Origin of the sequence: Asaia sp. VD9, from assembly GCF_037150015.1 — a bacterium.
Lineage (GTDB): Bacteria > Pseudomonadota > Alphaproteobacteria > Acetobacterales > Acetobacteraceae > Asaia.
In genome coordinates this window covers 57,672-519,044 of sequence record NZ_JBBCQM010000001.1, presented here as the reverse complement: position 1 = coordinate 519,044, position 461,373 = coordinate 57,672, and the positions used below count along the sequence as shown (strand labels likewise).

Sequence of the window (461,373 nt, the reverse complement as noted above, 5' to 3'; positions counted from 1 at the left end):
GCATCTGCGTGGCCGAGATAGGCGATATCCAGTGCCTGCTCGGGGTCATGCCCGTCGCGACCGCCCATCGTGAGGCGGCCTCCCTGGAGAGGACAGAGCCCGGCCAGAACGCGCAGCAGCGTCGATTTGCCCGAACCGTTTGGTCCCGTCAGCAGCAAAGCCTCACCGGCAGACAGCGCGAGGCTTGTTCCGTCCAGAACAAGGCGCATCCCGCGAATCACGGTTACGTCATGCAAGACGAGCCAGGGTGCATGAGACGAGGGAAAACCTGACATTGTGCGGAAATAACATCTTCCTGAGAGAGTTTCATTCGACTCTGTGCGAATAAGGGTCGAGACTGTATAGAAGGGCCGGCCCGCAAGGGCCAGTTGACAAGGCAGCCAGTTGACAAGGCAGGAGGACAAGCCATGAGAACCGTTGGACGGGATTCCCTGGGCGTGATGCGGGATCTGGAGGTTGATGGCCGGAAGTACCGCATATTTTCCCTGCCTGAGGCGGCGAGCAAGCTGGGCAATCTGTCCCGCCTGCCGGTCAGCCTCAAGGTCCTGCTCGAAAACGTGCTCCGCTTCGAAGACGGGCTGAGCTACCGCACGGAAGATGCGCAGGCCATTGTCGACTGGACTGCGAAGGGCCACTCGGATCAGGAAGTGCCCTTCAAACCGGCGCGTATCCTCATGCAGGATTTCACGGGCGTTCCCGCCGTGGTCGATCTCGCCGCCATGCGCGATGGCATCATTGCCCTCGATGGTGACCCGGAGAAGGTGAACCCGCTGGTGCCGGTCGATCTCGTGATCGATCACTCGGTCATGGTCGATGTGGCGGGCAGCGCCGATGCGCTGGAGCGCAATGTCGAGATCGAGTTCGAGCGCAATGGCGAGCGTTACGCCTTTCTGCGCTGGGGCCAGGGCGCGTTCGAGAACTTCCGCGTCGTACCGCCGGGTGCAGGTATCTGCCACCAGGTGAACCTCGAATATCTGGCGCAGGCCGTCTGGACCGGTACGGTCGATGGCAAGGACTATGCCTATCCGGATACGCTCTATGGCACGGACAGCCACACCACCATGGTGAATGGTATGGGTGTGCTCGGGTGGGGTGTGGGCGGCATCGAGGCCGAGGCCGCGATGCTCGGCCAGCCGATCGCCATGCTGATCCCGGATGTGATCGGCGTGCGTCTGGATGGCATGCTTCCTGAGGGGGCTACCGCGACCGATCTGGTGCTGACCATCACCGAAATGCTGCGCGCCGAAGGCGTGGTCGGCAAATTCGTGGAATTCTTCGGCCCCGCCCTCGATCATCTGCCGGTGGCCGATCGTTCGACCATCGCCAATATGGCCCCGGAATATGGTGCGACCTGCGGGTTCTTCCCGGTCGATGCGCTGACGCTGGACTATCTGCACCAGACGGGCCGCGACGAGCATCGCATTCGCCTCACAGAAGCCTATCTGCGTGCCCAGGGCATGTTCCGCGATGCCGACACCCCCGAGCCCGTATTCTCGAAGGTGCTGTCGCTCGATCTGTCGACCATCATCCCCTCGCTGGCGGGCCCCAAGCGTCCTCAGGACCGCGTCGCGCTGACCGATGCGACCTCGGCTTTCGAAGAAGCCCTGACCACCACACTGGGCGTCAAGCCCGATGACGTGCGTAAGCGCGCCATCGTGGCCGGTTCGGATTACGATATCGGTCATGGCGATGTGGTGATTGCGGCCATCACCTCCTGCACCAACACCTCCAACCCGGCCGTTCTCGTGGCAGCTGGTCTGGTGGCGCGCAAGGCCCGTGCCCTCGGCCTCAAGCCCAAGCCCTGGGTCAAGACGTCGCTGGCGCCCGGCTCGCAGGTGGTGACGGATTATCTCGACAAGGCCGGACTCAGCGCCGATCTTGACGCGCTTGGCTTCGAGACGGTCGGCTATGGCTGCACGACCTGCATTGGTAATTCGGGCCCCATCGCCCAGCCGATCGTGGATGCGATCGAGGGGAATGGCCTTGTCGCTACGTCGGTATTGTCGGGTAATCGTAACTTCGAAGGGCGTATCTCGCCCAACGTGCGTGCCAATTATCTCGCCAGCCCGCCGCTCGTGGTGGCCTATGCGCTACTTGGTACGCTGCGCAAGGATATCACGAAAGAGCCGCTTGGTATCTCGACAGAGGGCAAGGAGATCTTTCTGCGCGATATCTGGCCCAGCAATGAAGAGATTGCGGCGCTCATCAAGTCCTCCGTCACGCGTGAGAGCTTTGTAGAGCGTTATGGCAGCATCTCGAAGGGGACGAAGCAGTGGCAGGCTCTGGCCGTCGCCAGCGATGCCCGTACTTTCGCCTGGTCGGATAGCTCGACCTACATCCAGAAGCCGCCCTATTTCGAAGGGCTGACCAAGGAGCCGGGCGAGACACATGACATCGAGAATGCCCGTATTCTTGCGCTGTTGGGCGATAACATCACGACCGACCATATCTCTCCGGCAGGCGCCATCAAGCCGTCTTCACCGGCAGGCAAATTCCTGAGCGAGCATCAGGTATCGGTGGCCGATTACAACTCCTACGGATCGCGCCGTGGCAATGACCGCGTGATGGTGCGTGGCACCTTTGCCAATATCCGTATCCGCAACGAGATGCTGCCCGGTGTCGAAGGCGGCATGTCGAGATATCTGCCCGACGGGACCGTCGCATCGATCTATGACGTCGCACATCGCTACCAGCAGGATGGCACGCCGCTGGTCGTGATCGGCGGCCGCGAATACGGCATGGGCTCGTCGCGCGACTGGGCGGCCAAGGGTACGAACCTGCTGGGCATCAAGGCCGTGATCGCTGAGAGCTTCGAGCGTATCCATCGTTCCAATCTCGTGGGCATGGGCGTTCTGCCTCTGACCTTTCGCGAGGGCACGACCCGCAAGACGCTGGGACTGGATGGGACCGAAACGATCACCCTGGGTGGGCTCGATTCCATTACGCCACGGATGACCGTGCCGATGACCATCACCCGCGCCAGCGGCGAGACCGAGCAGGTCGAGCTTCTCTGCCGCATCGATACGCTTGATGAAGTCGCCTATTACAGGCATGGAGGAATTCTTCCTTATGTCCTGCGCGGGATGACCGAAACTGACTGATCACGCCGAGACCGTTCTCGACGCCAGAAACATCACCAAGAGCTTTGAGCGACATGTCGTGCTTCACGACATGTCGCTTCGCGTTAAGCGCGGTGATCTGATTTCCATCATTGGCCCCTCGGGCTGCGGCAAATCGACCTTTCTCCGCTGTCTGAACTTCCTGGAAATTCCCGATTCCGGATCGATTCGCATCCGGGATGTCGAAATCGAAAAGAGCGATGGCCAGGGCTGGAACCGGGCCCAGGAGCGTCGCGCTCACAAGCTGCGCGCCCATGTGGGTATGGTTTTCCAGTCTTTCAATCTGTTTCCGCATCGCACCGTGCTCGATAACGTCATGATGGCGCCGCGCGCCGTTAAGAAAATTTCTCCCGCCGAGAGTGAGCCTCTGGCACGCAGCCTTCTGGCCAAAGTCGGTCTGGAAGGTCTGGCGGGGCGCTATCCTGGAACCCTTTCGGGGGGGCAGCAGCAGCGTGCCGCCATTGCCCGGGCATTGGCCATGAAACCAGCCGTGATGCTGTATGACGAGCCGACCTCGGCGCTCGACCCGGAACTGGCCGAGGAGGTTCTTCAGGTCATGCGACGCCTGGATGAAGAGGGGATGACGCAGATCGTGGTGACCCATGACATGCGCTTTGCCCGCGCCGCCTCGGATCGTGTTCTCTATGTAGAGGGGGGCAGGATCATCGAGAGCGGCGATCCCGAAGAGCTGTTTGCTGCTCCCGAAGATCAGAGAACGCGTCGTTTTCTGAGGTCTCTCCTGTGAGCGCAGGTCTGACCGCCCGCATGAGGCTGCTCATCCTGCTTTGCGTCGCGCTCTTTCTCCCCGGTCCCCGCGCCTTTGCGGCTCCGCCATCAGCCGTGCATGAATTGAGCTGGGCGTCGGATGGCGAAGCCAATGTGCCTTATGTGTTTCATGATCCTGCCGATACGACCCGACTTGAGGGGTTCGAGTTCGACCTGGTCCAGGAAATCGCCCGACGTCTGGGGCGAGAGGCACGTTTCGTCCAGAATGACTGGGACGGGCTGATACCGGGTTTGCAGCGCGGCATGTACGATATGGTGGTTGATGGCATCGAGATGACGCCCGACCATTTGCAGGCGGCCTTGTTTTCGCGTCCCTATTACGTCACCGGTGATCGTATCGTGGTGCGTCGCGATCGTCAGGAGTTGAACAGCTTCAGCGCGCTGCGTGGTCATGTGGTCGGGACGATCAAGGAAACGCTCGCCGAGCGCCTGTTGCAACGGGAACCGAGTATCAGCGTGCGCTCGTACGAGGAGGAGACCTACGCCTTCTCCGATCTGCGCAACGGGCGGCTGGATGCCTTGCTGCTGGATGGTCCTATCGCGCTCTATTATGCAGGTGTGACCGATGATCTTGTGATCGTAGGCGATCCGATAGGCCAGACACGGTACGGGATTGCCTTTCGCCAGGGCAATCTGGCCCTTCATGATGCGGTTGACCGTACTCTGGGCGAGATGATGCAGGATGGTACCCTGCAGGATATCCTCGGACGCTGGAATCTCTGGACGCCCGAGATGGCCCAGATGACGGGCGATCATACGCAGCGCCATGTCGCGCCAACGCAATGGCTGCGCTACCGCGACGCCATGCGCAGTCAGACGGGCTGGATGGGGCAGATGCGGCGCTATGTGGGGTTTCTGCCGATCATTGCCGAGGCCGCGGGACTGACGCTCGTGGTTTCCGCCCTGGCCATGGTGCTGGCCGTCAGCCTGGGCCTTCTTCTGGCCCTAGGTCGCCATTACGGCCCGGGTCTCGTTCGGGGCGCCTGCGGGCTGTACATTGAAATCGTCCGTGGAACGCCACTGCTCATCCAGGTATTGTTCATTTTTTATGGCTTGCCGGGACTTGGTATCAAGCTCTCACCGTTCTTTGCCGGTGTTCTCGCGCTCGGCCTGAACTACGCTGCCTATGAAGCCGAGAATTATCGGGCGGGCTTGTCTTCGGTGCCCAGAGGGCAGATGGAGGCCGCGATTGCCCTCAACATGACCCATGGGCAGGCAGTGCGGCTCGTGATCATTCCGCAGGCTTTTCGTACCGTGCTGCCTGTCATGACCAACGATTTCATTGCCCTGCTGAAGGATTCCTCGCTCGTCAGCGTCATCACCCTGACCGAGCTGACCAAGACCTATATCCGCCTGTCCTCAACCTACTACGATTACATCGGTACGGGGCTGCTGATCGGGGCGGCTTACCTGCTGCTCGGTCTGCCTTTCGTTCGCTTCGCGCGCCATGTGGAGCGCAAGCTGGGCCAGAGCGTCAGGCGCTCCGGTCACCACTGACGGGCAATGTAACAAAGCAAGGGGCGGTCTGGGGCACGAACGGCGATATCTTCGCGGGAGACGAGGCATTCGGAGCGGGTCATGACTTTCCATCACGCGCGCTTGCGGGCTTCTTCATGGCGATGAGCGCGTAGAGATAACTCACAGCGACCGCTGCTGCGATTGCCGGCTGCCGGGCCCAGTCTGGCGTCAGAAGATAAGCGGCGTAGCATAGGGCAGCGCGCAGAATGAAATGGATGAGCCCAGCCCGATCATCCGCACCCCACCCATGAGGCACCCAGACAATCCCGGCATAGAGGCCTACGCCCAGCATGAGCAGGCTTGGATCATGCGCTGCTATCCCGGCCAGGATTGCGAAGGGGATGAGCAGTCCCGTAACGGTGATGCAATTCATGAAAAGCTGGGTAATGGGGTTGTGGCGCGCGCTCCTCTGAAGGCTGGGAGCGCCGAACATCCTGTCAAGAATGATCGACAGGGGGAGTGGGATGGCTGCGACGATCAGGCAGGCATAATAGGGCAGTCGAGGGCCGAGTCCGTAGCTCGCTAGCGCGAGGCCCGCCCAGGCGAGAAACCCTGCGACCGGCATGGACTGGCTGCAACTTGCCAGATAACGCCTGCGCAAGATGTCGAGCGGTAGGCCGGGCTCATCGCAAGATAAAGACTTCATGAGTGTCAGATCCTGTCCGTATTGCAGGACAGGATGGCAGAAGATGTTGAGATAGAGGCAATAAAAGCGGCAACGCGAGTGGTTTTTTTTGGAGGAATTCTTTTGGCGCGTCTGATCGTGTGCATTGGTGGGAGCCCATTCAGCATGGGCAACGGATGCCGCCTCCCCAGTCGCGCCCAATCCGAGGCTTTTACAACAAAAAGGCCTTATTGCGGTGGTGCCGCTGGATCACGAGACAACTCGACTGGCACGGGGGTTGTCGTGGTATCCTGCGTCATGTAGCGCCTGAGCAACGGTATCCACTGGTTAAGCCACCGATCTGTCTTGCGTACGAAGGTGTCTGCGCTCGGTACCTGAGCAAGGGTCGCCTTATCCCAATAGGGTTGGGGAGCAAGAAGCTGCACCGTCCCGGTCTTCGTCGGGGAAAGCAGATAGGTGACAGCGGAGGTGCCCTTGTTGCTATCCATTGCCCCGCTGCTCTGAATCCAGTTGGCGACGATGAAGAGCGAAGGCATGGGAAAGCCGAGGGCCGAGAGACGCTTGAACGCGAGCTGGATCAGTTCGTCAGACGAGATGACGCCGTTGGGTCCCATGACCGCGTTGGCGACGAAGGCGCATTCACTACGACCGTCAGCGCGATCAGCGAATATCTGCGCGCTGTAATTGCGGTCGTCATGGCAGTGGCTGGTGGCCTGCTGCACGATGTCGATAGGCAATTGCTCGGTGGCTGTGCGAGCCACGATGACGCCTGTGACGACCCCGCGATCGGTTCTGACCAGGATATTGATCAGCATCTGCCCACCGGGCCCGTACTGACCTGTCAGCACGGGATGCCAGATTCCGGCAGGCAGCGGCAGGGTGTGACCGCCAAACGGGATCGAACCGACCATGGCGGTTGTGATATCCGGGGCGATTAGGCGATTTGTCCCGTTGTCAGGCGCATCCTGTTGTCCAGGGTTTCCCTGCGGGGCAGAAGCGCTTCCGTCCGCAGAGGCCTGAGCCTGAGGCAACGCTGTGCCTGCGGGAGGCTGCATACCCGGTATCCGGCTTAACCAAGGTGCTTTAGCAAGCATCCAGGGCATTGGAAAAAGCAAGCCAAGAACTGTGAAGACGATCATCACGTAGATTGTGAGTCGCCAGACAGGCGCCCGGCGCCACAAGCGGGGAAAAGCTGACACTGTTTTTATGGTCCCGATTGCGATCAGGGGCTCAGGCGAGCTGTAAGGGATTTGCTGTCATCGGCGATCTCGGCCTTGACCCCGTCATTTCCCATGACGAGGCGGACAAGCTTCGCATCGTTCTGGCGCGCGAGAATCAGGCTCTCGCTCACCATATCCTCGATGGAGCGAACAAGATCACGGGCGGAAGCCCCGGCACCGAGCTTTTGCTGCCGCTGCATGAGCTGGAACAGGAGATAGGCGTCGATGCCACCCGCCTCGACATTGAGGCCATAGCCCTTGATCATGGCTTCAATCTCAAGGGCGGCTACACGCGCCAGATCAAGATCGCGCAACTGGCGGAAGACGAAGATGCGGTCGAGACGGTTCAGCACCTCAGGCGCAAAGCCGGCCTTGCGCAGGGCCTCTGTCGATTCCGCGCGCATACGATCAGCGTCGTCATGAAGTCGATCTGCGATTTCTGTCAGGGCCTCGGTGGCAATATTCGAGGTCAGCATGAAGATGGCGCGGGTTGTGGAGATCTGAGCGCCGGTGGAAGCCTCGGTAACATGGCCATCATTCCATGCTGTAAGGAACTTCTTGAAGACGTCGGGATGCGCCTTTTCGATCTCGTCCAGCAGAACGATGGCATCGGGCTTTTCCTGCAGCCCTCCAGTGAGTTTGCCAAAACTGTCGGAGCCCACATAGCCTTTAGGTGAACCGAAGAGCATGGTGGCAGCGTGCGGGCTCGACATCTGGGTCATGTCGAAATGCAGGAGGGGCCGCTCCATCTGGCGCGCAATCTGCTTTGCGAGGTAGGTCTTACCTGTCCCTGGTGGCCCCGCCAGCAGGAAGATCCCGACGGGCTTGTTGCGGACTGTCAGCGCCAGACGTCGACGCAACTGCTGCGAAATGTCCTCGCAGACCTGATCCTGCCCCACCACCTTCGCGCGCAGGCCGGCGGCAAGTTCTTCGGCGTTAATCGCGACCTCCTTCTGCTCTTGGGCCAGAAGCTCCTCGAGAGCGACGCGGTTTGTGAGGCGGGCGAGAATATCCATGACAAAGCCTTTGCGACGACGAAGTCCCTTGCGGGCCAATTTTGCGGAACGAACTTCGTAAAGGAGGCCGGAAACAGTGAGGAAAACTGCGAACCCCGCAACAGGAAGGTAGGCGTCTCTCGCCCAGGAGAGAAAGCGAATCAGCATCCCACCGGAGAGATGGAGCGAGACGGCAGCCTGAATGCTCGCGAGGATCAGGAAGATAACCATCATCACGGGCATGAGACGGTTTAGGGCGGGCAGCAGGGCTTTCATTGTACGATAACGTCCAGGACAATCTGCTGGTTGAGGCTCGTAAAGAGCGGCAGGATCTGCGGTCCGAGGGTGGTCAGGATACCCGTTCCCAGACCTCCTGTCGGCGGTGGGGTCAGGGGATCGATCGTGACTTCTCCAGCCAGGTAGATTGGCAGAACGACCGATTGCAGATCAGGTTTGAGCACCAAGTTCTGCCTCAATCCACCTGAGGTGATGGCAACCGACTGTCCGATGGCGCCGGAAACCTGCGCAATCGGCATGCGGACGAGGCGCATACGTCTATTTTTAACCGCAGCCAGGATCTGGGCGCGCTGTTGCTCGTCAAAACCGGTCGAGGCGAGCGCTGATGCAGCCTTGTCCGTCGGGACGAGCGCGAATTGCGTGTCGAAATGCATGGCATCCGGACGGATCTGAGGCTCCGCATTAGGTTGCTCTGCCTGCATTGCAGAGGTGAGAGAAGACGATGGCGGCGCTGAAGTAGAAGATGATTTGTTCCATATGACGCCGCCCAGACACGCAGCCATGACGGCGGTCGCCATCACAAGCTTGGGGGTCAGGCTCATACGCTCATTGTCGGATTGTCGGACAGAGTTACCCGACCCGTCGAGAAGCGGTTTGAGTTGTGGCTCGGGGGTGTCGTTCATTGGGTCAAGTGTGACAGGATTAGAAGCGTCTGGGCAAGAGGCGTGTTACATGATGAGTGTAATCAAGAGTTACGCTTTCGCGGTGACGCCATGGGGCGTGGTTCGCGGGTTCGAAGAGTGGCGTATGCTGCGAGTCTTGCATCTGACCGGACATTGGCCTACACAGCCGGTATTCCTTTCATCTTTCGTCTTATCGGGGGGTGGCCTTGACCGGCCGCCTTTTTTGTCTTGGCCATAGAAATTCCCAGCCTGAACGGTCTTGAAGCGCGCATCGCGCAGCAGATCGAGCCGACCCTGACCGATCTCGGTTACGAGCTCGTGCGCCTGAGCGTGCTGGGCCGCGAGACGCCTACCATCCAGATCATGGCGGATCGCGCCGATGGGTCGCTTATCGGCATCGAGGATTGCGAGCAGATCAGCCACGCCGTCGGTGCTGTGCTGGATGTGGACGATCCGATTCCGGGCGCCTGGACGCTTGAGGTTTCCTCCGCCGGGATCGATCGCCCCCTGACGCGCCTCAAGGACTGGGACCGGTTTGCCGGCCATCTGGTTAAGGCCGAACTGGATCTGCCTCTCAACGGACGCAAGCGTTTCTCCGGTATCATTACCGGCACGCGCGAGAATTCTGCCGTAATCCGCCTGGACGACGGCGAGGAAGCCGTTCTTCCGGTTGACACCATTCGCAAGGCGCGCCTCGTCCTGACTGATGCCCTGATCGAGGCCAGTGCCGCCATGATGGGCATTGCGTCCGAGGAAGAAGGGGCAGAAGAAGAGGAAGCGCCGCGTCGCAAGACGCCGAGGCTCAACCCGGCCAAGCCTGGCAAGGGCACGAAGCCGGGGCGCAAGACACACTGATCTGGCGCACCGAGTTCCGGTAGGCCCATAACTGGACATACCGAGTTTACCGCTTATTCCGTTTCTGCTGGTCTGCGCGGCATCGCGCTCCGTATTTGAGGATTTCGTCTGATGGACACCTCCGTTACCCGTCCTGAGCTGCTTCTGGTGGCAGACGCTGTTTCGCGTGAAAAGAACATCGATCGTGAAGAAGTGCTGGAGGCGATGGAGCAGGCCATCCAGAAGGCAGGGCGCGCCAAATATGGCCATGAGAAGGATATCCGCGCGACGATCGATCGCCGCTCCGGCGAGGTGCGTCTCTCGCGCTGGACCGAAGTGGTCGAGACGGTCGAGAATGAGGATACCCAGATCCCGCTCACCATTGCTGTAAAGTTCCAACCCGAAATCAAGCTTGGCGAGCATCTGGTCGACCCGCTGCCGCCCATCGATTTCGGGCGTATCGCCGCCCAGACCGCCAAGCAGGTCATCGTGCAGCGCGTGCGCGAATATGAGCGCAAGAAGCAGTACAACGAGTTCAAGGACCGCGTGGGCGAGATCGTCAACGGCACGGTCAAGCGCACGGAATACGGTAACCTCATGGTCGAGATCGGCCATACCGAGGCGCTGCTGCGTCGTGACGAGCTGATCCCGCGCGAGTCTTTCCGCAATTCCGATCGCGTGCGCGCCTATATCTATGACGTGCGCGACGAGACACGCGGCCCGCAGATCTTCCTGAGCCGCACCCACCCCGCCTTCCTGGCCAAACTGTTCGCGCAGGAAGTGCCTGAGATCTACGACGGTATCATCGAGATCAAGGCTGTTGCCCGTGATCCCGGATCGCGTGCCAAGATGGCCGTCGTGTCCAAGGACGCCTCGATTGACCCGGTCGGCGCCTGCGTTGGTATGCGCGGCTCCCGTGTTCAGGCGGTTGTGGCCGAGCTGCAAGGCGAGAAGATCGACATCATCCCCTGGAGCCCGCAGGCCGCCACCTTCGTGGTGAACGCCCTGGCCCCCGCAGAAGTGACCAAGGTGGTCATGGATGAAGAGGCCGGTCGCGTGGAAGTGGTTGTTCCGAACGAACAGCTCTCCCTGGCAATCGGTCGTCGTGGCCAGAACGTACGTCTGGCCAGCCAGCTCACGCGCTGGGATATCGATATCCTGACTGAAGCCGAGGAATCGGAACGTCGTCAGGAAGAATTCCGCAAGCGCACCCAGCTCTTCGTCGATGCGCTTGATGTCGATGACGTGATCGCAGGCCTGCTCGTCACCGAGGGCTTTCACACCATCGAGGAGCTGGCCTACGCCGATCCCGATGAACTGCATGCGATCGAAGGGTTCGATGAGAGCGTGGCAGAAGAGCTGATGCGCCGTGCCGAGGAATTCCTCGTGCAGAAGGAGCAGGAGCTGGATGACAAGCGTCGCGGATTGGGGGTCGAGGATTCGATTGCCGAGCTGGGCGTCTTCACCAATGCCATGCTGGTCACGCTGGGTGAGAAGGGCGTGAAAACCCTCGACGATCTGGCTGATCTGGCTGGCGATGAACTTGTCGAAATGCTGGGCAGTGACAATATAGACGAAGATGCTGCCAATGAGATCATCATGGCAGCACGTGCCCACTGGTTCGACGGTGAGCAGGCCGAGGAAGCCCCCGAGGAAGGGGAGGCTTCCGACGTCTGAGCTCCACGAAACACGCACACCGAGTCCCGACTCTGAAACCGATGTCGATCTGATCGAACTCGATGACGAGAAGGGGCCGCAGCGGCGCTGCATCGTGACCCGCAAGAGCGGAAATCCCGATGGAATGCTGCGTTTTGTCATCGCGCCGGATGGTACGGTCGTCCCCGATCTGGCGGTAAAGCTGCCAGGGCGGGGAATCTGGTTGAGCGCCAACCGGGATGTGCTAGAAACCGCGCGGACGCGTCATCTGTTCTCCAGAGCAGCGCGTCAGCCGGTAAAGGTGCCTGAGGATATTGCGCAGGTACTGGTTTCAGGAATAGAAGCGCGGCTGGTGCAGGGGCTGGGGCTCGCGCGCCGGGCCGGTCAGGCTCTCTGTGGGTTTGTTAAGTGTCGCGAATGGATTGCCGCCGGCAAGGCAGGGCTGGTGATCCAGGGATCGGGCGGAAGCCCGGATGAGTTGCGGCGTCTGATATCGGGAAACAACAAGCTTCCGGTACTGACGTTACCGGCCCAGATGCTCGCGACGGCATTCGGGCGGGAACATGCGGTCTATGTTGTGATAGCGCCCGGGGCGCTGGCGCAGCGTCTGATGGCTGAGCATGAACGATTTTTGGGGCTGACCGATGGGTTGGTTCCTGAGCCGCACCAGGGGCGGCTCGGACGGGAACAGGCAGGTATATGAGCGAAGGCAACGAACGGAACCAGGGCACTCAGGCTCAGGGCGGTCAGACAGATGGCCAGAATGTCCAGGATCAGGGCGCCCAGGCTCAGGGTGACCAGGGTAAGGGACGTCTGTCCCTGCGTCCGGGCGGGCGCATGGAACTCGGGCGGACGGTAGACGCAGGCTCTGTGCGTCAGAGCTTCAGCCACGGCCGCTCGAAGGTGGTCCAGGTGGAAGTGCGCAAGAAGCGCGAGACAACTGAGCGCAAGGACGGCCGTGGTGCCGCGGGCGGTCGTGGCGGTCGTGCGGGTGCAGGTCGTGCCCTGACCCCGGCTGAACTCGCGATCCGCCAGCGTGTGCTCGAAGAGCAGCGCAAGGAAGCAGCCCGCGAGGCCGCGCGTCTCGAAGAGGAAAAGATTCGCATTCTCTCCGCTGCCGAAGAGGCAAAGCGTGAAGAGGAGGCCCGTGCCGAAGCCGCGGCTCGCGAGGTCGAAGCGATCCGTGAAGCGGAAGAGCACGAAAAACAGATGGCCGCTGCTGCCGAGGATCAGGCAAAGCAGGAAGCGCTGGAAGAGCAGCGCAAGGCGCGTGCCGCTGAGCGCGAGCGTGAAGAGGCTGCCCGACGTGCGCCGCTCGAAGCGGCCGATACCGCCCGTCGTACCGGTGGCGTCCAGCTTGCCGCTCCGATGGAGCGTCTGCGGCCGCTGGCTGAACGCGCTGTCATGGCACCGCGTCCCGTCACGCCCAAGCCTGCGCCTGCATCGGGTTCGGCTGCGCCCGCGCCGCGTAACGAGACGCTGCATCTGCGTCGTGGCGGTGCCGGAACGGGTACCGAGACGGAAGATGACCGCCGCGCTGGTCCGCGCCGTGCTCCTGCCGCACCGCCGCGTCGTGGTGCCCCTGCGGCTCCAAAGAAGAGCGGGGATTCCCGTCGTTCCGGCCGTATCGACGTGCGCGCCGCAATCGAGGGAGACGACGACAAGACACGTTCGCTCGCTTCGGTTCGCCGTCAGCGTGATCGTGAGCGCCGCCAGGCCGAACTCGAGCGCCTGCGCGCGGATCAGGTCCGCGTGGTGCGTGACGTGATCCTGCCGGAATCCATCACGGTGGCTGAACTTGCCAACCGTATGGCGCTGCGTCAGGCCGAAGTGGTCAAGGCGCTCATGAAGATGGGTGTGATGGCTACGGCCACGCAGCTCATCGATGCCGACACGGCCGAACTGGTCATCAGCGAATTCGGCCATCGTGTCCGCCGCGTTGCCGAAAGCGACGTTGAGCTGGGCATCGAGGGTGTGGAAGATCGCGAGGAAGATCTCGTGACACGCGCTCCGGTCGTGACCGTCATGGGCCATGTTGACCACGGCAAGACCTCGTTGCTCGACGCGCTGCGCACCACGGATGTGGCCGCGGGCGAAGCCGGTGGCATTACCCAGCATATCGGCGCCTATCAGGTCACCGTGCCCAGCGGTGCGAAGATCACCTTTGTCGACACGCCGGGTCACGAAGCCTTCACGTCGATGCGCGCCCGCGGTGCTTCGGTCACCGATGTGGTCGTGCTCGTGGTGGCTGCCGATGACGGTGTGATGCCGCAGACGATCGAGGCCATCAAGCATGCCAAGGCTGCCGATGCCCCGATCATCGTGGCGATCAACAAGATGGACAAGCCGGGTGCCAACCCCGACCGTGTGCGTCAGGCTCTGCTGAGCCATGAGATCGTGGTCGAAGCCCTTGGCGGCGACGTGCAGGATGTCGAGGTTTCGGCGCTCAAGCGTACCGGGCTGGACAAGTTGGAAGAGGCTATTCTGCTTCAGGCGGAAGTCCTTGATCTCAAGGCTAATCCAAACCGTGTTGCCGAAGGCTCGGTCATCGAAAGCCGTCTGGATCGCGGTCGCGGTCCGGTGGCGACGGTGCTGGTCCAGAAGGGCACGCTCAACCGTTCCGACATCGTCGTTGCGGGGGCCGAATGGGGCCGCGTGCGAGCCATGCTGGACGACAAGGGACGCCAGCTCAAGGATGCCGGTCCGTCCATGCCGGTCGAGCTTCTGGGTATCACGGGCGTTCCCGGCGCTGGCGAGCCTTTTGTGGTCGTCGAGAACGAGAACCGCGCTCGCGAGATCTGCGAGTTCCGTCAGCGCAAGCAGAAGGACAAGATGGCAGCAGGCCGCGCCGCCGCGCGTGGCACGCTCGACCAGATGTTGGCCCGCATCCAGGCGGGTGAGCAGAAGGAAGTCGCGCTGCTCATCAAGGCCGATGTGCAGGGCTCTGCCGAGGCGATCGAGGCATCGGTGCTCAAGCTCGAGCATGAAGAGGTTCGCATTCGCGTGCTGAACGCTTCTGTCGGCCAGATCACCGAGAGCGACATTCAGCTGGCCAAGGCATCGAACGCCATCATCGTGGCCTTCAACGTCCGCGCCACCACGCAGGCCCGTGAAATGGCCCAGCGTGAGGATGTGGATATCCGCTACTACTCGATCATCTATCAGGTGACCGACGACGTGGAGCAGCTGGTCAAGGGCAAGGTTGCACCCAAGCATCGCGAGAAGTTCCTCGGTTACGCCGAGATCCGTCAGGTCTTCAATATCACGAAGGTCGGCAAGGTCGCGGGTTGCTATGTCACCGAGGGCGTGGTCAAGCGTGGCTGTGGCGTGCGTCTGCTGCGTGACAACGTGGTGATCCATGAAGGTGATCTGAGCCAGCTCAAGCGCTTCAAGGACGACGTCAAGGAAGTTGCACGCAACTATGAGTGCGGTCTCTCCTTCGCCGGCTACAACGACCTGCGCGAAGGCGACATGGTCGAGTGCTTCGAAATGGAAGTCATCCCTGCATGAGGGGTTCGCGTTCCAAGGTGCCGGGCTTTTCAGGGCCCGGCGACGCGGGTGGCCCGTCACAGCGTCAGTTGAGAATGTCTGAAGAGGTCCGCCGCGTCCTCTCGGATCTTTTCACCCGCACCGAGTTCCGTGACCCGGAGCTCGCCGGTGTGCATGTGACGGTCACGGAAGTGCGTATCTCCCCCGATTTCCGCCACGCGACAGCTTTCGTCAGCCGTCTGGGGCGCAGCGATATCGAGGAGGTTATGCCCGCGCTCAAGCGTGTTGCACCGTTCCTGCGTACAGGTCTCTCCAAGACCCTGCGTTCGCGCATCGTGCCGGAAATTCATTTCCAGCCCGACACCGCGCTCGAACATGCGATGGACATGGATGCGCTGATGCGCACACCCGAAGTCCGTCGCGATCTCGATTCCGAAGACTGAGTGGAGCGACCCGTCATGGGACGCAGAAAAGGGCAGGAAATCGACGGCTGGCTGGTCGTCGACAAGGACCTGCATATCGGTTCGACCGATGTGGTGAACAAGGCGCGTCGCATGTTCGATGCCAGGAAGGCCGGACATGGCGGTACGCTCGACCCTCTGGCGACGGGTATTCTCCCGGTCGCCTTCGGTCAGGCCACGAAGACAATCCCCTATATCATGGATGCGACGAAGCGTTATCGCTTCACGCTGTTCCTTGGTGAATCCCGAACGACGGATGATCGTGAAGGGGAGGTGGTGCTGACAAGCGACCACCGCCCAAGCGACGAGGAATTGCGGGCAGCCTTGCCCGCACTCACCGGCGACATCATGCAGGTGCCCCCCGTTTATTCCGCGCTCAAGGTGGATGGCGAACGGTCTTATGATCTGGCTCGGGCCGGACGGCCGCCCGATTTGCCGCCCCGGCCTGCGCGCGTGGACTCTATCACGCTTGTCGAGCGCCCCGATCGCGATCACGCCGTTTTCGAGGTTCAGTCTGGCAAGGGGGTCTATATGCGCAGTCTGGCCCGCGACATCGCACTGGCCTGTGGCACTGTCGGTCATATCGCCGTTCTGCGTCGGACCAAATGCGGTCCGTTTGATGAGACCCATGCGATAACACTGGACAAGCTGGTTCAAAATGACGACAAGGCCGATGCACTTTCAGCGCTTCTGCGCCCGGTCTCGACCGCGCTGGCCGACATCCCGGCTCTGGCCGTGACCGACGCAGAAGCACAGGCCTTGCGCTATGGACAGAGCCTCGCTTTGTCCGATCGTGCGGATCTGATGCTGACAGCGCAGGATGGTGACGTCCTGCAAGCCCAGGAGGGGGGGTGTCTTGTCGGTTTGTGCCGCGTCCTTGAGGGGCGGTTGAAGCCGATACGGATATTCGAGTCGTTTAAATACGGAGACAGAGATGTCGATTACAGCTGAACGCCGCACGGCGCTGATCGAAGAATACAAGACCAATCCGACCGACACCGGGTCGCCGGAAGTCCAGGTTGCCCTGCTGAGCGAGCGCATCGTCAATCTGACGGGCCATCTGCAAACGCATAAGAAGGACTTCCACTCCCGTCGTGGTCTTCTGATGCTCGTTGGCCAGCGTCGTGGCCTGCTTGACTACCTCAAGCGCAAGGATCAGGGCCGCTACCAGACCCTTATCGAGCGTCTCGGCCTGCGCCGCTAATTACGCTCGGGCGGAGGGTCAAGCCTCCGCCGCCTCCCGTTGCCATTCTGGCGACGGGACTACAGGCTGCGTCACTGGACGCTGAAGCTGGAGACAGAACCGGCCTTCGGCGTTTCAGGCCACATGGTGACAAGCCGGTCCGATCCCGGCCATCCTTGCCATGCCGTCCGAAACGCTGCCAGCCAGTCAGGGCCCGTTCCCTCCGGATCATCGCGCCTCGTGCCAAAGCCCCCTATTCAGGACAGAATGATGTTCAATTACTTCCGCAAGGAAATCGACTGGGCCGGACGCCCGCTCATTCTCGAAACCGGCAAGATCGCCCGCCAGGCCGATGGTGCGGTCGTTGCGACTTACGGCGATACTGTCGTGCTCTGCACGGCCGTGGGCGCCAAGTCGGTCAAGCCAGGACAAGACTTCTTCCCCATGACTGTCAACTATCAGGAAAAGGCCTACGCAGCTGGCCGTATTCCCGGTGGTTTCTTCAAGCGTGAGGGCCGTCCTTCCGAAAGCGAGACGCTGATCTCGCGTCTGATCGACCGTCCCATCCGCCCGCTCTTCCCGGAAAATTTCCGCAATGAAGTGCAGGTCACGGCGACCGTTCTCAGCCATGACATGGAAAATGACCCGGCTCTGGTCGCTCTGATCGGTTGTTCGGCTGCGCTCACCCTGTCTGGCATTCCGTTCTACGGCCCTGTGGGCGTGGCGCGCGTTGCCCGCATCAATGACCAGCTCGTCATCAACCCGACCATTGCAGAGATGAAGGAGAGCGCGCTCGATCTCGTCGTTGCAGGGACGAGCGAGGGCGTACTGATGGTTGAATCCGAAGCCTCCGAGCTTTCGGAAGAGATCATGCTCGAAGCGGTGACCGCCGGTCATGCCGCTTTCCAGCCCGTTATCGATGCGATCATCGATCTGGCCGAGCACGCAGCCAAGCAGCCCTGGGACCTCGAGGGCCCCACCAAGGAGCAGATCGCCCTGCGCAAGCGCGTAGAGAAGATCGGCACCAAGCTGATGGCCGACGCCTACAAGGAAAAGGCCAAGCAGGCTCGTTACGAGAAGATCGCAACCGCCAAGGCACGCATCATCGAAGGTCTGGTCGAGGAAGGCCTGGACGTCGATATGGCGAAGCCGATGCTCAAGGAACTCGAGGCCCAGGTCGTTCGTGGCGCCATCCTGAAGACCGGCATCCGTATCGATGGCCGCGACACCAAGACGGTACGCCCGATTGTGTCCGAGGTCGGCATCCTGCCGCGCGCCCATGGTTCTGCGCTGTTCACCCGTGGCGAAACACAGGCTCTGGTCGTGGCCACGCTTGGCACCACGCAGGATGAGCAGATCATCGACGCGCTTGAGGGCGAATACCGCTCTAACTTCATGCTGCACTACAACTTCCCGCCCTACTCGGTCGGTGAGTGCGGTCGCATGGGCAGCCCGGGTCGCCGCGAGATCGGTCATGGCAAGCTGGCATGGCGTGCACTCCATCCGCTGCTGCCGGGGAAGGATCGCTTCCCTTACACCGTGCGTATCGTGTCTGAGATCACCGAAAGCAACGGGTCGTCCTCGATGGCAACCGTTTGTGGTTCGTCACTCGCGCTGATGGATGCCGGTGTGCCGTTGCCGCGCCCGGTTGCCGGTATCGCCATGGGTCTGATCAAGGAAGATCGTGGCTACGCCGTGCTGTCCGATATTCTCGGTGACGAAGATCACCTTGGGGACATGGACTTCAAGGTAGCGGGTACGGAATCCGGTATCACCGCGCTCCAGATGGACATCAAGATCACCTCGATCACGCCGGAAATCATGAAGGTGGCGCTCGAGCAGGCCCGTGACGGCCGTATTCACATCCTTGGTGAGATGGCGAAGGCCCTCGATGAGGGTCGTGAAGGTGTGTCGCGCAATGCGCCGAAGATCACCACGATGAGCATTGCCAAGGAAAAGATCCGCGACGTGATCGGGTCGGGCGGCAAGGTCATCCGCGAGATCGTCGAGTTCTCCGGTGCCAAGGTCGACATCAATGATGAAGGCGTCATCACCATTGCTGCCTCGAATGACGAGCAGGCCCAGAAGGCCATTGCGCGCATCGAAGGCATTGTGGCGGAGCCGGAAATTGGCCGCATCTATGACGGCAAGGTAGTCAAGACGGCCGATTTCGGCGCGTTCGTGAACTTCCTTGGCCCGCGTGACGGTCTGGTCCACATTTCCGAGCTGACCGACGGGCGCGTGGCCAAGACCACCGACGTCGTCAAGCAGGGTGATGCCGTAAAGGTGAAGGTCGTCGGCTTCGACGATCGCGGTAAGGTCAAGCTGTCGATGCGTGTTGTCGACCAGCAGAGCGGCGCCGATATCTCGGAAAGCGTCGGTACGAAGCCGGCCCGTCCGTCCAGGCAGCGTGACGCTGACTGACCTACCGTTTCAGGAGGAAGGTCCTCGTGGTCCTTCCTCCTTCGGAGTACAACATAGATTATGATGTCGATTGATACCGTCCGTATGGCTGGCCGGGATGTCCTTCCCCTCGTTGAGGGCGGGAAGGGCGTTTCGGTATCGACTGGTATTTCCGCCGGCCATTGGGCCGCTGCCGGTGGCGTCGGGACGGTCTCTGCCGTCAATGCCGACAGTTATGACGAAGACGGCAACCGCATTCCGCAAACCTATTCAGGCCGCACGCGGCGCGAACGGCACGAAGAGCTGATTCGCTACGCCATTGATGGCGGTATCACCCAAGTGCGTATAGCCCGCGAGATTGCGGGGAAGAATGGTATGATCAATGCCAATCTTCTTTGGGAAATGGGCGGTGCAGAGCAGGTCATCGAGGGCATCCTCGAAGGTGCTCCCGGCATGATCGATGGTCTCACCTGCGGTGCGGGCATGCCCTATCGCCTCTCGGAGATCGCGGCGCGCCACAACGTCCATTACTACCCGATTGTCTCCTCCGCACGTGCCTTCAATGCACTCTGGAAACGGGCCTATCACAAGACAGCCGAGCTCCTTGGTGCCGTGGTTTATGAGGACCCTTGGCGCGCGGGTGGCCATAACGGCCTCTCGAACACGGAAAATCCGCTGAAGCCGGAAGATCCCTATCCGCGCGTCGCCGCTCTGCGCAAGGCGATGAACCAGTTCGGTCTCGAGAACGTGCCCATCATTATGGCGGGTGGCGTCTGGTGGCTCGAGGAATGGGCGCACTGGTTCAATAATCCCGAGATCGGGCCGATCGTGTTCCAGTTCGGCACACGTCCGCTCCTGACACAGGAGAGCCCTATTCCCGATGCGTGGAAGCGCCGCCTGCGCCGCCTGCATGAGGGGGATGTGTATCTCAATCGCTTTTCACCCACCGGATTCTATTCATCGGCGGTGAATAACAGCTTCATGCTGAACCTGCGTGGTCGCTCGGAGCGTCAGGTGGCCTATAGCAGCGAGCCCGTGGGTGAGCATGATACGGCCCATGGGATTGGCGCGCGCAAGCGAGAAGTCTGGATGACAGCGACCGATCGCGAGCATGTTCTGGCCTGGGAGGCTGCGGGCTACACCGAAGCCATGCGCACCCCGGACTCCACGCTCGTATTCGTCACACCTGAGGAAAGTCGCATCATCGTGGCCGATCAGGTGGCCTGTATGGGCTGTCTGTCGGAATGCCGCTTCTCCAACTGGAGCCAGCGCGGGCCGAATTATACAAACGGCGCCAAATCCGATCCGCGCTCCTTCTGCATCCAGAAGAGCCTGCAGGATATCGCCCATGCGGATGACAGCCTTGGTATCGAGGCTGCTGATACGCTGGTCGATAATAACCTGATGTTCGGCGGGACCAATGCATGGCGTTTCGGTTCCGATCCGTTCTATGCTGAGGGCTTCACACCGACTGTCCGACAGCTTGTCGAGCAGATCATGACGGGGCGCTGAAAGCCCCGTTCCAGCAAGGGAGCGCTGCGGCATCATGAAGGGGATTTCCCGGGTTTCTTCCTCTCGCCCCTTCGCCGCGCTTCTCACGACCTCCACCAATCATCTCGCCCGCTACGCCATCACGCTGAGCCCGGAACAGCTCAGCCTGTATGAGGGCGGCCGCGCCGCGCTGGTCACGGCGCTGGCCCTCACCCCGTCGCTCTTCTTCGATCAGCCTTTGCTTGCCTGGATCGCTTTTGCCTGTTTCTGGGCCTGCCTGATCGATCCGGGTGGGCCGGATCGCGAGCGGTTTCAGGTTTTGGGTGGATTCACCCTGGCCGGTACGGGGTTGGTCTTCGCGGTCTCGGCCCTGAGCGTGTTCGGAGCCTATGCCACGGTGCCAATGGTCGCGCTTATCGGTCTGGGCTGTGGTCTCGCGCGGGTCTTTTCGCCGGCCGTCATGCAGCTCTGGGCGCTGGCGGGGTGTGCCGCCGTTGCAGCCACGGGCTTTCCGGCATCGCCTGTACAGGCACTCTTCATCGCCGGATTGTTCTTTGCCGGTGGTGCACTGGCCACGCTTTTCTGTCTTGTTCTCTGGCGCCAGCAGCCCTACGGCCCGGCGCGCCGCAGCCTTTCCGCAACCTATTACATTCTCGATCTGATGGCGCGTGAACTCGCAGCCGGGCGGCTGCGGGAGACTGTACATCGTCAGGCCGCTCGCAACGCGATCGAGCGCGCGCGCCTGCTTCTGGTGATGCTCGATGCACGTCACGGCAATCTGCGGCTGAGACGCCGCATGGAGGCAGCCCTTGCGACGGCCGAGCGTGTTTTTACTGCGCTGCTCGCTCTCGAGCATGTGGCGGAGGCAGGCCCTTTGGCGTCAGAGTTGCGCGCGCTGCTCCGGCGCCTCGGCACCGCCTGTCATGAATGCATGCGACAGGCCGCACGGCCCGAGCCAGATTTCAGGATATTGGGTCAACTCGCCCGCACGCTTGACCGTGAGTCCCGCATGGGGGGCGTGGTCAATGCAGGGCCCATCCTCGCCTGTGCCGAGGCCTTCACGCGCATGATCGGTGCATTTGCGCGCCGCCATCAGCAGGAGGAGACGACGCGCGAAGGGCCCCGTCTCACGCTTACCCCCACGATCTGGCATCACGCCTGGCGTCTCTGTCTCGCGCTCAGCCTGACTCAGCTCGTCTGCCTCTATGGCGGAGAGGGGTTTTCCTATTGGGCGCTGATTGCAGCCCTTCTGGTCCTGCAGCCTGCGGGAAATGTCACGCTTGTCCGGAGCATGGAGCGTGTGATCGGCAGCGTGGGAGGCTCTCTCTTGGCGGCGCTCTGTGCGTTCATCCTGCCTGGGAAGGCCGCACTCCTTGGTGTGGCGGTGTTCATGTCACTTGCCGCCATCGCCACGCGCGCCGTCAATTATACCATGCTGGTGTTTTTTCTGACCGGGCTTGTCGTGGTCATTGCCGAGGCCTTGATGCCGGGCGGGGGCATCATCTGGGCGCGGGTGCTCGATAATCTGATAGGCAGCGGCATTGCGCTCCTCTGCGTGCTCATTCTCTGGCCCGACCGCGGCAATACCGATCGGGATCATCTCCTGCGGCGCGCCATGGAGGCACATTGTCGTTATGCCGCGCTCGTTCTGTCAGGGGATGTTCGCCCACAGGATACGGACAAGGCCCAGAGGGAGGCGGGGATGACGAGTATTGCGGCGGAGTTTTCCCAAGGTGGTTTGCCCCTTTTTGGCGGACTGGTCACGCAGTTGCGCGAGCGCGAGGGTCTCAAGACACAGGAGACGTTGAGAGCCCTGAGACGGCTGAGCGGCGAGATTACGCTTTATCGCTTCGACATGCAGAACGGGTTGCGAAAACCCGACCCGCAGGAGGCCGCCCGCTTCGGGCAGTGGCGCGCGGCGCTGCGCAATGGGGGGGAGTTGTCTGGCATAACAAATGCCCTTGGTGACGAGGCGCTCGTGATCCGCCTTGGCAATCGTCGTGGCTGTTCAGATGAGGCAGAGTTCGGACAGGCTGCGGCGCAGAGCAGGGGGGAGAGCCTCGAGGCCTGACACGGCGGCAGAGCTGCCCAGATCGCCTGGCGCGTCCTCGGACTTGAGATAACGCCAGCCTTGAAAGGGGCGCATGGCTCTTGGCTGAACGGGAATGATCTCGTCATTGACCAGAATATGGGTGCCGAGCTGGCCGTCCGGCCGGGTGAAGGGCCTGAACCCCATGATGGGCTGGCGGCACAGGACCAGCCCCCCCATGACCCGATAGAGCGAGCCCTGACCTGCAATCTCGTCTGCCTGTTTCGGCATGGTCCGGGTACGGATGACGCCATATCCGTCAACGCGCTCGCCGCGCTGCATCCAGGCGGCGAGTTCATCGAGCGTGGTGCAGCCCACCACGAGTTTGATCATGTTCAGCAAGAGTCAGTGTTTTCCCTCGAAGCCCTGCGCCCACCCGGCATAAAGCTTCTTGAAACGTTCGACATCGATGGCCTGGACGATACGCACCTTGCGTACGCCCATCGCCTTGGGGGCGAGGCTGTCCGGCCAGACATAAGCGTGACCATAGCCGATACCCTTGCCTGTCTCGACGTCCATATAGGCATCTTGCGCCTTGGTGATCAGGCTCGGCTCGGCGGCAACCGCGCTCGTGACTTCGTCCCACATCGCCAGAGGCACGTAGTATTTCACAAGGTACTCCGTGACCGGGCTCTTATGGGCCTTGGCGATGGCTCCAACCTCGTCTTTCGTCAGCATGACGTCATTCGAGACATTCGCGATTGACGTGATCCGCGACCATGGCGCCGTCAGGGTAATATGAGCGGCCTCGGGATCGAAGATCAGGTTGAAATCCGATCCATTATCCGCGTTACCCGTCACGGACATCATCGACAGATCGAGATAGCCTCCCATGAAGATGAGTTGCTTTGCCGTGCTGGCAAAGCTGGGATCGAGCCTGATGGCCAGCGCCAGATTGGTCATCGGGCCGGCTTCGATGATCGTCACCTGATGGGGATGGGCATGGACCTGCTGGATCATGAACAGCGCAGCAGGTACGCCCTGTGGCTGCAGGCTCGGCTTGCCGTCCGGGGTGTCTGCAACGGCGGGCTGGGTATCGGGCGTCTTCTCCATCGATCCAAGCCCGCCCCATGCCCCTTTCCAGGGCAGGGTACCGAATTGCTGTTCCCGCAGACGGGTGAGCGCGACCGTATTGATCAAAGGTTGCGTTGCGCCGTCATAGACGGGCACGTCGCGATGGCCGGAAATTTCCAGAAAGCGGCGGATACGGGCGCTTTCGGCATTTTCCCAATCATCTCCGGCTACGACTGTCAGCCCAAGGACCTTCAGCTTCGGATTGTTCAGCAATGGCAGCACAGACTGGATATTCGAGCCGCCCGGGCCCAGATAATCGTTGTCGGCGATAACGAGTTCGGGTCCGGCATTCGCCTGAGCCGCATGCGACCCGATGGTGAGGGCGGCGAGCGCCAGGCTGGCAAGGAAACGACGCATGGAAGGCTCTTACTCCGGAAAGGCGGGTTGGTTCCCACCAAACACATACTGGTAGGATTGCGCAGGGCTGAAAAGATCGCCCGGGCTCACGACATCACGAAAGGCCTGAATTTTTCGCCAAGAAGGCGCTGGGTCGCTGAAGCAAAGAGTTCCACACAGGGTCTGGCCTGACCGCAAAAATTACGGGGGGGGGGAGAAGAGCGTCTGGAAGGGGCTGCCTGGAGTAAGGTTGATCAGGTGCAGCTCGACCCTGATTTCCGGGTTATCTATCTGGCGTTTGCCGGACTGCCGGACTGCCGTCTCGGCTGTCTGGGGCCATCCAGGTCAGGACGCTCAAAGAACCAGAGCGCCCAGAAGGGCCTCGAGCCGGACGCGCCCTTCATCCGTAGCGATCAATCGAGTGTCATCCAGAGTGAGGTAGCCCTCCTCGCATGCGGCTTCGAGAATGAACGAGTTCACGCTCTCCCTCAGCACTCGCCCCGTGCGGGTGGTGAACCAACCGAGATCGATCCCTTCGCGGAGGCGTAACCCCATCAGTAAGGCCTCGCGCGCACGCTCCTCGTTCGAGAGCGGGGTTTCCTCTGTTGAGCCACTGCCGCGTTGTTCCACGCGTTCCGCCCAGATCTCGGGCGCACGGTGGCGGCGCGTGGCGAGCAGCGTGTCACCCAACGTGAGTCTTCCATGGGCTCCCGGGCCGATGCCGATATAATCCTGATAGCGCCAATAGGTCAGGTTGTGACGGCTCTCGGCACCCTGGCGCGCATAATTCGAGATCTCGTAGTCGCGCATCCCGAATTCCCCGGCTATTTCCGCGGTCTTCTCGTAAAGACGCGCCGCGTCGTCCTCTTTCGGGAGGACAAAGCGACCCTGACGATGCAGGGATTCGAATTTCGTCCCTTGTTCGATGGTGAGCTGGTAGAGCGAGAGATGATCCGAGGCGAGGGCGAGCGCCGCACGCAACTCGGCCTCCCAGGCACTCAGGCTCTGTCCGGGGCGCGCATAGATAAGATCAAAAGAGAGGCGCGGGAAAAGCGTGCGCGCTGTTTCCAGAGCCTGAATCGCCTGGGATGCCGAATGCTCGCGGCCCAGGAAACGTAGGGAGTCTTCCTCCAGACTCTGGATGCCGAGCGAAATCCGGTTGACCCCGGCCTCGGCAAAGGCGGCAAGCTTTGCTCTTTCGACGCTGGTCGGGTTGGCTTCGAGCGTGATTTCAAGATCGGGAGCAACGTCGAAATGACGTCTCGCGTCCTCGATCAGCTGCGCGACAGTCTCAGGGCGCATGAGCGAGGGAGTTCCCCCGCCGAAAAAGATCGAGCGCAGAGTGCGCCGCCCGGCGCGCGCGGCGTCATGGGCGAGTTCCTGACGCAGGGCAGCCGTGAAGCGCTCATGGGGAATGACGTCGCGGACATGGGAATTGAAGTCGCAATACGGGCATTTGGCCAGACAGAATGGCCAATGTACGTAGAGAGAAAGCGGAGGCGCTGCGCTCAGATCGCGATCCTCACGCCCAGCTCGACCACGCGATCCGGCGGAATACGGAAGAATTCCGTGCTTGGCACGGCGTTACGCACCATCACCAGGAAGAGCCACATACGCCAGATGGAGAGTTTTGGCAGGGTCGAGCGCACGACCAGTTCACGTGATACGAAATAGGAAGCCTGGATCGCGTCAAATTCGACCCCTGCGGCATTCAGCTCCGAGAGTGCCTTCGGGAGATTGGGCATCTCCATGAAGCCATAGCGTACGATCACCCGATGGATGTTCGGCGCCAATTCCTGCACCATGGCGCGGTGGCCACGCTCGGCTTCGGGCTGATCGAGGTTCTGCACAGTCACAAACAGGACGTGATCGTGCAGAACCTTGTTATGCTTGAGGTTGTGCAGCAGGCAGGTCGGTACTGTGTCGGGATTGGCTGTCAGGAATACCGCCATGCCGGGGACGCGCACGGTGCGCGATTGCGGCAGCCTGGCGAGGAATGAGGCCATGGGCAGCGAGTCCGCAAGCTGACGCGCGCGTATCAGGCTGCGTCCCCGGGCCCAGGTGGTCATGAGAATGGTGGCCGACACGCCGATGGCGAGCGGCACCCAACCCCCATCGGGAATTTTCAGCACATTCGCGGCAAAGAACGTGCCGTCACTGAGCAGGAAGAACCCGAAAACCAGCCCCGCAAGCGGTGCGCTCCAGTTGAAGACGCGACGGAACACCACCATGGCCAGAACGGCGGTGCACATGAAGGTGCCGGTCACGGCAATGCCATAGGCTGCGGCAAGAGCCGAGGAAGAGCGGAAGGAGAGCACCAGCAGGATCGACCCGAGCGCCAGTACCCAGTTGAAGACGGGCAGGTAGATCTGGGCCTCTTCTTCGGCATTGGTATGCGTGATCCGCATACGCGGCAGATAACCGAGCTGTATGAGCTGGCGGCAGAGCGAAAATCCACCCGATATTCCGGCCTGGCTTGCAATCACGGTGGCCATGGTGGCGAGAAGCAGGAGCGGGATCTGCGCCCACCCGGGAGCGAGATGATAGAACGGGTTTTGCAGCGCTGCCGGATCGCGCAGCAGCAGCGCTCCCTGGCCGAGGTAATTCAACGTCAGGGAGGGGAGGACGAAGAACAGCCACGCATAGCGGATGGGCGCGCGTCCGAAATGCCCCATATCGGCGTAAAGCGCCTCGGCCCCTGTTACGGACAGTACAACGGACCCCAGCGCGATGAAGGCGAGCCAGCCGTGATACAGCACGAATTGCGCCGCGTAATACGGTGACAGCGCCATGAGGATGCCTGGCGTCTGCATGATCGAATGGACGCCCATGACGGCAAGCGTCAGGAACCAGATCATCATGATCGGACCGAAAGCGCGGCCGATCTTGCCCGTACCGAGTGCCTGGGCGCTGAACAGCGCGATCAGAATGATGATGGCGACAGGGATGATGATATGGGAGGCGGATGGGACCGAGACTTCGATACCCTCGATGGCCGAAAGCACTGAAACGGCGGGGGTAATGATGCCATCGCCGAAGAAGAGGCAGGCGCCCCCGATACCGACAATGCCGAAGAACCAGCGATACTGGGGCGATTTGCACACGCGCTGCGCCAGAGACATCAGCGCGATGATCCCACCCTCGCCATCATGATCGGCGCGCATGACGAGCATGACATATTTGATGGTGACGACCAGCATCAGAGCCCAGAAGATGAGGCTTTCGATGCCCATGATCTCCCAGCTTTCGGCCGGATGACGAATGGAGCCCACAATCTGCACCGACGCCTGAAAGGCATAGAGCGGGCTCGTGCCGATATCGCCATAGACGACCCCAAGCACGCCCAGCAGACCGGCCAGACCGACCGGTGCCTTCTTGTGCAGGTCTTCAGCCGCGCCGAACTCACGGATCGAGCCCTGTCCGGCGGTCGCCGTCTTCGCAGCCGGGGCTGCTGCGGCGTTGGTCGAACCTGGCTGACCGTCAGGCCTGTCTGTCATTTCTGTTCCAACTCATGGCAAGCGGCAGGGGTGGAGCGCCGGGGGTAGTTGCGACGGCAAGCACAATAGGTGGCACACACAGATGTGAGCGATCACTGACATAAACTTTGCCATACGATCATTACTCGCGTGACCGCAAGCATCGCATCGTTGAAATCAGAGCGCCGGGCGGTGGCCGAAGATGGCGGTGCCCACCCGCACCAGCGTGGCGCCATGCGCTATGGCTGTCTCGAAGTCAGCCGACATCCCCATCGAACAATCGATTAATTTATGTTCATGTGCGAGCGCGGCCAGAAAGGCGAAATGCGCGGTCGGGTCCTCGTCCTCGGGCGGAATGCACATGACCCCCTTCACGACCTCGCCGAAACGTGCCTTGCACAATGCGATGAACGCTCCGGCTTCCTCTCGCGCCACGCCGGATTTTTGAGCTTCGTCGCCCGTGTTGACCTGGATGAACAGATCCGGAAGGCGCCCTAGCCTGTCTGATGCCCGTGAAAGAGCATCGACCAGGGCAGGGCGATCGACTGACTCGATGACGTCTGCCAGTCGGCAGGCCTCCTGCGCCTTGTTGGTCTGTAATCCGCCGATGATATGCAGACGCAGATCAGGCCAGCGTTCACGCAGAGCGGGGAATTTCTCTTTCGCTTCCTGAACGCGGTTCTCCCCGAAAAGCCGTTGGCCCGCTTCCAGTGCCTGCTCGACGGCGGCTGCCGGGTGGAACTTGCTGACCGCTACCAGTTTTACGCTCTCCGGGGGGCGTCCGGCCGCGACACTGGCCTGCGTGATCCGGGCGCGAATCTGGTCCAGGCGGGAAGAAAGCGTGTCATCTGACATGGCCGGTTCCATAACTTGTTGTGGTTCGAGTGCGAGAAGGGGTAGCGCGGCGCTTCGCGAAATGCCATTGGCAAGGCAATGTCCAAAGCACCTTCTCAGATTCCCGCCGATCCGACACGCGATCTGGCCTTTGATATTCTCTGCGGTGTCGTCGAGCATCGACGCATGCTGGAGACGACGCTCGACCGCAGCATGTTGACCGATCCGCGCGATCGCGCCAGCGCGCATCGGCTCGCCGCGACCGTGCTGCGACACATGGGGAGCATGACCGAACTGCTCCAGCCCCTGCTGCGGCGTGAGCCTCCGACGCCGGTGCGTTGCGCCCTGCTTATGGGCGTGGCGCAGCTGCGTCATCTCGAAACCCCTCCGCATGCAGCGGTCGGCACGATTGTCTCGTTGTTGCGCCGCCGGGGACTGGCGCCCTTTGCCGGGCTGGCCAATGCCGTGCTGCGTCGCGTCGCGCGTGATGGCGACGAACTGGCCGAAGGTCTGGATGCGGATCGCCTGGACGTGCCGGCGTGGCTCTGGACGGCCTGGGGACACAGGGCGCGCGATATCGCCGCCGGCCTGCATCGTGAGGCACCGATCGACCTGACGCTGCGCCCGGGTGCCACCGCGCCCGAAGGCGGCGAGACACTGCCCAATGGCAGCGTGCGTTTTGCGCCCGGTACGCGCGTGACCGAGCTGGAGGGGTTCGATCAGGGGGCGTTCTGGGTGCAGGATGCGGCCGCCACTATGCCGGCGCGACTGCTGGGTATCCAGCCCGGCCAGAGCGTGATTGATCTCTGCGCGGCGCCGGGCGGCAAGACGGCGCAGCTGGCGGTGGCCGGGGCCAAGGTGATTGCGGTCGAGCGGGAAGAAACGCGCGCAAGGCGTCTGAAGCAGAATTTGGAACGTCTCGATCTCGAGGCGAGTGTCGTGGTGGCGGATGCTCTGGTCTGGCAGCCAGAGGACAAGGCCGATGCCGTTCTACTGGATGCGCCCTGCTCAGCCACAGGCACGCTACGCCGTCATCCGGATGTGCTCTGGGTCAAGCGCCCGCGCGACGTTCTGGCGCTTGCGAAGGATCAGGACAAGCTGATCGATGCGGCTGGCGCCATGCTCAAGCCGGGCGGCGTGATGCTCTATGCCGTCTGCTCGCTTCAGGATGAGGAAGGTCCCCAGCGTGTGGCTGCGGCGCTCAAGCGCGGCTGGGCGCTCGAGCCATTCACGGCGGAAGAGCTCGCCTCCATGCCGGAAGCCCTCACGAAACAGGGAACATTCCGCACGCATCCCGGCATGTGGGCCGAGCGCGGTGGCATGGATGGATTTTTTGCGGCAAGGCTGCGCAAGACCAGCTGAAACAGATCGGCTCACCAGAGAGAAGGTAGGATTATGCCCCAGTTGAAGACGCCCCTGATTGCACCGAGCATTCTCAGCGCCGATTTCGCGCGGATGGGAGAGGAAGTCGAGGCCGTGGTGCGCGATGGGGCCGACTGGCTGCATCTCGATGTGATGGATGGGCATTTCGTCCCGAACATGACTTTTGGCCCGGGCATGGTGGCGGCCCTGCGCAACCGGACAGACAAGCCTTTCGATGTTCATCTGATGATCGAGCCGGCCGATGCCTTCATCGAGGCTTTTGCGAAGGCGGGAGCCGACCATATCCATGTGCATGTGGAGAACAACCCGCATGTGCATCGGACGCTGCAGCACATCCGTGCCCTGGGCAAGAAGCCCGGCATCGCCATTTGTCCCGGTACGCCCCCTGAGGCACTCGACTATCTGCTCGATCTGGTGGACATTATTCTGGTCATGACGGTCAACCCGGGGTTCGGCGGTCAGAAATTTCTCGAAAGCCAGGTGCCCAAGATCCGCAAGCTTCGACAGATGGCCGACGCCACGGGTCGTGATATCCGTATCGGGGTCGATGGCGGTATCGATCTCGCCACAGCTCCCCTCGCGACGGGTGCCGGTGCGGATATGATGGTCGCAGGGACTTCCATCTACGGCCAAGACGACTATGCTGCAGCGATCACATCTCTGAGACAGGCGGGGAGCCTGTCCTGATCATCTGACCAAGGGGATCCTACCGGCATGTTCGGACGCTGGGCGCGTGAAGCTCGTCTTTCATTTGCCCGGCTTCCATCGAGCGTGCCGGGTATTGCCCGCGCGCCCGATCGCCCCGTTCATGCCATACGCGATATCTGGCCGGGCAATCCGGATCATGGCGCGCGTCTTGTCAGCGGAATTGCACGGTTCGAGGGGCGGAATATTCCGCTCCGTGCGCATGACTGGGAATATGCCGATCTCGCAGGGCCGGTGCGCGACTGGCTACAGGGCTTCACCTGGTTGCGCGATCTGCGTGCTCTGGGCAGCGATGAAGCCCGACTCTATGCACGATCCATCGTCGCGAGCTGGCTGGACCAGCCTCCAATCGACCCGCTCGTCCTCAACGCTCCGGCAGCGGGAGCGCGTCTGGCGTCATGGCTGGGGCATTTCGATTTTTATGGGGCTTCGGCCAGTGAGGCTTTTCGCCAGAGCGTGATGGACCGTATTCTGGTCGAGGGCAGGCTGATTTCGATCATGCTGCCCTTGCCGGAACAGGGCTGGAAGAACTTCACCGCACTCAAGGGCTTGCTGGCTGTGGCTGTGGCCATTCCCTCCCAGACCGGATTTCTGCATCGCTTCCATCGTTTCCTGGAGCAGGAACTCGATCGTCAGATCCTGCCTGATGGCTCGCTGCGCGAACGTAGTCCGCAGGCCCAGATGGAAGCGGCGCGCGAACTGGCCGAGATCAACGTTTTCATGCGCATGGCGCAGCTTGATCCGTCCGAGCGTGTGCAGGGTGCCCTTGCACGGGTCTGCCCCGTTCTGCGCGCGCTGCGCCATGGCGATGGCGGCCTGGCGTTGTTCAACGGAAGCAAGGAGCAGGATGACCGTCAGATCGACCGGATCATCCAGTACGGCGCGCGACAGAGATTATTGGCCGCCTCCATGCCCGATGGCGGCTTCTGGCGTATTGCAGCAGGCAAGGCTCTGCTCTTTGTCGATGGCGCAGCACCGCCTGCGACCGGTTATGATCAGAGTGCCCATGCGGGTGCGCTTGCACTTGAGTTTTCCCATGGTCGGCAAAGGCTCTTCGTTAATTGCGGTGGCGCAGCCAGCGGCTCCTGGAAGCGCGCGCTGCGCGAGACGGCGGCTCATTCCTCGGCTGTGATCGAACAGACCTCCTGTTGCGATTTCGACCCTGCGGGAAGCATTGCCAGACGCCCGGCTCATGTCACTCTTACCCATCAGACCCAGGATGGGGCGCATTGGCTCGATGGGCAGCATGATGGTTGGTATCCGGGCTTTGGTGCGAGCTGGCGTCGTCGCCTTTATCTCGGCCCATCGGGAGAAGATCTGCGCGGTGAGGAATGTGTGGATGGCGAGCGCCGCGTTGCGTTTGCGTTGCGCTTCCATCTGCATCCCACTGTGCAGGCCGAGCTGGCGCCGGATGGGGACGAGGTGCTGATGCATGCGGGTGGTATGATCTGGCGCTTCAGGCAGGAGGGAGGTTTGCTCTCTCTTGAGAAAAGTGTCTATGCGGGGGGTGATAAGCCCGTGCCCTCCCTCCAGATCGTTGTCCGCCCCGCCTCTTTGCGCGCGCCTCTTCCCGTCCAGGCGGATCCTGACGCCGATGACCCAGTGGTTGCGCACGAGGCGGCCGATTTCGAGAACGGCTCGGAGCCGCTGGGAGGCGCAGAAGGGGCTGAACAGGGTTCCTCCGCCGCAGATTCTGACATCTCCTCCCCGGAAAACCAGACAGATGATGCCGGGGAGCCGGCCTCGGGGCCGGGATCCGCTGGCAACGATGCCGGTTCGACGAGGCTATCTGCCCCGGCCAAACCCATCGAGCCGCTGCCTGCGCGTCAGGTGATACAATGGGTGATGGAGCGTGTACCGGAATGAGCAAGAGGCGATCGCGCAGAATAGGAACCTCGCCGGGCGACACTCTGCTGCCGAATGAGGGGCCTCGGCGCATTCTGGAAATCACCAATGTCGATTTCTCGATGCGGCAATTCCTGCATCCACTCATGCGTGCCCTGCGCGATGCCGGCCATGTGGTCGAGGGCGGTTGTGCCGAGGGGCCGCATCTTGCGGTCCTTCGTGCGGATGATTTCGTCGTCCATCCCCTGCCAATGGCGCGGTCCTTCTCACCTGTCGCGCAGATACGCGCCCTGATTGCCCTGATCAGGCTGATTCGGCGTACCCGGCCTGATCTTGTTCATGGGCATATGCCTATCAGCGGATTTCTGGCGCGGCTGGCCGCGTGGTGGTGTGATGTGCCGTGCATCGCCTATACCTGCCACGGCTTCCTGTTCAACCAGCCGGGCAAGCGTCGACGTCGACTCCTGTCATTTCTGGTCGAATGGCTCGCAGGTCAGATCACTGATCGCTACATGACTGTCTCGCAGGAAGAGGCTCGGGATGCACGCCGACTGCGCATTCATCCCTGGCCGGAAGCTGTGGGGAATGGACGCGATCCTGCGCTCTACCGCCCCGATGCTGACGCCCGTCAGGCGATGCGTCGTGAACTCGGACTCTCTGACGAGGCCGTGGTGGTCATCGCCGTCTCCCGTCTGGTGCGGCATAAGGGATATCCGGAATTACTGCGGGCCATGGAGTATGTGCCCGACGCTGTGCTGGTGATCGTGGGCGAAGGTCTCGCTTCGGATCATGGCGACAGGATGGAGGCCGAGTTCGCCCATGCGGCTCTGGTACTGGGCGATCGGTTGAAAATGCTCGGTTACCGCGAGGACACGGCGCGATTGCTCGCCGGGGCCGATATCTTCGTGCTGCCGAGCCATTTCGAGGGGTTGCCGATGTCAGTCATCGAGGCGATGCTGACAGGGTTACCCGTAATTGCCAGCGCGATACGTGGCCCCAGAGAACAGGTCGTGGAGGGAGAAACAGGATTTCTCGTCCCGCCTGGGTTCGCAGCTCCTCTGGGCGAGGCGCTGGTTCAGCTTGTCCGCAATCCTTCGCTTCGGTCTGCGATGGGCATGGCCGGACGCGAGAGGGCCAAAAGTCTCTATGCCGAAAATCGTGTCCTGGCGCGTGTGGTGGCGCTGTTGGATTGATCAGAGCCAGCCATTCTGGCGGGCGATACGGCTGGCTTCGACGCGGTTGCGCGCGCCGATCTTCTGTATGATATCCGAAAAGCAGTTGCGCAACGTGCCGGGAGACAGATCGAAAACCGAGGCGATCTGTTCGCTTGACTGACCGGACTCGACCAGCCGCAAGATGGCCCGGTCGCGTGGGTTCAGCGGATCATGGCTCGCATCCCATACCTGCTGGGCAAGACTCGGCGCTATGGCCCGACCGCCACGGCCGATATTGCGCAGCGCATCGCTCAGCTCCGCGATAGGGGCATCCTTGAGAAGATAGCCCCGCACGCCGGCATTCAGCGCACGCTTGAGATAACCAGCCCGCGCGAAGGTGGTCACGATGACCACAACCGTATGGGCACGCATGGTATGAAGCGCTTCTGCCAGTTCGATCCCGCTCATTTCTGGCATTTCGATGTCTGTCAGAACGATGTCGGGTCTGTGTGCCCTGACCAGAGTCAAAGCCTCCTGACCGTCGCGTGCCTTGCCCACGATCTCGAAATCAGGCTCGAGCGCAAGCAGCGCCGCAAACGCGTCGAGAAGCATGACCTGGTCTTCAGCGACAACGAGGCGCAGCTTTTGCCTCATGATGCGTCTCCGAGCGTAATGACGAGCGTCGTTCCATCCGGGCGATGAAGGATGGACAAGGTGCCATCGATCTCGGCCAGACGCGCGCGTACGCCGCTTATACCATTTCCTTCCCGAAATGACAGGATGTTTTCAGAGGCTGAGTCGCGAGCGTGGTAATCGGAAACCTCGAGCTGTGCCGGGCCTGAGGGCGTATTTTGGAACCTGATCTGGCAAGAGGCCGCCTTGGCATGACGCAGGATGTTCGTGAGGCTCTCTCTCAGGGCCATTGCCAGAACCCCCTCGCTGCGCGCCGGCATGAGCGCACGCTCCCCCGAGATCTCCGTGCGTATGCCCGCCTTGGTCAGGGCATCGACCCCGGCACTCAGTTCCTGTGCCAGTCCGGTGACCCGCATGGCTGTGACAGCCAGGCGCGTTTCGGCCAAGGCTTGCCGGGCCTTGAGGCCAATCTCTGCAATCTCCTTGTCTGCCATCTCGGGAGCATGGGGGAGGTGACGTTGGGCAAGCTCCGATTTCAGCGCAATCAGGGTCAGGGAGTGACCCAGCGTGTCGTGCAGATCCCGGGCGAAGCGCTCCCGCTCGGCAATCAGGGTCAGCGCCCTTATCTCGTTCTGCGCTGCGGAGAGTGCCTCGTTCTGACGATGAAGATCCATCGACAGACGCATCGTAACGAAGGTTCCGACCGCGACGATGAGCGTTATCAGGCCGCCGATCACCTCTTCCCGAACCGCCCAGGCGATCAGGATATAGGCGGCGAGTATGGCACCGAGTAGGGTAAAACTGCGTGGGCGTCGAGTGATCGCGCCGCAGGTTGCCGCGGCCGAGATGAAGAACACCCCCCAATATCCCTGGAAGGGGATGAGGGCAGCGCCAATTGCGGCATAGGCGAATGCGCGTATCTCGATGGCCGGACTCAATTTGCCGGGGAGTAATGGCAAGGTGAGGAAGACGATCACCCCGGTGATGAAGGCGATGCCCCCCCAGGGGGGAATCCCGCGCGCGAGCCATGGTAGCGGATAGAGCAGCAGATAGATGGCGAAGGTACTGCGCCGGAAGACGAGGCTTGCCCTCTTCATGGTGCGGCCCTCCCGGGAGCGGTCAGGGTTTCGACCCCCGTGCTCTCCTCGAGGCTCGTGCGATCCGGAAGGTCTGTCGGATAGGTGCTGCGTAACAGGCGCATGACCGCACCGAGCCAGCAGGAAAGCGCCGTACCCAGCCCCGCGACCGCCAGATGATAGGGAGGGGGCAGGGGTAGCGAGCCAAGCGTGATGATCATGATGGCCATGCCCGTTGCCAGGTGAACCGGCTCGTTCATGGCCCGACCGAGAGGCAGATAGGAGCCGCCAATGATCATTCCGGCCGCAATGATCATCAGATCGGGGCGGTGCAGCATGCCAGTGATCGTCCCGGCAAGAAACAGGAGAATGGTCCGTGCGCGCCTTGCCCGCTTGGCCAGCGCGTGATCGATTACGATCTCGGGCCGGGCGAGAGCGAGATCACGGGTGAGAAAACCCCAGGCCAGCGGCGCGCTGATGATCCCGATTGCCGCCAGTGAGTAGCTGGGTGAAACGGAGAGGGCCGAGAGACCGCGTGAAGCCCAGATCGCAGCGAAGGCGAGGCCTGTCAGATCGGTCGCAGCGTAGCGCAGCAGGTGCTTGCGGGGTGAGGCAGGTGTCATAGCGAGGCTCCCATGATCAGGACATCATGGAGCGATCATGGGGCAGCGCCAGCCCGGAAAGAAGTGTGCGTCGTCACGCCCTGATTCTGACGCGACGTGACATTTTGTTCAGCTGCGCAGGAGGTAGCTCGCCAATCGCTTCTGTCTGCACCGCATTCGGCGTTTGTCCGGAACGGGCGCGTCAGACCGGTTGAAGTTCATCCCGCCAGGGTTCCATAAGGAAACGGCGGCAGGGAGCCCTCACGGAGCTCCCTGCCATAGGCATTCGCGGTGCATCGCAGCTTCAGACGGGTCGAATCAGGAGGTGGCGCTTCTTTCCCGAAGAGAGCTTGAGCGCGCCCTCAACGAGATCCGAGATGCCGATTACCTGGTTCTCGTCCTGAATCGCGCGATCATTGAGGCGCGCCCCGCCGCCACGGATCAGACGACGTGCCTCGCTATTCGTGGCGACCAGACCTGATTCGCCGAATAGACGAAAGGCCGGAATACCTGCTTCCAGATCGGCACGGGGAAGATCGCGCGACGGCAGATCCGCAGCGAGGCTGCCTGCCTCGAAAGCCTGTCGTGCTGTCTCCGCCGCTGCAAGGGCGGCGTCGCGACCATGGCAGATTGCGGTGGCTTCGGTGGCGAGGATTTTCTTGGCCTCGTTGATTTCGGCCCCTTCAAGGGCACCCAGCCGCTCGCATTCCTCGACAGGCAGATCGGTGAAGAACTTGAGGAAGCGTCCTACATCGGCATCCTCCGTGTTGCGCCAGAACTGCCAGTACTCAAATACGGGTAGTTTTTCGGCGCTCACCCAGGTGGCTCCCTTTGCCGACTTCCCCATCTTGACGCCGGAAGCGGTGGTAACGAGCGGGGTAGTCAAGCCAAAAACCTGCTTGCCATCTGTCCGCCGTGCCAGATCGATCCCTGCCACGATGTTCCCCCACTGATCAGAGCCTCCCATCTGCAGGACGGCACCATGGCGCCGATTCAACTCGCGGAAATCATAGGACTGGAGAATGGAGTAGTTGAACTCCAGAAAGGTCAGTCCCTGTTCGCGGTCCAGACGCTGCTTCACGCTGTCGAAAGAGAGCATGCGGCTGATGGAGAAATGGACGCCCACATCCTGGAGCAGTTCAATATAGGAGAGGCGGTCCAGCCAGTCGGCATTATTGACCAGCATGGCATCGCTGGCGCCTGTGCCAAAGCTCAGGAACTGGCGCAGGCTGATCTCGATCCCGGACAGGTTATGCGCGAGCTTTTCGGGGCTCATCAGGGCGCGTGCCTCGTCACGAAAGGACGGATCGCCGATCTTGGCCGTGCCGCCCCCCATGAGCGCGATTGGGCGATGGCCATGTTTCTGCATCAGGCGCAGCATCATGATCGAGAGCGCATTGCCCACATGCAGCGAGTCTGCAGTGGGGTCAAAGCCGATATAGCCTGTTACAATGCCCGCCAGCATCGCCTCATCGAGGGCGACCAGGTCGGTACACTGGAAAATATAGCCCCGAGCGTCAGCCTCTTTCAGGAAGGGACTTTTCAGCACGTATTCAGCCATATCGGTTTCATCCACTCAAATCGGGTTGGCTCGGCGTGAGATCACGCTCTGGGCAAAACCCCGTCTCATCGAATTGACCCACGCATGCTTCCTTGAAGCGAGTTGGGCGCATAGGGAGTTGACTGCCGTTCGGTTCCTTGCGGCAGGGGGCGTGCTCTAGCATGAAATTGGGGGAAAGCCGACCTGTCGCCGAAGGCGCGCCCCAATAATTCCACCCAGGATAACAAAAAAGGCGGGGACAGCCCCCGCCTTTTCTGCATTTCGTCTGGCCCGGTTCCGCTCCGGGGAGTCGGGATCGTCTCTTAGTCGGCGGCAATCGCAAGAACGCGACGATTACGCATGACCGTCACATGATCTTCCAGAGCAAACGCCACCTTATCGGCTTCGCTGGCAAAAATATGGTTCGCACCTTCGAAGACGCGGTAATCGACTTCCACGTTCTTCTGGGTGTTCAGTTTGTCCACTAGCTTGCGAATGCCGGGCTCGGGAGCCATGTCGTCCTTGTCGCCTGCGATCATGAGTCCACCACAAGGGCAGGGGGCGAGAAAGCCGAAATCATAGTCATTGGCGGGGGGCGCAACGCTGATCCAGCCACTGATTTCAGGGCGACGCATGAGCAGCTGCATCCCCACGAAAGCACCAAAGGAATACCCCGCAATCCAGAGCTCGTTCGAGTTCGGATTGACCATCTGCATCCAGTCGAGCGCCGCGGCTGCGTCGGAGATCTCGCCGATACCGCCATCATAGCGGCCCTGCGACCGTCCGACGCCACGCGAGTTGTAGCGCATGACAGAGAAACCCATTTTCTCGAACGACCGGTACATCGTGTAGGTGATGCGGTTGTTCATGGTGCCGCCATGAAGCGGATGCGGATGCAGGACCAGAGCGAGCGGCGCATTGGGCTCGTCAGAATGGTGGTAGCGACCCTCCAACCGGCCATCGGGGCCGGCGAACATGACTTCTGGCATCAAAATGCTTCCGAATTGACCTCCTGCTGGCGGAAACAAGCCGCAGGAGAGACGTGTTTTTATTGGGAAATCGGACCTGCTCCAATGTCAGGAACCTGCACAGGGGCAGGCGGTCCCGGGGGGATCAGGTCAGGAAGAACGGCGAGGAAGCGTCAGCCGTGTCGCACCGTGCGCGCTGGTATGGGGGGAGCGGCTGGCCGAGCGTGAAAACCACGAAGGGATTCGACAGGCGTTGAAACGCACATGGACTGGCTCCTCGACGATGAGGGGATATCGAGTGGATATTCCCTGACGCGGCGTGGGCTCGGTCGGACTGCCCAAAAGGCCTCCCATGACGGGGGCACCACGCCATCATTGGCGGAGTGTATAACGAGGCTGAAGGGTAAAATTCCACAGAAATCGTCAGGGGGCATCATTTCGCGATTCTGCGCTTTTGACTTGCACTCCCTCGAATCAGGCCGATTTATAGGCGCATGACGGTTTATCTCGACGCCAATGCTACCGAAATTATGCGTGATGAGGCCATGGCCGCCATGGTGGACGCGCTCAGTCTGGCTGGTAATCCGTCATCCGTTCATGGGCCGGGTCGCATCGCGCGACGTGCGCTCGAGGCGGCGCGCGACCAGGTCGGTCGGTTCTGGGAAGCCGGGCCGGAGCAGGTGATCTTCACCTCGGGGGGCACGGAGGCAAATAGTCTGGCCATCCATGCTTTTGGCGCGGGGCGTCGTCTGCTTGTCGGTGCAACGGAACATGACGCAGTCCGTATGGCCGCGAATGAGGTTGTGACTCTGCCTGTTCTGGCTGATGGCCGTTTATGCCTTGAAACTCTCGAGGCTCAGCTCAGGCAGGACGGTCATGCGCTGGTTTGTGTCATGGCGGCCAATAACGAGACCGGTATCCGTCACCCTGTTGAGGCTGTGCAGGCGCTATGCGCCCGTCACGGGGCCCTGCTTCATGTCGATGCGGTGCAGATTGCCGGGCGTGTGCCTTTCAGTGTCGAGGGGCTAACCAGCCTCGCTGTCTCCGGGCACAAGGCAGGGGGCAGCAAGGGAGCGGGGGCGCTCATTCTGGGAGCCGAGGGTCATGTCGCCCCCATGATGCGCGGAGGAGGGCAGGAGCGCGGAAGACGGGGGGGCACCCAGGCACTCCCTGCTATCGTGAGCATGGCTGCCGCGTTCGAGGCCGCAGGGGCACAGGACTGGAGCCCGGTCGCGGCGCTGCGCGATCGCATCGACAATGCCGCCCTGGCGTGCGGCGCGCGTGTCACTGGAGACAGGCTGGCGGCCCGTCTGCCCAACACAACCTCCCTGATACTGCCCGGCGTTTCTGCCCAGACACAGCTGATGATGCTGGATCTGGCCGGATATGCTGTTTCGACCGGGTCGGCCTGTTCGTCAGGGAAGGTCACGGCCTCTCACGTCCTCGAAGCGATGGGGCTGGGTGCGGTGGCGGCCAATGCCATCCGGGTTTCGCTGCCCTGGAATATCGATGAGGCGGCGATCGAGGGTTTCATCGTGGCTTATCAGGCCATGGCTGCCCGGCTGGGAAAGAATGCGGCATGATCTATCTCGATAACCAGGCAACGACACGTTGCGACCCGGATGTGCTGGCCAGGATGCTCCCCTGGTTCAGCGAGGATTTCGGCAATCCGCATAGTGAAGGCCATGCGGCAGGTCATCGCGCAGCCGAGGCTGTGGAAACCGCGCGGGAAGAAGTGGCCGCGCTGATCGGGGCAATGCCGCGTGAGGTCGTTTTCACCTCCGGCGCGACCGAGGCCAATAATCTGGCGATCAAGGGGGCGGCGCGCTTTCTGGCGCGGCAGGACAGCCCGAGGAAGCGCCTGATCACCGTAGCGACCGAGCATAAATGCGTCCTCGAATCGGTACGGGAACTGGCAAATGAAGGGTTCGACCCCGTCATCTTGCCCGTCTCGTCCAGCGGTCTTCTCGATCAGGCGCATCTGGCGAAGGCCCTCGAGACGCCGACGGCACTCGTCAGCGTCATGACCGCCAATAACGAGACCGGGGTCATTCAGGATATTTCTGCCCTATCGGCCATGGCTCGCCAGGCCGGGGCGCTGTTCCACACCGACGCTGCCCAGGCGGCGGGCAAGATGGCGCTGACTTGTGAGGGCGTCGATCTCATGTCGCTCTCGGCGCATAAGTTCTACGGCCCGAAGGGAGTTGGTGCGCTCTATGTCAGGCATCGCCCCCGCGCGCGGCTCCTGCCGCTCTTCTCTGGTGGTGGTCAGGAGCGCGGGCTGCGCTCGGGCACATTGCCCACCCCGCTCATCGTGGGATTTGGACGCGCCGCCCAGCTGGCCCGAGCCAGCCTTGAGGAGGAACAGGTGCGGCTGCGATCCCTGCGCGGAACGTTGCTCGAAGGGCTCGAGACGCTGTTTCCCGGTATCGGCGTCAATGCGGAGTCAGCGCCAAGGCTCGCTGGCGCGCTTAATCTGATCTTCCCGCCAGGCTATCTGGCGCGGGACGTCATGGCTGCTCTACCGAAGGTGGCGCTTTCAACGGGCTCGGCTTGTACCTCTGCAGAGGTGTCCCCTTCTTATGTTCTGACGGCCATGGGGCTCGAAGCAAAAGACGCTGCACGATGCTTGCGTCTGTCTCTCGGACGCTTTACCTCCACGCCCGAGATCGTGCAGGCACTCAGGCAATTCGAGGGCGCTGCGCGCAAGGCCTATAAGGCTGCGTAACGAACAAGCAGGGTAACAAGAACATGCCACATATGATTTTCGTCGAGCAGGACGGGTCGCGCAAGGAAGTCGATGCCCCGGTCGGCCTGTCGGTCCTCGAGATTGCCCATAAGCATGATATCGAACTCGAGGGAGCCTGCGAGGGCTCGCTAGCCTGTGCGACCTGCCATGTAGTGGTCGATCCGGAATGGGCGGACAAGCTCTCGGCGCCGACGGATGACGAGGAAGACATGCTCGATCTCGCATTCGGTCTCGAAAAAACTTCCCGTCTCGGGTGTCAGATCGTTATGACAGACGCGCTGGATGGTCTGGTTGTGCGTCTGCCCAAGACGTCCTGACCTCCGCCTGACGCTTTTTCCAGAATAAGAGAGATCTCATGCGTATCCTTGTTGCCATGTCGGGAGGCGTGGACAGTTCTGTTGTGGCCGCATTGCTGAAACAGGAAGGGCATGAGGTCATTGGTGCGACGCTGCAGCTTTATGACCACGGTCAGGCCGTGTCGAAGCCAGGCGCATGCTGTGCCGGGCGCGACATCCTCGATGCGCGTGCTGTCGCCGATCGGCTGGATATCCCCCATTACGTGATCAATGCGGAAGACCGTTTCCGCAGTAGCGTCATGGCGAGCTTTGCCGATAGTTACGCGCGTGGCGAAACGCCTGTGCCCTGCGTCGCCTGTAATCAGGGGGTGAAGTTCACTGACCTGTTGGCCATGGCACGCGATCTGGGCTGCGAGGCAATGGCGACTGGCCATTACGTCCGTCGCCTCGAAGGGGAGGGGCGTGCCGAACTGCATCGACCGTCCGATGTCTCACGTGACCAGTCCTGGTTCCTCTTCGCGACCACCCAGGATCAGCTTGATTATCTGCGCTTCCCTCTGGGGGACATGCCGAACAAGGATGCCGTGCGCCGGAAGGCCGAGGAGTTTGGCCTGGCTATCGCGGCCAAGCCCGACAGCCAGGATATCTGCTTCGTGCCGTCAGGTACGTATGCTTCGGTCGTCGAGAAGCTGCGCCCTGAGATCCATGGATCGGGCGAGATCGTGGATGAAACAGGCCGCGTGCTTGGCCAGCATGAGGGCATTGCCCGTTACACTGTCGGGCAGAGCAAGCGCCTGGGCGACATTCATACCAAGGATGGGCGCCGCCAGATCGTCAAGCGTATCGACGCCACGACGCGCCGCATCATCGTCGGCCCAAAGGATAATGCCGGGAAGCTCGAATTTTCCCTGCGGGACATGAACTGGCTGATCGACCCGTCATCTGAAGGCGTGCGCTGCCACGTTCAGATCCGAGCCCGCGAGATCACCCGGGAGGCCTGGGTCTATCCTCTTGCCGGGGGGGCGCGCGTAGTATTGGATGAGGCGGCCATGCCCGCGCCGGGTCAGGCCTGCGTGCTGTATCAGGGCAGCCGCGTTCTGGGCGGGGGCTTCATCCTTTCCTGAGGGGAGCCGGGTCTTATGAACCGTCTTGTCATTGGTACGCGCCGCTATTCTTCCTGGTCCCTGCGTGGCTGGCTTGCCGTGCGCGCAGCGGGGCTCGATGTGCCGGATCATGTGATCGCGCTGCGCGGTGGCGGTCAGACCACCGAAATCCACGACGTTTCCCCAAACGGGCTCGTTCCTTTTCTCGAACATGACGGGGCGCAGATCTGGGAAAGCCTCGCGATTTGCGAGTATTGCGCCGAGTTCGCTCCGAGCCTCTGGCCCGAGGAGCGCAAGGCGCGCGCCCATGCACGCAGCATCGCTTCAGAGATGCACTCCGGGTTTCGTGCCCTGCGTCAGGCCCTGCCCATGAATCTTGGCCGCGAGGGGCGCGCGCTGCCTGAGATGAATGCCGAGGTGCTCAGGGATATTGCCCGTATCGATGCGCTTTGGGTCGATACATTGGCGCGTTTCGGCGGGGAAGGGCCCTATCTGTTCGGGACCGTTCTGGGTAATGCGGACATCATGTTCGCTCCGGTCGTTTCCCGTTTCGCGTCCTATGCGGTGGCGCTCTCCCCGCGGGCAGCGTGTTATCGGGATGCTGTGCTCGCTCATCCGCTCATGAAGGAATGGACGGCCCTTGCAGCCGCAGAGCCCGCGTCCTGGCGTCTCGATCCTTATGAGTCACTAGGCTAATTTTGTACGATCAGCCGAACGACGCCGCCTGATACCGCCCGATCGGGCGGTATCGACGCAGTATGGCAATGCAGCGGCCAGATCAGGCGCAACGCCGACAAGAAAAACGCGCACGCCGATCAATAACGCGTCGCACGCCTCCTATGTCAGGCTTTGGGAAAAAAATTCAAAGTTCATAATACAGGATTATTGTTCTCTACCGCATAGGTGCAAAGACAATGCGGTTATGTCATTTTCATTACACAGATAGGATTTATAGAGTTTCGAGCTTTATTCAGTCCTTTCGCTGCGGTTTATGGCAAATCGGGCTTGGCTTATCAGCCCTGCCCTTGTATAAGCCGCGCCAAACCAGCCATACCGTTTTGCTCAGGATACGGGTTTGGGCCTGTGTCCTTCTCAGGGCGTCTTGCGGAGCGGCAAGGTTCAAGCGATTTGCGTTAAGGACAGACGTGCATGATCACGCTCCCCCCGGATTATCGGCCCTCTGACGAAGAAGAGTTCATGAATCCGCTCCAGGTGGAGTTCTTCAGACAGAAATTGCTCCGCTGGCGCAATGATCTGCTCAAGGAAGCCAATCTGACGCTCGCCAGTCTCTCGGAAGGGGGGATACACGAGGCCGATGTGACCGACCGCGCCAGCGTCGAGACCGATCGTGCGCTGGAACTGAGGACGCGTGATCGCGCCCGCAAGCTCATCGGCAAGATCAATCTCGCGCTGCAGCGCGTCGAAAACGGGTCATACGGTTACTGCGAGGAAACGGGCGAGCCGATCGGCCTGCGGCGTCTTGAGGCGCGTCCGATCGCAACCATGTCGATCGAGGCGCAGGAGCGTCATGAGCGCATGGAAAAAATTCATCGCGACGACTGATTCTTTTACAAAAAAAAGCGCTTTCGGGGCTTGCAGCTTTCAGGCTGAGAAGCTACGAAGCGCTCCAGTTGCTGCTGTAGCTCAGTGGTAGAGCACTCCCTTGGTAAGGGAGAGGTCGCGAGTTCAATCCTCGCTAGCAGCACCACGATTTTCCTGACAATTCGATTGAGACGCTTGAGCGATTTTTCGGCCTCCGGGACGAGAAAGTGTTTCAGTGATTGTGTCCTCAGCGGAGCAGCCGTGCTACGGATCTGCTCGTTCGACACCCTCTCATGGGCTCAAGCCATCAGAGCGAGCCAGGCGATCATGCCAGAGCGCGGTTCGTTTCATGCGCTAGTGCGTCTGCCCGGACGGGCCACAGCGCGGCGCCGTGATCGTGGTGTGCACATCCGACTCTCCGAACAGCACCGTATTGAGAGGCGAAACCCCAAACCCATACCGGCCCGGCCCGGCCCAATCGCGCCCGGCGCGGAGGTGAACAAGCAACGATGGGCGGAGCACGTTATGCCCGTTCTCGATGGCGTCCTTGATCCATTGGGTGATGGCCTTGGCCGCGCGGCTTAGTGCTTCATCGGATGTGTCTCCTCCCGTGAAGTAGCCAGGCAGATCAGGCACAATCGCGCCGAATGCCCGAGTTTTCGAGCCCATCTCGATGACGACTGGAGAGGTTATGCACGTCTCCAGTCACTGGCTATATGCGCCGGGCTCGTTCTTTCCCTGCGCGCGAGAGGTTCACGCCGCGTCCTCCCTTTCCACGACCAGTCTGGGTCAAGAGAGGGGGGCAGGACCGTCCGTCTTCTGTCAGGTGTCGACCTCAGGCGGAGGCTTTTTCGCCAGACCGAAGCCGGGTATTCGCCAACCGATCATGGCGAGCCGTGCGGTCTGATAGATCGGTGGCGCGAGGAAAAGGCCGCCTGCAAGATAGCCTGTCATGGAGATCGCCGGAACTGTCGGGTTCAGCGCTGCGGCGATCACGGCAGCGATCATGCTGGCTACAAGGATCATGATTGCCGAGACGAGACCGACGATGCGGGCCTGGATGAGACTCTCGCCTTGCCTGTCATCCGCCCGGGCAATGAACGCGGAGAGGCTGTTCATAACGAGGCTCAACCATATCAGGGGCGGAAACAAGGCGAAAATCGGAACGCTGATGAAACCGATCGGGCATCGCAGGAATAGAAAGGCGTCGAGTGCGAGAAAGAGCCACGCGATACTGGTCGAGAGGCGCAGATCACAGCGCAGCGGAGCTTTGCTCTCGGTGTCGAGGCTCTGGTCCAGCGCAAGCGCTTTTGCGACGGGCTTCACAAGCAAGTCGAGAGTGGCGCCTAGGGAACGCGAAGATTGTTGCGCCCAAGGGGATGGCTGCCGGGTCATGACGCGTTCCCAGATGGAAGAGCGCGTCGGATGAGTGTCCGGAAATAGTTGAGCAAAAACATCTGTTCATCCTCCTGGAGGCAAGTACAGCGGGTCTTTGGCAAATATTCAGGCGTGAGTTCCTGCGATCATAAACAAGATGATCATCGCCCTGGCGATAGCACGATGCAGCGGGCAAGACATGATCGTTTATCGGCACCTCATCCTGATGCGGCTGTCGGGCAGTTGCAATTTTTTTCTCTGCTGGTCGGAATCTGGAGCGCTTGCGCGAAGGCGCCGCGGGCCTGGAGGGTCCGATATCTCCCCGCGCCTCTGTATCAAGGGCCATTGGATGGTCCAATTCCGGACTGTCTATTCGAGGGGCGCGTGTACTCCCGGACTTCGGTCCTGCATCTTTCAGAAAAGCGACACATACCCCTGTTTTTCAGAAGGGACTTCCGTGAAACCCTCCCTCGAACATACCGTTTAACGCCGATGTGATGCCCTCCGGCAGTCACCGGAGATGAGAGAGTGAAGCAACGCGACGACTGGCACCTGACCGATGCGCTAGATTACGAACATGGGCGTGGTGACCCGTTTGCAGCGGCCGTGCGTGCCACGCGTATGCCCATGGTGATTACCGATCCGCATCAGGATGATAATCCCATTGTCTTCTGCAATGTCGCTTTCCAGGAACTGACTGGCTACGACCGCGAAGAAATCATGGGTAAGAATTGCCGTTTCCTGCAGGGGCCGAAAACTGATCCTGCCTCCGTCGCGCAGGTTCGTGCGGCCATCGAGCAAGGCCACGATATTGATGTCGATCTGTTGAATTATCGAAAGGATGGATCGATATTCTGGAACGCGCTCTATCTGTCTCCGGTCCGAGACGCTGCGGGCGCGATACGTTTCTTTTTTGCCTCTCAGCTTAATGTGACGGAGCGCGTCGAGGCGCAGCAGATCATCAATCAGCAAAAGGCCCTCGTGGAGCGCGAGGTCGAACGTCGCACGGCCGATTTGCGTGACGCGCTTGAGGCCAAGACGATCTTGCTCCATGAGGTCGATCACCGGGTCAAGAACAACCTGACCATGATCGGCTCGCTCTTGCGCTTGCAGGCCCGCAGCATCGATGACCCGGCCATCGTGGCGAAGCTCGACAGTATGCTCGAACGCGTGGACGCACTGGCAGTCGTTCATCGCCAACTCTATCAGTCCGATGACATTGCGACCTTCGATATTGGAATGTTTGCCGAAAGTCTGGCTCGGGATGTCATTGGGTCGAGCGGTCGCAATGATATTGAGCTGGCGCTTCGGACGCGCTCGCTAATGGTCGATTCGGCGTATGCTTCGGCGCTTGGATTGATTCTGAACGAGATCCTGACCAACGCGATCAAACACGGTTTCGCCGATGGAAGATCCGGAATTCTCGCGCTTTTCGCGGGGGAGGAAAAAGGGCAGGGCACAATCAGGATTTGCGACGATGGACCGGGGATGCCCGCTGTCAGGCGTACGAAAAGTATTGGCGCGGCACTGATCACAAGGCTCGTTCGTCAGGTTCAGGCTCAGGTGAGATGGAGCGATAATGCGCCAGGGACCTGTGTGACGATCACCTTTCCCAAAAGCGAGATGCCTTGATGGCCGCGCCTCTGGATGTGCTGATCGTGGAGGATGAGATGATCATCGCCATGGATATGGAGGCCCTCATCGTGGATTGCGGCCATGAGGTGGTGGGGGCAGCGGTCTCGCTTCAGGAGGTCGAGGCCCTGCCAGCGGATCTCAATCCACAACTCGCGTTGGTTGATCTCCATCTGGCGCAGGGATCGAACGGTTTCGAGGTGTGCGAACATATCAAGGAGCGCTGGCCCGAAGCGCTTATCGTGTTCATGACCGCCAATGTTTCAAAGATACCGGAAGATTACTCAGGGGCGCATGGCGTAATCGCGAAGCCGTTCTCCCATGCTGGCGTCGTCAGCGCGCTGCGCTACCTTTCTGAGGGTGTATTTGATCCACCCCCTTCGGTCCCCAGACCATCCAGCCTTCGAACCTCGGAGCATTTGCGCCGCCGTTGGTGCCTGGGCTGAGACCTACCCAGGCACAAAGGCGAGACGATGCAGCACCGTCTCGCCCGAGTGCATCCGATCAGAGAATGCCGCCGGAAATGGGTAGCGTGACACCCGTGATGTAGCTCGAATCCTCGCTGAGCAGAAAAGCGACTGTGCCTGGTATCTCCTCGATATCGCCCAGACGACGCATGGGCACGCCGGCAACCATTTCCTTCTTCACCGTCTCGGGATTGGTGGAGAAATACTGGGTGTTGGTTGCCGCCTGCAATTCGGTCTGGCGATCCCACATGAAGCCCGGCCCCATCAGGGCAGGAGCGATACCGTTGACGCGGATATTATGCGGGGCGAGATCCTTGGACGCCACCTGCGTCAATCCGACCACTCCAAATTTCGACGATCCATAGGCGCCCATATTCGGAGGGCCCTGCAGCCCGGCCATGCTGGCAGTATTGACAATGCTGCCACTACGACGAGCCACCATGCGGCGCGATACGGCACGTAGAACATGGAAGGCGCCCACGAGATCGATATCCACCACACGCTGGAAGTCCTCCACAGGGTATTCGTGGATCGGGGCAAAAGCCCCCTGATAGCCGGCATTGTTGAAGAGCAGGTCGATTGGGCCGATAGTCTTCTCAGCGTAGTCGATAGCCTCTTCGACGCTGGTGTAATTGGTTACGTCGCAAACGACGGTCTTTACCTTGACCCCGTGCTCGGCAAGCGAGCTGGCGGCAGTATCGAGCTTGCCTTGATCCAGATCCAGCAGCACGACATGACTGCCTTCCTTTGCAAGGCGACGCGCGACGGCGAGCCCGATATTGCCTGCGGCCCCCGTCACGAGCGCCGTTTTTCCGGCGAAGCGTTTCTTGTCACTCATCGGTCTTGTTCCTTGCGGGATGCGGCAGGAAAATCCAGCCATTCCCTTAAAACGGGCCTCCCCTTCCAACCAGGAGAGGGGGGCTTTTCTACCCTATCGATACCACATTGCGGGTAACTTCGCATTGCTATGCATCAAAGGGTTTTAAGCATACCGCCATCGACGAAATAGGAAGATCCTACGCTGTAGGAGGCTTTGTCCGAGCACAGGAATACGAAGAAATTCGCCAGCTCTTCAGGTGTGCCGAAGCGTTTGATCGGGGCGTGTTCATCGGCTACGGATTGGAGATAGGCTTCCCAGTCACCGCCGCTTTCGCTGGTAAGCTGCTTGGCGGTCTTGATCCAGTCCGGCGTCAGGATCAGGCCCGGATTGACGCAGTTGACGCGGATATTATCCTTGATCACCTCGGTCGACAGGGTCTTGGAGAACATCATCAGGGCGGATTTCGTGACGTTGTAGATCGGCTCATACCACAAGGGCTGGGCAGCGCAGATCGACGCATTATGGATGATGGCACCGCCACCGCGCTTCTTCATGCCGGGCACCAGACCGCGGGCAAGACGAATGGCGGCCATGACGTGCAGGTCCCAATAGAGCTGCCATTTTTCGTCTGTGGCTTCCATGATGGTCTCGTTGGACCCGGTGCCTGCATTGTTGATCAGAATATCGGCGCCACCGAACGCGGCCTCGGTCTGGTCGATGATCGCCTGAACCCCCTCGAGCGTTGCGACATCGGCGGCGACGGGCAGGCAGCGCACGCCATGCGTCTCGGCAAGATTTGTGGAAGCCTCGTCCAGTCGCGCCTTGTCACGGGCGACCATCACGATATGCGCCCCTTCGCGGGCAAGCCCCTCAGCGACGGCGAGCCCGATACCGACGCTCCCGCCAGTGATGACCGCGACCTTGTCCTTGAGACCCAAATCCATAGCATTTACTCCTGTCAGTTGGACGCCCCTGCTCAAGGTGAGCCGGGTCGGGAAGCGAGACTGAACGAGGGAATGATCCGGCGAGGAAGAGGGGAGGTGGCTCAAATTCCGGTGTGGTCGGACACGCTATGGTGAGATGCCCGCTTCCCCATCTGAGGGGGCAGGGATCTCGTTCTCTTTGATGTTCTCTTCAGTCGGGGCGGATCGATCGCCCTTGCTTCTGAATGAAGGAGGCACTGTGCGGTCAGTCCTCGACGTATCGATGGGCATGGGTCATCTGTGAAGCTGGGTCCATCGTTCTTCGGGAGGAATTCACAATGAAAGCATCACGCGCAATCTCCGGGTATGTCTGTCTAGGCTGTGTGGTTGCTCTGACCCTCGTGGGCTGTGACGCAGGGGGTGGCTCCCCGCCCTCGGTCGCTATGGCCAATCCCGCCTCGGTTTATTGCAAGCAACAGGAAGGGAAGCTCGAGATCAGGCATGAGAAGGAGGGAGATGTCGGGTACTGCCACCTTGCTTATGGGCGCGTCGTTGAGGAGTGGGTGCTGTATCGCGCAGCCCATAAGCAGACCACGACAGCGGCCTCAAAATAGTCATCATGAAGGGTGAGAGGCGGGGAAGGCACAGTCTGACTAGCGTGGTTGTGAACTGATGAAGTGAACAGCCTGGTCCGCTATCCGTTCTTTTGCGGGTGAGAGAGTTGCTTGGTGCACTCAGCCTGCCTCTCGATCACTGCGCCGCGCGCGATAATAACGCGTCCGGACCCGAACGTCGCAAGACCATATTTCAGCCCAGGAAAAGGGGATAGTCATGCCCGCCCATATCCTGCCGGATCACCTTGTCTCAACGCCGCAAACCCCGGTTCGAGGGGTGATTCTTGCCTTGGGAGGGGTGCTGGCGGACTCCGACCCGGCTCTCGCAGAGCGCTCATCGGGCCGGACGCCCGCGCTTGAAGCGGGCGTCCTGTCACTGTTCGACTTGCTGGATAAGCGCCACGTGCCACGGGCCATACTGACGTGCGATGAGGGCGCGGGGAGCCGTGCGGCCTTTGCGGCGAAAGCGCTCGCAGACCGGTTCGATGTCCTGATCAGGTATGACAGATCCAATAGTGTCGCATCGATCGGCGAAGCATTGAACGAGGCGGCTCGGCGCATTGGCGTCGCGCCCGAGCTTTGTCTTTTTGTCGCCTCATCTGAAGCGGAGGTCCGAGCGGCCCTGTTGATTGGCCTGCGCGTGATACGGGTTGGCGCAGAGGACAGTCAGGTGGCTCACGTCAAATCCGGGTTGGGCGAAGTCGAGGAGGGCGCTTTCGCAATGAAGGATACGCGCGACATGCTGGCTGTCGTCTCGGATCATGCAATCGCCTGTGACTATCTCACCCGCTATGCCCGGTAACGAGACACTCTGTTTTCTTGTTGAGTGCGCGCGCCTGCTCAGAACCGTTCCACGGCGCAGGGAGATGACGGCCAGGCTACCGATAATTCACGTGTTCATTGCGAAACCGCAAGGCTACCGGCACGCTCTCTGTTCAAGTTGATGGAAGGTCCAGTTCGGACAAACTGTGCCCAGCTCTTCTCCTTTGCTTTAGGCATTTCGATTATAGATCCGGACAGACAAGTAAGAACTAGAACTCTGCTGCGGGTCCATAAGTCTTTTCCAGTATCGTCATGTGTTTGTCATATGAGCGCGCAATCAAGTGGCATATAGCTGATAAACATGGGGGGTGTTATCCATGAGGATATTCATGTGATTGATCCCTAATAGAGCGCGTGATGCTCTCTCCTCCCCTTTTTTGACATTATTTGTCTTTTTTTCCTTGCAATTGGCTCGCCCATGCCTATTTTAGGGTCATACACACGATTTCGTGATTGCCCAAACCCTGAGTGCAGGACGTGCTGATCGGCGCGCGCACGCAACGAGAGAGGACAATGTCATGACCGTAGCACCCTCACACGCTACTGATATCCCCGCTGCCCTGCGTGAAGATGGCGCCCTTAAGCTCGTCATTTTCGACTGTGATGGCGTCCTTGTGGATGGAGAGCATCTTTCCACCGCCAAGATGGCGGAGGAGGCCCGTAATTACGGCTGGAACCTCTCGAACGAGGAAGCACACAAGATTTTCACCGGTGGTGAGCTCGTCAAGATTGGCGAGCGCATCGGACGCGAGACCGGTAAGGAAATGCCAGCGAACTGGGACATGATGATGCAGGACCGCATTGTCAAAATGATGGAAACCGAAGCCGAGACGATCGACGGTGCCCATGACATGCTACAGCGTGTGCATGATCTCGGCTTGCCGATCCGTATCGGCTCGAACTCCTCCGGCGCGGAAATGGAAGCCAAATTCTCGAGCACCGGCCTCGACGAATTGCTCGAGGAAGAGCGTATCCATTCCGGCCGTGATCTCGACATGCCAAAGCCGCGCCCTGATCTCTATCTGCACGCTGCCGAGCTTGAAGGCGTAGGGCCCGAACATTGCATCGTGCTGGAGGACTCTGACACGGGCGCTGAAGCCGCGCGTCGCGCGGGAATGGCCTGTGTGCTGCTGCGCGATCTCAGCAAGCCTGCCCCGTCCTGGCCTGGATTGCTGCGCATCGGCCATCTGTCGGAATTCCCCGGTATCCTCAAGCAGATCCTGGATGTTCAGAGCGCGCGCAATCCGGTTGCGGCCTGATCTGCGTAGAAAGGAACACCCCAAAAGCCGCCCCTCGCCGGGCGGTTTTTTTTATGCATCGGTCCTTCGGTTGGGAGGCAACATCGTGCCCTGCTGTCGCGTTCGGCCTGTTCACTCAAAGGCTCTCGCATGGGCGAGGCCTGCTCAAGGCAAGGACAGGCATCATGTCGGCAAAGGACTTCAAGAAAGGTGACGATGTCACCTGGAAGACGAGCAATGGCGAGACCGAGGGGCAGGTGGTCAAGACGGTGACCAAGCCCATGAAGATCAAAAGCAATGAGATCAAGGCCTCGAAGGACAACCCCAAGATCCTGGTCGAAAGCGACAAGACGGGGGCAAAGGCCGCCCATAAGCCTGACACGTTGCACAAGAAATGAGCGCCGCTTCCAAAGGGTTTCCGCTTCACCCGATTGGGACGGATTCCCGTCGCCGAACCGGTTCTTTGATCGGTGCATCGGGCCTGGCTGTGCTGGGCCTGGTGATCTTGGCCGGAACCCCTCATGCGCGGGCGCAAACCGTGGGAGGGGCGCCGAGCGGGTTAGCCCCGACCCAATGCGACAACCAGAAGTTTCTGTCAGATCAGGCAGGATTCATGCAGACGGGACCCACACGCGTGGATCTGCCCGAGCATATCTGCGGGCAGGTGGTCTCCGTTGCGCGGCGTTCGCGCAGGACACGCAGTGGGGTGCATGGTTACTTCATCCTGCAAACTGCGCCCGGTCACAGCATCCGTATCGTCTCGGATCTGGACAGGATGAATGCACCGAACTGGCCTTGGGTGAAGCCGGGCGATCAGGTGGACGTCGTCGGGCGCTATTATTTCGATTCAGAGCGAAGCCAAGGCATAGACTGGACGCACCATGGTACGGGGCGTCACTGGGCACTCCCCGGTTTCGTGCAGGTCAACGGCACACGCTACGAATGAGAAAAGGCGGTGGGGTAACCCACCGCCTTTTTCGTGCCGTACTGACTAAGCGCCTCAATTGTCGCTGGTTGCCTCCGATTTCTCATCGGAGTCTTCCTCTCCACTCTTGGGGGCGGAGGGGGTGACTTCGAGGAAATCGAAATGCAGGGCGTTATCCTTGAGACCGATGCGTACTGCACCGCCATTGGCCAGAGCGCCAAACAGAAGCTCTTCCGCCAGGGGCTTCTTGATCGTGTCCTGAATGACACGTCCAAGTGGGCGTGCGCCGTAATGGCGGTCATAACCACGCTCTGCCAGCCATTCCTTGGCCGCCGAGGTGATCTCGATGGTCACATGACGATCTGCGAGCTGCGCCTCAAGCTGAAGCACGAATTTTTCGACGACACGGCCAACGGTCTCTGGCGTCAGATTGGCGAACGGGATGATCGCGTCCAGACGGTTGCGGAACTCGGGGGTGAAAAGACGCTTGATCGCATCCTCATCCTCGCCCACGCGGTCCGTCCGTCCAAAGCCCACTGCCTCCTTGCTCAGATCGGCGGCGCCCGCATTGGTCGTCATGATCAGGATCACATTGCGGAAGTCGATCGTCTTGCCGTTGTGGTCCGTCAGACGGCCGTGATCCATGACCTGGAGCAGGATGTTGTAGAGCTCCGGATGCGCCTTCTCGATTTCATCGAGCAGCAGCACGGCGTGAGGGTGCTGGTCGATGGCATCGGTGAGCAAGCCGCCCTGATCGAACCCGACATAACCCGGCGGGGCACCGATCAGGCGTGAAATGGAGTGACGCTCCATATATTCGGACATATCGAAGCGGATCAGCTCGACGCCGAGAGAGGCCGCAAGCTGCTTGGCCACCTCGGTCTTGCCCACGCCCGTCGGGCCGGAGAAAAGGTAATTGCCGATCGGTTTTTCCGGATCGCGCAGACCAGCCCGGGCCAGCTTGATGGCCGAGCTGAGGGCTTCGATGGCCCGATCCTGACCGAACACCATGTTCTTGAGGTCGCGCGACAGCAGGCGCAGGGTCTCGCGGTCATCGGTCGAAACCGATTTGGGCGGAATGCGCGCAATCTTCGCGACGATTTCCTCGATATCCTTGAGTGTCACCGTCTTGCGACGCTTGCTTTCGGGTAGAAGCATGCGGGATGCCCCGGCCTCGTCGATGATATCGATCGCCTTGTCCGGCAGCTTGCGGTCATGCATGTATTTTGCCGACAGCTCGACGGCCGCCTTCAGCGCGTCATCGGTGTAACGCACCTTGTGATGACGCTCGTAATTACCCTTCAACCCGCGCAGGATCTTGATCGTGTCGCTGATTGAGGGCTCCGGTACATCGATCTTCTGGAAGCGCCGGACCAGAGCGCGATCTTTCTCGAAATGCTGGCGGTATTCCTTGTAGGTGGTCGAGCCGATGCAACGCAGCGTGCCTGCAGCCAGCGCCGGCTTGAGCAAATTCGATGCGTCCATAGCGCCGCCGGAGGTTGCGCCTGCACCGATCACGGTATGGATCTCGTCAATGAACAGAATGGCGCCTGGCGTCTGGTCGAGTTCGGTCACGACGGCCTTGAGACGTTCCTCGAAGTCACCGCGGTAGCGGGTTCCCGCAAGGAGCGCGCCCATGTCGAGAGAGAAGATCGTCGCATCGAGCAACACTTCAGGCACATCGCCCTCGACGATGCGCTTGGCCAGGCCTTCGGCGATAGCGGTCTTGCCCACCCCCGGATCGCCGACATAGAGCGGGTTATTCTTGGTACGGCGGCAGAGGATCTGGATCGTACGCTCGACCTCGCCGTCACGGCCGATCAGCGGATCGATCTTGCCTTCTTCGGCGCGCTTGTTCAGATCGACGCAATAAGCCGCGAGGGCTTCCTGCGGCTTGGCGGCTTTGCCCTGCTTTTCCTCGCGCTCACCCTCTTCCTTGTCGCGCGACCCGGTTGGGGTGCGGCGGCTGGAGCGGTCAGGCGCCTTTGCAATGCCATGCGAGATGAAATTGACCGCATCGAGGCGCGTCATGTCCTGCAATTGCAGGAAATAGACAGCATGGCTCTCGCGCTCGGCAAACAGGGCGACGAGCACGTTGGCACCCGTCACTTCATCGCGGCCGGTAGATTGTACGTGAATCGCCGCGCGCTGGATCACGCGCTGGAAGGCCGCAGTCGGTTTGGGTTCAGTGGGGCGGTCCGAGGCCAGCCCAGCCAGATCCTTGTCCAGAAACTCCGTCAGGTCGGCACGCAGTTTCTCGAGATCGATGCCACACGCCTTGAAAACTGTTACCGAATCGGTGTCTTCGGTCAGGGCAAGAAGCAGATGTTCGAGCGTGGCGTATTCGTGGCGTCGCTCACCAGCCAGGGTGAGGGCGCGATGGAGCGTCTGTTCGAGCATACGAGACAACATGAGGGCGCTCCTTTGGGTCAGGCGTGACGGGCCAACGAGACAGGATGTAAGCAGATCTTGATTTTGTAAAAGGGTCTCATGCGCTGTTTCTGCGCCAGCTTCTGGTCGGGTCTGAGGTTCAGGCCTTCTCGATCATGCATTGCAGCGGATGCTGGTTCTGCCTGGCGAGGTCCATCACCTGCGTTACCTTGCTCTCTGCCACCTCGAAGGTGAAGACGCCGCAAACGCCGACACCCTTTTTGTGGACATTGAGCATGATATTCGTCGCTTCCTCCCGCGACTTCGAGAAAAAGCGCTCGAGCACATGAACGACGAACTCCATCGGGGTATAATCGTCATTCAGCATCAACACCTTGTACATCGCCGGACGGCGCGTCTCGGGTCGGGTCTGGGTCACCACGCTTATGTGCGAGTCGTCTCCGGTGCCATTCTTGCCAGGGGGTTCATCGGGGCCAGAATCCTGCGCGCCGCGTACGAAAAGGGGGACTTCCCGGACGAGAAATGGCGCGCCGGGTGCAACACCAAGCGTTGTGGAGGTTTCAGGAGATGTTGCGCGGGTATCCATGGTCACGACCATATGGGATCGAAATAGGGATCGCAAAGATCTAACAGGCCACAAAGCGGCAAATTACCGGATAAGCCATTCTTTACCTTATTTTTCCCGCAATTGGGTCAGATGATCATGGACGACAGGAAATGTGTCTGTCTATGATGGGAAAACCGCCAGAAATCCGGGGGCACGAGTGACCTACTGCACGCAGTCCGAAAAGAAGAAGAGCCTGTCGAAGGCGAAGCGAACGGGCAAGGCGCGCAAATGGACCGTGTTCACCCGGACCGCTCTCGGCATCGGCCTGAGTGTCGGCATGGTCGCGACGCCCAAGTTGGCTCGTGCCCAGTATGCAGGGCATGTCAGCTCCTATGTTGTCGATGTGAATAGCGGTGCGGTGCTGTCGCAGGTCGACCCCGATCTTCAGCGCTACCCGGCCTCGCTGACCAAGCTGATGACACTCTACATGGCGTTTCGCGCTTTGCGCGCCGGGGATATCACGCCGGACACCGCCGTGCCGGTCTCGATCCACGCCTCTACACAGGCACCCTCCAAGCTTGGCCTCGTTCCGGGTACGCGTTTCACCGTGCAGCAAGCCATTCTAGGCCTGGTCACCAAATCGGCCAATGACGCTGCCTGCGCCCTCGGGGAACTCATCGGTGGGGGCGACGAGGTGCGTTTCGCCAACATGATGACGCAGCAGGCCCGTGCTCTCGGTATGTCCAACACGACATTTCGCAATGCCTCGGGTCTTCCGGACCCCGATCAGGTGACGACCGCGCGTGACCTCTCGATGCTGGCGCAGCATCTGGTTCAGGATTTTCCTGAATACTACCATTACTTCTCGACGCCGATGTTCGCGTTTCACGGCCGCATGATTCCGAACCACAACCCCATGCTCAAGACCTATGCCGGGGCTGATGGCATGAAGACCGGGTATACCGATCTTGCTGGCCATAATCTCATCACCTCCGCCATGCGCAGTAATGTGCGGCTGGTCGGTGTGGTGCTGGGCGCACGGTCGAACCCGCAGCGTAATGCCATGATGGCCTCGATCCTCGATCAGGGCTTTGCGGCTGAGGGCGTAGCGCCCATGGCCCCGCTCCACCCTCCCGTGGTGCTGGCTCGGAATGCACGTCGTCACGGTCATGTGGCTGGAGGATCGAGCGCAGTGTTCGAGGTGGCCGAGGCACCTACGGGGCCGCGCCGCTATCAGCCCGTCGGCCATGGCGCGAAGCGTCACAGTGTCGCCTCAGCCAAGCTGCGCATGGCCACATCGCGTCATGTCGTTTCGACCAAGAAGACATCACGTCACCAGAAGGGCTAATGAGCCAGGGCTGAATAGCCTGGCTTTTGGGGGTGGCACGGAAAAACCGCGCCATTAGCCTTGCTCCTTGCGCTGTCAAAGCGCATTTTCACTCATCTCCGATAATTAGAGACAATGAGTGGAGGCAGGAACAGGGCATGGATAGTATGGCGCATGATCACGGTATCACCATCTACACCGAAGAGGATTTCGTCGGTCTGAGAAAAGCGGGTCAGCTTGCCGCCGCGACTCTCGACATGATCACGCCTCATGTGGTGCCGGGCGCCAAGACAGATGACCTTAACCGCCTTATTCACGCGTTTACCCTGGATCACGGAGCGATTCCTGCGCCGCTGAATTATCGCGGCTTCCCCAAATCCTGCTGTATCTCGATCAATCATGTCGTTTGTCATGGTATTCCGGGTGAGCGCTGCCTGAAGGATGGGGATATCGTCAATATCGATGTGACCTCGATCCTGGAGGGCTGGTACGGCGATACGTCGCGTATGTATCTGGTGGGCAATGTCCCCAAGAAGGCTGTCAATCTCGTTGAGGCAACGTACAAGGCGCTGATGCTCGGCATCGCAGAGGTGGCGCCGGGCAAGACGCTTGGCGATGTCGGTCATGCAATCCAGAGCTTTGCGGAAGGCAAGCGGCTTTCGGTCGTGCGTGATTTCTGTGGTCATGGCATCGGGCGCGAATTCCATGCCGAGCCGCAGGTCGTGCATTACGGTACTCCAGGCAAGGGATTGAAGCTGCGCGAGGGAATGGTCTTTACCATCGAGCCCATGCTCAATCTGGGCAAGGAAGGCACAAAGACGCTCGAAGATGGATGGACAGCCGTTACGCGCGACCGCTCTCTCTCTGCACAGTTCGAACATATGCTTGCCGTAACAAGCGATGGATGCGAGATTTTCACGCTATCGCCCGCTGGCTTTACGAAGCCGCCTTACGTCTGAAGCTGATTGCTTCTGCCTGATCTGCAAGGAACGATCCACGTGAAGCATGTCTGCATCCGGACGGCAGCCCTGTCGCTCCTCCTCGCTGGAGTTTCCCTGCCGAGTCTCGCCTCGGCAGCTCCTGCATCTGCGGCATCCCCCGCTCCCATGCCCTTCGACCCTCTTGCTTTCGGGACGGTCAATCCTGAGCTCAAGCCGGTCAAACCCGTCATGGGCACGCGCGGCATGGTGGTTTCGGCCCAGCATCTTGCCTCCGAGGCGGGCCGCAAGATCATGGCATCAGGCGGTAACGCGGCCGATGCCGCCGTTGCGGTAGGCTACGCGCTTGCAGTGGTCTATCCGGCCGCCGGTAATATCGGCGGCGGCGGTTTCATGACCCTGCGCCTGCCGGATGGCAAGACAACCTTCATCGATTTTCGCGAGCGCGCGCCTCAGGCCGCGACACCCACCATGTATCAGGACGCGCAGGGCAAGGTGGATGCGAAAGCCTCCATCGAGGGCTGGCGCGCCGTAGGTGTTCCGGGCACGGTCGCGGGCCTGGACGAAATTCATCGTCGCTGGGGCAAGCTGAGCCGCGCCAGGGTGATGGCGCCCGCCATCGAACTGGCCGAGAAGGGGTTCGTGATTGGCCAGGGCGATGCGGATCTGCTGCACACCAGCACCGACGCCTTCCGCAAGGACCCGCACGCTGCAAAAATCTTTCTGCGCCCTGATGGCACGCCGCTTCAGCCGGGGGACCGACTGATTCAGACCGAACTGGCCCGCACATTGCGCAGCATCGCGAGCAAGGGGCCGGATGTCTTCTATAAGGGGGATATCGCCCAGCGCGTGGTGGCGGCCAGCCAGAGCAATGGCGGCATCCTGACCCTTGCGGATTTCGCTGCCTATCATCCGCGTGAATTTGCGCCGATTCATTGCCAGTATCGCGGCTATGATATCGACACCGCCCCTCCGCCGAGTGGGGGAGGCGTCGCGCTGTGCGAGATGCTCGATATCCTCTCGGGCTATGACATGAAGCAACTCGGACTGAGAAGCGTCGCGGGGGTGCAGCGTCAGGTTGAGGCCATGCGTCACACCTATTCCGATCGTCGCGATCTGGGCGATCCGGATTTCGTCAAGAATCCCGTGGCTCATTTGATCGACCCGGGTTACGCAGCTGAAATCCGCAAGGGTATTCCCCTGGATCACGCCCTGAACTCCGATGCGCTCGTCGCCGGTGCTGCTTTGCCAGGTGCCACGCAGGCACAGCCAGCCGCAGATCGTGAAAAGCACGAGACGACCCAGTTCTCCGTGGCGGATCGTTCAGGATTTGCCATTTCGGCCACCTACACGCTCAATGGCTGGTTCGGGGCTGGGGTGATTGGCGGCGATACGGGCTTCTTTCTCAATGACGAGATGGATGATTTTGCCGCCAAGCCGGGCAGCGCGAACATGTTCGGCATTGTCGGATCGGAGGCGAACGCTATCGCGCCGGGCAAGACGCCGCTTTCTTCCATGGCCCCCACCATCATTTCCCATGGGGGCAAGCCCTTCATGGTGATCGGCAGTCCGGGCGGCTCACGCATCCCCACCATCGTGTTGTCCGTGGTGCTTGGCGTAATCGATGGCGGGCTCGATATCCAGCAGGCCGTCGATCTGCCGCGACTCCATGAGCAGTGGAAGCCCTCCGCCATCGAACTCGAGCCGCGCGCGCTCAGTACGGACGTCATGCAGCAGCTTCAGCTCGAGGGATACACACTCTCGCCGCATCGCCCCTGGGGCGTGGCGGAAGGGATCCTCTTCGGGCGTCCCTCTGTGGCGGCCCCCACAACCGGCAAGCTCTATGGCGGCTGGGATCGTCGTCATGAGGGTGGCGGAGCGAGCGGATTGTAAAAAACCTGATTCTGCCTCTTGCGTAGCAGAGGCAGAATGGTGTTAACCCTGCACCGGGAGGTCGGCCTTGGACGGACGGCTTGCGAACCCGGTCAGGTCCGGAAGGAAGCAGCCGCAGTGAGTTTTGTACGGGTCATGTGTTCGGCCTCCCACCCTCTGAAGCAGCCGGTCGCGCCACGCGCCTCATGACGCCCTCAGACCCCCCTCCTCATGACGATGAAATTCCGCTCCCCCCCGCCGAGGCAGGAGGGTTTTTCGATGAGCCCCCTGTAGCCCCGTCGACGCCGACGCCTGCTGCTCCTGCCAAGGCGACATCCGAGCGGAGCGGGCCATATCGCGTCCTCGCGCGCAAATACCGTCCCCAGCATTTTGATGACCTGATCGGACAGGATGCGACGGTACGTATCCTGCGTCGCGCTTTTCAGCTCGGGCGTGTGGCGCATGCCTTCATGCTCACCGGCGTGCGTGGCGTAGGCAAGACCACCACGGCCCGTATCATTGCGCGTGCACTGAACTGCATCGGGACAGACGGGCAGGGCGGCCCCACGGCCGATCCTTGCGGCGTCTGCGCCAATTGCACGGCGATTCTGGCAGACCGTCATCCTGACGTGCTGGAAATGGACGCCGCCTCGCGTACCGGCGTGGACGATATTCGTGAAATCATCGAGGCGACGCGATTCCGCCCGATGCAGGGGCGTATGAAGGTCTTCATCATCGATGAGGTCCATATGCTCTCGCGCAATGCGTTCAATGCATTGCTCAAGACGCTGGAAGAGCCCCCTGAACAGGTCACGTTCATTTTCGCGACCACCGAATTGCGCAAGGTACCGGTTACCGTGCTGTCGCGCTGCCAGCGTTTCGATCTGCGTCGCGTGCCGCAGGAAATGCTGATGCAGCATTTCGCCGGGATTGCGGAGAAGGAAGCGGTCGCGTTTTCTGAAGAAGCGCTTTCTCTCATTGCACGGGCTGCGGATGGTTCGGTGCGCGACGGTCTCTCGCTGCTCGATCAGGCGATTGCGCAAGGCGAGGGCGAAGGCGCTGCGCAGATCGAAGCGCCGATGGTCAGCGCCATGCTGGGACTGGCCGATCGTCAGCTCGTTTTCGACCTGTTCGAAGTACTCATGCAGGGCAAGGCCGACGAGGCGCTGTCCATCTCGGGGCAGGCCTACGCGCAGGGAGCCGATCTCGGTATCCTGCTGGCAGATCTGCTCGACCTGATTCATGTGATTTCGCGCCTCAAGGCGATTCCGGCGTTGCGTCACAGCCGTGAACTCCCTGAGGCCGAGCGCGATCGTGGGGCGTCTCTTGCAGACCGCCTGCCCAATGCCGAGCTCGGTCGTGCCTGGCAGATCCTGCTGAAGGGCATTCAGGAAGTCGAACAGGCCCCGGATCGTCGTGCTGCTGCCGAGATGGTGCTCATCCGCCTTTGCTATGCGAGCACCCTGCCCACGCCCGATCGTGTGGCGCGGATGGTCCTTCAGATGCCCGTCGAGGAGCGCGCATCCGATCCGTCCAGCGTCGGCGGTGAGGCTATACAGGGCGGTACTTCCTTGGGCTCGAACGGCGCGTCTTCGGTTTCCGGCCCTTACGCTGCTGCGCAGCACGGGGGAGATACCGGGGGGGATGATCGCCCCCGCGCAGCGCTGCGGCTCGTGGCCAATGGCGGCGTTGCTTACGATCCCGTGACCTCCGCACCGGCGCAGGCTCTGGCACCTACCCCTATACTGGTTCCTGTCCCGCCGGTCCCCGAGGGAGAGACATCCGAAGCTCCGCCACCCCCTTTGAGGTCATGGCGGGAGATGGTTGCTTTCGTGGCGCGCCAGTCCGAAGCCATGCTGCATGGGACATTGCGTCACTCCGCCCATCTCGTGCGCTTCGAGCCGCCTTACGTGGCTTTGCGCATGGCGCGCGGCACGCCGCCCCGTATCGAGACGCGTCTTCAGGCCTTGCTGGAGAAAACCTATCCCGGCCAATGGCATGTCGAAGCCTCGCAGGAAGAAGGCGAACCGACACTCGATGAACAGGGCGCCGAGATTGTGGCGCTTCGGCGTGAAGAGCTTCACGCCCACCCTCTGCTGCGCGCCATTCTTGATGTGTTTCCCGATGCTCGTGTCGGCGAGCCCAAGGATCTTTCGCTCGATGAGTATGGACTTCCCCCTGAGGAGCTGGAGGAACCGGCGAGCTGGACAGCAGAACCCGCCGCGCCGGATCTGGACTTTGCCCCGCTGGATGCCGATCTGATGGATGACGATGACTGGCACGATTTCGGTGGCGGCTCCTCTTTCTGATTAGAAGGAAATGAACAGATGAAAAATCTTGCCGGTCTCATGAAGCAGGCCTCCCAGATGCAGTCGCGCATGGAAGAGGTGCAGAACACGCTCAACGCCCTCACTGTTGAAGGGTCGTCGGGGGCGGGTCTGGTCAGCGTGACGCTGAGTGGCAAGGGCGATATGCGGGCGCTGCGCATCGATCCCAAGCTCGCCGATCCGAATGAGGTCGAGATGCTTCAGGATCTGATCGTAGCTGCTTTCGCCGATGCGCGGAGCAAGGTCGAGGCCGCCAATGCCGAGGAAATGCGCAAGGTGACTGGCGGGATCGATCTGCCTGCTGGGCTGAAATTCCCGTTCTGATCACCCCGGACAGGAGGCAGCAGCCATGATGGGTGGTGGGGATGTTGAAAGGCTGATCCAGCTATTGTCCCGCCTGCCCGGGCTGGGGCCGCGCTCGGCGCGTCGCGCGGCACTCACCCTCCTGCGCGCCCCCCAGACACGGCTTCTGCCTCTGGCCCAAGCCATGGAGCAGGCGGCCCAATCAGTACGAACATGCTCCGTCTGCGGCACGCTCGACAGTAGCGATCCCTGCTCTATCTGCGCCGATCCATCGCGGGATCACGGGTTGATCTGCGTGGTCGAAACCGTGGGGGATCTCTGGGCGCTCGAGCGCTCTCGTCTGCATCCGGGGACCTATCAGGTTTTAGGCGGTGTGCTCTCGGCGCTTTCCGGGATCGGTCCCGAGGACCTTAATACGGCTTCCCTCCTGTCTCGCGTGTCTTCGGGTGAGGTGCGCGAGGTCATTCTGGCGCTGGGAGCCACGGTCGAGGGGGCGAGCACCGCGCACTGGCTCCAGGAGAAACTGGCGGCCCATGAGGTGACCGTCACGCGTGTGGGTCATGGTGTGCCGATCGGAGGCGCATTGGACGTGCTTGATGACGGGACCTTGGCCGCAGCGCTTTCAGCACGGCGTCCGGCCCTATGAAATCTGCTTCACCATTCGCGCCTGTGCCGTCTGATATCCCACGCGTCGCGTTGATCACAGGGGGCGCGCGTCGCATCGGGCGTGCGCTGGTCGAGGCGCTTGCCCATGAGGGCTTTGCCATTGCGCTGCATTGCCGCAGCCATGCCGATGAGGCGCGTGCGCTTCTGGCCACTCTCGATGTGACTGGTTGTGTGCTTGAGGCCGATCTGATGCGGGAGCACGAGACAGCCCGTCTGGTGAGCGATGCGACAAAAGCGCTTGGACCGATCGGCGTGCTGATCAACAACGCCTCCGCTTTCGAACGCGACGAATGGCAGGATGTGACGCGTGATTCCTGGGACCGTCATCTCGAAACCAATCTGCGTGCCCCGTTCATCCTGATGCAGGAATTCGCCCGCGCCTTGCCGGAAGACGCTCGGGGCTTGATTCTCAACCTGCTCGACCAGCGTGTCTGGAATCTCACCCCTCATTTCGTCAGCTATACCCTCTCCAAGGCGGGGCTCTGGACTCTGACCCAGACCATGGCGCTCGCGCTCGCGCCACGCATACGGGTCAATGCCATCGGCCCCGGTCCGGTTCTGCCCGCCATTGGACAAAGTCAGGAGCATTTCGAGGCGATGCGTCTCAGTGCACCGCTCCAGACCGGCGCCGACCCGCAGGAAATCGTCACAGCCGCGACAGCTTTATTGCGAATGCCTTCAGTAACCGGGCAGATGATTGCGCTCGATGGCGGCCAGCACTTACAATGGCGCGCTTGATCAAGAAAAAGAGGCGTACAGGGCGAGATGGCATCGATGACCTGCCGGATGGCAGATGGTGAGCGCATGACCTGCACCATTTCCCGCGTTGTAACCCATCATCGGACACTGATCTCTCTCGACCCGCAGACTCGCGAAATGGCGCATCTGGCTCCCGGGGCTGTACCGAGCCAGACGATTGCCATGCGCTGGTCCGGCCATCCGGACTTTGCGCTGCTCATCGGTTATGACGGTGACTGGCCGACAGAGGCATCGGAGGTCCAGCGAGGGGGCTGGAGTCCCGCCTTTCGAGCCTGCACCGTGATCGATTTCGGCGAGGGTCGCCACGCACTCAAGCCATATCGTGGCCCGCGACTGCTCAGCGCGGAAGAGGGCACCGGCCGGATATACGATAACCGCGAACTCATTTCCGATTGGGAGCTTTTCCTCTTCGATCCTGTGAGCCATTCCGAAAGCCCGTTTCCCGGTGACCTGGCCGAGCACGGTGCCCAGCTTCTGGGCGCTCTGGATAAGCCGCAGGAACTGGCGGGCGCTCTGGCGGCCTGTCCTCCCTCCTTGCAGCCGCCTCTCCTTGAGATGCTTTGCGACATGCTCTCGACCGAGAGCGGTCAGGCGTTCGCGTCTCTTTTCGTCACCGATCTCGATATGCCGGGAAATGCGTGCGCCCGGTATTGTTCCTCGATCCTGGCGACCTTGCCGGAGCCTGAATGGATACGCGACGGCTTCAGAAACCTGCATCAGTGGCAAAACGGGTATGCCGCCCCGATCCGATCTGCCGATGCCCGTTATGATTTTCTGGGCTTTGGCGCCAACACGATAGCCTACGGCCATTACAGTTTCGGCGCGCGTCTGCTCGCGATGGCGCGTCAGGCTGTCAGGCCGGGCAAGACCCTGGCGCTTCTCGCAACGGCCCGGGATGAAGGCCTTTATCTGATCGAGTGGATTGCGCACCACCGTCGCATAGGCGTCGAGCAGTTCTTCATCTATACCAACAACCTGACGGATGGATCGGACGTGCTTCTGAGCCGTCTTGCCGAAGCGGGCGAGATCATCTGGATCGATAACACGGGCGCCTCGCCTGAGCGGATCAATATGCAGGACAAGGCGTATCATCACGCCTTGATGCTGATCCCCGATTTGCTGGACTATCGCTGGTGCCTCGTGGTGGACCTGGATGAAATGGTCCTTCCCGCTGCGGGTTTCGACTACAAGCTGCCACCCCTCCTTGCTGCCCGTGAACGCGAGGGGGCGGAGGTCGTGACACTGTCCTGGCGCGTGTTTGGCGCTAATCGTCGTCTGGTATGGGCGCCTGGCCTGTCATCAGAGCGCTTTGTGGAAACCGAGCCGAATCCGTTGGTGAAAGCCGTCTTCAGAACCAGCCATTTCTCCGGGGCCTCGCCCCATCATCCACTCACGCGAGACCGCCGCACGGTTTCCTACATGACGATCGATGGTGAGAAGCATAGCTCGGGAGATCCCGGTGATCACGATCGCAGCTTCTCAGTCAAACCTACGATCAATGGCCGGATTTGCCATTATCATGTGCGCTCGCTGGAAGAATATGTCTGGAAATTCGCCCGGGGCGAGAATGACGGCAAGGGTGTCCTGATCGACAAAAGCTTCCGGTACAATACGCCTGCGATCTTCGAGATATTCCTCAACCGTCTCGAGAGCTCGGGCGGTCAGCCTGCCTTGCCGCTGGTTGAGGATATACAGCGCGGCGTGAGACAACTCATGCGCCTCCCCGGTGTGCAGGATGCCTGCGAGCAGATCGTGCAGCGATTCAAGGCGCAGATACGGGACTTCGTCGAGCAAAGTGATCAGATCATGCAATGCGACGATCGTATCGACAGCGATGTGCGGGCGCGATGGGCGGCTCTGGTAGAGATGTGGCGTGAAGGGGCGACAACGGTCTGAAAACCTCCCGGTCGTCGGTGTCTTTCAGTCGCTGGTATCCTTGAACCGGGCGAACCCGGCGATCAGGTAGTTTTCCTCGACAAGTGAAAAGGGCATCTGGTCGCTCTGGCGGGTGAGCATGGCCGTGTTGCGGAGCAATATGCCTGGGGGGAGTCCTTCAGAGACGCTCGACAGCGGCACGCGAGTGAAGTGCAACGGGGCCACCACCCGGCCGAATGGAATATCGGTCGTCTGGAGCTGATGATTCATTTCCGGTGTGAGGCGTTCCGGCACATACCAGTTCCAGGCATCCGACAGCACGAGCGTTCCACATTGCAGGCTCACATGCCGGGCGAGTAGCGTTTCGTGCGCACCCAGATGGAACGTAGCGCCGAGAAGGGCCGGGGGCGTGCGGTCATTCTGGTCCGGCTGGGCAATCGCCGTGACGGGAACGCCCGGAGCGATGCGCGCGCAATAGACCTGCAGCACACGGGTCGCGCTGTGCTGACTGGCCAGCGCGTGTTTCAGGTGAGCGGCTGTCTCGGCGAGGGCAGGAGAGGAGGCCATGCTCCAAAGAAAAAAGCCGGTCAGACCGGCTTTTCTCAGGGACATCAGTTTTCGTTATCGTCGTTGTCGGTGGTGACTTCGATCTCGGAACCGAGATCATCATCGTCATCATCGAGATCTGACGCATCTTCCATCACGTCATCATCGCCATCATCATCCGCATCGAGATCGACATCGATATCATCTTCGTCGCTCTTGGGATCATTCTTGGTCTGATCTGCGGGGATCTCGCCACCGCGCTTGGGAAGGGGCAGATCGCTGGGCTGTTCTGCGCCACATTTCGGGCAAATCGCGGGAGCGCGATTCAGGTCGTAGAAACGCGCGCCGCAAGAGACGCAAATGCGCTTCAGACCGAGTTCTGGTTTTGCCATGATGACTACCTGTCGATCCTGAACCGGTTGAAAAGGGAAACGGCTTGCGCCGCGAAGCACGGGGCCATGCCAGCTTGCGTTCGTGATGTCAAATGCAAGCTGGGTTTTTGATGTTAAAACCCGCCGGGAATCAGGTCGGGGCGATTGACAGGGACGGGCGCGCATCGGAATGAACGCTATCATGGAACATCATCCTTCTGCCCCTGTCATTCCTCTCTCCGTTGCGCGCAATCCCGGCCCGCTGCGGGGAACGATTCGTGTGCCCGGTGACAAGTCGATCAGTCATCGCGCCCTGATGCTGGCTTCTCTTGCGGAAGGACGTACCGTCGTCACGGGTCTGCTCGAGGGCGAGGACGTGCTGCGCACCGCCGATGCGATGCGCGCGCTTGGCGCCACCATCACGCGTGAAACGGACCGCTGGGTGATCGACGGCAAAGGGGTTGGCGCGCTGGACGAGCCCGCCGATGTACTCGATATGGGAAATTCGGGAACAGCAGCGCGTCTGCTGTCCGGTATTTTGGCTAGCCATCCCATCACGAGCTTCATGACGGGCGATGCATCGCTGCGCGGACGCCCTATGCGTCGTGTGACCCAGCCTCTCTCGGGCAATGGCGCCTGTTTTGCCACGCGTCATGGCGAAAAGCTGCCCATGGCCATCATCGGAACGGGCGATGCGGCGCCGCTCTCCTATTGTCTGCCTGTCGCTTCGGCTCAGGTGAAATCCGCCATCCTGCTGGCCGGTCTGAACGCGCATGGCAAGACGCGTGTGGAAGAGCCGGTAGCGACGCGCGATCACACGGAAAACATGCTGCGTCATTTCGGTGTCGGCGTGGATGTGGGCCTTACGCCTGCGGGCGGCCGCATCATCACCCTGGAAGGCCCGACCCGACTCGTTGCGCGTGACGTGGTCGTGCCTGCCGATCCCTCTTCGGCAGCTTTTCCGATCGTGGCGGCCTCTCTCGTGCCCGGTTCTGAAATCCGTCTGCCGAATGTGGGGCTGAATCCGCTGCGGACAGGTCTGTTCACGACGCTGCGCGAAATGGGCGCGGTTCTCGATATCGAGAATGAGCGTGTCGAGGGGGGCGAACCCGTAGGCGATCTCGTCGTGCGTAGTGCCGCGCTGCGTGGCGTCGATGTGCCCGCCAACAGGGCACCGTCGATGATCGATGAATATCCTGTTCTGGCCGTCGCCTGCGCCTTCGCGACCGGAACCTCGCGTCTGCGTGGCCTTGAAGAACTGCGTGTGAAGGAAAGCGACCGTCTTTCCGCCACTGTGGCGCTGCTCAAGGCCAATGGGGCCACGGTGCGCGTCGAGGGGGATGACATGATCATCGAAGGGCGCGGCAGCGCCGAAGGGCTCGGTGGCGGTCTGGTCGAGACGCGCATGGATCATCGCCTTGCCATGAGTGCCATTGTATTCGGTCTGGCCGCAGAAAAACCGGTCATGGTGGATGATACCGGCTTCATCAATACGAGCTTCCCGGGCTTCGTATCCCTGATGGCGGCTCTTGGGGCAGCGCTCTGATGCGTCTGATCATAGCAGTCGATGGCCCTGCCGCTGCGGGCAAGGGCACATTGGCCAAGGCGCTCGCAGCCTCGCTTGGCTTGCCGCATCTCGATACCGGGCTGCTCTATCGCGCGGTGGCGCGGCAGATGCTGATTGCCGGACTCGATCCCTCTGCCGATGATGGCGAGAAGACTGCACAGAGCCTGCAGCCCGCTGACCTGCTACGAGACGATCTGCGCGTTCCCGAGATCGATCGCGGCGCCAGCTCGGTGGCCACTCAGCCGCCCGTACGCGCCGCTTTGTTGAAGCGGCAGCGTGAGTTCGCCACTGCGAGCGGTGCGGTGATCGATGGGCGCGATATCGGTACGGTCGTGTTTCCCGACGCCGATCTGAAGTTCTTTGTCACGGCCAGTGCCGCGGTGCGCGCTTTGCGGCGTTATCAGCAACTCCATGGCGTCAGTGCGCATGACGAAGCGGCCCTTTCTGCCCTGACGGCTGAAATCGAGGCGCGTGACCGAAAGGATGCAGAGCGGCCGGTTTCCCCGCTGCGTCAGGCGGAGGATGCCGTTCTGGTCGAGACGGATCATCTCGATGCCGAAGCCGTGCTGGCCCAGGCGCTTTCGGTCGTCAGGGCGCGTTTCGGCGCCTGATAATTGCTTCACGGCGCTCGCCGGGGCGGATAGTGCCGTCCCGGTAGCGAGGTTGGCCGAAGCAGTATGCCAAAGCTGTCTCTGTAGTACAGCCTTCACGGCCTGAGGCGTCCACCCGATTTACCCTCCCGAGGGAGGCGCTCGGGTCGGCGTTCTCCCCGAAAACAGGCCTGAAACCGAGGTTTGTGTTGACAAGCACCCCGCTGCGGGTGTCTGACGTCAGCCAGCGTAATGTCCCCTGCGCGCGCCCGCTTCCGGATACTGGTCGGGTCGGTTCTCATCGAAGGCTCATGGGTGGACCAGGATCATGAGCACGTCGTCCGGGCAAGATGCCGGGCGCAGACATTGGCCCGATCATCATGATCGGCCCAGGATTACGAAAACACATGGCTTCAGCCACCAACACCGTCGAAGACTTCGCAGCTCTTCTTGACGAGACCCTCGGCCAGGACACGGGCTTTGACGGCTCCGTCGTTACCGGTCGCGTCATCCGTCTGACGGATGAATATGCGATCGTCGATGTCGGCCTCAAGAGCGAAGGTCGCGTTTCGCTCAAGGAATTCGGACCGCCGGGCGTTGCGCCTGACGTGCGTCCGGGCGACGTGATCGAACTCTATGTCGAGCGCTACGAAGACCGTGACGGCTCCATCGTGCTGTCGCGCGAGAAGGCTCGTCGTGAAGAGGCCTGGACCTCGCTCGAGCGTGCATTCGCCAACAACCAGCGCGTCAACGGCACGATCTATGGTCGCGTCAAGGGCGGCTTCACGGTTGATCTGGGCGGCGCCATGGCGTTCCTTCCGGGCAGCCAGGTCGATATCCGCCCCGTGCGCGATGTCGCTCCGCTCATGGGTCAGCCCCAGCCTTTCCAGATCCTCAAGATGGATCGCGCCCGTGGCAACATCGTTGTCTCGCGTCGTGCCGTTCTTGAAGAGACCCGTGCAGAGCAGCGCTCCGAGCTGATCCAGGGCCTGAAGGAAGGCATGATCCTCGACGGCGTGGTCAAGAACATCACCGATTATGGTGCGTTCGTTGATCTCGGCGGCGTTGACGGCCTTCTGCATGTCACCGACATTGCCTGGAAGCGCATCAACCACCCGTCCGAAGCGCTGCAGATCGGCATGCCGGTTCGCGTTCAGGTCATCCGCTTCAACTCCGACACGCAGCGCATCTCGCTGGGCATGAAGCAGCTTGAGGCTGATCCGTGGGAGAACGTGGCGATCAAGTATCCGCCGGGTGCTCGCTACTCGGGGCGCGTCACGAACATCACCGATTACGGTGCATTCGTTGAGCTCGAGCCGGGCGTCGAAGGTCTGGTGCACGTTTCCGAGATGTCCTGGACGAAGAAGAACGTCCATCCGGGCAAGCTTGTCGCGACCTCGCAGGAAGTCGACGTCATGGTTCTCGACGTGGACAGCGCCAAGCGTCGTATCTCGCTCGGCCTGAAGCAGGTTCAGCGCAACCCGTGGGAGCAGTTCGCCGAAGAGCACAAGGTCGGTTCGACCATCGAAGGCGAAATCCGCAACATCACCGAATTCGGTCTGTTCGTGGGTCTCTCTGCCGATATCGACGGCATGGTGCACATGTCCGATCTTTCCTGGGACGAAGCTGGCGAAGCTGCCATGGCGAAGTTCGAGAAGGGTCAGGTCGTTCAGGCCAAGGTCCTCGACGTGGATCCCGAGAAGGAGCGCATCTCGCTCGGTATCAAGCAGCTCCAGGAAGACCCTGCAGCCGACACGCTGTCGCGCGTCCACAAGGGCGATATCGTGACCTGCGTTGTGACCTCTGTTCAGACCAACGGCATCGAAGTGAAGGTGGACGACGTCCTGACCGGCTTCATCCGTCGCGCCGAACTGGCTCGTGACAAGGCCGAGCAGCGCCCCGAGCGCTTCGCGGTTGGCGAGAAGGTCGATGCGAAGGTCGTGTCTGTCGACCGTGCCTCGCGCAAGCTGGCCCTGACCATCCGTGGCCGTGAGGTCGAGGAAGACAAGGCAGCGATCAACGAGTATGGCTCGTCCGATAGCGGCGCATCGCTTGGCGATATCCTCGGTGCAGCGATCCGTCGCCGCAATACCGAAGTGTAATCGACAGTTAATCTGTTGAAACACTATGAAAGGGCTGCCTCGGCAGCCCTTTTATTTTTTGTGTTCGGTTTGACACGCTACATCATCTGAAAACAGCCTCACGAAGACTTTTAGGTTTCCCGCATTTGGGTTAAAGCCAAGGTAATCGACGGGTCCGGTCACGCCGGTCAGTCACTGAAATCGGCAGGCGGGGTCTACATGGCTGTTATTTACAATACGAACTACACCCATAACCCCAATTCCTATCTGACCCTGGCGGTCGAGAGAGCCGCACGTACCCTGTTCGGCGCCGAACAGATTGTTCTGGCCGATAACATGACCCTGGCGGCAGCAGCGGCTTCAGGTGAGCATGACACGCTGATCTGCATCGATGGACAGCGTATCAATACCCAGCTCATGCGGCGTATCCGCCCGGCCTTCAAGACGATGATCCTCTGGACATTCGAAGATCCCTTCATGCGGGATTTCAATGTCGAGAACTCCCATCTCTTCGATTACGTCTTTACCAACGACCCGTCCTGTGCCGATCATTACAAGGGCAAGGGGCATTATCTGCCCCTGGGGGCAAGCCTTTCCATCCACGAGCGCGAGATCAAGCCTGCCGAGGCGCTGGATTACGACATCTTCTTTGCTGGAACGATGTGGCCCAATCGCGTCGAGACCCTGCGCCGTATCATCGCCGCCTTTCCTCAGGCGCGTCTCAAGCTGATCTGTCCGGGCAATGAATATCTGCCGCCTCTTCCCGCAGATCTGGCGGAGCTGGCGATCCAGCGCCCGGTCAGCCACGAGGCATTCATCGATTTTGCCAATGCGAGCGCGGTCACCCTTACCATGTTCCGCGACTATGCGAGCCATGGTGATGTCAGCCAGGCAACCGCTCCTGGACCGCGTTTCTATGAGCTGGCCCTCGCCGGTGCTGCCCAGGTGGTCGAAGCACCCGAGAGCATGGACACCAAATATTTCGCCGAGGTTGGCGGGACTTTTCTGGCACGTGATATCGATGGCGTGGTCAGTGCCGTCGCGGCTTTGCTGAATGATCGCAATCTGCGTCACGAGGCCGCCTCTGCCGCCCAGAAATCCGTGCTCGAGGGCCATCTTTACGAGCATCGCCTGCGCCGGATTGCCGAGGTAACCCAGGCCAATTTCGGTCGTACCCTGCCTGGAGCGGCCATTGCGCCGCGCCGCCGTCGTCTGCGTGTGCTGATGTGCACCCACTCCACTATTCATGAAGCCGCATGGGGTGGTGTCGAGGTCTATCAGCAGACGCTGTGTTCCATGCTCGGGCGCGAGATCGAATTTTTCTACTGGCTGCGTCGTGGAACCCATTGCCGTCTGACAACCGCCAATGGTCAGGAGGTCGAACGTTACGATGTGCCTGAAGTCGGCTGGATGGACGCCATGTGCGATGGTCCGGAAGAGATGGCGTTCTCAAACGCTATCAGCCAGTACAATTTCGATATCGTCCACTTCCAGCATCTCGGCCATCATGCTCTGTCGCTACCGATCATCGCCAAGGCCTGCGGGGCCGGGGTGGTGTTCTCGGCACATGATTTCTGGCTGATCTCCTCGCGCTACAACCTCCTCAACCAGGATCTTCGTTATATCGAGGATGAAGTGAAATCGGTCGTTGCGAGCGACATCATTCTGAAGGTCGCCGAGAATATCGAATATGGCGGCGAACAGACGCGACGCGCCTTCATCGCGAAGATGCTTCATTCGGTCGATCTGTTCCTGTTCGGGACCAAGCATTCGCGCAACCTGACCCATGAGATCTATCCGATCCTGGATCAGAAGAGCAGCCTCATCCTCGGCATTCCTTCGCCCGAGAACACGATTCCCATCGTGCCCAAGGCCTATGAGCCGCTGGGCGAGCGACCGCTCAAGGTCGCGATCGTGGGCAATTTCCTGCGTACCAAGGGCGCGGATACGATTCTGAACCTGATCGAGATCGCCCATCCCGACCATTTCGAATTCCATATTTTCGGCTATATCCACCCTGAATATGACGCGGTGATCAATGGAAAGCCGCGCCCGAACGTGAAGGTTTACGGGCGTTACACCGCAGGGGACATCGCCGCGCTGCAGGTGGCAGACGTTGCGCTCAACCTGTCGATCTGGCCCGAGACCTATTGCATCTCCCTCTCCGAGGCCTGGCAGAACGGGCTAATCCCCATCGTCACCGATGTCGGCGCGCTGGGTGATCGCGTCGAGGATGGGGTGAACGGCTTCAAGGTGCCTATCGGGCGCGCCAATATGGTGCTTGAGCGCCTGGAACTGCTGCGTTCCTCCGAGGTCATTCGGCGCAAGATCATGGGCGCTATCAGCCCCGCGCTCTGGACCCAGGCTGAAACCTACGCGAACGACATGCGCGAGGTGTATCAGCAGGCGGCTCCCGTACGTGAACTTGGCACGGCCGAGATGCAGATCGATGCCGGTCAGGTACACCTGCTCCCGCATGCGTCCTGGCGTCATCAAGCGCCGCCGCGCCATATTTTCGATCCGCCGACGATTCGCGATCTGACGGTTGAACTGCCAGAGCCCGTGACGGACTGGTTCTCGATCCAGGGAGCCGAATACTACATCGACGATGTCTGTAATTTCGTCCTTGCCGAGAACGAGCCCGAAGATTTCTCCGGTGCCTACGAGTTCCATATCCGAGGCTGGCATGTCCTGCCGGGCGTGAGCTCGGCCGGCTCGATGTATGCGGTGCTGATCGGCGACGAAACGACGCCAATGATCTTCCTGCCCTGCATTCGTGAGGCGCGCGGCGACGTTGTGTCGATCTACCCCAATGCACCTCGCCGCTCGGGCTTTGCCGGTCAGGCGGCCCTGCGTGGTAAATGGTGTGAGGGCGTGTTCCGCGTTGCCCTGGTCAACATCGTCAACGGTGCCGGTGCCTTCATGGTCACCTCCGCCGAGATCACGGTCAAGGATGGGAAGATCAGCGAACTGCGGATCGAGCGCCCATCGAATGATCAGATCATGCTTGATTTCGCGCGTGTTTCCCACGCCGATGGGAATTGGCGTGGTATCAAGCTCAGTGCCTTGCAACGCCGCAGCGGTTTCCACCCCGCCGCTACGGATTTCCAGCATTATATCGACTCGCTGAGCGGATTGATCGGTGATCCGGCTCCGCTGCTGACCGATGATGCCAATCTGTTCATTCGTGGCTGGGGCTTCCTGCGTCACCTTCAACGGGCTGGGACGATGTCGGTGGCTCTGGTGGGCGGTCATCGGGGCGGGGTATTCTTCTTCGCGCTCAATCGCTTCCTGCGTCACGACGTGAAGACGATCTTCGATGATGCACCGCTCTGCGTCGGCTTCGAGGGCTGGCTCTCTCTGGCATCGGGCTATGCCGATGACATGGATGGCCCCTACAGGCTCTGCCTCGTCAACGCGGTGGGTGAGCAGATCGGCATCAAGACGCTGGATATCGTCGTTACGGTCACGGGCGGGATCATTGCCTCGGTAGCCCATGCAGAGGTGACGGACGCGATCGTGCACGAGGTCAATCAGATGATCGAAGCGAGTCTCGTGCCCGAACTGGCCCTCTGAACAGGACGCGGAACCGTCTGATGCAGTATGAGCGCAAACCAAAATGGCGGGTCATCGATGAGGAGTGGTACCTGCGCGAGAACCCGAAGGCGGTTGACGAGATCGATACCAACGGGTTGCGCGGGGCCGAGGAGCATTATGAGACGATCGGCAAGTCCTATGGATTGTCGCCGAACCGCTACTTCGACGAGACGTGGTACAGACAGGCCTATCCCGAGATCTACGCGCAGATCTGCCGCGGAGAGATCGCGTCCGGTTTCGATCACTACTGCAGGAAGGGTTTTGCAACTCATGCGCCTCACTGGCTGTTCTCGGAGGATTATTACCGGTTCCATCACGCGACGCCGGTCATCGCTGCGGTCGCCAATGGGCTTTATGTGAATGGCTACGACCATTTCCTGGAAACGGGCGATGCTGACGGACTGAGCGGTCACTGGTTTCTGGACCCGGGCAGTTTTGCCGCGATCGGTGAGGCGGAGCCGAGTGCATTGCTGGGGGGGCATGGTGCGTTTGACACGCTGATCGTGCATCATCCGGAACTTGCAGATCAGTTCCGCCTGTCGTGGTACTTCGACCCGATCTGGTATGGGCAAACCTATCCCGAGGCGGTTCATGAGGTGGCAGCCGGGCGATATAAGTCACTCTTGCACCATTATCTTGCGAACCAGACCCCCCGTCAGTTCAGTCCGCAATCCTATTTTGACGAGCAGTACTACTGTCGGATCAATGTGGATGTGCTTCCGAGCATCGAAAACGGTACGTTCCGCAACGGCTACGACCATTTCCTGCGCAATGGCGTTTCCGAGGGGCGCAATCCCATCGACGGGATCGAGCTCAAGGTTGTCACGAACCGCCCCCATATCCGCGCGCTGATCGCTGCGGGCGTCCATAACGACACTTTTGCCTGCTGGGTCGCGCAGCGGGTGAGATACGGCACCAGCATCGATCTGCCTCCCCCAGATGAGGCGCAGACCCGGCTTCATTTCGAGGCGGAGGCGCGTATCCTGCTCCGGGCAATGGGGCAGGCCAATCGTCCGGATTTCACCCATGGTGGCGAGCCCGAGCTTTCCGTCATCGTAGTGCTGCATAACAAATTCACGCTGACGATGCAGGCCCTGGCCTCGCTACGGGCCAATTACCCGGGCGCGTTACAGCTCATTCTGGTAGACTCCGCCTCGACGGACGAGACCATCCGGATTGAGCAACACGTGCTCGGTGCCGAGATCCTGCGCTATCGTTACAATATCGGCTATCTTGATGGCTGCAACGCGGCCCTCGAACGCGTGCGTGCGCCCCATCTGCTCTACCTCAATAATGATTTGCGCCTTTTTCCGAACGCGATCCGCAATGCCTTGTCGCGGCTTCAGGCTGCTGAGGATATTGCTGCGGTCGGGGCGAAGCTGGTGCGCAGCAACATGAAGCTGCAGGAGGCGGGGTCGATCGTCTGGCGTGGCGGCGCGACCTATGGCTATCGCCGTGATGACGATCCCAATATTGCCGAAGCGAATTTCGTCAGGGACGTGGATTACTGCTCCGCCGCGTTTCTGCTCGTACGGAGTGGTATCGCGCGGGCTCTGGGCGGGTATGACCCGATCTATCGACCGGCCTATTTCGAGGATACGGATTTCTGCCTACGGATCACGCGCTCGGGGCAGCGTATCGTCTATGATCCGACGGTCATGGTCGAGCATCTCGAATTCGGCAGTTCCGGGACAGCTGGCTCTCACGCACAGATGCAGATCAATCATCGCATCTTCGGGCGGCAGCATCAGGATTATCTGCGGCACAAACTTCCGGCCCATCTGAGCAATGCCGTCCTTGCACGCTCGCCGCGCAGCACGCGTCGTAAGATCCTGTTCATAGAAGATCGCATCCCGTTGCGGTCGCTCGGTTCAGGTTATGTGCGTTCCAACGATCTTGTCTGGGCGATGAGCGCGCTCGGCTATCAGGTTACCGTTTTTCCTGTCCTCCCGCGTGCTGTCACCTATAACGATCTTGCTTCGGATTTCCCCGACGATGTCGAGGTCATGGCACAGAGCGATCTGGCTGATCTTGCCGGCTTCATCGAGGAGCGCGCTGGATATTATGATCTGGTCTGGATCGGGCGCACGCATAACCTGATACGCCTGCTGCCGGTGCTCTCCGAGTTGGGCCGTCATCTCCCCACTGGCAGCATCATTCTGGACACCGAGGTCGTTGCAGCGCCGAGGACGATCGAGAAGGCGCGGTTTCACCCACCGAAGGAGGCGCTTCCGTCTCTGGATGAGATGGTGTTGCGCGAGCTCGAGGCGGCTCATTACTGTCAGCAGATCATTGCGGTGTCTGCACATGATGCCGGGCTCATACGTGGCGCCGGCTATGGCAATGTCAGCATACTCGGCCATTCCATGCCCTTGCGCCCCGATGCGGCCTCTTTTCATGAGCGCAAAGATTTCCTGTTCGTGGGTGCGCTGCATGAGCGCGATGCGCCGAATTTCGATAGCCTCATCTGGCTCATCGAGGATGTATTGCCCGAGCTGGACGAGCATCTCCCCGAGGATGTGAAACTGACCGTCGCGGGATATGTTCACCCAGCTGTGGATACGACGTTGTTACGGGCGTCGAGGCGCGTGAACTGGCTGGGACCGGTCGAGGACCTTTCGGCCCTTTATGCCACGCATCGCATCTTTGTAGCGCCGACGCGCTATGCGAGCGGTCTGCCCTACAAGGTTCATGAGGCCGCGTCATTCGGCCTGCCGGTGGTCGCAACGCGGCTTCTCGCCACGCAGATGGCCTGGCGCGACGGTGCAGAGATCGTCAGTGTCTCGAGTGAGGATCCGATCGCTTTCGCATTTGCGATGGCCGAACTCTACGAGAACGAAGAAAAATGGAAGATGATTCGCAGCGGCGTCTTGCACGCGGTGGAGCGCGACTGCGATCCTGCGCGGTTCAGGACAGCGCTGGGAGCGATTGTTGAAGCCAGCATTGAGCATGCCGGCGGCCATGTCTGAGACAGGATCAATAGTGCGAATGCCGCTATCGGTCGGAATGAAGAACGGATTGAGAAATCATGTCAGCAGTTAAGAAAACCAGAGAAACGCAGGCTGCTGGCAGGACGCAGCGTGTGCTCGTGTGCAGTGGCGGTCGCTACGAGTCCCAAGCCAACGCTCAGATTCGTGAGTCGATCATGGATGGCTGGGCGGAATGCTTCGGCGATGAGAACGTGATTGCCGTGCATATCAGCGGTGCCGCAGCCTCGATCGAGCGCCTGCAACCGACGATCGTCTTCGCTATCGGCTCCTATCTCCCGGAGAGCACCTATTTCGGGGAGGTATGCCGTGAGGCAAAGAAGATCGGTGCCATTACTGTTTTCTGGGCTACAGAAGATCCCTACGAGCAGGATGCGAATTACCGCATCACCGATGATTTCGATGTGGTGTTCTCCTGCGATCGCTGGGGCCATAATTTCTACCAGCGCGAGCGCGTCTATCATCTGCCTCTCGCGGCGAGCCGAAAGCTGCATTACGCGCCGATCGAGGCTGGGGTAGAGAAATCGATCGACGTCTTGTTCTGTGGCGTGGCGTTCACGAGCCGCAAGGATATCGTGCGCAACCTGATGCCGACACTGCGCAACCTGAACGTCAAGATCATCGGTCCGGGCTGGGGTGAGTTTGGTATCGGCTTTTCCGATGCGCGTATCGAGAAAGCTCAGCTGATCGAACTCTACCGCCGCTCCAAGCTCGTTCTGAATCTTGGCCGCTCGCTTCATTTCGAGAACAAGCGCTTCATGATCGCACCCTCCACGCCGGGGCCGCGCACGTTTGAGGCGGCGGCAGCGGGGGCGTTCCAAGTCTTCCATGAAGACACGTACGAACTGCGCCGCTATTTCACGGCCGAAGAGATCCCGACTTTCTCGAACAAGATCGATTTTGACCGTCTCGTGGCGCGCTATATCGACGATACGCCGCTCTGCATCGAAATGGCCCGTCGCGCTCAGGAGCGGACCATGAGTGAGCATACTTACGGTCACCGTATCCGTGCGGCCATCGAGGTCCTGAAGCGTGAGGGGTTCCTCGAGGGCTGAGGCTCTCGGTTTCATGGGCAGGGCGATGAGAGTCCCTGTCCGTGAGCGCGTCTCATGCGCTCGCAAGCGCAAGACGCGCGGAAGAACGCGCGGTGAGTGATCCTGTGATTACCATGGATACCGCATGCTTTGCCGCAGATGCGGCTCAGGAATGCATCCTAAATTACGCTCGTCGATCCGCTGTCGCTGATTATCTTCGCGGTACCGCATTTTCGCGACGGCTGGGACAAGACCGTGCCCATGTGTCTTTCTGCACAGGATATGCTGCCAGGGCGAGTAGGGAAGATGAGCCCCTTACGACAAGGCATAGCGGACTACGTTTTATGCCCTGCCGGATGGGTACAGCCGGATCAATTCCGTCAAGCGGAGGACGAGTCACCTCCGCGCAGATGCCCGCTCGTAGTGAGCGGGCAGAGCCTTAACCACGCACAAGATGATAGTGGCTGCGCAGATCGGCCTCGATCTGATCGGCATGGGTGCCGTCTCGGGCTTCGATCATGATCTCCAGCTCCGCCGTCTGAACCGAAGGCGCAGCGAAGAGACGCTGATGAGATACCTCGATGATATTACCCCCCGCATTACCGATGCGGGTCGAGATGTCAGCCAGAACGCCGGGGCGATCAGGTATCTGCAAGGTGAGCGACAGCAGGCGACCGTCGCGGCGCAGCGCGCGTAGCAGCGTATTGGCGAAGATACGCGTGCCGATATTCCCGCCCGTAATTGGCAGGGCCACACGCTTGCCCTCAAAGATTTCGGGATAGGCCATGACGGCGGCGAGTGCTGCGGCGCCAGCGCCTTCAGAGACCTGCTTCGCCTGCTCGGCCAGATGGGCAATAGCGGATTCCACCTGCAACTCGGTCACGACCAGGACCCGATCCAGGAGTGGGCTGACCGTCTCGAAACAGGTATTGCCAATCTGCATGACGGCGATGCCCTCGGCGATGGTAGAGCCGCCGCGCGCCTGAACCGCTGCTTCGGGGAACGCGGAGAGCGAGGCATGGCTCTCAACCTGGACACCGATGATCTTCGTGTTGGGGCTGAGAGCGGCCGCCGCGATGGCGGAGCCACTGATCAACCCGCCGCCGCCAATGGGCAGAACAAGATAATCGAGCGCCGGACTATCTTCTATCAGCTCGATGGCGAATGTCCCCTGACCGGCCATGACGGCTACGTCATTGAAGGGATGCACCAGAACGAGGCCGTGCTTCTGACGGATCTCTTCGGCGACGAGTGAGGCCTCGGCGAAATCCTCGCCATCGGTCACGACATGAGCGCCCCAGCCGCGTGTGCGTTCCACCTTGGCGGAAGGGGTATGACGGGGCATGACGATGGTGGCATCAATGCCGAGCAGGCTGGCATGACGCGCCACGCCCTGAGAGTGATTGCCCGCCGAGACGGCAATCACGCCGCGCTTTTTCTCATCCGTGCTCAGGAGCGCCAGCTTGTTGGCAGCGCCACGCTCCTTGAACGAGGCCACAGCCTGCAAATTCTCGAGCTTCAGCCAGATATCCGCGCCCGTCATCTTGGAGAGCGCGGCGCAGCGAATGCTGGGCGTACGCATGATATGCGGGGCGATCCGCTCATGAGCGGCAAGGATATCGGCGAAGGAGAGGGTGAGGCTTTCAGACACGGTCTTCTTTTCTTGCTTTGGGGCCGGCCGCCCGAAACAGCCAGACGCCAGCCCGTGCTGATGCTGATCCGCTTATTTGAAAACGACGGTCAGGATCTCATAGCTTTTGTCGCCACCGGGCGTGGGTACGGTCACGCTGTCGCCCACGGATTTGCCAATGAGCGCCTTGGCAAGCGGCGAGGAAACGGAGAGACGGCCAAGCTTGATATCAGCCTCGTGGACGCCCACGATCTGATAGCTGCTTTCCTTGTCGGTTTCCTCATCGACCAGTTCGATATGGGCGCCGAACTTCACCGTATCGCCCGAGAGCTGCGAGGGATCGATGACCTCGGCGGTCGAGATCAGTTCCTCAAGTTCGAGAACGCGTCCTTCGATGAATGACTGGCGGTCGCGTGCAGCGTGGTATTCGGCATTTTCCGAAAGATCGCCATGGGCGCGTGCCTCGGCAATGGCGCGGATGACGGCAGGACGGTCTTCGCTTTTCAGCCGACGCAGTTCATCTTCTAGACGGGTCAAACCTTCACCGGTCATCGGAATCTTCTGCACAGCGCATTCCCCAAAACGAGTTCAGCCCTCGCGCAGCGCCCTGAGACAAGATGTCCCGGGGCCCTGCACGGGGCATGGATGGGCATGAGACAATCCCCGCCCGCAATTTGATCAGATAAATTAGGGCTTCCGGGGCGTGAATTCAAGGCAAGCCTCGGAAGGAGACCCTGTTTTGTACAGAGTTGATCAATGGGGGAAGGGAAACAGGTCTCCGTCCTGAGACCCGTCAGAGGGCGGTTGCCCTTTGGAGATCCTCTACCGGAGGTGGCGATGCAGGAATGCACGGCACCCGTAGAATAAGGATGAGAGGGGCGACCCCCTTTCCGGAGCACGAGGCAGAGCCTCGCCAAACCCCCACCCGGTCAAAAAATCGGGCAGGGGAAAGGGACAAAGCTCCGCCGCCTCAGAAGGCGCGTTTGAAGTAGGATTGAAGCGGCGCCACATCCAGCTCGCCATCCTTGATGGCCGAGATGGCATAGATCGCCGCCCGCGCGCCCGCGAGGGTGGTGAAATGGGGCACACCCCCGAGCAGCGAGGAGCGACGGATATCGAAACTGTCGCGCACGGCCTGGGCGCCCTGAGCGGTGTTGATGACAAGCTGCACGTCACCCGAGCGGATGGCATCGACACAGTTCGGGCGGCCTTCCAGCACCTTGTTCACGCGCTTGACGGGAATACCGGCCTCTTCAAGGCGGGCTGCCGTGCCGCGAGTGGCGAGGATGCTGAAGCCCATCTCGATCAGCTTGCGCCCAAGCGCCTGAAGCTGTGTCTTGTGTCCATCGCGTACCGAGAGCAGCACCGCACCCGCCTGGGGCAGGACCACACCGGCACCAAGCTGCGACTTGGCAAAGGCGCGCTCGAAGCTGCTGTCGAGACCGATGACTTCACCCGTCGAGCGCATTTCCGGCCCGAGAATGGTGTCCGTATCGGCAAAGCGATGGAACGGGAAGACGGCTTCCTTGACGGCCACGTGCGGCGCAATGGCATCGCCATCGAGCTTGAAGCTCGAAAGCTTGGCGCCTGCCATCACGCAGGCGCCAATCTTGGCCACCGGCACGCCGGTCGCCTTGGCGACGAAAGGCACCGTGCGCGAGGCGCGCGGGTTCACCTCGAGCACGAAAACCTCGTGGTCCTTGATGGCGTATTGCACGTTCATCAGACCGACGATGCCCAGCTCACGCGCCATGGCTTCGGTCTGGGCCTTCAGCTCGGTCACAATGGCGGGGGAGAGGGTATAGGGCGGCAGCGAGCAGGCAGAGTCACCGGAATGGATACCGGCTTCCTCGATATGCTCCATCACGCCCGCGACATATACGTCCTGTCCGTCGCAGATGCAGTCCACATCGGCTTCGATGGCGTCGTTTAGATAGCGGTCGAGTAGGATCGGGCCGGAAGAGACCTCGGCCCCGGCCAGAACGAGCGTATTGCGCAGATAGCGCTGGAGCCCTGCCGGATCATAGACGATCTCCATCGCACGGCCGCCCAGCACATAGGACGGACGAACCACGACCGGGTAGCCAACCTTTTCGGCCACGGCTTCGGCTTCACCCGGCGTACGGGCAATGCCGTTTTCGGGCTGACGCAGGCCAAGCTTGCGCAGCAGGGCCTGGAAGCGTTCGCGGTCTTCTGCACGGTCGATGGCGTCAGCCGGGGTGCCGAGCAGCGGAATACCAGCGGCTTCAAGCGCACGCGACAGTTTCAGCGGGGTCTGGCCACCATATTGCACGATGCAGCCCAGAATCTCGCCACCAGCCTGTTCGGTGCGGATGAGAGAGATCACATCTTCATCGGTCAGCGGTTCGAAATAGAGACGGTCCGACGTGTCGTAATCGGTCGAGACAGTCTCGGGGTTGCAGTTGACCATGATGGTCTCGAACCCGGCCTCGCGCAGCGCATAGGCAGCATGCACACAGCAATAATCGAACTCGATACCCTGTCCGATACGGTTCGGGCCACCGCCAAGAATGATGATCTTCTTGCGGTCGGTTGGACGGCTTTCACATTCCGGCACACCGAACCCGCCCTCATAGGTCGAGTAGAGATAGGGTGTGTCGGAGGCGAACTCGCCTGCGCAGGTATCGATGCGCTTATAGGCCGGAGTCACGGCAAGCTTGAGACGGAATGCGGCGACGTCCTCGGCACTCTGGCCCGTCAGACGGGCAAGCTGGCGGTCGGAGAAGCCCTGCGCCTTGATGCGGCGCAGATTGCGGGCATCTTTGGGCAGGCCATTGGCGGCAATCTCGTTCTCGGTGACGATGATATCGTGCAGCTGACGCAGGAACCAGGGCTCGAAGCGGCAGGAAGCATTGATGTCTTCAAGGGACAGCCCGGCGCGCATGGCCTGTGCGGCCATGAGGATACGCTCGGGGCGCGGCTCGGAGAGCGCGGCGCGATAGGCATCGAGCGAGCCGTCGCCCGGGGCTTCGACGGGGTCGAGGCCTGTCAGCCCCGTTTCCATCGAGCGCAGACCCTTCTGCAGGGCTTCGGCGAAGGAGCGACCGACCGACATGGCCTCACCCACCGACTTCATCGAGGTCGAGAGCAGGGCAGGGGCACCGGGGAATTTCTCGAAGGTGAAGCGCGGAATCTTCACCACGACATAGTCGATGGTCGGCTCGAAGCTGGCGGGCGTCGTGCCTGTAATATCGTTGGCGAGCTCGTCCAGCGTGTAGCCCACGGCCAGCTTGGCCGCGATCTTGGCGATGGGGAAACCTGTCGCCTTGGAGGCCAGCGCCGAGGAGCGTGACACGCGCGGATTCATTTCGATGACGACAATACGCCCATCATCGGGATTGATGCCGAACTGCACGTTTGACCCACCCGTCTCGACACCGATCTTGCGCAGACAGGCAATCGAGATGTCGCGGAGCTTCTGATACTCCTTGTCGGTCAGGGTGAGGGCCGGGGCGACGGTGATGGAGTCACCCGTATGCACGCCCATCGGGTCGATATTTTCGATGGAGCAGACGATGATGCAGTTATCCGCCTTGTCGCGGACGACTTCCATCTCGAATTCCTTCCAGCCCAGCACGGATTCCTCGATCAGAACCTCGGTGGTGGGGGAGGCATCGAGACCGCCAGCCACGATCTGGTCGAATTCCTCACGGTTATAGGCAATGCCGCCACCAGCGCCGCCCATGGTGAAGGAGGGGCGGATGATGGCGGGCAGGCCAACTGATTCCAGCGCCGCACGGGCTTCTTCCAGGGTATGGGCGATGGTGCTGCGCGGGGATTCCACGCCGATCTCGTCCATGGCCTCGCGGAATTTCTGACGGTCCTCGGCGCGGTCGATGACTTCGGCATTGGCGCCGATCAGTTCGACATTATGCTTCTTGAGGAAGCCGGACTTGTCGAGCGCCATGGCGGCGTTCAGAGCCGTCTGGCCACCCATCGTCGGCAGAACCGCGTCGGGCTTTTCCTTGAGGATGATGCGTTCGACGAATTCCGGGGTAATCGGCTCGACATAGGTCGCATCGGCCAGACCCGGATCGGTCATGATGGTGGCCGGGTTGGAGTTGATGAGGATGACGCGATAGCCTTCCTCCTTCAGCGCCTTGCAGGCCTGGGTGCCGGAATAGTCAAACTCGCAGGCCTGGCCGATCACGATGGGGCCAGCGCCGATGATGAGGATCGACGAGATATCTGTACGTTTCGGCATGGATCAGGCTGCCTTCTTGTCCATGAGCGCGACGAAGCGCTCGAAGAGATAGAATGAATCGGACGGTCCCGGGCTGGCCTCGGGATGATACTGAACCGAGAAGGCATCGAGCTTGGTGCTACGAATGCCCTCATTCGAGCCGTCGAACAGGCTGGTATGGGTGATGATCACGTCTTCGGGCAGGGATTTGTCATCTACCGCAAAGCCGTGATTCTGGCTGGTGATTTCCACGCGGCCCGAAGCGAGGTCCTTGACTGGCTGGTTCGCGCCGCGATGGCCGCGTTCCAGCTTGTAGGTCTTCGCCCCAAGAGCCTGAGCCAGAAGCTGATGGCCGAGGCAGATGCCGAAGACGGGGATGTCCGCATCCAGCACGCCCTTGATGGCGGGAACCGCGTAGATTCCGGTCGCGGCCGGGTCACCGGGACCATTGGAGAGGAACACGCCCTCGGGGTTGTGGCGCAGGATCTCTTCCGCCGTTGCGGTTGCAGGCACCACGGTCACGTCGCAGCCTGCCGTCACGAGGCAGCGCAGGATGTTGCGCTTGGCGCCATAATCGACAGCCACGACGCGTCGGCGTGTGCTGCGCTCCGTGGCAGGCTTCTGCCAGACGCCCAGCTCCCAGGAATAGCTCTGGGTGCAGGTCACGTCCTTGGCCAGATCCATGCCTTCGAGGCCGGGCCATGAAACGGCTTGGGCGCGCAAGGCACCAAGGTCGAACTGGCCGTCCTTGGGGAAGGCGAGGACGGCGGTCTGGGGGCCGCCATCGCGCAGGCGGCGGGTGATCAGGCGCGTATCGATGCCCGAGATACCGGGCAGGTTCTGGCCGATCATCCACGTGGCGAGGGTCTGAGTCGAGCGCCAGTTGGCGGGCAGGGTCACGTCTTCCTTCACCACAACGCCGCGTGCGGCCACGCGCTGGGCCTCGTCATCCTCGGCATTCGTGCCGACATTGCCGATATGTGGAAAGGTGAAGGTCACGATCTGCCCGGCAAAGGACGGATCGGTGAGCGTCTCCTGATAGCCGCTCATGCCGGTATTGAAGCAGAGCTCGCCAATGGCGGCGCCATCGGTATGGGCGCCAAAGCCGACGCCCCACAAAACGGTGCCATCGGCCAGAACGAGGGCGGCATTCGCGCCTTCAGGGCAGGTATCGGTCACGGTCGGTCTATCCTCCTGAGGCGTCTGCGGATCGAGGTCCGAGAGGGAAATGCCGGGCAGGCGCAGCAGTGCCGCCCAGTGCTTGCCGGGGATGGCGCGCGATTGGCGCCATTTGCGTATGGCCTCGGTGCCGACGCCGGTCAGGCCTGCCAGCGCCTCGGCGCCGCCTGCCTTCTCGATGATCTCTTCGATGTCCATGGCTGTCCTCCCGTCCTTTTCTCTCGGACGCTCGTGGTCTTGGTGCTAGATAGGCGCTTGAGAAGGGAATGGGAAGTTTTTTCCCACTCCTTCAGGTGGCCCGAAATGTGGGAAAAATATTCCCGCGCGCTGAGGGCGAGAATGCGGACTGGCCGTTGCGCCAGAGCCGGGAAAGGAAAGACAATGTCCCTGAGAGAGACGATCTCGAACGACCTGAAGACCGCCATGAAGGCCAAGGAAATGGACCGCGTGGCGCAGATCCGTGGCATCACTGCGCGCATCAAGGACCTTGATGTAGCGGCGCGCGCCAATGGCAAGGAAGTTGGGGATGAGGACATCCTCCCGATGCTGCGCAGCATGATCAAGTCGCGCACCGAATCGGCCACCATGTATCGCGAGGGCGGTCGCCCCGAACTGGCCGAGAAGGAAGAGGCCGAGATCGAGACGATCAAGACCTACCTCCCGCCTGAGATGGACGAGGCGACGCTGAATGCCGAGATCGACGCCGCCATCGCCGAGGCCGGTGCCACCAGCATGAAGGAAATGGGCAAGGTCATGGGCGTGCTCAAGGCAAAGTTCGGCAGCGCGCTCGATATGGGCCGCGTGAATCCCGTCGTCAAAGCCCGCCTCTCCTGAGCGCAGGCTGAAGCATGGCGTTCGATCCCGGTTTTCTGGACGAGCTGCGCGCCCGTACCCCCATCGCGGCGGTGATCGGGCGTCGCACCAAGCTCAGCCGTTCGGGCCGTAACTGGAAGGCCTGTTGCCCCTTCCATGGGGAAAAGACGCCGTCCTTCTATGTCTATGACGATCATTTTCATTGCTTCGGCTGTGGGGTGCATGGCGATGTGATCTCCTTCGTCATGCAGAGCGAGGGGCGCAGCTTTCCCGAGGCGGTCGAGCAACTGGCCAATGAGGCCGGGCTCGACATGCCGCGTCAGGACCCGAGGCAGGAGGCCCGCTCCCGCGAGGCACGCTCTTTGGGCGACGTGCTGGAGGCGGTGCAGAACGTTTATCGTCAGGCGCTTTACGCTCCAGCCGGACGTCAGGCTCTGGCCTATCTGCGTCGTCGCGGCCTGACCGATGCCACGATCGAGCGGTTTGGCCTGGGCTGGGCGGGGGAAGGGCGCGGCGCCCTGCTCGAAGCCCTGCGCGGGCAGGACATCACGGCGGATCAGCTCATGCAGGCCGGGTTGATGCGTGTGGATGAGCATGGCGCACCGAGGGGCGAGCTGTTCTTCTCACGCGTGATGTTTCCCATACGCGACCGCCGCGGCAAGCTGATCTCTTTCGGAGGGCGGACGCTGGGTGATGCCCAGCCCAAATATGTGAACGGCCCCGAGACGGCGCTCTTTTCCAAGCGCCGCGCCCTCTATAATCTGGATCAGGCGCGTAACGCCTTACGTGACCCTGGTCAGACCCTGATCGTGGCCGAAGGCTATATGGATGTCATCTCCCTTGCTCAGGCCGGGTTTGAGGCCGCTGTGGCACCGCTCGGCACCGCGATGGGAGTAGAGCAGCTGGAATTGCTCTGGCGCGAAGCGTCCCATCCCGTTCTCTGTCTCGATGGCGATGCGGCGGGCGCGCGCGCCGCGCTGCGTGTCGCCGAACTGGCATTGCCCCTGCTATCGCCCGAGCGCAGTCTCAAATTCTGTCGCCTCGATCCCAAGGACGACCCGGATAGCCTCATCCGGCGTGATGGGCCTCAGGCCATGCGTCAGGTGATTGAAGGCGCGCGTTCGCTTGCGGATGAGTTGTTCCAGCTCATGCTGTCTGGGGTGCAGCATGACGTGCCCGAACAGCGCGCGGCGCTGAAGAAGCGGCTTGAGGCTTCTGCGGCACTGATTGCAGACAAGGATCTGGCGTCCGAGTATCGACGCGCGCTGATGGATCGTTTTTTTGCCTCCGCCCAGCGCGGCGGCGGGCGGGCTGGCACCGGACGGGGTATGCCGGCGCGGCGCACGTCCGGTCAGGGTGGGGCGGCAGGCGGCGCGCGGCAGAACAGGGCGCGGACAATCGAGGTCGGCAGCGGGGCACTGGAGCGGCTGCGTCTCTTGACCACATTGGTGCTCCGTCATCCCGCCATCCTGCCGCAGATCGAGGATCCCTATGGGCGCCTTGATCTGCCTCATCCTTTGGATGAGTTGCGCGACGCCGTTCTGGACTGGTTCGGAGCGCAGGCAGACACGCATCCCGAGGCCCTCACGTCAGCGGCCTGTCTCGTAGCGCTGGATAATGAGGGGCTCGGTGATGAGGCCCGGGGACTTCTTGAGCGCGGCGTACTCCCCCCGGCTCAGGCGGAAAAGAACGGTCTGTTCAGCCTGGAGCCCATACAGCAGTGGTGGCATTTCTTCGGGCTCGTCAATTTCCCTGCCTTTGTGCGCGAAGTGGAGCAGGACATGCAGGCCGCGCTGGCCAATCCGTCCCTTGAAGGATTGCCTGACGCGCTGCTTGTACGTCTGCGTACCCTCGATCGCCTGCGCCGCGGGGAAGAAGGCGATGAGGATGAGGGATGAACTCTTCCTGAAAGCCTCAAATGTTCAGGGAGCGCGCGCCGATAGATAGGGATAACGGGGAATAACGCGGAGCCCAGCCAAAGGCGCGACTCGAAAAGAGCGACCCCTACCCTTGACTTCGGGGCGCGTATCGCCCACCTGCACGATGCCGAAATTGCTGGCGCTCGCGCTGGTGGATCGCAATTGGAAGAGAGGTCAGCCCTGGGGCTGACGGGCGGGTCGGCGTTCTGTGCTTGCAGAGCGCTGGCCAAGCGCGTTTCTTTCATGGCTGGTTTTATGCGTGGCGTTCGATAGGGCGTGCGGGAGCAGGGAGTAGGGTATGGCGACGAAAGCGGCCACGGGAACGGAGCGGAACGCGCAGGACCAGGACGGCGATACCAATGTCCTCGACACGCAATCCGGTGCGGTCAAGCGGCTCATCGCCAAGGGACGTGAGCGCGGCCATATCACGTTCGACGAGCTGAATGCTGTCCTGCCGCAGGACCAGATGTCTTCTGAGCAGATCGAAGACATCATGGCGATCTTCTCCGAAATGGGAATCCAGGTCGTTGAGAACGAGGAAAACGAGGATTCTGACGAACCCGAGGAGAAATCCGAGGAAAAGGAAGAAGCCGAGGACGCCGAAGAATCCCCAACTGGCAATGTGAGCGAGAGCGCAGGCCGTACCGATGACCCGGTACGCATGTACCTGCGCGAAATGGGCTCGGTCGAGCTGCTGTCGCGCGAGGGCGAAATCGCCATTGCCAAGCGCATCGAAGCCGGTCGCGATGAAATGATCGGCGGGCTGTGCGAGAGCCCGCTGACCTTCCGCGCCATCATCTCCTGGCATGACAAGCTGAAGGAAGGCGAGATGTTGCTGCGCGACATCGTCGATCTGGAGGCCATGCAGGGCGGTCCTTCCGAGGAGGAAACCGCCGAGAACGAGAATGGGGAAGAGAACGAGGATAACCTCGACGAGGAGCCCGCAAACGAGGAAGGCGGCGACCCGGAGAGCTCCGGTCTGTCCCTTTCTGCGCTCGAGGAAAAGCTCAAGCCCGAAATCCTGGCCCATTTCGAGGCGATCGAGCCTCTTTACGATACGCTGCGCGCGCTGCAGGTGCGCCGTATCGAGACCCTAACCAGTGGATCCGAAACCAGCGGCTCTTCCGAGCAGGAGTACGAGAAACTCCGCATGGAACTCGTGAAGATGGTCGAGCAGGTCCATCTCCATAACAACCGCATCGAGGAGCTTGTGACCCAGCTCAAGGTGCAGTTCCAGCGCCTGAACAACCTCGAAGGTCGCATGCTGCGCATGGCGGAAAGCTGCCGCGTATCACGTGACGACTTCCTGCAGAAATATCGCGGCTACGAGCTCGACCCCAACTGGTTGGCCTCCGTCTCGGCACTTTCCGGCAAATCCTGGAAGAATTTCACGACGCGCTATGCCGAGCAGATCATCGATCTGCGTAATCAGGTGGCGGATCTGGCGCATAGCACCGGCTTGCCGGTGGGCGAGTTCCGTCGTGTCTATGCCGTGGTCTCGCGCGGCGAGCGTGATACCACCCGCGCCAAGAAGGAAATGATCGAGGCCAATCTCCGCCTCGTGATCTCGATCGCCAAGAAATACACCAATCGCGGTCTGCAGTTCCTGGATCTGATCCAGGAGGGCAATATCGGCCTGATGAAGGCGGTGGACAAGTTCGAGTATCGTCGCGGCTACAAGTTCTCGACCTATGCGACATGGTGGATCCGTCAGGCCATCACGCGTTCGATTGCCGATCAGGCGCGCACCATCCGTATTCCGGTGCACATGATCGAGACGATCAACAAGCTCGTGCGCACGTCACGTCAGATGCTGCATGAAATAGGTCGCGAGCCCGCGCCTGAGGAACTGGCCGAGAAGCTGGGTATGCCGCTTGAGAAAGTGCGCAAGGTGCTCAAGATCGCCAAGGAGCCGATCTCTCTCGAAACCCCGATCGGTGACGAGGAAGACAGCCATCTGGGTGACTTCATCGAGGACAAGACCGCTGTCATCCCGCTGGATGCCGCGATCCAGACCAATCTGCGCGAGGCGACCACGCGCGTTCTGGCCTCGCTCACCCCGCGTGAGGAACGTGTGTTGCGTATGCGCTTTGGTATTGGCATGAATACCGATCATACGCTGGAAGAAGTCGGGCAGCAGTTCAACGTGACCCGCGAGCGTATCCGCCAGATCGAGGCGAAGGCGCTTCGCAAGCTCAAACATCCGAGCCGCAGCCGCAAGCTGCGGTCCTTCCTCGACGACAACTGATCGGCGGGGTGGCTCATGGAGCCCAGGTTTGAGACAGTACCGGAGCGTCCCACGACCGAAGTCACGGTCGAGGTGACGTTTCTCGAGCGTCTCAGGCCACCGCCATCAGCGCATATAGGCTGGCCCGAGAACTACCGCCTCGAGCGTTGGCATCCCAGTAATGAGGACTATCTGGCGCTGTATCGTCTGGTCGGTGCGCCGCATTGCTGGTGGATGCGGTACATGATGCCTTACGATACCCTGCATCGTATCATCTCCTCGCGACACACCCAGATCTGGCGTCTGCTCGGACCTGAGGGGGTTGCGGGGTTCTTCGAGCTCGATTTGCACAAGCCTGAGACGCCTTATCTGTCCTATCTTGGCCTGGTGCCGGGCGCGCAGGGCAAAGGGCTCGGGCGCAAACTACTTACAGCGGCCATCAGCCATGGCTGGCAGAGGCAGACACGCGTGATGCGGGTCAATACCTGTACCGCCGATCATCCCAACGCGCTGCCGACGTACAAGGCTGCCGGGTTTGTGCCGATCATGGTTGAGGAAGAGCATTGGGCCGTGCCTGATGATCTGGGTCTGACGCTTCCAGCGCATCTTCTCACCCCCAGGATCTAAAATCCTCCGGCTCCCGGTTGGGTCCTGACCAGAACTCAAGTGCGTGCTCATGCAGGCAAATGCAGGAAAACTCTTGCCCCTGCATGAGCGTATGTGCTTTATGCCGCCTTTCCCTGCCGGACGAAGGCATCGTCCCGGCTATACCCGAGCCTTGTGGAAGAGGCGCTGATCCGACCGGTCCCGGTCGAATGGTTGGGTTGAAGCAATCCGAAGGGAGCTCATATGCCGTTGTACGAAAGCGTGCTCATCGCACGTAACGATATCTCGCAGGCGCAGGTCGAAACCCTCGTCGAGCAGATCGAAACCCTCCTCACCCAGGATGGCGGTTCCATCGAGAAGCGCGAGTTCTGGGGCCTGCGTTCGCTCGCCTACCGCATCAAGAAGAACCGCAAGGGCCATTACGTCCTTCTCGGCCTGAATGCCCGCCCGGACCAGATCCGTGAGCTGGAGCGTCAGCTGAGCCTGAACGAAGACGTTCTGCGCGTTCTCACGCTGCGCGTTGAGGAAATCACCCAGGACCCGTCTCCGATCCTGTCCCGCAAGGGCGATGATCGTGGCGATCGCGGCAATTTCCGTGGTGGCAACTCCAAGCCTGCTGGTCGTTTCGACAGCGGCCGTGGCGGCCGTCGTGGCGACGATCGTGAAGAATACCGCGCCCGCGAGGGTGCCGAGATGGATGCGGAGTAATCGCGATGTCTGACGAGAACACCAACGAGATCAACCCGGCCGCCCGTCGCATTGCCGTCGGCGCCCGTCGTCCGTTCTATCGCCGCCGCAAGTCCTGCCCGTTCTCCGGCCCGAACGCGCCGAAGATCGACTACAAGGACGTGCGTCTGCTGAGCCGCTTCCTTTCCGAGCGCGGCAAGATCGTTCCGAGCCGCATCACGGCGGTCTCGGCCAAGAAGCAGCGTGAGCTGGCGCAGGCGATCAAGCGCGCCCGTTTCCTTGCCCTGCTCCCCTACGTGATGAACTGAGGAGACAGGCATGTCACAGACTGAAGTCATCCTGCTGCAGCGCGTTGAGCATCTGGGCCAGATGGGCGATATCGTCCGCGTCAAGCCCGGCTATGCCCGTAACTTCCTGCTGCCCCAGGGCAAGGCGCTTCGCGCCAACGCCCAGAACCGCCAGCGTTTCGAGACCGAGCGCGCACAGCTCGAGGCTCAGAACCTCAAGCGTCGTGAAGAGGCCGAGCGTCTTGCCGAGCGTATGCATGGCCTGAGCGTCGTCATCATCCGTCAGGCTGGTGACAGCGGCAGCCTTTATGGCTCCGTCACGACGCGCGACATCGCGATCGCCGTGACCGCTGCTGGCCTGACCGTCAGCCGCAACCAGGTCGTTCTTGCCGAGCCGATCAAGCTGCTCGGTCTGGTCGAGGCCCGCGTGGCCCTGCACCCGGAAGTGTCGATCCCGGTTACCGTGAACGTTGCCCGTTCGGAAGAAGAAGCCGAACGTCAGGCACGTGGCGAAGCGATCGTCGCTGAAGAGGACGAATATGTCCTCGAAACCGAAGTCGAAGGCGAAGACGCCGCGACCGAAGGTGAAGTCGAAGGCGCAGCCGTCTGAAAAGACGTATCGCTCTGCGATTGACTGCAAAACCCGGCTGCCTCAGGCAGTCGGGTTTTGTTTTATTCGGCCCTGTTGACGATCTCCGGTTTTCCTCGTTCAATTACTTGAACTGACGAAAAAAGAGCGGGATCGACCATGATATTTCTGCTGGACCGGGTTCTGAAGCGATTCATAAGCGCCGGCGCATTTGAGGTCATCCTGCCCAGCGGAGAAAAACGCCTCTATAAAGGCACGCGTCCCGGCCCGAGCGCCGCCATTCATGTCAAGACGGACAAGGCGCTCAGGGCCTTGCTGCTGAATTCAGGTCTCGCTTTTGGTGAGGGCTGGATGGACGGCACGATCGTCTCGGTCGACTGTACGCTCGAGGATGTGTTGAGCGTCCTCATGCTCAATATCCACGACAGTCATCATATGCTCAGTCGCTTCGAGGAAAAGGCCCGTTTTCTCACGCGGTTCTTCAGGCAGTTGAACGGGCAGCGGCGTTCGCGTCGCAATGTCGCGCATCACTATGATCTGAACGGAAAGCTGTACGATCTCTTTCTCGATGAGGACCGTCAGTATTCCTGCGCCTATTTCACGTCAGATGACATGACGCTGGAAGAAGCGCAGCTTGCGAAAAAGCGCCATATTGCCACCAAGCTTCTGCTCGACCGGCCCGGCCTCGATGTGCTGGATATCGGCTGTGGCTGGGGGGGCATGGCGCTGACTCTTGCGCGCGACTACGGAGCCAAGGTGACAGGCATCACGCTCTCCCAGGAGCAGCTGCAGGTGGCGCGTGAACGTGCCCGTGCCGCGGGATTGGAGGGCCTGGTCACGTTCAAGCTGATGGATTACCGAAAGCTCGACAGGCGCTATGATCGTATCGTCTCGGTCGGCATGTTCGAGCATGTCGGGATCGGCCATTACGACACCTATTTCCGCACCGTACGCAAGGCGCTCAAGCCTGACGGCGTGGCTTTGATCCATTCGATAGGGCGCATGGATGAGCCGGGCTCGACCAATCCCTGGATCGATAAGTACATCTTCCCTGGCGGCTATTCTCCGGCCTTGAGCGAGGTTCTGCCCTCGGTCGAGCGTGCAGGTCTCTGGGTGACGGATTGCGAGATCCTGCGTCTGCATTACGCCAAGACGATCAAGCACTGGCGCGCACGCTTCGCCGCAAATCGCGATCAGATCAAGGCGCTTTACGATGAGCGCTTTTGCCGGATGTTCGAATTTTATCTTGTCGGCGCTGAACTCTCCTTTCGTCTGCAGGGGCACATGAATTTCCAGCTTCAGCTCACGCCCGATATCGACGCCGTACCGCTGACCCGGGACTATCTTTGCCAACCCTGAGGTGAAGAGCAGTGAACCGCGCGAGCCCGGGCGGCAAGCGCGTCAGCGACGATCCCAAACAGGCCTAGTCATGATTTGTTAAGAAGAATGAGCTTTCGAAACCGTGACTCACGGTTTCGTTATGTCACATTTCATGTCACGTATTGGCGAATGAGAAACATTCGCAACCCATATCGTGGGGCGATCCTGCCTTGCCCCGGTATCATCCTCATCGCAGCGCTTGGAGCCTTAGCGCCGCCTGATGCTTCGGCGCGCGACGCACCTGTTGAGGAGGATAGCCGGGTTGCCCCAGACAGCGTGGGCCATACCTTGCTTCGCAAGGGTGGCAGGACAGGACGGGTCGCCGCTAGCCTCGCAGGCCAGCGGCGCATGCAGGAGAGCGCCGGGCGAGTGCGTCGGCGCCATGAAGTGCTGACCGTCATCGGTGAGCGCGGAAGCTATGCCGCATCCGACAGCACCATGGGCGATAAGCGTTCCACACCCTTTTTACAGCAGACACAGACAACCAATGTTGTTACCCGTCAGACCCTGGCTGATTTCTCGCCCCAGACGATGGAAGACATGGCCAAATATGTGCCCGGCATGGCGATTGGCAATAATTTTGGCGGGACGCAGGACGCCCTTGTCAAACGTGGCTTCGGAGCGATCGATGACGGATCGATCCTGCGCGATGGCATACGCATGCCCATAGGGCGCAATTATCAAGGCGACACCGCCGAGCGGGTGGAGATACTCAAGGGGCCAGCGTCGCTTTTCTATGGGATGCAAGAGCCGGGCGGCGTGATCAATGTGGTGACAAAAGCGCCCGATTTCAGGCGCTGGGGCGGCGGGTTCGGCACACAGTGGAGTTCACTCGGTGGCGGAAATGGCCATGTCGACGTCACCGGACCGCTTGGGAGGAGGTTCGCTTTCCGCCTGATCGGAAGTTACAGGAACGAGAATTACTGGCGTAATTTCGGCTCCAACAGGCAGATACTCGTGGCCCCGACACTGAGCTGGCGTCAGGAGCGCTGGGATGGCGCGCTAGCCTATGAATTTGTCGATTACAACAATGTCCTCGATCGCGGTGCTGTCTTTATGGGGAATAATCCAATATCAGGCCCGCAAAAGCGTGTGGACGAACCCTGGACCGCTTCTTTCGGCACGCGTCACCTTGTCGCGAGCCATTTAGGCTATCGCCTTGGCGCCCATGACCGCCTGCGTCTGTCTGGTGGGTATAACCGCGACGATTATCACGACAGGCAGGCCGATCCATCGAGCTACTCCCCCCGTACAGGCGTGCTGTTGCGCCGGTATCGTGCCAACGGAGGGACCATCCGTGCGAATGGCAGTGTGGCGCTCGATTATCTGGCCGATCACACGTTATGGCGCATGCGTCACGAACTCACGGCTGGGATCGATTACGAGAACCGCAACCAGAACCAGGGCGCTTTCTACCAGTCGGCCAATCAGGGGGGATTCTTCCCGGCCAATCCGGTCTATGGTGGGCTGGCCCCCGTCGGCCGCGTGAATGCGGCGAACAGCAATCTGCAGCAGAATATCAATTCTGCCTCAGGGTATCTCAAGGACAATATTCACCTGACCAGCAGTCTGATTGCCAGTGGCGGTGTGCGCTATCAGTGGTTCGGGCTGCACTATGGCAGTGGTATTCCATTTGTTCGAACGACCGATGCCTCCTATACGAAACCACTCCCCTTCGCCGCATTGGTGTGGCAGCCGTTCCGGACCCTCTCGTTTTACAGTGATTACTCACAATCCTTCGGGGCTAATCAGCTTTCGGCGGGTAGTGTGCTCGAAGGTGGATACAAACCGACAACCGGACGCGAGTTCGAACTGGGTGGGCGGTATGAGGATCATGGTCTGACCGCCGATGTCGCGCTGTATCATATCCGCAAGAAGAATGTTCTGCAGACGGCAGGGCTCGATGCAGACGGCAACATAGTGCAGCGTCTGACCGGGTTGGCAGGATCGAAAGGGCTTGAGACGAGCTTGAGCGGTGCACTGACTCGCCATTGGAGCGCCATCCTCTCCTATGCCTGGACGGATGCGCGCACGTTGCGCGACACGCCAGCCACCGAGGGGCATCAGTTGATCGGCGTGCCCAGGAACAGTGGCAGCGTCTTCCTGACCTGGAGTGGAAATCTCCCCCGGCGCAGCGTCGGGATGCGCGTTGGCGGGGGCGTTCATCTTGTAGGAACGCGGGCAGCAGCGCTGGACAACAGTTTCCAGGTCCCGGGTTACGGCACAATCGATGCCTTCGCATCCTGGACAGTTCCACGGCTCTTCGCCCGACAGCTGAGCCTTCAGCTCAACGCGGTCAATCTGCTCAATCAGGGATATATCATCGCCCCGACCGGTTCTGCCTATCGTAATAGCTGGGGTCAGGGGCGCAGCTTTGCTGTGGCGACATCAGTGGCATTCTGAACGGGTCACCGCCGCTATGCGGAATAGTGGGATATTTTCGAGGGGGGAGGAGGCAGTCCTCCCCGGCCGGAAACGGATCAGGGCCGGGCGCAGTCCTGGGGAAGGACATGCCCGGTAGTCCGAAACAGGGTGGGCTGCGCCGCTCTGGGAGATGCGCGAGACCCTGTTTTCCGTTACGGCTGCAAACTCAGCTCAGCTTGAGAGCGACTGCCGAGGTCTTGCCGTTGCGTCCAACTTCGGTCTCGTAGGAGAGCGCCTGGCCGTCATTGAGGGAAGTGAGGTTGGCCTTCTCGACCGCCGAGATGTGCACGAACACATCGTCGCCACCGGCATCCGGCTTGATGAAGCCATAGCCCTTGGTGGAGTTGAACCATTTTACGGTGCCTGTTGCCATAACAAGGCTCCTTGATACCATGACGGCCACGCAGAAGAATTATGCGTGCAAACATGCTCCTGCGGGACTGGTCTTGGCGCCACATGCACCCGAACGCCCGGGCAAGAACACCCGTCTTCACCCTGTATGGGCGCTCGCTCGACGCTCTGCAAGCGCCTCGCAGCATCAGTTTTCGCGAGCGACCAGTTTTGCGAGCGTTGCGAACTCCGCGATCGAAAGGGTTTCGGCGCGTCGCGTGGCGAGGATACCAGCTTTTTCGAGCAGGGCTTCCCCCCCGATTGGCCGGAGCGAAGCGCGCAGCATCTTGCGTCTCTGGCCGAAAGCCAGATGGGTGACATGCTCCATGGCCTTGAACAATATCGCAGAGGGCTGCTCGGCATGTGGCACGATGTCGACGACTGCGGAGTCCACCTTGGGCGGGGGCGAGAACGCACCGGGGGGGATTTTCATCACCATGGCGCAGCTTGCGCACCATTGGGCGAGTACGCCCAGACGCCCATAGGCTCCGGTATCCGGCGCCGCACAGATACGTTCGGCTACCTCGAGTTGGAACATGAGCGTCATACGCTCCCAGGAGGCAGCCTGACGCAACCAGCCCACCAGGAGCGGCGTCCCGACGTTGTAAGGGAGATTCGCCACGATCTTGCGGGGTGCCGGGCAGAGCGTGGTGCAATCCAGTGCCATGGCATCGGCCTTGACCAGATTGAGCCGCCCCTCGGCATGGGCCGCAAGCTCATCGAGCAAAGGCCAGGCGCGCTGGTCGATCTCGACCGCATGGACTGCGACGGCCGTGGTATCCAGCAGGGCGCGGGTCAGGCCACCAGGGCCAGGCCCGATCTCGACGACGTGACGTCCCGCCATATCGCCGCCAAGTGCGGCGATTCGGGCCACGATGCCCGGATCGAGAAGAAAATGCTGTCCGAAGGATTTCTTGGCGTCGAGTCCATGTATGCGGATGGAGTCCCGCAGTGAGGGAAGGGTCATCCCTGGCCTGAGGCCTTCTTCCCGTGTGGCTTGGCCGGTGCGGTGTCGTCCTCAACCGCGGGGGTATCGTCCTTTTTGGCCGTGGCCGCCTTGTCGTCCTTTCGCATCTCGATGACCGAGCGGCGTTCCAGATCGCGTTCGAGCTGACGCGAGGCCTGCTCGACGCGCTCGTTCATGAGGCTGTCTGCAATCTCGCTGGGGCTCTGCTGGGCGATATTCTTCTGCCCTTTGGAGCATACGGCGAGCAGCGCGATGCCATCGCTGGAGACGAGCGGACGGCTGGACTGGCCCACAGGCAGATCCGAGAGAACCTGACGCATCTGCGGGTTCAGGCGCTCCAGAACCAGCTGGCCGCCCGGATCAGAGGGATGCTTTTCGCCGATGCTGCGGTTGAGTGCCTCCATGGCGTCACATCCATGAACCGACTGGGCTGCCGACGTCGCCTTCTGGAGAGTCAGCTTCTGCTGATCCGTCGGCTGCTGCGGATTGAGAGGCGAGGAGAAGGGGAAGAAAGCCTGGCGCACGGTGACCATGGTCACGTTCTGATGGCCGATCGTGCGCTTGCCATTGACCGTCACGATGACGTAGCCCCCCGCGACCTTGACCGGATTCGAGATGGCGCCGATGGGCATCTGGCGCACGATCTCGACCACTGGGGGGTCAAGACTGTCTTCCTGTACCCAGCCCATGGTGCCGCCATCAAGCGCGGTCTGGGCCTGCGAGAACTGTGCTGCCACGATCGGGAAGGGGGCACCGTTACGCAGCTGCGTAATGATCGTCTTGGTGAATTCGAGTTCCGTTTCCGAATGGCGTGGATCGGCAACGGGGATGAAGATTTCGCTCACATTGTACTGTGCTCGGCCTTCCTCGGCGCGCAGAGCCTCTTCGCGCTGCGTGATCTCGCGCGCGGTGATGCGGCCGCGGCCCGAGATTTCCTCACGCAGCACCTGCATCCACCCGATCTGCACCCGGATCTGGTCGATCAGCGTGGTGAGCGAAACGCCGTCCTGGGCCAGGCGGTCGCGCAGGGCATTCTTCGGCATGCCGTTGCGCGCTTCGATATTGTTGATGGCCTGGGCAATCTGCTGCGGCTCGACGTTGATGTGACGCTTGAGAATTTCCTGCGTCTTGATGCGTTCATCGACGAGCTGGCGAATGATCTGCGGGCGCAAACGTTGCATCAGGTCGGGGCTGATGTTCAGGCCGGTCGAGAGCGCAAACAGCTTGCCGCGGTTATCGACATCGCGTTCGGTCAGGACCTGCCCGTTGATCGTGCCCAGAATGGCATCCTCAGGCGGGATCGCGGCAGGGGACACGCTGCCATGGCCGGGGTGGGCACGCTGCGCATGATGAGCCGGCGCAGCCTGGGCCGAGAGGGCCGGCAGGGCCAGACAGGTGGCAAAACCCAGAAGCATCGCACGCATCGAGCGGGGCGTCCCGGTATGCGGGACAGCCCGAAGGAAGGGAGCGGAGAAGATCATTGCGCGTCCGTCAGCCATTGATTCCGAAGGTACCGATTGTCTTGAAGGTAAGGTTGAACAGCACGGTCGTGTTGCGCTGCTGACCACCGATCGAGGTATATTGCTTGATCGCAAGGATGTCCAAGCCGAAGCAGTCATTCGAATAGCCGATATCGCCACCGAGACTGACGAACTCGTGGCGCGACAGCGAGCGACGGCCGTAAACCGAGGCGTGGTACTGCTTGTAGGCGGTCGAGAAGCCTGCCGTGACTTCATTGGTCGGGGTGTAATAGACCTGCGCCGGACCACTGACGCGGTAGTTCTCCGCGTAGAAGTAATAGGGCGTGACCGGCTCGTAGATATAGCCTGCATTGACGTGGAAAACCGGCACGCCGACGCTCACAAGCCCTTCGCCATAATCGAATTTCTTGCGCCAGGGATCGTAACGTCCACGGGCGGTCAGATCGAGATATTGATTGGGGCTCACCCGTACACGCGCCACAGGCGAGGAAAGATGGTGCGACAGGCCGGAATAGGGAATGCGGTTCTGGGTGATATGCTGCTGGATGCTTTCACCCACGAGGAAATCAACCGCATGGCCGCGCCACGTCCAGTTGCCGTGCACGCCGACATTACCGCGCAATCCGCCATCGAGGCGGTCCGTACCGGTGTAGCGATTCAGGGAGAAAAGCGTGCTGTCGGTGAATTCGTATTGCAGCGAATCTTCATTCGGGATCATGCGCGTCGCGCTGTTGCCCATATTGGGGGCCGCAATGGCCTGAACGATCGGCTCGATGATCTGCGAGCCATGCCCATGGGCGAAGCTGCGCATGAACGGCCAGTTCATTTTCAGCGCTACAGTCGGGAGGACCCAGCCTGTCGTATGGGTGCCGGTCTCGGTGTAATAGAGCGGTTGTTCCGTGAGATGGCTGGCCTGATAGACCGTCGCATCGACGCGTGCGGTCAGGAGCCAGATCTGCCCCAGAACGTTATGAAAGGGGCGGTTCCAGTTCATCTGGATCTGCCCGCGCTGATCGCGCGTGCCCTGGGGGCGATAGACGTTGAAGTCGTTCGTATTCAGCGAGAATGTGCCGCCCAACGGGTCCGTCTCGGCCTGGAAGGCATAGGTGAAGCGCGGCAGGACGAAAGGCAGGTTCGAGTTGCGGATGACGCCCTGATTCAGCCCCTGATAGAACTGACCGTCGAGACGCGCATAGGAGCCAACGCCGAAGCCGTCGATATAGGCTGTTGAGCTCAGCGTTTCATTGCCGTAACCGGTGATGCGATAGTCGCGCATGTAGTTGGCTGATGAGGCGAGATTCAGGTTTGCCCCTGCGCGCCAGTGCCGGTCGATATCGAATATTGCCGATCCGCGCACATAGCCCTGTATGCCGTTATCATTGGTACCACTGACAGTATTGCCGAACGTGTTGACGTAGCTGCCTTCCTTATGGGTGCTGTAGGCGATGCCGCCCGTCAGGTTCACCTTGCCGAAATTGAGCTGGTTTCGATACTGCCCACTGATCTGGGGCCCGGTGCGGGTCGAGACGAGACCCTGCACGGTCAGATCCTGCTGGTCGTCGATTGCCCAGAAATAGGGAATGGTGAAATAGGTGCCGAGATAGCGGTCATGCGGGTTGATGCCCGGCATGAGGAAGCCGCTCTGACGTTTCACACTCGGATCGGTCATCGAGAAGATCGGCAGATACATGATGGGCAGGCCGAACATGTCGAGATAGGCATGGCTGAACTCGATGCGCTGATGTTCGGCGTCCTGCGTCGCGTTATAGGCGCGCAGCTGCCAGAACGGCGCGCGCGTCGGGTCCTTCGCGCAGATTTCGCAGGCCGTGTAGACGGCCTTGGCCATGTCGTTGATCTTGCCGTTGGTGCGCCTCATGCCATTCGCAGCAAGCTTGGCATTGTCTTCCATGCGCAGGAAAATGGCCCGCGCGATGCCGTCATGCATGCCGTTGCTGAGCTCGACATACTCAGCAAAACTCGTACTGCCATCGGGCTCGACCATGGCCACATGGCCCGTCGCGGTCATGACCCCAGTATTGCGGTCATAGACGATCTTGTCGGCGCGCAGGGCATGATCTCCCTGCCAGACCTGCACATTGCCGGTCCAGGTCGCGACGCCGCTGCGCGTGTAGCTTTCCTGGTCAGCGAGATAGGTAACCGGATCAGATTGCGATGACGGCTTGCCAACGGCCACGCGCGGACCAGTCTGGCGCTGCATCGTGGCATCGGCCTCCGGGATCGTGCTGAAACTTGCGGTGCCGGCAAGCATGGACGCGGCCAGCCAGGACCTGCGCCTTCTCTGCGCAACGCGCCGTTTCGACATCAACCATCCTCCAGATGCAGAAGCAACGCTACTGCCAAGCATAGACCTGCGCCAGTCGGTGCCCAGGCCGCCATGACAGGCGGGAGGGCACCGGATTCACCAAACTGCGCTGCCACTTTCGAAATGGTGAACAACGCGAAACCCGCAGCGATTCCCGAGCCCAGCATACGTGCCACACCGCCGCGTCGCGTGGGACGCATCGAAAAGCCGGCCGAGACGAGCGCCATAGTACCGCACAGGATCGGAAGAGCTAACAGAGTCTGGAAGTGCAGTCGATGGCGTATGGATGAAAAACCGGACCGCTCGAGCAGATGGATGAAACCGGGCAAGGTCCAGACCGACAGCGTATCGGGAGACGAGAAACTCTGTTCGACGCGGGTCAGGGAGAGGTTGGTCGGCAGAAGGTAATCGCCGATCCGCACCGGCAGGTGGTTCGGCCGCACAGTCGCCGCATCCTCGAGTTTCCACGCTCCCTGCACGAGCTGCCCACGCGGGGATTCGATGCGGATCACAAGCTGGTCGCGCGCGTCGAGACGAAAGACACTGATATCATTGATGCGCAGCGCACCGTCTCGCAGGAACACGTGGCGGGCATGCAGAATGGCCACGCCCTTTGCGCCCTGTTCGTCATCGAGCTGGCGCAGCCACAGCGCGCCGCCATTGAGCGAGAGTGGGCCGCCTCCTGTCTTGAGATAGGCCTCGTCCAGCAATTCCGCCTTGCGAAACATCGAGGAGGAAAGAGGGGAGAGCGCCATGGTGCCGAACGCGCCGAGCATAATGGCGCAGGCCAGCGGGGCGGCCAGGAATTGCCAGGCTGAAATCCCGGCAGCGCGCGCCACGATCAGTTCGGACGAGCGAGTCAGGCGCCAGAAGCATACGATCCCGCCGAGCAGAATGCCGAAAGGCATGATCATGATCATGAAATAGGGCACATGCAGCCCCGCGATCTCGGTCACGAGGCTGGTGGGCACATCCGGCTTGGTCGCCACGCGGCGCAGCAGATCGATGAAGTCGAACAGTGAGACGAGCCCTGTCAGGGCCGCAATCATCGCCAGGGCGAAAAGCGTGAAGATGCGCGAGATATAGATCGACAGCGTGACCGACACGCCAGCCGATGACCCCTTGAGCAGGGAGAGGGGATTAAGCGCCATTCGATTTCCGCCTTCCGGCATTCAGGGCTTCGCGGCCGAAAATCCAAAACCCACATCCGATGGCGGGCAGGATGGCGACCAGCCAGAGAAGCGGGACGAGGGCAAGGTTACGCCCTGCGAGATTCTGGAGCATGAGCGACAGCGCCATGAGCCCGACAACGCTGAGAATGGCCGTCATGGGGCGCTTGATATTGCCATGGCGCGAAAAAGCGCCGCTCAGTACGGCCACGAGCGCGATCATGCTGAAGGACAATGTGGTCAGCGGTGCGGTCAGGCGGCGCCACCCTTCCACGGCAAATTTGCCCCAGTCGCGCTGCGAGACGTAGTTCGGGTCAGGGTGGAACAGTTCGGGCAGCGACATCTCAGCAGCATCGCGGTTTTCGCTTTCTGCCTGCTTGCTGCTCGAAAGGTCGATCGTGTTGCGTTGAAAAGTCAGCACGTTCAGCCGACCGGTATGATGGTCGATTTCCTGACGAGAACCGTTGAACAGGACCACGCGCGGCTGGTTGTCGATGACGACCATGTTGCCGCGCTCGGCAATGATCGTGGCGCGGGCTTCAGGCTGCCTGTCGTCTTCCACGAAGACGCCATGCATGACGCCGTCACGATCGCGTTTGCGCACATAGACGGTCATGTCCTTGGAGAGCTGCGCAAACACGCCGTCCTGCAGGAGAAACGCGGCCATGCGGTTGCGTATCTCGAATTCATAGCGCCGGAACGCATGATAGGAGACGGGAACGAGCCAGAGATTGAGGATATACCCCAGAACAGTGGTAATCAGGGCGCAGGCCATGGCCGGTCGTGCCAGCTGGAACGGCGAGAGTCCGGCTGCCTGCATCACCGTAAGCTCGCGATCGCCCGACATGCGCTGATAGCCGAACAGGACAACAAGAAAGGTTGTGATGGGCAGGATCACCGCCAGAAAGGACGGGATCATGAGCGAGGTCAGCTGAAGGAACACGCGCAGCGACAGGCCGCGATCAACGACCAGCGAGACGAAGCGCAGCGATTGCATCAGCCAGATCAGCGCGATGGCGCCGCTCGTGATCCCGACCAGCCCGAGAAAAAGCTGACGCAGGATATAGCGTTCGCGCAAGAGCAGGAAGGAACGGCGTTTGGGGCGTGAAGCCGACTCAGACATGGGTATTGCCCTTAGCGTTTCGCCAGACTTGCCGAAAGCTGCATCATGTTACGAAATCTGCGATCTAGCGCGGGTCGCGAAGCCAGCGATCGCCGCTATGCCGGCTATGGGCGACGAAAAAACCGGCCAGGAGCCCCACCACGGCGAAGGCGCCGGTCCAGAAAGAGGGGCGTATGAGCAGCAGGGACAGGACGGGCGCTGCGACAACGCCGATCAACGTGCTGACAAGCGTCTCCTTGCGCGTGGGGCCGAAATGACGTTCGGCATGACAATGCGGGCATTGCTCATCCGTGCGCTGCATCTTGCCGCGACATGCGGGACACAGCACGACCGAATCCTGCGCAGGGGGGCGTGGAACGGGCAGATAATTTCCTGTCAGGACGGATCGCTGACGGGGCAGGGGGGAGAGACGCACCATGGAGAGCACATGCCGCGAAGCACAGGGACGATGCAATATGAAAATGGACTTGAGGCTAAGCGCCCTGTTTTGAACACAAAGGATGACTGCTTGCGGCGTGACATGGTTTTCATGCTCTTGCGGCTCATTCCCGAGGCGTTTTACCTTGGCGATACGACCGATGAACCCGCGATGGTCCACGCGAGAAGACACGCGTCTACCGATGCGAACGCCTGCCCCGTTCATCGGCAGAGGCATCGACACAACAGGCAGCCGCCTGCGCGAGGAGGCTTCACATGAAACCTTGCTCGTCGCGCAAGGGCATCGGGGCCGGTATTCTCGGTGCCGTGCTCGCTCTTGTCGCCGTGGGGGGCTTGGGGGCGTGGACTGGCCTGTTGCCTCCCGCCCGTGTCCTGTCCTCTACGTCCGTGCGGCTCCCCTCCGATGCCTATATCTGGCAACGCGTATGGAGCGACGCGCTGGTTCAGGCGATCAGGACAGCAGACCCAGCTCTGGAGAGGTGGCATGTGCTGGCCTCCGAGCGCGATCAGCGCGGGATCTGGCATGATGCACAGCTGACGGCCCCGCCTGACGGGACACTCGCGCAGGTTTTTGCGGCGCATCCCGTCCTTGCCGTCTTCCGGCTCAGCGGCCGTCGCGCCGATCTCGATCCTGCCGCATTCGCTGCGCACATCACCGCAGTAGTGGCCGAATGGCGCTCTCTCGGGATCGTCGTGCAAGGGATCGAACTCGATCATGACTGCGCGACGGCGCGGCTCGACGCCTATGCACGCTTCATCGCCGCACTGCGTCCAAGCCTGCCGCCGAAAACCGAGCTGTCGATCACGGCTCTCCCCGCCTGGCTCGGTTCGTCCGCGCTTCCCGAATTGCTCGGGGAGGCCGACAGCGCCGTGTTGCAACTCCATGCGGTACGCAACCCTGTCGAGGGGCTGTTCAGCCCGGTTCAGGCGCGAAACGCGGCATCTCTTTTCGGTCCGATCGCGGCCCGTACCCTGCGCTCGGGCCGGTGGTGGATTGCCCTGCCCAGCTATGGATCACGCATCCTTTGGGGGCAGGATGGCCAGGTCGCCGCGATAGAGAGCGAGGGGAGCCAGGGCATCGGCCCCGGTAACGGGCAAGAGCTGATCGTTGCCCCGCGGCAGATTGCCGCCTTCATGCAGAGCATCGAGGCTCGCCCCCCGATCGGACTCGAAGGCTGGATCTGGTTCCGCCTGCCAGTCGCCGGCGACCGGCGCTCATGGAGCCTGGGATCGTGGTTGAGCCTCGTCCGGCACGAGCCGATCCGCGAGGCCATGACGCTTGAGGCTGCGCCGGCGGGCAAGGGGCTGTATCATATCATTGTCAGGAATACGGGAACGGTTGACGCCCTGCCGCCGCCCGTCCTTCATGTTACAAGTCCGTGCCGAGGGGCAGGGGCCCAGGGACCGTATCGTCTTGATTACGACCGTGCAGGGCTCTCTCTGACCCGTGCGCAGACCAGTCTGCTCACTGTCGGTCAATCGCTCATCGCCGCCTGGCTCAGCTGTCCGCAGGAGGAAGCGTCCATCCATGTCACGCCCTAATCAACTCTTCAGGCGACCGGTTTCCTTGTCGGGGATTGGGCGCAGGCGGGTGTCTCTGGTGGTCCTCGCTCTGGCCTCCACCACCATCGCGGCCGTCTTCGCCTGCGGACCCTTTTTCCCAGAGCAGCTTCTCGATGATCGCAAGAATACCCTTGCGAACCTGCCCGAATTCTCTTTCTCCCGTGAAGTCACGCGCCTCATGCCGAGCACGCCTTCACCCGGCAAGAGAGCCGCCGACGCTGCCGATTCGTCAGCGGCGTCCGTGCTTTATGCGCGCGGGGCACGCGCCTATCGCGACCCCCAAAGCGAGGATCGGGGACTGTCGAGCTTTGATGCGATCGGCCCCTTGCCCGAGGCAGGAACGGACAGCGTGCGAGTTAAGGCAGCTTTCATGAGTGGAAAGGCCCATGAAGCGCTTGCTTTTGTCGCTGGCCACGACACCGACGAGGAGCTTGAGGACGCAGCTCGTGGCTTTGCCGCGACGCGGCAATTAGTCGCACAAGGCTGGAGCGATCCCGATGGCCTCGGCCCCGCTTCCTGGGGGGAAGAGGCGCGACTGGCGCTTCATGCACAAGGCAGGGTGTGCGGATGGACCGAGATGGTGCGGCACGATCCCTGCACGGAGGCCCTGACGAGCGTACAAATCGCCAAAGCGCTCACACTGTACACTCACCAGGCTGTGGCTGGAGCCTCCTCCGGAGTGGACTCGCTGAGCTTCCTCCTCGAATGGGTTTCTCGACATCCTGCGCGGCTTGAAGCGCTCGCGCAGGACAGCCTCGGGCGAGACTTGCTGAGCCTTTACGTGCTGGCTTACGATGATGGCAGCGCACCCGGTCATGCGGCCATGAAGGCGCTCGCACGTTCCGCCTCGGACATAAAAACCGGACCGGGGGGCAGGAATGCTCTTCTCGCACTTGCCGCCTACAGAATGGGCCAGTTCGATCTCGCCGCGCAGTTTGCTGGCGATGATCCTGCGCCTTATGCTGCCTGGGTGCGGGCCAAGCTTGCCATGAGAGTCAATGATCTGCCAGGTGCCGCGCGTGCCTACGCTCAGGCTATCAAGGGTTTCCCGACAAATACCGCGTCTGGAGACCCGGCAATGACATCGCGCATACGCAGCGAGAGCGGTATCCTCCAGCTGTCGCGGGGAGAATTCGTTCAGGCATTCATCGCCCTCTATGACGCGGCGCGAAGCGGAGGTGCCTCTGCTGACGGGGCCTCTGCTGACGGGGCAAGTGATGCCGCCTATCTCGCCGAACGGGTTCTGACGGTCGAGGAACTTCGTGCCGAAATCGACCGGGCCATTCCCGCCAGCCCCAAGCCGCCGCCGCCCCGCGAAGGCGATCTCCTTCCCGCGATCACGCTAGGCGATACGATGCGCCAGATCCTGGCCCGCCGTATGGTCCGAGAGGGGCGTCTCGACGAATCTCTGGCCTATTTTCCCGAGGACGATGATCCGCGCTTTCGCTCAGAGAGCGAGGGGGGGCATGCGGTCGATCGGCCCTACCGCCAATGGGTGCGCGCCTATGCGAAGGCGCTTGCCGAGGCGCATTCGGGATGGACGCGTGTCAGTCGGGCGCGAGGATGGTTCGAGGCAGCGCGCATTGCACGCATCCATGGCATGGAGATCATGGGCACTGAGCAGGGGCCGGATTACGCTGTCTATGAGGGCGCCTATGAGGGGGGTGCGGGACGGAGCTTGTATTCGAGCAATCCCCAGGATCCGCTGGAAGGCAGCCTGACGCGCCAACAGCGCGTGGATCGGGCGCTGAAGGGGCCATTCATCACGCCGGAAGAGCGCAAGCGCTATCAGGCCAGCGAGGTGGTGCCTTTTGCCCGATATCATTATCGATGGGTCGCGGTGGACTACGCCGAGAAAGCGGCAGATCTGCTGCCCCCGCGCTCCCAGGCCTTCGCCGCCGTGCTTTGTCAGGCCGCCTCGTGGCAAACGGACCGGACGCCGATTTTGTACGCGCGCTACCTCAAAGAGGGGGCACTCGTGCCTTTCGGACGCGATTTCGGCAATCGTTGTGAGATTGCTCCCGACTTCGAGGCCGCGCGTCATTACATGCTGCGTACGAAATGGCGTCATCTCCGCGATCGGATCGCCCGGTATCTCTGAGCGTCCGATGCAACGAAGCCTCAGCGCTCCTGGTCGTGCTCGCCCGTTGCGATACGCGCCTCGACGGCAAGCCGCCACGGGGCATCGGCGGGGGCCGCATCGAGCGCCTTGCGGTACAAAGCGAGGCTATCCGCAGAGATATGGCCGTCCCGCTGTGTCTGTAACTCCGCAATCTGAACTGCGAGCTCGGGGATGAAGCGTATGGCCAGCGCCTGTCGATAGGCCCGAAGGGCCTCATCGATCCTGTCCATATGTTCGTCCACCTGTCCCAGTAGCACGGATTGACGCACATAATCAGGGTCGTCTGGCGACATGGAAGCGACCTGGCGGGCCAGCTTGTCGAACAGGGCCTGCATTTCGGCTGTGACCGCAGGGTGCGTCGACTGATGGGGTTGCGGTGGCAAGGACGGATGTCCGTTGACCAGATAGAGCGCAAAGCCGAAGGCGGGCAGAAACAGGAGGAGAAGGAAAAGGCGTTTCTTCTCGCTCCGTGTCGTCATCTTTCGCTCGACGATCGTGTCGGCGGATAGAATGCGCCTCTGGATTTCCAGCTCGGCATGGGCGCGTTCGGCTTCCGCAATCAGTCCGGCCGCGCGATCACGTTCCAGATCGCGCAATTGCTCCCGATAGAGGGTGAGGGCCGAATGGCGCGCGCTCACAGGGAGGGGCGCCTGTCCGCGGCGCCAGAACAGGGCCAGGAGGGGCGACAGACTGATCAGCGTGACAAGAAGGAAGCCTGAAACACTCACTGGCTGTCCTCCCCCTCACGCAGCAATTGCGCCAGACGCCTTTGCTCGGCAGCGTTGAGTGTCTCCCCCATCCCGGCGGGAAGGGCCCGACGCCGCATCATGAGTGCGGCAGCCACAAGACCAGCCATCAGGGCCAGAGCCGGCATCGCCCAGAGGAGCAGCGTCGCAGCCGAGAGACCAGGGCGCAGACGGATGAATTCGCCATAGCGTTGGGTCATCCAGGCCATGATTTGTGGGTCGCTCTCCCCCGCTGCCACGCGCTGTCGCACGACATGGCGCAGGTCGCGCGCGAGCTCCGCGCTGCTGTCTTCGATGGACTCATTCTGGCAGACAAGGCAGCGAAGCTGCGCGCCAATCGCTTCGGCGCGTTTCTCCTGCACCGGGTCAGACAGCTTTTCGCCGGGGTCGTCCAGGGCAAAAGAGGGCGGCGCCAAAGCAGGAAGGGCGTAGGCAGTAAGGGCGATCATCAGGGTGACAAGCGAGCGGGCGCGCATCATCATCGGCCCCCTGCCAAAGGGCGGATCTCGCGCTCGAATACCCCTTCATCAAGGGCAGCGGCGCCATGCCAGGCAATATGACCGCCGGGCAGGATAAGAAAGCTCTCGGGCACACCGCTCACGCCCCAGTCAATGGCCGTCATGCCGCTCTGATCGCGCGCCAGACGGCTGTAGGGGGAGCCATCACGCGTCACGAAGCGCTCAGCGTCTTCAGGCCGATCTTTATAGGCGATGCCCCAGATCGGGATCTGGCGCCCGATGACTCGCAGGGCTGCCATTTCGGTCACGCAGGGAATGCACCACGACGCAAAGAAATTGATCAGCACCGGTACGGGACTGGCTTTGAGCGCAGCGGCGTCAAAGCCGGGCTCTCTGTCCGATAGACCCGCAAGCGCGAAATCGGGCACGAGGCGCGCCTGGGAATCGAGCCTGATGGCGCGCGGATCGAACTGGCCCGTCTGCATGGAAGCGAGCATTTTCCAGCATCCTGCGCCCACCAGTCCGGCTCCCGCCACCGGCAGGGCCATCAGGAGGCGACGCCGTGTCGGAACGCTCATGACCCGCTTCCTCCACGCAAAGTGGGGGCGGGGCGCCGCTTCATGGGCGCACCGAAACGATGGCGTCGGTCGGAGAGGGAAAGACCGCCCCCCAGAGCCATGATGACGCCGCCGAGCCAGATCCAGGGTGCGAGCGGGTTGTCATGGAGACGCAGCACGTAGCGGGCATCTTGCCCGCTCCCATGGGCCTCGCCCAGAGCGGCGTAGAGGTCGCGCATCAGATTGGTCCTTATGGCGACATCGGTTGTGACCTGATGCTGGCTCACAAAGTCGCGGCGCGAGGGATGAAGCGTGGCGAGCACCTGCCCATGGCGCGAGACCATCAGGTCTGCGACCAGAGCCTTGTAGTTCGGTCCACGCTCCTGCCGAACCGCCAGGAGGGACCAGTCCAGATTTCCCTGATGCAGCGTCTGACCGATGCCGATCTCCACCACGTCATGCCTGGCCTGTGACATGCCGGTCAGGCCGAGAACCGTCACACCGACCCCGATATGGGCGATGGCGCTTCCCCACATGGCGCGGGGCAGGTGTCGGCCGCGCCGGCTCATGCCGATCAGAGACGCACGCCATCCCGCGTGACGATCGACGCGGGCACCGAGCCGCGTGGCCAGATCGGTCAGACTGGCGAGAATGACCCACAGAGCGGCGGCGGCGCAGAGCGCGGGCAGGATGCCATCGAGCAGCATCAGACCGCCTAGCAGGGCCAGCCCTGCCACGAGGGCGGCCAGCCAAAGTCGGTGCAGCAGGGGCGAAAGACTGCCACGCTTCCAAGGGAGCATGGTGCCGACTGCCATGACGATCATAAGTGGCAGGGCAAGCGGAATGGTTGTTGCGTCGAAAAACGGCTTTCCGACCGAGAGCGTACGGCCGGTCAGGATCTGCATGAAAGGCGGATACATGGTGCCCGTCACCACCACCGCGCAGAGCGCGCAGAGCAGGATATTGTTAAGTACCAGGCCGCCCTCGCGCGAGAGGGGCGCGAACATTCCCCCTGCGCTCAGGGAAGGGGCACGCCAGGCGAAAAGCAGGAGCGAACCGCCAATGACAATGCCCAGCAGCGCGAGAATGAACACGCCACGCGCCGGGTCGTTCGCGAAGGCATGGACCGAATTCAGAATGCCTGACCGCACCAGAAAAGTCCCTGAGAGCGAGAAGGAAAAAGAAGCGATGGCGAGCAGAACCGTCCAGATGCGCAGGGCGTCGCGTTTTTCCACCACGATCGCGGAATGAACGAGCGCCGTGCCGGTCAGCCAGGGGATCAGGGACGCATTTTCGACCGGATCCCAGAACCAGTAGCCACCCCAGCCGAGTACGTAATACGACCACCACGATCCCATGGCGATGCCGAGCGTGAGAAAGCACCAGGCGGCTACGGCCCAGGGACGTACCCAGCGCCCCCAGGCAGCATCGACACGCCCCTCGATCAGGGCGGCAACCGCAAAGGCAAACGGGACGGCGAAGCCGACATAGCCGGTGTAAAGAACGGGGGGATGAAAGGCGAGGCCGGGATCCTGCAGGAGCGGGTTCATGCCCTGCCCGTCGGGCGGCGCGGGCCAGACCCTGTCGAAAGGGTCGGAGGTCAGAAGGCAGAAGAGCTGGAATCCGGTTGAAACGCCGCCAAGAACGGCCAGAACGCGCGCCTTGAGCACAAGGGGCAGGCCTCGTCCAAGCAAGGCGACAGCCCCGCCACACAGAGCGAGAATCAGTGCCCAGAGAAGCACCGATCCCTCGTGGTTTCCCCAGACGCCGGTGATCTTGTACAGCAGCGGCTTGCTCAAGGCTGAGTTGGCCGCGACATTCTGCACCGAAAAATCATCCTCGATGGCGCAGACAATCAGGCACAAAAAGGCATAGAGCAGTGCCAGAAACTGGGCGCAGGCCAGGCTGGGGGCCAGATCCAGCAGAAAACGCCGTGCGCGCGCTGCCCCCCAAAGGGGCAGGACAAACTGCGCGAGTGCGAGAACACAGGCGAGAGCGAGCGCATAATGCCCTGACTCGGCACTGAAGAGTTCGATCATGGTGTGGTCGAAGCTCTGGTTGAAGCTCTGGCCGGAGCTCTGGCGGAGGCCGCTCCCGGGATGGGCTGGGGATTTACCGCCTCACTGCGTGTCATGCTGTTCAGGCTCTCGCTAGACGGAGGCTTGCCGAAACGCGGGTCCCATTTGCCGCTGCGCTGCAATGCCTCGGCGACCTCCTTTGGCATATAGGTCTCGTCATGTTTGGCGAGTACTTCGGATGCGGCAAAATCCTTGCCGGGGGCATAGGTGCCAAGGGCCACCACGCTCTGCCCTTCCCGAAAGAGATCCGGCAATATGCCTTCGAAACGTACCTCCAGGGCCGCCTGACCGTCTGTCACCTGAAACAGATTGACCGGGCGCTGGCCATCGAGTGTGCGGCGCAATGACCCGGCCACGACCATGCCGCCCAGCCGGACCATACGATCGCCCGGTGGGGGAGATTTCAGAATCTGCGAAGGCGCCATGAAAAACACGATGCTTGAAGAAAATGCATTCAGCACGAGCGCCGTCGCGACGGCGAAGCAGGCGAGGCAACTCATGACGAGCCAGAGGCGTCTCGTCTTGCGGGTCATGCGGCGTCTGGGCCGGGCAGGGAGTGCGTTCATCAGGGGCGCAATTCCGAGGCCGACCGGGCTTCCAGCAGCGTCAGAACGCGCCGTGCGCGACGCAGGCGCCAGATGAGAGCGAGGCTGAGCGCGGACAGCGCCGTCAGCGTGATGCCGTAGGAGGCCGCGATATAGGGCAGATGGGTCATGCGCCGCTTTCCCTGCGCTGCGTGCGTGTCATCATGTGCTGGGCGCGGGTCTCGAGTACGGAGGCGGTCACGCGTCCCACGACGAGGGCCGCGAAACCCAATGTGAATCCCGTCATGCACAGGGCCAGAGGCAGCAGCATCGAGAGCGCCATGGAAGGGGCGTGAGTCAGGGTAATGCTGTCCGGCTGATGCAGCGTATTCCACCAGCTCACACTGAACTTGATGATCGGCAGGTCGATCACACCGGCCAGGGCAAGCACGGATGCTGCGCGATAGCCGCGTTGCGGGTCGTCAAAGGCCTGAATGAGCGCGATATGGCCCAGATACAGGAAAAACAGCACCAGAACCGAGGTCAGTCTGGCGTCCCATACCCACCATGTACCCCACATGGGCTTGCCCCAGAGCGAGCCGGTGATCAGGCAGAGCGCTGTGACTACGGCACCGATCGGGCCAATCTCGACCGCAGCCAGATCGGCCAGAGGATGCTTCCAGACCAGAGAAAGCACGCCGCAGACAGCCAGAGCCGCGTAACCGGAAGAGGCAAGGATGGCCATGGGGACGTGCAGATACATGATCCGCACGGCGTCGCCCTGCTGCCAGTCAGCGGGTGCAACGAACAGCGCCCAAGCCAGTCCGATGGCCAGAAACACGACGGCGCCGACAGAGAGAAGGGGCAAGAGCCAGCGTGAGAGGCGCAGAAACCGACCGGGATTGGCAAAGCGATGCAGGAGCGACCCATGCATGTCTCGTCCCGCCATGATCTGTCGCGTGGCTTTCGTCACTCTTGGCCTCTCTCCCCTGGCATCCGGGCATGGTATAGCCCGTGAATGGCTCCATCCGATGAAGGTTTTTTGATCGAAAGCCGTCCTGATACGGCATACCGCTCGGAGAGGGGAGGCGTGAAGGGGCAGTTTGTTCCGATAAGCGCAACAGGCTTGACCGATAACAGAGGGTCGTCGATGCAGTACTGGTTGATTAAATCCGAACCTGAGACCTTTTCGTGGCAGCAGCAGGTTACGAACAAGGTCGAACCCTGGACCGGTGTGCGTAACTATCAGGCGCGCAATAACCTGTCTGCCATGCGCTGCGGCGATCTTGCGTTCTTCTATCACTCGGTCTCTGAAAAGCAGATCGTCGGTGTGGTTGAGATCGTGCGGGAGGCTTATCCCGACCCGACAGCCGAAGGCGGTAAATGGGTCTGCGTGGACGTGGCGGCGCGGGGTGCTTTCGCCGCGCCGGTTTCGCTTGCAACGATCAAGGCGGATCCCGCTCTGTCTGAAATGGCGCTCCTGCGTCAGTCGCGTCTGTCCGTCGCGCCTGTCACCGCGGCGGAATGGGCACATCTCTGCCATATCGGCCACTGGGATAAGCCCTGAGCATCATTTCAATTATCCATCCGGGCCTGAGGCTGGGCCTGGGCCTGGGCCTGAGTCTGTGCCTGAGCCTATGGCCTGCCTGTCATAACCACCTGAGCGAGGGTGGAGGCAATGCGGGCCGGGTCATCCGGCCGCAGCGTGGCAAAGCCTATGACCAGCCCCTCTGTCGCTGCGTCCAGGCAAAGCGCCGAGAGGCGTCCGACGCGATAGCCCGTCTGGGCGAGCGCGGTCATGCACGCCTCTTCACGCCCTGCCACCAGCAGGCGTAGCCCCAGTTGAACGCCTCCGCGCGGGGGGAGAACCTGCAGGAAAGGAAGTGAAGAAAGCGCCTCATGGAGCGCGAGGCCGCGTTGCTGATACAGCCGCGAGATACGGCGCAGATGCAGGCGGTAATGCCCGGAATTCATAAGCTCCGCCAAGGCCAGCTGCCCATGGAGATTGGCCGCATATCCCAGATTGCGGTGCGCTGCCCGCAGGGGGGCGATGAGCGCCGGTGGCACGACCATCCAGCCGAGCCTGAGTCCCGGCAAGAGCGTCTTGGAGGCAGAGCCCAGATAGACGCATTCCTCCCCCGATCCATGCGCTGCGAGAGACGCGATCTCGCGCCCATGCCACAGGAATTCGCTGTCATAGTCGTCCTCAAGAATGAGGGAGCCTTGCGCGCGGGCCCGCTCCAGCAGGGCGAGCCGCCGCGTCAGATCCATACGTCCCCCAAGCGGATACTGGTTGGACGGCGTGATGTAGATGAGCTTTGCCTCAGGGGGGAGTTGCGCCGGATCGAGCCCCCCGGCATCGACCGGCACGGGGTGGATCATGGCACCGGCCGCCTGGAAGGCCGCCCGTGCCCCGAGATAACCGGGATTTTCCAGCGCCACGCTCATGCCCGGATCAAGCATCGTCTGAGCGATCAGGTTGAGGGAGGCCTGCGTGCCCGGCGTTATCAGGATCTGCTCGGACGAGACCTGAAGCCCCCTGTCGCTGGCCAGTCGCGCACATAGCGCAGCGCGCAGCGCGCGCGCGCCATGATAACCGCCATAACAGGCCTCCTCCCCGTGAGACTGACGGGCATGACGGCGCAAAATCTGGCCCCAGAGATCGGCGGGGAAGCGCCCCTCATCGGGGAGGCCGGGTGACAGCCGTCCTTGCGGGATTGTGTAGCTGCTTGTCCGAGGATCACGCGCGAGAACATGTCCGCGCGTCGAGAGTGCAGGCACAGTGTCGGCGGCCTGTTTCACCTTTCGGGGGGTGGGAAGGCATACGACCGGGCGGCTGCCCGCGCGCATGGTAATGAGCCCTTCCGCACGCAGAAGATCATAGGCCGTCGAGATCGTGCTGCGTGAGAGCCCAAGCCCATCAGCGGCCTGACGTGTGGAGGGCATCATGTCGCCCTCGGCCAGCCGGCCCGCGCGTATTGCGGCGCTGATCGCGGCGAAAACCTGGGCAGGGAGAGAGAGGTCGGCGCCTGGCTCCGGTTGTACGATGGCGGGCAGATAAACTGGCATGAACAAACATCCTGAAACCGGCTCTCGATTCATTCCAGTTCGGAGCGTAGCAGGGGGAACGTCAAGCGAAAACCGTCTGGCTGAGAGGACACGCGACATGGTTCCCGATTTTGCCAAAGCCCGTCAGGGCAAGCGCGCGCATTATGACGAGGAGACGGTTCACGCCATCCTCGATACCGGCCTTGTGGGGCATGTCGGCTTTGTGGCGCAGGAGCGCCCCATGGTCATGCCCATGGCGTATGCACGTGCGGGGAGCATCCTCTACCTTCACGGGGCATCCAAGACACGACTCATGGGTCTGGATGGGCAGAAGATGTGTGTGACCGTTACCCAGTTGACGGGAATCGTGGTCGCCCGTTCGTCTTTCCACCATTCGGTGAATTATCGATGCGCTGTGGTCCATGGCACAGCCCGCAAGGTGACGGATGCAGAGCATGTGCAGGCACTGAACGCGATCACCGATCATTTGCTGCCGGGGCGGAGCACGGAGCTGCGGGCCATGACCGCCAATGAGCTCAAGGCCACGGGGGTGATCGCGCTCGATATTGAGGCGGCCAGCGCGAAGATTCGCACCGGCCCACCGGTCGAGGATGATGCCGATCTGCCGTCTGCGCTTTGGGGCGGCGTCGTGCCGGTGGTTACAGCGCTTGGGACCGGTATTCAGGACGCGCACACGCCAGAGGGTGCCTTGCCCCCGCTCTCGATACGCAAGGCACAGGCACGATTCATTGCCTGATTGCGGAGCCTGATCTCCCAAAGCCCGCCCCGGAGTGGCGACGATGGCTGCCTCCGCTCAGGAGGGTTCTCGCCGGGAACATACCAGGCGCTCAACTTTCTGGCTCGGACGGGCGCGGTTATGTGCCTTTCCGGAGGTTGGGCGGCATGTTCACGGGCGTGATGATCTGTACGGGGCTTGGGCGTGTCAGGAGGCTGGGTGGTCGCAGGCGATTGGCCTCGATCAGGATCTGGCAGGCCTGCAGCATATCTGCTCCCAGATCGTGATGGAGTACGGCGGTGATGGTCCCCTCCGTCAGGAGTGCCTGATTGTCGCGATCCAGGTCATGCGCGATAAAAACCGCTGGCTGTCGGCCGCATCGTTCGAGCGCTTTTGCGATGGCGCGGTTTCCGCCGCCGATGGAATAGATACCTTCGATCTCTGGATGGGTTTTCAGGCAGTGCTCCACCAGATCATAGGTCTGCCAGTCGAGGCCTCGTCCTTCACCCAGGGACAGAACAGAAAGATGGGGCGCACGCTCAGCCAAGGCCCGACGAAATCCCACCTCCCGCTCTTCCTCGCCCAGGAAACGATAGCTTGAAATCACCACGAGAACCGCCTTGCCCGTATGGATCGGGGCATGCATCCATCCCGAGATGAGCCAGGCTGCGGTGGCACCGGCAGCCTGATTATCCATGCCGACATAAGCATGGCGCGGCGTGTCCGGGAGGTCGGTCACAAGCGTCAGGACCGGGATCCTTGCATCGGCGCAGGCCCGTATCTCGGCCCGGATGGCGGGATGGTCGGGCGCTTTGAGGAGGACCCCGTTCGAGCCGCGCCTGCGCAGTCGCGCCAGAATTGAGGCTATTTCCTCTCCTGTAGCCGTTTCGCCCAGATGGGCGCGCACGCGCATGGCGACGGGCATGAGCGCGGCGAGCTGGGATTCGAGCGCGGCATGCACCGCACTGGAAAAACGGTTCGGGGCTTCCATGACGAGATCGATGACCAGGCGGCTGCCGTGAAGCGAAGCTTCGAGCGTCTGGCGGGAGAGCTCTTCGATTGCCTGATGCACTCGGCGTCGCGTGGCTGTTCGCACCCCGGCCCTGTCATGCAGAACCCTATCGACCGTTGCCAGCCCGACGCCGGCTTGCCGGGCGATGTCCTTGAGAGGATGCGCGTAGGACATGAGCCGCTCCTTGAGGTGTTTCTGAGGTATTTTAGCTCTGTTGGATACATGACGAAACGGTAATCTGCGGCTGTCGATCGCGTTAGAGAGTTCGGGCGAGGCGCTGCGAGCCGAAAGCGACGAACAAACCGGAGATGCGAAGGTGAAAGCTGATAATCTCTCAGTATTGCGAGTGAGCCGGAACTGGTATTCACCCGAATGCGCGACACTCGAAGAGTTGAAAATCCTGACCGAGCAGCGTGTGACGTTGCGTGATTACCCGCTGGCGGCCGATATCAGCGGCGGCCAGGTGCCTATCTACGATTGCACGGCCCTGAGGCGTCTCGCCGCGCTGGAGGATGGGCGCCGCATGATCATGGCCGAATGGCTCGAGGTGCTGAAGGATGGGCCGGGGATCGTGGTGCTCAAACAGGCCTTCGATGACAGCGAGGCACTGGATCATGTCTCGGTCCAGTTCGACAAGCTGATTGCCAACCAGAAGCGCAACGGCCAGGAATCCGGCGATCATTTCGCCAAGGCGGGCGCGAATGACCGCATCTGGAATGCGCTCGAAAAACTCTGCCTTTTCGACCCTGAAGGTTTCGCGCGCTATTATGCCAATGACATGATTGCGCTTGTCAGCGAGGCCTGGCTGGGCCCTGCTTATCAGATCACCTCGCAGGTGAACGTGGTCAATCCCGGCGGCGAGGCCCAGATCGTGCATCGTGATTATCATCTGGGGTTTCAATCGGCCGAGCAGGTGAGCCGTTATCCGGCTCATGTACACGGCCTATCCCCTTTTCTGACCCTGCAGGGTGCTGTCGCGCATTGCGATATGCCGGTTGAGAGCGGGCCCACGCTCTACAGGCCTTTCACCCAGAAATACGGCCCCGGTTATCTCGCTACCCAAAGTCCGGAAATTAGGGAGTGGTTTGCGTCCAACCATTTGCAATTGCCGCTGCAGAAAGGGGATGCGGTATTCTTCAGTCCCGCCTTGTTTCACGCAGCGGGGTCGAACCAGTCACGGTCGATCCGGCGCATGGCCAATCTGTTGCAGATTTCCTCGGCTTTTGGGCGCGCCATGGAGGCGATGGATCGGGCACGCATGGCGCGTACCCTTTTCCCGGTGCTCAGCAAAATGAAGGCCATGCACGCCCTGTCCGCCTGCGCCATCGACCGGGTCATCGCGGCGAGCGCTGAGGGCTATGCCTTCCCGACCAACCTGGATCGTGACCCACCGATCGGCGGGCTCGCTCCCCAGAGCCAGCAGGCCCTGTTTCGCGTCGCTCTGGAGGAGGGATGGGACCCGGCGCGCTTCGATGCCGCCCTGAGCGAAAGGGTGCGATGCACTCAGACCTGAATCTGTCGGGATACTACAGGCTGCGGAAGCGGGCTACTCCTCCACGCGTCCACCGCCTGCCTCACGGCCACGGCGCCAATATCCGGCGGCGCGTATCTGGCTGCGGGGCACGGCCTCCTCATGGATCAGATAGTCGCGAAGCGCACGCACGGTGTCGATCTCCGCAGCAATCCAGACATGAAGATCGCGCACCGGGGGAAGGACAACAAGACGCAGCAGATCCTGCAAGGTCGTGATGGTATCGGGCTGGCAGCGATGGATTTCGGTCCAGGCATGGCTCACCAGCGGATAGCTGCGCTCTGTTTCACGTGTATCGAGCAGGACGACAGCACGCTTGCCCGGGGGGAGTTCTTCCAGCGCACGGGCGATGGCGGGCAGGGCAGTATCGTCACCGATCAGCAGATGATGGGTGCAGCTATCCGGTGCGATGTGCGAGGCCTTCGGGCCCCCCATGCCGAGTTGCTGCCCCGGTTTGGCCGCCGCGGCCCAGCGCGTGGCGGGCCCTTCCTCATGCAGCACGAAATCGATGATCAGCGTGCCGTCTTCGGGGTCGAAGCGCCGGGGCGTGTAGTCGCGTGCGATGATCCTGGTGTCGCGCAGAGCTTCGCGTCCGGCCTCGGGGCGGAAATCCGGCAGGATGGGATAGGTCTCACCGGGTTGGGGAAAGAAGAGTTTGACGTGATCATCGGGGCCAGCCGTGGTGAAGTCCTTCAGATCTTCCCCGGTGAAGACGATGCGCTGCATCGAGCTGCTGAGAGGAATGACCTGCGCTACGGTGATGAGGCGCAGGCGCAGGGCATGGCGGATTTTGGTCGGGATATGGCGGGGCTGAGTCATGATTCGGCCTTGCCCATGATTTCCGAGGCAGCGCGCATGAGGATGGCGGCCACGCGGCGGGCTTCGGCAGGGCTGCTGCCGCGCTTCTGGTAGAGCGCCGATTTCAGCATGTGGCGGGCCTTGTGCAGCCCGTCGGCAGCCTCGGGATCGATGTCGTGCAGCCCTGCAAATGCTTCGCGCACCTCGCTCATGCGTGCCCCGATGCGCGCGAGAATCTCGAGGATACGCTCGGCTTCAGCGCGATTAGTGTCCAGCTGCGCCTTGCCGGAGGCGGTGAGCGCATAGAGCTTGCGCGTACCCTCCTGGGTGACATCCGCCTGGCCGATCTCCTCAAGATAGGTCAGGGCCGGATAGACCATGCCGGGGCTCGGTTTGTAGAAGCCATTCGAGCGCTCTTCGAGGCGGCGGATGATTTCGTACCCGTGGGCCGGGCTTTCCTCCAGCAGCGCCATGATGACCAGTTGCAGCTCTTCAGCGCTGAGCTTGCGCCCTCCCGGAATATCCCCACCACGATGGCGACCGAACCGACCACCAAAACGGGAAGAATGCCCTGCACCAAAGCCGTCATGGCGGCTGAAGGCATGGCGAAGCGAATGACGAAAGAACATGATGTATCTCCTGCTATATCTTATGACTGTACTATCGTAAGATATAACGCAAGATTTTTATGCCGTGATCTGATGTATCTTCTGAAGAGAGGTCGAATGATATCGCGCTTGAACTCCGGTCAAGCTGCGGGACCCTAGGGCCAAAAAGGCGACCCTCCCTCGGGGTGAGGGAGGGGGAGAAGACCTCAGGCGGCCCAGACGGTCTTGATATTCATGAACTCGTGCAGCCCGAGCTCGGTCAGCTCCCGGCCATAGCCGCTCGCCTTGACGCCGCCGATGGGCAGGGCTGGGTCCGAGGCGGTAATGCGATTGATGAACACCCCGCCCGACTCGATACGACGTGCCAGGCTTTGGGCCCGAGTCGCATCCTGCGTCCAGAGGCTCGCACCAAGCCCATAGGCGCTGTCATTGGCCAGAGCGACCGCGTGATCGGCGTCTCTCGCGGTGATGAGACAGGCAACCGGACCGAAGAGCTCTTCGCGGAAGGCGGTCATCTGGGGCGTTACGCCTGTCAGTACCGTCGGGGCATACCAGGCGCCGGGTCGGCTGATCGGTTCACCGCCCAAGGCGAGCTTCGCCCCCTCTGCCAGGCTGCGCCGGACCTGTTCATGCAGTCCGTCGCGTAGATCGCTGCGGGCCATGGGCCCAATGAAGGCATGTTCCTCCATAGGATCTTCGAGAGCCAGCGCACGTGCCCTGGCCATGAATCTCTCGGTGAAGGCCTCGGCAATCGGGGCTTCGAGAATGATACGCTTCGCCGCGATGCAAACCTGACCGCAGTTCGCAAAGCGTGCCGTGATGGCCGAGTCGACTGCCTTGTCGAGATCGGCATCGGCCAGCACGATGAACGGATCGGAGCCGCCGAGTTCGAGCAAGGATTTCTTGCCGTTATGCCCGGCAATCCCGGCGATGATGCGCCCGGCTCGCACGCTTCCGGTGACCGTCACACCAGTGATGCGCGGATCGGCAATGATCTGTGCTGTCTGTTCACGGGACAGATTGGCGCTCATGAAGACGTCATCGAGGTCGCAGTCACGCGCGATCTCGTTCAGGATCAGCCCGCAGCCCAGCGTACATTCCGCTGGTTTCACAAGAAAGGCGTTGCCTCCCACCAAAATCGGCACCGCGGCGCGCATGATCTGCCAGTAGGGGAAATTCCACGGCATAACGGCCAGAACGATGCCGGTCGGATCGTAACTCAGATGAGCCTCCCCGGTCGGCACGGCCATCGGCTTGTCACGCAGCAGAGCGGGGGCGTGTTTGCCGTACCAGTCGATGACTGCGGCGCATTTCTCGATTTCTGCCCTGGCCGAGGTGAGTGTCTTGCCCATTTCCTGCGTGGCAAGACGTGCCAGTTCCTCCTTGCGCTCACGCAACTGCGTGGCGAACCGGTGCAGCAGGTCGAGCCGCGCGCCGAGGGTCTTGCCGCGCCAAGCAGCGAAGCCTTTATCGAGGCGTGCCAGTGCGTCCTCGGCTGCGGCTTCGCTCAGGAAAGGATAATGGGCCAGTGTCTCGCCATTGGCCGGGTTGACAGTCGTAATGCCACCATCAGGATGAGGGCTGGTCATGATCACTACCTCTGGTTGTTATTCCATGAAGCGGTATTGGCCGCATCGGATTGGGCAACGACATCGGTCTGGCCGTTCCCGGGGGACCCGGCATAATTCCTGTAGGCCGAGTTTTCATAGGGTGGCCGAACGGGCGCGTTGAATTTCACGGGCCATCCAAGGAACGAAAAATGCGACGGGGCCTCACTGGGGGCCGCGGTGCTCTGACTGGCTTCCGGCGCGGGCAGACCGAGTGCCGGATGGGTACGCACCGTGTATGAGTAGCCACGCAGGGAAGAGTCGAAATCCTCGGTCACGGTGTAGCCATGGGGCGGGGGCGGCGCACCTCCATCGGGGAGGGCGACCTTCTCCACAGGGGTCAGGGGATGATCCATGGCGCGCATCTGGGCGGCCGGGTCAGCGAAAGCCGGGGCTCCCCAACTGGCAAGGGTGGTGCCAATCAGGGCGAGCACGCCGCGCGAGGGAGGGGATGTAGCGATGGACGTGAAACGGGTCTTGGGCATGGTCATGCTCCTGCTGCGGTCACCGTCATCCTAACCGGGCTGCGTCTGTTTCGTTCTGTCATGTCGTTGTAGGATGTAAAAAAACCGGTACGGGCACAATATTTGGTGACTGCCGGTGTCGTCAGGCGTTGCGCCAGACAGAACAGACCCTTCCCAGGCCTCGAAGCGAGGCCGAACGTTCAGGGAGAACAGAATATCATGGCCCCAGCGAATGGCTCGACGATCCCCGGTATGGGCGAGATCGCTCCTCTCGCGCTCGATGGCGAGTCCCTTGCGCAGCTTCAGTCCGCCCTGGCCAAGGTTGAGCACGGGCGTGGCGTTCTTGTGAGGCTGGCCGACCTCATGGGAGGGGCTGTAGGGCAGGCGACACGCCTTGGTATGCAGGGACTCGGGATGGCTCCGACCATTCAGGCCAAATTGCAGGGCCTGGCCGAGGCTTCGATCGCCCGTGCCTTCGATATCGCTATTCTGGGCATGGCACAGGAAAACACGACCAAGGCGCCAAAATGGCGCGACCCTGCTGCTCAGGCCGCTGTCGCCGTTTCGGGCGCGCTTGGCGGATTCGGCGGAGTTGTCGGACTCATGCCCGATATCGGTTTCACCACGCTCACGATCATGCGCGAGATCGCGCGCATAGCCCGCGAGGAGGGAGAAGATCTCTCCAGCGATGATACGCGGCGCGCTTGCCTGGAAGTCTTCGCCCTGAAAGGGTTCATGGCGGGGGGCAATGCGGAAGAGAGCGAGCTTGGCTTCTTCTCGGCGCGTGCGCTCATGCGTGGCAAGCCGATCGTGCTGCTGATCGCCGAGGTGGCCTCGCATTACGGAATCGGGCTCTCCCGCAAATTCGCGCTTCAGATGGTACCGGTCGCGGGGGCCCTGTGCGGGGCCTCGCTCAACGCTGCGTTCCTCTCGCATTATAGGGCTCTGGCGCGCGCGCAGTTCACCATACGGCGTCTGGAGCGCCAACACGGGCCTATTGTGCGCGATACCGCCGTCCATATGCGCCAGACCGGCACAGCCGACGCTCAGGCCTGATACCCTGGCCTGAGACACCCTGGCCTGAGACCTTGGCCTCAATCTCCTCCGGCGCGGGAAGAGACCGAGGCGCAGTCACATTGGACGGAGGGTTGTTAAGCCGCAAATCGTCGGCCATCCAGCTCGGGTCAGTCAGGATTTGAGCCCACGTCTCGCGATCCGTGTGGCATGATCGGAGTTCAACGCTGCCTTGGCAGAGCGAGCCCTGTTATTCGCTTTTCGGGCTGCGCAAAGCTTCCAGCAGCCCGACGGGAATGATCTGGATCGAGAAAATGGCTGTCATGACGAAGGCGAGAACCTGATAATGCGGCGCCACGATGCTCAGCAAAGCGCATAGCGCGATACCGATGACATAGACGAAGGTGAGGGGCATGATGACGGTCCTTGTCCGAGAGGGGCTTCCCGCCCCCAATGCGGTCTGGTCGCGTAACATGACCGGGGGCGCTGCGACCACTCAAAAGCTGTGCGCGGGCCGTGGTTCCAGAGGGGTATGGGATGCGTGATCCTCTGACGTCCGATTTGCTTCTCGAGGCTTATCGTCAGGGTGTCTTTCCGATGGCGGAAGACCGCCATGCGACCGAGATCACGTGGCATCGCCCTCTCGAGCGGGGTGTCCTGCCTCTGGACTCTCGTTTCCACCTGTCGCGTCGTCTTGCCCGCACCCTCCTGCAGGGGCGCCAGGAGGTGACGAGCGATCGTTGTTTCGACGAGGTGGTGCAGCTTTGTGCCGAGGTTCCGGGGCGCATTGAAACCTGGATCAGCGGGCGCATTCAGGCGCGTTATGTCCTGCTCCACGAGCAGGGACACGCGCATTCCGTGGAAGTCTGGCAGGACGGGGCGCTTGTAGGCGGCCTCTACGGGGTCAGGATTGGCGGGGCGTTCTTCGGGGAGAGCATGTTTTCCCGGCAACGTGATGCCTCGAAAATTGCGTTGGTCCATCTGGTTGCCGCGCTGCGACTGGCAGGAATCACCCTGCTGGACACGCAGTTTCCAACCGCGCATCTGGAAACATTCGGCTGTCTTACCGTTGCACATGACGCCTATAGAGGGATGCTGGACCAGGCTATCCGGATTGAGGCATCGTGGGAAAAAGATGTCTCGCTGGACAGGCTGCGACCGGAGATCATCCGTCTTCGCGACGGTCTGAACGTCCGCTGAGGCGTATTGGAGGGGATATTATGACGATGGTTCAAGTAAAGGGCGTTGCAGCGCTGTCGCTGGTCGCTGGTATGGTTCTTGGAGCCGGCGCGGCCTCTGCCCAGCAGCACCCGAGATTGTCGCCCGCGCGCGACGTAACGGTCGTTTATTCCGTACAGCCCGAAAAGATGCCCAAGCCCGTACAGGCGATCGTGCAATTCAAGGCAGAGGGCGACAAGCTGCGTATCGACGCACCCGACCATGCCGGATCGACCATCCTTGACCGTCCTGCCCAGCGCGTGACGCTCATCATGAACAAGCAGCGTGTCTATACGAGCTTCTCCCCCAAGCACGGATTGCGGAACCCGTTCATGCTGGACATGACCATGCAATATGCGCCTGACGGCACGGGCTCTGTTGCGGGTATGACCTGCGACAAATGGACCATCACATCACCCCACGGCAAAGCAACGGCCTGCGTCACCCAGGATGGCGTCATCCTGAGCGAGGAGGGCGTCGATGCGGACGGGCTGCATGGCAAGCTCGAGGCACAAAGCGTCACCTACGGCCCGCTGGCCGATACGCTGTTCCAGCCTCCTGCTGATTACCAGCAGATCACGGCCCAGATGCCTATCCCGCATGGCGCCGGCCCGCAGAGCTCCGCCAAGCCGTGAGACCCTCTGTCATCGCCCTTATGGGCGCCTCCCTGCTGGCCGTTCTTCCTTTCGCCACCGCCTTTGCGGATGAAGGGGGCAATACGCCCTACGTCACGCCGCGCGTGGATGTCGATGTTACCTATCAGGCGGTCGGACCTGACGGCCAGTCCTACAGCCAGCGCATGCGCTGGAACGCCGCCCATTGGCAGCAGCGTCTGGACATGGAAACGACCGGACTGATCATGCTGACCGATTACAGGGCCCATCGCCTGTCGGTGGTTGATGTCCGAACGAAGAGCTTCACCGTTTCCGGTGCTCCCGATGCGCAATTCTCGCCGCCCGGTACACGGGCAACAGGCCATTGGGCGAAAGGGGCGGGCGACCAGGTGGCGGGCCAGGCCTGTACCCATTGGGTTTCGATCGATACGGACGGGCAGAACGGGGATTTCTGCTACACCGATAACGGCGTGATGATGTCCGCCAGCCATGAGGGCAAACCCGTGATCAGAGCGATCTCCTATGTCGAGACGCCCCAGGGGCCGGAAATCTTCAAGGAGCCCGAAGGCTTCCATGAAATCGAGGCGCTGAAACTCTCCCAGTGATCGACCGTATGGGCAGGAAGGGCCGGATTGAACATTTATGTTACAATCCGGCCTGTTTTCTGTCCTGTTCCGTCCCAAATTCGACACCATATCGAGGTTATAAGAGGTGTATCGGGGGCGGTATCACATTTTCCGCTCCTGATTTGGAGGTTCCATCATGCGTCGTATTCTGAAACTTGCCCTTGCGGCCCTGCCTCTGGCGGGCCTTCTGGGAAATGCTCCGCTGGCGCAGGCACATCCTTACGGTCACGGATGGGGTGGCCCTGGCTGGCATGGTGGTGGTGGCTGGCGTGGTGATCGCGGCTGGCACCGTGGTGGTGGAGGCGCCTTCGTGGGCGGTCTTGTCGGTGGTCTGGTCGGCGGTGCCGTGATTGGTGCTATGGCCCGGCCTTATGTCGCACCACCCCCGCCGCCCGTTGTCTATGCACCGCCCCCGCCGGTGGTGTACCAGCCGCCGCCGCGCGTGGTTTACCCGCCGCCGGTTGCTGTTTATCCGTCCTATCCCGCATATCCTGCTTACTGATCACGAGGCTCGGTTTTCATCATGGTAGCTATTGGCGATAGGGCGCCCGCGTTCTCCCTCCCCATTGCGGGGGGGCAGATCATCGAGAGCGAAGCCCTCAAGGGGCAGCCTTATCTCGTTTATTTCTATCCCAAGGCTGATACTCCGGGCTGCACGACCCAGGCCTGCGATCTGCGTGATCAGAAGCAGACCCTCGGCGGGCTGGGTCTCAAGGTGATCGGAATCAGCCCCGATCCGGTAGAGAAGCTTGAGCGCTTCGCCAAGAAATACGGTCTGGATTTCGTTCTGGCGAGTGATGAGAATCACGAACTGGCGGATCTCTACGGGACCTGGGTCGAAAAGACGAATTACGGCAAGACGTATTTCGGGATGGAGCGCAGTTCGTTCCTCGTCGACGCGGATGGCGTGATCCGGGCCTTGTGGCGCAAGGTCAAGCCCGCAGAACATGTGGCGCTGGTGACTGAAGCCGCTTCAGAACTCTAGCCCGTAGAGTTCTGGTGACGCACGACCTCTTTCATCGTGCGCCCTGGCGGACGCTCCGTCTTGGGGCGCTCATTGCCGGTGTTCCGGTTGCCGTGGCCCTTTTGGGTGGGGCAGGCTTCCTCTGGCGCCTTGCCTCCGGTCCGATGGAGGTTACGGCGCTCGCCGCGCGTTTTTCCCCCATCACCATTCAACCCGGTCCCGATCCGCAGCGTCCCGCAGGTCGGCTGGCTTGGTCCCGTCTTTTTCTGAGTTGGCACCCAGGTCTGCGTCACGCATCGCCGGAACTCGTTATCGAGGCGCGTGATCTGAAGGTGCTGAGGCAGGACGGAAGCGCCACGCTCGCCTTGGGGCGGGCACATCTTGTGGTGCGTCTTGCGCCTCTCCTTCATGGTGTGATCGAGCCTCTGCGCGCCGATATCCGCCATGGTCAGGTGGTTCTGCGGCGACAAGATGATGGAAGCGTGGATCTGGACTGGCCCGGTGCGCGTCACACCCACCGCCAGTCGGGTGTCTTTTCCCTAGGCGCCCTGAGCCATGTTCACATCCAGAACGTCACGACCAGCCTGCGGGATTCGCGACGCTTGCGGCAGAGCGAAGAGACGCTCAGTCTTCCGGCCACACCCTCAGGTGCGGAGGGCGCCTCCTCATTCCTCGCCCAGGCCGTTCTGACCCGCGCGCCGGGTGCAGCGATGCTGGGGTGGGTGGGTGCGGTAAACGGCAGAATTGGGCCTGGCGACTCGCCTGCAATCGATTTTCACGCGGCCGGACGGGAGCCTGGTCCCGGCCTTGTGGCCTGGGATCTGGGGATCGGCCCCTTCACCCCCGCAGGCCTTGCCGGATACGTTCCCCATGCCGGCGCGTGGCACCTTCCTGTCCAGATCGAAACCCACGCTGTTCTCGCGGAAGACGGCATCGGAATCAGCGCGCTGGGACCTTTGCGTCAGGCCACTCTCTCCCTCACACTCGGACGCGGCAGCATCGAACAGAAACTCGATGCGCCGCTTCAAATCTCGAGCGGCTCATTGACCGCCCATGTGATTTCTGAGGGCGAGGCGGTTTCCGTCGATCAGGCTTCGGCGTCCGTATCGCTGATCGATGATGTGGGTGGGTTGACGCGCTTCATCGCAGGGGGCAATTTTTCTGTCGATTCCCTCAAGCGCGCCGGTCATATCGACGCACATGTGACTGCCTCTTCCACACCGCTGGATACTGCGCATCTGGCGTCCATCTGGCCCGACATTCTGATGAAGGGCGCGCGGCGCTGGGTCACACGCAATCTGACGAGCGGAAGGGGAACGGGTCTGCACCTGGATGCCGATCTTCAGAGCAGGACAGGCTGGGGCGGGATAAGGCCCACCAGAACCGAGGCTGCACTGGATGTCACCGGTGCAACCGTGCATTGGCTGCGTCCGATTCCTCCTGCGCAGGACGTTTCCGCCCGTTTCAGCTTTGCTGCTCCGGATGTGCTCAGGATCGATTTTCTGGGAGGGGTTCAACCCAGTGCTGACAGGCGCGGTGCCCCCCGGGTCAAGCTCGATGGCGGGTCCATGCTGATCAGCGATCTGTTTGCCAAGGATCAGTTCGGCACGATCGATCTGGCCTTGTCAGGCGATCTCGCTGCGCATCTGGGCTTGCTGGCCCATCCCCGGTTGCATCTGCTGTCGCGTCATCCCCTGCCTTTCACCCATCCCGCCGGGGCGGTACTCGTGACGGGGCGGCTGACCTTGCCCCTGACCTCGCATGTGGAAAACGACCAGATGCATGTCACCGCTGAAGCGCGCTTTCATGACGTGTCCCTCGATAATGTCGTGCTCGGCCGCGCCCTGACGGGTGCGCGTGGACGCCTTGAGGCGACGGAACACGGCATGAGCCTGAACGGTCAGGGTGAGCTCGATGGTGTGCCCACCACCGCGACCCTCTCAGAGCGGTTCCAGAGCCGTGAAGGCGGTCTGCGGGAGAAGATTCGCGCCGTTTCGATCTTTGACGAAGCGGCTTTGAAGCGCTCGCATATCGGCAATGAATCGCTGTTTCGCGGGACCGCGGAAATGGTGACCGAATACAGTGCGGGTTTTGATGGGCGTGCAGATGTCGTCCTGTCGCTCGATCTGGAGAAAGCGGGGCTCGATATCCCCGTATGGCGCAAGAGCGCCGGCGTCGCTGCGACGGCCTCGGCCCATATCGGCCTGCGCAATGGGGCGATCGTCTCCCTTGATCGCATCGCCGCCGAGGGGCCGGATCTGCACGTGGAAGGCCGTGGCCTCATCGCCTCGGGCAAGGTAGGAAGCCTCGTCCTCGATCATTTCTCTGTCGGTCGGTCGAATGGGGATGCGGTGATCGCGCTACCGTTGACCGACGACGCCCCCGTCAATGTTCATATTCGTGCGCAGGATCTGGATGTGGCTCCCCTGATTCACGGGGACGAGGCAAAGGCCGGCATGACAACACCCGTCACCGCCGTTGCGGGCAAGTCACCCTTGCCCAGGAATGGCGGTGACAGTCTGACAGCAGGCGCGAAGCCTGGGCGTCCCCCCGACCGTCCTGAAATGCGCTGGAACGTCGATATCGCGACCGAACGCCTCTTTTATGGCCCCAAAGGGTTCTTTGGTGACGTCATCGCGCATCTGGAGCACCGGAATGATCGCCTCGACAAGGCGCTGTTCGAGGCGAAACGCCCCGCGGCCGTGTCGCTTGCGCTGACCCCCAGCCCGGATGGGCGTCAATTGCGCCTCAAGGTCGATGATCTCGGGACGCTTCTGAGGGAGACGGGCATGACGTCCCGCCTCGAGGGCGGGACGGCACGGATCGTCGGGAACGTACCCGATGGCGGAACAGGGCATGTGCCGCCCTTTGACGGGGTCATATCCGTAACACCATTCAGTTTTCGGCAGCCCCCCGCCGCCCTGACGGCTGCAACGCATCTTTCGGTGTTCAACTGGTCACAGGCGAGTAGTGAACGTTTTGAGGTGCAGCACCTTCACCTGCCTGTGCGTGTCGCGCATGACGTGATGACAATTCATGAGGGGCATCTCGGCAATCCGGCACTCGGGGCAACGCTGGAAGGGAAGATAGGGCTTGATCAGGGGGCGCTCGATCTGCGTGGCACGGTCGTTCCCGTGTTTGGCCTCAACGCCGCACCCGGGCGTCTGCCCAATGTGGGCAAGCTGTTCTCCCCCGAGAAAGGGGGAGGTCTACTGGCCGCCACTTTTACCGTGACAGGAACCGCAAGCGATCCTGATCTGTCAGTGAACCCCTTTGCCATGCTATTGCCCGGGGTGATGCGCCAGCTCGCAAAGTAGGTGCGCCGCCTGCACTTGCCGGTGTAACGGCCCTGCAAGGGTCATGGCGAAAGGCCCCGTCTTCGACGTGGCGTGAAACAGCGGAGACAAGCCATGCGCGAAGACGGAAATGCGGATCTGTTCGGTGCCTCTCCTGGGCCGAAGCCTTCGCCCGCCTCCGTCTCCCCGCGTAGCTCGGCGCATTCCGCGCCGGCTTCGAGTGAGTCGTTCAGACAAACCCAGCCCCTGGCAGACAGGCTTCGCCCCAGATCCCTGTCCGAGGTGGTGGGACAGGATCATCTGCTCGGGACGGGCGGGATGTTGAGCCAGATGTTGCAACGCAACACGCTGCCAAGCCTCATCCTCTGGGGCGGGCCGGGGTGCGGCAAGACCACGATCGCTCGCCTGCTTGCGCGCGAGGCGAAGCTGCGTTTCGAGCAGATCTCTGCCGTGTTTTCCGGCGTTGCGGATCTGAAGAAAGCCTTCGAGAGCGCGACGCGGTTCCAGCAGGAGACCGGGCGCGGCACGCTGCTCTTCGTCGATGAGATCCATCGCTTCAATCGCGCACAACAGGATGGGTTCCTGCCCTATGTCGAGCGCGGAACCGTCATTCTGATCGGGGCCACGACGGAAAATCCTTCCTTCGCGCTGAACGGCGCTCTGTTGTCACGCTGCCAGGTTCTGGTGCTCAACCGTCTTGATGATGAGGGGCTCGACAGGCTTTTGCAGAGGGCCGAAGCAGATTCCGGTCATCCCCTTCCCCTCACGATCGAGGCGCGGGCCGCGCTCCGGGCCATGGCCGATGGAGACGGGCGCTATCTGCTCAATCTGGTGGAGCAGATTCAGGCTCTTCCTCATGAGACGCAGCTCGACACGGCTGGGTTGGCCTCGGTCGTCGCACGCCGGGCGGCGCTTTACGACAAGGACCGCGAAGAGCATTACAATCTGATCTCGGCTCTGCACAAATCCTTGCGTGGATCCGATCCCGATGCCGGGCTTTACTGGTTTGCCCGTATGCTCGAAGGGGGCGAGGACCCGCGTTACATCGCGCGTCGTCTGACCCGTTTCGCGGCTGAGGATGTGGGCATGGCCGATCCCTCTGCCCTTCCACTCGCGATCGCCGCCTGGGAAACCTATGAGCGACTTGGGAGCCCCGAGGGTGAACTGGCTTTGGCGCAGCTTGTCGTTCATCTGGCGACGGCGCCGAAATCGAACGCTGTTTATCGGGCTTATAACCAGGCGCGTAAACTTGCTCGGGAAACAGGTAGCCTCGGACCGCCCCATCACATACGCAATGCGCCCACCCGCCTCATGAAGGATATCGGCTACGGCAAGGGCTACGAATATGACCACGACACGGCAGACGGGTTCTCGGGTCAGAATTACTTCCCGGATGAAATGGACCGCGTCGCCCTTTATCAGCCCACAGACCGGGGCAGGGAAAGCGAGATCAGAAAAAATCTGGACAGGCAGGCCGCAATACGGGCAAGCCGTCGCCCATGAGTGTAACGACCCGTATTGTCAGTGAAGATGAGGCCGATATGCGCCTCGACCGCTGGTTTCGCCGCCATTATCCCGACCTCACCCAAGGGGCGCTGCAAAAGCTGTGCCGTACGGGGCAGGTGCGCCTCGATGGCAAGCGCGTGACCGGGGCGAGCCGTCTGGCTCCCGGGCAGAGCCTGCGTATTCCGCCTCTGCCCGCGCCCATGACCGCCCAACCCGATCGCCCTGCGCCGCTGGACCCGCAGCTGGCCCGCGAGATCGAGCGTATGGTGGTCTATCGCGACGATCATGTGATCGTACTCGACAAGCCCTCGGGCCTGCCCACGCAGGGTGGCCCGGGCATTACCAAGCATATCGACATGATGCTGGACGGTTTGCGTGGCGATTTATCCGACCGGCCGCGCCTCGTGCACCGTATCGACCGCGATACGTCCGGGCTTCTGCTTCTGGCGCGTACCCCCGGCGTTGCGGCCAAGCTGGCGGCCGCGTTCCGCGGGCGCGATGTCGAAAAGACCTATTGGGCCATTGTTGTCGGGCGTCCCATGCCGGGAACCGGCGTCATCGATCAGCCTCTGGCCAAACTCGGTGCCGGTAATGGCGCGCTCATGATCGCCGCCACACGTGACGATGAAGACGCCGTGGTGGCAAAGACCGATTATGAAGTGGTTGATGCTGCGGGCAAGCGCCTGTCCTGGCTGGCGCTGAAGCCGCTGACCGGGCGCACGCATCAGCTGCGCGTTCATTGCGAGACGCTTGGCACACCAATTCTGGGCGACCCTAAATATGGCGGCAAGGCCGCGCATATGGAGGGGTTCATCGATCGTCTGCATCTTCACGCGCGTGCGCTCGACTTCCCTCATCCGGCGGGTGGCCGGCTGCGCGTGGCGGCGCCACTGCCGCCTCATATGCGCGACACGTTCAAGGATCTCGGTTTCACGGCGGGTGATACGCCCAAACCTGAGCGTATCGGGGGCAAGGGAGGCAGGAAATGAAGCGACTGACTGCGGCGCTGATCGTCATTCTGGTGCTGGCGACAGGTCTGGCTGTTTCGGCCCATATCCTAGTCGACCGCTCCAACCTGAAGCAGGACGTTATCACCGCGGTCAAACGTCAGACTGGCCGTGATCTGACGATGGCGCGCTTTTCGGTCGGGATTCTTCCCTGGCCGAGCATCAGCGCGCATCAGGTCACACTTTCCGATCTGCCCACGGCACAGGGTGGAGGCGCGTCGCAGCCTATGATCGAGGCCCGCGATATTCGGGCTTCTGTCGCGCTCATGCCGCTTCTGTGGCGGGAGATCCGTCTCGAAAACCTTACTATGCTCCGTGGTGCGGTCAGGCTTCATCGGAACGAGGCCGGGCTGGCCAATTGGGATTTCGAGCCTGAGCCTGCTCCCGCCTCTGCCGGTTCCGCCGGGACGTCTCATCCGTCCGCCCATTGGGGGGTAAAGCTTGGTTCGGCGCGCCTCGATCAGATGGCGTTTTCGCTGGATGACCGATATGCCCATCATGGAGGGGCGATTCTGGTCGATCATGCCGAGTTCGATGGTCTGGCGTCATCAGCGCCGTATCTCGATCTCCATGGGCGTCGTGGTGATACGCCTTTCCGGATCAATGGCCATGTCGGGCCGCTTACCCTTCTTCAGGGTGCCAACCCGCCTTGGGCGCTGAGCCTGGGGGCGACGCTGGGCAAGGATGGCAAGCAGCAGGATTGGCTCAATTTCGACGGACAGATCACTGATACGCGCCATTTGCGGGGTTTTTCCGGTATTTTGCGCGGCGAGATGGCGTCTCTCAAGGATGCTGAATCCCTGTTTCCGAACGCGAATCTGCCCGATTTGCAGGGAATAGGCGGCGAGATCGGCCTCTATGACGCTGATCCGCAAAAGCCGGACGCCGGGAAAGCGGATTCCGGACCCGCATTTTCCCTGTCCCGTCTGGGGGTCAACCATCTTCATATCCATCTCGGCGCTGCGCCCCCATGGCAGGGTGTTTCAGTGTCCGCACTCCACGCTGACGCCGATACCTTGTCTTCGGCTCTGACTGTCAGCGCGACCTTGCAGGGCGCAGCCTCGGGGCTGGCCCTTCAAGGAAGTTTCGGAACGCTGGCCCAGGCAGGTACTGCGTGGCAGACGGGACTACAGACCCCGCTCACGGTCTCTGCAGATCTGCGAGACTCGACGGCGCTCGCCGCTTCGAGCGGTTTGAAGGCCCATGTGACTGGGCAAGTTGGCGCGCCAGAGACCCAGCTTGCACTTCAGGGAGAGGCACGCAGTCTGACGATTCATCAGGCCACGCTACACGACCTGTCCCTAAAGGGTGGGCTGACCCGCGACCGGGAGGGAACGCTCAAAATCGACGCTCTCGCTTTCCAGAGCCATGAGATGACTGGTGAGCTCACCCTGGCCGCTTCCGCACCGCTGTTGACGGCCCTTCAGGGATCGCTGCATTTTGCGCATCTGGATCTCGACTCGCTGGGCGCACTCTGGAAGCCAGCAGAAGTCACGTCGAACAAGACCGCGACCGGTGCTGGAACCGACAGTGCATCCCCCGGCCGACCCTCGGCTACACAATCCTCTACTGCCGCACCTGCACAATCGACGGTCCTGCCCCTGCCGATACTGGGCGCGGGGCAGGGGACCTCTGGTGCTGCGGCACAGGTCTCGGGGCCTTCAGAGAGTGGCAAGCTTCCAGGACTGTCTGGACTCGATTGGCGCGCTCTCCTTCACGGCGGCAGCGGCAATCTGGCGATCAGCGCGGAGACACTGCGTTTCAATCAGGCCGATTATACCGGGATTTCTGCAACCCTCCTGCTCGGGGAGGGGCATCTTACGATTCAGTCAATCCACGGGAGCGGGAATGGCATGACCCTCTCCGGTGAGGCGCGCTATGATATGGCTGTTACGCCCGCGCGGCTCAGCTTGACACTCTCTCCGCTGCTTTTCCCGGCAACGCTGGCGCAGAACCTGCTCGGCCTGCCCGATCTGTTTCGCGGACCGCTGATGCTCGTCGGTCAGTTGCAGGCCGAGGGGGAAACAAAGGCGGCACTCATGACCAGCCTGGACGGGCATCTCGGGCTCTCCATGGTCGGAGGTTCCATTGCGGCCAGTCATCTCGGGCCATATCTCGGCGATGCGGCGCGCTCCCTCATGACGCATGGAGATCTTGGTGTGCGCTGCCTCGGTCTTCACGCCGCTTTTGCCTCTGGTCGGGCGCAGCTCGACACGATCGGGATGGAGGCAGGCGCGTTGAGCCTCTCTGGTCAGGGGAGCTATGGCCTCGCTGACGGCACGCTCGATCTTCATCTCCTGCCACGCATCGGGTTCGGTGGCACCGGAGCCTCGACGCCTGTGGTCGTGACGGGCACGCTCGATTCCCCCAAGGCCCATCAGGAGGCCAATGCCGGTGGGCGTTTTGAGATCACCATAGGGGGCAGCCAGCCTGATCACTGCCCGGATCTGCTCACCAAGGCGCGTGAGAATGTCGCAGGAGAACCCGCAGCCGAGCCCAAGAAGCACTCCCAGGCTTCCGAATTGCTGCATGGATTGGGGATCCTCCATTGAGCCAGTCCATCAGACGTTTTTGGAAAGAGGTCAGCGTCGTGCCCGTCGATGTTCCTCAGGGGTATGAGGTCTGCCTCGATGGGCGCAGTTTTCGCCTTCCAGGCGGGAACAGGTTGATACTCGGGACGCTGGCGCTCGCCGAGGCTGTTGCCGAGGAGTGGCGCAGCATCCCCCCCGGATCGGCCTTCCAGACAACCTCCTTGCCATTGACGCAGATGGCGGGCACCCAGATCGAGCGCGTAGCACCTGACCGCGCGCAGATCATCGGACAGCTCATGGCGTATGGAGAGAGCGATCTGCTTTGTTACAGAGCTACCGGCAGTCTGGGACGCGAGCAGGATGCGCTGTTTGATCCGGTGCTGCAGCGTTTCGCCGCACGTCACGGGATCATGCCGGAGGTCACCCGTAGTCTGCTACCGCTCACAGTGGCGCCGGAATTGCAGGAAGTCTGCCGCAGGGCTCTGGAGCGTTTTGACGACTCAGCCCTTACCTGCGCGGCCATAGGGGCGCCCGCCACCGGGAGCCTGATTTTGGCGATTGGCTTGGCAGAAGGATGGATGCAAGCCAAGGAGGCCAACGATATGGCGAGCGTGGAAGAGCGCCACCAGATGGCTCAATGGGGTGAGGATGATGCGCTTTTGCAGGAGATCGAGCGTACGGGTATCGACATCGACCATGCCTTACATTTTCTTGCGCTATCGCAAGAAAAGGCGCCAAATGGGGCATGATTTCGCCATGATTGCCGCCTAGATCCAGTCTGGCAAGGTCATCACATTCGGTGACCATTGGTTACTGGAAAATGGATCGAATTCGATCTAGTACTGAGTCGGTAATCAGATCAACTGGCGTAAGGATCAGGCATGTCCTCTCGTATTCAGAACGTTCTGGATGAGAATATCGTTGCTGAAATTCTCACTCGTCGCACTCCCTTCAAGGTCCGTTCTGCGCATTTCGTTGCGAAATGTGTACAGAATGTCTGGCTGGTCCTCGCAGCCACGCCGGTGATTGTCGTGATCTGCGCGATTAAAGGCTGAACAAGCCAGTCATTGCCTCCGAACATGTGAGCGTATCGCTCCAAGTGCGAGGGGGGGCAAACTACTTTTCTGGAAACACGCGCTATAAATCGCGTTGCCCAATAAAAAACCCGGCTTTTGGCCGGGCTTTTTTTAGTGGGTCGTGAGCCGGGCTCAGGGCACCAGAACGGTTGCCACGGCTGTTGCCGCGATGCCTTCCTCGCGCCCCGTAAAGCCAAGGCGCTCAGAGGTGGTTGCCTTGACCGAAATACGGTCCACGTCGACCTGGAGCAGCGAGGCAAGGCGTTCACGCATGGCCTGCGCGTGTGGTCCGATCTTGGGGCGCTCACAGATGAGGGTCACGTCGGCGTTGATCAGCATGCCTCCGCGCTGACGGATGCGCTCACCCGCATGGATGAGGAAGCGCGCCGAATCCATGTCCTTCCACTCATTGTCTGTCGGGGGGAAGTGGCGACCGATATCCCCCTCGGCCAAAGCGCCATAGATCGCATCGCAAAGCGTGTGAATGCCTACATCCGCATCGGAGTGACCTGCGAGGCCACGGTCATGGGGAATGGTGATGCCGCACAGGATTAGCGGACGTCCGGCTTCGAAAGCATGCACATCATAGCCCAGGCCGGTGCGCGGGAGTGGGGTCGAGCCGAGCAGACGTTCCAGGCGCACGAGATCCTCCGGTAGGGTGAGTTTGATGTTGTCTTCTGCGCCTTGGACGAGTGCCACGGGGTGGCCAGCGGCTTCCAGCAGCGCCGCATCGTCCGTAACCGGGCCCTTATGGGTGCGATGCAGATCGAGAAGGAGCGGGAAATGGAACCCTTGCGGCGTTTGTGCGCGCCACAGGGAGTCCCGACAGACTGTGGTATCGACCAGACCGTCGCGTCCACGCTTGAGTGTGTCCGCTACCGCCACAGCCGGGATGGCGCCTGGCGTGGTATCAAGAGCCTCGAGTACATTGCGTATGACGTCAGCAGGCACGTAGGGGCGTGCACCATCATGGACCAGCACGAGATCAGGCGGCTCGGGCAGAGCAGCCAGAGCTTCGAGCCCGGCACGCACGCTGTCCTGACGCTCACGGCCGCCCGCTACGGGAGGAAGTGTCTCTATGCCGTCCAGCGCCTGCAACAGCATAGGGTCGTCGCCGACAGGTTGAATGAGGGTGACATGGTCACGCAGGGCTTCGGCCGCATGACGAATGACGGTTTTGCCACCGAGAAGCATGTACTGCTTCGGCAGGGCAGCGAGACCAGAGGCGGGCGCAGCGCTGGCATCAGCGAAGCGGCGACCGGAACCGGCGGCGAGGAGGATGGCAGCAATACGCATGATGCTCAGGGAATGCGGATTTGTCGGATGAACGTCAAGACAAGAAAAAAGGCCCTGCAGTTTCCCGCAGGGCCTTGTCTCCGTTTCCCGTCAGGGAAGGGGCGCCTCAGCGACCGATATCGCGAAGTCGCGTTCCGAGATTGAGCTTGCGCTCGAGGGATTCGAGCGTGACCCCGCGCGTCTCGGGTACGAAAGCCAGGGTCACCAGGATGAAGACCGCATTCAGCGCAGCGTAGAGCCAGAAGGTGTGTGACGCACCGAGGGTGCCAAGAAGCGTCAGGAAGGTCGCGCCCACCGCCATATTGGCAATCCAGTTGGTGAAGGTTGAGCAGGCAATGCCGAAATCACGTCCCTGGAGCGGCTGAACTTCGGCGCACAGGACCCAGATGAGCGGACCTGCCGAGAAGGCGAAGCCGGTTATGAAGAGCAGTAGCACCGCCACGGCAAGGTAATGCATCATGGTGCTGGAATCCTGCCCGAAGGACAGAAGAACCGCCAAAGCGCCCATGCCAACCGCCATAATGGCAAAGCCCGCGACAAGCATTGGGCGACGGCCCCAGCGATCGACAAAACCAATGGCGATGAATGTGGCCAGCATGTTGACGAGACCCACGATTGCGGTGCCCCACATCTGACCGTCCTGGCCAAACCCGGCGACTTCGAAAATACGCGGCGCGTAATACATCACGATATTGATGCCGGTGAGCTGCTGAACGATCTGCAGGCCGATACCCAGCATCACCGAGCGGCGGAAATTCGGATTCTCGAGGAATAGCGAAAAGCCGCGCTGCTTCTCTTTCAAGCTCGCCTGAATGTCACGAATCTCGCTCTCTGCTTCCTCGCGCGTGGCGCGCAGTGTCGACAGGGTTTCAAGGGCGTCATCATGACGTCCGCGCAGCATGAGCCAGCGCGGGCTGTCAGGAAGGAAGAGCGAACCGACAAGGAAGATTGCGCCTGGAACAGCGACGATCCCGAGCATCCAGCGCCAGGCCCCTGCATAAGCAAACAGGGCATCGGAAATGAAGGCCAGCAAGATCCCGATCGTGATCATCAACTGATACACTGAGATGAGGCTGCCACGATGCTGTTCGTCAGCGACTTCCGAAATATAGAGCGGTGCAACAAAGCTCGCGATGCCGATGGCGAGGCCGAGGATGGCGCGCGCCACGATCAGAAGGCTGACCGAATGGGCGAGAACGCAGCAAATGGCGCCGAGCATGAACAGGGCGGCGCTGAGCACCAGGGCTTTCTTGCGGCCGAGTCCGTAGGAAAGACGGCCAGCAACGAGCGCGCCGAGAGCGGCTCCGAACATCATGGAGGAGACGATCCATTCCTGGGCCGTATCGCTCGCCTGGAATTCCTTGGCAATGAACCCGAGCGCACCAGAAATCACGCCGATATCAAGGCCGAACATCAGGCCGGCAACGGCAGCGAGGATGGCTGCCAACATCATTTTTCCTACCAGCGGAAGCTTTGTCTGCGCTGGCGCGGAAGTGGAAACGTTACTCATAATGAGAAGACCCTAGTCGAGAATGTCTGGGCGAGGTTGCTTGTGAAGAACCGTCTGCGTCACACAAGAAATCCCAGAACGCGTGTTATCTTCGCGCATCTATCACGTTATTTCAAACCAAATTCGCGTTAGCTCATTATGTGGGTCATGCTGCGTCCGTCTTTCTGTTAGATCGGTCTGATTCGCCCAGGGAGGCTGTCGAAACCGGGATCGATTTGCCTCAGTAAACAGTTAATTTATCATAAAAAAACAACCTTTTGAATCAATATTGATCAGATGATGGGAGAACCGATACGGTCGTGGCTGTATGATTCTAAGTTAAATGTTAATTTTACGATAACAGAGAATAGAATATTTATTTATGTACTATAGAACATTTGTATAGATTATGACTCTACCACAATAACATTCGATAACGGCGCAAGACAGCGTCGTTTGATTGTTTCATTCATTAGGCAAGCACTCACGCTCGCAATATTGAATGGAACACCCCAATGACCATTTCCGCTTTTGCCGCTCGCGCTCTTTCCGCTTTTGTTCTCATCGGCGCGGTGAATGCCGCTGGCACGATCACACAGGCCTCAGCTGGCCCCGCGCATCAGGTTCGCGCCGCTCAGCCAACGATCTCGCTCACCGGCCCCCGCCCCGACAAGGGGCAGACCGTTGACCCCTGTGGCACTTATGGCAATTGCGTTGCCCACTTTGGCTGAACTTGCGTGTTTTTAACGACCAAACGGGGAAATCATCCTAGGATGTGCAAAGGCGGTTAGCGTCTTTGGCTCGGGGATCGTGCAATTATATTGGTGTTAACAAAAGTTGAAAAAAAAGGTGCCACCGCGGAGAGGGTAGTGGCCACCTTTTTCGATCTAAGACGCCTGTATGGCGCCGTGTTGGCACTCCCGCTCACGATTGGGCGTCTTATCGTCGTAATTCTGGGGGTTATAACGACCTCAGGGATTGGGCACGCAGACGATCTGTCTTTACAAATGCGGCGATTTTCGCAGGAAGATGGGATCGATAGCTCCTACATATTCCGCATGTCTCAGGATCGGCTCGGGTATCTTTACGTATCAACTCGTAGATCAACGTATTTTTATTCTGGCAAACGATTTTATCCAATAAGAGCACTCAATTTTGCCGGTGCCGCGAGTTTAGTCGCGATCGTGCGGCCTATGCCGGACGGGCGAGTGCTGGTGATACAGGGGCAGAATATCTACCTTTCGATCTCTGCCACAAGCGCCCGTATCTCGCCCAATGTGTTGGTATTTCAGCATTTGTTCGTAAAGGGGCTGCAACAGATCAGGAATATATTTGTCGATAATGAGGATATATTTGTTCTGGATAGTTCGGGGTTACATTCATGTGTTTTGAATCCGCGATACAATCTCGGCTGTAATCCCACGCCGCTTTTCGCCCACAGAAGAGAGAATGTCTATCAAAACGGTTACCGGACCTATGTCGCTTTGCACGGCGAGGCGAGTCTTAGGGATCTCTCGGGTCGGATTATCTTTCGCGCACCATTTGGAATGCAGCATCCTCAGCCGTCCCCCGGTCCATCCGATCAAGTGCCGTACTTCACTGATGGGAAGACGCTCATTTCACTTAATGATGTCGGACGGTTCAGCGCGACTCCTTTGAATTGGCCGATTGAGTTTCCCCTGGGTGGGGCCCGTGCCACCTTCGCAGAGGGCTGGGGTGATACAAAGATCTTTTTCGACGGCGACAGTCTACGTTCGTTCAATGGGGCTTTTTGGAGCTATCTCAACCACGACTTGAGCCGAGAGCAGGATATCCTATTCGCCTTTATCGACCGGAACCGGCAGGTTTGGACCGCGCAGGATCTTGTAGAACTCGACAAGCTTGTCGGCTGGGGGGATCTAGAAAATCTTGAGCCTCAGCACATACGCTATGTCTGGTCGGTCTTACCGTTCAGCGGATATCAATTGCTGTTCTCCGGCCAGGGCATGTATCCAGTCGATAAGCACGTTATCGGAAGTGCTCTGAGAGGCGGTAACTACTATTTCGCCTTAAAAGACTCAGGACATTCCTTCTGGGCCCCTGTCGATGATCAGCTCCTGCTGCATTGCGAGGTGGAGCGGACGTCCTCACACTGCGATCGGCAGATCGCGCTGGACCGTGTTGTTGCGTTGGCTCTCTCCCGTCGCTCTCATCTCTTATGGATTGCATCCGATGCCGGGATCTACTCGCTGGGAGAGGCAGTGGAGGCCCAGCCAAAGCCCATTCATGGACGTGACGGAAAGACTGTCTCGCAAATGGCGCGCACGCTTGCCTTGCGTGCTGACGATACGCCATGGGCCGTGATCGGTACCTCTCTCTATCGGCGCGACGCCGACGGGGCGTGGGTGTCGGTGCTGACCGAGTGGCCGAATGCAAAAGACTTCATTCCGATGGCCATGACCTTCAGCTCCAGGGATGATCTCTGGATTGGCGGCATTCGGGCCAAGAACGGGCTGATGCATCTGGTACTGGACGGAAACCGGATCAGCCGAATTGAGCAGATCGGCGCAGATCGCGTGGGTTCCGAGCTCATTTTCAGCCTGCTCTGGGATAAGCGGCACCGCCTGTGGGTCGGGACTGAAAACGGGCTCGCGGTTTATAACGGGCTCGAATGGATCAGGATGACCCGTGATGACGGGCTTCTTTCTTCCAATATCAATCAGCAGGGCCTCTCTGAGGATGAGGACGGCTCAATCTGGGTCGCAACGAGCCGAGGCGTTTCGCATCTATTGCACCCTGAACGCCTGTTCGAGCGACAGACGCTCGATCCTGTCTTCATACGCGTGGCGCTTGGCGACCATCTTCTTCCAGAGAAGGCGGTTCCGTTTAGCCGCGATCCGCTCATGGTCACTCTGGGTACGCTCAATACCGCCCTCGCGAATACAACCTATTTTCGTTACAGGCTGGAAGGTGTCGATCAGAACTGGATCACGACCACCACGGGCGAGATTCGCTATAACTTCGTGCCTCCGGGACATTCGCGCCTCGTTGTCCAGGCATTGAACGATAACCGCAATCTGATCTCCCCCCCGATTACACTCGAAATCCGTATGCAGCGGCCCTGGTGGACCACGTGGCCGCTGATCATGCTCTACACCATGAGTGTGGTAGCGCTGCCTTATGCTTTTACCCATCTGCGTTTTCGTTATCTCCTCAAGCGTCAGCATCGGCTTGAGGCTCTGGTCAATGAACGTACGATCGAGATGCGGGCGGCCCAGCATGCGCTCGAGCAGCAGGCGCGTCAGGATGGCCTCACGCGCCTCATGAACCGTCGTACGGCTGAGGCGAGCGTGTCGCGTCTTCTGGAGCGACTGTCTCGTCTCGATGTCAGGTCGAGCACACGTTTTGCGACCCTGGCACTGTTGGACGTTGATCATTTCAAATCGATCAACGACACTTTCGGTCACGTGATTGGTGACGAGATTCTCGCGGGTATCGGGGCGCGCCTACTGCGCGCGAAATATCAGGAGGAGATCATCGGTCGTTATGGCGGAGAGGAGTTCCTGATTGTCATACAGGGAGACTTCGTGGCTGCCAGAGCGCGTATCGCCACATTGCTGGGCACTCTGAGTGACGTCCCATTCGAAACCAAGATAGGCACCTTGAGCGTCGGGTGCAGCGCTGGCATCGCCAGAATGAGCCCTGAGGAAGCTTGGTCCGATGCACTCGAGCGCGCGGATCAGGCCCTTTACAAAGCCAAGATTGCAGGGCGCGGACGTATCGTCGTCAGTGAACGAGACCTAGACGATGAGGGCTATCCAGACTGAACGGTGGAATGACGACCTCGAAGCGCTCCGATGTCGCGGGTACGATCATGTGGTAAACACCGCGCATGAAGCCGCATGGTGTGGGAAGTGCCGCCCCTGAGGTGTATTCGAAGATCTCGCTGGCAACGAGAATGGGCTGCTCGCCGACCACGCCATCACCATGGATATGATCCGTCTTGCCGCGCCCATCCGTGATTTCCCACGACCGGCTCAGGAGCTGGACCGTCTCGTCTCCGCCATTCTCGATCCGGACATGATAAGCCCAGGCATAGCTGTGTTCTTCTGGCTGGGACTGGTCCTCCAGCCAGAAGCTGCGCACGGAAACGGTGATATCGCGTGTCGTGGCCTCGTAGCGCGGCGCGGTTTCGATGGCCTCGGCGAAGCTTGCATCCGGGTCAGCAACAAGGCGGGGTGGGGCGGGTTTCTGGGACGACATGCCCGCCTTGTAGGCTCAGGGTCGCGCTAAAGGCAATCAGCCATTCAGCGCAGCAAGGCTTCGTTTAAGATCAGCAATCAGATCTGCACTATCTTCAAGCCCGACCGAAAGGCGGATAGCGCCATCGGTGATCCCGAGGCGCGCGCGTTCCTCTGCGGCGACCTTGGAATGGGTGGTCGTTGCAGGATGGGTCGCCAGTGAGCGGGCATCGCCAAGATTGTTCGAAATGGCGATGAGCCTGAACGCATTCATGAAGCGGAAGGCCGCCTCTTTCCCGCCCTCGACCTCGAACGCCACCAGGGAACCCCCATTACTCATCTGCTTTTCAACAAGTGAGCGCTGCGGGTGCGAGGCGAGCCCTGGATAGGACACGCGCTTGATCCCCGGCTGATTTTCCAGGAAATGCGCGACGGCGCTTGCATTGGACGCCATGGCATTGACGCGGAGCGGCAAGGTCTCGAGCCCTTTGAGAAGTACCCAGGCATTGAACGGGGAAAGTGCATTGCCGGTATTGCGCGTGAAAGGTTGGAGTACCTCTTCGATCCACTGCTTGCGGCCGAGAACCGCCCCGCCCAGCACGCGTCCCTGGCCGTCAATATGCTTGGTGCAGGAGTAGAGCACGACGTCTGCGCCGAGTTCGAGCGGCTTCTGCCCCACTGGGGATGCGAAGACGTTATCGACCATCAAAAGCGCGCCGGCCTTGTGTGCCAGAGTGGCGATGCGCTCGATATCGAGCACGTCCAACATGGGGTTCGAGGGGCTCTCGATCAGGACCGCGCCGGCGGGAGTGGCGAGTGCCTCTTCCCAGCCTGCCCAGTCATCCCCATCGACCAGAACGGTTTCGATGCCATATCGCGGCAGGAGCGTCGTCACGATCCAGTAGCAGGAACCGAAAAGCGCCCGCGAGGCAACGACGCGATCGCCCTGCTTCAGATGTGACAGCAGCGCAGAGGAAACGGCACCCATCCCGCTTGCAGTGACGATGCAGGCTTCTGCCCCTTCGAGCAGGGCGAGGCGCGCCTGCAAGGCGTCGGTGGTCGGGTTGCCGAAGCGCGAATATTGATAATGGGTTACTTCACCGGTGAAGGTGGCAGCAGCCTGTTCGGCGCTTTCATAGACGAAGCCGGAAGTAAGAAAGATGGACTCGCTGGTTTCACCATGTTCCGTTCGGCTGACATCCTGGTGGAGCAGGCGGGTCGAGGGGCCGTAGCTGTGGTCTGTCATGGGGAAGACACTCCAAAATGCACCGGGAGATGAAGGTGCGATTCTGGCCGTGGAAAACCTGGGATGTGATGGATCCCGGGCCTCTTTAGCGCTGTTGTTTAGCCTCGCCGCAATCCGGCCTTTCAAATCGCGAGGGTCAATCGCTCGTCGGAGCGCTTGACGGCTGCGACTATGCGCAAAGCGATGATGCTTCGTCAACAGGGGGAGAGACATTGCAAGGCGTACGCGGCTGCGCTAGAAGGGGCGCCGTGCGGGTGTAGTTCAATGGTAGAACGGCAGCTTCCCAAGCTGCATACGAGGGTTCGATTCCCTTCACCCGCTCCAGCCTCAAAAATTGCATCGGCTTTTTCAGCCGCGCAGAAGTTTTTTCTTCGGCGCGTCGTCAGTCTTCTTGGGCGCCGCCTTCTGTGGCGCGGGGGCAGGAGCCCCATCCTGATAAGTCGTGCCGTTCCATGTCCAGCGGTCGTTCTTGTCGATCAGCAAGTCGTGCATCCCATTGTGACGGCTCGGGAGAACCGAGATGGCACCGCTAACCGAATCGAGAACCAGCTTCCAGCCACCCTTGTGTCTCAGATAGACCGAGGTCGAGCATCCTGCGGAGCCGCAAAGCCGCGCGGATTGCAGTTGCACGAACAGAGCCATATCGGATTTGTCCGTCGAGAGCGGGGCAGATGCGACGAGTACCACGGGCTGGTCATCGTGTTTGGCAGCATCGGCGAGATCAGCAGCATTCAGTTCGCGCGCTTCGTGATCCAGGTTTGTTCCAGGCAGGCTCGAAAGAATCACGGGGTGCGGGCCAGCGCTGTTCTGGGATGTGGCGCGATGGGCTCCCGCCCAGGCGGACGGGCCCATGAGGCTGCAGAAAACCGTGCTTACAAGCGCAGCATGCACCAGAGCCTGGGGTAAACGCATCGACTTGTCTTTCATTCTTGTTCAGCGCCGACTCGCCGGACTTTGTGGATGCCCTGCTTCTTACGCGTGACGCAGCGTTACGACCAGTACGTCACGATACGCAGGACGTGCCGGGTCGATAGGCTCAACAGGCGTCACTCCGTGAAAGACACGATGATCGTCCACGAGGGCTGTATCGAGTGGAGAAGCCAGTGTGAAGGACCCTATCTCGCGCCTGTGGTCGTCATGGATGGTGGTGACACCGGACGCCACATTCTCTCGGCTCACCATGAGGACGAACACCCAGTCCACACCGTCGCGATGCATCCCTTCAGGGGTGGGGCGCCCCTGATTGCCGGCTTGCGCCTCGATACGGAACTGGTGCACCTCCGCGTGCCAGCTATCGGGCTGGGTTGAGGCGGGCGTCATGCGCAACGCCAGTAAATGGGCGGCATTGAGAATGGACAGCATCACCGGATGGCTGGCGATGGCATCCTCGATCGGTCCGAACCAGCGTTCTATCCCGCCATTGAGCAGGTTGTAATCACGGCTCTGATAGTGGGGCTGATGGCGCTTGCGATCGATGCGGCCACCAGCAAGCGCGTAGGTCGCATAACGCCGCTTACGGTAGCGACCGCCGTCGGCCATGTAGCGATCAAGACCGAGCCGGTGCCAGCTTTCAGCGAAGCGCTCCCAGTCCTCGAAGCCAAAGGCCTGGAGAAACGAGCGCATTTCGGGTCCACGCTCGAAGGCATAGCCTTGTGCCTGCAGGGCGCCTACCAGCGCGTCGAGGCGCTCTGCTTCGGGGGCGGGGAGAGATTGTGATCGCTGAAGAGGCATGACGCGAGACTACCGTTGATCGGGTGTTATTTGTCCAGACGGGGCCGGGTCGGGTTCAAATGGGCCTTAAGGAACGCTGCTGTTCCCCGCGCCAGCCCCATGACGCCGATCTGATGCTGACGGAAGATCAGATCATGCAGCCATCTTGGTGCCAACCCGCGCAGGAGACCGCCTCCAAAGCTCGTCGAGGAACCGACCATGCCCCATCCATTATAGTCACCCAGCGATACAACGGCACCACGGTCGCGGTAAACAAAAGTCGAGGGCTCGCGACCCTGCGCGATGATCGGAATCGCCCGACCGAGATAGATCCCCTGCTGGCGTGCAACCTGAGCGGTGGCGGGAAGCGGGGAATCATTGATTCGTGCGCAGTCGCCTAACGCAAAGATCGACGTATCGCGGGTCGATTGCATGTGATGGTTGACCACGATCTGCCCGCCGCGAGCGATGTCGAGCCCTTCGAAGAGCTCCGTGGCGGCGCTGGCCCGCACGCCAGCGGCCCAGACTCGCAGCGATGCCGGAACAATGCGGCCATCCTTGAGGTGAAAGCCCGCCTCGTCCACGGAAGTCACCATCGCCTCGGTCAGGACGCTGACACCAAGGGCCTCAAGCTGCTTGCGCGCATCGTTCGAAACGCGCTCGGGGAATGCTGGCAGGATGCGCTTGCCGGTCTCGATCAGAGAGAGACGCAGCAGGTTGCGACGGGCCTCCTTGCCGTAACCGGGTGCCAGATCGATCGCACTGCACAGTTCGGCCGCGAGTTGGGTACCCGTTGCGCCGCCGCCCACGATACCGACCTCCAGTGTGGTGTTGCGCGCAGCAGCATCTCGGAAGGCGGCACGGAATTTCTCGTGGAAGCTACTCGCATCCGGGAGGGAATCGATGAAGGTGCAATTGGCCATCACCCCCTCAATCCCGAAATCATTCGAACGCGAACCGAGCGAGACGATCAGCATATCGTATGGAATGAATTCGTCATTCGCGAGACGGATCTCGTGCTTCTCGCGATCGACACTGCTGAGCGAGCTCTGGATGAAGCGGAAGCCAAAGCGGCGGCTTGCTTCAATGAACGTCGTGCAGTCGCGTGCCTCCTCGCCGGTGCCGGCTGCAAATTCGTGCAGCATCGGTTTCCAGTAATGCACGGCGCCCTTGTCGATCAGCGTGGTTTCGATGTCGCGGTGACGCCCGCGACCCAGCGTCATCGCCGTTTCCATCCCGGCAACACCGCCGCCGATGATGACCACGCGAAATCCATTTGCCATGCCTGTTCCTCCTCGGCGTCGCCCGGGCATGGAGTACGACGCTGATATGATTGCGTTTACCGTGAGCTGTCCTGGCTCATGACCCACAATGTGGGTGCAATCAACGCGTCCGTCCAGACACGGGATGCCCTCTCCTGAACAAAAAGGGACGGCAGGAGTACTAAATCAAATGAAAATGCGGTGCAATCGCAACTTCTGGCGATGTCAGACCTTGAAATCAGTGGACGCAGGGGCGGGTAGAGAGGAAATGAAAGCAGGTGACCGACCCCAGGGGCCGGTCACCGCAGGCTCAGCTCCGATAGGAGCCGTTGATGTCGATGTAACCGTGGGTCAGGTCACAGCTCCAGATCTGCGCATGACCATTGGCGAGGCCGAGATCAATCTGGATCTCGATATCCTGCCCTTTCATGTGGGCGACTACGGGTGCCTCATCATAGCCGTCAACTACGGTCCCCTGGCGCGCAATCCATACGCCGCCTATGGCAACAGAGAGCGTATCACGGTTAGCGGGTTCGCCGCTTTTGCCCACGGCCATGACGATTCGGCCCCAATTGGCGTCCTCACCTGCGATCGCGGTTTTCACCAGCGGAGAATTGCCGATGGCCAGGGCTATCTTTTTGGCCGACTCATCCGAGACAGCGCCATTGACGCGCACCGTGAACATCTTCGTCGCGCCCTCGCCATCGCGCACGACCATCAGGGCGAGTTCGAGCAACAGGGAATCGAGTGCCTCGCGGAATGCGACCAGCGCCGGGTCGGTCAGGGTCGTGATCTCGGGATTGCCTGCCTGCGCGGTGGCAAAGACCAGCACCATATCCGAGGTGGATGTGTCGGAATCGACCGTTATGGCGTTGAAGCTGCGCTCGGTTCCCTCGGAGAGGAGGGCCTGCAGCACGTCATGGGAGATCGCCGCATCGGTGACTACGAAGCCGAGCATCGTAGCCATGTCGGGCGCGATCATGCCGCTGCCCTTGGCAATCCCCTGGATCGTGACCGACTTGCCGCCGATCTCGACCTTGCGTGTCGCTGCCTTGGGGAACGTATCGGTGGTCATGATCGCCCGGGCAGCGGCTTCCCAACCTTCCGACGACAATCCTTCATACAGGCTCGGCATGGCGTCGCTGATACGCTCGGCATCGAGCGGTTCGCCGATCACGCCTGTCGATGCGAGAAAGACTTCTGTTGCGGGACAATGGACGACGCGCGCTGCGGCGGCGGCTGAGATCTGCGTGGCAATGATGCCCGCGCGCCCCGTGAACACGTTGGCATTGCCGGAGTTGACGACGAGCGCGCGTGCCTTGCCCTGAGCCAAAGCGGCGCGGCTCCAGTCAATAGGCGCGCCGGGGCATTTGCTGCGCGTGAACACGCCAGCCGCCGTCGTGCCGGGCACGAATTCCATCATCATGAGATCGGGGCGATCCTTGTAGCGGATCTGGGCGGCGACAGCGCCAAGCCGCACACCTGCTACCGGCTCGAGGCGCGGCAAAGGCTGGGCGAGGGGGGAGCGGGGGAGGGCTTTGGCCATGATCTGTCTCCGAACGGTAAACGTCGGAAGGAGGATGCACGGCTTGCGCCTCAGGTCCAGCCCTTCACCCGGAAATCAGGTGAAAAGACTGGCCGCGTGAGTGAAAAGTGAGAGTGAATACCTCACTTTTCGACAGACTTTACTTCTTGGCGGGAGCAGCTGCCGGGACATCGCTGATCGGCTTGCCCTGGGCGTCGTAGCGTACGATCTTGACCTTGGCCTGAGCGGCCTCGACGATCTTGCGCACATTGTCACGGATCAGCTGCTGGCGGATCTCGTCATGCACCTGATCGAGCGGCGGAACGGGGGCTTCACGCGAGGCGAGGACCTGGATCACATGCCAGCCATACTGGGTCTTCACCGGGGTCTGGCTGATCGTGTTCGGCTTCATGGCGAAAGCGGCCTTCGAGAATTCCGGCAGCATGTCGTCCTTCTTGAACCAACCCAGATCGCCACCGCTGGCGCCCGATCCCTTGTCGGTCGAGAGCTTCTTGGCCAGATCTTCGAACTTCGCACCCTTGTCGAGCTGCTTGATCACGTCCTTCGCAGTCGCTTCATCGGCAACCAGAATGTGACGGGCATGGATTTCCTGCTCGCCTTTCTTGGAAGCGTAGTTCGCCTGATAAGCCTGCTTGATGGCGTCCTCGGTCACCATCGGTGCGACCTTCTCCTGCAGATAGGCATTCTGCAGCGCGTTATCCGCGGCATCCTGCATCTGCGCCTTGACGTCAGGCTTCTTGTCGAGACCTTCCTTCAGTGCGTCGATCTGGATCGCCTTCTGGCTGACGATCTGGTTCAGCAGGATGTTGACCAGCGTGTTGGGCGGCAGCTGGCGTGCCTGCGGCGGCAGACCGGCGGCGGCCTTCTTGACGTCATCCAGATAGATCTTCTGGCCGTTGACCGAGGCGATCAGCGGGTTGGCGTCGGCAGGCGCAGCCGCAGCAGCGGCCGGAGCCGCACTTGCCGGGGCAGCGGGGGCGGGAGCCGCGAAGGCCGGAGCCACCAGAGTCGTGCCGGAAATGAGGGCGGCGCAGAAAAGAGCCGGGCGGGTAAGCCGCATGGAGAAATAACCTCGAAAAACTCGTGGAACTAGTGTCAGCATGGCGCAGGCGTGACGCCTCGGCAAGGCCGGTTGGCGCCGTATTCCCGGTTTTGATGCCACTCTTCATGAAGAAATCGTGCTCCAGCCCGTCTCTGGGCCGTCCGATCGTTGCGCTGCTCGGTTGACCAAGGCAAGGGCGCGCCTTATCTCCTTTCCCGCGTGGACGATCCCGAACCTGCCCCGGCGGGCGCGCTGCGCCCCCGCCCAGTCTGACGGTCCGTGCCTGGTGCACAGGCCTCTTCCGGTCCCGGCGGGAGGGATCATCCGCCTCTCAAGTTCGCGGTTCGTCTCAGACGGACCAGATCGTCAGAAGGACAGTCATGTTCGCTCGTATCGCCCGCGCCGTATTCGGCACCGCCAATGATCGCTCGCTGAAGGGCTATCAGAAGCGCCTGCCGGAAATCAACGCGCTCGAGCCAGCCGTAAAGGCGCTCGACGACGAGGCGCTGCGTGCCAAGACCGCAGAATTCCAGGGCCGTATCGCAGCAGGGGAAAGCCTCGACAAGATCATGCCCGAGGCCTTTGCCGTGTGTCGCGAAGCCTCGCGCCGCGTTCTGGGCATGCGCCACTTCGACGTTCAGCTCGTGGGCGGCATGGTGCTTCATTCCGGTCGTATTGCTGAAATGCGTACGGGTGAGGGCAAGACCCTGGTCGCCACACTGGCGGTCTATCTAAGCGCGCTGGCCGGCAAGGGCGTGCATGTGGTGACGGTCAACGATTATCTCGCCCGGCGCGATGCCGAGGAAATGAGCAAGCTCTACAGCTTCCTCGGCCTCACCACCGGCGTGATCGTGCCCAACCTGTCCGATGACGAGCGGCGTGCTGCCTATGGCTCTGACATCACCTATGGCACCAATAACGAATTCGGCTTCGATTACCTGCGTGACAACATGAAGTACACGCTGGAGGAAATGGTCCAGCGTCCGTTCTATCATGCCATCGTGGACGAGGTGGACTCGATCCTGATCGACGAGGCGCGCACGCCCCTGATCATCTCCGGTCCTGCAGATGACAGTTCCGAGCTCTATCGCGGCGTCGATGATGTCGTGGTCCAGCTCGTCAAGCACTCCGAGGCTTTCGAAAAGGACGAGAAGCTGCGTTCGGTCATCCTGACCGAGCAGGGTTCCGATCTTGTGGAGGAGATGCTGCGTGAGGCAGGTGTCCTGAATGAAGGCGGACTCTATGACGTGCATAATATCGCCGTCATGCATCATGTGCAGCAATCCCTGCGCGCCCATACGCTTTTCGCTCGCGATGTCGAATATATCGTGCGTGGCGGCAAGGTGATCATCATCGACGAGTTCACCGGGCGCATGATGGATGGGCGTCGCTACTCCGACGGCCTGCATCAGGCCCTTGAAGCGAAAGAACACGTCGAGATCCAGCCGGAAAACCAGACTCTCGCCTCGATCACCTTCCAGAACTATTTCCGTCTCTATCCCAAGCTCTCGGGTATGACTGGCACCGCCATGACCGAGGCGGACGAGTTTGCCGAGATCTACAAGCTCGAAGTGGTCGAGATTCCAACGAATCTCCCTGTCGCGCGCAAGGATACGGATGACGAGGTGTACATCACGGCGCGCGAGAAATTCGAAGCCGTCGCCAATCTGATTCAGGAAGTCTCCAAGTCGGGCCAGCCGGTTCTGGTCGGGACGACCTCGATCGAGAAGAGCGAGCATCTGTCCAATCTGCTCAGCTCGAAGAGCATTCCGCATTCCGTGCTGAATGCGCGGTTTCATGAAATGGAATCCCAGATCGTGGCGCAGGCCGGTGCCCCTGGCGCTATCACCATTGCCACCAACATGGCGGGTCGTGGAACGGACATCAAGCTGGGCGGCAATCTGGACATGCTGATCCGCCAGAGCCTGGAGAAGATCGAGGACGAGGCCGCGCATGAGGCCGAGATCCTGCGCCTGCGCGAGGAGATCGCGGTCAACCATGGCACGGTCAAGGAGCTCGGTGGCCTGTATGTGATCGGTACGGAGCGCCATGAGAGCCGCCGTATCGATAATCAGCTTCGTGGCCGTTCGGGTCGACAGGGCGACCCGGGTGCCTCGCGCTTCTTCCTGTCGCTTGAAGACGATCTGATGCGCATCTATGGCGGCGAGCGCATGGGCGCGTTCTGGACCAAGCTCGGAATGAAGGAAGGCGAGGCCATCGTTCATCCCTGGCTGAACAAGGCGCTCGAGCGTGCGCAGAAGAAGGTCGAGGCGCGCAATTTCGACATGCGCAAGAACGTCCTCAAATATGACGACGTCATGAATGACCAGCGCAAGGAGGTTTACGCCCAGCGCCGGGAATACATGGCGATGGAAGATGTGTCGGGCATCATCCAGGAACTGCGCGAGCAGGGCATCGAGGAAGCCGTTCATGCGCGTATCCCCGAGAAGGCCTTTGCCGAGCAGTGGGAGAGCGAGGCGCTTCAGGCTGATCTGCTTTCTCTCCTGAATCTCGACCTGCCGATCAGCGACTGGGCGAGGGAAGACGGCATGGACGCCGCCCTCGTGATCCAGCGCGTGGAGGAGGCCGCGGCCCAGGCCCAGGCTGCGCGTTCCGCCAATATCGGTCCGACCATCATGCGCCATATCGAGAAGCAGGTTCTTCTCACCTCGTTCGACGCCGTCTGGAAGGAGCACCTTCATGCGCTAGACCAGCTGCGTCAGGGAATCGGTCTGCGCGCCTATGGCCAGCGTGATCCGCTGAACGAATACAAGCACGAGGCTTTCCAGCTTTTCACGGCGATGCTCGACGACATGCGTCTGCGCGTGACGACCACCATGTCCCGTATCGAGGTGGTGCAGCAGGCCGATCCTTTCCCGGGGACCGAGGGGCAGCAGGTTTTTGCGCCAAATGACGAGGGTTCCGCGGCAGGACTCGAGCCCCGTCAGGTGGGCATGCAGCCTTCGGCACTCTTCCAGTCACCGGGCGCTGGCATGAATGCGCCGGAAATCGAGGGCGGTTACGCGCAGGAGACACCGCGCAACGCCCCTTGCCCCTGTGGATCGGGCAAGAAATTCAAACATTGTCACGGCCGTCTGGCCTGAGACACCCAAGGTTGAGGAGGCTCTGATGGCCGGTCATTCGCAATTCAAGAACATCATGCACCGCAAAGGTGCGCAGGACGCCAAGCGCGCCAAGCAGTTTGCGAAGATCCTGCGTGAAATCACGGTTGCGGCGCGTTCCGGCCTGCCTGACCCGTCCTCCAATCCTCGCCTGCGTGCCGCCATGATCGCAGCGCGTGAGGCGAACATGCCCAAGGATAATGTCGAGCGCGCCATCAAGAAGGCCAGCGGCGCTGGTGGTGGCGAGGATTATGTCGAGGTCCGCTACGAGGGCTACGGTCCTGCTGGCGTCGCTGTCATCGTCGAAGGACTGACCGACAACCGCAATCGTACGGCCAGCGAGGTCCGCGCGGCCTTCTCGAAGCATGGCGGGTCAATGGGTGAAAGCAACTCGGTCTCGTTCATGTTCCAGCGTCTGGGCGTAGTCACCTACCCGGTGGCTGCAGCATCGGAAGAAGATATGCTCGATGCGGCGATCGAGGCCGGCGCCGACAATGCCGAACTCACCCAGGACGGGCATGAGATCACCTGCGCAATGGAGAACCTCTTCGCGGTGCGTGACGCCCTCGAGGCGCGTTTCGGTGAGCCGAGCTCGGCGAAGCTCGACTGGCGCCCCGAGAACACTGTGACGCTGGATGAGGAAAAAGCACGCTCGGTGCTGAAGCTGATCGACGTTCTGGAAGACAACGACGACATCCAGGCCGTTTATGCCAATTTTGATATCCCCGACGACGTCGCCCAGGCACTGGCTGCTTGATCCGACTTCTCGGGATTGACCCCGGTCTGCGCTTCATGGGCTGGGGTCTGATCGATGTGGAGGGCAACAGGCTTCAGCATGTTGCCTCCGGCGTGATCGCGACCGATGGGGCGGAATCCGTCCCCCTGCGCTTGTGCGAGTTGCACGGGGCGCTGCAAAAGCTGATACGCGATTACCAGCCCGCCGAGGCCGCCGTGGAAGAGACCTATGTCAATCGCAACGGCGCTTCGACTCTGAAGCTGGGCTATGCGCGCGGCGTGGCCCTGCTGACGCCCGCCTATGAAGGCCTGCCCGTGGCTGAATACGGGGCCATGATGGTCAAGAAATCGGTGGTTGGTACCGGGTCCGCCACGAAGGAGCAGGTCACCATGATGGTCAAGCGCCTTCTGCCCGGAGCGATCATTCACAAGGCCGATGCGTCAGATGCCCTGGCGGTGGCGATCTGCCATGCCCATCATCGGGAAACGGCACGGCAGGTGTCTTCCGGCAGGCGTATGGCCTGACAGGAACGCCGGTGTCATCCCCCTGAGTGACGGGAGGCGGTATGTCTGGCAGAGTGACCTTCGGGGCAGGTGAGACGAGTATGGGGAACAAATCATGATCGGATTATTGACGGGCATCGTGGTGAGCACGGAAGCGGATCGCTGCATTCTGGATGTGAATGGTGTCGGTTATCTCGTTTCTGCCTCGACACGCACCCTCACCAATCTTCCGGCCGCCCCGGAGAAGACCCGGTTGCTGATCGAGACCGTGGTGCGTGAAGATGCGATCCAGCTCTACGGTTTTCTGACCGCCGACGAGCAGGAGTGGTTTCGCCTCCTGACCACGGTTCAGGGCGTAGGCGCCAAGGTGGCGCTCGCCATACTCTCCGTCGCAACACCGGGTGATCTCGTTCTGTCGATCAGCGCAGGAGACAAGGCGGCGTTGACGCGCGCTGCGGGTGTGGGCGCACGCCTGGCCGAGCGCATTGTGACCGAGCTCAAGAGTAAGGTGGGCAAGATGCCGGCCAGCGGCGCCACGCCGATCGGGCGCAGTGCCAGCAACGCGGCGGGCTCTGTTGAGGCGGATGCCCTCCAGGCGCTGGCCGGGCTCGGCTTTCGTCGTGTTGAGGCCTTTCCTGTGCTCAGCCGAATTCTGGCCGAGCATGAAGGCGCGACGCTCGACAAGATCATCCGCCTTGCCCTGCGGGATCTGGCGCGATGATCCCGGCGGAACGTGGGTGTCACGTCGGGTGGCGGGCCAGAGAGCGGGCCATAGGGCGAGGCAGAGGTCAGGATAGAGGGTTGGATAGCAGCGAAGGCGGAATGCGATCATGAGCGAGACTGACAGAGGCCCGCTGACGCCGGAGCGTCGCATCGAGGATAACGACCACGGGTTACGTCCCCAGACACTGGATGATTTCACGGGACAGCGCGCAAGTTGCGAGAACCTCTCCGTGTTCATCCAGGCGGCGCGTAGCCGCGGCGAGGCGCTGGATCATGTCCTGCTCCACGGTCCGCCGGGGCTGGGAAAGACGACGCTTGCCCAGATCGTGGCGCGTGAGCTCGGTGTCGGGTTTCGCGCGACATCGGGGCCTGTTATCCAGCGTGCGGGTGACCTCGCAGCCATCCTCACCAATCTGCAGCCCAATGATGTCCTGTTCATCGATGAGATCCACCGTCTGCAGCCTGCCATTGAGGAAGTGCTCTATCCCGCGATGGAGGATTTCCAGCTCGATCTGATCATCGGTGAGGGCCCCGCAGCGCGCTCGGTGCGTATCGACCTCGCCCCGTTCACACTGGTCGCCGCCACGACGCGCGCCGGGTTGCTTGCCACGCCCCTCCGAGACCGCTTCGGGATACCGTTACGCCTAGTTTTCTATACCGCCGAGGAGTTGCGGCTGATCGTCTCGCGGGGCGCGGCCAAGCTTGGCATGAACCTGACCGAGGATGGCGCTGAGGAAATTGCGCGCCGGTCTCGCGGAACACCGCGTATCGCCGGTCGGCTCCTGCGTCGGGTGCGCGATTTCGCTGCCGTTGGCGCGCCGCGCGACCGGGCCATCACCCGTGTGATGGCTGATGCGGCCTTGAACCGTCTGGAGGTCGATTCGGTCGGGCTTGATGCAATGGACAGGCGCTATCTGATGCGTATCGCCGAGCATCACCATGGTGGACCCGTGGGGGTCGAGACGCTTGCCGCAGCGCTGGCCGAAGCGCGGGATACGCTCGAAGATGTGATCGAGCCCTATCTGATCCAGGAAGGTCTGGTGCTCCGCACGTCGCGCGGGCGGATGCTGGGAGAGCGCGGCTGGACGCATCTGGGTCTGAGTGCTCCTGATTCGGCCCGTTCCAACCAGTTCGACCTGTTGAGAGAGAATGATGAAAGCCCATAAGATCGGCTACCGTATCTATTACGAGGATACGGATGCAGGCGGTATTGTCTATCATGCGCGCTATCTCGCGCTTGCCGAGCGCGCACGTACCGAGGCCCTGCGCATGGCCGGAACCCCCGTCTCCGTGCTCCAGGAAGAGACCGGGCTCGTCTTCGTCGTAACGAAACTTGCCATCGAGTATCATCGTCCCCTGCGTCTCGATGACTGGGCCGAGATCACGACCACGATCGATTCGGTGGGTTCCGCACGTTGCCAGTTGCGCCAGATCGTGACGTGTGGCGACATGCATGCCGCCACGCTGACAGTCGAGCTGGCATGCATCATGCAGAATTCCGGGCGACCTGCCCGAATTCCGCCGCGATGGCGTGCATCCTTGGAGGCATTGTCGAGCCCGACCTGAGGACAGGCGGCATGTGATGATGCGTGACGATTCGGGATAGGCGCGTATGACGCATGCACTGTATAGGCGTGTCGCAGAACGAAGCCTCAGGAGGTTTTTTTGGATCGAGCGGTAAATGCGGCTGACCTAGGGGCCGCCGCTTCAGGGTTGTCACCGTTGGACTTGTTCCTGCATGCATCCATCGTGGTGCAGCTGGTCATGGTGGGGCTGATCTTGTGTAGCGCCTTCGTCTGGGCCGTGATCATCGAGAAGATCATCCTGATCCGTCGCGTCAATCGCGAGGCGACAGAATTCGAGGATCGTTTCTGGTCCGGTGGCAGTCTGGAGGATCTTTACGATTCCGATGGTGCCAAACCGCTCCACCCCATGGCAGCCGTTTTTGGCGCAGCCATGGGCGAATGGCGCCGCTCGGCGCGCATCACCGGCATCGATCTCGCCCGTGGGGGCGTGCGCGACCGTGTGGATCGTGCCATCAACATCACTGTTGCGCGTGAAATGGACCGCCTGAGCCGCCGCGTCGTGGCGCTGGCGACCATCGGCCCGGTTGCACCCTTCGTTGGCCTGTTCGGGACGGTCTGGGGTATCATGCATGCCTTTGGCTCGATCGCGGCCATGCACAACACCAATCTCGCTGTCGTGGCGCCGGGTATCTCCGAGGCGCTGTTCGCGACGGCGATCGGTCTTGTTACCGCTATTCCCGCTTATGTGGCCTATAACGTGACCAGCTCTGCGCTCGATCATTTCGCCGAGCGCATGGATGCTTTCGGCACTGAATTTGCCGCGATCCTGTCGCGCCAGTCGGAAGAGCGGAGCTAAGCGCCATGGGCATGTCTGCAGGGGGCGGCCCCGCACGCGGCCGCAGGCGACGCCCGGCGTCGGAGATCAACGTGACTCCGCTGGTGGACGTCATGCTTGTGCTGCTGATCATCTTCATGGTGACGGCGCCCATGATGACGAGCGGCGTCAATGTCGATCTTCCCAAAACCGATGCTAGCCCGCTCAATGCCGATACGAAGCCGATCACGGTGTCGATCAAGGCCGATGGCGGTATCTATCTGGGTGAGGACCCGGTCTCGGCCGATCAGCTTGTCGCCCAATTGCAGCAGGCCGCCCAGAATGACAAGGAGCATCGCATTTTCGTCCGCGCTGATGCTCATATCAATTACGGACAGGTGATGGACATCATGGGGAAGATTACCTCGGGTGGCTTCACGCACGTGGCGCTGCTGGCCCAGCAGCCCGCCGCGGGCCAGTAACCAGAGGAGAAGCAGCCTTGCTGCGTCCCCGTCGGTCCGATGTCCGGCGCTTCCGCTACGCGTTGGGAGCGTCGGTTGCAGCGCATGCGCTGTTCATCGGCTTTCTGCTTGTGCGCCTGCCCATGAGCAAGCCGCCCGAGCCCCCCGAGCCCCCGCCCGTCGAAATGGCATTTGAGGATTCCGGTCCGCCGGCAACCCCGCACAAGGCGGATACGCCTGCGCCAAAGCCTGCGCCTGCGCCCGCCCCGACCCCCACCGATGCGCCGCCAGCCCCGACGCCGCCCACGCCTCAACCCGTGGAAGAACCGCCGCCGCCTGCGCCGCCGCCGCCGCCTATTCCGCCGCCGGCGGAAAGCAAGACGCCGCCTTTGCCTGACGTGAAGACACCGGAGAAAATGGTCGACGACTCGGCAGAGCCCATCAAGGCCTCGCCCCCCAAGCCGTCACCGCCGTCCGCGTCCAAGCAGGTAGCGCCGCCGTCGCCCCAGACGCAGCCTGTCGACAAACTGCCGGAGACGCCGACCTTCTCGCACATCACGCAGCCCAATGCGGCGAAGAAGACCCAGGCCGACTCGCATTCGCTGCTGGCGACGCTCGATGCCATGCGCGCCGATCAGAAGCAGACCCATCCGCCGAAAGCCCGCGCGAATCCGCAGCAGGGTGGCGCGCCAAATGGGGGAGGGGCGCCCAATGGCGACATCACCAACGCTCTCAGCTCGGCCGAGCAGAAGGCGATCGGGGGCTCCGTGCGGCGCTGCTATTCCGAGGATACCGAAGCGCGTAATTATGCCTCATTTAGCGCGCATCTGATCGTCACGATCGATGCGACCGGAGAGGCAAGGATGGCGCGTTTTGCACCCGATACCCAGGCGAAGGCAGCTGCCGACCCGTCTTATCGGGCGCTGGCCGAGCGCGCACGCGATGCCGTGTTGAGCCCGACCTGCTCGAAACTCCCGATACCGTCAAACCTTTTGGGCAAGACGCACGAACTCAAATTCGTGTTCCGACCCTGAGGTTTTCCCGATCATGTTCCTTCCAGAGCGCAAGAGACTCGAATTCATGTCACGCGATACGTCCCGTACCGATATGCCCCTGCTGACCGATGAGCAGGCCCAGAGCCTCTCCACCCTGTTCTCGCGCCGCTCTGTGCTCGGGGCATCGATTGCCGCTGGCGGATTACTGGCAACCCCGATCGGGGCTTTCGCTCAGGCGGCAAGCGCGCCGGGTGAAGCGGAGATCACGGTCGATCAGGCCCGCACCGCACCGATCCCCATTTCGATCCCTTCTTTTGGTCCCGGGCTTGGTGAGCAGATTACGAGTGTGATCTCTTCCGATCTGGACAGCACGGGTCTTTTCACCGTTCTTCCGGGTTCGGGCGGAACACCGGACTTCGCCGCGCTCAAGGCGCAAGGCGCGCGTGCGGCTGTGACGGGCAGCGCCGCGGGATCGAGCAGCACGCGGGTGGAAATGCGCCTGTGGAACGTACTGACGGGCGAGCAGATCCAGGGTACCGCCTACACGGCCTCCGCCGGGAACTGGCGCCGCATCGCCCACACCATCGCTGACGTGATTTACGAGCGCATGCTGGGCGAGAAGGGCTATTTCGACACCCGCATCGCCTATATTGCTCGCACCGGCCCGCGCCATCACCAGATCACCCGTCTTGCCGTGATGGATCAGGACGGCGCGAATAGCCATGTGCTGACTTCCGGCCAGTGGCTGACCCTGACGCCGCGCTTCAACCCGGTGCGTGATCAGATCGCATTCATGTCGTATGCCAATAATCGACCGCGCGTTTACACATTCGATCTTGGCTCAGGCAGCCAGCGCATGCTGGGCGAATTCGAGGGCATCTCTTTCGCACCGCGCTTTGCTCCCAATGGCAGCCAGGTGGTACTTTCTGCCACGCGCGGCGGCGGGTCGGACATCTATGTCGTCGATCTCGGTTCCGGCTCGAAGCGCCAGATCACCAACTCGGGTGCGATCGATACCAGTCCGTGCTTCAGCCCTGACGGCAGTCAGATCGTGTTCAACTCCGATCGTGGCGGTTCGCCGCAGCTCTACATCATGAGCGCCTCTGGCGGTGGTGCGCGTCGTATCTCCTATGGCCATGGTACGTACGGGTCACCGGTCTGGTCTCCGCGTGGCGACCTGATCGCCTTCACGCGGATCGCCAATGGCCGTTTCTCCCTGGGTGTGATGGGGCCGGATGGAACGGGTGAGCGCATTCTCACTGAGGGCTTCACCGTCGAGAGTCCCACCTTCTGCCCCAATGGTCGTGTCATTGCCTTCTGCCGCCAGTCGGCGGCCGGGGCGGGCGGCGCCGGATTCTCGAGCGGAATCGGGACGATCGATATCACCGGATTCCATGAGCGTCCCATCCGCACCGATACGGGCGCTTCGGATCCGGCCTGGTCGCCGCTTCAGGGCTGAATACCGTGTCTCTGGCGCCGCTTTCTGTGGCGTTGGAGACACTAATTCTGAATTTCTAATGAAATCCACGCGACTTGGCGCGCGATGGTAGTCATCTCGCTTGACCGCGCTTCGCGGGAGTGAGTATGGCCGATCTTGGTCGTCGGGATCGGTAAGGCCCAATGGTTATGGTAACCAGCAAGCAAAACGGGAACTCCGACCTTCGTAATTAGTTGTCGTCACGCTTCCTGGTCCCGGATGGGGACTATATTCAGGGTTGGCAAAAATGAATTTCAAGCTTCTCGGTGCGCTTGGCCTCGCAGTCGTTCTGGCTGCATGCTCGGATGAATCAAACAAGGGTGCATCGACCGGTGCAGGCGCAACGGCTCAGGAAACCGGCGCTGCGCCCGGTAGCGAAGCCGATCTGGTCGCCAATGTCGGCGATCGCGTCTTCTTCGACCTGAACCGTAACACGCTTTCGAGCGATGCCCAGGCGACCCTGGACAAGCAGGCAGCATGGCTCGCCCGCTACCCGCAGGTCAGCGTCGAAATCGCTGGCAACTGCGATGACCGCGGCACGGAAGAGTACAACATCGCTCTCGGCCAGCGTCGTGCAAACGCCGCTCGCGACTATCTTGTCGCCAAGGGTGTTGCTCCTTCGCGCATCACGACGATCTCCTATGGTAAGGATCGTCCGACGGCCGATGGTGACGACGAGCAGGCATGGGCCCAGAACCGTAACGCGATCACCTCGGTCAAGTAATCGGTTCTCGACGCTGAGGGAGGCGTGATCCGGCTCCGGTCGCGTATACGTCTTCTCCTGCCGACCGCAACCCTGCGGTAATCAGGCAGCGATACAGGCTTTTGAAACCGGCTGGCGCTTATGCGTCAGCCGGTTTTGCTTTATGGTGGCTTTCAAACTGCGTGGCATGGTGCCCGCACCCATGATCTGACTGAAGGATGCGCCATGCGCGGTGCCCGAGTTTCCCGCTTCTTCATTCTCTCTTCTGCTGCGCTCGTGAGTGTGCTTGCTGCTGGCAGTGCCGAGGCTCAGGTGACGAGCCGCGAGGGTATTGCGCTTCAGAATCAGATCCAGCAGCTCAGCCAGCAATTGCAGCAGGTCCAGGCGAGTGCAGGGGCGGTGTCCTCATCCGGGGGGGCTGCGGCTCCGGCAGTGAGCGCGGGAAACAGCGATCTCGTCTCCCAGCTTCTGCAGCGTGTTTCCACACTGGAAAACGAGAACCGCGAGATGCGGGGTGAACTGGACCAGTTGACCAACCAGGTGCAGACCCAGAACGCCACCCTGACCAAGCAGATCGGGGATATGCAGTTCGCTGCTCAGAATGGCGGTGGCGGTGGGGCGGGCGCTTCAGCCGCTATGCCTTCTTCGAGCGATTCCGGTGCGCCGAGCGCCCCGGCAGTGGCACCCGTCGAAAAGCCGACCACTGCGCTTGAATTGCTCAAGAGCGGCCAGGCCGCCCTGAAAAGCCATGACTACGCGACCGCGCAGAGCAATGCCGCCCAGGCGCTCAAGCTCGCCAAGACGCCCAATGGCAAGCTCGAGTCCCAGTTCCTGCTCGCGCAATCCCTCGCAGGGCAGAAGCAATATCGCGACTCTGCGGTCGCCTATTATGATGCCTATAACCGCGCGCCCAAATCGCCGCGCGCGCCGGAGGCTCTACTGGGCGTCTCTGCCTCCATGCTCGCCATGGGTGACAAGAACTCCGCCTGCCAGGCGTTGGAAAAGCTCGATAGTGAGTTCCCGTCTGCTTCCGCCAGGGTCAAGGCCGCAGTGACGAGCTTCAAGGGCCGTGCGAGCTGCCACTGAGCGTACCCCCGATCGGCGAAGAGGAATTCGCCGGTCTGATGGCGCGTTTCGGGCCTTTTCCGCCCGACGACCCCCGGTTTCCCATGGCCATCGCTGTCTCGGGCGGGGCTGACAGTCTCGGTCTTGCCTGGTTGATGCGCCGATGGCGTCGCGCCGTCATTGCCCTAGTCGTCGATCACGGATTGCGAGCGGCTTCCGGCGATGAGGCCCGACTGACGCTCTCGCGTCTGCACGCCCTCGATATTCCGGCTGAGATGCTGGTTCTCACTTCTCTGGACCACCAACGCAGCATCCAGGAAAACGCGCGCCATGCCCGATACCGCATGCTTGCACAGGCCTGTCGGGAGCGGGGCATTCTCGATCTGGTGATCGGGCATCACATGGGCGATCAGGCAGAAACGCTCGTCATGCGTCGCGCCCATGGCAGCACCTCTCATGGACTCGCAGGCATGGCGGTTTCACGTGAGACGCTGGCTCTGCGCTATTTGCGCCCTCTGCTCGGCATCCCGCCTGAGCGACTAAGAGCGACTCTGCGTTCCCAGTCCATCCACTGGATCGAAGACCCGAGTAATGCCAACACAAAGTTCGAGCGCGTACGAATCAGGCTTGCTCTGACCCCACATCAGATAGCTGACGCAGTGCTTGAAGCCCGGATCCATGGCGCGGCTCGCGACGCTCGATCGCATGACTGGGCGCGCCACCTGGGCGAGCTGACTGTCGACCCCCTGGGTTTTGCGCATCTCCCCGCCCTTCCGTCCTGTGCGCGGTTGCTCGCACGGATCTGGCAGATGATTTCGGGGGCAGAGTACCCGCCTCCTCACCGAGTCATGGAGCGGCTGATTGCGGCTCCCGTCCCGTTTACGTTTGGGGGGGCACTATTCTGCGCCGCTGGAAAGATGGGCTCAGGCTGGCTGCTCATACGCGAGCCGCAGGCGATTGGTGGCGCTGTGCCAGCTGAAAGAGCCGCGCGTTGGGATGGCCGGTTTACCCTCGCGGGGGCACTCCCCCATACGAGAGCCTATGTAATGGCATTGGGTGATCAGGCGCGTTTTTTCCGGGCGTCAGGGCTGCCCTCCCGCATCCTGCGGGGCATTCCGGCAATCTGGCGGGAGGGTCAGGTGATCGCTGTTCCAGGACTCGGCGTGGCGAAGGACGCTGACTGGAGAGCAATCGAACTGCGCTTCGAGCCCGAGAGCAGTCTTCTGGAGCATTCTTTGTGGATCTGAACGGCTGACACAGTGAAAACTTGATCGCGAGGGGGTGGGAACGTCTGGCCGAATGCTTATGTTAGGTCGGGATAAAGGGTTGCTATCACTTCGTGATGGCCAGCCTGGGCTGATGGGTCATCCTCAGTCAGTATGCGACTTCGAGTTTGGAAATAGTAGAGATCGTGATGAACAATTTTGGCCGCAACCTGGCGCTTTGGGTGATCATCATCGTTCTGGCGCTGCTCCTGTTCCTGGCGTTTCAGCCCAGTGGCAATCAGCATGCCTCACAGCAACTCGCCTATTCGGATTTCGTGACCGATATTGATGAGGGCAAGGTGCGGTCGGTCGTGGTGCAGAATCAGAATATCACCGGCACTCTCAAGGACGGCACGTCTTTCGAGACCTATGCGCCTGTCGATCCCGGACTTGTGCCGAGAATGACAAGCAAGGGGATCGAGGTCGTTGCCAAGCCGCTCGATGCGGATGGCAGCCCGATTCTGCGTGCGGTGACAAGCTGGCTTCCCATGATCTTCCTGCTCGGGATCGGCATCCTTTTCTTCCGCCAGATGCAATCCGGTAGCGGCCGGGCGATGGGCTTTGGCAAGTCCCGGGCGCGCCTCCTGACCGAGAAGCAGGGGCGCGTAACCTTCGATGATGTTGCCGGCATCGACGAGGCCAAGTCAGAGCTTGAGGAAATTGTCGAGTTCCTCAAGGACCCACAGAAATTCACGCGCCTGGGTGGCAAGATCCCCAAGGGTGCCCTGCTCGTCGGCCCCCCGGGTACAGGCAAGACTCTTCTTGCGCGCGCCATCGCAGGCGAAGCCAATGTCCCGTTCTTCACCATCTCCGGTTCCGACTTCGTCGAGATGTTCGTGGGCGTAGGGGCATCGCGTGTGCGCGACATGTTCGAGCAGGGTAAGAAATCGGCCCCGTGCATCATCTTCATCGATGAGATCGATGCAGTTGGTCGTCATCGTGGTGCGGGCCTCGGTGGAGGTAATGACGAGCGTGAGCAGACCCTCAACCAGATGCTCGTGGAGATGGACGGGTTCGAGAGCAACGAGGGCGTGATCCTGATTGCCGCGACCAACCGCCCGGACGTGCTCGATCCCGCCCTCCTGCGTCCCGGTCGCTTCGACCGTCAGGTTGTCGTGCCGAACCCGGACGTGGCAGGACGCGAGAAGATACTGCGCGTTCACATGCGCAAGGTGCCGCTCGCTTCTGACGTCGACCCCAAGGTCATCGCCCGTGGCACACCAGGTTTCTCGGGTGCCGATCTGTCCAATCTCGTCAATGAGGCGGCCTTGCTTGCTGCGCGTCTGGGCAAGCGCACGGTGGCCATGCTGGAATTTGAGAACGCCAAGGACAAGGTTCTCATGGGGGCTGAACGCCGCTCCTTGGTGATGAGCGATGCCGAAAAGCGTAACACCGCCTATCATGAGGGCGGCCATGCCATCTGCGCGATCCTGACCCCGGGTTGCGACCCTGTTCACAAAGCGACCATCATCCCGCGTGGCCGCGCTCTCGGCATGGTGATGAGCCTCCCGGAAAGCGATCGCTATTCCAAGAGCAAGGCCCAGTGCAAGGCCGATCTGGTTCTCGCGATGGGCGGCCGCGTTGCCGAGGAGCTCATCTTCGGCGCAGAGAATGTCTGCACCGGTGCGTCTGGCGATATCAAGATGGCAACGAATCTCGCCCGTCGCATGGTGACCGAATGGGGGATGAGCGATCGCCTCGGTATGATTGCCTATGGCGATAATGGCCAGGAGGTGTTCCTGGGTCACTCGGTGACGCAGAACAAGAATGTCTCCGAGCAGACTGCCCGCGAGATCGACCGTGAGGTCAAGGAACTCGTCGACGAGGCCTACAAGCGCGCGCATAGCCTGCTGCTCGAACATATCGACGATCTGCACCGTCTTGCGAATGCTCTTCTCGAGTTCGAGACGCTTTCAGGTGATGAAGTTGGCAAGGTGATCCGCGGTGAACCGGTGGAGCGCGTCGTGGTCGATGATTCGACCCCGGAGAATCGTCGCTCTTCGGTACCTACGGTGAAGCCGGAGGCCAGTGCCGGGACTGAGGCACTGAACCCGTCGCCGCAGGCCGGGTGATACTAGGCAGGTAAGGGGAGAAGGGGGCGCAAGCCCCCTTTTTTCGTTGAGCGGGCTGTGCTTGAAGAAAACTATCTCGCGCATAGCGACGCGTATAAGAGGGCGATCATGAGTATAGCAGCCAAGTCAGACCGCAAATTGTTCGGTACTGACGGTATCCGCGGCAAGGCCAATAGTTTTCCCATGACGGTCGACATCGCGTTACGGCTAGGGCAGGCAGCAGGGCTCCATTTTCGTCGCGGATCTCACCGTCATACGGTGGTACTCGGCAAGGATACGCGCCTCTCCGGCTATATGATCGAGAGCGCTCTGGTATCGGGTTTTCTCTCCGCAGGAATGGACGTCATTCTGGTTGGGCCTCTGCCCACTCCAGCCATCGCCATGCTGACCCGCTCTTTGCGTGCGGATCTCGGCGTCATGATTTCGGCCTCTCACAACCCGTTCGGGGATAATGGCATCAAGCTGTTTGGACCTGATGGGTTCAAGCTGTCTGACGAAGTCGAAGCCGAGATCGAGCGCATGATGGACCAGGATCTGACGGCGCAGATGGCGCCGCCCGAAGAGGTTGGACGTGCCTCGCGCCTGAATGATGCTGCGGGACGATATATAGAGGCGGCGAAGGCGTCTTTTCCGAGGGGGTCGCGTCTTGATGGTCTGCGCATCGTCCTCGACTGTGCCAATGGCGCAGCCTATCGCGTTGCGCCGACGGCATTGTGGGAACTGGGCGCCGATGTCATCAAGATCGGCTGCGAGCCCAACGGCGTCAACATCAATGCGAATTGTGGCTCAACCCATCCGGCGACGCTGCGTGAAGCCGTGGTGGCACACAAGGCGCATCTTGGCATTGCGCTGGATGGCGATGCGGATCGCGTCATCATCGTCGATGAGCAGGGTGAGATTGTCGATGGCGACCAGATTCTTGGCCTGATCACGCTTTTTCTGCACAAGAATAACCGACTTGGCAGCAGTGAAGCCGTGGCGACGATTATGTCGAATCTGGGCCTCGAGAAGAAATTACGCGAGCACGGCATTACCCTGCACCGAACGGCTGTCGGCGACCGCTATGTTGTCGAGCGCATGCGCGAGCAGGGTATCAAACTTGGTGGCGAGCAATCGGGGCACATGATCCTGTCCGATTTTGCCACGACAGGTGACGGGCTGATCGCTGCGCTTCAGGTTCTCGCTGTTCTGGTTGAGGAAGGCCGGCCCGCCAGTGAAATCCTGCGCGTTTTCTCGCCCTTCCCTCAATTGCTGCGAAATGTGCGCTACGCGGGCGGGAACCCGCTTGAGACAACTTCCCTCGCCGAGGCGCGTCAGCGGGCAGAGGAGAAGCTGGGCAATAAGGGCCGACTGGTACTGCGCAAGAGTGGAACAGAGCCCCTCATCCGGGTGATGGCCGAGGCCGAAGACCAGTCCCTCGTCGAGGAGGTCGTTTCGTCCATTTGTGAGGCCGTCCAGAAGGCAGTAGCAGGCTGATGAAAGGGCGGGTGCTGATCGTTGCCGGGAGTGATTCTGGCGGAGGCGCTGGTATCCAGGCGGATATCAAGACGGTCAGCGCCTTCGGTGGCTTTGCGATGACAGCCATCACGGCGGTCACCGCTCAGAATACGCAAGGCGTCTCCGCGATCGCCTGCCTGAAGCCGGACATCGTGGCTGAGCAGATGCGTATGGTGCTCGATGATCTTGGCGCCGATGTCATCAAGCTGGGGATGCTGGGCAATGCAGGGATCATGGAGGCCGTGCATGATACGCTTCTACGCTATCCGGAGATTCCCTGTGTCATTGATCCGGTCATGATCGCCACCAGCGGTGCCCGGCTCATGACACAGGAAGGCGAGCGTATATTCCGCAAGCTCTATGGCCGATGCACCCTGCTTACCCCCAACCTCCCTGAACTGGAGGTTCTCAGTGGTGAGCGGATCGAAGGCTTGTCTGATATGCTACGCGCCGCCCGAGCGCTCGCCAAGAGCTGTGCCATCCCTCATCTCCTAGCGAAAGGGGGGCACCTGCCGGGCAACGTCCTCGTGGATGTTCTTGTTTCGGAAGGGCAGGAGATACGATTCGACGACCAGCGGATCGAGTCCCTTCATACGCATGGCACCGGGTGCACACTTTCGACCGCCATCGCAACCTGTCTGGCGCAGGGTGAGCCAATGGACACAGCCGTGGCCCGAAGCAGACGCTATGTGAGGCGGGCTATTCGGGAGGCCCCCCCGTACGGCGCGGGCAATGCCCGGCCGATGAACCATTTGGTTCCTTCAGACTGAGGGCTGAAGCAGGGTGTGCAGGTGGTCTGTTGTGCCCGCAGGCGCGCCGCGTGCGGGTTCGGTAACGCGCGTCTCGTCGCGCAGCACGTAACCACGGCCCCATACGGTGCCGATGAGGCTGCCCGCGCCGAATTGCTGCAGTTTCCGGCGGAGCTTGCAAATGAAGACATCGATGATCTTCATCTCCGGTTCGTCGATGCCGCCATAGAGATGATTCAGGAATGCATCCTTGGTGAGGACATTCCCACGCCTCAACACAAGCAGTTCGAGAATGGCGTATTCCTTGCCCGTGAGTTGCAGAGGATGGCCATCCACTGAGGCAGCCTTGGCATTCAGATCGATGGAGAGCGGGCCGACCGTCATAATAGCGGTGCTGTAGCCGCGCGAACGACGCACAACCGCCTGAAGTCGAGCGACGAGCTCCTCGGTGTCGAAAGGCTTGGTGATGTAGTCATCTGCACCAGCATGAAAGGCCTTTATCTTGGCCTGTGCTCTGGTAAGGCCGCTTACGACAATAATCGGCGTCTGTATTTGTATTTTCCTGGCCCGACGGATGACCTCGTAGCCCTCAAGATCTTCGAGCTGCAGTTCCGTCATGGCGAGATCATAGTCGTAATGACGCAGCATATCGATCGCTTCGTGCCCGGTTTGGGCATGATCGACAGTAATGCCGCTCTGTTTGAGCGTTTTGATCAGTGCGTTGGCGTTCGCCTTGTCACTTTCCACAAGAAGGAGCCGCATTTCATCAATCTCCAGGGTTGATGTTGGTGTGGTACTACCTAAGGTTGCTGCTCGCAAGCAAAATACTTTTCTTGTGCCAAAACTTTTCAGCTGTTCCGTAACGAGTTTTTAACGCTTGAGGGTTACGATTTTTCTGTAAAGTCCCGGCTTGTCCTATGGTGATGAATGCTAGTAATCGCCAGGTAATCACGACGAAATGCCGGAATATTTGGATTTTAGAAACGCTTAATTTCACGTATATTAACGAGACGAACAAAGGCCGCTCCCACGGAGCCTGTTCACGGCCGGGTCTATACTCGTTCAGGTTGTATTTTCTTTCGCGAAGGCTTCAATACACAGGAAGGCGTCGTGTGAAGGATCATTCTTCGATTTCAGGAATGCGCCCCTCAAACCAGGTACTGCCGAAATCCGGAAACGGGCGACAGCGGGCTGATAACCAAGAGTATGTGCCTTGCGACTCAGAAAGAATTCCCGGCAACAGCGACGTCGCGAAATGCTCGATCGTGCCCAGGCGCTGACAGCCGTGTTGCGGCGCGAGACCGGCGTTCGTGCAGCCCGACGGAGCGCGGAGGCAAGCATCGTCAGCGCCGAGCGCGCCATTCTCGACTCGAATGATGGCGACAGCGCAGTCGAGGGATTCATGAACTGGCTGCCCGAGGCACGCCATGCCATCGACACGGCGCGGGCCGCTGAGCGCGAGGTGGCGATCGATGTCGCGGTCGCCTATCAGGCCTTCATCGTCGCGAAGAACGCCTCAACCCGGGCGGAGGAAGGTGATGAGCAGCCTTCGGAGACACGTGTGACGAGTTTGCCCGGGGAGGGGTGATTGCAAAGAATGAAGGCCGCCATGAGGGGGCGCGTCCCTCTCTTGGCAGGTCAGTCATCCAACCTGGGGTGGAGTGTCGTTTAGTGGGACCGGTGGGAAGGGGCGCGTGCCGATTACAACGCAGGCAACCGGGTGACCCTTAGCCCGTACAAAACTGAGAAACGTCTCGCCTCGCGCATCGAACAGATCGGTTTCGACAGTCAGCGTTGCACTCACGAGGCCTGCGGGGCGTGCAGCGAGTGTCGTGGCGGCGTGGTCGAGCAGGCGGTGGATTGCGCGCTCGACGGCAGCGAGCAGCGCATTTTCATCGCTATCGGGCGTAGCGTGCCGGTGTACGATCCTGCTCCAATCGTCCCGTGTAAGGAAAGCCGGAATTCCTCCCGGCGGGGTCGTCTGCTCAGCCCGGAGAATCTGGCCCGATTGGGCCAGATCCACAATATCGATCTCAGGGAGCGTGGAGGGGGCCAGAACGAATTCTTTCATGGGTTTCCTCGCTTCCTTAGCTATTCCTGACCATATCCAGTACCGTTGGCGGCAGGTGATGTGCCGCTCTGACCGGGAGGGGCGCCCATGGCTTGCATCAGGGCTGTCACCTGGTCAGGATGCGCATGAAAGAGCGCGACATTTGCCGGGTTTGGCGCCGGGAGGCCCGCCGGGAGCGACTGCCCGTTTGTCGCAGCTACTGTCATCCCGAAAGCGGTCATACCCATCGTGAAGCTTTCCGGCGTGAAGCCATGTGCACTCAGTATGGATGCTACGCCTGGAAGGCCGCCGATCTGGCGGATTGTTTCCTGTAGAGAGAGGCGGGTGGAATCGGGCGGGCGAATATTGGCTGCCTGCAGAGCCTGGAGCGCCTGAGCAGCACGTGGCATGAAGTCTGTCGGCAGGGGATAGCGTAATCCCGCCTCGATGTCCTGGCGCATGGCCGGGGAGATGCTGCCCTGCTGCGCAGGGGCATTCTGATGGGGCAGTTCATTCTGCGGAACAACGCTCTGCGCCCGTGCGGGGCCGCTGTAGGCGAGCGCCAATGTCAGTGCCGGTGCGATGAACGCCAATGCCGCCCGAGGTTTGAAGCGTAATGTCATACCCATTCTCCCCTGCGCATCAGAGGCGTAGCCGTCCCGTCTTCATGGAGGCCATCGAGATCGATTTTGTCCGAGCCGATCATCCAGTCGATATGGATCATGCTCATATTAGCCCCGCGTGATGCCAGGTCGTCCGGGCTCGCGCCTTCGGTATCGAACAGGCATTTCGTGTAAGCCTGCCCAAGCGCGATATGGCTGGATGCGTTTTCATCGAACAACGTGTTGCGGAAGAGGATGCCCGTATCAGAAATCGGCGACGCGTGCGGCACGAGAGCGACCTCGCCCAGACGAGCGGCGCCATCATCGGTCTCCAGAATACGGCGCAGCGCGTCTTCGCCCTTGCCCGCATGGGACTCGATGATCCGACCACCCTCGAAGGTCACGCGGATGTCGTCAATGAGCGTGCCCTGATGGAAGAGCGGTTTCGTGCTCGATACATGACCGCTGACGCGATGACTGTGAGGGGTGGTAAATACCTCCTCGGTAGGGATGTTCGGGTTGCAGTCAATCCCATTGGTCGTGCGCTCGGAGCCGCCTGCCCAGGCATGGCCATCCGCCAACCCGACGCGCAGATCAGTGCCGGGGCCGGTGAAATGCAGGGTGTGGAAGCGACGGTCGTTCAGCATCGCCGCCTTGGCATGCAGGGCTGCGTTATGCTGCTGCCACGCGATCACCGGGTCGGGGGCTTCGAGTCGCGAGGAGGCAAAGATTGCGTCCCACAGCCGTGCCTGAGCCTGTTCAGCCGGCAATTCGGGGAATACCTGCTGCGACCAGGCCGTGGTGGCGAAAGCGACAATGGTCCAGTTTGTATCGAAGCGCGTGATGATTTCCATGGCTTCGCGGCTGGCGCGTGATGCAGCACGGCTCGCTCGAGAGACGCGTGCGGGATCCTGCCCGTTCAGCAGGGTCGGGTTGCTGCCCGTAATTGCCAGTCGCGCCGCTCCCTCGCGATATGCCCGGGCAATACCATCGGCCATCCACTGGGCGGAGTGGTCGAGCGCATCATCAGAGGCAAAGCGATAACGGGCCAATGTGGCCTCGTCATCGCTGTACTGCGTCGTGACGAGGCTGGCGCCAGCCCGATAGGCGTGTTCGGTAATGCGCCTGACGAGTGCAACGGCCTCCAGTGGCGCGGAGACGACCAGTTCCTGCCCGGGCTGAAGATTGAGCCCGATCCTGACGGCAACTTCGCCGAGCCTGTCCAGGCGATCTGCGAAGGGGATGGTGGCTTCAGACATCACGGTATCTCCTCAAGAACTGAGCGCGTTCCGGCCCGGTGGCCGCCTTTAGGGGGCGGCCCTGATTCCGGTCTGGAACCGATGCAAGTTACTCGCCGAATGTTTCGGCGTGGTGAGCGCGGCGCGGTGCGCGGCGCGGGCGTTCCTGTCGCTGGGGCTTTTCCGGCGTTGCGGGCTTGTCCGTGCGCGAAGCCGCACGGATCTCGACCTCGAGTTCGCGGATACGACGCTGCACGCTCTCCTTGAGGGAAGGGGAGGTGTGCGGCTTCATTGTGGCCAAGGTTTCCTTCAGATCGCGCAGCTGCTTCTGCTTCTCCGCCAGGTTGCGACGGATCGGCTGGTTGTCGGAGAGCTGTCCCGTATAGGAGCGCATGGTCGACTCTTTCTTTTCCTGTCCGGCTGTGGCCGGGATTCTTCATTGCACGGGCTCTGCCGGACGCGCGGAAGCATCCGGACAGGCCCTCGTCTGGTTTTTGTCAGAGGGGCGGGCGGGCGCCGTATATCAGCGCGTCGTCAGACCCATGGAGGCAAGGGCCCCGATCAGACGGCTCATCTCCGCATCCGTGCCGATCGTGATGCGCAGCCAGTCGCGTATGCGGGGCGCACCGAGTTGTCGTACGATGATGTGGCGTTCACGCAAGCCTACCAGCAGATCGCCAGCCTGATGTGCGGGGTGATGCACGAGAACAAAATTGGCACAGGATGGAAGAATGTCAAAGCCCAACCCGGCAAGGTTCTGCACAAATCGTTCTCTGGTGGCCATGACCTGCCGGGTGGTCTGAGTCAGCCATTCCTCATCTGCAATGGCGGCGGCGGCTCCGGTCTGGGCCAGTCGGCTGAGCGGGTAGGAATTGAAGCTGTCCTTGACGCGCACCAGCCCCGCGATGAGGTCGGGATGACCGATGGCGTAACCGACACGTAGCCCTGCAAGGGCGCGGGATTTGGAGAGGGTCTGCACGACCAGAAGATTGTCGTGTTCCTCCGTCAGGCGAATGGCGGATTGGGCGCCGAAATCGACATAGGCCTCATCAATGATGATGGTTCTGTCTGGTTGCAACGAGGCGAGACGCGAGATCGCTTCAAGGGGAATCGCATGGCCTGTATTGGCATTGGGGTTCGCGATCGCAATCCCGCCGCACGGTATCGCATAATCTTCGACATCGATCTCGAACCGAGCGTTGAGCGGAATCTCCCGATAGGGCTGGTCGAACAGGCCGCAATAGACCGGGTAAAATCCGTAGCTCACATCCGCGAAGAGCATAGGACCCTCGGGCGATATCAGCGCTCTGAAGGCATGGCCCAGAACTTCGTCTGAACCGTTTCCAACGAAAACCCGATCGATGCTCGTATCATAGGTCTGCGCAATGACCCCGCGCAGTGCCTTCGCGGTCGGGTCAGGATAGAGGCGGAGCGAGTTGTCACAGCTTTCGCGCATGGCGGTCAGGGCGGCGGGGCTGGGACCGTATGGCAGCTCATTGGTATTGAGTTTGAGGATATCCGAAAATTGTGGCTGCTCACCCGGGATATAGGGGTGCAGACCGGCAACGAGGGGGTTCCAGAAGCGGCTCATGACAGGGTCGTTCCATCCTGGGTGAAAAGATGGCTCTGCCCGTGAGTCTCGGCAATATCGCGCACCGACAGGCCCTCGGCATCACGATGGCCAGGATCGGCCCCCTTCGCCAGCAGGAACCGTACCATGTCCTGACGGCCGAACATGACGGCGAACATCAGCGGGGTACGACCCAGATGGCTCGGGATATCGAGAGACGCTCCAGCACTGACTAGAAGTTCCGCCACTGCGAGGTGTCCTTTGAAGGCCACGCCGGACAGGGCCGTCGCGCCCTTTGCATCCTGCATGTTCGGATCGGCGCCACGCTCCAGGAGGAGGGCCGTTGCGGGGAGGACACCATTATAGGCGGCAACGATCAGCGCTGTGTAGCCGCGGCTATCCTGCGCATCGACCGCCATGCCGGCATCGAGAAAGCGGGTGAGAAGCTCCGTATCGCCCAGCCGAGCGGCATCGATGAACAGAGCGGTGATCTGTTCCGGCGAAAAACTGCCCGCGGGCATCATCTCTGTCATGGGGTGGCCTGTCTTGTCATAGCCTCTCCCTGATAGCCGAGCACCGTCCGATCAGGAAGCAGCGCGCGGGAAAATGTCGCCTGCGCAAATTGTCATCAGTCGGGCGGAACGGTCCCGAAAGTCTCCAGATCAAAAGACCGGCATCTGGCGGCCTCGGGTGGTGCGCCGAGGCGTGGGGAAGGGGGTGCTGGCGTTACTCAGGGCGGGTAAACGCGGGCAATAACGATTATGACAGGCTCCCAGGCGAGGCTTTGCCGATGCGAGCGACACGATGGCGGGGCGTGACCGCAAAAAATCATGCAAATTTTCGTGTAGTCGAGCAGTCGTGAAGGGTTTGACTCTAGCACAATGTGGGCAATGGGCGTCTTATGCGCAACGCAATGTATTGCCGGGCCGGTAGGTTTCAGTTTGGTGTCAATGCTGTCGGGATTTTGAGGCAATATGTGCGGTGCAGCGGAACATCGTCCCGTGGAGGGCGTATGGTTATCGTGTTTCGGTGAGGGTCCTCCCCATGGCGTGCCATGCGAGGTGAGGACGGTCACGAACTCTGCATGGCGATCTGTGCGAAAAGGTTCCCCGACGGGGTTGTCTCAGGCAAGAAACCGGTCTTGAACATTGGCGTCTGTCCGGCTGATGGTTTTCCATCGCAGAGAGTTAATTCGGAGGTCCATTTTTGATGCGTTCTTTAAGCAACCCGTCCGCGTTCGACGCGGAAACCGGTGGAGCGGCCGGCGCCAGTGTCTCTGACATCGCGCAGCTGAGCATCAACACCATCCGCACCCTGTCGATGGATGGTGTGGAAAAGGCCGATTCAGGCCATCCGGGAACGGCCATGGCGCTGGCTCCTGTCATGTACACCCTCTGGCAGAACGACCTGAAATACGATCCAGCCAATCCGCTCTGGCCTGGCCGTGACCGTTTCGTCCTGTCCGTCGGCCATGCGTCGATGCTGCTGTATTCGACAATCTACCTGACCGGCATTCGCGATGTCGTGAAGGACAAGGTCCTCGACAGCCCGTCCCTGACGCTTGAAGACCTCAAGCAGTTCCGTCAGCTGAATTCCAAGACGCCCGGTCACCCGGAATTCCGTCACACATCTGGCGTCGAGACCACCACCGGCCCGCTGGGTCAGGGCTGTGGCAACTCCGTCGGTATGGCGATGGCCGAGAAGTATCTCGCTGCCCATTACAACCGTCCCGGTTTCGACCTGTTCGACTACCACACCTATGTGTTCTGTGGTGACGGCGACATGATGGAAGGCGTTTCGTCCGAAGCGGCTTCGATGGCGGGTCATCTCGGTCTTGGCAACCTGATCTGGCTGTATGACTCGAACCAGATTTCGATCGAGGGCTCGACCGACCTGGCCTTCACGGAAAACGTGGCGGAGCGCTTCCGCGCCTATAAGTGGCATGTCGTGACCGTCAATGACGTCAATGACACGGCTGCTGTTGGCAAGGCGCTTGAGGAAGCCCGTTCGGTCAAGGATCGTCCGAGCCTGATCGTCATGCACACGGTCATCGGCTTCGGTGCGCCCAAGAAGGCTGGCACGGCCTCGGCGCATGGCGAGCCGCTGGGTGAGGAAGAGATCGCCGGTGCCAAGAAGGCCTATCACTGGCCCTGGACCGACGCATTCCACGTGCCGGAGGGCGTTCTGGAGCATTTCCAGGAAGGACTGGGCAAACGCGGCGCCAAGGCCAGCGCTGACTGGTATGCCCTGTTCGATCGCTACACCAATGAATATCCGAAGGAAGCCGCCGAGCTGCGCGCAATCTTCGAGCGTCGCCTGCCAGAAGGCTGGGACAAGGATATTCCGGTTTGGGAAGCCGACGCCAAGGGCGTTGCCTCGCGCGCCAGCTCGGGCAAGCTGATCAACGCCGTCGCCAAGAACATCCCCTGGATGATCGGTGGTTCGGCTGACCTTTCGCCATCGACCAAGACGAACCTGACCTTTGACGGCGCTGGTTCGTTCCAGCCGCCTCAGTGGGGTGGCACCTATGGCGGCCGCAACGTCCATTTCGGCATCCGCGAACACGCCATGGGGTCGATCTGCAACGGTATGGCGCTGGCTGGCCTGCGCTCCTACGGTTCGGGCTTCCTGATCTTCTCGGATTACATGAAGGCCCCGATCCGTCTGTCGGCTCTCATGGAGCTGCCGGTCATCTACATCTTCACCCATGATTCCATCGGTGTTGGTGAAGACGGTCCGACGCATCAGCCGATCGAACAGCTGGCCCAGCTGCGCGCCACCCCCGGCATCATGACCATTCGTCCCGGCGATGCCAACGAAGTGTCTGAAGCCTGGCGCACCCTGATCCCGCAGACGCACAAGCCTGCGGTGCTCATTCTGAGCCGCCAGAACCTGCCGACGCTGGATCGCAGCAAGTATGCTTCCGCCGCTGGTGTAGCGAAGGGTGCTTACGTCCTGGCTAGCTGTGAAGGCAAGCCTGACGTGATTCTGATGGCTTCGGGTTCGGAAGTCTCGCTGGTGGTCGACGCTTACGAAAAGCTGACCGCCGAGGGGATCAAGGCCCGCGTGGTTTCCTTCCCGTCCTTCGACCTGTTCGAAGAGCAGGACCAGGCCTACAAGGACAGTGTGCTGCCGCCGGACGTCAAGGGACGTGTGGCTGTCGAGCAGGCTGCTGCTTTCGGCTGGGATCGTTACACCGGCATCGGCGGTTCGATCATTGCGATGAACAGCTTTGGCGCCTCCGCACCGCTCAAGAGCCTTCTCACCAAGTTCGGCTTCACGCCGGAGAAGGTTTACGATGCGGCTCGCGAGCAGGCTGCCCGCAAGTAAGACGACTACCGGGGCCTGACCGCTTCCTCGGCGGTCGGGCCTTTCGGGGCCCTAGCGTGCTTTGGCCCCCTCACTATGAGGTCAGGGTCGGAAGGCCGACCTGAGCTGAGGCGAGCGTCCCTGTGGAGCTCGTCAGGTGGACAGACAGGAGTACGTCATGGACGTCGAACAGAAGCAGGGTGCCGCCACGAGCGGGAACCCGCTGCGTGACCTTTCCAAATTTGGCCAGTCACCCTGGCTGGACTTCATCCAGAGATCCTATACTGCCGATGGCAGCCTGAAGAAGCTTGTGGACGAGGACGGCCTGCGTGGCGTGACCTCCAACCCGGCCATCTTCGAAAAGGCGATGGGCTACGGCACGGATTACGACGCCCAGATCAAGGATCTGCTGGCGAAGGAAATCCTCTCCCCCGGTGAGCTCTACGAGAAACTGGCCATCACCGACATCAAGGCGACCGCCAAGGTCATGCACCCGGTTTTCGTGCAGACCAAGGGCCTCGATGGTTATGTCAGCCTCGAAGTGTCACCTTATCTTGCTTTCGACACCAAGGCCACGGCTGACGAGGCCCGTCGTCTGTGGGCTGCCGTGAGCGAAGAAAACCTGATGATCAAGATCCCGGGCACGCCTGAAGGTGTTCCGGCATTCCAGGAAGTCACCTCGGAAGGTATCAGCGTCAACGTCACGCTGCTCTTCTCGCTCGAAGCCTACAAGAATGTTCTCGAAGCCTACATCAAGGGCCTTGAGATCCGTCATGCAGCGGGCAAGGACATCAGCAAAATCGCCAGCGTGGCGTCGTTCTTCGTGTCGCGCATCGACGGCAAGATCGATGGTGCCATCGACCGTCGCGTGAAGGAAGGCGACAAGGACGCCGAAGCGCTGAAGGCTCTGCGTGGCAAGGTTGCGATCGCGAACGCCAAGGTTGCCTATCAGCACTATCTCGAAGTGACCGCTTCCGAGCGCTGGAAGAAGCTGGCTGCTGCTGGCGCCCAGCCGCAGCGTCTGCTCTGGGCCTCGACGGGCACCAAGGACAAGACCTTCTCTGACGTTCTCTACGTCGACGAGCTGATCGGTGAGGACACGGTCAATACCATCCCGCCCGCAACCTTCGATGCCTTCCGTGATCATGGCAAGCTGCGCGCCAGCCTGACTGAAAACGTGGAAGATGCTTTCAAGGTGCTCGAGCAGCAGGCCAAGCTCGGCCTCGACCTCGATGGCGTCACCAAGACCCTTGTAACAGAAGGCTGCGCTTCGTTCTGCGACGCTTTCGACCAGTTGCTTGGGGCGGTAGCAAACAAGCAGGCCACGTTTCTCGGGTCCAAACTGATCGAGCAGAAGGCCGACCTTCCGGCCGATCTGAAAGCCGCCTCTGACGCGGTTCTCGAAGACTGGCGCAAGACCGGCAAGGGCCGCAAGCTCTGGGCCAAGGACGCCTCTGTCTGGACTGGTGGCGATGAGGCCAGCTGGCTGAAATGGCTCGATATCGTCGATGAGCGTCTGGCTCATGTCGCCGAGCTCGAAGCCTTTGCCAGCGAAGTCAAGGCCAAGGGCTTCAGCGATGTGCTGCTACTCGGTATGGGCGGTTCGAGCCTCGGTCCTGAGGTGATTGCCGAGACGTTCGGTCAGATCGCAGGCTTCCCCAAGTTGCACGTGCTCGACAGCACCGACCCACAGCAGGTCAAGACGTTCGAGAATGCGGTTGACCTCAAGAAGACGCTCTTCATCGTCTCGTCCAAGTCGGGCGGCACGCTCGAGCCGAATATCCTGAAGGCCTATTTCTTCGCTGCTGCGGAAAAGGCGCTCGGCTCGGCTCCAGGTGCTCATTTCGTAGCCGTGACCGATCCTGGCTCGCATATGGAGCAGGTGGCCAAGGGCGATGGCTTCTGGAAGATCTTCTACGGCGAGAAGCAGATTGGCGGCCGTTTCTCGGTCCTGTCCAATTTCGGTCTCGTCCCCGCAGCCGCCGCCGGTCTGAACGTTCGCGCGTTCCTCGAATCGGCTCTGCGTTCCGTAAAGGGCGCCTCGGCAAGCACCCCGCCAGCGCAGAATACGGCGCTTCAGCTCGGTGCCATCCTCGGTGCGGCCGCAACGAAGTTTGGTCGTGACAAGGTGACGATCATCGCATCGCCTGCGATCTACGATCTCGGCGCTTGGCTCGAGCAGCTTCTGGCTGAGTCGACGGGCAAGAAGGGCACGGGTCTGATCCCGATCGATGACGAAACCCTCGGTGCGCCGGGCGTCTATGGCAAGGATCGCGTCTTCGCCTATCTGCGCCTGACGGATGCGCCCTGCCCGAATCAGGAAAAGGCCATTGCCGCCCTGGTCGCCGCTGGTGAGCCGGTCGTAACGATCGACCTGGCTGACAAGCTCGATATCGCCCAGGCATTCTTCCATTGGGAATATGCCACGGCTGTTGCAGGCTCGGTGCTGGCAATCGATCCGTTCGACCAGCCGGATGTCGAGTTCAGCAAGATCGAGACCAAGAAGCTGACGACCGCCTTTAACGAGACGGGCAAGCTCCCTGCCGAAACGCCGTTCGCGACCTCGGGTGCGTTCGCGTTCTTCGCTGACGACACCAATGCCAAGGCATTGGGCGGTGGCGATGCGCTGGCAATCCTGAAGGCGCATTTCGGTCGCGTGAAGGCCGGTGATTATGTGGGCGTTCTCGCCTATGTGGAACGCGATCTGAAGACACGTGAGTGGATCCAGAACGTGCGCCTCAACCTGCGCGACCAGCTCAAGGTCGCAACGGCAGCCGAATTCGGACCGCGCTTCCTGCATTCGACCGGCCAGGCCTATAAGGGCGGCCCTGATAGCGGTGTGTTCCTGCAGATCACGGCGGATGATCATGCCGATCTCGCCGTGCCGGGTGAGCGTTTCACCTTCAGTGTCGTGAAGGCAGCCCAGGCGCGCGGCGATTTCGACGTGTTGTCAGAGCGCGGACGTCGCGCCCTGCGCGTGCATATCAAGGGACCGCTCGAAGCTGGCCTCGCCGAACTGGCGACGGTCATCAAGAAGGCCGTCTGAGACTGACGCAATCCGCCCCGCTCAAACGGGGCGGATTGTTTTTTGACGTGATAGTTAGAGGGCACAGGAAGACTGTGCAGGAGTTTTAGAGATGCAAATCGGTATTGTTGGCCTTGGCCGTATGGGTGGCAACATTGCAGTGCGCCTGACCCGTCATGGTCATGACGTTGTGCTGTTTGACCGCACCCCTGAAGTTGTGACCAAGACGTTCGACCGTGCCGAAAAGGGCCGTGCGATCGCTGCAAACTCTGTCGCCGATCTGGTCAGCAAGCTTTCGGCGGAGCGCAAGATCGTCTGGGTCATGCTGCCGGCCGGCGAGATCACCGAAGCCTGCGTGCAGGAACTGCGCGGCCTGCTCGGCAAGGACGACATCGTGATCGATGGTGGCAACAGCTACTACAAGGATGATGTCCGTCGCGCCCATGAGCTGATGGAAAAGGGCATCCACTATATCGATGTCGGCACGTCTGGCGGCGTTTGGGGCCTCGATCGCGGCTATTGCATGATGTATGGCGGCACCAAGGATTCGGCCGATCATATCGACCCGATCCTGAAGGCGCTGGCTCCGGGCAAGGGCGATGTCGTCCGTACGATCGGCCGCGACCGTGAAGGCCTCGATCCCCGCGCTGAGGAAGGCTATCTGCATTGTGGTCCGGCCGGTTCGGGTCACTTCGTCAAGATGGTCCATAACGGCATCGAATACGGCATGATGCAGGCCTTCGCTGAAGGCTTCGACGTCATGAAGTCGAAGAACTCGCCGGTTCTGCAGGAAGACCAGCGCTTCGACCTGAACATGGCCGATATCGCCGAAGTGTGGCGCCGCGGCAGCGTGGTTTCGTCCTGGCTGCTCGACCTGACCGCCGATGCGCTTGCCAAGAACGAATCCCTCTCGGAGTTCTCGGGTGAAGTGGCTGACTCGGGCGAGGGTCGGTGGACGATCGAAGCCGCCATCGAGGAATCGGTGCCGGTGCCGGTCATGACGGCCTCGCTCTTCACGCGTTTCCGCTCGCGTTCGGGCAACAACTACGCGGAGAAGATTCTCTCCGCGATGCGCTTCGGCTTCGGCGGTCACGTCGAGAAGAAGTGAGAATTCGGGCCGGGACCGCACTGGTCCCGGCCCTTTTTTTTTCTCTACACTGTTTGCCTGAATGCCAGCGGGAGCTTGTTCGCTCCCGCTCGCACTCCGGCTTTCCGATTATCGACTCAAAAGGTTTGTCATATGGTCGACGTTTCCGCTCCTGCACATGCGGCTTTGTCCAGTAACGAGACATCGCGCGGGGTTCGCCAGGCGCCCCCAGGCTCCATGGTCATTTTTGGCGGTGGCGGTGATCTGACGAAACGACTTCTGGTCCCTGCTATCTATAATCTGGACTCTGCCGGTCTGCTCAGCGAGGATTTCTCGATCATCGTGGTCGATTGGGCCGAGATGACCACCGAGGGGCTTCTGGAACAGCTCAAGGGCGCCCTGGACGACTTCGTGAGCAAGCGTGGTACCAATGCCACCAAGCTGCGTCAGGATGTATGGGATCGCCTCTCGCAGAGCATCACCTATCTGCGCGGCTCCTTTGAGGAGCTCTCGACTTTCGAGGCACTCAAGGAACGCCTGGGCGATCGTTCTGCCGTATTCTACCTTGCCGTAGCGGCGCGCTTCTTCGGGCCCATCGTCGATCTTCTCGGAGAATCAGGTCTTGCCGACCAGACCGATACGGTTTCGCGTCGTGTCATCATCGAGAAGCCCTTCGGTGCGGATCTGGAATCGGCAAAGGCGTTAAACGCTCGCCTGCTGCGCTCACTCGATGAAAATCAGATCTATCGTATCGATCATTATCTCGGAAAAGAAACCGTCCAGAATATTCTGGCCCTGCGTTTCTCAAATGGCTTTTTCGAACCGTTGTGGAACCGCCAGAATATCGATCACGTGCAGATTACAGCAGCCGAAACCGTGGGCGTGGAGCGCCGTGGCCGCTTCTATGAGAGCACCGGTGCCATTCGCGACATGGTGCCGAACCATCTCATGCAGCTTCTCTCCATGGTTGCGATGGAGGCCCCGACCTCCTTCGATGCCGAGGCCGTGCGTGACGAGAAGGCCAAGGTGCTGAGTGCCATCCAGCCTATCGACCTCTCCCAGGTGGTGCGCGGGCAATATGTCAGCGGGTCTTTCGGGGTGGGGGACGAAGCTGAGGCGCTTCGCGGCTATCGCGAGGAGCCTGATGTCGCCATGGGCAGCCAGACCGAAACCTATGTCGCCATGAAGCTGCGTATCGATAACTGGCGCTGGGCCGGCGTGCCGTTCTACCTGCGGACGGGCAAGCGCCTGCGTCGTCGCAAGACCGAGATCGCCATCCATTTCAAACAGGCACCGTTCGCTCTCTTCCGTGACACGCCTGTCGACAAGCTCACGCCCAATATCATGGTGCTGCATATTCAGCCGACTGAAGGCGTGACCATGCAGTTCTCGGCAAAGGTACCGGGGCCGTCCGTGCGTCTGGGTGGTGTGCGCATGAAATTCGATTATTCCGACTGGTTCAGCGAAGGCCCAAGCACCGGCTACGAGACGCTGATTTATGACTGCATGATCGGTGACCAGACGCTCTATCAGCGCGCGGATACCATCGAGGAAGGCTGGCGTATCGTGGAGCCCGCCTTCACCCAGAACATCGCCGATAAATCGCCGCTCTGCTTCTATCCGGGTGGTCTTGACGGTCCGCGTGAAGCTGATGAACTGCTGGCCCGCAGCGGTCGCCGCTGGCTGGACCTGAACAACTAGACCAATCTCACACCCAAGAAGGAGATGTCATGACTGTCGATCTGGATGCCATTCACGCAGCGTTGCCGCCTATGGCGTCCACGATACGCCTTGTCGTTTCCGATATCGACGGCACGCTTATCGGCCCTGATAAAAAGCTTGCCGCCTCGACCCATCAGGCCGCGAAGCAGCTGGCTGAGGCCGGGATTGCGCTCTGTCTCGTCAGCTCGCGTTCCGCCGAGGGCATCCTGCGCTATCATCACGAGCTCGATCTCAAGACGCCTTTTGGCGCCCTGAATGGTGGGCTCATTGTTAGCCCGGATGACGAGATCCTGTCTCACCTGGTCCTTTCCGAATCGACCGTGCAATCGGCTTGTGACACGCTATCCGTGCACAAGATCGACACATGGCTGTTTCGTGACCATGACTGGCTGATTCGTGATCCCGGAGCTTATTACGTTGAGCATGAGCGTAAATCTGTCGGAATCGAGCCGGTCGTTGTGCCGGATTTCGGGCCGTATCTCGGCGGTGTCGGCAAGATCATGGCAGCAAGCAGCAATCCGGCGCTGCTTCAGCGTATGGAAGTAGAAATCGGTGCCATGCTGACCGGTCAGGCCAGCGTACACCGCTCTTCGGATTACTATCTCGATATCACCCACAAGGATGCCAATAAGGGCTTTGCGGCCAAGGCTCTGGCCAAGCGTCTGGGCATTCCCATGGAGGAGGTTGCCTGCATTGGTGACATGTCCAATGATGTGCCGATGCTCGGCATTGCAGGGCTTGGAATCGCCATGGGGAATGCCTCTGCCGAAGTCAGCGCGCATGCGCATGTCACGACGGGGCGAAACGACGCCGATGGCTGGGCCGAAGCAATGGAGCAATTCGTTCTCCCGCGCGCGCCCTGAGGCCCAACCCGCGGGCTTGGGGACGCCAGGCACTTATTGCCAGACAAGACAGGGCTCGGCCCGTTGAGGGTGACCCTGCCAGACAGGCCAGCGGAGCCGATGCTGGCCTGACAGGAAGGATTGAAGACTATGAGTGGACATGATGTGACCTCTGCCCGCGTGGTAATTCTGGAGGATGGCGAGGCTGTCGCCCGGAAAATGGCGCAGTGGCTGCTCGATCAGGCGCTGGCCAAGAAGGAAGGTCCGTTTGTCATGGCGCTTTCGGGTGGGTCGACACCCAAGCGCCTGTTCAAGATCATGGCTGAACCCGAATACGCTTCGCGTTTTCCGTGGCGCCATACCCATGTGTTTTTCGGCGATGACCGTCATGTGCCGTTCACCCATGAGGACAGCAATTTCCGCATGACGGACGAGCTCCTTCTCGAGCATGTCGATCTGCCGACAGAGAACGTGCATCCCATCCCAGCCGATGGCACAGCCGCGCAGGATGCCGTCTGGTATCAGAATGCGTTGCAGGACCTCTATGGCAGCCATCACCTGATCCCGGGAAAGCCGCTTTTCGATGTGGTGATGCTTGGCATGGGGCCTGACGGTCATACGGCCTCGTTGTTTCCGCGTCAGCCCATTCTGCAGGAGCGTGACAAATGGGTCGCCGCTTGCACACCTGACAACGCGCCGCATGACCGCGTGTCGCTGACCTACTCCGCCATTCATTCGAGCCGCGCCGTTGTGTTCCTGATCGAGGGGGCTGGCAAGGCCGAGATGCTGGCGCGTGTCCGGGCGGGTGAGGAAGCGCTTCCGGCCGCGCATATCACGTCGGAAGGCGAGGTTGTTTTCCTGGTGGACAAGGCGGCCGCGGGAGGGCTGTCCAATGACTGACGCCCCGACTGATACCGCCGCTGCGCGGGTTGCCGAGCTCAAGCGTGAGGCGGCGACTCACGCGATTGCCTATATCGAGGACGGTATGGCCGTTGGCCTGGGGACGGGCAGCACGGCAAAGTTCATGATCGACGCGTTGGGTGAGCGCGTCCGTCGCGAGGGGCTCAAGATCCGGGCTATCCCAACCTCGGAAGCAAGCGCAGCTCAGGCGCAGAGCCTGAACATCCCTATCACGAATTTCTCGGATGATCCCTATCTGGACGTCGCGATTGACGGTGCGGATGAGGTCCAGACCGGCTCCCTTTTTCTGATAAAGGGACGGGGCGGCGCGTTGTTGCGTGAGAAGATTGTTGCGGTTTCTGCACGCAAATTCATCGTCATCGTTGATGAGAGCAAGATCGTTAAGGATCTGGGGACCCATATGCCGGTCCCGGTCGAGATCATCCCCTGGGGTTGGGAGCGTGTCGAAAACCTGCTGCGCAAGACAGGTGCAAAGTCTTGTGTGCCGCGTCGCAAGGAAGATGGCTCGCTCTATATGACCGATAATCACAACATCATCATCGATTGCGATTATGAGCGCATCGAGGAGCCGCGTGCTCTGGCTGATCGTATCATCTCCATCACGGGCGTGGTCGATCACGGACTCTTCCTCGACATCACCTCCGAGGTGCTGGTTGCCGGTGCTTCGGGGCTGCAGAGGCTGACAGCATGAGTGGGGCGTCTTGCGGGGCAAAGCCCGGCCTGTTCGTCGTCATGGGGGTTTCGGGCTGCGGCAAGACAACCGTCGCCCAGGGGCTTGCCGCCTATCTGAGTGCGCCGTTTCAGGAGGGGGACAGCCTTCATCCCCCCGCGAATGTCGACAAGATGCATAGCGGCATTCCGCTCGATGATGCTGATCGTGCGCCATGGCTGCGAATCTGTCATGAATGGCTGCGTGCGCATGAGGCGACTGGCGGGGTCCTGACCTGCTCTGCGCTCAAGCGCAAATATCGTGACACGCTGCGCAACGGGCTGGACGTGACCTTTGTCTATCTCGAGACAAGCGAGCGCACGATCGCGGAGCGCCTCAAGCAGCGCATCGGTCATTTCATGCCGCCGAGTTTGCTGCCAAGCCAGCTTGCGACGCTTGAGCCGCCGGGAGCGGATGAGAATGTCATCACTGTGGATAGCGCGGGGACGCCTGAAATCGTCATGGCCAAGCTGACAGAGGCGCTCAAAGCCCGCGAAGTCTGAGCCGTATAGCCATGAGGGATCGATCCGGTTGCGAAAACTGGATCGATCCAACACCCGACCGGATCATTTTGTCCCCGATTACCAACAGCTTATGCACATCCTGATCCGCAGAGTTGTTCCTTGAATCTGGGGATAACTTGCATTGGGGGTGTCCTTGTCATGTGCGGTTGCCATGGCACGAAATCGCTGCGGTAGACACGCCATCCACGCCTCATTTCAGCCCTTAGTCATGCGTTATCGTATCTGTCCTGGGACGGATCTGAATAAAGGATGGAGGCGATGATGCTCCCGACACCCTCGCGGCCAGTTGCGCGCTTGATCGCGCTCGGCGCGATATCGGCCTGTGTGCTCATCCTGACCGGGTGCAAGCATCGCCATACGGACAGCACGGCTTCACTGGATGTGCCCATGCCAGCCCCCTCGGTGGGGTCGGTCGGTGTTGCCCGCTTCGCAGGAATTCCGGCCGCGTTCAAGGCCGGGCGAAGCGATATCGCTTATGATCACACCCTGACGATGACCGTCCCTTCGACGAAGGTGTCGACGCATTTCACCCATCTGCGCGATCTATGTCTCGGTATGGAGGGGTGCGCGCTCGTCTCAGCGAATATGGAGACCGAGGAAAGCGGCCCCGGCGAATTTACGCATGAGGCCCGTATCTCCGCCCGTCTTCCACATGAGCGCATCGAGGCTTTCCTGAAAGTGGCCGGAGCCATCCTCCCGGGAGAGCGGCTGGACGACGTCGTGACGAGCAATGCGAACACGAACGAACTCGACCTTCATGGCAGCGTGACGGATGTTGAGCGCCGACTGGCACAGCTCACCACCTATCGCGACCGGCTGGAGGCGCTCGAGGGACATAGTGCTGGGCGCACGGATGATCTGATCAAGATCGCCAAAGAGCTTACTGAAACTCAGAGCGCTCTGGAGGCCGCACAGAAGGAACGGGCGGATCTCTCCCGTCAGATCGATACCGAGAAGGTTACGGTCACCTATCAGAGCGCGCGCGAGGTCGTGAGCCCACTTCGTCAGAGCCTGCGACAGACGCGGCAACTCTTCATGGAGAACCTGGCCGATCTCTGGGTGTTCCTTGTGCAGGTCATCGTCTGGGGGCCGCTCATTCTCGTTTCTCTCCTGGTGTTACATGGGCTGTGGCGCCGAGGATGGTTCAGCCGAAACTGAGGCAGGCCACGGGTGATTCCGATTGCCCAGGATGAGGTCTTTGAGGGTGCGAGGGCTCAGCGATTCGTGAGGAAACGAACCCTTGCCTCCGTCAAACGTCAGGACCCATACCGAAGGATAAATATTCTGTAATTCTCAAAGGCTGGCTCATTGCTTTTATCCCACGCTCGACCCAAGGATCATGGCCGCCCCATCGAGACGGATATTCCAGCACGTCTGGATCGTCTCCCCTGGTCGCGTTTTCATATGCTGATCGTAGTCGCGCTGGGGATCACGTGGATCCTGGATGGACTTGAGGTCACAATCATCGGATCGCTCGCCCCGTCGCTTGAGCGCCGGGACACGCTCGGCCTTACGGAGACAGGAATTGGTTTTGCTTCTTCTGCCTATGTCGCCGGGGCCGTACTGGGGGCGCTGATCTTTGGCTGGATGACGGACCAGCTCGGGCGCAAGCAGATCTTCTTTCTTACATTGGCCCTCTATGTGGTGGGGGTGGGGGCATCGGCGCTTTCCTGGGGGCTGGGCAGCTTCGCCTGTGCACGTTTCATCACAGGGATGGGTATCGGCGGCGAGTATTCTGCCATCAATTCGGCGATCGATGAGCTCGTGCCGGCGCGTCTGCGTGGGCGTGTCGATGTCATGGTCAACGGCACGTTCTGGGCAGGAGCCGCCTTTGGAGCGCTCGGCTCGGTCTGGCTTCTCGACTCCGCCATCATCCCCGTGTGGCTGGCCTGGCGCATCGCCTTCGCACTCGGGGCTTTATTGGGTATTGCTGTGCTGCTGCTGCGCACTTTCGTTCCGGAAAGTCCGCGCTGGCTCATCACCCATCGCCGCGTGGAAGAGGCGGATGCCATCGTGTCGCTGGTGGAATCCCATTGTGCCGAGCCAACAGGAGGGTGGAAAACCAAGCTTCCCAAGGTTCTGATCTATCCGGCGGGCGTGTTCAGTCCGATGGAGATGATCAAGATCATGATCCAGCGCTACCGTGCGCGTTCGCTGTACGTGCTCGTCCTGATGATCTCACAGGCATTCCTCTATAATGCGGTATTTTTTACATACGGGATGGTGCTTACGAAATATCATGCGGTCGAGGCACGTAATGTCGGCTGGTACATCCTGCCTCTTGCTCTGGGAAATCTGCTGGGGCCGCTCATTCTTGCGCGCTGGTTCGATACATGGGGCCGTCGCCGCATGATCGGGCTGAGCTATGCTGTCTCAGGGCTGATGATGCTGGGTGTTGCCTATGCCATGGGTGCCGATCTGCTGACAGCGTCGACCCAGACCCTCTCCTGGTGCGGTATCTTCTTCTTCGCCTCCGCTGCTGCTTCCTCTGCCTATCTCACGGCCAGTGAGCTTTTCCCGCTTGAAATGCGCGCCTTCGCGATCGCGGTGTTTTATGCGGTTGGGACCCTGTTCGGTGGCGTGGCGGCACCTGTGATCTTCGGGCATCTCATCGGGACCGGGAAGCTCTCACTCCTCGTGGTGGGTTATGTCGCAGCGGCCATTCTCATGATCGGCGCCAGCGTCGTTGCCTGGATCTGGGGGGTGAATGCGGAGAACCGATCGCTGGAGGAGGTCGCCCCTCCGCTTTCCGAGTTCTATGCCAAGCAGGAGCAGGGCCTTGTGTGATTGCCCTGGTCCTTCGCGTATGGATGAGCGCGGGCGGCGCTAGCGCACCCTGCAGGGGGCCGCCCTGATGGGCCTGTTTCAGGCGCTTTCAGCTCTGATAAAGTTCAAGAGGTAATCCATCAGGGTCGGTGAAGAAGGTGTAGAGCTTGCCCGTATAGGGATCCGTTCTCACTGGTTCGCAGCGGATCGCGTGATTCTCGAGATGCGCAACGGCTGCCTGCATATCGTCGACACTAAAGGCGAGATGACGCAGGCCCGCCGCTTCGGGCTGGGTAGGGCGCGTTGGGGGCGTTGGAAAGGAGAACAGCTCGATCTGCGTCGTCCCGATAGCGATATCGCATTTCCAGGACTGTCTCTGTGCCCGCCAGATTTCACGGATGATATCAAGCCCCAGGATCTCGGTGTAGAAATGCCGCGATTTCTGATAATCCGAAGCGATGATCGCGATGTGATGGACGCATTGGAACATCGTCGGGGGACCTATTTCTGCCGGGCTTTGCGGCCATTGGACAATTCGGTCACGACGCCATGCATCGTGCGCAGTTCTTGTTCGGTGACTTCGCCGCGCTGGAAAAGATGGCGCAGGTTACGCACCATGCCGGGACGCTTCTGCTCATTGCGCAGAAACCCGCATTCATCGAGATCTCGGGTGAGATGCCCGAGGAAATTTTCCAACTCGCCCTTTGTGGCCACATGGGTCTCGTTCGTCATGAGTGTACGGGGCGGCGTGGTCTCGCACGCCATCCACCATTCATACGCCATGATCAGCACAGCCTGGGCCAGGTTGAGTGACATGAAATCCGGATTGAGCGGATAGCGTATCAGCACATCCGCACGGGCCATGTCCTCGTTATCCAGACCGGCACGCTCCGGCCCGAAAAGCAGCCCGACCTTGAGCCCACGATCCGCAATGGCGCGCAATTCGGAGGCGGCGCCCCGTGCGGTCATGACCGTCTTCACGATATGGCGCGGGCGCGGGCAGGTGGCCATGACGTGGTGGAGGTCGGCCACTGCTTCATCAACCGTATCAAACACTTGGGCCGCATCGAGAATACGGTCAGCCCCGGATGACGCATACCAGGCACGTTCCTGTGGCCAGCCATCGCGTGGTGCGACAAGACGCAGATGAAACAGACCGCCATTCGCCATGGCGCGTGCTGTCGTGCCCACATTCTCGGCAAGCTGGGGGCGAACCAGAATGACGACCGGGCTGAATTCGCCGATCGGGCCGATATCGGCTCCGCCATCGCGTCCGGTCATGCGCGCCTCCATGTCGTGCCTTGCGCCGTGTCTTCCAGGATGATGCCCTGCTCGGCAAGCTGGGCGCGCAGATTGTCAGCCAATGCGAAATCACGTGCCTTCTTGGCGGCACCACGCTGTGCAATCAGGGCGTCGATGGCGGCTTCATCAGAGCCCGCGCGGAACCAGCTATCCGGGGAAAGCTCCAGGATGCCGATCAGCTTGCCGCAGGCCTTGAGCGAGGCCGCAGCGCTTTCGTCACCCTGCAAGGCTGCATCGGCCAGCGGGTGAAGGCAGGAGAGCGCGAGGGGTGTATTCATATCGTCGCACAGGGCCTGCATGAAAGGATCCGGTACGATACCCTGCTGGCTGGTCGGTGTCTTTTCGAGCGCGCGGTAAAATCGGTCGAGAATGCGTTTGGCCTCGTCCAGTTTTTCCCAGGTGAAATCGAGCACCGAGCGGTAATGCGTCCCCAACATGAGAAAGCGCAATGCCTCGGCGGGCGCCCGTGTCAGCACCTCACGGATAGAGAAGAAATTCCCGAGAGACTTGGACATCTTCTCGCCATTGGAGAGCAGCATGGCGTTATGCAGCCAGTATCGTGCGAAACTGCTGCCTGGATGGCAGCAGAGGGACTGGGCGCGCTCATTCTCATGATGCGGGAACATCAGATCGTCCCCCCCGCCATGGATGTCGAAGCTTGCGCCCAGATACCGATAGGACATGGCGGAGCATTCGATATGCCATCCCGGTCTGCCGCGTCCATAAGGGCTCTCCCATCCCGGCTGCTCCGTTGTTGACGGCTTCCAGAGCACGAAATCACCAGGATGGCGCTTATAGGGAGCGACCTCGACACGGGCCCCAGCGAGAAGATCATCCGGGCTTCGACCGGACAGGCTGCCATAGCTGGCACAACGATCTACGGCAAAAAGAACATGTCCCTCGGCTTCGTAGGCGTGGCCGTTCGCAATGAGCTGGGCAATCATGACGAGCATGTCGTCGATATGATGGGTCGCGCGCGGTTCGATATCGGGGGGCAGAATGCCCAGCGCCGCTACATCTTCATGAAAGGCGATGGTCGTACGGGCAGTCAGGCTCGCGATATCCTCGCCATTCGTCTGAGCACGTGCGGTGATCTTGTCGTCCACATCGGTGATATTGCGCACGAAGGTGACCTGCGTGAACAGCCTGCGCAGCAGACGCACGAGAATATCGGCGCTGAGCATGGCGCGCAGATTGCCGATATGCACGGCGTCATACACTGTGGGTCCACAGTAATAGACACGCACATTTTCCGGATCCAGCGGCGTGAAAACCTGTTTCCGCCGTGTCTGGCTGTCATGCAGGGACAAGGAATAGGGAGGGGTGGCCATGATCCAGAGTAGATGCGTCAGCCCCGCGTTGAGCGCAACTCTAATTTACGGCTTCTGATGCTGGTTTTCTGTCCGCACTGGTATAAGCAGGGCATCATGACAGAAATTCGCTCTTCCATGACGGCGCCGGGCTGGGGCCAGCACTTGCGCGCGCTGATCAGAATTGCCGCGCCGCTGAGTTTCTCGCAGTTGAGCGAGATGGCCATGAACGTGACCGATACCATCCTGCTGGGCGGGCTGGGGGCCACGGCACTCGCCGTCGGGGGTATGACCACCAATCTGTTCTTTTGCACTTTCATTACCTTCCAGGCGGCTCTGGGTGGGGCGAGTATCCTGATTTCCCGCGCACGGGGGCGTGCCTTCGCGGCTCAGGGGCAGCTGGAAGATCTCTCGGGTATTGTCACGTCGGGTGTGCTCCTCGCGCTCCTGCTTTGCTTGCCGGTCCTGGCTATCCTGCTGCCTGCGGGCTCTCTGCTGCGCTTTTTCAATGAGCCGGCGATCATCGTCACGCAGGGCAGCCAGTTCATGCATCTGCTGCTTTGGGCACTGCTGCCTGATCTGGTGATCATCGGTCTGCTGCGGATAATTCTGCCCGCATTCGGCAGCGAGCGTCTGCTGCTCTGGACCATGCCAGGCATGGCCGTGCTGAACGGTCTGCTCAATTATGGGCTGATACACGGGCGGTTCGGCCTGCCACAAATGGGGCTCTGGGGCTCCGCCTGTGCGACCATCGCCACAGGCTGGTCGGTGGCTATCCTGCTGGTGGTCCTTGCACGTAGCCAGTCCCATCTGAAGCTGCATCTGCGCCTCACGCGTCCCGATCGGGCAGCATTGGGTGAAATGCTGCGCCTGGGGCTGCCGATGATGGGGGCGACCGGGGCGGAGCTTCTCGCCTTTCAGATGACGGGACTTCATGCTGGGGCGCTTGGCGCTGTGTCGTCTGCTGCGCATCAGATCGCGCTCAGCGTGACCAGCACGGCCTTCATGATCAGTCTTGCCCTCTCTCAGGCGGTCAATATCCGCGTCGCCTACTGGCTTGGCGCGGGGGCACCGGCGGCAGCGTTGAGATCGACACTTGGGGCGATCATGCTGGTGGTGCTCTGGACCAGTTTCACAGCCACGATGCTCCTCGTTTTTCCGCAGGTCGTCGCCGGGTTCTATCTGGATTCCGGGAGCGCAGACGCCGCTGCCGTGATGCCTGTAGCGATTTCGCTGCTGAAGATTGCAGGCATTTTCCAAATCCTTGACGGCGTGCAATGCGTCTGTTCCGGCGCGCTGCGTGGCTGCCATGACACGTTCATGCCCATGCTGATGATGGTGCTCACCTATGTTCCTGTCTCCATCCTGGGAGGAGACTGGTTGGCGTTCAAGGCTGGTTACGGGGCGGTCGGGCTCTGGATCGGGCTCGCAGGAGGTTTGGGAATTCTGTCGGTTCTGCTTTCGGTACGGCTGTTTTTTACTCTGCGGCGCGCCCAGGAGGGTACATTGAGCGCTGCCGGGCAGGGATGTGCCGATCCGGCTTGAGCGGATCGGCATGGATATTTCCGCCGTAATGATGTGGCTTCAGGCCTCGGGGATACGAATGGTCTGACCGGGATAGACCCCGTCATGATGGGCGAGTTCGGCCTCGTTCGCCTTGTGAAGGTCGTCGACGGTCACATCCGCGTCTGTCTTCTCGGCAATGGCCTGAAGTGTCTCGCCCGGTGACACCTGATGGAAGACGGGAGCGGGCGTTCCCTCAGGAACGGTGATATCGGCATGGACCGTATCGATACCGGCAATATTTCCGGCAGCAAGGATGATGGCGTCACGTTCTGCTGCCGTTTCCGCACGCCCCTTCACCGCGATGGTCGTATCGCGCACTGTGATATGGGATACGGAAAGCTGGGACATGCCGTATTGCTTGAAGGCGCGCTTGATGAGGTTCTCATGCGGTGCCTTGGGGGCAGGGGCGCCGGCCGGGTTGATGGCCGTGACTTCTGCCTGATCGTTCAGCTTGCGTCCCGCAGCACGGTTGAACTTGAAAATGGCCATTTCGGGTTCCTTTCCTTGGAATGACGCCAATGCGCCCCGCTGTGGCGCGATAGTATCCTGACGCATCGTGACGCAGGATGTTCCCCCGAGCGCGCTTTTGCCGAGGCTGGGGTCTACTGATCCGCGTTTTTGATTGACAGTCGAGGGGGGGTCCTATAGGAGCCGCCGCTATTGCCGGGAACGTGGACATGCCGGCCGTTGTCATCTCGGGTTCTGCATCCCGTGACAGCGGTTCGAGGGATGCGCCCGTCTTTCCTAATTCGGGGAAAGGCCTACCGGCGCAACATGCGGTTGTCGCGCAGCGTCAGGACAACCCGAAGTCGAAGCGAGTTCTTGCACATGAGCAAGCGCCAAGAGAGCAAGTACAAAATCAATCGCCGTCTGGGCGTAAACCTGTGGGGCCGTGCCAAGTCGCCGGTCAACAAGCGGGAATACGGCCCCGGTCAGCATGGCCAGCGCCGCAAGCAGAAGCCCTCCGACTTCTCGATCCAGCTGATGGCCAAGCAAAAGCTCAAGGGCTATTACGGCAACATCAGCGAGAAGCAGTTCCGCAAGTACTATGACGAAGCCGTCCGTCGTAAGGGCGATACGTCAGAGAACCTGATCGACCTGCTGGAGCGTCGCCTGGATGCGGTGATCTACCGCCTCAAGTTCGCGATCACCCCGTTCGCTGCGCGTCAGTTCGTCAGCCATGGCCACGTGACGGTCAATGGCCGCAAGGTGAACATTCCTTCGTACCTCGTCCGTGACGGTGACGTCATCGAAGTGCGTGAGAAGTCCAAGCAGCTTGCTGTCGTTCTCGATGCCGCGCAGTCCGCCGAGCGTGACGTACCGGAATACATCGAGGTCGATCATCGCCAGATGAAGGGCAAGTTCGTTCGCAGCCCGCGTCTGTCCGATGTGCCGTACCCCGTGCAGATGGAACCGAACCTCGTGGTCGAGTTCTACTCGCGCTAAAAGACCCGTCTCTACCGGGTGTTTTCTGGCCAATGCCGGATCAGGGTCACCCTGGTCCGGCATTCGTCATTTCTGGTCCCTGAATTCAAGCGAAGGTCCCCTCGATGTCCGAAGCCGCGTCCGCCCCCGTTTCCGCCACCGGTCTTGGCAGCGAGATCCGCCGCCGCCGGACCTTCGCCATCATTTCCCATCCAGACGCCGGCAAGACCACCCTGACAGAGCGTATCCTGCGTGCCGGTGGGGCGATCCAGCTCGCGGGTAACGTGCGAGCAAAGGGTGAACGTCGCCGCACTAAATCAGACTGGATGGGCATCGAGCGCGATCGCGGGATCTCCGTCGTGACCTCGGTCATGACCTTCGAATATGGCGGGTGTGTCTTCAACCTGCTCGATACACCGGGTCATGAAGACTTCTCCGAGGATACCTATCGCACGCTCACCGCGGTCGATTGTGCTGTCATGGTGATCGACGCGGCAAAGGGGATCGAGGATCGCACACGCAAGCTCTTCGAGATCTGTCGCCTGCGTGACATTCCCATCGTCACCTTCATCAACAAGATGGATCGTGAGGCGCAGGATTGCTTCGGTCTGCTGGATGAGATCGCCTCGACACTGGCGCTCGATACCTCGCCAGCCACCTGGCCGATCGGCCGCGCCGGGCATTTTGCCGGGACATACGATATGCGTACCCGTGAGATCCGGGGCGAGGCTGCGACGCTGGCGCAGTCAGATGCGCGCATGATTGCCCTGTCGGAAGAGCTCGAACTGGCGGAGGCTGCCCTGCCGCTCTTCGACCGCGAATCCTTCGACGCCGGGCATCTTACGCCGGTCTTCTTCGGGAGTGCCATGAAGGAGATCGGGGTGACGGACCTGCTCGATGCACTCGTGGCTTACGGCCCTGCGCCGCGTGCGCAGCCCAGCGAGACACGCGAGGTCAAGGCCGATGAGGAACAGGTGACGGCGCTGATCTTCAAGATCCAGGCCAATATGGACCCGAACCATCGTGACCGTATGGCCTTTGCCCGTATCTGCTCCGGGCGCCTGACACGCGGTATGCGTCTGAAGCATGTGCGTACCGGCAAGCAATTTGCGCTCCACACACCCCAATTCTTCTTTGCGCGTGACCGCCAGTTGGCGGAGGAAGCTTTTGCCGGGGATGTGGTGGGGCTGCCTAATCACGGCACGCTCCGCATCGGCGATACGCTCTCGGAAACCGAGGAGCTGCGTTTCACCGGAGTTCCGCATTTTGCGCCGGAAATCCTGCGTCGCGTGCGATTGGATGATGCCATGAAGGCCAAGAAGCTGCGCCAGGCGCTGGTCGAGCTGGCAGAGGAGGGGGTCGTGCAGCTTTTCCGGCCCCAGGACGGACTGCCCCCTATCGTGGGCGTGGTGGGAACCCTGCAGCTGGATGTGCTTCAATCCCGTCTGCAGGGCGAGTATGGCGTGGCAATCGGCTTTGAATCGACGCCCTACACCATAGCGCGCTGGGTCACCGGTGAGCGTACCAAGATCGAGGCGTTCTCGATGGCGAACCGTTCCGCTATGGCAGACGATCTCGACAGCGACCCTGTCTTCCTGGCGAGTTCGACGTTCATGATGCGTCGCATGGTGGAGATGAATCCGGATCTCGCTTTCCATGATATCAAGCAGATTGGCCTGAGTAGCTGACCGCCATAGGCGTGCTACTCGCTGAGCGGTGGGTAGGCTCAGGACTCATGGCCAGAACATGATGGTAGCGGCGAGGCAGATGGCTGAGAAGGAGACGGTCGGGCATCTGTCGTAGCTCACTGGCGTCGTGCGGGATCTCCGGCCTGGAATGCGGGGTCTGATCCCCTTTTCCTCCAGCCCGTCCCTGCACCCGTCGGCATCATAACCACGATCAGCCATGCGCCACCTTGCAGCGGGCAGATCGTCCAACAGGGCAGCGGCCCCGGTGTAATCGCTGATCTGGCCTGCCGTCAGGAAGAACCTGATCGGGCGGCCTTCCCTGTCTGTCACCGCGTGCAGTTTCGTGTTCATGCCGCCTTTGGTCCGCCCGATCAGGCGGCCAGGATCGCCTTTCTTGTTCGCAGGCTCGAGGCCGTGCGGTGCGCCTTAAGGTAGGTCGCGCCCATCATGATCGTCTGGTGATCCAGTCTGCCGGCCGCCAGACCATCCATCAACCGGGCAAAGATCCCCATGGCGCCCCACCGATTGCAGAGCGTTTTGTGCGAGCCACACTCTCGCGAAGCATCCCCCCAGCGCAGCCCGTTGCGGTTCACGAAAATGATCCCGCTTAATACACGCCGGTCATCAACACGTGGTCTGCCATGGCTCCTTGGGAAAAACGGCTCCAGACGCGCCATCTGCTCGTCCGTCAGCCAATACGGGTCGCTCATCTTCAGTCTCCTCAAGGAGCCTGAATCAAATTTGCCCACCCAAATCAATGGGTCCTGAGCCTAGTGCGCCTAGCCGGACTTAAGATCGTAAAAAAGCCCCGGCATAGGGCGGGGCTTTTTTCGTGGTGACCGCCTCGTGATGGCCCGGCTACAGGGTGAGCAAGGCGATCGCCCCCAGGGCGAAAAGCCCTCCCACAAGGGCTCCCAGCATGAGGAAGATATTCTCTCCCTCGTGATGCAGAGGCGTCATGCCAACGCGGTCTGAACGGTCGATACGATATGTCTGAGCCATGACCAAACCTCCCATGAGGCCTGTCGCAGAAATTGCAAAGCCTCCTTAAACATTACCTATATGTAATGCGAGGCTTCGTTCGACAAGGGGAGGGGCAAAAAAGAAAAAGGCCCCCGGCACGAATGCCGGAGGCCTCTATTCTGGAACCGATCGAGAAGCCTCCAAAGACGCTTCTCTTTCAGGCCGAAATCAGCGCAGGATGATTTCGACGCGACGGTTCTGCGGCTCACGGGTGTTCGGACCCGTCGGGACCAGCGGGTGCTGCTCGCCGTAGCCGTGGATGTCGATCGCAGCGGCAGGAACGCCGTCACGGATCAGCTCAGCCTTGACCGACTGTGCGCGACGGACCGAGAGGCCCATGTTGTACTTCTGGCCGCGTGCACCGGGGTGAGCAGCAGAGTTGTCGGTGTAGCCGTTGACTTCGATGCGCGTCGTCTGGACGTGCGTGGAAGCCTGAGCTGCCTGGGCAACGATCTCACGAGCGCGACCCGTCAGGTTCGACTTGTCCCAATCGAAGAACACCAGGTAGGTGCGAGCGGGCTGAACGGTCGGCGGAACGACAACCGGAGCAGCCGGCACCGGCGGGGGAGCCGTGTCGAAAGCGTAGCGCAGGCCGACGATGAACTGATGATTGAAACGGTCATCAAAGTTCACGTTGCCCTTGTGCAGGCCCGAACCATTGCGGTTCCACGAGGTGGAGCGATATGCGCCATCCGTGAAGGTCTGGCCGATCATGCGGTATTCACCGGTGATGGCAAGGCCCGGAACGCCCGGAATGTCATAAGCCGCACCGACGATGCCCTGATAGGCGAAGCCGCCCTGCGTGCCGCCAACGCGGTTCACAGCACCATTGGTGTAAGCCGTGGTGATCGGGTTGTAGTGCTGCCACAGGTAACCTGCACCGACACCGACGAACGGCGTGATCGGCAGGTTGATGCCGAACTGGGCGAGGTCGATGTCATACAGAACGTTGACAAAGCCACCATAAGACTGGTCGGAACCGCTGGTCGAACCAGGAGCGCCCGTCGTGTTGCGGTGGTTGATCTGGGAGTAGTTGTAGACGCCTTCGACTTCAGCGCGGAGGCCGTTACCGAAGCCCCAGCCGAACGAACCGAAGCCCGTGAAGCCGTCCTTGTGACGGAACTTGGAGCTGGTGCCGCCGTTGCCGGTCGTGCCGTCAGCCTGCGTCGTCGGGGAGAAGTGAGCGTGCTGGGTCTGAACCAGATTATAGCCACCGCCGATATTGACATACGGGCCGGTGATGGTGCTCGCCATGGCGATCGTCGGGGCGGCTGCCATCGACGTCATGGCCAGAAGTGCCGTGCGGAGACGCATTAGTTTCGTCCTCATAAATTCATCCAATCAAGCCTGCTGCGATCCCTCCAGGGAGGCGATGCAACAACAAGCTCAGCGCGATGCATAAGTGCGTATAGAGCCGTCAGTTCCGGTTCAGGAAGTGAGTTCCATGGGTATTTGACGATTAGACGAAATAGCCGTGTCCAAACTGCAACACTCCATTCCGTCCGATTAACAATTTCTTATGCAGCGACCCGTTCTAGCGGGTGTGTTCATGAATCCTGTCATCAACGGATCGTGAGGCGAGTGACTGATCTGCAAGGAAAATTACCGGATCGTCACAGTGCACTCAGGCGCTGCAACCGGCTTCGACCAAAACGTCACGCACCGTGTCCATTTCAACATCGCGGGTCGTGAAGGCGCGTCCGATCCCGTGCATCAGAACGAAGGAAAGGCGGCCATCCTGGACCTTTTTGTCGCGGGCCATGGAGCGGATGAGTTCCGACGCGCTCAGGGTCTCGTCGAACCAGTCGAGTCCGGCTGGCATGCTCAGCCCGCGCAGATGACGATCAAGGCGCTGCAGGTCGTGCTCGGGGCAATAACCAAGCCTCACCGACAGCGATGCGGCGAGATGAAGGCCGATTGACACGGCTTCTCCGTGAAGCAGACGGCCGTCATAACGGAAATGCGCCTCCAGAGCGTGGCCGAAGGAGTGGCCGAGATTGAGAAGCGCGCGCCCATTTTGTGCGGCGGTTTCCTTCTCGTCTTCCATGACCACGCGTGCCTTGAACTGACAGGCGCGATGAACCGCCTCAGCGAGGGCGGCTGGATCGCCGTCGAGAATATCGGCGCCATGCGCTTCACACCAGGCGAAGAGGGCAGGGTCGGCGATCAACCCGGCTTTGACGATTTCGGCATAACCCGCGACACGCTCGCGGCGTGTCAGCGTGGCCAGGGCGGAGCTGTCGGCCAGAACGATCTGGGGCTGATAGAACGCGCCCACCAGATTCTTCCCGGCACGGGCGTTCAGTCCTGTCTTTCCGCCCACCGAACTATCCACCTGGGAGAGCAGGGTGGTGGGAATCTGGACGAAAGGCACACCGCGCAACACGCTTGCTGCCACGAAACCGGAGAGATCCCCCACTACCCCGCCGCCCAGGCCGATGATCGCGGTGCGTCGCTCCATTCCGTGATCGAGGATGTCGTTGATCAGCGCGGCATAACGCGTGAGAGATTTGGATTCCTCGCCCACGGGTACCACGAAAGGCTCGGCGTCGAATCCTGTTTCTTCAAGGCTGGAGAGCAGGCGCGGCAGATGCAGCGCTGCCACCGTTTCATCCGTGACGATCACGACACGCTTTTGCGGCAGAATCGGCGCGAGATAGGAGCCCGCCCGACTGATCAGATCAGAGCCGATCAGGACCTCGTAATGATGCGATTCGAGAGTGACCGGCACCTTCAGAGGATGCGCATAGCTGTCGAGGGCTTCGACAATGCGTTGGGCGCCGTGATCGACGCTGTCATCTCCACAATCCACGATAATATCTGCCTCTGCATAAATAGGATGGCGCTGGGCCTGAAGCGCAGCGAGGGTCGTCTCGACGTTGCCCTTTTCCAGAAGGGGGCGGCCGGTCCGACCGGATACACGCCGGACGAGGATCGGCAACGGACAGCGCAGCCAGATCGAGCGGGCATGGGTTTTGACGAGTTTGCGCGTCTGGGCGTCGATAAAGGCACCACCACCGGTCGCAAGAACTTTGGGCCCTCCCTGGAGGAGGCGCTGAATCACCCGACGCTCGCCATCGCGAAATGCCGGCTCCCCATGGCGAGCGAAGATTTCAGCGATCGTGCACCCGGCGGCGCGCTCGATCTCGTGGTCGGCGTCGATAAAGTCGAGTCCGAGTCGTGCGGCGAGACGGCGACCGATGGTCGTTTTTCCTGCCCCCATCAGCCCCACGAGCACGATGATCCCGGGAGGGGAACCGATCGGGGAGGGGACCGATCCGGGAGCGGGATCAGGCAGGTCGGGCATCGTTTCGGATCGATCAGCAAAAAAGGTGGGGCGTGACATTCCTGCAAGGCTAACATACAGGAGAGCACCTCGCCACCGAGCAGGCTCCAGCAGGGGCGGGCTCGGGACAGGCATTTCCGTCTTCGCGCCCTTTATGAGGAGCTTTCATGTCCACGCTGAGCTTTCCCAGGATCGCCCTGGCACTTCTCGTCCTGATCGTGCTGGGCCTTGGAGGGGTATTTCTCAAGCTGGGCATGAATCCGCCTCTGCCTGTGCAGACCATCGTGCACAAGGATCTGCCGGGAACGCAGTTTGCTGCCTCCACCCAGGCGCAAGCGCTCCCCGCCATGCCAGTTCCGGCCGCACAGGGGCCGATCAATACGGGGCAGCCCGCCCAGGCTCTGCCCACCATGCCTGAGCCCAAGGCCTCTCCGACGCTTCAGCACTAAGGTGATGAAGGAAGGTACCCTGCCGCCTGCAGCAGAGGCCTTTCTCGAAATGCTGGCGGCGGAGCGTAATGCTGCGCCGCGCACGCGTCAGGCCTATGCGGCCGATCTCACCGACTTCATCGCTTTTCTGACACGGTCCTGCGCGAGGGCGCCCGTTGCCCTGCTGGACGCCACTCAGGCAGAAATTTCGGCCTATAGCGTTTCCGGTGCCCAGTCCGGCCTTGCCTCGAGCAGCGCGGCACGACGCTTGTCCTGCCTGCGTCAATTCTACCGCTTCGCCCAGCGGGAAAACTGGTGCCCCAGAGATCCGACAGAGGGAGTCGGGATGCCGCGTCTCGACAAGCCTCTTCCCAAATTGCTCTCTGAGGCGCAGATCGAAGCGCTGCTCGATCAGGGATGCCGTGGCCATGACGACCCACGGCGTGATCTGGTCAGTCGGGCCGCGCTTGAATTGCTCTATACAACAGGGCTGCGCATTTCCGAGTTGCTGTCGCTGCCGGGACGGGTGTTCCAGAATGACGCATCCATGGTGCTGATCAGAGGCAAGGGAGGGCGGGAGCGCCTTATCCCGATCTCGCACGCAGCGCGTGAAGCTGCACGCGCGCTCCTGCATCATGACCGTGATATCGACAGCCCCTATCTGTTTCCCGGCCGCAACCCGCATAAACCGCTCACCCGACAGGGATTCGACAAGATCCTGTTCCATGCAGCGCTACGAGCTGGCCTCGATCCCGACCAGATCTCGCCCCATGTGCTCAGGCATTCCTTTGCAACGCATCTTCTCGAGCGCGGGGCGGATCTGCGCGCCTTGCAGATGCTGCTCGGCCACGCCGATATCGCCACCACCCAGATCTATACCCATGTGATGCAGGAGCGATTGCGCCAGGTGCTTGCCCAGCATCATCCGCTTTCGGACGATGCAGGATCATGACGCAATGGATTGTTGTCGCACTGGAACCCGTGCTATCGGCGGGTCATGCGTCAGTATCTCGATTTCGAAAAGCCGGTTGCCGAGCTTGAAAACAAGATTGCCGAACTTCGCCAGATGGCCAAGGACGGCGAAGGCATCAACATTGCCGACGAAATCGGCAAGCTCTCCGACAAGGCGGAAAAGCAGCTCCGAGCCGCTTACACCAAGCTGACGCCCTGGCAGAAGGTCATGGTGGCGCGCCACGCCCAGCGTCCGCGCGCCCTCGATTATTTCCGGGGCCTGCTTGAGGACTATACGCCGCTCGCAGGTGATCGCCTCGGCCATGATGACCAGGCGATTGTCGGGGGTCTTGCCCGCTTCCGCGGTCAGGCGGTGATGGTGATTGGCACTGAGCGCGGTTTCGACATGGAGTCGCGCCTGCGCCATAATTTCGGCATGCCGAAGCCGGAAGGCTATCGCAAGGCCCAGCGTCTTGTTGAAATGGCAGGGCGTTTTGGTCTGCCTATCCTGACGTTCATTGATACCTCGGGCGCCTGGCCTGGTATCGATGCTGAGGAGCGTGGACAGGCTCAGGCCATCGCGCGTTCGACCGATTGCTGCCTGCGTGCACCCGTACCGCTGGTGGCCATCATTATCGGCGAAGGCGGCTCCGGCGGCGCTGTTGCGCTTGGCGCGGGCGATCGCGTGCTCATGCTTGAGCATTCGATTTACTCCGTCATTGCGCCGGAGGGCGCTGCCTCCATCCTGTGGCGCGATCCCAAGCAGGCGCCGACTGCGGCTGAGGCTCTCAAGCTGACGGCGCAGGATCTGTTGAAGCTGCGTCTGATCGACCGGATCATTCCTGAGCCGATCGGTGGAGCACAGCGTTTCCCGGATGAGGCGATTGCCGCAGTAGGCGATGCCATCGGGGATGTACTGGCCGAGCTGATTCCGTTCGAGGGCGAGGCCCTGGTGGCGAAGCGCCGTGAGAAGTTCCTCGCCATGGGTCGCGACGCTTTGTGAGTCATAGAGCGGGGTAAGCCGGCTTCTCGCCATGCTTGCCTCTCCCCTTGATGAGCTGGCAAAAATCGCCCGGTCAGCAGACCGGGCTTTTTTTTGCCGCCTTCGGGGAAATCAGACGGCGCTTTTATCTCTCGCTGTCAGGGAGCGGGCTCGCCCGAAAGCGGTGTCTCGCCGAGCGATTCGATCAGACTTCTTATCCGTTCACCCGCCTTGGTCACACTGGCTTCATCATAGCCTTTGGCGACCAGTGAGACGCCTTTTCGCCCGTCCTCTCGCTCGAACGGGTAGGAACCCAGATCGAGCAGGGGAAAGTCGTTCTGGATCTCCTCCAGCCCTTCTGCCAGTGTCCCCTCACGCAAATCGGCATGCCACGCGACAGAGCGGAGCGGTGCCCCGCCCTCAAGCCCGGGCAGGAGCGCCGTGAACATGGACTGCATGATGGAGGGCACGCCTGCCATCACATGCACATTGGCGATCGTGAAACCCGGCGCGATGGACACGCTGTTTGCGATTGGAATAGCCCCGCGCGGCAACCAGGCCATGCGCTGACGGGCCTTGTTGAATTTCTCCTTGCCCAGGTACGCCTCCAGCTTGCGATAGCTCTCCTCATGGATTTCGAGTGGCACCCCTACGGCCTCGGCTACGCAGCCTGCCGTGATGTCGTCATGGGTGGGGCCAATCCCGCCCGTGGTGAAAACATGATCGAACTGGGCGCGGCAGGTCGCGACCGTTTCGACAATCCGTTGAGCCTTGTCAGGAATGACTCGCACTTCTTCAAGGGCAATTCCCGCCTGAGCGAGGCCGGTCGCAATGAAGCGTATATTGGCATCCTGGGTCCGGCCGGAGAGGATTTCATTCCCGATGATCAGGAGGCAGGCTGTTGGCGTCATGAAAGGCTCGCTCTAACTCTGAAGACCTTGAAATACCGTCAACCATACCGGGTCCGCATGCGTTACGCCCGCATGGTTTTGATGACTTTTTCGCAGGAGTAGAGAAATGGCTGAACAGATTAGCGACACCTGCGCTTCATGCGCGTATGATGTCCGCGCCGAGCTCGGTGAGGGGCCAGTCTGGATCTCCAGCGAAAACGCTGTCTATTTCGTCGATATCAACGGGCAGAAAGTCCATAGGTTCACCCCTTCTTTGGGCGAAGCCTGTCACTGGGCGGCGCCGGGAAAGGTGGCGTTTCTCATGCCGGTCGAGGATGGCAGCTTTCTGGCCGGGCTGCCGGATGGGCTCTACCGGTTCGATCCGACCGATGGGAGCTTTGCGAAACTGGTCGATGTCGAGAGTGACCTACCTGGTAACCGGCTTAATGATGCCTGCGTCGATCTGCATGGCCGTGGCTGGTTCGGGACAATGGATGATTCCGAGGAGGCACCGAGCGGGTCGCTCTATAGCATCACTCATACGGCCCAGGGATTCGAGCTCAGGCGCCATGATACGGGGTACACCGTGGCAAATGGTCCCGCCGTCTCTCCGGACGGAAAACTGCTCTATGCGTGCGATACGCCCAGCGGCAATATCTATCAGTTCGACATCACCTCTGAGGGGAACCTGGAGAACAAGCGTGTTTTCGTGCACCTCCCGGAGGAGAAGGGCTATCCCGATGGCGTGGTCACCGATTGCGAAGGGAATGTCTGGGCTTCTACCTGGAATGGCGGGCATGTCCGCTGCTTCACTCCGGAGGGAACCGAGCGTGTCTCGATACGTGTCCCGGCGACAAACATCACCAAGGTCTGTTTCGGCGGGGACGATCGCAAGACGGCCTACGTAACGAGCGCACGCCAAGGTGTCTCGGAGGAAATATTGCTGCGTGAGCCGCAATCAGGCAGCCTCTTCACTTTCCGTGCCGACAAGGCCGGACTCCCCCAGCATCCCCTGGTCCTCGCGCCTGCCGAGCCGAATTGAGAACAATGGGCCGGGGCCGGATAGTTTCCACTATCCGGCCATGAGCTCCCGGATCAGCGGTATAAGCGGCCGGTCCGGCGCGGGCATCGGATAGTCGCTGAGACGGTCGGCGCTCACCCACGCCAGTTCCTGCCCTTCGCGGGGAACTGGCGTGTTGCGCCAGCGTCGGCACAGATAGAGCGGCATCACCAGATGACGCGCTCCGATATTCTCGGACACGAAAGTAAAAGGGGCGAGGCACCCTGCCGAGATGTCGATCCCAAGCTCTTCATCGAGCTCCCGGATCAGCGCCTGCTCGGGTGATTCGTGTGGCTCGACTTTACCGCCCGGGAATTCCCAAAGGCCAGCTAGGGGTTTGCCTGGAGGACGTCTGGCGAGGAGAATCTGACCCATGTTGTCGACCAGGATGCCTGCCACGACGAGAAGGATGCGCGCGGCGGGCTGACTCGCGTCTGACAAGCCGGGTTGGGTGACACGATTCATGGCATAGGTCAGAACAGGTTGCGGCTCAGGGCCACGGGAAAGGAACGGCACACGCGACGTGCCGGACTGGCCGAATCCCAGCCGGGTGAGCAAGGCGATCGATGGCTGATTATCCTCCGCCACATCGGCAATGATCGAGGCGATGGGCAGGGTCGCAAATGCCCAGTCGATAACGGGACGTACGCAGATTGTAGCAACGCCCTTACGCCAGTAGGCCCGCCCCACCCAGTAGCCGATCTTCGCTGCCTGTCCGGGATGACCGAGGGACAATCCGATGCAGCCAATCAGGTTCTCCCCGTCACAGATGGCGAAATGCCAGGCCTGGCCTGCGCTCTGACGTTCGATCGTGCTCGTGATCCACTGATCAGCCAGTTCCCGCGGATAGGGGAAAGGCAGGTGACTGAGCATACGCACAACGCTCCAGTCATTGACAAGGCGGTGCACGGCGGCACCGTCCGATGTCTGGAGCGGTCTCAGCGTATAGGGCGATACGTCGAGCGACAGATTCATTCAGCAGGCGCGGTGGGCTGGATGCCAGCGCGACGCAGCAGATCACGCAGCGCGTTGATGACCGGGAAGACCTCCTGATTCCGGTCACCGCCAAGCTCGCGCCAGGCGCTCTGCTCGAGTTCGACGATCTCGCGATCCTCGGCAAAGATACGATTGGTGAAGCCGACAAGAAGAGGCCAGGCCAGTTCGAGCGCGCCCTTGAGCTTGGGACGCCGAATCGAGAGCAGGCCGAAAACCCGGCAGGTCAGATGATCTTCATCCTGCGGGACATAGACGATCCACAGATCCATGACCGGGGGTTCATCCCCTGTGCGGATGCGCAACGTCTGATACGGATACTCCGTGCGGATCGTCATCACATCGCGATGGGCATATTTCGCGCTTGCATCACGGCGCTCGCCGAAGATCAGGGTTTCACCCCAGGGCTGTTTGCCCCCCACGCGGGCAAAGCTGTAGCGCGCCTCCACCATGCGGGGCTCGTTCTCGCCTCCCAGATAGCGCGGCTTCATCTTGCCCATCTGCTTCGAGTGCATGAACTGATGATTCATATCCATCAGGTTCTCATGCATGAAGCTGTAATGGCAGTTCACATGCTCGCCGAAACGGCGTGTCTTGTAGGCGGGGTCTGCTACCGATCCTAGGCGGGGAAAGGGGACGGTCTCGGCTTTTGCGGGATCACCGGGGAATACGAAGATCAGTCCGTCGACCTCACGGCATGGATAGGTGCGTACCCCGTTGGGGAGCTTGCCCTTGCCAAGATAAGGCACGTCGATGCAACGCCCCGAGCGCCCATAGGCCCAGCCATGATAGCAGCACTGGACGGCCTCGCCCTCGACACGACCCTTGCTCAGCGGCACCTGTCTGTGAGCGCAGCGATCCTCCAGAGCAAATACGCTCCCCTCCTGCGGGCGGACCAGCGCAATGGGCTGCCCGGCAAAACGGGTGCCGATGGTCTTGCCCTTCTTGAGCTCATGGGACCAGGCGACAGGGTACCAGTAATCGGGATCGCATTTAACGCGGCGCAGATCCACAGCGTCCTTGCCCAGTCTCATGGCGTCGGAGCAGCGTCGTTCGGCCATTATGGTCGCTTCGTTGTCGGTAAGTAGGCTTTCCGTCATGGGTATCCTGTCGTGACCTCCTGCGAGCCGGACTCCGTCTGGAACATGGGCCCTTGGAACGTGCATGGTGATGCGCCAGCAAACGATAGCAGGCTTGATGCGCATGGGAACAGCGGCATTCGTCAGGACTGCCCATCCTGCCTAGCACAGTGAAATAAAGCTGCGCTGGAAACTGTTCCACGAAAGGATCTTGCGCTTGAGGTCATTTTTGCTTGCGTCTTATGCAACAAACTGTGTATTTTTTGCCTCAGTCGAACCGCTTCCGAAAGAAAATTCCCTTTCGATGTTGTAACGATTTCAGAACGCTGACTAGACTGTCTCTTGTTAATTCCCACGGAGAGACAGCTCGAACGATGTTCACAAAACGAAGAATTCTGACCGCAGCGACCCTTCTCTCCCTGCCTTTCGGGTTCAGTCTGGCCCAGGCGGCCACGCAACAGGCCGATCAGACACAGCCAAAGACGAAAAAGGCGGGCGCGGTCCATCACCGGACATCGATTGGTTCAGATCAGCCTCTGCATTCCGTCCCCAAGATCCGTACGCGCAAGGCTCGCGATGCGAGCGGTGATAGCGGGGAATCGGTCATCGTGACCGGTACGCATGCGTTCAACCGGAAGGCACGGGACAGTGCCGTGCCTGTCACCGTTGTTTCCGCAGCGACACTGCGTCGTTCTGGCCAGCTCAATCTCGCAGACGCCATCACCCGCGTTGATCCGTCGATCACGGTGACGGCCAATGGTGCCGATGCTGGTGCATTGACCTCCGCGATCCGTATGCGCGGCCTGAACCCGAACGAGGTGCTGGTTTTGGTCGATGGCAAGCGTCGCAACACGACCGCCAATATCTACGCCGATAACGGCCCGCAGCAGGGTTCGACGCCCGTCGATCTGAACATGATCCCGGCCGGCGCGATCGATCATATCGAGATCCTGCGTGACGGCGCTGCTGCGCTCTACGGATCAGATGCCATTGCAGGCGTGGTGAACATCATCACGAAAAAAACCAGCCATGGAATCAACACGGTCGCCCAGACCGGCGCCAATGCTTATAACGGTGATGGCTGGCAGTATCTGATCGGGGCCGATGGCGGTCTGAAATGGGGCAATGACGGCTTTGTCCATCTGAGCGGTCAGGTCTATCACACCGATCACTGGGTCTCGAACCTCAAGAGCACCAACGATCATCGCTGGACCCCTACCTCGAGCTGGCCCGCAAATTCGAACAAGATCCTCTCCAACCCCGAGGAGACCCGCGAAAATCTCTCCATCGAATGGGGTAAGGGAATCACCGAAGGTATCGAGACCTACGGTCTGATCACCTATGCCCATCGTCATTCCGAGGCGTATGAAAACTATCGTGTGCCCACCGTGGCGCCGAGCGCGTTTCCCTATGGCTTCTCGCCGCTCGAAACCATCGAGGAAAATGACTTCCAGGCCAATCTGGGCATCAAGGGCGATAATCTGTTCGGTTTCAGCTGGGATCTGAGCACGCTTTACGGGCAGGACGACGACGATATCGGGAACAAGAATACGTTCAACCCGAATTACTACAAGGCCTATGGGTTCTCCCCGACCACGGTGCGCGCCCAGAGCTATTCTCTTGCTCAGTGGACCAGCAATTTCGACGCGCGACGCAATTTCCGCATTGCCGACGTTGTGCCGATGACGCTGGCGTTCGGCGCCGAGCATCGTCTCGAGATGTACACAATCAAGGCGGGCGAACCAGCGTCATATGAACTTGGCGGCACACAGGGCTTTGCCGGTCTGACGCCGCAGAACGCGGGCAAGTGGCAGCGCAATATCTGGGCTGGGTATCTGGATGGCGACTTCCATCCGCTGCCGCATTGGGACCTCGATTTTGCCGGGCGATTCGAACATTACACCGACATGGGTAATACCGAGAACGGCAAGGTTACCACGCGCTATGACATCACGAGCAAGCTGGCCGTGCGCGGCACGATCAGCAATGGTTTCCGTGCGCCGACCATGCCTGAGCAATATTACTCGGCGCTCAACGTGTCGCCAACCGGTGCGTCGGGCCTTCTTCAGACCGTTGGCGCTGCAGGCCAGTCAATCGGTGCGCAGCGCCTGAAGCCCGAGAGATCGACCAGTGCGGAAGGTGGCATTATCGCTGAGCCGCTGAAGGACTGGCATGTTTCTGTGGATGTCTATCAGATCAACATCCGTGATCGTATCATCGGCTCGGCTAACGTTAATGGTCAGACAGCGCTGGACGCGATCTCACTGACAGGCGTGAGCATTCCGAGCGGGATCGCGGATCTGAGCAATGTGACGGCCAACTACTTCGCTAACGTGGCCAGCACGCGTACGCAGGGTCTTGATCTGCAGTCCGATTATCTTCTGCATCTTCACCGCTACGGCACGCTCAACCTGAGCGCGATGCTCAACCTCAACCGGACCCGCATCAGTCACATCAACACCAATGCCTTCGGCGACCCTGCGGCCAATGCCCAGACGGTGGGCTACCTCACCACGGGCTCACCGCGCAGCAAGCTGATCCTGAATGCGTACTGGACCTACCATCAGTGGGATGTGAACCTGCGTCAGACCCGCTATGGCGAGACGAAGTCTCTGCTGACCTATGAGGATCTGGCTCCGAGCGCGATCAAGTACTCCAACACCGAATGGGCCGAATTCAAGAACACCCCGGCCTGGCTGACGGATATCGAAGTCGGATATCGCTTCACCGAGCATTGGCACTTCGCCATCGGCGCGAACAACATCTTCAACCAGCGTCCGCGCCACGTGAACCCGATCACCAACTATCTGGGTCCGAAGATCTACGACACCGACTCGTCGGGTGTTCCGATCTACGGTGCGTATTACTACGGTCGTCTGAACGCCACGTTCTGATCTGCGGCAGCCCCACGGGATCGACAGATCCGTCCTGTAGGTGTCACCGTCGACTCTCTCACTTTCCAACCGGGCTGGCGCTGTGCCAGTCCGGTTTTTATTTGCGGTTGATGCTGTCAGGCGAGCGTTGCGCTCAGATGATCGATGAACTGGGCAGCGACGCGTCCGGAGCGTCCGCCGCGCTCCATGGCCCATTCCAGCGCGTGACGGTGTAGGCTCTCTCTGGGGATATCGAGCCTGCGGTCGGCGGCGTAACCATCGACGATGGCAAGGTAGGTTTCCTGATTGCAGCCATGGACGCCGATCCAGAGCCCGAAACGGTCGGAGAGGGAAACTTTCTCCTCCACCGCTTCCTGGGGATTGATGGCACTGCCGCTCTCATTCTCCATCATGTCGCGCGGCATGAGATGGCGGCGGTTCGAGGTGGCGTAGAACAGGACGTTTTCGGGGCGCCCCATGATGCCGCCATCGAGGACAGATTTGAGCGATTTGTAATCGGCATCCTGGGTCTCGAATGAGAGATCGTCGCAGAACACGATGCAGCGCCGGGGCTGCGCGCGCAGCATGTCCAAAAGGCGCGGAAGCGTGGACAGATCGTCGCGCTGGATCTCGATCAGAACCAGCGCGTGGGGGTGGGCGCGATTGGCCTCGGCAAAGCAGGCCTTGACCAGCGAAGACTTGCCCATGCCCCGCGCGCCCCAGAGCATGACATTGTTACCGCTGCGGCCAGCAGCGAAATGACGCGTATTTTCGAGCACGAGACGCGCTTGGCGATCGATACCACGCAACAAGGACAGGTTGACCCCTTGTACCTTTTCAACGCCGCGCAAGCTTGCCGAGGCACCCTGCCAGAGAAATGCGTCATGGCTTTCCAGGCTGGCCGGGATGGCCGGGGCGGGAGCAAGGCGCTCGAGGGCGCAGACAATACGATCGAGTTTTTCGAGAAAAGTGGCGTCCATGGATTTGTCCCTTGCTCTGTGGCTGTGCTTGACGTGCGGGCGCGACCAATTATGGTCCGGGGCCATTCCGGCAGGCTTTCGGGCGCGTCCGGTCCCTGATCCTTCGACATATGGAAGAAACGCATGCTCGCCAACAGCGGGATTATCTCATTCCTCCCGATGATCCTCGTGTTCGTCGTTTTCTATTTCGTGCTCATTCGTCCGCAGCAGGCGCGCCAGAAGGAGCTCAAGGCGCAGCTCAATGCCCTGCGTCGCGGTGATCGTATTGTGACCAGTGGCGGTATCATTGGCGTTGTTCAGCTTGCGCGCGACGGCAGCAAGGAGATCGAAGTCGAGATCGCTCCCGGTGTGAAGATCCAGCTTATGCGCGAGAACGTGTCGCAGGTTCTCACCAGCACGGCGAAGCCAGCCAATGATGGCGGCAAGGCTGCCAAATAAGGCGCGACCCTCGGGTGCGTAAAAAAGGCCGGCTCCCGTTTGGGGCCGGCCTTTTTCATGCGCTGTGGCCACGCCGGGCCAGGCGCCCGGCGCGATAGCTGGCGATCAGGCGGAAAGCAGCTCTGCTTCGGCAAACTCGTAATTGGCGAGCTTGTCGAGGTAGTTCGTGATGTAGTCCGGACGACGATTGCGGAAGTCCAGGTAATAGGCGTGCTCCCACACGTCCAGACCCAGCAGGGCGCGGCCCTGGCCTTCGGCCAGCGGGTTCGAGCCATTGGCCGTCTTGGTTACGGCGAGCTTGCCGTCGGATCCCAGAACGAGCCAGGCCCAGCCGGAGCCGAACTGCGAAATCGCGGCCTGTTTGAAGGCCGCCTTGAATGCGTCGAGGCCACCCAGATCTGACTCGATCTTGGCTGCCAGCTTCGAAGGGACCTGGCCACCGGTCGGAGAGAGGTTCTTCCAGAACAGGATATGGTTCCAGTGCTGGCCCGCATTGTTGAAGACCGGAGCCGAGGCAGCGTCACCCTTCACGGCAAGAATGATGTCTTCAAGGCTCTTGCCCTGGAGTTCCGGCTTGGCTTCGACAAAGCCATTCAGCGCCGTCACATAAGCCTGATGATGCTTGCCGTGATGCAGCTCAAGGGTTTCCTGGCACATGCCGGAGGCGGCAAGGGCGCTGGACTGATAGGGGAGGGACGGCAGTTCGAAAGCCATGATCACGTCTCCTGGACAAACATGGTGGGGACAAAGCGGGGCTGCTTGGTCACCCAAGGCAGCTATGGTGCCGGGCAGGTTTCGTCAACCCGCCGTAACGGAAAGGATGATCACGCCTCGTTGGCAGGCTCTCGCTGTTGCACGATGCTCTTCTCGATCGCGCCGAACAGGGCGGAATAATCATCATTGGGATGGCGCTTGCTCGACAGGGCCAATGCCTGATCGGCAATCGCAATCGACGGGCAGAAACTATGGGTGCTGCGCGCCGCCGAAACGAGCAGGCCCATATCCTTGGACATGAGGCGCGTCGGGAATTGTGGCGCAAAATCGCCATGTTCCGCGCAGCCGAGCTTGCGTTTGTGGTGGGGCGAAATCACGGCGACCTGACCGAGTGCTTGGTAGAGCATGCTCCGGTCCAGCCCACTTGAGAGGCCATAGCCTACCGCCTCGGCGATCACGTTGAGCGTTGCCCCCATGATCCCGTTGATCACCAGTTTGAGCCGTGTCCCGGCCCCGACGTCTCCAGCATGAATGGTCAGTTTGCCGATGGCGCTCAGCACGGGACGCGCCGCCTCGAGGTCGTCATGCGAGGCGCCGACAAGCATTACCAACTCGCCTTTTTCGGCCTCGGGCGTGCTGCCTGACATGGGGGCATCGACGAAACGGCCGCCATGATGACGGACGAGGCTGGCCAGACGTTCGGTCGCTTCCGGCGAGATGGTGCTGGTATTGAGTATCAGCGTATCGGGGCGCAGCCCGCTCAGAAATCCCTTCTCCCCCTCGGCGGACGCGAAGACCGCTGAATCATTGGGCACACAAAGGATGAGGATGTCAGACGTTCTGGCCAGTTCGGTTGCGGACTGGATGACCGGGGTCTGGGCGTCCTGTTGGCGACCGGAGGGTGTGTAGGCCTGAACTTGGTAGCCTGCCTTGCGCAAATTAGCACCCATCAGCGCGCCCATGGCGCCATAGCCGACAAAACCGATTGTCTTGTTTTCCTGGGGTGTCATCGATCTTCGCTCCCATTGTCTTCGCAAGATGCGATCTAAATGCGAGCAGCGGGCATCGGTTGCGCTGCGCCCGAGGTCGAGTGTCGCACCTGACAGCCGTGGTTCTGCAGCGTGCGCTCGATTTGTGTCAATCCATGACAAGGGCGCGGCCCAGCGATAGCGCGCACAAAAGCGTCAGTGTCGGGGGATGACGGGGCGATTGGAAGCGACCGACAGCCCGATGGTTTGCCCGGAGTAGGGCGCTGGATGCGGAGTGCGGGGCGGTTACGACAGCCGCTTTGTGGCCAGGGAAGGAGCGGGCGCGATGGTCGGGAGCGAAATTGATGTGTTTGCGCCCGACCTGCCCCTGGCGGGGGACGATGTCAGATATCGTCATCCCCGTCGAGATCGACATCGGCGGGATGGCGGATCGGGGTAGAGCGGCTTCTAGAAGGCGCATCTGACTGACGTCGTGTGAACTCCGCAGCGATCTCTCCCAATTCCACGAAATGATCGACCTGGCGCCTGAGATCATCACCAATCAGAGCTGGTGAAGCGCGAAGAGATGAAACCGCCGTCACACGCACGCCACGTCGCTGGATGGCCTCGACGGCGCGACGAAGGTCGGAGTCGCCGCTGAAGATGACAGCATGATCGATATGCTCGGCGAGCTCCATGAGGTCGACGGCGAGTTCGACATCCATATTACCCTTCAGCCGCCTGCGCCCCGAGTGGTCGGTGAACTCGCGAGCCGCTTTGCTTACGAGTCTGTATCCGTTGTAAGCCAGCCAGTCAGTCAGGGGCTTCAGAGGAGAGTATTCTTCCGTCTCAGGTATTGCGGCATAATAATAAGCGCGCAATAGATTCGTGTTGGTTCGAAAGTATTTCAGAAGCCTTCGGTAGTCTACCTCAAATCCAACCGATTTCGAGGTGTAATACAGGCTAGACCCATCTATGAAGACAGCAGTTCTGTCGCTTTTCTCAAACATATCGTATCCGATTGGTAGTTTTGCAACACACTGCAGTTGAGGGCGCGGTACAGGCGTGCTCCGCGCTCCTCCCATAATATACGCTATATTAACGTTTTGCAGAATGCGGAAATATATAAGCCTCGAAATTAATCAATATAGTGTTGCGATAATCTGTACCCTGTCGGTCAAGAAAGGGAGTTCTGTGATGGCGCCGCCACAGGCAGGGTCTGGTTCCTCATCCATGTTCCTTGTTTGCTCGGTGGGAGCCGCTATGCTAACAAGAAGAATTCACATAGATCTGCGCAATTGGGTGGGATGAGGTAATGGCACGTGTAACCGTTGAAGACTGCATCGAGAAGGTCCCCAACCGCTTCGAGCTGGTTCTTCTTGCAGCGCAGCGCGCCCGTGGTCTTTCGCGTGGCGAGGAGATGACGATCGACCGCGACAACGACAAGAATCCCGTTGTCGCCTTGCGTGAGATCGCAGACGAGAAGGTCAATCTCGGCGCGCTGAAGGACGGTATCGTGCGCTCCCTGGCCCGCGCCCCGGAACCCGAGCCCGTAGATGAGGAAGTGATGGATCTGATTCCGACCGATCAGAACATTTTCGGTCTTCAGGATGTGTCTTCTGAGGAAGAGCATGCTCATATGGCCGAAACCATGTCGCCGGCCGAGCTCGAGGCATCGTTCGAGGCGGAATTTGGGGGGCGTGGCCGCCGTTGATCCATGATGGGGGCCGGAGAATGAATCCGGGCCTCTCATGTTGAAATTCTGACCTATCTGGCATTATCGGGAGAGAAGTTTGTATGTCTGACGTGCTTCTTCCCGGTGCCGAAATGGCGGCGTCAATGCCGTCGATCAGCGGGTTGCTGAGGCGGATCGCGAGTTATGATCCGTCAGCCGATCTTACCCGCATCGAAGAGGCTTACGCCGTCGCCGAAAAGGCGCATCGCGAGCAAAAGCGCGACAACGGCGAGCCCTATATCATCCACCCCATAGCGGTCGCGAATATTCTGGCTGGCTTTCGTATGGATGTGCCCTCCATCATGGTGGGGCTGCTACACGACACTGTCGAGGATACGGGAATTACCCCGGCGTTTCTGAAGGACCGCTTCGGTGAGACGGTAGCCAGTCTGGTCGATGGGGTGACGAAGCTGACGCGTCTGGAACTCCAGTCCGACCGGACCAAGCAGGCGGAGAATTTCCGCAAGCTGGTCCTGGCGATGTCGCGCGACATCCGCGTGCTGATCGTCAAGCTGGCAGATCGCCTGCATAACATGCGCACCCTGCATTATGTGCAGCGCCAGGACCGTCGCCTGCGCATTGCGCGCGAAACCATGGATATCTATGCGCCGCTTGCCGAGCGTATCGGCATGGATCGCGTCAAGACGGAGCTGCAGAATCTCTCCTTCGAGCAGCTTGAGCCTGAGGCCGACGCCACGATCCGGGCGCGCCTGAACTTCCTGCGTGGGCATGGCGCGGATATCATCGAGCAGATCCGGCGCGAATTGAAGGAGCTCTGCGCCGAGGTCGGTCTGCCGCAGGTTGACGTGACCGGGCGCGAGAAGTCGCCCTTTTCGATCTGGGCCAAGATGCAAAAGCGCAATGTCGCTTTCGAGCAGCTCTCTGACATCATGGCATTCCGAGTGATCGTGCCGAGCCGGGATGCCTGTTACGCGGCGCTCGGGGCCATCCACGGCGCCTATCCCATGATCGCCGGGCGCTTCAAGGACTATATTTCGACGCCCAAGGCCAACGGGTATCAGAGTCTGCATACGGGTGTGACGCTGCGTCAGCCGCGAAACCAGAAGATCGAAATTCAGATACGCACAGCCGACATGCACGACTTCGCCGAGAACGGCGTGGCGGCTCACTGGGCGTATAAGGAGCGTGACGAAGCGCAGGCGTCGAATACGGAAGTTGCCGCGCTTGGGCTGAACAAGCTGCGCTGGGTTCAGGATCTGCTCGAGATTCTCGAAGACTCCGAGGCGCCTGACGAATTCCTCGAAAACACGAAGCTCGAGCTTTATCAGGACCAGGTCTTCTGCTTCACCCCGAAGGGGCAGCTCATCTCTTTGCCGCGCAGGGCGACACCCGTTGATTTTGCCTATGCTGTGCATAGTCAGGTGGGCGATTCCTGCGTTGGGGCCAAGATCAACGGCCGACTGATGCCTCTGCGCCATGAGCTGCAGAACGGTGATCAGGTCGAGATCATGACGGCACGTGGAGGTACGCCCTCTGCGTCATGGGAGCGTTTCGTCGTCACGGGCAAGGCGCGGGCGCGTATCCGGCGGCACGTGGCGTTGCAGCAGCGTCAGGTCAATCTCGATACCGGACGCACGGCGCTCGCCAAGGCTTTCCGTCAGGAGGGTGTCGATGGCAGCGAAAAAATACTCGAGACCTTGCTGCGCGACCTGCGTCAGGCGAGCATCGACGATCTTTACGTGGCTGTGGGCAATGGTCAGCTTGGCCCGAAGGATGTGGTCAATGCGGCCTATCCCGAGCTCCGTCAGAGCCATCGTGCGCCCCGTATGGTGCCGGGGCTTTCCGGGCGCCTTGGGGGGGGGCTGGGCGCTGCACCGCGCTATGGCGCCAAAAGCGGCTCGATCATCAACGGGATCGGTTCAGGCATCGCGACCCACTTTGCCGGGTGCTGTCACCCGCTGCCCGGTGACCCGATCGTGGGTATCATCGCACAGGGCAAGGGCGTGACCATCCACCAGCGTAGTTGCCAGAATCTGAGCGGTTTCTCCTCCACGCCGGAGCGTTTCCTCGAAATTGACTGGGATTACGAGGCATTGGCGCAGGGCGAGCGGGGCGCGCCTCATATCGGGCGTGTCAGTGTCATCGCTGCGAATGAGTCTGCGGTGCTCACCACCCTCACCAATACGGCATCGAAACATAATGGCAGTGTCGTAAACCTGCGTATTCTCAATCGTCAGCTTGATTTCATGGAAATCCTGGTCGATCTCGAGGTGCGTGACGTACGTCACCTCTCAGCCATGATCGCGGCCCTGCGTTCGGCGCAGGGGGTCATGCAGGTCGAGCGCGCACGGAACTGAGTGGCGTCGTGATCAGAGGAATAGGTACGGATCTATGCGACATGCGTCGCATTGCGCGTGCGGTTGAACGCTCGGGTGACCGGTTTCTCGAGCGCAGTTTCAGTCCTCATGAGATTGCTTATGCCAATACCCGCACCGGCGAGGGGCGGATCGGTGTCCTGGCCAAGCGCTGGGCGGCAAAAGAGGCCTGCGTCAAGGCGCTCGGCTGTGGGTTCAGGGACGGGATCCATCTTATCGATATCGAGGTTCGTAACGACGCGCTCGGCAAGCCCATGCTCATCCTTGCGGGGCTCGCTGCCGAGCGCCTCGCCGCCATGGCGTTGCCGGGTCAGGCGGCGGATATACAGTTGAGTCTGAGCGACGAGCCGCCTTATGCAATGGCCTATGTGATCATACAGTCGCTTTGACACGGCGCAGGATGCCGATTGCCTGCATCTCATGCCCTGTGCGCCCGTCCCGCCTTGCCAGATTCTCCGTCATGGCGTCGTGATTGAGTGTCGCCAAATCCAGTATTCCTGCGCTAAGAACCGACTATGACCGAAAACACCTCCGAGGCGACGTCCTCGACGCGCAAAGAAGATACCCCTCTGGAGATCATACGTTTCGTACTGATCTGGATTGTGTTTCTGCTCGCAATACGCACTGTCTTCATCGAGCCGTTCAACATTCCGAGCGCGTCAATGATTCCGACCCTGCAGGTGGGCGATTATATCGCCGTGACCAAGTATGATTATGGCTGGTCGCGTTTCTCGATGCCGTTTTCACCGCCTCTCTTCGAGGGGCGTATCTGGAACACGGCACCCCATCGTGGTGATGTGGCTGTATTCCGATACACGCAAAACACCTCGATCAATTACATCAAGCGCATCATCGGGCTTCCGGGTGATCATATCCAGATGCGCGCAGGCGAGCTCTACCTGAACGGCACCCTGGTACCGCGCCAGTCACTGGGTGCCTATTCGGTCATGGATGAAAATCGTATGCCCCAGACCGGCATACGCTATCTGGAAACCCTGCCCGGTAGTGCGGGTGCCGCGCCGGTTACCCATCAGATCCTGAAGCAGACCGATGAAGGGGAGCAGAACGACACGCGCGAATATGTCGTTCCAGACGGATATTTCTTCGCCATGGGCGATAATCGCGACAATAGTGGTGATAGCCGCTTCCAGCGCGACAACGGGCAGGATCTCGGCTACGTGCCCATGGTCAATCTCGTTGGCAAGGCACGCTTCGTTTTCTTCTCCTACGAGGCCATTCATCCGTTCTGGCAGTTCTGGCAATGGCCTTTCGAGATCCGCTGGAGCCATCTCTTTGCGACCATGCATTGAGAGGGCGCCATGAGCGTTCACGAATCGACCTTGGAGTCGATCCAGCAGGCGCTGGGTCACCGTTTCACCGATACGGCGCTGTTGCGTCAGGCCCTGACCCATCGTTCTGCGGTCTCCTCCCGTCAGGGACGGCGCGCACCGCGTGGGGCGGTGCGTCCGGCTGAGACGGCGTCGAATGAACGGCTCGAATTCATTGGCGACCGCGTGCTCGGATTGATCATGGCCGAATGGCTGCTCGAGCAGTTCCCGAATGAGCCCGAGGGGGCGCTTGGACCTCGTCACGCCTCGTTGGTATCGCGCAATGCGCTCGCGCCGATTGCGGAAAGCATCGGTGTCGAGCATGCGCTGCGTATCGCAGAGCATGAGGAGCAGGCAAATATCAGGGGTCTTGCCAATATCCAGGCCGATGCGATGGAAGCGCTGCTGGGGGCGCTTTATCTGGATGGCGGGCTCGATCCCGCACGGCGTTTCGTAAGAGAAAAATGGCAGGATCTGCTGGTCTCGCAGATCACCCCTCCCAAGGATCCGAAAACGGCGCTTCAGGAATTTGTTCTCGCGCGTGGCTCGGCCCTGCCGGATTATGAAACCCTGTCCATGGATGGGCCGTCACATGCACCGCGCTTTACTGTTGCGGTTTTTGCTATGGGTGAGACAGGCGAGGGCGTTGCAGGGAGCAAGCGCCAGGCCGAGAGCGAGGCGGCGACCGTTCTCCTCCGGCGATTGAACCGCAGCCGAAAAGGCGCGAAGGATAAAAAATGACGACACGTTGTGGTTTCGTCGCTCTTGTAGGAGCGCCGAATGCCGGAAAATCCACACTGATCAATCGCATGACGGGAGCCAAGCTCTCGATCGTGAGTCCGAAAGCACAGACGACGCGTTTTCGCGTGCTCGGCATTCTCATGCGCCAGACGTCACAGATCCTGCTTGTCGACACGCCGGGCATTTTCAAGCCGCGCCGCAAGCTTGATCGCGCGATGGTGGCTGCAGCCTGGACCGGTTCGCAGGATGCCGATATCTCGCTGCTCCTGATCGACGCCAAGGCAGGTATTCGTGAAGAGGCGCAGTCGGTCATCGATACGCTGGCGAAGCAGAAACGTCGCGTCTGGCTGGTGCTTAACAAGACGGATCTGGTCAGCGCCCAGCAGCTCCTTCCGCTCACCAGGGCCATTACTGAGCAGCTCGCCGTGGAGCACGTATTCATGCTCAGCGCCCGGTCCGGTGACGGGGTGGAGGATCTGCTTGATCATCTCGCGGCAGAATTGCCGGAAGGACCTTATCTCTACCCCGAGGATGATCTGACAGATTTGCCTGATCGCCTGCTGGCCGCCGAACTGGTCCGCGAGCAGATCTTCATGCAGACCCATGAGGAAATTCCCTACCAGGCGACCGTCGAGACCGAGAGCTTCAAGGAACGCCCCGATGGCTCCGTACGCATCGACGCCACCATTTATGTCTCGCGGCCGGGGCACAAGGCGATCCTGATCGGGGAGGGGGGGCGCAAGATTCGCAGTATCGGTGAACGTGCGCGTCTCGATCTGGGACGTCTGCTCGAGCGTCCCTGCCATCTTTTTCTGAACGTGCGCGAGCGTGCGGGCTGGGATGAGGAAAAAGCAAGACTGCGCGCCATCGGGCTGGACGACGCCTGAGAAGTTCTTGTGGGGACAGGCCGCGCCCTATAAGAGGGGCGCGGGTTCTGACTCTGGCTCGACCGGGCCGCTGTGAATAGAGGATGCGATGACCGAAACTCCTGCACGCTACAAGCGCGTTCTACTCAAGGTTTCGGGCGAGGCCCTCATGGGCAAGGGCTCTTTCGGCATCGAGCCGCAGATGGTCGAAGCGATCGCCAGCGACGTGGCTGCGGTATCACAGAGTGGTGTGCAGGTTTGCCTGGTGATTGGCGGTGGCAATATCTTCCGCGGCGTTGCAGCCGCTGCCAAGGGCATGGACCGTGCCCAGGGTGATTATGCGGGGATGCTCGCAACCGTCATCAATGCTTTGATGATGCAGAATGCGCTGGAGCGCTCCGGGATCGACACGCGCGTGATGTCCGCCATCCAGATGTCGTCGATCGCTGAGCCCTATATCCGGCGGCGTGCCGTGCGTCATATGGAAAAGGGGCGGGTGGTGATCTTTGCAGCCGGTACGGGTAATCCGTTCTTCACCACGGACACGGCCGCCGCTTTGCGCGCCAATGAGATGGAATGCGGTGTGCTGCTCAAGGGCACGCAGGTCGATGGCGTCTATTCAGCCGATCCGCGTCGCGTGCCCGACGCCGAGCGTTATGACGAGTTGTCCTATATGGATGTGCTCTCACGCGATCTGAACGTGATGGATGCGACCGCGATTTCCCTCGCGCGTGAAAACCGTCTGCCGATCATCGTTTTCAATATTCATGCACCCGGCGCCTTTGCCAGCGTCATGCGCGGTGAAGGTCGCTTTACCCGGATCATCGAAGCCGCCTGATGGCGGTAGTTCCAATCATCCTCCCTGAGACCTCGTGAAGGAGAGACCTATGCCAGTTGAGCTGAATGACCTGCTCGAAGACCTGACGCGTCGTATGGACGGGGCTATCGAGAGCCTGCGTCGTGACCTGTCCGGCCTGCGCTCGGGCCGCGCCAGCCCGAACCTGCTCGAGCCGGTGCGTGTCGAGGCGTATGGGAGTGAGGTGCCGCTCGCGCAGGTCGGTTCCGTGGCGGTTCCCGAGGCGCGGATGCTGACCGTATCCGTCTGGGATCGCGGCCTCGTGGGTGCCGTCGAGCGCGCTATTCGCGACGCGGGCCTGGGTCTCAATCCAGCGGCTGATGGCCAGACCGTGCGCGTGCCAATTCCCCAGTTGACGGAAGAGCGTCGCAACGAGCTCGCACGTGCGGCCGGTCGCTACGCTGAAAACGGCAAGATCGCGGTGCGTAATGTACGCCGTGACGGCATGGACCAGATCAAGACGCACGAAAAAAAGAGCGAGATCAGCCAGGATGATATGAAAGTCTGGTCCGAAGGTGTGCAGAAGCTCACCGATCAGTATGTCAAAAAGGTTGACGACATGCTCGCGGACAAGGAACGCGAGATCAAGCAGGTCTGACCCAGCTCCGTGTCGTCCTCACGCCTCTCTTCCCGTCCGGTTGTCGAAATGGCACCTGCTGCCGTGCCACGTCATGTTGCTGTGATCATGGACGGCAACGGGCGCTGGGCGAAGGCGCGCGGCAAGCCCGTTGTCATGGGGCATCGCGCCGGCGCTGAGGCGGTGCGTCGCTGCGTCAAGGCGGCACTGAGCACGGGCATACGCTTTCTGACCCTCTACGCTTTTTCCTCAGAGAACTGGAAGCGCAACACGGGAGAGGTGGCTGACCTCACTTCCCTGCTGCGCTTTTATCTGCGCCACAAGGTTGCGGAACTGCACGAGCAGAATGTGCGTCTCGAATTCATCGGCGATCTGACGCGGTTCGATGACGGGTTGCGTGCGGAGATCGACCGGGCCCGTACCCTCACGGCGCGGAACGGGCGCATGACGCTCATCCTCGCTCTGTCCTATGGTGCCCGACAGGATATGGTCATGGCGGCCAGAAGGCTGGCTGAGGCGGCGATGCGTGGAGAAATCGACCCAGCCAGAATGACGGAGGAAGAGTTCGGAGATCTGTTGCAGACTTCGGCTTTTCCTGACCCTGATCTGATCGTGCGGACGAGTGGCGAGCAGCGCCTGTCCAATTTTCTGCTCTGGGAATCGGCCTATACGGAACTCGCTTTCGTTGATGTGCTGTGGCCCGATTTTGATGAGTCCCATTTTGCGGCATTGATCGCCGATTATGCCGGGCGGGAGCGCCGCTTCGGCAAGCGTCCTGACCCGGATGGCGCCCTGTGACCAGCAAGTCACCCAATCCGCGCTGGTCGGACCTCAGGCTGCGTCTCGTTTCCGCTGCGGTCATCGTGCCGATCGCGTTGGCCTGTATACTGGCCGGAGGGTTGGTCTATCGGGTCATGGTTCTGCTGGTCAGCATCGGTCTTGTCTATGAGGGCATCCCCATGGCGGGGCTAAGCTGGAGCCGCAATGCACCGGGCCGCTGGCGGCTGGGGCTGTTGCTCGTCTGGCCTGTGATTTCCCTTCTGGCCGCGATGAAGGGTGAATGGCGCACTGCCCTCGCTCTCCCCCTGTTGGCGGGCATATTCGGGCGTGCACAATGGCTCTGCGTAGGGGTAGCAAGCATGGGCGGTCTGTCGCTGCTATGGCTGCGCGAGCAGCCGCCTGCGGACTGGTTGCCTGTAATTTTCGTCATCCTCGTAGTGATCGCGAGTGATAGCGGGGCCTATATTGCCGGACGGATCTTCGGGGGAGCAAAACTCGCGCCAAGTATCTCGCCGGGCAAAACGCGCTCGGGCGCGGTCGGCGGGCTGATTGCTGCAGGCCTTGCTGGCTTGTTCGTGGCGTGGGGCTCCGGGCATGGCGCGCTTGTCTTGGGCGCTTTCTGGGGCGTGGTACTAGGATGCGTTGCGCAGACGGGTGATCTGGCGGAAAGCGCTGCCAAACGTCGCGTAGGGATCAAGGATTCCGGTTGGCTCATACCGGGGCATGGTGGTTTGCTCGATCGGTTTGACGGGCTCCTGGCTGCGGCGCCGCTCGCCGCTCTGATTTCTCTCGCTGTTCCCGGCCGTGTGTTCTGGTCCGCATCGCTTGTGGATTGCGCGCATGCGCTTACCCGACCCTTCTTTCTTTCCTAACACGACTCTTTTTTGTTGATCTGGAGTATCCTGGGATCATGACCTCCTCTCCCCGCAGCATTACCGTTCTCGGCAGCACTGGCAGTATCGGCTGCTCGACGATCGATCTTCTGCTGGCCGAGCCGACGCGATTCCAGGTTCGTGCGCTTGTCGGTGGCCGCAACGTCGCGCTTCTGGCCGAACAGGCACGCTCGCTGCGCGCTGAACTCGCTGTCATCAACGATGAGACGCTGCTGGGCGAACTCAAGGAGCGCCTGCAGGGGAGCAATGTTCGGGTGGCCGGCGGGCGTCAGGCGGTGATCGAGGCGGCCGGTCTGGAGGCCGACTGGACCATGGCCGCCATCACAGGTGCCGCCGGATTGGAGCCGACTCTGGCTGCCACGCGCAATGGCCGGTCGATTGCCTTGGCCAATAAGGAAGCGCTGGTCAGTGCGGGCGATGTCATGTTGCGCGAGGTCGCCGCCGCTGGCGCGACCCTACTGCCCGTGGATTCCGAACATAACGCGATCTTCCAGAGCCTGACAGGAAGCCCCATCGAGAGCGTCGAGAAGATCATTCTCACGGCCTCGGGCGGCCCTTTCCGCTGCGCCTCTATAGAAACCATGCGCGCGGCGACGCCAGAGCACGCGCTCAAGCACCCTACCTGGAGCATGGGTGCCAAGATCACCATTGATTCGGCCTCTATGGCCAATAAGGGTCTTGAAGTGATCGAGGCGGCTCGAATTTTCGGACTGACGAATGATCAGATCGACGTGCTGATCCATCCGCAATCTGCTGTACATGGTCTCGTGCAGTTCCGGGATGGCAGCCTCATCGCGCAGATGGGCGCGCCCGACATGCGCGTGCCGATTGCGAGCACGCTGGCCTGGCCCGATCGCATGCAGACCAATTCCCCGCGCCTCGATCTGGCCGCGTTGGCGCGCCTGGATTTCGAGGCGCCGGACGAGGTGCGATTCCCCGCGCTCCGCCTTGCGCGTGAGGCACTTTGTGCCGGTGCGGCCTCGCCCACGATCTTCTCGGCTGCCAATGAAATCGCCGTCGAGGCTTTCCTGAACCGTCGTATCGGCTTTCTCGGGATTGGCGACACGATCGCCTATGCCATGGACAAGCTCGGAGCGCCTGCGCTCGATACGCTGGATGATGTCCTCCACTGGGATGGTGAGGCGCGTCGCGTCGCCGAGATTTTCGTCGCGCGTGAGCGCAGCAATTCCAAGAACAGCGCGGAGACACTTCATGCATGAATTTGCAGTGACGATTCTTGCCTTCGCCCTCATCTTGGGCGTGCTCGTATTCGTGCATGAGATGGGCCATTACCTGGCGGCTCGCTGGCGCGGGGTGAAGGTTGATACATTCTCCATAGGGTTCGGTCCGGCGCTTTACCGCTGGCATGACCGAACCGGAACGGAGTGGCGCGTTGCCGCCATCCCGCTGGGGGGCTACGTCAAGCCGCACGGGTTCGAAGACCCCGAGGACGCGACCCCGGAGCAAAAGGCTTCCTGGGTTTCTGGCCAGACCTTTCATGACAAGCCGGTTGGCTCTCGAATGCTGGTCATCGTCATGGGGCCGGTATTCAACTTCATCTTTGCGATCCTGCTCTTCACCGTGCTCTACGTGTCAGTCGGTAAGCCGGAGATGAAGAATGAGATCGCGCAAGTCGTGCCGCACAGCGCCGCCGAGCGTGCCGGTTTGCAGAAGGGCGATATCATCACCCGGCTCGGGACGCTTGAGGTATTCAATTTCGCCGATATCCAAGCCCATGCGGTAAAGATGCCCGGCGAGCAGACCACGCTGGGCATTCAGCGCGGATCCCAGACGATGAACCTGCCCATCACGCTTGATCGCGTGCCAGGCAGGAAAGGTGCGGCGGATACGGGCAGCATCGGCGTCATGGCGGAACTCGTCCCAGGCAAGCCCATGAGCGTCGGTCACGCCGTGACTGCCGGTCTTCATGAGACGTGGGCCGTGTCCGTCCAGACGCTCCAGGGTGTGTGGCAGATCGTCACGGGTCACCGCAGCGCCAAGGAACTGGGCGGTACGATCCGTATCGCACAGCTTTCTGGGCAGGTGGCGCATTACGGGTTTGCGAGCATCCTTTCCTTCATGGCGCTGCTCTCGATCAATCTGGGATTGATCAATCTTTTTCCGATTCCCCTGCTCGACGGGGGGCGGCTGGTTTTTTATGTGGCCGAGGCCGTGCGCGGAAAGCCGGTGTCACGTCGCGTGCAGGAAGTCAGCTATCAGGCGGGCTTCGCAATTATTGCGGCTCTGTTCCTGTTCTCCACCTTCAACGATCTCTCGAATCTCGGTCTGTTCCGCTAGGAAAACGCTCCACCCTCCACTGTTTGACACAGAGTGTTACGACACTTCATACGGTGGGGCGCTTGCCTCGAGGGGCATAAGTCGGATACGTCCGATCTGTATGAGCGAAGTCTGGGGCTCTGGCTTCGTTGCGCAAATTTAAATTGTCTGAAATAAACCTTCACGTCGGGTTGATGAAGTTAAGGAACGTCCGTCTTGTCAGGTAAACGTCTCGTTCTCCTTGCTTCGGTCTGCATACTCCCTGTTTGGGCAGGGAAGGCCGAGGCTCAGAAGACCCGCCGTCCGTCTCATCATCACGCCGCCGAGCAGCGTCCCGGCAATGGCCAGGTGATCGAGGCGATTGATGTGAAGGGCAATACCCGCATCGAAACCAGTACCGTGCTGTCCTACATGGTGGTGCAGCCGGGTGACCGTTTTAATCAGGACGATCTCGATCGGTCCCTCAAGACGCTCTACGCGACCGGTTTGTTCAAGGACGTCACGATGCGCCGCTCGGGCGGCACACTCGTGGTTGATCTGGTGGAAAACCCGATCGTCAACCGTATCGCCTTTGAAGGCAATCATGCGGTCAAGGACGAGGATCTGCGCAAGGAAATCAGCATGCGTCCGCGTGCTGTCTTCTCGTCGCAGGCTGCCGCCGCGGACCGCCAGAAACTGCTCGACCTTTACGCATCCAAGGCACGCTTTGGCGCAACGGTAACGCCGCAGATCATCAAATTGTCTCATAACCGCGTCGATGTGATCTTCAAGATCAACGAAGCGCGCCAGACCCTGATCAACAAGGTCGTGTTTGTGGGCAACAAGGCGTTCAGTGAAGCCCGTCTGGCCTCGGTCATCTCGTCAAAAGAAACGGAATGGTACCGCTTCTTCTCGTCTTCCGACGAGTACAACCCCGAGCGCGTGAAATACGATGCAGAATTGCTGCGCCGTTTCTACCTGCATAATGGTTATGTGGACTTCCACATGATCAACGCGACGGGTGAACTTTCCGCCGACCGCAAGAATTTCATTATCACCTTCACCGTTGATGAAGGCCCGCGCTATCGCATTGGCAAGATGGATGTGCGCTCGAGCCTGCGCCACGTCGAGGCGAAGGATCTCAAGCAGTATATCGATCTGTTTCCACATCAGTGGTATGACGGTACAGCGATCCAGAACAATGTGACCGGCATGCAGGAGCGCCTGCAGGCGACAGGCCATCCCTTCGCGATGGTCCGTTCGGAAATCGCGCGTAACCCCGAAAAACACATTGTCGACCTGCTGTTCGATGTGAATGAGGGGCCGCATGTTTATGTCGAGCGCATCGACATCAACGGGAACACAGTCACGAAGGACAAGGTCATCCGTCGGGCGCTGCCAATGGCAGAGGGCGACCCGTACACCCCGTTTGATCGCAAATACTCGAAGGCGGCGCTTCAGGATCTCGGCTATTTCAGCACGGTTTCCGTGGACCAGACACAGGGTTCAGCCCCGGACAAGGTGAACGTTTCCGCCAATGTGGTCGAGAAGCCGACGGGCGAATTTTCTCTGGGCGGTGGCTACTCGACCGACGTGGGTATCCTGGGTAACGGCTCGGTCAAGCAGCACAACCTTCTGGGTACGGGCATGGATGCCGGTATTTCCGGAACGGTGGCGTATTATCAGAAGCAGGTCGATCTCTCATTGACCGATCCTTACTTCCTGAACCGTAACATCGTGGCCGGTATCGATATCTTCGGTATCGAGAATAATTACCAGACATATCAGTCCTATAAGGAAGGGCGTTATGGTGCGACGCTGCGTATGGGGTATTCGTACAATAACTACCTCTCGCAGTCCTGGAGCTACTCGCTGATCGATCGCCGCGTTGGAAATATCTTCAGCCAGAGCGACATAGCGAGCTATGGCTATGCCTATGTACCGTCCTATTACGTTCAGGACTCCGCTGGCTGGTCGCTGCTTTCGCAGCTGAGCACCACCCTGACCTATGATCGCCGCGACAACCGTATGCGTCCGCGAAAGGGTTATGTACTGAACCTGAGCGGTGATTTCGCCGGTATTGGCGGTGATGTGAAGTACCTGCGCGCCAAGTTCGATGGCCAGTACTATGTCCCGCTCGACTCGGTCACGGGTAATCATGACTGGGGTCTGCAGTTCAAGGGCGGCGTCGGCTATATGGGCGACTGGTCCAAGAGCAGCAATGTAAGCATCATCGATAACTTCTATCTCGGTGGTGAAAACCTGCGCGGCTTCCTCCAGGGCGGTGCGGGTCCGCGTTCGGGTCATATCAACGAGACGACCCCGCAGCCGGGTCAGGAAGATCTGATCGGTGGCCGATTCATCTATACGGCTTCAGCGCAGTTGAACTTCCCGCTGCCGATGGGTGAGGATGTCGGTATATCGGGGCGCTACTTCGTCGATGCCGGTAGCCTTGCGGGGCTGCGCGTCAAGCATCTTTATACGAACGCGGCCACAGACGGGTCTCGGTTCACCCCTGTCACCGGTGATACGCTGACGCCGCGTGTCACGACGGGTCTCGGTATTTCCTGGAAGAGCCCGTTCGGTCTGGTCAATATCGATGCCGCCGTGCCGATCCGCAAATCGCGTAACGACCGTCTCTACCCGATCCGTTTCGGCTTCGGCCAGCAATTCTAATCTCAGCCTTACCGCCTTGCCCCGTTACCCTGCATATCTGATCTCCCCATACAGGGAGGTTCCGTGCAGGGGAGGGTCGTCAACCCGGTCTTGAACAGAGGTTTCCATGTCTTTCTTCTCGGCAGCCCGTTTCATGGCTGCTTCGGTCTTGCTCGCTTCCGTCAGCCTCCCGAGCCTGGCTGAGGCGCAGTCCGCCCCGAATTCCTCCGGCAACGGAGGCTGGTTCGTCCCCAAGACTGCCCAGCCCGCAGCAGCGCCCGCACCCCATCCGGTTCGTCGCGTTCCGGTCGCGCAGCAGCCCATGGCGCAGGAAGCCGACGAGCCGATGCAGCAGCCGGAAACACCGCCCGTTCTGCCGCAGCCGCCTATTCCTGACTCGCCTGACTTGCCCAAGGGCGCACCGCCACCGGCAGCCCTGCTTGGCGTGATCAGCATTCCGACGGTCATGCGCCTGTCCAGCGCCGCCGCCGAAGCGCAGCGCGTGCTCGGCGAGCGTCGTGACAAGCTCGCTGCGGCTGCGCAGAAGGAACAGGCCGGCTGGCGCGCTGAGCAGCAGAAGCTGCAGGAGAGCGCCCGTACGCTGACATCCGAGCAGATCCAACTGCGTGAGCGGCATCTGCAGGAGCGCCGCGCCAAGGCTCAGCGCGATTTCGCCAATCGGGCGCGCATCATTCAGGAAGCGGCGAATGTGTCGCTCAACCAGATCGAGCGTGAACTGGTGCGTATCGTGCGCCAGGTTGCCGCCTCGCACAGCATGAACCTCGTTCTGCATAGCGAGCAGGTGGCCCTACACGTTGATGGTCAGGATATCACGGAAGAGACGGCAAAGGTCCTGAACAAGGTTCTGCCGCATGTCTTCATTCCAGCCGAAGACGTCGACCCCGAAGTTCTGGCCAAGTCCGGCAAGATGCCCACAACGGCGGACGAGGACACGACCTCCCAGGTCGGGCCTGGACCTGCAGCTCAGCCTGCCCCGGCACAGCCCGCCGAAGCGCCTGCCTCGATCCTTCGGAAGCACTGATCTGTCATGAGCCTGTCTCTCCCTGATGCTCTCCCCGGCGATCCCCGGTTCTTTCATCGTGAGGGCCCACTTACGGTAGGCGCATTGGCCGAATGTGCCGAGGCGGAGATCGTCGGGCAGGAAGGGGCAGGGGAGATCGTGCTGCGTGGCGTGGCGCCCTTGCAGGCGGCTACACCGCAGGAAATCAGCTTTCTCGATAATCGCCGTTACCTGCCCCTCCTCGCCGAAACACGGGCAGGCGCGGTTATTCTCGGTCCAGCCTTCAAGGACAAGCTTCCCGAGGGCGTGGTCGGTCTCGTCAGCAAGAGCCCCTATCTCGCCTGGGCGCGTATCGCTGCCCGGTTCCACCCGGTATCGCCTGCAAGGCCCGGCATTCATCCTATGGCGCTTGTGGACGAGACGGCGGTTATTGGTGAGGGTGTGGAGATCGGGGCCTTCGTGACGATCGGCGCCCATGCCAAGATCGGCGCTCATACCGTGCTTGCGCCTCATGCGGCGATCGGTGAGGGCGTGATATTGGGAACCCATAATCGTATTGGCACCCATGTCTCGGTCTCGCACGCCATTCTGGGTGATCGCGTGACGCTCTATCCCGGTGCGCGGATTGGTCAGGATGGGTTCGGCTTTGCGGTCGGACCTGCCGGTTTCGAGACCGTGCCACAACTCGGCCGCGTCGTGCTCGGACATGATGTCGAGATCGGTGCGAATTCCACGATCGACCGCGGCTCGATGCGCGATACGCTGATCGGTGCGGGGACGCGCATCGATAACCTCGTCCAGATCGGGCATAATGCCCAGTTGGGTCGATGCTGTATCGTCGTTTCCCAGGCGGGGATTTCCGGCTCCACGGAGCTGGGGGATTTTGTGACCATCGCGGCGCAGGCCGGGCTGATTGGCCATATCAAGATCGGAGAAAAGGCGCGTATCGGCGCGCAATGTGGCGTCATGTCCGATGTTGAGGCTGGCGCGGATGTGATTGGCAGCCCGGCCATGCCTTTCAGAGAGTTCTTCCGCAATGTCGCTTTCCTGCGGCGTCTGGCCAAAAAGGACGGCAAGGCCGAAGGGTGAGCGTCTCCGCGCAGGCTGTGGTCACGACTACAGAGTTTTGCTAGAAGCGGGCGGACACGTTAAACCTGCCGTCATGTATGGTGACGGATGAGGGAGCCGATGTGATCGGCCTCGCTCAGGAACAAGAAGTGAGCAGAAAATTGGACGCCTCTGCGGAAGAGAAGAACAAGGAAGTGACAGCGCCGACTGATGCGGTTGATATCGAGGCGATCGATATCATGAAGATCATGTCGGCCATCCCGCATCGCTACCCTTTCCTGATGATCGACAAGATGATCGACATCAAGCTTGGTGAATCGGCGACCGGCATCAAGAATGTCACCATCAACGAGCCTTTCTTCACCGGGCATTTTCCGGCGCAGCCGGTCATGCCGGGCGTGCTCATCGTCGAGGCCATGGCCCAGACGGCCGCCACGCTCGTCGTGCTGACACTGGGTGAGGCCTTCGAGGGCAAGCTCGTCTATTTCATGACGATCGAGGGCGCCAAGTTCCGTCGCCCTGTCGGCCCTGGTGATCAGCTGCACATCACGGTCGTCAAGGAGCGCGCACGTGCAAATGTCTGGCGCTTCAAGGGTGTGGCACGCGTTGATGGCGTGTCGGTTGCCGAGGCAACCTTCAGCGCCATGATCATGGGTTAAAAACAGCTTCGTGGATCGTTCCGTGTCAAAATGGCCCAGCACTGTCAGCATACACCCGAGTGCCCTTGTCGCCCCTGAGGCGACTTTGGGCGAGAATGTCATTATCGGACCCTGGTGCTCGGTCGGTCCCGATGTTTCCCTCGGTGAAGGCACCAGGCTTCATGCCAATGTAATCATCGACGGGATTACCGAAATCGGTGCCCATGTCGAGATCTTCCCTTTCGTCACGGTCGGCCTTGCGCCGCAGGACCTCAAATATCGGGGCGAGCCCACGCGTTGCGTGGTTGGCGCCCATACGGTCATCCGCGAGAACGTCACCATTCATCGCGGAACGGCACAGGGCACTGCTCTGACGCGCGTCGGGGCGCATTGTCTGATCATGGCCAATGCCCACGTTGCCCATGACTGCGTCATTGGCGATGGCGTGATCATCGTGAACAACGTCGTCATGGGTGGGCATGTTGAGATCGGTGACGGTGCCCGCATCATGGGCGCCGCGGCATTGCATCAATTCGTTCGCATTGGTCGAGGCGCGCTTGTCGGCGGTGTTTGCGGCGTCGAAGCCGATGTGATTCCCTATGGAAGCGTTCTCGGCAACCGCGCGCGTCTGGTGGGCCTGCACTGGATCTGGCTGCGTCGTCAGGGCGTGAGCGCCGAGGAGATCCAGCAGATGCGCCGGGCTTTCCGTGTGCTTTATCCGCGGACTGGCCGCAATGAGGCGGTTCTCGAATCCCGCCTCGCCTTGGTCAAGCGCGACTTCGCGGGGAATGCCCGCGTTCAGGAAATCATCGGCTTCATGGAAGCGGAGAGTCGGCGCGGTCTGGTACGCGCCGCAAGCCCGTCGCAGCTCTCGGCTGACACAGAGGGCGTTTAAGCGTGTCCCCTGTCGGTATTCTGGCAGGGGGCGGCCCGCTTCCTTTCCAGGTTGCGGCAGCAGTGCGCGATCAGGGGGGCGAGGTCTTCATTGTCGGGTTTCAGGACTTTGTCGACCAGGCCCAGATCGTTCACTGGCCGCATAGGATCATCCGTCTCGCGGCTGCCGGTGAGATTCTCTCCTCACTGCGAGACGCCGGATGCCGCGATATCGTCCTGATCGGACCGGTGCGTCGTCCTGCCCTGCGTGATCTACGCCCCGATGCCGAGGGCGCACGGCTTCTGGCGCGCGTTGGACGCGCTCTCTTCTCAGGGGATGACGGTCTCCTCGGAGCTCTGGTGCGCATATTCGGCGAAGAGGGCTTCCGGGTGAGGGGAGCCCATGAGTTTCTGACGCGCTCTCTCGGACGCCCCGGACCACAGGGCCGCATCCATCCCGACGCCCAGGCCCGCGCAGATATGAAACGGGGTATCGCGGTGGTGCGTGGATTGGGTGCACTCGATATCGGTCAGGGATGCGTGGTGCAGGATAATCTTGTTCTGGCAGTCGAGGCGATTGAGGGGACGGATGCGATGCTGGCCCGCGTGGCCGGTTTGCGTCAGCCCGGACCGGGCGGTGTTCTGGTCAAGATGCTCAAGCCGGGCCAGGAAAAGCGCGCGGACATGCCCACTATCGGCCCCCAGACCGTCAGAAACGCTGCCGAGGCAGGTTTACGCGGAATCGCCTTTGAAACCGGGGGGACACTTCTAACCGATCCGGCAGCCTGCGAGGCAACCGCCGACCAGTCCGGATTGTTTCTCTATGGTCTGAGCAGCGCCGATTGGCAGGACGTTGACTGACCTCTGACCCTATCGTTTTTCGGAGAAAACTCATGGCAAGCTATCTGCACACGATGGTCCGCGTTCGCGACCTCGACAAGAGTGTCGCCTTTTACAAGGTGCTCGGCATGCGCGAGATCCGTCGCCGTGAAGTGCCCGACGGGCGCTACACGCTCGTCTATATGGGCTTCAATGATAATGCCCATGGCGAGGCCGAAATCGAACTGACCTATAACTGGGATCAGGAAGGGCCTTATGAAATCGGCAGTGGTTTTGGTCATTTCGCGGTTGGCGTTCCCGATGCCGCTCGTACGGTCGAGACGATCCGCAGCGCCGGGGGCAAGGTAACGCGAGAGGCGGGGCCGGTAAAATTCGGCACCACGATCATTGCTTTCGTGGAAGACCCCGATGGCTACAAGATCGAGATCATTCAGAAAGACACATTCTGACCGAGACTTGAAACCCCGCTCCTGCTACTGGCAGGAGCGGGCTCTCTCAGGAAAGCAGCGTGCTCAGCCACCCTGCTTCGACCGTTTAAGGCGTTCGGTTGCCTTGTCCAGCGCCGATATGATTGCCGTTGCATGACGCCGGACTGTCTCATCCTTGCTCGTGCTCAGCATGTCAGCGGCCAGAAGGGCAGTCGCCAAGTCGTTGCGCAGGTCGTGACGCAGGGTCTTCAGTCTCATTTCTGCATCGGAAAGCGACACGTCATCACGTGACGTCATGGCTGGACTCCTTGATTTGATTGACAGCGCAGTTCCGGGCCCGTAAAAGCCCGCGCACAGAGGAAGATGGCGTCAGCCTTGTGTCGTCTTCTTGTCGGGGTGAGGCATGCAGGCTTCACCATCATTCATTTTCTGAGGAATGACGCCATGAAGCGTACATATCAACCGTCCAAGCTCGTCCGCAAGCGTCGTCACGGCTTCCGTGCCCGCATGGAAACCGTTGGTGGCCGTCGCGTCATCAACAACCGTCGCGCCAAGGGCCGCAAGAAGCTTTCGGCCTGATTCCGATTTGATGGGCCTGCCTCAGAAGCTCCGGAAGAGACCCGAGTTCCTTCGGGTCGCCAGCCGGGGTCGCAAGGTAGCGACTTCAGGTCTCGTGCTTCAGGTGCTGAAGACCGAAGAAGACGCTCCGGCCCGTGTCGGCTACACCGTGACCAAAAAAGTCGGGAACGCTGTCGTGCGTAACCGCACCCGCCGCCGCCTCCGGGCGGCGTTGGCACATGTGGCGCATGAGACTGAGTTGAACGCTGTCGATCTGGTTCTGATCGGGCGCGATTCGACCCGGGGTCGCCCTTTCGACAAGCTGATCGCCGATTTGCAGCACGCCCTCAAGAAAGGGCATGCTCTGTGATCGGCCTGGGCAGAAAGCTCGTTCTTTCCTGCCTTCTCACGCTGTTGCACCTATATCGGCGATATATCAGTCCCCAGCTTGGTATGAATTGTCGCTTCCACCCTTCCTGCAGCGCCTACGCGCAGGAAGCCTTGCAGCGACATGGGGTATTGAGGGGGCTGTGGCTTACGCTGCGCCGTGTGCTGCGTTGCCATCCCTATTGCAGTGGGGGCTACGACCCTGTGCCCTGAGGTCAGAAAACGCGTTATTCTGCCTCGCCCTATTGTTTTGTGGCCGAAATTCGGTCACTTCAACGGCTGCACTCGTGGCTCGCCACTCAAGGCGGCGCCTTATTGTTTCATCCTCATGGAAAGACCGGCATTCGGCTGATGGATATCAAGCGCATCCTCGTGGCAACCAGTCTCTCGGCCGCGATCTTGATCGGTTTCGATTATTTCGTGCCCCAGCACGCTAAGAAAGACGCCGAGACCCAGACCACCGAGCAGACAAAGGGCAAGACGCCCGAGGCTGGCAAGGTCTCGCCCTTGCCTGTGGCCGCACCCGGTGGCGCGCCAGCCAATGGAGCAGCGGTTCCAAGCGGACCGGCCGGGCGTATCGCCATTGAGGGGCCGGATGCCACGGGATCTTTCAGCCTGCGCGGCGCGCGTTTCGATAATCTGGTGCTGACGCATTATTTCGAGACACTCGACAAGAATTCGCCGCTGGTACGTTTGCTTGAGACCCAGGAAGGCCCTCAGCCGAGCTTCGTCGAGTTGGGCTGGCAGGCTCCGGCCGGCTCGACCATCAAGCTGCCTGACGCGGATACCGACTGGTCGAGCGACGACAAGACGCTCTCCCCCGACCATCCCGTGTCCATGCAATGGGACAATGGCCAGGGGCTGCTTTTCCGAATCCAGATCAAGCTCGACCGGCGCTACCTGTTTGCAATCACCCAGAGTGTCGAAAACAAGGCGGGTGCTCCGGTCGCCCTGACACCCTTTCAGCGTGTCGAGCGTGATTACAAGCCGGTCGAAACCGGTGGCATGATCGTGCAGGAAGGTCCGCTATCGGTCATGAATGACCGACTGGATGAGGAATCCTACAAGACCATGCGCAAGGGCGCGGCCAAACCGGATAATACGGCGTGGTCGGCAGATGGCGTGGGCGGCTGGGCCGGTATTACCGATAAATACTGGCTGACAGCCGTCATTCCCGATCAGAAAGCGGGCGTAACGGTACGCTATCGCTTTGTGCCGAATGCCAAGGAGGGGTCATACATCGTCGACACGCTTGCAAGCCAGCCGATCCAGATCGCGCCGGGCTCGAGCGTTGCCACGACAAGCATGGTCTTCGCCGGTGCGAAGGAGGTCAATCTCCTCGATCAGTATACCGACGATCTGCATATTCCCTATTTCTACAAGGCGGTGGATTTTGGCTGGTTTGCGTTCCTGACGCGCCCGATGTTCCATGTGCTGCACTGGCTCTACAGTCATGTCGGCAATTTCGGCATCGCGCTGCTGATCATGACGCTGATCATCAAGCTCATCCTGTACCCGCTGGCCACAAAATCCTTTGCGTCCATGGCGCGTATGCGCACGCTTGCGCCACGCATCCAGTCCATTCGCGAGCATAACAAGGGCGACCAGCTGGCCCAGAACCAGCAGATCATGGCGCTCTACAAGGAAGAAGGCGTGAACCCGGCCGGTGGCTGTTTGCCTCTGCTGGTTCAGGCGCCTGTCGCGTTCTGTCTGTACAAGGTGCTGAACATCACCATCGAGATGCGTCACGCACCCTTTTATGGCTGGATCCGCGATCTCTCCGCGCCCGATCCGACCACACTCTTCAACCTGTTCGGTCTTCTGCCCTTCAGCACGGGTTTCATGCCTGAAATGCTGCATGTAGGCGTCTGGCCCATCCTCTTCGGTATCACCATCTGGCTGATGCAGCGTCAGAGTATGGTCAGCATGGACCCCGCTCAGCAGAAGATCATGCAGTTCATGCCGATCATCTACACCGTCTTCCTGGGGCGTCTCTCGGCGGGTATCGTGATCTATTACACCTGGAACAATATCCTCAGCTATGGTCAGCAGAAGCTGATCCAGATGCAGATCGATCGTGGCCAGAAGAAAGGCGGAAAGGCCGTCAGCAAGTCGTGAGCCAGAGAGAAGATCCGACTGTTTTCACGGAAGAGCAGGTTGAAGAGGGACGCCTGCTCTTCGCGTCAGAATGCGAGTTTTTCTTTGGCGCGCAGAAGCTTGAGCAATTGCCGCCGCTCGCCGGGCCCGAAGTTGCTTTCGCGGGACGCTCCAATGTCGGCAAGTCCAGCCTGATCAATGCACTTACGGGGCGCAACAGGCTTGCCCGTGCGTCATCCGAACCCGGACGCACGAAGCAGCTCAACTTCTTCAATCTCGGTGGACGCCTCGCACTGGTCGACATGCCGGGCTACGGTTTCGCCAAGGCGGCGAAATCGGTCAAGGAAGAATGGCAGACAATGATGTTTGCCTATCTGCGCGGCCGCCCGACGCTCACGCGCGTCTTTCTGCTGCTGGATTCCCGTATCGAGCTGAAGCAGGCAGATCGCGACGTGATGGAGATGCTTGATCGCGCCGCTGTGCTGTTTCAGGTGGTGCTGACGAAAGCGGATTCGGTCGGGCCAAACAAGCTCAAGGCGAAGATCGCCGAGGTTGAGAGCGTGTTGTCAAAACATGCGGCCGCCTATCCGCATATTGCCACGACCAGCAGCGAAACCGGGCTGGGCATCGAGACATTGCGCGCCGAAATTGCCCGGCTCATTGCCGGATCGATCGGGGAAGGGGAGCAAGGGTGAAGAAGGACACATCGGAGCTGACGCTCCCTGACACGCATGATGAAGGCCAGCAGCAGGCCGCCCTGCTTGCAAGCGCCCTGCCTTTTCTGCGCCGCTATGCCGGGGATACGATCGTTGTGAAATATGGCGGTAATGCCATGAGCAAGGATCACCTTTCGAGCGCCTTTGGCCGTGATATTGCGCTTCTCAAGCTCGTGGGGATCAATCCCATCGTCGTGCACGGTGGCGGGCCGCAGATCAGCGCGATGCTCAAGCGTCTTGCGATCGACTCCCGCTTCGTCGACGGGCTGCGTGTGACCGATCAGGCCGCAATCGACGTGATCGAGATGGTACTCTCCGGCAGCGTCAATAAACAGGTGGCTGATCTGATCAATCGTGCAGGCGCGCTCGCTGTCGGTATCTCCGGCAAGGATGGCGGGCTCCTGCAGGCGCGCAAGCTGATGCATCGCAGCCGGGACTCCCGCTCGGGTGAGGAAGCCCTTCAAGATCTCGGTTTCGTCGGGGAGCCCGTCAAGATCGACCCGCGTGTCCTGTTCTCGCTGCTCGGCTCCGGCCTTATTCCGGTCATCGCCCCCGTCGGGGTCGGCGAGAAGGGCGAGACCTATAACATCAATGCCGATACGGCGGCGGGTGCCATTGCAGGAAGCGTAAATGCCTCGCGCCTGCTCATGCTGACCGATGTCGCAGGGGTGCTCGATGAAAATGGCGTCCTGATTCCTGAACTGACGGCCGAGGAAGCGCAGCGCCGTATTGCTGACGGGTCGATTTCAGGGGGCATGATCCCGAAGGTTGAAACCTGCCTCGCCGCCGTCAAGGCAGGCGCACGGGCCGCAGTCATCATGGATGGCCGTATTCCCCATGCCTGCCTGCTTGAGCTTTTCACAAGCAAGGGCTCCGGCACGCTGATCCGAGCCTCGTAACCGAGGCCTCCATTCGCAGGCCAAGGCCTGCGAATGGAGGAATACCAAATCCGGGCGCCTCTGGCGCAACGCTCAGGCGTTTTCGTGAGCGAAATACCAGTCCATGTTTTCTTCATGAGCGATCGAGAGCGCCAGTCTGGCGCGCTCGAAGAATGTCTCCAGCGTGTCATGGGATTGAGGCTCGCGTGTGACGAGCCCGATCTTGACCGAGACCAGGGGATTGGATCCCGCCGAGCACAAATAGCGACGTTTGCAGATCAGTTCTGCCCGCTCTACCGAGGCAAACCGATCCCCCCCGTCCAGCCATAGAATATAGGACTCACGATCCAGTTGACCGATCAGATCGGTTGGCCTGATGGCGCGTTGCAGAAAATTGATGGCATCGCGTACATGCGCGATCTGCTCGACGGCCTCTTCCGCGGCCCCGGCCCCGTGCTGGGCCTGAAGCAGACCGGAAAAACTCACCAGCATCAGCGTCGCGGGCAGGTTCTCATGGTCAAGGCGTGCAAAGCGTCGTTCGACCCGGTCCTTGAAGAGCGACCAGACGGGGAGATGGGTCAGGGGATCGAAGGGCAGCGCGCGTAGGAGCACGCGATAGCGATGATCGACCTCGATCATGGCCGCGGCCGTCCGTACCAGCGTGCCTATCACGCGCTTACAGGCTTCTGCGGAATGTTTGGGGAACTGGGGGGGGAAATAGACGAATATGCCGATTTCACCCTGATGGCGGACCTCGTTGATGGCCCGCAGGCTGATATGCGTATCGATACGGTTGCCGCCCATCTCGATCTGGGCTTTCTCCTGCTGGATGGGCCAGGTATGGAGAATCTTGAGCTGCGGTTCGGGGGGCGGCGGCACCTGAAGCGGACCGGAGCTGATGAGAATGCCGCGCTCGGGCTGCGTCGATGCGCAGAACTCCTCAAACGCGCATCTGAGCCCGTCCGAAACCGAAATCGCCGATCGCAGGGTCTCTAGCAGGGAGTTCGAGAGATCCTCTTCCCATCGACGCAGCGTGGCTCGATTTCGCGTAGGCCAGTTTGTTCTGCTTCGTCCCGACAACCCCCTCATGAGCGCATGCACGGTTTTCGTCAGCAATGCGGTCATCGTGCGTTTCCTGAGAACATGGAAGAAGAGGAGTCTCGACAGGATAGGAGTGCGCTTCGCGTCGGACGGGTCCGGTGAGAGTCAGGCAGAGGATAGGGTATGAAATTTAATTACTCCTTAACGTCATCGGGAAGGAAGATTCGTTGACTTCCGGAAGCGTCCTGAGCATGGTCCGCTCACCTGAGTAACCCTGTTGAAGGATGGCTGATAATGCCTGTTTCCGATCTGCGCACCGTGATCGACTCCCTGTGGGAGCGTCGTGATACGCTCAATGCTCACACGGAAGGTGAGGCGCGCGAGGCGATCGAACAGGCTCTGACATCCCTCGATGAAGGCAAGCTCCGTGTGGCCGAACCCGGTGAAAATGGCTGGGTGGTGCATGAGTGGCTGAAAAAGGCCGTCCTGCTCTCCTTCCGTATCACCGATAGCCGTGTGGCCGAGCGCGGCTGCGGTGGGGTTCCGGGTTTCGATAAGGTGCCGCTGAAGTTCGATGGCTGGGACCAGTTCCGTTTTGCCGAGGCCGGTTTCCGTGCGGTGCCGGGCGCGATTGTCCGTCGTTCGGCCTATATTGCACCGGGCGTGGTGCTGATGCCCAGCTTCGTCAATGTCGGCGCCCGCGTCGATAGTGGCACGATGGTCGATACCTGGGCCACGGTTGGCTCCTGCGCCCAGATCGGCAAGAACGTGCATATCAGCGGCGGTGCCGGTATCGGCGGTGTGCTCGAGCCGCTTCAGGCAGCTCCCGTGATCATCGAGGATGATTGCTTCATCGGCGCGCGCTCTGAAGTGGCCGAGGGCGTGGTGGTCGAACGCGGCTCTGTACTGTCGATGGGCGTGTTCATCGGGGCTTCCACGAAGATCGTGGATCGTGCAACCGGCGAGATCTTCATGGGCCGCGTTCCGGCCTATTCTGTGGTCGTACCCGGCACACTGCCCGGTCGCACTCCTGACGCGCCGCATCTGGCCTGCGCCGTGATCGTCAAGCGCGTCGATGAGCGTACGCGTTCCAAGACCTCGATCAACGAATTGCTGCGCGACTGATCGTGTCGATCGACGTCGTTTCCCTGGCGGAGCAGCTCATCGCCTGTCGCTCCGTCACCCCGGCCGATGATGGGGCCATGGCCCTGCTGACGCGCACCCTGGCGGGGCTCGGTTTTTCTGTCGAGCGGGTCGATTCCGGCCCGGAGGGCGCCCAGACGCCCAACCTCTTTGCCCGAATGGGCGAGAGCGGTCCGCATCTGTGTTTCGCCGGTCATACGGATGTCGTTCCCCCCGGTCCGGGCTGGGTGCATGATCCGTTTGGTGCCCAGCGCGCAGGGGGCATGCTGTATGGACGGGGCGTTGCCGATATGAAGGGTGGCATTGCCGCTTTCATCGCGGCAGTATCGGCCCTTCAGGCCGACCGCCCACTCAAGGGGGCGGTCAGCCTTCTGATTACGGGAGACGAGGAAGGCCCGGCGCTGCACGGTACCAAGATTGTCCTGCCATGGATGCAGAAGAGGGGGCATATCCCCGATTTCTGCCTGCTGGGCGAGCCCACCAACCCCGATGCCTTGGGCGAGGTGATCAAGATCGGCCGACGCGGCAGCCTGAACGCGCTCATCACGGTCGATGGCGTGCAAGGCCACGTGGCTTATCCTCACCTGGCCGATAATCCGATCCATCGCCTGCTGCCGGCCCTGAGCGTTTTGACCACGCGCGTGCTGGATGAGGGTAACGCCCATTTCGCACCGTCATCGCTTCAGGTGGTGAGCGTGGATGTAGGGAATACGGCGACCAATGTGATTCCGAGCCGCGCGACCGCGCTGCTCAATATCCGCTTCAATACCGAGCATCGCGGTGAGGATCTCGTGGCGTGGATCAAAGCGGTTGTTGCCGAGCATGCCCCTGAGGGCCACGTCGAGGCGAGTATCAGCGGTGAAGCCTTTCTGACGGAGCCGGGCCCTGCGGTGCACGCGCTCGCATCGGTGGTGGCGCGTCACACCGGACGCGAGCCGCGTCTCGACACGGGTGGCGGCACGTCCGATGCCCGCTTTATCGCCGCGTATTGTCCCGTGGCGGAATTCGGTCTGGTTGGGGCGACCATGCATAAGGCGGATGAATGTGTGGCCATTGCTGATCTGCAGGCACTGACCCTGATCTATCGCGACTATCTAGAGGCATTCGGATTGTGAACTCCGGCTCTTCCAAACAGAATGAAACTCCCGCTGCGGCGGCCGCGCGTATCATGCGCGGGGTGATGCAGCTTGGCCGTGGCGACAAACAGGGTATCGACGCATTCCGCAATACGCCCGAGGCGTTGCTCGCTGCCATCGCGCCCAGTGCGGCCCTGTTTATCGTCCTTGCGCTTTCCGAGTTCGTGCAGGGCTATAATGCGGTCGAGATCACCAAGATTCTGATCCTGGTGACCGCATTGCTGACCCGCCTGGTCGTATCTCAGCTCATGGCGCGCTTCTGGTCTCGTGAGGCGGTCTGGCCGCGTTATGCCACGGCGCTTCTCTGGAGCAGCTGGCTCCCGATGGTGCTCTCCCTCATCGTGCTCTGCGTGATGCAGATCATCATGCCGGGGATGGCGACGTCGCGCTCTGCCCTCGCCGGTGTCATGATCGGCGTGGAACTCTATGAACTCTGGCTGGCCTGGTTTGTCGCTCGTGCAGGGTTGGAGATCACGGGGGGCAAGGCCGCGCTTCTGGTCGTTCTGATCAACGGTGCCGTTGCCGCGCTTTACCTGATCGCGGCTCTTTTGCCGCCGCATTACAACGCGCTGAAGGAAATCATGGGCCCTTTGCCCAAGCCGTGATGGGGCGCGTCTTCGCCTGAATGCCGCAGCAAGGTTGTCGGGTCAGACGAAGGGGTCGCTTTCATACCCGACGGCGACGAGGCAGAGACCTTCCGACGGGGCGGTCGGTCCCGCCTGACGCCGGTCGCAGGCGTCGAGCACCTCTCGCAGTCGTTCGACAGGCCATTGCCCGCTGCCGATCATCTGCAGTGATCCTGCGAGGTTACGCACCTGATGATGCAGGAATGAGCGAGCCTGCACATCGATATGCAGAGAGAGCCCTTCTCTCGTCACATCCAGAACATCGAGGGTCCGGATGGGGCTGCTCGCCTGACAGGAGGCGGCCCGGAAGGACGAGAAATCATGCCGGCCCAGCAGGCTTTGTGCTGCCTCATGCATCAATACCTCATCGAGCGGTCGCCTTACATGCCAGACATGATCGGCATCCAGTACCGGGCGTGTCGGCCGGTTCAGGATAGTATAGCGATAGCGGCGCCAGATCGCCGAAAACCGGGCATGCCAGCCCTCCGGCGCCGCAGCAGCAGCGAGCACGGCGACACGATGTGGCTTGAGATGGAAGCTGATCCCGTCCCGGATCTGTCGGGCGTCGAGCCTGTCCTGTTCGGGCAGGTCGAGCTGAACCACCATGGCCGAGGCATGAACCCCCGCATCGGTGCGCCCCGCAGTGGCGCTCATGACAGGCGCATCGCCAACCAGTTTGGAGGCAGCTTCTTCCAACAATTGCTGAACGGAGAGGCCGTTCTCCTGCCTCTGCCAGCCGACCAGACCGGTCCCGTCATATTCGATCTTCAGCGCCCAGCGGCGATAGCCCGGGGCGGGGCCGTCATGAACCAAGGATCGATCCTCTGGTCACGGGCGTGCCACGCAGATAATCCGTGGCCTTCATCATTGCCTTGCCCGGACGCTGCAGAGTCAGGATCTGCAATGCCCCTTCGCCGCAGGCAATTGTCAGGGCGTCATCGAGCACCGTTCCGGGCGGGAACGGGGACGTGGCAGAGACGAGGCGTGCCTGGCCGATCTTGAGCACCACGCCATCCTGCGTGGTGAAGGCCCCGGGCCAGGGCGTGAGCCCCCGTATCTGACGGTCGATGACCACTGCTGGTTTGGACCAGTCGATGCGCCCGCTCTCGCGCGTCAGGCGCTCGGCATAGGTTACGCCGTCACCCGGCTGGGGCGTGGGGATGAACGGTCGGCGCAGGGTCTCGATCAGCAACTCTGCACCGAGATAGGAGAGACGATCATGGAGAGTGGCAGCGGTTTCATCGGGACCGAGATCGACGGCGGCTTCGGCCAACACGTCGCCCGTATCGAGCCCGGCATCCATCTGCATGATCGCGACACCGCTACGCGCGTCGCCTGCGAGCAGGGCGGACTGAATGGGCGAGGCCCCCCGCCAGCGGGGCAGCAGGCTGGCATGGATGTTCAGGCAGCCTTTTTTGGGGGCGTCGAGCATGCGTTGAGGTAGGATAAGCCCATAGGCGACCACGATGGCGATGTCGGCCTCGAGCGCCTCGAAAAAGGCCAACTCTTCCTCATTATTTCTCACGCGCATGGGCGTGCGCACGACGATGTTTGCGCGCTCTGCGGCATTCTGGACCGGAGAGGCACGCAGAGCCTTGCCCCGCCCAGCCGGGCGGGGCGGCTGGGTATAGACTGCCACGATCTCGTGCCCATCGGCCCGAAGCGCCTCGAAGACCGGCACGGAGAAGTCCGGCGTCCCCATGAAGACCACGCGCATGATATCAGCGCCCTTTCTGTTCCTTGGCGAGGCGGCGCATGATCATGTTGCGCTTGAGCTTGGACAGGTGATCGACGAAGAGAATGCCGTCCAGATGATCGATCTCGTGCTGCAGGCAGGTCGCGAGGAGATCGTCCGCTTCCATCTCTTCGATGGCCCCTTCTAGCGTACGATAACGCATCCGCACGCTGACCGGGCGAATCACCTCGGCATATTGATTGGGCAGAGAGAGGCAGCCCTCCTCGCGCGCGGCAAGCTGCTCGGATTCCTCGATGATCTCAGGGTTGATCAGTACCATCGGATTGCGCTCACCCTCATCGGACACGTCGACCAGCGCAAAACGCAGTCCGAGTCCGATTTGCGGGGCGGCAAGCCCGATGCCCGGCGCCTTGTACATGGCAGAAAACATGCCGGGCAGATGGGACTTCACCAGCGCCATGTCATCCGCCGTGACCTCGCGCGCGACCGCACGCAGGACAGGCTGGGGGGCGACCAGGATCGGTGTCGGGGCGATGGACTCGATGTCCGTGAGGAAGGAGAGGGCTGTCATGATGCTGCGGATGTAACGAGTCGGTCCTGAGAAAACCAGTTCTAAAGGCGCTAACCCAGCGAAACTTCATGGGATTGCAGGGGCTCACGCGCTTGCAGCGCGCGCCAAACATGCCCATATCGGGAAAGTGATCCTGCGCCGCATTCGGGCAAGATCTCCCTTATGTCTCGCTCCTAGAGGAGGCTGCATGTCAGGCCGTCTGTTTACGTCACCCATGTTTCTCGGTTTCGACCACCTCGAGCAGATGCTCGAGCGCGCGTCCAAAACTGCTTCCGACGGCTATCCGCCCTATAACATCGAGCAGCTGAACCAGACGACGCTACGCATCACCCTTGCCGTTGCAGGGTTTGTGATGGACGATCTGCATATCACCCAAGAAGACAACCAGCTCGTGATACGCGGCCGTCAGACCGATGACAGCCAGGGTCGGGTTTTCCTTCATCGAGGTATTGCGGCACGTCAATTTCAGAAGGCCTTCGTTCTGGCCGAGAATATCGAGGTCGGGGAAGCCTGGCTGGATAACGGGCTGCTCCATATCGATCTCTTCCGACCTCAGCCGGAGGTGCGCGTCAAACGCATCGAGATCAGTGCCGGACGGCGCGAGCACCCTGTGGCACGAGCGACCCATATTGAGATGCCCAAGCCACGGCGCAGCCGCGCCATTCGCGATCTTGACGATGAATAAACCTGGATCAGGGCCTATAAGTGTTTCGGGCTGTATGGCCCTTTCGGGCGGGTTACCTGTCCGATCTGAAAGAAAGTAAGCAGTATGACCAAAACCCTGCGCGATGAAGAGATGGGTGCCAAGCAGGCTCCCTTGTCCGACCTGCGGCGCATGACTCATCAGGATCTCAAGGAATTCGGGATGAGCCGCGTGGCCTATGTCAAGCCGGTTGTCTATGAGGGAGAAGCCGCGTTTGCCATTCACGCGGCTGACGGAACGCCCATGGCGCTTGCAGAAGACCGGTCGAGCGCTTTTGAGGCGATCGTCGACCATGAGATGATTCCGGCCTGGGTCCACTGAGATGAGCCATCATTCCGTCGATATCCAGCGCTTTGCAGAAGAGAATCGTCTGAGCGGCGCAGTCCGTCACGGCAACACGCTTTATCTGGCCGGGCAGGTGGCCGATGACGCTTCGCTTGATACGGAGGGTCAGACGGCCGATATCCTGCGCCAGATCGACGCGCTTTTGGCTGAGGCCGGAACGGACAAGACACGCCTGCTTTCGGTTCAGATTTTCCTGACTGATATCACTGACATCGACGGCATGAATCGGGCCTGGGATGCCTGGTTGGACCATAATCACAAGCCAGCCCGCGCCACAGTCGAGGCACGTCTCGTCAACTCGGCCTGGCTGGTCGAAATCACGGCCATCGCCGCTCTCTGAAGCGGAGTCCTCGCGGGAAGAGCTTCGTCACCCACGGAGTGTGAGAGTAGCCTTGAGTTTCTGATCCCGTCTGCGCTGGGCCGATCCAGCGATGCCAAGGGCTTCGCGATATTTCGCGACCGTGCGCCTCTGGATGGCAATTCCTTCTGACTGAAGGCTCGCCGTTACGGCGTCGTCCGACAATATCGCGTCCGGGCTTTCGGCATTCAGGATCTGGCGAATGCGCACCTTGATGGCATCGGCGCTCGTCTGTTCCGTCTCCTCCCCCAAGGCGGTCGAGAAGAAGCGTCGTAACGGAAGAACGCCCTGAGGTGTCTCGACCAGGCGCGTCGCGGTAACCCGGCTTACTGTGCTTTCATGGAGGCCCGTGGCACTGGCGATCTGTGCAAGGGTGAGGGGGCGCAAGGCGCTTATACCGTCGCCGAGGAAAAGGCATTGATGCTGGGCCACAGCCTGACAGATCAGGAGGAGGGATCGGGCTCTCTGCTCCACAGCGCGTAGCAGGGTTCTGGCCTCGCCTTGTTTTTCCTGAGCGTAGGAACGGTCTGAGTCTCTGCCTTCCAGCAGCCGCCTGTAAAGCGCTTCGTCGATGTCCAGGCGGGGCCATGTCGCTGGGTTGAGCGTTACAACGGGGGTATTCCGCACCAGTGTGATCAGAACATCAGGCGCGGCCTGCCCGGACGGGTCACGCGATGCGTCGTCTCCGCCATTGCGGATTTCTGCCAGTCCGGCGCCGGGACGTGGGTCCAGGCCACGCAGTTCGCGAAGCAGATCTGCATAATCGCTTTCGTCCAACCCGCAGGTTTTGCGCAGCCGATCATGCTCGCCCCGCGCCAGCCAGTCGAGATGATCGAGCAGGCGTGCCACAGCCGGGTCATAGCGGTTCTGCGTGCGAAACTGTGCGGCCAGGCATTCGGCAAGGGTGAGGGCAAAACAGCCCGCCGGGTCGAATTGCAGCATCTGCCCCCGTACCGCCTCAAGCTCTGCCAAAGTGCAGCCCAGCGTTGCAACGAGGCTCTGCGGCGTGCATTCCAGTCGCCCGTTTTCGTCGAGCGCTTCCAGAAGAGCCAGGGCGATGGCGCGTTCGGCCGAACTGGGAAAGGCCCGCCTGATCTGTTCGAGAATCAGGGTAAGAGCAGAGGGACCCGAGGCTCTGGGTTCGAGGCCGGCCTGGTCCTCGCTGTCAAACGTGCCATGGCGCAGGAGAGGCTCATCATCCCAGTGGGACAGTTCTGCGGGAAACATCTCCGGGTCCCAGTCGGGAGGGAGATCTCCTGCGCGCGCCTCTTCCGCGTGGGCGAGGGGCGCTTCCTGCATCGGAGCATCGGGTGCGGGAGGAGAGACAATGAGCAGCGGGTTGGATTCGGCCGCCAGAGTGAGCTCTGACAGAAGCTCCTGATTGGAGAGCTGCAGGAGGCCGATCGCCTGCTGCAACTCGGCCGTCATGACGAGCCCGGTCGTTTGGCGCGGCTGGAGAGTAAGCCGCGACATCAACGATCAGAGGGAGAAGTTTTCTCCCAGATAGACGCGACGCACGTCCTCATTCGCAACGATCTCCTCCGGGATGCCTTCCATCAGCACCTGACCGGAATGCATGATATAGGCCCGGTCGATGACCTCAAGGGTTTCGCGAACGTTATGATCGGTAATCAGCACGCCAATCCCGCGATCCTTGAGATGCGAGACGAGGTCACGAATTTCACCCACAGCAATCGGATCAATACCGGCCAGAGGTTCGTCGAGCAGGATGTAGTTGGGCTGGCTTGCAAGCGCGCGGGCAATTTCGAGACGGCGGCGTTCACCACCCGAGAGTGCGAGCGAGGGCGAGTGACGCAGATGCGAGATACCAAACTCTGCCAGAAGCCCGTCCAGCATGGTCTGGCGCCGGTCGTAATCGGGTTCCACCACCTCGAGCGCGGCGAGGATGTTCTGCTCGACATTCAGCCCGCGAAAGATACTGGCCTCCTGCGGCAGGTAGCCAATGCCAAGACGCGCGCGACGATACATGGGCAACTGGGTGATATCGGCACCGTCGAGGGTGATGGTGCCCGTATCTGGCTGAACCAGCCCGACGATCATATAGAAGCTGGTGGTTTTGCCGGCTCCGTTGGGACCAAGAAGCCCCACAGCCTCGCCGCGTTGCACCTGAATCGATACATCGCGCACGACCTGACGCTTTTTGTAGCTCTTCCCGATACCATGGGCGATCAGTCCCGTGCGGGTCATCGGATCGTCCCGTACCGTACGCAGCACGACGGTTTCGCTGTTGCTCGTCACGGTATCGCTCATCCCAAATTTCTCACAACCGAATCAGTCAGTGCCCTGTTCATCAGGCGCGCGCTTCCCAAGGTCAAGTCACGTGTGGGGGCCGAGATGCCCGCCCGGGAGCGGCTGCCTCCCGTCACCGCATATCCCCCGGCTTGCTGCTGGAGGCCTCGTTGGGGATCACAAGTCCCTCGACACGCTGGCCGGGCGCCGGGTTCATGATCGCAACACCGGTCTTCATGTTCACGATGGCCGAGGCGCCATTATTCTGATTCTGTCCGCTCGTGACATGCACATGGCCGATCAACCGGGCCATCTCCGTGTCGAAGACATAGACGCCGCGATCGCCTGTCGCCGTCTCATTGGGGGTGCGGAGCATTACGTGACCCCATGCATAGGCGCGATCGAGCTTCGAGGAGCGCGCCGTACCATCCCCGCCGGGAGCTGGAGATTTCGGCGCGTTTGCAGGGGCCGAATCGGCCTTGCTGAAGGCCACAAGCACGTCCGCCTTGATGCGCTTGCCATCATTGGTGGTCACAGTGGCATCGCCACGCCCGACCGACATGCGGATATTGGCGTGATATTCCATCACGTCACGCGCGGTCATGACATCCTGAGGCGTGGTCAGCTTCAGAGCCTTGCCCGTCATGACAAGCACGGCCTGGTCGATGTCATACAGGGCCTTGTCGCCCCAGGCCTGATCGGTCGTCGTGTAGATATGTACATGGCCGATCGCCTCCATGCGATAAAGCTCCATGGAACCGCCCATGGCACCGTCATCGCCCGGCTTTTTCTCCCCATCCTGGGGTTGGTCATCGGCCGGTTTGGGGGCGTTCGGGTCCGGTGCCTTCTTGCGCAGGAACCCGATGAGCTGGTCGGCATCGATGGTCACGTCGCCACGAATGGCCCGCGCCTGATCCACGAAGGTCACCGTCTGGGCATCATGATCATAGGTCTGCGGTCCGGCTGAGCTGATATGCACCTGCTCACCATGAGACATGTCCAGCGCCTGGGCAAAGGCATGCTGGGCCGAGAGCCCAAGGATAGAAGCGCCGGGGACCGGCAGTCCCATGAGCAGCGAGCTCAGGGTCAGGGCAGGAAGGAGGCGGCGCATCATGGGGCCTTATGTGCGGGTGAAGTAAGAGACGGCATGGCATCCTGGCGGTCGTCATTGCGGATGACACGCTGGGGCCCGACAAATTGCAGCAGATTGGCGTGCTGGTCGATAAAATAGCCTTGCGCGTCGAGGATGCCAAATGGTCCCTCGGCGTGGACCCAGTCATTCGAGGCAATCACACTGCGATGCAGGTCCATATCGGCCGTTAGCCCGTTGAGGAGCGTGCCGTCGTCACGGTACAGAACGACATGACCTGTCAGATTGAGTGTCTGCTCGTGCTGCATGTACACGCCTTTATCCGCCCGGATCTCGGCCCAGCCGCCGCCTGCCATATGCGTATCGGCAACCGGGTCAACCAGATCGATCCGTTCCGGCCCGTTCTGATGGGCAACGCGTGCGGTGATCATATAGGGCCGGTCATGGGCATCAAGGCCGCGATAGATCGCGCCCTCCAGATTGCCGCTTTCGACGCGCATCTGGGCCATTTCCTGCATCACCGCGCGGTTGGCGCTCAGCCAGCGGGCGATTTCAGGCCAGACCGCAATGGAGCCCAGCAACACCGCAGCAAGCAACGGAAGCGCCCATTTTGCGGTGTCGAGCAGGCGACGACGCGATGCGAGATCCGAGGTCGTCGGGATCGCGCGCTGCCGTGACTGGCCCTGTTCACGCATGGCTTCGCGCAGCGCCGCGAGTTTGGCAGCGTCACGCGAGAAATCGTCGCGTTGCGGCTTCTTGCGTTCTTCGGGGGGCGGCGTGTCTGTCATGCGATCCCCGTACGCAGGAGGTCATGGAGGCGGACGATCCCGACAGGACGGCGGTCCTCATCGAGAATGAACAGGCTGTTGATCGCCTTGCGTCGGGCGGTCATGAGATGAATGACCTCCTGAGCGAGCATGTCGCCACGCGTCGTAATGGGATCGCGGTTCATGATCTCGCCTGCCGTCGTGGTGTCGAGGTTGCGCGTCAGGGCCGGGCGTAGATCTCCATCGCTGACCAGCCCGATCAGAGCCCCTGTCTCATCGATGATGCCGATACACCCAAACGCCTTACGCGTCATTTCCATGATGACGTTCGAGAGTGTCATGCTGGCTGTGCCCAGGGGCAGGGCATCACCCGCATGCATCAGCTTGTGCACCGGGCGCAGCAGCGAGCCCAGTTTGCCACCAGGATGAAAGGCGCCGAAATCATTGGCCGTAAAGCCGCGTCTTTCCAGAAGGGCGATGGCGAGCGCATCGCCCAGTGCGAGCTGCATGATCGTGCTGGTGGTGGGGGCGAGCCCCATCGGACAGGCCTCACGCGCAGGAGGCAGGCAGAGCACGACGCTGCTCGCGCGGGCGAGTGTCGAACTCGGCGATGAGGTAACGCCTATGACCGGCAGGGCGTGGCGCGCCGCATGTTCAAGCAATGCCGCAAGTTCGCTCGTCTCGCCCGACTGTGAGAACAGCAGCAGGATATCGTGGCTGTCGATCATGCCCAGATCGCCATGGGCAGCTTCGGCCGGATGGACGAAAAAAGCCGGTGTGCCGGTCGAGGCGAAAGTTGCCTGGATCTTGCGGCCGATATGGCCCGATTTACCTATCCCGGAAACGACGACCCGGCCTGTCATGGCCGAAATGGCCGCTACAGCCCGCTCGAATCCTCGCGCCAGAGTCTCTGGACCAGCGCCCTCGACGGCAGAAGGGGCGCAATCTCGGGATGGGGAAATGCCCAGAGCCGCCTGAAGAGCGGAGAGTCCGGCGATCTCGGCCTGCAGCGTGGCCTGGGCGCTCTCAAGCGCCTGACGCTCTGCCTGCGCGCTATCGGTCACGGTCCGGGAGCCGGAAGGGGGAAGCTCGGTCATGCGTTCTCTTCCCGCTTTGCTGCGCTGAGGTCAATCATCCTGCAGCCCCGCGAGAGGCCATTTTGTGGCACGGCGCACCACGTTGCGGGCGAGAAAAGCCGGCCAGGTGCGGTGCCGGCGCGGGATTCAGGCGCGGTGCGAGAAGATATCGGGCTCTTCATAGCCGAGAATGTCCAGGCGGCCCCGCGCGGGCAGGAAGTCGTAACAGGCCTGCGCGAGTTCGCGACGACCTTCACGGATCAGCAATGCCTCGAGCTTGGCCCAGAGCGCATGCAAATGCAGGACGTCCGAGGCAGCGTAGCTCAACTGTTCAGGGGTCAGGATCTGGGAGCCCCAGTCAGACGTCTGCTGCTGCTTTGCCAGATCGACCCCCAGAAGCTCCCGGCACAGATGGGCCAGACCATGACGGTCGGTGAAGGTGCGGACCAGACGCGCGGCGATCTTGGTGCAGATGACGGGAGCGACCGTGATGCCGAGCGCATGCTGAAGCAGGGCGACATCGAAACGGGCGAAATGCATGAGCTTGGTCACGCTGTCATCAGCCAGAAGGGCCTTGAGGTTCGGGCAGTCCTCATAGCGTCCGCCAAGCGATTTGGGGCGGATCTGGACAAGATGGGCTTCACCGTCGCCTGCAGAGAGCTGCACGAGGCACAGGCGGTCACGATGGGGATTGAGACCCATGGCTTCTGTATCGACTGCGACCACCGGACCCAGATCGAAATCATCGGGGAGATCACCATCATGGAGATGGATCGAAGCGCTCGGTGCGGCCATGTCTGGAAACCCTGGGGCTAGAAAAAACGGAAGCCGACGATTTCTCGTCGGCTTTTCCGTTTTTCGTATGGTGCCCAGAAGAAGACTCGAACTTCCACGTCCTTGCGGACACAGGTACCTGAAACCTGCGCGTCTACCAATTCCGCCATCTGGGCTCAGAGGCTGTCCGGGTCGCCGTTTTTTTTCGGCATCCCGTTCGGTGAGGTGGCGTTTACCGGTGGATGCGGGGAGCGTCAACACCCCCTCTGAAAAAAAGAGGAATTTTTTCCATGGACCGTTCGATCATCACCGTTTTCGGGGGCAACGGATTTATCGGTCGGGCGCTCGTGCGCCAGCTTGCCGATGTCGGATATGACGTGCGCGTGGCCTCCCGCGCACCGGAGAAAGCCGCGGCGCTGGCGGCGAAACCGGGGCAGGGCAGTATCATGCCGGTTTACGCCTCCGTGACGGACAAGGAGTCCGTGCGCGCCGCGCTGCGGGGCGCCGATGCGGCCATCAATCTGGTGTCGATCCTGACCGAAAAAGGGCACACGACATTCGAGCGCATGAATGTCGAAGCCGCTGAAAATGTCGCGCGGCGGGCAAGCGAGGCAAAACTGTCCCGTTTCGTCCATGTCTCGGCGATTGGTGCTGCGCCCGATGCGCCATCGCGCTATGGGCGCAGCAAGGCGGAGGGGGAGCGTCGTGTCATGGCGGCTTTTCCCGGTGCAGCGCTTTTGCGGCCAAGTGTGGTGTTCGGCCCCGGTGACAGTTTCCTGACGCTGTTTGCCCTCATGGCGAAATGCCTCCCGGCACTGCCGGTCTATTATCCGCAAACGAAGCTGCAACCCGTCTTTGTGGAGGACGTAGCGCGCGCTGCCTTCCTATGCCTTACGGGAGAACACACAGGTGTCTTTGAACTGGGTGGGCCGCAGCAGGTCACTATGGAAGAGATCATGCGTTTTGTGGCGCAGACCGTTGGACGCACGCCCCGCCTGCTGTCGGTACCGAACGGGCTGGCCGAAATCCAGGCGATGCTTTTGGAGCGTCTTCCCGGGAAATTGCTGACGCGTGACCAGCTCGCCATGCTCTCTCAAGACAATATTGTGACATCAGCGACAGGGTCGTTTGAAACGCTGGGAGTCGTGCCGCGAAGCCTGTATGATCGCGCACCGGAATATCTGAGAAAAATCAGCGTGTTGCGAACTATTCTCAAATGAAAGGACCGTATCGGTCCTTTATCCTGACACAAAACGCATATTTTATCAGATAAATGCGGATTAAGCGGGTTATAGGTAAGTAATTCTGACTTATGCCCGTGTGCCGCCTGCCTTACCTGTCCGTCATGTTTTGAAAGCGGCGCTCATGGCGTCTGCTTGCCCATGGGGAGAACGTGTCGTGGCCGAACGGATGCTGCAATTTGTGTCATTGCCGCAGGAGATGCCTGAAAAGCGTGCCGCCTCGGAGCGCCGCGAAGATTTCGGCGAGATCTACCGCGCTTTTGCCGTGGATCATGCCGAGCGTCAGGCCAGCCGTTGTTCGCAATGCGGCGTGCCCTTCTGTTCGGTTCATTGCCCGCTGGGCAACAACATTCCCGACTGGCTGAAGCTGACGGCGGAAAACCGTCTCGAGGAGGCCTATCGCCTTTCTTCAGCCACCAACACCTTCCCCGAGATCTGCGGGCGCATCTGTCCGCAGGACCGCCTGTGTGAGGGTAATTGCGTCATCCAGAAGGATTTCGAGAGCGTTACCATCGGTGCGGTCGAGAAATTTATCACCGAGACGGCGTTCGATCAAGGCTGGGTCAAGCCACGCATGCCGTCCCGCGAGCGCGCGCAGAGCGTGGGCGTGGTCGGCGCAGGGCCTGCCGGTCTGGCCGCTGCGGAATGGCTGCGCGCACTGGGCTATCAGGTGCATGTCTATGATCGCCACGACCGTATTGGCGGTCTGATGGTTTATGGCATCCCGAGCTTCAAGCTCGAGAAGCACGTGCTGGCGCGTCGGCATGAACTGCTCGAAGCTCAGGGTATCGTCTTTCATCTCTCGACCCCCATCGGGGAAGGCGAGGGTGGTCTTTCTTTCGAGGCGCTGCGTGAAAAGCATGACGCGGTCTTCCTCGGGACTGGCGTTTATCGCTCGCGCGAGGTTTCCGTGCCGGGCAGTGGGCTGGGCGGTGTGGTCCAGGCGCTCGATTTCCTCACGGCGTCCAATCGCCGTGGCTATCATGAAACGCCGGGCGATGACGCCGTGCTCCATGCCAGGGGCAAGCATGTGGTTGTGATCGGTGGCGGCGACACGGCCATGGACTGCGTACGCACCTCCATCCGTCAGGGCGCCGAGAAAGTGACGTGCCTGTACCGCCGTGACCGCGCCAACATGCCGGGATCGGTTCAGGAAGTGGAAAACGCCGAGGAAGAAGGCGTCAACTTCGCCTGGCTTGCTGGCCCGGAAGCTTTTCTGGGCGATGGCAGCGTCAGTGGCGTGCGCGCCCACAAGATGCGTCTGAGCCTGCCCGATGCCTCCGGCCGTCAGTCGGTCGAAGCCGTGCCCGAGAGCAGCTTTGTGATCGAAGCCGATCTCGTGATCAAGGCGCTGGGTTTCGACCCCGAGGATCTGCCGGGCGACTGGAATGCGCCTGAGCTGGCGGTAACCAAATGGGGCACGCTCAAGGTCACGCCGGGGCGCTTCGAGACCAGCGTGCCGGGCGTCTTTGCGGGCGGCGATATCGTGCGCGGGGCCTCGCTCGTTGTCTGGGCCATTCGCGACGGTCGCGAGGCTGCAGCCGAAATGCACCAATTCCTCTCTGGCGCAGAGAGCATGACATCAGACCATGCCGCACAGGCAGTGGCGGCGGAGTAAGGGCCATGACCGAGAAGAGCTTCATCCAGTCCTATCAGGACAATGTCCGCGCCCTCGAAGGCCTTTACGACCCGACCATGGAGCGTGATGCCTGCGGCGTCGGGCTGGTGGCCGCGCTTGACGGCAAGCGCCGTCGTGACGTGGTTCTGGCTGGTATTGCGGCGCTCAAGGCGCTCTGGCATCGCGGTGCGGTCGATGCCGATGGCAAGACGGGCGATGGCGCGGGCATCCATGTCGAGATCCCGCAGGATTTCTTCGCCGAGGCCATCCACAGCGCGGGTGACGACCATATCGAGGGTCGTATTGCCGTTGGCATGATCTTCCTGCCCAAGACCGATCTGGCTGCACAGGAAGCAGGGCGCGCGATCATCGAGAGCGAGATCCTTGATTTCGGCTATGGCATCTATGGCTGGCGTCAGGTGCCGATCGACACCGCCTGTATTGGTGAAAAGGCCAATGCGACACGCCCCGAGATCGAGCAGATCATGGTGCGCAACCGCCTGAACCGCTCAGAGGCCGAGTTCGAGCGCGATCTGTACGTGATCCGCCGCCGTATCGAGAAATCCGCCGCCGCCGCGCAGGTCGATCTCTATGTATGTTCGCTGTCGTGTCGTTCGCTCATCTACAAGGGCATGTTCCTCGCCGAGAACCTGACGGATTTCTATCCCGATCTGCTGGATGAGCGTTTCGTCTCGCGCTTTGCGATCTATCATCAGCGCTACTCGACCAACACCTTCCCGACCTGGAAGCTGGCTCAGCCTTTCCGCCGTCTGGCGCATAATGGCGAGATCAACACGCTTTCGGGCAATGTGAACTGGATGCGCAGCCACGAGACGCGTCTCGCGAATGCCGAGCTCGACCCCTATATGGGCGATCTCAAGCCTGTCGTGCAGGCGGCGGGCTCCGATACCGCGATGTTCGACAACGTGTTCGAACTGCTCACCCATGCCGGGCGCGATGCACCCATGGCCAAGACGTTGATGGTGCCCGCAAGCGCTGGTGGCAATGCGGCCATGACCGACAAGCATCGGGCGCTATTCTCCTATTGCAATGCCGTGATGGAGCCCTGGGACGGCCCGGCCGCCATTTGTGCGACCGATGGACGCTGGGTTGTGGCCGGGCTCGACCGCGCCGGTCTGCGCCCGCTGCGTTACACCATCACGCAGGACGATCTGCTTATCGTGGGGTCCGAAGCCGGTATGGTACGCGTGCAGGACGCCAATACCCGCATGAAGGGGCGCCTCGGGCCGGGTGAGACGCTGGGTCTCGACCTGCAGGAGGCCAAGCTCTACGCGCCGCAGGAACTGCTCGATCTCCTGGCCGAGCGTCAGGATTTTGCCTCCTGGACCAAGAATATTCGCAATATCAGCTCGGTCGTGCGCTCGGATGTCGCGGAGCCCGTGCTGTTCACCCCCGACCAGCTGCGTCGTCGCCAACTGGCCATGAGCCTGACCCATGAGGAGATGGAGACCATTCTCCACCCCATGGTCGAGACCTCGGCAGAGGCCATCGGCTCGATGGGCGACGACACGCCGCTTCAGGTTCTGTCGAGCACCTATCGCGGGCTTGCCCATTACTTCCGCCAGGGATTCAGCCAGGTCACAAACCCGCCTATCGACTCCCTGCGCGAAATGAACGTGATGAGCCTCGTCACGCGTCTGGGTAATCTGGGCAATATTCTCGACCAGTCGCCTGAGCAATGCGACCTGCTTCAGCTTCCGAGCCCGGTTCTGACCACGGGTGAGTTCGAGGCGCTGCGCAATTTCTGCGGCAAGGATGGCGCGACGGTGGATTGCACCTTCCGCGCTGCCGATGGCGAGGCCGGGCTGCGCGATGCCATCGCGCGTATCCGCCACGAGGCCGAGGATTACGTGCGGGGCGGTTGTACCCATCTCTTCCTCTCTGATGAGGGACAGAGCGAAGAGCGCGTCGCGATCCCGATGATCCTCGCGACTGCCGCTGTGCATATCCATCTCGTGCGTCAGTCCCTGCGTACCTTCACCTCACTCAATGTCCGTTCCTCCGATGTGATGGATGTGCACGGCATGGCGGTGACGGTGGGTGTGGGGGCCACCACGGTCAATCCCTATCTGGCGCAGGAATGCATCGCGGATCGCTTGCAGCGTGGCCTGTTCGGCGAGCTGTCACTGCGTGAGGCGGTGGAACGTTATCGCAAGGCCCTCGACAAGGGTCTGCTCAAGATCATGTCGAAATCAGGCATCTCCATCGTTTCCGCCTATCGTGGGGGCTATAATTTCGAGGCCATCGGCCTGTCGCGCGCGCTCGTGGCCGAGTTCTTCCCCGGCATGCCGTCGCGCATCTCCGGCATTGGTCTGCCCGGTCTGGCCCGCAATGCGCTCAAGGCGCATGAAACGGCCTATGCGGGCGGTGTAGATGCACTGCCGATTGGCGGCCTCTACAAGCTGCGTCGCAAGGGTGAAGTCCACGCCTTCAGCGGCCAGCTCATCCATATGCTTCAGACTGCCGTCTCGACTGACAGCTTCTCGCTGTTCAAGCGTTACGCCGATGCCGTGCGTCGTCAGCCGCCGACCGCTCTGCGCGATCTGCTCGATTTCCGTCGCGTGCGCGAGCCGATTCCTGTGGAAGACGTCGAGAGCATCACCGCCATTCGCCGTCGTCTCGTGGCGCCAGGCATCTCACTTGGCGCCCTGAGCCCCGAGGCGCACGAGACACTAGCCATCGCCATGAACCGTATCGGCGCAAAGTCGGATTCGGGTGAGGGCGGTGAGGACGCCTCGCGCTTCACGCCGCGCGAGAATGGCGACAATGCCAGCTCGAAAATCAAGCAGGTGGCCTCGGGGCGCTTTGGTGTCACGGCGGAATATCTGAATAATTGCAGCGAGATCGAGATCAAGGTCGCTCAGGGTGCCAAGCCGGGTGAGGGCGGGCAGCTACCCGGTTTCAAGGTGACGGAACTCATCGGCAAGCTGCGCCATGCCACACCCGGCGTGACGCTCATTTCGCCGCCGCCGCATCATGACATCTATTCCATCGAGGATCTGGCTCAGCTCATCTACGACCTGAAGCAGATCAATCCGGAGGCGACTGTCACGGTCAAGCTCGTGGCCCGTACCGGCATCGGCACCATTGCCGCTGGCGTGGCCAAGGCGAAGGCGGATGCGATCATGATCTCGGGCCATTGCGGTGGCACGGGGGCGAGCCCGCAATCTTCCATCAAATATGCGGGTCTCCCCTGGGAGATGGGGCTCACCGAGGCCAATCAGGTGCTGACACTCAACCGTCTGCGCCATCGCGTGACCCTGCGTACCGATGGCGGTCTCAAGACCGGGCGCGACGTGGTGATGGCGGCCATGCTGGGCGCCGAGGAGTTCGGCATCGGCACAGCGGCCCTTGTAGCCATGGGCTGCATCATGGTGCGCCAGTGCCATTCCAATACCTGCCCGGTGGGCGTGTGCGTTCAGGATGAGGCGCTGCGCGCCAAGTTCGAGGGCACACCCGAGAAGGTGATCAACCTCTTCTCCTTCATCGCCGAGGACGTGCGCAACATTCTGGCCGAGCTTGGCTTCAAGAGCGTCGAGGAAATCATCGGCCGTACGGATCTGCTGCGTCAGGTCTCGCGCGGTGCGGATTATCTGGACGATCTGGATCTGAACTCGCTGCTGGTTCAGGCCGATCCGGGACCGGACGCGCGTTATTGCACCCGCGAGGGCCGGAACGAGGTGCCGGAAACGCTTGATGCCCAGGTTATCGCCGATGCGACGCCGCTTTTTGATCATCGCGAGAAGCTGCATCTGCACTACACGGTGCAGAACACGCATCGCGCTATCGGCACGCGCGTTTCATCGCTGATCACACGCAAATTCGGCATGAAGACCCTGCCCGAGGGACATCTGACCCTGCGTCTGCGTGGCTCGGCGGGTCAGTCGCTCGGGGCTTTCGCCGTTCAGGGCCTCAAGCTCGACGTGGTTGGCGATGCCAATGACTATGTGGGCAAGGGTCTGTCGGGTGGTACGATTGTCGTTCGTCCGTCCCCCACTGCGCCATGGCGGTCTGAGGACAATGCGATCATCGGCAATACCGTGCTGTATGGCGCGACCGCCGGGTCGCTTTTCGCAGCCGGGCAGGCAGGTGAGCGCTTTGCCGTGCGTAACTCGGGTGCAACCGCCGTGGTCGAGGGCTGTGGCTCGAATGGCTGCGAGTACATGACCGGCGGCACGGTCGTGATCCTTGGGCATATCGGCGATAATTTCGGAGCCGGGTTCACGGGGGGCATGGCCTTCGTGCTTGACCGTGAGGGGGCTTTCGAGGGTCGTGTAAATCCCGATACCGTCCTGTGGGGACGTGTCGAAGCGGGAAGCGAATGGGAGGAAACCCTGCGCGGGCTCGTTCAGCGTCATGCGGATGAGACGGGCAGCGCCCATGCTGCCGAGCTGCTTCATCGTTGGGACCGTGTCTTGTCGCAGTTCTGGCAGGTTGTGCCACGGGATTACGCCCGTATCATTGGGTACGAGCTGCCAGGCACGAACCAGGCACTATCGGCCTGACCGACGCTGCTCTGTGGTCAAGGCCAGCAGGGGAGCCGCTTCAGGGCGGCTCCCCTGTTGTCGTTTTGCGCCCGATCTGTTCGTCGGGACGCCCTGGACCCGTCGACCGGGACTTGTCATCTTCGCGTTGCCGACTTGCCCGTGACCATGGAGGCAAATAACCCGGATCATCGTCGCGCACGTTACATAATCAAATTGGAATATATGACGCCGCATTAACTATTTTATTGCATAAAATTCATCCGCTAGCATCGACGCCATGCCTTCGGCCATTTGGCCGGAATTCCCGTATCCCAGGGGTGTCCATGCTTTCTTCCGTCCGAAAACCCGGAGCGGCGACGTCTTCCGTCGCGGCTCTTGCCCTGCTTGCCAGCGTGTTCTTCATGTGGGGCTTTGCAACCGTCCTCAATGATATTCTGGTGCCCCATCTCAAGGCGGCCTTCTCGCTGAATTACACCGCCTCGCTGTTGGTGCAGTTCTGTTTCTACCTTGGTTATCTGGTCATTTCCCTCCCGGCCTCGCGTCTCGTTTCGGCGCTGGGCTACAAGGGAGCCGTCATCCTCGGTCTTGTCGGCATGGCGGTGTCCTGTCTGCTTTTCATCCCTGCCAGTGCCTTCTTCTCCTACGGGTTTTTCCTCGTCGCGCTGTTTCTTCTCGCAGCGGCCATCACCCTGTTGCAGGTCGCGGCCAACCCCTATGTCGTGGTCATTGGTGACGAGGCTTCCGCCTCCAGCCGCCTCACCATGGTTCAGGCGTTCAATTCGCTCGGAACCACACTGGCCCCCCTTTTCGGTGGCGTGCTGATCTTCGCGCGCTCCCATGAGGACAATGCCGCGGGCGATGCCGCCGCCTCCTTGACCCAACGGGTGCAGGACGCCCAGATGGTCCAGCTTCCCTACGGGCTGATCGCGATTGTCCTGCTTATCATGGCCGTTATCGTCTGGCGTTTTCCCCTGCCGGCTATCGACCCGGGACGCCGCGCGGCTTCGGAACACGCCGATGCAGACAGAACCGTACCGGGAAGCGTATGGCGGCACCGCAACCTGTTCTGGGGCGTACCCGCCATCTTCCTCTACATGATCTGTGAGATCGGGATTGGCAGCACATTGGTCAATTTCATCTCCCAGAAGCAGATCGGTAATATGAGCCATGCCGACGCCGCGCATTACGTGGCTTTCTTCTGGGGCGGGGCGATGGCAGGGCGTTTTCTTGGCGCCGCGCTGATGCGTCGGGTCAGCCCGCATCTGCTGCTTGGGCTGGTGAGCCTCGCCGGGGCGCTGCTTATTCTCGTGGTGATCGCCTCATCCGGCCCGGTGGCCATGTGGGCGCTCATCCTGACCGGACTGTGCCATTCCATCATGTTCCCCACGATCTTCTCCCTTGGCATCGCCGAACTTGGTCCCCAGACGGAGCAGGGGGCAGGCTGGCTGATCATGGCGATTGCAGGTGGGGCGGCAGCGATTTTCCAGGGAGTCCTGGCTGATCGCATCGGGCTTTCCCTGTCCTATCTTCTGCCTTTTGCGTGCTATCTCTATCTTGTCTTTTATGCGCGCTGGGGCTCCGTGCCCGGCACCCGGTCCCCCGTTCAGCAGGAGCCGCGTCCATGATCCGTATTGCAGTTATCGGTGTCGGGCATATTGCCCGTCATGAGCATCTTCCCGCCCTGAAACAGAGCCCGTCTTTTGACCTTGTCGCTGCGGTCTCACCCGTGCCGGTCGACCTGCCGGTTCCCGTGTTCGAAAGCATTGCGGCACTTATGGTGAGCGGAATTGCGGTTGATGCCGTGGCGATCTGCACCCCGCCAGACAGGCGCTATGCGCTCGCTCGAGAAGCGATCGAGGCGGGTTGGCATGTGCTGCTTGAAAAGCCGCCGACATTGACCCGCTCCCAGGCCCAGGCGCTGCGCGATCTGGCCCGTTCCGAAGGGGTGACGATTTTCGCGGCGTGGCACTCGATCTATGCCTCGGCCATCCCCCGTATACGGTCCCTGCTGAGCGATATCGACCCCGTTTCGATTGCGATCACATGGAAGGAAAATGCCGATAAATGGCATCCTGGTGCGGACTGGCTGTGGCGTCCCGGCGCTCTGGGTGTTTTCGATGCCGGGATCAATGCCCTGTCGATCCTGACCGCAACCAATGCGGAGCCGGTGGTTTTTCAGGAGGCGCGCCTGGATTTCTATGCTGACCAGCAAGCCCCGGCACGCGCGGAACTGAGCCTGACCGGGGGCAGAACGGCCTGTCCGATCACTGCAAGTTTCGACTGGCGGCACGACCCTTACAGCGAGATCTGGGAGATCCGCTGGAGCCTGCCTGAGGGCGATACGCTTTGCCTGGCCAAGGGGGGCGCGCATCTGAGCCGGGGAGAGCACGTAATTCCTCTGGAGGAGAGCCGCGAATATGCAGGGGTTTATCGCCATTTCGCGCAGTTGATCGACACGGGAGAGATGTCGCTGGATCTTCGACCGCTCGATCTGGTGAGCGAGGCACTGGCTTATGGAGCGCGCTGCCGACATTGACACAATATGGCATAGACATCCGTAATTACCCAAAACACCAGGCAGAACGCTGATGTGGGACGCTTCAGAACGATACCTTCAAATATCGATCTATGAAGATTAAGTGATCGATACTTGTTTTCCGCTTCCCCTCGGCTCATCACGGAGTCTCTTTTTCAACCGGCGGGGCAGAAAACATGGCGCGGCGAGTTCACAGTATCTGGTGGGGCGAGAGCCTTCTGGCCTTTTCCGCGGCCTCGGTTGTTCTTCTTACCGGGGCAGCCCAGGCCGGAACGATGCAGTTCCAGCGTAGCCTGCTGAATACTGGCGGCAAGACCCCGGAATTCTGCCTGCGTTTTGCAACGCCGCTCGATAGTCAGGCTGGACCGCATTACGCCGATCATGTCCAGATCGCTCCGGCCATTCGCCCCGATATCGCCATACGCAATCGAGATCTCTGCCTCGGTGGGCTGGCCTGGGCGACACGCTACAAGGTCACACTCACGACCGGTGTCCATGATGCGCGTGGCAATACGCTCGACGCGCCTATTTCTGTCGGCATGTCTACCGGGGACCGGACACCCAGCCTGAGCCTCGCCGGTGAAGGCTTCATTCTGCCACGCCGGAGTGTAGCCGGTCTGGATGTTCAGACGGTCAATATGGGACAGGTGCGGGTCAGCGTCTGGCGCGTATCGCCCAATGCCAGCCAGAGCATGAGCGGCGACGGCAGCTATCCGCGTATCGATACGGGCGCGACCGCGCTGGACGGCTACGAGTTCAATGCGTTGCGCGAGAAGCGTTTGAGTCAGGTCTGGTCCGGTACGCTCGATACGCCGGGCGGGCGCAACGCTACCGCGGTAACGGCCTTCCCCATCGCGCGCGTGATCCAGGGCCAGAAGCCCGGGCTTTACCTCGTCACCGCCGAGAATGCGCGTACGCCCCGGGCCGAGAGCGCTATTGCCGCTCCTTTGCCCAGAGTGCGCACCGGCAACGAGGGGTATGACCCGCGTGAGGAACAATCGATTGCGGCGCATTGGGTGAATGTGAGCGATATGGCGCTCACGACCTATCGTGGCGCTGACGGGCTGCATGTCTATGCCCGTGCCCTGTCCACGGCCCAGCCCATGAAGGGCGTCGCCATTCGCCTTGTCGCTCAGGGGGGGGATGACCTGGGGCAGGCGGTGAGCGATGGCGAGGGGCTGGTCACATTCGCGCCCGGACTGCTCAAAGGCAAGGGCGCCGATCAGGCGGTATCGCTCATCGCGACCGGGCCGGATGGCGATTATTCCATGACCTCGCTGAATCAGGCATGGTTCGATTTTTCCGATCGCGGTGCCGAGGGTCACCCTGCGCCGGGGCCGCAACAGGCCGTCATTGTCACCGATCGTGGCATCTACCGTCCCGGTGAGACGGTCAATGCTACGCTCCTTCTGCGTGACTCGACGGGCAAGGCGCTGCCTGATCTGCCTCTGACGCTTGTCCTGCGCCGACCCGACGGGGTTCGCGCCAGAACGGACCTGCTCAAACCGCAGGCCGATGGCGGCTTCGTGACGGCTCTGCCGCTGTCCCCTGGCGCGGCGGCAGGAAGCTGGACGATCGAAGCCCTGGTCGATCCGACCTCTGCCCCGATCGGACGGGCCACACTTCTTGTGCAGGATTTCGTGCCCCAGACGATTGCCGTGGATGTCACGTCCGAGCATCCGGCGATTACCGAGGGTGAGCCGCTGGATATCACCCTGACAGGGCGTTATCTCTACGGCGCGCCCGCTGCGCATCTGAGGGGGGAGGCGTTCACGCGCATCATGCGCGATGAGGCTCCCGTACCCGGTGCACAAGGATATGTTTTCGGGTTGCAGACCCAGGAATTCAGCCCCGACCAGCAGAATGTCGAAGTACCCCAGACCGATGAGGCGGGTCACGCCCGTCTGACGATCGCCCCGGAATTGCCGCAGGGGCTCAGCCTGCCGCTCAAGGCAGAGCTACGCGTGAGCCTGTTTGATCCGGCTGGCCGCGCTGTCAGCAAAACCCTTACCCTGCCGATCAGGCGCAACAGGCCTCTCATCGGGGTGCGCGTGACGCCCCCGCCGTCGAGTGGCGAGAGCGCACCCCAATCCGTGCCGGTCGATGCGCTCCTCGTCGGGCCGGATAATCGCCCTCTGGCCGCCCATACGCTCAAATGGACTCTCGTGCGCGAAAACGAGACCTATGACTGGATCATGAATGGCGGGGGCTGGCACTTCGTGCGCCATGTGATCGACGAACCGGTGAAATCGGGCGACTTTGTCACCGATGCCCAGGGGCGCGCGCATTTCGCGACCGATCTCGATAGCGGGCGCTATCGCATGGTGATTTCCGACCCCCAGAGCAACGCGGCCAGTTCACAGCGTTTCACCACGGGCTGGTGGTCCGACGCGGCTGAAAAGCCCAATGCCCCTGACCGCCTCAGCCTGTCGATCAGGGACAAGGTTCTGCCCATCGGCGGCAAGACCGTCGTTCATGTACAGGCACCCTTCGCCGGGAAAGCCCAGATTCTCATCGCGACCGATCGCATCGAGAGCGTGCAGACGGTCACCCTGCCCAAGAATGGACTGGACATCCCCGTCACCGCCAGTGCGAAATGGCCGGGTGGGGCCTATGTTCTGGTCACGGCCTTCAGGCCGCTCGATACCCCGTCGCGCCCTCACGAACCCTCTCGTGCGGTGGGGCTTGGCTATATCGGGATCGATCAGTCGGCGCATCGCCTGCAACTTGACGTGACTGCGCCGTCCGTTGTCCGTCCCCGGGTCACGACAAATCTCCCGATAACGGTCAGGGGGGCCAAACACGTGCATCTGGTGGTCTCGGCCGTCGATCAGGGCATTCTGGCCCTGACGCGCTGGAAGCTGCCCGATGTGTTCGATCTGGTCTATGGCCGCCATGCCTTCGCGCTCGAGGTCAAGGACAGCTATGCGCATCTGATGACCCCGATCGGTCAGGGCGGAGAGATCCGCGAAGGGGGCGATGAGGGCGATGACGGTGGGGCAGGCCTTGCCGTCACCTCCACCCGCGTCGTTTCGCTCTTCTCGGGAGAGGTCAGTGTTGGCGATGACGGCAAGGCCGTCGTGCCTCTGGCTGTACCCGATTTCGAGGGCACGCTCCATGTGATGGTCACCGGATGGTCCGACGATGCGCTTGGCACATCGGAATCCGATATGCTCGTGCGTGACCCCGTCTTCGCCGATCTGACCCTGCCGCGCTTTCTCGCGCCGCATGACGTGACGGAGAGCCTCGTCTCGCTTGTGAATACGGAAGGTGCGGCTGGCCGTTACAGCGTCACGCTCTCAGCGAGCGGTCCCGTGCGTCTGACAGGTCAGACCCATGTCGAGGCTGAACTGGCGAAAGGTGCGCGTCAGTCGTTCCGCATCCCGCTTCAGGCGCAGGAGGCGGGTATCGCTCATCTGATGGCAAAGCTGCAGGATCCGAAGGGACGCGTGATGCTCGAGCGCAGCTGGGACATCCAGATACGCCCCGGCCACCTGCCCGTCACCCGCTCCAGCCTAAAGAGTCAGGCGCCGGGCGAGAGCTATCAGGCCTCGGCCAGCCTGCTCGACGCGTTTGAACCCGGAAGTTCCGCCGTCACGCTGGGCTATTCCGGAGTGAAGGGCATTGACACGATAGGCCTGTTCCAGACGCTTGAATCGGGCATGGGGGCCGATAGTCTGAGCCTTGCCGCTTCGGCGCGCGGTCTGCTGGCGCTCAAGGGGCATGAGCAGATTGCCCGTCTCGTCGTTCCTGAAGGGGCCGACAAGCGTATCCGGACCGCCATCGATATGCTGATCGACCGGGAAGACGCTGGCGGACGGTTCGGGTCATGGCGACTGAATGACGGCGCGCTCTTTCCATGGGAGCAGCTCTACGTCGTCGACTTCCTTATCCATGCGCGCGAGGCGGGCTACAAGGTTCCGGCTCATGCGCTCGACCATGCGCTGGACTGGCTTGAAACCTCCCAGGTTCAGTCACCGGGCGATGAAGATCGCTCTGCACGCGGGACCGAAGCAGCCGTCACGCCCGAGACACGCGCTTATGCGCTCTATCTCCTGGCCCGCGCAGGCAGGCTCGATATTCCAGCCCTCAGGGCTTTGGGCGATCGGGCGACCACACGGCTGTCGGACGGGGCAACCCGTATCTTCTGGGGAGATAATGCGGCCAGCGCGACCTTTGCCAATTCCCTGGCCCTGGGTCATCTGGCTGGCGGTCTGGCGCTCGGCAATGAGCGCCCGATGAGCAATATGCTGTTCGGCATGGCGGTCAATGCCCTTGGTCCGGTTCGCTCGGGGCGTCCGACCCTGTTCGATCTCGGCTACTGGACGTATCTGCGCGATCTTGGCGGCCTGGTCTCCCTGGCGGCTGAAAGCGGCAATAACGGGATGGCCCAGAAACTGGCTGACCGCTTCGCGATGCTCGACGTGCCTCTGGACTGGATGTCACAACAGACCATCACGGCTCTGCTGGAGGCCGCCCGCGCCATGGACCGCCCGGATCCGACGCGCGCTATTGCGGTCAATGGCAAGGAGCTTCAGCGTCCGATCGCGATGCCCGCTTCCTTCATGCCCGCACCGGGAGAGCTGGACGGTTATCGCCTCACCAATAGCGGCACGACACCGCTCTGGCTGACGGTCACGCTCTCCGGTACCCCGAAAGAGGTGCCTGCTGCGGTGGTATCCGGCTTCACCATGCATGTCTCGACCCTGAACCTCGATGGCACGGTCTATGATCCTGCCAAAGGGCGACAGAATGATCGCTTCCTCGTGGTGATCCAGGGAGAGGCGCAAGATCGCAACGCGCATCATTGCATCCTCACCGATCTGCTTCCTGCCGGTTGGGAAATCGAATCGGCGGTGAAGGGACAGAGCCGTGACGATGAGGAGTCTGAAACGCGCCGATCCGATGCCGGGCCGGTATTCCTGGGCGAAACGACGAGAACGACCCATGTCGCGCTGCGCGATGATCGCTATGTGGCGGCGTTCGACCTCGCCGGGGGAAATTACCGCCCGAGCGGGCGCGATCAGCTTGGCTCCAGCGCGTTCCGGCTCGCTTATATCGTGCGTGCGGTGACGCCGGGGCAGTTTTTGCGGCCCGAAACACTGGTTCGGGATCGCTTCAATCCTGGCGTCATGGGAAGCTCGGCGGCGGGTCGGATCGTCATTGCGCCTCGCTGAGGCCGCGTGACGATGACCGCGCCGGAAAAGGGGATGCGCGCTGGGGAAAAAGCGGGAGCGAGAATGAGCCGGGTTCGTTCCGTACGCACGCTGTGGCGGCAATACAGGCCGCAAAAGCGGCGAACGGGGTTTCTGCTGGGCGCTCTGGCGTTCCCTCTGGTGGCCGGATGCGGGCTGTGGGGGGCGGATCGCCTTTTTCCGCCCGACATGCACCGCGCCCAGCAGCAGGCCCTGCTTTTGCAGGATCGGCGGGGCGAGATTATCGATGGCCGCGTAAGCGTCGACGGTGCCTGGCGATTCGCCACCGAACGCGCGAACACGGACCCGCGCTATCTTGCCCTGCTCCTGCGCATTGAGGACCGCCGTTTCTGGCAGCATCCGGGGATTGACGCTCCTGCACTGGCGCGCGCCTTTTTCCAGCTCGTGACGCGTGGCCATGTCGTCTCCGGGGGATCGACCCTTGCCATGCAGACCGCGCGTCTGCTGGAACCGCATCGTCACAGCTTGCGGGGCAAGATGCAGGACATGGCGCGCGCATTGCAGCTCGAGTGGCGCTATGGACGCAAAGGGGTTCTCGATCTCTATCTGACGCTCGCGCCCGAAAGCCGGAATATCGAGGGAATAAGGGCCGCTTCCCTGCTCTGGTTCGGTCATGAGCCCCTGCATCTGAGTGAAGAGGAGTCGGCGCTGCTGATCGCCATGGCGCGCCATCCCCACGCCTTGCGGCCCGACCGCCATCCTGAGGCTGCACGCGCGGCTGTGGCACGGCTCTTGGACGCTGTTTCCGATACCGGCTGGTCGCGACGGGGGGCCATGTCCTATGCTCTGCATGTTGAACGCATCGTTCATGAGGCGCCGGGAGCCCTGACATGGCAATGGCGTGAGGGCCAGCGCGGCGTTTACAGGTCATCGCTGGATCGTCGCCTGCAGACCGGGCTAGCCGAGATCCTGCGTGAAACGCCCCCGCCTGCGGGCGGCACCTGGGCTGCGCTGGTAGTGCGGCGCGATGGCAGCATCGCCGCGTGGCAGGGTCACGCAGGGAATGGATGTGCAGGCTGCGCGGGCGATATGATCACCTCCTGGCGCTCACCGGGCTCGGCGCTCAAACCGGCCATTTACGGGATGGCATTCCAGCTCGGTCTGCTCGCGCCCGATACGCTCATGCAGGATCGCGCCACGCGTTTTGGCTTTTATGCGCCCCGCAATTACGACCGCATCTTTCATGGGACCACGACGGTGCGTACGGCGCTCCAGCGCTCCTATAATCTGCCTGCCGTACGTGCACTGGACATGATCGGGGCAGGATATTTCGCCGGGACGTTGGACGCGGCGGGGATCGTGCTGAAACTCCCCGCGAACACCTCGCCCAGCCTGGCCCTGGCCCTCGGGGGTGTCGGTATCAGGCCGCTCGATCTCGCGCGGCTCTACACCGCCTTTGCCAATGGGGGGGTATCGCGCCCCCTCACGCTCGACTGGCCGGTGGAGCCGCGTCCCGGCACCCCCTTGATCGGAGCACGCGCGAACCGTCAGATCCTCTCGATCCTGAGTGGCACACCCTTGCCCCGAGGGCGCGCAGATACAGGAGGCCTGCGTGTGGCTTTCAAGACAGGCACCTCCTATGGCCAGCGCGATGCGTGGGCAGCAGGGCTCCGAGGGGACTGGGTGGCCGTGGTCTGGGGGGGGCGGCCCGATGGCACGGCGGTACCGGGTATTACCGGCCTCACCACCAGTGCACCGGTCCTGATGCGCGTGTTCGATATCCTTCCCGAGGAGGGCGAAGCCACGGTAGATGACGCCTTCGTGCCCACGCGGCTGTCTCCCGCCTTGCAGAAGCTCGAGGGGCGCATGGGCCCCCAGATCGTGCAGCCCGCCAATGGGGGCATTGTCGAAAGTTTCGCCGATGACGGAAGCGCAACACCGCTCGGTCTGGTGGCGACGGGGGGCGTCGAGCCCTATCGATGGCTGATCAATGGCGTGCCGCTCGACACGCCGGTCGGCATCACCCCGTCATGGAAACCCGATGGACCAGGTTTTGTGCATATCGCGCTGGTCGATGCCACAGGAGCGGGAAGCGCGGTCGATATACGCGTTCGATAGGGCATTCCGCCCGCCTCCTTATGGCAGGCGGGCGTTTGACATTCAGCCCTTGCTGACCGGTGGGTGGGTGGCGGGCTTCTGGTTGTCCGGCGGGGTCCAGCCCCCGCCTACCGCCTGATATAACGTGGCCAGCTCGGCCAGACGCGAGGCCCGGATCTGCACCGTCTGCAATTCTGCCGAGAGCGACGCCGTCTCGGCATCGGCGACATCGAAATAATTGACATAGCCGGTACTGAGTTCCTTGCGGGCATCCTCGAGCGTATGGCGGCGTGAGGCGAAGCTGTTGCGCAGGCTGACCTCCTGCGCCGCCAGATGGGTCGTCCCCGAGAGAGCATCCTGCACTTCGCGAAAGGCTTGTATAGCGGTCTTGCGATAGGTCCATGCGGCCTGGTTGCGCTGCGAAACCGCAATTTTTTCCTTCGCACGCAGGGCACCGCCTTCGAAGATTGGCGCAAGCACACTGCCACCGAGTGCCCAGACCGTACCGGAAATGGGTGAGGCCCCCCCTGCGGTGCCGATTCCGGGATTGAGCGTGATGTCAGGCAGGAAGGCCGCGCGTGCCGATCGGAGAGAGTGATCGGCTGCGATGACCTGATCGGCTGCCGAAACCAGATCTGGCCGGTTCGAGAGTATCCGCGCCGGTATGGGCGCCACGACAGGGGGCAGACGCAGCGCCTCGAGCGGCAGTCCTGCGGTCATGGTCCTGATCTGATCGCCCGGAATATCCCCCAGCAACACGCTCAGGGCGTCTTCCTGCTGGGCGATCTGTAGGCGGGTCGAGGCGATCTGGGCCTCCGCATCGCTGACCTGGGCATTGGCGAGATCGAGCGAGCTGGTTTTTTCATAACCCGCCTTGAGCTGATGGCTTACACGCGCCTGTTCGGCGGTGCGCACGCTGAGCGTGCGTTCAAGGATGGAGAGCGCGCTGCGCGAGGCCTGCAAGGCCACATAAGCGCGCACCGTATCGCCTATCAACGCCAGCCTGACCGTTTCACGATCGGCTTCGCTCGCCAGCGTCTGGGCACGTGCTGCGCGCGTCTGTTCGCGTAGCTTGCCGAACAGATCCGCATCGAAGGTGAGGCCACCGCCCATGATATAGGTGTTGAAGTTCTGGCCGATGAGATGCCCGTTGCCGATACCAAGCCCCTGACCGTCAACATGCGGCAGTTGGGCGCTTAGGGCGAGACGCATCTGGGCACGTGCCTGAAGCACACGCTCCGATGCCAGAGCCAGGTCCGGGTTGGCGGCCAGAGCCTGTGTCACCAGCGTCACCAGAACCGGGTCGCCGAACTGAGCCCACCATTGCGGGTCGAGCCCCTCGACATTTTGCGACGTGCTGTCGGCGCGCCACGAGGCCGGTGCGGTGACACCGGAGCCTTGAGGCAGGATGAAATCCCCTTTCTGACACCCATCGAGCAGCAAGGGCAGGGCAGCCAGCCCCGCCATCAGACCGGTGCGGCGAAGGCGGCTCACGAGGCACCATCCTTTGCCACGGATCGCGCTTGCGGATTGGTTGCGGGAGGCGCAGCCGCAGTGCTTGTTCCAGGCGTTGCGACATAGGATTCCACCGACATGCCCGGAGCAAGTCTCTCGGCATTGGGCTGGTTGGGGTCGATCGCGATATAGATGCCGATACGCTGCGGGATCTTCACGAAGTTGCCCGTCGCGTTATCGGGCTTCACCACGGCGAACTCCGAGCCGGTCGCCGGGGCGATGCGAAACACATGGCCCGTGAATTTCTGGCCGTTCAGCCCGTCCACCGTGAACGACGCAGCCTGTCCCACGCGGATATTGCCCGTCTGGGCTTCCTTGTACTCCGCCACCACCCATCGCTCGTTCGGCACCAGCGAGAAGAGAGCCGTTCCCGCGCCTACATAGGCTCCGATATGCGTGCCCCCCGTGCGGCCGATCACCCCGTCACTTGCGGCACGTATGTGGGTGCGGTTCAGATCGATACGCGCAGAGTCGAGTGCGGCCTGGGCCTGACGGACATCGGCACTCAGGACATCTTCCTGCACATCGGCTGATTTCACATCCGCTTCTGCCGCGCGCACATCGGCCTGGGCCTGGCGCAGCGAAGCCTCGTCAGAATGGAAGCTGTCCAGCCCCGCGTCATATTCCTTCTGCGAGACACTCTGATCGCCCACGAGTGCGGCCTGGCGACGATGATCGGCGCTGCTATGCGTCAGATGGGCGCGCGCTGTCATGAGGGCTGCCTGGCGCTGGTCAAGCTTTGCGCGAGCCGATGCCTGGTTCTGCCTGTTATTGATCAGGGCTGCCTGACGGCTGCCGAGATCGGCCTCTGCCTGGGCCACGCGCGCCAGATAGGTGCTCTGATCGATCTGGACCAGAAGCTGGCCCTTATGCACGGGTGCATAATCGGTGACATAGACCCCCTCGATATAGCCCGGAACTTCGGGGGCTACGATGGTCACGTGACCCTGCAGATAGGCATCATCCGTGCTGACGCCCTCTACACCGAAAGGGGCGAGATCGAACGCGGCAAGCACGCACGCGATCACGATCACGGCCAGCAGGGCAACCAGAGCCAGAATGGGCAGGGTGCGCTTTGGCGGATGCCATGCCGCTGGTTGCACGGGCTTCTGGTCAGAGGGGGAGGCGGATGTTTCTGTCATGAGAGGCGTCTGTTCGAAAGGGTCAGGAAGTGATTGCAGAGCATGATGAGGACGATGAGCGCCGCCGCGGCGAGAGCGAACACGCTGACGAAACCGAACACGTTCAGATAGCCCATGACCGCAGCCTGGTCTGACAGCGTGTTCGAGATCGAGGAGACGCCGATCGAGGAACTGACAAGCGATGACGAGGCGGTTTCCGAAAGCCGCGATGCAAATCCCACCATCGCATAGCGCTCGTAATAATACTGGATGCTGCCAAGCAGGGCCGCGCCGGTCACGCTGCCAACGCTTTGTGTGATGGCGAAGACATAGATCGTCGAGATGAAGTGGCTCGTATCCGATTTCAGGACAAGGATGACGCCGTAGAGCAGGGCGGGACCGACGAAGAGCGTGGTGCCAAAGCCAAGCAGCATCTGCGAGACATACATGTTGGATGGACGGGTGAGGCCGTTACTGCCGGCATCCATCCACGAGGCGAGGGCAATGGCCAGAAGGGCGACGATGCATTGGAAGGGAATGGCTTTGGGAGACAAGGTCAGACCCATCGCCGTTGTGCCCGCGACCATGCCCAGGATCACGAAAAGATAGAGCGTATGATACTGGTCGTTGAGCAGACCGGCATGGGAAAGCAGCCCGGTCGCCCCCGAACTCTGCTCGGAGAGCAGCAGGCGCTCGACGATGGCCACGACGGCAAAGCGCAGGATCGTGCCGGTACTGAGCCAGTTGATCTGTAGCAGCGGTCGCGTACGGCAACTCTCGAATGCGAAAGCCGCTGCGGCGAACAGGATCGTGCCGATGAGCAGCCAGCCGATCCAGGGCGTATCGGTCCACCACATTGTCTTGCCGAGCGTCAGAAACGAGGCGAGGCAGACCGAGACGCCGCATAACAATATGGCCGATAACCCATCGAGCCCCTCGAAGACCCTGCCGGTATTGGTCCGGGGTAGAGGAAGCAGCAGGACGAGGCAGAGCTGAAAGGCGCCCATGGCTGTGGCGAGACAGGCAAAGCCATGATTGGACGAGCGGGTCAGCATCTCGACCGGCAGAAGGGCGGCGATCGGGTTGGCCATTTGCAAACTGGCTATGGCAATCGCAATGGCCATGACACGATGTGATTTCGGCAGGGCCTGGATCAGATAATAGACGCCGCCGGCCACATTGGTTGAGACCATCAGACCATTGCTGACGCGGTTGATGGCGAGTGTTGCAAAGCAGGGCCAGGCGATCAGGATGAGCCCTGTCACCACATTGATCCCGAGCAGCGTGGTGAGGAACACCATGACGCCAAATTGCTGGCGGCCCTTGATCACCACCAGATTGGCGAAGGCTGCCGCGCCCACGAAGGCCGCGATCAGCCATTCAGCCTCAGCCGAAGTCAGCCCGGCCTCGCCTGCGGCGCTGCCGAGATTGCCGGAAAGAAGTGAATTCTGCGCTGAGGCGACAATCGGCATGAAAACACCCATCATCGCGTAGAGCATGCGCCGCCAAACCGGGTGATGCGCGATATAGGGCGCGCCGAGCAGGGGGGGACGTTCAAGCCCCGCGCTTGGATCGGGACTAGACAGTGAAGACTACCGTGGTCATGCGGCCCTCTTGCAGTATCGCCATGTATCTGACGCTGAAGTCAGGGTTCGCCGGAAGCGAAATGACTGTTCAGGCAATCCTTTTTATCAGGATATGATCTATGGCTTCTGCATAGTATGGCAGACGAAGCGGCTCTTTGGTGTGACAAAAGAGTGAGCACCGTCCGGGTCGCGTTATTTCAACGCTACAGACGGTCAATCGACTTGAAATCAGGTGCAATGGGCTCGGCGAGAAACAGGTTCTCGTGTTGTCTCTCTGGCCAAGGGCAAGCGAGTTCTTACGGCGATATCCGTGTCCCCGCTGCGGGAAGCAGGTCTGGTCTCGAGCGCGTGCAAGCTCCTGACCCGACCAGCGCTTTCATGGGCGGGCATCGTAGCGAAGCGGCGTCGCGCCAGCCTGCAGATGGGGCAGGGGGCCGTTTTGCGCCACGAATGCAATCTGTTCGAGGCGTTCGCAGTAATCGAGATACCGTATCATCGCGCGTTCGGCGCGCTCGGTCGCGCCATGCACCTTCTTGTAGTGCCGCCACAGAATGAGCGCGTTGACAGACCAGGCATCATAAACATGCTCGGCCAGACGCTGGCGTATGGCTCTGGGCAGGGCATCGAAGGCGGCCCACGCATCGCCTTCATGGCGGCGCCACAGCGTTTTGCGGCAGGTGCCGTCATTATCGGCAGACGGGAAACCGGTCAGAGCGTCTCTCATGAGAGTGATGTTATAACATAACTTTTTCCGCGTCTATCGCTCTTGCGCGCAACAGGGTAGCCTGAAGGAAACACGAAGCCACAGGTGGAAGATGAGCGCAGCAGAACAGGATACGCTTTTCGATCGGGTCGGGAGCGGCTTTACCCCCTTTCATGATCCTGAGGCTGCACTGAACCGTATCGAGGCCCTGTATGACGAGGGGGTGACCCGTCTTCGGGATGCCTTTGCCGCCCGCCAACCCGCTGAGTCGTTTTATCCCTATCTCGCTTTTCCGTTGGTGCGCGGCACCATTCCCGCCGATGTCAAACCGCGTTTTGGCGTGCTGCTTGAGCCGGGATTCTATGGCACCACGCTCACCCGTCCGGCATTGTTCCGCAGCTACTGGCGCGCGCAGATCGAGAACCTGATCGAGTGCTACAAGCAGCCAGTCTATGTTGGTGTATCGCGTCGGCCCATGCCGCTCCCCTATGTGATGGAAGAGGCGGTGACTGGTCTGACCGAGGCCGATCTGAGGCTCCTGCAGGATAATTATGCCCTGCCGGACCTGCATATGACCGATGACACCATTGCCAATTGCGAGATCATTCCGGACCCGAATGCCCCACGGGCGCTGGCGCTTTTCACAGCCGAGCGCACGGATTATTCGCTCGCACGGCTGCATCATTACACTGGTACGGCTCCGCGCCATTTTCAGCGCTTCATTCTGCTGACCAATTATCAGCGCTATGTGGACGGGTTTCGCGACTATGCGCGCGCCCAGGTCGATGCCGGGGGCGAATACAGCGCCTTCGTCGAGCCCGGGGATGCGATCTACACCAAGTACGGGCAATCAGGTCATCCAGCGGCCTCGCTGCCTCAGATGCCAGCCTATCATCTGTGTCGCCCCGATGGGGACGGGATCACTCTGATCAATATCGGGGTCGGGCCTTCCAATGCGAAGACGATTACCGATCATCTTGCTGTGCTCCGCCCGCATTGCTGGCTCATGGTCGGGCATTGCGCCGGGCTGCGCCGTACCCAGCTTCTGGGCGATTACGTGCTGGCTCATGGCTATGTGCGTGACGATCATGTACTCGATGACGACCTGCCGACCTGGGTGCCCGTGCCACCCATTGCCGAGGTCCAGGTGGCGCTGCAGGAAGCCATGGAGCGCGTGACCGGGCTGGATGAGCGCGACATCAAGACGCGGCTGCGTACGGGGACGGTACTGACCACCGATAATCGCAACTGGGAGTTGCGGCTGCGCGCCTTGTTCACCCAGATCAACATGAGCCGGTCGATTGCCGTCGACATGGAATCCGCGACGATTGCGGCCAATGGTTTTCGTTTCCGTGTGCCCTATGGCACGCTGCTCTGTGTTTCAGACAAGCCGCTCCATGGCGAACTCAAGCTGCGCGGCATGGCCAATGCGTTCTATCGTGAGCGCGTAAGCCAGCATCTGATGGTCGGTATCGAAACCATGAGGCTTCTGCGTGAGCGCGGGGTGGACAGCCTGCATTCGCGCAAGCTGCGCGGTTTCGACGAGCCCGCTTTCCGCTGAGTTTCGCGCCTCAGGCGCGATTCAAGATGTGCTTTTCCCCATCAAGCCGGGGTGAGGCCCACTGGCCAATCGGTCGGGGAGGCCCCAGATCGAACGGCACGAGATTTTCAAGGACCCGAATTCATGGCCCAAGCCGATAGCGCCTCCTTGCCCCGTTGGGATCTGTCTGACCTCTATGCGGGGCTGTCCGATCCTGCCATTGCGCGCGATCTGGCCTCGTGCGAGGCCGAGGCGCGCGATTTCGCCGAGCGCTGGAAGAACCACCTTGATCAGGCCGGCGCGTCAGGGCTGGCGGCAGCCATTGCCGATTATGAGCGTATCGATCAGCGCATGGGACGCCTCGGGGCCTTTGCCCAGCTGAGCTTTGCCGCCCATACGAGCGATCCCGAAACTGGGCGTTTCTCGCAGGGGATGACCGAGCGGCTGACGGCCATCTCGTCGCATCTGCTCTTCTTCACGCTCGAGTTGAATCGTCTGGATGAGGCCCATCTTGCGGCGCTGCTCGAACAGCCCGATCTGGCCCGCTGGGCCCCGTTCCTACGCGATCTGCGCGTGTGGCGGCCCTATCAGTTGTCTGATGCTGTCGAGCAGGTTCTGGTCGAGAAATCGGTGACGGGTCGCGCCTCCTGGAACAGGTTATTCGACGAGACCATGGCCTCGCTTACCGTCACGCTGGAGGGAGAAGAGCGCCCGCTGGGCGACGCGCTCAACCAGATGTCCAGCCCTGACAGGGAAAAGCGCCGCATTGCGGCGGCAGAGGTCAGCCGTGTTCTTGGCGCCAATCAGCGCCTTCTGGTTCTGATCACCAATACGCTCGCCAAGGACAAGGCGATCGAAGACGGGCTGAGGGGCTTCCCGCGCCCGACATCGAGCCGTAACCGCGCGAACATGGTGGAAGACGAGGTGGTCGAGGCCCTCGTCTCGGCAGTCGACGCAGATTACGCCCGTCTGGCGCATCGCTATTACAGCCTCAAGGCGGGCTGGCTCGGCCTGGAGAAGCTGCAGCACTGGGATCGCAACGCGCCTCTCCCCGGCGACGAGGACAGGTTGATTCCCTGGGATGAGGCCAAGACCATCGTGCGCGATGCCTATGAGCGTTTCGATCCGCGTCTGGGTGGGCTGGTCGGACAGTTCATGGAAAATGCCTGGATCGATGTCCCGCCGGTGCCGGGAAAATCATCCGGGGCCTTCGCGCATCCGGTCACTCCGGATACGCATCCCTATGTGCTGCTCAATTATCATGGGCGTACGCGCGACGTGATGACCCTCGCCCATGAGCTCGGGCATGGTGCGCATCAGCTTCTCGCGGCAAAGCAGGGTTATCTGCTCTCCTCCACGCCGCTCACACTGGCCGAGACGGCCTCGGTCTTCGGCGAGATGCTGACCTTCCGGGCCCTGCTCGATGCCGAGACCGATCCGAAGCGTCGTCGGCGCATGCTGGCGGGCAAGGTGGAGGACATGCTGAACACGGTGGTGCGTCAGATTGCCTTTTACCAGTTTGAGGTCCGGGTGCATGATGAGCGCAAGCAGGGTGAGCTTTCTCCGGAGCGCCTTGGGGAGATCTGGCGCGAGGTTCAGACCCGCAGTCTCGGCCCCGCCTTCGAGTTCACGTCCGATTACGATTGCTACTGGTCATACGTGCCGCATTTCGTGCACTCGCCGTTCTATGTCTATGCCTATGCCTTCGGCGATTGCCTCGTGAATGCGCTCTACGGCGTGTATCAGGGCGCGGTCGAGGGGCAGGGGGGAACAGGCGCCTTCCAGGATCGTTATGTCGCGATGCTGGAAGCTGGTGGAACCAAACGTCACGCCGAGCTGCTGGCGCCTTTCGGGCTCGATGCAACCGATCCCGGTTTCTGGCGCAAGGGGCTGGACGTGATCAGCGGTTTCATCGATGAGCTCGAGGCTCAGGAAAAACAGGACGAGAGCGCTTAACCGATGAGCACCCCCAAGGATCTGGATCAGACAGGCTTGTTCGGCGAGATCAAGCGTATGGCGCGCGCTTCCGGCACGGTGGGCGGTATCGCGACACGGGTGATCGGCAACAAGCTGGGGTTCAAATCCAATCAGGCCATTCACGCAAATGACCTGCGCGCGGCATTGGGCGGGCTCAAGGGCCCGCTGATGAAGGGCGCGCAGATCCTCTCGACCATTCCGGGCGCCCTGCCTGAGGAATACGCCAATCAGCTGGCCGAGCTTCAGGCCAATGCTCCGCCCATGGCCTGGAGCTTTGTTCGCCGCCGCATGGTGACGGAGCTGGGCGTGAATTGGGAGCGACAGTTCCGCTCCTTCTCTCATCAGGCCATGGCGGCAGCAAGCCTCGGCCAGGTGCACCGCGCTGTCACGTCAGACGGTCAGGATGTGGCCTGCAAGCTGCAATATCCGGATATGAATGCGGCGGTGGAGTCCGATCTGCGCCAGTTTCGCGTCGTCGTCGGGCTGGTTCAGCAATTCCTGCCCGCCATCAAGCAGGATGAGGTGGTGCGCGAGCTTGAGGAGCGCCTGCGCGAGGAGTTGGACTATGAGCGCGAGGCGTCGCATATGCGCCTCTATCGTGCGATGCTCGAGCATATCCCTGAGGTGACGGTGCCTTTGCCCGTCGAGGCGCTCTCGACGCGTCGCCTGCTGACCATGGAATGGGTATCGGGGCGCGGTATTCAGAAAATCCTCGACACGAATCCCACTCAGGAAGAGCGCAATGCGATCGCCACCGCGCTTTTCAAGGCATGGTACACGCCCGTCTATCGTTACGGCATCATCCATGGTGATCCGCATATGGGGAACTTTACCATCCGCTCCGATTGGGGGCTGAACCTGCTCGACTTCGGGGCGATCCGTATTTTCCCCGCGCATTTCATCAAGGGGATCATTGACCTGTTCAATGCGCTGCGTGACAATAACGAGGAGATGGCCTTTGCGGCCTATGAAGCCTGGGGCTTCAAGGGAATTTCCCGGGATACGGCGGCCGTGCTCAACGAATGGGCGCGTTTCATTTACGGACCGCTGATGGATGATCGTGAACGCTTCATTCAGGAAAGCGACGATCCGAATTTCGGGCGCGACATCGCCGAGCGTGTATACGAGGGGCTCAAGCGTACCGGTGGGGTGCGCCCCTCGCGCGAATTCGTACTGGTCGATCGCTCCGCTATCGGGCTGGGGAGTGTCTTCCTGCGTCTCAAGGCGAAGCTTAACTGGCACAAGCTGTTTCAGGAGCTTATTGCCGATTTCGATGAGGTCGCTCTCGCCGAGCGTCAGAAACAGGCGCTGGAGGCGGCCCGTGTGCCGCCCCCACTCAACGGGCTCTGAAATCTCTCAAAGAAGAGCCCATTTGGCACTGAAAAAGGGAGTCCGCGATAATGCGGGCTCCTTTTTTTATTGTTCCTCTTGATCAGGCGCTTACGGATGGTACGTCCGATACTGCACGATGCCTATGGAAAGTAAGAAATGGAAATGAAATAAGAGGTAGTAACTATCCTGCTCTAAAGGTAGTTTTTGGATCGATCTCAAATTATGATTTTGAAAGAGGGCAGTCTGGCTTCTTGTCGGTATTTTAACGATACGTGAATCTGTCATAAGACGACATGCAATTTCTCTGTAAGATCATGAGCATTTCCTCGTATATCGGCCTGAGGTGCAGTATGGGGGCCGTCATCTCGGCCGGGTAGGAGTAGGTGGCGATGAGTTCGATAGTGAACCCCTATGCGTTGATTGATGCACGATATGGCACCATGCTGGCCAATCGCTTCGATACCTATATCGGACAGGCGCTCATAGAGTACGGTGAGTACGGCGAGCATGAGCTCGATCTGCTGAGACGCTTTATCACCCAGCCGGGCACGATCGTCGAAGTCGGTGCCAATAATGGCAGCCAGACCGTTGCTTTGGCTCAGGCCGCTCGAACCGCCGGTGCCAGTCTCGTCGCGTTCGAGCCCCAGCCTTTTCTGTTTCAGAATCTCTGCGCCAATCTGGCTCTTAACGGGATTGATAACGCGATCGCCTGGCCGTTCGCAGCCTCGGACAAGGCGGGTTCGGTCGCATTCGGCCAGCCGGATTACAGACAGCCGGGCAATTTCGGGTCTGTTTCCATGCAGGAGCAGGCTTTTGTGGGGGATGTCATCGTGCCGAGCATTCGTCTCGATGATGTCCTGGCGGGGCGTCAGGTGCGCCTCATGAAAATCGATGTCGAGGGGTTCGAACTGCAGGTGCTCAAGGGCGCCGCCGGGCTGATCGAGAGATGCAGACCAGTCATCTATATCGAGAATGATCGTCCTGCTCAGTCGCAATCGCTGATCGATTACCTCTGGCGGCGGGGCTACCGTCTGTGGTGGCACGTTACGACCCTGTTCAATGCTGGCAATTACCGTCGTAAAGCCGATAATCGCTATGCTGGTCTGCACTCCTTCAACATGATCTGCCTCCCTTCCGAATCGGAAATGACCATGGATGAATTACCAGAAGTCACGGATTCGAGTGCCCATCCGGGCATACCGGTTTCAGCGCACGCGATGGCGGCTCATGAAGAGACGCAGGGTCCGTCTGATACCCGGACCGATGGCGCTCCCGGGAACGAGGATCCCGTCTTGGACGGCGCAAGGGAGCCCGCAAAGCGGCGCCTCGAACTCGTCTCAGACAATGTCTGATCCCGTAAGGCGGGGGGCGGCAAGAAGGCCGTATCTTTTCGAAAAAGGGCTCTATCAGCCTGGATCGCGTGTTGAGGGTTCGCTTCCGGAGCTGGTCAGACACCCGTTATGAGTTCGGATAGCCGATAAGACCGGCATGTGGTCCCATTAGCCGCTATACGCTCCATAGGCGCATCGTAGATAGGGGGGCACACAGAATAACGTGGCCCCAGGAGAAGCCGTGGCCTTGCTCATGGACAGTTCATCCCTGCCCGATGCGCCTTCATGATGGGCTCAGCTATCTGCCATTGTCGAGTGCCGGGATCTCACCGACATCAGGAGCGGCTTTGACGGACGCAACGTGATTTCCAGCTTGCCCGGTGGAATGGCGGGAAGTTCCGGGGTCAGATCGAGCCTGCGCAGTGTGAGGGCGAGGACCGTGAGAGCCTCCGTCTCGGCAAAGCGTGCGCCTATGCAGATACGTGGTCCTGCGCCGAAAGGCATGAATGCATAGCGGTCGTCCTGAGGCCGCTCGCCCTCGCGTGGGATGAAGCGCGATGGGTCGAAAATCTCGGGTGCTTCCCAGAGCTGCCTGTGGCGGTGTAGTGCGCAGATGGGTACGACGAGCCGCGTCCCTTTCTCGAGCAAGACGCCTTCCAGTTTGAAAGGAGCGCGCACTTCACGGATGATGATGGGGGCGGGCGGAGTCAGGCGCATGGACTCCCGCAGGACGCGTCGTGTCAGGTCCAGCCGCGCCAGCTTTTCGGTGTCAAGTTCCAGATTGGCATCCGGAAGAACCGTATCCAGCTCCCTTTGCACGGCTCTCATGATTTCGGGGTGACGAGCGAGACGATCAAGCGTCCAGGCGAGCGCGAGAGCGGTGGTTTCGTGCCCTGCGGTCAGAAAGGTCAGCAGATTGTCGATGATTTCCTCATCGCTCATCATGCGCCCTGTCTCCGGATCTCGGGCAATCAGGAGGCGGTTGAGCAGGTCATCCGGCGCTCCAGACGGGTCTATGCCTCGGCGGGTGCGTATCTGGGCCAGCGCCTGATCACGCAGGGCACGGGCTGCGGCGAGGCCTTTGGCCTTACCTGGATGCGGTAGCCACTCCGGGGTTCCGAGCAGATCGCCGAGCAGGCTCCAGCGGGTCTGTTTGAGAAATACGCCGAGCCCCTCTGCCATGGCGTCGGCATCAACGGCCTCGGGGGAGGAGAGCATCGTCTCGATGATGATCCGACCTGTCAGGCGCATCATCACCTGGTCGATGGCGACGATACCCCCCTGATTTTCGAGCGCGCTCACGCAACGATTGGTCGCGCCGATCATGGCAGGCAGAAACGCATCGGTCCCACTTGCGCGAAAAACCGGGGCGAGGGCCTGTCTTTGCCATTTCCAGTCTGTCCCCTCCGCGGTGAGCAGACCCTTTCCAAGTCCCGGGCCGATAGCGCGTCGCAATCCCTCGCCCTTGTCTAGTGACGAGGCATGGGTAACCAGAGCCTCCCTCACCAGATCGGGTGCGCAGACATAAACGATATGCTGGCGCCCGAGATGGCGCTCCACCAGACGCTCGTGGAACACGGATGGTGGAAGGGCCTCTATGGGATTACGAACCGTGGCGGTAACCGCCCGTATCTGAGCTGGCAAGGTGGTGAAAGCCTGGCGCAGGGATGACGACATGGCCTAACTCCGCTATCTAAGGTTTACACCTTAGAGCATATAAGGTGATCACCTTAGAAAGCGAGTGCCATGAAGCCGCCACTCCCCTCTACGAAATCACGAATTCTTGAGGAGGCCCGCCTTTTTGCGAATGAGGTCGGGTTCGACCGTCTCACGACGCGCGAGCTTGCAGAACGATGCGCGATCAATGAGGGCAATCTCTATTATCACTTCAGGACCAAGACGCAGCTGATCGAAGCCCTGTTCGCCGCATTCGACACAGAGGTACGTCGGCTTTTTGACTCGCTGCCGGTTGCGCCGGACCGGCCAAGCCGAGCCGAGCTCCTGAAGAGTATCGCGCGCGGCGTTGACCTGCTCCGCGCGTGGTGCGCGTTGAGTTGGCACTATCGGGCGTTGATGCGGGATGGAAATGCCCTGTTCCGACTGGCACCCGAGTTGCAGAAGCCTGCTGTATCACTCAATGCCGTGCTCGTCGAACGCGTGACAGAGGTGATCAAGGAGATGAGACGCATGAAGGCCCTGTCCATCGATGAAGCCGCTATCCCGGGGCTCGTTGCCAATATCTTCATTATTTCCACGCACTGGCTCGGATATGTGATCCATCAGATCGGGGTCAGCGACCCCGATGAGACGTATCTGGAATGGGGTTTCAGCCAGATCTTCGCGCTTATCGCTCCCTATCGCACCTGGATGACCCGGCTCGCGATGCGTCTGCATACCCGGAGCTTCGCGTTTCGCCCATAGATGCCAGTGGTGGGCTCCAATACTGCGGGTCAGAAAGAGCAGCAGAGCAGACCGTGACGTTGGGCTGCGACGAAACTGATCGGGGCTTCAACGCAGTCAGACGGAATCGGTGTCTATCGACAGTCATACCCCATATGCCGACCAACGTGCAGGTAGTGATCGAGGAGTGAGGAATACTTGCCCAGGGCGACCTCCAGCGACGCTTTTGGATACCGCATCGCGTAGTCGCGATCACTGAATTTGAAGGATCTCGAGCCAGACCAATAGCCGTGTGTCGTGAAGTGATTTAACAATCCGACACCCCCGAATTTGGCGTGATCATCGGCAAGATGGGTGTTCAGGCGTAGATAATCGTCCGGATCGAATAGTCCGAGCGATGCATCGAAAGATTCATGCCTGTTTTTCAAAGCCGGCGAGAGAAGACGAGGCTCTGTCCGCTCCCAACAATTCCGTACCGGGTCGAGGTAAGTGCGATAATGCTCAATATCCAACGCGTAATATATGGGAAATGAGTAGAATTCGTACCGTTCGTCATCGATTGGCAGGAGCATCGATGACGGGTGTTGGGTTGGCGAGAATATTCCTGCGACCGGCAGGTAGATATTCTTGGCTTTTGACATCCAGGCGGCGAGCCACGAAAAAGTACTCAGAGAAGGCACGATATGGGTCGATTTTCTCAGGTAGTCAAAATCCTCCGCGACGCCGCGTGAGGGAATAAATTTCGCAGTGGGAAAACGCTCTCGCAACTCTGCCATGTAGGGCGATTCGTCTAATTGTCCATAAAAGACTGGCCGTTTTCTGGTCTTTCGAATCAGAAACGCGTAAAATTCTGGCGGGAGCATGGCGTAATGCGGGTGTATGAGTTTTAGTATATCCCCGCCTCTTATACTGATGACGAGTTCCTCATCGCTGCCGCCCTCGCTCGAGTTCTCTATAAGCGGGAAATATTTCTCGTAATCGAACGAAGAGCGCGAGGGAAAATTATCAATATTTTGATAGAACCCTTCCAGCATGAATACTTTCGCATGCACCTTTTCGAGAGCAGAGGCGTAGGCGCGGGTGGGGAGCCTGCCCGAAAGTTTGGAATTCGTGTCCTCCTTGTCATGGACAGCGTGCTGCCCACTTTCGTAGAGGTCAGGGATATCTATGTCGAAGATCGGGATCTTGACGTTGCATATGGTACCACCGCCTAACGCCTCCTGCATTTTTATGGCGGCAAGATAGATCATCATGATGTTTCCAGGGTTGCCCTGTTTTGTCAGACGAATGATGGGATTCTTCACGAATTTTTTGTCCATCTATATTATGACTATCGTTCATGAAAGTTTGTTATTGGCATGAACTCTACTATTCTCTCTTTGAGGAGATATCATTTTATTAATATAGATACAATGTGCAGTGCAGCGTCGGTGTTGCATGCGAACGCAGGCCTGCTTCTCAGAAAGTGAGCGCGTATGAACGCTTGCGGCGGGGAAGGCTTCAACGAAGTCGCCTGCAAACCAGTCGGGATATCGTGTTATCGCTTCGTGAAGATAGTATGCGCTTGTCGATCGTGACGTAGTGTGCTGGCTTCTTGGCAGATCTGACCAGACAGTATGTTGCTGGATCGCCGCTTCTTCGATGGTCATGCGGTAATTCGACGAGAAAACCCGCCACTTATGAAGCCCTATCCGCAGGCCGTGGTCAGAGGAAACCAGATCCACGGTTCTCCGACAGTGCAGGGCGTGACCTTCATAGCTCTCACTGATCTTCGATGAGCGTCTCTCACACAAGGTGATCCATTCTCACGAGACCCGCGGCTATCACTACAACCGGGATATCGATGACGGTGCGTTCCGCCCGCTTGATCTGCTGACCCATCCATATCTGCTTCCGGGCAGCTATGTGAAAAGCTTCTTCTGCAAGTGGGAAAATATCCGGACGATCCTCATAGCGCGCTGATCATGACGCAAAACCCTGCGGGGGAGGCCGGCTCAGCGGGAGGCGTGCGGTGCGTATGAGAAAATAACAACGCATCGCCCGTGGATCCTGTCATCATGTGCGAGGTTGAAGCCTCTGTCCGAAAAGCATTTCTGCCTCGGCCGTGAAGAGGAACCGCCATGGAAAAGCTGGACGAGGCACCGCTGATTGTAACGCTCGAACTCGCGAAGCCTGCCCAGGATTGGGCTCAGCAGATGCGATGCCAGTATTTTCCGCCAAAGCGTAATCGAGTGCCTGCCCACATCACTCTTTTCCACGCTCTGCCAAGAGCGACTCATCCCTTGCTTAAAGCTGCGCTCTCCGCACCCGGCGTCGCACCAAATGTCGTGATCGAGGCGCCCTATCTCCTTGGGCGCGGGGTAGCCTATCGTATTCGTAGCCCCGAGATGGCCGCGTTACGGGCGAGGCTGGTTGAGCAAATCGGGTCAGAGCAACTCACCCGTCAGGATGCGGCACCGTGGCGGCCTCATTTGACCATTCAAAACAAGGTCAGCTCGGACGAGGCACATGCGCTCTATGCCACGCTGAAGGTTTCTGCGAGACAGGGAAGCACCCAAGGTGCGGCTTTGCGGGTCTGGCGGTACGATAACGGTCCTTGGACGCTTCTTGACCGCTTCGCATTTCAACTGTCCGAGCGGCGTATGGAAGACGGTGACTGGATGTTGCCAACGTAGTGCCGCCGAAGCTCGTCGCTACGTTGGTGTGTGATAAAGAAACCTCTCGCGATGAGCGAAAGAGACTCTTCTATACAACGTGCGGAACAACGAACACTCGGCGGGTCGGACCCCTGACTTCTTCGGGATAGGCGCATCATAGAGTGACTGGAGCCGAGGCGTGCGACCAGAGGCCCGGTCGCGCCTGTATTCAGACGTGCAGCCCGGGAGCTTCCTGGCCTGTGGCCGCGACATATTCATGATATCCGCCCTCATAGCGATGCAGGCCTTCGGGCGTCACTTCCAGCACGCGGTTTGACAGGGCTCCGAGAAAATGGCGGTCATGCGAGACAAAGAGCATCGTGCCTTCGTAGTCGCTCAGCGCGCGGATGAGCATCTCCTTCGTGTCGATATCCAGATGGTTGGTCGGTTCGTCGAGCACAAGGAAATTGGGCGGATTATAGAGCATCAGCGCCATGACCAGACGCGCCTTCTCTCCACCCGAAAGCACGCTGACATATTTATCGACATCATCGCCCGAAAAACCGAACCCTCCCGCCAGAGCGCGCAGCGAGCCTTGGGCAGCGAGAGGGAATTCGTGCTCCAGCGTCTCGAAAATCGTGCGGCTGCCATCGAGCAGATCCATCGCATGCTGGGCGAAATAGCCCATCTTCACGCTGGCGCCGATGGTGACACTGCCTGAATCGGGTTCGCTCACGCCGGCAATGAGTTTGAGCAGGGTCGATTTCCCTGCGCCATTGATGCCCAGGATACAGCAACGTTCCTGACGGCGTATCTGGAGATCGAGCCCGTCATAGATGGTGCGCGTACCATAGCTCTTGCTCACCTGCTTGAGCAGCGCCACGGAATCACCCGAGCGCGGCGCCGGCGCGAAGTCGAATGAGAGGGTCTGGCGGCGGCGCGGCGGCTCCACACGATCAATCTTGTCGAGCTTCTTGACCCGGCTCTGTACCTGCGCGGCGTGAGAAGCGCGCGCCTTGAAGCGCTCGATGAACGCGATTTCCTTGGCCAGCATCGCCTGCTGGCGGTCGAACTGGGCCTGCTGCTGCTTTTCGTTGAGGGCGCGCTGTTGTTCGTAGAATTCGTAATCACCCGAAAAACTGGTCAGCGTACCGCCATCAATCTCTAGGATCTTGTTGACCACGCGGTTCATGAACGCGCGGTCATGCGACGTCATGAGCAAGGCGCCATCATAGGTTTTCAGGAACTGCTCCAGCCAGATCAGGCTTTCCAGATCCAGATGGTTGCTCGGCTCATCGAGCAGCATGACATCGGGTTGCATGAGCAGAATACGGGCGAGCGCCACACGCATTTTCCATCCGCCCGAAAGGAGGCCGACATCGCCCGACATCATTTCCTGCGAGAAGCCCAGACCGTGCAGCACTTCTCGTGCCTTGCTGTCGAGCCCGTAACCGCCGAGTTCCTCGAAACGTGCCTGCACATCGCCAAAACGTTCGAGAATGGTCTCCATTTGATCCATCTTGTCCGGATCGCATAAATCGGCCTCGAGCTGGGCCAGTTCGCTGGCGATTTCGGCCACTTCACCCGCGCCGTTCATGACCTCAGCCACGACGGAACGACCCTCCATCTCGCCGACATCCTGGCTGAAGAAGCCGATGGTGATACCGCGATCCTGAAAAACCTGACCTTCATCCGGGCTTTCCTGCTTGGTGATCAGCCGGAACAGCGTCGTCTTGCCGGCGCCATTCGGCCCGACGAGCCCGATTTTCTCGCCCTTCTGAATGGCGGCGCTCGTCTCGATGAAGATGACACGCTGGCCGTTCTGCTTGCTGATCGAGTCAAGGCGGATCATGGAACCTCTGGGTCGCTTTATGGGTCACGGGAGAGGGGGCGTTGATAGGACCTCGCTTCACGATAAGCAATTGCGATCACGCGGCTGCAATTTGACGTGCCGGTCAGATCGCGCTTCCCTCACGTCAGAAATCCCGCCCAAGCGCTGCGATGATTGGAAGAATAATGAAAAAAGGAAATCGTCTGCCTGAGCGGCTCTATGCTTTGGCAATGTGGGCGGTCTCGGCGGTCTTCGCCCTGTTCCTGGTGGGGCTGGGCGGCCTCGTTATCAACGATCTTCCGCGCAAGGCCGGTCATATTGCGTATGAGCCTGTCTATCCGGCTGAAATGATTCAGCGCCAGGCAACGCTCCGTGACGAGCGCGCCGCGATTGCAGCTGAGCGCCAGATCGATGACGTTGCTCTGGAGGCTGCGCAGAGCGCCACGCGCAACGCACGTGAGGGTTTTCAGACCTGGCTTGAAACACGCAAGGCGACGACCGACCCCCGTCAGGACACCGAGCTTCTGGCGCGCACGGCGGCACTTGAGCGTCTGCAGCAGGCGGAGCACGAGGTCACGCGCAAGATCGAGGCGCTCGATCAACGTCGCCGCGCCTATGACACATCCAAGGCGAAGCTCACCAGCGATAGGGAGGGCGTAGAGGAAGCGTATCGTCCTGTGTTCCAGCGTGCCGTTCTCAGGGCGCAGCTCAGGGTGTTCGTCATAAGACTCGCCTTCACCCTGCCGCTGCTCCTGCTGGCGACCTGGCTCGTCATGCGCAAGCGACAGAGCCAGTATTGGCCGCTCTATCGTGGTTTTGTGCTGGCCTCGCTCTATGCGTTCTTCGTCGAGCTGGTGCCCTATCTGCCGAGCTATGGCGGTTATATCCGTTACGGGGTTGGCGCACTCCTGACCGTGCTCGTCTGTGTCGTGCTCATACGGAACATGCAGTCCTATCTGGCCCGACGCCGCGCGGCGGAAGCGGAATCGGAGAAAGAACGGCGCCAGCGCGTCGATCGGGCGCAGGCCTACGCGAAGCTAGACCGCAAGACCTGTCCTGATTGCGATCGACCTCTGGTTCTTGTTGACAGGCAGGACACAAATTTTTGCGTTCACTGTGGTCTGACGCTCTATGAGCATTGCGGTGTCTGTCAGACGAGGAACATCGCGTTCAACCGTTTCTGCATGAGCTGTGGCAGTGAAGATATCGGCCATGCGGAAGACAGGACTTCCGGCCCATCAGCAGTTCCGGTGCTCTAGAAGGAAAAGATCATGGAAGACCCCATTCACATCACCCGGATCACAACCGAGTCCTGCCTGCCGCTGCGTCGCACTGTTCTTTGGCCCAGCCTGACCGAAGACGAATGCCGCGTTCCGCAGGACCCCGAAGCAACGCATCTCGGTGCGTTCAGGGGTGAGCATCTGATCGGCTGTCTCTCACTCTGCCCGATCGGCCCCGATCTGATCCAGCTGCGCAAATTTGCGGTGGCGGCAGCGTATCAGGGGCAAGGGATCGGCACGCAGCTTATGGCCCAGGCAATCAGGACCTGCCGGGAAATCGGCGCCAACCGCCTCGAACTCGACGCCCGCAGCAGCGCGCTCGGTTTCTACAGAAAATTCGGCATGAGCCCGATGGGCGCTGTCTTCTTCAAGGGGCCTATCGAGCACCAGCGTATGGCTCTCGAGCTATAACGCAGTTCTTCCGACCTACCGGGAATTCGGCAGGTAGACGATGAAACGCTACCTGGGAAATTCGATAATGAACTCTGTATCGGATTATTTTCGTTCCCGAATCGCAACAAGCAGTTTTGAAATCCTTTTGCGAGCGCAGTCGTGAACAAGTCCGCAGGCGCCTCTGGCAGAAAGCTTTTGACGGGGGTTCGAGCGGAAATCCGTTGGGGGTTAACCTGTTTTGTCAGAAGTCCTTGAGGTCGATGAAATGGCGCCTCACCCAGCCAATGAAACCCTTTCGGGGTTCCGAATTGCTCTGAGCTGGGGTTTCAACATTCTTTGAGCGTCTAACGGGATCAAATTCCCACTCTTTTTCATCGACATAATGATGTTCTTCGTCGTCAACTACTCTTGCGTTCAGATCCCTCGCGATCCGGAACATCTTTCTGAAGAGGAAAGTGTCAGGCCATTTCGTGTATATTTCACCTGAACACCAGTCCAGCCATGGCTCATCATAGGCGGAATCGCCAGACCATAAGGCGTGGTACTCTCAATTTCTGGGGTCTAGTGTGAGTTCGGAATCCTGGTCGACATAAGCGAGCCATTCTTCTGCGGTGATCGGATTTTCTTCGCTGAAATACCATTGATCGGCCCTTGTTATGTGGAAATCCGCGCCCATTTCAGATCCCTTTCCGCAAAAGGGTAATATCTCTCTTTCCTTCATCTAGGGGCAGTCACGTCTGCTTCATCATGTCATGGCGTTATCGCATCAGATTCCGTCTGCGACCGGTGACAGATGGATTCCGGCGCCGTTTTTTGTCGCAAAGTAGAGACAGCGCGTGGGCCGATAGGAAAGAATATGGCGCGCTGGTATTGCCCGGGCTTCGCCGTCGAGCAATGTATGAGGTGCTGAACGCAAGAGTTGTTGATCGATACGAGAGGAACTGGGATGAGCCGTTACTGCGTCACGGTAACCTGTGAGGCACGGCGCGGGGTCGTTGCCGTGATTTCCGGCTATCTCGCCGGTAAGGGCTGCAATATCAGCGACAGCGCCCAGTTTGACGATAGCGAGACCAATCGCTTTTTCATGCGCACGAGCTTCGTTGCCGAAACCGGGGCGTCGCTCGAAGAACTTCGGCGTGATTTCGCGCCGCTGGCGGCAGAATACGGCATGGAAGCCGTTTTCTACGATGAGGCAGAACTGCTCAATGTCGTCGTCATGGTCTCACGCTTCGGGCACTGCCTGAATGATCTTCTCTATCGGGTCCGTCTCGGTGCGTTGCCGATCAATATCGTGGCCGTCATTTCAAACCATCTGGATTTCCAGAAGCTCGTCGTCAACCACGATATCCCGTTTCACTACATACGCGTGACAAAAGAGAACAAGGCAGAGGCAGAAGCGCAGCAACTTCGCATCATCCGAGAGACGGGTGCCGATCTCGTCGTGCTTGCCCGCTACATGCAGGTTCTTTCCGATGATCTGTGCCAGCAGCTTTCGGGGCGCACGATCAATATCCATCACTCCTTTCTTCCGAGCTTCAAGGGAGCGCATCCCTATCATCAGGCGCATGCGAGGGGCGTTAAGCTCATCGGGGCGACCGCTCATTATGTCACGGCCGATCTGGATGAAGGGCCGATCATCGAGCAGGATATCATCCGTGTGTCGCATAACCAGTCACCGGAAGACTACGTGGCGCTGGGGCGCGATGTCGAAAGCCAGGTTCTGGCGCGCGCCATTCATGCCCATGCGCATCGACGTGTCTTCCTGAGCGGCAGGAAGACGATTGTCTTCCCGGCCAGTCCCGGCTCCTATGCGTCTTCCTTGCGAGGCTGATCAGGCTTGACGCGTTCGGCGAATGGCAGGGCTGACCGGAGGTCACCACTGCCTGCCCGTTGAGTATCGATGGCGCGAATCTTCACGGACGCAGGCAGGTCGCGTGCCTAAAAGACGCCGCCATTCAGGCGGCTTGCTGATCCGAGACCGGCGCAACGGGTTCGCGCTTTGTGTCGCGCCTGACATCGGCAAAAGCGCTCGGCATCAATTCCCTGCGCATCAGTTCAATGACCCAGGCCCAGAGCATGTGGCCGATTGTCTCGGAAAAAATCTCGGCGCGCGGGAGGTTCCACAACGCTGGCGCCCAGTGTCCTGCGGGCAGCACCATGCCGTGGAAGACGAGTGTCACGACCAGGCCAAATACCACGCCCTGTCCCATGGCGATGCGCGGAAAACGGAGCCAGAGCACGCAATAGAGAAGGGCAAAGAAAATCGAGAACAGGTGGTGCACCATCAAGACGCCGCCGGGCACGATATGCCCGGAATAGACATAGGTAAGATGGTCGACATCCACACCGAGATCGCGAAGCATTTCGGCGGGCGGGCTGGCGCGATCCGGCGTGCGGGGTGGCAGGGGGACTTCCGTGCCCCATTTCACGAAGCTGGAGAGATTTCCCCCGACAAATCCCGCCCATAGGGCGGGAAGCAGCAGGGCCTTGTCCGTCTTGTTTTTGTTGAAGGTCATTTTTTCTGAGTCGGGCAGGGTGGCAGAGACAGGCGATAGATCGCGGTTGCGCCGCGCAGGGGGCGACTGTTCTTGAAGGCGATCTCGTCGAGGCGAGAGTCGGAGATGTAGAGCCAGTTATTGGCGATCGCGAAGCCGTCTGCCCAGTCGAGCACGTCAGGATTGTCGTAAACCTTCTGTGTCTGCGGTGTCTTTGCTCCTTCCGGGAACGTCAGGGCATAGAGCCCGTGATTTTCGATATTGCCCACCCAGAGCCGGTTGCAGGCATCCATTTCTATCCCGCCGCTCATGACGGACTGGCCGAGATATTGTGCTTTCTTGTCCAGATCGGCGTCGCTCAGATGGGCGTTGCGCAGATCGGCCGTCGCGATGCGCCAGTAATGATGGTCGGTCAGCGGGCGGTAATACAGCCATGCGCGGTCGGGTGAGAGGGCAATGCCATCATCCTGTGTGACAGGCAGGCTGCCGTCTTTCTTACGGGCGAGTTCACCATAGATATGCAGATGCTGTTCCGGGTCTGCGATGCCTGAACGTGTGTTGGCCAGCACCAGACGATAGGCGCCCGTATCGAGATCCATCACCACCAGCCCGCCACGCCCCCATTCATTGGTGATGTAGGCCGTACGTGTGTGGGTATCCACGCGTACGTCGTTTAGGGAGTCTTCAGGGGTAATGTCAGGCCCGAAATGATAGATCTGGATCAGCCTTCCTGTCTCGGCATCGAACTCTGCCAGCTTGGGTGGTAGGATCTTCTGGTCCACCGAGGGGAGAGAGGAATCCAGTACCCATAGATGGTTCGCGTCATCCACCCAGAGCGCGGGGACAGAAACCCAGAGTTCGCGATTGATCGGCTTCGGTTCGAACCGGTTCCAGTTGGCGTCCGGAAATGGTACGAGCGCGCCGGTTTCGGGATCGATGCGGACAACGCTGGCACTGTAGCGCTTCATGGTGGCGGGGGCAGAGGCATAGACGAGGCCTGAATGGGACACACCCACGCCGATCATGTTGAAATCGGACGGGAAACGTTTGACCACCTCGAGTGCGGGCTGTTCCGGGGAGGCCGAGGTCGCGGCGTAAGCGGCTGGGCTTGAGCAGAAAGGAGCGAGCCCTGCGCCAGCCATGCAGGCTGAAAGCATAAGGGTCTTGAGAAAAGAGGTCATGACAATCCGGCTCCCTGCGTGGCGACGTCGAGTGTGAAGATCGTATTCTCCGCACACATGAACAGGCGATCGCGCTGCGTACCCCCAAACGTAAGGTTGGACACACTGCGCGGCAGACGCAGTCGCCCGATCATCTTGCCTGCGGGGTTATAGATGAACACGCCGCACAGCCCGAGCGGGCCATTGGCCGCCACCCAGAGATTGCCCATGCGGTCGGCCTTGATGCCATCGGGCATCAGTTTCTGACCTGCAAGGGTCATGTCAGCAAAGACACGCTGGTTCGAGAGGGCAGCATTTTGCACGTCGAAGGCATAGATATTGCGATAGCCGCCGCCCTTGGGGCCGCGCGCGCCCTTCTCGCTCGAGACGATATAGAGCGTTTTCTGGTCGGGTGAGAAACAGAGCCCGTTTGGCCCGGAGAGCTCAGCACCTGTGAGTACACTGGTGAGCTTGCGGGTCTCCGGATCAAGATGAAACACATGGGTTTCCTGACCTGCCTGACCGCCAATCTGCTCGGTCGCCTCCAGATCGAGATTCCAGGTCAGATTGCCCTTGGCCGACTTGCCGTCCTGGGGTGCATCGGGATGCCCTTCCCAGAGTCTGTCGCCATAGGGCGGATCGGTAAACCAGATGCCGCCCTGGGCATCCACCACAATATCATTGGGCGAATTCAACCGCTTGCCCTCGAAGCTCTCGGCCAGGATCGTGCAGCGTCCGTCATGCTCCCAGCGAATGACGCGACGCATGCCGTGCTCGCAGGTGATCAGACGCCCCTCGCGGTCATAGGTATTGCCGTTGGAGTGATAGCTCTCCTTGCGGAACACCGTCATGCAGCGCTCTTCAGGCAGGTAGCGGTACTGGGTGCTGCCCATCACGTCGCTCGTGATGAGAAACCGCCCGTCGCTGGACCATGCCGGCCCTTCAAGCCAGAGCGTCTTCCCCTTCCAGGCCTGAACGAGCGGCGCGTTATCGAGAATGACCGTCGAAAATGAGGGATCGTAAAACAGGATATCCGGGTCGGGCGTGAACGCCACCGGGGCCTCGGGCCCCCAGATACGGGGTGGGGAACTCACGACGCTGGGTGGCGCGATTACGGAATCTGCCGATGGTGCGGCGCGTGCGCGCTCGATCGGCGCGAGGATCGGGGCAAGAGCCGCGCCGCCCAGGGCTGCCCCGCCCAATCTCAGGAGGTGACGTCTCGAACAGTGGGCGGGAGCGGGCAGCGTCGGGGTCATGGGCGGGGCTTTCATGGTGAGGACGCGCTCCAGAGAAACATTGACCCAGCAAGGGCTCGGGCTCCAGGGGACGCGCTGTCATAGGGAAGGAGCGCTGGAGATGAAGAACGGTTTGTTATTATCGTGTTATTGATCACGTTATAATGAAAGACGCGTCACCACTATGAACAACGTTGAATGGGTCGATCAGTAAATCTGATCAGCATGCGCGCGACTGTTTCAGTAAAGGCATGTCGCAATACCGTTCTGCGGGCCTGCCTGACGTAGATGGCAAGGTCCGCGGTCCTGTTTGCCGGCAGACCGGGCGATGTGTTGTCGCGCGCAGGGGGGGCGCGGTCCAGGGAAGGTGTCTTGTTCCGAAACCGGGAAGCTGTGTGACTGCCCGCGGGATCGCTACCACCAGGACGGCCCAGCGCTTGCGCCATGCGGCGCGTGATCACTATTGCGCGCGTCCCTCCTGGCATGGGGGAGGAAGATCTGGCTGCTCGGTCAGGGATCTGTCATTCAGTGCGCCCGGATCGCGCAGGGGCGATCCTCTGAGGAACATCGCTCATGAACGCTCTCATGTCTCAGCCTGTCGAGGCGATACTCGTCTTCACGCTTGTTGTCGGTGTCGTTTCGACGCTGGTTCTGGATCTCTACGCCGTGGCACTGGAGCGCGCTACCGGTATCGGTCGCACCAATTGGGGCGCCGTCGGGCACTGGCTGGTAGGGATGGGGAGGGGACGGATGGTGTTTTCGCCCAATACGGATGGTCTCTACACACCGGGCGAGCATGGGCTGGGATGGATCTTCCACTACGCCGTGGGCTGCGCCTACGCGCTGATGCTGCCGCTCTTCTGGGGAGTGGGCTACGTGGCCGCCCCGAGCTTGATGCCGGTCATTCTTATCGGGTTTGTGCTGACTACGATCGCAGGTCTGACGCTCATGGTGCCGGGCATGGGGGGCGGGTTTCTGGGGCTGAAAACGCCCAATCCGATGAAGCTCTACGGGCTTGTTCTTCTGGCCCATGCGGTATTTACCGTCGGTCAATATGCGGCGGCGCTCGCTCTGGCTTCCCTCATCTGAGGTGCCGGTCCCGGCAGGGCGTGCCCTGCCGGGGAATGTTACTCAGGCAGCGCGATCATGACGGTTGACGCTGCTGCCTGAGGGAGTGGGCGCAGGCGTCAGGGTGCGCCTCACCGCATCTTCCCAACCACGCAGCAACTCGAGACGCAGTCCGGGCTCGATCCGCGGTGCGAAGCGGCGCTCTTCCTCCCAGGTGGTGGCAACCTCATCGAGAGATTGCCACACGCCTGTTGCGAGACCGGCCAGAAAGGCCGCTCCAAGTGCTGTAGTTTCCAGATCGACCGGGCGCTGCACCTCGGTATCGAGAATATTGGCCAGGAACTGAGAGAACCAGTCATTGGCCGACATGCCCCCGTCGATCCGCAAGGTCTGGGCCTGCATCGCGCCATCCTCGCGCATGGCATGCGCCAGATCATAGGTCTGATACGCTACGGATTCCAGCGCGGCCCGGGCAATATGGGCTTCGGTCGAGCCCAGAGTAAGGCCGCAGATCAGTCCGCGTGCCTCAGGGTCCCAATGCGGAGCGCCAAGCCCCACGAAGCCGGGCACCATATAAACGCCATGGCTGTCAGGTACACGGGTGGCCATGTCATCGGTCTGCGAGGCATGGGTGATCAGATGCAGCCCGTCACGCAGCCATTTGATGGCGGCCCCGGCCACGAAGATCGAGCCCTCGAGCGCATAGGTGGTCTTGCCGTTGATGCGGTAGCCGATCGTGGTGAGCAGCCTGTGATGCGATGTGACCGGTTTCTCCCCCGTATTGAGCAGCATGAAGCAGCCCGTGCCGTAGGTCGCCTTGGCCATGCCTGGCTTGAAGCAGGCCTGACCGACCAGCGCGGCATGCTGGTCGCCCGCCATGCCGCCGATGGGAATGGCCTGACCGAAGAGCTCCGGATCGGTCAGGCCCAGCGCGCCACTATTGTCGCACAGTGCAGGCAGCAGCGCCTCGGGGACGCGGAACAGTTTCAGAAGCTCCTTGTCCCATTCCTGGGTGTGGATATTGAACAAGGCGGTGCGGCTCGCATTGGTGACATCCGTCGCATGCGTCTTCCCACCCGTCAGGCGCCAGAGGAGGAAGCAATCGATCGTGCCCATCGCGAGCTCGCCAGCCTCTGCTCGCTCGCGCAGTCCCGCAACATTATCGAGCAGCCAGGTGATCTTACTGGCCGAGAAATACGGGTCGAGAAGGAGACCCGTTCTGGAGCGTACCAGTTCCTCGGCGCCATCGCGCTTGAGTTCGGCACAAAAAGACGCGGTGCGACGATCCTGCCAGACAATGGCTTTATGCACGGGCTTGCCGGTCGTCCGCTCCCAGATCACCACGGTCTCACGCTGGCTTGTAATCCCCAGACCCGCGATTTTCTCCACGCCGCCCGATTCTGCGATGGCCTCGCGCGCTGTGGTGAGCGCGTCGCTCCAGATATCCTCGACATCGTGCTCTACCCAGCCGGGATTGGGGTAATGCTGTTTGAACTCGCGGCGCGACAGGGCGAGCGTGCGGGCCCTGTTGTCGAACACGATGCTGCGGGTGGAGGTCGTGCCCTGATCGATGGCAAGAATATGGGTCTTCTGGGTCATGATGTTGCTCCATCGGGCGCGCCTCGGGCACGCCCTGCTATAGGGAGGAGTGTCAGGCAGAACGGTGTTGGTCAGTGCTTTCAGGGAACGGGCGTTGCCTGAGGCCCAGCGGCCGGATAACTGCCGGTCGCGGTGCGGGACGCGACAGGCTCGGTCAGAACTGGCGTCAGGGGTTTGGCCTGTTCAGGATTGTAGTTCGGCATGAAGGGGCGCAGCGTGAACTGGTAGATTCCTGCTCCGATCACGCCGCCCACGAGGGGGCCTGCAATCGGCACCCACCAGTAATGCTGGGGTGCCGGAAAGGCCGAGGCTCCCCATCCGGCGAAAAATGCGAAGGTGCGCGGACCGAAATCACGTGCCGGATTGATGGCCCAGGCATCCAGATATCCGGATGAGGCGCCAATGGCTGCAACCAGTAACCCGATGATGAGCGCTCCGGAATTCGCCTGCGGGGCCTGCGTGTTATACTGGCAGGTGATGGCGAAGATGCCGAAGACGAGCACCCCGGTCAGCACGATCTGCACCACGAAGGAGTGCATGGCCGTGACCGCAAGGCCAGGATGAGTAAAGAAGACGCCCGCAGCCCCTCCATCCCCTGCACGGGTAAGGTGATGGGTCATGTTGTAATGATCGATCACCGGATGGAAGTTCAGATAGACGATGGCCGCGCCTGCAATGCCGCCAAGGACCTGAGCGGTGCAATAAGGCAGGACCTTCTTCCAGGAGAAACCGCGATAGAGCGCGAGCGCAAGCGTGACGGCGGGGTTGGCATGTGTGCCGCTGACGGCCCCCGTGGCGTAGATGGCGATGGTGACCCCCAGCCCCCAGACAATGGCGACGCCCCAATAGGCGTTCTGATAAGGGTTCGGGTCATAAAGCACGATCATTGCGGCGACGCTGTCGCCGAAGATGATGATGATCGTGACGGCGATGAACTCTGAGATCAGTTCGCCGAGATAGCGTTTTCTTTCTGACATGAGAATATGTCCGCTAGCCAGAGGATGGGGGGAGGGAAGAAGGTCAGGCGGCCACGCCGCCTTCGGTTGTTTCCGGTGCTGGATCGGTGATGGGAGGTGCACCGGCGTCCGCGCTGTTACGGTGCAGGCGTCTGTCGATATAGTCCTGCAGGGCCCTGGTCTCGCCGGGTTGCAGGCGAAGCCCAAGCTTGGAGCGACGCCACAAAATATCGTCTGCGCTGCGTGCCCATTCATGGTCGATCAGATAATCGACCTCGCATCCGTAGAGATCCGCGCCCAGATGCGGGCCAAGTTCTGCGTTCTGTCCGGGTAGGATCAGGGTATCGACCAGCGTGCCGTAATTACGCACGAGCCGTGTAGCGGTCTGATGCGACAGGCCTGTGATGCGACGCGTGAGCGCATCGACGCGTCGTGTGAAGCTGCCGCGGGCGAAATCGCCGCCGGGCAGGGGCTTGTCTGCGGTCCATGACGTGACGGGAAGGCCCCTGAGATGAGGGGAGAGCTTTTCGAGCGCATGTTCGGCAAGCTTGCGATAGGTCGTGATCTTGCCGCCGAAAACCGAGAGCACGGGGGCACCGTCATGATCGATATCGAGCTTGTAGTCCCGCGTGACCGCCGAGGCATTGCCTGAATGATCGTCATAGAGGGGGCGTACGCCCGAATAGCTCCAGACGACATCATCAGGCGTGATGGTCTTGCGGAAATAGCGGTTCACGCTTTCGCAGAGATAGGTGATTTCGTCCGGGCTGATCGAGACCTTGTTCGCTTCCTGCTCCCAGGGGATATCGGTTGTGCCGATCAGGGTAAAATCGGTCTCGTAGGGGATGGCAAACACGATGCGACGGTCGGGATTTTGCAAGATATAGGCCTGGTCGGTTTCGAACTGACGCGGCACAACAATATGGCTTCCCTTGACCAGGCGCACATTGTTGCGGCTCTCGATCGACAGACGATCCTGGAGCAGTTCAGCCACCCAGGGACCGGCCGCATTGACCAGAGCACGTGCATGGACGCGTCGGCGTTCGCCGGTCAGTACCTCTTCCAGCGTGGCTGCCCAGTACTCCTTGTGACGCTCCGCAGAGACGAGCCTCGTGCGCGTGCAGATCTCGGCGCCGCGATCAGCGGCATCCCGGGCGTTGAGAACGACCAGCCGACTGTCCTGCACCCAGCCATCCGAATACTCGAACCCGCGCACGTAATCCTGACGCAGGATCTGACCGGCCTTTTCCTTCTGCAAGGCGAGACTGCGCGTCTTGGGCAGGGTCATTGTGCGGCAGAGATTATCATACAGGAACAGGCCGGTGCGCAGCAGCCAGGCCGGACGCAGCATTGCGGAGTGGGGCAGGATGAAACGCAGGGGCCAGATGATGTGCGGGGCGATTTTCAGCAGGCGCTCACGCTCGTAAAGCGCCTCGCGCACCAGCCGGAACTCGTAATATTCGAGATAGCGCAGCCCGCCATGGATGAGCTTGGTGCTCGCCGAGGAGGTGTGGCTTGCGAGATCATCCTTTTCGACCAGAAGCACTTTCTGCCCACGCCCTGCGGCGTCTCGGGCTATGCCCGCACCATTGATACCGCCGCCTATCACGAGGAGATCATAGAGCGTCGTGGGCGGGTTTCCTTCCTGATCGTGTCGGGGTCGATCCGGTCGGCTCTGGTCGGTCATGGGAGAGCATCCTTCGCTTCAGACGAGTGCGAAGGCTTCAATAGAACGAAAACGAAAAAAAACGAACAACAAACGTTATGAATAACGTGTTCGTGTTATATGTTGCCCATTAATCGGGTCATGTAACATGCAATGTCACATTGGCGACCGACAGGCTGGTTCGAAATTCTGCGCTGGGCATCCTATCTGTAACGAAATCATCGATATCGCGCAGATCGCCAACCCGCCCGACGGGCTTGCGGGTGAACTTGGTGTGGTCCGCAAGCAGGATCACCCGTCTTGCATGGCGCATGATGGCCCGAGCGCACTGAATCTCGTCCAGATCGAAATCGAGTAAGGTGCCGTCCTCCTCAACGCCCGAGATGCCGATCACGCCAAAATCGGCCCGAAATCCCGAGAGGGACTCCGTGGCCCCGGCACCGATGATTCCACCGTCCTGCGGGCGTACGAGCCCACCCGCAATCACGGTCCGGAAATCCGCTCTGGGTGAGAGCGCGACCGCGACATGCAGGTTGTTGGTGATGACGTGCAGATCCCGGTGCCCGGTCAGCGCCCGCGCGAAAGCTTCGGTCGTTGTGCCGATATTGATGAACAGGGAGCTGCCATCGGGGATGAGTGCTGCCGCCAGGGCGCCGATCGCGTCCTTGGCGCGGGAGTGCAGGGTCTGGCGTTCGCCATAGGCGATATTCTCGGTTGATGAGGCCGGACTCGCGCCCCCGTGATAGCGGGCCACATGCCCGGTTTCCGACAGAAGATTGAGATCGCGCCGGATGGTCTGGACCGTGACTCCCAGCTTCAGGGCGAGATCCTCGTTGGACATGAAGCCATGCGCCTGAACGAGGGCTACGATCTGTCGGTGTCTGGGGGAGGTGAGGATTTCCTGCGTCATGAACCCCTGTCTGTCATGGGGCGTTGACGCCTTCAATCCCGCTCTTGTGACAGCCCGACCGAAAGCCCATTTCTCAGCCATGGCGACAGCAACACGATCCACGATGGAAGCGATCCCCGAGCACCGTCTCATGGGGTTCAGACCCGAACGTCAGCCGGCAAAGGAGAAGCTGCGGCGTCTCGTGGTCAAATCCGAATACGAGCCTGCTGGCGACCAGCCGACAGCCATTGCGGAGCTGACGCAGGGCGTCAATGACGGGGAGGTTGATCAGGTTCTGCTGGGCGTCACAGGCTCGGGCAAGACCTTCACTATGGCCAAGGTCATCGAAGCGACGCAAAAGCCGACGCTCATTCTGGCGCCCAACAAGACGCTGGCTGCGCAGCTCTATGGGGAGATGAAGCAGTTCTTCCCTGACAACGCGGTCGAATATTTTGTCTCGTATTACGACTACTATCAGCCCGAAGCCTATGTGCCACGCTCGGATACCTATATCGAGAAAGACAGCCAGATCAACGAGCAGATCGACCGGATGCGCCATGCCGCCACACAGGCGCTGCTTGAGCGTAACGATGTCATCATCGTGGCCTCGGTGTCGTGCATCTATGGCATAGGTTCAGTCGAAACCTATTCACGCATGGTGGTCAAGCTAGAGGCGGGGGGCAGTATTGACCGCGATCGTCTGATCAAGGCGCTGGTTGAATTGCAATATCGACGCAATGACGCGTCGTTTGAACGCGGTACCTTCCGCGTGCGTGGCGAGCAGATCGATATCTTCCCAGTCCAGAATGAGGATCGTGCGTGGCGCGTGTCGCTCTTTGGTGACGAGATCGAGGCGATCACGGAGTTCGATCCTCTCACAGGCAACAAGACGGCCGATCTTTCCGAAATCAGCGTCTATGCCAATTCGCATTACGTGACGCCGCGTCCGACACTCAATCAGGCCATGATTGGCATCAAGGCCGAGTTGCGCCAGCGTCTGGATGAGCTCAATGCGGCGGGGAAACTGCTGGAGGCGGAACGCCTGCAGCAGCGCACCATCTTCGATCTGGAAATGATCGAGACCACCGGGGCTTGCAAAGGCATCGAGAATTATTCCCGATATCTCTCCGGCCGAGGCCCAGGCGACCCACCCCCGACGCTTTTCGAATATCTGCCAGAGGATGCGCTGCTGATCGTTGATGAGAGCCACGTGACGGTGCCCCAGATTGGCGGCATGGCACGTGGCGACCATGCGCGCAAATCCGTGCTGTCCGAGTATGGGTTCCGGCTGCCCTCCTGCCTCGACAACCGCCCCCTGAAATTCGAGGAGTGGCAGGCGCTCCGACCCCAGAGTGTGTTCGTTTCCGCAACGCCGGGTCCGTGGGAGATGGAGCGTACTTCCGGTGTCTTCGCTGAGCAGATCATTCGGCCTACCGGACTGATCGACCCTGTGACGATTGTGCGTCCGGTCGAGGGTCAGGTGGACGATCTTCTGGCTGAGGCACGTGATACCATTACCGCGGGTGGGCGTGTGCTGGTGACGACGCTCACCAAACGCATGGCCGAGGATCTGACAGAATATCTGGGCGAGGCAGGCATCAAGGTTCGGTACCTGCATTCGGACGTCGATACACTCGAGCGTATCGAGATCATACGCGATCTGCGTCTCGGCGCTTTCGATGTGCTTGTGGGCATCAACCTTCTGCGAGAGGGTCTCGATATCCCTGAATGCGCGCTGGTAGCCATTCTTGACGCCGATAAGGAAGGCTTCCTGCGTAGCCGGACCTCATTGATCCAGACGATCGGGCGCGCCGCGCGTAACGTCGATGGGCGGGTGCTGCTCTATGCCGACAAGATGACCGGCTCGCTCGAATTCGCGATCGAGGAGACGGCACGACGACGGGCGCGGCAGGTTGAGTGGAACGAGGCCCATGGCATCACGCCACAGACTGTGCGCTCGCGCATAGGCGACGCCCTTTCCTCTGTGTTTGAGCAGGACTACGTGACCGTTGGTCCCGACGAGGCAGGTGACACGCAGGAATTCGTCGGTAAATCTCTCGCTGCGTCTATCCAGGATCTGGAAAAGCGTATGCGCGCCGCAGCGGCGGATCTCGATTTCGAGCAGGCTGCACGTCTGCGTGACGAGATCAAACGTCTCGAGGCGATCGATCTGGGGCTGGAGCCGCCCCCCTTGCCGAGTTCGACCGCAGGGCGTAGCGGGTTCAGAAGCAAGGACAAAACGCCGCGACCCCTCGGACCGGGCGGCGGCGGGTATGACCCGGCCAAGAAGCGCGGCGGCAGGAGGAAAACAGGATGATCGAGCTCAAACTGGGTGAGGCCCATCTTGGAGTGCTGCCTTCTCTCGGGGGGAGCCTTGCATTCTGGCGATTGCGCGGGCGTGACCTTCTGGTGCCGACCGCAGACCCGAACCTGGCGGCGCAGAAGAACACACCGGTGGCAGGCTATCCGCTGGTACCCTTCTCCAACCGCATCGGGGGCGGGCGATTCAGCTTCGAGGGGCAGGACTATACACTTGCGCGGAATTTCGGCGCCGAGCCCAACGCGATCCACGGTAATGGCTGGGAGCGGGTCTGGTCTGTCGCCCAGAGCGATGCCGAGCGCGCCATACTCTATCTCGATCATGATCCGGCCAAGGGAGACGACCCGGCACAATGGCCCTTCGCCTATCGGGCGGTCCTTTCGTTTGTCTTGCATCGCACAGGGCTCAGCGTCGAGATCCTTCTGGCCAACCGCGATACGCGCTCCCAGCCTGTGGGGATGGGATACCATCCGTTTTTCGCGCGCAGCGAGGATATGACCCTCAATTTTGCGGCGCGTTTTTTCTGGGAGAACGGCCCTGACATGTTGCCCACCGACCAGAAATCATGCGAGGGCGCATGGTGTTTCGATCCTGCCCGTCTAGTGGGAGAGGCCCGGGTCGATAACTGCTTCTCGGGTTGGGAGGGGAGGGTTCGGCTGGCCTACCCGTCAGCCGGGTATAGCCTAGACATCGAGGCGGACCCCGTTTTTCAGCATCTCGTCGTCTTTACCGCGCCCGAGAAAAATTTCGTCGCAGTCGAGGCCGTAACGAACATGAATAACGGGGTCAACCACCCCGATATACTGGAGAATGGGGTGCATGTGCTCGCTCCGGGCCAACGCATCTCTGGTATCATTCACTATCGGGTGGTCGAAGAGCGTGGGTGAGAACAGCAGGACCTCTCTCTCTCATTATCTGACCCCGTTGGGGGCAGCCCGGATGCGCGAGGAACTGCGCGAATTGATGCAGGTGGAACGCCCGAAGATTGTCGAGATCGTTTCCTGGGCTGCCGGAAATGGAGATCGCTCCGAGAATGGCGATTATCTCTATGGCAAGCGTCGTCTGCGTGAGATTGATCGACGGGCGCGTTTTCTGAGCAAGCGTCTTGAACACGCGCTAATTATCGATCCTGCCACGCAGACCACGCGTGATCGCGTTTTCTTCGGCGCGCAGGTTTCCTATGTCGATGAGGACGATGTGACGCATGACGTCACCATCGTCGGGTGCGACGAGGCGGATCTGACACGGCGCGAGATCAGCCTGGTTTCTCCTGTCGCGCGCGCGCTGATGCGCGCACGCGTGGGGGACGAAGTCAGTCTTCAGACGCCGGGAGGCGCCGTGATGCTGGAAATTCTATCAATTGCCTATCCCGCTTAGCTGCACGTTCGGGCACGGTATGCCCGGCGTAGGAAAGCGGCGCGACCTCTGTTAGACCTGATCACGATAAAGCCCATCTTGTGGGCCTGGGGCCTGATCCCCTCACGATGAATTCAAATACCGAAAGGACCGAGCCGATGGCGCTCAGAATAGCCGTGCAGATGGATCCGCTGGAACACGTGAATATTGACGGCGATTCGACCTTTGCCTTGATGCTCGAGGCGCAGCGACGCGGTCATGAGCTGCATGTCTATCCTGTCGACACGCTTTGCCTCGGTGAAGGGGGCGCTGAGACGGAACTGCATCGCGGTCGGGTCTCGGCCATGGCGCGTCCGGTTAAAGTACAGCGCGTCAAAGGGGATCATGCCAGCTTCGGTCCGGTATCGCGTCTCAATCTCGGCGAAACCGATGTGGTGCTGATGCGTCAGGATCCGCCCTTCGACATGGGCTACATCACAGCCACCCATATGCTCGAGCATGTTCATGGTGTGGGTACAGGCAAGACGCTGGTTGTCAACGACCCACGATCGGTGCGTGATGCACCGGAAAAGCTTCTGGTCACACATTATCCTGACCTGATGCCCCCCACTCTGGTCACCTGGGACGTGACCGCGCTCACGGAATTTCGGGAGCGCTATGGCGATGTCATCCTCAAGCCGCTCTATGGCAATGGCGGGGCTGGTATCTTCCGTATTCGTGAGGGGGACGAGAATTTCGCCTCACTTCTGGAACTGCATTTCAGCCGCTCGCGCGAGCCCCTCATGATCCAGCGCTACGAGGCCATGGTGCGCAAGGGAGACAAGCGCATCATCCTCGTCGATGGCGAACCGATCGGAGCCATCAACCGCGTGCCTGCGACAGGCGAGGCGCGGTCGAACATGCATGTCGGGGGACGCGCCGAGGCGGTGGCCCTGACCGAGCGTGATCAGGAGATCTGTGCGCGTATCGGGTCACATCTGCGTGACAATGGCCTGATCTTTGTCGGAATTGATGTGATCGGCGACTGGCTGACCGAGATCAATGTGACCTCTCCGACCGGACTGCAGGAACTCGATCGGTTCAACGGGGTCAACAGCGCCGGGCTGGTCTGGGATGCCATCGAGCGCCGTCTGGGCTGATCAGTCTCCCTAGGACGTTTTATCTTCCTGTGATTCAGGCGCTTTCTGATCTTCCTCCTTGTCACGGGGAGGGGGATCGTAACGGAAAGGGAGGGAGATCTCCGGCAGGCTATCATCGGGAAGTGCGGACGGGGGTATCGCGCCGAAGCGGTTTTGGTACCACTCGCTGATGCGGCTTTTGTAATGCACGATGAAGATCGAAAGCCATAATGCGAGAGTCAGCAGGAAAAGAGCGATACTGGAATACGACATCGAGACTGTATTCTTTCTTGATTGGTCATGACGGGTCTTGATGCAATCTGACGTCTTTTCTAGACGCGTGGCATGACGAATTGCAAACCAGCCCTCGTCAGTGCCCCCGAGATCGGGTAAGACGGGGGGAAGAACGCGTTGCCTGCCCGAACTCGCTAAGGTCAGGCGCTCTATGAACGCCCCTAGCCAACAGTGCGGATTTGAAGCAGGTATCAGGACGTAATGAATGATTTTGTGCGACCAGACGAACAAAGCCTGATGACACGACCGGACCCCCTGATCGATCCCAATGCTTCCCTGGATGACGCCCATCCGCGCCCCCGCTCCGCACTGGACGCGGATGCCGTGCGCGCAGCCTATCGCCGCTGGGCCAGGGTCTACGACTCCGTTTTCGGCGGCATATCGGCCTTCGGGCGTCGTCGGGCGGTTGCCGCAGTCAATGCCCTGCCGGGACAGCGCGTCCTTGAAGTGGGTGTTGGTACGGGGCTCGCCCTGCCACATTACAATCGCGACAAGCATATCACTGGGATCGATTTGTCCGAGGCCATGCTGGAGCGTGCGCGCCAGCGCGTCATCAATCAGCAGCTCGGCAATGTCGATGATCTGCTCGAAATGGACGCAGAGGCAACCAGCTTCGAGGCGGGCAGCTTCGATATTGCCGTGGCCATGTTCGTCGCCTCGGTCGTTCCGAGCCCGCGTCGTCTGCTGGGCGAGCTCAAGCGCGTGGTCAAGCCCGGTGGCCACATCCTTTTCGTGAACCATTTCCTGGCCACAGGCGGTGTGCGCCTCGCCGTCGAGCGGGGCATGGCCCGTGCCTCACGTTCGTTGGGTTGGCACCCTGATTTCGCGATGGAATCGCTCCTGCCTCCCGAGGATCTGAGCCGCGCGACCATAACCCCCGTACCCCCGGCTGGCCTGTTTACGCTCGTGACTTTGCCGCTCGAGAAGGATAGTAAGGAAGCGACGGCCCTGGTTGCCTGACACATACGTGCCCGACAGTTCATACCAGACTGGCCTTGCTTGAGAGGCTTCCCTTAGCTGCGTGCTGACTGGGGAGCCGCCTGGATCACGATCCAGCGACAGAATAAGGAACGGGTCTTGTTACAAACGCCGACTACCAAACCCCGTCGCGGTGCCGTACTACGCGCTGACGGGGCGGCCTTTCTCGGTCTCGCGCTTTTCTGTGGCCTCGCTGGTGGCTTTCTGGGGCTTGTGTCGCAGGAAGCGGGACCTTTTCACGCTTTGGCTCATGGCCTGCTTCTCGATCTGTTCGTTCTTATCCCCGCCTTCCTCGGCGGTATGGGCAGGCTCGTCCTTCCCGGGGAACTGAATTCCCTTCCTTCCCTGATGATCCGTTTCGACCGCATTGCTTTTGCGGCGCTTTTCGCGGGCGCCCTTTGTGCAATCTGCGGCGCGCGCTCGCCGGATGCTTTCATTGGCGCTTTGTTTCTGTGGGTTGTTGGCATCGTCTTGCTGGCCTCGTCGACGATCGTGAAATGCCTCGAGTGCCGGATGGTACGGTTCCGCGATCTGTCGCCTTTCGCCTGGTCGCAGCTTCTGGCATCACTCGGCCTGATCGTCGTCGCGCCGGTGCTGCTGGCGGGGCTGGTTCATGATCTGGTCGCGGGTCACGCCGTGTTTACCACCGTGCAATACTGGCTCGGCAAGGTACAGAGCCCGGTTCTGGCGCTGGTGATACAACTGGCGCTCGGGGCTATTGCCAATCTCGTCGCCTTTCATTCAACGCGCCTCAAGATATCCGTGCCTCTGGCAATGGCGATACCCGCTCTGGGCGTCCCGGTGGTCTGGGCCCATGGCATTACCGTCCCCGGACTGGATAATGCCGTGCTACTGACTCTGGGTGTCGCACTGCCCTGTTTTGCGATCATGGGCATGATCTGTGTGTCGTTGTGGCGTCGCAGCTTTGCCCCCAGCATCGCGTTTGCCTGGAGTTTTCCGGCGTTGCTGCTGCTCTCGACAGGCTGGGTACTGGGCCTGCTGCCGGCGCCTCCCGAGGCTTTTCACTCTGCCATGTTGTTCGGGGCGGTGTTTGCCCTGTTCGGCTGCTATTATCGCTGGCAGGAGCAGGACCTGGCTATCGCTGCCCCGCTATGGCTCGGCCGCATTCACCTGATCGCCATGGGGCTCTCCGTCCTCGCCATGATGCCGCTTTTCCCACTGGTGAAGCATGTCGGTGAGGCTGCGATGATTGTCTCGCTGTTCTGCGTCGCCGTGCTGGGTGCGAGGTTGATGGCTCCACGCCGGAGATACGCCGAGGCGCAACTTGGTGCAGCTCTTGGAGATGACCACTTATGAGCGCGTCGCAAGGGTTTGTCGAAGGGCGCGATCCCGCGATTGAGGTGCTCTCCTTCGACCGTCAGCAGGGGGCCACGCTCAAGGACTGGCTCGCCCTCTTAAAGCCGCGCGTGATCTCCCTGGTGGTTTTCACTGGCGTGGCGGGCATGGCTGTTGCTCCGCAATGGCCGTCTGTGCCGCTGGGGCTGATTGACATGCTCTGTATCTGCGTCGGCGCCGGGGCAGCAGGAGCGATCAACATGTGGTACGATCGCGATATCGACGCGATCATGAAGCGCACCTCGGTTCGGCCCATCCCCGATGCGCGTATGGATGCCGATGGCGCGCTGATTTACGGTATCGTCCTCTCCCTTGCTTCCGTCGCGCTGCTCTGGCTGGCCAGTAACGCGCTCGCCGCGGGCATTCTGGCGTTTTCGATCTTCTTCTATGCTGTAATCTACACGATGTGGCTCAAGCGCAGCACGCCACAGAACATCGTGATCGGCGGAGCAGCAGGGGCCTTTCCTCCCATGATCGGCTGGGCTGCGGCCACAGGCACCATGAATGTGCTGCCCGTCGTGATGTTTGCGATCGTCTTCCTCTGGACCCCCCCGCATTTCTGGTCGCTCTCGCTCTACGCGTGCAAGGATTACACCAAGGCGGGTATACCCATGTTGCCCGTGGTGAAAGGTGCACGCCACACGCGGTGGAATATTATCGCCTATACGCTCATCCTCATGGCAGTCTCGCTTGTGCCCTCCGTACTTGGGCTGTGCGGTGCCATCTACACGATCAGTGCGACGCTGCTTGGTCTGGGTTTTGTCTGGTTTGCCCTGCGCGTTCTTTTCGACAAGCAGGATGAAACAGGTGTCAGCCTTACGGCAGACAAGCCCGCGCGCCACGCGTTTCGCTATTCGCTTGCCTATCTGTTCTTTCTCTTTTCCGCGCTTTTGATTGATCGGGTGCTATTCCCATGAAGAAAGAGACCGCGCTCACCCGCCAGCAGGGCCGGATCATGGGACTTCTGTGCGGACTTTCCCTGGTGATGCTTTCGCTCTTTGCCCTGACCTATCTGCGTCTCTGACTTCTCCCGATTCCAAACCGGGCTTCCTGCCAGGGGACAGCTATCTCGAGCGGATATCCTCCAGCATCAGCGCATTGCGACCGCAGCCATTTTCTGGAGTGTCCAGATGGCGGGCTTTCCGGTCACCTCTGCGCGTCGGTCGCGCGCGGACCGGTCAGTTGGAACGCTGATAAAGCGTGTGACAGCGATGGTGTAAGCACAAGCTGAACCCTGGTCCCTCGCTTTCGACTGGTGTCGTATGCTGTATCCGCTGCGCTTCGACATGGCCTTTGTCGGTGTCATACGTCATATGAGCAGATAGGCACGTGGGCGCTTCCTCAAATGCCGCGCTGAGAAGCCAGGGAAAGCGCGTCGAGACAGACTGCGGGATTGCACCCGCGCTCCCTTGAACCGAGGCGTCTTTGCCCGTTCACGCATGTGCTGAAACCTGAGGGCCAGTTTCGCGTCGGCAAAGGCCATCGAGCAAGCTAAAAGGTCGTCGCAGGATCTTAATGGCCATCCCTGCTTTTAACCTTGGTCATCATGACTGATCTCTTCGTGGATTCACCGATCAGAAGAGCATTGTCGGTGCCCACAAGCTGGCCAGCTTGCGCGATGCGCTGGTCAATCATGCCAGAATTGACTGGCTGAGAGCGATCAGCGGCAAGCCGTTACTACTGTCGCGGCGTGTCTCCGAGACCAGCGCCTTGGGGATCACGGTGGTCGTGCTGGTCACGATGCCGCGCTAGAGCTGAGCGCGTGATCGTCGACGTCGTCCTCACGGTGAGCCTACGCCCATCGCCCCTGCTTTCCGTCTGCACTGGGAGGGCAAAGGGTTTCGCGGTGGAGACTGCCGCATTCGGGGTTCGATCTAGGCTGGCATTTCATGGCGTATCACCAGAAACGCGGGTCGCGGCAATGCGGGCAAGCTGATAAAGGGAAAGTGCGACGCTTCCGATCCCGATGGATCCTGTAGCGTGAGCGTATCGACCCATCCGACGTGTCGCGATGAGCGGATCAAAACATGCCGAAGACGGTGTGGGGCGCAGTGGCAGACCCTTCACCCGTACGCGCTTCAGCGCCAAGAGGGACGCCTGCGCTTTGCTGAAGCAATCGCCTCGGGCTGCGCCTTGTAAGAGGGTGCGCATGCCTGATGGGCACCTTGCCGGCAGGCGGAGAGTAATTCCCCCTGCCGGACGGGATCATCCGACCTGCTGGATTGCCGAGAGTACCCAGTTCCCGCGTCCGTCTGCACGGACGAAGGTCCAGAGCTCTGTCACCACCTGTCGCTCTGTACGGCTGCCATCAATGACATTGCCGAGTTGATCGGTCGTCACGTCATAGAGCGAGTACTGCATGGCGACTGTGGCATAGGTCAGGTTGCCCTCGCGCCATGCCTCGGAAAGATCGCCGCGCATGAACTGGACATCCGAGACGATGTTTCGTGCGCCACGGCTGGCATAATCCGCCAGCTGCTCGTTGAAATAGGATACCATTTCAGGCGTTGCCATGCTGGACAAGGCACGCATGTTCTGCGCGCTCCAGGCCGCCTGGATATCCAGCAGCAATTGCTGGAAATTCTGGTAATCAGCATTGCTGAGTGTCACGGTCGGAGCGCCTGCGCCATTCGAGAAAGCAGGGCCGCCCTGAGCCGCGCTGCCCTCGCTGCGTCGATTGCCGAGCCAGCGCAGGACCATCACGATGATGAAACCGATCAGTGCGATCTGGAACAGCAGCCCGATGAAAGACACGAACCCGCCCACGCCACCGAGGAAACCGTGGCCGGACAGCATGCCGAACAGCCCGGCCCCCAACAGACCGCCCACAAAACCCGTCATGAAGGGGCGCCGCTGCGCGAAGCCATAGGGTTGGCCCATCGGACGCTGCATCGGGTTGCTATAGCCCGGTGCGGGGGATGATGGGGCATAACTGCGCTCCATGGGACGCGCCTGATAAGGCGCGGTCTGGGTCATGGGTGGGGGGGAATAGGTGCGGCTTCCCCGGCTTCCCATGGAGCGACCGCCACCGGGGCGCGCGTCGGCCGGGGCGGCCAGAAGCGGGACAAGGGCAAGAAGCAGAAGAGAGGCGCGGAACAGGCGGCGTGACATGAAAACTCCTTACTGGCTTCCGGCAACGCTCATGGCGTCGATCCTCAGCGTCGGGGCATCGACACCATGGCGGAAGACGAGATCATCGGCGGCACGGAGCGCCGCGAACATCTCGATGAGATTACCTGCAATGGTCAACTCGGCGACAGGTTCCGCAAGCTGACCATGACGAATCATGAAACCCGAAGCGCCACGGCTGTAATCGCCGGTCAGGCCATTGATGGAAGAGCCCATCATCTCGGTCACGTAGATGCCTTCGACAATGTCTTCCATCAACGCCGAACGCGAGCCCGTGCCGCCCGTCAGGTAGAAATTCCCGACTGCGGGAGAGGGAGGGCCGCCGACGCCGCGTGAGGCTCGGCCATTATTGACCAGACCGAGCTGACGCGCTGAGCGCCCGTCCAGAATCCAGTCCTGCAGCACGCCGTTTTCGATAAAGGCGAAAGGGCTGGGCAGTACGCCCTCGGCATCGAAAGGCTTGGAGCGCAGGCCGCGGGGGCGGGTAGGGTCATCAATGATGCTGAGCGCTTCGGGAAAAACAAGCTTGCCCTTATGGCCCGAAAGAAAGGATGTGCCGCGTGCGATGGCAGAGCCATTGATCGCCCCAGCCAGATGGCCGAGCAGGCTGGCCGAGACCCGCGTGTCGAAGACCACGGGGAAGGACCCGGTGCGCGGTTTGGTCGGGTTCATACGGGCCAGAGCGCGTTCGGCGGCTTCGCGCCCAAGCAGCGCCGGGCCGTCCAGATCGGTCAGATGGCGCGCGCTATGCCCGGCATAATCGCGCTGCATGCTGGGTCCATCGCCGGCAAGAACACTGATGCCGTTACTATGGCTGGTCTGGGCATAGGCACCATGAAACCCGCTGCTCTCGGCAAGGGTGATCTCGATACGGCCATAGCCGGCAGAGGCGCCATTGCTGTTGGTGATGCCCTTTATACCGAGCGCGGTCTCCTCGGCTTCGCGTGCGCGGGCAAGCAGGGCATCGAGGCCGGGGGCTTCGGTCGGATCGACCATGTCCAGCTTCGCGATGTCATAGACACCCTGCCGATCCGGGTCGACGATGCCCGCATAGGCGTCCTCAGGCACAACCCGCGCCATGGCGACGGCCTGCTCGGCCAGGGCCGCGAAACGGCTGGGATCGAGTGCGGTCGCCGAGACATTGGCGGCGCGCTTGCCCACGAAGACACGCAGGCCAAGCGCGAGCGTCTCGGAATGCTCCAGCCCCTCGGGCACGCCCTGGCGGCACATGGCCGAGATCGAGCGCGACGCGACCAGAAGCGCGTCGGCCCGGTCGGCCCCGGCGCGTTTTGCGGCGTCGATCAGGCTGAAAAGGCGCTCCTGGTCCATGCTCATGCGACAAGCCTCTGGCTGATGGCCTCAAAAGACGGGATGGAGCCGACAGGCCCGATCGTGGCAAGCGTGGGACGAGCGCGGAATAGGCGCTCGGCAGCGCCGATCATCGCGGCCTCATCTACCGCCTCGATTTTCGCGACGGTCTCGCTGGTGTCGATGATGCGCCCGAAAAGCTGCATCTGCCGGGCGATCTGCTCACAGCGGCTGCCAGTGCTCTCGAGCGACATGAGCAGCGAGGATTTTACCTGAGCGCGGGCGCGGGCAATTTCCTCGCCGCTGATCCCGTCACCGATACGCTTGAGCTCGTCGAGCAGAACGGGAACCAGTTCGGCGGCTTCCTGCTCGCCTGTCCCCGCATAGATGCCGAACAGCCCGCTATCGAGGAAAGGCAGGGCGAAGGAATAGACGGAATAGACGAGCCCGCGCTTTTCACGAATCTCCTGGAAGAGACGCGATGACATGCCGCCGCCCAGAACGGTCGAGAGCAGCATGGTGGCGTGATAGGCAGGGTCGTTATAGCTGACCGAGGGAAAGCCCAGAACCAGATGGGCCTGATCGAGATCGCGGGATTCGCGGTGTTCTCCCCCGAGATAGCGACAGCCTTCGCGTGCAGGGGGCTGATGATCGGGAAGATCCCGAAAATGCTCCTGCACCAGATCGAGTACGGCCTCATGATGCAGATTTCCGGCGGCAGCAATCACCATGTTGCGTGTCGTGTAGTGCGTCTGCATGTAGCGCATCATCGATTCACGCTTCATCGAGGCGATGAGGGGCTCGGTGCCCAGGGTCGGACGTCCCATGGGCTGATCGCGAAACGCGGTTTCCTGGAAATGGTCGAAGATGATGTCGTCAGGCGTGTCATTGGCCTGGCCGATTTCCTGCAGGATCACGCCGCGCTCGCGCTCGACCTCCTGCTCGAGGAACGTGCTGTGTGTGAGGATATCGCCGATGATGTCGATACCGAGCGGCAGATCCTCTTTCAGCAGCTTGACGTAATAGGCTGTCTGCTCGCGCGCCGTATAGGCGTTGATATGCCCGCCCACATTCTCGATCTCCTCCGCAATGCGCGCAGCGCTGCGGCGCTGCGTGCCCTTGAAGGCCATGTGCTCGAGAAAATGGGAGACACCGTTCTCCTCGGCGCTTTCATTGCGCGTGCCGGTGGCGACATAGGCCCCAAAGGAAACGGTTTCGACGCGCTCCATCCTCTCGGTGACAACAGTAAGGCCATTGGGGAGGGTGGTGGCGGTAATCGGATCGGTCATCGAGTGGTGATGGTCCTGAAAACGGAGAAACGAGGATTTGTCAGAGATGGCGTCACGAGGGGCAAAATCCTAGCCCCCCTGTGTGCTGGGCCGATTTCAGCCGTGCTGATGCGCGCCTTTGAGATGACGGCGGACGGCATCCTCGATGATCGTGAGTTCGTTGGGCAGCGTCTCGTAACGCTCCTCACGCTCGAAAAGATCAGCGAGATGCGGGGGCAAAGCGGGGTCGATCCCGGTCGCCTTGCGCACGGCATCGGGGAATTTGGCCGGGTGCGCGGTGGCCGCGACGATCATGGGAATGCCCGGTTCCTGTTCCTGTCGTCCGGCGGCCAGCCCGATCGCGCTATGGGGGTCCGCCAGATAGAGTGACTTGTCCCAAAGTGCCTTCATTTCGGCCAGGGTCGCCTCGTCATCCAGCATGAGCGCGCCAAAGCGTGATCTGGCCTGTGTCCATCTGTCAGGATCAACGCTCATGCGCCCTGTCTGGCGGAAGCCAAGCATGGTGTCGCGACAGGCTTGCGGGTCACGATCGAGCAACTCGAACAACAGCCGCTCGAAATTGGAGGACACTTGGATATCCATTGACGGCGACAGGCTGGGCTCGACAGCACGCATGCTCATGTCGTTGCTGGTCAGGAAGCGTGTGAGGATGTCATTGCGGTTCGAGCCAATGCACAGACGTCGGACCGGCAGGCCCATCTTGCTGGCCGCCCAGGCTGCCAGAACATTGCCGAAATTGCCGGTCGGCACAGCGAAGGAAATCTCGCGATCCGGGGCGCCCATCATCAACGCCGCCCGCACATAATACGGGATCTGGGCCGCGATACGGGCCCAGTTGATCGAGTTGACCGCCGAGAGATTGATTTCGTTGCGGAAACCCGTATCGGCAAACATCGCCTTGACCAGATCCTGGCAGTCATCGAACGTGCCCTCGACGGCGATATTGAGGATGTTATCCTCCTTCACCGTGGTCATCTGGCGACGCTGCACATCCGAGGTGCGTCCCATGGGGTGCAGGATCGCCACGGACAGATGCGGACTGCCCCGGAAGGCCTCGATGGCGGCGGAACCCGTATCGCCCGAGGTCGCTCCCACAATCGTCACGCGCTGGTTGCGCTCGGTCAGCACATGCTCGAAGAGCTGGCCGAGCAGCTGCATGGCCATGTCCTTGAAGGCCAGGGTGGGACCATGGAAAAGCTCCATCGAGAAGAGCCCGTTCTCGACCTCCATCAGCGGGGCGATGGCGGCGTGCGAAAATCCGGCATAGGCTTTGGCGCACAGTTTTTGCAGCGTTGGCAGGTCGATACTGCCTGCCGCAAATACCGACAGGATCTTTGCGGCCAGATCCGGGTAGGAGAGGGTCCGCATTTCTCGCCACTCATCGGCCGTGAATTGCGGCCAGCTCTCTGGCATGTACAGCCCACCATCCTCCGCCAGACCGGCGAGCAGAATGTCTGAAAAGGAGCGCGGGCGGGCATCGCCGCGTGTGGAACGGTACTGCATGATGGCCTTCAGGGTTGAGCGTCACGAGAAAGAGTGAACAGGAGCTGTAAAGACATGGCCCGTCTTTCAGGGAAGAGCAATGCGCAACAACACATGACCTGCCGGGACATAGATCAGTCCAGCGTGAGTGGTCTTGTCGGACGATGAGCCGGAAGGTCCGTCGCCAACCCAGCCGGGGGTTCCGGCATGGACCAGTTGCGGGGCGACCAGAAGGACATGGGGGTGACGGCCGGTATCGAAACTGAGGAGACGCCCTTCGCTGATATCCGTCAGATAGAGCGTCGATTTGTCATCGATCGTCATGCCATTGATAGTGGGGGTGCCACGCCATTCGGTTACGCCCTCCATCAGTTCGGAGGGCGTCGTCGAGGGGTCTGTCAGCAAGGAAGTGGAAAGTCGATAGATGGGTCCCGTGGGCGCCTGCTCATAGAGCCAAAGGCCATTATTCTCCAAAGCCAGCCATGAGAGATCACGGGTGAGGGGGAGTCCGTCCGCGCCCTTGACCGTTTGCCGGTTGACCACCAGAGGCCTATGCCCCCGCGAGGTCGGGTAGCCCGAAAAAAATCGCGTCGCCTGGCGGCTACGCATATCGATCACGGTAAGGCACGCCCCGCCCTCATCCGCCAGATAGGCCATCTCTCCATGGACGGCGAGGGCGGTGAAACGGCTGGCTGGTGTCACGCCTTCCGGTGGAAGGGGAAACTCGGCAAGTATCGTACCGCGCACCGGGTCGAGCCGCATGAGACGCGGGGGCGCTCCGGTCCCACTTCCGTCGATAAGCCATAACCCGCCTTTCTCGTCGTGAGCGAGGGCGGAGGGAGCAAATCTGTCTGCGCCACGGCTCCCTGAAGGCGCTGTTGCCCAGTCGGGTATGAATGCCGCCGCTGCGGCTGCACCGGGGGAAAGGCGCGCAAGAAACGAACCGCTCTCTGCAGGGTCTGGTTCGCGCAGCACAATCACGCTGCCATCGGCGAAAGGCAGAGCCTGGCGCCAGTTCGCGTTGCCTGGAAGCGCTGTGACCTGCGCTATCCGGGCAGGGTGTGTATCAGCCAGCCAGGGGCGCTCGTGAGAGGCCCGCGCCGTGGTGCTGAGCAGAAGCAACGCGCTGAAACCAAGGCCGGACCGCATCAGTGCAGTCGCTGCGCTGGTGCGGGGTGAATCCCACGCGCCTTCAGGGCGTCGGTTCTGTCTCGACAGATGCTGCGCAGGGTCGTCCGACCTGACATGCGCTGGGCCAGCGAGGCGGGGGCAGCGAAAGGCTTTGGGCAAGGCGGAGAGAAAAGCGACCATGCCTCCTTGTAAGCCCATTCAAATCCCGTGCAAGATTGCGCAGTAACTCTATCAGTGTTTTCGGTGGGCCCCTTCCTGCAGCGGTACAGCGCCCTGAGAGTATTCCCCGGTGCCAGGAATCCCATGGCATGTCAGCACCGGGCATCATGAAATGGAAAGGCGAGCTGCCCTATGCTTGCACTTCTCACCAGATCGGCCCTTTCGGGCGTGTTGATTGCCCTGACCGCAACAGTGGCGCGGCGCTATCCGGGTTTCGGTGCCCTGATCGCCTCGCTTCCACTTATTTCCGTCCTGGGCATGATCCTGCTCTGGCATGACAGGCCCGACACGGAGAACATGGCCGCTCACGCAAGTGCCACCTTCTGGTACGTGCTGCCATCCTTGCCCATGTTCCTGCTGATCCCGGCACTGTTGCGCCAGGGCGTGGGATTCTGGCTATCTCTGGGTGCAGGATGTCTGCTGACCATTGCGCTCTATACCGTGATCACACTCATCGGCCCCCGATTTGGCCTTACGCTCTAGATCTTGCGCGATCTGCCGTTTTAGGTACGGAATTTCTCGAATGGGTCGCGGTGCAGGGGTCATCAGAGTGCAGCGCTGTGCGCCTTTGTCATGATCCCGCATTCTTGTAACCCGCGACGGCAGGGCTCATGATTAAACGCATGAATGCCTATCGCTCGCGCCTCGATACTGCCCTCGCCAGTCTTGCCGGGGGAGATTCCATCAAGGCTGAGGCTTTGTTTCGCGCCATCCTTGCCGAAGCACCCGATTGCGCAGAGGCTTGGCATGGGCTCGCCTGCGTGGCCCGCCATACGGGTCAGCCCCGCCTCGCCATTGCTTCGGTGGCTCATGCACTGACCCTGACCCAGGATAACGTCGAGCGCGCCCGGTTCCACCTCACCCTTGCTGCGTCGCTGGATGAAGCGGGGCATTTGCGCGAGGCCGTGTCCGCCTGTCGCGTGGCGACCCTTTTGGAACCGAGGGATTTCAGGGCGCATGCGCTGATATCCGAGCTCCTGTATCGCAGTGAACAGAACGAGGCGGCGGCTTCTGCCTTTTCGATGGCCCTGTCACTGGCTGCTGATCCCGTACCTCTCCTGACGCGTCACGGCGCTTTTTTGATGGAGCAGCGCCGTTTCGCCGCCGCCATGGCGTGTTTCAGGCGTCTCGTTGCGTTATGTCCGCAGGAGGCGGCAGCCCATGCCAATCTGGGGGCGGCCTGCTTCGAAAACGGAGCGATGGAGGAGGCGCTTGCTGCCCTGCGTAAAGCCGTAGCCCTCGCGCCGCCCAGCGCCCAGACCTTAAACAATCTCGGGCTGGTTTATCAGGCCCTTGGTTACAGAATACCCGCCGAAGAGGCATTTGATGCCGCACTGGCCCTTTTCCCCGATGATTGGGTTCTGGCGTGCAACCGCGCAACGCTGCTGGCCGAGACCGATCGGGAAGAAGAGGCTGAGACCTTCTTTCGTGACATGATCGCGGATGGAGGCGCTTGGTCCGCGCAGGCGCGCTTCAATCTCGGGATAATTCAGCTCGGGAGGGGGGAATTCGCACAGGGGTGGTCGAATTTCGAGTCACGCCAGAGCCTGATCGAGAGCACGGTTCTGCCGCCCTGGGACGGGGAGCGAACCGAAGGGCGCGTCCTTATCGAAGGGGAGCAGGGGCTCGGAGATTGCCTGCAGTTCCTGCGCTTCGTGCCTGATGCGGCGCTGCGCGCCCCACTCCTACTGAGATTGCCGGATGTGCTTGACCCGCTGCTCGCCTTCATGCCGGAATTGCAGCCTTTGCTGCGCTCGGGACGTGTCGTGCTCTCGGGTGAGGCCACCAGGCGCTGCTCCCTGCTCAGCCTGCCGGCACGGCTCGGTGTCACGACGGTCGATGCCAGCCCCTATCTCGATTTCGGCCTTTCCCCTGAGAAAGGGCGGATCGGAATTTTCAACGCGGGGAACCCGACCTATCGCTTCGATGCGAGACGGTCCCTGCCTCGTGCGTCCTTTGCGCCTATCCTGGCGGTGCAAGGCGTGACCTTCGTCAATCTGCAACAGGAGCAAGATGCCGCGCTACTGGAGCCCGGGGTGGAGCAGGGCATCGGGCACACCTTGGTTGACACCGCACGCGCGCTTGCGCGGTGCGAAATGGTGATTGGGGTTGATACCATGATGGCCCATCTTACGGGTGCAATGGGCCGACCGCTATGGCTACTCGACCGTGAGGGCGGAGACTGGCGCTGGAAGGGGCCGGACTGGTACACGGGACTGCGCATCTTCCGGCCCGAGGGCGGCCTGCCCCCCGATGAGGCCTGGCCTCCCGTCATCGAGAGAGTGGCGCAGGCCCTGCGGGAGAGATCAGGCAGCTACGACGGGGTCTGAGGCAGCGCTTGTCGCGTCGTTGCTCAGCGTATCGAGCAAAGCCTTGCGTATATCGGCCATGCGGGTTTCGGAGGTGATTTTCGTCCCGGCTCCGTCGCGCACATAGAAGACGTCTACCGCACGCATTCCATAGGTCGTGATATGCGCCGACGAGATCTGAAGCGACTGCTCGCTGATCGTGCGGGTGATGTCATAAAGCAGGCCGGGCCGGTCTCGACCATTGATCTCGATGATCGTGTGGCGCTCCGAGGCACGGTTATCGATCACCACGCGCGGAGGCACATGGATCGCGCGCATGCGCCGCGCAGAGCGTTGATCGGCCAGACGCTCGAGCTCGGAGCCAATCGCGAGGCGGCTCGACAGGGCCTGTTCGATCAACGCGTTCAACCGGGCGAGTTGCAGGGGTGTCTCGAAGGCGCGGCCATTCTGGTCCTGCACCCAGAATGTATCGAGCGCCATGCCATCACTGAGCGTGTGGATGCGTGCATCGACGATGGATGCTCCGGCCACAGCGAGCCCGCCAGCAATCTGCGAGAAGAGGCCGGCATGATCAGCGCTGAAGATGGTGATCTCGGTTACGTCACGTTGGGGAATGGGCGTGGCTTCGATAGTCAGCGGCGCGGAGTGAATTTCGGAATCCAGGACGAGACGGGCATGGCGGATATGGGTGTCCGCATCAAAGCCCAGCCAATAGCCTGCATAGCCGAGTGTCAGGAAGTGATCGACCTGCTCGGGCGCGAGTTTCTGCTGCATCAGCCCGTCGCGCACCAGTTCCTTGGCGTGGCTGACGCGCTCGTCACGTTCAGTCGCTGCCAGCCCCCCCTCAAGCACTTCCGCCACACGCATATAGAGTTCGCGCAGAAGGGTGGCTTTCCAGGCATTCCAGACATTCGGGCTCACGGCCCGCATATCGGCAATGGTCAGAAGCAGAAGCAGGCGCAGGCGCTCTGGCGACTGGATGATATCCGCCAGATCCAGGATGGTCCTGGGGTCATCGATATCACGCCGAAAGGCGGTCTGGCTGAGGAGCAGATGATGCAGGATGAGCCAGGAAACGGTTTCTGTTTCCTCAGCGTCCAGACCGAGCTGCGGGCACACCTGCTGGGCGACCTCCGCTCCGAGGACGGAGTGATCGCCACCGCGTCCTTTGGCGATATCGTGCAGCAGCGTCGCCACATACATAGCGCGACGTGATTGCATGTCACGGGCCAGGTCGTAAACCAGCGGAATCTCGTCCGCCATGGCACCCGCCTCGATCCAGCCGAGCATTCGGACGGCCTCGATATTATGCTCGTCCACTGTGTAGATATGATAGGTGTCGAACTGCATCTGCCCTACGATACGAGACCAGTCCGGCAGCAAGGCGCCGAGAAATCCCGTATCATTCAGGATCGTGAGCCAGTCCGCACCGCTCGGGCGGGCGTGTTCGCGATTCATTTCCGTCGGCTGCATCAGCAGCGAGAGAAAGACCCGCATCGTATAGGGGTCATCGCGCAGCGAGGCGATGCGGCGCTCGTTGCGGATCAGTTGCTGAATGGCCGTTGGATGCAGGGCCAGCCTGTCATGGCGCGCGGCATCGAGCATGGTGACCATCAATTGCGGCGTGGCGTCGAAGGAGGTCGTGTCGGCCGGGGCAAGCTGGTCATTGATCAGGCGGAAATGTCGGGCCTGATCGGGTGAGAGGAAGGCGCTGATGAAAGGCGCTTCGCGTAACGGACCTTGAAGGCGCTGCATGATGCTCGGCTCAAGGATCCGGCTCAGGCGCATGACCTCACGGGTTGTGAGGAAATAATGGCGCATGAAGCGCTCGACGCCCTGTTGTCGTCCGTGCCCCGCATAACCCATGCGTCCACCGATGACTGGCTGGACATCAAAGGCCAGACGTTCATCGGCGCGACCGGCGATGTAGTGCAGGTGGAGCCGAATGGTCCAGAGAAAGTTCCAGGCACGTCGTGCGCGATTGGCCTCCTGGTCGGTGAGAAGACCAAGCGTGGTGAAGGCCGGTTCGCCCGGGGCAAGACGTGTCGTCGGCTCGATCCCGTCCCGATCATGCAGCACATGCGTCATCCAGTTCAGGGTCTGCAGATCACGCAGTCCACCTCGGCCCTCCTTGATGTTGGGCTCCACCATGTAGGGATTATCGCCAAAGCGTTTATGGCGTTTCTCGCGTTCGTCGATCTTCTCGTGGACGAAAGAGAGCGCCGTCTCTCCCGTCTTGCCCAGGCGCGTCAGAAACACGCCAAAAAGGGCTTCCGTCCCCACAATACGCCGGGCATCCAGCAGGGTCGTGCGTATGGTGAGATCCTCGGCTGCGGCTTCGAGGCATCCGTCAATGGAGCGGGTGGCGTGGCCCACGCGCACGCCCAGATCCCACAGAAAATAGAGCATGTACTCGACCTGCGCGGTCGTCTCGGGCGCCGCAGTCGTGTTCGTCAGGAACAGAAGGTCGATATCGCTATAGGGCGCCAGTAATCCCGCGCCATACCCCCCGGTCGCGCAGAGGCTGAGGCCATCGCTGGAGGCGCCCGTCGCTGCGCGCGCCAATTCGTACAGGCTGGATATGGCGCCATCCATCAGCTGCGCCAGAGTTGTGGCGGCAGCGATGCCCTTGAGCTGACGCCCTTCGAACAGGCGACGTATCTCACCATGATGCCGGCCGATATGACGGCGGAAAATGCTGACGGCGTCCTCGCGCGAAACGGAGCCATCCGGCTGCCGCACACGGTCAAGCGCGGCGGCGAGGGCGGCTCGCATGTCGGTTTCTTTGAGGGAGATCGGTTCGCGCATTAAGATCCGTCGGTTTGGGGGCGTTGCAAAAGACCTGAAGTTTCTATCTTCAGGTCAAATCGTTCTTTGTTTCAAGCGCAAGTTTACGCAGGGCATAGAGCGTCTCGAGCGCAGCCTTGGGAGAGAGCGCGTCAGGATCGATCGCTTCGAGCGCATCGCGCAGCCTGTCGACGGGAGCAGGCGCGGGTTCGGAAGCGTCAAAAAGGGGTAATTGCGGTCCGCCCCGGCTCTGATCCCGCTCGAGTGCGGCGAGCAATCGTGTCGCGCGCTGCACCACAGGCATGGGAACGCCGGCAAGTTGAGCGACATGCACGCCCCAGCTCTTGCGCGCAGCACCCCGGCGCACCTCGTGCTGGAAAATAACGTCGCCCTTCCATTCCTTTACCGCCATCGTGAACGGTGTCAGGCGTGGCATCGAGTCCGAAAGCCCGCAAAGCTCATGGAAATGTGTTGCGAAGATCGTGCGTGAACCGAGTTGGGAGTGAAGGGCTTCCAGCGTGGCCCAGGCGATGGCGAGTCCATCGAGCGTCGAGGTGCCACGACCGATCTCATCCACGACGACCAGAGAACGCGGCCCTGCCTGACGGAGGATCGCGGCGGTTTCGGTCATCTCCACCATGAAGGTAGAACGCCCACGCGCCAGATCATCCGCGGCGCCCACGCGGGAGAACAGGCGATCGACGATCCCGATGCGCGCCTTCGCTGCCGGGACGGGCAGACCGGCCTGAGCCAGAATGACGGCGAGGGCTGTCTGCCTGAGGAATGTCGATTTGCCCGCCATGTTCGGCCCGGTCAGCAGCATCACGCGCTGTTCGGGCGGCAGGTGGCAATCATTGGGAATGAAACGTGTGGCCTTGCCCAGAGCGGCCTCGACGACAGGGTGGCGACACGCCTTAAGCTCGAAAGCCTGATCCTGCGTCATCTCGGGGCTGCACCAGGTGCCCCCCTGAGCCAGTCGGGCGGCGCTGGCGAGCACATCGGCCAGAGCGAAGAGCTCGGCCAGTTCCGGCAAGGCAGGATGACTGATCGTTTCGGCCACCAGTCGCGCAAAGATCTGCCGCTCGGTCGCGCTCGCGCGGTCTGCGGCCTCCAGAATGGCGCGGTCAAGCTCGAGGAGTTCGTCTGTCGTGAACCGCACGAGATTGGCGGTGCCCTGACGAAAGGAAAGTTCGGGTCGCTCGCGGAGCTTCGCAGCATGAAGCGCCGAGGTCTCGATGATATAGCCAAGTTGCGCGTGGTGGCGGATCTTGAGCGTGGCCACATTGAACTGCTCTGCATAGCGCTGTTGCAGTGCGGCGAGGGTGCGCTTGCTATCATCGCGCAACCCGCGATACCGATCGAGATCGGCGTCATAGCCGGTGGCGATGGCGCCCCCATCCTCGATACGTGCCGGAAGGGTCTCGGCAAGGGCTTTCTCGAGGGTTTCCAACAGGGAGTCAGCCCGTCCGTAAAGACCGGCAAAGAGCTGCCTGACTATCGGTGGCGTCGTCGCGTTGCAGAGCGGCTCAAGCACGCTGCATAGTGCATCCGCTGCCCGGAGTGTGTCGCGCGTCGCGGCAAGGTCGCGCGGCAGGCCACGCCCCGTCGACAGGCGTCCGAGAGCCCGTGCGAGATCAGGCGCGCGCCGAAGGATCGGGGTGAGGGTGTCGATCAGTCCGGATTGTGCAATCAGCCATTGCCAGCCCTGCTGTCTGGACTGGATCAGGCCGAGATCGGTGGACGGAGCCGCAATCCACTGTGCGAGCGCTCTCTGCCCTGCCGCGCTGGCGCAGCGATCAACGGCCGCGAAAAGCGTGTGGGTGGTCGTGCCATCCCGCGCCGAAACGAGGTCCAGGCTGGCCCGCGTGGCGGGATCGAGCCCGAGTGTCTCGCTCTCACCCCGTCGCAGGGGGCGGGCGATACGCGGCATGGCGCCTGCCTGGCTGCGCCGCACGTAGTCGAGCGCAAGCGCCGCAGCACGGATTTCTCCATCGGTGAAATCGCCGAGGATCGCGATCTGGGCGACGCCGAACTCCTGCGCCATGCGCGAGCGGGCGGGCTCCAGGGCAGGCAGCACCACATTGGGTGCGACCCGGACCGAGAACGGGTCCGGTACATGGGCAGGGTCCGCCAGGATCTCGGAGGGGTCGAGACGCGCCAGCAATTCCTCAATCTGGTCATGAGACAGAGCCGCCGTCTCAAACGAGCCAGTGGAGATATCAATCCATGCCGCGCCGCATTCGCTGGCCGCGCGGGTTTTGCGGGCCGGTGTGATGAGCGCGAGAAGCAGGTTTTGCCGACCGGCTTCGAGCAATTCTTCCTCGGTCAGGGTACCTGCCGTGACGAGCCTTACGATCGCACGGGATAGCGGCCCCTTCTGGGCGGGCTCCCCTGGCTTGCGTGCCTGCTCGGTCTGCTCTGCCACAGCCACCCGGAAACCACGGCGAATCAGCCGCGCGAGATAGGCCGGGGCTGCCGCGACCGGCACACCGCACATCGGAATAGGCTCTTCGTTGTGCTTCCCACGTGTCGTGAGGCTGATATCGAGCGCCATCGCGGCCGTTTCCGCATCGGCGAAAAAGAGCTCGTAGAAATCTCCCATGCGGAAAAAAAGCAGCGCATCGGGTTCCTGGGCCTTGAGCGCAAACCACTGGGCCATGGCGGGGGTAGCGCCCTCGGATGAGGGGATTGTCCCCGTGATCGACGGGCTGGTCATGAGGAAATTACTCGACGCATGAGCCGAGCTTTACCGGTCAAAACCTGTCCTGTGAACAGTAAGTTAAGCGTCCCTGGGCAATGGGTCCCGGGGGATGATAATTTCGCAACGCTTGTCGGTGGGGTCAGAAAACCTTGCCCCTCAATCGGCTCCACCGGTTCATGAGGGACTTCATATCCAAGCGGGGTGGTGTCTTCTATCGGGCACGCTCAGGCCGTGCGTCCGCGCCGCGTTAGTCTCCTCAGCAGGCGATCGGGCTTGGCGATACCGCAGGCCCAGAGCAGCGCCAGGTAAATGATCCCGGCTATCCCTATCAGCAGGCCCAGCATCATCGCGCGCATCAGTCCGTGCCACATGACCAGGCCAGGTGCGATCACGCGCGCAAGGATGAGCGTCAGCACCGCCATGACCACCGAAGCCATGAGGATACGCAGCATGCGTCTGATCAGCGCCGCATCGGGGCGAAAAACGGCGCGTCGATGCAGGATGACCGCGAGGAAACCCAGATTGACGATGGCTGCGATCGTACTTGCCAGAGGCGGGCCGACATGAGCGAGCGGCTTGTACAACAGCAGGTTGAGCGCCAAATTCAGGGCGAGGGTCAGAAAGCCGATACGTACCGGCGTTCGGGTGTCACCATGGGCGAAGAAGCCCGGTGAAAGCACCTTGATCAGAATGAAGGCAGGCAGGCCGAGCGCATAGGCTCGCAGCGACTGGGCCGAGGAGAGCGCGTCCTCGGTGGTGAAGCGTCCATAGCCGAACAATGTCGCCATGATTTCCGGCGCCAGGGCCAGAAGCCCCAGACAGGCAGGAAAGGTCAGGATCGCCGCATAGTCGATCGCGCGGTTCAGGGTCTGCTGGCCGCCCGACACGTCTTTCTCGGCAGCATGACGGGTGAGCACGGGGAGCAGGGTCGTCCCGGCTGCCGCGCCCAGAACGCCAAGCGGCAACTGATTGACCCGGTCCGCAAAATAGAGCCAGGAGATCGATCCTGCCGGCAGCAGGGTCGAGATGAGCGTATCCACCGTAAGATTGAGCTGTGTCGCTCCGGACCCCATCAGGCCAGGCCACAGGCGGCGCAGCATGGCGCGCATCTCGACCGTCAGTCTCGGGCGAGGAAAAGAGAGGCTGACGCCAGCCCGTCGTACTGACCAGAGCAACAGGCCAAGCTGGACGAAACCGGAAAAGGTGATGCCGTACGCGGTCCAGCTCGCCGTGTCCTCGAAGACGAGCGCGCCAAGCAGAATGGCGATGATCCCGACGATATTAAACGAGACATAGGCCCCCGCCGCCATGGAGAAGCGATGAAGCCCGTTCAGAACTCCGGCCACGAGGGCCGCCGTGCAGATCAGGATCAGATAGGGAAAGGTGATGCGCGTGAGCCGGACCGCCATCTCGAAACGCCCGCCCGCATGATTGAATCCGGGCGCGATGATCTCGATGATCCACGGCATGAATACCTCGCCCAATATCGTGAGGGCGAGCAGCCATGCGCTCAGGCAGCTCAGGGCCTGCGATGCAAAACGCGTGGCATCTTCCTTGCCGTGGGTGGTGAGACGTTCGGTGAAGAGCGGGACGAAAGCTGCGTTGAAGGCGCCTTCGCCAAACAGACGGCGAAACATGTTCGGAAGACGGAAGGCGATCTGATACGCGTCCTGCACCGGCCCGGCCCCGAGGAAGGCGGCAAGAAGCTGGTCACGCACGAGGCCAAGAACTCGGGACAGCATGGTCCAACCACCAACGGTGATCAGGTTACGGAGCATTCCTGGCTTCCAGTCGCGTATCGAATAAAACAGGGTGCCTCTTTAGACGCAACCCTGACGGAGCGCCATGGGGCGGTCAGACAATGGCGGGGCAGTGATGGCAACACTGAGGCAATCCCTCTATCTGCGCAGGGAGCAGGGCAGCCATGTCTTGGTGTATCGCTGCTTGCCGGGTCAGGCTAGCGCTTCTAAGGAGAGCCCAGCCCCCTGAAATGATCGCGAGGAGCCTGCGCATCCATGAGCCCCATATTGCTGTCTCTAACGAGCTTCGTTCTCGCTGCGGGTGTGTTTACTCTCGTTCCCGGTCTCGACACGGCTTTCGTGCTCAGAACCGCGACCGTGTCAGGTATGCGCGCGGGGTTCTGTGCGGCACTCGGGATAACGATCGGGCTTTTCATCTGGGGCGGCGGCGCGGCATTCGGTCTGACAGCCCTCCTGGCGGCATCCGCGCTGGGGTTCACCATCGTGAAATGGGCGGGGGCCTGCTATCTCTTCGTAATGGGGATGAAGCTGCTGTTTCAAAGCCGCACTGCGCGTCTAGAGAATGGCGCCGTTCGCCCCGCGAGAATGAGTGGCTGGCACAGTTTCCGGCAGGGGCTTCTGACCAATCTCCTGAATCCCAAGGTCGGTATCTTTTTCATCACCTTCTTGCCCCAGTTCATTCCCCATGATGTCAATGTTGTGCGGTTTTCGCTCCTGCTGGCACTCATACAGGTGCTCCTGACCCTGAGCTGGTTTTCCCTCCTCATTCTCATGACGGCGCCGCTCGGGGCCTTTCTGTCACGCCCTCGGGTCGTTCGCTCTCTGGATCGGGCGACGGGCGGAGTGTTCATGGCTTTCGGTTTCAAGCTCGCCCTGGAGCGTCAGGGGTAAAAAAGCCTGTCACGACGTCCAGCCCGAGCTGTTTCAGCGCTGTTCGGGCAACCGGATGGCATGACCAGGCGTGTAGCGAAGCTGGAGAAATTCTGGCGTCATTCGCCAGATGATCAGCGATCCATCACCGCGCGCATGACGCTGGATTTGAGGCGTCCGGAATCCGGCGCAGCAAGCGGGGTAAACCACTTGAGCAGCTTGCCCTCACGCGACACGACATATTTGTAGAAGTTCCAGCGCGGCAGGGAGAGGAAGCCTCCCTGTTCGGCCAGCCAGCGGAAGAGCGGGGTCGCCTCCTTTCCCTTGACCGTAGATTTGGCCGCCATGGGAAAGCTCACGCCGTAATTGCGTGAACAGGTGGTCTGGATTTCGATGGCGGTGCCGGGCTCCTGCTGACCGAAATCGTTGCTTGGCACGCCGAGCACGACAAGCCCGCTCTTGCCATAATGGCTCCACAGATGCTGCAGCCCCTCATATTGCGGGGTAAAGCCGCATTGTGATGCGGTGTTGGCAATCAGCACGACCTTGCCCTCGAAATCGGCCATGGAGATGGGAGAGCCGCAGAGGGCGGGGATCTGGAGATCGTAGAAACTGGAGGTCATCAGGGAGTCCGTCGCATTCTGCAGGTGAGGCTTGCCTATTATGTGGCTTCGGGCTGGACAGAGCGCAAGCATGCCGACACAGTTGCCCCTTCCTTGCGCGAACGTATTGTTCTATCGAACCGCCTCCATTGTCCCCGGAGCTGTTCGGGCGCCTGGTGCAAGAGGAGTTGGCGCATAGATGTCGCTGCGCGGTTTGATCGGTATTGCGGTGCTCCTTGCCCTCGGGGTCCTGTTGTCGAGCAATCGCAGGGCGATCGATTACAGACAGGTTGCCGTGGCACTCGCGTTGCAATGTGCCATCGGGGCTCTGGCGCTTTTCGTACCCTGGGGGCGGCGCGTGTTTGGCGCCCTGGCCGACGGGGTGGGGGCGGTTCTGTCTTACGGTCAGGTAGGTACGCATTTCCTGTTTGGCGGTCTTGCCAGCCCGAAGATGGAGTCCGTTTTCGGACAGGACAGTTTTGTCTTCGCCTTTCAGGTTTTGCCCGCGATAGTCTATGTCTCGGCGCTGATCGCTCTGCTCTATCATTGGGGGATCATGCAGGCTTTGGCCCGGGTGATCGGACAAGGGCTGCGGCGTCTGCTCAGAACTACACCGATCGAATCCTTCTCCGCCGTGATGACCGTCTTTCTGGGCCAGAGCGAGATGCCGGTGGTGCTGCGCCCCTATGTCGGCACGCTGCGCCGCGCGGAGCTTTTCACGATCATGAGTTCCGGAACAGCCTCGGTGTCGGGTTCGGTGCTCGCAGGATACGCAGGCCTTGGCGTGCCCATGCACTATCTGCTCGCGGCTTCGTTCATGGCGATCCCGGGCGGGCTGTTATTCGCCAAGCTGCTCTGGCCGACCCCCGAGGACGCCCAGGCTGGTCACGAGCCCATGCCCAGAGCCGTTCTCGAGACGACCGGAGTTTTCGACGCCTTGGCCGAGGGTGCGATGAGTGGCGCGCGTGTAGCCTTTGCCGTAGGCGCGGTGCTTGTCGCGTTCGTCGGAATTACGGCGCTGATCGATGGCGTTCTTCACGGCCTTGGGGGATGGCTCTCGATGCCTGGGCTCAGCCTTTCCTCCATTCTGGGTGTGGTCATGGCGCCACTGGCCTGGCTCATCGGCATCCCCTGGTCCAACGCCTTGTTGATCGGGGGATTTCTGGGTGAAAAAATCGCCTTCAACGAATTCGTGGCCTATGTTGGCCTGTCCCCCCTGATTCACGATCACACAGTGTCAGGCCATGACCTGGCTATCGTGTCCGTTGCGCTCTGCGGTTTCTCGAATTTTTCGAGCGTTGGCATTCTGATCGGGGGGTTCGGTAGCGTGGCACCCGAACGCCGTGCCGAGATCGCCGTGATTGCGTCGCGCTGCGTCATCGCGGGGACCCTCTCGAATTTGATGAGTGCGGCCATCACGGGGCTTTTTATTGCGGCCTGAGCTTGCGGAAGTCAGTTACTGCACCACGCCCTTTGAGCTTGAAGTGCTCGCGGGGCGGGACAGAACTGGAGAAAGACGCAGCCCATGGCGGGAAATGCCACCGCAGGATCGGATCTGAGAGCTCTCTATCCCCATCCTCATGACCGGCCCTTACTCGGCAAGCCCGCTCCCGGGCGGGAATTGCATCCCCGACTCTATGTCTGCGAATTTTGGGCCACGGCGCTGCTCATGGCTTTTGGAGTGAGTTCGAACGTCGCGTTGGGTGCGCCCCTCAGCCCCGTTCATCGCGCGCTTGCCGACTGGCCGAATCTGCTCAGCGCGCTTGAAGGCCTCGTATTCGGTCTGAGTTCGACTCTCGCGGCGCTTTCTCCCTTCGGGCGCGTCAGTGGCGCGCATCTCAGTCCGTCCATCAGTCTTGCCTTTTGTCTGGGCAAGCGCCTGACCGTGACAGACACCGTCTTTTACATGCTCTCGCAGATTTCCGGAGCCGTTCTCGGCACCGGGCTGGTCGCCGCGAGCGCTCTCATATGGCCCTTATGGGGGCGATGGTGCGCGGCGGACCATTTCGCGGCGACAGCGCCATCGCCTTTCGTTCCCCCCTGGTGGGCGATGATCGGGGAGATCAACACGACTGCCATTCTCGTGGCTGTTGTGCTGCTTTGCGGTGCGCGTCCCGCGCTCCGCCCTTTTGCCGCCTGGGCCTCAGGGCCGGTGTTTTTTGTGCTCAATCCGTTCGAGGCCTGGCTTTCGGGAGATAGCACGAATCTGGCGCGCAGCGTGGGACCTGCGCTCTTTTCCGGTATCTGGCAGGATTTCTGGGTCTATCTCATCGGTCCCTTTGCGGGCGCCGCGATCATGCTACTGCTGATACGTGCCGAGGCTTTTGGCAGGGTGCATCTCCATGAGGCACGTCTGTCCTATTTCGGGCATGACGGGCGTGCGCCCTACTTCTGGTCCCGCATGCTGCGGCGGCCTCGACGCGAGCGCAAAACCCGTGACTGAGCCCGAGTGCGGAGGCCGTGTCTTTTCGGAATGCACGGTCTCTCACGCCCGATGAGGCGATGAAGGCTGTGGCAACCCGGAGGCTTTCCTGTCGGGCGGACACGAAGTTCTTGCGCGCGGGAAAGAGGACCGGCTACTCATTTCGTAACCAATACGAAAAGGAGGGCCATCATGTTCCAGCCATTCTGGGTCCGTATGTGGCATCCCCAGTCCCCGATCGCTTTCGCACTCTGGGGAATGTTTGGTGTTCTCTGGGTATTTCTGCCCACATTGGTCGCGACTCTGCGTCGACATCCTAACATGAGAACGATCGCGCTGATCAATCTGGTCTTTTGCTGGGAGGTGGTGCTTTGGACCCCGCTCATGGCATGGGCCTGTTTTGATCGGCAAGGAGAGGTCATTCTTGCGCGGTTCAAGGGTTTTCGCGAACGGATCGGACGCAGAAATCGCGATAATACGCGATAGATCGGGCGGAGCACGCGTTGCCGCGTATGGTCCTCGTGACCCCGCGTGCACGGTCGGTCGGCGCGGTGTTTCCCGCGCCGTTGCGCTGCTAGCAAACCAATCAGGGTTAACCGGCGCGGAAATCCCGCGCTGATGAAGGCCGGGGCAGCCTAGCGCGGCTGGGCGCTGCGAATGATCATGGCCTGGGTCGTGGGGAGTTCGATCACGTGCTCGGGTTTGTCGGCGAGAAATTCGGCGAAGGCCTGGGATACGCCGTCGATGATCGAATAGTCATGGGTAAGGATGATCCCGCCAGGGATCATGCGTGGGTAGAAATATTCCAGCCCGGCCAGTGTCGCCTCATAGAGATCGACATCAAGATGCACGAAGCTGTAGCGCTCTTCGCCAAGGTCTCGGGCGGAATCCGGAAAGAATCCGGGATGGAATGCGACGTTCTCATAGCCCGCCAGCTTGCGCTGCACACTCTCAAGCGTGCCGCAGAACTCACCTCTCGCAAATACCTTGCCCTCTTTTCCCTTCGGTGCAGGCAACCCTTCGAACGTGTCGAAAAGGTGAAGCATGCGGTGACCCTTGACCATGCAGAGCAGCTCCGCCGAGGCCCCGCGATACACCCCGAATTCGGCTAGATCGCCCTCATAGACAGATTGCGCATGGGCGAGTTCGTGCAGGACGAAGGCCTCGTCACTGCTGAGCAGGGAATCAGTGCCCTTGCGCGCCTTGTCCAGGCGTCGCAACGTGACCGGGTGCTTGTGCCCCCCGAGCAGCTTCATCTGCATCGCGCTGTGCAGGCCGAAGGTCAAAAACCTTACGAAACGGTTCCGGCTGACAAAGCGGCGCATGGCTTCGTTGCGCATCCACATTTCTTATTATCCTTTTCCGCTTTCTGTGCCGCGTGGGAGTGTCATTCGACGGTGATCGGGCGTTCGAGCAACAGGCGTCGTGCCTGAGCCAGATCGATCCGATCATCGAGAAACGCGGCCACTGTCTCGACGATAGGCATGGCGATACCGAGCTTCTGCGCTGTCGCAGCCAGGGAGGGCGCGGTAGAGACGCCCTCAGCCACTGTGCTGCGCGTGCGCAGGATATCGGCAAGCCGCATGCCCTGACCCAGTTCGAGCCCAAGGCTGTAATTGCGTGAGCCAGCGCCGGTGCAGGTCAGGATCAGGTCTCCCAGTCCGCTGAGTCCGGCAATCGTGGAGGCGCGGCCCCCAAGCGCCTCGGCCAGGCGACCGATCTCGACGATCGCCCGTGTAATCAGGGCTGCGCGGGCATTTTCGCCAAGCCCGGCGCCAATCGCGATACCGGCGCCGATGGCGACCACGTTTTTCGCGGCACCGGCAATCTGGACGCCAATCGGATCGTCACTCGCATAGAGGCGAAAAGCCGGGGAGGAGAGAGTGGCCACGTAATGGCGGGAGGCCCCAAGCGAAGCGGCAGCGATTGTGGCGGCCGCAGGCGCACCGCGCGCGACCTCGATCGCGAAATTCGGCCCTGAGAGAACAGCATGCGGGCGTTCGGGCTGGGTCTGGGCGAGGATGTCGAGAGGGAGTGCGCCTGTTCCCAGTTCGAGGCCCTTGCAGCACGCGATGAGGGGAGACGTACCCGGGAGGCGGGGGGAGATATCACGTAGGGTCTGCATAGGCACGACCAGCAGCGTCAGATCAGCCTCATGAGGAAAGTCGGAGGTGACGCTGACCGCATCGGGCAGGGTGATGGCTGGCAGGCGTGGCAGATTGCGACAGGATTCAGGGACAGGAGAGCGAGACCACAGGGTTACACGCGCACCGGCTCTTGCGCTTGTGCACGCGAGGGCGATCCCCCAGGCCCCTGCGCCGATGACGGCAATATGAGGAGGGCTTCTGGTCATTCTTCGGCGATCCGTGTGATTTCCACGCTGCCCGCGCCATCCGGGGCGAGAACTGGCAGAATTGCCTCGAGAAGAGCGCGCGCCTGCTCGTCGAAGCGATAAGGCGGGGCGGCCACGAGCAGGCCGCAGCCATTGAGGCGGGTCGGATCTGTAGGCGTCCGCAGCAGCAGGCTGCAATCGAGCAGATCCTTCACCCCGGCATCGCGTAGGGTGTCGTGAAAACGCCGCACTGGGGTGCGATGCTTGATCGGATACCATGCTGCAACGATGCCCATGGGAAACAACCGCCGCGAGCGAACAATGGCTTCGGCCAGACGATCGAACTCATCGCCTTGCTCGAAAGGTGGATCTATCAGCACCAGGCCACGCTTGAGGTCGCGTGGAGGCAGAAACGCCTTCAGCGCGGTATACCCATCGCGCGCATGGACGGCGACCTGAGGGTTGAAGCGGAAATTTCGTCGCAGGGTCCGTGCGTCCTCGGGGTGCAACTCGCAGCAGATGAGACGGTCCTGCGGCCTCAGAACCGAGGCAATCAGGCTTGGCGAACCCGGATAGAGCTTTGGTACGCCGAGCCCGGTCATACAGCGCAGGTAATCGACCAATTCCTCAGGGCCATCGGGGAGGCTTTCGAACCGACCGATCCCCTCGCGCCATTCGCCCGTCTTTTCGGCCTCGGTGGCACTCAGATCATAGATCCCGCATCCTGAATGGGTATCGAGCACGCAAAACCCGGCGGGCTTGCGCAGCAGATGGCGCAAGATGACCAGGAGCAACCCGTGCTTCATCATGTCAGCAAAATTGCCGGCATGATAGGCGTGACGATAGTTCAAGGCGTGTCTGGCCTCCAATCCTGAGTATGTCCGTGAAGAGGAAGCGGGCCGAGCAGCCGCAAAAGGCTATTCTGGTCCGGTTGGGATGCAATGGCAATTTCGCCGAAAGGCGCCTGATGCAGCACCGATGCGATGCGGCTGGACAAGGCGAGCGCCCTGACCGAGCGCAGGAAGGCCCGGTCTGACCCCAGAGCGTTCAGAAACGCGGCGGCTGTGACAGCGGAATAAAAGAGGATGGCGGCAACGCGTTCCTCGTGAAGCAGCGCTCGGGCATGCGCCGTTAGAGCGGCCTCAGACTCTGCGCGATAAACGACGCGTCTCTGCACGCGCCACCCTCCGGCGCGGAGTTGCGTGGCCAGATCCGCTCCGAGGTTTCGTCCGGTTGCCAGAAGCAGGGACCGCTCATGGGAGGGCTGCGCCTTGTCCGCTCGGCCAAGATGAGGGATCAGGGACTCTGCCGTACCTGAGGCATGATCGACCTGCACGAAACCCAGAGTCCGGGCGCGCTCTGCCGTTTTTGCGCCGACCGCCGTAAGGGGGATATCGAGTGGAACCGAGGCGCGCAGGGCGTCGAGGCTCTGGCCGCTGGTGATCACGACGCGGTCAAACGTCCCGGTTGCACGGAGCGGGAGCGGGATGATACGCAGCATAGGAGCGACGCAGGGCGTCCAGCCCAGGCGCTCGAGCGCATGACAGGTATCGCTCAGCCCCGGCTCGGGCCGTGTGACGAGGACGCTGCGTTTTGCGGCGTCAGCCATGATCCTCGAAGATATCGGCAGGAGAGTCCGCGCGCAGCGAAAGACCGAGTTCGCGGCCAAGACGCAGCGCCTCTGTCGGCTCGCCGCAAATCTCGCGCCTGAGGTGGAAGGAGCCGTCTTCTCGTGCAACGAGCCCGGTCAGAACCAGCTCGCGATCACTGAAATGGCCGCGCCCGGATGGCTGGGCCTTGGCGCGCAGCCTGGCATAACCGCCGATCGGGGTGCGGCACGAGCCATCGAGGACCTCGAGCAGGGCGCGTTCGGCAGTCGCGACGGCGCGGGCTTCCGGATCTTCGATGGCCGAGAGCAGATCGAGCAACTCACGATCCTCCTCGCGTACCGTCACTCCCACAATGCCCTGACCGGCCGCTGGTGTCATGAGTTCAGGATCGAGAATGAGATCGGCACGATCTTCCATGCCCAGACGGCGCAACCCGGCAAGCGCCAGCAAAGTCGCATCGCAGGCACCGCCCGCCAGCTTGTCGAGCCGTGTCTGCACGTTACCGCGCAGCAGCCCGAAGCGCAGATCGGGGCGACGATGCAGCAACTGGGCCTGACGCCGCACAGAGGCGCAGCCGATGGTCGCGCCGAAGGGCAAAGCGTCCAGCGGCGAATGTCCGGCGGCGACGAGAGCTTTCGCCTTTTCACGCAGCGCGGGGCTGAGGATGAGCACATCGCGCGCATCCTCGCGCTTAAGCGTACAGGCCAAGGTGAGCCCCGGCGGCAGCACCGTCTCCAGATCCTTCAGGCTGTGAACCGCAAAATCGATCTGCCGGGCCAGGAGGGATTCGTGAATTTCCTTGGCAAAAAGACCTTTGCCACCGATTTCGGCCAGGCGGCGCGACTGGACCTGATCCCCTGTCGTATTGATGGGGTGTTCCTGAAACGCGCCCATATCGCGCAGGACCGGGCAGAACCGGGTGAGGCGCGTCAGAAAGGCACGCGTCTGCACCAAGGCCAGCGGCGAGCCACGTGTGCCGACGCGCAACGGCAGAGAGTGCCGGGAGGAAGGCGGATGAGGTGACGCCTGACGACGCATGGCTTCGGCAGCGACCTGCTGCAATTGCAGGCTTTGTAACATGGGTGCGTCGGGCATCGTCGTCTGTTTCATGGCCGCTCTAGCTACTCCTTCGTGCTGGCTGTGAAAAGAGACGGCTCGCCTCTGGCGTTGCATCGCGTTATCAGAGGCGATGGCTAATTTTCCCCTCTTGGCCCCCATCCTGGCCATTGAATCAAGCTGCGACGAGACGGCCTGCGCCATTCTGACCCCCGAGGGCGAGGTCCTGGCAGAGACCGTTCATACCCAGGCGGACCATGCCGCTCTCGGTGGGGTGGTCCCCGAAATCGCAGCGAGAGCCCATTTGGGCCTGCTTCCGACCATTTTGACTGAAACGCTTGCGAAAGCAGCGCTTTCGCTGGGTGATATCGGTGCCTTTGCGGCCTGCACCGGCCCCGGCCTGATCGGTGGACTGATCGTCGGGAGCAATTACGCAAAGGGTCTGGCCGTGGCGCTGGATCGGCCCTTCATCGCGGTCAATCATATCGAGGCCCATGCACTGACTGCGCGGCTGCCGGGTATCAGCACTGCCGAAATTAAATTTCCGTATCTTTTGCTTCTCGTCTCGGGCGGTCATTGCCAGTGCGTGGCGGTGCACGGCGTCGGCGCCTACCAGAAGCTGGGGGGCACCATTGACGATGCGGCGGGCGAGGCCTTTGACAAGGTGGCGAAGTTGCTCGGTCTGGGATGGCCCGGTGGTCCTGCGCTGGAGAAGCTGGCGCGCGAAGGTCGCGGCGATGCCGTGGCACTCCCCCGTCCGCTCATGGGGCGGGCAGGATGCGATTTCTCATTCTCGGGTCTCAAGACAGCGGTCGCGCGACAGATTGCACCTTACGGTATGGATGCTCTGCCCAGGGCGGTGGCTGCCGATATCGCGGCGAGCTTCCAGCGCTCGGTCTGCGATGTCATCGCGGATCGGGTCCGTCATGCCATGGCGATGCTGCCTCAGGCGCAGTCTCTGGTCGTGGCCGGGGGGGTGGCAGCCAACCAGATGATCCGTGCCTCGCTCGAACAGATCGCTCATGAGGCTGGTGTGCCTTTCGTTGCGCCTCCGCTGCGCCTGTGCACCGATAATGCAGTCATGGTGGGTTGGGCCGCTCTCGAGACGCTCAAGGCGTATCATGAGGCTGGCGTGGAACTGGCGGATGGTATCCCCGTGGCACCCAGACCGCGTTGGCCGTTGGAAGAGGTGGCAGCCCCCACCGATCTGGTCACTTCCTGATTGTCGATCGGGCGCGCCATGCAGCGCGCAGACTTGCTCTGTACATCCCGTCCGCACAAGAAGAACTGATTCGGCGTCCCGGGATGCACCCTGCTAAAACAGGAGGCATCAAGGCAGGGGAGTCGAAATGACCAAGGAAGACGACGCGTGGTTTCATGTGGATGAAGAGGCAAGCGCGATCGAACGTTCCGCGGGGATCCCGGAACCTCGTCATTCTGCGCGTGGGTTCATTCTGTCTATTTTCCTGCCCGTCATTCTGATGGGAATATTTCTGCTGGTCTTCTTCTGGGTCATCATTTTCCGTTTTCGCCTTCTCGGATAAAACGACATCCGCAGCTTGGCGCGGCTGAGAGACAGGCTGGCTTCCCGTTGCTTTATCCGTCCCCCCTTGCGTCATGATCCGAAACCGGGCAAAGAGGCGGCGCCTGTCGCGAGATGCATCGATTTTCGCGCTGCAGGAGAGGTGGCCGAGTGGTTGAAGGCAGCGGTCTTGAAAACCGCCGTGCGTGCAAGCGTACCGTGGGTTCGAATCCCACCCTCTCCGCCATATCCCCAATGAAATGAGCCTGTGTCCGTGAGTCGTGCGTTGATACGCCGTGCTGCCATGATGTGCCTGTGTCGGCGTTCGGCTCACAAGTCAGATGAACGTGTCACGGGATAGGGACCCAGCCCGGAAAACACCGGGCTTCCGAGTGTTGGCTGCGGGTATCGACACGGGCTTTTCCGCTAGGAGGATTTTGGATCCGGGTGGCACGACCCCAAGCTCTGATGCGTCGATTGGCGCGTAGGCTTTTTTGGGGAAAGCCGCTTTCGGAGGACCGTTGCGCGGGAGAATTCCTGGCGCGAACCTGATTGTCAGGGATCGGCGGTGTGCCGGGAGGACAGGCCTCCCGGACGATCCGGATCAGGCGTTGCCTGCGGTTTCCGGGAATTGCTGGGCGCGCTTGGCCTGCCACAGCGCCACGAAATCGATGGGCTGCAGAACGATCGGCGGGAAGCCGCCATCGCGCGTTACATCGCTGATGATGCTGCGAACATACGGGAAGATGAGGCGCGGCACTTCAACCAGCAGGATCGGCTCGACCAGCTCGGCAGGTGCGTCGGTCAGGGTCACGATGGCGGCGTAGGTCAGTTCGGCAATGAACACCGTGCGGCCCGCAGCACCACCCTCGGTTTCGGGGGCTTCCGTGGCTTCGGCGCGAATGGCAAGGGCCACTTCGAATACAGGCTGTGCCTCTTCCAGGCGATTGGCCTGAACATCGATATTGACGGCAATCTGCGGTGCAGAGCGCAGCGTTGCGAAGATCGCGGCACCAGCCGGAACTTCGAAGGAAAGATCCTTCGTGTATTGCAGATTGACCGACAGGGGCAGGGCTGGCGGGTTGCCCTGGTCGTTGGCCGGGTTCTGGGCAGTATCGGACATGAAGCCTCGCATTCAGAGTCGTGAAGACACAGCCAGGCGTGACTGTATCCTGTGTTCTTTCGCGGTAGCATGATCACCGGCACTCGCCAACAGCTAGGCGGGCAGGCGCGATTGTGACCGTGTTTCGGGCGTGGGTGGCGGGTAAGGGTGTTGTGCCACGCTCCTTCCCGCACTACCAAGGGACCGTGCCTGTCCGGAAAAGAATAGCAAGAAGCTGAAATCGTGATGTCTGTCCTTTCGAACATACCGTACGACATCGTTATCTTTGCGCTGCTGACCCTTGTGCTGGTCTGGCGGTTGCGCGCCGTGCTTGGGCGCCGTGTCGATGTTGGCGGCCAGTCCGCGGGGCCTCTTCCCGTCTCGCTACGGCAGGACAGGCGCGAGGATTCTGCTACTCCCCCGCCTGTGGAAGAACCGGGGGCGAGGCTCGATATCCCGCAGCCGGGAACCCGTGTTGGGCAGATCCTGACGGAAATCGCGGGCGCGCAACCGGGCTTCAAGCCTGACAGTTTTCTCCAGAACGCCCAGAAGGCCTTTCGGGACGTGGTGACAGCCTTCGCCATGGGTGATCGGGCCAAGTTGCAGGTCTATCTTACCCCGGGAGCCTATGCCGGGTTCGAAGCCGCGATCACGGAGCGTGAGGAAGCCAAGCAGCAGCAGCGCACGGAGATTGTCGGTATCAACAGCCTTGCGATTGTCGATGCGTTTTTCACCCGCTTCGAAGGATGTGAAAAGGCGCGTATCGACGTGCAGATCGTCTCGCGCCAGATCAGCATTCTGAATGATGCTGGCGGGCAGCCTCTTGTCGGCACGGAATCCGTCACCGAATTTTCCGATCTCTGGCAGTTCGAGAGCGAGGGCGGTCGCGATCTTCCCCCCTCGAGCTGGCATCTGGCCGCCGCGCGTGCGGCCTGAATTTCGAGCGTCGGATCGGTTCACGCCCTTCCGGCCTGTCTTTTATTGACGCGTCTTGCGGGGCGCACGACGAACTCGGTTTGGCATGAACATAGTTTCTCGTATCTCCCTGGGGCTTGGCCTCGCGCTCCTCTCATCCTGCGCGGAGCCGCAGCAGGAAACCCGGCTCGATCTGACGCCCGTCAGTTACGCGATGCTGGATGGATGGTCTGCGGAAACCCCCGCACAATTGCTTCCCGAATTACGGAGCGAGTGCCAGCGCCTGATGCGCCTTCCGCCTGAAACCCATCTGGGGGGCGCTGAGGGCACTATCCCGAACGGAAGCAGGGCGGGAGATTGGTCTGGGGCCTGTACAGCGCTCCAATCCGTAGCCAGCGCTCCGGAAGAGGCGCGACGCTATTTCGAGCAATGGTTCGCGCCTTATCTCGTTTCGAATGATGCCTTCTTCACCGGGTATTACGAACCCCAGATCTATGCCTCGGCCACGCGTGAGGGGGCATTCCAGACGCCACTCTATGCCGCTCCGGGCGATCTGGTCAGAACGAAGGATACCGTCGGCGACTGGGTGACAGGGCGCTGGGATAACGGAAAATTCGTTCCCTATTACACGCGTGCCGAGATCGATGGCGGCGCGCTTGACGGTCATGGGCTCGAAATCGCCTGGCTACGTTCGCCGGAAGACCTGTTCTTTCTGCAGATACAGGGTTCGGGCCGCCTGGTCATGACCGACGGGTCGGTGCGCAGGGTCGGCTATGCAGCCAAGAACGGTGCACCCTATGTTCCTATTGGACGCATTCTGGTCTCACGTGGAGAGATGGCCGCGCAGGATGTGTCACTGCCCTCTCTGCGGAACTGGCTTGCTGCCCATCCCGATCAGGCGCGTAGCCTGATGGAGCAGAACCCCGACTATGTGTTTTTCAAGCGTGTGGACACGATCCCGCTGGATCGTGGCGCTCCGGGTGCCATGGGCATCCCGCTGACCCCCGGACGTTCCGTTGCGGTGGATCGCTCGCTTCTGCCTCTTGGGGTGCCGCTCTGGCTCGAGACGCGTATTCCGCTTGCAAGTGGCGGTGAGGGGCGCTGGACCCATCTCACCTTCGCTCAGGATGTCGGTAGTGACATCAAGGGCGTCGGGCGCGCCGACCTGTTTACCGGATGGGGGGCGGAGGCCGAGCAGGTGGCCGGCTCGCTTCGCAGCCATGGGCGCATGATCGTCCTGTTACCGCACCCGCCCGCCTGATCATGCAGGAAAAAGTCAGGGCACGGCGCGAAGCGATTGGTCGTCATGCCTTGATTCGGGGCGATGCGTTCAATGTCATGCGCCGTATGGAGACCGGGTCCGTCGATATTGTCGTGACCTCTCCCCCCTATAATATCGGGGTCGCCTATCGAAGCTACGAGGACAGGCTGGAGGAGCAGGATTATATCGGCTGGATGCAGACCATCTGCACCCAGATTGCGCGCGTGCTGAAGCCGGATGGGTCGTTTTTCCTGAATATCGCCGGGTCATCGGCGCAGCCGTGGCTACCCTTCGAACTGATCACCCAGCTGCGTGATATCTTTGTGCTTCAAAATCATATCGTCTGGATCAAATCGGTCTCGATCGAGGAGAAGACCTATGGGCATTTCAAGCCCGTCAACTCGTCGCGTTTCATCAATCATAACCATGAGCATGTCTTTCATCTGACTCATCGGGGTGATGTGCCCTTGCAACGTCTCGCGGCGGGTGTCCCCTTCACCGACAAGAGCAATATCAGTCGCCGACGCCACGCGGTCGATCGCCGGTGCAGGGGCAATACCTGGTTCATCCCCTATGAAACGGTCCGTCACCGCAAGGAGAAGTTCCTCCACCCTGGGACATTTCCGGTAGCCCTGCCGACGGCTTGCGCAACGCTACACGGCTATGATGCCCGCTCGGTTATTCTCGATCCGTTCATGGGCACCGGAACCACGCTCATTGCGGCTCAGGAACTGGGGCTGACCGGTATCGGGATCGATATCGATACGCGCTATGTCGCCGTGGCGCGCAGAAGGCTGCGCACTGCAATGGGAGAGGGGGTGCCAGACGGCGACCCTGACGAAACCAGGCGGGAGGCGGTCGATCCCGATCCGTTGCCGGGGCAAGCGCGTCGCGGGGATCATGGTCAGGATCTGCACCGGTCCGATCTCCCTGATGGGGAAGGGATGCCTCGCGCACAAACCGGGGATATCGACGCCGCTTCATCTCCCTGAGATCGGCGGGCGAGGTGAAGAGCGCTTGCCGAGAGCGCATCTCAGCTCAGGCCTCCTTGTCACGCTCATAGGTAAAAACGATCAAATTAATCGGGATCATTATTTTGACACTCGGGAAATGTGTCGTCATTGTGATGTATCGCACGATCACTAAAGGGAGAGAGACGGTTGACGGGTACCGCCGTAAATAAAGGGCTTATAAAAACAACAATTGCAGGTTTGGTTGTGGCCGGAGCTTTGGCCTATGGTGGAACGATAGCCTATCTCACCCATTTCGATCATCAGGGCGCCCCCCGCCTGCCAACGGGCAGCCCGACCTGGCATGATCCAAAGGCGCTCGCGGCCTATAGCGCGTTCCAGGAAACGCGTTGCGATTACTGCCACACGCAAAAGGCCGATCTGCCTTTCTACTTCAAGCTTCCCTTTGCAAATCAGATCATGAAGCGCGACCTCGTGGCGGGCCAGCGTCATTTCCGTTTCGAGCCCGTTCTGGCGGCCTTCATGAGCGGTAAACCACCCTCGGTCGAGCAGCTTTCGCGCATCGAGGCAGTCATCAGCCAGAACCGTATGCCGCCCGCAGCCTATCTGCTGATGCATCCGCATGCCTATATGACCGAGAGAGCAAGACATGATGTGCTCACTTGGGTCGCCGACCAGCGTCGGCGCTACTACGCGACACCGGGGGTGGCGCCGCAATTCGCCGGCGAGGTCATTCAGCCTATCCCGGAAAGTCTGCCCGTCGACTGGACCAAGGCAGAACTCGGACGTCAGCTGTTTTTCGACCGGCGTCTTTCCGGAGATGGCAAGCTCAACTGTGCAAGCTGCCATGGGCTGGACAAGGGGGGGGTAGACAACCTCGTCACTGCGACCGGGATCAACGGCCAGAAAGGCCCGATCAATGTCCCCACGGTCTATAACGCTGTGTTCAGCGTCTCCCAGTTCTGGAACGGACGCGCCGTCGATCTTGCCGCCCAGGCCGCTGGCCCCGTGACAAATCCGGTAGAAATGGGTGCACATGACTGGAATGCGGTAGCAGCCATTATCGCGGCCGTGCCCGAATATCACACGGCGTTCGCGAGCCTGTACGGACCTGACTCCGTCAATGAGAAGACGGTCACCAATGCTATTGCCGAGTATGAGAAGACGCTGATCACACCGGACAGCCCCTTCGATCTCTACCTCAAGGGTGATAACAATGCGATCACGGCGCAAGAGAAGCGTGGTTACGCGCGTTTCAAGGCTCTTGGATGCGCAGGGTGCCATAGCGGTGTCGCGATCGGCGGCGACGCCTATGAGGTCATGGGTCTCGAAGGGCCCTATTTCGATGACCGCAAGGCAAAGCTGAGCGCCGTCGATTCCGGCCGCGAAGGCTTTACGCATGCATTCGAGGATCGTCAGCGTTTCAAGGTGCCCAACCTGCGCAACATCGCTCTGACCGCGCCGTATTTCCACGATGGCAGCGCCGCAACTCTCGACGAGGCCGTGCGTCAGATGGCGCGGTACCAGACGCCTTACGGTACGCTTCCCCAAAGCGATGTCGATGATATCGTTGCGTTCCTCAAAACATTGACTGGCCGATATCAGGGCGTTCCGTTACAGCAGGTGGTTGCTGAACCGCCATTGAAGGCCCCTGACGCCCAGTAAGACACAGGGGCGGGAAGACCGCCCTTGTGCAGAGAAGGACTGGTAGTGGCCCGACGCGACTTGAGTTCGGACGAAGAAAGCCTCTGGCGCTCCTTCGCGCGCACGATCCTGCCTCTGCGTGACAAGGCCGGCCGCCTGTCAACGCGACATGGTCGTCCCCAACGCCGTTCCTCGGATCAGCAAAATCCTTCTGGCGATATGGCCGACCGGTCAGGGGACGTTCAGGGAAAGGCGGGTGCCGGGCCCGGCTCGAATACCTCAGCGGACGCGTCGCCTACTCTGCGTATCCGAGAGGTCATGCGTGTCATGGCGGTCCCCGTGCCAAGGGCGCGGCAGCATGCGCGGTTGGAGATCAATAATCGTCAGCCTGGGCTTGATACGACATCGTGGAATGCGCTTGCCAGCGGCAAGATGAAGCCGCAGCGTCGTCTTGACCTGCATGGCCATTTTGCCCAGGACGCTTTTCACAAGCTCCACCACTTCTTGCATGCGTCGAGCGCTCAGGGTGTGCGCTGTGTCGAAGTCATTACCGGCCTTGGCAGCGGTCAGGAGGGCGGCGTGATCCGGCAGGAATTGCCTCATTGGCTTGATCGGGGTGATCTGAGGCCGCTCATCCTCGCCGTTGTGCATACTCACAAGAAGAACAAGGGTGCGGTGCGTATCCTGCTGAGATCCCGCGATCGCCTCTGAGGCATCGAGATGCGCTCAATGGCAGGTGCGGCGCTATCGGCACAGCGCGTGAGGACCAGTGCGCGCTCTGTTCAGGTGGGGCGCGTTTCCTGACCCTGACGCCATCTTGGCTGGTTATTGTTGATCCAGCGTCTGAGGGCGAGAAGCGATGTCAGTTCCGGCTCGAGTTGGTTTAACAGAGGGGCCGCGTCGGCGCCTGCCGTGATCGTCAGGTGCTGGGAGTCATTCCAGGTCTTGAGTGCGGCCTCCGTGACCGCCTCCTGCGCCGCGTGGCGCCACCGCGCAATGGCCAGTGGCGGTGTCAGCATGGGTAAGGCGAGGATCAATGCCGAAGCGGCAGCATTCGAGACGGCACCCCAGGCCTGATATAATGCGCCAGAGGGCGCATGGCCCCGGGCCATTGCATAGGTCGCGTCAAAGCTCGGAACCCCGGCGATCGTCGGGCCGGAAAAGAAGATGGGTTTGATGCCCTCCGGAGCGGAGGCGATATCGGCCGAGAGATCGTCCCCCGGCCCGGGCGTCAGCTGCACGGCATCGACCTGACCGCTCTTGAGCGCTTCGAGCGCTTCTGCCTTGCCGGCATATCCCGGGACAGGGAGGGGGTGCAGGCCCAGAAGGGAGAGCCCAAGGAGGCTGGAAAGCTCCACGCCGGTGGGATGCGACACCGCCAGTCTTACAGGGCGGTCATGGAACATGCCGCTCAGTCGAGATCGTAGGGACCTGTGGAGTTCCGCCTTGGCGAGCGTGACAACCGGGCGGCGCGCCATGATGAGCGCGGCCCAGCGCGAGTAATCGAAATGAACTCGCGCATCCCCCGCGAGCGAGGCGATCAGGGCAGCGCCGGGCGCCAGAATGGCGGTGTTGCCATCGGCTTCCGGGCTTTGGGTGTCGAAGAGATTGGCGGCTGTCACCCCGTCCCGGCCCAGATCGTAATGGGTCGAGATGGGGGTGAGGGTGGATAGTCCCCTTGCCAGGGCGGTGGCGAGAATGGGCGCAACCTGACCAGGCAGGGAGTCGGGGCCGCCGCCAACGATGAGACGGGGGGTATCTGCCAGAGCAGGGCGGGCTTCGGCGCTGATGTCATCTTCCCAGGCGCGGGCAGGGAGGATGGTCGCCACTGTGGTCGCGGCGATGGTGGAGAGAAGACTGCGGCGGCTCAGCATTCTTTTTGCCGCCAGAGACATCATCTTGCTGTGCACGTCGTTCCCTTCACCGCCAGATCGGCTGGCTTGCCGCGATAAGCCAGACGATTGCGGCCAAATCGTGTCCCGTTCGTCAGGGCCACTTCACCTCTGGAGGCATGCTCATGAGAATGGCCTCGGTATTGCCACCGGTTTTCAGTCCGAAAACCGTGCCACGGTCATGTATCAGATTGAACTCCACATAGCGACCACGACGAATCAGTTGCGCGTCGCGCTCTTCATCGGTCCAGGGACGCATCATGCGCGAGCGTACTGCACGGGGATAGGCTTCAAAGAAGGCGAGGCCCACATCCTTGGTGAAGGCAAAATCCTGATCGACATTCCCGCTGTCGAAATGGTCATAGAAGATGCCACCCAGGCCGCGGGGCTCGTTGCGATGATGCAGATAGAAATACTCGTCGCACCATGCCTTGAAGCGTTCGTAATAGGCCGGGTCATGGCGCGCGCAGGCATCGCGGAAGGTCTGATGGAAATCCGCCGCGTCCGCTTTGGCTTCCTCGCTGTCCGGAAAGATGGGTGTGATGTCGCCGCCACCGCCAAACCAGCCATTGCTGGTAATGATCATACGGGTGTTGAAATGCGCGGCGCTGACATGGGGGTTACAGGGATGTGCGACCAGCGAGATCCCGGTCGCAAAAAAGCGCGGATCCTCATTGGCGCCAGGCATATTCTTGCGGAATTCGGGAGAGAATTCTCCCCAGACGGTCGAGACATTGACGCCGACCTTCTCGAACACGCGCCCACGCATGACGGACATGACGCCGCTGCCATGCAGGTTGCCGCTCGGGTCGTCATGGCGGTTCCATGCCGTACGCACGAAACGTCCCGCCTCGGTCCGGTCACGCAGCACGGGAGAGTGTCGGGAGACAGCCTCGTCCTCGATCGCCTCGTATGAAGCGCAGATCTTGTCGCGCAACGCTTCGAACCAGTGACGCGCTGCCTCCTTGAAGGAATCATGGGGGACATGGTCACGGATGAGGGTGCCGAATGTTTTCGGATCCAAAGTCGCGCTCATCACAAGCTCCGCTTTCTGTTTCAGCTGGTCTTGCGCCAGCCTGAATGGGCAAGCCTATAGCAAAACGGGGCTTTTGAAACCATGACGGGGGAGATGAAAACACTGACAGGTTGCGAAACGCCCCATTCTGGTGTTCCTGAAGCCCTGCAAAGCGGTCAGACCGGAAAGGTGAAACCTGATGACTGAAGATGTGACCATCGAACCCGTGATCGGCCTTATCGGCGGCTCGGGCCTGTATGACATTGACGGACTGGAAGAGAAGGAATGGCGTCGTGTCGAGACGCCCTGGGGCGAGCCCTCGGACGACCTGCTTTTCGGGCGCCTGAATGGTGTGCGTTGTGTATTCCTGCCACGCCACGGCCGCGGTCATCCCATTCCTCCCTCGGAGCTCAATTTCCGCGCCAATATCGACGCACTCAAGCGCTCAGGTGTGACGGATATTGTCTCGCTCTCGGCGGTCGGGTCGTTGCGTGAGGATCTGCCGCCCGGCGTCTTCCTGCTGGTCGACCAGTTCATCGACCGCTCATTTGCGCGCGAGAAGAGCTTCTTCGGACGGGGCTGTGTGGCCCATGTGGGCATGGCCGATCCGGTATCGGCACGCATGGGGGACGTGATCGCGGAGCAGGCCGGAAAGATCGGCGTGGAACTGGTCCGCGGCGGCACGTATCTTGTGATGGAAGGGCCGCAATTCTCGACCCGCGCCGAGAGCGAGCTTTATCGCCAGTGGGGCTGTTCGGTCATCGGCATGACCAATATGCCCGAGGCCAAACTCGCTCGCGAGGCCGAGATGTGCTACGCGAGCATCGCCATGGTGACCGATTATGATTGCTGGCATGACGACCATGATTCCGTGACGGTGGATGCCGTCGTGGCGGTCATGACCCAGAACGCGGCCAAGGCGAAGGCCCTCGTCAAGGCGATTATTCCGGAACTCGGTCGCACGCGTGGGCTGTGCCCCTCTGGGGCCGAGCGCGCGCTCGACCACGCGATCATCACGGCACCCAATGCACGCGATCCGCAGATGCTCGCCAAGCTCGATGCCGTGGCGGGGCGCGTTCTGCGCTGAAGCGCCTTTGGGAAAGGGGCCGAAAACGGCCCTTTTCCCGGTGCTCCGGTGGCCGGAGTGTGAGCTTGCTCAGGACCGATTCTGTTTCTCGGGAAAGTGGTCGCGATCGCCTTGATCGGTCTGGCGCTCGGGAAACTCCCCAAGGTTCTCCTGAATTTCGGCATTTTCGACCTGCACATCGGCAAGCGCCGGGTCAGGAAGGCTGCTTACCGGAATTTCGCCCGTATGGGGATGCTCCTCCATGCCGATGATTTCCGAGGCGTTTTCGAGATAGGCTTCCGGGCCGCATCCCGGCTTGCCATCGGCTTCCCAGAGTTCGCGCGACTTGGCGGTGATGCGCGCATCGCGCTCCGGGCTGTCAATCAGGGGATTGGTGCTGTCTGTGCTGGGCATGACGCGGCTTTCAGAAAATCAGAGATGAGTGGAGAAGAACGCGATGCTGCGCTCATGGGCGAGATCGCGGGCGTTACGATTGAAACTTGGACGATCATTGCAGCCGAACCCGTGACCGGCCTCGTCATAAACGAAGATTTCGACCTCCGGGCGGTTCTCGCGGATCGTGTTGATATCGGTATGGGGGATATGATCGTCCTCGCCACCGAAATGGAGCTGCACGGGGCAATGCGGCTTTTCGTGACTGACTGAGGCAATACCACCCCCATACCATGCGCAGGCAGCAGAGAAGAGGCGCGTGCGTGTTGCTGCCTCCCAGGCCACAAGTCCGCCCCAGCAGAAGCCGAGGATTCCAACCTTCGCATGGCCATGATGACTGAGCGCATGGGCGCTGGCCGTGACATCCGATAGAAGTCCATCCGGGCTGATCCGTTCACGCAGGGCGAGGCCCTCGCTCATGCCATTCTGGTCATAAGGCAGTACGGCGTCACGCCTGGCGCGATCGAACAGGGCCGGAGCGATCACGTGATAGCCGTGACGATCAGCGAGTTCATCGCAGACGGCGCGTATATGATCGGTCAGGCCGAAGATTTCCTGGACCACGACGAGGGCGCGCGGCGCACTGGCCTCACCGGCCTCGTAGGCGCTAAAATGGTGGGTATCCGAGGCGGTCAGGGATATCAGGTGTCCCACGGAACGACCCTCCTTCATTCTTGTTCATTGCGTCGGGAGATCAACGATCACCATGGCAGAAATCATCAATCTGCGTCGTGTGCGCAAACGTGTGGCGCGTGAGAAGGATGCGGCCCTTGCGGAGGAAAACCGGATCCTTCACGGTCGGACCCGGGCCGAAAGGCTGAAAACCGAGCTTGAGCGCGGGATCAGGGCACGCGAACTTGATGGCGCCAAGCTGGAGGACGCAGCCTTCGCCGTGCCTGCTGGCGCGAATAATGAAGGCTCGATGAAAAATGACGGAGATGACAGGAACGACCCTTGACGATAGGGCAGGGCTCTCTTACCTGTTTGGCACTCTCGTATCGGGAGTGCTAACGCGCTGCGGCTGAGCGGGCGCGCAAACCGGCGGCGTTGCTTTTGAGCAAGGACGCCGCCTTAGAGAAAAGTGGAGCGATCCATAATGACAAATTTTCGGCCTTTGCATGACCGTGTCGTCGTTCGCCGCCTTGAGGGCGAGCAGAAGACGGCCGGTGGTATCATCATTCCGGACACCGCCAAGGAAAAGCCGATGGAAGGCGAAGTCGTCTCCGTTGGTTCGGGCGCCCGTAATGAGCAGGGTCAGCTCGTGGCACTGGACGTCAAGGCTGGCGACCGTGTGCTGTTCGGCAAGTGGTCCGGCACCGAGGTGAAGATCAACGGCGAAGAGCTGCTGATCATGAAGGAAAGCGACATCATGGGTGTGATCGGCTGATTTCCAGCCTCCCCATCTTCGCACACTGAACCTCTACTGGAGAAAAGATAATGGCTGCCAAAGACGTAAGATTCGGCGCTGATGCCCGCCAGCGTATGCTGCGTGGCGTGGATATCCTGGCTGACGCCGTGAAGGTCACGCTCGGCCCTAAGGGTCGCAACGTTGTTCTGGACAAGAGCTTCGGCGCACCGCGCATCACCAAGGACGGCGTTTCCGTCGCCAAGGAAATCGAACTGGCCGACAAGTTCGAGAACATGGGCGCCCAGATGGTGCGCGAAGTGGCCTCGAAGACCAACGACATCGCTGGTGACGGCACGACCACCGCAACCGTTCTGGCCCAGGCCATCATCCGTGAGGGCGCCAAGGCTGTTGCCGCTGGCATGAACCCGATGGACCTGAAGCGCGGCATCGACAAGGCTGTTGCAGCCGTCGTTGAAGAGCTGAAGGCGAACACCCGCAAGATCACGACCCCTGCCGAAACGGCGCAGGTCGGCACGATCTCGGCCAATGGCGAGCATGAAATCGGCGAGATGATCTCGCAGGCCATGCAGAAGGTTGGTTCCGAAGGCGTGATCACGGTTGAGGAAGCCAAGGGCCTGCACACCGAACTCGACGTCGTCGAGGGCATGCAGTTCGACCGCGGCTACATCTCGCCGTATTTCGTGACGAACGCCGAAAAGATGATGGCGGATCTGGATAACCCCTATATCCTGATCCACGAAAAGAAGCTGTCCTCGCTTCAGCCGATGCTGCCGCTGCTCGAGAGCGTTGTGCAGTCCGGCCGTCCGCTCATGATCATCGCAGAAGACGTCGATGGCGAGGCTCTGGCCACGCTGGTCGTCAACAAGCTGCGCGGTGGCCTCAAGATTGCTGCCGTCAAGGCTCCCGGCTTCGGTGACCGTCGCAAGGCCATGCTGGAAGACATCGCTATCCTGACGGGTGGCCAGGTCATCAGCGAAGATATCGGCATCAAGCTCGAGACGGTTACGCTCGACATGCTCGGTCGCGCCAAGAAGGTGCATATCGAGAAGGAAAACACCACGATCGTTGAAGGCGCCGGTAACACGGACGACATCAAGGGCCGTTGTGCACAGATCCGCGCGCAGATCGAGGAAACCACCTCGGACTACGACCGCGAGAAGCTGCAGGAACGTCTGGCCAAGCTGGCTGGTGGCGTTGCCGTCATCCGCGTCGGTGGCAGCACCGAAGTCGAGGTGAAGGAGCGCAAGGATCGCGTTGATGACGCGCTGCATGCAACCCGTGCCGCCGTTGAAGAAGGCATCGTTCCGGGTGGTGGCACGGCTCTTGCCCGCGCTTCCGTTGCCCTGAAGGATCTGGCTTTCCAGAACGACGACCAGCGCGTCGGTGCGGACATCATCCGCAAGGCCCTGCAGGCTCCGCTGCGTCAGATCGCGTTCAATGCTGGTGAAGATGGCGCTGTCATCGCTGGCAAGGTGCTCGAGATCGACAACTACACGCACGGCTTCGACGCACAGAACGCCGAGTACAAAGATCTGGTGGCCGCTGGCATCATCGATCCGACCAAGGTTGTCCGCACGGCTCTTCAGGACGCAGCTTCGGTTGCCGGCCTGCTGATCACGACGGAAGCCATGGTTGCCGAGAAGCCCGAGAAGAAGGCCGCTCCGGCCGGTGGTCCGGGTGGCATGGGTGGCATGGGCGATATGGATTTCTGATCCAGCGCCTTTCCATCAAGGTTATGAAAGAGCCGCCCTGTCGAAAGACAGGGCGGTTTTTTTATGTGATGCGTCCAGGTTCTATGTCTTTGGCGGGTGCGCGCGGGAGGGGGCGTCGATAAAATGCGGCTGCGTTTATGAAAGCTTTTGTTGAAGCAATAAGCGCAGGAATGCCCGTATGTACGAATCTCGCAACTCCTGGCTCGGAGGATATGAGGAACGGACATGGGAGGCGGATTGTTTAAGGACCCCCATGCTGGCCTTGAAGGGCGAACGGAATGCGGACCGGCTATGGTCGTTCCGGAATCGGTTTGTCTCTTACCTTGTCGGGCCAGGTCGCAGGTGAACGAGCGGGCGTGATACCTCAGGAACCGTTCGCCATCTCGGCGCGGCCTTTAGCTTTCCCTATGCGCAGGTGATGGGGCGAGAAGCGCACGCCGGCCGCAATCGCGGTGTCTGAAGCCGTTTTCCGTTCCCAAATCCGGTGCCACGCTTTGGAGAGAGCACCGGATCGGCAAGAGGACTTTGTCAGGAGCAGGGCGTGACGCTCGCCAGGAAATGAGGCTTCTATTTCTGAACGGACTCCATCGAGCCGATGAAGGGGAGGGGGGCGCCTGCGCTCAGATAGGTCGGCATGGTACCCGACCAGCGATCGAGCGCTTTTTGCTGCAACAGGGCCGGTGTCAGGGATTGCGAGACGAGACTGTTCGCCTTGGCCTGCGCCTGAGACGTCACAAGCAGCGCCTGAGCCTGTCCCTGTGCTGTCGCGACGGCGGCATCGGCCTGCGCCTTGGCCTGAACCACCTGAGCCTGCGCCGAGATCTGGGTCTGTTGCAGCGTGTACTGGGCCTGCAATGCTTGTTGCTGAGCCACCTGTTTGGCTTCGATGGCCTGCGCGTAGGCGGTCGAAAACGCGAAGTTCGCCGTGTTCACGGAATGAATGGTCAGATGATAGGGCTGGAGCGAGCGAATGATCAGATCCTTGATCTGACCATCCACCAGGTCGCGCTTCGTGATCAGCTCTTCCGCATTATAATTGGCGGTGATCGCTTTCACATCGTTCGAGACCGTGGGCTCGATGATCCGGCGCGCGAGAACATCAAGTGTGCGGAAATCGCGGAAGAACCCCGGCGCATCGGCGGAGGCAATATGGAACGTGACCGATACGGAGGTGCGGACATCCTGAAGGTCATGCGTTGCAGCCTGTTCATGCGAGGTGATGGTCTGTGGCTGCGTGGAGACGGAGATGATCTTCTGATAGACCGGTATCGCGATATGCAGACCGGGCTCGAGCGCAGTGGGCTGCACCGAGCCGAAATTGGTCAGAATGCCGCAATAGCCCGAGGCGATCTGGTAGAACGGATTCAGGATTGCGATCACGGCAACGGCGCCCAGAGCAACGACACCGATCTTGATCACGCCGGAGGGGAGGCGAGGCGGGATGGGAAGCGTCTTGCGGGGCGGGAGTTCTGGGAAAGACATGGTGCAATCGGTCCTTCTAACCGCTATTTTTATTCTCGGACAAAGACGAGACTTTGAATATTTAGCGGCAGTATTGGCATTGGCAACGCATAGTGCAGCATGGGCACGACAATATCCAAGTTAAATCAAGTCTGTCCCGTATTCTTGGGGCAGCTGATGCCCAACCCTACGGTCAGGCGCGCTGCCGGCCGGCGCCGGCGTAACTAGCAAGTATGGTCAAAACGTGCCCCTATTGCATGCGTGCCCAGAGGTTTCGGCTGAAACCACCGGGCAGCAGGGCTGTCAGTTCTTTTCGACGGCAGAACATTGCTTGGCAAGGGCGTCTTCGCCCAGTCCCTCACAGATCGCCGAGAGCTTGAAGGCGTTCACCTCGTCCTTGGCCTTGCGGGCGTTTGTGATGCGGTAAGGGAGGAAGCTCGTATTGTTCATGGCCGTCTGTTCGGTGGCCATATATGTTTCTGCCTCATTGTACTTGCCGGCAGATGTCAGAGCCATGCCCCATTCCGTCGCGATCGGGAACGTGACGTCATCGCGCTGTGCCGCTGCGGAAAGCAGCTTGACCCCCTGGGCCTTCTGTCCGGTTTGCACGGATACCTGATACGCCATGAGCGCGTAATAGGCGCTTCCGCTGGCGGGCTGGGCGACATGGGCCAATGTCTGTCGGGCCTGACCCCACTGGGCCGATTTGATCTGAACGGCTGCCTGATTGAGCTGTTCCGTGCCCTTGAGCAGTGCAGCGACGGGGCGACTGGACTCCCATTGTTGCAAGGGCCTGCGTTCGAGTGCGACATGGGCGCGCACCGGATAGGCCTGGCGTAGGTAGGCCGCCAGGGCGACACGTCTCTCGCGTGCATGAGGGTGCTGCTGGGCAACCGCTCTGAGCGCGTCCACAATTGCCCCATCCAGTCCGTCCCCTGCTTTCGCCTGGAAGGTAACGGAGTCTGCGACAAAGCTCTTGCCTGTCTTCTGCTCGTCCTGTGCCTGACGTTGCATCTCCTGATCTTCAGAACTGATCAGGACGTCCATCACATCTGTTGCAGCACTGACGGCATAGCCTGCACGCGCCATCAGATCGACAGCGAGCGCATCGGCCTGCTCTTCCTGATCACGCGACCATGAGGGGAACAGGGTCGTATCAAGAAAGGCCTTGGCGCCCATGGAAGAGACGATGGCCCTGCTGACATCGCCTGCAGCCCCACTGCCAGCAGCGAAGCGACCAATAACGGACCCCCATTTCATGGCGCTGAAAGCATAGTCCTTGCGCGCCTTGCTTGCGCGTTGCGCAGCCGTATGGCCCAACAGGATGTGTGACAATTCATGCGCCAGCACGAAAGCCAGGGCATCTTCCTTCTGGATATCCGGCGTATCGTGGAAATAGCGGATCAGTCCGGTATTGAGAAATATGGCGCCTCCGACCGATACATCCGATGTGAAGGCCATATCAGGCGTCAGCCAGACGCGCGCATCCGGCTTAGGGCCGGACCAGCCATTGAGCAATCGGTCGACGATCTCCTGTGGGTAGGCCGACACCTGAGGGGCCTCGATCACTCCCGATGCCAGCGTGTTTGCTGGGCTCAACAGACCCTGCACGGTCGTGGCCTGCGCGTAGTCCTGAGGAGGATGCATCTGATCGATCAGGCGTCCGCTGGTGGGAATTCCGCTACCGCCCTCTCCGGCGCAGGCGGTGAGGGTCAGGAGGCTGAGCAGCGCAGCCAGTGGACGGGATGGTGCATACATCATTCAGCTTCCATGACAGTTGCGGCCGAGGTTGTTTGTGCTGCCGCCGACTTCGTCGGTGGAGGCGGCGCCGATCTGCACGCATTGCGTAGGCGTGGGCGCGACAGCTCCAATCTCGGCCTCGACGGAATCCTCGGTGACGTAAACGACACCCTTGTCGGTCTCGACTGCGAGCATATCGGTGGATGGATCCTTGGCGATCACGCGATGGCCGGTCAGAGAAGCCGCCTCGACCCGGGTGGTGGGCTGGCCGTTGCGGTCATAGGCCTGAATGGAGGGGGTGTTATAAGTGCCCTTGATGACGGGCGCCGTTGCAGCAACACCCGGCTGGGCTAGCAGGACAATCATCACGGATAGAACCCCTGCGAGGCTGACGCGGCATGATTTCTGTTGTGATTGCGGGCGGTCTGACGCGCCTGGCGTCGGACTGGAAAAGCGTTTGGTCATGAGGGTCTCCTTTCATCCAGTGGGAAAGAACCGGGCAGAGCCATTGCACGGGGTAAAACCAGGGGGGGAACCTATCCTCTGAACTGTGCAAGTCGTGTCCGAACTGCCCGGCTCGTGTCGCGCGGGAGATCGATAAGCCGGTTCAGAAAACGGCAGAGCGGCTGAACGAAGCGATTGCGCTCCTGTTCCTCTTCCACCCCGGCGGCGAGCCAGAGCAGGAGCAGTCCGATCCAGTCGGCATTCGGCCATCGTGGACCAGCCTCATTCAGAGCGAAGCCTATCGCGGCCAGACTGGCCAAAAAGCAGAGTTGTGATGTCAGGCCGCGCTCTTCCTCGCCCGGCGCCTCGCTCGCGGGGCGTCGTGGGGGCATGGCCCATGCCCCGATGAAAAGCAGGGTCACGAAAAGCCAGATGATGACGAGATCCATAAGCATGTCGGGCGAAAGTTCGGAGGCAGCCGGAAGCGCAACAGTGACTGCTGCGGCCAGAGCGCAGGCGACGCTGCGTCGCCGTCTGCCTTGTGTCCAGCGCAAGGCATGATGATGGGTCTCGGGGCTCTGCCTGTAGGTTTCGTCTGCCTCGCCCCGTCGCGCCGGCTTGAGCCGCATGACGAGCGCCACGCTACACACGAGCCAGATCAGGGCCTCGAGCAGTTCGGCCTTGTCCAGTCTCAGCCATCCCAGTTGTGCGATCTCGGGCGGCTCGTGGAAGTAGCGCGGGCCATAGGTTACGAGATTATCGAAAGCCATGGCATGGGTGACGACACCAGGGATCCGCCCAAGCAGGGGCACGATGGTATCGTCATGCTGGTCGCGGATATCCGAACCGTAAAAGACGGCCCGCCCAGTCATAAGTGCTGAAAGCGGCGGGCTACCGGGGGGGGCATCACGCGCGCTGTGGCCAAGCTGCTCGGCACCCATCACCAGGGGATAAAAGGCGAAATGCCTGACGCTCCCTTTGGAGTGGAAGAAAAGATAGTTCAGAGCAAGACGCGAAGCTGCACCCAGTCGGGTGCATGAATGGAACAGCCACCCCCCACAATCGCGTTGCCAGCTCTCCCGGAGGTCGCTGACCTGATCCTGCGCCGGATCGGGGGCCAAACCCCAGCGAATCACCATGGGACGGGTGAAGTCATGAGTATCAATTGCGTTGCACTTTGCGCGCCAGCCTTGGTGGCAAAGCTGCGCATAAAGTGCCCAGGCAGGATTGACTGCCTTGAAGGGGGCGTCCGTGTCTTCGGAAGCCGCATCCTCATCGACAAGCGGATAGGTGCCAGTGCTTTCGAGGCCGTTGCTGTAGACCTGCGACGGACGAAGCTGTGGGGGAAGGGCGGCCTGCCCGTCTCCTGCTTCCCCACGGGCGAAGAGAAGCGGAACATTCATCACGCGTGCCCGTGCGATGACAGGGGTGAAGCTGTCGAGACTCTCTCCGGGCAGTTCGCGCATCATGCGGAAGTCGACAAAGATCGCTGCCGGGTGAGCGTCGAGTATCTGGTTCAGGATCGATACATGGCGCGTGTAGGAGAGTGGAAATGCAGTGCCGAAACGTTGGAGCGTCTGATCGTTGATTTCGACCACTGCGACATGGCGATGGGAGTCAGGGTCGCCCGCGCCGTAGAAAGGGGCGGTGAGCGCATTGAATAATCCCGCAGATGTCTGCTTCGTTGCGCTCTCGAGCCCAAGGGGATCAAGAACCTTGTAGATGACGAAGAAGATCATCATCGCAACGACATATACCAGCCGAAGGCGCATGATCACGCGCCTCCGGCCCAACGGCTTCCCCTGTCTCATTCCACCTGCCTGGTCTGTTGCGTATCCCATCGCATCCGGGCGTGGCCGAGACCGTCCGAACATGTTTCGAAACGATTCGGAAAAACTTAGTCACAGTAAGTTGACTCTATCAACAGATTCTAGATGCCCTGGAGACGAAGCGCGCAAGGCGTTGCATCAAAGCTTCACTGATCGGATCAGGAGCGCGAGCATGTTCCGCTGATCGATATTTCTTGCTCGATCTCGATCAGCCGCTGCTTGCGCCACAGGCCGCCACCATAACCGGTCAGGCTGCCATCTGAGCCGATCACGCGGTGACAGGGGATCATGAGCGCAATGCAATTGGCACCATTGGCGCGTGCTACGGCCCTGACGGCGCCGGGATGGCCGATCGCTCGTGCAAGCTCGCCATAGCTGCGCGTTTCGCCCGCCGGGATTGCCTGCAAGGCGCGATGGACACGGCGTGTGAAGGTCGATCCCTGAGGCGCGAGAGGGGTTTCAAAGCGCGCACACCTGCCGCTGAAATAGGCGTCCAGTTCCTCGCGCGCCTGCTCGGTAACCTCGGTTCTGCCAAGGCCGAGCGGAGATTTGAGCGCGACCTGCAGAACTGTCAATTCGCGGGGGAGGGCCTTGCGATCGATGAACTCGAGAAGATGCAAATGGCGTGCGGATGAGACGGCAAGCATGTCGCCCAGGGGCGTCGCAATCCAGCTTGCCTGAAGTAGTCCCCCTTGCTTGAGCGCCCCAGGCGCGCAGCCAATCAGGCGTGAAAATGCCTCGCGAAAGGCGCTGGGTGATTCAAACCCTGAATCGATCTGGGCTGCAATCACGCTCTCCCCTAGCGAGAGCGTGGTGAATCCGTCACGCAAGCGCCGCTGCCGCGCCATATCGAGAAACGTCATGTCGAAATGCCGCGTGAAACTGCGCCGCACCGTGGAGGGATCAAGACCAAGGGCAACGAGATCGCGCTCGCTCCAGCGTCGACCCGGATCGGCATCGAGACTGTCGAGCAACTGGGCGATGAGTGGGTCATGGCTTGCGCCCCCCTGTAGCGGATGGCACCGCTTGCACGGGCGAAAACCGGCCTCGATGCATCCCCTCACGCTGTCGCGAAAGCTGCAATTGGTCGCGAGGGGCTTGCGCGCAGGGCAGGTCAGGCGACAGAAAATGCCTGTCGTGCCGACGCAGACATAAACCCGCCCATCATAGCGGGCATCGCGCGCCAGAAGGGCTTCATAGAGCGTCTCATGGGAGGGAAGATCGAACAGCATGACGCGATCCTAGCTATTCCGGCCTGATCATGAGGTCGGAAATCGGGCGTTTCATTTTTTGGAGTGCTGCTGCCTGTCCCTGTCGAAAGCCCCAAAGATCTCAACCAGCCAATCCATGAAAACCCGCACGCGTGGCGGAAGCTGCCTGTTGCTGGGGTAGAGAAGCGTCAATGGGGTTGGTGCCGGTGGGAAGTCCGACAGAACCTCCACCAGCGCCCCCCGAGCCAATTCGGCTTCGAAGCGATAGCGCGGCGCCTGTGCAAGGCCCAGCCCCAGACAAGCCGCGGTTGCCGAGGACTCGGCGCCGGAGACGAGCAGCCTGGCCGGTAGCAGGCGTTCGACAAGACGGCCTTCAAGGCTGAATTCCAGTGGCAGGATCTGCTTCGTGCGGGAAGACGCAAAACCGATCATGCAGTGCCCGTCCAGATCATCCGGGTTGCGCGGCGTGCCATGGCGGGCCAGATAGTCCGGGCTGGCCACCGTGACCTCGGGCAAAAGGCAAAGCGGACGGGCAATCATGTCGCTATCGGGTAGAGGGCCGCCACGCACCACACAATCGACGCCCTCGCGCAACAGATCCACAAGCCTCTCGCCTTCGCCCAGATGAACGGTGAGCCCCGGATGGCGGGAGAGGAACTCGGGAAGAGCGGGCAGGATGATCGTGCGAGCCAGATGCCCGACCGTATCGAGGCGGATCACGCCCGAGAGCGCGGAGCCGATGGATCTGTCGGCTTCTTCCAGCGATGCGACGATCGACCGGCAATGGGCGTAATAAAGTCTGCCTTCCTCGGTGGGCTGTACATGGCGCGTAGAACGATGCAGTAATCGCGCACCGAGACGCTGCTCGAGCGCCTGTATGGCTGCGGTCGCTGCAGGTCGGGAGATCCCGCAGGATGCGGCTGCCGCGCTGAAACTGCCGCGCTCGATGATACGCAGGAAGAGGTCGATACTCGCCAGTCGATCCATCTGATTATTCCGTATTACGGAACAATGATGACAGGTCTTCCTGCCTTATCGCAAGCCTCACCGCATGGAATGTTGCGCTCATCACCAGCGAGAGGAAACAGCATCATGACACAGCATCAGCCTATCGCCCTGATCACGGGCGGCAGCCGCGGCCTTGGACGCGCTACAGTCGAGGCTCTGGCGAAGCGGGGTATTGGCGCGATCCTGACCTATCAGGGCAATCGAGAAGCCGCGGAGACCGTCATGGCCATCGCCCATGCGGCAGGGGTGAAGGCCGCCATCCTGCAACTCGATGTTGGCGATACACGCAGCTTTGCGCAATTTGCCACTTCTGTGGACGAGATCCTGAGGGGATGGGGCCTCACCCATTTCGACTATCTCATCAACAATGCGGGCAGCGCGCATAATGGCGGTCTGGCCGATACTACTGAGGATGAGTTCGACCGGATCTATCGCGAGCATCTCAAGGGGCCTTTCTTCCTGACGCAGGCGCTTCTGCCCTTGCTCCGGGATGGCGGGCGTATTCTCAATGTCAGCAGCGGTCTGACCCGTTTCACCTTCCCCGGCCGGATCGTGTACGCCTCGATGAAGGGGGCCGTAGAGGTTATGACGCGTTATATGGCCAAGGAACTCGGGATACGGGGGATAACGGCCAATGTTGTCGCGCCCGGTGCCATTCAGACCGATTTCTCGGGGGGCATGGTACGCGACAATCCCGAGATCAGCCGCCATATTGCCGGGCTGACCGCGCTCGGGCGCGTGGGCGTGCCCGAGGATATCGGCCCCATGATCGCTTCGCTCCTTTCGGAGGATAATCGCTGGGTGAACGCGCAGCGTATCGAGGTTTCGGGCGGGCAGTCTCTCTGAAGCAATAGTCTTCGGGAGACGCCTATGGCCTCTCCATGATTGGAGAGGTCGCGAGCAAAGGAAAGTCGCTCAGGGATTCAGGCGCGTCAGTCGGGCATGGCGCGCCGCCTTGACGGGTTCAGGCGTGAGCCTGTTTTCCTCCACCATCCGCCTGGTCGCATCATCACCGCCCACAACATGGTCGAGATCCTTCATCAGGGCCTCGTAGCCCTGACGAGCCACCAGGGTCTTGTCATTCTTGGAGCCTTGATCGATCGCGCTGCGCGCCATGCCAGCATTTTTGTGAAAGCGGCTATCCGTGGCGCCCGGTAGCAGGGCAGTGACGGTGACGCCGCTTCCCCTCAGTTCCTCGCGCAGGGATTCGGCGAACATGAAGCCGAAGGCTTTCGAGGGGCCATAGACGGTCTCGAAAGGTGTGGGGAGCGTCGCAGAGACCGAGGAGGTGATGAGGATACGCCCGTGGCCCTGTGCGACCATGAAGCGCGCCACATTCTTGGCCATATGGACAGTGCCGGTGATGTTGATCGCAATCACGCGCAGGTCGTCCTCCAGGGCCGTATCAATGAAAGCGCCCCCGAGCCCAATCCCGACATTCAAAGCCGCAGCCTCAAGAGGTCGGCCAAGCCCTAGAGTAAATTGCCAGAAGCTTTCCACCCCCTCATGGGTCGCTGCATCGGCCCGATGGGCATAAGCGGTCGCACCAAGGTCCTCAATGTGTTTTGCGGCATCGAAAATCTGCGCGCTCGATCCGGAGAGGGCGACATCATATCCGTTTCTCGCAAATTCGAGCGCAAGTTCAAAGCCGATGCCGGATGAAGCGCCGGTCACGAGAGCAAGGGGGCGATGGGTCACGGGGTGAGTCCTTTCCTGAAAGCGATCCGTCTGATCGCCGGGACAGGGAACATTCCGGGCCATTTCCGGTTTACAGCGCTCATTTTGATGGTGAGATGAAAGAAATTCACGAATGAACGCGAGTGGGATCAGCAAGGACAGTCTGGAAAGCTTTCTTGCCATCGCCCGGGTGGGCAGCTTCACCCGGGCGGCCTTGCAGCGGGGCGTGACGGGTTCGGCACTGAGCCATGCCATGACGCAGCTCGAGCGCAGACTGGACGTGCGACTATTCCATCGGACGACACGGCAGGTCAGGCTTACCGGCGCGGGTGAGATGCTTCTTGCGGAGATCGCCCCGCATTTCGAGCGGATCGACGCCTCGCTGGCGCAGCTTGAGGCTTTTCGGAGGCTTCCCTCGGGCAGGTTGCGTATCACGACCCTGCGCGATGCAGCGACTTTGCTCCTGGCGCCAAGGCTGGCGGCGTTCATGGCGCTTTATCCCGCCATCGAGCTCGATATCGTGGTGGATGATCGCGTCGTGGATGCAGTATCCGAGGGGTTCGATGCGGGCATACGCTATGGGGGCACTGTCCCTGAAGGCATGATTGCCAGACGTCTGACCGACGATCTCAACTGGGTTGTTGTGGGTGCGCCGGCTTATCTCGACGTCATGGGACGTCCCCGCCAGCCAGAGGATCTGATGCGCCATCGCTGCATTCGTATCCGCACGGGAACCGGACGGCTCTGTTCCTGGGAGTTGGGCAGAGGCGAACGACAATGCGCGCTCGATGTGCCGGGCCAGGTCATTCTGGGCGATAGCGAATTATCGCTGGCCTGCGCCTGTGCAGGGGGAGGGTTGTTTTACTGCCTTGAGGACAGAGCCCGAGCGGCTCTCGATTGTGGCGCGCTTGAACTCGTCCTGCCCGAATGGACGTCAGTGGGAGAGGGCTTTCACCTCTATTATCCCTCCCGCAAACACGTACCTTCCGCATTGCGGGCTTTCACGGCGTATTTCTCGACCCGCAGCGCCTGAGAGATTCACCTCGATTTCACGGACGGCGCGCAAATCCCGCATGGGATGGCGCCTCTTCCCCATCGATGAGAGATATTCAAGGGGTGATCATCTACCCATCTGTCTGCATTCCCCGTCCGGAAAGACGTTATCTCCGAAAACGTTTCTGAGTGAGTCTGATTATTTCAAAAGTGTATCTATAATAACCGAAAGTAATATATGAGTTCAATTTACAACTCAGGTAAGTAACTTTGTGATAAAAATACAATGATCCGCTTCTGCGCGCCCAGATCCGCAATAACCCTCTGGACGTAATTTCGTTTGTGAAATCTTTTCGCTTCCAGAACGCCTTACTGGAGGTCAAAAGCATCATGAAGATCATCAGGAACAAGCAAAGACTGCTGCTTGTCTCCACACTCGGCGCCGGACTGGCCCTCGGGCATTTCCACGCTGCGCAAGCCGCTGCTGCATCGTCGTCTTCAATAGGGACGACGACTCACAAGGCTCATAAGCGTACGGGATCCAAAAGCGCGCAGAACAGCGTCCGCCGCCCGGCCCCGGCATCTATTGCGGCAGCTCCGGCGGCTGCGTCGTCTGCCATGCCCGTCACGCGTACGGCTACGGCACAGCGTAATGCCTTTGCGCCGGTCAATGATTCGACCGGCCGCGGCGGGAGCGAGAATATCGTCGTGACCGGTTCGGCGCTCAGCACGTCGAACAACGCCAATGCCAATCCGGTGCAGATCGTCACCGCCAAGCAGATCATGCAGACGGGCGCCACGACGGTGGGCGACTATCTGCAGCGTCTGCCCTCGGTCGGCTCATCGGGCACCTATAACTCGCAGACCAACGGCACAGGCGGCTCTTCATGTGTTGATCTGCGTAACCTCGGCCAGAACCGCACGCTGGTGCTCATCGATGGCAAGCGCACGACGCTCAACGGCAATAACAGCTGCGTCGATCTGAACACGATCAACGTCTATCAGGTTCAGAGCATCGAAATTCTCAAGGATGGCGGCTCTGAACTCTACGGTGCCGATGCGGTTGCGGGCGTCATCAATATCAAGATGCGCCACGACCTGAACGATGCAAACATCACCGTTCGTGGCGGTATCACCGATGTCGGCGATGGCCAGACGGGCCAGATCTCCGGCTACAAGGGCTGGAATTTCGATCACGGCAAGGGCAATGTGACGCTGTTCGGGTCTTACATGACCAAGAGCGGCATCATGCAGCGCAACCGCGCCTGGTCGCGTAATGTGCAGACCAATGACCCGACCGATGCGTCCGATCTGCTGTTTGGCTCGTCCATCCCGACCACGGGCAAGTACTTCACGGATTCAGGCACTTATGTGCCGAATGCCAGCGGGACCGGCTATCACACCGCGACCTCTGCCGATCGGTATAATTACGGTTCGCAGCAATCCCTGACGAATTCGCTGCAAAACTCCACGCTGTCCTTTGACGCGCATTATGACGTGAACAGCCATTTCACGCCCTATGCCAATTTCCAGTACAGCCACCGTACCTCCAGCACCACTCTGGCGCCGGAGCCGATGACGGGCAGCATCTATCCGTCCAATCTGCCATCCAGCCTCGTCATCCCTGCTGACGCGCCCTACAACACGTTTGGCGAAGATGTGCTGATGTACAAGCGCTATGGCGAATGGGGCAATCGTCGGACCGAGACGGCGACAGACACCTATACTGCCATCGCAGGGGCCAAGGGTGAGATCACCCATGGCTGGATGTACGATCTGTCCTACACCTATGGCTGGAATCAGGTGACCTCGCAGATGTCCGGCGTGGGCAATTATGCGAAGCTTCTGCAGGAATACGGTCTGGAGCAGGTTGACCCGACCGACTCAAGCTCGGCTCTCGTGTACAACCCTTCGGTCTGTCAGACGTCGTCGGGGTGCGTCCTGTCCGATCCGTTCAAGCCGCTTTCTTCGGCTGCTGCGGCTTATTCGAATTATACCAGTCACGATCACTATTATTACCAGCTGCGCGACCTGAATCTGCGTATGCATAATAACCATGTCGCGACCATGCCCTGGAAGGGCGGCGGCGATCTGGGCTTCGCGCTTGGTATGGAACATCGTGGCGAACAGCTGGCCTATCATCCAGATGCCGTCGTGGCCTCTGGCGATACGCTGACCAACTCGGCCTCCTATACTGGCGGCGGATTCAACGTCACGGAAGGCTATCTGGAAGGCAAGGCCACGCTTCTGCGTGATGTGTTCCTCGCGAAGGATCTCACCATCGACGCCCAGGGCCGCTATTCGTCCTACAGCACATTCGGTGGCACCAAGAACTGGAAAGCCTCGATCAATTGGGCACCGATCCGCGATATTCGCTTCCGCGCCACGATCGGCACCTCCTATCGTCAGCCGAATGTCTACGAGCTCTATTCGGGTGGCAGCCTTGGTTATGCGTCGGCAACTGATCCCTGCGCCCAGGCCAGTTCCTATGGCTCGCTTTCTGCCAATGTCGTGGCCAATTGTGCCAAGCAGGGCATCAATACCTCGACCTTTGTGGCGGCAAACTCGGGTCAGGTGCCGACGCTTTACGGTGGTAACGCCTCACTGAAGCCGGAAACCGGTCGCACCTATACAATTGGTACGGTGATCACCCCGCGCTGGGTGCCGGGCCTCTCGGCTTCGGTGGAGTACTGGCATTACACGATCAAGAACATGGTCTCGTATCTGAGTTCCCAGTACATTCTCGATCAGTGCTACACGGGAGCCAGTACGAATTACTGCAACAACATCACCCGCGTCTCGAGCACAGATCAGCTGAACTCGGTGACGGATTACTACGCCAATATCGGCGGTCTGCGGACGAGCGGCATCGATTTCGATCTCGATTATCGTATCCGCGTGACGCGCAAGGATGTAGTGACCCTGGGCAACAACTTCCAGCAGCTCATCAGCTATCTGCAGCAGAACGAGCCGGGTGGGCAGTGGTACAACTATGCCGGTCGCCTGATGTACCAGTCGGGAACGGGCCAGCCGCGCGTGCGTGACTATGCGACGGTCAACTGGCAGCACGGCAACTGGGGCGTCACCTATATGATGAAATATACGGGTGGCATGGTCTGGAATAACGGATCGCAGGATCTGAGCACGGCCCTTGGCTATGGCCGCTACAAGACCCCCGGCGTGTTCTCGCACGATCTGACGATCGATTATCGCCTGAACAAATGGACGTTCCAGGCGGGCGTAAACAATCTGTTCGACAAGCAGCCGCCCTTTGTTGCCGATGCCTCGACCAACAGCGCCGCTGGTCTTTATGGCGACCTTTATTACGGGCGCTATGTTTTCCTGCAGGCTGGGGTCAATTTCTGATCCCTCTACGCGCCCCGGCATTCATGCCGGGGTGTCACATTTTCCGCTGCCCTGACGGGATAGGCGTAAGACTGCGCGCCGGGTGCGCGTGCACTCAAAGGCGATAGGTTTCATTGCCTGTCACGAGGGCCGTCTGAGCGGTACGATAATTACTGCCGCTGCGTGCGCGATGGTCTTCCATCATTGAATAGACGAGTCCTTCCGTTTCGGAATCGATCATCCTGTGCGGATGATCGTCGCGCACAGGATAGATGGCTTTGGTAAAGGCATGCGGTCCGGTGACGTTGAACGTCGTGACCGCGCCGATCCCATGCAGATCGGGGCGATAGATCGCGATCCTTGTCAGAACGAGCTGGATCACCCGGCGCAGATAGGGGTGGAGCGGTCGGGCGATCAGAAACCATTGCTGATACTCGCCGCCTTTCACATGGGCGATGGTGGCACCGAGCCCCCAGTTCCTGTGCACGCCGGACCCTGACATGTTCCATTGCGAGAGGATGAATGTATCGTCTTCACGCAAGATCGCATCGAGAGGGCGTGCAGTGGTGGATTTCAGATCGAGATACACGCCGCCTAGCTTGTAGATCAGCAAATAGCGGAACAGATCGGCCTTGGCTGCGCCATATTCCGGCCCGATCATCAGATAGAGCTTGAGCACATCCCAGCCATAATGCTCGGTGATGAACTCGAAACGCGCGGCTTCGTCCCAGAGGGTGACTTCCCAGCCGGGATTGATCGCGGCGGTACGCTCGATATTGGCGACAAGCGCTGGATCGAGCGTCGCTCGGTCGTTGCAGATGAAATGCAGTCGGCGCGGTATGGGCGAGAATGCATCCGAGGCGGGGGCGATGGCGGGAAATCGCCTCAGGGCGAGGCAGGAGAGGGTGCACCAGCTCGGACGGTCCATCGCCTCGTCACGGGTTCCGTCAGGCGCGCAGGACCAGATCCTGCCGGTTGCATCGCGCAGGTGATAGAGCGCGGGCGATGTCTGATACAGGGTCAGCCCGGCTGGCGCATTGAACATGCATTGTCTGACCGGATCGATGCCGAGAAACGGGCGTGACAGGTCATCGAGCACGGTACCCTCGATCCGGTCGCCAGTTGCCACAAGCGCATCGCCGAACAGCGAGATCAGGGCTGTCTCGTTCACAGGATGTGCCTCATTCGTCTAACTCTATCCTCGGAATAGACCCTGCATGCGGGACGTCGCCGGTGTCGACGCCGGGCAGGAACGCGCCGATCTGTCGAACAGCCTCCGCAAGACTGACCCGTTCGATAGAGACCCCTTCCGGAAAGGCGGAGAGCAACCGCGAGGGCATGCGCCGGTCGAGAATGACAAATACACCCCGGTCATCGCCCTTGCGTATCAGCCGCCCGAAGGCCTGACGCAGCTTCATGCGGGTCAGCCTGTCATCGTAATCGCGCGGGTCATCGGGGGAGAGAGCCTTGCGCCGTTCGCGATGCAGGATATCTGGGCGGGGCCATGGTGTGCGCTCGAAAACGACCAGACGCAGCGCCTGACCCGGCACATCCACGCCGTCGCGCATCGCATCGGTGCCTAGCAGGCAGGAATGGAGCTCGGTACGGAAGATGTCGACCAGGGTCGCATTATCCATCGTATCGACATGCTGGGCATAGAGCGGCAACCCGGCTTCTTCGAGTGGTGCGGCGATACGCTGATGGACGGCGCGCAGGCGCGAGATGGCCGTGAACAGTCCCAGCGCGCCGCCTTGCGATGCCAGAAACAGCAGACGATAGGCGCCGGCCAGCGCATCGAGATCATTCTGCGGTATATCGGTCACGACGAGCGCGCGCGTCTGGCGCGCGTAATCGAACGGGCTGAGCAGGGAGGCCCTGAAGGGTGGCTTGATGAAATGCGGGGTTCCCAGACGGATCTCGGCCGCATGCCAGCTCTGCTCGACCTGTCTCGGATCAGGGCCATCATTCATTCGGGCGGGCGTTTGGTCGCGCAACGTCGCCGAGGTGATGAGCATGCCATGCGCCGGGCCCTGCATGACCGAGGCAAAGGGGATGGTCGGGTCACGCCAGTGGCGATGGAGCCCGATATCCTGCTCACCGGGGCGTCCGGGGATATACTCGGCGCGGATGAGGTCGATATAGGCGCTCTGGGCTTCGTCCTGCGGGTCGAGTACGGTATCGAGCATGGCGATCCAGCCCTCGACCCGCGCGATGGCGCGCCGACGCAGGGAGCGGATCATGGCCTCTATGCGCAGGCGCTGCGCCGCCTCGAGCGCATCGTCGGGCTCACTCAGCAGCGCTTTCAGACGCTCCACAAGGGTATTGAGCGGTGCCAGCAGGCGGCGCAGTGCCGTGTCGAGTGGGGCAGTGGCCTCTCGCAGCGCCTCGCCAGCAGGATGCAGGCCGCATTCCGAGGAGTCGTTTCCCTGCGCGCCGATACGGCGTGCCTCAAGCTGAGCCCTCAGGGCCTGAAAGAACTGTTCGGAAGGATTGGTGATTAGTTCCGGCACGGCAGGCTGCGGGGCATCGTCCTGACCGTTCAGGCGGCCCAGCCAGCCGGGGGCGGGAAGCCCGTGAGCCGCACCCAATATGGCCTCGAGCGGGGCGTCGAGTACCGGCGATCCCGCCACCAGATCCTCCAGCCTGCGACGAAGCCCACGCGCCCGGGAGCGGCTCCCCTCGGCCCCAAGCAGCCATCGGCGTAATTCCGCCGCTTCAAGCCCGGAAAGCGCGAGGGAGAAGGCGCTATCGGCAGCCTCGGGAAGATGATGCCCTTCATCGAAGAAATAACGGGTCGGGAGTTGGTCCTCATCTGGCACGTCGTCGCGCCCGAGGCTGGACCAGCTGGCCTGCGACAGGACAAGGGCGTGGTTGGCGATCACGAGCCTCGCACCCCGTGCGCGTCGGATGGAATGCTCGACGAAACAGGTCTGGTAGTGCGGGCAGGCTCCGTGGATGCATTCGCCCCGGCGATCGGCCATGCCGAACAGGGTACCGGCGCCGAAGATATCGCCAAACCAGCCAGGCAGATCGCCCCCCATCAGATCCCCGTCTTCGCTCGCCTCGGCCCATCGGGCCAGCATGGCAAGACCGATCAGGGCAGGAAACGAGGGGGCAGGGCGCGAGGCAAGCGTGTTGACCGCATCTTCCATGTTCAGAAGGCAGAGATAATTCTCGCGACCCTTGCGCAGCACGACCGCGTCGCGTCTTTCTGACTCATCGGGATAGAGGCGCCTTACCTCCTGCTCGATCTGGCGCTGAAGATGCCGCGTATAGGTCGAGATCCAGACGGGTCCGTCATTCTGCTCCGCCCAAACGCTGGCGGGGGCGATATAACCCAGGGTCTTGCCTGTGCCCGTCCCGGCCTCGGCCAGCACAATTTCAGGAATGCCTGCGCCTTCGCGAGGGGCCAGGGCCTGGGTCACTGCCGAGGCGTAATCGGCCTGGCCGGGGCGTGTTTCCGCCCCGTCACCAAGAATGCGTGTCAGGCGCAGACGGGCTTCGGCAGGGGCAACCGGACGGCTGCCCGGCGGCGGTCTCTGGGCCATTTCCTCCCAGCGCGGGAGACGACGCCAGACGCGCAGCGCCTCATAAGGGTGGCGATGTTGGCCCGGATTGGCCTGCAGGACGGATTCGACAAAGCCCGACCAGACCCAGCCTGCGCGCGACAGGAGGGGTAGGAGAGCGCTGAGCGTTTCCGCTTCGCGGCTGTCCTTCATGGCCTCGAGCGCCTGGCGGAGGCTCTCAAGGATCAGCAGGAGGAAATCGGCCTCGCAAGGGTCGGGAGGCGTCAGGCCGAGCGCCAGCCCCATGCCGCGCGGTGTGGGTACCACTGAGCGCGTCGGGAAAAGGAAGAGAAACAACTCCAGCAAGTCGAACCAGGGCACAACCTGTCCGGGCGGGGTCAGGCCCAGACGGCGAATGGTCGCTGGACCATGGATGAGCAGCGGAGGGGGCTGGGTGGCCAGCACGGCCGCAGACTCGCTTGCATCGAGCGACAGGATCTCGCCATCGGGCGTGAGAATTGAGGCACGCGCGCGCGTCGTGATCAGGGCGGGGGCATCATAGGGCGAAGCGCGGGAGGGCGTGGGCATCGCCCTCATGATAGAGGCAGCGGACCCAGATCGCCAGTGCGTGTTCACGCTTCGTCCGCCCGAACGTCTTTTACAGGGACGAAACTGCGGGTGAACGTGATCCTTCTCGCGCATCGGGCGGCCAGGATGCGTATTCAGGTTTCACAAGAGGGAGGAGATCACAGCGTGGCAAGCGATGCGCAATTAATCGATCGATAGGGTTATTATGCGGTATTAGGGGGGTGCGCACGGGGCGCATAACGCCATGTTGCTTGACCCGGAACGGAACTATTTCTAGTTTTCATCCAATCATGTCCGACCTTGTCCAAAACACCGCTCCTGTCCCTCCCGATGCTCTCGCCCTGCCAAAAGCCTGGCCGTTCGAGGAGGCGCGAAAAATCGCGGCGCATGTCGAGGCGCGCGGCGGAGAGGCTCCGGCCCTTCTGGAAACCGGGTACGGGCCCTCAGGCCTGCCTCATATCGGCACGTTCGGCGAAGTGGCACGTACAACCTGGGTGCGTCTTGCCTATGAGCGTCTGACCGGTCGCAAGACGCGTCTTCTCGCGTTTTCCGATGATATGGACGCGCTGCGCAAGGTGCCGACCAATGTGCCCAATCAGGAGATGCTCGCCAAGCATCTTGGTCTACCGCTCAGCCGAATTCCCGATCCTTTTGGTCGCTTCGAGAGTTTCTCGGCCCACAACAATGCCATGCTCTGCGAATTTCTGGACCGTTTCGGGTTTCAGTACGAATTCGCTTCCGCCACGGATTATTACACCTCGGGGCGTTTCGATGCGGCCCTGCGTCGCATGCTTGAAGTGCATGACGAGGTGGTGGCAACCATCGCCCCGACACTCGGCGCCGAGCGCCGCGCAACCTATTCGCCAGTTCTGCCCATCCATCCGCGCACCGGTCAGGTCATGCAGGTGCCGGTGACCAAGGTTGATCCTGTTGCCGCGACCGTGCAGTGGCAGGACCCTGAAACGGGCGAGACCTTCGAGACCTCTGTGCTTGGCGGTCATGCCAAGATGCAGTGGAAGGCCGACTGGGCCATGCGCTGGTATGCGCTGGGCGTCGATTATGAAATGTCGGGCAAGGACCTGATCGACAGCGTCAAGCTCTCGAGCAAGATCTGCCGTATTCTGGGCAAGGCGCCCCCGGCTGGGCTCACCTATGAGCTCTTCCTTGACCAGAACGCCCAGAAGATCAGCAAATCCAAGGGTAACGGCCTGTCGATAGAAGAATGGCTGCACTATGCGCCCCCCGAGAGTCTGGCGCAGTACATGTTCAACCAGCCCACACGTGCCAAGCGTCTGTTCTTCGATGTGATCCCGCGTGCGATGGACGAGTATCTGGCCAATCTCGACAAGGCCGTGGTGACCGAGGATGAGTCAGTGCTGCGCGCCAATCCTGCATGGTTCATCCATGGCGGCGCGCTTGATACGCGTCTGTCCAGCCCGGTTTCCTTCACCGCGCTGCTCAATCTGGCCTCGGTGGCCAATGCGGAATCCAGCGACACACTCTGGAAGTTCCTGCGCCGTTATGATCCGAGCCTTTCGCCGGAAACCCACCCTTACGTGGATCGTCTGGTCGGGCACGCCCTGGTCTACTTCAAGGAGTTCGTGCGACCGGCCAAGACATTCCGTGCGCCGACCGATCTTGAACGCGTTGCGCTTCAGGATCTGGCAGATGCCTTGAAAACTGCCGATCCCGGCCTATCTCCCGTCGAGGTTCAGGATATCGTCTTCGAAATCGGCAAAAAGCATCAGATTCAGCCCCTCCGTGCCTGGTTTGGGTGCCTCTATGAGGTTCTGCTTGGCCAGACAGAAGGGCCACGTTTCGGGATCTTCGCTTCCCTGTTCGGCCTGCCGGAAACGGTTTCGCTGATCGAGGGAGCGCTCGCCCGTGACATTTCTGACGCTGCAGAGTGAAAGTGACCGCAACAGAGACGATCAGCTTCCTTGGTTGAGGGTTCATGACCGTTCAGGAACAGACAAAAAGCAGCTGTGAGGAAAGCGAGCCCCGCTCGGCGAGTGGGTGGCGCCGTCTGGCTTGTCGGCTGCCCGCGCTGCTCGGGCTGATTCTTCTCGTTGCGGCCATCTATGTCATCCAGAAGGAGCTCAAATCGCTCTCTCTGGCTGACATCAGGACAGCATTTCAGTCTATTCCGGCCGAGGCGCTCGCTGCCGGTGTGGGATGCACGGTGCTCTCCTACTTCATCTTGTCCTTCTACGACCGGCTGGCCTGCTATCATATCGGCACAAAGCAGTCCTTTCTGAGGACCGCCTTCGCCGCTTTCTGCTCCTATGTGCTCTCGCATAATCTTGGATGCTCGGCCATTTCGGGTGCTGCGGTACGCTTTCGGCTCTATCGCAACTGGGGCGTCTCACCCGGCGGTATCGCCCAGATCATCGCGTTCTGCTCTACGACCTATCTGCTGGGCGCCATGGCGCTTATCGGCGGCGTGTTCCTGTTCGAGCCGGGTCACATACCGCTGGTCGATCATCTTCCCCACATGGTGCTGCAACTGGCCGGTGCGGTAGCCTGGCTGGGTGTGCTCGCCTATCTGGGCGTCTCCCTGCGGTACCGCCAGATGCGCATCTGGCGGTACACACTTGATGTACCCGGGTTTCGCGTGGCCCTGGCCCAAGTCGTGGTCAGTGCTGCGGACATGGCCATGACGGCCATGATCGCCTACGTGCTGTTGCCTCCCCAGGCGGCGATCGGTTTCCCGGCTTTTCTGGCGATCTATATCGCCTCCTACACGGCAGGCCTCGTGGCCAGCGTGCCAGGCGGTCTGGGGGTGTTTGACGGGGCCATGTTGCTCGCGCTCGGGCCCTATCTGCCGACACCGCAGATTCTCGGCGTCATCCTCACGTTCCGGCTGTTCTATTACATCATCCCGCTTTTCCTCGCGGGTGGCATGTTTGCAGCCCATGAGCTGTTTCTGCGTGGGGATGCCGCCTGGGCGCGCCGTCGCGGTGCGGTGGCGGGGGCTCTGGCCGTACGCCGCCCCAGCCAGGTCGTGCGCGAATCAGAAGCGGATTTTTCGGTCACGGTCGCAACGGGGGTGGTTGCCGGGACCGGCATTCTGCTCGTGTTCTATGCGGTGGCGGTACCAGCGCCCCTGGTCGGCAGCGCCTTTACCCATCTCATGCTTCAGGCAGCTGAATTTCTGCTCTGCCTGACGGGGGTGATGTTGGTGGGTGTGGCGGCAGGGCTGGCGCAGCGCGTTACGGCCGCATGGCGTGCCGCACTGACCCTGCTCGGTCTGGCTATCCCGCTTGTGATTCTGCGTCAGGGTCCGCTCGGCATCCCGCTCTGTCTGATGATGGTGATGTTCCTGATCGCGCCATTTCGGTCCTGCTATTACCGCAAGGCAAAGCTGTTTGCTGAGCCGCTCAGCCCGACTCTTATGGCGCCTGTAACTCTCTGGGTCGTCAGTCTCGCCAGTGTGGGACTGTTTGCGCTGCGACACCACCTTGGCCATTCCTGGTGGCGTTCGCTCATTTATGATGCGCATACGTCTGTTGTACGCTGGGCGCTGGGTGTTTCTGCTGTTTTCGGTATTGTTGCGGTCATCCAGATGTTGAGGCGCAGCCATGTACTGGTGCGCCCGTGGAACAGTGAGAGTGAGGTCTTGTATAAAAACCTTGCTCATGCTCTTGAGGAGCTGGGTCCTAGGCGTCCGAGCGGGCTTATACTGAACGACAACGGACTGGCAGGCATTCCGTTTCTGCGAACGGGTCAATTTATTATTGGAGTTGGGGATCCGGCGGGCGCGGAGGCCGAATGCATTGCCGCGATCTGGCGTCTGCGCGATCTTGCCGTGGAGGAAGGGCGCCATCCTGTCTTTATCAAGGTGGGCCAGGCTCTGCTTGGGGTCTATCATGACATCGGCATGACCGTGTGTCCCAATGGCCCGGGGGAGAGTGGAGTGCTGTGCTGCCTTGCCCAGGATCTGCAGGCCGTGCGGGCAGTTCTGGACGGCGAGCATCGGCGCTTGCGTCGCTTGCTGCATTCGCGGAATTTTCTGTCCGTCAAGGCGCGTCACGACAGGGCAGGGTAATGCATCTGCCGCATGTGCTGACGCAGCCTGTCAATTTCAGTGATGTCACCGCAATCTGGCTCATGGCGTATTCGGCGCTGTTTTCCATCGTCAATCCGCTCGGGGCCTCCCTCATCTTCGCTCAGACGACGCTGGGTCGGCCACGTCCTCAGGTCGTAAAGCTTGCCCGTACGGTCGGGTTCTATTCCTTTATCATCCTCATGGTTTCGGTCTGGCTCGGTGGCTGGATCCTGAGTTTTTTCCGTATCACTATCGACGCCCTGCGCGTGTCCGGCGGGCTCGTAGTGGCTTCCCGCGCTTGGACGCTGCTCCTTGCACCAGAGGAGAGCGAAGCGCGCAAGGAACGGCAGGTCTTCGATCACGATACGGCCAACCAGGATAATGATCTGGGCGACCGCGCATTTTTTCCACTGGCCATGCCCTTCACTGTCGGACCAGGGAGCATCGCCGTGGCGATTGCTCTCAGCTCGGGGCGTACATTGGGCGCATCTTCAGCAAGCTATATCATCGGCCTGTCGCTGGCAGTCCTTGCCATCGCCCTGACGGTGGTCGTGCTGTACAGCTATGCCGAGCGGATCGTCAGTTCGCTTGGGCGCACCGGGGCGCGCATCGTCAGTCGGCTGGCTGCTCTGATCCTCCTTTGCATCGGCATTCAGATCCTGTTCGCGGGGCTGGAGGGTTTTGTCGTGTCCACGCTGAAGCACGTACGCGCGCTAGGCTGAGCCATTCCGTTCTTGTGCCATTGAGACAGGATGAGTCCCGGAGGGTGGGTTATCGTCCGATAGCGCTTTTTGTATGGCCTCGCGCAAGGCAGGGATGACCTCGGCCTTAAACCAGGGCGCGCGCTTTTCCCACACTCCTGTGCGCCATGAGGGGTGTGGGAGTGGGAAGTACCGCGGCAGATAGCGCCTGAATTCCCGGACCCGATCCGTAACGGCGCCGCGACCCAGCGTATAATGCTGGCTGTAGGACCCGACGAGCAGAACCAGGCGCAGTTCGGTCAGACGCGCAAGGACCTGATCGCGCCAGGCCGGCGCACATTCAGCTCTGGGTGGTTTGTCGCCCCCATTGGGGAGGCGTCCCGGATAGCAAAGCCCCATGGGCAGGATCGCGACCTTGTTCGTATCGTAAAACGCTTCCTCATCCAGGCCCATCCAGTCGCGCAATCTGCGACCGGAAGGGTCGTAGAAGGATTTGCCGCTCTCATGAGCGATGGTCCCGGGTGCCTGGCTCGCGATCAGGATCCGCGAATGCGGCGATACGTGGATAAGCGGTTTGGGGCCAAGGGGAAGATGGGGCGTGCAAAGGCGGCATTGCCGGACACGACCGACCAGATCTGCAAGAGTTTCGCCAGCGCCCCCGGAGGCGTGAGCGTTCACCATGCCTCGTTCCGCGGCAGAGCATGGGCACTGAGCGGATAGTCGGCGCAAGCTTCGTAATGTGGCTCGTCCGCTGTGCGATGGGAGCGGAAGAGAGTGAAATGTTCCACACTCAGGGCTTTTCCGCGCATCAGATTATTTTGCTGCATCCAGCGTATGATATCCGCGCCCGGCTCATCCGGACCTATCCCAAGGGCGATATGCGGAACGAAACGCCTCTTTTCCACACCAACCCCGCAGCGACGCAGGACGCTCTCAACGCGCGACTGAAGGGTGGTCAGGCTGGGGGAGGGGGCGACACCAGCCCAAAGTCTCGTGCGCGCCGTTTGCGGGGTCAATCCCACACCGCAAGGGGTCAGGTCGAACGGCTCGGCCGTGATTCCTGCCAGAGCATGGTCGATCTCTTCCATCATGGGACGTGCGCGTATGTCGCCAATGAAGCGCAGCGTGAGATGGTAGCTCTCCGGGGGATACCAGGTCACACCTGCAAGCGGGCGACGAAGAGAGGAAAGAAGGCGCTTATGTTCGCTTGCAAGATCGAGAGCGGTGAAGAGGCGCATGGAGTGATCCTGCTGCAAAGGGGGTAAGGCCCAAACGGCATGCGTGATGGGCAGGCTTTGGCGTGGCGCTATCTTACCGAGGTTTGCCAGTGGCGACCGCGCCTGGGCCTGACGCTTCGGGCGCGCAATTCGATGGCGTGTGGTGAGGGTTTTGCATTATCATCACAAACCTTAACGCGCGGCTTCGCTCCGGTTTCAGAACGGGTCGCCTCTGTATCTTAGCATGTCGGATGACCTGCCTCACTTGACCGCTATGTTAAAAACGCCACATTGAAACGACAAAAGGCCGGTCCGGCCATATTTCAGGAAAGGGTGTCATGGCTTTCGTTCCAAATCCTCGTTCTAGCAGCCCGTCGCAGAGAGCAGGGGCTGCCAGCTTCGATACGGTCGATGCCGGTCTGCGCGCCTACATGCTCAGCGTGTATAACTGGATGACGGCCGGTCTGGTTGTCACCGGCGTTGTGGCCTTTGCTGTGGCCGAGACTTCGCTGCGCGATCTGTTTTTCCATCATGTGCTGACCCCGGCAGGGATGCAGATACGCCCGACAGGGCTCGGGATGCTGACCATCTTCGCGCCGCTTGCGTTCGTTATGGTCATGTCGTTTGGTGTCAATCGCCTTTCGCGCCAGGCGGCGCAGGGTCTGTTCTGGGCGTTCTGCGCCGTCATGGGGGCGAGCCTTTCGAACATCCTGCTGGTCTATACGCACACCTCGGTGGCGAGCACGTTCTTCGTCACTGCAGCGACTTTCGCCGCTATGTCGCTCTGGGGGTACACCACGAAGCGTGACCTCAGCTCCCTGGGCTCGTTCCTGTTCATGGGTCTGATTGGGCTCGTGATTGCGTTGGTGGTGAATATCTTCCTCCAAAGCGCGATGATGGCGTTCGTTGTCAGTGTGGTCGGTGTCGCGCTGTTCACCGTGCTGACGGCATTCGATACTCAGCGTATACGGGCTACGTACCAATACTACCTAGCCTATGTCGGCCCTGAGGAAATGGGCAAGCGCAGTGTTTATGATGCGCTCTCCCTTTATCTGAACTTCATCAACCTCTTCACCTTTCTGCTCCAGTTCATGGGCGTTCGTAATAACAATAACGGATAATTAGTATCCAGCTTGTCTGTATACTTGGCGGGGCGCATCTCAGATGCGCCCCGTTTTTGTTTATCCGTACTATTTCGGTCTAATTAACTTGTCATTTCTATCTGAACTGAATCTAAAAAATCCGCAATGAATTGAGGCGAAAACGTGCCTCTCTGCCTCAACCTCCTGAAAAACAACGCTTTAGCCTGTGTTCAAATTGTGAACAGACACCGGAAAAGTAAGGATCAGTGCTTGCTTTGCTGGCCAATCGGGCGGAAACAACAGAACAGTGCTGGGCGCCGATGCCCGGTGTGCAGGCATGCGGGATTTCCGATCGGAAATACTCCATGCTGAAGTAAGGCGAGGCAAGGATGACGCATACCAACGCTGAAGGTCGATGTGCCATCAGCATACGTAACGTTATATCTTCATTCGACAAATGCCGGATGCAGGTATCACGTTGCGCAACCGATGCGTCGTCAACTGGAATAGGAGAGATGGATGACATCCCCTGAAGGTGTTGTCGCCATGTTCGACCAAGCCGTGGTCGGGTTGAGCGGCAGCGTAGCGCAGCCAAAGAGCTTGACGGTCGGTTCAACGAGCGGGGCAGACAATGAACAATAGACTTTTGCCGAAGTTGCGGCGGCTCCTGCCGCTAGCGCCGGCACTTCTTCTCTCTGGCTGTACGCTCGATCTGCTCGATCCGCGTGGGCCGGTGGGAATTCAGAACCGAAACGTTATCCTGATCGAACTGGGCGTGATGCTGTGCATCGTGATTCCGGTGATCCTGATGACGCTTTTCTTTGCCTGGAAGTATCGCGAGGGTAATCAGTCGGCCGAGTATCTGCCGAACTGGGATCATTCCACGAAGATTGAGTTCTTCGTCTGGGGTGTTCCGGCGGTCGTGATCGTCATTCTGGGTGCGATTGCGATCTGGACGAGCTATACACTCGACCCGTATCGCCCCCTTCACTCGGCTGAGGCGGCAGGGCGCAAGCCCCTGAATGTCGAGGTTGTGGCGCTCGACTGGAAATGGCTGTTCATCTACCCGGATCAGGGTATCGCAACGGTTAACCAGCTTGCGGTTCCGGTGAACACACCGATCAACTTCCGCATCACGTCTGACTCCGTCATGACGTCATTCTTCATCCCCCGTCTGGGCACGCAGGTCTATGCAATGGCCGGCATGCAGACCCAGCTTCATCTTCTGGCCAGCGCGCCGGGCGATTATCTGGGTGAAGCAGCGCATTACACGGGTCGCGGCTTTTCGGACATGAAGTTCCGTACGCTGGCAATGACTGATGATGACTTCAACCAGTGGGTCGACAAGGTGAAGGGCGCGTCTGACTCGCTCGACTCAGCCGACTACCCGCAGGTTGCTGCTCCCCAGGAAGCGGCACCGGTCAAGTATTTCGCGCATGTTCAGCCTAACCTCTTCGACACGATCGTGGCCAAGTACAATAATGGTACGGTCATCGACAAGTCGACAGGTCAGGTGATGCACATGCAGTCCGCCATGTCCGACATGCAGATGAAGGAATAGGGACACATGCTAGGTAAGTTAACCCTTTCAGCGATACCGTTGGATGTGCCTATTCTTGTTGGCACATTCACCGGTGTCGTTATTGCCGCTCTCGCCGTTCTGGGTGCCATCACCTATTTCGGCAAATGGGGCTATCTGTGGCGTGAATGGCTGACCTCGGTCGACCATAAGCGTCTGGGCATCATGTACATCGTGCTTGCCCTCGTCATGCTGTTCCGCGGCTTCGCCGACGCCATCATGATGCGCAGCCAGCTCGCTCTGGCCTATAATGGCAACCCGGGCTATCTGCCCCCGCACCATTACGACCAGATCTTCTCCGCCCATGGCACGATCATGATCTTCTTCATGGCCATGGCGTTCATGACGGGTCTGCTCAACGTCATCGTGCCGCTGCAGATCGGCGCACGTGACGTGGCCTTTCCGTTCCTGAACTCGCTGAGCTTCTGGATGACCACGATCAGCGCGGTTCTGATCAACGTCTCGCTGTTCATTGGTGAATTCGCTCAGTGCGGCTGGCTGGTTTACCCGCCTCTGTCCGAGCAGCAGTTCAGCCCCGGTGTCGGTGTGGACTATTACATCTGGGCGGTGCAGCTCGCAGGTGTCGGTACCTTGCTCACTGGCGTGAACTTCTTCGTCACCATCGTGAAGATGCGCGCTCCGGGCATGGGCTGGATGCAGCTCCCCGTTTTCACCTGGACGGCTTTCGTCACGGTCGTTCTGATCATGGCGGTCTTCCCGGTCCTGACGGTTACTCTGGCGGAGCTCGCGCTCGACCGTTATCTGGGTATGCACTTCTTCACCAATGATGGCGGCGGCAGCGTTCAGCTGTATCTTTCGCTCATCTGGACGTGGGGTCACCCGGAAGTTTACATTCTGGTTCTGCCGGCCTTCGGCGTGTTCTCGGAAATCACCCAGACATTCTCGCGCAAGCCCCTCTTCGGCTATCGCGTGATGGTTTACGCCACGCTTGCGATCGGCGTTCTGTCCTTCATCGTCTGGGCTCACCACTTCTTCACCATGGGCGCAGGCCCGAACGTCAACGCCTTCTTCGGCGTGGCCACGATGATCATCGCCGTCCCGACGGGCGTGAAGATCTTCAACTGGCTGTTCACCATGTACAAGGGTCGTATTCAGTTCAACGGCATCATGTACTGGGTCATCGGCTTCATGGTCACCTTCTCCATCGGTGGCATGACGGGCGTCATGATGGCGATGCCGGCAGCCGACTTCGTGCTGCATAACTCGCTGTTCCTTGTTGCCCACTTCCACAACGTGATCATTGGTGGCGTTTACTTCGGTTACGTTGCCGGTCTGAACTTCTGGTGGCCGAAGGTTCTCGGCTTCAAGATGAACGAGGCCTGGGGCAAGCGCGCCTTCTGGCTCTGGTTCGTTGGCTTCTATCTTGCATTCGTGCCGCTCTATATCGCGGGCTTCGAAGGCATGACGCGCCGTATGAACCATTACGACAATGCCGACTGGCATGTTCAGATGCTGATCGCAGGCTTCGGCGCTGCCGTCATCGCTCTGGGTGTCGTCTGCCAGCTGATGCAGATCTACGTGTCTATCCGCGACCGCAACCTGCCGGAAAGCCGTGATTTCACGGGCGATCCGTGGAATGCGCGTACGCTGGAATGGTCGATGTCCTCGCCTCCGCCGGCTTATAACTTCGCCGTCCTTCCTGACATTCACGGTATCGATACGTTCCATACCGAGAAGCAGATGGGCCGTCGCAGCTATGAAGGTAAGGTGCTCGCACCGATCCATATGCCGAAGAACACGGCTGCCGGTTTCTTCGTCGGTGCCTTCAGCTTCGTGCTCGGCTTCGCGGCGATCTGGTACATCTGGTGGCTCGCAGCGCTCGCCCTTATCGGCGTGTTCGCAACGGTCATCCTGCGCAGCTTCAACAATGATGTGGACTACTATGTCCCGGTCAGCGAAATCGAACGCGACCAGGAAAACTATGTCCGCTCGCTGACAGCACAGGCGGCAGAATAACAATGGCAAATATCTCAGCAACGCCGCACGGCACCGCACACGGCATCGACGACCACGAACACCACCACACGAATAACGTGTTCGGTTTCTGGGTCTATCTGATGACGGACTGCCTCCTTTTCGGAACGCTGTTCGCCACCTTCGCTGTCATGCGCACCCAGTTCGCCGGTGGCCCGACGGGCAAGGAGCTGTTTGATCTGAACGGGGTGGGGCTGGAAACGGCCCTCCTTCTGCTCAGCTCGATCACCTTCGGTTTCGGCATGCTTTCGGCCTATGCCCGCAAGCAGGGCGCCATGCTCGCATGGCTCGCCGTCACCTTCCTGCTCGGCCTGGGCTTCCTCGTCCTCGAGGTCAAGGAATTCGCTCACCTCATCCATGAAGGTGCCGGTCCGGATCGCTCAGCGTTCCTTTCCGCCTTCTTCACGCTGGTGGCGACACACGGGCTTCACGTTACCTGTGGTCTGGTCTGGATCGCCGTTCTGATGGTCCAGAGCTTCAGCTCGCAGGTGTTCAGCACACGCTACATGGACAAACTCCAGTGCCTGAGCCTCTTCTGGCACTTCCTGGACATCGTCTGGATCTGCGTGTTCACCTTCGTTTATCTGTTGAGTGTGATCTGATGAGCCAAGCATCGACCCATCAACACGAAGGCGAGTCTCACGGCAGCTTCGCCTCGTACATCATCGGCTTCGTGATTGCGGCCATCCTGACGGTAGCGGCGTTCGCTATCGTCGAGATGCACCTCATGTCCCCCGGCATGACCTTTGGGGTCATCGCTGCGCTGGCAGTGGTTCAGATCTTCGTGCATCTGATCTACTTCCTGCACATGAACAGCAGCTCGAGCCAGTCCTGGAACAACACGGCATTTGCCTTCGCGGTCATCTGCGTGCTCATCATCGTCGGTGGAACAATCTTCATCATTCACGATGTCAGCATGAATATGATGTCGCGCTGACATTTTCCCGTCTGCAGGCGCCCCCCTTAACGGGCCGGGGCCTGCAGCGAAAATGCCGCGTCATGAAAAACGGCCCCGAGGATATCCTCGGGGCCTTTTTCCTTATCTCAAGCGTCTCAGTCACAGAGACCGTCACCGGATGATCCGGTGAAAACACCGCCTTGGGCCGCGCTCCTGCCAGGGCGTTCGGGGCCAATGTCGGCCCAGAACGCGTCGGGCCTCCTCTGCCAGATCAGTCCTTGTGCGGCTCCGGGGACAGCATCGCGTCCTTGCCCGGTTTGTCTTTCCATTCATCAGCATCGGGCATCGAGTCGATCTTGCGCGTGATGTTGGGCCAGACAGCCGCGTATTTGCTGTTGACCTCGAGCCACGGCGTCGCTCGGTCGTCGCTGTCGGGGAAGATCGCCTCGGCAGGGCATTCCGGCTCACAAACGCCGCAATCGATGCACTCATCGGGATTGATCACGAGGAAGTTCTCACCCGCATAGAAGCAATCGACGGGACAGACTTCGACGCAATCCGTATATTTGCAGCGTATGCAGTTTTCGGTGACCACATAGGCCATTGGTGTCTCCGATCTTAGGCTGGGGCCACTCGGCCCGAGATGATCCCGACTGGGGTAAGTCACCCCAGGGGGATTATGCAAAAAGGAATGCCGCAGATAGGCGGAACTTCCTGCTTCTGGCAAGCATATGTTTACTTCGTATAAGGCAAAGCGCGGTCAGGGAGCGCTGTTCTCACTGATGACTTCATAGAGCAGGGCAGCTTGGGTGGCTGACCCGCGGCGCTCGGCCAGATCCAGTACACGCCAGATCCTGATCTCGGGCCAGGGATGTCCGGGCAAACCCAATACATCGCCAATCCGGACGCGGGCATGGGGTTTGTTTGTCACCTGTCGGTTGATCCGCACTGCCCCCTTGGTGATCAGGGCGGCGCAGTCGCTGCGCTGGCGGCAGACACGCGCATGCCACAGCCAGAGGTCTAGGCGCTGGCAATCCTTGTCGTTGTCGGCCGTCAACGCTGTTTCCTCCCCAGATCAAGTGCGGCCAGGGCCGCGAAGGGACTGTCCGGCGATGGACGGTTGGCATGCGCTGCGTGCGACACTTTTCGACGCGGGGCAGCATGATGACGGTTTTTGACTGGCCCGAGCAGCAGGGCCGGCGCTTCGGGACCAAACTGATCCGGCGCGAGTGTCAGGGGCGCGTGCACACGGATAGTGAGCGCCTTGAGGGTTTCCATCAGGGTTTTGGGCGGCAGGCCGTAGCGGGCGGCCAGGCCCTCCGGCAAGGGGCAGGGGCCATGGCGTGTCGCCCGATGAAGCTCACCGAGAAGCTTCTCGACACGGTCTAAACGCAGCCACACCCGGCAGGCATGTACCCAGCCCAGAGTTGCCAGGGGCGCAATGGCGGGGGCGTCGAACGTGACCTGGCGGGCATCGAAGGAGGGGAGCGCATGACCATGCCACAGGCTGAGCAGGATCGCCCTGAGCGTCATGGGTGCGGGCTTGAGCAATGCGGGCATAAAGACACCGTACGGGGTGAACAGAATGCCGAGCCGGCGAAAATGGGCGATGGCCTGTCCCCCATGGCTCGCTGGCTCCAGAGGAAGGAGAGGCGCGACACCGCCATATTCCATGAGACGATGGGTAAGCCCCCGCAGGGCCGGGTTGGGCTGACGTAGGGCCGCCAGGGCATAGAGCGGCGCGAGGGAAGCACGCAGATGGGCCCTGACAAAATCCTGCAGGCGCTCCTGAACGAGGTCGCGCTGCTTCGTATCCGCAAATTCCCCCCCGAGAATCTGGATGGCGGGTGAGAGGAGCGCCGTGCCGCGCACCAGTCGGGCGATCACGACATTCTCCCACGAAAGCCGACCCGTTGCGGGATCGAGCGAGAAAGCCTCGTCCGACGCGGTAACGAGGGCCTGAACGCGTCGTGGGATCTCGTGCAGCAATGCGCGGCGACCTGCGCGCATCATGAGTTTCTTCTCCGGCAGGGCCTCCTCGCGGTCGGGCATGAGGGTGAAACCCTCGATCCGCCCCACTGCGTGTCCTTCCACGATCACCTGGCCTTCGCGCGTGACGGCCGAAAGCAGATCCCGGGCCCCCTCGCTATCGAGGCGGCGCAAGAGCGAGGTGGCCCGTCTGTCGACAAAGCGCGCGGTCAGCCGCTCATGCAGGGCATCGGAAAGCAGGTCCTCGACTTCCCGCGTCCGATCCTGCCAGTGCTGCGCGCGATCGCTCCATTCGCTCCTTGCGGCCACATAGGCGCAGATCCGAATCCCTGTCAGTCGATGCATGAGCGTGTCGATATCGCCCTCAAGCCGGGAAAAACCGGCTATATGAGAGTCGAACCACGACGCGGGAATACCGCCATCCTGGAGCAGGTGAAGGAACAGGCGGTGGCAAAGCCGGACATGCGAGTCATCGCCCAGCTTGCGGAAATCCGGGATCTGGCAGACCTCCCAGAGGAGCTGTGTCGCCTTGCGCCCACGCGCCGCGTCGCGGATGTCGCCCTCGCCGGCGAGGCTCTCCAGCGTGAGCACGTCGGAAGCTGGTCTCCCGGCCACGAGTCCACGTCGCGGGGGGGGCGCGTTCAGGCTGTCGAGCAGGGCATAAGGTGTAGCGAAGTCCAGGTCTGCATTACGCCAGCTCACGCGCTCGATCGGGTCGAAACGATGGGCCTCGATGGCATCCACAAGCGCCTCTGACATAGGACGTGCCTCGCCAGTGGTACCGAACGTGCCGTCCTTCATGCCACGCCCGGCGCGCCCGGCGATCTGGGCGCATTCCTGCGCCGTCAGGGGGCGCAGGGAGGCCCCGTCAAATTTGGTCAGTGAGGCGAGCGCCACATGGTTCACATCCATGTTGAGCCCCATGCCGATTGCATCGGTGGCGACCAGGTAATCGACATCCTTGTTCTGGTAAAGCTCGACCTGCGCGTTCCGCGTTCGTGGAGAGAGCTGTCCCATGATCAGGGCACAGCCGCCCCGCCTTCGCCGTATGATCTCGGCGATCGCGTAGACCTCAGCCGCCGAGAACGCCACGATGGCCGAGCGGGCGGGAAGCCGCGAAAGCTTGGTGTGGCCTGTGTGGATGAGGCTCGACAGGCGGGGGCGCGTATCGATTTCAATTCCCGGGACCAGCCGCTGCAGAAGGGGACGTATGGTTTCCGCCCCGAGGAACAGGGTTTCGACATTACCACGCGCATTCAGAAGCCTGTCCGTGAACACATGGCCACGATCGGGATCGCTGCTGAGCTGGATCTCGTCCACGGCCACGAATTCGACCTTGCGGGTCAGGGGCATAGCCTCAGTCGTGCAGGAGAACCATTTCGCGTCGGGAGGAACGATCTTTTCCTCCCCTGTGATCAGCGCAACTTGGCGTGCCCCTTTGAGCCTGACCATGCGCTCGTAGTTTTCGCGCGCCAGCAGGCGCAGCGGGAAGCCGATGATTCCCGAGTCATGGGCCAGAAGGCGCTCGAGCGCATAATGGGTCTTGCCGGTATTGGTAGGGCCGAGCACGGCGCGAACCCTGCGTGGCATGACATGGTGCTGCGACTTCATGACATGATGCTTGTGCATGATGGTTGGAATTGCAAGACGAGGCCGTGGCTGTCACAGCTCGAGAAGGCCCGGCCGGCCGAGATGGATCTGTACGAAAGGGTGAATGAAATGCGCAATCCGGAACAACTCTGTCTGGTGCAGCACGCCTCTATGGCGGAACAGGAAACGCCCAGAGCAGTTCATATCGTCCCCGAGGGGCAGGACATCAATGCCCTGCTCGGCGCGCAATCCGAAGCGCTTCTTGAAATGGTCGGCCCCGTAGAGGCCGGACGGCTCTATCTGGTGCCAGGTTCCTCCGGCATCGCCCATGGGATTTTCGTTTTCGATCCCACCCGCAGAGATGCCGCCTGTTTCGGAGCGCTCGCAACCGGGCTTCCGAAAGGCACATGGATGCCCATGGTCGACGCGACAACAACGCAAAATTGTCCGGATATCCTCTCTGATGTGGTGCTGGGATTCTGCATGGGGGCCTACCGTTATGCTGTGGGTCGCACGCTCAGCTTCGACACGAAGCTCGTTCTGCCTGGAGCGGGGGTGCATTTGAGCCCCTGTGTACTTCCAACTGCGCAGGGTTTCTGGCTCGGACGGGATCTGATCAATCAGCCAGCCAATCTGCTGGGCCCAAAGGAGCTCGCCGAGAGCGCTGCCGAGACGCTCAGGGCGCACGGAGCGACATGTACGCTCCTGTCCGGAGAGGCACTCGAACACGCTTATCCGTGCCTCGCTGCTGTGGGGGCAGGTTCGGATCGTCCCGCCCATGTCGTTCTGGCGCAGTGGCGTGGAAGCTGTGCCGGGGAGTCCGCCCCTTTACTCTCCCTCGTTGGGAAGGGGGTCTGTTTCGATACGGGCGGGTATGACATCAAGCCCGCAAGCGGCATGCTACGCATGAAAAAGGATATGGGTGGAGCCGCACTGATGCTCGCACTGGCCCATGTCATCATGGCCATGGACCTGCCCATTCGAGTGGAGCTACGGCTGGGGTGCGTCGAGAACAGCATCTCGGGCCATGCCATGCGTCCCGGCGATATTCTGGAAACACGCGCCGGGCTTAACGTCGAGGTCGGCAATACCGATGCCGAAGGACGGCTCGTTCTCGCTGACCTGCTCACCGAAGCTTGCGAGTCGAAGCCGGACTGGCTGCTTGACGCGGCGACTCTGACAGGCGCCGCCCGTGTCGCCTTGGGTCCGGATTTGCCTGCCTTGTTCTCGAACAATGCTGAATGGGCTCAAATCCTCTTGAGCGCTGCCGAGGCAGAGGGAGACGCCATGTGGCAATTGCCACTCTGGCATGGCTACAACGCATGGCTCCGCCGCAAAAATGCCCATCTTGGCAATGTGACCGATAAGCCGATGGCGGGGGCGATTACGGCAGCGCTCTTCCTGCAGCACTTCGTCGAACCCACTGTAAAATGGGCACATATCGACACTTACGCCTGGAATGACAGTGCGGCACCAGGCCGTCCGGAGGGTGGCGAAACGCTCGCACTTCGCGCCCTCGTGGCCGCTACATTACGTATGATTAATGAAAACGCAGGGTTTGCGCAGGCTTAGTCACTGAGTTTCAACAAAAAGATACTAAACCGATTACCAAAACGAACCTATATGACTGCGTATCGTTTGGCGGATGTTGTAGGAATGCAACGCTCATCGGGATTGAACCCGGGACCATTTCCTCCGACAGGCGTCAACAGGACACGCACCCAAGGCGTGGCGTCCCCGGAAGCAGAGTGGCTGCGCGGGGTGGCTTACTTGGGCGACGGGTAAGACCATTTCAGCCGCGCCCCCTGCGCGATGCATTCAGGAGTTTTTTCGATGGCCCAGGCACAGAACGACCAGATGCTGAACCTTCTTCGCGACACGATCGTCTCACTCGTCCGCAAGGATGGTCCCGATCTTTCCGCACGCCAGCTCGGTGTTTTCCTGACTTGCTACCTGCAGGACGGCGCGCATACGGTACGTGGACTGGCGCAGGAGCTCAACGTTTCGAAGCCCGCCATCACCCGCGCGCTTGACCGTCTCGGCGAGCTCGATCTTGCCCGCCGCAAGGTTGACCCGCTTGATCGTCGCTCGGTGCTCGTGCAGCGCACCCTGAAGGGCTCGGCTTTCCTGCGTGAGATGCGTTCGCTGATGAGCGAAGCTTCGGGCGTGGTCAAGCCGGCCGCCAAGACCAGCCGTGGCTCTGTCGAGCGTATGAACGTACGCCGCATCGCAGGCTGATCTGCTTCTTAGGCAGGGGCGAGGGTGCTGACTGGTTCCGCTTCCACGCCTCTATAGACAGGAAACCGCGTTCCGTAAGGGAGCGCGGTTTTTTTTTTTGCCTGGTTTCTCGCGCTTGCCGGCGTGGACGCTATGATCCAGGCTCTTTCGGGTGAGGGAGAAGACAATGACGGTAACGTCCTTCGCGCTTGAAACAGAGCGCCTCATTTTGACCCGGCCTGAACGATGCGATTTCGACGATTTCGCTGCCATGCGGGCCGAGCCGGAAGTGATGCGCTACATCACCGGCATTCCGGCCACGCCCAGAGAGAGCTGGGAACGCCTGATACGCTATCGAGGCTTCTGGGATATCCTTGGCTACGGGTTCTGGATCGTCAGATCCCGCGAGACAGGGCGTTTTGTTGGAACCGTAGGTTTTGGAGAGAACAGGCGCGGGCTTCATGAGGCCTTCGAAGGATTCCCCGAGGCAGGATGGCTGCTCGCCTCCTGGTGTCATGGTCAGGGTTTCGGCAGCGAAGCAGTTTCCGCCGCTTGTGCGTGGCTCGATTCTGCGACCCGCCATAAACGCAGCGTCTGCATGATCGACAAGCATAACGCTGCCTCTTTGCGGCTGGCGCAACGTAACGGCTATGCGTTCTTTACAGATGCCTCCTATATGGACACGCCGGTCGTGCTCATGGCGCGCCAGAAACCCTGATCAGCCCTTCACCATTTTCCCAGATCCGAGGCGCGTGCGCGGCTGATCACCAGGAAGGTCCAGCCGATTTGGGGCAGGAGTACCAGAAAGGCGCGGGCCCATAGTGGCCAAGGCTGCAGGTACACCCCCCCTCCCCAAAGAACGAAACACCAGGAGAGCAGGGTCACTGCCACGGGAGAGACGCCGCTTCGGGTCGCGAGCTGGTAGAGGTGGCTCCGATGCGCCTGGGCGAGCGGATCGCCCGCGAGGAGTCGCCTGACCAGGGTGAAGCCGACATCATAGAGAATTCCGAAAAGCAGGAATGGCATGATCAGCGGCCATACCGTCACCCGAGCGGCCTCGAGTCCTAACCAGGAGAGCGCGAGCCCCGCTCCCTGACTGCCGACATCGCCCATGAAAATACGCGCCCTGGGAAAGTTGAAGGGTAGGAACGCCATGAGGCAGCACGCGAGAATGAGCGCTGCATCCATCAGACCGCTCCGACCCGCCAGGTGAAAGAGAACGGCCACCACCAGCGCACTCAGACACATGGCTCCTGCGGCAAGACCATTGATGCCGTCGATGAAGTTCAGCGCATTCGTGACATAAACCAGCCAGAAGAAGCCGATGCCTCCCATGACAGCGAGCGCGACTAGCGCTCCCGTCGAGACCGGGAAAATCTGTACGCTCAAACCAGCGAGCGCCATGAGGGCGGCAAGGCCCTGAACCCCAAGCTTGAATGACGCCCGGTAGGAGTGGATATCGTCGAGCCAGGAGAACAGGACGAGCAGGGCGACCGCGATCAAGGGCAGCAGCAGGGAAGGGCCCGGCAGATCGCCCTGGGTCCAGAGCTGCGAGAGCGGGAAGACGAGCAGGAAGGCTATCACGATTCCGATTCCGCCCCCTTTGGGGGTGGGACGCGTGTGGGAACTGCGATGACCCGGAACGTCCATGACGCCCACGCGGATCATGTGACGGATAAGCAGCGCGCTTAGAGCAGCGGCACCTGCGCAGCAAATGACCAGGGGTATCATCGACATATCCGATATTTTTTCGTGACCGGGCGAAAAGCCCGATGACAGGGCATCGCAGAAAATGGGATTTGGGGGCTATAAGTGCGGTGTGAACACGAAGCAACACTCTCATAACCCGGCACCCGTCTCTCCATCCATGGTGCGACGCCACCGATCTTCAGGGCGCATCGCCGTCAATGTGCTGGCTGATGGCCTGATTTCGGCTGTTGCAGCGCCTCTCGCACGCTTTCTGGCCGCGCCGCATGACGGGCTGCTCCACCCTTTGTGGTTCATCATGGGAGGCGCTATCACCCTGCTGCTCAGCGGTTTGCCCTTCAGAATTCCGCAGCAGTACTGGCGCTTCTCGGGCGTTGCAGATCTGAGAGGCATCGCGGCTGCTTCGATAGGCGGCTCTGCCCTCTTCTCGCTGACGCTTTGGCTCTCGGGCTTTCCACTGCCATCGCCTACCTTTCCTCTGATTTATGCGCTGGTCCTGCTTGTCGGTCTGGGGGGCGGACGGCTTCTGACGCGGGTCTATGGCACAATGCGCAGCCAGGCGCAGGGGCAGAAGATCCGCGTTCTGCTCGCGGGGTCCGATCTGAGTCTCGACCTGTTCCTGCGAGCGCTCGAGCGCGCTTCGGATCGCCCCTATCACGTCACTGGCCTGGTCACCCGTTCGCGCGGGCAGCAGGGCCGACGCCTGCACGGTGTGCCCATTCTGGGCGTCGCGGAAGATCTCGGGAGCGTGCTCGATCGCATGACCCGTAATGACATGCTGCCTGATAGTGTCATCGTCACCGATCCCGAATGGCGTGGCTCCCAGCTTTCGGTGGTTCTCGATGCCGGACAGGCCCATGGTATTGCGGTGCAGCGCGCGCCCTCCATGACGAGTCTGACGCCTGCAGACGAAATCCAGATGCGCCCGATTGCTCTGGAGGATCTGCTCAATCGTCCCGAGGTGCCCCTCGATCGCGAGGGGATGGCGCGGCTGATTCAGGGCCAGGTGGTGCTCGTCACCGGGGCCGGCGGGACGATCGGATCCGAACTCGCCCGTCAGGTCGCACAGTTCGGGCCAGCACAATTGCTTCTCCTCGATCATGGTGAATTCGCGCTGTGGCAAATCGATCTCGAATTGTCGGAGTCCTGCCCGGATGTCACCCGTCGCGTGATCATCGCCAATATACGCGATGCCCAGCGTGTGGATGAGGTTTTCCAGACCTACAAGCCCGCTCTGGTTTTCCACGCCGCTGCGCTCAAGCACGTGCCGATTGTCGAAGCCAATCCCTGTGAGGGTGTGCTGACGAATCTGATCGGTACGCGGATCGTGGCTGACGCGGCCATACGTCATGGCGCCTCTGCCATGGTGCTGATTTCGAGTGACAAGGCCGTCAATCCATCGAGCATCATGGGGGCGACCAAGCGCTGCGCCGAGATCTATTGTCAGGCGCTCGCCGTCGAGGCCGAATCCCGGGGGTCGAAATTCCGCTGCGTGACGGTGCGCTTTGGCAATGTACTGGGCTCGACCGGCTCGGTCGTCCCCCTGTTTCGCAGGCAGCTCGAGCAAGGGGGGCCGCTCACGGTGACCCATCCGGACATGACGCGCTATTTCATGACCGTGCCTGAGGCGGTGGGACTCGTCCTGCAAGCCAGTGTGCGCGGCACGGCCTCGCGTCGACAGGCGGACGAGACCGATCAGCGCCTGCAGCAGGGGGGCATCTTCGTACTCGATATGGGTGAGCCCGTGCGCATTCTGGATCTGGCCCGCCAGATGGTACGCCTCGCAGGGCTCAGGCCGGATGAGGACGTCGCCATACGGTTCACAGGCCTGCGGCCGGGTGAAAAGCTCTATGAAGAGCTGTTCCACGGACGTGAGGCCCCCGTGCCGACCGATGCGCCCGGCCTCAAAATGGCTACGCCGCGCATGACCGATCTGCAGGCCGCGACAGCCCTTCTCCAGACTCTGGAGGCAGCGAGCCTGCGCGACGACGTCGATGAAGCCCTCGCGATCATCAAGGCGCTGGTACCCGAATTTGCGCATAACCCGCTGGGGGAGGTGCGTCATCCTTCTTCCTCGGGTGAGGAAGAGCGCCAGTCATCTGGCGCGGCGGCTTCGTAAAACAGGCGTCTTGTGGCATGGTCGCGCGCCATAGAGGGTCGCCGTCCGGTGGCTGAAGACGGAAAAACAGGTGCAATGAACAACAACGCCCCCATTTCCTTTCTGGATCTGCCCAGACAACAGGCCCGGCTGGGCGCCCCCCTGCGCAAGCGCATCGACACCGTGCTCGAACACTGCAAATTCGTGATGGGCCCGGAAGTCGACGAGCTCGAAGCCCGTCTCTGCGACTATAGCGGCGCGGCTCACGCAGTCAGTGTTTCCTCCGGCACCGACGCCCTGCTCATGGTGCTCATGGCCGAGGAGATCGGCCCGGGCGATGCGGTTTTCCTGCCGGCCTTCACCTATACGGCCACGGCCGAAGTCGTGCTCCTCCTCGGCGCGACGCCGGTTTTCGTCGATGTCGATCCTGCCACTTTCCAGATCGATCCTGCCAATCTCGAGGCCCGCATCGCCTCCATACGAGCGCAGGAAGAGTTGGAGCCCCGTGTCATCATCGGTGTGGATCTCTTCGGCCAGCCAGCCCCCTGGGAGGTTCTGCGCCGTATTGCCTCGGAGCAGGATCTCGTCCTGGTTGCTGATTGCGCACAGGCTTTCGGTGCGTCCCTGGCCGGGCGCAAGCTCGGGCGCGAGGCGCTCGCGACCACGCTTTCTTTCTTCCCCTCCAAGCCGCTCGGCGCCTATGGCGACGGCGGAGCCATTCTGACCGATGATGCCGAACGCGCGGCACTCTATCGCTCGCTGCGTACTCATGGTGAGGGCCGGACGCGTTATGAGGTTCTGCGCATCGGGCTGAACGGGCGTCTGGACACCTTGCAGGCGGCCATTTTGCTCGCCAAGCTCGATGTATTCGAGGCGGAACTTGCGCGTCGCGACGCCATCGCTACCGCCTATGACGACGCGCTCGCGGATCTGGTGCAGACGCCGATGCGTGTCGCGCAGTCGCGCAGCGCCTGGGCGATCTATTCCATCCTATTGCCCGACGCTGCCACGCGCGATGCACTCCAGGCCCATCTGGGCCGTGAGGGTGTACCCAGTGTGGTGTACTATCCGCGTCCGCTTCACGCGCAGCCCGCCTATGCGGAGCATCATGATGAGACGGTATCTCTCCCGGTCTCGGAGGGGCTCGGCGCCCGCATTCTGGCGCTGCCTCTGCACCCGGAACTGACAGATGACGAAGTGGCACGTGTCTGTGCGGCCGTTCAGACGTTTTTCCGTCAGGAGAGCGTGGCGTGAGAAAGGAGACCCTGCTTGTCGTCGGGTTTCTGGCGGTTGTTTTCTCCACCGTCGCCGTGATCTGGTTTTTTGCACTGCCGTCGCTGCGACCGCTCAAATTCGAGCGTCTGGCCGAGGCGAGCCTTACCATTGAGCAATCCGGACAAAACCGGATACTGAATGGGCAGGAGATTGCACAGCTCAATGACTGGCTGCAGGCCCATACCCATGGCTGGGCACCCCTGACCTCACCGGCCCCTTCGACGGGCGACGTCATTATCAAGGGCCGGAGCGTCCAGGGTGATGCCTTCGAATTGGCGCTGTGGACCGGGGTGAGCGGTGCTGACTGGAACAACACCGCCATCACCCGCGCCTCCTCCAAATCCCGTCTCAAGGTGCAGAGCTTCGGCGATGAGGATTGGGCGCGTCTGCGCCATCTCATTGATGGGCAGGGCTTTGAGAAGACAGATGTCCCCTGAGGCGAACGGCCCTTTGAGACGTCCGCTTCCTCCGACAGGGGCCCAATGTCATTCCGATTGGGTCAACCCTGCGCGGCCGCGATCGCTCGCCCAACGCTGACGTGCCAACTCGTCACGCATGACGCGTAGCCATGTCTTCGCGTCATGCGGGTGCCTTGTGCATGGTGGGTTGGTCAACCTCGATACGGGCGCTGCCTATCTTAGTCTCCCCGTCGGACGATTTCTGCGGTTTCGGACATGAAGCGATAGACCTCGGCACTGAAGGGACCCTTCAAAGTCTCGGTCTGCCAGTTCTCCATTTCCGCATACATACGCGCCATCTTGGTCCAGTGCTCGGTACCCAGCGCGTCGACCATCGGGGTCTGAAGAATACGCCACTCATCGAGCAAGGCGCGGGCCAGTGGTGCGCCCGGGGGCGTGCCTCGCGCCATGGCCGCCTCGCATCGTGAAATCAGGGAATGCCATTGGGCGGTATAGCCCTTCTCTTCCTCCTGAGCGGGGAAGAGGCTTGGGGCGACTTCCTCCCATCGCGCCATTTCTTCCGGTGTCAGGTAGCGTTGTACAACGGCTTTGAGGTCGTGGTTGTTCATGATTGTCTGTGCCTCCTTGATCAGGGAACAGAGCGTATCCACATCCGAGGCCGGGCGCTTTTCGAGCAATGTCCGTGTGTGACGAAGCCGTCGCAACATCTGATCGATCTGCCGATATCTGGCGCTCAAATGCAGAATCTGATTATCGATCAGGCTCCGGGAGTCGAGATCTGGGGTGAGCATCGCCGTCGAGATCTCCGCAAGGCGATACCCTGCCTGACGCAGGAGCACGATCTTCATGATCAGTCTGGCTTCCCGTTCATCGTAGAAGCGCCTTCCGGCCTCGCTTCGTCGGGGCGTGATGAGGCCCTTCGCTTCGAGATGACGCAGAGCACGGACAGAAAGCCTGCATTGTTATGCCATCTCACCGATCGATCGATTACGCGTCATGGCTCCCCTTTTTTCTTCTCCACCCACACCATGCGATCCTCCCCCTATGTCAGGAGCAAGCGGAAAATGAGGTTTTTCGTCTTTCTGACGCGCGGGGCCAGCACGCCACCGCCAGGTATCTGAGCCATATGAGCATTGTCCGAACGCGCGAATGCAGACAGCGGGCGAGGCTCACAAATCGCCATCATGGCGAAGGGTGATACGATCGATACGCGGTACAGCTCGATAGAGGAGGGGCTTGCGTACTGGAGGAGCCTTCCCGGCAGGCCTCACGCAGGGACCAGTAATGTCGCTATGGCCGCCCCAGCACACCATGACCGGAACCGGTCTTCGAAGTGGTGCTTCGGCACCCGGGTGTCGCTCCTGCGCGGCGTTACAAGCCTGGAGTAACCTCTATAGATGTTTCTGCGCGAACTGAATCGCGAGGGACTCCCAATCTGGTGATGATCTGAATATCAATCGGAAAAGCCTCGAATTTGTCACTTGGTGCGGCGAGGGCCGAAACGCTTCCCGGGAAACAACAGCTAGCAAGGAAAGACCCGAAGCAAGCTCGAACGAAAAGAGATTCTCTGATCTCTCCATGCGGCACCTTTACTTAGATGACCGCAAGGCGGAGGATCAACTCAAAGCACTGAAGATATCTGCAGCGACGAAATAAATTCCCCTCGAGTGTAGAAAATAAAAAAAGGCTTGATGCAAAACAGAGATAAGGTGATGTATAAATAGTACTAATTTGGTACTGAACACTTTTTTGTTATCAAATAATCAATATTTTTTCGTCCATCGCACCCACCTCATTCGTAATCAGAATAAGCGCCGATTTCTGGTCGGCAAACATTTCCCTGGAATTCGATCAGGGAGCTGGGCATTTCTGTAGGAACCGAGAGCGATGACGCAGACCGAAGAAGATGTCTCAGGCGACGAAAAAAGTGTCGGTGAACATCGAAAGGGCCGCGTCCAAAAAAAAGACCAAGTCGCAAGTGTTGGCCCGGCATATATTCCACCGGCAGTCTTACCTACGGTGCGACACGAGAGTGGAATTCGTTTTGACTTCAATTGCGGAGCGCGAATTCTTTTGCCGGACTGTGAGGCGGGAGAATGGTGCCTGACGATCAAGGATCTTGACACGGGCAACATTGTTTTTACTTACCAAACGAAAGGCGGATTCGTAACTTCCTCGAAACGATATTATAATCGTTTCCAGTTGGAGGTGAGTAAATCTGATGAAGAGGGTAACTTATATAGTGTATTTTTGCATGATTACGACTGTACAAAAAAAATAGTCATAATTCAACTGCCTATAGGAACCTTGGGGGACACGCTGGCATGGTTTCCCTACGTTGCCCGGTTCGCTGAGTCCCATCAGGCTTCGGTTGTTTGCACAATGGCAGGCTCATTGATAGAGCTCTTAGAAGATCAATATCCTGATATACGGCTCGTTACTCCGGAAGACGCAATAGCGGCCGGTCTAGTGGCAAATGCTTACGCCACGTACACGATAGGTTTGTTTTTTGACGATGCTGACCATCAATATCAGCCCACTGATTTCCGCCATGTCGGGTTGCATAAAACCGCAGCTTATATTCTGGGTGTAAAACCCGACGAAGTTCGACCTCTCGTATTTTCTGACGAGGAAAGTACGCCTTTTATCGATGAGCCTTATATCTGTATTGCAGCTCAGGCCAGTACGCAGTGCAAATATTGGAATAACCCAAGTGGATGGACTTCGGTTGTACGATGGGCGCAGCAGCATGGCTACCGAGTGATATGTATTGATAAGGCTCATTATTACGGAAGCGGAATAGTATGGAACTATATCCCACACGGAGCGGAGGACCAGACTGGGGATCGTCCTCTTAAGGAGCGCGTCCGCTGGTTAAGGCACGCCAAAGCGTTTGTGGGTCTATCATCGGGTCTTTCCTGGCTGGCATGGGCCTGCGCTGTACCCGTTGTCATGATTTCGGGTTTCACGCATCCGACAAATGAATTCGAGAATCCATACCGAGTTGTCAACTGGCACGCATGTAACTCGTGCTGGAACGACCCGGAATTCCAGTTCGATCATCGCAATTTCCTTTGATGCCCGCGTCACGCGGGAACACCTCGTCAGTTTGAATGCACAAGGCTGATCACGGATATGCAGGTAATTGCAGCGCTCGATAACGCACTAAATGATAATAACAGGTAAAGAAGCATACAAATGACCAGTACTAATGTTGGATATGGCGTAACCTCGACCAATCTGATCGCGGCGGCAGGAGAAGTTGTTGCCGTCACGGGGGGGGGCAGTTACCAATACTCAAGTTGCGAGCGGCGGTACGCTCTCGGTTAATATGGGAAGCAGCTGGGATCCGGGAGGGATTCTTGGTATCGGAGCCCACTGGAATTACTCTGCCGGGAACTCCACGAATACGACCGTCGCGTCAGGCGGCGTTGCCACGATCGGGTCGGGCTCAACCGAAGTCGTCGCAGCAGGAAGCAACGCAAATGTAATGATTGTATCCGGCGGCGCTCTGCTGGTGGGTGCAGGAGGTACTGCTGTAGGCAATACGCTCTCCTACGGAGCTAACGGTGACGTAAGCGCGGGTGGCACGGCTACTCAGACTTCAATTCAAGCCGGCGGGCATTTGTGGGTATATGCGGGCGGTTTGTCTACCGAAAATATTGTCGACGGATATATCAATATATACTCTGGCGCGTCGAGCTATAACGACGATGTGCGGGCCGGGGGTATTATCAACCAGTCCGGCGGTGTTCTGAGTGGCGCTCATATCGCTGCGCAGGGTACACTTAACATCACATCCGGTCAGACAATAAACCCTGTCATCGATAGTGGTGCAAAGGTGACTGCCTCGTCAGGGGCTGTCGTCATCGCCGAAAACGCGACAGTCAATTCCGTAACCCTCTTAAATGGTGCGACGGAAACCGTGAAGGCCGGTGGCATTGTCACGGATACAATTGTTTCTGCTGGTGCGATTCAAAATATTCTCTCGGGTGGATCTGCGCTTGATAACGCAGTGTCGCAAAGTGGCACGGTAAATGTCCAGGGTGGCGGTCTCGTTTCCGGGGGCGTCGTCTCGGGCTACTGGGCAGTCGTCAACGTATCGGCAGCTGGCGTAGCGTCGGGAGTAACGTTGACAGGGGCCCCGGGGGGGCTCTTGTTTCCTAACAACATGGGCACGATGAATATTCTCAGTGGAGGTACCGCTGTGAACAATATCGTAGACGAATATGGCCTCGAATATGTCTCAGCTGGTGGGACGACTATTAGTGCTTTAGTTCAGAACGGCGGGTTACAAACTGTCTATTCTGGTGGGATGACTTCAGGTCTCACCCTCGCTAACGGTGGTTCGGCCGTGATTATGGCAGGAGGAGCGGGTTCGAATGTCGTTGTGAGCGGCGGCGGGACCAATGGCGGCGGAAATCTAACCGTGCAAAGTGGGGGCATTGTAACGAATATTAACGTCGCAGCTGGTGGGAGCGCGACATTCAATGCCGGTGCGACGTTATCGGTAACAAATTCGACTGATTTTGCTAATGTAACCCTTATGCAAGGGGCAAGGGCGAGCCTCGCTGGCGTTGGCACCGTCGCATCGAATCTCCATATCACCACCAGTAATTCGGTAGCTACCACATCCGGAAGTATTATAAATAATGCGACTGTATCGGGTAAGGCCGCCACTCTCAACGTAAATAACGGCGGAACAACGTCTGGTACCTCCCTCACAGGTGGGGATAGCAATGCAGCGGGCGTCGAAAATGTTTACGCTGGAGGCATCGCGCATAATACTCAGGTGGGAAGATACGGAATACAAGTTGTTCAGGGTGGTACCGCGATAAGCAGCTATGTGAGTGCTTTAGGTGAACTGGACGTCAACACAGGCGTCGCGTCTGGGGCGCTTATCGACGCCAGTGGTAGCGCCAATATTTTGGCAGGTGGAAGCGGCGTCGGTTGGTCAATCAATAGCGGGGGCGTTACAAACGTTAAATCAGGGGGTGTTATTATCAACAGCCTCGCAAATACGGGAGGTAAGGTCAGTATTCTTACGGGGGGGAGTGCTGTTGCTATGCCCCTGACCAATGGCGCTCACGTTCTCTCAAATGTTACGTTATCGGGGGGGAACGCGTACGTTTCGTCTGGAGGTGTTGCAACCAATATCAATATTGCGACTTCTGCAGGAAAGCCTTTCGGTAATGTTATTGTTTCTGCTGGCGGCAGTGCTGTTGCGAGCGGTACTGTGCTGAGCCGAGTTACTGTCCAATCGGGAGGAGTTTTGGTTGTCGATGGGTCGATAACCGATAATACGCTTACAACGGTTATGAATGCCTCTCTTCAATCTGGGAGCTATATCCTCTTCCCTGAACTGAATAAGGGGAATTCCTCCTATACAACAACTGTCGTTGGAAATGTGTTGACCGTTTATAGCGGAGGTAAGGCTGTCGCCAACGTCACGCTCGGCGACAGTCTCTATAACGGCCAAGGTTCGGAGTTCATAGTCCAACCCAGCGCGACTGGCCTCATGGTCCAAGTGTGCTTTCTTGCAGGCACAATGATCGAAACGCCAAATGGTGCTGTTGCAATCGAAAATCTTTCTGCTGGCGAGATGGTATATGTCTGGGAAGGTGGGAAGAAAGTTGTTGCGCCGATCAAATGGATTGGATCTAAAACACAGCGTGTCAATCGGGACGAAAGGCTCGAGGACGCCGGATACCCTGTACGCATTCGTAAAGGAGCAATTGGACTCAATGTACCGTCAGAAGACCTCTTGATCACACCAGAGCATTGCCTCTTCATCGACGGATGTTTTGTTCCAGTAAGAATGCTCGTCAACGGGCATAGTGTATTCTACGATCAGTCTTATGATGAATATGAATACTTTCATCTCGAGACAGAGAAGCATTCTGTACTCATCGCCAATGGGACCCTGACGGAGAGTTATTTGGATACCGGCAATCGAATGACGTTTGAAAGTAAAGCTCTCGCAGAACTAGGAAATGTCATCCGTATTGGATCGAGCCAGACGCGTAAGAATTGGGAGCGTGATGCCGCTGCACCCTTAAATACGTCTCGAGAGTTTGTAGAACCCATCTACAACAAAGTCCTTGAGCGCGCATGTATCAGGGAGGGGGTGAAACCAGTACTGACGGAGGATGCAGAACTGGTCTTGGAAACACTCCAGGGGAGGTTGATCAAGCCCACTCGTCGGATTAACGGGAGGTATGTATTCATGATTCCCTCCACTGTAGACACTGTGTTCCTTCGTTCACGTACGTTCCGTCCAAGCGACACAATTGGGCCCTTCTGTGATGATCGTCGCTCTCTCGGTGTTTTGGTCGGTCAGGTATGCTTATTTGACGCAAACTCTAGCGTCATGCTGAGCGAGCATCGCGAAGCGGCGATGCTTGAGGGATGGTATCCGATCGAGCATCCTGATATGAGGTGGACTTCGGGGCGCGCCAAATTGACTCTCGGCGATCGGGTGGCAGATAGTATTGGCTTATTGAGCGTAGATGTACTCTCAGCAGGACCCTATCTGGCTGCTGAAGAAGAAGTCTCATTACAAGAGCGACGTACTCGATAAACATTGATATTTCTATGGCAGTGGTCGGACCAATGATGAATAGTTCCCATCATTGCCATTGATCGTGATGCTTTAAGATTGAATACCTATATATATTAAGCGACTATGATGTTTTTACGACGATGTTCGTTATTTTCTCTCGTTCATATTGCATGAAATATATAAACCAACCGGAAATCTGCATCATTCACTCTACATGTCGTGTGAATTGCGAAGAATAACGGGTTTTGACGATGGGGGGGGAGAAAAAATAACCGTGATCGAGTCTGAAAAGAGAGAAGCTCTATCAATGCGGGTCGATTTCGTGAGGTTAAAGGAAGATCTGGTCTTGTTCGACGCGCAGCTGCGCCGAGTTGGTCACTGCGGAAGGGGGGCTGCCTTATATCTCGAAAGATATTCCGTTTCGCTCGGGATAAGGCGCTGAGAGATGAGTAATAGTCTTGAGGGATATGATGCAGCGTCAGATGAACATTTGATGGAACGTTGCAGCAGGCTCGATCACGAGGCATTTAACGAAATCGTTCGTCGCTACGGGAAAAGCGGCATACGCGCAGCCTTCAGGATACTCGGGAATGCTCACCTCGCTGATGATGCCACTCAAGAGGCACTGCTGAGGGTTTGGGAAAACGCAGGGAAATTCGACAGCGAAAAGTCTAGATTTTCTGCCTGGTTTTTCACGATCGTGACCAATATCTGTCTAGACTATCTAAAAAAGAAGCCTATGGAGCCACTTCCTGAAAATTTCGATGTGGCGGACGAAAGGGCGGATACAGAGCTAAAAATACAGGAGGCCCAATCTCAAGGATTTTTGCTTAGACTATGCCGGGCTCTTCCGAAACAGGAGCGCGTGGCAATTGCTTTGATCTATGGTGAGGGCTACGCTGTGACTGAAGCTGCCAAAATAATGGGGATGCACAGGAAGGCTCTGGGAAGACTATTGATAAAATGTCGTATACGTCTGAAGAGGGAGATGACAGGAGCGGTTAGTGGAGAACAGGATAGGCTTGTATGAAAATAAGAGAGTTCAGCCACCTGGCGTCGATCTACGGCGGTGACATCGACGTTTGGCCGCTAGATCTGCAGGACGCGGCGGCTACACTGGCGCGCAATAATGCTACTGCTCGGGCGATTATCGACGATGCGCGGAAGATCGATTTCTCGATCGTTCAGATGATAGAGATCACTCCCACTCAAGAGAAGGAATTGGCGCTCTTGGCTGAGGAGATGATAGAAAAAATTTCACTAAAAAAAAGCGACAAAAGAGAGCGTGTATTCAATGTAAGTCCCCCTTTTTCTAATGATGAATTTCTAACATTATCCCATGTCATGAGCGTGCTAAACAGTCGGCACTATAGATACCTGTTTGCCACACTATTTTTAATCTCGACGCTGAGCGGTGGACTGTTGGGTAGTCTCGGGCATCATGTAAGTACCGACTATATTACTGATATTATATGTAGTGCGGTAATTTATGAGGATTTGATGAGATGATATTTTCAAAAGACAACCTCGCGAAAATAATCATTCTTATTCTCGTAACAAGCAATCTATTTCTTATCGCGTTCCTCGTCTCGTACAAATTGAGCGATGAGACAGTCTGTGTAGACCGTCGTCTCACGCTTGCCTCTCTGGCGCAAAGTCTTCCACCCGCTGATAAAAGGCGATTTTCCGCGGAACTGAAGCTCCACGAAGCCGAATATAGGGCGTCATTAGCGCAGTTGAGGAAATCTAGGGCAAGCTTGGATATGGCGATAATAGCGGTTGATTTCGATATGCAGGAGGCTTCGACCCGCTTTTCAAATTGGAAACAGTCGCTCGACGAATTCATCAATACGTTTGGAAGTATCCTTATATCAGCGACCTCGAAAGTTTCTCCCGAAGGGCGCAGGAGCCTGGTGGATACTTTTCCAGCTGTGCCGAGATGCAAATAAAAATTTTAGGATATCGGACTTCGATTTCGATAAATCGTAAATGCGAGGCCGGTTCAGTAGTCATCTGCGGACGCTGAGATATATATTCCGGGCTATTAATGCTTTGATCGATATACGTTATTCAAAGACAGATGCGGTTTCGAACTTTAACAAGACGAGGTAGGGTACAAGCCGGTCCGAGAGAAGATGGGTTCGCAGGTGAGGTTATGCGGATCGAATAGACGGACGAGTCTAAGCTTCGGGTTGCGATGGAGGCAATCTGGCGCGAGCAGACACTGGCGGGACCTAGCAACGGCTGCATCACAAAAAGCCGAGGCCCTCTCAAATCATTCATCCTCTGCTTCTAGAGCGGTCCCTGAGCGAACTGAATCGCGAGAGATTCCCAATCTGACTGTGATCTGATTCGAGATGACGGCCGGAATGGTGGCCGGCGCTGAATATCGTCACGCGCGCTGTCTCTGGATCTACGTGCCCGCGTTGTCGCGGCGGTTTGAAAGGGCCTGTCCCGCCGGCAGGCTGCCGAGCGCTTCGGCGTCAGTCCGGCGAGTGCCGTGCGCTGGTGGGCCCTGGCCGCGTCGACTGGCAGCCCCGCAGCAAAGCCACGCGGTGGGGATCGGCTGTCACACAGGATCGAAGCACAGGCCGACCGGATCCATGCCCTGATCGCGGCGCAGGACGACCTGACCCTTGCCGAAACCCGTATCCAGCTGGCTGAGGATGGCCACCATTTCCCAATTGGCACGCTGTGGCGCTTCTTCGCACGGCCACCAGATCACATGGAAAAAAAGTCCGCCCATGCGGCGGAGTAGGATCGTCCGGATGTCCTAACGCGACGGCAGAAGTGGTTCGATAGCCAGCCCTATCTCGCCCTCGAGCAGCTGGTTTTCATCGATGAAGCCTGGGCCTTGACCAACATGGCGCGACGTCATGGTCGCTGTCGACGGGGGCAGAGATTACGATCCGCCGTGCCGCACGGGCACTGGAAGACCACAACGTTCATAGCGGGACTGCGGCTGACCGGCATCGTGGCGCCCATGGTGCTGGACGGACCGATCAGCGGCCGCAGCTTCCTGACTTATGTCGAACGCGTCCTCGTACCGGATCTGCGCCCCGGCGACATCGTCGTCATGGACAATCTCGGCTCGCATGAGGAACCGGGCGTGCAGGCGGCAATCTAGGCGGCCGGGGCCAGCCTGGAGTTCCTGCCTCCTTACAGCCCGCAGTGCACTTCGATTGAGATGGCCCTCTCCAGGCTCAAGGCCCATCTCCGCCGCGGCGCCGAACGCACCCGCGAGGAGCTTTGGAACAGGATTGGAAGCCTTGTTGATCAGGTCACGACCGATGAATGCGCCAATTTCTTCACCGCTGCGGGGTATGAGCCAGAATGAGAGGAAAACGCTCTAAACGATCATCGCCTGCGACTGAGACGAGTGCGTGCTCCCGGTGAGGAGTAGCTCATCACGCGGTTCGGCATCCTGCGTTGTCGTTTGAAATCTCGTCTGGTGTCTCACGTAGGGATCCTGTCGCTCAAAGCCACGATGGGGATGGGCACATTGTTCCGCGTCTCAGCAGCATTAGTTTCGAGATGAGCACCCGTATTGGCGGTGGCGGGCGCGATCAGGGTCGATGATGCGCTTTGACCAGGAGGTCACGAAAGCTCTGTCCAACTCACCAGCGTTTCGGAGGAACCCGAGCCCCATGTTTGTGGGACCCGGATCTGACTCTCAGTCGACCGATTTGAGAATGCGGCCAATCGTTTCGAAGATACGATCGATCTCGTTTTTCTCGATGATCAGGGGCGGCGAGATCGCCAGAATATCGCCGGTGTAGCGAAGCAGGAGCCCTTCATTGAATGCCTTCTCGAACACTTCGAAAGCGCGCGTCGTCTTCGCCTGGCGTGGGGCGAGTTCGATTCCGGCGACAAGGCCCTCATTACGGATGTCGACCACATGCCGCGCGCCCTTGAGCGCGTGCGCGGCTTCTTCAAAATAAGGGGAGAGGGCGGCGGCGCGCTCGAATAGATGCTCTTCGGCATAGGTATCCAGCGTCGCGATGGCGGCTGCACAGGCGATCGGATGGGCCGAGTAGGTGTATCCGTGCGGCAGATCGATGGCTTCGCGCGGTCCTTGCATGAAAGCCTCGAATATTTCGTCCGAGACGATATTCGCGCCCATCGGGATTGTCCCGTTGGTGATGCCCTTGGCGACCGTCATGATGTCGGGCACGACGCCGTATTTTTCGGCAGCGAACGCGGCACCGAGGCGACCGAACCCCGTGATGACCTCATCGAAGATCAGCACGATGCCGTGCTTGGTGCAGATCTCGCGCAGACGCTTCAGATAGCCTTTGGGAGCCGGAAGCACGCCTGTCGATCCCGCCATGGGCTCGACGATGACAGCAGCGATGTTGGAAGCATCATGGAGAGCGACGATGCGCTCCAAATCATCGGCAAGCTCCGCACCATGTTCGGGGAGGCCGCGGGAGAAAGCGTTGCGACGCAGATCGAGCGTGTGCGGGAGATGATCCACTCCAGTCAAAAGCGAGCCGTATAGCTTGCGGTTGCCCGAGATCCCACCGACCGAGATGCCGCCAAATCCGACGCCATGATAAGCGCGCTCACGACCAATCAGCCGGGTACGCGTGCCCTCGCCACGCAGGCGATGATAGGCAATGGCGATCTTGAGAGCGGTATCGCCTGCTTCTGACCCTGAATTACAGAAGAACACATGGTTGAGCGGGTTGGGTGCAAGTCGCGCCACGCGATCGGCCGCTTCAAAGGCGAGAGGGTGACCCATCTGGAAGGCCGGGGCGAAATCGAGGGTCGCAACTGTCTTCTGCACCGCCTCGACAATGCGGGGCTGGCTGTGACCGGCATTCACGCACCACAGCCCTGCGCAACCATCGAGCACTTCACGCCCTTTATCATCGCGATAATACATGCCCTTGGCCGAAACGAGCATACGCGGTGAATCGCGGAACTGGCGATTGGCCGTGAAAGGCAGCCACAGGGCGTCGTGATTGCTATCGGCAAAGGGCGTGGTCATTGTCTTGCTCCGGCTCCTTGTGGAAAAATCAGGTCCAAGTGGTGGCATGGCGCGCGGGTTCTGCAAAGTAAGAAGAACTTGCGTGAGCTTTAATTCTTCGGGGGGTAATATGGCGTCTGCTCGCAGCGCGCTGCTTTCTCTGGCAGTAGGGGCCTTTGCCATTGGCACGACCGAATTCACCCCAATGGGGCTGTTGCCGGTCATTGCGCAGGATCTGCATGTCAGCGTGCCGAAGGCAGGAGGGCTCGTGAGCGCCTATGCCTTCGGCGTCATGATCGGCGCGCCGTTCATGACGCTCCTGCTCGGAGCGGTCTCACGCAAGGCCGCCCTGATCGGGTTGATGGCGCTTTATATCATCGGCAATCTTGGGGCCGGATTGAGCCACAGCTACGCCCTGCTCATGTTCTGGCGCGTGGTGACCAGTCTCTCACACGGCGCCTTTTTTGGTCTCGGCGCGGTCGAGGCATCGAGTGTGGTCGCGCCGGAGCGGCGTGCATCGGCAGTGGCCTCGATGTTTCTGGGCCTGACCATAGCGAATATCTTCGGCGTGCCGGCGGCAACCTGGCTTGGCGATACCATGGGCTGGCGCAGCGCGTTTCTGGTCACGGCCCTGCTCGGTGCCCTTGCCGTATTGGCTCTTTCCGTCGCACTTCCGCCACGAGGCCGATCGGCGCGACCGGATGTTCTGGGCGAGTTGCGCGTGCTCGTGGGCGGGGAGGTGCTCCTGGCCCTGACGGTCACGACACTCGGGGCTGGGATCATGTTCGTTCTCTACACCTATATTGCGCCCTTCCTGCACACCATCTCACGGGCGAGCGATGCACTGGTGACGCTGGCCCTGATGACCATCGGGGTCGGGTTCAGTATCGGCGCGGCTCTTGGCGGAAGGCTGGCCGATCGCTCCACGGGCTTCGCGCTCAAGGTGATGCTGCCCGTGCTCGGCGGGGTCATGCTCGTCTATCCGTTTCTCGCCGTTAGTTCTGTGGGCGCGATCGCAGGTATTCTGGTCTGGAGCGCAGCTTCTTTTGCCATCATGCCAGCGCTTCAGATGCGCACCATGCAGGCCGCCCGAAAGGCGCCTGCGCTCGCTTCCTCTGTCAATATCGGGGCGTTCAACCTTGGTAACGCCCTAGGTGCGTGGCTGGGGGGCGGCGTGCTCTCCGCCGGGCTCGGCTACGGAGCGGTCTCCATGAGCGGCACGGCTCTGGCTGGGATCGCGTTTGTGATCGTCCTGCTTGCCCGCAAGAACGCGGCGGGGCCTGTGATTAGTCAGGAATGATACTGCGCCCCGTCACGCAGTCAGCGGATCGAGCCGTACGTCGATAGCCAGCAGGCTTTGCATCAACACTGCAGCCCCGGCAGCGATGTCTTCTTTCGTCGCGGACTCGGCTTCATTATGGCTGAGGCCTCCGGCACATGGCACAAAGACCATGGCGCTCGGCACGACACGCGCCAGATAGACAGCGTCGTGTCCCGCGCCTGAAATGAGTTCTCTGGCAGTGAGGTGCAGGCTGCGAGTGGCATGGGCGATCGCATCGATCACGCGTTGATCGAACTGGGTGGCAGGCAAGTCCCACACCTCTCGGATACCGATATTCACCCCATATTCGCGCGCAAGGGCAGCGGCACGGTCGCGGAAGCTGTTTTCCATGGCGAGCACGACCGCGTCATTCGGGTCACGCAGATCCACGCTGAAGCAGACCTCGCCCGGCACGGTGTTGGGATTGTTGGGCTTGAGGGAAACCCTGCCCACTGTCCCCACGGCATGAGGCGCGCGATTGAGCGCGATCTCCTGTACCGAGGCCATCAGTCGTGCTGCGGCCTGCAAGGCGTCGGCTCGCATCGTCATGGGGGTGGTACCCGCATGGGTCTCCCGACCGCTTACCGTGACTTCGTACCAGCGCATGCCCTGAACGCCGGTCACGATGCCAATAGCGCAGCGCTCCGCTTCAAGAACGGGGCCCTGTTCGATATCGAGTTCGAGATAGGCGGTGAGTTCATGAGAGCCGCAGGCTGCGCTCCCTGCGGCCTCTATCGTGGCCAATGCTTCTTCGAAGAAGGTGCCCGAAGCGTCCACGCGGCTCAATGCGAACGCCGACGTGAAGACGCCCGAAAAAACGCCCGATCCGAGCATGGCCGGGGAGAAGCGCGCGCCTTCTTCGTTTGTCCAGTTCACGATCTCGATAGGATGACGGGTCCGGACCCCGCTCTCGCGCAACGCCCGCAAGATGGCGATACCGGCGACCGCGCCGACGACGCCAGCGAATTTCCCGCCGCTGGGCGGGCTGTCGAGATGGCTCCCGATCGCAATGGGGGCGAGGCCAGGCTCACGCCCCTCCAAGCGGGCGAACTGGTTGCCCATCCCGTCGGTCGAGAGGGTCGCCCCTAGCGAGATACATGTACGCGCAAACCAGTCGCGCACCTGACGGTCTTCCGGCGTCAGGGTGAGACGACACACGCCGCCCTTGGCAGTGGCCCCGAATTCGGCTGCTTCAAGCAGGTCATGCCAGAGAGCGTCGGCGTCGATGCCGTTGTTTTCCGGCAAGTTGGGCTGATGATTTGGCATGTTCCGAACTCCTTTGGTCGCCATGATGGTGAACGCGAAAGGGGCCGTGGGCCCGACGCGCCGAAACGGGAGGCGTCATGTCGGCGAGCGTGTGAAACGATGACGGGTGGGATCGCCTTTGGCAATGGCACGGTTCGGCCTCTGACCAGAGTGTCTTTCCCTGTCGATCCGGCCTGACCGAGACGGACGCGCACAGTCTTGCGAATGGGGGTGGAAGTCCGAAGATGCGCGATCATAGGGAGACCGACGGCCCCAGCCGTAGCGATGAACACGATGAGGCATATCCTCGGCTCGTCATCGAACATGGGAAGAAGTGTGGCTCAGGCCCGTGTGACGAGGGAGAGGATGGTCCTGGCTGCTGCGCTGAAATCCTTCTCTTCCAGTGATTTCTGGCCCAGAAGACCGGTGAGTTGTGGCTGCATGTCCGCGTACCACTGTGTCATCGCCCAAAGACAGAACAGGAAGTGGAGGGGGTCGCCCCTGGGGATTTCCTGCCGGTCCATCCACACCGCAATTGTCGCTTCGAATGGACGGATCGCCTCGCGCAGCGTGCTGGAGATATAGTCCTGCAGGTAGCGCGCGCCCCCAAGAATTTCGTGCGCAAATACGCGTGAGGCCTGGGGATTACTGCGCGAGAAGGCGAGTTTTGCCTCGATATAGCCCTCCAAGGCTTCCGTTGCGGGCATGTCGGGCTTGAGCCAGGCTTCGCAGCCCCCAAGCCATTCCTGCATCGTCCGACGCAGGACTTCCTGATACAGAGTTTCTTTCGTTGAAAAATAATAATGAATATTCGCCTTGGGAATGCCCGCGACCCGAGCAACTTCGGCGATGCTTGCGCCACTGAATCCGTGTTCGGCAAAAACTTTTTGCGCGGCGTCCAGAATTGTGACTACGGCTATTTCGCGAGGAGCACCCAACGCTTCATTCCTCCTAGGGCGGCGCGATGTGATTACGCCCGAACATCACGCCACTATGTTCAAGTATTTGAAAAAGTAAAGACACGTCTCCTTGCCCCTACCGGCGGAGCTCCTCTTTCTGGTATACAAGATGCTGGACGTTGCGCTCGTGATCTGTTTCACTTGCGGTGATAACGCGCTGCGCGGAGGATGAACGCCTCGCCTTACACGAAGCGATCATGCCCATGATTTATGTCATGGGCATGATCGCTGATTTATGCTGCGCTGCGACGCATTGACCGGAGTTACAACCCGGAGAGTGAGGCGGCAAAAGGGAGAGACGGACCAGGTGAGTGAGAACGTGATGTCCCTGCACAGGAAGGATACGGGCAGGAAGCAGGTGCTTGGTCGCCTGAGATGCCTGGGCCCGCTGCTGATGACTGTGGCTTTACCCGGCTACGCCCTGGCCGCGCCTGTCAATGTGGGGGATGCCGCCCTGAATGCCACCCGCTACCATGATAGTGGGGCATATGAGCGCGATTTCAATTCCGTGCTGCAGGACGCCGAGGACTGGATACGCCTGCGCTCCTCTCACGTGGTCAAACCGGCCGTCATCCTCGATATCGACGAGACGTCTCTGTCGAACTGGCCCGAGATCGCCGCAAATCAGTTCGCCTATTTCCGTGAGGGTCAGTGCGCTTCCTTGCCCAAGGGACCTTGCGGGGTCGAGGCCTGGGAGCAGAGCGCGCGAGCCGAGGCCTTCCCGGAAACGCTCTCGCTCTACAACATGGCGCAGCAGCACGGGGTATCCCTATTTTTCGTGACTGGGCGCTATGAGAGGGAGCGCAACGACACGGCACGCAACCTTGAGAGCGCTGGCTATCACGGCTGGGTAAAACTCGTCCTGCGTCCCGAGGGCAGCCATACCCCCTCCGCCTCGGACTACAAATCAGCCGAGCGCGCCAGGATCGAGCAGGAGGGCTATCACATCATCGCCAATATTGGTGACCAGCCTTCGGACCTCGCGGGCGGCCATGCCGAACGCGGTTTCCTTCTTCCCAATCCTTTCTATCGGGTGCCCTGACATGCCGAACAAAGCGCTAAACGATCTCACCCGCCAGGTTCACGAGGATCTGGAGAAAATCGCTTATGCCTCGGGACCCTGGGTTTCCTCTGTGCTTACCCATCATGGCGAACCGGTTCTCGATGTCGCCGTGATTGGCGGGGGGCAGGGGGGACTGGCGACATCTTTCGCCCTGCGTCGCATCGGCGTGCATAATGTGCGCGTTTTCGAGCGCGCGGTGAAAGGCCAGGCGGGCCCCTGGGTCACGTTCGCGCGCATGATCACCCTGCGTACGCCCAAACATGTGACAGGCCCCGATCTGGGGATTCCCTCTCTAACCCCACGCGCCTGGTTCGAGGCGCGCTATGGGGCCGATGCGTGGCGCTCACTGGGCAAAATCGACCGACGGGACTGGCAGGAATATCTGGACTGGTATCGCGACACTCTCTCCCTGCCGGTCGAGCATGATCGCGAACTGGTCGAGATCACCTGGCAGGACGGATTGCTGCATCTGGGCTTCAAGGACCAGGAGGGATCGCTTCACAGCGTCTGGGCGCGCCGGCTGGTGCTCGCAACCGGCATCGAGGGCAGCGGGTCCTGGCATGTGCCGGAATTCGTTCGCAATAATGTGCCTGGGCATCTTTATGCGCATACCCATCAACCGATCGATTTCGAGGCTCTGCGTGGCAAGCGCATCGGAGTGCTCGGCGGTGGCGCCTCCGCCTTCGACAACGCCGCAACGGCGCTTGAAGCCGGGGCGCAATCGGTTGCCGTCTGTATCAGGCGCAAGACCCTGCCGCGGATCAACCCGTATCGCTGGATGGAAAATGCCGGGTTCCTGGCCCATTTTCCCGCTTTGCCGGATCTGACACGCTGGCGCTTCATGCGGCGTATCTTCGATCTCAATCAGCCCCCGCCGCAGGATACGTTCTGGCGGTGCAGCCGCCATGACGGTTTCAGCTTTCACGGCGATACCCCGTGGCTCGATGCCCGACGCGATGGCGAGACGATCAGGGTCACGACCCCCCATGGCGAGAAAGTATTCGACTTCCTGATCATCGGAACAGGGTTCGTGATCGATTTCTCCAAGCGTCCGGAAACGGCCTCTTTCGCGCAGAATATCGCTCTTTGGGGGGATCGTTTTTCCGCGCCCGAAGGCGAAGAAAGCGCCGTGCTGGACTCATATCCCTATCTTGGGCCGCAGAGCCAGTTCCTGCCTCGTGAACCCGAGCATCCCGATTCAGCTATGCTGGGCATGATCTATAATTTCACTTTCGCAGCAACGCCCAGCATGGGCCTGTCCGGCGCATCCATCAGCGGTATGCGTTACGGGGTAGACAGACTCGCACGCGCCATAGCGGGTGACCTTTTCGTGCAGGATGGGGAGAAACATCTCGAGAGCCTCCTGGCGTATGATGCCGAGGAACTGGTGAGCCTCGGGCGCGAGGGTGAGGAGCAGGCATGATCGGAGAGGACGAACTCGCTGCCCGTGCGGCAGCTCTTGGACTGGTCATTCCGGAAGAGTATCGTTCCGAGGTAATGCGCAATCTCGCGCTGAACGGGCAGTATGAGGCGCTCGTCATGGCGCTTGACCTGCCTGAGCGCCTCGAACCGGCTTTCGAGTATCATCCATGAATGCCCTTGAACTGGCCCGCGCCATCCGCACGGGCGAGCGACGCGCTGTCGGAGTGATTGAAACCTGTCTGGATCGGGTGACCCGACGTGATGGTGGGATCAATGCGGTCACTCGGCTTCTTGCCCGGCGTGCTCTCGATCAGGCGCGTCATGTGGATGCGCGCGTGGCTGAGGGCATCGATCCGGGACCGCTGGCCGGGGTGCCTTTCGGTATCAAGGATCTGTTTGATGTCGAGGGGGTGGTTACCACGGCAGGGTCTCGCGTGCTTGCCGATCGGCCCGTCGCCGATTGTGACGCGGCGCTCGTCAGCCGTCTGGTCGAGGCGGGTGCAATTCCGCTGGCTACCACGAACATGGACGAATTCGCCTATGGCTTTGCGACAGATAACGCCCATTACGGGCTGACCCGTAATCCGCATGATCCGTCCCGCCTCGCAGGGGGATCATCAGGTGGGTCGGCAGCGGGCGTGGCAGCAGGGTATTTTCCGCTCTCACTTGGCTCGGACACGAACGGCTCGATCCGTGTGCCGGCGTCGCTCTGCGGCGTCTGGGGATTGCGTCCCACCCAGAATCTGTTCCCGACAGAAGGGTCGTTTCCCTTCGTCGCCAGCCTCGATACGGTCGGCCCATTCGCCTCGAGTGCGGCCGATCTGCGGGTCGTGACCGAGATCCTGTCGGGGCAGGCGCTCGGGGCCGTTGAGGCAGGTTCCCTCAGGCTGGCCCGGCTTGGAGGATGGTTCGACACCGATTTGTCAGCTCCCATGGCCGCGGCACTGAACAATTTCTGCCGGGCCCTTTCCATCACGCAGGAGGTCGACCTACCGCGCGTTGACGCGGTGCGCGCGGCAGCGTTCGTGATCAGCGCCTCGGAAGGAGGGGCGCTGCACCTCCAGACGTTGCGCAGCCATGCGTCGCTCTATGACCCGGCCGTGCGCGATCGCCTTCTGGCCGGAGCGCTCGTTCCGGCCCCCCACGTCTTTCAGGCGCACAAGCTGCGACGCTGGTTCCGTGCGGCCATGCATGAGGCGTTTGCGCAGGCCGATATTCTCGTGGCTCCCGCCGTTGTCGGGGAGGCGCCGCCGATCGACGCGCCCATGATCATGGTGAGCGGGCGCAGCGTGCCTGCACGGGCCAATCTGGGCCTCTATACCCAGCCCCTCACCCTGGCGGGGTTTCCAGTACTTACCGTGCCGCTAGCCGTTAAGGGCCTCCCTCTGGGTCTGCAACTCGTCGCCCAGCCGGGACGCGAGGATCGTCTGGTCGCCCTTGGTGAAACCCTCGAGCGCGCGGGTCTTGCCCGTGCCAGAATCCTGGAGGATTGATGCTTTACAGCGCGCGCTCCCGCAGAGGGATGGTCACGGCCCCCCATCATCTCGCGGCTCAATCGGGCAGGGACATCCTCAAGGCCGGGGGCAACGCGGTCGAGGCGGCTGTTGCGGTCGCCGCCACGCTTTCTGTCGTCTATCCCCACATGACCGGGCTCGGTGGTGACGGGTTCTGGATCATCCGTCGCCCTGACGGGGCGATGATGGCCATCGATGCCTGTGGGCGTCTTGCCCAGTCTGCCACACCGGAACTCTATGCAGGGCTCGATGCCGTGCCCTGGCGTGGGGGACTGGCCGCCAATACGGTTGCAGGCACGGTTGCCGGGTGGAGCCGGGCTCTGGCCTATGCCGGAGGGACCCTGCCACTCACGCAGATTCTCGACGATGCCATCCATCACGCCGAGCATGGCATGGTGGTGACCGAAAGCATGGCTGGGCTCATGGCGGCGCATCTCGATGTGCTGAGCTACATGCCCAATTTCAAATCGCTGTTTCTGCCGAATGGCGATATGCCGATTGCTGGTGCGGTGCATCGTAATCCGGCTCTGGCGCGGACGCTCAGGAGGCTGGCCAATGCCGGATTGGGCGATTTCTATCACGGCAAGCTGGCGGATCTGATCGCGGCTGAACTTACCGCCTGTGGCTCACCGGTCAGTCTGGACGACCTGGCGCATCATCAGGCCGTGGCCTCCAAGCCGCTTGAGACTACGCTGCATCACGGGCAGTTCTACAACATGCCCGCTCCCACGCAGGGGGCTGCTTCGCTGCTGATTCTGGCCTTGGCCGAGAGGCTGGGGGTAAAGGGGGCCGATACGGTTGGGGACATTCACTGTTGGGTGGAAGCGACCAAGGCAGCGTTCCTCTGGCGCGACCGTGTGATTGCCGATCCTGCCACCATGACGACCTCCCCGCAGGAACTGCTTTCCGACGCTGCCGCCCTCGATGCCATGGCGGGAGAGATCGATCTATCCCGTGCGGCGCCTTGGCCGCATCCGGTCCAGCAGGGTGACACCACGTGGTTTGGTGTAATGGACGAGCAGGGTTGGGCGGTCAGCATGATCCAGAGCCTGTATTTCGAATTCGGCTCCGGGGTGGTCCTGCCTGAAACCGGCCTGGTCTGGCAGAATCGTGGCTCCAGCTTCAATCTGGCTCCCGGGCGCCTGCGCAGCCTCGTACCGGGGCGCAAGCCGTTCCATACCCTCAATCCGGCCATGGCGACGCTGAATGACGGCAGTCTTCTGTCCTATGGCACGATGGGAGGGGAGGGCCAGCCTCAGACCCAGGCGGCCATCGTGGCCCGCAATGTGATTGCAGGGCTGAGTCTGCAGGACGCCATCACGGCGCCACGCTGGCTTCTGGGCAGGACCTGGGGGGAAACCACCACTACGCTCAAGATGGAGACACGATTCGAACCGGCGATCCTCGACGGGTTGCGCGAACTCGGTCACGACGTCGAGAGCCTGACGCCTTTCGCGACCGCAATGGGTCATGCAGGCGCAATTCGACGCTATGAAGACGGCACCATGGAGGGGGCGACCGATCCCCGGAGCGATGGCGGTGTGGCCGCCCTCTGACACGTGCGAGAGAGACATTCATGACACAGGACTACCCGCGGGATCTGCTGGGCTACGGGGAAGCCCCCCCTGATGCGAACTGGCCCAACGGCGCACGCATCGCTGTACAATTCGTGCTGAATTATGAAGAGGGCGCTGAGAACAACGTGCTCCATGGCGATGCGGGGTCAGAGGCCTTTCTCTCTGAAATGGTCGGGACGCGCTCCATTCAGGGCGCGCGCTGCATGCAGATGGAGAGCCTGTACGAGTACGGCGCGCGTGCGGGGTTCTGGCGTCTGCATCGTCTCTTTACCGGTGCGAAGATGCCGCTCACCGTATTTGGTGTGGCGATGGCACTGGCGCGCAATCCTGCCGTGGTGCGCGCCATGAAGGAGGCCGGGTGGGAAATCGCGACTCATGGCCTGCGCTGGATCGATTACCAGGACGTGCCGGAATCAGTGGAGCGCCAGCACATACGCGAGGCGATCAAGCTGCATCGTGAGGTCACGGGCGCGGCCCCGCAGGGCTGGTACCAAGGGCGCACCAGCCCCAATACCGCTCGGCTCGTCGCTCAGGAAGGGTGCTTCATCTACGACGCGGATTCCTATGCCGACGATCTGCCTTACTATGATCGGCGCTATGGGAAGGGTCAGTTGATCGTGCCCTACACACTCGATGTAAATGACATGAAATGCGTGGCGCTCAACGGATTTACCGAGGGCGAGCAGTTCTTTCGCTATCTGCGTGACAGTTTCGACATGCTCTATGAGGAAGGCGGACGCATGATGTCCGTCGGTCTGCATTGCCGTCTGGCGGGTCGGCCGGCACGGGCGCTCGCGCTCAAGCGCTTCCTCGCCCATATTCAGGCGCATGAGAATGTCTGGGTGGCGACGAGGCTCGATATCGCACGCCACTGGCTGGAGGAACATCCGCTATGATTGGCGCGGAAAGCCGTGATGCCTTCGTGGCGCGCTATGGCGACATCTATGAACATACGCCCTGGATCGTGGAGGCAGCCTGGCCTCAGGCTCCCTTCGAGGACGCGCAGACGATGATCGCCGCCACGTCGCGGATCATCCATGACGCGGGAGAAGCGAGGCAGAAAGCTTTGGTGCAGGCGCATCCGGAACTGGCCAGAAAATTCGGGGTCGATCCCGATCTGGGCCAGCTCTCCGCAGCGGAGCAGGAGGGAGCCGGGCTGGATCGATTGACACAGGAAGAATTCGTCGCCTTTCGGGCGCTCAATGACGCCTATCGCGCCCGGTTCGATATGCCATTCGTGATCTGTGTGCGCCGCGCGACCAAGGATCTCATGCGTCGCGAGCTTGAGCGTCGCCTCGATCAGTCGCCCGAGGTGGAACTGGCGGAGGCGCTGAGGCAGATCGATCAGATAGCCCTGCTGCGGCTGAAAGACAGGACAGGCCAATGACCACGCTTTCGACGCATATACTCGACACGGCAAGCGGCCGTCCCGCAGAGGGAATGCAGGTAACGCTGCTGCATGATGACCGCGTGCTATTTGAAGGCGTCTCCAATGCTGACGGACGCTGTCCGGATCTGAAGGAGATTGCGGTCGGGCAGGGTGCCTATGTGCTGCGATTTGCGGTTGCGGCCTATTTTCGGGCACAGGGGCAGGACCTTCCCGAGCCGCCTTTTCTGGACATCGTGCAGATCGACTTCGGCATGGGCAAGGAAGGGCATTACCACGTGCCGCTTCTGGTCTCGCCTTACGGGTATTCGACCTATCGGGGGAGCTGAGCCGCCTCCCGCATGGGGTATGCGCAGAAGGTACCGATAATTCCACCCTCACTGATGGCCAGCGCCGGGCATTTCTCGCCCTGCAAGACCTGTGCGCGTCGAGTCCGGCTCAGTAGGATTTCAGGAGGCGATCCAGGTAATCGAGTTCGCTTTGCGGGCGGGTACGATCGGCATCGCGTCGGCGTAGCTCGCGCTCGATTTCGCGCGCCTTCTCGCGGCTATCGGCGTCTGGAACGGTGCCGTCAGTATCGGCGCCCGAATGTCCCTTGCCCATCTTGCGTCCCAGCGGATCGCGGTCGTTTTTGTCACCGCCATCACCCTGCGTGTCGTCATCTTCTGATGATTCCTGGCTCTGACCGCCTTTCTTGCCGCCGCCCTGGGCGTGCTGTCCTGTGCCCATGGTCGGCAGGAGCGCAATCGGACCCCCACCGTGATTCTTGCCCTTTTGCGCTTCGGTCATCTGCTGACCCGTCTCGGCCAGATCCTTGAGTACCTGCCGGATGGCGGTTTCGGCTGGGCCGTCTTTTGCTGAAGCGAGAGCCTGGCGCGCCGCCTTCATGTCGCGATCGGCTTTGGTCAGCCCATCCATGGTCTTGCCCGTGAGTGCTTTGATGTCGTCATTGAGCAGGCGCGCCACCATCTGCAGGGCGCGCTGCGCGGCATGATCGCTGCGTCTCTGCTCGTGCTGGGCCGTGAGTTCTTCCGGCGTGAGGGGGGCAGGAGCGGTAGCATCGGGTGGGGGCGACGGTGCGTCCATGTCGGGCGGAGGCGTCATGCCCAGGCGACGCAGTAATTCCGCCGTCGGCATGGTGCTTACATCCTCTCCCGCTGCATTGGAGCCCGACTGGTTCTGCTCGGCTTCGCGTGCGGCGCGCTGTCCAATGCCGAGCCGGGACTGCACATGATCGAGCAGAGTGGTTTCGCGGCGCACGAGATCATGCAATGCGGCACGCTGGGCCTGCGCACGGGCGCGGGCCTGCAATTGCTGTGCAATCTGGGCGAGGTCCTGTGGCGTGGCGCTGCGCATGCGCTCGGCCATTTTTGACAGTTCCTCAAGACGCTTGAGAGCCTCATCGGCCTGTCCGTTGGCGGCATCGGATTGCAGGCGGCGCATCAGGCGCGAGGCCGGATCGGTTCCGCCATCCGGCGTCTCCCCGATATCGGGCATGGCCGTACCCATCTGCAGGCTGCGCTGCATGAGTGCCTGCATGCGCTGGTCCAGCGCGTCTTTCAGCCGTTTGAGCCGGTTGCTGAGTTCCTGCTGTTCCTCTTCCGTATGTCCGGCATCGCCAAGCGCGCGCATGTGGGCAATCTGATCCTGCACTGCTCTCTGGGCAGCGCGTATCTCCAGATTGGCCTGCGCTGTCTCTCGATCGCTCGTTGCGAGATCTTCCAGATACAACGCCACTGCCCAGCACAGGCCGAGCGTGTTGTCCTGCGCCTGATCGGCGTCCGGATCGTCGAGCTGGGCTGCGGCATAGAGCAGCGCAAGCATGCTGCCCTTTTCGTCCTGCGGCAGGGTTCCCGCCAGCGCCCTGAGCTCGTCTGCCGCTTCAGGAGGAGAGTCCTGACCAAGGCCAAGGCGATGACGCAGGCTGATCAGGGCGCGGGCGGTAGGGTTGTGAAAAACCCGCGCAGGCAGGGTCACGGTCTCGGCCTTGCTCGTATTTTCCTTGCCGCCACGGCTGGCAGCGTGGAGGCGTATCGTCACCTTCTCTCCGGCCCAGAGAGATTCGGTCAGATCAGTGGCGAACACGCCTTCCGGTTTGGTTGGCATGGCTTTGAGAGGGATCGGTACCGTTCGGGCCGGAAGATCCTTGCGCGATGGCAGCGTGATCTCGGCCCAGAGACGGGCGATGCCATGGGCTTGAGACGCACGATAAGGCAGGAGGAGGGTGGTGCCATCTTCGGCTTTGTGCGGCGCGGCTTGCCACGAGATCTCGGGAGGCAGGTCAGGCTCGATTTCGAACTGCCACTCTCCCACCGTGCGGCCGCGTGACCGTATCGATACCCGACCGCTATGCATCAGATGGGTTGTGAAGCTCCAGCTTCCGGGGTCGAGCTGACGGACGGTGACATCACCCGTCTCCACACCCAGAAGATGTGGACCCGAGCGCGCGCCCGTCACGTGGATGGTCAGGGTTGCGTCCTGAGGGATGCGGGGCGGTGATGCGGCGGCAGAGAGGAAGACAGGAGCCCCCGGAGCATAGGCGGGGAGATCGATCCAGGCTTCGATCTGCGGAAGGGCCACGTCGCCATCATCGACTCCGGGCAGGAAAGCCGCCTCGAGCCGGGAGGGGGCCTTCGAGCCCGCCATGACCAGCGCGAGCGCGAGGCAGACGCCAAAACCCGCCCAGCCTGCCATGCGCCTCGGGGTCCAGGACAGGACGGGCCATCCCGCACGCAAGGGACCGATGGCCTGGCGAAGCCGCTCCATGTGGGCCTGCCAGAATAAAGTCTCGTCGCCATCGGCGGGGAAGTCGTCCAGAGCCGCAAGCGGTCTGTGTCGCAGGTTCGATTTCTGTTCGAGGCGTCTGTCGATGGCCTGCAGCCGCGGGGGCTTCATCCGTGACAGATTGCGCGCCGCGAGTGCCAGGGCGCCGCCGCCTACACCCGCCAGCAGAAAGGCATGAAGTGTGTCTGGCAGCGATTGCGGAACGCGCACCAGGCCGCTGAGCGCATAGCCTCCAACAAGGGCGAGTGGCCACTGCACCGCAATCCACGCCGACTCGACGCGAAGCACATGCCTGGCGCGCTGACGTGCCTGGCTGACCCGCGCCTCGAGCGAGAGAGAGGCGGCCTTGGCGGGGGCGGGCTGCGCCGTGCTCACGGATTAACCGGCCGACCCGGCGCCATCCAGCCAGTCGGGAACGCCGTCGTCATTCCAGAGGGCTTCGAGGGGCTGTCTCTTGCGAATGATCTGCCATTTGCCGTTTTCGATCATCACCTGAGCCGCCAGCGGGCGACTATTATAGGTCGAGCTCATGACCGAGCCATAGGCCCCTGTATCGAGAACGGCGATCTGGTCACCCGGGCGCAGTGCGGGAAGGAGACGATCCTTGGCGAGAACGTCGCTCGATTCACATACAGGTCCGACGACGGTCTGGGGGGCGGTTTCCGCATAGGCCAGATCTGGGGCGAGGGGGATGATGCCGTGCCAGGCACCGTAAAGGCTTGGGCGGGCCAGGTCGTTCATGGCGGCGTCGACGATGACGAAATCTGACACGCCTTCGCGTTGCGCCTTGAGGTCGATGATCGAGGCGAGGAGAAGGCCTGCCGGTGCTGCGATCCAGCGACCTGGCTCAATGGCGAGTTTGAGATCAAGCGCGCCCAGGGTCTCGACGATGGCGCCCGCCAGAGCCGCAGGCGGGGGCGCCAGCTCGTCACGATAGCGTACCCCCAGCCCCCCCCCGCAATCCACCACGGCGACAGGCAGACCTTCGGCGCGCAGCCCGACCACGAGCTCGGCGATACGCGCATAGGCTGCCTTGAACGGTGTGGGGCTCAGGATCTGGCTGCCGATATGAGTCGCGAGCCCTCTGATCTCGATTCCTGGCAGGGTGCTGGCTTCGCGATACAGGAGGGGCGCGTCGTCCCAGTCGATTCCGAATTTGTCTCCCAGTCGGCCCGTGCTGATCTTGTCATGGGTTTGCGCATCGATATGCGGATTGACGCGCAGCGCAACGCGGGCGGTCAGGGTCGAGGCGCGAGCAAGCCTAGACAGGCGCCGTAACTCCTCGACACTTTCCACATTGATCTGGCCGATTTCCTCCTGAAGCGCGAGCATCAGTTCGGCATCGGTCTTGCCCACGCCCGAGAATACGATATGCGCCGGATCGATCCCAGCCTGAAGCGCACGGCGCAATTCGCCTCCGCTCACCACATCGGCGCCGCAGCCTTCCTGACGCAACACGGTCAAGGTCGCCTGATGATCATTGGCTTTCATCGCGTAGTGCAATGCGATATCGACGCCACGCTCCGTGAAGGCCTTGCGCAGGTTACGCGTGCGGCGACGCAGCGTCCCGGCACCCGTTACCCAGCATGGCGTCCCGACCGCGCTGGCGATGGTCTGAAGGGGTACGCCCTCGAAAAGCAGTCCGTCCTGCCCGTCCATGTGAAGAGAGGGGCGAGACGCGAGAAGGTTCATGATATCAGGGTCGTGGCGTGTCATGCTGGACAGACTACAAGGGCAATCTGCAGCTTCCAAGCTGGGATTGCGAAGCGAGGAGGGATATTTGATGACCGGGGATCTGATCGAGGCGGCCCTCGCTGCCAGGCTGCGCGCCTATGCGCCCTATTCGCGGTTTCAGGTAGGGGCGGCACTCCTCTGCAAGGGGGTGATCCATGCAGGTTGCAACGTCGAGAACGCCGCCTATCCACAGGGCAACTGCGCCGAGGCGAGCGCCATTGCCGCGATGGTAATGGCGGGTGGGCGCCGTATCGAGGAGATCGTGATCGTGGGATCGGGTGAGGCCCCGTGCACGCCATGTGGCGGGTGCCGTCAGCGCCTGAGGGAGTTTGGCGCGCCGGAATTGCCCGTCAGGATTATCAATACGGAGGGGAAGCTGGTTCTGGACACAACTCTCGAGGCACTTTTGCCCTGGTCATTCGGGCCGGACCATCTTTCGGCGGGAAACACCGGCGAAGAACCTGGCGCATGATAACGGGATCAGAGTTTTCGCCTGCTGCCCCGTCGCGCCGTCTTCGGCGTCTGATGCGGATCGGCATGATGCTCGCTCTGGGTACCCCCTTGCCCTCCGAGCGTGTCTCGGCACGCCCCTCGGCTGCCGCATTGCCCGGTGTGGGGCAGGGCGCGCGCCACGCGATCGATGTTGGCCATATGCCGTGGCGTATACTGGGGCGGGTGCAGACTGAACTGGGCGCACGATGCACAGGCTTCATGGTCGCACCCTCTGTGATCATGACGGCAGCACATTGCCTGTGGCGGGATGAAGCCGCCAATTTCGTTCAGCCTTCGAGCGTGCATTTCATGCTTGGCTACGACACGGGTTCTTGGCGCGCGACGGCCCGGGCGGTCCGGTTCATCATCGCACCCGCTTACGATCCGTTCCATCCCCTGCGAACGAGCCAGGCCGACCATGCTACGCTGATCCTGGATCATCCACTTGTAGCGTCGGGCGAGATCCTCCCCATGGTGACGCCTGCGCCTGGCATGAACGCGATGTTGGCGGGGTACCAGCAGGACAGGAAAGAGTTGGCCATTGGCGATACGCAGTGCCACGTGGTGAAGGTGCGTGGGCAGCTGATCGATCATGATTGTGCCGCAACGCGTGGCGCAAGTGGCGCTCCGTTGTTGGTGCAGAAGGATGGGCGCTGGGGAGTGGCGGGTATCGATGTGCTTGCCCATGACGGCCAGGGCGGCACCGCGGTCGGTCTCGCCAGCGAACAGGATCCTGACGAAACTGTTAGATAGAAGTAACAAGGTCCTGAACGAACTGTAAGGCATTGGCGCCGTTGATGTAGCTCAATGCTCTTTCGGGAGAGACGGGGACCATGTGCGCAGATTTATCGTTCGGTACCGCTCGCTCTAGCGAGCATCATGCAGCGCCAACCGTTCTCGTTGTTGAAGATCAGGTTCTGCTGCGTCTTTACGTATCCGATATGATCGAACAGGCCGGCTACACGGTCATTTCGGCCGAGGACGCCGATGAGGCGCTCAGCATGATCAGCCTCAATCCGCAGATCCAGATTGTCTTCTCCGATTTTGAGATGCCGAGTGCGATGACCGGCTTGGAACTGGGTCATCATCTCTCACGCACGCGGCCCGATATGGGCTTTGTGCTGACGTCAGGGCGGCAAATGCCCGGGAGTACCTTGCTCCCGCCCCGCAGCCTTTTCGTCGCCAAACCCTTTCTCGAAAGTGATGTCTGCGCCGCCTTGGCGCATTGCATTCACTGACCTCGTCAATACTTTCCCCTAACGATCCCCAATAAAAACAAGAATATGGGATTGCACCATGGATACGACCGATCAGGGTCGCGGACCCAGCGGGCGTATCCCGTTAGGGTCTGTGCCTCGCTCTCTCCGGCCGAGGCCAGCCGTGTTGATCACTGGCGGAAGCCAAGGCGTTGGCCGAGCTGTTACCCTCCGTTTTGCCCAGGCGGGCCACCCTGTGATCCTGACCTACAGGGGGGATCCGGTCCAGGCGCAGGCACTTGCCTGCGGAATCGCGCAACGGCAGGGACGCGCTCTGGCGCTTCCTCTTGATATACGCGACCATACCGAGATCGCTGCCGTGTTCCAGAAAAGTGCCGTCGTCTTCGGCCCTATCGGTGTGGTGGTCAACACGACTGGCATCTCCTGCAGAGCCGTCCCGCTCACAGCAGTCGAACCACAGGAAATCGAGACGGTCATCGACACGAATATCCTAGGCACGGTGCTCGTCAGCGCTCAGGCGGTGCGTCACATGGCGCTTTCAGCCGGGGGCAACGGGGGCGTGATCATCAATATCTCGGCTGTTCCCGTGCGATCGAAAGGGATGTCCCTTCATGTGCCCCAGACAACTTCGGTCGGCGCTGTCGAGGCTCTCACGAGGTCCCTGTCCGACGAGGTCGCACCGGATGGCATACGGGTCGTGGCGGTAGCCCCGGCAATGGAAGGGCACAGGGAATGCGTGGGCTCTACCGCGAACAGATCATGCGGGGCCGGGGTCATTACAGCGGAGGATATCGCAGATGCGGTGTTCTTCCTGGCCTCTGATCAGGCGCGCGCCATTACGGGGACAATACTGACAGTGTCAGGCTGATTGGTTTGTCGGCGAAGGAATGAATGGCGCACCCGAAAGGACTCGAACCTCTAACCCCCAGATTCGTAGTCTGGTGCTCTATCCAATTGAGCTACGGGTGCGTGGTGATCACTTGAGCGATCACGCTATATACTGGCGCACCCGAAAGGACTCGAACCTCTAACCCCCAGATTCGTAGTCTGGTGCTCTATCCAATTGAGCTACGGGTGCGTCGTGGGGCGGGTTCTACTGCGAGTTTCCCGACCCTGCAAGAGGGAAAAAGAATTTTTTTCAATCAATGATTTGGACGTGTCATGACGATATGAGCGCGGCAGGTGGGAGCCCCGTAAATGCCGCCAATGGCATTCCCTACCGGATAGCCGTTGAACACGATGCTATAGGCTTTACCCTGTGCGTCCTTCAGGTCGAGCTGGGCATGATAATGGTGTGGGTCCGTGCCCCGCACGCCCTTAAGCACCAGCGCGTTATCTCCCGGTGTGAAGCTGATGACTCTGGTGCCGATCTGAAGGGTCGAATCAGTGGTCGTCGGACAACTTCCCTCATCGGCCACAAGCGCTCCGGTCCAGAGCCCGATGGGATCCTTGCTTGGAGGGGCAGGCGGGGAGCAAGCGGTCAGGCTGGCGCTGAGCCCCAGGAGAGTCAGGCATGTTGTCCTTATGCCGGAGCCACACCGCATATTTGCGTCAGAAGCCAGGCGAACCCTCGCGGAGGCGGTGAGGAGGGGGAGGAAGGGCATGATTCTCTCGTCCGGGTGAAGAAATGGTGACATTTAGCGGGGGGCAAATGCGTGCTTTGGGATGACGATGCCCTGCGAACATCCTATACGATGCCCACAGAACTTGCCCATGCACGACGTGTTGAAAGAGCGCCATGACTGAAACCGCCCCGCAGAACGCCGATAACCTCGACCTTCAGCTTCACGAGGATCGTATCCTGATCCTCGATTTCGGCAGTCAGGTCACGCAGCTCATTGCGCGTCGGGTGCGCGAGAGCGGCGTCTACTGCGAAATCTGGCCATTCACCGCAACGGAAGAGAAGATCCGCGGTTTCCATCCGCGCGGTATCATCCTTTCCGGCAGCCCGGCCAGCGTGCATGACGATAATGCGCCGCAGATCCCTGAGATCGTCTTCGATCTTAACGTACCCGTGCTTGGCATCTGCTATGGCCAGCAGGCCATGTGCGCGCGTCTTGGTGGCAAGGTCGAAACCCATGAGCATCGCGAGTTCGGCCGCGCTCATATCGAAATCGCCGAAGATTGCGCGTTGTTCCGTGGTGCCTGGTCGCGCGGGCATCGCGAGCAGGTCTGGATGAGCCATGGCGATCGCGTCACGGCACTTCCCCCCGGCTTCCGGGCCGTGGCCTGGTCGGAAGGCGCGCCGTTTGCGATCATCGCCGATGAAGGGCGTCGCCTCTATGGGGTGCAGTTCCACCCTGAGGTCGTGCATACGCCGCATGGCGCAGCCCTGATCAAGAACTTCACCCATGATGTGGCCGGGTGCAAAGGCACATGGACCATGGCCGGATTCCGTGACCTCGAGATTGCCCGCATTCGCGAGCAGGTCGGGTCCGGCCGCGTCATTTGCGGTCTCTCGGGCGGTGTGGATTCTTCTGTTGCGGCCAAACTGATTCATGATGCCATTGGCGATCAGCTCACCTGCATCTTCGTCGATCCGGGTATTCTGCGGGCGGGCGAAGCCGATGAAGTCGTCAAGACCTTCCGTGGCCGTTTCAATATCAGCCTCGTCCATCGCGATGCGTCGGATCTGTTCCTGAACGCTCTTGCTGGCGTGACGGACCCGGAGGTGAAGCGCAAGACCATCGGGCGCCTGTTCATCGAGGTGTTCGAGGAAGAAGCGACGAAGCTGGGTGGGGCGCAATTCCTTGCCCAGGGCACGCTTTATCCGGATGTGATCGAGTCTGTCAGCTTCACCGGCGGGCCTTCTGTCACCATCAAGTCGCACCACAATGTCGGTGGTTTGCCCGACCGTATGAACATGGAATTGGTCGAGCCGCTGCGCGAATTGTTCAAGGATGAGGTGCGTGCGCTCGGTCGTGAGCTTGGAATTCCCGAGGCCATTGTCGGGCGTCATCCTTTCCCCGGACCGGGGCTGGCCATTCGTATTCCGGGTGCGATTGACAGGGAGAAGCTCGATCTGCTGCGCAAGGTAGATTCGATCTATCTTGAGGAGATCCGCAATGCCGGACTCTACGATGCCATCTGGCAGGCTTTTGCCGTATTGCTGCCGGTTCGCACCGTCGGCGTGATGGGCGATGGCCGCACCTATGACCAGGCCTGCGCGCTGCGCGCCGTCACCAGCACGGATGGCATGACGGCTGAGGTCTACCCCTTCGATTTCGGTTTCCTGAACCGCGTGGCGGGACGCATCGTCAACGAGGTGCGCGGCATCAACCGCGTAACCTACGACATCACGTCCAAGCCGCCGGGTACGATCGAGTGGGAATGATTCTCCCGGTTTCGAACACCTGATTAGAGGGCCTTGTTGGCGTGGGCGGGGTTGACGACCCACGCCGTTCGGGAGTTCTGCCCTCCCGACACGTCGAGACATGGCCTGGCAGGCTCGGCCCACAGAGAGCCAAGATTGGCACGACCCTGTGATGTGCTCCCGGCATCGATAGAGCTGCGCCGGCAGGACGTGCGTGGACTACGTTGCGGGGTCTGCTTCCTAAGGCAGATCATTCTCAGGCGAAGGCAGATTTCCCTTTCCCAGGTGGGGATCCGCCTTGTCAGGTCCGATCCCACTCCTTGCACCAATGAACAGCGGTCGTGCCGCCATCGATCAGGAAATCACTCCCGGTGATGAAGCGTCCATCGGGGCTCATGATGAGCGCAGCGAGCGTGGCAATTTCGTCGGGTGTGCCTGCGCGCCCGGCAAGTGAGCTCTCGATCATGCTGCGATAGCTGGCGCCTCTCGGGCCACGCAATTCGTCATTTGCCAATGGTGTGATGACGATGCCCGGACTGATGGCATTGACCCGTGCGCCGCGCTTGCCCCAGTCCATGGCCTGAGCCCGTACCCGCAAGCCATTGGCGCGCTTGGAGAGCTGATAGGCATGCAGCGTGTCGCGTACAGCGTCTGGCTGCAGAAAGGGCAGATCCAGCAATGCATCCACGGGCGTCACGGCCAGTTCGCGGTCCTGCTCAGGGGTGAGCGCGCCCATTCGGTGGCCGGATTGTGACGAAATGACGAGGGCGGCGCCATCGCCCGCCATCACCTTGCCAAAGCATTCGAGAACGAGCGCCGTCCCGTAGAGATCGATTTTGAGAATCGTCTCGACGGAGGCCTGGGAAGGCGAGACACCGGCAGCCTGTATGAGACCGGTGATCGGCCCCAGCGCTTGCGCCTGCGTTGCCAGCGCCTCGACCGAGCGGCGAGACGCGATATTCACGTCGGTGGTACGCACATCGTAGCCCGCATCTGCGAGGGTTTTCGCTGCGGCTTCGGCATTGCCAGGCGTCACATCGGCAATGAGCAGGATCTTGCCAGCGCTTATGCGCCGCGCAATGGCCTGACCGATCGAGCCAGCACCGATGAGAACGATGACATCAGACATTGAGGTTTCTCCTTTCTTCGTTGACACAGTGTGTTGTTGAGACCTCCCGGGTCGATTGGATTGGAGACCGGGGAGGGTTTTCTGGCGGACTCAGGCATCATCTTTGAGAGGCTGGCTTTGGCGGTCAGGGAATAAGGTCGGCCTACCCGGGAAGAAGGTGGCGACATACGGTCCTGTCATGGGTTCACTTTCGGGCATGACAGGCTGCACCCCCCCTTGCTGTCAACGGGAATTGCGCTTCCAGATCCATGGGCTCGGAGTGATGCATGAGTCACGCGCAGCAAGGAAGGGGGGCCCTCCCAGCTCCGGTGAAGTGCCTTGATAGGGAGCCACTGCGCGTGTGAGGTGGCGTGACGCATTGCCAGTCCCGCTCGACAACCGCTGATAGGATGAACCGGTTTTGGCACGCGGTCCGGCGCGCATGGGGACGGACTAACCCGGCGCGGGGAGCCGCCCGGCACGCATGGCTGCGATTACGCCGCCATCAATCAGAAGATCGCTCCCCGTGATAAATTCGGCATCCGGTCCAAGCAGGAAGCTTGCGGCGATCGCAATTTCATCCGGGGGCGCCATGCGTTTGGCTGGTGATGCTTCAACCATGGCGCGATAGACAGGACCGATCTCGGAGGCGAGTTCATGCGCTGCGAGTGGTGTGACGACGATGCCGGGGCTGATGGCGTTGACGCGCGCAGCTTTCTCACCCCAACGGACCGCCTCGGCCTGGACTCGCAGATAATTCGCGCGCTTGGCGACCATATAGGCGATCATGCTATTTGGGATTGCCTCTGGTTGGAGGAACGGCAAGGTGAGCAATTCATCCGCTGGTGTCGAAGCGAGTTGCTTTTCCTGGTCTTCAGGCAATGGACGCATCATGTGACCTGCCATGCTCGATATGATCAGCCCCGCGCCCCCTGGTGCGATCACGGCGCCGAACGCCTCGAAAACGAGCGCCGATCCGTAGAGATCGACCTCGAGCACAGTCTGCGCCGGGGCCATATTGGGCGATAGCCCCGCCGTGTTGATGACCTGCATGACCCGGCCGAGCTCCTGTGCTCTGCGGGCCAGCGCCTGCACTGAAGCGCGTGATGTCACGTCCACGTCTTGTGTGACGACATCATAGCTCGCCTCACGAAGGCGCATCGCGGCAGCCTCGAGCGTTTGCACGTTTCTGTCGGCGAGCAGAAGCGTCTTGCCGACACCCTGGCGCCGGGCGATGGCTTCTCCGATACCGCCTGCGCCGATGATCACGACTAGGTCTCTCGTCATACTCAATCTCCGCTCTCTGCACCTCTCGCGGGGGGTGAATTCGCGCCGGAGGTCATTCGGGAAGACAGATATAGCCGTCTGTGTTTTTATAAATTAGACGCTGTATTCTGCATGGGCTTATCATCAGGGTTAATCAATGAGACGCGAAGAGCTGAGCGATCTGGTGGTGTTCCTTGCTGTTGCCGAGGCACGCAGCTTCACGCGGGCAGCCGCCCTTCTGGGCGCATCCCAGTCCGCAATCAGCCAGATCGTCCGTCGGCTCGAAGCCGGGATGGGTGTCAAGCTGCTGACCCGCAATACGCGCAATGTCGCTCCGACCGAAGCGGGAGAGCAATTGCTGGCGACGCTGCGTCCCGCTCTCAACGACATCGACGCCCAGCTCTCGCGCCTAAGTGCGCTGAGGGAGAAACCTTCCGGCACAGTGCGCGTCACCTCCAGCCGTCATGCAGCGGAGACCATACTCTGGCCCACTGTGGGGCGTTTGCTTGAAGCCTATCCCGAACTGGTGATCGAGATTTCCGTCGACAGCCAGTTGACCGATATCATCACTGATCGTTTCGATGCAGGCATCAGGCTCGGCGAGCAGGTCGCAAAGGACATGATCGCCGTGCCGATCAGCCCGGAACTGCGCATGGCTGTCGTCGGCTCACCCGATTATCTGGCGGCCCGAGGCGTTCCCGCGACCCCCCATGATCTTACGGGACATGCCTGTATCAATATCCGTATGCAGACACGTGGCGGCCTTTATGCATGGGAGTTCGGCCGCGACGGGCGCGATCTCAAGGTGCGTGTTGAAGGGCCGCTCATCCTCAATGACGTGCCGATGATCCTGCATGCTGCGGCACAGGGCGTGGGCCTTGCCTGCGTTCTGGAGGATCAGGCCCTGGCCCTTCTGGCATCGGGGCGGCTCGTACGGGTTCTGCAAGACTGGTGCCCCCCGTTTTCGGGCTATCATCTCTATTATCCCGATCGCCGGGAGCTACCCCCTGCTTTCAGGATTCTGGTCGATGCGTTGAGGTACCGGAAGCCTTGATAGGGGGCGGTGTCCTGGTGTGCTTGCGCGGAGTCGAGGGCGGTGCAGTTGCCGTGCTGCGCTCAATGCGGATGATGATCGATTGGTTGGCGCAGTTACCGTGACCCGCAGTCCGGCCCGGCATGGGCAGGGTCGAGCTCATCGGGAAAGTTGGGAAAGGAGACGCTCATGGAAAATCAGCCGGTATTATACGGAATCACCACCTGCGACACGGTGCGCAAGGCACGGCGCTGGCTTGAGGGAGAGGGGATTGCCTATCGCTATCACGACCTGCGGAAGGACGGATTAAGGGCGGATGATCTTACCGTCTGGATGCGTTCTGTCGGATGGGAGGCTCTGCTCAATCGGGCCGGGACGACCTTCCGCAAGCTGCCCGATGCCGAGAAGCAGATCGCCAATGAGGCACAGGCCTTGGCTGTGATGCTGGCCCATCCCACCGTGATCAAACGGCCGGTTCTGGTGCAGGGAGAGAGGGTGACGCTCGGCTTCAAGCTCCCTGTCTACGAGGCCCTCTTCGCGCAAGGCTAAATGCAACCCGAACGCGCGTGTAAAAAGGGTCAGCCTTCGAGTTCGCTGTCCCAATACAGATAATCCCGCCAGCTCTCATGCAGGTAGTTCGGCGGGAAACTGCGTCCGTTCTCCTGCAGGCGTCGCGTCGAGGGCTGGACCGGGCGAATACGGGGATGCATGCCGATTTCGGAAGGCAGTTTGGAGCCCTTGATGAGATTGCAGGGGCTGCAGGCTGTCACGACATTCTCCCAAGTGGTGCGCCCCCCCTTGGCGCGTGGGATAACGTGATCGAAGGTCAGCTCATGCGTCGGCAATCGATCATGGCAATACTGGCATGAAAAATTATCGCGCAGGAAGACGTTGAACCTTGTGAAGGCAGGACGTCGTGCCGTCGGGATGTATTCCTTCAGCGCAATGACGCTCGGCACGCGCATCACGCAGCTAGGCGAATGCACCTCGATATCGTCATATTCGCTCAAGACCGAGACGCGGTCGAGAAAAACGGCCTTGACGCTTTCCTGCCAGGACCATAGCGACAGCGGGAAGTATGAAAGCGGACGAAAATCCGCGTTCAGCACAAGGGCGGGGAAATGCTGGGCGCTGGCAAGCATCGATCGCATCCTCTTTTACAGGGCGGCACGATCGGATTATCTCAAGCGCGACGGGAAACCAGCGCCTATAGATACGCGCCGTCTGTCTGATAGCGCTGACTATTTCAGCTTTCCGTGAACAGGGCAAGCGAAGGTTTGATGACAGGATTTCGCACACGTTTCGCCCCGAGCCCGACGGGATATCTGCATTTGGGGCACGTGGCTTCTGCCAGCTACGCGCGCGCCATGGCGGGCCCTGAAGGATCGTTCCTGATTCGTATTGAGGATATTGACCCGCAGCGCTGCCTGCCGCGTTTCGAGCAGGCCTTGCGCGAAGACCTCGACTGGCTCGGGTTTGGGAGCGCGCTTCCCGTGCGACGTCAATCTGATGATCTAAAGACCTATCGGTCCGAACTTGCGCGGTTGCACACCATGGGGCTTGTCTACCGCTGTGCCTGTTCGCGCGCGCAGGTGCAGGCGGGCACGAAGGGGCGGGCTCCCGACGGGAGCGCGGTTTATGGTGGGAGTTGCCGCACGGCGCGTATAGGGGCTGATACGCCCCATGTTTGGCGGCTCGATATGCAGCGGGCACTCGCTGCCATCGGGCACGCACCGGGCTGGGAGGAATGGTCGCCTCACGGCAGGCGTGCTGTTTCCAGCCGGGCTGCCGAATTTGGCGATGTGGTTCTGGGTCGCCGCGACAACGGCGTATCCTACCATCTCTGCGTCACGGTGGACGATGCACGCCAGAAAATCACCCTCGTGACACGCGGGGCGGACCTGTTCGAGGCGAGTTCGGTCCATCGTGTGTTGCAGACACTGCTGGGATATGAGGCGCCGCTCTATGCCCATCATGGCTTGATTTGCGATGAGTCGGGCCAGAAGCTCTCGAAGCGCGATGGGGCGGAGAGCCTGCGTGCCCTGCGCGACAAAGGGTATGACGCACGCCAGATCATGGTTCTGGCGCGCGCCTCCTTGCCAGATGCGCCCGTTATTCCGGTGGGTAGGAATGTGGATAGGTGATCTTGCTGGCTGGGCCAGGGGCATGGGGGGCGCCCTTCTTGCCGCAGGCTGTCAGCATGACGCACGCGATAAGGCTCAGTGAAAGCAATTGCACTGTGATTTTCACGCGTTTTTCTCCTCGAGGCGTGCGAGCCAGATTTGTGCAGCCTTGGTGACGTTGGCAGGCGCCGTGCCGCCCTCGCTGGTGCGGGATGCGAGCGAGGATTCGACGGTCAGGACGTCGAAGATCGTGGCATCGATCTGCGGCTCGACGCCCTGCATCTCCTCAAGCGTCAGATCGGCGAGATCGCAGTTCTTCGCTTCCGCCATGCCGACCAGACGCCCGGTGACGTGATGCGCCGTGCGGAAGGGCAGACGCGGCACACGCACCAACCAGTCGGCCAGATCGGTCGCGGTCGCAAATCCTGCCCCGGCCAGAGCGCGCATCTTGTCGGTATTGGCCGTCATGTCGCGGATCATCCCGTCCATGGCCGCGAGGGACAAGGTGGCGGCTTCGGTCGCGTCGAATACCGGTTCCTTGTCTTCCTGGGTGTCCTTGGCATAGGCCAGAGGCAGGCCTTTCATGACCATGAGCAGCCCCATGAAATCACCGGTAATGCGCCCGACCTTTGCGCGCACAAGTTCGGCAGCATCGGGATTCTTCTTCTGCGGCATGATGGAGGAACCGGTTGTGAAGCCATCGGAAAGCCGCACGAAGCTGAACGGTGCGGAGCACCACAGAACGAGCTCTTCGGACAGGCGCGACAGGTGCATGCCGAGCAGGGAAAGCGCAGAAAGATATTCGAGCGCGAAGTCGCGATCGGAAACCGCGTCGAGAGAATTGGCCGTCGGGCGGTCGAAACCAAGGGCGCCCGCCGTGAAGCGGCGGTCGATCGGAAAGGATGTGCCGGCCAGCGCGGCCGAGCCGAGCGGGCACTCATTGAGCCGCGCGCGGGCATCGCGCAGACGGTCGCGATCGCGTGACAGCATCTCGACATAGGCCAGAAGATGGTGCCCGAAGGTCACTGGCTGGGCCACCTGCAAATGGGTAAAACCCGGCATGGCATCTGAGGCGTGTTCCAGCGCGCGCGTGGCGAGGGAACGCATGAGGGCGGTGATCTGCCCGCTTATCCCGTCAATGGCATCGCGCACCCAGAGGCGGAAATCGGTCGCAACCTGGTCATTGCGCGAGCGCGCCGTGTGCAGGCGCTTGCCTGCCTCCCCGATGCGTTCCGACAGACGGGCCTCGATATTCATGTGAATATCCTCGAGGTCCTGCGAGAAGGTGAAGGCGCCGGCCTCGATGTCGCGCGCGATGCCATGCAGACCGTCGCGGATTTCCTGCTCTTCCGAAGCGGTCAGCAAACCGACGCGTGCGAGCATGGCCGCATGGGCCAGAGAACCACGGATGTCCTGACGCCACAGCTTTTGGTCGAAATCGATCGAGGCATTGATATCGGCCATGATGGCCGCAGGTCCGGCCGCAAAGCGCCCGCCCCATTGCGGGTTCGCCAGACGGGCCTCGCCCTGAGTATTCGTCTCGCCACTGGCGGAGGGGAGCTGGGGCGCGGTCGGTCGATCTGTCTCGGTCACGGGGTTGTCCATGGCGTAGGGATTATGGTCAAGAAGGGGTAACCTAGTCAGTCAGCATGGTGCGCGCAATTCATGAGCGGGTTTCCTTCTCTTCTCGGCCCAGACGATCCTGCTCCCTTCAGGATCACGAAGGCGACATCGGACTCGCCTTTCCTTCTCGTCAGCGACCACGCCGGGCGCGCCGTCCCGCAAAGCCTGGGACGGCTCGGTGTCGCCGAGAGCGATTGGGGGCGCCATATCGCCTGGGATATCGGCATCCATGGCGTGGGGGTAGCGCTTCAGGCCCTGCTGGGCGCTGATCTGGTCGAGCAGGTCTATTCCCGCCTCGTCATCGACAGCAACCGGGCGCCGGGCCACCCGACCTCGATTCCGGCCATCTCCGATCACACACCGATCGGCGGGAATGCCAATCTCTCGGCGGCGTGTCGTGCGCGCCGCGAGAGCGAGATCCTGCATCCTTATCACGACCAGATCGCGGCCCTGCTGGCCGCCAGAACCCGGCCCACTGCGCTGATTGCCCTGCACAGCTTTACCCCACGCATGAACGGGGCGGAACGGCCCTGGCATGTCGGGATTCTGCATCACCGCGATACGCGCTCAGCCGGAGTCATGCTCGATCTGCTGCGCGGCGAGGGCGATCTCTGCGTCGGGGATAATGAGCCCTATGTGCTGACCGCCACATCGGATTATACCGTGCCCTATCATGCGGAACAGGGCGGACTGCCCTATCTGGAAATCGAGATCCGTCAGGATCTGATCGAGAACGAGGCAGGGCAGAACTCTTGGGCACAGAGACTGGCGCGGCTATTGCCGCTTTACTGGAACGCCATCTCAACGGCGAAATGAGCCTCGATCAGGCCAGGGCCGCGCTCGACGCCTTGTTCACGAAGGATCTGTACCCGCAGGGGCGGCCCGTCCTCGCCGCCGTGACGGGTTGGCCGCTCACCTATACGCGCTCGCCGATCCTGCATAATGACTGGTGCGCGCAATACGGGATCAACGGGCTTTATCTACGTCTGCCTCTCAAGCCCGAGGATTTCGAGCACGGTGTGCGAGCGCTTCAGGCGCTTGGGTTTGCCGGGCTCAATGTCACCATTCCGCACAAGGAAGCCGCCTATGCGCTGGTGGATCGACACACCCATGACGCGCGGCGCGCCGGGGCGGTGAACACGCTTGTGTTCGAGGCGGACGGGTCGATCGAGGGCGGCTGTACGGACGGTATCGGCTATCTCGATTCCCTCCGTGAAGCGGGGGTGACCTTGCCACGTCGCGCGCTGGTTCTGGGGGCAGGCGGGGCCGCCCGTGCCGTATGCGCCGCCCTGCTCGATGCAGGTTGTCGCGTGACGCTCGCCAACCGTACGAAAGCGCGCGCCGAGGCTTTGAGTGCCGCGCTGGGCGGTGGCCATGTGATCGACTGGCAGGACTGGCCCGAGCATCTGGCAGAGGCCGAGCTGCTAACGAACACCACATCGCTCGGCATGACGGGGCAGGATGTCTTTGACTGGGCGGGGAGCCTGTCGAAGGCTGCGGGATCGTTGGTTGTGTCCGATATCGTCTATGTCCCGCTAGAAACACCGCTCCTCGCCGCGGCGCAGGCACGCGGTCTCGCGACGGTGGATGGACTAGGCATGCTCATCCATCAGGCCCGTCCCGGTTTCGAGGCCTGGTTTGGGCGTCGGCCCGATGTACTTCCAGGGCTGCGCGGGCGTCTGATCGAGACTCTGGACTGATCATGCGTGTTCTGGGGCTGACTGGAGGTATGGGGGCGGGCAAGACCACGGTAGCGCGTTTCCTGCGCCGCGCTGGCTGGCCGGTCTTTGATGCCGATGCGGCGGTCCATGTCCTGCAGGCGCGTGGGGGTGCCGCGGTCGCTGCTATTGCGTGCCGCTGGCCCGACTGCGTGCGGGACGGCGCTGTGGACCGGAGCGCCCTGCGTCGCGCCGTCATCGGCCAGCCTGCCGAGATTGCGACGCTGGAGGCGATCATCCATCCTCTGGTGCGCCGGGCACGCCGCGTTTTTCTGGGGCAGATGCGTCGCCGCAGCGTGGCCATCTGCGTGCTCGATATTCCGCTCCTCTTCGAGACAGGGGCGGATCGCGACTGCGATGCGGTTATCGTCGTCACTGCCCCGCTCGATATCAGGCTGCGCCGGATCATGAGGCGGCGCTCTTTGACTGAGCCTCAGGCCCGCGCCCTGCTCGCGCGCCAGATGAGCGATAGCGAGCGTAACAGGCGCGCCGATATCCTGTTGCGCAATGGCCTCTCTCGCGGCCATACCGCGCGGCAGATGAAACGCCTGATTGCCAGAATGGAGAACCCGGCATGAAACGCTCGATCCTGTTCGATACGGAAACGACGGGGCTCGATCCGGCGACGGGGGACCGTGTAATCGAGATTGCAGCGCTCGAGTTGATCGACGATCTGCCGACGGGCGAGACTTTTCACGTGCTGATCAACCCGGAGCGCGATGTCCCCCCCGAGGCGAGCCGCGTGCATGGTTTTACGCTCGATGATCTGCTCGACAAGCCGAAATTCGCCGAGATCGCCGACGCATTCCTGGCCTTCATCGGTCAGGACGAAATGATCGCCCATAACGCGCCCTTCGATTTCGGCTTCATCAACGCTGAGCTGAAAGCGTGCGGCAAGCCGATCCTTGAGCGTTCGCGCATGGTCGACACGCTCGAAATGGCCAAGAAGCGCTATCCGGGACTGCCCAATTCGCTCGATGCCCTGTGCCGTCGCCACGATATCGATCTTTCGGCGCGTACCACCCATAACGCGCTGCTCGACTGTAAATTATTGTCCGAAGTCTATCTCGAACTCATGGGCGGCCGTCAGCGCGGGCTGGGCCTCGCCGTATCAGGCAGCGGAGGGGGTGTCGCCACCTACCGCGCCAATCCCGACCGTGTGCCCCGGCCGATGGCGCCCCCCGATGACGAGGCCCGCGCAGCGCATGAGGCGTTCGTATCCGGGCTCAAGGAGCCGATCTGGCTGCAATGAAGCGTATCCTGTTCATCACCGCTAACCGTCTGGGCGATGCGGTCATCTCTTCGGGTGTGCTGGCGGAACTCATGCGCCGTCACCCCAGGGCGCGCATCACCGTGGCATGCGGACCCGTAGCGGCCTCCTATTTCGAGCCATGTCCCGCAGTCGAGCGGGTGATCGTGGTCGACAAGAAGCCGTTCGATCTGCATTGGGCGGGGCTCTGGTGGACATGTGCGCGGCGTTTCTGGGATCTGGTCATCGATTTGCGCGGATCGGGGGTGTCGTTTTTCCTCCCGGCATTACGCCGACGCATCCTCCGCGGCGGTCGCCGGCCGGGCGCGCGTATCGGGCATCTGGCCGATGCCTTTCCCGATCCGGTCACGCTGATGCCTGAGGTCTGGTGCCGCCCCGAACAGGAAACGCTCGCGGCGGAAATCCTGCCCGCATCCCGGACCTACGCGGCCCTCGCACCCACAGCCAACTGGGAGGGCAAGATCTGGCCATCTGCCCATTTCGTCGAGATAGGGTGCAGGATGCAGGCGAGAGGCCTCGTGCCGGTGGTCTTCTACGGTCCCGGGGAAGCCGAAAAAGCACTCGCTTCGCCTGTTATCGAGGCGCTGGGACACGAAAACGGGGTGGTGCTCGATATGGGCGGCCAGACCAGCCTCGGTCTGGTTGCGGCGTTGCTGAAGCGCTGCGCGGTGTTTGTGGGCAATGATTCCGGGTTGATGCATCTTTCCGCTGCCGCCGGTGTGCCCACTCTTGGCCTGTTCGGCCCTAGCCGCGCTTCCGAATATGCACCGACCGGGAAGGCGGCCCATTTCGTGGCTGCGCCCGGCCCCGAGGGGGAGGCACCCATCGCAGGGCTCCCGGTCGAGACCGTCTGGCACGAGGCTTGTAAGCTGATGCCGGATGAAGGATGAACACGGTCATGGGTCACGTCTCGTCCGATATGCCATCGTCTCCTGCCTCGCTCTCTGACGCTGGGGCTCGGTGCTTGGCCCCTGAGAGTCTCCCCCCTTTGCGCCTGGCGCATGTGATGGCCGGCGCGCCGAGTGGCGGCGCCGAGCTCTTCTATGAGCGGCTCAGTATGGCGCAGCATCAGGCCGGGCATGAGGTGCTGGCGCTTCTGCGCCGTGATCCGGGACGGGAGTCCCGGTTGCAGGCGCGAGGGGTCGCAACAAGAGCGCTCCGTTTTGGCGGCAGGCTCGATCTGCTGACTACGCCGTGCCTGAAGCACCATCTGGCATCGTTCAAACCGGATATTGCCGTCGCCTGGATGAGCCGCGCGGCCCGCATGATGCCCATGGGGGACTGGCCGGTGGCCGGGAGGCTGGGCGGCTATTATGACCTCTCCAACTACAGGCGCTGCACCGATCTGATCGGGAATACGCGCGGACTGGCGCGCTGGATGGTCGAGCAGGGCTGGCCCGAGCACCATGTGCATTATCTGCCCAATTTCGCGCATGATCTGGCTGATATCGCACCGGAACGGCCGTCATGCGTGCCCGACGGCCAACCGTTCATTCTTGCTCTCGGTCGGTTGCATCGGAACAAGGCGTTCGATGTGCTGATACGCGCCATGACGAGTCTGCCGGGCGTGCATCTTGTGATCGCCGGGGAAGGGCCGGAGCGCGAGGCTTTGACGGCTCTGGCCCGAGGGGAAGGGGTCAGCGCGCGGGTGCATATGCCCGGGTGGGTGCAGGAGAGCGGGGCGTGGTTGAAAGCGAGCGACCTGCTTGTCTGCCCGTCGCGCATCGAGCCTCTGGGCAATGTCGTCATTGAGGCGCTCTCGGCAGGCCGTCCCGTTGTGGCAAGCGCCATACAGGGGCCGGAAGAAATCCTGTCCGGCACGCAGGATGGTCTGCTCGCCGAGGTAGAGAATCCGGCCTCCTTCGCACAGGCTATAGGGCGGGTGCTGGAAAGCACTGCGCTCGCGGATACGCTGTCACAGAACGGGCGCGCCCGATTCGAGCGTGAATTCTCCGCTCCGACGGTTCTGGCGCGCTGGGATGCGTTTTTGCGGCAGGCTGCCTCAGGGCACGGCAAGGAGAGTTGAGCCATGTGCGGCATTGCAGGAATGGCTTGTCTTCCCGGCTATCATCCCGATCTGGTCGTTCTGCACCGTCTTGCCGGGGCACTGGCGCATCGCGGCAAGGATGGAGAAGGGTTCCATGAGACGGGCAATGCCGCCCTGGTGCATCGTCGCCTCTCCATCATCGATCTGGAAGGGGGCGCGCAGCCCCTGATCCAGGGGGATCTGGCGCTGGTGGCGAATGGCGAGATCTATAATGACCGCGCCCTGCGCGACAGGTTACACGATGCGCCGTTCAAGACAGGCAGCGATTGCGAGTCCCCGCTTTTTTTATGGCCCGAATGCGGGGCAGGATACGGGTTCGAGTTGCGGGGCATGTATGCCATTGCCCTTCTCGACAATACGGGCCCCGACACGGTCCTTGCGCTCAGCCGTGATCCGTTCGGGATCAAGCCACTCTATTATGCCGAGACCGGACAAGGGGTGGTCTTCGCTTCCGAACCGCAAGCGATTCTCGCGACCGGGCTCGTGGCGCGCAGCATCCGTCCGCTGGCGCGAGATCAGTTGCTTCAGGCGCAGTTCGTGGCCGGACGCGAGACGATCTTTCCGGGCATCATGCGCGTCCTTCCCGGTGAGACGCTGCGTTTCGTCAATGGCAGGCTCGATCATGCGAGGAAACTGCCTGCGCGCCATGGCCGGATAGACAGGGATCTGACGGAGGCCGAGGCGCTTGCGCGGCTCGACGCGGCTCTGATGGACAGCGTACAGGCCCATGAGCGGGCGGACGTGCCTTTTGGCATGTTCCTCTCCGGCGGGATCGACAGCACGGCCGTGCTCGCGGCCATGACGCGTCTGGGCAATGGCGCGCCTCTGGCCTGGACCGCGCGTTTCGATGCGGGTGAGATCGATGAAAGCGCGCAGGCCGCCAGCATGGCCCGATCGCTCGGGGCGCAGCATCATATCCTGACGGTCACGGAGACAATGGTTTGGGACCATCTGCCGCAGATCGTGGCCTGTCTGGACGATCCGGTCGCCGATTACGCGGTTATCCCGAGCTGGTTTCTGGCACGTGAGGCCCGAAAGGACGTGACAGTGATCCTAAGCGGCGAGGGAGGGGACGAACTGTTTGGCGGATATGGTCGCTACCGTCGCGCCATGCGGCCCTGGTGGCGTGGCGGGCGTCTGCCGTGGCGCCGTGGCATGATGGATGGTCTGTGCACCCTGCCCACGGGCAAGGCCTGGCGTCAGGGTTTTCATCCCCGCCCTGACGAGACCCGGCTGCGCGCGGTGCAGGGGCTCGATCTCGACGAATGGCTGCCCAACGATCTGCTGATCAAGCTCGATCGCTGCCTGATGGCGCATTCGATTGAGGGGCGTACGCCCCTGCTCGATCCGGTGGTGAGCGCGCTGGCCTGGTCATTGCCCGATGACCTCAAGATACGGGGCGGGCATGGAAAATATCTGCTGCGTCGTTGGGTTGAGGCCCATGTACCGGGGGCCGAACCCTTTGCGCCCAAACAGGGATTCACAGTGCCCGTCGGGCAATGGATCGCCGCGCAATCAAAGCGTCTGGCGCCATTGGTAGCGTCGAGCCCCGCTTTCGCCGGGGTCATCGCGCCTGAGACGATCAAGACCATTATCGAGAGGGCAGGAGAGCGCCGCGCGCGCCATGCCGCCTGGGCTTTGCTCTTCTATGCCCTCTGGCACCGCCTTCACGTCGAGACTGGCCCGTCAGGGGGGGATGTGTTCGAGACACTTGCCTCTGCCGTGCCCTGAGAAGGAGAACACCATGCATTATGATCTGATCATCAAAGGGGGCACCTGCGTCTTTCCCTGGGGAGAGGCGCAGGCCGATCTGGGCGTGACGGATGGGCGTATCGCGAGTCTTGCCGTCGGCACGGGGGACAGTGCGACGCAGGTAGTCGATGCCAAGGGCCTGCATGTGCTGCCGGGCATGATCGATTCCCATGTCCATCTGCGCGATCCCGGCAATGCGGCCATCGAATCCATCGCCACAGGCACGCGCGCCGCGGCTCTGGGCGGGATCACGATGGTGTTCGACATGCCAAACACCTCGCCCTCCATCACCTCTGCCGAAACCATCGCTGACAAGCGTCGTACGGTGGCGGAAAACGCGCTGATCGATATGGGTCTGTATGTTGGCGCGACGCGCGCCAACACGCCGGGACTCGCAGCCCTGGAACAGGAAGAGGGGATCTGTGCGATCAAGGTCTTTGCCGGGTCTTCGACCGGCGATCTGATGATCGAGGACGATGAGGGCATTGAGGCAGTCCTGCGCAGCGGTCATCGCCGCGTCGCTTTCCACTCGGAAGACGAATACCGCCTTCAGGCGCGCAAGCCGCTTTTCGAGACAGGTATGCCTCACGTGAACCATATGATCTGGCGTGATGAGGAATGCGCATTCCTCGGCACGCGCCGCATCACCGCGCTGGCACGCAAGACGGGGCGCTCGGTGCATATCCTGCATACCTCGACCGCCGAGGAGCTGGAATGGCTCGCCGCTCATCGTTCCCATGTGAGCGTCGAGGTGCTGGTCAATCATCTCACCCAGGTCGGCCCGGAATGCTATGAGACACTGGGCGCCTATGCCGTGATGAACCCGCCCATCCGGGATCGCCGTCACTATGACGCGTGCTGGGAGGCCGTGCGCGACGGGCGCGTGGATGTCGTTTCCTCCGATCATGCGCCGCATCCGCGCGAGGCAAAGGAAAAGCCCTGGCCGCAATGTCCGGCCGGACTGACGGGTGTGCAGACCATCCTGCCGCTCATGCTCGACCATGTGAATGCGGGCAGGCTGAGCCTCAGCCGTCTGGTGGATCTTATGGCGGCCGGACCCGCCCGGATCTACGGCTTGCTGACGAAGGGGCGTCTGGCAGTTGGCTTCGATGCTGACTTCACCCTTGTCGATCTGAAGGCGCGGCGCGAGATCCGCAATGACTGGATCGCGAGTCCGGTAGGGTGGACGCCTTTCGACGGCAAGCAGGTCACGGGCTGGCCGATGGCCACCATCGTGCGCGGCCATGTGGTGATGCGCGATGATGCGATTGTCTCGGCACCGATCGGGCGTCTGGCCCGATTTGCGCCGTAATTATCGCGCACTCCCCCACACTCCTTCTCTCCAGCAGATCGCCTGATCATGAATCGCATCGCTCTCACGCTTCTCACGACCGCCTGCCTTGCCGGTGGGTCTACTCTGTCTTCGGCTCATGCCGACCCACGCGCCAAATGCGGGCAGGAGCCGAGCGCGCCGTCGATCGCGGCGACCGATACGGCGCATTACAATGCGAGCGTGGACAAGTTCCAGGCCTATGAGAAGGAGGCCCGCGCCTATAATAGCTGCGTCGCTGCGGCGGCCCAGAAGGAAGAGCAGGCGATCAGCGAGGATGCGCGCGATCGCATCGCCAAGATCCATGCTGTCAGTACCGGTGTTCAGCAGCGCATTGCCGCCAATTTCAGCCATCTCTCGGCTGAACTGACGGCAGCAGGCAAGAAGCTCGCCAAGCACTGAGAAACGTCGTCCTGCGTTCATGCAGGGCCGTAAAGTCTTCATGCCAGGGATGGGCTCGTGCCCATCCCTTTTTCTATGGCGGTCCTGCGAGGTTCGGACCTTCCCCGCTGCGGGGCGCGCAGCACGAGCCTCGTGTTTGCAGGATCAGGCGATCAGCCGCGGTGCAAGGGCGCCGAGATCATGGAACACGTTCCTGAAGCGTGTCTCGTCAGGTGTCCCGCCTGCCGTATAGACGGCGATGATCAAGGATTTGCCGATGCCTGGGTCCGGTGCCGCGAAAGCGATATCGGCGGCAATATCCTGGCCGTTATTGCCTGTCTTGTCGCCGGAGATCCAATGGGGTGGCAGGCCTGCGCGCAGACGATGGGTCCCTGTGTTGCAACTGATCATCCAGCTCCGCAGAAGTGCCGCCGAATTCGGGTGGAGCAACGTTCCGTGCACAAGGCGATGCAATGTGCGCGCCATGGCGACAGGGGTGGTCGTGTTGGCGGCCGCATCGGCCGAGGGCCGGTTCAGCTCCGGCTCGTAGGCATCGAGACGGGTAATCTCATCTCCGCTCTCGCGCCAGAAATGGGTGAGGGCAGCGGGGCCGCCGATGTGACGAAGCAGCATGTTGGCGCACACATTATCGCTGGCGGTCACGGCTCCGGCGCAGAGCGCAGCAAGACTCAGACTGCCCGCATCACGGTTTTTGCGGGCTACTGGGGCCCAGGCAGAGGCGGTGAAATCGCTGTCGAGGAAGGGGAGGCGGGTGGTGAGCTCATCTTCATCGCGGTCGCATCGGGCCAGCACGCAGGCCACCAGCGAGGCCTTGAAGCTGCTGCACATCAGAAAGCGCTCATTGCCGCGCCATGTCAGGGCAGCCCCGGTTTCCGGGCAGAAGATATGGACCCCCAGTCGGCCTCCACATCCCTTTTCGTAGCCCGTCGCGATCATGCCCAGAGCCTGCTGGGCATCGAGAGAATGATCGGGGATCAGGGTCGTCGCGCCCGCAAGTCTGGTGGCGGGCTGGGTCTTGGCCGAAGGGGAGGTGGCGAGGGCAAGCGTGGCTCGGGAAGCGACCCCGATCAGGGGCAAGCCGAGGATAAGCCGTCGTCTCACCATTGAAAAAGCGGGATCAGGATGCATGAAAGGGCCTCGTGTAACTGCAAAGATGCTCTTCTGACGCTCGGTTGTGTCTGAAGTTTGTCCGGTCCATGTCCGAAATGACAAAGCGATTTGCCGCATGGTCCCGGCGTCTGTATGGTTGGAAAGATAGTGTCGCAAGAGGATGACGGTGGCAGACGAGTTTTTCAGTCAGGCCCAGGCGGAAATGCGTGCAGCTGAGATGCGCGCAACCGCCCGGCGTTTCGGGGGTGTAGCGGCTGGCGTGGCGATTATCGCCCTGATCGGTGTCGGCGGGTGGCAGTGGCAGATCCATCGTCATCATCAGGCTCAGGCCGAGGCATCGGGGCGTTATTACACGGCCATGGAGGCCCTTCAGGCCCCGCAGCCCGATGCCGCCAAGCGTACCCAGGTCGAAAAGACACAGGAAGCTGTCCTGGCCGATCTTGCAGCGAAGGCCCCGGGTGCGACGCGTGAATTTGCCGCCATCAGGCTTGCCCAGCTCAAAGCCCAGGCGGGCGATCTCGCGGGGGCGCGCAAGGTCTGGCAGGGTGTCATCGACACGAAGGGCGCCAACCCGGCCTTTACAGCGCTGGCTCGCCTGCTGCTGCTCAACAGCCATGTCGACGATAGTGACACGACCGAAACTCGCAAGGGCTTCGAGCTTCTGGCCGCCAATCCCGGCCCCTGGCGCGCTTTTGCGCAAGAAGGTCTGGCCGCTCTCGACCTGCGCGCGGATGCCACGCCTAAGCAGCACGAGGAGGCACGCAGCCTTCTGACCGGGCTTGCCCAGTCTCTTGACGCGCCTGACGGTGTCCGCCAGCGCGCTTCCATCCTTCTACAAACATTCGGCGGAGCCGGTTGATGCCCACGACCCCCAAGAACTCCCTGCGTCAGCCGGGACGCCGTTTCTTCCTCGGTTCGACACTGGCGGGAACGGCACTGCTGACCGGGTGCGGCATCTTCAAGGATGAACCCAAGCAAATTCTTGCCGGCAAGCGCTACGACGTGCTGTCTACGGGCGCGGGGCTGGTGATCGATGAGGAAGACCACACCCCGATCAACTTCCCGGCCGCGCAGAACGTCGTCTCCTGGCCGATGGTGGGGCGTGTGCCCGATCATATGGGCGTCAATGCCAGCTGGGCCGGTCCGCAACTTGCCTGGTCGCGTTCGATCGGTCACGGTATTTCGGAACCCGCCTTTCTGCATTTCGTGGCACTCGGACCAAATGGTCGTGGCGCCATTCAGTCCCCACCCGTGATTGATGGTGGTCGTATCTATACCCGCGACGGCGTGGGGACGGTGCGCGCATGGACATGGCCCGCCATGAGCGCGCTCTGGACCTTCATCCCCAAGGGCAACAAGATGCGCTCGAGCGATCTTGGCGGCGGCATGGGGCTGTCGGGCGATACGCTTTATATCGTCGACGGTGTTGGCCAAGTTATCGCGGTTGGCGCCGAGACCGGCAAGGTCAAGTGGCGTGCCGAGACAGTCGTGCCCGGACGCTCGGCTCCGACCATCGTGGATGGGCGCGTGTTCTTCGGGACCATTGATGAGCGGCTTTTTGCCCTTAATGCCGAGACAGGCGAGCAGATCTGGACCTATCAGGCGACTGAGGCCGACACGGTGATGTTCGGCCAGTCCGCTCCGGCCGTTGCCAATGGCGTGGTGGTGGCCGGTTTCGGCAGTGGCGATCTCGTCGCCCTGCGGGCAGAATCGGGCGAACTGGTCTGGAGCGACAGTCTTGGTGGGTCCAACGGCCGTGGCGCCATGCTCGATCTGGCCTGCGTGCGTGGCGCGCCGGTCATCAAGGATGGCACCGCCTACGCCGTCTCCCTCTCAAAGGTCCTGGTGGCGATCGACATGCGCTCTGGACGCCGTCTGTGGGAGCGTGAAGCAAGCGGGCAGAATACGCCGCTGATCGTCGGTGACTGGCTCTATGTCATCTCGTCCGATCAGCAGCTCGCTTGTGTGGACCGTCTCTCGGGCCATGTGCGCTGGATCCATGATCTGCGCCGCTTCAAGAACGAGACGAAGCAGAAATACGCCGTGACCTGGTTCGGGCCGGTCATGGCTGATGGCAAGCTCGTCTGCGTGTCCTCGCTCGAGGAAAACGGTCTGCAGGTGATCGACGCTGTGACGGGCAAGGCCACCGCTCCGCTCAAGACCAAGAAACCGACCCTGGTCGAACCCATCATCTGTGACGGCAAGGTTCTTGTGCTGTCCACGGATGGCAATCTGAACGCATATGGTTGATCCGTGACTGACTTTTCTACTCTTCCGCTCGTTGTTATCGCCGGGCGTCCCAATGTCGGTAAATCGACTCTTTTCAACCGGCTGGTAGGGCGGCGTCAGGCCATCGTGTCTGACATGCCGGGCGTCACACGCGATCGCAAGGAAGGAGAGGCCCTGCTGCGCGGGCGCAAGGTGCGTCTGATCGATACAGCCGGTCTTGAAGAGGCGGCGCCTGACACCTTGTTCGGCCGGATGCGCGCCTCATCGGAATCGGCGGTAGCCCAGGCCGATCTGGTCCTGTTCTGTATCGATGCCCGCGCGGGCGTGACCCCCGCTGACAAGCATTTTGCCGCCTGGCTGCGCAAGCAGAACAAGAAGGTGTTGCTTCTGGCCAACAAGGCCGAGGGCGCAGCAGCGACCAATGAGGTGCTCGAGGCCTATTCGCTTGGCCTCGGTACCCCTCTCGCGCTTTCTGCGGAGCATGGCGAGGGTATCGCGCATCTGATGGGCGAGATTGCCGACCGTCTGCCCGAGGGGGAGCGCGTACGCGAGAAGCCCCGCTCGCGGGCCAAGCCGCTCGATGAGGATGGCGAGGAAATCGAGGAGCGCCCTGCGGGGCCGTTGCGCCTCGCAATTGTGGGACGACCCAATGCAGGAAAATCGACGCTCCTGAATTGCCTGCTCGGCGAGGAACGCATGATCACCGGGCCAGAACCCGGTCTCACGCGTGATTCAATTGCTGTGTCGCTTCATGATGAAATTGGCCCGATTCAGCTTGTGGATACGGCAGGTTTGCGTCGCAAGGCACGCATCGAGCAGGATCTCGAGCGTATGTCGGTCTCCGCCTCCATCGAGGCCCTCAAAATGGCCGAGGTGGTCGTGCTCACGCTCGACGCCACACTTGGCGTACACGAGCAGGACCTGCAGATTGCCCGGTTGATCGAGCGCGAAGGTCGCGCTTGCGTTCTCGCCCTGAACAAATGGGACGCGGTCGAAGATCGTGCGGCAACGCGCCAGGCGATCGCGGATCGTATCGAGACGTCGCTTGCTCAGATGCGTGGCATTCCGGTGGTCACCTTCTCGGCCCTGACCGGTGCGGGGGTGAACAAGCTCCTTCCCGCCGTGCGCCGTGCGCATGAGGTCTGGAACAGCCGCGTAACCACGGGCGAACTGAACCGCTGGTTCGAGGCGGCACTGGAGCGGCATCAACCGCCACTGGTGGATGGTCGTCGCCTGAAGCTGCGCTACATGACGCAGGCCAAGTCGCGTCCGCCGACCTTCATTCTGTTCGGTACGCGTGCGGAACTCCTGCCTGACGCGTACAAGCGCTATCTCGTGAATGGGCTGCGCGAAACCTTTCACCTGCCCGGCACACCCATCCGTTTGCAGTTGAGGGGCACCAAGAACCCTTATGCGGAGAACAAGTCATGAGCCATACCGCCCTTGTGTTGATCGAATATCAGAATGATTTCGTCACCGAGGGCGGGGCGTTGCATGACGGTGTGAAGGCGGAGATCGCGCGCACAGGGATGATCGATCGTACTATTGCCCTGGTGCGTGAGGCGCGCGCCAGAGGCGTGCAGATCATTTGGGTACCGATCGAATTTGCCCCGGGCTATCCCGAGCTTCCTGCCGAACCATACGGGATACTGGCCGGGGTCAAGGCCACCTCGGCATTCCGCAAGGGCGAATGGGGCGCGCAGATCATTGAGGCATTGACGCCGTACGACGAGGATGTCGTGATTGCCGGCAAGCGAGGACTTTGCGGCTTCGCGAGCACCAATCTGGATTTCGTTCTGCGTCATAACGGCATCACGCGTGTGGCGCTGAGTGGTTTTCTGACCGATTGCTGTGTGGAATCGACCATGCGTACGGCTTATGAGCTGGGCTATGACGTGATCACTCTGACCGATTGCACGGCCAGCCTCTCGCAGGCGCAGCATGAGGCCGCTATCGCCTATACCTATCCCATGTTTTCACGTCCCATGACGTCGCGGGACTTTCTGGAAACGCTCGCTTCCTGACCGGATCATGAACGCGTATCGGGTGTCTCAATGCCCGATATAGCGTCCCGGCCGGTGATAAACGATCAGGATCCCGCTCGTCGCGACGGCGCTGACAAGAGACAGAGCCATCTTGTCTTTGGGCAGGAAGAACGCTGAGACGGTCAGGATGACGACGTCGATCGCGATCTGCACACGCCCCGCATTGATGCCCCGCGACTTCTGTAGCCACAACGTGACAATGCCTGTGCCGCCGACACCGGCCTGATGACGGGCAAGGCACAATATACCGAGCCCGATGATCGTGCCCGCAAAAAGGGCGCTGAAGAGCGGATTGATTTCCGACACCGTGATGACGCGCGGCATCAAACCGCCAAAGACCGTGACCCCCATGCTCGCGATCATGGTCCTGACCGCAAAATTCGGGCTCATGGCTTTCAGGGCGAATGCGAGGAAGGGAATGTTGATGAGCGTGAAGAGCAGACCCGGCGAGAGCGGCAGGAAATAGGACAGCAGAAGCGCGATCCCCGCCATCCCGCCCGTCACCAGCCCGGCCTTGTGCAGACAAAGGATGCCCATCACGATCAGAGAGCATCCGATCAGAAAGGCATAGACGTCCTCAGCGAGCGAATGGCGCAATCCGCCTGTATGCGGCGTCGATATGGCGGTCGAGGCAGATGGGCCCATGGGAGCGAACTCGCAATTGCGTGAAAGTGCCTACTTTACGCCTGCCTAAAGCAATAAGATAATATGATCTTCAGATCGGATATATAGGATTATACCTATGGTACCCCCGCAGATCACCTTTCGTGAATTGAGCCATTTCCTTGCGGTTGTCTGTCAGGGGGGATTCGTCAGAGCCAGCGAATCGCTACATGTCAGTCAGCCTTCGGTCAGCCAGAGTGTCCAGTCTCTAGAGACAAAGCTGGGCACGCAACTGATCGTCAGGGGTAGAAAAGCGATTGCCCTGACCGAGAAGGGGGAAGTCCTGAGGCGTTACGCCGAGCGTACCTTGCGAGAGGAGATGAGCCTGCGCGACATCATGGGTAGAGACAGTCAGGGCCTAGAGGGGCGTTTGCGCGTCACCGTACCTCCGGCGCTTTCCTCGGTATGCTTCCCCGCAATCATCGAGAGTTTTTGTCGTGAGCATCCCGGCGTGATGCTCGAAATCGACGAATCACCGTCTGAAAAGCTGATGCCGCGCTTGCGTGGAGGACAGACAGAAATTGCGGCACTCATCGTGCCTGGCGGTGAAGAAGCGCTGCATTTTTACCCTCTCGGGCGGGACCATCTCTGCCTCGTAGTGCCTGACGCCCATGACCTCGCGGAACGGCGTTCCTGCGCGCTGTCGGAAATCATCCAGGAGCGGGTGGCGCTGCTCCGAGAGGACTTCAAGATCAACCGTTTCATCCTTCAGGCCTATGCCGGGCATGGCGCGAAGCCGCGCGTGGTTGGGCGCACAGGGGATATCCATCTGCTCATGGCCATGGTCCGGTCGGGGCTCGGGCTCGGTATCATCCCTTCCGCCCTGTGTCGTGGCGTCTGGATGGAGGGGGTGAGGGCGCTGCATCTGCACTCACCTGTCATGGGTTTCGATTGGGCACTCGCCACGCGGCGGGACCATGGGCTTTCACCGGCTGGTGAGGCATGGCGCAAAACCTGCCTGGAGCATTTCACCCACTCGATCCTCCCGGAGGAAAACCTCCTGGAGGAAGGCTCCTCGCGGGGGCGCCCCTCGTAGGTCAGTGTTCAGAAGGAACGCCCCTAGGCGCCGTATCGGCCCGCCCTCGGTCAGATCACCAGCGAGGCCAGAAGGCAGAAGCCGAGGCCAAGAAACGCGATCAGGGTTTCGATCACGCACCAGGTCTTGATGGTCTGGGGCACGGTCAGGCCCAGATATTCCTTGATCTGCCAGAAGCCCGCATCATTCATGGGGCCGAAGGCGACCGAACCGGCACCCGTAACAAGCACCATGAGTTCGGGCGAGACGCCATGGCTCTTGAGAAGGATCGGTCCGGCAATGCTCGAGGCAGTGCTCATGGCAACAGTCGCCGAGCCACAGGCCACACGCACGATCACGGCCAGAAGCCAGCCCAGCACCAGAATTGGGACGTTGAAATTCAGCGCCGTGTCGGTGATCACCTTGGACACACCACTATCGACCAGTTCGCGGCCAAAACCACCGCCGGCTCCAACCAGAAGCATGATCAGAGCGGTCGGGCCAAGGCACTCATTGGTGAAATGCAGGATCGTCTCACGGGAGAAACCGCGCGCCAGACCCAGCACGTAGAAGGACAGGATCACTGCCAGAACGAGGGCAATATCGGTATTGCCGATAAAATGGAGCGCCGTATTCAGTGTCGTGCCTGGCGCCGAGACGCGATCGGCTACCGAGGCGACCAGCATGAGCACGACGGGCGAAAGAATGGTGAACACCGTAATCGCAAAGCCCGGCATGTTCTTGGGTGGCTCGCGATTGACGAATTGTTCGGCCAGTGGATTGGCCTCTGTCAGCGGAACGCGCGGTGCGATGAACCGCGCGAAAAGCGGTCCGGCGATGATCGCAATGGGTGTGCCGATCAGGATACCCAGGAAGATCGTATGGCCGGTATTGGCATGATAGGCCGAGAGTGCCAGCAGGGTCGCCGGATGGGGCGGGATCATGGCATGGGTCACGGACAGTGCTGCGCCCATGGGCAGGGCCACGCGCAGCAGCGGCATATCGGTACGCGCCGCCAGCACGAAAGCGAGCGGGATAAGCAGTACGAACCCGACCTCGAAAAACACCGGGAGTCCGATAAGCAGCCCGATGATCATCATGGCCCAGTCCACACGCGACCGGCCCGCGCGGTTCGAAATCGTCAGGGCGATCCTGTCTGCCCCTCCTGATTCGGCCAGCATCTTGCCCAGCATCGTACCGAGCGCGATCACGGTCCCGACATGGCCGAGCACATGGCCCGCGCCCTCCTCGAAGGATTTCACCACCTTGTCGGCAGGCATTCCGGCGGCGAGCGCGAGAGCAAGCGATGTCGTGAACAGCACGATGAACGGGTTGAGCCTGAAATAGGCGATGAGGACGACGATCGCGAGGATCGCGGCGGAGGCAAGGGAGATGGCAAAAAGCGCAGACATGGCGTGATCTCGGGGGCCGAAACGGGTTTCTGTCAACGTGTCGAACCCTGTCAGGATGTTCACATATTGGGCAGGTTTCTTACAACCCGCATCCTCGCTGGCTTTGCGCGTCGGGATTTCTGGATCGATCCAACGAACGCTGCGGGGGGTGACGCGAGTCGGCGCTTGCGGTGGGCATGGCGCCGCGACCCCGGAGGCTCTATGCACGAAAGCCCTGCGTGATCGGCTCGGCCGATTCCATCACCGTTGAAGGAGAGATTTCCGTGCTGATTCGTAGCGACGAGAAAGCAGATATCGACACCCCGACAGGGACGATGCGGGTCCACCTCTTTCGGCCGACGCGCCCCGGTCGTTTCCCGGCAGTGCTGCTTTTTTCCGAGATCTATCAGGTAACGGCACCCATCGAGCGCCTGGCGGCCATGATTGCCGGGCAGGGCTATCTGGTAGCCGTGCCGGAAGTCTATCATGAATATGAGGCTCCGGGCTGCGTGCTGGCCTATGACAAGCCAGGCACGGATCGTGGCAACGACCTCAAATATACCAAACCCATCGGGCAATTCGACAGTGACAACATGGCCCTCATCGACTGGCTGCGAGGCCATGACGCCTGTAGCGGCCGGTTTGGCGCCTTTGGCGTGTGTCTGGGCGGACATCTGGCGTTTCGTGCGGCGCTGCATCCGGCCATCGAAGCGACGGCCTGTTTCTATGCGACGGATCTGCATACCGGAACGCTCGGTGGTGAGCGTGCAGATGGTACGCTGGCCCGGGCGGCCGAGATCAGGGGTGAACTCATGATGGTCTGGGGACGCCATGACCCGCATGTTCCCTATGAAGGCCGCAAGCAGATACGTGATGCACTGGAGGCAGCTGCGGTCGCTCTGGAATGGCATGAGGTGGACGGTCAGCACGCGTTCCTGCGTGACGGCGCTCCGCGTTTCGACGCCGCTCTGTTCCTGGCCGGGATGACCTGGACCAACACGCTGTTCCAGCGCGTCTTCATCGCCCAGAGCTGAGCCATGAGCCCGGCACCACAGGCAGATGGACTGTACGGAGCCGAGCGCGCCAAGGCGATGCTGGCGGTGGCGCTCGCTGTCCTGCTTTCGGTGCTGGATTACGCTGTCGCCAATGTCGCCCTGCCCAGCATCGCGCATGATCTGCATATTGCATCGTCGCAATCCATCTGGGTGATCAACGCCTATCAGCTCGCGTCGCTCTCGATGCTGCTGCCGCTCGCATCGATCGGGGCCCGGATCGGCTTCGCGCGGATGTGCCGCCTGGGGATCGCGATCTTCCTTGTCGCGTCCATTCTGTGCGCATTGTCGCATACCCTGCTCGAGCTGGCGCTTGCCCGCGCGCTGCAGGGCATGGGGGGGGCGAGCATCATGAGCGTGGCCATCGCGCTCATACGCTTCATCTATCCCAAGGCAGAACTTGGGAAGGGTCTGGCCCTGAACGGGCTGATCATCGGCACCGGGGTGGCGCTGGGGCCGACCGTTGGGTCGCTTGTCATGTCCGTGGCCGACTGGCCCTGGATTTTCTGGATCAATGTGCCGCTCGGCCTGGCCGCCCTGGGGCTGGCCAGCGTTGCCTTGCCCGTCACGCCGCGCTCGGACAAGAACGTCGATCTTCCGGCCGTCGCACTCACGATTGCGGCTTTCACCTTCACGGTCATTGGGGTTGACGACGCGGTGCATGGCGGTTTGCTCAGCGCTCTCGCCCTGTCCGGAATCGGGGTAGGGTGCTGGGTGGCATTGCTGCGCTATCAGCGTGGCAAGAGCGAACCTGTCGTGCCAGTGGATCTTCTGGGAGTGCCGTCGTTTCTGATCGCCTTCATCGTGGGGCTGACCGGGTTCGTGGCGTCGAATTTCTTCATCATCGCCATGCCCTTCACGCTTGAGACCGTGTTCCATCGCCCTGCTACCGTAACGGGGTTTCTGATCACGCCCTGGGCCGTTGGCGTTGCGAGCATGTCGTTTCTGATCGGTCGATGGACAGACCGGATCCCGGCGGCCCAGCTCTCGAGTCTCGGCCTCGCTGTGACAGGGTGTGGCTTCGCTCTGCTCTGGCAGCTACCCAGCGATGCCAGCAGTTTCGATATCATCTGGCGTACCTGGCTCGCAGGATCGGGGTTCGGCATGTTCCAGCCGCCGAATAACCGCGTGATGATGCTGGCTGCTCCGCGCGGGCGTGAGGGTAGCGCGAGTGGCCTCGTCTCGGTGGCCCGGCTGGGAGGGCAGACGCTCGGCGCCTTGCTGGTGGCAAGTGTCTTCCGGTTCAGTCTTCATGCCTCCACACTGTGTCTGCTCTGCGCCATGATCATTGCCTGGCTTGGTGCAGGTTTGAGTCTGGGACGGACGATCCGGTTCAGCCGCAGAGGTTGATCGCTGAGCTGTGAGGCGGCGCATTGCCCGAGCTGCGCTATGCCGGGGGTGGATCCGGTGTGAGCCGGAAGATGTACAAGAGAGAAGAGCTCATGAACGGCCTTGTTCGTCGCGCCAAGATCTTCGCGACCCGAGCCCATGCCTCGATCGGGCAGAAACGCAAATATGACGGTCAGGATTACATCGTCCATCCAGAGGCGGTTGCGCTGATCGTGGCGACCGCCGGTGGGCGGCCCGAGGCTGTGGCGGCCGCATGGCTGCATGATGTGGTCGAGGATACGCCAGTCACCCAGGCCGAGATCAACGCTCGTTTCGGGCCGGATATCGGCGCTCTGGTAGAGATGCTGACCGATGTCAGCCGCCCCGAAGACGGTAATCGTGAAATGCGCAAGGCGCTCGATCGGGCGCATTCCGCCCGAGCGAGCGCCGAGGGGCAGACGATAAAGCTGGCGGATCTGCTCGATAATGCTCGCTCCATCATCCGGCACGATCAGGATTTTGCCGTGACCTTCCTGCGTGAAATGCGCCTGCTGATGCCCCTTCTGACCAAGGGGGATCGCGGTATTCATGACACGCTCGACACCGTGCTGAGTGCCTGGGAGCGTTCACGCTCATGACTCCGGTCATACGCATGGTCGCGGGGGCGCATCTTTATGGCACCGACACCGTGTCTTCCGACACGGATCTCAATGGCGTTTTCCTGCCCGATGCGCGTGATATCCTCCTGCAATCCTGCCGTGATGTCGTCGTACAGCAACGGAAGAAGCATCACGGGGAGCGCAATCAGCCCGGCGATATCGATGAGACCGGTTTCGCCCTCCATCGCTTTCTCGATTTTCTGGGTCAGGGTCAGATCGTCGCTCTCGACATGATCTTCACTCCGTCACAATTCTGGCTTGAGAAGCCCCACCCGGTCTGGCACCGCATCGTCGAGAACCGGCGCAACCTGATTGGTCTGAATGCTGCGAGTTTTCTGAAGTATTGCCGAGCCCATGCGGTGCGGCTTGGCGCGCGTGGAACGAGGCTCTCCGAACTGACCCGCATGGTCGATTTCATCGACAGCGCGCGATCGGAACACGGCGCTTCGACCAGGCTGGATGATCTTGGAAGCTCGCTGCCGGACTTCATCGCGGCGTCAGGCTTTTCACATATCGCGATCGTCCCGCTCGATCAGCCGGATCCGAGAAGGGCTGTTGCCCATCTTGACTGTGCTGGCCGCAAAATGCCGCTCCGCACCAGGCTGAACGATGCGCAAGCGCTTTTGGCCCGTGCTGTTGCCAGCTATGGTGATCGCGCGGCCGCCGCTGGTACGGGGCATGACTGGAAGGGGCTTAGCCACGCGTTGCGCGTGAGCTATCAGACCAGAGAATTGCTGGGCACGGGCCACATCACCTTCCCGCGCCCCGAGGCAGCGCTTCTGCGCGCCATCAAATGTGGCGAGCGTAATGCGGAAGAGACGGGCGCGCAGCTTGAAGCGCTCATGGCCGAGATCGAGGGTCTGACGGAAACCACCCAATTCCTGCGTACAGAGCCCGACGGAGCGCTGCGCGATTCTCTCGTCTGCGATAGCTATGCCGAGATCATAAACGCCCAGCGTGATCGTGGTTTCGTCCACCCTCAGGGTCAAACCGCGAGCGCACGACGCTAAGAATCTCTTAGCCGGGCGAAGGGAGGATACGGCAAAGCCTTGTCTCCCGCTCGGTCTTGCCTTCGAGTTCCATTGTCGTCGGGAGTGTCGCCGAAACGAGGATCTCGATAGCGTCTTCAGGGGCGTAGGGACGGCCCGGATCGGCCATCCACACGTCCATGGTCCGGGCGCAGCGGCGAAGCCAGGGGATGATGCGATCCGCCATCTGCTGATTGTAGCAGACGTCGCCGCAAAGCAGCAGGTCGATCCCTTCAGGCACGATGCCGACCAGATCGCTCGTCACCGGTAACACAGACATCTTGTTCAGTGCGGCGTTCAGGCAGGCGGCTTCGAGCGCGAGCGGATCGATATCGTTGACGCGCACGGCCCGCGCGCCAGCCTGGGCGCAGGCGATCCCCGCAAGGCCCCCGCCACAGGCGAAATCAAGCACAGACTTCTCCCTGACCCGTTCGGGCTGATCCAGGACGAAGCGCGCCAGCAACTGACTTCCTGGCCAGGCAAAGGCCCAGAAAGGCGGCTCGATATTCAGTGCTGCCAGATGCGCCTCTGTCGCCTGCCAGATCGGCGTGATCTCGGTGGCGAGATGCAGTGCGATCTCGGGTACCAGAGGCGCCGCCGTTATGACCGTCTGACTGCTGATGAAGGTGCGGGGGTCTTTCATGAGAGGGCTCTGCCGCAGATCAGGGCGAGAGCCAGCACCATGCCGAAGGGAACGTTCTGACGAAAAAGGGCCAGGCAGAGCGCGGGGTCGCGGATATCCAGCCGCCCGATCTGACGAAAGAGCATGAAAGCCGCCAGGGCTGCGATCGGCCAGGCGATCCAGTGAAGGGGGGACAGCGCCATGGCTGTGGCAATGAGAAGCAGGGCAGCGCCATAGCAACTCCCGATGAAGCCACGCGCCTGTCCGGCCCAGAGCCGCGAGGTGGAGCGCACCCCGATGCGGGCGTCGTCATCCATGTCCTGGAACCCGTATATCGTATCAAATCCGAGCTGCCAAAGGATGGTGCCCGCATAGAGCAACGCACACACCCAGTCGATCCTGCCCGCGCTGGCGGCATAGCCCATGGGCGCACCAAACCCGAAGGTGAATCCCATGACGAGCTGAGGCCACCAGGTCACGCGCTTTGCGGCCGGGTAAAGCCCGACGAGCAGCAGGGCGAGCGGTGCCAGAGCCCAGCAGAGAGGAGGCAACTGAAACAACACGAAGGCACCGATGGCGAGCAGAAGCGCGAGAGTGACAAGCGCCTGACGTACCGTAAGCCTGCCGCTGGCAAGGGGGCGCCCCGCCGTGCGCGCGACCTGAGCATCGATCTTGCGATCCCAGATGTCATTGACCACGCATCCCGCCGAGCGCATCGCGAGCGAGCCAATTGCGAAAAGTAGGATCAGCGCGGCGCGATGCAGGGAGGATGAGCCCTCGGCCAGTTCAATGCCCCAGATACCCGGCAGGAGCAAAAGCCAGGTCCCGACCGGACGATCGAGCCGTGCGAGCAGGATATAGGGCCTGATACCCTCAGGGAGGCGGGCTACCCAACCATGAGCGCGTATATCGGTGTGGGGCACGGTCTGGCGCGTCATTCGGGTCTCCATGTCGTCATCCCGGTTCATTGCGTCTATGAACGGGGAACGTCAATCGCGCATCAAGAGGGTTTCATGCAGGACGCTCCCCGGCTTCATATCGACTCGCTGCAGCCCGTGATGGGCGAGGGTGCCGCCATAGCGCTCGATCCGGGCCAGATGCGTTATCTTGCAACCGTGCTCCGCCTCGAGACGGGCGATAGCGTACACCTGTTCAATGCTGAGGCGGGAGAGTGGGAGGCACGGCTGGAGATCCAGCGCAAGGACAGGGGGCAGGCCGTGCTCACCCGACAGCTCCGCGCCCCTGTCGTGACGCATGGCCCGGTTCTGGTCTTTGCGCCGCTCAAGCGCGATGCCACCGATCTCGTGCTCCGCATGGGCACCGAAATGGGGGTGACGCGTTTCTGCCCGGTCATTACGGAGCGCACCAACACGCATCGCATCAATGCCGAGCGTTTTCACGCGATCGCGCTGGAAGCCGCCGAACAATGTGAGCGGCTCGATATACCGGCGATCGAACCGCTACGCCCGCTAATGCAGGTTATGGATGAATGGGATCGGTCGCGGCCGCTTTTTGCGGCTCTGGAACGACAGCCAGGCGCGCTCGTTAAGAGCGTACCCCAGGACCACGCGCTTCTGATCGGACCGGAGGGCGGGTTCACGGAAACCGAACGCCGCCTGCTGGGCGCGCATGAGGCCGTAACCCCGATTTCGCTCGGGAATCTGATTCTGAGAGCCGATACCGCAGTGGTTGCCGGTCTTGCCCAGTTGGCGTTTCGCGTCTCACAGTCCATATAGGACGAAACTTCTCAGTTTCTTTTTCCAGAAATCCCCTTCGAGGCTCCAGTACCGCCCATGTCTAATCCCGGTGACCTGAACGATACGCCCATCGAAAACAAGGCCCAGCTCGTCGCTCTGCTTGCGGAGGGGGGCAAGCCGCAGGAATCCTGGCGTATCGGTACGGAGCATGAGAAATTCGGTTTCGTTCTGCCGGGTGATCGATCCGGCCGCGAGGCGTTTTCGCCGCCACCCTATGCGCCGGGCGGTATCGAATCCCTGCTCGAGGCACTCAAGGGCAATGGTGACGACTGGCAGGCCATAGAGGACCACGGCAAGCTGATCGGCCTCAAGGGGCAGGGCGCGCATAAGGGCGAGTCGGTTTCTCTTGAGCCGGCAGGGCAGTTCGAGTTATCCGGCCGACCGGTTGCTGACCTGCACGAGACCCGCGCCGAAATGGATGCCCATTTCTCTGCGCTGCGTGAGCCCGCTGCGGCTCTCGGATTGGGTTTCGCGCCGCTCGGGTTCCAGCCGCTCTGGTCCCGTGACGCCATGCCGATCATGCCGAAAAGCCGCTACGCCATCATGCGTCGTTACATGCCCAAGGTGGGATCGCTCGGTCTCGACATGATGACCCGTACCTGTACGGTCCAGGTCAATCTCGATTTTGGCTCCGAAGAGGATATGGCCCGCAAGATGCGCGTCTCTCTGGCCTTGCAGCCATTGGCCACCGCGTTTTTTGCGAACTCTCCCTTCTATGAGGGCAAGCCCAATGGCCTGCTCTCGAACCGCGCCCATATCTGGACCGATACCGATAATGCCCGTTCGGGCATGCCACCCTGCTGCTTCGACGAGAATTTCGGCTTTGAGCAATATGTCGACTGGGTTCTGGACGTGCCGATGTATTTCGTGATGCGCGATGGCGAGATCCGTGATGTCGCCGGTGCATCCTTTCGTGACTGGCTGGCGGGAAAGTCGCAGAGCGTCTTGGAAGGGCTGACCCCGACCATGGGTGATTTTGAAGATCATCTGACCACGGTTTTCCCCGATGTGCGCCTTAAGCAGTTTTTGGAAATGCGCGGTGCTGATGCAGGAAGTCCGGCGATGATGCTCGCACAATCCGCACTCTGGGTCGGTCTGCTTTATGACCCGGCCACATTGCTGGCGGCTGAAGCTCTGGTGCGCGAACAGGATTGGTCCAGCTATCGCGCCTTGCGCGGGGCGGTGCCAGCCCAAGCCATGAACGCGTCCTTTCCCGGGGGGCTGCGCACTCTGGCGCAGCGCGTAGTTGCTCTGGCAGGGCAAGGGCTGCGCGCGCGCGGCCTGGGTGAAGAATCCTACCTCGCCCCTCTTGAAGCCATTGCCGCTGGCGCGCCGACCCAGGCTGAGACCTGGCTCGAGCGATTTAACGGCGTGTGGCAGGGCGATGTCCGCCCGATCTTCCAGGAAGCCTCGATCTGAGCGCCCGGCCATGAAAATCCGTTCTTTCTGCCTCCTTGCTCTTCTGTCTGTGTCACCGGGCCTTGCTGACGCGGCCCATGCGCAGGCCAAACCCGCCGCTCTGCGTCCTGCTGATGCCGGCTGGATTGCGCGCGTGCAGGACGCGCTCAACGCGACCCATGCCATCAAGGCAAGGTTTCAGCAGATTGCCCCGGACGGGGCGCGTTCAACCGGGCAGGCCTGGCTGGATCGACCGGGGCGCATGCGTTTCGATTACGACAAGCCGAGCCCGCTGCTGCTCGTCGCTAATCAGGGGCAGATTGTCTATCAGGACCGCGAACTCGGTCAGGTCACGACGTTGCCCCTCGACAGGACACCGCTCGGGTTATTGCTCCGCCCTGATCTGAAACTTTCGGGTGATGTGACCATCACGGGCTTCGTGCATGATCATGGTCTGGTTCAGGTTACTGTCGTGCGCAGCGCGACACCGGGCGAGGGCAGCCTGACGCTCATTTTCAATGAGGCGCCGCTGAGCCTGCGGTCCTGGGTCGTCAAGGACTCGCAAGGGCGTGAGACGCAGATCGATCTCTTTAATATCGAAACCAATCCGAGGCTCCCTGACAGTCTGTTCGCCCTGCCGAAGGAACAGGACTGATCAGGGTACGGGTCAGTCCCTTTCTGGCCCTTCGGAACCGATTTCGAGCGCGCGCGCATAGACGACGCGCCTCGGCAGATTGACAGCTCCTGCCACGAGTGTCGCGGCATCCTTGACCGAGTGGCTTTGCAGCGCCTTTCTCAGGCGCGCGTCGAGGTCCGCCTCGCCGCCGTTTTCTGCTTCGTCGGCCGGTCCAACGAGGATTGTGATCTCGCCCCGGGGGGCAGTCTGCAGGAAGTGCTCCTGCAATTCCCGCAATGTCCCGCGACGGACCTCCTCAAACCGCTTCGTGAGCTCGCGGGCGACCGCTCCCTGCCGTTCCGACCCGAACACGACGATCAGATCCTCGATCATGTCGAGCAGACGGTGCGGCGCTTCGTACCAGATGAGCGTCGCTGAGAGTCCTGCCTGTTCGGCGGCACGCAACACGCCGAACTGGGTGCGACGGGCCGAGGAGCGTGGGGCGGCGAAGCCGCTGAACAGATAGGGATGGGGGGGCAGGCCGGAGAGGGTGAGGGCAAGCGTCGCTGCGTTGGCCCCTGGTAGGGCGCCTACGTTCATTTTCTGCGCAAGGGCGGCGCGCACGAGACGAAAGCCGGGATCGGACACCAGAGGCGTGCCTGCATCCGAAACCAGCGCCATGCGTGCGCCGGAAGCAAGGCGGCTCAGCAAGCCGGGAATGCGGTCTTCCTCGTTGTGATCGTGAAGAATCTGTGTCGGTGTGGAAACATTATAGGCCTTGAGCAGTTTGGCTGTTACCCGTGTGTCTTCGCAAAGAATGACATCGGCAGCCTTCAAGGTCTCGATGGCCCGCACGCTCATATCGCCCAGATTGCCGATAGGTGTGGCCACCAGGGTCAGGCTGCCAGCGGGGAGGGTCGCAGAACTGTCCGAATTGTCATAAGCATGACCCGGACTCTCGAGAGTCGAATCGTTATCAGGAGTATGGGTGTAAGATGGTAGGTCGGACATTCGGTCCCCGTCAGCGCGTGATTTCCTTCACATCGCTCAGGTCGGCCTCTGCATGCAAGGTTTCCGCTCTTGCCGGTGTCGCGCTCTTTGCCCTCAATGCCTGTAATGGCCCCGAGACTGCCCCACCGGTTAGCCCGGTAGGCCCCACCGCGCAGGAAACCGGAACACGCAAGATCGGCATGCTCCTGCCGCTGACAGGTCGTTTCGGCAAGCTGGGTCAGCAGATGGCCAATGCCGCTCATATTGCCGTGCCGGATGGGCATGGGGTGACCCTTGATATCCGTGACACCGACGCTCCCGGCCAGACCGCAGAATCGGCCGCGCGTGCGGCGATCGATCAGGGCGACCGTGTCATTCTCGGCCCGCTGACCGCCCCGCAGACGGCTTCGGTAGCAGCGCTCACCCAAGCCGCCAACCTGCCTGAATTCGCTTATACGAGCGACCAGGCGCAGGCGCGCCCCGGCGTGTGGGTCATGGGGGTTACGGTCGAGCAGCAGGTCGATCGCCTTGTTGATGCCGCAACAGGTGAGGGACGCAAGACGCTTGCGGCTTTCCTGCCCGATAACGCATTGGGGCATGCATTGGGCGATGCGCTGCTCAAGGCATGCACGAACAAGGGTCTGACCCCGCCTCAGATCGTCTTTCATACCGGGGCCTCTGACTCGATCATCTCCGGGCTCAAGACCCTTGCCGCCGTTCAGACACGACAGGATCAGGCAGGGCAGCAATCCGCTTCCGTTTCTAGCCCTGCTCAGCCTGCCTCGACCGCTCCAGCAGAGCCCGACGCGATCAACCCGCTTGGTGCTGATACCGCTGCGCCAGGTAAGACCGCGCCGCCCTCGGGCGCCCCGGCGCAGGCTCCTTCCGTCCCTGTGGCGCCGGTATCCCTGCCACCTCCGCCCTTCGATGCCTTGCTGCTCGGTGATACTGGACTTCAGCTCGCAACGGTCATCGATGGCTTGAAACAGGCCTCGGTCGATCCGCACCAGACGCGTATCCTTGGTCCGGCCCTGTGGAGTGCGTTCGCGGGCAAGCTTGGGGCGTTGCAGGGAGGGTGGTTCGCGGCGCCTGATCCGTCGTCGCGCACCGACTTCGTGCAGCGTTATCGCAGCCGCTATGGCTATGCACCGTCGGTACTGGCCAATGTCGCTTACGATACTGCCACAATGGCGGCCGTGCTTAGCCAGCAGCCGGACGGTTTTTCACAACACTCGCTGCTGCGCCCAGACGGATTCGCGGGGGCAGATGGAACGTTTGTGCTTCAGGCCGATGGTACGGTGGCTCGTGGCCTTGCCGTCTTCGAAATCCTGCCGGGTGGCGGTGTCAAGATGGCCTCGGCAGCGCCTCGGCGGCTGGGCAGATGATGCAGCCCTGGCAGGCTGAGGGGTGTCAGATCAGGGAACTTTGACTGCGGCTCCTCGCCCCATCTCTTTGCGTCGTGGCGAACGGTCCTGACTGGCGCCTGATACGGCGCGCTGTGTCAGGCTGCCGCGATTGATTTGAGCGGCAGGACGGGGCGCACTGTGTGCAGGGCTAATTCCAGACTCGCATAGACGCCGAGCTCGTGATCGCGGATGTGATCGACCAGAACCCAGCGCAAACCGCGTGGCTTGATCATATAGGCGGGGTCAGCATTCTCACGGACCCAGATCAGGATATGGGCGACGGCCTCCTCGCGTCCGTTGAGACACTCGGTTTCGATATCGGCGTCGCAAAGCCCCATGGCGAGGCCAGCCTGCAGCCACTGCGACAGATATTCGCGATGACGAGGCAGCACATTGAAGCGCAGTGGAATCACATTGCTGAGAGGTGCTGGAGTTTCGTTCTTGGGAAACGGCAGCGTCTGGGCCATACGTTGCGTCCTCATTTCTGGTGCAACTCTGAGGCTAGACGGCAAAAGCGGCGTCTCTCAACGTAAAATTGCGCAGAGCGCCCTTTTTTCCGCATCGAAAACGCAAGGTGTTGCAGAAAAGCAATGCTTTGTTTCGCCTTCCGTTAGATCGGAAAAACGGAACTCGTAGAGCCTATTGGGCGTTAATTAGCCCTTTTTTCTTGTATACAATTCCTTGGGCCAGCGACGATGTAGCCAGAGCCAGGATTCCGGCTTTTCCGTAATCCATCTCTCGAGGAAGTCATTGAGCTGCTGTGTGAGGCTACCAATCTCTATTTGGCGCGGTGCCTGCGTGTCTGGGTGGAGCACGGGACCGACTTCGAGGTGGAGCCGGGCTGGGCCAAGTCTGACGATACGTCCGGTCACGATGGGACAATCGTACTTCACGGCGAAACTGGCTGCGGCTGAAGCCGTCATCGCGGGGAGTCCGAAAAAGCGACACTCGATTCCATCATTCATTTTCTGGTCGCCCAGAATGCCGAGATGATGTCCGTGAGAGAGATAGCGCAGTGCAAGTCTGGCACCCTTGGCGCCCTTGGCGAACATTGGCACGTCGCATCCCATCGCCCTGTTGCGCAGCCTGATGATGAGACGATCGATCAGAGGATTGCCGGCTGCGCGATAAAAAGAGGCGAAGGGCAGTCCGTGGCGTGCGACGATGGGGGGCAGCATTTCCCAATTGCCGATATGGCCGGAGAAGAAAATGACAGGGCGTGATGCGCTCGCCATGGCATGAAGCGTCTCGGCATTCGTGACGCTCCAACCCGGCCCCTCAGGGGTATCCTGTTCCAGACGGGCAAGATGGGGAAACTCAGCGACCGTTCGCCCCAGATTATCCCAGACGCCAATGAGAATCCGCTCATGCTCCTGCGCCGTAAGCTTCGGCAGAGCCATCGCCAGATTTGCTCGTGCAACTCGGGTGACAGGCAGTCTCGGGCCGATTTTGCGTGCAGCCCAGCCGCCCAGATTCGACGCCGCCGCCGGGGTGAGAACGGAAAGCCCGGCCAGGGCGAGGCGTGCCACGCCGTATTCGACGCGGTTGAGGAGGGTGACAGCAGGTTTATCGCTCATGCGGCGGCTCTACACATTCGCCAGTAGCAGGTCCAGAAGCCGCTCCGGAGCGCCGGGATCAGCCCAGAGCAATTCCACATCGATGACCGTGACTTCCGAGCGCAACCATTCCGGCAGCTTGACCCAGTCCTTGCGTGTGGTGACGAGAACGGCCCCGGGCTGGCGTGAAAGGACGGAGAGACGACGGCAGTCGCGCTCATTATAGTCATGATGATCGTCGAACGGGATGCAGCGCATGGGCGGTGCCCCGGAATCGGTGAGCATTTCGAAGAATTTTGTGGGTCGGCCGATCCCGGCAAAGGCAATGACCTGGCGCCCCTGCAATTTACGGATCACTGAAGAGGGTATGAGGCGCGCCGTCAGAGCGGGAAGCCCGGGTGGGAGGGAGGGAACGAGCCCTGTATCATCCCGGCCGATCAGGATGACCGCATCGGCGCGGGCGAAACCGCGCGATGCCGGTTCACGCATAGGGCCGGCAGGCAGGATACGGCCATTGCCCAGGCCCACGCTTCCATCAATGGCGATCAGCTTCATGGTCTGACGCAAGCTGTGATTTTGCAGCCCGTCATCCATCAGCAGGCAGGTCGCACCGGCCTCGGCGGCAAGGCGGGCGGTCTCGGCGCGATTGGCACCGATCCAGACGGGAAAGTCCTGCGCCAGCATAAAGGGTTCATCCCCTGTATCGCGGGCGGTGTGATGCACTGGATCGACGCGCAGAGGCCCCTTGAGCTGCCCCCCATAGCCACGGCTGAGAATATGGGGCTGCTCGCCACGGGCGACGAGACGCTGCGCCAGATCCCTCACGATGATCGTCTTGCCTGTACCGCCTACCGTCAGGTTGCCGCAACATAGTACCGGGACGGGGGAAAGCGCCGGTGTGGCCCTCAAGGCCCGGAATGTGCCAAGTGTATCGACCGCCCATGCCAGCGGGGTGAGGGCGCGCGCCTGCCAGCGAGGGGACTGGTCCCTCCAGAAACCGGGTGGTCCGGGCTTCAGCCGCATAAGGCGTCGATCCTGTCCAGGAGGGCCGCGGGGACCGCTTCTTCTGGTGCCACCGCAGCACGGGCTTCGCTCGCTCTGGCCTGCCAGGATATCGGGTCGGTCATCACGGCATCAATCCATCCAGCCAGTTCCTGTTCGTCATGTATAGTCGAAACCAGACCGTTGAGTTGCGCGAAAGCCGGGCGGAAATTGCTGCAGTGCGGCCCGCTGCTGAGGATCACGTCAAGGCGTACGGGCTCGAACGGGTTATGGCCACCGCCGGGTGAGAGGAGCGAATTACCGATGAAGGCGCAGGTAGCGAGCCGGTAGAAAAGTCCCAGCTCGCCCAGTGTATCAGCGATCCAGAGCGGAGATCCTGTATCGGGGAGTTCGCCGCGTGATCGAAGGGGCGGCGTGGCTGAGCAAAGCGCAGCGATTGCCGGGCCGCGCACCGGGTGGCGTGGTGCGATGATCGTCAACAAATCGGGATGTTTTCGTCGGGCGAGGGCTGCGGCGCGTAGAATGATCTCGTCTTCGCCAGCATGCGTCGAGGCCGCCAGGAACACCGGTCGTGCGCCGAGCGTCTGCCGCAAACGGGCAAGTTCGGCCTCATCGACCGCCGGGGGGGGGGCATTCTGCTTGAGATCGCCATGGCAGACCACCTCGCGCACCCCGAGGGCACGAAAATGGCGCGCATCTTCTTCCCCGCGGGCAGCGACGAAATCGAGACGGCTGAACAGAGGTGGGGCGAAAGGCTTCAGGCGTTTCCAACGTTGCCAGGAGCGGGCAGAGAGGCGCCCATTGAGCACACCGACCGGAATGGCCCGACGCGTGCAGGCCAGAATGAGCCCTGGCCAGAGTTCACTATCGGTCAGGAGAAGCGCCGAGGGTCTCCAGTGATCGAGGAAACGGCGCGTCCACAGAGCAACGTCATACGGAATGAACTGATGAATGAGCCGGGCTGCAGCCAGACCGGCGCTTGCCTGATGGGCGGCCACGATCGCCGCTCCGCCGAGCGTGGCCGTGGTGATCAGGAAATGCCGTGCGGGGTGACGGGTGGCGAGCGCTCCAAGCAAGGGAAGGATGGACTGAACCTCCCCCACACTGGCGGCGTGCAGCCAGATCAGTTCGCCATTCGGTCGCTCCAGCGTGGTGCGGCCGCGACGCTCCGCCAGCCTTGCCGCGTTCTCCTTGCCGCGCCTCAGACGCCACAACATCATCCCGCGCAGGGCGGGCATCAGCGCAGCGCCCAGCCCCTGCCAAAGGCGGTCGCTGATCCCGGCGCGCCCGAGAGACAGCGCCGTTTCCGCGCGTCTCGTCAGGCGATCGAGCCGCTCTGTCACCGCCTCGGTTGTGATCGCCTCGGTACTGGGCTGCCCATACAGCAGATACCCCCTGCCAAAGGGGAGAGGCAGACGCAATCCGTCCCAGGTGGGTAGGCGCAGCGAGGTGCAGGCCGTGCCGACGGGCACGAAGGGTTTGCCGGTCAGGCGTATCAGTGTTTCGGTACCGCGCTGGGCGATCCGCGCAGGACCGCGTGGCCCGTCCGGGGTAAGCGCGAAGATCGCGCCATTGCGCAGGATCTCGCATGCCTGACGTAGAGCGCGACTCCCTCCCTTGTTCTTGCCCCCACGGTCGCTCGATCCCTCCACCCCGATGATCCCCCAGGGAGCAACGAGATCATTAATGAAACGACCATCGCGATTGCGGCTGATCATGACGGTGATCGTGAGTTGGGGATTGCTCTGATGTCCCCAGCGGCACATGGCGGGAAGCATCAGAAGCGTGGCATGCCAGGCCGCGACGATCGCGCCATCGGTCTTGCGTTCGGGCGATTGCGTCAGGACAGGCACGGCATCGGGGGCGCCGGTGATCGTCCAGCGCGTGGTGCGCAGCGCAAGGGCGAGATAACCGCGCGCCAGAATGAGAAGAGCCCGGCTTATCGTCCCGCTTGCAGTCATGCGGTTCATTCGGCGTCAGAAAGGAAAGCGCGCATACCGCGCCGGTAGCATGTCCGGTGCGGCAACGCAAAACCCGCCTCAGCGGCTCATGAGAACAGTCAGCTCGGCGTGCTCGAGAACATGCCTTGTTGCGCCGCCCAGGATCATCTGCCGCAGGCGCGAATGCGAATAGGCGCCCATACACAGCATATCCGCGCCAAAATCGGCGCAGGCGGCGAGGATACCTGCGCCCACATCGCGCTCGACCCCCTTGAAATTACGGATTTCGGCCTCGACGCCATGAAGGCGCAGATAATCCTGGACCGTGTCCGCTTCCGGCCCCCGCCGGTGGTAATCGACACTAGTAAGGATCTGGACACCCTCAGCCCGTTTGGCATAGGGCAGCGCACCACGCAGGGCGGAGGCGGCCTCGGCCGTGCCGTTCCAGGCAATGCACAGGCGCGTGCCCGACGTGACCGGAGGGCTCGGCGGTGCGATGACGAGCGGGCAGCCGCTATCGTACAGAACGGCGTGAAGCACTTCGGAGGCACGCGCATTATCGTTGGGGCCCAGATGCGGCATCAGGGTCAGATCCGAGAGCCTGGCGCGCCATGTGACGGCCTCGTGCTCCGAGCCTGTGAGGAACTCGAGCGATGCGCTGAGCTTCGAGTGGGCAAGCGGGTCGTTTTCCAGAAAACCCTGCTTGGGCTCGATGTCATTATCGCGGATGAATGCATCGAATTTCAGCCGCACCTGCAGCATGCGGCGATGCGCCTCGTGCTCGGCGGCCTCCATCATCTCGTTGATCATGGAGCTCGACAGGCCTTCACCGGTCAGGGCCGCCATCTCATTGGGATCATCACCGACCAGCACCGTGGAGAGATGAGCGTTAAAGGCGCGTGCATGCAGCAGGCCCACGCGGAGTACCGCATCGATATTACCCGCGCCGTTGAGGGGGACGAGAATGTTTCTGACGTCGTTGGCCATGGGAAATCTCTCTTTAAGGTACGGAGTGGCGGCTTGGTGAACGCCTCGCATGAGGAATAGATCGGCAAGACCGGGCTGGCCGCGGCGTGAGCGGCTCAGGGATAGAGGCGCGTTACCGCCCAGTCATTTTCCGTCCGTGTCCATGTGGCCCGGTCATGCATGCGGTAGGGGCGATCCTGCCAGAACTCGATCTGGCGCGGCACAAGCCGGAAGCCGGACCAGTTGGCAGGGCGCTCGGGTTCCTTCCCCTCGAAGCGGGCGGCGACATCCCTGATACGATGCTCGAACTCGGCGCGGTCGGCGAGGGGGCGCGACTGATCGGAGGCGATGGCGCCAATACGCGAATTGCGGCTGCGGCTCGCAAAATAGCGATCGGCTTCCTCAGCGCTTACGGGTTCGACCGGCCCCTCGATACGGATTTGGCGACGCAACGATTTCCAGTGGAAAAGGAGCGCGGCCTGGGGGTTGGCCAGGAGTTCTCTGCCCTTGCGGCTCTCGAGATTGGTATAGAACACAAAGCCACGCGCATCCGCGCCCTTGAGCAGGATCATGCGTACCGACGGCACGCCCTCTGGCGTGGCCGTTGCAAGTGCCATGGCGTTGGGGTCGTTCGGCTCATGGGCCTCAGCCTCTTTCATCCAGTCCGCGAATAGCGAAAAGGGGTCCGCATCGAGCGGAATGAGGGGGAGGCTGGTATCGTCTGCCATGACAGGGTCTCTCCTGCGTCTATTCGGTCCGTATTCGTTGCCCTTCCTAACGTGTCATCTCGAGACTTGTTTGCGCGGCGGGCATGTGCGACGAAGCGGAGCGTTATTATTTCTTTGTCTGACATTAACCGGGATCTGCCTCATGTCCACCGCTTCGTTCGATCTCCCCACCGGGACGCTGATGGCGGGCAAGCGCGGCCTTGTGATGGGCGTCGCCAATGACCGCTCCATTGCCTGGGCCATCGCCTCTGCCTGCGCCGCACAGGGGGCGGAACTTGCCTTTACCTATCAGGGTGAAGCGCTCGGCAAGCGCGTGAAGCCGTTGGCCGAGAGTGTGGGGGCCAGTCTCGTCATTCCATGCGACGTGAGCGATGACGCTGATATCGACCGCGCCTTTGACGAAATCGAAAAGGCCTGGGGCAAGATCGACTTCGTGGTGCACGCCATTGGCTGGGCCGACAAACAGTTCCTGCGGGGACGTTACGTCGATACCCCGCGCGATGCCTTTCTCAAGGCCATGGATATTTCCTGCTTCTCCTTTACAGCAGTCGCGCGCCGCGCTGCCGCGCTGATGACGGATGGTGGCTCGCTGCTGACCCTGTCCTATCTCGGCGCG

At 60.9% G+C, this 461,373-nt stretch carries 403 protein-coding genes, 6 tRNA genes, 1 other RNA gene, 8 pseudogenes and 1 riboswitch (2 of these 419 running past the window's edge); of the genes and pseudogenes, 251 read left to right on the top strand and 167 right to left on the bottom strand.

Going from position 1 to position 461,373, the window contains the following annotated elements:
* Positions 1-275: the 5' portion of a heme ABC exporter ATP-binding protein CcmA gene (gene ccmA / locus WFJ47_RS02330; protein ID WP_336760599.1), read on the bottom strand. 361 nt of this gene lie to the left of the window's left edge; 275 of the gene's 636 nt are visible here — the first part of the coding sequence; its start codon is at positions 273-275; its stop codon lies off the left edge, out of view.
* A gap of 132 nt (positions 276-407) precedes the next feature.
* Here ccmA and acnA point away from each other — a divergent pair, with 132 nt between their 5' ends.
* The 3 genes from acnA to WFJ47_RS02315 all read left to right on the top strand — a co-directional run bounded on the left by acnA (position 408) and on the right by WFJ47_RS02315 (position 5,402).
* Positions 408-3,101 (top strand): aconitate hydratase AcnA, encoded by a 2,694-nt coding sequence (acnA, locus tag WFJ47_RS02325; RefSeq protein WP_127102728.1) that lies wholly within the window; start codon positions 408-410, stop codon positions 3,099-3,101.
* A 70-nt stretch (positions 3,102-3,171) separates the two neighbouring features.
* Positions 3,172-3,864, top strand: coding sequence for an amino acid ABC transporter ATP-binding protein (locus tag WFJ47_RS02320; protein WP_336760598.1), 693 nt, complete (start codon positions 3,172-3,174; stop codon positions 3,862-3,864).
* Between the two features lie 20 nt (positions 3,865-3,884).
* Positions 3,885-5,402, top strand: a complete 1,518-nt coding sequence (locus tag WFJ47_RS02315) for an ABC transporter substrate-binding protein/permease (RefSeq protein ID WP_336760664.1) — start codon at positions 3,885-3,887, stop codon at positions 5,400-5,402.
* A 79-nt stretch (positions 5,403-5,481) separates the two neighbouring features.
* Here the strand turns inward: WFJ47_RS02315 and WFJ47_RS02310 are convergent, their stop codons facing one another.
* The 4 genes from WFJ47_RS02310 to WFJ47_RS02295 all read right to left on the bottom strand — a co-directional run bounded on the left by WFJ47_RS02310 (position 5,482) and on the right by WFJ47_RS02295 (position 9,183).
* A complete protein-coding gene (locus WFJ47_RS02310) occupies positions 5,482-6,069 on the bottom strand; it encodes a DUF7010 family protein (RefSeq protein ID WP_336760597.1) in 588 nt (195 codons plus the stop codon).
* 206 nt (positions 6,070-6,275) lie between these two features.
* The gene (locus WFJ47_RS02305) at positions 6,276-7,103 is read right to left on the bottom strand and encodes a hypothetical protein (protein ID WP_336760596.1); all 828 of its coding nucleotides are present in this window, start codon (positions 7,101-7,103) and stop codon (positions 6,276-6,278) included.
* A 167-nt stretch (positions 7,104-7,270) separates the two neighbouring features.
* Positions 7,271-8,539, bottom strand: a complete 1,269-nt coding sequence (locus tag WFJ47_RS02300) for an AAA family ATPase (RefSeq protein WP_336760595.1) — start codon at positions 8,537-8,539, stop codon at positions 7,271-7,273.
* Positions 8,536-9,183, bottom strand: a complete 648-nt coding sequence (locus tag WFJ47_RS02295; protein WP_336760593.1) for a hypothetical protein — start codon at positions 9,181-9,183, stop codon at positions 8,536-8,538. The genes WFJ47_RS02300 and WFJ47_RS02295 overlap by 4 nt, the downstream gene beginning before the upstream one ends.
* 228 nt (positions 9,184-9,411) lie before the next feature.
* Here WFJ47_RS02295 and rimP point away from each other — a divergent pair, with 228 nt between their 5' ends.
* The 11 genes and pseudogenes from rimP (at position 9,412) to WFJ47_RS02245 (ending at position 22,771) form a co-directional block, all read left to right on the top strand.
* A complete protein-coding gene (gene rimP / locus WFJ47_RS02290; protein WP_127102734.1) occupies positions 9,412-10,038 on the top strand; it encodes a ribosome maturation factor RimP in 627 nt (208 codons plus the stop codon).
* A 111-nt stretch (positions 10,039-10,149) separates the two neighbouring features.
* Positions 10,150-11,694, top strand: a complete 1,545-nt coding sequence (gene nusA / locus WFJ47_RS02285) for a transcription termination factor NusA (RefSeq protein ID WP_127102735.1) — start codon at positions 10,150-10,152, stop codon at positions 11,692-11,694.
* Positions 11,606-12,376, top strand: coding sequence for an RNA-binding protein (locus WFJ47_RS02280; RefSeq protein WP_408868603.1), 771 nt, complete (start codon positions 11,606-11,608; stop codon positions 12,374-12,376). The genes nusA and WFJ47_RS02280 overlap by 89 nt, the downstream gene beginning before the upstream one ends.
* Positions 12,373-12,811 (top strand): annotated as a pseudogene (locus WFJ47_RS16525) (translation initiation factor IF-2 associated domain-containing protein); the annotation flags it as partial. The gene WFJ47_RS02280 and the pseudogene WFJ47_RS16525, both read left to right, overlap by 4 nt.
* Positions 12,812-13,017: 206 nt before the next feature.
* Positions 13,018-15,183 (top strand): annotated as a pseudogene (gene infB / locus WFJ47_RS02275) (translation initiation factor IF-2); the annotation flags it as partial.
* Positions 15,180-15,605, top strand: a complete 426-nt coding sequence (rbfA, locus tag WFJ47_RS02270; RefSeq protein ID WP_336760590.1) for a 30S ribosome-binding factor RbfA — start codon at positions 15,180-15,182, stop codon at positions 15,603-15,605. The pseudogene infB and the gene rbfA, both read left to right, overlap by 4 nt.
* A gap of 15 nt (positions 15,606-15,620) precedes the next feature.
* Complete coding sequence (truB, locus tag WFJ47_RS02265; protein ID WP_336760588.1) at positions 15,621-16,574, top strand: tRNA pseudouridine(55) synthase TruB; 954 nt, start codon at positions 15,621-15,623, stop codon at positions 16,572-16,574.
* Positions 16,558-16,827: a 30S ribosomal protein S15 gene (gene rpsO, locus WFJ47_RS02260; RefSeq protein ID WP_127102740.1), complete on the top strand. Its 270-nt coding sequence runs from the start codon at positions 16,558-16,560 to the stop codon at positions 16,825-16,827. The genes truB and rpsO overlap by 17 nt, the downstream gene beginning before the upstream one ends.
* A 249-nt stretch (positions 16,828-17,076) precedes the next feature.
* Positions 17,077-19,230, top strand: a complete 2,154-nt coding sequence (pnp, locus tag WFJ47_RS02255; RefSeq protein ID WP_336760662.1) for a polyribonucleotide nucleotidyltransferase — start codon at positions 17,077-17,079, stop codon at positions 19,228-19,230.
* Between the two features lie 60 nt (positions 19,231-19,290).
* Positions 19,291-20,721: a nitronate monooxygenase gene (locus WFJ47_RS02250; protein WP_336760584.1), complete on the top strand. Its 1,431-nt coding sequence runs from the start codon at positions 19,291-19,293 to the stop codon at positions 20,719-20,721.
* A gap of 34 nt (positions 20,722-20,755) precedes the next feature.
* A complete protein-coding gene (locus WFJ47_RS02245; protein WP_336760582.1) occupies positions 20,756-22,771 on the top strand; it encodes an FUSC family protein in 2,016 nt (671 codons plus the stop codon).
* On the opposite strand, the gene WFJ47_RS02240 is transcribed toward WFJ47_RS02245, so the two are convergent.
* From WFJ47_RS02240 to WFJ47_RS02220, 5 genes are all read right to left on the bottom strand, one after another.
* Complete coding sequence (locus tag WFJ47_RS02240; protein WP_336760581.1) at positions 22,709-23,131, bottom strand: DUF1489 domain-containing protein; 423 nt, start codon at positions 23,129-23,131, stop codon at positions 22,709-22,711. The two genes, WFJ47_RS02245 and WFJ47_RS02240, sit on opposite strands and share 63 nt — an antisense overlap.
* 3 nt (positions 23,132-23,134) lie before the next feature.
* Positions 23,135-24,220 carry a nucleoside hydrolase gene (locus WFJ47_RS02235; RefSeq protein ID WP_336760579.1) on the bottom strand — a complete coding sequence of 362 codons (1,086 nt, stop codon included), beginning with the start codon at positions 24,218-24,220 and terminating at the stop codon, positions 23,135-23,137.
* A 333-nt stretch (positions 24,221-24,553) separates the two neighbouring features.
* Positions 24,554-25,711, bottom strand: a complete 1,158-nt coding sequence (gene hemW / locus WFJ47_RS02230; protein ID WP_336760660.1) for a radical SAM family heme chaperone HemW — start codon at positions 25,709-25,711, stop codon at positions 24,554-24,556.
* A complete protein-coding gene (locus WFJ47_RS02225; protein WP_336760577.1) occupies positions 25,708-27,696 on the bottom strand; it encodes a potassium transporter Kup in 1,989 nt (662 codons plus the stop codon). Before WFJ47_RS02225 ends, hemW begins: the two co-directional genes overlap by 4 nt.
* Positions 27,697-27,852: 156 nt before the next feature.
* On the bottom strand, positions 27,853-28,530 hold the full coding sequence (locus WFJ47_RS02220; RefSeq protein ID WP_127102747.1) for a YggS family pyridoxal phosphate-dependent enzyme: 678 nt from the start codon (positions 28,528-28,530) through the stop codon (positions 27,853-27,855).
* A gap of 78 nt (positions 28,531-28,608) precedes the next feature.
* Between WFJ47_RS02220 and WFJ47_RS02215 the strand changes: the two genes are divergently transcribed.
* The 4 genes from WFJ47_RS02215 to WFJ47_RS02200 all read left to right on the top strand — a co-directional run bounded on the left by WFJ47_RS02215 (position 28,609) and on the right by WFJ47_RS02200 (position 33,635).
* Positions 28,609-29,871 (top strand): transcription antitermination factor NusB, encoded by a 1,263-nt coding sequence (locus WFJ47_RS02215; RefSeq protein ID WP_336760575.1) that lies wholly within the window; start codon positions 28,609-28,611, stop codon positions 29,869-29,871.
* 33 nt (positions 29,872-29,904) lie between these two features.
* On the top strand, positions 29,905-30,579 hold the full coding sequence (rpe, locus tag WFJ47_RS02210; protein WP_127102749.1) for a ribulose-phosphate 3-epimerase: 675 nt from the start codon (positions 29,905-29,907) through the stop codon (positions 30,577-30,579).
* A 27-nt stretch (positions 30,580-30,606) separates the two neighbouring features.
* Positions 30,607-32,463, top strand: a complete 1,857-nt coding sequence (locus WFJ47_RS02205; RefSeq protein WP_336760572.1) for a heparinase II/III family protein — start codon at positions 30,607-30,609, stop codon at positions 32,461-32,463.
* A gap of 101 nt (positions 32,464-32,564) precedes the next feature.
* Positions 32,565-33,635 carry a glycosyltransferase family 4 protein gene (locus WFJ47_RS02200; protein ID WP_336760659.1) on the top strand — a complete coding sequence of 357 codons (1,071 nt, stop codon included), beginning with the start codon at positions 32,565-32,567 and terminating at the stop codon, positions 33,633-33,635.
* Here WFJ47_RS02200 and WFJ47_RS02195 read toward each other — a convergent pair whose 3' ends face one another.
* The 5 genes from WFJ47_RS02195 to WFJ47_RS02175 all read right to left on the bottom strand — a co-directional run bounded on the left by WFJ47_RS02195 (position 33,636) and on the right by WFJ47_RS02175 (position 38,436).
* Positions 33,636-34,250 (bottom strand): response regulator transcription factor, encoded by a 615-nt coding sequence (locus WFJ47_RS02195; RefSeq protein WP_127102752.1) that lies wholly within the window; start codon positions 34,248-34,250, stop codon positions 33,636-33,638.
* On the bottom strand, positions 34,247-35,326 hold the full coding sequence (locus tag WFJ47_RS02190; RefSeq protein WP_336760569.1) for a histidine kinase: 1,080 nt from the start codon (positions 35,324-35,326) through the stop codon (positions 34,247-34,249). Before WFJ47_RS02190 ends, WFJ47_RS02195 begins: the two co-directional genes overlap by 4 nt.
* Complete coding sequence (locus WFJ47_RS02185) at positions 35,323-35,928, bottom strand: hypothetical protein (protein WP_336760567.1); 606 nt, start codon at positions 35,926-35,928, stop codon at positions 35,323-35,325. The genes WFJ47_RS02190 and WFJ47_RS02185 overlap by 4 nt, the downstream gene beginning before the upstream one ends.
* Positions 35,929-36,211: 283 nt before the next feature.
* A complete protein-coding gene (gene tyrS, locus WFJ47_RS02180) occupies positions 36,212-37,456 on the bottom strand; it encodes a tyrosine--tRNA ligase (protein ID WP_336760658.1) in 1,245 nt (414 codons plus the stop codon).
* A 314-nt stretch (positions 37,457-37,770) separates the two neighbouring features.
* Positions 37,771-38,436 carry an alpha/beta hydrolase gene (locus WFJ47_RS02175; protein WP_127102756.1) on the bottom strand — a complete coding sequence of 222 codons (666 nt, stop codon included), beginning with the start codon at positions 38,434-38,436 and terminating at the stop codon, positions 37,771-37,773.
* 473 nt (positions 38,437-38,909) lie between these two features.
* Between WFJ47_RS02175 and WFJ47_RS02170 the strand changes: the two genes are divergently transcribed.
* The 7 genes from WFJ47_RS02170 (at position 38,910) to WFJ47_RS02140 (ending at position 44,271) form a co-directional block, all read left to right on the top strand.
* On the top strand, positions 38,910-39,998 hold the full coding sequence (locus WFJ47_RS02170; protein WP_336760565.1) for an aminotransferase class V-fold PLP-dependent enzyme: 1,089 nt from the start codon (positions 38,910-38,912) through the stop codon (positions 39,996-39,998).
* A complete protein-coding gene (locus WFJ47_RS02165; RefSeq protein ID WP_336760564.1) occupies positions 39,995-41,143 on the top strand; it encodes a cysteine desulfurase family protein in 1,149 nt (382 codons plus the stop codon). The genes WFJ47_RS02170 and WFJ47_RS02165 overlap by 4 nt, the downstream gene beginning before the upstream one ends.
* A 23-nt stretch (positions 41,144-41,166) precedes the next feature.
* Positions 41,167-41,481: a ferredoxin family 2Fe-2S iron-sulfur cluster binding protein gene (locus tag WFJ47_RS02160; RefSeq protein ID WP_127102759.1), complete on the top strand. Its 315-nt coding sequence runs from the start codon at positions 41,167-41,169 to the stop codon at positions 41,479-41,481.
* A gap of 38 nt (positions 41,482-41,519) precedes the next feature.
* Positions 41,520-42,584, top strand: a complete 1,065-nt coding sequence (mnmA, locus tag WFJ47_RS02155; protein ID WP_127102760.1) for a tRNA 2-thiouridine(34) synthase MnmA — start codon at positions 41,520-41,522, stop codon at positions 42,582-42,584.
* Between the two features lie 15 nt (positions 42,585-42,599).
* On the top strand, positions 42,600-43,259 hold the full coding sequence (locus WFJ47_RS02150; RefSeq protein WP_336760562.1) for a glutathione S-transferase family protein: 660 nt from the start codon (positions 42,600-42,602) through the stop codon (positions 43,257-43,259).
* A gap of 453 nt (positions 43,260-43,712) precedes the next feature.
* Entirely contained in the window at positions 43,713-44,126 is a 414-nt protein-coding gene (gene dksA, locus WFJ47_RS02145) for an RNA polymerase-binding protein DksA (RefSeq protein WP_127102762.1), read from the top strand.
* Between the two features lie 70 nt (positions 44,127-44,196).
* Positions 44,197-44,271 (top strand) — tRNA-Thr (locus tag WFJ47_RS02140).
* Positions 44,272-44,459: 188 nt separating this feature from the next.
* Here WFJ47_RS02140 and WFJ47_RS02135 read toward each other — a convergent pair.
* Together WFJ47_RS02135 and WFJ47_RS02130 are read right to left on the bottom strand one after the other, a co-directional pair.
* On the bottom strand, positions 44,460-44,780 hold the full coding sequence (locus WFJ47_RS02135; RefSeq protein WP_336760656.1) for a type II toxin-antitoxin system HicB family antitoxin: 321 nt from the start codon (positions 44,778-44,780) through the stop codon (positions 44,460-44,462).
* A 147-nt stretch (positions 44,781-44,927) separates the two neighbouring features.
* Positions 44,928-45,500, bottom strand: a complete 573-nt coding sequence (locus WFJ47_RS02130) for a hypothetical protein (protein ID WP_336760560.1) — start codon at positions 45,498-45,500, stop codon at positions 44,928-44,930.
* A 510-nt stretch (positions 45,501-46,010) separates the two neighbouring features.
* Here WFJ47_RS02130 and WFJ47_RS02125 point away from each other — a divergent pair.
* Complete coding sequence (locus WFJ47_RS02125; protein ID WP_336760558.1) at positions 46,011-47,114, top strand: histidine kinase dimerization/phosphoacceptor domain -containing protein; 1,104 nt, start codon at positions 46,011-46,013, stop codon at positions 47,112-47,114.
* On the top strand, positions 47,114-47,560 hold the full coding sequence (locus WFJ47_RS02120) for a response regulator (protein WP_127102765.1): 447 nt from the start codon (positions 47,114-47,116) through the stop codon (positions 47,558-47,560). The genes WFJ47_RS02125 and WFJ47_RS02120 overlap by 1 nt, the downstream gene beginning before the upstream one ends.
* Positions 47,561-47,618: 58 nt before the next feature.
* On the opposite strand, the gene WFJ47_RS02115 is transcribed toward WFJ47_RS02120, so the two are convergent.
* Together WFJ47_RS02115 and WFJ47_RS02110 are read right to left on the bottom strand one after the other, a co-directional pair.
* Positions 47,619-48,419: an SDR family NAD(P)-dependent oxidoreductase gene (locus WFJ47_RS02115; protein ID WP_127102766.1), complete on the bottom strand. Its 801-nt coding sequence runs from the start codon at positions 48,417-48,419 to the stop codon at positions 47,619-47,621.
* Between the two features lie 134 nt (positions 48,420-48,553).
* Positions 48,554-49,345 (bottom strand): SDR family oxidoreductase, encoded by a 792-nt coding sequence (locus tag WFJ47_RS02110; protein WP_336760555.1) that lies wholly within the window; start codon positions 49,343-49,345, stop codon positions 48,554-48,556.
* Positions 49,346-49,662: 317 nt separating this feature from the next.
* On the opposite strand from WFJ47_RS02110, the gene WFJ47_RS02105 reads away from it, so the two are divergent.
* From WFJ47_RS02105 to WFJ47_RS02085, 5 genes are all read left to right on the top strand, one after another.
* The gene (locus WFJ47_RS02105) at positions 49,663-49,938 is read left to right on the top strand and encodes a DUF333 domain-containing protein (RefSeq protein ID WP_336760553.1); all 276 of its coding nucleotides are present in this window, start codon (positions 49,663-49,665) and stop codon (positions 49,936-49,938) included.
* 217 nt (positions 49,939-50,155) lie between these two features.
* Positions 50,156-50,740 carry a hypothetical protein gene (locus tag WFJ47_RS02100; protein ID WP_336760551.1) on the top strand — a complete coding sequence of 195 codons (585 nt, stop codon included), beginning with the start codon at positions 50,156-50,158 and terminating at the stop codon, positions 50,738-50,740.
* A gap of 538 nt (positions 50,741-51,278) precedes the next feature.
* Positions 51,279-52,019 carry an HAD family phosphatase gene (locus WFJ47_RS02095; protein ID WP_127102770.1) on the top strand — a complete coding sequence of 247 codons (741 nt, stop codon included), beginning with the start codon at positions 51,279-51,281 and terminating at the stop codon, positions 52,017-52,019.
* A 164-nt stretch (positions 52,020-52,183) separates the two neighbouring features.
* Positions 52,184-52,396, top strand: coding sequence for a DUF2945 domain-containing protein (locus WFJ47_RS02090; protein ID WP_336760548.1), 213 nt, complete (start codon positions 52,184-52,186; stop codon positions 52,394-52,396).
* Positions 52,393-52,944, top strand: a complete 552-nt coding sequence (locus WFJ47_RS02085; RefSeq protein ID WP_408868600.1) for a hypothetical protein — start codon at positions 52,393-52,395, stop codon at positions 52,942-52,944. Before WFJ47_RS02090 ends, WFJ47_RS02085 begins: the two co-directional genes overlap by 4 nt.
* Positions 52,945-52,998: 54 nt before the next feature.
* Here WFJ47_RS02085 and clpA read toward each other — a convergent pair whose 3' ends face one another.
* Both clpA and clpS read right to left on the bottom strand, forming a co-directional pair.
* Positions 52,999-55,335 carry an ATP-dependent Clp protease ATP-binding subunit ClpA gene (gene clpA / locus WFJ47_RS02080; protein ID WP_336760546.1) on the bottom strand — a complete coding sequence of 779 codons (2,337 nt, stop codon included), beginning with the start codon at positions 55,333-55,335 and terminating at the stop codon, positions 52,999-53,001.
* Positions 55,336-55,453: 118 nt separating this feature from the next.
* Positions 55,454-55,900 carry an ATP-dependent Clp protease adapter ClpS gene (clpS, locus tag WFJ47_RS02075; RefSeq protein WP_336760544.1) on the bottom strand — a complete coding sequence of 149 codons (447 nt, stop codon included), beginning with the start codon at positions 55,898-55,900 and terminating at the stop codon, positions 55,454-55,456.
* A 178-nt stretch (positions 55,901-56,078) separates the two neighbouring features.
* Between clpS and WFJ47_RS02070 the strand changes: the two genes are divergently transcribed.
* The 9 genes from WFJ47_RS02070 (at position 56,079) to WFJ47_RS02030 (ending at position 65,949) form a co-directional block, all read left to right on the top strand.
* Complete coding sequence (locus tag WFJ47_RS02070; protein WP_408868602.1) at positions 56,079-57,209, top strand: D-alanyl-D-alanine carboxypeptidase family protein; 1,131 nt, start codon at positions 56,079-56,081, stop codon at positions 57,207-57,209.
* A gap of 146 nt (positions 57,210-57,355) precedes the next feature.
* Positions 57,356-58,147 carry a type I methionyl aminopeptidase gene (gene map, locus WFJ47_RS02065; protein ID WP_127102905.1) on the top strand — a complete coding sequence of 264 codons (792 nt, stop codon included), beginning with the start codon at positions 57,356-57,358 and terminating at the stop codon, positions 58,145-58,147.
* A gap of 147 nt (positions 58,148-58,294) precedes the next feature.
* Complete coding sequence (ggt, locus tag WFJ47_RS02060; protein ID WP_336760650.1) at positions 58,295-60,019, top strand: gamma-glutamyltransferase; 1,725 nt, start codon at positions 58,295-58,297, stop codon at positions 60,017-60,019.
* A gap of 56 nt (positions 60,020-60,075) precedes the next feature.
* Positions 60,076-60,172, top strand: an RNA gene (ffs, locus tag WFJ47_RS02055) — signal recognition particle sRNA small type.
* Between the two features lie 32 nt (positions 60,173-60,204).
* The gene (locus WFJ47_RS02050; RefSeq protein ID WP_336760543.1) at positions 60,205-62,307 is read left to right on the top strand and encodes a DNA polymerase III subunit gamma/tau; all 2,103 of its coding nucleotides are present in this window, start codon (positions 60,205-60,207) and stop codon (positions 62,305-62,307) included.
* A gap of 18 nt (positions 62,308-62,325) precedes the next feature.
* Entirely contained in the window at positions 62,326-62,649 is a 324-nt protein-coding gene (locus WFJ47_RS02045) for a YbaB/EbfC family nucleoid-associated protein (RefSeq protein ID WP_127102776.1), read from the top strand.
* A 25-nt stretch (positions 62,650-62,674) separates the two neighbouring features.
* Positions 62,675-63,274, top strand: coding sequence for a recombination mediator RecR (gene recR / locus WFJ47_RS02040; protein ID WP_336760540.1), 600 nt, complete (start codon positions 62,675-62,677; stop codon positions 63,272-63,274).
* Positions 63,271-64,032 carry an SDR family oxidoreductase gene (locus WFJ47_RS02035; RefSeq protein WP_336760538.1) on the top strand — a complete coding sequence of 254 codons (762 nt, stop codon included), beginning with the start codon at positions 63,271-63,273 and terminating at the stop codon, positions 64,030-64,032. Before recR ends, WFJ47_RS02035 begins: the two co-directional genes overlap by 4 nt.
* Before the next feature lie 36 nt (positions 64,033-64,068).
* On the top strand, positions 64,069-65,949 hold the full coding sequence (locus tag WFJ47_RS02030; protein WP_336760536.1) for a glycosyltransferase family 2 protein: 1,881 nt from the start codon (positions 64,069-64,071) through the stop codon (positions 65,947-65,949).
* 24 nt (positions 65,950-65,973) lie between these two features.
* On the opposite strand, the gene WFJ47_RS02025 is transcribed toward WFJ47_RS02030, so the two are convergent.
* Entirely contained in the window at positions 65,974-66,540 is a 567-nt protein-coding gene (locus WFJ47_RS02025) for a hypothetical protein (RefSeq protein WP_336760534.1), read from the bottom strand.
* Positions 66,540-66,866 (bottom strand): FYDLN acid domain-containing protein, encoded by a 327-nt coding sequence (locus WFJ47_RS02020; protein WP_127102907.1) that lies wholly within the window; start codon positions 66,864-66,866, stop codon positions 66,540-66,542. Before WFJ47_RS02020 ends, WFJ47_RS02025 begins: the two co-directional genes overlap by 1 nt.
* 181 nt (positions 66,867-67,047) lie before the next feature.
* Between WFJ47_RS02020 and aroA the strand changes: the two genes are divergently transcribed.
* The 6 genes from aroA to WFJ47_RS01990 all read left to right on the top strand — a co-directional run bounded on the left by aroA (position 67,048) and on the right by WFJ47_RS01990 (position 78,722).
* A complete protein-coding gene (gene aroA, locus WFJ47_RS02015; RefSeq protein ID WP_233582123.1) occupies positions 67,048-68,391 on the top strand; it encodes a 3-phosphoshikimate 1-carboxyvinyltransferase in 1,344 nt (447 codons plus the stop codon).
* Entirely contained in the window at positions 68,391-69,023 is a 633-nt protein-coding gene (cmk, locus tag WFJ47_RS02010) for a (d)CMP kinase (RefSeq protein ID WP_127102782.1), read from the top strand. Before aroA ends, cmk begins: the two co-directional genes overlap by 1 nt.
* A gap of 386 nt (positions 69,024-69,409) precedes the next feature.
* Positions 69,410-71,104 carry a 30S ribosomal protein S1 gene (gene rpsA, locus WFJ47_RS02005; protein ID WP_127102783.1) on the top strand — a complete coding sequence of 565 codons (1,695 nt, stop codon included), beginning with the start codon at positions 69,410-69,412 and terminating at the stop codon, positions 71,102-71,104.
* Between the two features lie 198 nt (positions 71,105-71,302).
* Entirely contained in the window at positions 71,303-74,659 is a 3,357-nt protein-coding gene (locus WFJ47_RS02000) for a glycosyltransferase (RefSeq protein ID WP_336760529.1), read from the top strand.
* A 20-nt stretch (positions 74,660-74,679) separates the two neighbouring features.
* Complete coding sequence (locus WFJ47_RS01995; RefSeq protein WP_336760527.1) at positions 74,680-77,649, top strand: glycosyltransferase; 2,970 nt, start codon at positions 74,680-74,682, stop codon at positions 77,647-77,649.
* A gap of 59 nt (positions 77,650-77,708) precedes the next feature.
* Positions 77,709-78,722, top strand: coding sequence for a glycosyltransferase (locus WFJ47_RS01990; RefSeq protein WP_336760525.1), 1,014 nt, complete (start codon positions 77,709-77,711; stop codon positions 78,720-78,722).
* Between the two features lie 418 nt (positions 78,723-79,140).
* Here the strand turns inward: WFJ47_RS01990 and WFJ47_RS01985 are convergent, their stop codons facing one another.
* The 4 genes from WFJ47_RS01985 to carA form a co-directional block, all read right to left on the bottom strand.
* Complete coding sequence (locus tag WFJ47_RS01985) at positions 79,141-80,352, bottom strand: threonine ammonia-lyase (RefSeq protein ID WP_336760523.1); 1,212 nt, start codon at positions 80,350-80,352, stop codon at positions 79,141-79,143.
* A gap of 72 nt (positions 80,353-80,424) precedes the next feature.
* Positions 80,425-80,898: a transcription elongation factor GreA gene (greA, locus tag WFJ47_RS01980; RefSeq protein ID WP_127102787.1), complete on the bottom strand. Its 474-nt coding sequence runs from the start codon at positions 80,896-80,898 to the stop codon at positions 80,425-80,427.
* Between the two features lie 403 nt (positions 80,899-81,301).
* Positions 81,302-84,556, bottom strand: a complete 3,255-nt coding sequence (gene carB / locus WFJ47_RS01975; protein WP_336760519.1) for a carbamoyl-phosphate synthase large subunit — start codon at positions 84,554-84,556, stop codon at positions 81,302-81,304.
* Positions 84,557-84,559: 3 nt separating this feature from the next.
* Positions 84,560-85,912 carry a glutamine-hydrolyzing carbamoyl-phosphate synthase small subunit gene (gene carA / locus WFJ47_RS01970; RefSeq protein ID WP_336760517.1) on the bottom strand — a complete coding sequence of 451 codons (1,353 nt, stop codon included), beginning with the start codon at positions 85,910-85,912 and terminating at the stop codon, positions 84,560-84,562.
* A 183-nt stretch (positions 85,913-86,095) separates the two neighbouring features.
* Here carA and WFJ47_RS01965 point away from each other — a divergent pair, with 183 nt between their 5' ends.
* From WFJ47_RS01965 to WFJ47_RS01925, 9 genes are all read left to right on the top strand, one after another.
* Positions 86,096-86,548, top strand: a complete 453-nt coding sequence (locus tag WFJ47_RS01965; RefSeq protein ID WP_127102790.1) for a GatB/YqeY domain-containing protein — start codon at positions 86,096-86,098, stop codon at positions 86,546-86,548.
* 14 nt (positions 86,549-86,562) lie between these two features.
* Positions 86,563-88,425: a DNA primase gene (gene dnaG / locus WFJ47_RS01960; RefSeq protein WP_336760514.1), complete on the top strand. Its 1,863-nt coding sequence runs from the start codon at positions 86,563-86,565 to the stop codon at positions 88,423-88,425.
* Positions 88,426-88,744: 319 nt separating this feature from the next.
* A complete protein-coding gene (gene rpoD, locus WFJ47_RS01955; RefSeq protein WP_127102792.1) occupies positions 88,745-90,694 on the top strand; it encodes an RNA polymerase sigma factor RpoD in 1,950 nt (649 codons plus the stop codon).
* A 15-nt stretch (positions 90,695-90,709) separates the two neighbouring features.
* Entirely contained in the window at positions 90,710-91,300 is a 591-nt protein-coding gene (locus WFJ47_RS01950; protein ID WP_336760512.1) for a GNAT family N-acetyltransferase, read from the top strand.
* 222 nt (positions 91,301-91,522) lie between these two features.
* A complete protein-coding gene (rpsF, locus tag WFJ47_RS01945; RefSeq protein ID WP_023977643.1) occupies positions 91,523-91,987 on the top strand; it encodes a 30S ribosomal protein S6 in 465 nt (154 codons plus the stop codon).
* Between the two features lie 5 nt (positions 91,988-91,992).
* Complete coding sequence (rpsR, locus tag WFJ47_RS01940; RefSeq protein WP_023977644.1) at positions 91,993-92,274, top strand: 30S ribosomal protein S18; 282 nt, start codon at positions 91,993-91,995, stop codon at positions 92,272-92,274.
* Positions 92,275-92,284: 10 nt separating this feature from the next.
* A complete protein-coding gene (gene rplI / locus WFJ47_RS01935) occupies positions 92,285-92,863 on the top strand; it encodes a 50S ribosomal protein L9 (RefSeq protein ID WP_127102794.1) in 579 nt (192 codons plus the stop codon).
* A 138-nt stretch (positions 92,864-93,001) separates the two neighbouring features.
* Positions 93,002-94,201, top strand: a complete 1,200-nt coding sequence (locus WFJ47_RS01930) for a cyclopropane-fatty-acyl-phospholipid synthase family protein (protein ID WP_336760511.1) — start codon at positions 93,002-93,004, stop codon at positions 94,199-94,201.
* A gap of 150 nt (positions 94,202-94,351) precedes the next feature.
* The gene (locus WFJ47_RS01925) at positions 94,352-96,625 is read left to right on the top strand and encodes a TonB-dependent receptor (RefSeq protein WP_336760509.1); all 2,274 of its coding nucleotides are present in this window, start codon (positions 94,352-94,354) and stop codon (positions 96,623-96,625) included.
* A 187-nt stretch (positions 96,626-96,812) separates the two neighbouring features.
* Here the strand turns inward: WFJ47_RS01925 and WFJ47_RS01920 are convergent, their stop codons facing one another.
* The 7 genes from WFJ47_RS01920 to WFJ47_RS01890 form a co-directional block, all read right to left on the bottom strand.
* The gene (locus WFJ47_RS01920) at positions 96,813-97,019 is read right to left on the bottom strand and encodes a cold-shock protein (RefSeq protein ID WP_127102796.1); all 207 of its coding nucleotides are present in this window, start codon (positions 97,017-97,019) and stop codon (positions 96,813-96,815) included.
* A gap of 165 nt (positions 97,020-97,184) precedes the next feature.
* The gene (gene rsmA, locus WFJ47_RS01915; RefSeq protein WP_336760506.1) at positions 97,185-98,003 is read right to left on the bottom strand and encodes a 16S rRNA (adenine(1518)-N(6)/adenine(1519)-N(6))-dimethyltransferase RsmA; all 819 of its coding nucleotides are present in this window, start codon (positions 98,001-98,003) and stop codon (positions 97,185-97,187) included.
* Positions 98,000-99,427: a peptidylprolyl isomerase gene (locus WFJ47_RS01910; protein ID WP_336760649.1), complete on the bottom strand. Its 1,428-nt coding sequence runs from the start codon at positions 99,425-99,427 to the stop codon at positions 98,000-98,002. Before WFJ47_RS01910 ends, rsmA begins: the two co-directional genes overlap by 4 nt.
* A 67-nt stretch (positions 99,428-99,494) precedes the next feature.
* On the bottom strand, positions 99,495-101,807 hold the full coding sequence (locus WFJ47_RS01905; protein ID WP_127102798.1) for an LPS-assembly protein LptD: 2,313 nt from the start codon (positions 101,805-101,807) through the stop codon (positions 99,495-99,497).
* The gene (lptG, locus tag WFJ47_RS01900) at positions 101,807-102,958 is read right to left on the bottom strand and encodes an LPS export ABC transporter permease LptG (protein WP_336760505.1); all 1,152 of its coding nucleotides are present in this window, start codon (positions 102,956-102,958) and stop codon (positions 101,807-101,809) included. The genes WFJ47_RS01905 and lptG overlap by 1 nt, the downstream gene beginning before the upstream one ends.
* Entirely contained in the window at positions 102,948-104,099 is a 1,152-nt protein-coding gene (lptF, locus tag WFJ47_RS01895; RefSeq protein WP_127102800.1) for an LPS export ABC transporter permease LptF, read from the bottom strand. Before lptF ends, lptG begins: the two co-directional genes overlap by 11 nt.
* A 64-nt stretch (positions 104,100-104,163) precedes the next feature.
* On the bottom strand, positions 104,164-104,709 hold the full coding sequence (locus WFJ47_RS01890) for a hypothetical protein (protein WP_336760504.1): 546 nt from the start codon (positions 104,707-104,709) through the stop codon (positions 104,164-104,166).
* A gap of 83 nt (positions 104,710-104,792) precedes the next feature.
* Between WFJ47_RS01890 and WFJ47_RS01885 the strand changes: the two genes are divergently transcribed.
* Both WFJ47_RS01885 and WFJ47_RS01880 read left to right on the top strand, forming a co-directional pair.
* Complete coding sequence (locus WFJ47_RS01885) at positions 104,793-106,079, top strand: DUF3142 domain-containing protein (protein ID WP_336760503.1); 1,287 nt, start codon at positions 104,793-104,795, stop codon at positions 106,077-106,079.
* Entirely contained in the window at positions 106,066-108,201 is a 2,136-nt protein-coding gene (locus WFJ47_RS01880; protein WP_336760502.1) for a hypothetical protein, read from the top strand. The genes WFJ47_RS01885 and WFJ47_RS01880 overlap by 14 nt, the downstream gene beginning before the upstream one ends.
* Before the next feature lie 20 nt (positions 108,202-108,221).
* On the opposite strand, the gene ccmI is transcribed toward WFJ47_RS01880, so the two are convergent.
* Genes ccmI through WFJ47_RS01845 form a run of 7 tightly spaced genes read right to left on the bottom strand, consistent with a single transcriptional unit; the run spans position 108,222 to position 113,534 of the window.
* A complete protein-coding gene (gene ccmI, locus WFJ47_RS01875; protein WP_336760500.1) occupies positions 108,222-108,950 on the bottom strand; it encodes a c-type cytochrome biogenesis protein CcmI in 729 nt (242 codons plus the stop codon).
* On the bottom strand, positions 108,947-109,447 hold the full coding sequence (locus WFJ47_RS01870; RefSeq protein WP_408868601.1) for a cytochrome c-type biogenesis protein: 501 nt from the start codon (positions 109,445-109,447) through the stop codon (positions 108,947-108,949). Before WFJ47_RS01870 ends, ccmI begins: the two co-directional genes overlap by 4 nt.
* Positions 109,447-110,004 (bottom strand): redoxin domain-containing protein, encoded by a 558-nt coding sequence (locus tag WFJ47_RS01865; protein ID WP_336760498.1) that lies wholly within the window; start codon positions 110,002-110,004, stop codon positions 109,447-109,449. Before WFJ47_RS01865 ends, WFJ47_RS01870 begins: the two co-directional genes overlap by 1 nt.
* A complete protein-coding gene (locus WFJ47_RS01860) occupies positions 110,001-112,022 on the bottom strand; it encodes a heme lyase CcmF/NrfE family subunit (protein WP_336760496.1) in 2,022 nt (673 codons plus the stop codon). Before WFJ47_RS01860 ends, WFJ47_RS01865 begins: the two co-directional genes overlap by 4 nt.
* On the bottom strand, positions 112,019-112,594 hold the full coding sequence (gene ccmE / locus WFJ47_RS01855) for a cytochrome c maturation protein CcmE (protein WP_127102912.1): 576 nt from the start codon (positions 112,592-112,594) through the stop codon (positions 112,019-112,021). Before ccmE ends, WFJ47_RS01860 begins: the two co-directional genes overlap by 4 nt.
* A gap of 32 nt (positions 112,595-112,626) precedes the next feature.
* Positions 112,627-112,776 carry a heme exporter protein CcmD gene (locus tag WFJ47_RS01850; RefSeq protein ID WP_336760494.1) on the bottom strand — a complete coding sequence of 50 codons (150 nt, stop codon included), beginning with the start codon at positions 112,774-112,776 and terminating at the stop codon, positions 112,627-112,629.
* Positions 112,773-113,534, bottom strand: a complete 762-nt coding sequence (locus WFJ47_RS01845; RefSeq protein WP_336760644.1) for a heme ABC transporter permease — start codon at positions 113,532-113,534, stop codon at positions 112,773-112,775. Before WFJ47_RS01845 ends, WFJ47_RS01850 begins: the two co-directional genes overlap by 4 nt.
* 201 nt (positions 113,535-113,735) lie before the next feature.
* Between WFJ47_RS01845 and WFJ47_RS01840 the strand changes: the two genes are divergently transcribed.
* On the top strand, positions 113,736-114,152 hold the full coding sequence (locus WFJ47_RS01840) for an EVE domain-containing protein (RefSeq protein WP_127102808.1): 417 nt from the start codon (positions 113,736-113,738) through the stop codon (positions 114,150-114,152).
* Between the two features lie 68 nt (positions 114,153-114,220).
* On the opposite strand, the gene WFJ47_RS01835 is transcribed toward WFJ47_RS01840, so the two are convergent.
* The gene (locus WFJ47_RS01835; RefSeq protein ID WP_158625408.1) at positions 114,221-115,654 is read right to left on the bottom strand and encodes a PLP-dependent aminotransferase family protein; all 1,434 of its coding nucleotides are present in this window, start codon (positions 115,652-115,654) and stop codon (positions 114,221-114,223) included.
* Positions 115,655-115,751: 97 nt separating this feature from the next.
* Between WFJ47_RS01835 and WFJ47_RS01830 the strand changes: the two genes are divergently transcribed.
* Positions 115,752-116,390: a pyridoxamine 5'-phosphate oxidase family protein gene (locus WFJ47_RS01830; RefSeq protein WP_336760492.1), complete on the top strand. Its 639-nt coding sequence runs from the start codon at positions 115,752-115,754 to the stop codon at positions 116,388-116,390.
* A gap of 118 nt (positions 116,391-116,508) precedes the next feature.
* Here WFJ47_RS01830 and WFJ47_RS01825 read toward each other — a convergent pair whose 3' ends face one another.
* Positions 116,509-117,555, bottom strand: coding sequence for a LacI family DNA-binding transcriptional regulator (locus tag WFJ47_RS01825; protein WP_127102811.1), 1,047 nt, complete (start codon positions 117,553-117,555; stop codon positions 116,509-116,511).
* A gap of 142 nt (positions 117,556-117,697) precedes the next feature.
* Here WFJ47_RS01825 and WFJ47_RS01820 point away from each other — a divergent pair, with 142 nt between their 5' ends.
* Positions 117,698-118,894 carry a phytanoyl-CoA dioxygenase family protein gene (locus WFJ47_RS01820; RefSeq protein WP_336760490.1) on the top strand — a complete coding sequence of 399 codons (1,197 nt, stop codon included), beginning with the start codon at positions 117,698-117,700 and terminating at the stop codon, positions 118,892-118,894.
* A 33-nt stretch (positions 118,895-118,927) separates the two neighbouring features.
* Here WFJ47_RS01820 and WFJ47_RS01815 read toward each other — a convergent pair whose 3' ends face one another.
* The 4 genes from WFJ47_RS01815 to WFJ47_RS01800 all read right to left on the bottom strand — a co-directional run bounded on the left by WFJ47_RS01815 (position 118,928) and on the right by WFJ47_RS01800 (position 122,410).
* Positions 118,928-119,731: a siderophore-interacting protein gene (locus WFJ47_RS01815; RefSeq protein ID WP_336760488.1), complete on the bottom strand. Its 804-nt coding sequence runs from the start codon at positions 119,729-119,731 to the stop codon at positions 118,928-118,930.
* The gene (locus WFJ47_RS01810; protein WP_127102813.1) at positions 119,728-120,339 is read right to left on the bottom strand and encodes a PadR family transcriptional regulator; all 612 of its coding nucleotides are present in this window, start codon (positions 120,337-120,339) and stop codon (positions 119,728-119,730) included. Before WFJ47_RS01810 ends, WFJ47_RS01815 begins: the two co-directional genes overlap by 4 nt.
* Positions 120,340-120,524: 185 nt before the next feature.
* Positions 120,525-121,907 carry an NAD-dependent succinate-semialdehyde dehydrogenase gene (locus tag WFJ47_RS01805; RefSeq protein ID WP_336760485.1) on the bottom strand — a complete coding sequence of 461 codons (1,383 nt, stop codon included), beginning with the start codon at positions 121,905-121,907 and terminating at the stop codon, positions 120,525-120,527.
* Between the two features lie 5 nt (positions 121,908-121,912).
* Positions 121,913-122,410 carry a hypothetical protein gene (locus tag WFJ47_RS01800; RefSeq protein ID WP_127102815.1) on the bottom strand — a complete coding sequence of 166 codons (498 nt, stop codon included), beginning with the start codon at positions 122,408-122,410 and terminating at the stop codon, positions 121,913-121,915.
* A 198-nt stretch (positions 122,411-122,608) separates the two neighbouring features.
* On the opposite strand from WFJ47_RS01800, the gene WFJ47_RS01795 reads away from it, so the two are divergent.
* Positions 122,609-123,445, top strand: a complete 837-nt coding sequence (locus tag WFJ47_RS01795; RefSeq protein ID WP_336760483.1) for an EcsC family protein — start codon at positions 122,609-122,611, stop codon at positions 123,443-123,445.
* Between the two features lie 208 nt (positions 123,446-123,653).
* Here the strand turns inward: WFJ47_RS01795 and WFJ47_RS01790 are convergent, their stop codons facing one another.
* The gene (locus WFJ47_RS01790) at positions 123,654-123,818 is read right to left on the bottom strand and encodes a hypothetical protein (RefSeq protein ID WP_158625409.1); all 165 of its coding nucleotides are present in this window, start codon (positions 123,816-123,818) and stop codon (positions 123,654-123,656) included.
* On the opposite strand from WFJ47_RS01790, the gene WFJ47_RS01785 reads away from it, so the two are divergent.
* The 12 genes from WFJ47_RS01785 (at position 123,817) to WFJ47_RS01730 (ending at position 136,220) form a co-directional block, all read left to right on the top strand.
* Positions 123,817-123,948, top strand: a complete 132-nt coding sequence (locus WFJ47_RS01785) for a hypothetical protein (protein WP_336760481.1) — start codon at positions 123,817-123,819, stop codon at positions 123,946-123,948. The two genes, WFJ47_RS01790 and WFJ47_RS01785, sit on opposite strands and share 2 nt — an antisense overlap.
* Entirely contained in the window at positions 123,941-124,603 is a 663-nt protein-coding gene (gene aat / locus WFJ47_RS01780) for a leucyl/phenylalanyl-tRNA--protein transferase (RefSeq protein WP_127102817.1), read from the top strand. Before WFJ47_RS01785 ends, aat begins: the two co-directional genes overlap by 8 nt.
* A 26-nt stretch (positions 124,604-124,629) precedes the next feature.
* Positions 124,630-125,256, top strand: coding sequence for a hypothetical protein (locus WFJ47_RS01775; protein WP_336760480.1), 627 nt, complete (start codon positions 124,630-124,632; stop codon positions 125,254-125,256).
* A complete protein-coding gene (locus WFJ47_RS01770; protein ID WP_336760478.1) occupies positions 125,253-125,840 on the top strand; it encodes a hypothetical protein in 588 nt (195 codons plus the stop codon). The genes WFJ47_RS01775 and WFJ47_RS01770 overlap by 4 nt, the downstream gene beginning before the upstream one ends.
* A 157-nt stretch (positions 125,841-125,997) precedes the next feature.
* Positions 125,998-126,363, top strand: coding sequence for a hypothetical protein (locus WFJ47_RS01765; RefSeq protein ID WP_127102820.1), 366 nt, complete (start codon positions 125,998-126,000; stop codon positions 126,361-126,363).
* Positions 126,364-126,384: 21 nt separating this feature from the next.
* On the top strand, positions 126,385-126,846 hold the full coding sequence (bcp, locus tag WFJ47_RS01760; protein WP_127102821.1) for a thioredoxin-dependent thiol peroxidase: 462 nt from the start codon (positions 126,385-126,387) through the stop codon (positions 126,844-126,846).
* Positions 126,847-126,860: 14 nt separating this feature from the next.
* Positions 126,861-130,142, top strand: a complete 3,282-nt coding sequence (locus tag WFJ47_RS01755; protein ID WP_336760474.1) for an AsmA-like C-terminal region-containing protein — start codon at positions 126,861-126,863, stop codon at positions 130,140-130,142.
* Between the two features lie 93 nt (positions 130,143-130,235).
* Positions 130,236-131,624 carry a replication-associated recombination protein A gene (locus WFJ47_RS01750; protein ID WP_408868599.1) on the top strand — a complete coding sequence of 463 codons (1,389 nt, stop codon included), beginning with the start codon at positions 130,236-130,238 and terminating at the stop codon, positions 131,622-131,624.
* The gene (locus tag WFJ47_RS01745; protein ID WP_336760470.1) at positions 131,621-132,616 is read left to right on the top strand and encodes an RluA family pseudouridine synthase; all 996 of its coding nucleotides are present in this window, start codon (positions 131,621-131,623) and stop codon (positions 132,614-132,616) included. The genes WFJ47_RS01750 and WFJ47_RS01745 overlap by 4 nt, the downstream gene beginning before the upstream one ends.
* Positions 132,613-135,186: an AsmA family protein gene (locus WFJ47_RS01740; RefSeq protein WP_336760468.1), complete on the top strand. Its 2,574-nt coding sequence runs from the start codon at positions 132,613-132,615 to the stop codon at positions 135,184-135,186. The genes WFJ47_RS01745 and WFJ47_RS01740 overlap by 4 nt, the downstream gene beginning before the upstream one ends.
* Complete coding sequence (locus tag WFJ47_RS01735) at positions 135,183-135,914, top strand: ATP12 family chaperone protein (RefSeq protein ID WP_336760466.1); 732 nt, start codon at positions 135,183-135,185, stop codon at positions 135,912-135,914. Before WFJ47_RS01740 ends, WFJ47_RS01735 begins: the two co-directional genes overlap by 4 nt.
* Positions 135,915-136,046: 132 nt before the next feature.
* Positions 136,047-136,220 (top strand): hypothetical protein, encoded by a 174-nt coding sequence (locus tag WFJ47_RS01730; RefSeq protein ID WP_336760465.1) that lies wholly within the window; start codon positions 136,047-136,049, stop codon positions 136,218-136,220.
* Positions 136,221-136,373: 153 nt separating this feature from the next.
* On the opposite strand, the gene WFJ47_RS01725 is transcribed toward WFJ47_RS01730, so the two are convergent.
* Positions 136,374-137,537 (bottom strand): bifunctional 2-C-methyl-D-erythritol 4-phosphate cytidylyltransferase/2-C-methyl-D-erythritol 2,4-cyclodiphosphate synthase, encoded by a 1,164-nt coding sequence (locus tag WFJ47_RS01725; RefSeq protein ID WP_336760464.1) that lies wholly within the window; start codon positions 137,535-137,537, stop codon positions 136,374-136,376.
* Positions 137,538-137,643: 106 nt separating this feature from the next.
* Entirely contained in the window at positions 137,644-139,047 is a 1,404-nt protein-coding gene (locus WFJ47_RS01720) for a sugar porter family MFS transporter (RefSeq protein WP_336760462.1), read from the bottom strand.
* Positions 139,048-139,541: 494 nt separating this feature from the next.
* Here WFJ47_RS01720 and WFJ47_RS01715 point away from each other — a divergent pair, with 494 nt between their 5' ends.
* Both WFJ47_RS01715 and WFJ47_RS01710 read left to right on the top strand, forming a co-directional pair.
* The gene (locus WFJ47_RS01715; protein WP_127102829.1) at positions 139,542-139,757 is read left to right on the top strand and encodes a hypothetical protein; all 216 of its coding nucleotides are present in this window, start codon (positions 139,542-139,544) and stop codon (positions 139,755-139,757) included.
* 1,062 nt (positions 139,758-140,819) lie between these two features.
* Positions 140,820-142,832: a diguanylate cyclase gene (locus WFJ47_RS01710; protein WP_336760459.1), complete on the top strand. Its 2,013-nt coding sequence runs from the start codon at positions 140,820-140,822 to the stop codon at positions 142,830-142,832.
* Here WFJ47_RS01710 and apaG read toward each other — a convergent pair.
* Both apaG and metZ read right to left on the bottom strand, forming a co-directional pair.
* Complete coding sequence (gene apaG / locus WFJ47_RS01705) at positions 142,792-143,268, bottom strand: Co2+/Mg2+ efflux protein ApaG (protein ID WP_127102831.1); 477 nt, start codon at positions 143,266-143,268, stop codon at positions 142,792-142,794. The two genes, WFJ47_RS01710 and apaG, sit on opposite strands and share 41 nt — an antisense overlap.
* Positions 143,269-143,304: 36 nt before the next feature.
* Positions 143,305-144,492 carry an O-succinylhomoserine sulfhydrylase gene (gene metZ, locus WFJ47_RS01700; protein WP_336760456.1) on the bottom strand — a complete coding sequence of 396 codons (1,188 nt, stop codon included), beginning with the start codon at positions 144,490-144,492 and terminating at the stop codon, positions 143,305-143,307.
* Positions 144,493-144,556: 64 nt separating this feature from the next.
* Positions 144,557-144,636, bottom strand: a riboswitch (SAM riboswitch).
* Positions 144,637-144,742: 106 nt separating this feature from the next.
* Between metZ and WFJ47_RS01695 the strand changes: the two genes are divergently transcribed.
* A tRNA-Gly gene (locus WFJ47_RS01695) sits at positions 144,743-144,816 on the top strand.
* A 24-nt stretch (positions 144,817-144,840) separates the two neighbouring features.
* Here WFJ47_RS01695 and WFJ47_RS01690 read toward each other — a convergent pair.
* From WFJ47_RS01690 to WFJ47_RS01670, 5 genes are all read right to left on the bottom strand, one after another.
* Entirely contained in the window at positions 144,841-145,404 is a 564-nt protein-coding gene (locus WFJ47_RS01690; protein ID WP_370265597.1) for a hypothetical protein, read from the bottom strand.
* Positions 145,405-145,464: 60 nt separating this feature from the next.
* Positions 145,465-146,223 carry a 2OG-Fe dioxygenase family protein gene (locus WFJ47_RS01685; RefSeq protein ID WP_127102876.1) on the bottom strand — a complete coding sequence of 253 codons (759 nt, stop codon included), beginning with the start codon at positions 146,221-146,223 and terminating at the stop codon, positions 145,465-145,467.
* 26 nt (positions 146,224-146,249) lie between these two features.
* A complete protein-coding gene (locus WFJ47_RS01680; RefSeq protein WP_336760453.1) occupies positions 146,250-147,485 on the bottom strand; it encodes an NAD(P)/FAD-dependent oxidoreductase in 1,236 nt (411 codons plus the stop codon).
* A 289-nt stretch (positions 147,486-147,774) separates the two neighbouring features.
* Complete coding sequence (gene argJ, locus WFJ47_RS01675; protein ID WP_336760451.1) at positions 147,775-149,010, bottom strand: bifunctional glutamate N-acetyltransferase/amino-acid acetyltransferase ArgJ; 1,236 nt, start codon at positions 149,008-149,010, stop codon at positions 147,775-147,777.
* Positions 149,011-149,149: 139 nt separating this feature from the next.
* Positions 149,150-150,070 carry a peptidylprolyl isomerase gene (locus WFJ47_RS01670; RefSeq protein WP_336760450.1) on the bottom strand — a complete coding sequence of 307 codons (921 nt, stop codon included), beginning with the start codon at positions 150,068-150,070 and terminating at the stop codon, positions 149,150-149,152.
* 362 nt (positions 150,071-150,432) lie between these two features.
* Between WFJ47_RS01670 and secA the strand changes: the two genes are divergently transcribed.
* From secA to thiD, 16 genes are all read left to right on the top strand, one after another.
* Entirely contained in the window at positions 150,433-153,156 is a 2,724-nt protein-coding gene (gene secA, locus WFJ47_RS01665) for a preprotein translocase subunit SecA (protein WP_336760449.1), read from the top strand.
* 25 nt (positions 153,157-153,181) lie between these two features.
* Positions 153,182-153,931: a YebC/PmpR family DNA-binding transcriptional regulator gene (locus WFJ47_RS01660; RefSeq protein WP_127102881.1), complete on the top strand. Its 750-nt coding sequence runs from the start codon at positions 153,182-153,184 to the stop codon at positions 153,929-153,931.
* Positions 153,928-154,434, top strand: a complete 507-nt coding sequence (ruvC, locus tag WFJ47_RS01655) for a crossover junction endodeoxyribonuclease RuvC (protein ID WP_127102882.1) — start codon at positions 153,928-153,930, stop codon at positions 154,432-154,434. The genes WFJ47_RS01660 and ruvC overlap by 4 nt, the downstream gene beginning before the upstream one ends.
* A 94-nt stretch (positions 154,435-154,528) precedes the next feature.
* A complete protein-coding gene (gene ruvA, locus WFJ47_RS01650) occupies positions 154,529-155,134 on the top strand; it encodes a Holliday junction branch migration protein RuvA (protein WP_336760447.1) in 606 nt (201 codons plus the stop codon).
* Positions 155,135-155,243: 109 nt separating this feature from the next.
* The gene (gene ruvB, locus WFJ47_RS01645; RefSeq protein WP_127102884.1) at positions 155,244-156,302 is read left to right on the top strand and encodes a Holliday junction branch migration DNA helicase RuvB; all 1,059 of its coding nucleotides are present in this window, start codon (positions 155,244-155,246) and stop codon (positions 156,300-156,302) included.
* A complete protein-coding gene (locus tag WFJ47_RS01640; protein ID WP_127102917.1) occupies positions 156,289-156,702 on the top strand; it encodes a YbgC/FadM family acyl-CoA thioesterase in 414 nt (137 codons plus the stop codon). Before ruvB ends, WFJ47_RS01640 begins: the two co-directional genes overlap by 14 nt.
* Positions 156,703-156,849: 147 nt before the next feature.
* Positions 156,850-157,518 (top strand): protein TolQ, encoded by a 669-nt coding sequence (tolQ, locus tag WFJ47_RS01635; RefSeq protein ID WP_369794225.1) that lies wholly within the window; start codon positions 156,850-156,852, stop codon positions 157,516-157,518.
* 5 nt (positions 157,519-157,523) lie between these two features.
* The gene (tolR, locus tag WFJ47_RS01630; RefSeq protein WP_025886303.1) at positions 157,524-157,958 is read left to right on the top strand and encodes a protein TolR; all 435 of its coding nucleotides are present in this window, start codon (positions 157,524-157,526) and stop codon (positions 157,956-157,958) included.
* A 17-nt stretch (positions 157,959-157,975) separates the two neighbouring features.
* A complete protein-coding gene (locus tag WFJ47_RS01625) occupies positions 157,976-158,971 on the top strand; it encodes an energy transducer TonB (RefSeq protein ID WP_127102885.1) in 996 nt (331 codons plus the stop codon).
* Positions 158,972-159,044: 73 nt separating this feature from the next.
* The gene (gene tolB / locus WFJ47_RS01620) at positions 159,045-160,391 is read left to right on the top strand and encodes a Tol-Pal system beta propeller repeat protein TolB (RefSeq protein WP_127102918.1); all 1,347 of its coding nucleotides are present in this window, start codon (positions 159,045-159,047) and stop codon (positions 160,389-160,391) included.
* Positions 160,392-160,656: 265 nt separating this feature from the next.
* On the top strand, positions 160,657-161,133 hold the full coding sequence (gene pal / locus WFJ47_RS01615) for a peptidoglycan-associated lipoprotein Pal (protein WP_023978578.1): 477 nt from the start codon (positions 160,657-160,659) through the stop codon (positions 161,131-161,133).
* Positions 161,134-161,253: 120 nt separating this feature from the next.
* A complete protein-coding gene (locus WFJ47_RS01610) occupies positions 161,254-162,198 on the top strand; it encodes a hypothetical protein (RefSeq protein WP_233582132.1) in 945 nt (314 codons plus the stop codon).
* Between the two features lie 38 nt (positions 162,199-162,236).
* Entirely contained in the window at positions 162,237-163,424 is a 1,188-nt protein-coding gene (gene tilS / locus WFJ47_RS01605; protein WP_336760442.1) for a tRNA lysidine(34) synthetase TilS, read from the top strand.
* Positions 163,425-163,591: 167 nt separating this feature from the next.
* Positions 163,592-165,514, top strand: a complete 1,923-nt coding sequence (ftsH, locus tag WFJ47_RS01600) for an ATP-dependent zinc metalloprotease FtsH (RefSeq protein WP_127102887.1) — start codon at positions 163,592-163,594, stop codon at positions 165,512-165,514.
* Between the two features lie 108 nt (positions 165,515-165,622).
* The gene (glmM, locus tag WFJ47_RS01595) at positions 165,623-166,990 is read left to right on the top strand and encodes a phosphoglucosamine mutase (protein ID WP_127102888.1); all 1,368 of its coding nucleotides are present in this window, start codon (positions 165,623-165,625) and stop codon (positions 166,988-166,990) included.
* Complete coding sequence (gene thiD / locus WFJ47_RS01590; RefSeq protein WP_336760437.1) at positions 166,990-167,781, top strand: bifunctional hydroxymethylpyrimidine kinase/phosphomethylpyrimidine kinase; 792 nt, start codon at positions 166,990-166,992, stop codon at positions 167,779-167,781. The genes glmM and thiD overlap by 1 nt, the downstream gene beginning before the upstream one ends.
* On the opposite strand, the gene WFJ47_RS01585 is transcribed toward thiD, so the two are convergent.
* The gene (locus WFJ47_RS01585) at positions 167,773-168,522 is read right to left on the bottom strand and encodes a response regulator transcription factor (RefSeq protein ID WP_336760435.1); all 750 of its coding nucleotides are present in this window, start codon (positions 168,520-168,522) and stop codon (positions 167,773-167,775) included. The two genes, thiD and WFJ47_RS01585, sit on opposite strands and share 9 nt — an antisense overlap.
* A 493-nt stretch (positions 168,523-169,015) precedes the next feature.
* On the opposite strand from WFJ47_RS01585, the gene WFJ47_RS01580 reads away from it, so the two are divergent.
* A complete protein-coding gene (locus WFJ47_RS01580; RefSeq protein WP_336760434.1) occupies positions 169,016-169,348 on the top strand; it encodes a hypothetical protein in 333 nt (110 codons plus the stop codon).
* Between the two features lie 54 nt (positions 169,349-169,402).
* On the opposite strand, the gene WFJ47_RS01575 is transcribed toward WFJ47_RS01580, so the two are convergent.
* The 6 genes from WFJ47_RS01575 to WFJ47_RS01550 all read right to left on the bottom strand — a co-directional run bounded on the left by WFJ47_RS01575 (position 169,403) and on the right by WFJ47_RS01550 (position 173,753).
* Positions 169,403-169,831 carry a hypothetical protein gene (locus WFJ47_RS01575; protein WP_336760432.1) on the bottom strand — a complete coding sequence of 143 codons (429 nt, stop codon included), beginning with the start codon at positions 169,829-169,831 and terminating at the stop codon, positions 169,403-169,405.
* Between the two features lie 20 nt (positions 169,832-169,851).
* Positions 169,852-170,433 carry a hypothetical protein gene (locus WFJ47_RS01570; protein ID WP_336760430.1) on the bottom strand — a complete coding sequence of 194 codons (582 nt, stop codon included), beginning with the start codon at positions 170,431-170,433 and terminating at the stop codon, positions 169,852-169,854.
* Entirely contained in the window at positions 170,430-171,671 is a 1,242-nt protein-coding gene (locus WFJ47_RS01565) for an aminopeptidase (RefSeq protein ID WP_336760428.1), read from the bottom strand. Before WFJ47_RS01565 ends, WFJ47_RS01570 begins: the two co-directional genes overlap by 4 nt.
* Positions 171,672-171,759: 88 nt before the next feature.
* Entirely contained in the window at positions 171,760-172,044 is a 285-nt protein-coding gene (locus tag WFJ47_RS01560) for a hypothetical protein (RefSeq protein ID WP_127101479.1), read from the bottom strand.
* A 129-nt stretch (positions 172,045-172,173) separates the two neighbouring features.
* Positions 172,174-173,241, bottom strand: a complete 1,068-nt coding sequence (locus WFJ47_RS01555) for a histidinol-phosphate transaminase (RefSeq protein ID WP_336760426.1) — start codon at positions 173,239-173,241, stop codon at positions 172,174-172,176.
* The gene (locus WFJ47_RS01550; protein WP_336760424.1) at positions 173,238-173,753 is read right to left on the bottom strand and encodes an ankyrin repeat domain-containing protein; all 516 of its coding nucleotides are present in this window, start codon (positions 173,751-173,753) and stop codon (positions 173,238-173,240) included. Before WFJ47_RS01550 ends, WFJ47_RS01555 begins: the two co-directional genes overlap by 4 nt.
* Positions 173,754-174,429: 676 nt before the next feature.
* On the opposite strand from WFJ47_RS01550, the gene tkt reads away from it, so the two are divergent.
* The 10 genes from tkt (at position 174,430) to WFJ47_RS01500 (ending at position 188,146) form a co-directional block, all read left to right on the top strand.
* Positions 174,430-176,550, top strand: coding sequence for a transketolase (tkt, locus tag WFJ47_RS01545; RefSeq protein ID WP_127101474.1), 2,121 nt, complete (start codon positions 174,430-174,432; stop codon positions 176,548-176,550).
* 157 nt (positions 176,551-176,707) lie between these two features.
* Positions 176,708-179,575 (top strand): bifunctional transaldolase/phosoglucose isomerase, encoded by a 2,868-nt coding sequence (locus WFJ47_RS01540; RefSeq protein ID WP_336760422.1) that lies wholly within the window; start codon positions 176,708-176,710, stop codon positions 179,573-179,575.
* Positions 179,576-179,666: 91 nt separating this feature from the next.
* Entirely contained in the window at positions 179,667-180,662 is a 996-nt protein-coding gene (gene gnd, locus WFJ47_RS01535; RefSeq protein WP_023978565.1) for a phosphogluconate dehydrogenase (NAD(+)-dependent, decarboxylating), read from the top strand.
* Between the two features lie 132 nt (positions 180,663-180,794).
* Positions 180,795-182,342: a glucose-6-phosphate dehydrogenase gene (zwf, locus tag WFJ47_RS01530; protein ID WP_127101470.1), complete on the top strand. Its 1,548-nt coding sequence runs from the start codon at positions 180,795-180,797 to the stop codon at positions 182,340-182,342.
* A 29-nt stretch (positions 182,343-182,371) separates the two neighbouring features.
* Complete coding sequence (locus WFJ47_RS01525) at positions 182,372-183,226, top strand: HAD family hydrolase (protein WP_336760420.1); 855 nt, start codon at positions 182,372-182,374, stop codon at positions 183,224-183,226.
* Between the two features lie 129 nt (positions 183,227-183,355).
* The gene (gene pgl / locus WFJ47_RS01520) at positions 183,356-184,105 is read left to right on the top strand and encodes a 6-phosphogluconolactonase (protein WP_127101466.1); all 750 of its coding nucleotides are present in this window, start codon (positions 183,356-183,358) and stop codon (positions 184,103-184,105) included.
* Positions 184,098-184,817, top strand: a complete 720-nt coding sequence (gene rpiA / locus WFJ47_RS01515) for a ribose-5-phosphate isomerase RpiA (protein ID WP_336760417.1) — start codon at positions 184,098-184,100, stop codon at positions 184,815-184,817. The genes pgl and rpiA overlap by 8 nt, the downstream gene beginning before the upstream one ends.
* Positions 184,814-185,338 (top strand): gluconokinase, encoded by a 525-nt coding sequence (locus tag WFJ47_RS01510; protein WP_336760415.1) that lies wholly within the window; start codon positions 184,814-184,816, stop codon positions 185,336-185,338. Before rpiA ends, WFJ47_RS01510 begins: the two co-directional genes overlap by 4 nt.
* A 279-nt stretch (positions 185,339-185,617) precedes the next feature.
* Positions 185,618-186,517, top strand: a complete 900-nt coding sequence (locus WFJ47_RS01505) for a DUF4349 domain-containing protein (protein ID WP_336760413.1) — start codon at positions 185,618-185,620, stop codon at positions 186,515-186,517.
* Between the two features lie 150 nt (positions 186,518-186,667).
* On the top strand, positions 186,668-188,146 hold the full coding sequence (locus tag WFJ47_RS01500; protein ID WP_336760409.1) for an MFS transporter: 1,479 nt from the start codon (positions 186,668-186,670) through the stop codon (positions 188,144-188,146).
* An 88-nt stretch (positions 188,147-188,234) separates the two neighbouring features.
* Here WFJ47_RS01500 and WFJ47_RS01495 read toward each other — a convergent pair whose 3' ends face one another.
* Genes WFJ47_RS01495 through cysS form a run of 3 tightly spaced genes read right to left on the bottom strand, consistent with a single transcriptional unit; the run spans position 188,235 to position 190,758 of the window.
* Positions 188,235-188,615: a VOC family protein gene (locus WFJ47_RS01495; protein WP_336760407.1), complete on the bottom strand. Its 381-nt coding sequence runs from the start codon at positions 188,613-188,615 to the stop codon at positions 188,235-188,237.
* 11 nt (positions 188,616-188,626) lie between these two features.
* Entirely contained in the window at positions 188,627-189,406 is a 780-nt protein-coding gene (locus WFJ47_RS01490) for an RNA methyltransferase (protein ID WP_336760405.1), read from the bottom strand.
* Positions 189,403-190,758, bottom strand: a complete 1,356-nt coding sequence (gene cysS / locus WFJ47_RS01485; protein WP_336760403.1) for a cysteine--tRNA ligase — start codon at positions 190,756-190,758, stop codon at positions 189,403-189,405. Before cysS ends, WFJ47_RS01490 begins: the two co-directional genes overlap by 4 nt.
* Positions 190,759-190,854: 96 nt before the next feature.
* On the opposite strand from cysS, the gene WFJ47_RS01480 reads away from it, so the two are divergent.
* Positions 190,855-192,282: an MATE family efflux transporter gene (locus WFJ47_RS01480; protein WP_336760401.1), complete on the top strand. Its 1,428-nt coding sequence runs from the start codon at positions 190,855-190,857 to the stop codon at positions 192,280-192,282.
* A 39-nt stretch (positions 192,283-192,321) separates the two neighbouring features.
* Here WFJ47_RS01480 and WFJ47_RS01475 read toward each other — a convergent pair whose 3' ends face one another.
* The gene (locus WFJ47_RS01475) at positions 192,322-192,792 is read right to left on the bottom strand and encodes a LysM peptidoglycan-binding domain-containing protein (RefSeq protein ID WP_158625348.1); all 471 of its coding nucleotides are present in this window, start codon (positions 192,790-192,792) and stop codon (positions 192,322-192,324) included.
* 339 nt (positions 192,793-193,131) lie between these two features.
* Here WFJ47_RS01475 and rpsD point away from each other — a divergent pair, with 339 nt between their 5' ends.
* Complete coding sequence (gene rpsD, locus WFJ47_RS01470) at positions 193,132-193,749, top strand: 30S ribosomal protein S4 (RefSeq protein WP_023978552.1); 618 nt, start codon at positions 193,132-193,134, stop codon at positions 193,747-193,749.
* 104 nt (positions 193,750-193,853) lie between these two features.
* Positions 193,854-195,416 (top strand): peptide chain release factor 3, encoded by a 1,563-nt coding sequence (locus WFJ47_RS01465; RefSeq protein WP_336760400.1) that lies wholly within the window; start codon positions 193,854-193,856, stop codon positions 195,414-195,416.
* A 45-nt stretch (positions 195,417-195,461) separates the two neighbouring features.
* Here WFJ47_RS01465 and WFJ47_RS01460 read toward each other — a convergent pair.
* The 4 genes and pseudogenes from WFJ47_RS01460 to aroB form a co-directional block, all read right to left on the bottom strand.
* Positions 195,462-196,126: pseudogene (locus WFJ47_RS01460) on the bottom strand (IS5 family transposase).
* A 148-nt stretch (positions 196,127-196,274) separates the two neighbouring features.
* Entirely contained in the window at positions 196,275-196,418 is a 144-nt protein-coding gene (locus tag WFJ47_RS01455) for a hypothetical protein (RefSeq protein WP_336760399.1), read from the bottom strand.
* Between the two features lie 189 nt (positions 196,419-196,607).
* Positions 196,608-197,753, bottom strand: coding sequence for an OmpA family protein (locus WFJ47_RS01450; protein ID WP_336760397.1), 1,146 nt, complete (start codon positions 197,751-197,753; stop codon positions 196,608-196,610).
* A 310-nt stretch (positions 197,754-198,063) separates the two neighbouring features.
* Positions 198,064-199,746 carry a 3-dehydroquinate synthase gene (gene aroB / locus WFJ47_RS01445; RefSeq protein ID WP_336760395.1) on the bottom strand — a complete coding sequence of 561 codons (1,683 nt, stop codon included), beginning with the start codon at positions 199,744-199,746 and terminating at the stop codon, positions 198,064-198,066.
* Between the two features lie 146 nt (positions 199,747-199,892).
* Here aroB and WFJ47_RS01440 point away from each other — a divergent pair, with 146 nt between their 5' ends.
* From WFJ47_RS01440 to WFJ47_RS01430, 3 genes are read left to right on the top strand one after another with little or no spacing between them, the layout of a single operon-like run.
* On the top strand, positions 199,893-200,174 hold the full coding sequence (locus tag WFJ47_RS01440; protein WP_127101444.1) for a hypothetical protein: 282 nt from the start codon (positions 199,893-199,895) through the stop codon (positions 200,172-200,174).
* 4 nt (positions 200,175-200,178) lie between these two features.
* Positions 200,179-201,105, top strand: coding sequence for a tyrosine recombinase (locus tag WFJ47_RS01435; RefSeq protein WP_336760393.1), 927 nt, complete (start codon positions 200,179-200,181; stop codon positions 201,103-201,105).
* Positions 201,106-201,150: 45 nt separating this feature from the next.
* Positions 201,151-202,107, top strand: coding sequence for an acetyl-CoA carboxylase carboxyltransferase subunit alpha (locus WFJ47_RS01430; protein ID WP_127101440.1), 957 nt, complete (start codon positions 201,151-201,153; stop codon positions 202,105-202,107).
* A gap of 137 nt (positions 202,108-202,244) precedes the next feature.
* Here the strand turns inward: WFJ47_RS01430 and WFJ47_RS01425 are convergent, their stop codons facing one another.
* Positions 202,245-202,997 carry a competence/damage-inducible protein A gene (locus WFJ47_RS01425; protein ID WP_336760391.1) on the bottom strand — a complete coding sequence of 251 codons (753 nt, stop codon included), beginning with the start codon at positions 202,995-202,997 and terminating at the stop codon, positions 202,245-202,247.
* 106 nt (positions 202,998-203,103) lie between these two features.
* On the opposite strand from WFJ47_RS01425, the gene WFJ47_RS01420 reads away from it, so the two are divergent.
* On the top strand, positions 203,104-204,018 hold the full coding sequence (locus WFJ47_RS01420; RefSeq protein ID WP_336760388.1) for an SMP-30/gluconolactonase/LRE family protein: 915 nt from the start codon (positions 203,104-203,106) through the stop codon (positions 204,016-204,018).
* A gap of 30 nt (positions 204,019-204,048) precedes the next feature.
* Here the strand turns inward: WFJ47_RS01420 and WFJ47_RS01415 are convergent, their stop codons facing one another.
* The gene (locus WFJ47_RS01415) at positions 204,049-205,011 is read right to left on the bottom strand and encodes a bifunctional GNAT family N-acetyltransferase/(deoxy)nucleoside triphosphate pyrophosphohydrolase (protein WP_336760386.1); all 963 of its coding nucleotides are present in this window, start codon (positions 205,009-205,011) and stop codon (positions 204,049-204,051) included.
* The gene (locus WFJ47_RS01410) at positions 205,008-206,090 is read right to left on the bottom strand and encodes an aromatic ring-hydroxylating dioxygenase subunit alpha (RefSeq protein ID WP_336760642.1); all 1,083 of its coding nucleotides are present in this window, start codon (positions 206,088-206,090) and stop codon (positions 205,008-205,010) included. Before WFJ47_RS01410 ends, WFJ47_RS01415 begins: the two co-directional genes overlap by 4 nt.
* A 392-nt stretch (positions 206,091-206,482) precedes the next feature.
* On the opposite strand from WFJ47_RS01410, the gene WFJ47_RS01405 reads away from it, so the two are divergent.
* Positions 206,483-209,002: a TonB-dependent receptor gene (locus WFJ47_RS01405; protein WP_336760384.1), complete on the top strand. Its 2,520-nt coding sequence runs from the start codon at positions 206,483-206,485 to the stop codon at positions 209,000-209,002.
* Positions 209,003-209,118: 116 nt separating this feature from the next.
* Here WFJ47_RS01405 and WFJ47_RS01400 read toward each other — a convergent pair whose 3' ends face one another.
* The gene (locus WFJ47_RS01400; protein WP_336760382.1) at positions 209,119-209,961 is read right to left on the bottom strand and encodes an ATP-binding protein; all 843 of its coding nucleotides are present in this window, start codon (positions 209,959-209,961) and stop codon (positions 209,119-209,121) included.
* A gap of 123 nt (positions 209,962-210,084) precedes the next feature.
* On the opposite strand from WFJ47_RS01400, the gene yajC reads away from it, so the two are divergent.
* Complete coding sequence (gene yajC, locus WFJ47_RS01395; RefSeq protein ID WP_336760380.1) at positions 210,085-210,399, top strand: preprotein translocase subunit YajC; 315 nt, start codon at positions 210,085-210,087, stop codon at positions 210,397-210,399.
* A 105-nt stretch (positions 210,400-210,504) separates the two neighbouring features.
* Here yajC and WFJ47_RS01390 read toward each other — a convergent pair whose 3' ends face one another.
* From WFJ47_RS01390 to WFJ47_RS01380, 3 genes are all read right to left on the bottom strand, one after another.
* Positions 210,505-211,113, bottom strand: coding sequence for a superoxide dismutase (locus WFJ47_RS01390; protein WP_336760378.1), 609 nt, complete (start codon positions 211,111-211,113; stop codon positions 210,505-210,507).
* A 110-nt stretch (positions 211,114-211,223) separates the two neighbouring features.
* Entirely contained in the window at positions 211,224-212,150 is a 927-nt protein-coding gene (locus WFJ47_RS01385; protein WP_336760376.1) for an NAD(P)-dependent oxidoreductase, read from the bottom strand.
* Positions 212,151-212,485: 335 nt separating this feature from the next.
* Positions 212,486-213,091, bottom strand: coding sequence for an NYN domain-containing protein (locus WFJ47_RS01380; RefSeq protein ID WP_336760374.1), 606 nt, complete (start codon positions 213,089-213,091; stop codon positions 212,486-212,488).
* A 305-nt stretch (positions 213,092-213,396) separates the two neighbouring features.
* On the opposite strand from WFJ47_RS01380, the gene rpoZ reads away from it, so the two are divergent.
* The 19 genes from rpoZ to gloA all read left to right on the top strand — a co-directional run bounded on the left by rpoZ (position 213,397) and on the right by gloA (position 231,993).
* On the top strand, positions 213,397-213,795 hold the full coding sequence (gene rpoZ, locus WFJ47_RS01375) for a DNA-directed RNA polymerase subunit omega (RefSeq protein WP_127101420.1): 399 nt from the start codon (positions 213,397-213,399) through the stop codon (positions 213,793-213,795).
* Positions 213,796-213,878: 83 nt separating this feature from the next.
* Entirely contained in the window at positions 213,879-216,134 is a 2,256-nt protein-coding gene (locus WFJ47_RS01370; RefSeq protein ID WP_336760371.1) for a bifunctional (p)ppGpp synthetase/guanosine-3',5'-bis(diphosphate) 3'-pyrophosphohydrolase, read from the top strand.
* 8 nt (positions 216,135-216,142) lie between these two features.
* Positions 216,143-216,541 (top strand): holo-ACP synthase, encoded by a 399-nt coding sequence (gene acpS, locus WFJ47_RS01365; RefSeq protein WP_336760369.1) that lies wholly within the window; start codon positions 216,143-216,145, stop codon positions 216,539-216,541.
* 126 nt (positions 216,542-216,667) lie between these two features.
* Positions 216,668-217,462 carry a signal peptidase I gene (gene lepB, locus WFJ47_RS01360; protein ID WP_336760367.1) on the top strand — a complete coding sequence of 265 codons (795 nt, stop codon included), beginning with the start codon at positions 216,668-216,670 and terminating at the stop codon, positions 217,460-217,462.
* A 9-nt stretch (positions 217,463-217,471) separates the two neighbouring features.
* On the top strand, positions 217,472-218,221 hold the full coding sequence (gene rnc, locus WFJ47_RS01355) for a ribonuclease III (RefSeq protein WP_336760365.1): 750 nt from the start codon (positions 217,472-217,474) through the stop codon (positions 218,219-218,221).
* Entirely contained in the window at positions 218,218-219,108 is an 891-nt protein-coding gene (gene era / locus WFJ47_RS01350) for a GTPase Era (protein ID WP_336760364.1), read from the top strand. Before rnc ends, era begins: the two co-directional genes overlap by 4 nt.
* Positions 219,109-219,196: 88 nt before the next feature.
* Positions 219,197-219,925, top strand: coding sequence for a UMP kinase (pyrH, locus tag WFJ47_RS01345; protein WP_336760362.1), 729 nt, complete (start codon positions 219,197-219,199; stop codon positions 219,923-219,925).
* A 49-nt stretch (positions 219,926-219,974) separates the two neighbouring features.
* The gene (gene frr / locus WFJ47_RS01340; RefSeq protein ID WP_127101406.1) at positions 219,975-220,541 is read left to right on the top strand and encodes a ribosome recycling factor; all 567 of its coding nucleotides are present in this window, start codon (positions 219,975-219,977) and stop codon (positions 220,539-220,541) included.
* 48 nt (positions 220,542-220,589) lie between these two features.
* Positions 220,590-221,318: a polyprenyl diphosphate synthase gene (gene uppS / locus WFJ47_RS01335; protein WP_336760640.1), complete on the top strand. Its 729-nt coding sequence runs from the start codon at positions 220,590-220,592 to the stop codon at positions 221,316-221,318.
* A complete protein-coding gene (locus tag WFJ47_RS01330; protein ID WP_336760361.1) occupies positions 221,315-222,172 on the top strand; it encodes a phosphatidate cytidylyltransferase in 858 nt (285 codons plus the stop codon). Before uppS ends, WFJ47_RS01330 begins: the two co-directional genes overlap by 4 nt.
* A 38-nt stretch (positions 222,173-222,210) precedes the next feature.
* On the top strand, positions 222,211-223,413 hold the full coding sequence (gene dxr, locus WFJ47_RS01325; protein ID WP_336760359.1) for a 1-deoxy-D-xylulose-5-phosphate reductoisomerase: 1,203 nt from the start codon (positions 222,211-222,213) through the stop codon (positions 223,411-223,413).
* Positions 223,406-224,491 carry an RIP metalloprotease RseP gene (rseP, locus tag WFJ47_RS01320; RefSeq protein WP_336760357.1) on the top strand — a complete coding sequence of 362 codons (1,086 nt, stop codon included), beginning with the start codon at positions 223,406-223,408 and terminating at the stop codon, positions 224,489-224,491. The genes dxr and rseP overlap by 8 nt, the downstream gene beginning before the upstream one ends.
* A gap of 195 nt (positions 224,492-224,686) precedes the next feature.
* Complete coding sequence (bamA, locus tag WFJ47_RS01315; RefSeq protein ID WP_127101399.1) at positions 224,687-227,125, top strand: outer membrane protein assembly factor BamA; 2,439 nt, start codon at positions 224,687-224,689, stop codon at positions 227,123-227,125.
* A gap of 106 nt (positions 227,126-227,231) precedes the next feature.
* Positions 227,232-228,146, top strand: coding sequence for an OmpH family outer membrane protein (locus tag WFJ47_RS01310; RefSeq protein ID WP_336760355.1), 915 nt, complete (start codon positions 227,232-227,234; stop codon positions 228,144-228,146).
* 6 nt (positions 228,147-228,152) lie between these two features.
* The gene (gene lpxD / locus WFJ47_RS01305; RefSeq protein ID WP_336760353.1) at positions 228,153-229,214 is read left to right on the top strand and encodes a UDP-3-O-(3-hydroxymyristoyl)glucosamine N-acyltransferase; all 1,062 of its coding nucleotides are present in this window, start codon (positions 228,153-228,155) and stop codon (positions 229,212-229,214) included.
* Positions 229,215-229,432: 218 nt separating this feature from the next.
* Entirely contained in the window at positions 229,433-229,852 is a 420-nt protein-coding gene (gene fabZ, locus WFJ47_RS01300) for a 3-hydroxyacyl-ACP dehydratase FabZ (RefSeq protein WP_127101539.1), read from the top strand.
* A gap of 22 nt (positions 229,853-229,874) precedes the next feature.
* The gene (lpxA, locus tag WFJ47_RS01295) at positions 229,875-230,726 is read left to right on the top strand and encodes an acyl-ACP--UDP-N-acetylglucosamine O-acyltransferase (RefSeq protein ID WP_336760351.1); all 852 of its coding nucleotides are present in this window, start codon (positions 229,875-229,877) and stop codon (positions 230,724-230,726) included.
* A 2-nt stretch (positions 230,727-230,728) separates the two neighbouring features.
* A complete protein-coding gene (locus WFJ47_RS01290; protein ID WP_336760349.1) occupies positions 230,729-231,565 on the top strand; it encodes a UDP-2,3-diacylglucosamine diphosphatase LpxI domain-containing protein in 837 nt (278 codons plus the stop codon).
* 32 nt (positions 231,566-231,597) lie between these two features.
* The gene (gene gloA, locus WFJ47_RS01285) at positions 231,598-231,993 is read left to right on the top strand and encodes a lactoylglutathione lyase (RefSeq protein ID WP_127101389.1); all 396 of its coding nucleotides are present in this window, start codon (positions 231,598-231,600) and stop codon (positions 231,991-231,993) included.
* Positions 231,994-232,056: 63 nt separating this feature from the next.
* Here gloA and WFJ47_RS01280 read toward each other — a convergent pair whose 3' ends face one another.
* Entirely contained in the window at positions 232,057-232,269 is a 213-nt protein-coding gene (locus WFJ47_RS01280) for a hypothetical protein (protein ID WP_336760347.1), read from the bottom strand.
* A gap of 147 nt (positions 232,270-232,416) precedes the next feature.
* Between WFJ47_RS01280 and rpmH the strand changes: the two genes are divergently transcribed.
* From rpmH to argB, 6 genes are all read left to right on the top strand, one after another.
* Complete coding sequence (gene rpmH, locus WFJ47_RS01275) at positions 232,417-232,551, top strand: 50S ribosomal protein L34 (RefSeq protein WP_023978518.1); 135 nt, start codon at positions 232,417-232,419, stop codon at positions 232,549-232,551.
* A gap of 10 nt (positions 232,552-232,561) precedes the next feature.
* Positions 232,562-232,900 carry a ribonuclease P protein component gene (rnpA, locus tag WFJ47_RS01270; protein ID WP_336760345.1) on the top strand — a complete coding sequence of 113 codons (339 nt, stop codon included), beginning with the start codon at positions 232,562-232,564 and terminating at the stop codon, positions 232,898-232,900.
* Positions 232,897-233,130 (top strand): membrane protein insertion efficiency factor YidD, encoded by a 234-nt coding sequence (gene yidD / locus WFJ47_RS01265; protein WP_336760343.1) that lies wholly within the window; start codon positions 232,897-232,899, stop codon positions 233,128-233,130. Before rnpA ends, yidD begins: the two co-directional genes overlap by 4 nt.
* Positions 233,131-233,268: 138 nt before the next feature.
* Entirely contained in the window at positions 233,269-235,035 is a 1,767-nt protein-coding gene (yidC, locus tag WFJ47_RS01260) for a membrane protein insertase YidC (RefSeq protein WP_336760341.1), read from the top strand.
* A complete protein-coding gene (gene yihA, locus WFJ47_RS01255) occupies positions 235,032-235,709 on the top strand; it encodes a ribosome biogenesis GTP-binding protein YihA/YsxC (protein WP_336760339.1) in 678 nt (225 codons plus the stop codon). Before yidC ends, yihA begins: the two co-directional genes overlap by 4 nt.
* The gene (gene argB / locus WFJ47_RS01250) at positions 235,706-236,629 is read left to right on the top strand and encodes an acetylglutamate kinase (protein WP_233581981.1); all 924 of its coding nucleotides are present in this window, start codon (positions 235,706-235,708) and stop codon (positions 236,627-236,629) included. The genes yihA and argB overlap by 4 nt, the downstream gene beginning before the upstream one ends.
* Before the next feature lie 72 nt (positions 236,630-236,701).
* Here the strand turns inward: argB and WFJ47_RS01245 are convergent, their stop codons facing one another.
* Positions 236,702-237,733, bottom strand: coding sequence for a GGDEF domain-containing protein (locus WFJ47_RS01245; protein ID WP_336760336.1), 1,032 nt, complete (start codon positions 237,731-237,733; stop codon positions 236,702-236,704).
* 210 nt (positions 237,734-237,943) lie between these two features.
* Between WFJ47_RS01245 and dapD the strand changes: the two genes are divergently transcribed.
* The 3 genes from dapD to WFJ47_RS01230 are packed head-to-tail and all read left to right on the top strand — an operon-like array spanning position 237,944 to position 240,533.
* Positions 237,944-238,774 (top strand): 2,3,4,5-tetrahydropyridine-2,6-dicarboxylate N-succinyltransferase, encoded by an 831-nt coding sequence (dapD, locus tag WFJ47_RS01240; RefSeq protein WP_127101377.1) that lies wholly within the window; start codon positions 237,944-237,946, stop codon positions 238,772-238,774.
* A gap of 2 nt (positions 238,775-238,776) precedes the next feature.
* Complete coding sequence (dapE, locus tag WFJ47_RS01235) at positions 238,777-239,907, top strand: succinyl-diaminopimelate desuccinylase (RefSeq protein ID WP_336760333.1); 1,131 nt, start codon at positions 238,777-238,779, stop codon at positions 239,905-239,907.
* Positions 239,904-240,533, top strand: a complete 630-nt coding sequence (locus WFJ47_RS01230) for a hypothetical protein (protein ID WP_336760331.1) — start codon at positions 239,904-239,906, stop codon at positions 240,531-240,533. The genes dapE and WFJ47_RS01230 overlap by 4 nt, the downstream gene beginning before the upstream one ends.
* A gap of 42 nt (positions 240,534-240,575) precedes the next feature.
* On the opposite strand, the gene truA is transcribed toward WFJ47_RS01230, so the two are convergent.
* Genes truA through def form a run of 3 tightly spaced genes read right to left on the bottom strand, consistent with a single transcriptional unit; the run spans position 240,576 to position 242,821 of the window.
* Positions 240,576-241,367 carry a tRNA pseudouridine(38-40) synthase TruA gene (gene truA, locus WFJ47_RS01225; RefSeq protein ID WP_127101371.1) on the bottom strand — a complete coding sequence of 264 codons (792 nt, stop codon included), beginning with the start codon at positions 241,365-241,367 and terminating at the stop codon, positions 240,576-240,578.
* Positions 241,357-242,271, bottom strand: coding sequence for a methionyl-tRNA formyltransferase (gene fmt / locus WFJ47_RS01220; RefSeq protein WP_336760328.1), 915 nt, complete (start codon positions 242,269-242,271; stop codon positions 241,357-241,359). Before fmt ends, truA begins: the two co-directional genes overlap by 11 nt.
* A 4-nt stretch (positions 242,272-242,275) precedes the next feature.
* Positions 242,276-242,821: a peptide deformylase gene (def, locus tag WFJ47_RS01215; protein WP_336760326.1), complete on the bottom strand. Its 546-nt coding sequence runs from the start codon at positions 242,819-242,821 to the stop codon at positions 242,276-242,278.
* A gap of 187 nt (positions 242,822-243,008) precedes the next feature.
* On the opposite strand from def, the gene WFJ47_RS01210 reads away from it, so the two are divergent.
* The 3 genes from WFJ47_RS01210 to WFJ47_RS01200 all read left to right on the top strand — a co-directional run bounded on the left by WFJ47_RS01210 (position 243,009) and on the right by WFJ47_RS01200 (position 244,209).
* Positions 243,009-243,506, top strand: coding sequence for an Hsp20 family protein (locus tag WFJ47_RS01210; RefSeq protein ID WP_127101365.1), 498 nt, complete (start codon positions 243,009-243,011; stop codon positions 243,504-243,506).
* An 84-nt stretch (positions 243,507-243,590) separates the two neighbouring features.
* Entirely contained in the window at positions 243,591-243,845 is a 255-nt protein-coding gene (locus WFJ47_RS01205) for a DUF1150 family protein (protein ID WP_336760323.1), read from the top strand.
* 1 nt (position 243,846) lies between these two features.
* On the top strand, positions 243,847-244,209 hold the full coding sequence (locus WFJ47_RS01200; RefSeq protein ID WP_127101363.1) for a RidA family protein: 363 nt from the start codon (positions 243,847-243,849) through the stop codon (positions 244,207-244,209).
* Positions 244,210-244,236: 27 nt separating this feature from the next.
* On the opposite strand, the gene rpoN is transcribed toward WFJ47_RS01200, so the two are convergent.
* The 7 genes from rpoN to WFJ47_RS01165 all read right to left on the bottom strand — a co-directional run bounded on the left by rpoN (position 244,237) and on the right by WFJ47_RS01165 (position 250,360).
* Positions 244,237-245,700 carry an RNA polymerase factor sigma-54 gene (rpoN, locus tag WFJ47_RS01195; RefSeq protein ID WP_336760322.1) on the bottom strand — a complete coding sequence of 488 codons (1,464 nt, stop codon included), beginning with the start codon at positions 245,698-245,700 and terminating at the stop codon, positions 244,237-244,239.
* A gap of 6 nt (positions 245,701-245,706) precedes the next feature.
* Entirely contained in the window at positions 245,707-246,435 is a 729-nt protein-coding gene (gene lptB, locus WFJ47_RS01190; RefSeq protein ID WP_127101531.1) for an LPS export ABC transporter ATP-binding protein, read from the bottom strand.
* A 175-nt stretch (positions 246,436-246,610) separates the two neighbouring features.
* Positions 246,611-247,588: an LptA/OstA family protein gene (locus WFJ47_RS01185; RefSeq protein WP_336760639.1), complete on the bottom strand. Its 978-nt coding sequence runs from the start codon at positions 247,586-247,588 to the stop codon at positions 246,611-246,613.
* Positions 247,588-248,355 carry an LPS export ABC transporter periplasmic protein LptC gene (lptC, locus tag WFJ47_RS01180; protein WP_127101359.1) on the bottom strand — a complete coding sequence of 256 codons (768 nt, stop codon included), beginning with the start codon at positions 248,353-248,355 and terminating at the stop codon, positions 247,588-247,590. Before lptC ends, WFJ47_RS01185 begins: the two co-directional genes overlap by 1 nt.
* On the bottom strand, positions 248,352-249,431 hold the full coding sequence (locus tag WFJ47_RS01175) for a KpsF/GutQ family sugar-phosphate isomerase (RefSeq protein WP_336760321.1): 1,080 nt from the start codon (positions 249,429-249,431) through the stop codon (positions 248,352-248,354). Before WFJ47_RS01175 ends, lptC begins: the two co-directional genes overlap by 4 nt.
* A gap of 126 nt (positions 249,432-249,557) precedes the next feature.
* A complete protein-coding gene (locus tag WFJ47_RS01170) occupies positions 249,558-250,205 on the bottom strand; it encodes a ribonuclease D (protein ID WP_336760320.1) in 648 nt (215 codons plus the stop codon).
* A gap of 68 nt (positions 250,206-250,273) precedes the next feature.
* Positions 250,274-250,360, bottom strand: a tRNA-Leu gene (locus WFJ47_RS01165).
* A gap of 114 nt (positions 250,361-250,474) precedes the next feature.
* Here WFJ47_RS01165 and WFJ47_RS01160 point away from each other — a divergent pair.
* The 7 genes from WFJ47_RS01160 (at position 250,475) to WFJ47_RS01130 (ending at position 267,361) form a co-directional block, all read left to right on the top strand.
* The gene (locus tag WFJ47_RS01160; protein WP_336760318.1) at positions 250,475-251,404 is read left to right on the top strand and encodes a complex I NDUFA9 subunit family protein; all 930 of its coding nucleotides are present in this window, start codon (positions 250,475-250,477) and stop codon (positions 251,402-251,404) included.
* A 178-nt stretch (positions 251,405-251,582) separates the two neighbouring features.
* On the top strand, positions 251,583-253,043 hold the full coding sequence (locus WFJ47_RS01155) for an NAD(P)-dependent oxidoreductase (protein WP_336760316.1): 1,461 nt from the start codon (positions 251,583-251,585) through the stop codon (positions 253,041-253,043).
* A gap of 5 nt (positions 253,044-253,048) precedes the next feature.
* Positions 253,049-257,569, top strand: coding sequence for a glutamate synthase large subunit (gltB, locus tag WFJ47_RS01150; RefSeq protein WP_336760314.1), 4,521 nt, complete (start codon positions 253,049-253,051; stop codon positions 257,567-257,569).
* A gap of 305 nt (positions 257,570-257,874) precedes the next feature.
* Entirely contained in the window at positions 257,875-259,176 is a 1,302-nt protein-coding gene (locus tag WFJ47_RS01145) for a sugar MFS transporter (RefSeq protein ID WP_336760313.1), read from the top strand.
* On the top strand, positions 259,173-260,087 hold the full coding sequence (locus WFJ47_RS01140; protein WP_336760310.1) for a Gfo/Idh/MocA family oxidoreductase: 915 nt from the start codon (positions 259,173-259,175) through the stop codon (positions 260,085-260,087). Before WFJ47_RS01145 ends, WFJ47_RS01140 begins: the two co-directional genes overlap by 4 nt.
* 176 nt (positions 260,088-260,263) lie before the next feature.
* Complete coding sequence (locus WFJ47_RS01135; protein ID WP_336760308.1) at positions 260,264-265,264, top strand: MG2 domain-containing protein; 5,001 nt, start codon at positions 260,264-260,266, stop codon at positions 265,262-265,264.
* A 63-nt stretch (positions 265,265-265,327) separates the two neighbouring features.
* The gene (locus tag WFJ47_RS01130) at positions 265,328-267,361 is read left to right on the top strand and encodes a transglycosylase domain-containing protein (RefSeq protein ID WP_336760306.1); all 2,034 of its coding nucleotides are present in this window, start codon (positions 265,328-265,330) and stop codon (positions 267,359-267,361) included.
* Between the two features lie 42 nt (positions 267,362-267,403).
* Here the strand turns inward: WFJ47_RS01130 and WFJ47_RS01125 are convergent, their stop codons facing one another.
* The 4 genes from WFJ47_RS01125 to WFJ47_RS01110 all read right to left on the bottom strand — a co-directional run bounded on the left by WFJ47_RS01125 (position 267,404) and on the right by WFJ47_RS01110 (position 272,286).
* Positions 267,404-268,834, bottom strand: a complete 1,431-nt coding sequence (locus tag WFJ47_RS01125) for an efflux transporter outer membrane subunit (protein WP_336760304.1) — start codon at positions 268,832-268,834, stop codon at positions 267,404-267,406.
* The gene (locus WFJ47_RS01120) at positions 268,831-269,997 is read right to left on the bottom strand and encodes an HlyD family secretion protein (protein ID WP_127101337.1); all 1,167 of its coding nucleotides are present in this window, start codon (positions 269,995-269,997) and stop codon (positions 268,831-268,833) included. Before WFJ47_RS01120 ends, WFJ47_RS01125 begins: the two co-directional genes overlap by 4 nt.
* Positions 269,994-271,475: a hypothetical protein gene (locus WFJ47_RS01115; protein ID WP_127101335.1), complete on the bottom strand. Its 1,482-nt coding sequence runs from the start codon at positions 271,473-271,475 to the stop codon at positions 269,994-269,996. The genes WFJ47_RS01120 and WFJ47_RS01115 overlap by 4 nt, the downstream gene beginning before the upstream one ends.
* A 463-nt stretch (positions 271,476-271,938) precedes the next feature.
* The gene (locus WFJ47_RS01110) at positions 271,939-272,286 is read right to left on the bottom strand and encodes a DUF6525 family protein (protein ID WP_336760300.1); all 348 of its coding nucleotides are present in this window, start codon (positions 272,284-272,286) and stop codon (positions 271,939-271,941) included.
* A gap of 91 nt (positions 272,287-272,377) precedes the next feature.
* Here WFJ47_RS01110 and WFJ47_RS01105 point away from each other — a divergent pair, with 91 nt between their 5' ends.
* The 4 genes from WFJ47_RS01105 (at position 272,378) to WFJ47_RS01090 (ending at position 278,466) form a co-directional block, all read left to right on the top strand.
* Positions 272,378-273,826: an AMP nucleosidase gene (locus WFJ47_RS01105; RefSeq protein ID WP_336760298.1), complete on the top strand. Its 1,449-nt coding sequence runs from the start codon at positions 272,378-272,380 to the stop codon at positions 273,824-273,826.
* Between the two features lie 123 nt (positions 273,827-273,949).
* On the top strand, positions 273,950-275,761 hold the full coding sequence (locus WFJ47_RS01100) for a M3 family oligoendopeptidase (RefSeq protein ID WP_336760296.1): 1,812 nt from the start codon (positions 273,950-273,952) through the stop codon (positions 275,759-275,761).
* Between the two features lie 3 nt (positions 275,762-275,764).
* Positions 275,765-277,132, top strand: coding sequence for an AarF/ABC1/UbiB kinase family protein (locus WFJ47_RS01095; RefSeq protein ID WP_127101327.1), 1,368 nt, complete (start codon positions 275,765-275,767; stop codon positions 277,130-277,132).
* Positions 277,133-277,503: 371 nt separating this feature from the next.
* Positions 277,504-278,466, top strand: a complete 963-nt coding sequence (locus tag WFJ47_RS01090; protein ID WP_336760294.1) for an FkbM family methyltransferase — start codon at positions 277,504-277,506, stop codon at positions 278,464-278,466.
* A 273-nt stretch (positions 278,467-278,739) separates the two neighbouring features.
* On the opposite strand, the gene WFJ47_RS01085 is transcribed toward WFJ47_RS01090, so the two are convergent.
* The gene (locus tag WFJ47_RS01085) at positions 278,740-280,122 is read right to left on the bottom strand and encodes a cytochrome P450 (RefSeq protein ID WP_336760293.1); all 1,383 of its coding nucleotides are present in this window, start codon (positions 280,120-280,122) and stop codon (positions 278,740-278,742) included.
* A gap of 69 nt (positions 280,123-280,191) precedes the next feature.
* On the opposite strand from WFJ47_RS01085, the gene WFJ47_RS01080 reads away from it, so the two are divergent.
* Positions 280,192-280,866 (top strand): TetR/AcrR family transcriptional regulator, encoded by a 675-nt coding sequence (locus tag WFJ47_RS01080; protein WP_127101323.1) that lies wholly within the window; start codon positions 280,192-280,194, stop codon positions 280,864-280,866.
* Between the two features lie 113 nt (positions 280,867-280,979).
* On the opposite strand, the gene WFJ47_RS01075 is transcribed toward WFJ47_RS01080, so the two are convergent.
* On the bottom strand, positions 280,980-282,149 hold the full coding sequence (locus WFJ47_RS01075) for a hypothetical protein (RefSeq protein ID WP_336760292.1): 1,170 nt from the start codon (positions 282,147-282,149) through the stop codon (positions 280,980-280,982).
* Between the two features lie 490 nt (positions 282,150-282,639).
* Between WFJ47_RS01075 and WFJ47_RS01070 the strand changes: the two genes are divergently transcribed.
* Both WFJ47_RS01070 and WFJ47_RS01065 read left to right on the top strand, forming a co-directional pair.
* Complete coding sequence (locus tag WFJ47_RS01070; RefSeq protein ID WP_158625344.1) at positions 282,640-282,807, top strand: hypothetical protein; 168 nt, start codon at positions 282,640-282,642, stop codon at positions 282,805-282,807.
* A gap of 158 nt (positions 282,808-282,965) precedes the next feature.
* Complete coding sequence (locus WFJ47_RS01065) at positions 282,966-283,520, top strand: 2'-5' RNA ligase family protein (RefSeq protein ID WP_336760289.1); 555 nt, start codon at positions 282,966-282,968, stop codon at positions 283,518-283,520.
* 190 nt (positions 283,521-283,710) lie between these two features.
* On the opposite strand, the gene WFJ47_RS01060 is transcribed toward WFJ47_RS01065, so the two are convergent.
* On the bottom strand, positions 283,711-285,333 hold the full coding sequence (locus tag WFJ47_RS01060) for an ABC-F family ATP-binding cassette domain-containing protein (protein ID WP_336760287.1): 1,623 nt from the start codon (positions 285,331-285,333) through the stop codon (positions 283,711-283,713).
* 164 nt (positions 285,334-285,497) lie between these two features.
* Here WFJ47_RS01060 and WFJ47_RS01055 point away from each other — a divergent pair, with 164 nt between their 5' ends.
* The 3 genes from WFJ47_RS01055 to purU all read left to right on the top strand — a co-directional run bounded on the left by WFJ47_RS01055 (position 285,498) and on the right by purU (position 288,816).
* Entirely contained in the window at positions 285,498-286,571 is a 1,074-nt protein-coding gene (locus WFJ47_RS01055) for a zinc ribbon domain-containing protein (protein ID WP_336760285.1), read from the top strand.
* Between the two features lie 12 nt (positions 286,572-286,583).
* Positions 286,584-287,003: a GNAT family N-acetyltransferase gene (locus WFJ47_RS01050; protein ID WP_336760283.1), complete on the top strand. Its 420-nt coding sequence runs from the start codon at positions 286,584-286,586 to the stop codon at positions 287,001-287,003.
* 928 nt (positions 287,004-287,931) lie between these two features.
* Positions 287,932-288,816, top strand: a complete 885-nt coding sequence (purU, locus tag WFJ47_RS01045) for a formyltetrahydrofolate deformylase (protein ID WP_336760282.1) — start codon at positions 287,932-287,934, stop codon at positions 288,814-288,816.
* A 124-nt stretch (positions 288,817-288,940) separates the two neighbouring features.
* On the opposite strand, the gene WFJ47_RS01040 is transcribed toward purU, so the two are convergent.
* Genes WFJ47_RS01040 through WFJ47_RS01030 form a run of 3 tightly spaced genes read right to left on the bottom strand, consistent with a single transcriptional unit; the run spans position 288,941 to position 291,911 of the window.
* Entirely contained in the window at positions 288,941-289,501 is a 561-nt protein-coding gene (locus WFJ47_RS01040) for a DUF1440 domain-containing protein (RefSeq protein WP_336760281.1), read from the bottom strand.
* Entirely contained in the window at positions 289,498-290,661 is a 1,164-nt protein-coding gene (locus WFJ47_RS01035) for an L-dopachrome tautomerase-related protein (protein WP_336760280.1), read from the bottom strand. Before WFJ47_RS01035 ends, WFJ47_RS01040 begins: the two co-directional genes overlap by 4 nt.
* Positions 290,658-291,911, bottom strand: coding sequence for an SMP-30/gluconolactonase/LRE family protein (locus WFJ47_RS01030; protein WP_336760279.1), 1,254 nt, complete (start codon positions 291,909-291,911; stop codon positions 290,658-290,660). Before WFJ47_RS01030 ends, WFJ47_RS01035 begins: the two co-directional genes overlap by 4 nt.
* 537 nt (positions 291,912-292,448) lie before the next feature.
* Here WFJ47_RS01030 and WFJ47_RS01025 point away from each other — a divergent pair.
* The gene (locus WFJ47_RS01025) at positions 292,449-292,964 is read left to right on the top strand and encodes a DUF2938 family protein (protein ID WP_336760277.1); all 516 of its coding nucleotides are present in this window, start codon (positions 292,449-292,451) and stop codon (positions 292,962-292,964) included.
* Between the two features lie 42 nt (positions 292,965-293,006).
* Here the strand turns inward: WFJ47_RS01025 and glpK are convergent, their stop codons facing one another.
* From glpK to WFJ47_RS01005, 4 genes are all read right to left on the bottom strand, one after another.
* Positions 293,007-294,542, bottom strand: coding sequence for a glycerol kinase GlpK (gene glpK / locus WFJ47_RS01020; RefSeq protein WP_336760275.1), 1,536 nt, complete (start codon positions 294,540-294,542; stop codon positions 293,007-293,009).
* Positions 294,543-294,622: 80 nt separating this feature from the next.
* The gene (locus tag WFJ47_RS01015; protein WP_336760273.1) at positions 294,623-295,519 is read right to left on the bottom strand and encodes an MIP/aquaporin family protein; all 897 of its coding nucleotides are present in this window, start codon (positions 295,517-295,519) and stop codon (positions 294,623-294,625) included.
* Positions 295,520-295,562: 43 nt separating this feature from the next.
* Entirely contained in the window at positions 295,563-297,185 is a 1,623-nt protein-coding gene (glpD, locus tag WFJ47_RS01010) for a glycerol-3-phosphate dehydrogenase (RefSeq protein ID WP_336760271.1), read from the bottom strand.
* Between the two features lie 118 nt (positions 297,186-297,303).
* Positions 297,304-298,074: a DeoR/GlpR family DNA-binding transcription regulator gene (locus WFJ47_RS01005; protein WP_336760269.1), complete on the bottom strand. Its 771-nt coding sequence runs from the start codon at positions 298,072-298,074 to the stop codon at positions 297,304-297,306.
* Between the two features lie 79 nt (positions 298,075-298,153).
* Between WFJ47_RS01005 and uvrB the strand changes: the two genes are divergently transcribed.
* The 4 genes from uvrB (at position 298,154) to gshB (ending at position 302,868) form a co-directional block, all read left to right on the top strand.
* Complete coding sequence (uvrB, locus tag WFJ47_RS01000; protein ID WP_336760637.1) at positions 298,154-300,370, top strand: excinuclease ABC subunit UvrB; 2,217 nt, start codon at positions 298,154-298,156, stop codon at positions 300,368-300,370.
* Positions 300,367-301,260: an aldose 1-epimerase gene (locus WFJ47_RS00995; protein ID WP_336760267.1), complete on the top strand. Its 894-nt coding sequence runs from the start codon at positions 300,367-300,369 to the stop codon at positions 301,258-301,260. Before uvrB ends, WFJ47_RS00995 begins: the two co-directional genes overlap by 4 nt.
* Positions 301,253-301,750: a transcription elongation factor GreB gene (greB, locus tag WFJ47_RS00990; RefSeq protein ID WP_336760266.1), complete on the top strand. Its 498-nt coding sequence runs from the start codon at positions 301,253-301,255 to the stop codon at positions 301,748-301,750. Before WFJ47_RS00995 ends, greB begins: the two co-directional genes overlap by 8 nt.
* A gap of 137 nt (positions 301,751-301,887) precedes the next feature.
* The gene (gene gshB / locus WFJ47_RS00985) at positions 301,888-302,868 is read left to right on the top strand and encodes a glutathione synthase (RefSeq protein ID WP_127101289.1); all 981 of its coding nucleotides are present in this window, start codon (positions 301,888-301,890) and stop codon (positions 302,866-302,868) included.
* 9 nt (positions 302,869-302,877) lie between these two features.
* On the opposite strand, the gene WFJ47_RS00980 is transcribed toward gshB, so the two are convergent.
* Positions 302,878-303,120 (bottom strand): hypothetical protein, encoded by a 243-nt coding sequence (locus tag WFJ47_RS00980; protein WP_336760264.1) that lies wholly within the window; start codon positions 303,118-303,120, stop codon positions 302,878-302,880.
* A gap of 258 nt (positions 303,121-303,378) precedes the next feature.
* Between WFJ47_RS00980 and WFJ47_RS00975 the strand changes: the two genes are divergently transcribed.
* The 3 genes from WFJ47_RS00975 to WFJ47_RS00965 all read left to right on the top strand — a co-directional run bounded on the left by WFJ47_RS00975 (position 303,379) and on the right by WFJ47_RS00965 (position 306,392).
* Complete coding sequence (locus WFJ47_RS00975) at positions 303,379-304,101, top strand: class I SAM-dependent methyltransferase (protein WP_127101285.1); 723 nt, start codon at positions 303,379-303,381, stop codon at positions 304,099-304,101.
* 117 nt (positions 304,102-304,218) lie between these two features.
* The gene (locus WFJ47_RS00970; protein WP_336760262.1) at positions 304,219-305,436 is read left to right on the top strand and encodes a hypothetical protein; all 1,218 of its coding nucleotides are present in this window, start codon (positions 304,219-304,221) and stop codon (positions 305,434-305,436) included.
* Entirely contained in the window at positions 305,433-306,392 is a 960-nt protein-coding gene (locus WFJ47_RS00965) for a heme o synthase (RefSeq protein ID WP_127101281.1), read from the top strand. Before WFJ47_RS00970 ends, WFJ47_RS00965 begins: the two co-directional genes overlap by 4 nt.
* A gap of 1,288 nt (positions 306,393-307,680) precedes the next feature.
* Here WFJ47_RS00965 and WFJ47_RS00960 read toward each other — a convergent pair.
* The 5 genes from WFJ47_RS00960 to WFJ47_RS00940 all read right to left on the bottom strand — a co-directional run bounded on the left by WFJ47_RS00960 (position 307,681) and on the right by WFJ47_RS00940 (position 313,994).
* A complete protein-coding gene (locus WFJ47_RS00960; RefSeq protein ID WP_336760260.1) occupies positions 307,681-308,586 on the bottom strand; it encodes a TIM44-like domain-containing protein in 906 nt (301 codons plus the stop codon).
* 9 nt (positions 308,587-308,595) lie between these two features.
* Positions 308,596-309,939, bottom strand: coding sequence for a TldD/PmbA family protein (locus WFJ47_RS00955; RefSeq protein ID WP_336760259.1), 1,344 nt, complete (start codon positions 309,937-309,939; stop codon positions 308,596-308,598).
* Positions 309,936-311,201 carry a pitrilysin family protein gene (locus WFJ47_RS00950; protein ID WP_336760258.1) on the bottom strand — a complete coding sequence of 422 codons (1,266 nt, stop codon included), beginning with the start codon at positions 311,199-311,201 and terminating at the stop codon, positions 309,936-309,938. Before WFJ47_RS00950 ends, WFJ47_RS00955 begins: the two co-directional genes overlap by 4 nt.
* Positions 311,202-311,297: 96 nt before the next feature.
* Positions 311,298-312,704, bottom strand: a complete 1,407-nt coding sequence (thrC, locus tag WFJ47_RS00945; protein WP_336760257.1) for a threonine synthase — start codon at positions 312,702-312,704, stop codon at positions 311,298-311,300.
* 66 nt (positions 312,705-312,770) lie between these two features.
* Positions 312,771-313,994: an L-dopachrome tautomerase-related protein gene (locus WFJ47_RS00940; protein ID WP_336760256.1), complete on the bottom strand. Its 1,224-nt coding sequence runs from the start codon at positions 313,992-313,994 to the stop codon at positions 312,771-312,773.
* 171 nt (positions 313,995-314,165) lie between these two features.
* On the opposite strand from WFJ47_RS00940, the gene WFJ47_RS00935 reads away from it, so the two are divergent.
* Positions 314,166-314,516 (top strand): DUF3147 family protein, encoded by a 351-nt coding sequence (locus tag WFJ47_RS00935; protein ID WP_336760254.1) that lies wholly within the window; start codon positions 314,166-314,168, stop codon positions 314,514-314,516.
* Between the two features lie 128 nt (positions 314,517-314,644).
* On the top strand, positions 314,645-316,363 hold the full coding sequence (locus tag WFJ47_RS00930) for a tetratricopeptide repeat-containing glycosyltransferase family protein (protein WP_336760253.1): 1,719 nt from the start codon (positions 314,645-314,647) through the stop codon (positions 316,361-316,363).
* Here WFJ47_RS00930 and WFJ47_RS00925 read toward each other — a convergent pair.
* From WFJ47_RS00925 to murJ, 3 genes are all read right to left on the bottom strand, one after another.
* Positions 316,340-319,150 carry a [protein-PII] uridylyltransferase gene (locus WFJ47_RS00925; RefSeq protein ID WP_408868598.1) on the bottom strand — a complete coding sequence of 937 codons (2,811 nt, stop codon included), beginning with the start codon at positions 319,148-319,150 and terminating at the stop codon, positions 316,340-316,342. The two genes, WFJ47_RS00930 and WFJ47_RS00925, sit on opposite strands and share 24 nt — an antisense overlap.
* A 49-nt stretch (positions 319,151-319,199) precedes the next feature.
* Positions 319,200-321,845 carry a DNA mismatch repair protein MutS gene (mutS, locus tag WFJ47_RS00920; protein WP_336760250.1) on the bottom strand — a complete coding sequence of 882 codons (2,646 nt, stop codon included), beginning with the start codon at positions 321,843-321,845 and terminating at the stop codon, positions 319,200-319,202.
* Between the two features lie 209 nt (positions 321,846-322,054).
* Complete coding sequence (gene murJ, locus WFJ47_RS00915) at positions 322,055-323,608, bottom strand: murein biosynthesis integral membrane protein MurJ (RefSeq protein ID WP_336760248.1); 1,554 nt, start codon at positions 323,606-323,608, stop codon at positions 322,055-322,057.
* A gap of 237 nt (positions 323,609-323,845) precedes the next feature.
* On the opposite strand from murJ, the gene WFJ47_RS00910 reads away from it, so the two are divergent.
* Positions 323,846-324,481, top strand: a complete 636-nt coding sequence (locus WFJ47_RS00910) for a LysE family translocator (protein ID WP_336760246.1) — start codon at positions 323,846-323,848, stop codon at positions 324,479-324,481.
* A 113-nt stretch (positions 324,482-324,594) separates the two neighbouring features.
* Here the strand turns inward: WFJ47_RS00910 and WFJ47_RS00905 are convergent, their stop codons facing one another.
* Entirely contained in the window at positions 324,595-325,083 is a 489-nt protein-coding gene (locus WFJ47_RS00905; protein WP_127101256.1) for a glutathione peroxidase, read from the bottom strand.
* 178 nt (positions 325,084-325,261) lie between these two features.
* On the opposite strand from WFJ47_RS00905, the gene WFJ47_RS00900 reads away from it, so the two are divergent.
* The 3 genes from WFJ47_RS00900 (at position 325,262) to WFJ47_RS16520 (ending at position 327,970) form a co-directional block, all read left to right on the top strand.
* Complete coding sequence (locus WFJ47_RS00900; RefSeq protein WP_336760243.1) at positions 325,262-326,503, top strand: nucleoside transporter C-terminal domain-containing protein; 1,242 nt, start codon at positions 325,262-325,264, stop codon at positions 326,501-326,503.
* Between the two features lie 84 nt (positions 326,504-326,587).
* Complete coding sequence (locus tag WFJ47_RS00895) at positions 326,588-327,505, top strand: aquaporin (RefSeq protein ID WP_336760241.1); 918 nt, start codon at positions 326,588-326,590, stop codon at positions 327,503-327,505.
* Between the two features lie 171 nt (positions 327,506-327,676).
* Positions 327,677-327,970, top strand: coding sequence for a superinfection immunity protein (locus WFJ47_RS16520; protein WP_408868597.1), 294 nt, complete (start codon positions 327,677-327,679; stop codon positions 327,968-327,970).
* A gap of 149 nt (positions 327,971-328,119) precedes the next feature.
* On the opposite strand, the gene WFJ47_RS00890 is transcribed toward WFJ47_RS16520, so the two are convergent.
* The 5 genes from WFJ47_RS00890 to hemC are packed head-to-tail and all read right to left on the bottom strand — an operon-like array spanning position 328,120 to position 332,536.
* The gene (locus tag WFJ47_RS00890; RefSeq protein ID WP_127101250.1) at positions 328,120-328,830 is read right to left on the bottom strand and encodes a TylF/MycF/NovP-related O-methyltransferase; all 711 of its coding nucleotides are present in this window, start codon (positions 328,828-328,830) and stop codon (positions 328,120-328,122) included.
* 41 nt (positions 328,831-328,871) lie between these two features.
* Positions 328,872-329,837 (bottom strand): NAD(P)H-dependent glycerol-3-phosphate dehydrogenase, encoded by a 966-nt coding sequence (locus WFJ47_RS00885; protein ID WP_336760238.1) that lies wholly within the window; start codon positions 329,835-329,837, stop codon positions 328,872-328,874.
* On the bottom strand, positions 329,834-330,667 hold the full coding sequence (locus tag WFJ47_RS00880; RefSeq protein ID WP_336760236.1) for a 23S rRNA (adenine(2030)-N(6))-methyltransferase RlmJ: 834 nt from the start codon (positions 330,665-330,667) through the stop codon (positions 329,834-329,836). The genes WFJ47_RS00885 and WFJ47_RS00880 overlap by 4 nt, the downstream gene beginning before the upstream one ends.
* Entirely contained in the window at positions 330,664-331,425 is a 762-nt protein-coding gene (locus WFJ47_RS00875) for a uroporphyrinogen-III synthase (protein WP_336760234.1), read from the bottom strand. The genes WFJ47_RS00880 and WFJ47_RS00875 overlap by 4 nt, the downstream gene beginning before the upstream one ends.
* Entirely contained in the window at positions 331,418-332,536 is a 1,119-nt protein-coding gene (gene hemC, locus WFJ47_RS00870; protein ID WP_233581975.1) for a hydroxymethylbilane synthase, read from the bottom strand. Before hemC ends, WFJ47_RS00875 begins: the two co-directional genes overlap by 8 nt.
* A 79-nt stretch (positions 332,537-332,615) precedes the next feature.
* On the opposite strand from hemC, the gene tsaD reads away from it, so the two are divergent.
* The 3 genes from tsaD (at position 332,616) to WFJ47_RS00855 (ending at position 334,251) form a co-directional block, all read left to right on the top strand.
* Positions 332,616-333,704 (top strand): tRNA (adenosine(37)-N6)-threonylcarbamoyltransferase complex transferase subunit TsaD, encoded by a 1,089-nt coding sequence (gene tsaD, locus WFJ47_RS00865; protein WP_336760231.1) that lies wholly within the window; start codon positions 332,616-332,618, stop codon positions 333,702-333,704.
* Positions 333,705-333,831: 127 nt separating this feature from the next.
* Positions 333,832-334,026, top strand: coding sequence for a hypothetical protein (locus WFJ47_RS00860; protein ID WP_336760229.1), 195 nt, complete (start codon positions 333,832-333,834; stop codon positions 334,024-334,026).
* Positions 334,027-334,161: 135 nt separating this feature from the next.
* Positions 334,162-334,251 (top strand) — tRNA-Ser (locus WFJ47_RS00855).
* A gap of 357 nt (positions 334,252-334,608) precedes the next feature.
* On the opposite strand, the gene secB is transcribed toward WFJ47_RS00855, so the two are convergent.
* On the bottom strand, positions 334,609-335,127 hold the full coding sequence (gene secB, locus WFJ47_RS00850; RefSeq protein ID WP_127101238.1) for a protein-export chaperone SecB: 519 nt from the start codon (positions 335,125-335,127) through the stop codon (positions 334,609-334,611).
* Between the two features lie 225 nt (positions 335,128-335,352).
* On the opposite strand from secB, the gene WFJ47_RS00845 reads away from it, so the two are divergent.
* The 5 genes and pseudogenes from WFJ47_RS00845 (at position 335,353) to WFJ47_RS00825 (ending at position 340,608) form a co-directional block, all read left to right on the top strand.
* The gene (locus WFJ47_RS00845; protein ID WP_336760635.1) at positions 335,353-336,042 is read left to right on the top strand and encodes a Tim44/TimA family putative adaptor protein; all 690 of its coding nucleotides are present in this window, start codon (positions 335,353-335,355) and stop codon (positions 336,040-336,042) included.
* Between the two features lie 85 nt (positions 336,043-336,127).
* Complete coding sequence (locus tag WFJ47_RS00840; RefSeq protein WP_336760226.1) at positions 336,128-337,282, top strand: MltA domain-containing protein; 1,155 nt, start codon at positions 336,128-336,130, stop codon at positions 337,280-337,282.
* A 2-nt stretch (positions 337,283-337,284) separates the two neighbouring features.
* Positions 337,285-338,091, top strand: a pseudogene (locus WFJ47_RS00835) (DNA-methyltransferase); the annotation flags it as partial.
* 381 nt (positions 338,092-338,472) lie between these two features.
* Positions 338,473-339,918 carry a cytochrome c peroxidase gene (locus tag WFJ47_RS00830; RefSeq protein ID WP_127101514.1) on the top strand — a complete coding sequence of 482 codons (1,446 nt, stop codon included), beginning with the start codon at positions 338,473-338,475 and terminating at the stop codon, positions 339,916-339,918.
* Between the two features lie 45 nt (positions 339,919-339,963).
* Positions 339,964-340,608 (top strand): Smr/MutS family protein, encoded by a 645-nt coding sequence (locus WFJ47_RS00825; RefSeq protein WP_336760222.1) that lies wholly within the window; start codon positions 339,964-339,966, stop codon positions 340,606-340,608.
* A 71-nt stretch (positions 340,609-340,679) separates the two neighbouring features.
* Here WFJ47_RS00825 and WFJ47_RS00820 read toward each other — a convergent pair whose 3' ends face one another.
* Positions 340,680-341,771: a hypothetical protein gene (locus tag WFJ47_RS00820; protein WP_336760220.1), complete on the bottom strand. Its 1,092-nt coding sequence runs from the start codon at positions 341,769-341,771 to the stop codon at positions 340,680-340,682.
* A gap of 112 nt (positions 341,772-341,883) precedes the next feature.
* Positions 341,884-342,825 (bottom strand): oxygen-dependent coproporphyrinogen oxidase, encoded by a 942-nt coding sequence (gene hemF / locus WFJ47_RS00815; RefSeq protein ID WP_336760218.1) that lies wholly within the window; start codon positions 342,823-342,825, stop codon positions 341,884-341,886.
* A gap of 178 nt (positions 342,826-343,003) precedes the next feature.
* On the opposite strand from hemF, the gene WFJ47_RS00810 reads away from it, so the two are divergent.
* The gene (locus WFJ47_RS00810; protein WP_336760216.1) at positions 343,004-343,891 is read left to right on the top strand and encodes an S-methyl-5'-thioadenosine phosphorylase; all 888 of its coding nucleotides are present in this window, start codon (positions 343,004-343,006) and stop codon (positions 343,889-343,891) included.
* 69 nt (positions 343,892-343,960) lie between these two features.
* Here the strand turns inward: WFJ47_RS00810 and WFJ47_RS00805 are convergent, their stop codons facing one another.
* Both WFJ47_RS00805 and WFJ47_RS00800 read right to left on the bottom strand, forming a co-directional pair.
* The gene (locus WFJ47_RS00805; RefSeq protein ID WP_127101226.1) at positions 343,961-344,284 is read right to left on the bottom strand and encodes a hypothetical protein; all 324 of its coding nucleotides are present in this window, start codon (positions 344,282-344,284) and stop codon (positions 343,961-343,963) included.
* An 18-nt stretch (positions 344,285-344,302) separates the two neighbouring features.
* A complete protein-coding gene (locus WFJ47_RS00800) occupies positions 344,303-344,977 on the bottom strand; it encodes a dienelactone hydrolase family protein (protein WP_336760214.1) in 675 nt (224 codons plus the stop codon).
* 52 nt (positions 344,978-345,029) lie between these two features.
* On the opposite strand from WFJ47_RS00800, the gene WFJ47_RS00795 reads away from it, so the two are divergent.
* The 3 genes from WFJ47_RS00795 (at position 345,030) to groL (ending at position 347,404) form a co-directional block, all read left to right on the top strand.
* Positions 345,030-345,281 (top strand): DUF4169 family protein, encoded by a 252-nt coding sequence (locus tag WFJ47_RS00795; protein WP_336760212.1) that lies wholly within the window; start codon positions 345,030-345,032, stop codon positions 345,279-345,281.
* Positions 345,282-345,419: 138 nt separating this feature from the next.
* Positions 345,420-345,710, top strand: a complete 291-nt coding sequence (gene groES, locus WFJ47_RS00790) for a co-chaperone GroES (RefSeq protein ID WP_127101220.1) — start codon at positions 345,420-345,422, stop codon at positions 345,708-345,710.
* Positions 345,711-345,760: 50 nt separating this feature from the next.
* The gene (groL, locus tag WFJ47_RS00785; protein ID WP_127101218.1) at positions 345,761-347,404 is read left to right on the top strand and encodes a chaperonin GroEL; all 1,644 of its coding nucleotides are present in this window, start codon (positions 345,761-345,763) and stop codon (positions 347,402-347,404) included.
* A 567-nt stretch (positions 347,405-347,971) separates the two neighbouring features.
* On the opposite strand, the gene WFJ47_RS00780 is transcribed toward groL, so the two are convergent.
* From WFJ47_RS00780 to WFJ47_RS00755, 6 genes are all read right to left on the bottom strand, one after another.
* On the bottom strand, positions 347,972-348,886 hold the full coding sequence (locus WFJ47_RS00780; protein ID WP_127101216.1) for a prohibitin family protein: 915 nt from the start codon (positions 348,884-348,886) through the stop codon (positions 347,972-347,974).
* 282 nt (positions 348,887-349,168) lie between these two features.
* Positions 349,169-350,626: a M48 family metalloprotease gene (locus WFJ47_RS00775; protein ID WP_336760207.1), complete on the bottom strand. Its 1,458-nt coding sequence runs from the start codon at positions 350,624-350,626 to the stop codon at positions 349,169-349,171.
* Entirely contained in the window at positions 350,627-351,070 is a 444-nt protein-coding gene (locus WFJ47_RS00770) for a hypothetical protein (RefSeq protein WP_336760205.1), read from the bottom strand.
* A 71-nt stretch (positions 351,071-351,141) separates the two neighbouring features.
* Positions 351,142-352,821, bottom strand: a complete 1,680-nt coding sequence (locus WFJ47_RS00765) for a CHASE2 domain-containing protein (protein WP_336760203.1) — start codon at positions 352,819-352,821, stop codon at positions 351,142-351,144.
* A 215-nt stretch (positions 352,822-353,036) separates the two neighbouring features.
* On the bottom strand, positions 353,037-354,110 hold the full coding sequence (locus tag WFJ47_RS00760) for a trifunctional transcriptional activator/DNA repair protein Ada/methylated-DNA--[protein]-cysteine S-methyltransferase (protein WP_336760201.1): 1,074 nt from the start codon (positions 354,108-354,110) through the stop codon (positions 353,037-353,039).
* Positions 354,111-354,161: 51 nt separating this feature from the next.
* Positions 354,162-355,076, bottom strand: coding sequence for a LysR family transcriptional regulator (locus WFJ47_RS00755; protein ID WP_336760199.1), 915 nt, complete (start codon positions 355,074-355,076; stop codon positions 354,162-354,164).
* 105 nt (positions 355,077-355,181) lie between these two features.
* Between WFJ47_RS00755 and WFJ47_RS00750 the strand changes: the two genes are divergently transcribed.
* Positions 355,182-355,943, top strand: coding sequence for an SDR family oxidoreductase (locus tag WFJ47_RS00750; protein WP_336760197.1), 762 nt, complete (start codon positions 355,182-355,184; stop codon positions 355,941-355,943).
* Between the two features lie 69 nt (positions 355,944-356,012).
* On the opposite strand, the gene WFJ47_RS00745 is transcribed toward WFJ47_RS00750, so the two are convergent.
* Positions 356,013-356,795 carry an SDR family NAD(P)-dependent oxidoreductase gene (locus tag WFJ47_RS00745; RefSeq protein WP_336760195.1) on the bottom strand — a complete coding sequence of 261 codons (783 nt, stop codon included), beginning with the start codon at positions 356,793-356,795 and terminating at the stop codon, positions 356,013-356,015.
* 112 nt (positions 356,796-356,907) lie between these two features.
* On the opposite strand from WFJ47_RS00745, the gene WFJ47_RS00740 reads away from it, so the two are divergent.
* Together WFJ47_RS00740 and WFJ47_RS00735 are read left to right on the top strand one after the other, a co-directional pair.
* A complete protein-coding gene (locus tag WFJ47_RS00740) occupies positions 356,908-357,807 on the top strand; it encodes a LysR substrate-binding domain-containing protein (protein WP_336760193.1) in 900 nt (299 codons plus the stop codon).
* A 350-nt stretch (positions 357,808-358,157) separates the two neighbouring features.
* Entirely contained in the window at positions 358,158-361,133 is a 2,976-nt protein-coding gene (locus WFJ47_RS00735; protein WP_336760192.1) for a TonB-dependent receptor domain-containing protein, read from the top strand.
* 94 nt (positions 361,134-361,227) lie between these two features.
* On the opposite strand, the gene WFJ47_RS00730 is transcribed toward WFJ47_RS00735, so the two are convergent.
* Both WFJ47_RS00730 and WFJ47_RS00725 read right to left on the bottom strand, forming a co-directional pair.
* Positions 361,228-362,283, bottom strand: a complete 1,056-nt coding sequence (locus tag WFJ47_RS00730; protein ID WP_336760191.1) for a glycosyltransferase — start codon at positions 362,281-362,283, stop codon at positions 361,228-361,230.
* 10 nt (positions 362,284-362,293) lie between these two features.
* A complete protein-coding gene (locus WFJ47_RS00725; protein ID WP_336760189.1) occupies positions 362,294-365,206 on the bottom strand; it encodes an ATP-dependent DNA helicase in 2,913 nt (970 codons plus the stop codon).
* 290 nt (positions 365,207-365,496) lie between these two features.
* Between WFJ47_RS00725 and WFJ47_RS00720 the strand changes: the two genes are divergently transcribed.
* Genes WFJ47_RS00720 through WFJ47_RS00710 form a run of 3 tightly spaced genes read left to right on the top strand, consistent with a single transcriptional unit; the run spans position 365,497 to position 369,976 of the window.
* Positions 365,497-367,116, top strand: a complete 1,620-nt coding sequence (locus tag WFJ47_RS00720) for a lysine--tRNA ligase (RefSeq protein ID WP_336760187.1) — start codon at positions 365,497-365,499, stop codon at positions 367,114-367,116.
* Positions 367,117-367,160: 44 nt separating this feature from the next.
* The gene (locus WFJ47_RS00715; protein WP_336760185.1) at positions 367,161-369,254 is read left to right on the top strand and encodes a lysylphosphatidylglycerol synthase domain-containing protein; all 2,094 of its coding nucleotides are present in this window, start codon (positions 367,161-367,163) and stop codon (positions 369,252-369,254) included.
* Positions 369,254-369,976 carry a MarC family protein gene (locus tag WFJ47_RS00710; protein ID WP_127101190.1) on the top strand — a complete coding sequence of 241 codons (723 nt, stop codon included), beginning with the start codon at positions 369,254-369,256 and terminating at the stop codon, positions 369,974-369,976. Before WFJ47_RS00715 ends, WFJ47_RS00710 begins: the two co-directional genes overlap by 1 nt.
* Here the strand turns inward: WFJ47_RS00710 and WFJ47_RS00705 are convergent.
* Both WFJ47_RS00705 and thpR read right to left on the bottom strand, forming a co-directional pair.
* Positions 369,968-370,636 carry a uracil-DNA glycosylase family protein gene (locus tag WFJ47_RS00705; RefSeq protein WP_336760184.1) on the bottom strand — a complete coding sequence of 223 codons (669 nt, stop codon included), beginning with the start codon at positions 370,634-370,636 and terminating at the stop codon, positions 369,968-369,970. The genes WFJ47_RS00710 and WFJ47_RS00705 overlap by 9 nt on opposite strands.
* On the bottom strand, positions 370,630-371,193 hold the full coding sequence (gene thpR, locus WFJ47_RS00700; RefSeq protein WP_336760183.1) for an RNA 2',3'-cyclic phosphodiesterase: 564 nt from the start codon (positions 371,191-371,193) through the stop codon (positions 370,630-370,632). Before thpR ends, WFJ47_RS00705 begins: the two co-directional genes overlap by 7 nt.
* A 317-nt stretch (positions 371,194-371,510) precedes the next feature.
* Here thpR and WFJ47_RS00695 point away from each other — a divergent pair, with 317 nt between their 5' ends.
* On the top strand, positions 371,511-372,293 hold the full coding sequence (locus WFJ47_RS00695) for a Bax inhibitor-1/YccA family protein (protein WP_336760182.1): 783 nt from the start codon (positions 371,511-371,513) through the stop codon (positions 372,291-372,293).
* A 458-nt stretch (positions 372,294-372,751) separates the two neighbouring features.
* Here WFJ47_RS00695 and WFJ47_RS00690 read toward each other — a convergent pair whose 3' ends face one another.
* Positions 372,752-372,886 (bottom strand): hypothetical protein, encoded by a 135-nt coding sequence (locus WFJ47_RS00690; protein ID WP_255424151.1) that lies wholly within the window; start codon positions 372,884-372,886, stop codon positions 372,752-372,754.
* Here WFJ47_RS00690 and cyoA point away from each other — a divergent pair.
* The 4 genes from cyoA to cyoD are packed head-to-tail and all read left to right on the top strand — an operon-like array spanning position 372,886 to position 376,765.
* Positions 372,886-373,815 (top strand): ubiquinol oxidase subunit II, encoded by a 930-nt coding sequence (gene cyoA, locus WFJ47_RS00685; protein WP_127101182.1) that lies wholly within the window; start codon positions 372,886-372,888, stop codon positions 373,813-373,815. The two genes, WFJ47_RS00690 and cyoA, sit on opposite strands and share 1 nt — an antisense overlap.
* A gap of 6 nt (positions 373,816-373,821) precedes the next feature.
* Complete coding sequence (gene cyoB, locus WFJ47_RS00680; protein WP_127101180.1) at positions 373,822-375,810, top strand: cytochrome o ubiquinol oxidase subunit I; 1,989 nt, start codon at positions 373,822-373,824, stop codon at positions 375,808-375,810.
* A 2-nt stretch (positions 375,811-375,812) separates the two neighbouring features.
* Positions 375,813-376,430, top strand: coding sequence for a cytochrome o ubiquinol oxidase subunit III (gene cyoC, locus WFJ47_RS00675; RefSeq protein WP_336760180.1), 618 nt, complete (start codon positions 375,813-375,815; stop codon positions 376,428-376,430).
* Entirely contained in the window at positions 376,430-376,765 is a 336-nt protein-coding gene (gene cyoD, locus WFJ47_RS00670; protein ID WP_127101176.1) for a cytochrome o ubiquinol oxidase subunit IV, read from the top strand. The genes cyoC and cyoD overlap by 1 nt, the downstream gene beginning before the upstream one ends.
* A gap of 232 nt (positions 376,766-376,997) precedes the next feature.
* On the opposite strand, the gene fdxA is transcribed toward cyoD, so the two are convergent.
* The 3 genes from fdxA to WFJ47_RS00655 form a co-directional block, all read right to left on the bottom strand.
* Positions 376,998-377,330 carry a ferredoxin FdxA gene (gene fdxA, locus WFJ47_RS00665; protein ID WP_025841814.1) on the bottom strand — a complete coding sequence of 111 codons (333 nt, stop codon included), beginning with the start codon at positions 377,328-377,330 and terminating at the stop codon, positions 376,998-377,000.
* A 156-nt stretch (positions 377,331-377,486) separates the two neighbouring features.
* Positions 377,487-377,783, bottom strand: a complete 297-nt coding sequence (locus WFJ47_RS00660) for a S4 domain-containing protein (protein ID WP_336760174.1) — start codon at positions 377,781-377,783, stop codon at positions 377,487-377,489.
* Positions 377,780-380,326, bottom strand: a complete 2,547-nt coding sequence (locus tag WFJ47_RS00655) for a helicase-related protein (protein ID WP_336760172.1) — start codon at positions 380,324-380,326, stop codon at positions 377,780-377,782. Before WFJ47_RS00655 ends, WFJ47_RS00660 begins: the two co-directional genes overlap by 4 nt.
* A gap of 108 nt (positions 380,327-380,434) precedes the next feature.
* On the opposite strand from WFJ47_RS00655, the gene WFJ47_RS00650 reads away from it, so the two are divergent.
* The 3 genes from WFJ47_RS00650 (at position 380,435) to WFJ47_RS00640 (ending at position 383,240) form a co-directional block, all read left to right on the top strand.
* Entirely contained in the window at positions 380,435-381,877 is a 1,443-nt protein-coding gene (locus WFJ47_RS00650; protein WP_336760170.1) for a leucyl aminopeptidase family protein, read from the top strand.
* A gap of 261 nt (positions 381,878-382,138) precedes the next feature.
* A complete protein-coding gene (locus tag WFJ47_RS00645; RefSeq protein WP_127101172.1) occupies positions 382,139-382,543 on the top strand; it encodes a MarR family transcriptional regulator in 405 nt (134 codons plus the stop codon).
* 166 nt (positions 382,544-382,709) lie between these two features.
* On the top strand, positions 382,710-383,240 hold the full coding sequence (locus tag WFJ47_RS00640) for a GNAT family N-acetyltransferase (RefSeq protein WP_336760168.1): 531 nt from the start codon (positions 382,710-382,712) through the stop codon (positions 383,238-383,240).
* A gap of 8 nt (positions 383,241-383,248) precedes the next feature.
* Here the strand turns inward: WFJ47_RS00640 and WFJ47_RS00635 are convergent, their stop codons facing one another.
* Complete coding sequence (locus tag WFJ47_RS00635; protein ID WP_336760166.1) at positions 383,249-384,253, bottom strand: hypothetical protein; 1,005 nt, start codon at positions 384,251-384,253, stop codon at positions 383,249-383,251.
* A 136-nt stretch (positions 384,254-384,389) separates the two neighbouring features.
* Here WFJ47_RS00635 and WFJ47_RS00630 point away from each other — a divergent pair, with 136 nt between their 5' ends.
* The 3 genes from WFJ47_RS00630 to WFJ47_RS00620 all read left to right on the top strand — a co-directional run bounded on the left by WFJ47_RS00630 (position 384,390) and on the right by WFJ47_RS00620 (position 388,039).
* The gene (locus WFJ47_RS00630) at positions 384,390-386,348 is read left to right on the top strand and encodes a nucleoside-diphosphate sugar epimerase/dehydratase (protein WP_127101505.1); all 1,959 of its coding nucleotides are present in this window, start codon (positions 384,390-384,392) and stop codon (positions 386,346-386,348) included.
* Between the two features lie 75 nt (positions 386,349-386,423).
* Positions 386,424-387,581, top strand: coding sequence for a DegT/DnrJ/EryC1/StrS aminotransferase family protein (locus WFJ47_RS00625; protein ID WP_336760164.1), 1,158 nt, complete (start codon positions 386,424-386,426; stop codon positions 387,579-387,581).
* Complete coding sequence (locus WFJ47_RS00620; protein ID WP_127101164.1) at positions 387,578-388,039, top strand: hypothetical protein; 462 nt, start codon at positions 387,578-387,580, stop codon at positions 388,037-388,039. The genes WFJ47_RS00625 and WFJ47_RS00620 overlap by 4 nt, the downstream gene beginning before the upstream one ends.
* 200 nt (positions 388,040-388,239) lie before the next feature.
* On the opposite strand, the gene WFJ47_RS00615 is transcribed toward WFJ47_RS00620, so the two are convergent.
* Together WFJ47_RS00615 and WFJ47_RS00610 are read right to left on the bottom strand one after the other, a co-directional pair.
* Complete coding sequence (locus WFJ47_RS00615; RefSeq protein WP_336760632.1) at positions 388,240-388,812, bottom strand: TipAS antibiotic-recognition domain-containing protein; 573 nt, start codon at positions 388,810-388,812, stop codon at positions 388,240-388,242.
* A 9-nt stretch (positions 388,813-388,821) separates the two neighbouring features.
* Positions 388,822-388,968: pseudogene (locus tag WFJ47_RS00610) on the bottom strand (MerR family transcriptional regulator); the annotation flags it as partial.
* 940 nt (positions 388,969-389,908) lie between these two features.
* Here WFJ47_RS00610 and WFJ47_RS00605 point away from each other — a divergent pair.
* From WFJ47_RS00605 to WFJ47_RS00580, 7 genes and pseudogenes are all read left to right on the top strand, one after another.
* Positions 389,909-391,207 (top strand): annotated as a pseudogene (locus WFJ47_RS00605) (autotransporter strand-loop-strand O-heptosyltransferase).
* Positions 391,208-391,219: 12 nt separating this feature from the next.
* Positions 391,220-391,351: a hypothetical protein gene (locus tag WFJ47_RS00600; RefSeq protein WP_336760160.1), complete on the top strand. Its 132-nt coding sequence runs from the start codon at positions 391,220-391,222 to the stop codon at positions 391,349-391,351.
* 1 nt (position 391,352) lies between these two features.
* A pseudogene (locus WFJ47_RS16515) lies at positions 391,353-391,655 on the top strand (hypothetical protein); the annotation flags it as partial.
* A 12-nt stretch (positions 391,656-391,667) separates the two neighbouring features.
* Positions 391,668-394,601 (top strand): Hint domain-containing protein, encoded by a 2,934-nt coding sequence (locus tag WFJ47_RS00595; protein ID WP_336760158.1) that lies wholly within the window; start codon positions 391,668-391,670, stop codon positions 394,599-394,601.
* Between the two features lie 427 nt (positions 394,602-395,028).
* Positions 395,029-395,613 (top strand): sigma-70 family RNA polymerase sigma factor, encoded by a 585-nt coding sequence (locus WFJ47_RS00590; RefSeq protein ID WP_336760156.1) that lies wholly within the window; start codon positions 395,029-395,031, stop codon positions 395,611-395,613.
* Positions 395,610-396,092 carry a hypothetical protein gene (locus WFJ47_RS00585; RefSeq protein ID WP_336760155.1) on the top strand — a complete coding sequence of 161 codons (483 nt, stop codon included), beginning with the start codon at positions 395,610-395,612 and terminating at the stop codon, positions 396,090-396,092. Before WFJ47_RS00590 ends, WFJ47_RS00585 begins: the two co-directional genes overlap by 4 nt.
* A gap of 940 nt (positions 396,093-397,032) precedes the next feature.
* Positions 397,033-397,920 (top strand): annotated as a pseudogene (locus WFJ47_RS00580) (IS630 family transposase).
* Positions 397,921-398,256: 336 nt separating this feature from the next.
* Here the strand turns inward: WFJ47_RS00580 and WFJ47_RS00575 are convergent.
* Positions 398,257-399,576: an aspartate aminotransferase family protein gene (locus WFJ47_RS00575; RefSeq protein WP_127101160.1), complete on the bottom strand. Its 1,320-nt coding sequence runs from the start codon at positions 399,574-399,576 to the stop codon at positions 398,257-398,259.
* A 109-nt stretch (positions 399,577-399,685) separates the two neighbouring features.
* Between WFJ47_RS00575 and WFJ47_RS00570 the strand changes: the two genes are divergently transcribed.
* Positions 399,686-400,855 carry an MFS transporter gene (locus WFJ47_RS00570; protein WP_336760152.1) on the top strand — a complete coding sequence of 390 codons (1,170 nt, stop codon included), beginning with the start codon at positions 399,686-399,688 and terminating at the stop codon, positions 400,853-400,855.
* A 12-nt stretch (positions 400,856-400,867) separates the two neighbouring features.
* Here the strand turns inward: WFJ47_RS00570 and WFJ47_RS00565 are convergent, their stop codons facing one another.
* Both WFJ47_RS00565 and WFJ47_RS00560 read right to left on the bottom strand, forming a co-directional pair.
* The gene (locus WFJ47_RS00565; protein WP_336760150.1) at positions 400,868-402,142 is read right to left on the bottom strand and encodes a Zn-dependent hydrolase; all 1,275 of its coding nucleotides are present in this window, start codon (positions 402,140-402,142) and stop codon (positions 400,868-400,870) included.
* A gap of 320 nt (positions 402,143-402,462) precedes the next feature.
* Positions 402,463-403,059, bottom strand: coding sequence for a TetR family transcriptional regulator C-terminal domain-containing protein (locus tag WFJ47_RS00560; RefSeq protein ID WP_336760148.1), 597 nt, complete (start codon positions 403,057-403,059; stop codon positions 402,463-402,465).
* A 328-nt stretch (positions 403,060-403,387) separates the two neighbouring features.
* Between WFJ47_RS00560 and WFJ47_RS00555 the strand changes: the two genes are divergently transcribed.
* Genes WFJ47_RS00555 through uraH form a run of 8 tightly spaced genes read left to right on the top strand, consistent with a single transcriptional unit; the run spans position 403,388 to position 410,372 of the window.
* The gene (locus WFJ47_RS00555; protein WP_336760146.1) at positions 403,388-404,122 is read left to right on the top strand and encodes an HAD family acid phosphatase; all 735 of its coding nucleotides are present in this window, start codon (positions 403,388-403,390) and stop codon (positions 404,120-404,122) included.
* A gap of 1 nt (position 404,123) precedes the next feature.
* Complete coding sequence (locus WFJ47_RS00550; protein WP_127101152.1) at positions 404,124-405,566, top strand: NAD(P)-binding domain-containing protein; 1,443 nt, start codon at positions 404,124-404,126, stop codon at positions 405,564-405,566.
* Entirely contained in the window at positions 405,563-405,736 is a 174-nt protein-coding gene (locus WFJ47_RS00545; protein WP_336760143.1) for an AtzG-like protein, read from the top strand. The genes WFJ47_RS00550 and WFJ47_RS00545 overlap by 4 nt, the downstream gene beginning before the upstream one ends.
* Positions 405,733-407,058, top strand: coding sequence for an AtzE family amidohydrolase (locus tag WFJ47_RS00540; RefSeq protein ID WP_336760142.1), 1,326 nt, complete (start codon positions 405,733-405,735; stop codon positions 407,056-407,058). The genes WFJ47_RS00545 and WFJ47_RS00540 overlap by 4 nt, the downstream gene beginning before the upstream one ends.
* Complete coding sequence (locus WFJ47_RS00535; protein ID WP_336760140.1) at positions 407,058-408,635, top strand: gamma-glutamyltransferase; 1,578 nt, start codon at positions 407,058-407,060, stop codon at positions 408,633-408,635. Before WFJ47_RS00540 ends, WFJ47_RS00535 begins: the two co-directional genes overlap by 1 nt.
* Before the next feature lie 20 nt (positions 408,636-408,655).
* Positions 408,656-409,552: an allantoinase PuuE gene (gene puuE, locus WFJ47_RS00530; RefSeq protein WP_336760138.1), complete on the top strand. Its 897-nt coding sequence runs from the start codon at positions 408,656-408,658 to the stop codon at positions 409,550-409,552.
* A complete protein-coding gene (gene uraD, locus WFJ47_RS00525; protein ID WP_336760136.1) occupies positions 409,549-410,043 on the top strand; it encodes a 2-oxo-4-hydroxy-4-carboxy-5-ureidoimidazoline decarboxylase in 495 nt (164 codons plus the stop codon). Before puuE ends, uraD begins: the two co-directional genes overlap by 4 nt.
* The gene (uraH, locus tag WFJ47_RS00520; RefSeq protein ID WP_127101140.1) at positions 410,040-410,372 is read left to right on the top strand and encodes a hydroxyisourate hydrolase; all 333 of its coding nucleotides are present in this window, start codon (positions 410,040-410,042) and stop codon (positions 410,370-410,372) included. The genes uraD and uraH overlap by 4 nt, the downstream gene beginning before the upstream one ends.
* Before the next feature lie 109 nt (positions 410,373-410,481).
* Here uraH and WFJ47_RS00515 read toward each other — a convergent pair whose 3' ends face one another.
* Both WFJ47_RS00515 and lysA read right to left on the bottom strand, forming a co-directional pair.
* Positions 410,482-413,202 carry a DUF4175 family protein gene (locus WFJ47_RS00515; protein ID WP_336760133.1) on the bottom strand — a complete coding sequence of 907 codons (2,721 nt, stop codon included), beginning with the start codon at positions 413,200-413,202 and terminating at the stop codon, positions 410,482-410,484.
* 3 nt (positions 413,203-413,205) lie between these two features.
* Entirely contained in the window at positions 413,206-414,519 is a 1,314-nt protein-coding gene (gene lysA / locus WFJ47_RS00510; RefSeq protein WP_233581970.1) for a diaminopimelate decarboxylase, read from the bottom strand.
* 91 nt (positions 414,520-414,610) lie between these two features.
* On the opposite strand from lysA, the gene WFJ47_RS00505 reads away from it, so the two are divergent.
* From WFJ47_RS00505 to WFJ47_RS00490, 4 genes are all read left to right on the top strand, one after another.
* Complete coding sequence (locus WFJ47_RS00505; RefSeq protein WP_408868596.1) at positions 414,611-415,033, top strand: cytidine deaminase; 423 nt, start codon at positions 414,611-414,613, stop codon at positions 415,031-415,033.
* Complete coding sequence (locus tag WFJ47_RS00500; protein WP_336760128.1) at positions 415,030-415,806, top strand: trypsin-like peptidase domain-containing protein; 777 nt, start codon at positions 415,030-415,032, stop codon at positions 415,804-415,806. Before WFJ47_RS00505 ends, WFJ47_RS00500 begins: the two co-directional genes overlap by 4 nt.
* An 80-nt stretch (positions 415,807-415,886) precedes the next feature.
* A complete protein-coding gene (locus WFJ47_RS00495; RefSeq protein ID WP_336760126.1) occupies positions 415,887-416,291 on the top strand; it encodes a response regulator in 405 nt (134 codons plus the stop codon).
* Positions 416,292-416,349: 58 nt separating this feature from the next.
* On the top strand, positions 416,350-417,138 hold the full coding sequence (locus WFJ47_RS00490) for an SDR family oxidoreductase (protein WP_336760125.1): 789 nt from the start codon (positions 416,350-416,352) through the stop codon (positions 417,136-417,138).
* 24 nt (positions 417,139-417,162) lie between these two features.
* Here the strand turns inward: WFJ47_RS00490 and WFJ47_RS00485 are convergent.
* The 3 genes from WFJ47_RS00485 to WFJ47_RS00475 all read right to left on the bottom strand — a co-directional run bounded on the left by WFJ47_RS00485 (position 417,163) and on the right by WFJ47_RS00475 (position 417,874).
* Positions 417,163-417,239 (bottom strand) — tRNA-Arg (locus tag WFJ47_RS00485).
* 32 nt (positions 417,240-417,271) lie between these two features.
* Positions 417,272-417,348: transfer RNA gene (locus WFJ47_RS00480), tRNA-Arg, on the bottom strand.
* Between the two features lie 64 nt (positions 417,349-417,412).
* A complete protein-coding gene (locus tag WFJ47_RS00475) occupies positions 417,413-417,874 on the bottom strand; it encodes a hypothetical protein (RefSeq protein ID WP_336760123.1) in 462 nt (153 codons plus the stop codon).
* A 134-nt stretch (positions 417,875-418,008) separates the two neighbouring features.
* Here WFJ47_RS00475 and guaA point away from each other — a divergent pair, with 134 nt between their 5' ends.
* Positions 418,009-419,604, top strand: a complete 1,596-nt coding sequence (gene guaA, locus WFJ47_RS00470) for a glutamine-hydrolyzing GMP synthase (protein WP_127101130.1) — start codon at positions 418,009-418,011, stop codon at positions 419,602-419,604.
* A gap of 280 nt (positions 419,605-419,884) precedes the next feature.
* On the opposite strand, the gene WFJ47_RS00465 is transcribed toward guaA, so the two are convergent.
* Positions 419,885-420,712, bottom strand: coding sequence for an SDR family oxidoreductase (locus WFJ47_RS00465; protein ID WP_336760120.1), 828 nt, complete (start codon positions 420,710-420,712; stop codon positions 419,885-419,887).
* A 432-nt stretch (positions 420,713-421,144) separates the two neighbouring features.
* The gene (locus tag WFJ47_RS00460; protein WP_336760118.1) at positions 421,145-421,978 is read right to left on the bottom strand and encodes an SDR family oxidoreductase; all 834 of its coding nucleotides are present in this window, start codon (positions 421,976-421,978) and stop codon (positions 421,145-421,147) included.
* Between the two features lie 136 nt (positions 421,979-422,114).
* Here WFJ47_RS00460 and WFJ47_RS00455 point away from each other — a divergent pair, with 136 nt between their 5' ends.
* Both WFJ47_RS00455 and WFJ47_RS00450 read left to right on the top strand, forming a co-directional pair.
* Positions 422,115-423,011: a LysR family transcriptional regulator gene (locus WFJ47_RS00455; RefSeq protein ID WP_336760116.1), complete on the top strand. Its 897-nt coding sequence runs from the start codon at positions 422,115-422,117 to the stop codon at positions 423,009-423,011.
* Between the two features lie 168 nt (positions 423,012-423,179).
* Positions 423,180-423,539: an ArsC family reductase gene (locus tag WFJ47_RS00450; RefSeq protein ID WP_336760114.1), complete on the top strand. Its 360-nt coding sequence runs from the start codon at positions 423,180-423,182 to the stop codon at positions 423,537-423,539.
* Between the two features lie 29 nt (positions 423,540-423,568).
* Here WFJ47_RS00450 and WFJ47_RS00445 read toward each other — a convergent pair whose 3' ends face one another.
* Positions 423,569-424,132 carry an HNH endonuclease gene (locus WFJ47_RS00445; protein WP_025885762.1) on the bottom strand — a complete coding sequence of 188 codons (564 nt, stop codon included), beginning with the start codon at positions 424,130-424,132 and terminating at the stop codon, positions 423,569-423,571.
* Between the two features lie 138 nt (positions 424,133-424,270).
* On the opposite strand from WFJ47_RS00445, the gene gluQRS reads away from it, so the two are divergent.
* Complete coding sequence (gene gluQRS, locus WFJ47_RS00440) at positions 424,271-425,134, top strand: tRNA glutamyl-Q(34) synthetase GluQRS (protein WP_336760110.1); 864 nt, start codon at positions 424,271-424,273, stop codon at positions 425,132-425,134.
* 102 nt (positions 425,135-425,236) lie between these two features.
* On the opposite strand, the gene argH is transcribed toward gluQRS, so the two are convergent.
* Complete coding sequence (gene argH / locus WFJ47_RS00435; protein ID WP_408868595.1) at positions 425,237-426,718, bottom strand: argininosuccinate lyase; 1,482 nt, start codon at positions 426,716-426,718, stop codon at positions 425,237-425,239.
* A gap of 60 nt (positions 426,719-426,778) precedes the next feature.
* Here argH and WFJ47_RS00430 point away from each other — a divergent pair, with 60 nt between their 5' ends.
* The 9 genes from WFJ47_RS00430 to WFJ47_RS00390 all read left to right on the top strand — a co-directional run bounded on the left by WFJ47_RS00430 (position 426,779) and on the right by WFJ47_RS00390 (position 435,255).
* A complete protein-coding gene (locus WFJ47_RS00430; protein ID WP_336760108.1) occupies positions 426,779-427,552 on the top strand; it encodes an N-formylglutamate amidohydrolase in 774 nt (257 codons plus the stop codon).
* A complete protein-coding gene (locus WFJ47_RS00425) occupies positions 427,489-428,436 on the top strand; it encodes a shikimate dehydrogenase (protein WP_336760107.1) in 948 nt (315 codons plus the stop codon). Before WFJ47_RS00430 ends, WFJ47_RS00425 begins: the two co-directional genes overlap by 64 nt.
* 2 nt (positions 428,437-428,438) lie before the next feature.
* Positions 428,439-429,032, top strand: a complete 594-nt coding sequence (gene coaE / locus WFJ47_RS00420; RefSeq protein ID WP_336760105.1) for a dephospho-CoA kinase — start codon at positions 428,439-428,441, stop codon at positions 429,030-429,032.
* Positions 429,029-429,706 carry a DNA polymerase III subunit epsilon gene (dnaQ, locus tag WFJ47_RS00415; protein WP_336760103.1) on the top strand — a complete coding sequence of 226 codons (678 nt, stop codon included), beginning with the start codon at positions 429,029-429,031 and terminating at the stop codon, positions 429,704-429,706. Before coaE ends, dnaQ begins: the two co-directional genes overlap by 4 nt.
* Entirely contained in the window at positions 429,703-430,614 is a 912-nt protein-coding gene (locus WFJ47_RS00410; protein WP_336760101.1) for a glycosyltransferase family 9 protein, read from the top strand. Before dnaQ ends, WFJ47_RS00410 begins: the two co-directional genes overlap by 4 nt.
* 116 nt (positions 430,615-430,730) lie before the next feature.
* The gene (locus tag WFJ47_RS00405) at positions 430,731-431,750 is read left to right on the top strand and encodes a glycosyltransferase (protein ID WP_336760630.1); all 1,020 of its coding nucleotides are present in this window, start codon (positions 430,731-430,733) and stop codon (positions 431,748-431,750) included.
* A gap of 3 nt (positions 431,751-431,753) precedes the next feature.
* A complete protein-coding gene (gene asnB, locus WFJ47_RS00400) occupies positions 431,754-433,502 on the top strand; it encodes an asparagine synthase (glutamine-hydrolyzing) (RefSeq protein WP_336760099.1) in 1,749 nt (582 codons plus the stop codon).
* Between the two features lie 13 nt (positions 433,503-433,515).
* A complete protein-coding gene (locus WFJ47_RS00395; protein WP_336760098.1) occupies positions 433,516-434,835 on the top strand; it encodes a dihydroorotase in 1,320 nt (439 codons plus the stop codon).
* A 48-nt stretch (positions 434,836-434,883) separates the two neighbouring features.
* Positions 434,884-435,255 (top strand): hypothetical protein, encoded by a 372-nt coding sequence (locus WFJ47_RS00390; protein ID WP_127101102.1) that lies wholly within the window; start codon positions 434,884-434,886, stop codon positions 435,253-435,255.
* Between the two features lie 144 nt (positions 435,256-435,399).
* On the opposite strand, the gene bla is transcribed toward WFJ47_RS00390, so the two are convergent.
* Complete coding sequence (gene bla, locus WFJ47_RS00385) at positions 435,400-436,383, bottom strand: class A beta-lactamase (protein ID WP_336760095.1); 984 nt, start codon at positions 436,381-436,383, stop codon at positions 435,400-435,402.
* 148 nt (positions 436,384-436,531) lie between these two features.
* Between bla and WFJ47_RS00380 the strand changes: the two genes are divergently transcribed.
* The 4 genes from WFJ47_RS00380 to WFJ47_RS00365 are packed head-to-tail and all read left to right on the top strand — an operon-like array spanning position 436,532 to position 440,618.
* The gene (locus WFJ47_RS00380) at positions 436,532-437,224 is read left to right on the top strand and encodes a tetratricopeptide repeat protein (protein ID WP_336760093.1); all 693 of its coding nucleotides are present in this window, start codon (positions 436,532-436,534) and stop codon (positions 437,222-437,224) included.
* Positions 437,224-438,615 carry a PQQ-binding-like beta-propeller repeat protein gene (locus WFJ47_RS00375; RefSeq protein WP_336760092.1) on the top strand — a complete coding sequence of 464 codons (1,392 nt, stop codon included), beginning with the start codon at positions 437,224-437,226 and terminating at the stop codon, positions 438,613-438,615. The genes WFJ47_RS00380 and WFJ47_RS00375 overlap by 1 nt, the downstream gene beginning before the upstream one ends.
* A gap of 3 nt (positions 438,616-438,618) precedes the next feature.
* Positions 438,619-440,025 carry a ribosome biogenesis GTPase Der gene (gene der / locus WFJ47_RS00370; RefSeq protein ID WP_336760090.1) on the top strand — a complete coding sequence of 469 codons (1,407 nt, stop codon included), beginning with the start codon at positions 438,619-438,621 and terminating at the stop codon, positions 440,023-440,025.
* The gene (locus WFJ47_RS00365) at positions 440,022-440,618 is read left to right on the top strand and encodes an isochorismatase family cysteine hydrolase (protein WP_336760088.1); all 597 of its coding nucleotides are present in this window, start codon (positions 440,022-440,024) and stop codon (positions 440,616-440,618) included. The genes der and WFJ47_RS00365 overlap by 4 nt, the downstream gene beginning before the upstream one ends.
* Positions 440,619-440,645: 27 nt before the next feature.
* Here the strand turns inward: WFJ47_RS00365 and WFJ47_RS00360 are convergent, their stop codons facing one another.
* Positions 440,646-441,284 (bottom strand): YitT family protein, encoded by a 639-nt coding sequence (locus WFJ47_RS00360; RefSeq protein ID WP_336760086.1) that lies wholly within the window; start codon positions 441,282-441,284, stop codon positions 440,646-440,648.
* A gap of 97 nt (positions 441,285-441,381) precedes the next feature.
* On the opposite strand from WFJ47_RS00360, the gene WFJ47_RS00355 reads away from it, so the two are divergent.
* A complete protein-coding gene (locus tag WFJ47_RS00355; RefSeq protein WP_336760084.1) occupies positions 441,382-442,338 on the top strand; it encodes a LysR family transcriptional regulator in 957 nt (318 codons plus the stop codon).
* Between the two features lie 50 nt (positions 442,339-442,388).
* On the opposite strand, the gene WFJ47_RS00350 is transcribed toward WFJ47_RS00355, so the two are convergent.
* A complete protein-coding gene (locus WFJ47_RS00350; protein ID WP_336760082.1) occupies positions 442,389-443,729 on the bottom strand; it encodes a gluconate:H+ symporter in 1,341 nt (446 codons plus the stop codon).
* A gap of 263 nt (positions 443,730-443,992) precedes the next feature.
* Between WFJ47_RS00350 and WFJ47_RS00345 the strand changes: the two genes are divergently transcribed.
* The 4 genes from WFJ47_RS00345 (at position 443,993) to WFJ47_RS00330 (ending at position 447,758) form a co-directional block, all read left to right on the top strand.
* Complete coding sequence (locus tag WFJ47_RS00345) at positions 443,993-444,742, top strand: dienelactone hydrolase family protein (protein WP_336760080.1); 750 nt, start codon at positions 443,993-443,995, stop codon at positions 444,740-444,742.
* Between the two features lie 3 nt (positions 444,743-444,745).
* Entirely contained in the window at positions 444,746-446,110 is a 1,365-nt protein-coding gene (locus WFJ47_RS00340; protein WP_336760078.1) for an MFS transporter, read from the top strand.
* 92 nt (positions 446,111-446,202) lie between these two features.
* Positions 446,203-446,727 (top strand): HD domain-containing protein, encoded by a 525-nt coding sequence (locus WFJ47_RS00335; protein ID WP_158625336.1) that lies wholly within the window; start codon positions 446,203-446,205, stop codon positions 446,725-446,727.
* Positions 446,724-447,758 (top strand): DNA polymerase beta superfamily protein, encoded by a 1,035-nt coding sequence (locus WFJ47_RS00330; protein ID WP_336760075.1) that lies wholly within the window; start codon positions 446,724-446,726, stop codon positions 447,756-447,758. The genes WFJ47_RS00335 and WFJ47_RS00330 overlap by 4 nt, the downstream gene beginning before the upstream one ends.
* Before the next feature lie 7 nt (positions 447,759-447,765).
* Here WFJ47_RS00330 and WFJ47_RS00325 read toward each other — a convergent pair whose 3' ends face one another.
* Together WFJ47_RS00325 and ubiA are read right to left on the bottom strand one after the other, a co-directional pair.
* A complete protein-coding gene (locus WFJ47_RS00325; protein ID WP_336760073.1) occupies positions 447,766-448,419 on the bottom strand; it encodes a 50S ribosomal protein L11 methyltransferase in 654 nt (217 codons plus the stop codon).
* Positions 448,416-449,336 carry a 4-hydroxybenzoate octaprenyltransferase gene (ubiA, locus tag WFJ47_RS00320; protein WP_336760071.1) on the bottom strand — a complete coding sequence of 307 codons (921 nt, stop codon included), beginning with the start codon at positions 449,334-449,336 and terminating at the stop codon, positions 448,416-448,418. Before ubiA ends, WFJ47_RS00325 begins: the two co-directional genes overlap by 4 nt.
* Positions 449,337-449,411: 75 nt before the next feature.
* On the opposite strand from ubiA, the gene WFJ47_RS00315 reads away from it, so the two are divergent.
* Genes WFJ47_RS00315 through WFJ47_RS00305 form a run of 3 tightly spaced genes read left to right on the top strand, consistent with a single transcriptional unit; the run spans position 449,412 to position 452,208 of the window.
* Positions 449,412-450,134: a 16S rRNA (uracil(1498)-N(3))-methyltransferase gene (locus tag WFJ47_RS00315; protein WP_336760069.1), complete on the top strand. Its 723-nt coding sequence runs from the start codon at positions 449,412-449,414 to the stop codon at positions 450,132-450,134.
* Positions 450,135-450,191: 57 nt separating this feature from the next.
* The gene (locus tag WFJ47_RS00310; RefSeq protein WP_336760067.1) at positions 450,192-451,574 is read left to right on the top strand and encodes a glutamate--cysteine ligase; all 1,383 of its coding nucleotides are present in this window, start codon (positions 450,192-450,194) and stop codon (positions 451,572-451,574) included.
* A gap of 10 nt (positions 451,575-451,584) precedes the next feature.
* Positions 451,585-452,208 (top strand): outer membrane lipoprotein carrier protein LolA, encoded by a 624-nt coding sequence (locus tag WFJ47_RS00305; RefSeq protein WP_336760065.1) that lies wholly within the window; start codon positions 451,585-451,587, stop codon positions 452,206-452,208.
* Positions 452,209-452,220: 12 nt separating this feature from the next.
* Here WFJ47_RS00305 and rsmI read toward each other — a convergent pair whose 3' ends face one another.
* Entirely contained in the window at positions 452,221-453,180 is a 960-nt protein-coding gene (rsmI, locus tag WFJ47_RS00300; protein WP_336760063.1) for a 16S rRNA (cytidine(1402)-2'-O)-methyltransferase, read from the bottom strand.
* On the opposite strand from rsmI, the gene WFJ47_RS00295 reads away from it, so the two are divergent.
* Positions 453,165-454,544, top strand: a complete 1,380-nt coding sequence (locus tag WFJ47_RS00295) for a penicillin-binding protein activator (protein ID WP_336760061.1) — start codon at positions 453,165-453,167, stop codon at positions 454,542-454,544. The genes rsmI and WFJ47_RS00295 overlap by 16 nt on opposite strands.
* Before the next feature lie 116 nt (positions 454,545-454,660).
* Here WFJ47_RS00295 and WFJ47_RS00290 read toward each other — a convergent pair whose 3' ends face one another.
* The 6 genes from WFJ47_RS00290 to pdxH all read right to left on the bottom strand — a co-directional run bounded on the left by WFJ47_RS00290 (position 454,661) and on the right by pdxH (position 460,757).
* The gene (locus WFJ47_RS00290) at positions 454,661-455,032 is read right to left on the bottom strand and encodes a hypothetical protein (RefSeq protein WP_199751625.1); all 372 of its coding nucleotides are present in this window, start codon (positions 455,030-455,032) and stop codon (positions 454,661-454,663) included.
* A 186-nt stretch (positions 455,033-455,218) separates the two neighbouring features.
* On the bottom strand, positions 455,219-456,142 hold the full coding sequence (locus WFJ47_RS00285) for a lauroyl acyltransferase (protein ID WP_336760058.1): 924 nt from the start codon (positions 456,140-456,142) through the stop codon (positions 455,219-455,221).
* Between the two features lie 9 nt (positions 456,143-456,151).
* A complete protein-coding gene (gene lpxK / locus WFJ47_RS00280; RefSeq protein ID WP_127101063.1) occupies positions 456,152-457,144 on the bottom strand; it encodes a tetraacyldisaccharide 4'-kinase in 993 nt (330 codons plus the stop codon).
* A complete protein-coding gene (locus tag WFJ47_RS00275) occupies positions 457,135-459,084 on the bottom strand; it encodes a glycosyltransferase N-terminal domain-containing protein (protein ID WP_336760055.1) in 1,950 nt (649 codons plus the stop codon). The genes lpxK and WFJ47_RS00275 overlap by 10 nt, the downstream gene beginning before the upstream one ends.
* A gap of 78 nt (positions 459,085-459,162) precedes the next feature.
* Positions 459,163-460,050 carry a universal stress protein gene (locus tag WFJ47_RS00270; protein ID WP_336760052.1) on the bottom strand — a complete coding sequence of 296 codons (888 nt, stop codon included), beginning with the start codon at positions 460,048-460,050 and terminating at the stop codon, positions 459,163-459,165.
* 95 nt (positions 460,051-460,145) lie between these two features.
* Positions 460,146-460,757, bottom strand: coding sequence for a pyridoxamine 5'-phosphate oxidase (gene pdxH / locus WFJ47_RS00265; protein WP_336760049.1), 612 nt, complete (start codon positions 460,755-460,757; stop codon positions 460,146-460,148).
* Positions 460,758-460,899: 142 nt separating this feature from the next.
* Between pdxH and fabI the strand changes: the two genes are divergently transcribed.
* Positions 460,900-461,373 carry the 5' portion of an enoyl-ACP reductase FabI gene (gene fabI / locus WFJ47_RS00260; RefSeq protein ID WP_127101055.1) on the top strand. Its footprint extends 369 nt past the window's final position, so only the first 474 of its 843 coding nucleotides appear in the window; the start codon lies at positions 460,900-460,902; its stop codon lies beyond the right edge, outside the window.

Coding starts and splice junctions, on each gene's coding strand:
- acnA (WP_127102728.1), top strand. CDS start 408: ATGAGAACCGTTGGACGGGATTCCCTGGGCGTGATGCGGGATCTGGAG.
- WFJ47_RS02320 (WP_336760598.1), top strand. CDS start 3,172: ATGTCGCTTCGCGTTAAGCGCGGTGATCTGATTTCCATCATTGGCCCC.
- WFJ47_RS02315 (WP_336760664.1), top strand. CDS start 3,885: ATGAGGCTGCTCATCCTGCTTTGCGTCGCGCTCTTTCTCCCCGGTCCC.
- WFJ47_RS02310 (WP_336760597.1), bottom strand. CDS start 6,069: ATGAAGTCTTTATCTTGCGATGAGCCCGGCCTACCGCTCGACATCTTG.
- WFJ47_RS02305 (WP_336760596.1), bottom strand. CDS start 7,103: ATGCAGCCTCCCGCAGGCACAGCGTTGCCTCAGGCTCAGGCCTCTGCG.
- WFJ47_RS02300 (WP_336760595.1), bottom strand. CDS start 8,539: ATGAAAGCCCTGCTGCCCGCCCTAAACCGTCTCATGCCCGTGATGATG.
- WFJ47_RS02295 (WP_336760593.1), bottom strand. CDS start 9,183: ATGAACGACACCCCCGAGCCACAACTCAAACCGCTTCTCGACGGGTCG.
- nusA (WP_127102735.1), top strand. CDS start 10,150: ATGGACACCTCCGTTACCCGTCCTGAGCTGCTTCTGGTGGCAGACGCT.
- WFJ47_RS02280 (WP_408868603.1), top strand. CDS start 11,606: ATGAGATCATCATGGCAGCACGTGCCCACTGGTTCGACGGTGAGCAGG.
- rbfA (WP_336760590.1), top strand. CDS start 15,180: ATGAGGGGTTCGCGTTCCAAGGTGCCGGGCTTTTCAGGGCCCGGCGAC.
- truB (WP_336760588.1), top strand. CDS start 15,621: ATGGGACGCAGAAAAGGGCAGGAAATCGACGGCTGGCTGGTCGTCGAC.
- rpsO (WP_127102740.1), top strand. CDS start 16,558: ATGTCGATTACAGCTGAACGCCGCACGGCGCTGATCGAAGAATACAAG.
- pnp (WP_336760662.1), top strand. CDS start 17,077: ATGTTCAATTACTTCCGCAAGGAAATCGACTGGGCCGGACGCCCGCTC.
- WFJ47_RS02250 (WP_336760584.1), top strand. CDS start 19,291: ATGATGTCGATTGATACCGTCCGTATGGCTGGCCGGGATGTCCTTCCC.
- WFJ47_RS02245 (WP_336760582.1), top strand. CDS start 20,756: ATGAAGGGGATTTCCCGGGTTTCTTCCTCTCGCCCCTTCGCCGCGCTT.
- WFJ47_RS02235 (WP_336760579.1), bottom strand. CDS start 24,220: ATGCGTCGTTTCCTTGCCAGCCTGGCGCTCGCCGCCCTCACCATCGGG.
- WFJ47_RS02225 (WP_336760577.1), bottom strand. CDS start 27,696: ATGACAGACAGGCCTGACGGTCAGCCAGGTTCGACCAACGCCGCAGCA.
- WFJ47_RS02220 (WP_127102747.1), bottom strand. CDS start 28,530: ATGTCAGATGACACGCTTTCTTCCCGCCTGGACCAGATTCGCGCCCGG.
- WFJ47_RS02215 (WP_336760575.1), top strand. CDS start 28,609: ATGTCCAAAGCACCTTCTCAGATTCCCGCCGATCCGACACGCGATCTG.
- rpe (WP_127102749.1), top strand. CDS start 29,905: ATGCCCCAGTTGAAGACGCCCCTGATTGCACCGAGCATTCTCAGCGCC.
- WFJ47_RS02205 (WP_336760572.1), top strand. CDS start 30,607: ATGTTCGGACGCTGGGCGCGTGAAGCTCGTCTTTCATTTGCCCGGCTT.
- WFJ47_RS02200 (WP_336760659.1), top strand. CDS start 32,565: ATGCGGCAATTCCTGCATCCACTCATGCGTGCCCTGCGCGATGCCGGC.
- WFJ47_RS02195 (WP_127102752.1), bottom strand. CDS start 34,250: ATGAGGCAAAAGCTGCGCCTCGTTGTCGCTGAAGACCAGGTCATGCTT.
- WFJ47_RS02190 (WP_336760569.1), bottom strand. CDS start 35,326: ATGAAGAGGGCAAGCCTCGTCTTCCGGCGCAGTACCTTCGCCATCTAT.
- WFJ47_RS02185 (WP_336760567.1), bottom strand. CDS start 35,928: ATGACACCTGCCTCACCCCGCAAGCACCTGCTGCGCTACGCTGCGACC.
- WFJ47_RS02175 (WP_127102756.1), bottom strand. CDS start 38,436: ATGCCAGAAGTCATGTTCGCCGGCCCCGATGGCCGGTTGGAGGGTCGC.
- WFJ47_RS02170 (WP_336760565.1), top strand. CDS start 38,910: ATGACGGTTTATCTCGACGCCAATGCTACCGAAATTATGCGTGATGAG.
- WFJ47_RS02165 (WP_336760564.1), top strand. CDS start 39,995: ATGATCTATCTCGATAACCAGGCAACGACACGTTGCGACCCGGATGTG.
- WFJ47_RS02160 (WP_127102759.1), top strand. CDS start 41,167: ATGCCACATATGATTTTCGTCGAGCAGGACGGGTCGCGCAAGGAAGTC.
- mnmA (WP_127102760.1), top strand. CDS start 41,520: ATGCGTATCCTTGTTGCCATGTCGGGAGGCGTGGACAGTTCTGTTGTG.
- WFJ47_RS02150 (WP_336760562.1), top strand. CDS start 42,600: ATGAACCGTCTTGTCATTGGTACGCGCCGCTATTCTTCCTGGTCCCTG.
- dksA (WP_127102762.1), top strand. CDS start 43,713: ATGATCACGCTCCCCCCGGATTATCGGCCCTCTGACGAAGAAGAGTTC.
- WFJ47_RS02130 (WP_336760560.1), bottom strand. CDS start 45,500: ATGACCCGGCAGCCATCCCCTTGGGCGCAACAATCTTCGCGTTCCCTA.
- WFJ47_RS02120 (WP_127102765.1), top strand. CDS start 47,114: ATGGCCGCGCCTCTGGATGTGCTGATCGTGGAGGATGAGATGATCATC.
- WFJ47_RS02115 (WP_127102766.1), bottom strand. CDS start 48,419: ATGAGTGACAAGAAACGCTTCGCCGGAAAAACGGCGCTCGTGACGGGG.
- WFJ47_RS02110 (WP_336760555.1), bottom strand. CDS start 49,345: ATGGATTTGGGTCTCAAGGACAAGGTCGCGGTCATCACTGGCGGGAGC.
- WFJ47_RS02105 (WP_336760553.1), top strand. CDS start 49,663: ATGAAAGCATCACGCGCAATCTCCGGGTATGTCTGTCTAGGCTGTGTG.
- WFJ47_RS02100 (WP_336760551.1), top strand. CDS start 50,156: ATGCCCGCCCATATCCTGCCGGATCACCTTGTCTCAACGCCGCAAACC.
- WFJ47_RS02095 (WP_127102770.1), top strand. CDS start 51,279: ATGACCGTAGCACCCTCACACGCTACTGATATCCCCGCTGCCCTGCGT.
- WFJ47_RS02090 (WP_336760548.1), top strand. CDS start 52,184: ATGTCGGCAAAGGACTTCAAGAAAGGTGACGATGTCACCTGGAAGACG.
- WFJ47_RS02085 (WP_408868600.1), top strand. CDS start 52,393: ATGAGCGCCGCTTCCAAAGGGTTTCCGCTTCACCCGATTGGGACGGAT.
- clpA (WP_336760546.1), bottom strand. CDS start 55,335: ATGTTGTCTCGTATGCTCGAACAGACGCTCCATCGCGCCCTCACCCTG.
- clpS (WP_336760544.1), bottom strand. CDS start 55,900: ATGGATACCCGCGCAACATCTCCTGAAACCTCCACAACGCTTGGTGTT.
- map (WP_127102905.1), top strand. CDS start 57,356: ATGGCGCATGATCACGGTATCACCATCTACACCGAAGAGGATTTCGTC.
- ggt (WP_336760650.1), top strand. CDS start 58,295: ATGCCCTTCGACCCTCTTGCTTTCGGGACGGTCAATCCTGAGCTCAAG.
- WFJ47_RS02050 (WP_336760543.1), top strand. CDS start 60,205: ATGACGCCCTCAGACCCCCCTCCTCATGACGATGAAATTCCGCTCCCC.
- WFJ47_RS02045 (WP_127102776.1), top strand. CDS start 62,326: ATGAAAAATCTTGCCGGTCTCATGAAGCAGGCCTCCCAGATGCAGTCG.
- recR (WP_336760540.1), top strand. CDS start 62,675: ATGATGGGTGGTGGGGATGTTGAAAGGCTGATCCAGCTATTGTCCCGC.
- WFJ47_RS02035 (WP_336760538.1), top strand. CDS start 63,271: ATGAAATCTGCTTCACCATTCGCGCCTGTGCCGTCTGATATCCCACGC.
- WFJ47_RS02030 (WP_336760536.1), top strand. CDS start 64,069: ATGACCTGCCGGATGGCAGATGGTGAGCGCATGACCTGCACCATTTCC.
- WFJ47_RS02025 (WP_336760534.1), bottom strand. CDS start 66,540: ATGTCCCTGAGAAAAGCCGGTCTGACCGGCTTTTTTCTTTGGAGCATG.
- WFJ47_RS02020 (WP_127102907.1), bottom strand. CDS start 66,866: ATGGCAAAACCAGAACTCGGTCTGAAGCGCATTTGCGTCTCTTGCGGC.
- aroA (WP_233582123.1), top strand. CDS start 67,048: ATGGAACATCATCCTTCTGCCCCTGTCATTCCTCTCTCCGTTGCGCGC.
- cmk (WP_127102782.1), top strand. CDS start 68,391: ATGCGTCTGATCATAGCAGTCGATGGCCCTGCCGCTGCGGGCAAGGGC.
- rpsA (WP_127102783.1), top strand. CDS start 69,410: ATGGCTTCAGCCACCAACACCGTCGAAGACTTCGCAGCTCTTCTTGAC.
- WFJ47_RS02000 (WP_336760529.1), top strand. CDS start 71,303: ATGGCTGTTATTTACAATACGAACTACACCCATAACCCCAATTCCTAT.
- WFJ47_RS01995 (WP_336760527.1), top strand. CDS start 74,680: ATGCAGTATGAGCGCAAACCAAAATGGCGGGTCATCGATGAGGAGTGG.
- WFJ47_RS01990 (WP_336760525.1), top strand. CDS start 77,709: ATGTCAGCAGTTAAGAAAACCAGAGAAACGCAGGCTGCTGGCAGGACG.
- carB (WP_336760519.1), bottom strand. CDS start 84,556: ATGCCGAAACGTACAGATATCTCGTCGATCCTCATCATCGGCGCTGGC.
- carA (WP_336760517.1), bottom strand. CDS start 85,912: ATGGACATCGAAGAGATCATCGAGAAGGCAGGCGGCGCCGAGGCGCTG.
- WFJ47_RS01965 (WP_127102790.1), top strand. CDS start 86,096: ATGTCCCTGAGAGAGACGATCTCGAACGACCTGAAGACCGCCATGAAG.
- dnaG (WP_336760514.1), top strand. CDS start 86,563: ATGGCGTTCGATCCCGGTTTTCTGGACGAGCTGCGCGCCCGTACCCCC.
- rpoD (WP_127102792.1), top strand. CDS start 88,745: ATGGCGACGAAAGCGGCCACGGGAACGGAGCGGAACGCGCAGGACCAG.
- WFJ47_RS01950 (WP_336760512.1), top strand. CDS start 90,710: ATGGAGCCCAGGTTTGAGACAGTACCGGAGCGTCCCACGACCGAAGTC.
- rpsF (WP_023977643.1), top strand. CDS start 91,523: ATGCCGTTGTACGAAAGCGTGCTCATCGCACGTAACGATATCTCGCAG.
- rpsR (WP_023977644.1), top strand. CDS start 91,993: ATGTCTGACGAGAACACCAACGAGATCAACCCGGCCGCCCGTCGCATT.
- rplI (WP_127102794.1), top strand. CDS start 92,285: ATGTCACAGACTGAAGTCATCCTGCTGCAGCGCGTTGAGCATCTGGGC.
- WFJ47_RS01930 (WP_336760511.1), top strand. CDS start 93,002: ATGATATTTCTGCTGGACCGGGTTCTGAAGCGATTCATAAGCGCCGGC.
- WFJ47_RS01925 (WP_336760509.1), top strand. CDS start 94,352: ATGAGAAACATTCGCAACCCATATCGTGGGGCGATCCTGCCTTGCCCC.
- WFJ47_RS01920 (WP_127102796.1), bottom strand. CDS start 97,019: ATGGCAACAGGCACCGTAAAATGGTTCAACTCCACCAAGGGCTATGGC.
- rsmA (WP_336760506.1), bottom strand. CDS start 98,003: ATGACCCTTCCCTCACTGCGGGACTCCATCCGCATACATGGACTCGAC.
- WFJ47_RS01910 (WP_336760649.1), bottom strand. CDS start 99,427: ATGCGTGCGATGCTTCTGGGTTTTGCCACCTGTCTGGCCCTGCCGGCC.
- WFJ47_RS01905 (WP_127102798.1), bottom strand. CDS start 101,807: ATGTCGAAACGGCGCGTTGCGCAGAGAAGGCGCAGGTCCTGGCTGGCC.
- lptG (WP_336760505.1), bottom strand. CDS start 102,958: ATGGCGCTTAATCCCCTCTCCCTGCTCAAGGGGTCATCGGCTGGCGTG.
- lptF (WP_127102800.1), bottom strand. CDS start 104,099: ATGTCTGAGTCGGCTTCACGCCCCAAACGCCGTTCCTTCCTGCTCTTG.
- WFJ47_RS01885 (WP_336760503.1), top strand. CDS start 104,793: ATGAAACCTTGCTCGTCGCGCAAGGGCATCGGGGCCGGTATTCTCGGT.
- WFJ47_RS01880 (WP_336760502.1), top strand. CDS start 106,066: ATGTCACGCCCTAATCAACTCTTCAGGCGACCGGTTTCCTTGTCGGGG.
- WFJ47_RS01870 (WP_408868601.1), bottom strand. CDS start 109,447: ATGATGCGCGCCCGCTCGCTTGTCACCCTGATGATCGCCCTTACTGCC.
- WFJ47_RS01865 (WP_336760498.1), bottom strand. CDS start 110,004: ATGAGCGTTCCGACACGGCGTCGCCTCCTGATGGCCCTGCCGGTGGCG.
- WFJ47_RS01860 (WP_336760496.1), bottom strand. CDS start 112,022: ATGATCGAACTCTTCAGTGCCGAGTCAGGGCATTATGCGCTCGCTCTC.
- ccmE (WP_127102912.1), bottom strand. CDS start 112,594: ATGACCCGCAAGACGAGACGCCTCTGGCTCGTCATGAGTTGCCTCGCC.
- WFJ47_RS01850 (WP_336760494.1), bottom strand. CDS start 112,776: ATGACCCATCTGCCCTATATCGCGGCCTCCTACGGCATCACGCTGACG.
- WFJ47_RS01845 (WP_336760644.1), bottom strand. CDS start 113,534: ATGGCGGGACGAGACATGCATGGGTCGCTCCTGCATCGCTTTGCCAAT.
- WFJ47_RS01840 (WP_127102808.1), top strand. CDS start 113,736: ATGCAGTACTGGTTGATTAAATCCGAACCTGAGACCTTTTCGTGGCAG.
- WFJ47_RS01835 (WP_158625408.1), bottom strand. CDS start 115,654: ATGCCAGTTTATCTGCCCGCCATCGTACAACCGGAGCCAGGCGCCGAC.
- WFJ47_RS01830 (WP_336760492.1), top strand. CDS start 115,752: ATGGTTCCCGATTTTGCCAAAGCCCGTCAGGGCAAGCGCGCGCATTAT.
- WFJ47_RS01825 (WP_127102811.1), bottom strand. CDS start 117,555: ATGTCCTACGCGCATCCTCTCAAGGACATCGCCCGGCAAGCCGGCGTC.
- WFJ47_RS01815 (WP_336760488.1), bottom strand. CDS start 119,731: ATGACTCAGCCCCGCCATATCCCGACCAAAATCCGCCATGCCCTGCGC.
- WFJ47_RS01810 (WP_127102813.1), bottom strand. CDS start 120,339: ATGTTCTTTCGTCATTCGCTTCGCCATGCCTTCAGCCGCCATGACGGC.
- WFJ47_RS01805 (WP_336760485.1), bottom strand. CDS start 121,907: ATGACCAGCCCTCATCCTGATGGTGGCATTACGACTGTCAACCCGGCC.
- WFJ47_RS01800 (WP_127102815.1), bottom strand. CDS start 122,410: ATGCCCAAGACCCGTTTCACGTCCATCGCTACATCCCCTCCCTCGCGC.
- WFJ47_RS01795 (WP_336760483.1), top strand. CDS start 122,609: ATGGCCCCAGCGAATGGCTCGACGATCCCCGGTATGGGCGAGATCGCT.
- WFJ47_RS01785 (WP_336760481.1), top strand. CDS start 123,817: ATGATGACGGTCCTTGTCCGAGAGGGGCTTCCCGCCCCCAATGCGGTC.
- WFJ47_RS01790 (WP_158625409.1), bottom strand. CDS start 123,818: ATGCCCCTCACCTTCGTCTATGTCATCGGTATCGCGCTATGCGCTTTG.
- aat (WP_127102817.1), top strand. CDS start 123,941: ATGCGTGATCCTCTGACGTCCGATTTGCTTCTCGAGGCTTATCGTCAG.
- WFJ47_RS01775 (WP_336760480.1), top strand. CDS start 124,630: ATGGTTCAAGTAAAGGGCGTTGCAGCGCTGTCGCTGGTCGCTGGTATG.
- WFJ47_RS01765 (WP_127102820.1), top strand. CDS start 125,998: ATGCGTCGTATTCTGAAACTTGCCCTTGCGGCCCTGCCTCTGGCGGGC.
- bcp (WP_127102821.1), top strand. CDS start 126,385: ATGGTAGCTATTGGCGATAGGGCGCCCGCGTTCTCCCTCCCCATTGCG.
- WFJ47_RS01750 (WP_408868599.1), top strand. CDS start 130,236: ATGCGCGAAGACGGAAATGCGGATCTGTTCGGTGCCTCTCCTGGGCCG.
- WFJ47_RS01745 (WP_336760470.1), top strand. CDS start 131,621: ATGAGTGTAACGACCCGTATTGTCAGTGAAGATGAGGCCGATATGCGC.
- WFJ47_RS01740 (WP_336760468.1), top strand. CDS start 132,613: ATGAAGCGACTGACTGCGGCGCTGATCGTCATTCTGGTGCTGGCGACA.
- WFJ47_RS01730 (WP_336760465.1), top strand. CDS start 136,047: ATGTCCTCTCGTATTCAGAACGTTCTGGATGAGAATATCGTTGCTGAA.
- WFJ47_RS01725 (WP_336760464.1), bottom strand. CDS start 137,537: ATGCGTATTGCTGCCATCCTCCTCGCCGCCGGTTCCGGTCGCCGCTTC.
- WFJ47_RS01720 (WP_336760462.1), bottom strand. CDS start 139,047: ATGAGTAACGTTTCCACTTCCGCGCCAGCGCAGACAAAGCTTCCGCTG.
- WFJ47_RS01715 (WP_127102829.1), top strand. CDS start 139,542: ATGACCATTTCCGCTTTTGCCGCTCGCGCTCTTTCCGCTTTTGTTCTC.
- apaG (WP_127102831.1), bottom strand. CDS start 143,268: ATGTCGTCCCAGAAACCCGCCCCACCCCGCCTTGTTGCTGACCCGGAT.
- metZ (WP_336760456.1), bottom strand. CDS start 144,492: ATGACAGACCACAGCTACGGCCCCTCGACCCGCCTGCTCCACCAGGAT.
- WFJ47_RS01690 (WP_370265597.1), bottom strand. CDS start 145,404: ATGCGTTTACCCCAGGCTCTGGTGCATGCTGCGCTTGTAAGCACGGTT.
- WFJ47_RS01685 (WP_127102876.1), bottom strand. CDS start 146,223: ATGCCTCTTCAGCGATCACAATCTCTCCCCGCCCCCGAAGCAGAGCGC.
- WFJ47_RS01680 (WP_336760453.1), bottom strand. CDS start 147,485: ATGGCAAATGGATTTCGCGTGGTCATCATCGGCGGCGGTGTTGCCGGG.
- argJ (WP_336760451.1), bottom strand. CDS start 149,010: ATGGCCAAAGCCCTCCCCCGCTCCCCCCTCGCCCAGCCTTTGCCGCGC.
- WFJ47_RS01670 (WP_336760450.1), bottom strand. CDS start 150,070: ATGCGGCTTACCCGCCCGGCTCTTTTCTGCGCCGCCCTCATTTCCGGC.
- secA (WP_336760449.1), top strand. CDS start 150,433: ATGTTCGCTCGTATCGCCCGCGCCGTATTCGGCACCGCCAATGATCGC.
- WFJ47_RS01660 (WP_127102881.1), top strand. CDS start 153,182: ATGGCCGGTCATTCGCAATTCAAGAACATCATGCACCGCAAAGGTGCG.
- ruvA (WP_336760447.1), top strand. CDS start 154,529: ATGATCGGATTATTGACGGGCATCGTGGTGAGCACGGAAGCGGATCGC.
- ruvB (WP_127102884.1), top strand. CDS start 155,244: ATGAGCGAGACTGACAGAGGCCCGCTGACGCCGGAGCGTCGCATCGAG.
- WFJ47_RS01640 (WP_127102917.1), top strand. CDS start 156,289: ATGAAAGCCCATAAGATCGGCTACCGTATCTATTACGAGGATACGGAT.
- tolR (WP_025886303.1), top strand. CDS start 157,524: ATGGGCATGTCTGCAGGGGGCGGCCCCGCACGCGGCCGCAGGCGACGC.
- tolB (WP_127102918.1), top strand. CDS start 159,045: ATGCCCCTGCTGACCGATGAGCAGGCCCAGAGCCTCTCCACCCTGTTC.
- pal (WP_023978578.1), top strand. CDS start 160,657: ATGAATTTCAAGCTTCTCGGTGCGCTTGGCCTCGCAGTCGTTCTGGCT.
- WFJ47_RS01610 (WP_233582132.1), top strand. CDS start 161,254: ATGCGTCAGCCGGTTTTGCTTTATGGTGGCTTTCAAACTGCGTGGCAT.
- tilS (WP_336760442.1), top strand. CDS start 162,237: ATGGCGCGTTTCGGGCCTTTTCCGCCCGACGACCCCCGGTTTCCCATG.
- ftsH (WP_127102887.1), top strand. CDS start 163,592: ATGAACAATTTTGGCCGCAACCTGGCGCTTTGGGTGATCATCATCGTT.
- glmM (WP_127102888.1), top strand. CDS start 165,623: ATGAGTATAGCAGCCAAGTCAGACCGCAAATTGTTCGGTACTGACGGT.
- thiD (WP_336760437.1), top strand. CDS start 166,990: ATGAAAGGGCGGGTGCTGATCGTTGCCGGGAGTGATTCTGGCGGAGGC.
- WFJ47_RS01585 (WP_336760435.1), bottom strand. CDS start 168,522: ATGCGGCTCCTTCTTGTGGAAAGTGACAAGGCGAACGCCAACGCACTG.
- WFJ47_RS01580 (WP_336760434.1), top strand. CDS start 169,016: ATGCTCGATCGTGCCCAGGCGCTGACAGCCGTGTTGCGGCGCGAGACC.
- WFJ47_RS01575 (WP_336760432.1), bottom strand. CDS start 169,831: ATGAAAGAATTCGTTCTGGCCCCCTCCACGCTCCCTGAGATCGATATT.
- WFJ47_RS01570 (WP_336760430.1), bottom strand. CDS start 170,433: ATGACATTACGCTTCAAACCTCGGGCGGCATTGGCGTTCATCGCACCG.
- WFJ47_RS01565 (WP_336760428.1), bottom strand. CDS start 171,671: ATGTCTGAAGCCACCATCCCCTTCGCAGATCGCCTGGACAGGCTCGGC.
- WFJ47_RS01560 (WP_127101479.1), bottom strand. CDS start 172,044: ATGCGCTCCTATACGGGACAGCTCTCCGACAACCAGCCGATCCGTCGC.
- WFJ47_RS01555 (WP_336760426.1), bottom strand. CDS start 173,241: ATGAGCCGCTTCTGGAACCCCCTCGTTGCCGGTCTGCACCCCTATATC.
- WFJ47_RS01550 (WP_336760424.1), bottom strand. CDS start 173,753: ATGACAGAGATGATGCCCGCGGGCAGTTTTTCGCCGGAACAGATCACC.
- tkt (WP_127101474.1), top strand. CDS start 174,430: ATGCGTTCTTTAAGCAACCCGTCCGCGTTCGACGCGGAAACCGGTGGA.
- WFJ47_RS01540 (WP_336760422.1), top strand. CDS start 176,708: ATGGACGTCGAACAGAAGCAGGGTGCCGCCACGAGCGGGAACCCGCTG.
- gnd (WP_023978565.1), top strand. CDS start 179,667: ATGCAAATCGGTATTGTTGGCCTTGGCCGTATGGGTGGCAACATTGCA.
- zwf (WP_127101470.1), top strand. CDS start 180,795: ATGGTCGACGTTTCCGCTCCTGCACATGCGGCTTTGTCCAGTAACGAG.
- WFJ47_RS01525 (WP_336760420.1), top strand. CDS start 182,372: ATGACTGTCGATCTGGATGCCATTCACGCAGCGTTGCCGCCTATGGCG.
- pgl (WP_127101466.1), top strand. CDS start 183,356: ATGAGTGGACATGATGTGACCTCTGCCCGCGTGGTAATTCTGGAGGAT.
- rpiA (WP_336760417.1), top strand. CDS start 184,098: ATGACTGACGCCCCGACTGATACCGCCGCTGCGCGGGTTGCCGAGCTC.
- WFJ47_RS01510 (WP_336760415.1), top strand. CDS start 184,814: ATGAGTGGGGCGTCTTGCGGGGCAAAGCCCGGCCTGTTCGTCGTCATG.
- WFJ47_RS01505 (WP_336760413.1), top strand. CDS start 185,618: ATGATGCTCCCGACACCCTCGCGGCCAGTTGCGCGCTTGATCGCGCTC.
- WFJ47_RS01495 (WP_336760407.1), bottom strand. CDS start 188,615: ATGTTCCAATGCGTCCATCACATCGCGATCATCGCTTCGGATTATCAG.
- WFJ47_RS01490 (WP_336760405.1), bottom strand. CDS start 189,406: ATGACCGGACGCGATGGCGGAGCCGATATCGGCCCGATCGGCGAATTC.
- cysS (WP_336760403.1), bottom strand. CDS start 190,758: ATGGCCACCCCTCCCTATTCCTTGTCCCTGCATGACAGCCAGACACGG.
- WFJ47_RS01480 (WP_336760401.1), top strand. CDS start 190,855: ATGACAGAAATTCGCTCTTCCATGACGGCGCCGGGCTGGGGCCAGCAC.
- WFJ47_RS01475 (WP_158625348.1), bottom strand. CDS start 192,792: ATGGCCATTTTCAAGTTCAACCGTGCTGCGGGACGCAAGCTGAACGAT.
- rpsD (WP_023978552.1), top strand. CDS start 193,132: ATGAGCAAGCGCCAAGAGAGCAAGTACAAAATCAATCGCCGTCTGGGC.
- WFJ47_RS01465 (WP_336760400.1), top strand. CDS start 193,854: ATGTCCGAAGCCGCGTCCGCCCCCGTTTCCGCCACCGGTCTTGGCAGC.
- WFJ47_RS01455 (WP_336760399.1), bottom strand. CDS start 196,418: ATGGCTCAGACATATCGTATCGACCGTTCAGACCGCGTTGGCATGACG.
- WFJ47_RS01450 (WP_336760397.1), bottom strand. CDS start 197,753: ATGCGTCTCCGCACGGCACTTCTGGCCATGACGTCGATGGCAGCCGCC.
- aroB (WP_336760395.1), bottom strand. CDS start 199,746: ATGCCCGACCTGCCTGATCCCGCTCCCGGATCGGTCCCCTCCCCGATC.
- WFJ47_RS01440 (WP_127101444.1), top strand. CDS start 199,893: ATGTCCACGCTGAGCTTTCCCAGGATCGCCCTGGCACTTCTCGTCCTG.
- WFJ47_RS01435 (WP_336760393.1), top strand. CDS start 200,179: ATGAAGGAAGGTACCCTGCCGCCTGCAGCAGAGGCCTTTCTCGAAATG.
- WFJ47_RS01430 (WP_127101440.1), top strand. CDS start 201,151: ATGCGTCAGTATCTCGATTTCGAAAAGCCGGTTGCCGAGCTTGAAAAC.
- WFJ47_RS01425 (WP_336760391.1), bottom strand. CDS start 202,997: ATGACGCCAACAGCCTGCCTCCTGATCATCGGGAATGAAATCCTCTCC.
- WFJ47_RS01420 (WP_336760388.1), top strand. CDS start 203,104: ATGGCTGAACAGATTAGCGACACCTGCGCTTCATGCGCGTATGATGTC.
- WFJ47_RS01415 (WP_336760386.1), bottom strand. CDS start 205,011: ATGAATCTGTCGCTCGACGTATCGCCCTATACGCTGAGACCGCTCCAG.
- WFJ47_RS01410 (WP_336760642.1), bottom strand. CDS start 206,090: ATGGCCGAACGACGCTGCTCCGACGCCATGAGACTGGGCAAGGACGCT.
- WFJ47_RS01405 (WP_336760384.1), top strand. CDS start 206,483: ATGTTCACAAAACGAAGAATTCTGACCGCAGCGACCCTTCTCTCCCTG.
- WFJ47_RS01400 (WP_336760382.1), bottom strand. CDS start 209,961: ATGGACGCCACTTTTCTCGAAAAACTCGATCGTATTGTCTGCGCCCTC.
- yajC (WP_336760380.1), top strand. CDS start 210,085: ATGCTCGCCAACAGCGGGATTATCTCATTCCTCCCGATGATCCTCGTG.
- WFJ47_RS01390 (WP_336760378.1), bottom strand. CDS start 211,113: ATGGCTTTCGAACTGCCGTCCCTCCCCTATCAGTCCAGCGCCCTTGCC.
- WFJ47_RS01380 (WP_336760374.1), bottom strand. CDS start 213,091: ATGTTTGAGAAAAGCGACAGAACTGCTGTCTTCATAGATGGGTCTAGC.
- rpoZ (WP_127101420.1), top strand. CDS start 213,397: ATGGCACGTGTAACCGTTGAAGACTGCATCGAGAAGGTCCCCAACCGC.
- WFJ47_RS01370 (WP_336760371.1), top strand. CDS start 213,879: ATGTCTGACGTGCTTCTTCCCGGTGCCGAAATGGCGGCGTCAATGCCG.
- lepB (WP_336760367.1), top strand. CDS start 216,668: ATGACCGAAAACACCTCCGAGGCGACGTCCTCGACGCGCAAAGAAGAT.
- rnc (WP_336760365.1), top strand. CDS start 217,472: ATGAGCGTTCACGAATCGACCTTGGAGTCGATCCAGCAGGCGCTGGGT.
- era (WP_336760364.1), top strand. CDS start 218,218: ATGACGACACGTTGTGGTTTCGTCGCTCTTGTAGGAGCGCCGAATGCC.
- pyrH (WP_336760362.1), top strand. CDS start 219,197: ATGACCGAAACTCCTGCACGCTACAAGCGCGTTCTACTCAAGGTTTCG.
- frr (WP_127101406.1), top strand. CDS start 219,975: ATGCCAGTTGAGCTGAATGACCTGCTCGAAGACCTGACGCGTCGTATG.
- uppS (WP_336760640.1), top strand. CDS start 220,590: ATGGCACCTGCTGCCGTGCCACGTCATGTTGCTGTGATCATGGACGGC.
- dxr (WP_336760359.1), top strand. CDS start 222,211: ATGACCTCCTCTCCCCGCAGCATTACCGTTCTCGGCAGCACTGGCAGT.
- rseP (WP_336760357.1), top strand. CDS start 223,406: ATGCATGAATTTGCAGTGACGATTCTTGCCTTCGCCCTCATCTTGGGC.
- WFJ47_RS01310 (WP_336760355.1), top strand. CDS start 227,232: ATGTCTTTCTTCTCGGCAGCCCGTTTCATGGCTGCTTCGGTCTTGCTC.
- lpxD (WP_336760353.1), top strand. CDS start 228,153: ATGAGCCTGTCTCTCCCTGATGCTCTCCCCGGCGATCCCCGGTTCTTT.
- fabZ (WP_127101539.1), top strand. CDS start 229,433: ATGAAGATCATGTCGGCCATCCCGCATCGCTACCCTTTCCTGATGATC.
- gloA (WP_127101389.1), top strand. CDS start 231,598: ATGGCAAGCTATCTGCACACGATGGTCCGCGTTCGCGACCTCGACAAG.
- WFJ47_RS01280 (WP_336760347.1), bottom strand. CDS start 232,269: ATGACGTCACGTGATGACGTGTCGCTTTCCGATGCAGAAATGAGACTG.
- rpmH (WP_023978518.1), top strand. CDS start 232,417: ATGAAGCGTACATATCAACCGTCCAAGCTCGTCCGCAAGCGTCGTCAC.
- rnpA (WP_336760345.1), top strand. CDS start 232,562: ATGGGCCTGCCTCAGAAGCTCCGGAAGAGACCCGAGTTCCTTCGGGTC.
- yidC (WP_336760341.1), top strand. CDS start 233,269: ATGGATATCAAGCGCATCCTCGTGGCAACCAGTCTCTCGGCCGCGATC.
- WFJ47_RS01245 (WP_336760336.1), bottom strand. CDS start 237,733: ATGACCGCATTGCTGACGAAAACCGTGCATGCGCTCATGAGGGGGTTG.
- dapD (WP_127101377.1), top strand. CDS start 237,944: ATGCCTGTTTCCGATCTGCGCACCGTGATCGACTCCCTGTGGGAGCGT.
- fmt (WP_336760328.1), bottom strand. CDS start 242,271: ATGCGCGTGGTCTTCATGGGGACGCCGGACTTCTCCGTGCCGGTCTTC.
- def (WP_336760326.1), bottom strand. CDS start 242,821: ATGACAGCCCTCTCCTTCCTCACGGACATCGAGTCCATCGCCCCGACA.
- WFJ47_RS01210 (WP_127101365.1), top strand. CDS start 243,009: ATGTCAGGCCGTCTGTTTACGTCACCCATGTTTCTCGGTTTCGACCAC.
- WFJ47_RS01205 (WP_336760323.1), top strand. CDS start 243,591: ATGACCAAAACCCTGCGCGATGAAGAGATGGGTGCCAAGCAGGCTCCC.
- WFJ47_RS01200 (WP_127101363.1), top strand. CDS start 243,847: ATGAGCCATCATTCCGTCGATATCCAGCGCTTTGCAGAAGAGAATCGT.
- rpoN (WP_336760322.1), bottom strand. CDS start 245,700: ATGTCGCGGCTTACTCTCCAGCCGCGCCAAACGACCGGGCTCGTCATG.
- lptB (WP_127101531.1), bottom strand. CDS start 246,435: ATGACCCGCACGGGACTGATCGCCCATGGTATCGGGAAGAGCTACAAA.
- WFJ47_RS01185 (WP_336760639.1), bottom strand. CDS start 247,588: ATGCGCCGCCTCCTTCCTGCCCTGACCCTGAGCTCGCTGCTCATGGGA.
- lptC (WP_127101359.1), bottom strand. CDS start 248,355: ATGACAGACACGCCGCCCCCCGAAGAACGCAAGAAGCCGCAACGCGAC.
- WFJ47_RS01175 (WP_336760321.1), bottom strand. CDS start 249,431: ATGACCGAGCTTCCCCCTTCCGGCTCCCGGACCGTGACCGATAGCGCG.
- WFJ47_RS01170 (WP_336760320.1), bottom strand. CDS start 250,205: ATGGCCGCACCGAGCGCTTCGATCCATCTCCATGATGGTGATCTCCCC.
- WFJ47_RS01160 (WP_336760318.1), top strand. CDS start 250,475: ATGGACCGTTCGATCATCACCGTTTTCGGGGGCAACGGATTTATCGGT.
- gltB (WP_336760314.1), top strand. CDS start 253,049: ATGACCGAGAAGAGCTTCATCCAGTCCTATCAGGACAATGTCCGCGCC.
- WFJ47_RS01145 (WP_336760313.1), top strand. CDS start 257,875: ATGCTTTCTTCCGTCCGAAAACCCGGAGCGGCGACGTCTTCCGTCGCG.
- WFJ47_RS01140 (WP_336760310.1), top strand. CDS start 259,173: ATGATCCGTATTGCAGTTATCGGTGTCGGGCATATTGCCCGTCATGAG.
- WFJ47_RS01135 (WP_336760308.1), top strand. CDS start 260,264: ATGGCGCGGCGAGTTCACAGTATCTGGTGGGGCGAGAGCCTTCTGGCC.
- WFJ47_RS01130 (WP_336760306.1), top strand. CDS start 265,328: ATGAGCCGGGTTCGTTCCGTACGCACGCTGTGGCGGCAATACAGGCCG.
- WFJ47_RS01120 (WP_127101337.1), bottom strand. CDS start 269,997: ATGACAGAAACATCCGCCTCCCCCTCTGACCAGAAGCCCGTGCAACCA.
- WFJ47_RS01115 (WP_127101335.1), bottom strand. CDS start 271,475: ATGCTCTACGCGATGATGGGTGTTTTCATGCCGATTGTCGCCTCAGCG.
- WFJ47_RS01110 (WP_336760300.1), bottom strand. CDS start 272,286: ATGAGAGACGCTCTGACCGGTTTCCCGTCTGCCGATAATGACGGCACC.
- WFJ47_RS01105 (WP_336760298.1), top strand. CDS start 272,378: ATGAGCGCAGCAGAACAGGATACGCTTTTCGATCGGGTCGGGAGCGGC.
- WFJ47_RS01100 (WP_336760296.1), top strand. CDS start 273,950: ATGGCCCAAGCCGATAGCGCCTCCTTGCCCCGTTGGGATCTGTCTGAC.
- WFJ47_RS01095 (WP_127101327.1), top strand. CDS start 275,765: ATGAGCACCCCCAAGGATCTGGATCAGACAGGCTTGTTCGGCGAGATC.
- WFJ47_RS01090 (WP_336760294.1), top strand. CDS start 277,504: ATGAGTTCGATAGTGAACCCCTATGCGTTGATTGATGCACGATATGGC.
- WFJ47_RS01085 (WP_336760293.1), bottom strand. CDS start 280,122: ATGTCGTCATCCCTGCGCCAGGCTTTCACCACCTTGCCAGCTCAGATA.
- WFJ47_RS01080 (WP_127101323.1), top strand. CDS start 280,192: ATGAAGCCGCCACTCCCCTCTACGAAATCACGAATTCTTGAGGAGGCC.
- WFJ47_RS01065 (WP_336760289.1), top strand. CDS start 282,966: ATGGAAAAGCTGGACGAGGCACCGCTGATTGTAACGCTCGAACTCGCG.
- WFJ47_RS01060 (WP_336760287.1), bottom strand. CDS start 285,333: ATGATCCGCCTTGACTCGATCAGCAAGCAGAACGGCCAGCGTGTCATC.
- WFJ47_RS01055 (WP_336760285.1), top strand. CDS start 285,498: ATGAAAAAAGGAAATCGTCTGCCTGAGCGGCTCTATGCTTTGGCAATG.
- WFJ47_RS01050 (WP_336760283.1), top strand. CDS start 286,584: ATGGAAGACCCCATTCACATCACCCGGATCACAACCGAGTCCTGCCTG.
- purU (WP_336760282.1), top strand. CDS start 287,932: ATGAGCCGTTACTGCGTCACGGTAACCTGTGAGGCACGGCGCGGGGTC.
- WFJ47_RS01040 (WP_336760281.1), bottom strand. CDS start 289,501: ATGACCTTCAACAAAAACAAGACGGACAAGGCCCTGCTGCTTCCCGCC.
- WFJ47_RS01035 (WP_336760280.1), bottom strand. CDS start 290,661: ATGACCTCTTTTCTCAAGACCCTTATGCTTTCAGCCTGCATGGCTGGC.
- WFJ47_RS01030 (WP_336760279.1), bottom strand. CDS start 291,911: ATGAAAGCCCCGCCCATGACCCCGACGCTGCCCGCTCCCGCCCACTGT.
- WFJ47_RS01025 (WP_336760277.1), top strand. CDS start 292,449: ATGAACGCTCTCATGTCTCAGCCTGTCGAGGCGATACTCGTCTTCACG.
- glpK (WP_336760275.1), bottom strand. CDS start 294,542: ATGACCCAGAAGACCCATATTCTTGCCATCGATCAGGGCACGACCTCC.
- WFJ47_RS01015 (WP_336760273.1), bottom strand. CDS start 295,519: ATGTCAGAAAGAAAACGCTATCTCGGCGAACTGATCTCAGAGTTCATC.
- glpD (WP_336760271.1), bottom strand. CDS start 297,185: ATGACCGACCAGAGCCGACCGGATCGACCCCGACACGATCAGGAAGGA.
- WFJ47_RS01005 (WP_336760269.1), bottom strand. CDS start 298,074: ATGACGCAGGAAATCCTCACCTCCCCCAGACACCGACAGATCGTAGCC.
- uvrB (WP_336760637.1), top strand. CDS start 298,154: ATGGCGACAGCAACACGATCCACGATGGAAGCGATCCCCGAGCACCGT.
- WFJ47_RS00995 (WP_336760267.1), top strand. CDS start 300,367: ATGATCGAGCTCAAACTGGGTGAGGCCCATCTTGGAGTGCTGCCTTCT.
- gshB (WP_127101289.1), top strand. CDS start 301,888: ATGGCGCTCAGAATAGCCGTGCAGATGGATCCGCTGGAACACGTGAAT.
- WFJ47_RS00980 (WP_336760264.1), bottom strand. CDS start 303,120: ATGTCGTATTCCAGTATCGCTCTTTTCCTGCTGACTCTCGCATTATGG.
- WFJ47_RS00975 (WP_127101285.1), top strand. CDS start 303,379: ATGACACGACCGGACCCCCTGATCGATCCCAATGCTTCCCTGGATGAC.
- WFJ47_RS00965 (WP_127101281.1), top strand. CDS start 305,433: ATGAGCGCGTCGCAAGGGTTTGTCGAAGGGCGCGATCCCGCGATTGAG.
- WFJ47_RS00960 (WP_336760260.1), bottom strand. CDS start 308,586: ATGTCACGCCGCCTGTTCCGCGCCTCTCTTCTGCTTCTTGCCCTTGTC.
- WFJ47_RS00955 (WP_336760259.1), bottom strand. CDS start 309,939: ATGAGCATGGACCAGGAGCGCCTTTTCAGCCTGATCGACGCCGCAAAA.
- WFJ47_RS00950 (WP_336760258.1), bottom strand. CDS start 311,201: ATGACCGATCCGATTACCGCCACCACCCTCCCCAATGGCCTTACTGTT.
- thrC (WP_336760257.1), bottom strand. CDS start 312,704: ATGCAGTACCGTTCCACACGCGGCGATGCCCGCCCGCGCTCCTTTTCA.
- WFJ47_RS00940 (WP_336760256.1), bottom strand. CDS start 313,994: ATGGTCGCTTTTCTCTCCGCCTTGCCCAAAGCCTTTCGCTGCCCCCGC.
- WFJ47_RS00935 (WP_336760254.1), top strand. CDS start 314,166: ATGCTTGCACTTCTCACCAGATCGGCCCTTTCGGGCGTGTTGATTGCC.
- WFJ47_RS00930 (WP_336760253.1), top strand. CDS start 314,645: ATGATTAAACGCATGAATGCCTATCGCTCGCGCCTCGATACTGCCCTC.
- WFJ47_RS00925 (WP_408868598.1), bottom strand. CDS start 319,150: ATGCGCGAACCGATCTCCCTCAAAGAAACCGACATGCGAGCCGCCCTC.
- mutS (WP_336760250.1), bottom strand. CDS start 321,845: ATGACCAGCCCGTCGATCACGGGGACAATCCCCTCATCCGAGGGCGCT.
- murJ (WP_336760248.1), bottom strand. CDS start 323,608: ATGCTCCGTAACCTGATCACCGTTGGTGGTTGGACCATGCTGTCCCGA.
- WFJ47_RS00910 (WP_336760246.1), top strand. CDS start 323,846: ATGAGCCCCATATTGCTGTCTCTAACGAGCTTCGTTCTCGCTGCGGGT.
- WFJ47_RS00905 (WP_127101256.1), bottom strand. CDS start 325,083: ATGACCTCCAGTTTCTACGATCTCCAGATCCCCGCCCTCTGCGGCTCT.
- WFJ47_RS00900 (WP_336760243.1), top strand. CDS start 325,262: ATGTCGCTGCGCGGTTTGATCGGTATTGCGGTGCTCCTTGCCCTCGGG.
- WFJ47_RS00895 (WP_336760241.1), top strand. CDS start 326,588: ATGGCGGGAAATGCCACCGCAGGATCGGATCTGAGAGCTCTCTATCCC.
- WFJ47_RS16520 (WP_408868597.1), top strand. CDS start 327,677: ATGTTCCAGCCATTCTGGGTCCGTATGTGGCATCCCCAGTCCCCGATC.
- WFJ47_RS00890 (WP_127101250.1), bottom strand. CDS start 328,830: ATGTGGATGCGCAACGAAGCCATGCGCCGCTTTGTCAGCCGGAACCGT.
- WFJ47_RS00885 (WP_336760238.1), bottom strand. CDS start 329,837: ATGACCAGAAGCCCTCCTCATATTGCCGTCATCGGCGCAGGGGCCTGG.
- WFJ47_RS00875 (WP_336760234.1), bottom strand. CDS start 331,425: ATGGCTGACGCCGCAAAACGCAGCGTCCTCGTCACACGGCCCGAGCCG.
- hemC (WP_233581975.1), bottom strand. CDS start 332,536: ATGAAACAGACGACGATGCCCGACGCACCCATGTTACAAAGCCTGCAA.
- tsaD (WP_336760231.1), top strand. CDS start 332,616: ATGGCTAATTTTCCCCTCTTGGCCCCCATCCTGGCCATTGAATCAAGC.
- WFJ47_RS00860 (WP_336760229.1), top strand. CDS start 333,832: ATGACCAAGGAAGACGACGCGTGGTTTCATGTGGATGAAGAGGCAAGC.
- secB (WP_127101238.1), bottom strand. CDS start 335,127: ATGTCCGATACTGCCCAGAACCCGGCCAACGACCAGGGCAACCCGCCA.
- WFJ47_RS00845 (WP_336760635.1), top strand. CDS start 335,353: ATGTCTGTCCTTTCGAACATACCGTACGACATCGTTATCTTTGCGCTG.
- WFJ47_RS00840 (WP_336760226.1), top strand. CDS start 336,128: ATGAACATAGTTTCTCGTATCTCCCTGGGGCTTGGCCTCGCGCTCCTC.
- WFJ47_RS00820 (WP_336760220.1), bottom strand. CDS start 341,771: ATGCTGAGCCGCCGCAGTCTTCTCTCCACCATCGCCGCGACCACAGTG.
- hemF (WP_336760218.1), bottom strand. CDS start 342,825: ATGAGCGCGACTTTGGATCCGAAAACATTCGGCACCCTCATCCGTGAC.
- WFJ47_RS00810 (WP_336760216.1), top strand. CDS start 343,004: ATGACTGAAGATGTGACCATCGAACCCGTGATCGGCCTTATCGGCGGC.
- WFJ47_RS00805 (WP_127101226.1), bottom strand. CDS start 344,284: ATGCCCAGCACAGACAGCACCAATCCCCTGATTGACAGCCCGGAGCGC.
- WFJ47_RS00795 (WP_336760212.1), top strand. CDS start 345,030: ATGGCAGAAATCATCAATCTGCGTCGTGTGCGCAAACGTGTGGCGCGT.
- groES (WP_127101220.1), top strand. CDS start 345,420: ATGACAAATTTTCGGCCTTTGCATGACCGTGTCGTCGTTCGCCGCCTT.
- groL (WP_127101218.1), top strand. CDS start 345,761: ATGGCTGCCAAAGACGTAAGATTCGGCGCTGATGCCCGCCAGCGTATG.
- WFJ47_RS00780 (WP_127101216.1), bottom strand. CDS start 348,886: ATGTCTTTCCCAGAACTCCCGCCCCGCAAGACGCTTCCCATCCCGCCT.
- WFJ47_RS00775 (WP_336760207.1), bottom strand. CDS start 350,626: ATGATGTATGCACCATCCCGTCCACTGGCTGCGCTGCTCAGCCTCCTG.
- WFJ47_RS00770 (WP_336760205.1), bottom strand. CDS start 351,070: ATGACCAAACGCTTTTCCAGTCCGACGCCAGGCGCGTCAGACCGCCCG.
- WFJ47_RS00765 (WP_336760203.1), bottom strand. CDS start 352,821: ATGCGCCTTCGGCTGGTATATGTCGTTGCGATGATGATCTTCTTCGTC.
- WFJ47_RS00760 (WP_336760201.1), bottom strand. CDS start 354,110: ATGCTGTTCGATCTTCCCTCCCATGAGACGCTCTATGAAGCCCTTCTG.
- WFJ47_RS00755 (WP_336760199.1), bottom strand. CDS start 355,076: ATGGATCGACTGGCGAGTATCGACCTCTTCCTGCGTATCATCGAGCGC.
- WFJ47_RS00750 (WP_336760197.1), top strand. CDS start 355,182: ATGACACAGCATCAGCCTATCGCCCTGATCACGGGCGGCAGCCGCGGC.
- WFJ47_RS00740 (WP_336760193.1), top strand. CDS start 356,908: ATGAACGCGAGTGGGATCAGCAAGGACAGTCTGGAAAGCTTTCTTGCC.
- WFJ47_RS00735 (WP_336760192.1), top strand. CDS start 358,158: ATGAAGATCATCAGGAACAAGCAAAGACTGCTGCTTGTCTCCACACTC.
- WFJ47_RS00725 (WP_336760189.1), bottom strand. CDS start 365,206: ATGCCCACGCCCTCCCGCGCTTCGCCCTATGATGCCCCCGCCCTGATC.
- WFJ47_RS00720 (WP_336760187.1), top strand. CDS start 365,497: ATGTCCGACCTTGTCCAAAACACCGCTCCTGTCCCTCCCGATGCTCTC.
- WFJ47_RS00715 (WP_336760185.1), top strand. CDS start 367,161: ATGACCGTTCAGGAACAGACAAAAAGCAGCTGTGAGGAAAGCGAGCCC.
- WFJ47_RS00710 (WP_127101190.1), top strand. CDS start 369,254: ATGCATCTGCCGCATGTGCTGACGCAGCCTGTCAATTTCAGTGATGTC.
- WFJ47_RS00705 (WP_336760184.1), bottom strand. CDS start 370,636: ATGGTGAACGCTCACGCCTCCGGGGGCGCTGGCGAAACTCTTGCAGAT.
- thpR (WP_336760183.1), bottom strand. CDS start 371,193: ATGCGCCTCTTCACCGCTCTCGATCTTGCAAGCGAACATAAGCGCCTT.
- WFJ47_RS00695 (WP_336760182.1), top strand. CDS start 371,511: ATGGCTTTCGTTCCAAATCCTCGTTCTAGCAGCCCGTCGCAGAGAGCA.
- cyoA (WP_127101182.1), top strand. CDS start 372,886: ATGAACAATAGACTTTTGCCGAAGTTGCGGCGGCTCCTGCCGCTAGCG.
- cyoB (WP_127101180.1), top strand. CDS start 373,822: ATGCTAGGTAAGTTAACCCTTTCAGCGATACCGTTGGATGTGCCTATT.
- cyoC (WP_336760180.1), top strand. CDS start 375,813: ATGGCAAATATCTCAGCAACGCCGCACGGCACCGCACACGGCATCGAC.
- cyoD (WP_127101176.1), top strand. CDS start 376,430: ATGAGCCAAGCATCGACCCATCAACACGAAGGCGAGTCTCACGGCAGC.
- fdxA (WP_025841814.1), bottom strand. CDS start 377,330: ATGGCCTATGTGGTCACCGAAAACTGCATACGCTGCAAATATACGGAT.
- WFJ47_RS00655 (WP_336760172.1), bottom strand. CDS start 380,326: ATGAAGTCGCAGCACCATGTCATGCCACGCAGGGTTCGCGCCGTGCTC.
- WFJ47_RS00650 (WP_336760170.1), top strand. CDS start 380,435: ATGCGCAATCCGGAACAACTCTGTCTGGTGCAGCACGCCTCTATGGCG.
- WFJ47_RS00645 (WP_127101172.1), top strand. CDS start 382,139: ATGGCCCAGGCACAGAACGACCAGATGCTGAACCTTCTTCGCGACACG.
- WFJ47_RS00640 (WP_336760168.1), top strand. CDS start 382,710: ATGACGGTAACGTCCTTCGCGCTTGAAACAGAGCGCCTCATTTTGACC.
- WFJ47_RS00635 (WP_336760166.1), bottom strand. CDS start 384,253: ATGATACCCCTGGTCATTTGCTGCGCAGGTGCCGCTGCTCTAAGCGCG.
- WFJ47_RS00630 (WP_127101505.1), top strand. CDS start 384,390: ATGGTGCGACGCCACCGATCTTCAGGGCGCATCGCCGTCAATGTGCTG.
- WFJ47_RS00625 (WP_336760164.1), top strand. CDS start 386,424: ATGAACAACAACGCCCCCATTTCCTTTCTGGATCTGCCCAGACAACAG.
- WFJ47_RS00615 (WP_336760632.1), bottom strand. CDS start 388,812: ATGCTCACCCCAGATCTCGACTCCCGGAGCCTGATCGATAATCAGATT.
- WFJ47_RS00600 (WP_336760160.1), top strand. CDS start 391,220: ATGACCAGTACTAATGTTGGATATGGCGTAACCTCGACCAATCTGATC.
- WFJ47_RS00590 (WP_336760156.1), top strand. CDS start 395,029: ATGAGTAATAGTCTTGAGGGATATGATGCAGCGTCAGATGAACATTTG.
- WFJ47_RS00585 (WP_336760155.1), top strand. CDS start 395,610: ATGAAAATAAGAGAGTTCAGCCACCTGGCGTCGATCTACGGCGGTGAC.
- WFJ47_RS00575 (WP_127101160.1), bottom strand. CDS start 399,576: ATGACCACGCCCTTTGCCGATAGCAATCACGACGCCCTGTGGCTGCCT.
- WFJ47_RS00570 (WP_336760152.1), top strand. CDS start 399,686: ATGGCGTCTGCTCGCAGCGCGCTGCTTTCTCTGGCAGTAGGGGCCTTT.
- WFJ47_RS00565 (WP_336760150.1), bottom strand. CDS start 402,142: ATGCCAAATCATCAGCCCAACTTGCCGGAAAACAACGGCATCGACGCC.
- WFJ47_RS00550 (WP_127101152.1), top strand. CDS start 404,124: ATGCCGAACAAAGCGCTAAACGATCTCACCCGCCAGGTTCACGAGGAT.
- WFJ47_RS00545 (WP_336760143.1), top strand. CDS start 405,563: ATGATCGGAGAGGACGAACTCGCTGCCCGTGCGGCAGCTCTTGGACTG.
- WFJ47_RS00540 (WP_336760142.1), top strand. CDS start 405,733: ATGAATGCCCTTGAACTGGCCCGCGCCATCCGCACGGGCGAGCGACGC.
- WFJ47_RS00535 (WP_336760140.1), top strand. CDS start 407,058: ATGCTTTACAGCGCGCGCTCCCGCAGAGGGATGGTCACGGCCCCCCAT.
- puuE (WP_336760138.1), top strand. CDS start 408,656: ATGACACAGGACTACCCGCGGGATCTGCTGGGCTACGGGGAAGCCCCC.
- uraD (WP_336760136.1), top strand. CDS start 409,549: ATGATTGGCGCGGAAAGCCGTGATGCCTTCGTGGCGCGCTATGGCGAC.
- uraH (WP_127101140.1), top strand. CDS start 410,040: ATGACCACGCTTTCGACGCATATACTCGACACGGCAAGCGGCCGTCCC.
- lysA (WP_233581970.1), bottom strand. CDS start 414,519: ATGAACCTTCTCGCGTCTCGCCCCTCTCTTCACATGGACGGGCAGGAC.
- WFJ47_RS00505 (WP_408868596.1), top strand. CDS start 414,611: ATGACCGGGGATCTGATCGAGGCGGCCCTCGCTGCCAGGCTGCGCGCC.
- WFJ47_RS00500 (WP_336760128.1), top strand. CDS start 415,030: ATGATAACGGGATCAGAGTTTTCGCCTGCTGCCCCGTCGCGCCGTCTT.
- WFJ47_RS00495 (WP_336760126.1), top strand. CDS start 415,887: ATGTGCGCAGATTTATCGTTCGGTACCGCTCGCTCTAGCGAGCATCAT.
- WFJ47_RS00490 (WP_336760125.1), top strand. CDS start 416,350: ATGGATACGACCGATCAGGGTCGCGGACCCAGCGGGCGTATCCCGTTA.
- WFJ47_RS00475 (WP_336760123.1), bottom strand. CDS start 417,874: ATGCCCTTCCTCCCCCTCCTCACCGCCTCCGCGAGGGTTCGCCTGGCT.
- guaA (WP_127101130.1), top strand. CDS start 418,009: ATGACTGAAACCGCCCCGCAGAACGCCGATAACCTCGACCTTCAGCTT.
- WFJ47_RS00465 (WP_336760120.1), bottom strand. CDS start 420,712: ATGTCTGATGTCATCGTTCTCATCGGTGCTGGCTCGATCGGTCAGGCC.
- WFJ47_RS00460 (WP_336760118.1), bottom strand. CDS start 421,978: ATGACGAGAGACCTAGTCGTGATCATCGGCGCAGGCGGTATCGGAGAA.
- WFJ47_RS00455 (WP_336760116.1), top strand. CDS start 422,115: ATGAGACGCGAAGAGCTGAGCGATCTGGTGGTGTTCCTTGCTGTTGCC.
- WFJ47_RS00450 (WP_336760114.1), top strand. CDS start 423,180: ATGGAAAATCAGCCGGTATTATACGGAATCACCACCTGCGACACGGTG.
- WFJ47_RS00445 (WP_025885762.1), bottom strand. CDS start 424,132: ATGCTTGCCAGCGCCCAGCATTTCCCCGCCCTTGTGCTGAACGCGGAT.
- gluQRS (WP_336760110.1), top strand. CDS start 424,271: ATGACAGGATTTCGCACACGTTTCGCCCCGAGCCCGACGGGATATCTG.
- argH (WP_408868595.1), bottom strand. CDS start 426,718: ATGGACAACCCCGTGACCGAGACAGATCGACCGACCGCGCCCCAGCTC.
- WFJ47_RS00430 (WP_336760108.1), top strand. CDS start 426,779: ATGAGCGGGTTTCCTTCTCTTCTCGGCCCAGACGATCCTGCTCCCTTC.
- coaE (WP_336760105.1), top strand. CDS start 428,439: ATGCGTGTTCTGGGGCTGACTGGAGGTATGGGGGCGGGCAAGACCACG.
- dnaQ (WP_336760103.1), top strand. CDS start 429,029: ATGAAACGCTCGATCCTGTTCGATACGGAAACGACGGGGCTCGATCCG.
- WFJ47_RS00410 (WP_336760101.1), top strand. CDS start 429,703: ATGAAGCGTATCCTGTTCATCACCGCTAACCGTCTGGGCGATGCGGTC.
- WFJ47_RS00405 (WP_336760630.1), top strand. CDS start 430,731: ATGGCCGGCGCGCCGAGTGGCGGCGCCGAGCTCTTCTATGAGCGGCTC.
- asnB (WP_336760099.1), top strand. CDS start 431,754: ATGTGCGGCATTGCAGGAATGGCTTGTCTTCCCGGCTATCATCCCGAT.
- WFJ47_RS00395 (WP_336760098.1), top strand. CDS start 433,516: ATGCATTATGATCTGATCATCAAAGGGGGCACCTGCGTCTTTCCCTGG.
- WFJ47_RS00390 (WP_127101102.1), top strand. CDS start 434,884: ATGAATCGCATCGCTCTCACGCTTCTCACGACCGCCTGCCTTGCCGGT.
- bla (WP_336760095.1), bottom strand. CDS start 436,383: ATGCATCCTGATCCCGCTTTTTCAATGGTGAGACGACGGCTTATCCTC.
- WFJ47_RS00375 (WP_336760092.1), top strand. CDS start 437,224: ATGCCCACGACCCCCAAGAACTCCCTGCGTCAGCCGGGACGCCGTTTC.
- WFJ47_RS00365 (WP_336760088.1), top strand. CDS start 440,022: ATGAGCCATACCGCCCTTGTGTTGATCGAATATCAGAATGATTTCGTC.
- WFJ47_RS00360 (WP_336760086.1), bottom strand. CDS start 441,284: ATGGGCCCATCTGCCTCGACCGCCATATCGACGCCGCATACAGGCGGA.
- WFJ47_RS00355 (WP_336760084.1), top strand. CDS start 441,382: ATGGTACCCCCGCAGATCACCTTTCGTGAATTGAGCCATTTCCTTGCG.
- WFJ47_RS00350 (WP_336760082.1), bottom strand. CDS start 443,729: ATGTCTGCGCTTTTTGCCATCTCCCTTGCCTCCGCCGCGATCCTCGCG.
- WFJ47_RS00340 (WP_336760078.1), top strand. CDS start 444,746: ATGAGCCCGGCACCACAGGCAGATGGACTGTACGGAGCCGAGCGCGCC.
- WFJ47_RS00335 (WP_158625336.1), top strand. CDS start 446,203: ATGAACGGCCTTGTTCGTCGCGCCAAGATCTTCGCGACCCGAGCCCAT.
- WFJ47_RS00330 (WP_336760075.1), top strand. CDS start 446,724: ATGACTCCGGTCATACGCATGGTCGCGGGGGCGCATCTTTATGGCACC.
- WFJ47_RS00325 (WP_336760073.1), bottom strand. CDS start 448,419: ATGAAAGACCCCCGCACCTTCATCAGCAGTCAGACGGTCATAACGGCG.
- ubiA (WP_336760071.1), bottom strand. CDS start 449,336: ATGACGCGCCAGACCGTGCCCCACACCGATATACGCGCTCATGGTTGG.
- WFJ47_RS00315 (WP_336760069.1), top strand. CDS start 449,412: ATGCAGGACGCTCCCCGGCTTCATATCGACTCGCTGCAGCCCGTGATG.
- WFJ47_RS00310 (WP_336760067.1), top strand. CDS start 450,192: ATGTCTAATCCCGGTGACCTGAACGATACGCCCATCGAAAACAAGGCC.
- WFJ47_RS00305 (WP_336760065.1), top strand. CDS start 451,585: ATGAAAATCCGTTCTTTCTGCCTCCTTGCTCTTCTGTCTGTGTCACCG.
- WFJ47_RS00295 (WP_336760061.1), top strand. CDS start 453,165: ATGGTAGGTCGGACATTCGGTCCCCGTCAGCGCGTGATTTCCTTCACA.
- rsmI (WP_336760063.1), bottom strand. CDS start 453,180: ATGTCCGACCTACCATCTTACACCCATACTCCTGATAACGATTCGACT.
- WFJ47_RS00290 (WP_199751625.1), bottom strand. CDS start 455,032: ATGGCCCAGACGCTGCCGTTTCCCAAGAACGAAACTCCAGCACCTCTC.
- WFJ47_RS00285 (WP_336760058.1), bottom strand. CDS start 456,142: ATGAGCGATAAACCTGCTGTCACCCTCCTCAACCGCGTCGAATACGGC.
- lpxK (WP_127101063.1), bottom strand. CDS start 457,144: ATGCGGCTGAAGCCCGGACCACCCGGTTTCTGGAGGGACCAGTCCCCT.
- WFJ47_RS00275 (WP_336760055.1), bottom strand. CDS start 459,084: ATGACTGCAAGCGGGACGATAAGCCGGGCTCTTCTCATTCTGGCGCGC.
- WFJ47_RS00270 (WP_336760052.1), bottom strand. CDS start 460,050: ATGGCCAACGACGTCAGAAACATTCTCGTCCCCCTCAACGGCGCGGGT.
- pdxH (WP_336760049.1), bottom strand. CDS start 460,757: ATGGCAGACGATACCAGCCTCCCCCTCATTCCGCTCGATGCGGACCCC.